340 protein-coding genes, 12 tRNA genes, 6 pseudogenes and 2 riboswitches are annotated in these 366,574 nt (G+C 65.4%); of the genes and pseudogenes, 234 read left to right on the forward strand and 124 right to left on the reverse strand.

Annotated elements, in window-relative coordinates:
- Positions 1 to 99: 99 nt before the first annotated feature.
- Together E3T43_RS19625 and E3T43_RS18620 are read left to right on the forward strand one after the other, a co-directional pair.
- A pseudogene (locus tag E3T43_RS19625) lies at positions 100 to 765 on the forward strand (response regulator); the annotation flags it as partial.
- Complete coding sequence (locus tag E3T43_RS18620) at positions 765 to 1,670, forward strand: response regulator (RefSeq protein ID WP_166791206.1); 906 nt, start codon at positions 765 to 767, stop codon at positions 1,668 to 1,670. The pseudogene E3T43_RS19625 and the gene E3T43_RS18620, both read left to right, overlap by 1 nt.
- Here E3T43_RS18620 and E3T43_RS01415 read toward each other — a convergent pair.
- From E3T43_RS01415 to E3T43_RS01430, 4 genes are all read right to left on the reverse strand, one after another.
- Positions 1,665 to 2,372, reverse strand: a complete 708-nt coding sequence (locus E3T43_RS01415) for a TetR/AcrR family transcriptional regulator (protein WP_134471066.1) — start codon at positions 2,370 to 2,372, stop codon at positions 1,665 to 1,667. The genes E3T43_RS18620 and E3T43_RS01415 overlap by 6 nt on opposite strands.
- Positions 2,373 to 2,415: 43 nt before the next feature.
- Entirely contained in the window at positions 2,416 to 3,708 is a 1,293-nt protein-coding gene (locus E3T43_RS01420; RefSeq protein ID WP_134471067.1) for an ABC transporter permease, read from the reverse strand.
- The gene (locus E3T43_RS01425; protein WP_134442535.1) at positions 3,705 to 4,451 is read right to left on the reverse strand and encodes an ABC transporter ATP-binding protein; all 747 of its coding nucleotides are present in this window, start codon (positions 4,449 to 4,451) and stop codon (positions 3,705 to 3,707) included. The genes E3T43_RS01420 and E3T43_RS01425 overlap by 4 nt, the downstream gene beginning before the upstream one ends.
- Before the next feature lie 100 nt (positions 4,452 to 4,551).
- Entirely contained in the window at positions 4,552 to 5,202 is a 651-nt protein-coding gene (locus E3T43_RS01430) for an MBL fold metallo-hydrolase (protein WP_134471068.1), read from the reverse strand.
- Between the two features lie 143 nt (positions 5,203 to 5,345).
- Here E3T43_RS01430 and E3T43_RS01435 point away from each other — a divergent pair.
- Positions 5,346 to 5,418 (forward strand) — tRNA-Glu (locus tag E3T43_RS01435).
- Positions 5,419 to 5,472: 54 nt separating this feature from the next.
- Here E3T43_RS01435 and E3T43_RS01440 read toward each other — a convergent pair.
- On the reverse strand, positions 5,473 to 6,606 hold the full coding sequence (locus E3T43_RS01440; RefSeq protein ID WP_134471069.1) for a class I SAM-dependent methyltransferase: 1,134 nt from the start codon (positions 6,604 to 6,606) through the stop codon (positions 5,473 to 5,475).
- A 276-nt stretch (positions 6,607 to 6,882) separates the two neighbouring features.
- Here E3T43_RS01440 and E3T43_RS01445 point away from each other — a divergent pair, with 276 nt between their 5' ends.
- The 8 genes from E3T43_RS01445 to E3T43_RS01480 all read left to right on the forward strand — a co-directional run bounded on the left by E3T43_RS01445 (position 6,883) and on the right by E3T43_RS01480 (position 15,394).
- Entirely contained in the window at positions 6,883 to 7,908 is a 1,026-nt protein-coding gene (locus E3T43_RS01445) for a TerC/Alx family metal homeostasis membrane protein (protein WP_092449257.1), read from the forward strand.
- A 35-nt stretch (positions 7,909 to 7,943) separates the two neighbouring features.
- The gene (locus tag E3T43_RS01450) at positions 7,944 to 8,735 is read left to right on the forward strand and encodes a PP2C family serine/threonine-protein phosphatase (RefSeq protein WP_134442498.1); all 792 of its coding nucleotides are present in this window, start codon (positions 7,944 to 7,946) and stop codon (positions 8,733 to 8,735) included.
- Positions 8,736 to 8,913: 178 nt separating this feature from the next.
- Entirely contained in the window at positions 8,914 to 10,344 is a 1,431-nt protein-coding gene (gene leuC / locus E3T43_RS01455) for a 3-isopropylmalate dehydratase large subunit (RefSeq protein ID WP_134442496.1), read from the forward strand.
- A gap of 5 nt (positions 10,345 to 10,349) precedes the next feature.
- A complete protein-coding gene (gene leuD / locus E3T43_RS01460; RefSeq protein ID WP_134442494.1) occupies positions 10,350 to 10,976 on the forward strand; it encodes a 3-isopropylmalate dehydratase small subunit in 627 nt (208 codons plus the stop codon).
- A 161-nt stretch (positions 10,977 to 11,137) separates the two neighbouring features.
- A complete protein-coding gene (gene murA, locus E3T43_RS01465; protein WP_241978777.1) occupies positions 11,138 to 12,460 on the forward strand; it encodes a UDP-N-acetylglucosamine 1-carboxyvinyltransferase in 1,323 nt (440 codons plus the stop codon).
- 25 nt (positions 12,461 to 12,485) lie between these two features.
- On the forward strand, positions 12,486 to 13,256 hold the full coding sequence (locus E3T43_RS01470; RefSeq protein WP_241978758.1) for a 1-acyl-sn-glycerol-3-phosphate acyltransferase: 771 nt from the start codon (positions 12,486 to 12,488) through the stop codon (positions 13,254 to 13,256).
- The gene (locus E3T43_RS01475) at positions 13,246 to 14,397 is read left to right on the forward strand and encodes an NAD(P)H-dependent glycerol-3-phosphate dehydrogenase (RefSeq protein ID WP_241978759.1); all 1,152 of its coding nucleotides are present in this window, start codon (positions 13,246 to 13,248) and stop codon (positions 14,395 to 14,397) included. The genes E3T43_RS01470 and E3T43_RS01475 overlap by 11 nt, the downstream gene beginning before the upstream one ends.
- Positions 14,297 to 15,394 (forward strand): D-alanine--D-alanine ligase family protein, encoded by a 1,098-nt coding sequence (locus E3T43_RS01480; RefSeq protein ID WP_134442490.1) that lies wholly within the window; start codon positions 14,297 to 14,299, stop codon positions 15,392 to 15,394. Before E3T43_RS01475 ends, E3T43_RS01480 begins: the two co-directional genes overlap by 101 nt.
- 38 nt (positions 15,395 to 15,432) lie before the next feature.
- Here the strand turns inward: E3T43_RS01480 and E3T43_RS01485 are convergent, their stop codons facing one another.
- Entirely contained in the window at positions 15,433 to 15,957 is a 525-nt protein-coding gene (locus E3T43_RS01485) for a DUF3515 family protein (protein ID WP_134442488.1), read from the reverse strand.
- Positions 15,958 to 16,134: 177 nt separating this feature from the next.
- Between E3T43_RS01485 and thiL the strand changes: the two genes are divergently transcribed.
- On the forward strand, positions 16,135 to 17,136 hold the full coding sequence (gene thiL, locus E3T43_RS01490) for a thiamine-phosphate kinase (RefSeq protein ID WP_134442640.1): 1,002 nt from the start codon (positions 16,135 to 16,137) through the stop codon (positions 17,134 to 17,136).
- Between the two features lie 50 nt (positions 17,137 to 17,186).
- On the opposite strand, the gene rsmD is transcribed toward thiL, so the two are convergent.
- Positions 17,187 to 17,768: a 16S rRNA (guanine(966)-N(2))-methyltransferase RsmD gene (gene rsmD, locus E3T43_RS01495; protein ID WP_134442486.1), complete on the reverse strand. Its 582-nt coding sequence runs from the start codon at positions 17,766 to 17,768 to the stop codon at positions 17,187 to 17,189.
- Between the two features lie 80 nt (positions 17,769 to 17,848).
- On the opposite strand from rsmD, the gene E3T43_RS01500 reads away from it, so the two are divergent.
- The 9 genes from E3T43_RS01500 (at position 17,849) to mutM (ending at position 28,039) form a co-directional block, all read left to right on the forward strand.
- Complete coding sequence (locus E3T43_RS01500; RefSeq protein ID WP_134442484.1) at positions 17,849 to 20,092, forward strand: ATP-dependent DNA helicase RecG; 2,244 nt, start codon at positions 17,849 to 17,851, stop codon at positions 20,090 to 20,092.
- 64 nt (positions 20,093 to 20,156) lie between these two features.
- On the forward strand, positions 20,157 to 20,645 hold the full coding sequence (coaD, locus tag E3T43_RS01505) for a pantetheine-phosphate adenylyltransferase (protein WP_092449249.1): 489 nt from the start codon (positions 20,157 to 20,159) through the stop codon (positions 20,643 to 20,645).
- A 134-nt stretch (positions 20,646 to 20,779) separates the two neighbouring features.
- The gene (locus tag E3T43_RS01510; protein ID WP_134471275.1) at positions 20,780 to 21,829 is read left to right on the forward strand and encodes a MoxR family ATPase; all 1,050 of its coding nucleotides are present in this window, start codon (positions 20,780 to 20,782) and stop codon (positions 21,827 to 21,829) included.
- A gap of 3 nt (positions 21,830 to 21,832) precedes the next feature.
- Positions 21,833 to 23,209, forward strand: coding sequence for a DUF58 domain-containing protein (locus tag E3T43_RS01515; protein ID WP_134471071.1), 1,377 nt, complete (start codon positions 21,833 to 21,835; stop codon positions 23,207 to 23,209).
- Entirely contained in the window at positions 23,202 to 25,583 is a 2,382-nt protein-coding gene (locus E3T43_RS01520) for a DUF3488 and transglutaminase-like domain-containing protein (protein WP_134471072.1), read from the forward strand. Before E3T43_RS01515 ends, E3T43_RS01520 begins: the two co-directional genes overlap by 8 nt.
- A gap of 37 nt (positions 25,584 to 25,620) precedes the next feature.
- On the forward strand, positions 25,621 to 26,190 hold the full coding sequence (locus E3T43_RS01525) for a DUF177 domain-containing protein (protein WP_241978760.1): 570 nt from the start codon (positions 25,621 to 25,623) through the stop codon (positions 26,188 to 26,190).
- 2 nt (positions 26,191 to 26,192) lie between these two features.
- The gene (gene rpmF / locus E3T43_RS01530) at positions 26,193 to 26,396 is read left to right on the forward strand and encodes a 50S ribosomal protein L32 (protein ID WP_092108959.1); all 204 of its coding nucleotides are present in this window, start codon (positions 26,193 to 26,195) and stop codon (positions 26,394 to 26,396) included.
- A gap of 33 nt (positions 26,397 to 26,429) precedes the next feature.
- Positions 26,430 to 27,122, forward strand: a complete 693-nt coding sequence (gene rnc / locus E3T43_RS01535) for a ribonuclease III (RefSeq protein ID WP_134471073.1) — start codon at positions 26,430 to 26,432, stop codon at positions 27,120 to 27,122.
- Positions 27,123 to 27,127: 5 nt separating this feature from the next.
- On the forward strand, positions 27,128 to 28,039 hold the full coding sequence (gene mutM / locus E3T43_RS01540; protein WP_134442477.1) for a bifunctional DNA-formamidopyrimidine glycosylase/DNA-(apurinic or apyrimidinic site) lyase: 912 nt from the start codon (positions 27,128 to 27,130) through the stop codon (positions 28,037 to 28,039).
- 315 nt (positions 28,040 to 28,354) lie between these two features.
- Here mutM and E3T43_RS01545 read toward each other — a convergent pair whose 3' ends face one another.
- From E3T43_RS01545 to E3T43_RS01580, 8 genes are read right to left on the reverse strand one after another with little or no spacing between them, the layout of a single operon-like run.
- The gene (locus E3T43_RS01545; RefSeq protein WP_134471074.1) at positions 28,355 to 29,134 is read right to left on the reverse strand and encodes an IclR family transcriptional regulator C-terminal domain-containing protein; all 780 of its coding nucleotides are present in this window, start codon (positions 29,132 to 29,134) and stop codon (positions 28,355 to 28,357) included.
- A 9-nt stretch (positions 29,135 to 29,143) separates the two neighbouring features.
- Complete coding sequence (locus tag E3T43_RS01550; protein WP_134471075.1) at positions 29,144 to 30,973, reverse strand: bifunctional sugar phosphate isomerase/epimerase/4-hydroxyphenylpyruvate dioxygenase family protein; 1,830 nt, start codon at positions 30,971 to 30,973, stop codon at positions 29,144 to 29,146.
- Between the two features lie 10 nt (positions 30,974 to 30,983).
- Positions 30,984 to 32,042 (reverse strand): Gfo/Idh/MocA family protein, encoded by a 1,059-nt coding sequence (locus E3T43_RS01555; RefSeq protein WP_134471076.1) that lies wholly within the window; start codon positions 32,040 to 32,042, stop codon positions 30,984 to 30,986.
- A complete protein-coding gene (aroQ, locus tag E3T43_RS01560; RefSeq protein ID WP_134471077.1) occupies positions 32,039 to 32,512 on the reverse strand; it encodes a type II 3-dehydroquinate dehydratase in 474 nt (157 codons plus the stop codon). Before aroQ ends, E3T43_RS01555 begins: the two co-directional genes overlap by 4 nt.
- A 35-nt stretch (positions 32,513 to 32,547) precedes the next feature.
- Positions 32,548 to 33,591, reverse strand: a complete 1,044-nt coding sequence (locus tag E3T43_RS01565) for a DctP family TRAP transporter solute-binding subunit (RefSeq protein WP_134471078.1) — start codon at positions 33,589 to 33,591, stop codon at positions 32,548 to 32,550.
- Between the two features lie 25 nt (positions 33,592 to 33,616).
- Positions 33,617 to 34,891 carry a TRAP transporter large permease gene (locus E3T43_RS01570; protein WP_134471079.1) on the reverse strand — a complete coding sequence of 425 codons (1,275 nt, stop codon included), beginning with the start codon at positions 34,889 to 34,891 and terminating at the stop codon, positions 33,617 to 33,619.
- Positions 34,888 to 35,421, reverse strand: coding sequence for a TRAP transporter small permease (locus E3T43_RS01575; RefSeq protein ID WP_134471080.1), 534 nt, complete (start codon positions 35,419 to 35,421; stop codon positions 34,888 to 34,890). Before E3T43_RS01575 ends, E3T43_RS01570 begins: the two co-directional genes overlap by 4 nt.
- Positions 35,422 to 35,437: 16 nt before the next feature.
- On the reverse strand, positions 35,438 to 36,310 hold the full coding sequence (locus tag E3T43_RS01580; protein WP_134471081.1) for a shikimate dehydrogenase: 873 nt from the start codon (positions 36,308 to 36,310) through the stop codon (positions 35,438 to 35,440).
- Between the two features lie 217 nt (positions 36,311 to 36,527).
- Here E3T43_RS01580 and E3T43_RS01585 point away from each other — a divergent pair, with 217 nt between their 5' ends.
- The gene (locus E3T43_RS01585) at positions 36,528 to 37,358 is read left to right on the forward strand and encodes an aldo/keto reductase (protein WP_198414284.1); all 831 of its coding nucleotides are present in this window, start codon (positions 36,528 to 36,530) and stop codon (positions 37,356 to 37,358) included.
- A 149-nt stretch (positions 37,359 to 37,507) separates the two neighbouring features.
- Here E3T43_RS01585 and E3T43_RS01590 read toward each other — a convergent pair whose 3' ends face one another.
- The gene (locus E3T43_RS01590; RefSeq protein WP_134471082.1) at positions 37,508 to 38,602 is read right to left on the reverse strand and encodes a GNAT family N-acetyltransferase; all 1,095 of its coding nucleotides are present in this window, start codon (positions 38,600 to 38,602) and stop codon (positions 37,508 to 37,510) included.
- Between the two features lie 232 nt (positions 38,603 to 38,834).
- Here E3T43_RS01590 and smc point away from each other — a divergent pair, with 232 nt between their 5' ends.
- Both smc and E3T43_RS01600 read left to right on the forward strand, forming a co-directional pair.
- Positions 38,835 to 42,500 carry a chromosome segregation protein SMC gene (gene smc / locus E3T43_RS01595; RefSeq protein ID WP_134471083.1) on the forward strand — a complete coding sequence of 1,222 codons (3,666 nt, stop codon included), beginning with the start codon at positions 38,835 to 38,837 and terminating at the stop codon, positions 42,498 to 42,500.
- 40 nt (positions 42,501 to 42,540) lie between these two features.
- Positions 42,541 to 43,098 (forward strand): HutD family protein, encoded by a 558-nt coding sequence (locus E3T43_RS01600; protein WP_134471084.1) that lies wholly within the window; start codon positions 42,541 to 42,543, stop codon positions 43,096 to 43,098.
- Here the strand turns inward: E3T43_RS01600 and E3T43_RS19465 are convergent.
- The 10 genes from E3T43_RS19465 to E3T43_RS01645 are packed head-to-tail and all read right to left on the reverse strand — an operon-like array spanning position 43,095 to position 52,618.
- Positions 43,095 to 43,220: a hypothetical protein gene (locus tag E3T43_RS19465; protein ID WP_255454162.1), complete on the reverse strand. Its 126-nt coding sequence runs from the start codon at positions 43,218 to 43,220 to the stop codon at positions 43,095 to 43,097. The genes E3T43_RS01600 and E3T43_RS19465 overlap by 4 nt on opposite strands.
- 42 nt (positions 43,221 to 43,262) lie before the next feature.
- Complete coding sequence (gene fdxA / locus E3T43_RS01605; protein ID WP_134471085.1) at positions 43,263 to 43,580, reverse strand: ferredoxin; 318 nt, start codon at positions 43,578 to 43,580, stop codon at positions 43,263 to 43,265.
- Positions 43,577 to 44,977: an FAD-dependent oxidoreductase gene (locus E3T43_RS01610; RefSeq protein ID WP_134471086.1), complete on the reverse strand. Its 1,401-nt coding sequence runs from the start codon at positions 44,975 to 44,977 to the stop codon at positions 43,577 to 43,579. Before E3T43_RS01610 ends, fdxA begins: the two co-directional genes overlap by 4 nt.
- A gap of 44 nt (positions 44,978 to 45,021) precedes the next feature.
- A complete protein-coding gene (locus tag E3T43_RS01615) occupies positions 45,022 to 45,942 on the reverse strand; it encodes an ABC transporter permease (RefSeq protein WP_104132585.1) in 921 nt (306 codons plus the stop codon).
- Positions 45,932 to 46,717: an ABC transporter ATP-binding protein gene (locus tag E3T43_RS01620; RefSeq protein WP_134471087.1), complete on the reverse strand. Its 786-nt coding sequence runs from the start codon at positions 46,715 to 46,717 to the stop codon at positions 45,932 to 45,934. Before E3T43_RS01620 ends, E3T43_RS01615 begins: the two co-directional genes overlap by 11 nt.
- Positions 46,714 to 48,141 (reverse strand): sulfate adenylyltransferase subunit 1, encoded by a 1,428-nt coding sequence (locus E3T43_RS01625; RefSeq protein ID WP_134471088.1) that lies wholly within the window; start codon positions 48,139 to 48,141, stop codon positions 46,714 to 46,716. The genes E3T43_RS01620 and E3T43_RS01625 overlap by 4 nt, the downstream gene beginning before the upstream one ends.
- Positions 48,142 to 48,145: 4 nt before the next feature.
- A complete protein-coding gene (locus tag E3T43_RS01630; protein WP_134471089.1) occupies positions 48,146 to 49,192 on the reverse strand; it encodes an ABC transporter substrate-binding protein in 1,047 nt (348 codons plus the stop codon).
- Positions 49,192 to 50,103, reverse strand: coding sequence for a sulfate adenylyltransferase subunit CysD (cysD, locus tag E3T43_RS01635; protein ID WP_241978761.1), 912 nt, complete (start codon positions 50,101 to 50,103; stop codon positions 49,192 to 49,194). The genes E3T43_RS01630 and cysD overlap by 1 nt, the downstream gene beginning before the upstream one ends.
- The gene (locus E3T43_RS01640; protein ID WP_134471091.1) at positions 50,100 to 50,885 is read right to left on the reverse strand and encodes a phosphoadenylyl-sulfate reductase; all 786 of its coding nucleotides are present in this window, start codon (positions 50,883 to 50,885) and stop codon (positions 50,100 to 50,102) included. Before E3T43_RS01640 ends, cysD begins: the two co-directional genes overlap by 4 nt.
- Positions 50,882 to 52,618: a nitrite/sulfite reductase gene (locus tag E3T43_RS01645; protein WP_092449417.1), complete on the reverse strand. Its 1,737-nt coding sequence runs from the start codon at positions 52,616 to 52,618 to the stop codon at positions 50,882 to 50,884. Before E3T43_RS01645 ends, E3T43_RS01640 begins: the two co-directional genes overlap by 4 nt.
- Before the next feature lie 321 nt (positions 52,619 to 52,939).
- Between E3T43_RS01645 and ftsY the strand changes: the two genes are divergently transcribed.
- Entirely contained in the window at positions 52,940 to 53,815 is an 876-nt protein-coding gene (gene ftsY, locus E3T43_RS01650; RefSeq protein WP_104132582.1) for a signal recognition particle-docking protein FtsY, read from the forward strand.
- Between the two features lie 22 nt (positions 53,816 to 53,837).
- Positions 53,838 to 54,341, forward strand: coding sequence for a DUF2004 domain-containing protein (locus E3T43_RS01655; RefSeq protein ID WP_134442455.1), 504 nt, complete (start codon positions 53,838 to 53,840; stop codon positions 54,339 to 54,341).
- A 217-nt stretch (positions 54,342 to 54,558) separates the two neighbouring features.
- Here E3T43_RS01655 and E3T43_RS01660 read toward each other — a convergent pair whose 3' ends face one another.
- Complete coding sequence (locus tag E3T43_RS01660) at positions 54,559 to 56,055, reverse strand: MFS transporter (protein ID WP_134471092.1); 1,497 nt, start codon at positions 56,053 to 56,055, stop codon at positions 54,559 to 54,561.
- Between the two features lie 62 nt (positions 56,056 to 56,117).
- On the opposite strand from E3T43_RS01660, the gene E3T43_RS01665 reads away from it, so the two are divergent.
- From E3T43_RS01665 to E3T43_RS01675, 3 genes are all read left to right on the forward strand, one after another.
- Positions 56,118 to 56,714 (forward strand): TetR family transcriptional regulator, encoded by a 597-nt coding sequence (locus E3T43_RS01665; RefSeq protein WP_134471093.1) that lies wholly within the window; start codon positions 56,118 to 56,120, stop codon positions 56,712 to 56,714.
- Positions 56,715 to 56,793: 79 nt separating this feature from the next.
- Positions 56,794 to 58,383: a signal recognition particle protein gene (ffh, locus tag E3T43_RS01670; RefSeq protein ID WP_134471094.1), complete on the forward strand. Its 1,590-nt coding sequence runs from the start codon at positions 56,794 to 56,796 to the stop codon at positions 58,381 to 58,383.
- 315 nt (positions 58,384 to 58,698) lie between these two features.
- A complete protein-coding gene (locus E3T43_RS01675) occupies positions 58,699 to 59,487 on the forward strand; it encodes an LLM class F420-dependent oxidoreductase (RefSeq protein WP_134442447.1) in 789 nt (262 codons plus the stop codon).
- A 182-nt stretch (positions 59,488 to 59,669) separates the two neighbouring features.
- Here the strand turns inward: E3T43_RS01675 and E3T43_RS01680 are convergent, their stop codons facing one another.
- A complete protein-coding gene (locus tag E3T43_RS01680) occupies positions 59,670 to 60,806 on the reverse strand; it encodes a glutamate--cysteine ligase (protein ID WP_134471095.1) in 1,137 nt (378 codons plus the stop codon).
- A gap of 203 nt (positions 60,807 to 61,009) precedes the next feature.
- Here E3T43_RS01680 and rpsP point away from each other — a divergent pair, with 203 nt between their 5' ends.
- From rpsP to rimM, 3 genes are read left to right on the forward strand one after another with little or no spacing between them, the layout of a single operon-like run.
- Complete coding sequence (gene rpsP / locus E3T43_RS01685) at positions 61,010 to 61,414, forward strand: 30S ribosomal protein S16 (protein WP_134442443.1); 405 nt, start codon at positions 61,010 to 61,012, stop codon at positions 61,412 to 61,414.
- A 3-nt stretch (positions 61,415 to 61,417) separates the two neighbouring features.
- Positions 61,418 to 61,654 (forward strand): RNA-binding protein, encoded by a 237-nt coding sequence (locus E3T43_RS01690; RefSeq protein ID WP_035879344.1) that lies wholly within the window; start codon positions 61,418 to 61,420, stop codon positions 61,652 to 61,654.
- Between the two features lie 4 nt (positions 61,655 to 61,658).
- Positions 61,659 to 62,315: a ribosome maturation factor RimM gene (rimM, locus tag E3T43_RS01695; RefSeq protein ID WP_241978762.1), complete on the forward strand. Its 657-nt coding sequence runs from the start codon at positions 61,659 to 61,661 to the stop codon at positions 62,313 to 62,315.
- A 160-nt stretch (positions 62,316 to 62,475) separates the two neighbouring features.
- Here the strand turns inward: rimM and E3T43_RS01700 are convergent, their stop codons facing one another.
- Genes E3T43_RS01700 through nirB form a run of 3 tightly spaced genes read right to left on the reverse strand, consistent with a single transcriptional unit; the run spans position 62,476 to position 67,242 of the window.
- Positions 62,476 to 63,714, reverse strand: a complete 1,239-nt coding sequence (locus E3T43_RS01700; RefSeq protein ID WP_134442439.1) for a uroporphyrinogen-III synthase — start codon at positions 63,712 to 63,714, stop codon at positions 62,476 to 62,478.
- Positions 63,714 to 64,523 carry a uroporphyrinogen-III C-methyltransferase gene (gene cobA, locus E3T43_RS01705; protein ID WP_134471096.1) on the reverse strand — a complete coding sequence of 270 codons (810 nt, stop codon included), beginning with the start codon at positions 64,521 to 64,523 and terminating at the stop codon, positions 63,714 to 63,716. The genes E3T43_RS01700 and cobA overlap by 1 nt, the downstream gene beginning before the upstream one ends.
- A gap of 4 nt (positions 64,524 to 64,527) precedes the next feature.
- Entirely contained in the window at positions 64,528 to 67,242 is a 2,715-nt protein-coding gene (gene nirB, locus E3T43_RS01710; RefSeq protein ID WP_134471097.1) for a nitrite reductase large subunit NirB, read from the reverse strand.
- 215 nt (positions 67,243 to 67,457) lie between these two features.
- On the opposite strand from nirB, the gene nirD reads away from it, so the two are divergent.
- From nirD to E3T43_RS01755, 9 genes are all read left to right on the forward strand, one after another.
- A complete protein-coding gene (nirD, locus tag E3T43_RS01715; protein WP_370449856.1) occupies positions 67,458 to 67,871 on the forward strand; it encodes a nitrite reductase small subunit NirD in 414 nt (137 codons plus the stop codon).
- The gene (locus E3T43_RS01720; protein WP_134471098.1) at positions 67,868 to 68,722 is read left to right on the forward strand and encodes a sirohydrochlorin chelatase; all 855 of its coding nucleotides are present in this window, start codon (positions 67,868 to 67,870) and stop codon (positions 68,720 to 68,722) included. Before nirD ends, E3T43_RS01720 begins: the two co-directional genes overlap by 4 nt.
- A gap of 9 nt (positions 68,723 to 68,731) precedes the next feature.
- Positions 68,732 to 69,610: a tRNA (guanosine(37)-N1)-methyltransferase TrmD gene (trmD, locus tag E3T43_RS01725; RefSeq protein WP_134471099.1), complete on the forward strand. Its 879-nt coding sequence runs from the start codon at positions 68,732 to 68,734 to the stop codon at positions 69,608 to 69,610.
- Between the two features lie 9 nt (positions 69,611 to 69,619).
- On the forward strand, positions 69,620 to 70,162 hold the full coding sequence (locus E3T43_RS01730) for an MFS transporter (RefSeq protein WP_134471100.1): 543 nt from the start codon (positions 69,620 to 69,622) through the stop codon (positions 70,160 to 70,162).
- A 175-nt stretch (positions 70,163 to 70,337) separates the two neighbouring features.
- Positions 70,338 to 70,679, forward strand: coding sequence for a 50S ribosomal protein L19 (gene rplS, locus E3T43_RS01735; RefSeq protein ID WP_092108884.1), 342 nt, complete (start codon positions 70,338 to 70,340; stop codon positions 70,677 to 70,679).
- A gap of 149 nt (positions 70,680 to 70,828) precedes the next feature.
- On the forward strand, positions 70,829 to 71,557 hold the full coding sequence (gene lepB, locus E3T43_RS01740) for a signal peptidase I (RefSeq protein WP_134471101.1): 729 nt from the start codon (positions 70,829 to 70,831) through the stop codon (positions 71,555 to 71,557).
- Positions 71,557 to 72,201, forward strand: a complete 645-nt coding sequence (locus E3T43_RS01745; protein WP_134471102.1) for a ribonuclease HII — start codon at positions 71,557 to 71,559, stop codon at positions 72,199 to 72,201. Before lepB ends, E3T43_RS01745 begins: the two co-directional genes overlap by 1 nt.
- Positions 72,202 to 72,213: 12 nt before the next feature.
- Positions 72,214 to 72,537 (forward strand): DUF2469 family protein, encoded by a 324-nt coding sequence (locus E3T43_RS01750; RefSeq protein WP_092449218.1) that lies wholly within the window; start codon positions 72,214 to 72,216, stop codon positions 72,535 to 72,537.
- Between the two features lie 75 nt (positions 72,538 to 72,612).
- Complete coding sequence (locus E3T43_RS01755) at positions 72,613 to 74,088, forward strand: glyceraldehyde-3-phosphate dehydrogenase (protein WP_134471103.1); 1,476 nt, start codon at positions 72,613 to 72,615, stop codon at positions 74,086 to 74,088.
- 147 nt (positions 74,089 to 74,235) lie between these two features.
- Here the strand turns inward: E3T43_RS01755 and E3T43_RS01760 are convergent, their stop codons facing one another.
- Positions 74,236 to 74,679: a nitroreductase family deazaflavin-dependent oxidoreductase gene (locus E3T43_RS01760; protein WP_134471104.1), complete on the reverse strand. Its 444-nt coding sequence runs from the start codon at positions 74,677 to 74,679 to the stop codon at positions 74,236 to 74,238.
- A 39-nt stretch (positions 74,680 to 74,718) separates the two neighbouring features.
- Between E3T43_RS01760 and E3T43_RS01765 the strand changes: the two genes are divergently transcribed.
- The 4 genes from E3T43_RS01765 (at position 74,719) to dprA (ending at position 79,444) form a co-directional block, all read left to right on the forward strand.
- Positions 74,719 to 75,858 (forward strand): alcohol dehydrogenase catalytic domain-containing protein, encoded by a 1,140-nt coding sequence (locus E3T43_RS01765; RefSeq protein WP_134471105.1) that lies wholly within the window; start codon positions 74,719 to 74,721, stop codon positions 75,856 to 75,858.
- Positions 75,859 to 76,008: 150 nt separating this feature from the next.
- Positions 76,009 to 76,365, forward strand: coding sequence for a YraN family protein (locus tag E3T43_RS01770; protein WP_134442784.1), 357 nt, complete (start codon positions 76,009 to 76,011; stop codon positions 76,363 to 76,365).
- Positions 76,365 to 77,900 carry a YifB family Mg chelatase-like AAA ATPase gene (locus E3T43_RS01775; RefSeq protein ID WP_134471106.1) on the forward strand — a complete coding sequence of 512 codons (1,536 nt, stop codon included), beginning with the start codon at positions 76,365 to 76,367 and terminating at the stop codon, positions 77,898 to 77,900. Before E3T43_RS01770 ends, E3T43_RS01775 begins: the two co-directional genes overlap by 1 nt.
- The gene (gene dprA / locus E3T43_RS01780) at positions 77,897 to 79,444 is read left to right on the forward strand and encodes a DNA-processing protein DprA (RefSeq protein WP_241978763.1); all 1,548 of its coding nucleotides are present in this window, start codon (positions 77,897 to 77,899) and stop codon (positions 79,442 to 79,444) included. The genes E3T43_RS01775 and dprA overlap by 4 nt, the downstream gene beginning before the upstream one ends.
- Before the next feature lie 102 nt (positions 79,445 to 79,546).
- Here dprA and E3T43_RS19630 read toward each other — a convergent pair whose 3' ends face one another.
- The 3 genes from E3T43_RS19630 to E3T43_RS19640 form a co-directional block, all read right to left on the reverse strand.
- Entirely contained in the window at positions 79,547 to 79,831 is a 285-nt protein-coding gene (locus tag E3T43_RS19630; protein WP_370449857.1) for a hypothetical protein, read from the reverse strand.
- Positions 79,832 to 79,858: 27 nt separating this feature from the next.
- The gene (locus E3T43_RS19635; protein ID WP_370449858.1) at positions 79,859 to 80,140 is read right to left on the reverse strand and encodes a hypothetical protein; all 282 of its coding nucleotides are present in this window, start codon (positions 80,138 to 80,140) and stop codon (positions 79,859 to 79,861) included.
- A 64-nt stretch (positions 80,141 to 80,204) separates the two neighbouring features.
- Entirely contained in the window at positions 80,205 to 80,486 is a 282-nt protein-coding gene (locus E3T43_RS19640; protein WP_370449859.1) for a hypothetical protein, read from the reverse strand.
- 172 nt (positions 80,487 to 80,658) lie between these two features.
- Here E3T43_RS19640 and E3T43_RS01790 point away from each other — a divergent pair, with 172 nt between their 5' ends.
- Both E3T43_RS01790 and E3T43_RS01795 read left to right on the forward strand, forming a co-directional pair.
- Positions 80,659 to 81,642, forward strand: coding sequence for a phosphodiesterase (locus E3T43_RS01790; RefSeq protein ID WP_134471107.1), 984 nt, complete (start codon positions 80,659 to 80,661; stop codon positions 81,640 to 81,642).
- Positions 81,643 to 81,768: 126 nt separating this feature from the next.
- Positions 81,769 to 82,812 (forward strand): tyrosine recombinase XerC, encoded by a 1,044-nt coding sequence (locus E3T43_RS01795; protein ID WP_241978764.1) that lies wholly within the window; start codon positions 81,769 to 81,771, stop codon positions 82,810 to 82,812.
- Positions 82,813 to 82,869: 57 nt separating this feature from the next.
- Here the strand turns inward: E3T43_RS01795 and E3T43_RS01800 are convergent, their stop codons facing one another.
- Positions 82,870 to 83,406 (reverse strand): murein hydrolase activator EnvC, encoded by a 537-nt coding sequence (locus E3T43_RS01800; RefSeq protein ID WP_134471108.1) that lies wholly within the window; start codon positions 83,404 to 83,406, stop codon positions 82,870 to 82,872.
- A 339-nt stretch (positions 83,407 to 83,745) separates the two neighbouring features.
- On the opposite strand from E3T43_RS01800, the gene rpsB reads away from it, so the two are divergent.
- The 9 genes from rpsB (at position 83,746) to E3T43_RS01845 (ending at position 90,645) form a co-directional block, all read left to right on the forward strand.
- Positions 83,746 to 84,690 carry a 30S ribosomal protein S2 gene (rpsB, locus tag E3T43_RS01805; RefSeq protein ID WP_134471109.1) on the forward strand — a complete coding sequence of 315 codons (945 nt, stop codon included), beginning with the start codon at positions 83,746 to 83,748 and terminating at the stop codon, positions 84,688 to 84,690.
- Between the two features lie 10 nt (positions 84,691 to 84,700).
- Positions 84,701 to 85,528, forward strand: coding sequence for a translation elongation factor Ts (tsf, locus tag E3T43_RS01810; RefSeq protein ID WP_134442789.1), 828 nt, complete (start codon positions 84,701 to 84,703; stop codon positions 85,526 to 85,528).
- Between the two features lie 122 nt (positions 85,529 to 85,650).
- A complete protein-coding gene (pyrH, locus tag E3T43_RS01815) occupies positions 85,651 to 86,433 on the forward strand; it encodes a UMP kinase (RefSeq protein WP_134471110.1) in 783 nt (260 codons plus the stop codon).
- 30 nt (positions 86,434 to 86,463) lie between these two features.
- A complete protein-coding gene (frr, locus tag E3T43_RS01820; protein ID WP_092449207.1) occupies positions 86,464 to 87,018 on the forward strand; it encodes a ribosome recycling factor in 555 nt (184 codons plus the stop codon).
- An 11-nt stretch (positions 87,019 to 87,029) separates the two neighbouring features.
- A complete protein-coding gene (locus E3T43_RS01825) occupies positions 87,030 to 88,043 on the forward strand; it encodes a phosphatidate cytidylyltransferase (protein WP_134471111.1) in 1,014 nt (337 codons plus the stop codon).
- A 46-nt stretch (positions 88,044 to 88,089) separates the two neighbouring features.
- Positions 88,090 to 88,821 (forward strand): DivIVA domain-containing protein, encoded by a 732-nt coding sequence (locus E3T43_RS01830; protein WP_134471112.1) that lies wholly within the window; start codon positions 88,090 to 88,092, stop codon positions 88,819 to 88,821.
- 54 nt (positions 88,822 to 88,875) lie between these two features.
- Positions 88,876 to 89,535, forward strand: coding sequence for a lytic transglycosylase domain-containing protein (locus E3T43_RS01835; protein ID WP_134471113.1), 660 nt, complete (start codon positions 88,876 to 88,878; stop codon positions 89,533 to 89,535).
- 52 nt (positions 89,536 to 89,587) lie between these two features.
- The gene (locus tag E3T43_RS01840) at positions 89,588 to 89,890 is read left to right on the forward strand and encodes a hypothetical protein (protein ID WP_174844302.1); all 303 of its coding nucleotides are present in this window, start codon (positions 89,588 to 89,590) and stop codon (positions 89,888 to 89,890) included.
- Positions 89,887 to 90,645 carry an alpha/beta hydrolase gene (locus tag E3T43_RS01845; protein ID WP_134471114.1) on the forward strand — a complete coding sequence of 253 codons (759 nt, stop codon included), beginning with the start codon at positions 89,887 to 89,889 and terminating at the stop codon, positions 90,643 to 90,645. The genes E3T43_RS01840 and E3T43_RS01845 overlap by 4 nt, the downstream gene beginning before the upstream one ends.
- 14 nt (positions 90,646 to 90,659) lie before the next feature.
- Here E3T43_RS01845 and E3T43_RS01850 read toward each other — a convergent pair whose 3' ends face one another.
- Positions 90,660 to 91,709, reverse strand: a complete 1,050-nt coding sequence (locus tag E3T43_RS01850) for an AI-2E family transporter (RefSeq protein WP_134442795.1) — start codon at positions 91,707 to 91,709, stop codon at positions 90,660 to 90,662.
- A gap of 23 nt (positions 91,710 to 91,732) precedes the next feature.
- Positions 91,733 to 93,340, reverse strand: coding sequence for a hypothetical protein (locus E3T43_RS01855; RefSeq protein ID WP_134471115.1), 1,608 nt, complete (start codon positions 93,338 to 93,340; stop codon positions 91,733 to 91,735).
- A 244-nt stretch (positions 93,341 to 93,584) separates the two neighbouring features.
- On the opposite strand from E3T43_RS01855, the gene E3T43_RS01860 reads away from it, so the two are divergent.
- From E3T43_RS01860 to E3T43_RS01870, 3 genes are all read left to right on the forward strand, one after another.
- Positions 93,585 to 95,411: a hypothetical protein gene (locus E3T43_RS01860; RefSeq protein ID WP_134471116.1), complete on the forward strand. Its 1,827-nt coding sequence runs from the start codon at positions 93,585 to 93,587 to the stop codon at positions 95,409 to 95,411.
- The gene (locus tag E3T43_RS01865) at positions 95,408 to 96,391 is read left to right on the forward strand and encodes a tetratricopeptide repeat protein (protein ID WP_134471117.1); all 984 of its coding nucleotides are present in this window, start codon (positions 95,408 to 95,410) and stop codon (positions 96,389 to 96,391) included. The genes E3T43_RS01860 and E3T43_RS01865 overlap by 4 nt, the downstream gene beginning before the upstream one ends.
- Positions 96,392 to 96,966: 575 nt before the next feature.
- The gene (locus E3T43_RS01870) at positions 96,967 to 98,994 is read left to right on the forward strand and encodes an HNH endonuclease signature motif containing protein (protein ID WP_134471118.1); all 2,028 of its coding nucleotides are present in this window, start codon (positions 96,967 to 96,969) and stop codon (positions 98,992 to 98,994) included.
- Positions 98,995 to 99,092: 98 nt separating this feature from the next.
- Here E3T43_RS01870 and glgB read toward each other — a convergent pair whose 3' ends face one another.
- Both glgB and E3T43_RS01880 read right to left on the reverse strand, forming a co-directional pair.
- Positions 99,093 to 101,432 (reverse strand): 1,4-alpha-glucan branching protein GlgB, encoded by a 2,340-nt coding sequence (glgB, locus tag E3T43_RS01875; protein WP_134471119.1) that lies wholly within the window; start codon positions 101,430 to 101,432, stop codon positions 99,093 to 99,095.
- A complete protein-coding gene (locus E3T43_RS01880) occupies positions 101,429 to 103,525 on the reverse strand; it encodes an alpha-1,4-glucan--maltose-1-phosphate maltosyltransferase (RefSeq protein ID WP_370449860.1) in 2,097 nt (698 codons plus the stop codon). The genes glgB and E3T43_RS01880 overlap by 4 nt, the downstream gene beginning before the upstream one ends.
- Positions 103,526 to 103,641: 116 nt before the next feature.
- Between E3T43_RS01880 and glgP the strand changes: the two genes are divergently transcribed.
- Positions 103,642 to 106,209 carry an alpha-glucan family phosphorylase gene (glgP, locus tag E3T43_RS01885; protein ID WP_134471121.1) on the forward strand — a complete coding sequence of 856 codons (2,568 nt, stop codon included), beginning with the start codon at positions 103,642 to 103,644 and terminating at the stop codon, positions 106,207 to 106,209.
- 63 nt (positions 106,210 to 106,272) lie between these two features.
- Here glgP and glgX (E3T43_RS01890) read toward each other — a convergent pair whose 3' ends face one another.
- The gene (gene glgX, locus E3T43_RS01890) at positions 106,273 to 108,351 is read right to left on the reverse strand and encodes a glycogen debranching protein GlgX (RefSeq protein WP_134471122.1); all 2,079 of its coding nucleotides are present in this window, start codon (positions 108,349 to 108,351) and stop codon (positions 106,273 to 106,275) included.
- A gap of 57 nt (positions 108,352 to 108,408) precedes the next feature.
- On the opposite strand from glgX (E3T43_RS01890), the gene E3T43_RS01895 reads away from it, so the two are divergent.
- From E3T43_RS01895 to ligA, 3 genes are read left to right on the forward strand one after another with little or no spacing between them, the layout of a single operon-like run.
- Entirely contained in the window at positions 108,409 to 109,587 is a 1,179-nt protein-coding gene (locus E3T43_RS01895; RefSeq protein WP_134471123.1) for a cysteine desulfurase family protein, read from the forward strand.
- Between the two features lie 43 nt (positions 109,588 to 109,630).
- A complete protein-coding gene (gene mnmA / locus E3T43_RS01900) occupies positions 109,631 to 110,821 on the forward strand; it encodes a tRNA 2-thiouridine(34) synthase MnmA (protein ID WP_174844303.1) in 1,191 nt (396 codons plus the stop codon).
- Positions 110,814 to 113,075 (forward strand): NAD-dependent DNA ligase LigA, encoded by a 2,262-nt coding sequence (ligA, locus tag E3T43_RS01905; RefSeq protein ID WP_134471124.1) that lies wholly within the window; start codon positions 110,814 to 110,816, stop codon positions 113,073 to 113,075. Before mnmA ends, ligA begins: the two co-directional genes overlap by 8 nt.
- A gap of 166 nt (positions 113,076 to 113,241) precedes the next feature.
- On the opposite strand, the gene E3T43_RS01910 is transcribed toward ligA, so the two are convergent.
- From E3T43_RS01910 to E3T43_RS01920, 3 genes are all read right to left on the reverse strand, one after another.
- Positions 113,242 to 114,384, reverse strand: a complete 1,143-nt coding sequence (locus E3T43_RS01910; protein ID WP_134471125.1) for a glutathione-independent formaldehyde dehydrogenase — start codon at positions 114,382 to 114,384, stop codon at positions 113,242 to 113,244.
- Positions 114,385 to 114,622: 238 nt separating this feature from the next.
- A complete protein-coding gene (locus E3T43_RS01915; protein WP_134471126.1) occupies positions 114,623 to 115,444 on the reverse strand; it encodes an aldo/keto reductase in 822 nt (273 codons plus the stop codon).
- A gap of 39 nt (positions 115,445 to 115,483) precedes the next feature.
- Positions 115,484 to 116,470 carry a zinc-binding dehydrogenase gene (locus E3T43_RS01920; RefSeq protein ID WP_134471127.1) on the reverse strand — a complete coding sequence of 329 codons (987 nt, stop codon included), beginning with the start codon at positions 116,468 to 116,470 and terminating at the stop codon, positions 115,484 to 115,486.
- A gap of 258 nt (positions 116,471 to 116,728) precedes the next feature.
- On the opposite strand from E3T43_RS01920, the gene gatC reads away from it, so the two are divergent.
- From gatC to E3T43_RS01945, 5 genes are read left to right on the forward strand one after another with little or no spacing between them, the layout of a single operon-like run.
- Entirely contained in the window at positions 116,729 to 117,025 is a 297-nt protein-coding gene (gatC, locus tag E3T43_RS01925; RefSeq protein WP_092451940.1) for an Asp-tRNA(Asn)/Glu-tRNA(Gln) amidotransferase subunit GatC, read from the forward strand.
- A 2-nt stretch (positions 117,026 to 117,027) separates the two neighbouring features.
- Positions 117,028 to 118,575, forward strand: coding sequence for an Asp-tRNA(Asn)/Glu-tRNA(Gln) amidotransferase subunit GatA (gene gatA / locus E3T43_RS01930; RefSeq protein WP_134471128.1), 1,548 nt, complete (start codon positions 117,028 to 117,030; stop codon positions 118,573 to 118,575).
- Positions 118,575 to 120,080: an Asp-tRNA(Asn)/Glu-tRNA(Gln) amidotransferase subunit GatB gene (gene gatB / locus E3T43_RS01935; RefSeq protein WP_134471129.1), complete on the forward strand. Its 1,506-nt coding sequence runs from the start codon at positions 118,575 to 118,577 to the stop codon at positions 120,078 to 120,080. Before gatA ends, gatB begins: the two co-directional genes overlap by 1 nt.
- Before the next feature lie 3 nt (positions 120,081 to 120,083).
- On the forward strand, positions 120,084 to 120,350 hold the full coding sequence (locus E3T43_RS01940; RefSeq protein ID WP_134441146.1) for a hypothetical protein: 267 nt from the start codon (positions 120,084 to 120,086) through the stop codon (positions 120,348 to 120,350).
- Positions 120,347 to 121,450 (forward strand): VIT1/CCC1 transporter family protein, encoded by a 1,104-nt coding sequence (locus E3T43_RS01945; RefSeq protein WP_134471130.1) that lies wholly within the window; start codon positions 120,347 to 120,349, stop codon positions 121,448 to 121,450. The genes E3T43_RS01940 and E3T43_RS01945 overlap by 4 nt, the downstream gene beginning before the upstream one ends.
- Here E3T43_RS01945 and E3T43_RS18625 read toward each other — a convergent pair.
- Both E3T43_RS18625 and E3T43_RS01950 read right to left on the reverse strand, forming a co-directional pair.
- Entirely contained in the window at positions 121,411 to 122,235 is an 825-nt protein-coding gene (locus E3T43_RS18625; protein ID WP_166791207.1) for a cache domain-containing protein, read from the reverse strand. The two genes, E3T43_RS01945 and E3T43_RS18625, sit on opposite strands and share 40 nt — an antisense overlap.
- Complete coding sequence (locus E3T43_RS01950; protein WP_134471131.1) at positions 122,232 to 123,038, reverse strand: FadR/GntR family transcriptional regulator; 807 nt, start codon at positions 123,036 to 123,038, stop codon at positions 122,232 to 122,234. The genes E3T43_RS18625 and E3T43_RS01950 overlap by 4 nt, the downstream gene beginning before the upstream one ends.
- A 226-nt stretch (positions 123,039 to 123,264) precedes the next feature.
- On the opposite strand from E3T43_RS01950, the gene dinB reads away from it, so the two are divergent.
- The 7 genes from dinB to E3T43_RS01985 all read left to right on the forward strand — a co-directional run bounded on the left by dinB (position 123,265) and on the right by E3T43_RS01985 (position 129,137).
- Complete coding sequence (dinB, locus tag E3T43_RS01955) at positions 123,265 to 124,479, forward strand: DNA polymerase IV (RefSeq protein WP_134471132.1); 1,215 nt, start codon at positions 123,265 to 123,267, stop codon at positions 124,477 to 124,479.
- 26 nt (positions 124,480 to 124,505) lie between these two features.
- Positions 124,506 to 124,832, forward strand: a complete 327-nt coding sequence (locus tag E3T43_RS01960) for a hypothetical protein (protein ID WP_134468519.1) — start codon at positions 124,506 to 124,508, stop codon at positions 124,830 to 124,832.
- A gap of 337 nt (positions 124,833 to 125,169) precedes the next feature.
- Positions 125,170 to 125,279, forward strand: a riboswitch (TPP riboswitch).
- A 33-nt stretch (positions 125,280 to 125,312) separates the two neighbouring features.
- A complete protein-coding gene (locus E3T43_RS01965) occupies positions 125,313 to 125,951 on the forward strand; it encodes an ECF transporter S component (protein ID WP_092451916.1) in 639 nt (212 codons plus the stop codon).
- Between the two features lie 8 nt (positions 125,952 to 125,959).
- Entirely contained in the window at positions 125,960 to 127,456 is a 1,497-nt protein-coding gene (locus E3T43_RS01970; protein WP_174844304.1) for an ABC transporter ATP-binding protein, read from the forward strand.
- Entirely contained in the window at positions 127,453 to 128,235 is a 783-nt protein-coding gene (locus tag E3T43_RS01975; RefSeq protein WP_092451914.1) for an energy-coupling factor transporter transmembrane protein EcfT, read from the forward strand. The genes E3T43_RS01970 and E3T43_RS01975 overlap by 4 nt, the downstream gene beginning before the upstream one ends.
- Positions 128,222 to 128,791 carry an AAA family ATPase gene (locus tag E3T43_RS01980; protein ID WP_241978765.1) on the forward strand — a complete coding sequence of 190 codons (570 nt, stop codon included), beginning with the start codon at positions 128,222 to 128,224 and terminating at the stop codon, positions 128,789 to 128,791. The genes E3T43_RS01975 and E3T43_RS01980 overlap by 14 nt, the downstream gene beginning before the upstream one ends.
- Positions 128,792 to 128,864: 73 nt before the next feature.
- Positions 128,865 to 129,137, forward strand: a complete 273-nt coding sequence (locus tag E3T43_RS01985; RefSeq protein ID WP_134471133.1) for a hypothetical protein — start codon at positions 128,865 to 128,867, stop codon at positions 129,135 to 129,137.
- On the opposite strand, the gene E3T43_RS01990 is transcribed toward E3T43_RS01985, so the two are convergent.
- The 4 genes from E3T43_RS01990 to orn all read right to left on the reverse strand — a co-directional run bounded on the left by E3T43_RS01990 (position 129,138) and on the right by orn (position 131,638).
- Positions 129,138 to 130,439: a hypothetical protein gene (locus tag E3T43_RS01990; protein ID WP_134471134.1), complete on the reverse strand. Its 1,302-nt coding sequence runs from the start codon at positions 130,437 to 130,439 to the stop codon at positions 129,138 to 129,140.
- Between the two features lie 24 nt (positions 130,440 to 130,463).
- Positions 130,464 to 130,814 carry a metallopeptidase family protein gene (locus E3T43_RS01995; protein WP_092451908.1) on the reverse strand — a complete coding sequence of 117 codons (351 nt, stop codon included), beginning with the start codon at positions 130,812 to 130,814 and terminating at the stop codon, positions 130,464 to 130,466.
- Between the two features lie 29 nt (positions 130,815 to 130,843).
- Positions 130,844 to 130,919: transfer RNA gene (locus E3T43_RS02000), tRNA-His, on the reverse strand.
- Positions 130,920 to 130,963: 44 nt separating this feature from the next.
- A complete protein-coding gene (gene orn / locus E3T43_RS02005) occupies positions 130,964 to 131,638 on the reverse strand; it encodes an oligoribonuclease (protein WP_134471135.1) in 675 nt (224 codons plus the stop codon).
- Positions 131,639 to 131,720: 82 nt separating this feature from the next.
- Between orn and E3T43_RS02010 the strand changes: the two genes are divergently transcribed.
- The 6 genes from E3T43_RS02010 to E3T43_RS02035 all read left to right on the forward strand — a co-directional run bounded on the left by E3T43_RS02010 (position 131,721) and on the right by E3T43_RS02035 (position 137,332).
- Entirely contained in the window at positions 131,721 to 131,981 is a 261-nt protein-coding gene (locus tag E3T43_RS02010) for a thioredoxin (protein WP_134441411.1), read from the forward strand.
- Positions 131,982 to 131,984: 3 nt separating this feature from the next.
- Positions 131,985 to 133,496: an ABC transporter substrate-binding protein gene (locus tag E3T43_RS02015; RefSeq protein WP_134471136.1), complete on the forward strand. Its 1,512-nt coding sequence runs from the start codon at positions 131,985 to 131,987 to the stop codon at positions 133,494 to 133,496.
- A gap of 78 nt (positions 133,497 to 133,574) precedes the next feature.
- Positions 133,575 to 134,522, forward strand: a complete 948-nt coding sequence (locus tag E3T43_RS02020) for an ABC transporter permease (protein ID WP_134471137.1) — start codon at positions 133,575 to 133,577, stop codon at positions 134,520 to 134,522.
- Complete coding sequence (locus E3T43_RS02025) at positions 134,519 to 135,376, forward strand: ABC transporter permease (RefSeq protein WP_134471138.1); 858 nt, start codon at positions 134,519 to 134,521, stop codon at positions 135,374 to 135,376. The genes E3T43_RS02020 and E3T43_RS02025 overlap by 4 nt, the downstream gene beginning before the upstream one ends.
- The gene (locus tag E3T43_RS02030) at positions 135,373 to 137,184 is read left to right on the forward strand and encodes an ABC transporter ATP-binding protein (protein WP_134471139.1); all 1,812 of its coding nucleotides are present in this window, start codon (positions 135,373 to 135,375) and stop codon (positions 137,182 to 137,184) included. The genes E3T43_RS02025 and E3T43_RS02030 overlap by 4 nt, the downstream gene beginning before the upstream one ends.
- A 72-nt stretch (positions 137,185 to 137,256) precedes the next feature.
- Positions 137,257 to 137,332 (forward strand) — tRNA-Arg (locus tag E3T43_RS02035).
- A gap of 110 nt (positions 137,333 to 137,442) precedes the next feature.
- Here the strand turns inward: E3T43_RS02035 and E3T43_RS02040 are convergent.
- Positions 137,443 to 138,990 (reverse strand): HNH endonuclease signature motif containing protein, encoded by a 1,548-nt coding sequence (locus tag E3T43_RS02040; RefSeq protein ID WP_134471140.1) that lies wholly within the window; start codon positions 138,988 to 138,990, stop codon positions 137,443 to 137,445.
- Between the two features lie 272 nt (positions 138,991 to 139,262).
- Complete coding sequence (locus E3T43_RS02045; protein WP_134471141.1) at positions 139,263 to 139,808, reverse strand: hypothetical protein; 546 nt, start codon at positions 139,806 to 139,808, stop codon at positions 139,263 to 139,265.
- Positions 139,809 to 140,090: 282 nt separating this feature from the next.
- On the opposite strand from E3T43_RS02045, the gene nadE reads away from it, so the two are divergent.
- A complete protein-coding gene (gene nadE, locus E3T43_RS02050; RefSeq protein ID WP_134471142.1) occupies positions 140,091 to 140,912 on the forward strand; it encodes an ammonia-dependent NAD(+) synthetase in 822 nt (273 codons plus the stop codon).
- Positions 140,913 to 140,991: 79 nt separating this feature from the next.
- On the opposite strand, the gene E3T43_RS02055 is transcribed toward nadE, so the two are convergent.
- Positions 140,992 to 141,756, reverse strand: a complete 765-nt coding sequence (locus E3T43_RS02055; RefSeq protein WP_174844305.1) for a hypothetical protein — start codon at positions 141,754 to 141,756, stop codon at positions 140,992 to 140,994.
- A gap of 101 nt (positions 141,757 to 141,857) precedes the next feature.
- Positions 141,858 to 142,088, reverse strand: coding sequence for a hypothetical protein (locus E3T43_RS02060; RefSeq protein WP_134471143.1), 231 nt, complete (start codon positions 142,086 to 142,088; stop codon positions 141,858 to 141,860).
- Positions 142,089 to 142,227: 139 nt separating this feature from the next.
- Between E3T43_RS02060 and msrA the strand changes: the two genes are divergently transcribed.
- From msrA to E3T43_RS02085, 5 genes are all read left to right on the forward strand, one after another.
- A complete protein-coding gene (msrA, locus tag E3T43_RS02065; protein ID WP_134471144.1) occupies positions 142,228 to 142,752 on the forward strand; it encodes a peptide-methionine (S)-S-oxide reductase MsrA in 525 nt (174 codons plus the stop codon).
- 204 nt (positions 142,753 to 142,956) lie between these two features.
- Complete coding sequence (locus tag E3T43_RS02070) at positions 142,957 to 143,487, forward strand: single-stranded DNA-binding protein (RefSeq protein ID WP_134471145.1); 531 nt, start codon at positions 142,957 to 142,959, stop codon at positions 143,485 to 143,487.
- Positions 143,488 to 143,522: 35 nt separating this feature from the next.
- The gene (locus tag E3T43_RS02075) at positions 143,523 to 144,083 is read left to right on the forward strand and encodes a hypothetical protein (protein ID WP_241978766.1); all 561 of its coding nucleotides are present in this window, start codon (positions 143,523 to 143,525) and stop codon (positions 144,081 to 144,083) included.
- A 5-nt stretch (positions 144,084 to 144,088) separates the two neighbouring features.
- Positions 144,089 to 145,771, forward strand: a complete 1,683-nt coding sequence (ettA, locus tag E3T43_RS02080; RefSeq protein ID WP_134441430.1) for an energy-dependent translational throttle protein EttA — start codon at positions 144,089 to 144,091, stop codon at positions 145,769 to 145,771.
- A gap of 11 nt (positions 145,772 to 145,782) precedes the next feature.
- The gene (locus tag E3T43_RS02085) at positions 145,783 to 146,253 is read left to right on the forward strand and encodes a thioesterase family protein (protein WP_134471146.1); all 471 of its coding nucleotides are present in this window, start codon (positions 145,783 to 145,785) and stop codon (positions 146,251 to 146,253) included.
- Positions 146,254 to 146,292: 39 nt separating this feature from the next.
- Here E3T43_RS02085 and E3T43_RS02090 read toward each other — a convergent pair whose 3' ends face one another.
- Complete coding sequence (locus E3T43_RS02090; RefSeq protein WP_134441433.1) at positions 146,293 to 146,781, reverse strand: ubiquinol-cytochrome c reductase iron-sulfur subunit; 489 nt, start codon at positions 146,779 to 146,781, stop codon at positions 146,293 to 146,295.
- 141 nt (positions 146,782 to 146,922) lie between these two features.
- Here E3T43_RS02090 and E3T43_RS02095 point away from each other — a divergent pair, with 141 nt between their 5' ends.
- Together E3T43_RS02095 and E3T43_RS02100 are read left to right on the forward strand one after the other, a co-directional pair.
- The gene (locus tag E3T43_RS02095; RefSeq protein WP_134441435.1) at positions 146,923 to 147,432 is read left to right on the forward strand and encodes a sigma-70 family RNA polymerase sigma factor; all 510 of its coding nucleotides are present in this window, start codon (positions 146,923 to 146,925) and stop codon (positions 147,430 to 147,432) included.
- Positions 147,429 to 148,139, forward strand: a complete 711-nt coding sequence (locus E3T43_RS02100) for a zf-HC2 domain-containing protein (protein ID WP_134471147.1) — start codon at positions 147,429 to 147,431, stop codon at positions 148,137 to 148,139. Before E3T43_RS02095 ends, E3T43_RS02100 begins: the two co-directional genes overlap by 4 nt.
- Positions 148,140 to 148,147: 8 nt before the next feature.
- On the opposite strand, the gene E3T43_RS02105 is transcribed toward E3T43_RS02100, so the two are convergent.
- Positions 148,148 to 149,023 (reverse strand): acyl-CoA thioesterase II, encoded by an 876-nt coding sequence (locus tag E3T43_RS02105; protein WP_233195428.1) that lies wholly within the window; start codon positions 149,021 to 149,023, stop codon positions 148,148 to 148,150.
- 68 nt (positions 149,024 to 149,091) lie between these two features.
- Between E3T43_RS02105 and E3T43_RS02110 the strand changes: the two genes are divergently transcribed.
- Together E3T43_RS02110 and E3T43_RS02120 are read left to right on the forward strand one after the other, a co-directional pair.
- On the forward strand, positions 149,092 to 149,769 hold the full coding sequence (locus E3T43_RS02110) for a hypothetical protein (protein WP_134471148.1): 678 nt from the start codon (positions 149,092 to 149,094) through the stop codon (positions 149,767 to 149,769).
- Between the two features lie 577 nt (positions 149,770 to 150,346).
- A complete protein-coding gene (locus E3T43_RS02120; RefSeq protein ID WP_166791208.1) occupies positions 150,347 to 150,928 on the forward strand; it encodes a helix-turn-helix domain-containing protein in 582 nt (193 codons plus the stop codon).
- A gap of 20 nt (positions 150,929 to 150,948) precedes the next feature.
- Here E3T43_RS02120 and E3T43_RS02125 read toward each other — a convergent pair whose 3' ends face one another.
- Entirely contained in the window at positions 150,949 to 151,335 is a 387-nt protein-coding gene (locus E3T43_RS02125) for a hypothetical protein (RefSeq protein WP_134471150.1), read from the reverse strand.
- Between the two features lie 254 nt (positions 151,336 to 151,589).
- Positions 151,590 to 153,158, reverse strand: a complete 1,569-nt coding sequence (locus E3T43_RS02130; RefSeq protein WP_134471151.1) for a PucR family transcriptional regulator — start codon at positions 153,156 to 153,158, stop codon at positions 151,590 to 151,592.
- A 171-nt stretch (positions 153,159 to 153,329) separates the two neighbouring features.
- On the opposite strand from E3T43_RS02130, the gene gabT reads away from it, so the two are divergent.
- The 6 genes from gabT (at position 153,330) to E3T43_RS02160 (ending at position 160,782) form a co-directional block, all read left to right on the forward strand.
- Positions 153,330 to 154,709 carry a 4-aminobutyrate--2-oxoglutarate transaminase gene (gene gabT, locus E3T43_RS02135; RefSeq protein WP_134471152.1) on the forward strand — a complete coding sequence of 460 codons (1,380 nt, stop codon included), beginning with the start codon at positions 153,330 to 153,332 and terminating at the stop codon, positions 154,707 to 154,709.
- Complete coding sequence (locus tag E3T43_RS02140; protein WP_134471153.1) at positions 154,706 to 156,196, forward strand: NAD-dependent succinate-semialdehyde dehydrogenase; 1,491 nt, start codon at positions 154,706 to 154,708, stop codon at positions 156,194 to 156,196. Before gabT ends, E3T43_RS02140 begins: the two co-directional genes overlap by 4 nt.
- 24 nt (positions 156,197 to 156,220) lie before the next feature.
- On the forward strand, positions 156,221 to 157,582 hold the full coding sequence (locus E3T43_RS02145; RefSeq protein WP_134471154.1) for an NAD(P)/FAD-dependent oxidoreductase: 1,362 nt from the start codon (positions 156,221 to 156,223) through the stop codon (positions 157,580 to 157,582).
- Positions 157,579 to 158,487, forward strand: a complete 909-nt coding sequence (locus E3T43_RS02150) for a universal stress protein (protein ID WP_134471285.1) — start codon at positions 157,579 to 157,581, stop codon at positions 158,485 to 158,487. Before E3T43_RS02145 ends, E3T43_RS02150 begins: the two co-directional genes overlap by 4 nt.
- 7 nt (positions 158,488 to 158,494) lie before the next feature.
- Positions 158,495 to 160,045, forward strand: coding sequence for an APC family permease (locus E3T43_RS02155; protein WP_134471155.1), 1,551 nt, complete (start codon positions 158,495 to 158,497; stop codon positions 160,043 to 160,045).
- Positions 160,046 to 160,134: 89 nt separating this feature from the next.
- The gene (locus E3T43_RS02160; RefSeq protein WP_134471156.1) at positions 160,135 to 160,782 is read left to right on the forward strand and encodes an FMN-dependent NADH-azoreductase; all 648 of its coding nucleotides are present in this window, start codon (positions 160,135 to 160,137) and stop codon (positions 160,780 to 160,782) included.
- Positions 160,783 to 161,527: 745 nt separating this feature from the next.
- Here E3T43_RS02160 and E3T43_RS02165 read toward each other — a convergent pair.
- Complete coding sequence (locus tag E3T43_RS02165; RefSeq protein ID WP_134471157.1) at positions 161,528 to 161,746, reverse strand: hypothetical protein; 219 nt, start codon at positions 161,744 to 161,746, stop codon at positions 161,528 to 161,530.
- Here E3T43_RS02165 and E3T43_RS02170 point away from each other — a divergent pair.
- The 4 genes from E3T43_RS02170 (at position 161,741) to E3T43_RS02185 (ending at position 164,084) form a co-directional block, all read left to right on the forward strand.
- Entirely contained in the window at positions 161,741 to 162,388 is a 648-nt protein-coding gene (locus tag E3T43_RS02170; protein WP_166791209.1) for an HNH endonuclease signature motif containing protein, read from the forward strand. The genes E3T43_RS02165 and E3T43_RS02170 overlap by 6 nt on opposite strands.
- A 398-nt stretch (positions 162,389 to 162,786) precedes the next feature.
- Entirely contained in the window at positions 162,787 to 163,017 is a 231-nt protein-coding gene (locus tag E3T43_RS02175) for a hypothetical protein (protein WP_134471159.1), read from the forward strand.
- Positions 163,017 to 163,421, forward strand: coding sequence for a type II toxin-antitoxin system VapC family toxin (locus E3T43_RS02180; protein WP_198414285.1), 405 nt, complete (start codon positions 163,017 to 163,019; stop codon positions 163,419 to 163,421). The genes E3T43_RS02175 and E3T43_RS02180 overlap by 1 nt, the downstream gene beginning before the upstream one ends.
- A gap of 21 nt (positions 163,422 to 163,442) precedes the next feature.
- Positions 163,443 to 164,084: a DNA-3-methyladenine glycosylase gene (locus E3T43_RS02185; RefSeq protein WP_134471161.1), complete on the forward strand. Its 642-nt coding sequence runs from the start codon at positions 163,443 to 163,445 to the stop codon at positions 164,082 to 164,084.
- Between the two features lie 101 nt (positions 164,085 to 164,185).
- Here E3T43_RS02185 and E3T43_RS02190 read toward each other — a convergent pair whose 3' ends face one another.
- Both E3T43_RS02190 and E3T43_RS02195 read right to left on the reverse strand, forming a co-directional pair.
- Positions 164,186 to 165,241 carry an LLM class flavin-dependent oxidoreductase gene (locus E3T43_RS02190; protein WP_134471162.1) on the reverse strand — a complete coding sequence of 352 codons (1,056 nt, stop codon included), beginning with the start codon at positions 165,239 to 165,241 and terminating at the stop codon, positions 164,186 to 164,188.
- Positions 165,242 to 165,253: 12 nt separating this feature from the next.
- Complete coding sequence (locus E3T43_RS02195; RefSeq protein WP_134471163.1) at positions 165,254 to 165,952, reverse strand: NADPH-dependent F420 reductase; 699 nt, start codon at positions 165,950 to 165,952, stop codon at positions 165,254 to 165,256.
- Positions 165,953 to 166,043: 91 nt separating this feature from the next.
- Between E3T43_RS02195 and E3T43_RS02200 the strand changes: the two genes are divergently transcribed.
- Complete coding sequence (locus E3T43_RS02200; protein WP_166789355.1) at positions 166,044 to 166,538, forward strand: MarR family winged helix-turn-helix transcriptional regulator; 495 nt, start codon at positions 166,044 to 166,046, stop codon at positions 166,536 to 166,538.
- Between the two features lie 156 nt (positions 166,539 to 166,694).
- Here E3T43_RS02200 and E3T43_RS02205 read toward each other — a convergent pair whose 3' ends face one another.
- The 5 genes from E3T43_RS02205 to E3T43_RS02225 form a co-directional block, all read right to left on the reverse strand.
- Positions 166,695 to 167,156: a globin gene (locus tag E3T43_RS02205; RefSeq protein WP_134441191.1), complete on the reverse strand. Its 462-nt coding sequence runs from the start codon at positions 167,154 to 167,156 to the stop codon at positions 166,695 to 166,697.
- Positions 167,157 to 167,183: 27 nt separating this feature from the next.
- Positions 167,184 to 168,314 carry a mechanosensitive ion channel family protein gene (locus E3T43_RS02210; protein WP_134441192.1) on the reverse strand — a complete coding sequence of 377 codons (1,131 nt, stop codon included), beginning with the start codon at positions 168,312 to 168,314 and terminating at the stop codon, positions 167,184 to 167,186.
- A 203-nt stretch (positions 168,315 to 168,517) separates the two neighbouring features.
- Positions 168,518 to 171,064 carry an aminopeptidase N gene (gene pepN, locus E3T43_RS02215; RefSeq protein ID WP_134471164.1) on the reverse strand — a complete coding sequence of 849 codons (2,547 nt, stop codon included), beginning with the start codon at positions 171,062 to 171,064 and terminating at the stop codon, positions 168,518 to 168,520.
- A 190-nt stretch (positions 171,065 to 171,254) separates the two neighbouring features.
- Entirely contained in the window at positions 171,255 to 172,823 is a 1,569-nt protein-coding gene (locus tag E3T43_RS02220; protein ID WP_134471165.1) for an AAA family ATPase, read from the reverse strand.
- 24 nt (positions 172,824 to 172,847) lie between these two features.
- Positions 172,848 to 173,228: a hypothetical protein gene (locus tag E3T43_RS02225; protein ID WP_134471166.1), complete on the reverse strand. Its 381-nt coding sequence runs from the start codon at positions 173,226 to 173,228 to the stop codon at positions 172,848 to 172,850.
- A 110-nt stretch (positions 173,229 to 173,338) separates the two neighbouring features.
- On the opposite strand from E3T43_RS02225, the gene E3T43_RS02230 reads away from it, so the two are divergent.
- The gene (locus E3T43_RS02230; protein ID WP_134471167.1) at positions 173,339 to 173,575 is read left to right on the forward strand and encodes a YlcI/YnfO family protein; all 237 of its coding nucleotides are present in this window, start codon (positions 173,339 to 173,341) and stop codon (positions 173,573 to 173,575) included.
- Between the two features lie 2 nt (positions 173,576 to 173,577).
- Positions 173,578 to 173,877 (forward strand): type II toxin-antitoxin system PemK/MazF family toxin, encoded by a 300-nt coding sequence (locus E3T43_RS02235; RefSeq protein ID WP_134471168.1) that lies wholly within the window; start codon positions 173,578 to 173,580, stop codon positions 173,875 to 173,877.
- Here the strand turns inward: E3T43_RS02235 and E3T43_RS02240 are convergent, their stop codons facing one another.
- Together E3T43_RS02240 and E3T43_RS02245 are read right to left on the reverse strand one after the other, a co-directional pair.
- Positions 173,878 to 175,404, reverse strand: a complete 1,527-nt coding sequence (locus E3T43_RS02240) for an SDR family oxidoreductase (protein WP_134471169.1) — start codon at positions 175,402 to 175,404, stop codon at positions 173,878 to 173,880.
- A gap of 98 nt (positions 175,405 to 175,502) precedes the next feature.
- Positions 175,503 to 177,080: an MFS transporter gene (locus E3T43_RS02245; RefSeq protein ID WP_134471170.1), complete on the reverse strand. Its 1,578-nt coding sequence runs from the start codon at positions 177,078 to 177,080 to the stop codon at positions 175,503 to 175,505.
- Positions 177,081 to 177,245: 165 nt separating this feature from the next.
- Here E3T43_RS02245 and E3T43_RS02250 point away from each other — a divergent pair, with 165 nt between their 5' ends.
- The 4 genes from E3T43_RS02250 to E3T43_RS02265 are packed head-to-tail and all read left to right on the forward strand — an operon-like array spanning position 177,246 to position 180,996.
- Entirely contained in the window at positions 177,246 to 177,878 is a 633-nt protein-coding gene (locus E3T43_RS02250) for a DsbA family protein (RefSeq protein ID WP_092450842.1), read from the forward strand.
- 9 nt (positions 177,879 to 177,887) lie between these two features.
- Positions 177,888 to 178,385, forward strand: a complete 498-nt coding sequence (locus E3T43_RS02255; protein ID WP_134471171.1) for a ribose-5-phosphate isomerase — start codon at positions 177,888 to 177,890, stop codon at positions 178,383 to 178,385.
- Position 178,386: 1 nt separating this feature from the next.
- The gene (locus tag E3T43_RS02260) at positions 178,387 to 179,370 is read left to right on the forward strand and encodes an Fpg/Nei family DNA glycosylase (RefSeq protein WP_134471172.1); all 984 of its coding nucleotides are present in this window, start codon (positions 178,387 to 178,389) and stop codon (positions 179,368 to 179,370) included.
- A gap of 45 nt (positions 179,371 to 179,415) precedes the next feature.
- On the forward strand, positions 179,416 to 180,996 hold the full coding sequence (locus tag E3T43_RS02265) for a multicopper oxidase family protein (RefSeq protein ID WP_134471173.1): 1,581 nt from the start codon (positions 179,416 to 179,418) through the stop codon (positions 180,994 to 180,996).
- Positions 180,997 to 181,069: 73 nt separating this feature from the next.
- Here E3T43_RS02265 and E3T43_RS02270 read toward each other — a convergent pair.
- Positions 181,070 to 181,140 (reverse strand) — tRNA-Gly (locus tag E3T43_RS02270).
- A 184-nt stretch (positions 181,141 to 181,324) separates the two neighbouring features.
- Here E3T43_RS02270 and E3T43_RS02275 point away from each other — a divergent pair.
- From E3T43_RS02275 to E3T43_RS02300, 6 genes are all read left to right on the forward strand, one after another.
- Positions 181,325 to 181,398, forward strand: a tRNA-Pro gene (locus E3T43_RS02275).
- Between the two features lie 43 nt (positions 181,399 to 181,441).
- Positions 181,442 to 182,851, forward strand: coding sequence for a trigger factor (tig, locus tag E3T43_RS02280; protein ID WP_166791210.1), 1,410 nt, complete (start codon positions 181,442 to 181,444; stop codon positions 182,849 to 182,851).
- A gap of 180 nt (positions 182,852 to 183,031) precedes the next feature.
- The gene (locus E3T43_RS02285; RefSeq protein WP_104133107.1) at positions 183,032 to 183,634 is read left to right on the forward strand and encodes an ATP-dependent Clp protease proteolytic subunit; all 603 of its coding nucleotides are present in this window, start codon (positions 183,032 to 183,034) and stop codon (positions 183,632 to 183,634) included.
- Positions 183,635 to 183,700: 66 nt separating this feature from the next.
- Positions 183,701 to 184,360, forward strand: a complete 660-nt coding sequence (locus tag E3T43_RS02290) for an ATP-dependent Clp protease proteolytic subunit (protein WP_241977922.1) — start codon at positions 183,701 to 183,703, stop codon at positions 184,358 to 184,360.
- Between the two features lie 131 nt (positions 184,361 to 184,491).
- Positions 184,492 to 185,769 carry an ATP-dependent Clp protease ATP-binding subunit ClpX gene (gene clpX, locus E3T43_RS02295; RefSeq protein ID WP_092450827.1) on the forward strand — a complete coding sequence of 426 codons (1,278 nt, stop codon included), beginning with the start codon at positions 184,492 to 184,494 and terminating at the stop codon, positions 185,767 to 185,769.
- A 30-nt stretch (positions 185,770 to 185,799) separates the two neighbouring features.
- Positions 185,800 to 186,990 carry a benzoate/H(+) symporter BenE family transporter gene (locus tag E3T43_RS02300; RefSeq protein ID WP_134471174.1) on the forward strand — a complete coding sequence of 397 codons (1,191 nt, stop codon included), beginning with the start codon at positions 185,800 to 185,802 and terminating at the stop codon, positions 186,988 to 186,990.
- Between the two features lie 68 nt (positions 186,991 to 187,058).
- On the opposite strand, the gene E3T43_RS02305 is transcribed toward E3T43_RS02300, so the two are convergent.
- A complete protein-coding gene (locus E3T43_RS02305; RefSeq protein ID WP_134471175.1) occupies positions 187,059 to 189,143 on the reverse strand; it encodes a M3 family metallopeptidase in 2,085 nt (694 codons plus the stop codon).
- A gap of 90 nt (positions 189,144 to 189,233) precedes the next feature.
- Here E3T43_RS02305 and E3T43_RS02310 point away from each other — a divergent pair, with 90 nt between their 5' ends.
- Positions 189,234 to 190,067, forward strand: a complete 834-nt coding sequence (locus tag E3T43_RS02310; RefSeq protein ID WP_134471176.1) for a class I SAM-dependent methyltransferase — start codon at positions 189,234 to 189,236, stop codon at positions 190,065 to 190,067.
- A gap of 15 nt (positions 190,068 to 190,082) precedes the next feature.
- Here the strand turns inward: E3T43_RS02310 and E3T43_RS02315 are convergent, their stop codons facing one another.
- The 7 genes from E3T43_RS02315 to E3T43_RS02345 form a co-directional block, all read right to left on the reverse strand.
- Positions 190,083 to 190,352, reverse strand: a complete 270-nt coding sequence (locus E3T43_RS02315; RefSeq protein WP_134441207.1) for a hypothetical protein — start codon at positions 190,350 to 190,352, stop codon at positions 190,083 to 190,085.
- 3 nt (positions 190,353 to 190,355) lie between these two features.
- Positions 190,356 to 190,802, reverse strand: coding sequence for a GNAT family N-acetyltransferase (locus E3T43_RS02320; protein ID WP_134471177.1), 447 nt, complete (start codon positions 190,800 to 190,802; stop codon positions 190,356 to 190,358).
- Between the two features lie 8 nt (positions 190,803 to 190,810).
- A complete protein-coding gene (gene valS / locus E3T43_RS02325) occupies positions 190,811 to 193,420 on the reverse strand; it encodes a valine--tRNA ligase (RefSeq protein WP_134471178.1) in 2,610 nt (869 codons plus the stop codon).
- A gap of 121 nt (positions 193,421 to 193,541) precedes the next feature.
- A complete protein-coding gene (locus E3T43_RS02330) occupies positions 193,542 to 195,194 on the reverse strand; it encodes an ABC transporter ATP-binding protein (RefSeq protein ID WP_134471179.1) in 1,653 nt (550 codons plus the stop codon).
- On the reverse strand, positions 195,191 to 196,051 hold the full coding sequence (locus tag E3T43_RS02335; RefSeq protein ID WP_134471180.1) for an ABC transporter permease: 861 nt from the start codon (positions 196,049 to 196,051) through the stop codon (positions 195,191 to 195,193). Before E3T43_RS02335 ends, E3T43_RS02330 begins: the two co-directional genes overlap by 4 nt.
- Positions 196,048 to 197,016 carry an ABC transporter permease gene (locus E3T43_RS02340; RefSeq protein WP_198414286.1) on the reverse strand — a complete coding sequence of 323 codons (969 nt, stop codon included), beginning with the start codon at positions 197,014 to 197,016 and terminating at the stop codon, positions 196,048 to 196,050. The genes E3T43_RS02335 and E3T43_RS02340 overlap by 4 nt, the downstream gene beginning before the upstream one ends.
- The gene (locus tag E3T43_RS02345) at positions 197,001 to 198,665 is read right to left on the reverse strand and encodes an ABC transporter substrate-binding protein (protein WP_134471181.1); all 1,665 of its coding nucleotides are present in this window, start codon (positions 198,663 to 198,665) and stop codon (positions 197,001 to 197,003) included. Before E3T43_RS02345 ends, E3T43_RS02340 begins: the two co-directional genes overlap by 16 nt.
- Before the next feature lie 333 nt (positions 198,666 to 198,998).
- Between E3T43_RS02345 and ileS the strand changes: the two genes are divergently transcribed.
- The 4 genes from ileS (at position 198,999) to ndk (ending at position 204,664) form a co-directional block, all read left to right on the forward strand.
- Positions 198,999 to 202,415, forward strand: coding sequence for an isoleucine--tRNA ligase (gene ileS / locus E3T43_RS02350; protein WP_241978783.1), 3,417 nt, complete (start codon positions 198,999 to 199,001; stop codon positions 202,413 to 202,415).
- 85 nt (positions 202,416 to 202,500) lie between these two features.
- The gene (locus E3T43_RS02355; protein ID WP_134471288.1) at positions 202,501 to 203,871 is read left to right on the forward strand and encodes a folylpolyglutamate synthase/dihydrofolate synthase family protein; all 1,371 of its coding nucleotides are present in this window, start codon (positions 202,501 to 202,503) and stop codon (positions 203,869 to 203,871) included.
- Positions 203,868 to 204,245 (forward strand): DUF4233 domain-containing protein, encoded by a 378-nt coding sequence (locus E3T43_RS02360; protein WP_158251688.1) that lies wholly within the window; start codon positions 203,868 to 203,870, stop codon positions 204,243 to 204,245. The genes E3T43_RS02355 and E3T43_RS02360 overlap by 4 nt, the downstream gene beginning before the upstream one ends.
- Complete coding sequence (gene ndk / locus E3T43_RS02365) at positions 204,242 to 204,664, forward strand: nucleoside-diphosphate kinase (protein ID WP_134471183.1); 423 nt, start codon at positions 204,242 to 204,244, stop codon at positions 204,662 to 204,664. Before E3T43_RS02360 ends, ndk begins: the two co-directional genes overlap by 4 nt.
- Positions 204,665 to 204,718: 54 nt before the next feature.
- On the opposite strand, the gene E3T43_RS02370 is transcribed toward ndk, so the two are convergent.
- Positions 204,719 to 205,318, reverse strand: coding sequence for a vitamin K epoxide reductase family protein (locus E3T43_RS02370; RefSeq protein WP_241978767.1), 600 nt, complete (start codon positions 205,316 to 205,318; stop codon positions 204,719 to 204,721).
- A 318-nt stretch (positions 205,319 to 205,636) separates the two neighbouring features.
- Between E3T43_RS02370 and E3T43_RS02375 the strand changes: the two genes are divergently transcribed.
- From E3T43_RS02375 to E3T43_RS02390, 4 genes are read left to right on the forward strand one after another with little or no spacing between them, the layout of a single operon-like run.
- Positions 205,637 to 208,534: an Rne/Rng family ribonuclease gene (locus E3T43_RS02375; protein ID WP_241978784.1), complete on the forward strand. Its 2,898-nt coding sequence runs from the start codon at positions 205,637 to 205,639 to the stop codon at positions 208,532 to 208,534.
- Between the two features lie 14 nt (positions 208,535 to 208,548).
- Entirely contained in the window at positions 208,549 to 209,616 is a 1,068-nt protein-coding gene (locus E3T43_RS02380; RefSeq protein ID WP_092450794.1) for a permease, read from the forward strand.
- Positions 209,606 to 210,373 (forward strand): TIGR03943 family protein, encoded by a 768-nt coding sequence (locus E3T43_RS02385; protein WP_134441216.1) that lies wholly within the window; start codon positions 209,606 to 209,608, stop codon positions 210,371 to 210,373. Before E3T43_RS02380 ends, E3T43_RS02385 begins: the two co-directional genes overlap by 11 nt.
- A complete protein-coding gene (locus E3T43_RS02390) occupies positions 210,363 to 211,835 on the forward strand; it encodes a hypothetical protein (RefSeq protein WP_134471185.1) in 1,473 nt (490 codons plus the stop codon). The genes E3T43_RS02385 and E3T43_RS02390 overlap by 11 nt, the downstream gene beginning before the upstream one ends.
- Positions 211,836 to 211,858: 23 nt before the next feature.
- Here the strand turns inward: E3T43_RS02390 and E3T43_RS02395 are convergent, their stop codons facing one another.
- Entirely contained in the window at positions 211,859 to 212,131 is a 273-nt protein-coding gene (locus E3T43_RS02395; protein WP_134471186.1) for a DUF4031 domain-containing protein, read from the reverse strand.
- Here E3T43_RS02395 and E3T43_RS18630 point away from each other — a divergent pair.
- From E3T43_RS18630 to E3T43_RS02465, 15 genes are all read left to right on the forward strand, one after another.
- Positions 212,130 to 212,273, forward strand: a complete 144-nt coding sequence (locus E3T43_RS18630; protein ID WP_158251689.1) for a hypothetical protein — start codon at positions 212,130 to 212,132, stop codon at positions 212,271 to 212,273. The two genes, E3T43_RS02395 and E3T43_RS18630, sit on opposite strands and share 2 nt — an antisense overlap.
- A gap of 108 nt (positions 212,274 to 212,381) precedes the next feature.
- Complete coding sequence (gene rplU / locus E3T43_RS02400; RefSeq protein WP_092450786.1) at positions 212,382 to 212,690, forward strand: 50S ribosomal protein L21; 309 nt, start codon at positions 212,382 to 212,384, stop codon at positions 212,688 to 212,690.
- A gap of 18 nt (positions 212,691 to 212,708) precedes the next feature.
- On the forward strand, positions 212,709 to 212,966 hold the full coding sequence (rpmA, locus tag E3T43_RS02405) for a 50S ribosomal protein L27 (RefSeq protein WP_092450784.1): 258 nt from the start codon (positions 212,709 to 212,711) through the stop codon (positions 212,964 to 212,966).
- 180 nt (positions 212,967 to 213,146) lie between these two features.
- Positions 213,147 to 214,829 (forward strand): GTPase ObgE, encoded by a 1,683-nt coding sequence (obgE, locus tag E3T43_RS02410; protein WP_134471187.1) that lies wholly within the window; start codon positions 213,147 to 213,149, stop codon positions 214,827 to 214,829.
- Positions 214,826 to 215,632 carry a glutamate 5-kinase gene (gene proB, locus E3T43_RS02415; protein ID WP_092450780.1) on the forward strand — a complete coding sequence of 269 codons (807 nt, stop codon included), beginning with the start codon at positions 214,826 to 214,828 and terminating at the stop codon, positions 215,630 to 215,632. The genes obgE and proB (E3T43_RS02415) overlap by 4 nt, the downstream gene beginning before the upstream one ends.
- A gap of 133 nt (positions 215,633 to 215,765) precedes the next feature.
- Positions 215,766 to 216,572 (forward strand): glutamate 5-kinase, encoded by an 807-nt coding sequence (gene proB / locus E3T43_RS02420; RefSeq protein ID WP_134441221.1) that lies wholly within the window; start codon positions 215,766 to 215,768, stop codon positions 216,570 to 216,572.
- A 47-nt stretch (positions 216,573 to 216,619) separates the two neighbouring features.
- Positions 216,620 to 217,888 carry a glutamate-5-semialdehyde dehydrogenase gene (locus tag E3T43_RS02425; protein ID WP_134471188.1) on the forward strand — a complete coding sequence of 423 codons (1,269 nt, stop codon included), beginning with the start codon at positions 216,620 to 216,622 and terminating at the stop codon, positions 217,886 to 217,888.
- A 121-nt stretch (positions 217,889 to 218,009) separates the two neighbouring features.
- A complete protein-coding gene (locus E3T43_RS02430) occupies positions 218,010 to 218,219 on the forward strand; it encodes a hypothetical protein (RefSeq protein ID WP_134471189.1) in 210 nt (69 codons plus the stop codon).
- A gap of 15 nt (positions 218,220 to 218,234) precedes the next feature.
- Positions 218,235 to 218,828 carry a nicotinate-nucleotide adenylyltransferase gene (gene nadD / locus E3T43_RS02435; protein ID WP_092450772.1) on the forward strand — a complete coding sequence of 198 codons (594 nt, stop codon included), beginning with the start codon at positions 218,235 to 218,237 and terminating at the stop codon, positions 218,826 to 218,828.
- Positions 218,825 to 219,853 (forward strand): hypothetical protein, encoded by a 1,029-nt coding sequence (locus tag E3T43_RS02440; protein ID WP_134471190.1) that lies wholly within the window; start codon positions 218,825 to 218,827, stop codon positions 219,851 to 219,853. The genes nadD and E3T43_RS02440 overlap by 4 nt, the downstream gene beginning before the upstream one ends.
- Positions 219,854 to 219,977: 124 nt before the next feature.
- A complete protein-coding gene (gene rsfS / locus E3T43_RS02445; protein WP_104133119.1) occupies positions 219,978 to 220,391 on the forward strand; it encodes a ribosome silencing factor in 414 nt (137 codons plus the stop codon).
- 73 nt (positions 220,392 to 220,464) lie between these two features.
- Positions 220,465 to 220,540: transfer RNA gene (locus tag E3T43_RS02450), tRNA-Ala, on the forward strand.
- A gap of 317 nt (positions 220,541 to 220,857) precedes the next feature.
- Positions 220,858 to 221,202 carry an Lsr2 family protein gene (locus E3T43_RS02455; protein ID WP_134471191.1) on the forward strand — a complete coding sequence of 115 codons (345 nt, stop codon included), beginning with the start codon at positions 220,858 to 220,860 and terminating at the stop codon, positions 221,200 to 221,202.
- Between the two features lie 15 nt (positions 221,203 to 221,217).
- Complete coding sequence (locus E3T43_RS02460) at positions 221,218 to 221,607, forward strand: YchJ family protein (RefSeq protein ID WP_134471192.1); 390 nt, start codon at positions 221,218 to 221,220, stop codon at positions 221,605 to 221,607.
- A gap of 47 nt (positions 221,608 to 221,654) precedes the next feature.
- Complete coding sequence (locus E3T43_RS02465; RefSeq protein WP_134471193.1) at positions 221,655 to 221,996, forward strand: TIGR02611 family protein; 342 nt, start codon at positions 221,655 to 221,657, stop codon at positions 221,994 to 221,996.
- 20 nt (positions 221,997 to 222,016) lie between these two features.
- Here the strand turns inward: E3T43_RS02465 and E3T43_RS02470 are convergent, their stop codons facing one another.
- Together E3T43_RS02470 and E3T43_RS19645 are read right to left on the reverse strand one after the other, a co-directional pair.
- Positions 222,017 to 222,415, reverse strand: a complete 399-nt coding sequence (locus E3T43_RS02470) for a hypothetical protein (protein ID WP_134471194.1) — start codon at positions 222,413 to 222,415, stop codon at positions 222,017 to 222,019.
- A complete protein-coding gene (locus E3T43_RS19645; RefSeq protein WP_370449861.1) occupies positions 222,412 to 222,609 on the reverse strand; it encodes a PT domain-containing protein in 198 nt (65 codons plus the stop codon). The genes E3T43_RS02470 and E3T43_RS19645 overlap by 4 nt, the downstream gene beginning before the upstream one ends.
- Positions 222,610 to 222,872: 263 nt before the next feature.
- On the opposite strand from E3T43_RS19645, the gene glgX (E3T43_RS02480) reads away from it, so the two are divergent.
- The 5 genes from glgX (E3T43_RS02480) (at position 222,873) to E3T43_RS02500 (ending at position 230,492) form a co-directional block, all read left to right on the forward strand.
- Positions 222,873 to 225,059, forward strand: coding sequence for a glycogen debranching protein GlgX (gene glgX / locus E3T43_RS02480; protein WP_134471196.1), 2,187 nt, complete (start codon positions 222,873 to 222,875; stop codon positions 225,057 to 225,059).
- Positions 225,059 to 227,404 (forward strand): malto-oligosyltrehalose synthase, encoded by a 2,346-nt coding sequence (treY, locus tag E3T43_RS02485; RefSeq protein WP_134471197.1) that lies wholly within the window; start codon positions 225,059 to 225,061, stop codon positions 227,402 to 227,404. The genes glgX (E3T43_RS02480) and treY overlap by 1 nt, the downstream gene beginning before the upstream one ends.
- Positions 227,401 to 229,155 (forward strand): malto-oligosyltrehalose trehalohydrolase, encoded by a 1,755-nt coding sequence (treZ, locus tag E3T43_RS02490; RefSeq protein WP_134471198.1) that lies wholly within the window; start codon positions 227,401 to 227,403, stop codon positions 229,153 to 229,155. Before treY ends, treZ begins: the two co-directional genes overlap by 4 nt.
- 78 nt (positions 229,156 to 229,233) lie before the next feature.
- Positions 229,234 to 229,749 carry a hypothetical protein gene (locus E3T43_RS02495; RefSeq protein ID WP_134471199.1) on the forward strand — a complete coding sequence of 172 codons (516 nt, stop codon included), beginning with the start codon at positions 229,234 to 229,236 and terminating at the stop codon, positions 229,747 to 229,749.
- The gene (locus tag E3T43_RS02500) at positions 229,746 to 230,492 is read left to right on the forward strand and encodes an enoyl-CoA hydratase/isomerase family protein (protein ID WP_134441233.1); all 747 of its coding nucleotides are present in this window, start codon (positions 229,746 to 229,748) and stop codon (positions 230,490 to 230,492) included. Before E3T43_RS02495 ends, E3T43_RS02500 begins: the two co-directional genes overlap by 4 nt.
- Positions 230,493 to 230,709: 217 nt before the next feature.
- Here E3T43_RS02500 and E3T43_RS02505 read toward each other — a convergent pair whose 3' ends face one another.
- Positions 230,710 to 232,305: an HNH endonuclease signature motif containing protein gene (locus E3T43_RS02505; protein ID WP_166791211.1), complete on the reverse strand. Its 1,596-nt coding sequence runs from the start codon at positions 232,303 to 232,305 to the stop codon at positions 230,710 to 230,712.
- Positions 232,306 to 232,651: 346 nt separating this feature from the next.
- Here E3T43_RS02505 and E3T43_RS02510 point away from each other — a divergent pair, with 346 nt between their 5' ends.
- On the forward strand, positions 232,652 to 233,119 hold the full coding sequence (locus E3T43_RS02510) for a hypothetical protein (RefSeq protein ID WP_134471201.1): 468 nt from the start codon (positions 232,652 to 232,654) through the stop codon (positions 233,117 to 233,119).
- 110 nt (positions 233,120 to 233,229) lie between these two features.
- On the opposite strand, the gene E3T43_RS02515 is transcribed toward E3T43_RS02510, so the two are convergent.
- On the reverse strand, positions 233,230 to 234,615 hold the full coding sequence (locus E3T43_RS02515; protein WP_134471202.1) for a DUF2079 domain-containing protein: 1,386 nt from the start codon (positions 234,613 to 234,615) through the stop codon (positions 233,230 to 233,232).
- A 310-nt stretch (positions 234,616 to 234,925) separates the two neighbouring features.
- Between E3T43_RS02515 and E3T43_RS02520 the strand changes: the two genes are divergently transcribed.
- Positions 234,926 to 235,105: a hypothetical protein gene (locus tag E3T43_RS02520; RefSeq protein ID WP_134471203.1), complete on the forward strand. Its 180-nt coding sequence runs from the start codon at positions 234,926 to 234,928 to the stop codon at positions 235,103 to 235,105.
- Positions 235,106 to 235,266: 161 nt separating this feature from the next.
- On the opposite strand, the gene moeB is transcribed toward E3T43_RS02520, so the two are convergent.
- Genes moeB through thiO form a run of 4 tightly spaced genes read right to left on the reverse strand, consistent with a single transcriptional unit; the run spans position 235,267 to position 238,749 of the window.
- Positions 235,267 to 236,439 carry a molybdopterin-synthase adenylyltransferase MoeB gene (moeB, locus tag E3T43_RS02525; RefSeq protein ID WP_134471204.1) on the reverse strand — a complete coding sequence of 391 codons (1,173 nt, stop codon included), beginning with the start codon at positions 236,437 to 236,439 and terminating at the stop codon, positions 235,267 to 235,269.
- Positions 236,436 to 237,227, reverse strand: a complete 792-nt coding sequence (locus E3T43_RS02530; RefSeq protein ID WP_304466175.1) for a thiazole synthase — start codon at positions 237,225 to 237,227, stop codon at positions 236,436 to 236,438. The genes moeB and E3T43_RS02530 overlap by 4 nt, the downstream gene beginning before the upstream one ends.
- Before the next feature lie 2 nt (positions 237,228 to 237,229).
- Entirely contained in the window at positions 237,230 to 237,499 is a 270-nt protein-coding gene (thiS, locus tag E3T43_RS02535; protein WP_241978768.1) for a sulfur carrier protein ThiS, read from the reverse strand.
- Entirely contained in the window at positions 237,496 to 238,749 is a 1,254-nt protein-coding gene (gene thiO, locus E3T43_RS02540) for a glycine oxidase ThiO (protein WP_134471205.1), read from the reverse strand. Before thiO ends, thiS begins: the two co-directional genes overlap by 4 nt.
- Before the next feature lie 61 nt (positions 238,750 to 238,810).
- Between thiO and thiE the strand changes: the two genes are divergently transcribed.
- On the forward strand, positions 238,811 to 239,455 hold the full coding sequence (gene thiE, locus E3T43_RS02545; RefSeq protein WP_134471206.1) for a thiamine phosphate synthase: 645 nt from the start codon (positions 238,811 to 238,813) through the stop codon (positions 239,453 to 239,455).
- Between the two features lie 34 nt (positions 239,456 to 239,489).
- On the opposite strand, the gene E3T43_RS02550 is transcribed toward thiE, so the two are convergent.
- The 6 genes from E3T43_RS02550 to E3T43_RS02575 form a co-directional block, all read right to left on the reverse strand.
- Positions 239,490 to 241,031: a bifunctional hydroxymethylpyrimidine kinase/phosphomethylpyrimidine kinase gene (locus E3T43_RS02550; RefSeq protein ID WP_166791212.1), complete on the reverse strand. Its 1,542-nt coding sequence runs from the start codon at positions 241,029 to 241,031 to the stop codon at positions 239,490 to 239,492.
- Positions 241,014 to 241,113, reverse strand: a riboswitch (TPP riboswitch). Its footprint overlaps the gene before it by 18 nt.
- A gap of 72 nt (positions 241,114 to 241,185) precedes the next feature.
- Positions 241,186 to 242,628, reverse strand: a complete 1,443-nt coding sequence (locus E3T43_RS02555) for a dihydrolipoamide acetyltransferase family protein (RefSeq protein ID WP_134471208.1) — start codon at positions 242,626 to 242,628, stop codon at positions 241,186 to 241,188.
- Positions 242,628 to 243,647, reverse strand: a complete 1,020-nt coding sequence (locus tag E3T43_RS02560; protein WP_134471209.1) for an alpha-ketoacid dehydrogenase subunit beta — start codon at positions 243,645 to 243,647, stop codon at positions 242,628 to 242,630. Before E3T43_RS02560 ends, E3T43_RS02555 begins: the two co-directional genes overlap by 1 nt.
- Positions 243,644 to 244,786 (reverse strand): pyruvate dehydrogenase (acetyl-transferring) E1 component subunit alpha, encoded by a 1,143-nt coding sequence (gene pdhA / locus E3T43_RS02565; RefSeq protein WP_134471210.1) that lies wholly within the window; start codon positions 244,784 to 244,786, stop codon positions 243,644 to 243,646. The genes E3T43_RS02560 and pdhA overlap by 4 nt, the downstream gene beginning before the upstream one ends.
- Positions 244,787 to 244,895: 109 nt before the next feature.
- Complete coding sequence (locus tag E3T43_RS02570) at positions 244,896 to 245,384, reverse strand: Lrp/AsnC family transcriptional regulator (protein ID WP_134441245.1); 489 nt, start codon at positions 245,382 to 245,384, stop codon at positions 244,896 to 244,898.
- A 7-nt stretch (positions 245,385 to 245,391) separates the two neighbouring features.
- A complete protein-coding gene (locus E3T43_RS02575; protein ID WP_241978769.1) occupies positions 245,392 to 246,210 on the reverse strand; it encodes an oxygenase MpaB family protein in 819 nt (272 codons plus the stop codon).
- A 194-nt stretch (positions 246,211 to 246,404) separates the two neighbouring features.
- Between E3T43_RS02575 and E3T43_RS02580 the strand changes: the two genes are divergently transcribed.
- The 5 genes from E3T43_RS02580 to E3T43_RS02605 all read left to right on the forward strand — a co-directional run bounded on the left by E3T43_RS02580 (position 246,405) and on the right by E3T43_RS02605 (position 251,405).
- Entirely contained in the window at positions 246,405 to 246,965 is a 561-nt protein-coding gene (locus E3T43_RS02580; RefSeq protein WP_134471211.1) for a YceI family protein, read from the forward strand.
- A gap of 106 nt (positions 246,966 to 247,071) precedes the next feature.
- On the forward strand, positions 247,072 to 247,326 hold the full coding sequence (locus tag E3T43_RS02585; RefSeq protein WP_166791213.1) for a ribbon-helix-helix domain-containing protein: 255 nt from the start codon (positions 247,072 to 247,074) through the stop codon (positions 247,324 to 247,326).
- Positions 247,327 to 247,938: 612 nt separating this feature from the next.
- Complete coding sequence (locus E3T43_RS02595; RefSeq protein WP_134471213.1) at positions 247,939 to 248,973, forward strand: nitronate monooxygenase family protein; 1,035 nt, start codon at positions 247,939 to 247,941, stop codon at positions 248,971 to 248,973.
- 228 nt (positions 248,974 to 249,201) lie between these two features.
- Positions 249,202 to 250,650, forward strand: a complete 1,449-nt coding sequence (locus E3T43_RS02600) for an amino acid ABC transporter substrate-binding protein/permease (RefSeq protein WP_134471292.1) — start codon at positions 249,202 to 249,204, stop codon at positions 250,648 to 250,650.
- The gene (locus E3T43_RS02605) at positions 250,647 to 251,405 is read left to right on the forward strand and encodes an amino acid ABC transporter ATP-binding protein (RefSeq protein WP_092449153.1); all 759 of its coding nucleotides are present in this window, start codon (positions 250,647 to 250,649) and stop codon (positions 251,403 to 251,405) included. Before E3T43_RS02600 ends, E3T43_RS02605 begins: the two co-directional genes overlap by 4 nt.
- A 159-nt stretch (positions 251,406 to 251,564) precedes the next feature.
- Here E3T43_RS02605 and E3T43_RS02610 read toward each other — a convergent pair whose 3' ends face one another.
- The 5 genes from E3T43_RS02610 to E3T43_RS02630 form a co-directional block, all read right to left on the reverse strand.
- Positions 251,565 to 252,608, reverse strand: a complete 1,044-nt coding sequence (locus E3T43_RS02610; RefSeq protein WP_134441251.1) for an aromatic acid exporter family protein — start codon at positions 252,606 to 252,608, stop codon at positions 251,565 to 251,567.
- A complete protein-coding gene (locus E3T43_RS02615; RefSeq protein WP_134471214.1) occupies positions 252,605 to 252,829 on the reverse strand; it encodes a DNA glycosylase AlkZ-like family protein in 225 nt (74 codons plus the stop codon). Before E3T43_RS02615 ends, E3T43_RS02610 begins: the two co-directional genes overlap by 4 nt.
- A gap of 136 nt (positions 252,830 to 252,965) precedes the next feature.
- Positions 252,966 to 254,570: a tripartite tricarboxylate transporter permease gene (locus E3T43_RS02620; protein WP_134471215.1), complete on the reverse strand. Its 1,605-nt coding sequence runs from the start codon at positions 254,568 to 254,570 to the stop codon at positions 252,966 to 252,968.
- Positions 254,570 to 255,097, reverse strand: a complete 528-nt coding sequence (locus E3T43_RS02625) for a tripartite tricarboxylate transporter TctB family protein (RefSeq protein WP_241978772.1) — start codon at positions 255,095 to 255,097, stop codon at positions 254,570 to 254,572. The genes E3T43_RS02620 and E3T43_RS02625 overlap by 1 nt, the downstream gene beginning before the upstream one ends.
- 1 nt (position 255,098) lies before the next feature.
- Positions 255,099 to 256,097 (reverse strand): tripartite tricarboxylate transporter substrate binding protein, encoded by a 999-nt coding sequence (locus E3T43_RS02630; protein WP_134471294.1) that lies wholly within the window; start codon positions 256,095 to 256,097, stop codon positions 255,099 to 255,101.
- A gap of 213 nt (positions 256,098 to 256,310) precedes the next feature.
- Here E3T43_RS02630 and E3T43_RS02635 point away from each other — a divergent pair, with 213 nt between their 5' ends.
- Positions 256,311 to 257,978 (forward strand): ATP-binding protein, encoded by a 1,668-nt coding sequence (locus E3T43_RS02635; protein ID WP_134471216.1) that lies wholly within the window; start codon positions 256,311 to 256,313, stop codon positions 257,976 to 257,978.
- Positions 257,971 to 258,666 (forward strand): response regulator, encoded by a 696-nt coding sequence (locus E3T43_RS02640; RefSeq protein ID WP_134471217.1) that lies wholly within the window; start codon positions 257,971 to 257,973, stop codon positions 258,664 to 258,666. The genes E3T43_RS02635 and E3T43_RS02640 overlap by 8 nt, the downstream gene beginning before the upstream one ends.
- Here E3T43_RS02640 and sepH read toward each other — a convergent pair.
- Positions 258,663 to 259,793, reverse strand: coding sequence for a septation protein SepH (gene sepH, locus E3T43_RS02645; RefSeq protein ID WP_134471218.1), 1,131 nt, complete (start codon positions 259,791 to 259,793; stop codon positions 258,663 to 258,665). The two genes, E3T43_RS02640 and sepH, sit on opposite strands and share 4 nt — an antisense overlap.
- A gap of 199 nt (positions 259,794 to 259,992) precedes the next feature.
- Between sepH and E3T43_RS02650 the strand changes: the two genes are divergently transcribed.
- Entirely contained in the window at positions 259,993 to 260,286 is a 294-nt protein-coding gene (locus tag E3T43_RS02650; RefSeq protein ID WP_092449195.1) for a DUF4193 domain-containing protein, read from the forward strand.
- Between the two features lie 5 nt (positions 260,287 to 260,291).
- On the opposite strand, the gene E3T43_RS02655 is transcribed toward E3T43_RS02650, so the two are convergent.
- Positions 260,292 to 260,744, reverse strand: a complete 453-nt coding sequence (locus E3T43_RS02655; RefSeq protein WP_134471219.1) for a DUF3093 domain-containing protein — start codon at positions 260,742 to 260,744, stop codon at positions 260,292 to 260,294.
- Positions 260,745 to 260,782: 38 nt separating this feature from the next.
- Here E3T43_RS02655 and dut point away from each other — a divergent pair, with 38 nt between their 5' ends.
- The 6 genes and pseudogenes from dut to E3T43_RS19130 form a co-directional block, all read left to right on the forward strand.
- The gene (dut, locus tag E3T43_RS02660; RefSeq protein WP_134441255.1) at positions 260,783 to 261,280 is read left to right on the forward strand and encodes a dUTP diphosphatase; all 498 of its coding nucleotides are present in this window, start codon (positions 260,783 to 260,785) and stop codon (positions 261,278 to 261,280) included.
- A complete protein-coding gene (locus E3T43_RS02665) occupies positions 261,277 to 261,906 on the forward strand; it encodes a DUF3710 domain-containing protein (RefSeq protein WP_134441256.1) in 630 nt (209 codons plus the stop codon). Before dut ends, E3T43_RS02665 begins: the two co-directional genes overlap by 4 nt.
- 6 nt (positions 261,907 to 261,912) lie before the next feature.
- Positions 261,913 to 262,755: a DUF3159 domain-containing protein gene (locus tag E3T43_RS02670; protein WP_134471220.1), complete on the forward strand. Its 843-nt coding sequence runs from the start codon at positions 261,913 to 261,915 to the stop codon at positions 262,753 to 262,755.
- Between the two features lie 211 nt (positions 262,756 to 262,966).
- On the forward strand, positions 262,967 to 265,813 hold the full coding sequence (locus E3T43_RS02675) for an aconitate hydratase (protein WP_134471221.1): 2,847 nt from the start codon (positions 262,967 to 262,969) through the stop codon (positions 265,811 to 265,813).
- Positions 265,814 to 265,949: 136 nt separating this feature from the next.
- Positions 265,950 to 267,899: a 1-deoxy-D-xylulose-5-phosphate synthase gene (gene dxs, locus E3T43_RS02680; RefSeq protein ID WP_134471222.1), complete on the forward strand. Its 1,950-nt coding sequence runs from the start codon at positions 265,950 to 265,952 to the stop codon at positions 267,897 to 267,899.
- A 67-nt stretch (positions 267,900 to 267,966) separates the two neighbouring features.
- Positions 267,967 to 268,110 (forward strand): annotated as a pseudogene (locus E3T43_RS19130) (ISAzo13 family transposase); the annotation flags it as partial.
- 66 nt (positions 268,111 to 268,176) lie between these two features.
- Here E3T43_RS19130 and E3T43_RS19650 read toward each other — a convergent pair.
- A pseudogene (locus tag E3T43_RS19650) lies at positions 268,177 to 268,564 on the reverse strand (hypothetical protein); the annotation flags it as partial.
- Between the two features lie 249 nt (positions 268,565 to 268,813).
- Positions 268,814 to 273,658, reverse strand: coding sequence for a multicopper oxidase domain-containing protein (locus tag E3T43_RS02695; RefSeq protein WP_166791214.1), 4,845 nt, complete (start codon positions 273,656 to 273,658; stop codon positions 268,814 to 268,816).
- 376 nt (positions 273,659 to 274,034) lie between these two features.
- On the opposite strand from E3T43_RS02695, the pseudogene E3T43_RS19135 reads away from it, so the two are divergent.
- Positions 274,035 to 274,681 (forward strand): annotated as a pseudogene (locus E3T43_RS19135) (ISAzo13 family transposase); the annotation flags it as partial.
- A 6-nt stretch (positions 274,682 to 274,687) separates the two neighbouring features.
- Positions 274,688 to 274,810, forward strand: a complete 123-nt coding sequence (locus tag E3T43_RS19140) for a hypothetical protein (protein ID WP_241978785.1) — start codon at positions 274,688 to 274,690, stop codon at positions 274,808 to 274,810.
- A 127-nt stretch (positions 274,811 to 274,937) separates the two neighbouring features.
- Here the strand turns inward: E3T43_RS19140 and E3T43_RS02710 are convergent, their stop codons facing one another.
- The 4 genes from E3T43_RS02710 to E3T43_RS02725 all read right to left on the reverse strand — a co-directional run bounded on the left by E3T43_RS02710 (position 274,938) and on the right by E3T43_RS02725 (position 280,159).
- Complete coding sequence (locus tag E3T43_RS02710; RefSeq protein ID WP_134471226.1) at positions 274,938 to 277,103, reverse strand: 3-hydroxyacyl-CoA dehydrogenase NAD-binding domain-containing protein; 2,166 nt, start codon at positions 277,101 to 277,103, stop codon at positions 274,938 to 274,940.
- Positions 277,100 to 278,305: a thiolase family protein gene (locus E3T43_RS02715; RefSeq protein WP_134441035.1), complete on the reverse strand. Its 1,206-nt coding sequence runs from the start codon at positions 278,303 to 278,305 to the stop codon at positions 277,100 to 277,102. The genes E3T43_RS02710 and E3T43_RS02715 overlap by 4 nt, the downstream gene beginning before the upstream one ends.
- A 98-nt stretch (positions 278,306 to 278,403) precedes the next feature.
- Positions 278,404 to 279,600: an HRDC domain-containing protein gene (locus tag E3T43_RS02720; RefSeq protein ID WP_134441042.1), complete on the reverse strand. Its 1,197-nt coding sequence runs from the start codon at positions 279,598 to 279,600 to the stop codon at positions 278,404 to 278,406.
- A gap of 19 nt (positions 279,601 to 279,619) precedes the next feature.
- Positions 279,620 to 280,159: a DUF3000 domain-containing protein gene (locus E3T43_RS02725; RefSeq protein WP_092449193.1), complete on the reverse strand. Its 540-nt coding sequence runs from the start codon at positions 280,157 to 280,159 to the stop codon at positions 279,620 to 279,622.
- A 76-nt stretch (positions 280,160 to 280,235) separates the two neighbouring features.
- Between E3T43_RS02725 and E3T43_RS02730 the strand changes: the two genes are divergently transcribed.
- Entirely contained in the window at positions 280,236 to 281,492 is a 1,257-nt protein-coding gene (locus E3T43_RS02730) for a S9 family peptidase (RefSeq protein ID WP_134471227.1), read from the forward strand.
- Between the two features lie 12 nt (positions 281,493 to 281,504).
- Here E3T43_RS02730 and E3T43_RS02735 read toward each other — a convergent pair whose 3' ends face one another.
- Positions 281,505 to 281,933, reverse strand: coding sequence for a SufE family protein (locus E3T43_RS02735; protein ID WP_092449135.1), 429 nt, complete (start codon positions 281,931 to 281,933; stop codon positions 281,505 to 281,507).
- Entirely contained in the window at positions 281,930 to 282,841 is a 912-nt protein-coding gene (locus E3T43_RS02740) for a sulfurtransferase (RefSeq protein WP_092449134.1), read from the reverse strand. Before E3T43_RS02740 ends, E3T43_RS02735 begins: the two co-directional genes overlap by 4 nt.
- Positions 282,842 to 283,000: 159 nt before the next feature.
- Here E3T43_RS02740 and zapE point away from each other — a divergent pair, with 159 nt between their 5' ends.
- Positions 283,001 to 284,053 carry a cell division protein ZapE gene (gene zapE, locus E3T43_RS02745; RefSeq protein ID WP_134471228.1) on the forward strand — a complete coding sequence of 351 codons (1,053 nt, stop codon included), beginning with the start codon at positions 283,001 to 283,003 and terminating at the stop codon, positions 284,051 to 284,053.
- A gap of 177 nt (positions 284,054 to 284,230) precedes the next feature.
- Positions 284,231 to 285,451, forward strand: a complete 1,221-nt coding sequence (locus tag E3T43_RS02750) for an ammonium transporter (protein WP_134471229.1) — start codon at positions 284,231 to 284,233, stop codon at positions 285,449 to 285,451.
- A 197-nt stretch (positions 285,452 to 285,648) separates the two neighbouring features.
- Here the strand turns inward: E3T43_RS02750 and E3T43_RS02755 are convergent, their stop codons facing one another.
- Positions 285,649 to 286,830 (reverse strand): MarP family serine protease, encoded by a 1,182-nt coding sequence (locus E3T43_RS02755; protein ID WP_134471230.1) that lies wholly within the window; start codon positions 286,828 to 286,830, stop codon positions 285,649 to 285,651.
- Positions 286,831 to 287,022: 192 nt separating this feature from the next.
- Here E3T43_RS02755 and E3T43_RS02760 point away from each other — a divergent pair, with 192 nt between their 5' ends.
- A complete protein-coding gene (locus E3T43_RS02760) occupies positions 287,023 to 287,754 on the forward strand; it encodes a YqjF family protein (protein WP_134441030.1) in 732 nt (243 codons plus the stop codon).
- Positions 287,755 to 287,822: 68 nt separating this feature from the next.
- Positions 287,823 to 288,392 carry a hypothetical protein gene (locus tag E3T43_RS02765; RefSeq protein WP_134471231.1) on the forward strand — a complete coding sequence of 190 codons (570 nt, stop codon included), beginning with the start codon at positions 287,823 to 287,825 and terminating at the stop codon, positions 288,390 to 288,392.
- A gap of 13 nt (positions 288,393 to 288,405) precedes the next feature.
- Here E3T43_RS02765 and E3T43_RS02770 read toward each other — a convergent pair whose 3' ends face one another.
- Both E3T43_RS02770 and E3T43_RS02775 read right to left on the reverse strand, forming a co-directional pair.
- A complete protein-coding gene (locus E3T43_RS02770; RefSeq protein ID WP_134471232.1) occupies positions 288,406 to 289,059 on the reverse strand; it encodes an SDR family oxidoreductase in 654 nt (217 codons plus the stop codon).
- Between the two features lie 36 nt (positions 289,060 to 289,095).
- Positions 289,096 to 289,809, reverse strand: a complete 714-nt coding sequence (locus tag E3T43_RS02775; protein WP_134471233.1) for a M50 family metallopeptidase — start codon at positions 289,807 to 289,809, stop codon at positions 289,096 to 289,098.
- Positions 289,810 to 289,945: 136 nt separating this feature from the next.
- On the opposite strand from E3T43_RS02775, the gene E3T43_RS02780 reads away from it, so the two are divergent.
- Positions 289,946 to 290,161: a three-helix bundle dimerization domain-containing protein gene (locus E3T43_RS02780; RefSeq protein ID WP_134471234.1), complete on the forward strand. Its 216-nt coding sequence runs from the start codon at positions 289,946 to 289,948 to the stop codon at positions 290,159 to 290,161.
- Positions 290,162 to 290,230: 69 nt separating this feature from the next.
- Here the strand turns inward: E3T43_RS02780 and E3T43_RS02785 are convergent.
- Positions 290,231 to 290,303 (reverse strand) — tRNA-Val (locus E3T43_RS02785).
- A gap of 358 nt (positions 290,304 to 290,661) precedes the next feature.
- On the opposite strand from E3T43_RS02785, the gene E3T43_RS02790 reads away from it, so the two are divergent.
- From E3T43_RS02790 to E3T43_RS02805, 4 genes are all read left to right on the forward strand, one after another.
- Positions 290,662 to 290,733, forward strand: a tRNA-Gly gene (locus tag E3T43_RS02790).
- Between the two features lie 60 nt (positions 290,734 to 290,793).
- Positions 290,794 to 290,864, forward strand: a tRNA-Cys gene (locus tag E3T43_RS02795).
- A 60-nt stretch (positions 290,865 to 290,924) separates the two neighbouring features.
- Positions 290,925 to 290,996, forward strand: a tRNA-Val gene (locus E3T43_RS02800).
- A 150-nt stretch (positions 290,997 to 291,146) separates the two neighbouring features.
- A complete protein-coding gene (locus tag E3T43_RS02805; protein WP_092449125.1) occupies positions 291,147 to 291,341 on the forward strand; it encodes a DUF1918 domain-containing protein in 195 nt (64 codons plus the stop codon).
- A 106-nt stretch (positions 291,342 to 291,447) separates the two neighbouring features.
- On the opposite strand, the gene E3T43_RS02810 is transcribed toward E3T43_RS02805, so the two are convergent.
- Positions 291,448 to 292,509: an Ig-like domain-containing protein gene (locus E3T43_RS02810; RefSeq protein ID WP_134471235.1), complete on the reverse strand. Its 1,062-nt coding sequence runs from the start codon at positions 292,507 to 292,509 to the stop codon at positions 291,448 to 291,450.
- A 225-nt stretch (positions 292,510 to 292,734) separates the two neighbouring features.
- On the opposite strand from E3T43_RS02810, the gene thrS reads away from it, so the two are divergent.
- The 13 genes from thrS to E3T43_RS02875 all read left to right on the forward strand — a co-directional run bounded on the left by thrS (position 292,735) and on the right by E3T43_RS02875 (position 306,630).
- Positions 292,735 to 294,708, forward strand: a complete 1,974-nt coding sequence (gene thrS, locus E3T43_RS02815; protein WP_241978786.1) for a threonine--tRNA ligase — start codon at positions 292,735 to 292,737, stop codon at positions 294,706 to 294,708.
- Positions 294,709 to 294,733: 25 nt separating this feature from the next.
- On the forward strand, positions 294,734 to 295,327 hold the full coding sequence (locus tag E3T43_RS02820; protein ID WP_134471295.1) for an HIT domain-containing protein: 594 nt from the start codon (positions 294,734 to 294,736) through the stop codon (positions 295,325 to 295,327).
- Between the two features lie 103 nt (positions 295,328 to 295,430).
- Positions 295,431 to 296,333: a pyridoxal 5'-phosphate synthase lyase subunit PdxS gene (pdxS, locus tag E3T43_RS02825; RefSeq protein ID WP_092449122.1), complete on the forward strand. Its 903-nt coding sequence runs from the start codon at positions 295,431 to 295,433 to the stop codon at positions 296,331 to 296,333.
- 26 nt (positions 296,334 to 296,359) lie between these two features.
- The gene (gene pdxT, locus E3T43_RS02830; protein ID WP_134471296.1) at positions 296,360 to 296,986 is read left to right on the forward strand and encodes a pyridoxal 5'-phosphate synthase glutaminase subunit PdxT; all 627 of its coding nucleotides are present in this window, start codon (positions 296,360 to 296,362) and stop codon (positions 296,984 to 296,986) included.
- A gap of 74 nt (positions 296,987 to 297,060) precedes the next feature.
- Positions 297,061 to 297,630, forward strand: a complete 570-nt coding sequence (locus tag E3T43_RS02835) for a DUF1697 domain-containing protein (RefSeq protein WP_134471237.1) — start codon at positions 297,061 to 297,063, stop codon at positions 297,628 to 297,630.
- Between the two features lie 105 nt (positions 297,631 to 297,735).
- A complete protein-coding gene (locus E3T43_RS02840; protein WP_134471238.1) occupies positions 297,736 to 298,500 on the forward strand; it encodes a YebC/PmpR family DNA-binding transcriptional regulator in 765 nt (254 codons plus the stop codon).
- Positions 298,501 to 298,504: 4 nt separating this feature from the next.
- On the forward strand, positions 298,505 to 299,131 hold the full coding sequence (gene ruvC / locus E3T43_RS02845; protein ID WP_092449119.1) for a crossover junction endodeoxyribonuclease RuvC: 627 nt from the start codon (positions 298,505 to 298,507) through the stop codon (positions 299,129 to 299,131).
- A complete protein-coding gene (gene ruvA, locus E3T43_RS02850; RefSeq protein WP_134471239.1) occupies positions 299,128 to 299,808 on the forward strand; it encodes a Holliday junction branch migration protein RuvA in 681 nt (226 codons plus the stop codon). The genes ruvC and ruvA overlap by 4 nt, the downstream gene beginning before the upstream one ends.
- Positions 299,805 to 300,860, forward strand: a complete 1,056-nt coding sequence (gene ruvB / locus E3T43_RS02855; RefSeq protein WP_134471240.1) for a Holliday junction branch migration DNA helicase RuvB — start codon at positions 299,805 to 299,807, stop codon at positions 300,858 to 300,860. Before ruvA ends, ruvB begins: the two co-directional genes overlap by 4 nt.
- Before the next feature lie 108 nt (positions 300,861 to 300,968).
- Positions 300,969 to 301,373, forward strand: coding sequence for a preprotein translocase subunit YajC (gene yajC / locus E3T43_RS02860; protein ID WP_092449116.1), 405 nt, complete (start codon positions 300,969 to 300,971; stop codon positions 301,371 to 301,373).
- A 90-nt stretch (positions 301,374 to 301,463) separates the two neighbouring features.
- The gene (gene secD / locus E3T43_RS02865; protein ID WP_134441019.1) at positions 301,464 to 303,191 is read left to right on the forward strand and encodes a protein translocase subunit SecD; all 1,728 of its coding nucleotides are present in this window, start codon (positions 301,464 to 301,466) and stop codon (positions 303,189 to 303,191) included.
- Entirely contained in the window at positions 303,191 to 304,204 is a 1,014-nt protein-coding gene (gene secF / locus E3T43_RS02870; protein WP_104133159.1) for a protein translocase subunit SecF, read from the forward strand. Before secD ends, secF begins: the two co-directional genes overlap by 1 nt.
- Before the next feature lie 170 nt (positions 304,205 to 304,374).
- The gene (locus E3T43_RS02875; protein ID WP_092449113.1) at positions 304,375 to 306,630 is read left to right on the forward strand and encodes a bifunctional (p)ppGpp synthetase/guanosine-3',5'-bis(diphosphate) 3'-pyrophosphohydrolase; all 2,256 of its coding nucleotides are present in this window, start codon (positions 304,375 to 304,377) and stop codon (positions 306,628 to 306,630) included.
- On the opposite strand, the gene E3T43_RS02880 is transcribed toward E3T43_RS02875, so the two are convergent.
- The 3 genes from E3T43_RS02880 to E3T43_RS02890 all read right to left on the reverse strand — a co-directional run bounded on the left by E3T43_RS02880 (position 306,627) and on the right by E3T43_RS02890 (position 309,479).
- Positions 306,627 to 307,229, reverse strand: coding sequence for a type IV toxin-antitoxin system AbiEi family antitoxin (locus E3T43_RS02880; protein ID WP_134471241.1), 603 nt, complete (start codon positions 307,227 to 307,229; stop codon positions 306,627 to 306,629). The genes E3T43_RS02875 and E3T43_RS02880 overlap by 4 nt on opposite strands.
- A gap of 113 nt (positions 307,230 to 307,342) precedes the next feature.
- A complete protein-coding gene (locus E3T43_RS02885; protein WP_134471242.1) occupies positions 307,343 to 308,575 on the reverse strand; it encodes a DUF349 domain-containing protein in 1,233 nt (410 codons plus the stop codon).
- A 109-nt stretch (positions 308,576 to 308,684) separates the two neighbouring features.
- Complete coding sequence (locus tag E3T43_RS02890) at positions 308,685 to 309,479, reverse strand: peptidylprolyl isomerase (protein ID WP_134471243.1); 795 nt, start codon at positions 309,477 to 309,479, stop codon at positions 308,685 to 308,687.
- 106 nt (positions 309,480 to 309,585) lie between these two features.
- On the opposite strand from E3T43_RS02890, the gene E3T43_RS02895 reads away from it, so the two are divergent.
- The 11 genes from E3T43_RS02895 to aroB all read left to right on the forward strand — a co-directional run bounded on the left by E3T43_RS02895 (position 309,586) and on the right by aroB (position 321,179).
- Entirely contained in the window at positions 309,586 to 310,926 is a 1,341-nt protein-coding gene (locus tag E3T43_RS02895; protein ID WP_104133162.1) for a replication-associated recombination protein A, read from the forward strand.
- Between the two features lie 295 nt (positions 310,927 to 311,221).
- A complete protein-coding gene (rpsD, locus tag E3T43_RS02900; protein WP_092107727.1) occupies positions 311,222 to 311,851 on the forward strand; it encodes a 30S ribosomal protein S4 in 630 nt (209 codons plus the stop codon).
- A 129-nt stretch (positions 311,852 to 311,980) separates the two neighbouring features.
- The gene (locus tag E3T43_RS02905; RefSeq protein WP_134471244.1) at positions 311,981 to 312,352 is read left to right on the forward strand and encodes a DUF948 domain-containing protein; all 372 of its coding nucleotides are present in this window, start codon (positions 311,981 to 311,983) and stop codon (positions 312,350 to 312,352) included.
- 133 nt (positions 312,353 to 312,485) lie between these two features.
- On the forward strand, positions 312,486 to 312,716 hold the full coding sequence (locus tag E3T43_RS02910) for a hypothetical protein (protein WP_092449107.1): 231 nt from the start codon (positions 312,486 to 312,488) through the stop codon (positions 312,714 to 312,716).
- Positions 312,717 to 312,779: 63 nt separating this feature from the next.
- Entirely contained in the window at positions 312,780 to 315,434 is a 2,655-nt protein-coding gene (gene alaS, locus E3T43_RS02915) for an alanine--tRNA ligase (RefSeq protein ID WP_134471245.1), read from the forward strand.
- 116 nt (positions 315,435 to 315,550) lie between these two features.
- On the forward strand, positions 315,551 to 316,021 hold the full coding sequence (ruvX, locus tag E3T43_RS02920; protein WP_134441038.1) for a Holliday junction resolvase RuvX: 471 nt from the start codon (positions 315,551 to 315,553) through the stop codon (positions 316,019 to 316,021).
- A gap of 2 nt (positions 316,022 to 316,023) precedes the next feature.
- The gene (gene mltG / locus E3T43_RS02925; RefSeq protein WP_134471246.1) at positions 316,024 to 317,427 is read left to right on the forward strand and encodes an endolytic transglycosylase MltG; all 1,404 of its coding nucleotides are present in this window, start codon (positions 316,024 to 316,026) and stop codon (positions 317,425 to 317,427) included.
- Positions 317,420 to 318,328 (forward strand): shikimate dehydrogenase, encoded by a 909-nt coding sequence (locus tag E3T43_RS02930; RefSeq protein ID WP_134471247.1) that lies wholly within the window; start codon positions 317,420 to 317,422, stop codon positions 318,326 to 318,328. Before mltG ends, E3T43_RS02930 begins: the two co-directional genes overlap by 8 nt.
- Before the next feature lie 5 nt (positions 318,329 to 318,333).
- Positions 318,334 to 319,542 (forward strand): chorismate synthase, encoded by a 1,209-nt coding sequence (gene aroC / locus E3T43_RS02935; RefSeq protein WP_134441012.1) that lies wholly within the window; start codon positions 318,334 to 318,336, stop codon positions 319,540 to 319,542.
- A 7-nt stretch (positions 319,543 to 319,549) separates the two neighbouring features.
- Entirely contained in the window at positions 319,550 to 320,071 is a 522-nt protein-coding gene (locus E3T43_RS02940; RefSeq protein ID WP_174844306.1) for a shikimate kinase, read from the forward strand.
- 19 nt (positions 320,072 to 320,090) lie between these two features.
- Complete coding sequence (gene aroB / locus E3T43_RS02945; protein ID WP_134471248.1) at positions 320,091 to 321,179, forward strand: 3-dehydroquinate synthase; 1,089 nt, start codon at positions 320,091 to 320,093, stop codon at positions 321,177 to 321,179.
- A gap of 3 nt (positions 321,180 to 321,182) precedes the next feature.
- On the opposite strand, the gene E3T43_RS02950 is transcribed toward aroB, so the two are convergent.
- The 3 genes from E3T43_RS02950 to E3T43_RS02960 all read right to left on the reverse strand — a co-directional run bounded on the left by E3T43_RS02950 (position 321,183) and on the right by E3T43_RS02960 (position 324,739).
- Positions 321,183 to 321,662, reverse strand: coding sequence for a DUF779 domain-containing protein (locus tag E3T43_RS02950; RefSeq protein WP_134471249.1), 480 nt, complete (start codon positions 321,660 to 321,662; stop codon positions 321,183 to 321,185).
- Between the two features lie 142 nt (positions 321,663 to 321,804).
- Positions 321,805 to 323,328, reverse strand: a complete 1,524-nt coding sequence (locus tag E3T43_RS02955) for an aldehyde dehydrogenase family protein (protein ID WP_092449099.1) — start codon at positions 323,326 to 323,328, stop codon at positions 321,805 to 321,807.
- A 58-nt stretch (positions 323,329 to 323,386) separates the two neighbouring features.
- A complete protein-coding gene (locus tag E3T43_RS02960) occupies positions 323,387 to 324,739 on the reverse strand; it encodes a GAF domain-containing protein (protein WP_241978773.1) in 1,353 nt (450 codons plus the stop codon).
- 295 nt (positions 324,740 to 325,034) lie between these two features.
- Here E3T43_RS02960 and E3T43_RS02965 point away from each other — a divergent pair, with 295 nt between their 5' ends.
- The 29 genes from E3T43_RS02965 to E3T43_RS03105 all read left to right on the forward strand — a co-directional run bounded on the left by E3T43_RS02965 (position 325,035) and on the right by E3T43_RS03105 (position 356,356).
- Complete coding sequence (locus tag E3T43_RS02965; protein ID WP_134441007.1) at positions 325,035 to 325,439, forward strand: hypothetical protein; 405 nt, start codon at positions 325,035 to 325,037, stop codon at positions 325,437 to 325,439.
- 9 nt (positions 325,440 to 325,448) lie between these two features.
- Entirely contained in the window at positions 325,449 to 325,883 is a 435-nt protein-coding gene (locus E3T43_RS02970) for a type II 3-dehydroquinate dehydratase (protein WP_134471251.1), read from the forward strand.
- A gap of 183 nt (positions 325,884 to 326,066) precedes the next feature.
- A complete protein-coding gene (gene efp, locus E3T43_RS02975) occupies positions 326,067 to 326,630 on the forward strand; it encodes an elongation factor P (RefSeq protein WP_092107753.1) in 564 nt (187 codons plus the stop codon).
- On the forward strand, positions 326,627 to 327,046 hold the full coding sequence (nusB, locus tag E3T43_RS02980) for a transcription antitermination factor NusB (protein ID WP_092107754.1): 420 nt from the start codon (positions 326,627 to 326,629) through the stop codon (positions 327,044 to 327,046). Before efp ends, nusB begins: the two co-directional genes overlap by 4 nt.
- Before the next feature lie 49 nt (positions 327,047 to 327,095).
- Entirely contained in the window at positions 327,096 to 328,034 is a 939-nt protein-coding gene (locus tag E3T43_RS02985) for a thioredoxin domain-containing protein (protein WP_194088238.1), read from the forward strand.
- 105 nt (positions 328,035 to 328,139) lie between these two features.
- Positions 328,140 to 328,682: a bifunctional pyr operon transcriptional regulator/uracil phosphoribosyltransferase PyrR gene (gene pyrR / locus E3T43_RS02990; RefSeq protein WP_134468674.1), complete on the forward strand. Its 543-nt coding sequence runs from the start codon at positions 328,140 to 328,142 to the stop codon at positions 328,680 to 328,682.
- Positions 328,679 to 329,641: an aspartate carbamoyltransferase catalytic subunit gene (locus E3T43_RS02995; RefSeq protein ID WP_134471253.1), complete on the forward strand. Its 963-nt coding sequence runs from the start codon at positions 328,679 to 328,681 to the stop codon at positions 329,639 to 329,641. Before pyrR ends, E3T43_RS02995 begins: the two co-directional genes overlap by 4 nt.
- 4 nt (positions 329,642 to 329,645) lie before the next feature.
- The gene (locus E3T43_RS03000; protein ID WP_134471298.1) at positions 329,646 to 330,998 is read left to right on the forward strand and encodes a dihydroorotase; all 1,353 of its coding nucleotides are present in this window, start codon (positions 329,646 to 329,648) and stop codon (positions 330,996 to 330,998) included.
- The gene (locus E3T43_RS03005) at positions 330,991 to 331,524 is read left to right on the forward strand and encodes a hypothetical protein (protein WP_134471254.1); all 534 of its coding nucleotides are present in this window, start codon (positions 330,991 to 330,993) and stop codon (positions 331,522 to 331,524) included. The genes E3T43_RS03000 and E3T43_RS03005 overlap by 8 nt, the downstream gene beginning before the upstream one ends.
- 88 nt (positions 331,525 to 331,612) lie before the next feature.
- The gene (gene carA, locus E3T43_RS03010; RefSeq protein ID WP_134471299.1) at positions 331,613 to 332,746 is read left to right on the forward strand and encodes a glutamine-hydrolyzing carbamoyl-phosphate synthase small subunit; all 1,134 of its coding nucleotides are present in this window, start codon (positions 331,613 to 331,615) and stop codon (positions 332,744 to 332,746) included.
- Entirely contained in the window at positions 332,746 to 336,033 is a 3,288-nt protein-coding gene (gene carB / locus E3T43_RS03015) for a carbamoyl-phosphate synthase large subunit (protein WP_134471255.1), read from the forward strand. The genes carA and carB overlap by 1 nt, the downstream gene beginning before the upstream one ends.
- A gap of 14 nt (positions 336,034 to 336,047) precedes the next feature.
- Positions 336,048 to 336,941, forward strand: coding sequence for an orotidine-5'-phosphate decarboxylase (pyrF, locus tag E3T43_RS03020; RefSeq protein ID WP_241978774.1), 894 nt, complete (start codon positions 336,048 to 336,050; stop codon positions 336,939 to 336,941).
- The gene (gene gmk, locus E3T43_RS03025) at positions 336,934 to 337,854 is read left to right on the forward strand and encodes a guanylate kinase (RefSeq protein WP_134471256.1); all 921 of its coding nucleotides are present in this window, start codon (positions 336,934 to 336,936) and stop codon (positions 337,852 to 337,854) included. The genes pyrF and gmk overlap by 8 nt, the downstream gene beginning before the upstream one ends.
- A gap of 92 nt (positions 337,855 to 337,946) precedes the next feature.
- Positions 337,947 to 338,207, forward strand: a complete 261-nt coding sequence (gene rpoZ, locus E3T43_RS03030; protein WP_134471257.1) for a DNA-directed RNA polymerase subunit omega — start codon at positions 337,947 to 337,949, stop codon at positions 338,205 to 338,207.
- 25 nt (positions 338,208 to 338,232) lie between these two features.
- A complete protein-coding gene (gene coaBC / locus E3T43_RS03035; RefSeq protein WP_134471258.1) occupies positions 338,233 to 339,459 on the forward strand; it encodes a bifunctional phosphopantothenoylcysteine decarboxylase/phosphopantothenate--cysteine ligase CoaBC in 1,227 nt (408 codons plus the stop codon).
- An 82-nt stretch (positions 339,460 to 339,541) separates the two neighbouring features.
- A complete protein-coding gene (gene metK, locus E3T43_RS03040; RefSeq protein ID WP_134443346.1) occupies positions 339,542 to 340,735 on the forward strand; it encodes a methionine adenosyltransferase in 1,194 nt (397 codons plus the stop codon).
- 14 nt (positions 340,736 to 340,749) lie between these two features.
- The gene (locus E3T43_RS03045; protein ID WP_166791217.1) at positions 340,750 to 342,921 is read left to right on the forward strand and encodes a primosomal protein N'; all 2,172 of its coding nucleotides are present in this window, start codon (positions 340,750 to 340,752) and stop codon (positions 342,919 to 342,921) included.
- Positions 342,922 to 343,839 carry a methionyl-tRNA formyltransferase gene (gene fmt / locus E3T43_RS03050; RefSeq protein WP_134471259.1) on the forward strand — a complete coding sequence of 306 codons (918 nt, stop codon included), beginning with the start codon at positions 342,922 to 342,924 and terminating at the stop codon, positions 343,837 to 343,839.
- Entirely contained in the window at positions 343,836 to 345,347 is a 1,512-nt protein-coding gene (locus E3T43_RS03055) for an RsmB/NOP family class I SAM-dependent RNA methyltransferase (RefSeq protein ID WP_134471260.1), read from the forward strand. Before fmt ends, E3T43_RS03055 begins: the two co-directional genes overlap by 4 nt.
- 51 nt (positions 345,348 to 345,398) lie before the next feature.
- Entirely contained in the window at positions 345,399 to 347,264 is a 1,866-nt protein-coding gene (gene dnaG, locus E3T43_RS03060; RefSeq protein ID WP_134443343.1) for a DNA primase, read from the forward strand.
- 182 nt (positions 347,265 to 347,446) lie between these two features.
- Positions 347,447 to 349,081: an ABC transporter substrate-binding protein gene (locus E3T43_RS03065; RefSeq protein WP_134471261.1), complete on the forward strand. Its 1,635-nt coding sequence runs from the start codon at positions 347,447 to 347,449 to the stop codon at positions 349,079 to 349,081.
- Positions 349,082 to 349,195: 114 nt separating this feature from the next.
- Positions 349,196 to 350,269, forward strand: a complete 1,074-nt coding sequence (locus E3T43_RS03070; RefSeq protein WP_370449863.1) for an ABC transporter permease — start codon at positions 349,196 to 349,198, stop codon at positions 350,267 to 350,269.
- Between the two features lie 2 nt (positions 350,270 to 350,271).
- The gene (locus E3T43_RS03075) at positions 350,272 to 351,354 is read left to right on the forward strand and encodes an ABC transporter permease (RefSeq protein WP_134471263.1); all 1,083 of its coding nucleotides are present in this window, start codon (positions 350,272 to 350,274) and stop codon (positions 351,352 to 351,354) included.
- Entirely contained in the window at positions 351,354 to 353,057 is a 1,704-nt protein-coding gene (locus E3T43_RS03080) for an ABC transporter ATP-binding protein (protein WP_134471264.1), read from the forward strand. Before E3T43_RS03075 ends, E3T43_RS03080 begins: the two co-directional genes overlap by 1 nt.
- Before the next feature lie 5 nt (positions 353,058 to 353,062).
- Entirely contained in the window at positions 353,063 to 353,977 is a 915-nt protein-coding gene (locus tag E3T43_RS03085) for an ATP-binding cassette domain-containing protein (protein WP_134471265.1), read from the forward strand.
- A 230-nt stretch (positions 353,978 to 354,207) separates the two neighbouring features.
- Positions 354,208 to 354,280 (forward strand) — tRNA-Asn (locus E3T43_RS03090).
- Positions 354,281 to 354,404: 124 nt separating this feature from the next.
- Entirely contained in the window at positions 354,405 to 355,280 is an 876-nt protein-coding gene (locus E3T43_RS03095; protein ID WP_134471266.1) for a sensor histidine kinase, read from the forward strand.
- 9 nt (positions 355,281 to 355,289) lie between these two features.
- Positions 355,290 to 356,054 carry an AzlC family ABC transporter permease gene (locus E3T43_RS03100; protein ID WP_134471267.1) on the forward strand — a complete coding sequence of 255 codons (765 nt, stop codon included), beginning with the start codon at positions 355,290 to 355,292 and terminating at the stop codon, positions 356,052 to 356,054.
- A complete protein-coding gene (locus tag E3T43_RS03105) occupies positions 356,051 to 356,356 on the forward strand; it encodes an AzlD domain-containing protein (RefSeq protein ID WP_104134558.1) in 306 nt (101 codons plus the stop codon). Before E3T43_RS03100 ends, E3T43_RS03105 begins: the two co-directional genes overlap by 4 nt.
- Here the strand turns inward: E3T43_RS03105 and def are convergent.
- Positions 356,353 to 356,925: a peptide deformylase gene (gene def / locus E3T43_RS03110; RefSeq protein WP_134471268.1), complete on the reverse strand. Its 573-nt coding sequence runs from the start codon at positions 356,923 to 356,925 to the stop codon at positions 356,353 to 356,355. The genes E3T43_RS03105 and def overlap by 4 nt on opposite strands.
- Positions 356,926 to 356,965: 40 nt before the next feature.
- On the opposite strand from def, the gene E3T43_RS03115 reads away from it, so the two are divergent.
- The 6 genes from E3T43_RS03115 (at position 356,966) to E3T43_RS03140 (ending at position 362,224) form a co-directional block, all read left to right on the forward strand.
- Positions 356,966 to 357,880, forward strand: coding sequence for a DMT family transporter (locus E3T43_RS03115; protein ID WP_134443334.1), 915 nt, complete (start codon positions 356,966 to 356,968; stop codon positions 357,878 to 357,880).
- 159 nt (positions 357,881 to 358,039) lie between these two features.
- The gene (locus E3T43_RS03120) at positions 358,040 to 359,311 is read left to right on the forward strand and encodes a glycosyltransferase (RefSeq protein ID WP_370449862.1); all 1,272 of its coding nucleotides are present in this window, start codon (positions 358,040 to 358,042) and stop codon (positions 359,309 to 359,311) included.
- A 38-nt stretch (positions 359,312 to 359,349) separates the two neighbouring features.
- A tRNA-Ile gene (locus tag E3T43_RS03125) sits at positions 359,350 to 359,423 on the forward strand.
- Between the two features lie 824 nt (positions 359,424 to 360,247).
- Positions 360,248 to 360,985, forward strand: coding sequence for a hypothetical protein (locus E3T43_RS03130; RefSeq protein WP_134471269.1), 738 nt, complete (start codon positions 360,248 to 360,250; stop codon positions 360,983 to 360,985).
- Between the two features lie 21 nt (positions 360,986 to 361,006).
- Complete coding sequence (locus E3T43_RS03135) at positions 361,007 to 361,510, forward strand: SRPBCC family protein (protein WP_134471270.1); 504 nt, start codon at positions 361,007 to 361,009, stop codon at positions 361,508 to 361,510.
- 240 nt (positions 361,511 to 361,750) lie between these two features.
- Positions 361,751 to 362,224: a hypothetical protein gene (locus E3T43_RS03140; RefSeq protein ID WP_134471271.1), complete on the forward strand. Its 474-nt coding sequence runs from the start codon at positions 361,751 to 361,753 to the stop codon at positions 362,222 to 362,224.
- Positions 362,225 to 362,300: 76 nt separating this feature from the next.
- Here E3T43_RS03140 and E3T43_RS03145 read toward each other — a convergent pair whose 3' ends face one another.
- From E3T43_RS03145 to E3T43_RS03155, 3 genes and pseudogenes are all read right to left on the reverse strand, one after another.
- Complete coding sequence (locus E3T43_RS03145; protein WP_134471272.1) at positions 362,301 to 362,810, reverse strand: hypothetical protein; 510 nt, start codon at positions 362,808 to 362,810, stop codon at positions 362,301 to 362,303.
- A gap of 127 nt (positions 362,811 to 362,937) precedes the next feature.
- Positions 362,938 to 363,339: pseudogene (locus tag E3T43_RS03150) on the reverse strand (recombinase family protein); the annotation flags it as partial.
- A 65-nt stretch (positions 363,340 to 363,404) separates the two neighbouring features.
- Positions 363,405 to 363,545: pseudogene (locus E3T43_RS03155) on the reverse strand (ATP-binding protein); the annotation flags it as partial.
- A gap of 182 nt (positions 363,546 to 363,727) precedes the next feature.
- Between E3T43_RS03155 and E3T43_RS03160 the strand changes: the two are divergent.
- Both E3T43_RS03160 and E3T43_RS03165 read left to right on the forward strand, forming a co-directional pair.
- Positions 363,728 to 364,765, forward strand: coding sequence for a tyrosine-type recombinase/integrase (locus E3T43_RS03160; protein WP_206751392.1), 1,038 nt, complete (start codon positions 363,728 to 363,730; stop codon positions 364,763 to 364,765).
- A 3-nt stretch (positions 364,766 to 364,768) separates the two neighbouring features.
- A complete protein-coding gene (locus tag E3T43_RS03165) occupies positions 364,769 to 365,107 on the forward strand; it encodes a helix-turn-helix transcriptional regulator (RefSeq protein ID WP_198414288.1) in 339 nt (112 codons plus the stop codon).
- Between the two features lie 251 nt (positions 365,108 to 365,358).
- On the opposite strand, the gene E3T43_RS18640 is transcribed toward E3T43_RS03165, so the two are convergent.
- The gene (locus tag E3T43_RS18640) at positions 365,359 to 365,529 is read right to left on the reverse strand and encodes a hypothetical protein (protein WP_166791218.1); all 171 of its coding nucleotides are present in this window, start codon (positions 365,527 to 365,529) and stop codon (positions 365,359 to 365,361) included.
- A 174-nt stretch (positions 365,530 to 365,703) separates the two neighbouring features.
- On the opposite strand from E3T43_RS18640, the gene E3T43_RS03170 reads away from it, so the two are divergent.
- A complete protein-coding gene (locus E3T43_RS03170; RefSeq protein WP_134471274.1) occupies positions 365,704 to 366,372 on the forward strand; it encodes a site-specific integrase in 669 nt (222 codons plus the stop codon).
- Positions 366,373 to 366,574: the final 202 nt, after the last annotated feature.

Raw genomic sequence — 366,574 nt, forward strand, 5'->3', positions numbered from 1 at the left:
AAGTCACGCCACCACGCCGAAGAACGCCAGACCAGCACTGGAATTGACTTCAGCGCAATCTGGCGTTCCGGAAATAGCTAGGAAACTCCCGCTAGCGGCGAGGAAGGCCTCGCCGCTGCTCCGCACCAACAACTCAGCCTGATCACCCTGGACATCCGCTTGCCGGGAATGGACGGATGGGGATTCTTGATTCGGCTGCACGAGTTCGCGGATCTGGCGGCGGTTCCCATCGTGATCATTGCCGGGGATACCGATGTGGCCCTGGCCCTGACTCACGGCGCGGCGGCCGTGTTGGAAAAACCGATCAGTCGGGCAGCTCTGCAGAAATCGTTGAACGTGCTGGGTCTCAGCCCGGACGCGCTCCGCACCCGGCGGGTTCTGGTGGCCGATGACGATCCCGAAACCGTTGACGTGATTGCCCGATTCCTGACTCGCCCGGAGTACGCCGTGGAACGCGCGTTCACCAAGAATGATGCGATCGAGATGGCGCAGCGCCTGCATCCTGACCTGGTGCTGCTCAACCTGATGATGGAAGGGTTTAGCGGTTATCAGGTGGTCCTGGCCCTGCAGAGTGACCCGACTACCGAACACATTCCCGTGCTCGTGGTCACCGGTAAGCAGCTCACCAAACAGGAGCTGGCCGCCGTCGACAGTGACCCGACCCAGCCCGTGCGCGTGCTGGGAACCGAGAATTTCAATCGAACGGCTTTCATAGCCGAGGTGAAGCGAGCGCTAAGTTCGGGCCTGGATCTGGGTGATGAATAGTGGCCAGGATTCTGATTATTGAAGACAACCCGATCAATATGAAACTGGCCAAGCTGTTGGTGCGACGGGCCGGGCATTCGACACTGGAAGCGGTCGATGCCGAGAGTGGATTGTTGCTGGCCCGGGTCGAAGTTCCCGACTTGGTTCTCATGGACATCCAGTTGCCGGGAATGGATGGCTTCGCCGCCACCACCGAGTTGAAGAACGACCCGGTGACCGCCGACATCCCGGTGATTGCGCTGACCGCCATGGCCATGAGCCGAGACCAGGAAAAGGCCCGCACCGCTGGCTGCGACGCCTACATCACCAAGCCCCTGCACTATCAGGAGCTTCAGGACGCGATCAACTGGCTCATGCCGCGGGTAGACGATGAGGTTGCGGCGCACGAAGCGGGATCGCTCACCCGGGATGTTCTCGAGCGCGGGAACGAATTCGAGCAGGCCAGCACAGAAGCGGATGCCTCGCCCTCCCCGGTAAGCCGGGCCGCGGTTCGCGCACCGGGCGCGACCCGCATCCTCGTGGCCGAGGACAACCTGAGCAATCAGAAGCTCATCCTGTGGCAGCTGAACCTGCTGGGCTACGAAGCGGATGTGACCGACAACGGTGCGCTCGCGTTCGCGCGGTGGACGAGCGGCGACTACGACCTGGTGATCACCGTTCTGCACCTGCCCGAGATGAACGGTTACGAGCTGGCCTCGGCCATCCGGGCGGCCGAGCCGCCCGGTACGCGGATGCCGATTCTGGCCATAACTACGAGCGCGGTGCGCGGCAGCGATGCTGACCATTCGCGCTTGGTCGGCATGAACAAGTACCTCATGCGGCCGCTGCACCTGGCCAAATTGCGCGCGGCTCTCGTTAAGTGGCTACCGGTCGAATCCGACACCGAGCAGGGTCAGCTCCTATAGACCCGGGATGCTCAGCGTCTGCCGGAGGAGAGTGACCGTGCGGTCCAGCGCCTCGGCCAGGGTTAGCCGGGTGGGGCGTTCCCGACCATCCTCCCGGCTCGTGTCGGCCGTCGCTCCGAACTGGGGGCAGGGAATCCACTGCAGCGCCATGAACCGCAGCACGCCCAGCAAGGCGTGCGTGATCAGCTCGGCCTGGCCGTGTCGAAAGACTCGGTCAGCGTCGGTTTCTGTGTCTGTGTCGACCCCTCGGGCTAGTCGCAGGTAGACGAGCTCAGCGACCTCATCGGTGACCCGGGTCATCCGTTCCATCTGCTCCTGCAGGAGCTGCGGATGCAGGCCGAAGATCTGAATTCGGTCGGTGAAGAGCTGCTCGTCGATGCCGTCCGGCGGCCCCATCGCGCTCATCAGCGCGAGCGCGTCCGGCAACAGGTCGTCTCCCGGCGCGGCGATGAACTCGCGAGCGCTTGCCTCGTCAATGGTCGGCGGTTCGGCACCGATAATGGCGGCCGTCTTCGTCTTGAAGTAGTTGAAGAAGGTGCGCTGCGAGATGCCGCTCGCGGTGCAGATCATATCCACCGTGACGTTGTCGAAACCGTGTTCCAGGACGAGGCTGACCGCGCTCCGTTCCACGCGCAAGCTCGTCGCGTGGTGCTTGTCCTCGCGGGAGCGCGGGCGAGTGGAGGTGGTGGGGGTGTCGATCATGACTCGTCCTGGTTCATCGGTGTCCTTTATCGGATTGCCGGCGCTACTCGTAGCGCAGCGACTCGATCGGGTTCTGCTTGGCGGCTCGCTGGGCCGGAAGGGTTCCCGAGAGGAACGCGATCAGCATGACCAGCAGAATGACGAAGGCCACCGACATCGGTTCGAATAATAGGATATTCAGCCCGGGCAACCCGGAGAGGAAGCCCTGCGACAGCACGGCGCTCAGCGCAGAGCCGAGGCCGATGGCCACACCGGCTCCGATGGCGCTGCCGAGGAACCCGATAAAAATGGCTTCGAGGCTGAACAGGGTGTAAACCTTGCCACCGCTCATGCCCATGGCCTTCATTAGACCGATCTCGCGGGTGCGTTCCTGCACGCTCATCAGCAGGGTATTGATGATGCCGAATGCCGCGGCGATCAGGGCGATCACGGCGAAGGCGTTGAGCACACCGACGATGCCATTGATCACGGTCTGCACAGCGCCGAGCTGGTCCTCGATGGTGCTGGCGGAATAGCCCTCGGTCGCGAGGTCGGCCTTGAGCGCGCTGATGCCCTCGGCGGAGAGCGCGGTATCGAAGTGGGCGACGGCCACGCCGTAGCTCGTGACGGCGGTGTCGATGCCGCCGGACTGCGCGTCGGCCAGTTCAGCGATCAGGGCATCGTTGGCCCCGGCACCGGCAGCGAGCAGGCTCTCGAGCGAGACGCCGACGACGGTGGCGTCGACCACGTGCTTCTCGCCGAGAATGTCGGTGATCCCAATAGAAACGGATGCCCCCACCGCGTCATCCGCGGAGGCGAAGCCGAGCGGAATCACAAAGGTGTCCTGCAGCACCAGCTGCGCCTCCTCGGCACTGCCGTCGAGCTGCGCGCCCGCCGTGAGGTCGGCCGTGGTCACCGCCGAGGTGGCGTTGATGCTGAACTCGTACCGTGTGCCCGAGTCGTATTCGACGTAGTCGGGCTGCACCGAACGGATCGGGTCGACCGATTCGATGCCGGACGTTTCGGCGATCGCCCGGAGGTCGGCATCCGTCAGAGCCTTGGTCGTGGTGCCGGGGGGACCTTGCCGACTGGAGACCGACGCGGAACTCTCGGCGTCATATTCGACCGGGCCGTCGCCGGCGGCGGTCGCATCGCTGGCCTGGGTGATGATGAACACGTCGGGCGAGCCGAGGGCACCGACCTGGGCGTCGACGTACTGGCTGACGCCGGCGCCGACCGCGTTGGTCAGGGTGAGGGTGAAGGCGCCGACGAAGATGGCCAGCACGGTCAGCGTGGTGCGGAGCTTGCTGCGAAAGGTATTGGAGATCGCGGTGGCGACGAGGTCTTTGGTTCTCATACTGCGCCTCCGGCGGTGTTCATTGCTGCAGTGCTGTGTGCTGCGGGGGCGTGGGTGGCGAGCTGGGAGACGATGAGTCCGTCGCGAATGTAGATCTGGCGGTCGCAGCGGGCGGCGAGATCCTCGTCGTGGGTGACGATGACGACGGTGATGCCCTGGCTGCGGTTCAGCTCGAACAGGATGTCTTCGACGACGGCGCCGGTGGCGGTGTCGAGGTTGCCGGTTGGTTCGTCGGCGAAGATCACGCGCGGCGAATTGACCAGGGCTCGTCCGATGACGACGCGCTGCTTCTGCCCGCCCGAGAGGGTCGTGGCCTTGTTGCCGGCCTTGTCGGCGAGCTCGAGCTGCGTAAGAACCTGCATGCCGATGCGGCGGCGTTCCTTGCCGCCCATACCGGCGATCTTGAGCGGGAGGATGACGTTGTCGAGCACGCTCACGTTGGGGGTGAGAAAGAACTGCTGAAAGACGAAGCCGAATTCCTTATTGCGCAGTTCGTTGACGGCGCGCTTGGACAGCAACTTGGCGTCCTGGCCGGCGACCTGCAGTGTTCCCTTGTCGGGTTCGTCGAGCAGCGCGAGCAGGTGCATGAGGGTGGACTTGCCCGACCCGCTTTTGCCGACGATCGCCACGGTCTCGCCCGGCGCGATCTGCACGGACACGCCCTTCAGCGCGTCGAACCGGCTCGTGCCAGAGCCGTAGGATTTCTCCAGGCCTTGCGCATCAATTACCCACTCGGAGTCCATCGGGCGTCCCTCAGTTCGGTGCTAGATACTACAAAATGCAGTAACTGCACTCTAATTTGCAGTTGCTGCAAATTTGCTGAGGGGGAGTGCGCTGTCGCAGCTATAGATCGAGGCTGTCTCCCGGTTCCAAGGCGAAGAATTCGCCGCCACCCTGCTCGGTGACACCTTGGATTCGTGCGTTGGACAGGTCTTTCCCGGCCCGGGATAGCAGCATCTCATGGGTCGTGAAGCTGCGCTTCGGCTGGACGGCCAAAACGTAGTCCATCGCCTCACTGATTTTCATCCAGGGCGCCGCGGCCGGAACGGCGAGTGTGCCGACCGTGACGCCCTCGGGAACCGTGAAGGCGTCACCGGCGTAGTAGAACTCGTCATTGACCAGCACTCCAACGTTGTCAATGGCCGGAATCGACTCGTGAATGATCGCGTGCGTCGCCCCGAAGAAGCGCAGGCTGAACGGGGCGGCCTCGATCTCGTCCCCAGCCTGCACCGTCGTCACCTCGAGATCGGCATTGAAAGCGGCGATCGCCCGAGCGACTCCGGCCGGCGCGAAGATGCGTAGGTCGGAGTTCATTTCGACGATCCGGCCCAGCTGTTCCGGGGTCCAATGGTCGGCGTGTTCGTGGGTGATAACGACGGCTACGGCGCCCGCCGTGCCGGTAAGCGCCGTGGTGAACGAACCGGGGTCGATGTAGAGCTTCTTGCCCGAGAGCTCGAGGATCAGGGCGGCATGCTCCAGCTTGGTCAGTTTCATGTCCCCGAGCTAACCGCGATTCGAGTCGTGGCGCAACAGCATTCGCTGTCGTGATTGCTGTTTTGCCGCTGTCGCGACGCGCCGTGTGCGCTCAGTTTGGAACTGCGCTGGTCCGTGTGGCATACTCGGTAAGTTGCAAAAACGGCCCCATCGTTTAGCGGCCTAGGACATCGCCCTCTCACGGCGGTAACGCGGGTTCGAATCCCGCTGGGGTCACAATTGCCCGGCTTCCTTCTCTTGAAGGGGCCGGGCGTTTCTGTTTAACCGGTGCTATTTGGTACGAAGACGCCACAGCGAGGTGACCTCGCTCTGGCGCACGGCGTGCAGCGGGTCGCTCGTGTCGGTCGCCCGGGAGTGCACTGCGGCCGCTTCGAGCGCACCGATCACCCGCAGGCCGGCGGTGTCGATCACGGTCATGAGGTCAGCGCGAGTGCGCAGCCCGACCAGTTCGGCAAAGTCGGAGAGCACCAGCCAGACCTCACCGTTCGGCTCCAGATGGTCGATCACGCCGGCCAGGAAGCCCTTGAGCATGCGCGAGCCGGGGTCGTAGACGGCAGCGTCGAGCAGGGAATGCGCGGTCGCCGGAATCCACGGCGGGTTGCAGACGATCAGATCGGCACGCCCCTCGGGAAACAGGTCGGTCAGCTGCACCTCGATGCGCCCGGAGAGCCCCAGTCGGGACACCGTTTCTCGAGCGGATGCCACGGCGCGCGGTTCGAGATCGGTCGCGATCACCCGTGGTACGCCCCGCGTCGCCAGCACCGCCGCGAGCACTCCGGTGCCGGTGCCGATGTCGAAGGCCACCCGCGGCGCGGCCAGCGGAGCCGTCGCCACGAGATCGACGTATTCGCTGCGCACCGGAAAGAAGGTGCCGTAGTGCGGGTAGATCGAGGCGTTCAGCGCGGCGACGCGAATGCCCTTGGTGCGCCACTGGTGTGCACCGATCGTGCCGAGCACCTCGTGCAGCGACACAACGGATGCCTCCGCGATGCTCCCATAGGCATCCACTGTGGCGGCGACCACGTCGGGTGCCCGGCGCAGTCCGATGATGTTGCCGATCTCCAGCGGAACCAGCAGCAGGCTGAGAATGCGCGCCCGGTGCGACCGGTTCTGCCGGTAGCGGTAGAACAGTTCGGCGGTGGTGCGCGGGGTTTTGTCGGGGCGGGGCCGGGTGCGGTGTTCCAGAGCGGTCAGAATCTGGCGGGCGTTCTGAAAATCGCCGGTCCAGAGCAGGGCGACACCCTGTGAGGCCAGCCGGTAGGCGGCATCCGCTGTGATGGTGTCGTCAACCGGCACGACACGTTTCGGGGCCGGGGCGCCGTTGGCTGATCGCCAGAGCGCGGAGGCCGACACTCCGTTTTCGGACCAGTCGAGATACTCGCGCGGGGGGCCAGCGGCCGTCATCGAACCCGGTCCATAGTCATAAGGTCCAACTATAGGTGGCGCCGCGGCGACCGGGGTCGAGTGCTGGGCGCGACCAACGCACTGTTAGAATTCTGCATGCGAAGGGGAGTATCCCTCTGGGCCCGATCGGGTCCTATGTCGCGATCGTCAATACGGGCCGCACTGGCGGGGCCCCGGTCGCGGTGGTATCGATGGGCTCCCAACGGATGCTTTCGGTGCGGGAGAGACTTTCGGGTTCTGTAACACCTGACTCCCGTCATTTCTTGAAAGGCCCCCGTGGAACTCGCTCTCCCTCTCTGGTTCGAAGCCGGATCCCTCGTCGTTCTGACCCTGATTTTGGTCGCCGACCTGCTCATCGTCTACAAGCGCCCGCACGTTCCGAGCATGCGAGAGGCCGGCCTGTGGGTCGGTTTCTATGTGGGACTCGCGCTGATCTTCGCGCTCCTGATGCTGGTGCTCGGCGACGCCGAACACGCCGGCCAATTCCTGGCCGGCTGGCTTACCGAGTACAGCCTGTCGATCGACAACCTGTTCGTCTTCGTGATCATCATGGCCCGGTTCTCGGTGCCGAGAAAGTACCAGCAGGAAGTGCTGATGGTGGGCATTATCATCGCCCTCGTGTTGCGTGGAATCTTCATTCTGCTCGGTGCCCAGCTGATCGAGAGTTACGCCTGGATCTTCTACATCTTCGGCGCGTTCCTGTTCTACACCGCGGTGAAGCAGGCGTTCTCGTCGGAGGAAGAAACCGAAGAGAAAGAAAACGGCGTCATCCGTTTGCTCCGTCGGCGCATTAGCATGTCCTCGGAATTCGACGGTTCCAAGGTGCGCACGCTGATCGACGGCAAGAAGGTCTTCACCCCGATGCTGATCGTGTTCATCGCGATCGGTACGACCGACCTCATCTTCGCGCTCGACTCCATTCCGGCGATCTTCGGCATCACCCAAAGCCCGTTCATCGTCTTCACGGCCAATCTCTTCGCCCTGATGGGCCTGCGGCAGCTGTACTTTTTGCTCGGCGGACTGCTCGAACGCCTCGAATACCTCAAGTACGGTATCGCCGTCATCCTCGGCTTCATCGGCGTCAAGCTCGTGCTGCACGCGATGCACACCAACGAGGTGTTCTTCATCAACGGCGGCGACCCCATGTTGTGGGCACCCGAGATCGACACCTGGACTTCGCTCGGCGTGATCATCGGTAGCATGGCCGTGGCAACGATAGCGAGCCTGATCAAGGCCCGTCACGATGCCCTCAAGCGTGGGCACACGCTCGCCGAAGAGATTTCGGTCAACGCTGGGGAATGATTGAACGAGGCCAGGTGGCGGCGAACGGAGGATTCATGACTCTGAATCAACAGAGCACCATCGAATTTTCCAGCAGCACCGCCCGTCTCGTGTTCAGCGTGCGCAGCGAGGTGGGCAACGTACGCAAGGTCAATGAAGACAGCGTTCTCGCGCAGTCTCCGGTCTTTCTGGTGGCCGACGGCATGGGCGGACACGCCCAGGGTGACGTCGCCAGTCAGACCGTGCTGGGCGTGTTTGACGAGCACATCGCCCGCGACCTGCCGTCCACCCCGGAGCGCATTCTGGATGCCATCCACTCGTCGAACGATGCCGTGCGTGATCTCAGCGCTGAAGGCGACTCGGGCACCGCTGTGTCGGGAACGACCCTGGCCGGGATCGCGCTGGTCGATGCCGGCGACGAGGTCGGTTATCACTGGATGGCCTTCAACGTCGGGGATTCCCGGGTTTACACCTGGTCCGATGGCGTTTTGACCCAGTTGTCGATCGACCACTCCGCAGTGCAGGAGATGGTCGATGCCGGCCTGATTTCTCGAGCGGATGCCGAGAAGCACCCGGAACGCAATGTCATCACTCGGGCCATCGGCGCCGACGAATTCGTCGACGCGGATGTCTGGCTGCTGCCCGCTTCGGGGGAGCAAGCGTTCCTGATCTGCTCCGACGGGCTGACCAAGGAACTCGACGACGTGACGATTGCGCGGTTGCTGGCCACGGACATCCACTCGGCTGTTGACGGGCGCAGCAGGGCCGAGATTCTCGTCGATGCTGCGATCGAACACGGTGGACGTGACAACGTGAGCGTCGTCTTTGTGGAGTCGACGGTCAGCTGAGCAGCGCGAACCGGGCCTGCGGGGGAGGTGTTACCCTGAATCCGTGGTGCTGAACCGACTTCTTATCTGCCGCGACGAGTCCCTGTACTGAGGCCTCCCTCGTCGCGGCGTTCGGCGTGGCTGCCATCGATTCGTGAGGAAGACGCTCAAAATGACCAACGTAATACCCACTTCGACCATGAGTTCCGACGTCGGCCTGCGCACGCTCGCTGAGAAGGTCTGGGACAAGCACCTCGTCACCAAGGGTGAAGACGGCACCCCCGACCTGATCTACATCGACCTGCACCTGCTGCACGAGGTGACCAGCCCGCAGGCCTTCGACGGACTGCGCCTGGCCAACCGGCCGCTGCGCCGGCCGGATCTGACCATCGCGACTGAAGACCACAACACGCCGACCCTCGCGATCGACAAGCCCATCGCCGACCCGACCAGCCGCACCCAGATCGAGACGCTGCGCCGAAACTGCGCCGAATACGGGGTACGGCTGCACTCGCTCGGTGACATCGAGCAGGGCATCGTGCACGTCGTCGGCCCGCAGCTCGGCCTGACCCAGCCCGGCATCACCGTGGTTTGCGGCGATTCGCACACCTCCACCCACGGAGCCTTTGGAGCGATGGCGCTCGGCATCGGCACGAGCGAGGTCGAGCACGTCATGGCGACCCAGACGCTGCCGCTGAACCCGTTCAAGACCATGGCGATCACCGTCAACGGCGCACTGCGCACCGGGGTCACCGCGAAGGACATCATCCTCGCCGTGATCGCCAGGATCGGCACCGGCGGCGGAGCCGGCTACGTGCTCGAATACCGTGGCGAGGCCATTCGCGCTCTCTCCATGGATGGCCGCATGACCATCTGTAACATGTCGATCGAGGCCGGCGCCCGCGCCGGCATGGTCGCGCCAGACCAGGTCACCTATGACTACCTCAAGGGTCGCGCCCACGCACCGCGCGGCGCCGACTGGGACGCGGCCGTCGCGTACTGGCAGACCCTGGCCACCGACGAGGGTGCCAGCTTCGACGCCGAGGTCATCATCGACGCCAACGAGCTCGAACCCTTCGTGACCTGGGGCACCAACCCCGGCCAGGGCGTCTCGCTGAGCGGATCGGTGCCGAACCCCGCCGAAATCGTCGACGCCAATGAGCGCTCGGCGGCCGAGCGGGCCCTGGAATACATGGACCTGACGGCCGGAACGCTGATGAAGCAGATTCGGGTCGATACCGTCTTCCTCGGCTCCTGCACCAACAGCCGGATCGAAGACCTGCGGGCCGCCGCCGAGGTCATCAAGGGCAAGACCAAGGCGGAGGGACTGCGCATGATGGTCGTTCCTGGCTCGGCCCGGGTACGCATCGAGGCCGAAGCCGAGGGGCTTGATCAGATCTTCCTCGATTTCGGCGCCGAATGGCGTTTCGCTGGCTGCTCGATGTGCCTCGGCATGAACCCCGATCAGCTCGAACCTGGCGAACGCTGCGCGTCGACCAGTAACCGCAACTTTGAAGGACGACAGGGCAAGGGCGGGCGTACCCACCTGGTGTCGCCGCTCGTCGCGGCCGCCACGGCCATTCGCGGCACGCTCTCAAGCCCGTGGGACCTCGTTCAGGATGGAGACTAAGTAACATGCAGAAATTCACCACCGTCACCGGCATCGCGGTTCCGCTGCGCCGATCCAACGTGGACACTGACCAGATCATCCCGGCCGTGCACCTCAAGCGTGTCACGCGCACCGGCTTCGAAGACGCCCTGTTTGCAGCCTGGCGCCTCGACCCCGAATTCGTGATCAATAAGAAGGAGTACCAGGGCGGTCGGATACTCATCGCCGGCGCCGACTTCGGCATCGGTTCCTCGCGGGAGCACGCCGTCTGGGCGCTGCGCGATTACGGCTTCGACGTAGTCCTCAGCCCCCGCTTCGGCGACATCTTTCGCGGCAACTCGGGCAAGCAGGGCTTGCTCGCCGGCCAGATCAGCGAAGCGGATGCTGAAACCCTGTGGAACCTGGTCGAGTGCGATCCGGGCGTGGAGTTGACCGTGGATCTGGTCAGTAAAACCGCGCGTGTCGGCGATCTGACGGTGAATTTTGAAATCGATGATTACACTAGATGGCGGCTGCTCGAAGGTCTGGATGACATCGGGCTGACCCTGCGTGACGAAGCGCGAATCAGTGAATTTGAAACCAAACGCGAATCCTGGTTGCCCCGCACCCTTCCCGCCCTTTCCCCCGAATCTTCCAGAATTAATTTGATGTAATTTGCATTTGCACTAATTTGCACCAGGACAGGTAACTTGTGAGCACTCTGCGCGAAACAGATCGTAGCGAAACCGACGAGGCGAAGAAGTTGAACGACGCTCGAAACCACGACGACGCGAATGAGCGGGGGAGCGCTGCGAACCACGGAGCATCTGTCGGCCTGACCGCTGACAAGATCACCATTCGAGGAGGAATTCCCCTGGTCGGCCGCATCGAGGTGAAGGGGGCGAAGAACCTCGTCACCAAGGCCATGGTCGCCGCCCTCCTCGGTGAGACCCCGAGCGTGCTCAAGGACGTTCCGAATATCAGCGATGTTCGGATCGTTCGCGGGCTGCTCGAGGTGCACGGCGTCAAGGTCACCGAGGGCGACGAACCCGGAACCCTGGTCCTCGACCCGGTTGACGTGGAGAGCGCGCACTTCGCCGCGATCGACGCCCATGCCGGTTCCTCGCGCATCCCGATCCTGTTCTGCGGCCCGCTGCTGCATCGCCTCGGTGAAGCGTTCATCCCCGATCTCGGCGGCTGCCGCATCGGCGACCGCCCGATCGACTTTCACCTCGAGGTGCTGCGTAAGTTCGGTGCCGTCGTCGAGAAGCAGCCCAACGGCATCCGCATGTCGGCGCCGAACGGACTCAAGGGCGCCAAGCTCGAACTGCCCTACCCGAGCGTCGGAGCCACCGAGCAGGTGCTGCTCACCGCGGTGCGGGCCGACGGCATCACCGAGCTCAAGGGCGCGGCGATCGAGCCCGAGATCATGGATCTCATCAACATTCTGCAAAAGATGGGCGCCATCATCACGGTCGACACCGACCGGGTGATTCGCATCGAGGGCGTCGAACGCCTGCTCGGCTACAACCACCGCGCGCTGTTCGACCGCAACGAGGCCGCCAGCTGGGCTGCAGCGGCCCTCGCCACCGACGGAGACATCTTCGTCGGCGGCGCGCGTCAGCCCGAAATGATCACTTTCCTCAACGTGTTCCGCAAGGTCGGCGGCGCTTTCGATATCTGTGACGACGGCATCCGTTTCTATCACCCCGGCGGCGATTTGAAGCCCGTCATTATTGAAACGGATGTCCACCCCGGCTTCATGACGGACTGGCAGCAGCCGCTTGTCATCGCGCTGACCAAGGCTCACGGCACGTCGATCGTGCATGAAACCGTGTACGAGCAGCGCTTCGGCTTCGTCGACGCCCTCGTCGAAATGGGCGCGACCATTCAGATTCACAACGAATGCCTCGGCGGCCATCCGTGCCGGTTCGGTCAGCGCAATTTCAACCATTCCGCCGTCATCACCGGCCCGACCAAGCTGCACGGCGCCGATATCGTCGTACCCGACCTGCGCGGCGGCTTCAGCCACCTGATCGCGGCGCTCTCGGCCGACGGCACGTCCACGGTCAGCAACGTGGGAATCATCAGCCGAGGTTACGAAAACTTCATCGGCAAGCTGCGGCTTTTGGGGGCGGACTTCGATCTCGAAGGATAATAGGCGCGTGCCTGAAAATAACGACGTGCCCGCAACTCCCGAGTCGACTACCAAAATTCGTTCGGAGAAGAGCCGCCCTTCGGCATTCTGGATTCTCGCCGGGTTGATTCTGCCGGTGATGAACCTCGCCGCCCGCTACGAGATTCTCGATGCCCACAAGTTTCCGCGGAGCGGCGCGTTCGTGTTTTCGCCGAACCACTACAGCGAGATCGACCCCGTGGTCATGGGGGTCGTGGCCTGGAAGCTGGGGCGGCTGCCTCGGTTTCTGGCGAAGGCATCCGTTTTCAAGATCCCGGTCATCGGCTGGGTGCTGACCAAGTCGGGGCAGATTCCGGTGCAGCGCGGCGGATCGGTGCGCGGGAGTGAGCCGGTCAAGGCTGCCCAGCGTCTGGTCGATAAGGGCCAGATTGTCGTGGTGTACCCGGAAGGGTCACTCACCCGTGACCCCGACCTGTGGCCGATGCGCGGCAAGACCGGCGCCGTGCGCATCGCGCTGGAACAGGGGATTCCGATCGTGCCGGCCGCGCACTGGGGCACGCAGCACCTGATGGAACGGTATTCCAAGAAGGTGCACCTGTTTCCGCGCAAGACCATCACAGTGAAGATCGGCGACCCGATCGACCTCGCGCAGTTTCGGGGACGCAGCCTCGACACGGCGACGCTCAACGAGGCGACCGCCGTCGTGATGCTCGCCATCACTGCGTTGCTGGAAGACTTGCGCGGCGAGAAAGCCCCGGTCAAACGATGGAATCCGGCGGAGCACAACCAGAAAGAGACCGGTCGTTTTGAAGCCTAGAACCCCCCAGCTGCCGAAGAGTCAACCAGGCACCCGGGTGGCCGTGCTCGGCGCGGGCAGTTGGGGAACGACCTTCGCCAAAATTCTGACGGATAGCGGTGCCGATGTCGTTCTGTGGGCTCGCCGCCCCGAGTTGGCCCGGGAAATCTCCGAAGCGCGCCGCAACAGCGACTACCTGCCCGGGGTAAACCTGCCCGTCGGGTTGCGCGCCACGAGCCGGCTCGAGCTGGCGCTGGCCGGAGCGGAAATGGTGTTCGTCTCGGTGCCCAGCCAGTCGCTGCGCGAAAACCTGAAGCAGGTTGAACCGTATTTGGCCGAGAACGCGATCATCATCTCGCTGATGAAGGGTGTCGAACGCGCAACCGGCATGCGCATGAGTTCGGTGATCGAAGAGGTGCTCCGCATCGACCCCGATCGCATCGCGGCGATCAGTGGTCCGAACCTCGCGCTGGAAATCGCCAAGGAACAGCCGACCGGCGCGGTCGTCTCCTCGGCGAGCCTGGAAACGGCGCAGGCCGTGGCCAAACTGGCGACCAACCGCTACTTCCGCTCCTACGTCAACACCGACGTCATCGGCACCGAGTTCGGCGGCGTGCTGAAAAACCTCATCGCGGTCGCCATCGGCATCGTCGACGGCGTCGGCTACGGCGAGAACACCAAGGCCTCGATCATCACGCGTGGTCTGGTCGAAATGACCGACTTTGCGGTCGCCTACGGCGCTCAGCCCGAGACTCTGGCCGGACTGGCCGGCCTCGGTGACCTCATAGCCACGTGTCAGTCGCCGCTGTCGCGCAACAACACAGCGGGCCGGCTGCTCGGCCAGGGGTACAGCATTAACGACGTCGTCAAGCAGATGCAGCAGACCACCGAAGGCCTCGCCTCGGTCAAGCCGATTCTGGCACTCGCACGCGCCAAGGGCGTCGAGATGCCCATCGTCGAACAGGTACGTCAGGTACTCGACGGCACGCTCAATCCCCGCGACATTGCGCCGCACCTCACAACTGACTCCGGCGAACCGCAGGGCGAAAGGACACTTGACGATGGACAAGCTCACGGTGGTGCTTCTCTTTGGGGGGCGTTCCAGCGAACACTCGATCAGCTGCGCCACGGCGGGCGGGGTGCTGGCAGCCCTCGACCCTGATGCGTACACCGTCATCCCTGTCGGAATCACCCGGGACGGTGCCTTTGTGCTCGAAGAAAACGACCCCGCCAAGTTTGCCCTCAACGCCTCAGCACTGCCGGTCGTTGCGGACAACGGCACCCGCGTGCGGTGGCCGGAGAGCGCGTCCAGCCGGGAATTGACCGTCGTCGACGCGTCCGGTGAGCGAACGCTTGGCCCGGTCGACCTTATATTCCCGATTTTGCATGGACCGTTCGGTGAGGACGGCACCATCCAGGGCATGCTCGATCTGCTCGGCCTGCCCTACGTCGGGTCGGGAGTTCTCGCATCCGCTTTGGGCATGGACAAACACTTCGCCAAGACCGTTTTTCAACAGGCTGCCCTGCCCGTTGCGCCGTGGCGCACCATCAAAGCGGATGAGTGGGTAACGGCTCCCGGTTTGGCCTATGCGGCCCTGGAACAGCTCGGCCTGCCCGCGTTTGTGAAGCCGGCGCGGGCCGGATCGAGCGTCGGCGTCAGCCGGGTGTCGACCCCGGACCAACTGGCCGAGGCCATGACGGTCGGGCTCGCCGAAGACAACAAGGTGCTGATTGAATCCGGGCTGGTCGGCCGGGAGCTCGAGATTGCGGTGCTGCAGGGGCGCCCGGGGGAGCCGACCCGCACCTCCATGGCCGGTGAAGTAGTGGTGACCGGCCGGGACTTCTACGATTTCGCCGCGAAGTATCTCGACGCGCCCGGCGTCGACCTGGTCTGCCCGGCGCCGCTGGCACCCGAGGAACTGGCCGAGGTGCAGCGGCTGGCCATTGCCGCGTTCGAGGCGATCGGCGGTGCCGGCCTGGCCCGCGTGGACTTCTTTCTCACCGCGACCGGCTGGGTGATCAACGAGATCAATACCATGCCCGGGTTCACGAGCATCTCGATGTTCCCGAGCTGCTGGCTGGCCAGCGGCTACACCTATCCCAAGCTGATCGACGAACTCATCGCTGTGGCCATAGCCCACGCCCGCCACGGCTCCTGACCTATTGCTGATCGAGGCGCGATGAAGGAGCGATCGACCTAGGGTGCGCTCGTGGCTCCATCAGTCGGGAGATCCAGATCTTCCGCGCCGACACACGCTCCAGTCGCCGGCACGTATCCGACCGCGTTGGACACGTCGATGAGCGTCGTCGACCCGCTCACCCGCTCAGAGTCGATCACGATTTCGATGGCCGGATCGCGACCATACGTCGTGTAGCGGTAGGTCGGGGCGTCGGAGTCGTCTTCGATCCAATCGATGCCGTTGATGTTCAGGCACGGCAGCGTCGTGGGTTCCGGCACCGTAACGCCACAGTGCAGCAGCACCGCGGCCGGGTCACCCCAGGCGCCGGTCGCCTGCGCATTCGTTTCGCGGGCCGCCTCATCGGCGACGCTGGATGGCAGGTGCACGATGACGTCGGCACAGGCCACGTTGGTGGCGTCGGGGGCCGGCGTCAACGGCACGACAGTGGCGCAACCGGCCAGCAGCAGCGAGCTCGCGAGCACGCTGAAGACGGCGACGGAACGTACGGGAACTGAGCGCAGGAGCAGGAATGGGTGAGACATCGCATTAAGGCTACCGTTTCTTACATGACGACTTCTGCGGATGCCCCGCGTCCCGCCCCTGCGACGCCATCCCGACTGGCCTCGGCAGCGCCAGTTTCAGCCTCGCAATGGCCCAAAATTTCCGTGCCGGAGTCGGCTGCGTCTGCAGCGGTCAACCCGTCGCGGGGGCCCGAGCCGATGGCATCCGCTTCGGAAACGCTCGCCGATCTCAGCGAAGGCGCCGTGCTCGCACGAATCTTTCCCCGGCTGCCGACCGCGGCAGCCGAACTGCTCGGCCCCGGCGACGACGCGGCGGTCATCTCGGCGCCCGACGGACGATTCGTCGTCACCACCGACATGATGATTCAGGGTCCCGACTTTCGCCTGGCCTGGTCGACACCGCACGACCTCGGTTGGAAAGCTGCAGCGACCAATCTTTCCGATGTTGCCGCCATGGGCGCTCGCCCGACCGCCCTGGTCGTTGCGATCGCGGCTCCGCCATCGACACCGGTGTCGGTGCTCGAGGGCATCGCTGACGGGCTGCGAGACTGCTGCGAGGCGCTCGCCCCCGGCTGTGGGGTGGTCGGCGGCGACCTGTCGGCGTCCGACGCGCTGACCCTCGCTGTGACGGCGTTCGGCGACCTCGAAGGGCGCGCGCCCGTCGTGCGCTCGGGCGCGCGCCCCGGCGACACCGTGGCGCTCTCCGGGCGGCTTGGCGACGCCGGCATTGGCCTCGAGCTGCTGTTCCGCCTCGGCGTCGACGACGACGGAGTGCCCAACCTCGCTCGCGCCAATGCGCTCAAGCTCACGCACCCGGCCGAGGTCGCCGCCCAGCTGACTCCCGTGCCGCCCATTACGAGCGGTCCGGTCGCTGCCGTGGCTGGCGCCACCGCCATGCTCGATGTCTCTGACGGCCTCGCCATCGACGCCGGACGCATCGCCCGGGCCAGTGGTGTGGCCATCGACTTCGATTCCGCCTGCCTCGGCGATCGCATCGAGGTCGCTCTCGGCGGCGGCGAAGACCACGGATTGCTGGCTACCTTCGGGCCAGACACGGCACTGCCGCGCGGTTTTCGCCGCCTCGGAATCGTCACCGCGGCCTCCGTTGCACTCCCGGCCGGCTCGATCACCGTCGACGGGGCGCCGCACGACCAGGGTGGCTGGGACCCTTATCGCGGCTGGGACGGTTCCGCCGGCTAGAGCGACTGTGACGGCGCCCGGTACGAGAATCGTGCTGGCCGTCGCTCGAACTACGGCGCAGGCTGCTCGACGGGCGACGCGTACCAGACGGTCGTATCGCCATAGTCCTTGCGGCGTTCAAGCTTGAGTCCCGTACCCCATTCCGGCTCGGGCGAGCGTGAGCTGCGCTCGAGTACCACGAGCGCGTCGTCGGCCAACAACGGGGCGAGCGCGCTCAAATTGTGGCCCAGCTCAATCTCACTGAGGTCATACGGAGGGTCGATGAATACGACGTCGAAGCCCTCTTTCGTAGCGGCTAAGAACGACTGGACCGCCTGCGAGGAGACCGCAATCTTCAGGTCGGTGCCCTTCGGGGCAGACCGCTGTACGGCCTCGCCGTTTTTGCGACACATGGCCGCCGCGCCGTAGCTGTTCTCGACCAGCGTCACTACGCGCGCTCCGCGACTGGCAGCCTCGAGGCCCAGGGCGCCCGACCCAGCGTACAAATCCAGCACACGCATGCCGTCGACGGCGTCCCGCGAGTCGAGGGCCGAGAAAATAGCTTCCCGTACGCGATCACTCGTGGGCCGGGTGCCCGACTTGGGAACGGCCAGGGTCAAAGAGCCGGCAAACCCGGAAATAATTCGCGTCATAACCCTCCCGAGCCTAGCCGCAGCCGCTCCCGGGTGGCCGCACACGACGCAATGTCGGAGGCCCGGTTTACCATGGAACCATGACCGGTTCGAGTGCTGCCCATGGCCCCGAATTCGATGGTGCTTCTCTGCCGGCGCCCGAGCTCGAACCGCTCACCCTCGACACCACCCTCAAGATCGCCCTCGGCCCGGCCAGGGCAACCGCGCTGCGCAAGGCCTTCGCCATGGAGACCGTCGGTGACCTGCTGAGCCATTACCCGCGCGACTACGCCGACCGCGAGGTGCTCCGGCCCCTGAATCAGGTCACGCCCGGAGCCAACATCACCGTCATCGCCGATATCGTTTCGGTTCGAGAACGTCGCATGTCGTCGAAGCCGGGCACGATCGTTGAGGTGGTAATTTCTGACGGCGGGGGCGAGTTCACCCTCACTTTTTTCGGTAAGAAGAGCCAACAGTGGCGGCTTGACCAATTGCGTCCCGGTCTGCGTGGCAGTTTCTCGGGCAAGGTGGGTAGGTATCAGGGCCAGAGCCAGCTGGCGAACCCGGCGTACAAGACCTTTGAGAGTGAAGAAGAAGAGGCCCGTGACGATCCGTCCGTTCGGCTGAGGCGCAAGCCGCTCATTCCGATCTACGCGGCAACGGCCTCGGAGACCAGCTGGAGTCTGCAGACCATGATCGATCTTGTCCTGCGGCGCATGGACACTTTGCCGGACCCTGTTCCCGACGATCTGCGGGCCGAACACGGCCTGCTGACCCACACCGAGGCCATCCGCTGGATCCACAGCCCCGACAATCCGGCCGAATGGATGGCCGCCCAAAACACCCTTCGGTTCACCGAGGCCTGGGTGCTGCAGTGCGCCCTGATGCAGCGGCACAGCCTGGCCAGGGAGCGTCGCACCCGCCCGCGGGTACCAACGCCGGGTGGGTACCTCGAACGTTTTGACGCCGCGCTGCCGTTCGTGCTCACGGTCGACCAAGAGATCTGCGCGGTCGAGATCGCAGGCGACATGTCCCAGTCCGGCCCGATGAACCGCCTGCTGCAGGGCGAGGTCGGTTCGGGCAAGACCGTGGTCGCGCTTCGGGCAATGCTCGCCGTGGCCGACAGCGGTGGCCAAACGGCTCTGTTGGCCCCGACCGAGGTGCTGGCCGGGCAACATCTGCGGTCGATTACGACCCTGCTCGGCCCCGATCTCGCGGCCGAACTCATGCCGACCCTGCTCACCGGCAAACTTCCAGTCGCGCAGAAGCGCAAGGCCCTGTTGCGCACAGTGTCCGGCCAGTCCCGCATCGTGATCGGCACCCACGCGCTACTCAGCGACACCGTGACGTTTTTCGACCTTGGGCTGATCGTGATTGACGAACAGCACCGATTCGGCGTCGAGCAGCGGGAAACCCTGCGGTTGAAGGGCGCCGAGCCACCGCACGTTCTCGTCATGACGGCCACTCCGATTCCCCGCACCATTGCCATGACGGTGTTCGGCGACCTCGACGTGAGTACCATCCGCATTTTGCCGGCCGGGCGCCAGGGCATCACGAGCATCGTCGTGCCGCTGGCCGATCACCCAGACTGGTTCCAGCGCATCTGGACCAAGCTCGCCGAAGAGCTCGCTCTAGGGCGACAGGGATTCGTGGTCTGCCCGGCAATTTCGCCCGCCGAGGTTGAAGAAGACGCCGAACTGGCACCCGCGTCTGAGGACGACAAGAAGACTCCGCTCGCCAACGTTGAGACCGTGCACGAGAGGCTGCGTGGATTCGCGCCCCTGGCCGGGTACCGCATCGAGGCCCTGCACGGGCGCATGACGAGCGAGGAAAAGGATCGCATCATGCAATCCTTTGCCGCCGGTGAGATCGACGTTCTCGTCGCGACGACCGTCATCGAGGTGGGCGTTGACGTGCCCAACGCTTCGGCCATGGTCGTGCTCGACGCTGAACGCTTCGGCGTCTCCCAACTGCACCAGCTGCGCGGTCGGGTCGGACGTGGCGGTGTGCCCGGGCTGTGCCTGTTGGTCACCAACTCCCGCACCGGCTCGCCCTCCCGCCAGCGCATCGGTGATGTCGCCGCGACCCTCGACGGTTTTCGACTCGCCGAACTCGATTTGGCGCTCCGCCGGGAAGGTAATGTGCTCGGCGATATGCAATCCGGCGAGGGAACGTCCCTGCGTTTTCTTCGGGTGGCCGAGGACGGCGACCTGATTGCCGAGGCGCGACAAGCCGCCTTCCATCTCGTTTCGGGGGATCCGGGCATCCGCACCTACCCGGCCCTGCGCGAGGCGATTGCCCGTCGACTGAACGAATCCGAGCGCACCTGGCTCGTGAAAGGCTGAATATGCCCACTAGAAGCGCACGACCAGGCAGCGCACCGTCAGTCTCTGGCAGTAGGGTGTGAGCATGCGCAGGATCGCCGTTGTCCCTGGATCATTTGACCCCGTCACACTGGGCCACTTGGACGTGATCAATCGCGCGGCCGGCCTGTTTGACGAGCTGCATGTGCTTGTGGTGCACAACCCCGACAAATCGGCCCTGTTGCCGATCAGTCAGCGCGTGTCGCTGCTGGAACAGGCCATCAAAGAAGCCGGACTCCCCACCAACATCGTGGTCGCCAGCTGGAGTATGGGCTTGCTCGTCGACTACTGCATGGATGTCGGTGCCAGCGTGCTGGTGAAAGGCATCCGCTCTCAGGTGGACGTGGCTTATGAGACGCCGATGGCGATTGTCAATCGCAACCTGGCCGCCGTGGAGACGGTCTTCCTCTTGCCGGATCCGGCCAACGCCCACGTCTCCAGCTCGCTGGTCCGTCAGGTGGCCGGCCTCGGCGGCGACGTCTCGCCGTATGTGCCGCGGGCCGTGGCACAGTATCTGGAGCGGTCGCGGGTATGAACCGCCAGCCGGCTCGCTCCTCTGAGGACTTAGCGTCGGTTCCACCAGCCGACACCGCGCAGCTCCGGACTGCGCCGTTCACCACCGAGTCGGGCGTTGACCTCAGCGAGCTTCAGGCCGCCGGGCGCGCGATCATGCGCAACGTCGAGACGGTCATCGACGGCAAGCACGATGCCGTGCAGATTGCCCTGACCGTGCTGCTGGCCGAGGGACACCTGCTGATCGAGGACGTTCCCGGTGTGGGCAAGACCATGCTCGCCAAGGCGCTGGCTCGTTCCGTGGACTGCACGGTCGGGCGAATCCAATTCACGCCCGACCTGCTGCCCTCCGACGTGACCGGCGTCTCGGTGTTCAACCAGGCCGAACGTCGCTTCGAGTTCAAGCCAGGGCCGGTGTTCGCCAACATCGTCATCGGTGATGAAATCAACCGGGCGAGCCCAAAGACTCAGTCGGCGCTGCTCGAATCGATGGAGGAACGCCAGGTCACCGTCGACGGCGTCACCTACCCGCTCGCGCTGCCGTTCACCGTGATCGCCACCCAGAATCCGATCGAGATGGAGGGCACCTATGCCCTCCCGGAGGCTCAGCGGGACCGATTCATGGCGCGCATCTCCATGGGGTACCCCGACATCGGGTCCGAGCTCGCCATGCTCGACTCGCGGGATACCAACAGCCCGCTCGCGCTGATCTCCGCCGTTGTTTCGGGGCAGATCCTGCGCGACATGATGCACACCGCCCGAGCAGTATTCGCCTCCGGCGCCGTGAAGGAATATGCCGTCAATCTGGTGCGCGCCACGCGCGATGATCGGGACCTGCGCCTCGGGGCCAGCCCTCGGGCGACCCTGCAGCTCATTCGCGCGGCCAAGGCACAGGCCGCCCTGAACGGACGAGACTACGTGCTGCCCGACGACATCGACTCCCTGGCCGTGGCGGTGCTCGGCCACCGGCTGGTTCCGACCAGCCGCGCCCTCGGCCACCACCACCAGGACAGCGGCCCCGTCATCGACGACATCGTGCGCCGAATCCTGGGCGACACTCCCGTTCCGGTGGGAGCAGCAGCGTTCGCTGTCCCGGCATCCGCTGTACCCAAAACGGCCGTGCCGGCATCGGGGCGGTCAGGGCCGGTGCGGCCGGCCGTACGCGGGATTCCGGCCAGACCGGTCGGCTCCACCGGACAGCCCTAGCTCATGGCCGCGCGCGGGGCAGGTGGTTCGGAGCGGTCGGCTTGGCTGCAGCGGCTCACCGCTGGGTTGACCTCCCGGCTCACCCTGCGCGGCGGTGTCTGTCTGATGGTCGGAGCCGTGATCTTCGCCAACGCGGTCGTCGTGAACAGCCGGGATCTGTTGTTCGTGGCCAGCATGCTCATCGTGGCGCCGCTCATCGCGGTCGGCTATGTGTCCGTGCGACCGGCGCGGGTGGAAGTGACCCGCACCTTCCGGCCGTCGATCCTGTCGGCCGGCGGCGAGAGCGTCGTGTCGCTGCATCTGCGCAACCTCTCGGCGCGGCCGTTGAGCGGCGCCCGCTGGGCCGATACCCCATCGCCCGGTATCAATACGCCGCCCGCCGCCATCCTGCCGCTGGTGAGTCGGCGAGGCGCGCCCGGTGACAGCGTGCGGCTGGAATACGCACTCTCACCGCGTCAGCGCGGTGTCTACGCGGTGGGACCACTCGGGGTGTCCCGCCACGACCCGTTCGGCTTTGCGCACGGCCTACGTCTGTTCGGTGAGCCGCATGACCTGATCGTCACACCGCGGGTCATGCTCCTTCCCGGCGGGGGACTGGCCCAGACCAGCAATGACGGTTCGATTCGGGAACTGCTGCGCCAGGCCATCCAAACCTCCGACGAACTCATCGCTCGTGAGTACCGGCCCGGGGATGCTCTGCGCCGCGTGAACTGGCCGGCCACAGCGCGGCACGGCGAAATCATGGTGCGGCAGGAGGAACAGCGCAGCAATCCGGAGGCCCGCATTGTGCTCGATACCACCCTGGCCGGTGCAGCTGGCCTGGGGCCCGGTCGGGTGCCGCCGCATCTTGTGGCCGCATTCGAACTCGAGGTCGAGCTGGCGGCATCCGTTGGGGTGCACCTGATAGACGCAGGCTACCGGCTCGAAGTCATCGAACTCGGCGCGAGCCAGCTGGTGCCGGGCGGTGAACAGACGCTCGGTGGGCTGCACGGCGACGTGCCGGCCAGTTATCGTGCCCCCGGCGGCGATCGGGCCCTGTTGGAGGGCCTAGCGAGCGTCGTTCCGGTGCCGTGGCCAAGTCGCAGCGCACGCCTGGCGGCGTCACGACGAGTGCCGGTGCGTGCGGCCCTGCGCGGCGCAGAGTTATCGCTGCCGACCTTTGCACTGTTGGTCAGCCTGTCTGAAGCGGATGTCGACGACCTCGTCGCCCTCGCCCGTCACTGCGATCCCGCCATTGCGTTCGTGCAACGTACCGTCGTCGCTGTCGCCCGCGAACGGCTGCAGGAAGCCGGCTGGCGCTGCCTGGAGGTCGCGAGCATCGATGACCTCGAAACCGTGTGGAACGACGTGAATCGGGAGCGAGGCCCCGTTCATGACTAGCCTGGCGACGAAGCCGGTCGCTCTGCGCGGAGTCACCCCGGCCCAACCCCGACCGCGTGCCCGGCGGGGCGGTCGGGGTGCCGCCCGCTGGCCGCTGGCCCTGACCCAGCTGTTGCTGGTGCTCGTGTGCTGTGCGGCACTGGGCCCCCTGCTGCGGGGTACCGCCTGGTGGTGGGTCTGTGCAGTGGTCGCCAGCGCCGTGCTGCTGGGTTCTTCCGTATTCCGCCGTCTCGGCCTGCCGCGGGCCGTCGTTCCGTTGGCGAACACGGCGGTGTTGCTGGGCGCTCTGACGCTGCTGTTCGGCGGCGGATCCGGCCTGTTCTGGCTCATTCCGACACCACAAACGGTGGGCACGTTCAGCGGGTTGATTGCCGCAGGGGGAGAGTCAGTTGCCCAGCAGAGCACGCCGGCGGCGGTGACCGTCGGCATCCTCTTTCTGCTCGCCGGTGGAACGGGACTGATCGCTATTCTGATGGACCTGCTCGCCGTGACCCTGCGCCTGCCGGCCGTCGGCGCGGCTGTGGCGCTCGTGCCGCTGCTGTTTCCGGGCTTCATCATTGAGGATGGTGCCGATCTCGCCGCACTCGTGGCGGCGGCCGCCGCCTTTCTGCTGCTGCTCCGGGTGGACGTCTACGTTGGCCGCGTGCACGAAGCCCGGCATTCACCGGCGGGACCGCACGCGCCCCGCGCCTTTCGGTCGGATCGGCCACGCGGGCCCGGACCGATGGGCGGCTCCATCGTGGTGGCATCGTTGACCATTGTGGGCGCCCTGATTCTGAGCACGGTCGCCCCGGCCTTCACTGTCGGGGGACTGGTCGCCTCCCGGTCCGGCGGTTTGCTGTTCGGCAGCGGGGTTAGCCCGATGATCAACCTGGGGCAGGACCTGCGTCGGCCCAAGGCCGGTCCGGCCTTCCATTACACCTCGACCGGCACCGAGCAGCCCTATTTCACCCTGCTGACCCTCGACGAAGTGATCGGCCTGAATTGGACGGCGCGCATCGACGCAGCCGACGTGCAAAACACCGTCGATCGCATTCCCCGACCCTTCGGTCTCGACGCCAACGTGGAGACCGCCCCGGCATCGACCACGGTCGTCATCGACGGCGTCACCAGCCAATGGCTGCCAGCGCCGGCTCGCGCCACGAGCATCGACGGGCTGAGCGGCCGATGGTACTGGGATAGCCGCACCCGGGCGATTACCAGTCGTTCCTCGAACACCCTCGGCCAGGAATACACGGTGTCGGCGTTGGAGCTCAAGCCAACGGCCGTGCAACTGCGCAGTTCGAGCACGAACTTTCCGGCGAGCGTGCAGGGCAACCTGCAACTGCCGGTGGAACCGCCGCCCATCATCGAGGAGACGGCCCGGCGAGTCACAGCTGACACCACGTCGAACTATGACGCGGCGGTCGCCATGCAAAAGTACCTGCGCAGCAGCGTCTTCGCCTACGACACCGATGCCCCGGTCGAGGACGGCTACGACGGCGGCGGCGTCGACGTGATCGGGCAGTTTCTAGAAGCCAAGCGCGGCTACTGCGTGCACTTCGCCGCCACCATGGCCGCGATGGCCCGCACCCTCGGCATTCCCTCGCGGGTGTCGCTCGGCTATCTGCCCGGCGTCAAGTCGCAGGATCTCGAACAGGGGCTGGGCCGCTACAACGTTGATTCGCACGACCTGCACGCCTGGCCGGAACTGTACTTCGTCGGCATCGGCTGGGTGAAATTCGAGCCGACGCCTGGCCGGGGCATCGTGCCCAACTACGAGCAGGCCGAGGATGCCGGCACGCCGTCGACCGCGCCCGGTGCGCCCGGCTCCACGAACGCCCCAGGCCTGAGCCCCGATCGGCTCGCCGACGATTCCGCCCTGGAACGCGGCGCGTCGGCGCAAACCGCCGACGCCGGTAACCGGCTCGGCATCGTCGGATTCAGCGCACTGGGTCTGCTCCTGCTTCTGGTTCCGAGTGCGGCGAGACGGATGCTGCGGCGCTGGCGGGTGCGCCGCATCCGCTCCAAAAATGCCGGCGCGAGCCTCGCCTGGCTCGAAGTGCAGCACACCAGTCTCGATCTCGGGGTGCCTGCGCGCGTCACCGAGACTCCGCGCGCGTTCGCCGTGCGCCTGGAGCGGCTCGGCCCCCTCGACCCGGCGTCGGCGGCAGCGCTCGAACGAGTGCTGCTGGCGGTGGAACGGTCCCGGTTTGACCGATCGTCGGGCCAAGCGGAGACCCTCGTCGACGATCTGGCCCTGGTGGTGCGCGGGCTGCACGTCGGCGCGAGTGTCGGCATCCGTTTGCGAGCCCTGTTTGCGCCGCGATCGCTGTTCACCGTGCTGGGAGCGGTGCTGCGCGGGGAACGTCGAGCCGCCCCGATCGCCCCCTGAACGGAGTACCCACGCAGAAAGCGTAGAATTTACGACCGTGACTAAGTTCAAGAAGACGCCGTACACGGTCGACGTGCGTGACCTCATTAACCGCCCGGGCACCATGCACGAACGCCACCTCGACATTGACGTACCCGACGACCTCGGCGCTGGCCTCGTGGCGGTGAAAGCCGGGTCGACCCTGTCGACCGAGCTGCGCCTCGAGGCGATGCACGAGGGAATTCTGGTGAGCGTCGAGGTCTATGCGCGGGCGCTCGGTGAGTGCGGTCGATGCCTGAAAGACATCGACCTGCCGGTCCGAGTTCATTTTGCCGAGCTTTTCGGTTATCCTCAGGAGGAAGCCTTCGAGTTTGAGATTTTGGACGACCATGTCGATTTGGAATCTTTGATCCGGGACGCGGTAGTGTTATCACTTCCGTTCCAGCCGGTATGTCGGCGTGATTGCCCTGGTCTTGACAGTGAGACCGGGCAGCCGCTTGCCGAACTGCCCGAACTCGTTTCCGACGATGCGCCCGATCCCCGGTGGTCAGCGCTTGCGGGGTTTACGGCTTCCACAGACAAAGACATGGATGCGGACATCCATGTTTCAGACAGAGAAGAGAAGTAGTCATGGCAGTACCGAAGCGCAAGATGTCGCGTTCCAACACCCACTCGCGTCGCGCGCAGTGGAAGGCCACGCCTCCCACCCTCGTCAAGACCATGGAAGGCGGCAAGGTTGTCTACAGCCTGCCGCACCGCGCCAAGGTTGTCACCGACTCCACCGGCACTCCGTTGTTCATGGAATACAAGGGCCGTAAAGTCGCCGACATTTAAGTCGCCTCTTCTCTCCAGACCGGAACTCGGTCGATGAAAAGAGTTAATACCGAGCGGTCGCCCCTGTTGGCGACCCTCGGCGTGCAGATTGAACCGGTGATTCTGGAGCTAGCTCTGACCCACCGGTCTTTTGCGTACGAAAACGGCGGCATTCCCACCAACGAGCGCCTGGAATTTCTCGGCGACTCGATTCTGGGGCAAGCCGTCACGGTCATGCTCTACCGCACCTACCCGAACCTCGACGAGGGTCATCTCGCGAAGCGTCGGGCCAGCCTGGTGTCCACGGCCGCTCTCGCGCAGATTGCCCGCGGCCTCGGCCTGGGCGACTACATTCTGCTCGGTCGCGGCGAAATCCTCACCGGCGGCCGCGACAAGGCGTCCATTTTGGCCGACACTGTTGAGGCGCTCATCGGCGCCACGTTTTTGGATGCCGGTGGCGAAGTTGCCACCGCGTTCGTGCTGCGTCTGATCGAGCCACTGCTCGCTGAACCTGGCCACTTCGGTGTGTCAATGGACCCGAAAACGAGCTTGCAGGAGCTCGCAGCGAGCGCCGGCGTCGGCGTCCCGGTTTACACGCTCGAAGGTAGTGGCCCCGATCACTCCAGGGTGTTCGTCGCGACGGTCGTCATCGGCTCGGCCGTGACGGCCGAGGGCGTTGGCCCCAGCAAGAAGTTCGCCGAAATGGCTGCGGCTCGTGACGCAATCGACCAGCTCAACGCTCTCTAACTTCTATGCCGGAGCTCCCCGAGGTTGAGGTCGTGCGTGCCGGTCTCGAGCCGGCCGTCACCGGCGCTCTCGTCACCGGGGTTGAAATCTTCGACGAGCGCTCCCTGCGTCGGCACGCTCCGGCGGCCGGATCCTTCGCCGAGCAGCTCACGGGGCGGCGAATTCTCGCCGCCGTGCGTCGCGGCAAATTCCTCTGGTTGCCCCTCGACAGCGATCGCGCCCTGGTCGTTCACCTTGGTATGAGCGGCCAGGTGCTGCTGCGCACACCGGGTGCCGCGGAGGATCGCATGTTGCGCATCCGCTTGACGCTGGAACACCCGGCCCACGGCGAGCTGTGGGTCAATTTCGTCGACCAGCGCATCTTCGGCAGCATGGCCGTCGACGCGATGGGCCCGACCCGTGACAGTCTGCCGGGCGGATATTCGGGTCAGCTCCAAGCGGATGCCGCCTGGCAGAACCGCATTCCCTCGCAGGTAGCGCACATTGCTCGCGACCCGATCGACCCCTCGTTTGCTTCGAGCGCCTTCTTCGCCGCTCTCGCGCGCAAGAACACCGGCATCAAGCGGGCGCTGCTCGACCAGAACCTGATCAGTGGCATCGGCAATATTTACGCGGACGAGGCGCTCTTTGCCGCTCGCATCCACTACGAGCAGCCCGCAGCGTCGCTGTCGGCGGCGAAGGCCAGAACGTTGCTCGCGGCCGTGCGCACCATTCTGCAGCGTGCCCTCGCCGAGGGCGGCACCAGCTTCGACGCCCAGTACGTCAACGTGAACGGGCAGTCCGGCTACTTCGCGCACAGCCTCGAGGCCTACGGTCGGCAGGGCACGCCGTGCTCCCGTTGCGGCACCCTGATCGTGCGCGAGCAGTTCATGAACCGGGGCTCGCATTTCTGCCCGCGCTGCCAGCGCCTGCGCTAGCCCGTTGCGTAGCGCTGCGCGGCTGGCGCTGCCCGAGGCGGCTCGCGCTGGCCGAGTTCCGGCACCGAGGTAGTCGAGGCCCTACACGCTGCGCGGGACCTGCGTCAGTACGCGGGAGTTCGGGTCTGGCCGTAACTCCCGCGTGACGCCTCGCGCGGGATCTGCGCCAGTGCGCGGGTGTCGCGCGCCTCCCGCGCAGTGGCGCAGCGCCCGCGCGAGGTGAAACGGATGCCCGTGGGAACCCGGCCACGGGCATCCGTCGCAAAACGCCCGTGTTGCCGTGTTGCCGCGAGCGCCAGATCCGACGTTAGAAAACTACCCGCGTCCCGGCACCGTGCCGCCGAAGTCGTCGCCGATCAGACGAGCGGCCTGCTGCAGCAGCGGAACGACCGTGGCCACCACCATGTCGGGCGAGGCCCGATACGCCTGCAACGACACGTTGACCGCGGCCACCACCCGGCCAGAGCGCCAGACGGGCACGGCCACTCCGCGCAGGCCGTCTTCGAGCTCCTCCGACACGATGGACCACCCGTTCTGCGCCACCCGGTCGATCTCAGCGCGCAGCTCGTCCATCGTCGCGATCGACCGCTCCGTGAAGTGCTGAAGTGTGATCGAGTCGAAGTAGGACTCCCGCTCCATTGGTGCCAGCCCGGCGATCAGCACGCGTCCCATCGACGTGATCCACGCCGGAAACCGCGTACCCACATTAATCGACACGGCCAGCAGCCGCGGCGACGCCACCCGCGCCACATATACAATGTCGGGCCCGTCGAGAATACACAGCGACGTCGTCTCGCTCAGCTGCGTCGACAGCGACTTCAGGTGTGGCTCGGCGATCTGCGGCAGGCTCAGCGCCGACAAAAAGGATGCCCCCAGATCGAGACACCGCGGGGTCAGCTCAAACTGCCCACCGTCCGCCCGCAGATAGCCCAGGTCAGTCAACGTCAGCAGAAATCGGCGAGCGGATGCCCGACTCACGTCAACTTTGCTCGCCACCTGCGTCATCGTCAGCCGGGGCTGCGCGGTCGAAAAGGCCAGCAGCACGGCGAACGCCTTTTCGACCGACTTTACAAAGTAGTCGGGATGATCGGTCATTGGGGCCTCTCAGTGCCGGGTGCCGCGCAGATGCTGCGCTGCCAGCCGTACCGGGGCGTTCGGCGCTCCGTAACCGTCGTAGTCGCCCAGTCGCTGCACGACTTCGAAGAACAGGCTGCCGACCGTTTCGGTGTAGAAGTGCAGAAAGTGTCCGCGGTCGTCGCGATCAAATAGCAGATCGAGTTCCTGCAGGGTGGCCAGAAACTCCGGGTCGAGTTCGAACCGGGCGTCGATGTCTTCGTAGTAGTTCGGTGGAACCGGCATGAAGTTCAGGCCGCGCTGCCGCGCCTGGCGCGCCACGGCTATCAGGTCGGTGCAGGCAAAGGCGATGTGCTGCGGGTAGGCCGCGGCCTGCTCTTCGGCCAGCGGCGCAATGTTGAGCGCGAGTCGCACCCGGCCATCTTCGGTGCGCACCACCTGGCTGCGCACCAGCCCGCTCGGCCCGGGAACGTCCATTGACGCCTGCGCGGCGAGCGACAGGGTGCTCTCATAGAACAAGACGGCTTCGTCGAAGTGCTGCCAGTCCTGGGCAAGGTTCACGTGGTCGATGTGGGTGATCGTCTGAACCGTCGGCGCGGTCGGCTTCTCCCTGGCCACGGTGAATTCCTGCGTCCACGCCGCCGAGCCGTCAACGAGAAAGACCTCGGTGCCGTCCGGCGCATAGAACCCCTGCAGCACTTCTTCGCCGGCCTGATTGGGGCGCGGCACCGCGGTCGCCTTGAGCGCGAGAGCGCGCGCGGCGGCAGCGGAGGCATCCGTCACGGTGAAACCGAGCGCAGCGATGCCCGGCTGCAGGTGCCGGGCCTGCTGTTCGTTGATGATGATGCGGGCCTCGCCCTGGCTCCAAAGTTGCACCGGTTTGGTGCGGTGATGGCCGTCGAAGCTGAACCCGAGCTGAAACGCGAGGTCTTCGACGGCGCGGGTGTTCTCGGCTTTCACCTCGGCGAAGTCGAACCCGGTCGGGTCGTCGACGCGCGGAATGGTGGTGAGCTGCATGGGATAGCTCTCGACGCCCTGCTCGGCGAGCAGCAGCGAGGTGCGTTCCTCCAGCCAGATCAGCGAGCGCATCGCGTCGACGGCCGTGCGACGCTCGTCGCCCTGCCGAAATACGTCGTTGAACACCTCGAGCGACACCGGCCCGCGATACCCGGAGCGCACGACGTGCGCGAGAAACGCCGGCAGGTCGAAGTCGCCCTCGCCCGGGAACACCCGGTGGTGTCTGCTCCAGCTGAGCACGTCCAGGCTCAATAGCGGGGCATCCGCCAGCTGCACGAAGAAGATCTTCTCGGCGGCGATCGTCTCGATTGCGGCGGGGCTCCAGGCGCGCGACAGAATGTGAAAGCTGTCGAGGCAGGTGCCGATGGCTGCGTGGTCGGCGAGGTCCACGATGCGTTGCGCGCGCTCGAAATCGTTGACGTATTTGCCCCAGGCCAGTGCCTCGTAGGCCACCTTCACGCCGTGGTCGGCGGCGACGGTGCCGAGGAGTTGCAGCTGCGAAGCCGAGACCTCGTCGTTGTCGATGGTGGCGGTGCCCACGTTGCTGCACAGCAGAATGGTATCGATGCCGAGCCGGTTCATGATCGTGAACTTCGACGCGGCCCGGCGCAGGTTGGCCGCGAGCAACGGCTCGGTCACCCCGTCAAAGTCGCGAAACGGCTGATACAGGTCGAGGGTGAGTCCCAAATCCGCTGCCAGCGAGCGGATGTCCTCCGGGCTCGACGGGGAGACCACCAGATCGGGCTCGAAGATTTCGACCCCGTCGAAACCGGCGAACGCGCAGGCGCGCAGCTTGTCTTCGAGGGTGCCGCTCAGGCATACCGTGGCAATGGATGTCTTCATGGTTGTTCTCCTAGGAGGCAGCGAGCTGAACGGTGTCGCCGGTGCGCGACGATTCGTAGATGGCGAGGATGATTTCGAGGGACTTGCGGGCTTCCCGCCCGGTGACTAGCGGGTCGCGGTCATCCAGCACCGCGCGCACGAAGTCTTCGATCTGCAGGCGGTGAAACGGCACCAGGTTGGTGTGAATCTCGGCCAGCTCGGGGTCGGAGTTGATCTCGGGCGAATACACCTGCCGGTACTGTTCCTCGCCGGGCAGCGTCCAGATATCGTTCTGACCGGGGGTTCCTTCGGGAAATTCGGCCACACTAGCGGCGTGACCGGCGTGGTCGCTCACCAGAATCTGGGCACCGAGACCCGGGGCAAACGTGGTGCTCACCTGCAGGCTGGCCAGCGCGCCCGACGCGAATTCGATCGTCGCCACCGCTGTGTCTTCCACCTCGATGAACTCGCCGAGCTTGAGCGTGGCGATGCGGCCGCGCACCGCCACCGCCGGTCCCATATAGGAGGAGAGCAGGTCGACGTGGTGGATGGCCTGCGTCATCAGAGCCCCGCCTGCCTCGGTGTCCCAACGGCCCCGCCACGGTTCGGCATAGTAGTCGGCGTCGCGGCCGAGCCGCACGATCACGCTTCCGACGATCGGCTGGCCGAGCCGGCCGTCGGCCAGCGCCTGCGTGATGCGCTGGGCGGCGGGCCAGAAGCGTCGCTGAAACAGCACGCCAAACTTCACGCCGGCGGCATCGGTCGCGGCGATCATGCGGTCGGCCTCGTCGAGCGTCACGGCGATTGGCTTTTCGCACAATACGTGCAGGCCGTGCCGAGCGGCAGCGAGCACGACGAGTTCGTGTGCTGGGTGCGGAGTGCAGACAGTGACGGCGTCGAGACCGCTGCCCAGGAGCTCGTCGAGATCGGTGTAGCTGTGCGGCACACCAAATGTGCGGGCGAACTCGGCGGCACGCTCCGCATCGGGATCGCACACCCCGACGACCTCTACCTCGGGCAGATCGTTCAGCGCGGTGACGTGGTTGATGGCGATCTTTCCGCAACCCACAATGCCGACGCGCAGCTTCATGGCATTGCCCTGTCAGCGGATGCCGCGGCATCCGTTCGCCGCTGCGCCAGAATTTCGATGCCGACCCCGTACCCGGCGATTCCGGCGCCGGCTATGACGGCCACCGCAACGCCGGATATATAGGAGTGATTGCGAAACTCTTCGCGGGCGTGCACGTTGCTCACGTGCACCTCGACCGTGGGCAGCTCCGATGCGGTGATGGCATCGCGCAGCGCGACCGAGGTGTGGGTGAGCCCGCCCGGGTTGATGACCAGGCCCACATTGTGGCCGCGGGCCGCGTGCAATCGGTCGATCAACACCCCTTCATGGTTGGACTGAAGGGTATCGACCGCATAGCCCAGGCGCGCGGCGGTGGCTTCCGCGAGCGCGTCGGCGTCGGCGAGGGTCGCATAGCCGTAGTGGGCCGGTTCGCGGGTGCCGAGCATGTTGAGGTTCGGCCCGTTCAGAACCAGAATGCGGGGGAGGGTCATGAGTCGCTTCCTTGTCGACGTTTAAGCGGATGCGGCTACTCGCCGGCAGCGTCGCGGATGCTCTTGTAAATTTCGAGCTGCTCGCCCTCGAGGTTGGCGGTGAAGTAGGCCTCGGCCTTTTCGATGAAGGCGTCGCGGTCGACGTCTTCGATGACCTCGGGGGTGCCGGCTTCCTTCCACTCGGCCACGATGGCTTCTTCCAAGTCGAGGGCGCACTTGAGGTCGGTCGCGCGGGCATCAGACACGGCGGTTTCTAGCGCGGTCTGCTGGTCGGCGCTCAGGCTGTCCCAGGCGTCGCCGCTCATCACGACAAGCTGGGATCCCACGGAGTGCTCGCTCAGGCTCACGTACTCCTGCACCTCGTTGAAGCTCATCTGGTCGATGCTCGCGATGGGGTTCTCCTGGCCGTCGACGATGCCCTGCTGCAGCGCGAGGTAGATCTCTTCGAAGGCCACGGCTACCGGGTCGGCGCCCATCGCGGCGGCATTGCCGAGGTGAATGGGGCTGTCGGGAAAGCGCATGCGCAGGCCCTCGAGGTCGTCGGGGGTGCGAATGGGCACGTTGGCCGAGAAGGTGCGGTTGCCGAAGTACCAGACGTCGAGCAGGTGGGCGCCGGTGGCTTCGGTGAAGCCGGTCTTCACCGCGTCGGCCGCCGGGCTGTCGAACCAGTTGAACAGGTGGTCGACGTCATTGAAGACGTAGGCCATGTCCATCACGCCGATGGCGGGGTAGGTGGCGGCGATGCCTGACGATCCCTGCAGGTCGATATCGATGTCGCCGCTGAGCACCGAGGTGAATCGGGCTGCGTCAGCACCGAGCTGGCTGGAGGGGAACAATTCAATGGTGATGCCGGCATCCGCTACCGTGTCGGCGACGATATCGGTGCCGCACAGGTTGTGCGGGTGGTCGAGACCGTAGCTGTTTGCGAACGAGAGGGTGACGTTGTCGCCCGAGGCGCTGGCGCCGGCGCCAGCGTCGGTGCCGCTGCAGGCCGCGAGCAGGCCGATGGCGAGGGGGCCGGCGACGATGCCGGTGAGCAGGCGACGGGTGGTCGTTGTGCGAGTGGATGTCTTACGCATGCGTTTCTCCGATGGTAGGTGCTGGTTAGAGGCCGAGCAGGGTGGGAACGATCGTGACGATCTGGGGAAAGAAGGTGAGTAGGCCGAGTACGGCGAGCAGTGGAATGAGAAAGGGGAGCACGCCGCGAAAGACCTCGTCGACGGGCCGGTTGGTGACAGAACTCATCACGTAGAGCACGCTGCCGACCGGAGGGGTCAGCAGGCCGATCATGAGGTTGACGATCATGACCACGCCGAAGTGAATCGGGTCGATGCCGTATTGCACAGCGACGGGTAACAGCACGGGAACGGTGATGAGGAGGATCGCCGTGGCGTCGATGACCATGCCGAGCAAAATCAGGATCACGTTGACGAGCAGCAAAAACACGATGGGGTTGTCGGTGAGGGAGGTGAGTCCGTCGGCGACCGCCTGCGGGGCACGTTCGCGGGCGAGGATCCAGCCAAGCAGGGCGGCCGCGGCGAGAATCAGGGCGATGGCGCCGGTGACCGCTGCGGTCTCCTTGAGTGCGTCGACGATGGCTTTGAGGTTGAGGGTGCGATAGATCAGGCCGAGCACGATCATGTACGCCACGCCGACCGCGGCGGCTTCGGTAGGGGTGAAGAATCCGCCGAGAATTCCGCCGAGAATGATGATGGGCGCGCCGAGCGGGCCGAGTACGCGGAGGCCGGCCCGGCCGAGAACGGCCCAGCTGAACCGGATGGTGGTCAGGTTGGGGTTCTTTCGCACCATGACAAACACGGTGATGACGAGGCCCAGGGCGATCAGCATGGCCGGCAATACCGAACCCGCGAAGAGTGCTCCGGTGGAGACCGTAGCAACGGAGGCGTAGATGACGGCGGGGATGCTCGGTGGCATCACCGGTGCGATCAGCGAGGAGGCGCTGGTGAGGCCGGCCGCGAACCGAAAGGAGTAGCCGCCGCGAACCATGGCTGGCACCTGCAGTTTGCCGAGGGCGGCCGCATCGGCGAGGGCCGATCCGCTCATCCAGGCAAAACCCACGCTCGTGCCGATGTTGACGTAGGCGAGGTTGCCCTTGATACGGCCGAGCGCGGAGAGGGCGAAGTCGAAGATGCGGTCGGCGATGCCGGCCCGGTTGGCGATGCTGCCGAGCAGAATGAACAGGGGCACGGCGAGCAGTGGAAAACTGGAGACGCCGTCGGCGGCGACGCGCAGAGCCAGTCCGGTGGAGTTGCCCTCGATGATCATGTAGGCCACAGAGGGGCCGAGAAAGGCGAACCCGACGGGTACCCGCAGCGCCAGCAGTATGGCGATGAGGGCAATCAAAATCCATAGGCTCATGCGAGTTCTCCTTCGAGGTCGGCTTCGGTGCTGTCGGCCTCTGATCCGGGCACGATGAGAGCCCAGACCGCACGGAGGGCGGCGAGCACAAACCCGATCAGCGGGAAGGCGTAGAGGTAGGTCATCGGCATTTGCAGGGCGGCCGACACTTGGCCGCTGGTCTCGGTCACGAGGGCCCAGCCTTCACGGATGAAGGCGAGGCAGATCAGAAGCACGACCGCGTTGGCGAAGCGCTTGATCCAGCGTTGGGCGCGGCCGGAGACATAGCGGTCAATCACTTGGATGGTGATGTGCTGGCCCTGACCCATGAGGTAGCCGCACATGATGAAAGTCACGCCGACCATGGAATAGCGGGCCAGTTCACCCGACCACACCCATCCGCTCACTGGCAGGTAGCGCTGAAGGGCCTGCGCAAAGACGAGCAGCGCAATGACGGTGATGAGTATGGCGCCGATGGTGTGTTCGACGGCGGAGATCGACCGCAGTACGCGGGGTTGCCGCACGGCTTCTTGAGGGGTGTCTTCAGACATGTCGTTCCTTCTGGAGTTAGAGGCCGGCTGCGATCATCGTGAGAAAATGTGCGCGCATGCGTGGGGCATCCGCTGTCTGGCCGGTGATGAGTTCAAAGGCGTCGACGGCCTGGCCGACCGCCATGTGGCCGCCGTCGAGAACGCGGCAGCCGGCCGCGCGGGCGGCGATGATGAGGGCGGTGTCGATCGGGCGGTAGATGACGTCGGCGACCCAGAGTCGGGCGTCGAGCAGGTTCGCGTCAATCGGCAGGCCGGGGTGCATGTGCATGCCGATCGGGGTCGCGTTCACGAGGCCGTCGGCGGTGTTCAGGGCTGCGGGCAGGTCGTTGGCGGTGATGGCCTCGATGGTGCGATCGGGGAACAGGGCGCGCAGGGCTTTCACGCGCTCGCCGGCTCGTTCGTGGTCGACGTCGCTGATGCGGAGGGTGCTGACGCCGCAGTGCAACAGTGCGTAGGCCACGGCGGAACCGGCACCACCGGCGCCGAGCTGCACGACCGAGTTGAGGTTGACGTCGGGCAGTCCTTCGGCCAGGCCGGAGCTGAACCCCGAGAAGTCGGTGTTGAAGCCGAAGAAGCGGCCGTCGCGAATGAGTACGGTGTTGACCGCTCCGAGTTGGCGGGCATCGTCACTGATCTCGTCGAGGTGTTCGAGCACGAGCTGCTTGCACGGGTGGGTGATGTTGAAGGCGTTGAAACCCAGCTCGCGGGCATTGCGCAGCAGTTCGCCCACAGCTTCGGCCGGGCGATCGATCACGTCGAGATCGATCGGGCGGTAGATGTAGCGCAGGCCCTGGTGGTCGGCTTCAGTCTCGTGCATTCCCGCAGAGAGCGTGGGCGTGACGCCGGAGCCGATCAGCCCGACCATAAATGATTCTGCGGTGGAGCTCACAGAAATTTCCTTCCATCGACGTTGACAGATGTGTGGGGCGTGCCCGGGGTAGTGGGCCTGCTCGGGGGCGGGGATGCCGCGCTGCTGTCGATACTAACCCCATGTGCTCATTACGCACAAGTGTGCGTAATGCGCACAGACTCATGGCGGGGTGGGTGCGCCAACCGGGCCTACGCTACGAACTGTGGGGCCGACGCGGCCGCGCAGATAGGAACCGATGATGTCTCCAGCTCCCACCCTGACCCTCAACAACGGCGTGCAGATTCCCGCCATCGGCCTCGGTACCTGGCCCATGAACAATTCTGAAACAGCGGATGCCGTCACCGCCGCCGCCGACGCCGGCTACCGGTTGTTCGACACCGCCGAGAACTACGAGAACGAAGTGGGAGTGGGGGAGGGCATCCGTCGTACCGGATTGCCGCGCGAGGACATATTCATCACCTCGAAGTTCAACAAGAAGTGGCACAGCTATGACGGCGCGCACCGGGCGTTCGAGGCGAGCACGGCGCGGCTCGGTCTGGAGGTCATCGACCTCTACCTGATTCACTGGCCGAACCCGGAGCAGAACGGCTATCCGGATGCCTTTCGCGGTCTGCGCGCGCTGCAGCAGTCGGGGCAGGTGCGGGCGATCGGTGTGTCGAACTTTCTGCCGGAGCATCTGCAGCGGCTCTTCGATGAGGGGCTCACGCCGCAGGTCAACCAGACCCAGCTCGACCCAACGCACAACCGTTCTGATCTGCGTTCGCTGCACCGCTCACGGGGCATCCTCACCGAGGCTTGGAGTCCGCTCGGTCGCGACGGCGGATTGCTCGCCGAGCCCGTGATCACGGCCATCGCTCGTGAGCACGGACGCACGGCATCGCAGGTCGTGCTGCGCTGGCACACCCAAAACGGGATCGTGCCCACGCCCAAATCGGGCAATCCCCAGCGCCAGCTCGAGAACATCAGCATCTTCGACTTCGAGCTGTCTTCAGCCGAGCTCGCGGCCCTTACCGCCCTCGATGTGGGAGCCCCGCTGCGCTTCGACGCCGTGGACTTCGGGCACTAGGTCGCGTGTGAGCGGTCGGCTGCGTTGGTCGTCGCGCGGGACCTGCGCCAGTGCGTGGGTGTTGCGCAACACCCGCGCAGTGGCGCAGCACCCGCGTACCGCACCATTCTCGGCAGCGCGTGCAGGATCCCGAAGCGTTCGGGGCGAGACTACGCGGCGGGGCCACCGGCCGGAAGGACCCGCTTCCAAGCGCCCTCATAGCCCATCGGCACGAAGCCGAGCGCCTCGTTAACCACGAGCATGTGCCGGTTCTCTTCGGCGTTGAAGGTCGTCACCGACGGATGCCCCGGGCTTTCCTGCGCAAGATACTCCAGATTCGCCGTCTTCAGTAGCATGCCGAGGCGGTGCCCGCGGTGCTCCCGCAAGACCAGGGTGTCCTCCTGGCTGACGGACCGCTCGCGTTCGGCCGGTACCGACAGCTGGGTGAAGGCGACCAGGTGACCGCTCGGCTCGTGCAGCGCGGCGGCGGTGAGCATTCTCCGGGGGCTTGAGCCACGGGAGGTCTCCTCGTCGACCAGCCGATCGGCGGTCCAGACGTCTTCGGGTTCCGTAAGGCCCGCAGTCGGGGCGTCGGTGCTCATCCGGGTATAGAGGACGGCGAGGTCGTCGCGCCAGCGCGGGGGAGTGCCCGCGCTCCAATAGTGAACGGTGTAGTCGCCGCCGGCGTGCGCCGCGGCATCCGCTTGAAAGCGGCGGATCACGCTCGCGTCGGCGGGCAGTGCGAGGCGGCTGCCGCGCTCGACCTGTTCTAGCCGGTAGCCGCGCGCGAGCAGAAAACGCACCTCGGGGTTGTCTTGTGGGACCGACCCGAAGCCGGTCGGTGCGGTCAGGCGTTCTCCGGGGGTATCCGCAGACACCGTGTACACGATCAGCTCGTGCCGATTCTCGGTCGCGGCAAGGTGTTCGACCCGGTCGGCGAGGGCGGTGCCGATGCCGCACCTGCGCCAGGCTGGCAGCACCTGCACGCCCAGCCAGGCATGGTCGTCGTTGGCGTCGAGCAGGGTTTCATAGGTGGCGCGGGCCACCACCGTGCCCTCAACCCGAGCAACGAACATGCGCTTAGGGTCGTATTTCGTGTTGAGCCACCCGGGCAGCAGTTCGGCAGCCGAATAGTTGAGTTCGTTCGTACCAAACCCCTCAGCCTCGACGAGGTTTCGCAGCTCGGCCACCGCCACGAAGTCGGGCCAGCTGGGCGCGTGCGGTGTAGCGGGAATGACGAGTTCGTCGATCGAGAAGTCGCTCATGCTGCGCCAGCGTAGTCCGAGCAGCACAAGTCCGGTACGCAGCCCGGTATAGAACCGCGGATAATTTCGCCCGCAGCCCCTAGCTGAGTGCCGAGGCCGCCGAAACGTCTCCGCGGTTCTGCACGCAACTCTTCCCAACAAGCGGATGTCCCGGCCGCTGTCGGTGGCGCAGGGTACCGTTGAACCAGCCCCGAGACCAAGACTCGCGGCCGACCGACCGAAAGGGTGCCCGTTGTATCTGAAGAGCCTCACCCTCAAGGGGTTCAAATCGTTCGCGCAGCCGACGACGTTCGCCTTCGAGCCCGGCGTCACGTGCGTGGTCGGCCCGAACGGGTCGGGCAAGTCCAACGTGGTCGACGCGCTCGCGTGGGTGATGGGGGAGCAGGGTGTGAAAACCCTGCGCGGCGGCAAGATGGAAGACGTCATCTTTGCCGGCACATCGACGCGCGGGCCGCTCGGTCGGGCCGAAGTCATCCTCACCATCGACAACTCCGACGGCGCCCTACCGATCGAGTACTCCGAGGTCACCATCTCCCGCACGCTGTTTCGCAATGGCGCGAGTGAATACGCCATCAACGGGCGCACCTGTCGGCTGCTCGATGTGCAAGAGCTGCTCAGCGATTCCGGTCTCGGCCGGGAGATGCACGTCATCGTCGGTCAGGGTCAGCTCGACGCCGTGCTGCGTGCGACCCCCGAAGAGCGTCGCGGCTTCATCGAAGAAGCCGCGGGCATTCTCAAACACCGACGTCGCAAAGAGAAAACGCTGCGCAAGCTCGACGCCATGCAGACCAACCTCACCCGGCTGAGCGACCTCGCCGGAGAGATTCGCCGCCAGCTCAAACCGCTCGGCCGTCAGGCCGACATCGCCCGCGAGGCGCAGACCATCGCCGCCGTGGTGCGCGATGCCCGCGCGCGCTTGCTCGCTGACGACGTTGTGCTGCTGCGCACCGCGCTCGACGCCCACAATCACACCGAGAGCGAACGGCACACCGAACGGGTCGTGCTGCAGGAGCAGCTCGCGCAGAAGCAGGGTCGGGTGCAGCGGCTCGAACTGGCCCAGGTCGGCGACGCCGTCGATCTGGCCCGCCGCACCAGTTTTGGCCTGGAGTCGGTGCAGGAACGCCTGCGCGGCCTGTTCACTCTCGCCAACCAGCGACTGGCCCTGCTCGGTTCGCAGGCTGAGCCGACCGGTCCGGCCTTCAGCGTCACGCCCGCCATTCTGACGGATGCTGCTGCCGAGGTTGAACAACTGCGCGCAAGCATCGGGACGGCCGAGACGGCCTGGGGCACCGCCCGGGAGCAGAGCTCGGCGGCACGGTCGCAGCTGGATGCCGTCGACGACGACATCGCCGCTCAGGCTGTGCTCGTCACCCGGCATGATCTCGAAATCTCGCAGCTGACCGGCCAGTCCGAGACGGCCCGGTCGCGGCTGGCCGCTGTACGCGGCGAACAACTACGGCAGCAGAACGCCCTCGACGCTGCGTTCGATCGCAGCGAGAAGGCACAAGCCCAGCTGGCCGAGCTCGAAACGGCCGTGACCGAGGCCGCCGAAGAACCAGACTCCGACGACCTGTCCGAGGCACTCGCACTGGCGCAGACCGCAGTGCAACACGTCGAGGCCGAGGTGGAGCGACTGCGCGATGAGCTGCACCAGCACGAACGCGAACGCGACGCCCAGGCGGCCCGGCAGGGTGCATTTTCCCTTGCACTCGACCAGAAAGACGGTTCCTCCGCACTCCTCGGCGCGCAGCTCCCCGGTATCCGTGGCCTGGTGGCCGACCGGGTGCGCGTGCAGCCCGGGTTCGAGGCGGCGATCGCCGCCGCGCTCGGGTCTCTCGCCGACGCGGTGCTGGCCGACAACCGCGAGGCAGCCCTGGAAGCCATCGGCCACGCCCACACCGACGATCTCGGCCGGGTCGAACTCCTCATCGCGGACGGTGCCGACACCCTAGCTCCGGGCGTTGATTCCAGCGTTGATCTGGGCGCGGGCATCCGTTGGGCGACGTCGGTCGTCGACGGGCCGGCCGGAGTGCGTGCTCTGCTCGCCCAGACCGTGATCGCCGACGATCTCGCCGTAGCCCGCGCCGCCCAGCTGACCGACACCGTGACGATCATCACACTCGTCGGTGAGGTGCTGGGCCCGTGGGTCGTGCGCGGCGGATCCGGCGCCCGGCCGAGCAAACTCGAACTCGTCGCCGAACGCGACACCGCCGCCGAAAAGCTGACGGCGGTCACAGAGCTGATCGAGCGGGTGCGCTTCGACCTCGCCGAGCAGCGTACCCTGCTGCACGCGCACAAGGAGCAGTCGGTCAGCGCGCGGGCGGCCGTGCGCGCCCTCGAAACCCAGCTCGCCACTCAGACGGAACGCCGCGGTCGCCTCACCGTGCAGGCCGAGGCCGCGACCGCCGACCTCGCCCGGGTCAGCGCCGCCCTGACACTCGCGACCCGCGCCGTCGAAGAGGTCGAAGCCGTCGTCGCCGAGGCGTCCGCCACGCTGGTCACCGCCCAGTCCCGGCCACGACCCATCCTCGATGCGACCGTGCGCGATGCGCTCTATCGTGAGCTGGAGGTCGCCCGGGATCGTGAGGTGGAAGCTCGCCTCCAGGTCGAAACGGCCCGCGAACGGGTGCGGGCCGGTGAGGCACACGTCGTCGTCCTGACCGAGCAGCTCGCGGCCGAGCATACGGCCGCCGAGGCCGCGGCCCGGCGCGCCGTCATTCGCCGCCGCCAAATGGATGCCGCTTCCCGCGTCGCCGAGGCGCTCCCGGCCGTGCTCGCCGCGGCCGACCGCTCGGTCGCCGAGGCCCGGCTGCGTCTGGCCAGCGCTGAAGCCGAACGCACCAGTCAGAACACCGAACTGCAGCAGCTTCGCCTCGACGAGAGCGCCTTGCGTGAGCGGCTGGCCGCGATCACCGAGAACGTGCACGGTCTCGAACTCGAGATCTACGAGAAGAAGCTGCACCTCTCGGCTCTGCTCGAACGGGCCGGCAGCGAACTGGGCCTGACCGAAGACGTGCTTGTGGCCGAGTACGGGCCCGACCAGCTGATCCCACCCGACGGCATGATCGTCTCTGACGACTCCGGCGCCGACAGCACCCCGCAGGCCAGTGGGGCCAGTGAACGCGCTGCCGGTGAGCGCGACAGCGACGACCGCACCGGGAGCGATCGCGACATCGCGGGCCGCGCGGCCGTCGGCATCCGTTTTAATCGGGCTGAACAGCAGAAGCGGTTCGCGGCCGCCGAACGCAAGCTCGGTCAGTTGGGCAGGGTCAACCCGCTCGCGCTCGAAGAATTCGCCGCGCTCGAGCAGCGGCACCGATTTCTCACCGAACAGCTCACTGACCTTACCGAAACTCGCAGCGACCTGCTCACCATCATCGCCGACATCGACGAGAAGATGCAGGCCATCTTCTCCGACGCCTTCGACGACACCCAGGCGGCCTTCGCCGAGGTGTTCCCGGTGCTGTTTCCCGGCGGCAGCGGCAGTATCTGGCTCACCGACCCCGATGATCTGCTGACGACCGGCATCGAGGTGTCGGTGAAACCGGCCGGCAAGAAGATCGAACGGCTCTCGCTGCTCTCGGGCGGTGAACGTTCCCTCGCAGCGGTCGCTCTGCTGATCGCGATTTTCAAGGCCCGCCCCAGCCCGTTCTACATTATGGACGAGGTGGAAGCGGCCCTCGACGACGCCAACCTCGGCCGGCTGCTGACCATCTTCGAAGATCTGCGCGAGACCAGCCAGCTCATCGTGATCACGCACCAGAAACGCACCATGGAAATAGCGGATGCCCTCTACGGCGTCAGTATGCGGCAAGACGGGGTCAGCGCCGTCGTCGGCCAGCGCGTGGGGACTCGTGCTGACCAACGGGAGCGCGACCGGGAACCGGCGGCGTCCTGACCGCTCGGCGTCTGCCGTCTGCTAACCTAAGCCTGAAATCATGCACATTATTCGATTTGACTCTCTTCGACCCGCCCCCTGGCGTAACGGCGGCGGGACCACCCGCGAGGTGGCGTCCTTCCCCGCCGGCGCGGTGGACTTCGACTGGCGCATCAGCATCGCCGACGTGACCGCGGCCGGTGATTTCTCGAGTTTTCCAGGGGTCGACCGCATCCTCACGGTGATCGAGGGCGAGCTTATGGTCGTGATCGTCGATGGTGAAGAGCACGCCATGGAGCAGTACCGGCCATTCCGGTTTTCCGGTGACAGCGCGACGAGCTGCGCCCTGCCGGTCGGCGATACCAGAGACCTGAATGTGATGACGAGGCGCGGAGCGTTCAAGGGCTTTCTGTCGATCGTCGAGCTGTCGAAGAAACGCGCCCACCCGGTGTTCGACGACCAATTCGCCCTACTGCTGAAGGGGAACGCCGTCGTGACCGCCGGCGGCGAGGAGGCCACACTGGGACCCCTCGATACCGTGCGCGGCGACGATCCAGCCCCGGAAGTGCTCGGACGAGGATTCCTCGCCGTCATCACCCTGGAAGCGGTTCCGACCTAAGCGGATGCTGTTGCGGCATTCGCCACCGTTTCGTTGCCGAGCAAGCCTGCGGCATACAGAATCACCAGCGCGATGAGAAGTGCTCCTGCAATGAGCAGTGCTACCCACAGTGCCGGCCTCAAGCCCGAGCCTTATCCATAGCGTGCAGAATAGCAGTCGCGCCGTTACCCCTGCGGCGGCAGCGCGCTGATCACCGCGTGGTCCTTGGCGAGCACGCCGATCTTGGCCGCGCCGCCCGGGGAGCCGAGGTCGTCGAAGAATTCGACGTTGGCCTTGTAGTAGTCGGCCCACTGTTCGGGCAGGTCGTCTTCGTAGTAGATGGCCTCGACCGGGCAGACCGGTTCGCAGGCGCCGCAGTCGACGCACTCATCGGGGTGAATATAGAGGGAGCGTTCGCCCTCATAAATGCAGTCCACCGGGCATTCATCGATGCAGGCACGATCTTTCACATCGACGCACGGCAGCGCAATCACATAGGTCACAGTGTCAGCAACGCTTCCGTGCGAGAGATCGCAACCTGTTCGGCCCGAGAGACGACTTTGACTCGCTCCCGACCGGGAGTGACCAGGTCCTGCGCGCCGAGCAGCTGCTCGTGCGCGTCCAGGGTGCGCCAGCCCGCCCAGGTCGTGAACTCGACGCCGCGCTCCGCCAGCAGGGCCAGAATCGCCTCCGCTGATTCGTCAGCCGTTTCGCCGGCGACGAGCGCGGGCAGGTCGGCCACGAGCCGGGTCACCGTCTCGAGGGCGTCGCCCTTAGTGTGGCCGATCAGGCCGACCGGGCCGCGCTTGATCCACCCGGTGGCGTACAGTCCCGCGATCGCGTCGCCGGCCGCGTCGAGCACCCGCCCGCCGTCGTTCGGAATGACACCGCGCACGGCGTCGAACGGCACCTCGGTGAGCGCGCTGCCCCGGTAGCCGATCGCGCGATAGACGGCCTGCACCGGATAGTCGACGATCTGGCCGGTCGACCGCACGCCACCGTCTCCGGTGTGTTCGGTACGTTCAAAGCGGATGCCTTCCACTCGTCCATCGCCGTAGACCTCGACCGGCGAGTGCAGAAAGTGGAGGTGCAGGCGACGTGAGGCGCCGAGCGGAGCCTTGGTGAGCCATCCGTTCAGCGTGCGGGTCATGATCTTGACCTGGTTGTTGCTGGCGACGAGCTGTTCGCTGTGCGAATCGGGAGTGAAGTCTTCGGCGTAGACGACGAGGTCGACGTCGGGAATGTCTGCGAGCTCGCGCAGTTCGATCGGGGTGAATTTCACCTGTGACGGCCCGCGGCGGCCGAACACGTGCACGTCGGTCACCGGGGATCCGGCGAGCCCGGCGTAGACCGAGGCGGGAATGTCGGTGCTGAGCAGATCGTCGGCGTGCTTGGCCAGGATGCGGGCCACGTCGAGGGCGACGTTGCCGTTTCCGATGACGGCCACGTCGGTCGCGTCGAGCGGCCATTCCAGCGGCACATCGGGGTGGCCGTCGTACCAGGAGACGAAGTCGGCGGCGCCGAACGAGCCGGGCAGGTCGATGCCGGGAATGACGAGCGGGGCGTCGAGAATGGCGCCGGTGGCGAAGATGACCGCGTGGTAGTGCTCGCGCAGATCAGCCAGGGTCAGGTCGGTGCCGTAGGTGACGTTGCCGATGAAACGAATGATGCCTGCGTCGAGCATCTCCTGCAACGACTTGACGATGCCCTTGATGCGCGGGTGGTCGGGGGCGACGCCGTAGCGAATCAGGCCGTAGGGGGCCGGCAGCGCATCGAATAGGTCGATGGCCACGGTGTGACCGGTTTCGAGCACGAGCCGGTTGAGAATATTGCCGGCGTAGATTCCGGCCGGGCCGGCGCCGATAATGGCAACGCGCAGTGCAGAGGGAGCGGGGGTCATAAGGAGCCTTTCAAACAACGGGAAGAAGAGTGGATGCGGGCGGGTCAGCGCAGGCCAGCGGCCATCAGTCCGCGGCGGCGCAGCAAGCGACGCTCGATCGGGGCGAAGATCACGAGTTCCACCAGGATTCCGACGAACAGAATCACCAGGATCGTGGCGAGCACCCCGGACAGGTCGGCAAGCTCGCGGCTTTGGTGCAGCATCGAACCGAGACCGAAGCCGATCGTGCCGCCCATGGTGATGATCTCGGCGGCCATGAGTGAGCGCCAGGCGAAGGCCCAGCCCTGCTTGAGGCCGGAGAAATAGCCGGGCAGGGCGGCGGGCAACACCACGAGGGTCGCCATCTGCAGGTGCGAGGCGCCGAGTACCGTGCCGACGCGGCGCAACTGCGGTGGAATCTGGTCGACGCCCGAGACGAGCCCATTGGCAATCGAGGGGACGGCGCCCATCAGAATGACGAAGTACACCGTGGCGTCGGTGAGGCCGAACCACATGATCGCGGCGGGAACCCAGGCGACCGAGGGGAGCACCTGCAAGCCGGAGAGCAGCGGTCCGAGCGCACGCCGCACCGGGCGGCACTCCGCGAGCAGCAGCCCGATCGGGGTGCCGATGGCGATGGCGATGAGAAAGCCGAGACCGCCGCGCTCGAGGCTCGTCGATACCGCGAGTTGCAGGCGGTCGCTCGACCAGGCACTCACGAGGGAATCGAATACGTCTAAGGGGCCGGGAGTGAGGTCGGGCCGGGGTTTGACGATGAGAATGTAAACCTGCCAGGCCGCGACCAGCGCGATGAGCAGCAGAATCGGGGGAAGGACACCGTCGAGGGTGCGGCGAAAGGCGCCGCGGGGCGTTTCGGGAACGGCCTGCAGCGAATCCAAACCGGCTTCGAGGCGGCGCAGTTCGTCGTGGCTCGGGTCGTTGGTCGCTCCGCCACGAATGGTGTCGGTGCGAGCATCAAGCGGCATTACGGCGGATCTCCTCGCGCAGCTGGTCAGTGATTTCGTCCCCGAGGCGGGCGACCTCGGGGGACTCGATCCGGCGGGAGCCGGTGTCGGTGATGGTCCATTCGTTGACGATGCGGCCTGGGCGTGAGGACATCAGCAGAATGCGCTGTCCCAGCCGTGCGGCCTCGCGCACGTTGTGGGTGACGAACACGATCGTGCGGCCGGTCTGGCGCCAGACCCGTTCGAGTTCTTCGTGCAGCAGGTCGCGGGTGATGGCGTCGAGCGCGGCGAAGGGTTCGTCCATCAGCAGCACCTTGCGGTCCTGCGCGAGCGACCGGGCCAGGGCGACCCGCTGCCGCATACCCCCGGAGAGTTCGTGCGGGCGTTTGTCGGCGGCATCGGCGAGGTTGACCAGGTCGAGCAGTTCGAGGGCATCCGCACGGCGGTCCTTGCGCGGAACCCCGCGCAGTTTCAGGGCCAGCTCCACGTTGCGGCCGGCCGTCAGCCACGGAAACAGCGCTGCGTCCTGGAACATGACGGCGGCCTTGCCGCTCGCCACGGTGACGGCGCCCTCGGTGGGTTTCTCCAGGCCGGCAATGATGTTGAGCAGCGTGGACTTTCCGCATCCGCTTGCCCCGAGCAGGCAGACGAACTGGCCGGCTTCGATCGACAGGTTGATGTCATCGAGCACGAGCGGACCGGTTCCGTAGCGCTTACCGAGGCCATCGATCGTGATCGCGACGGGTTCGAGCGCGGTCGGGGCCGGGGCGACAGACACGCTGGTCAGGGAGGTCACGGCGACACGTCCGACCCGGCACCCGAGCCGTCGCCGGCGCGGGTGGGCTCGCCCGGCGCGGTGACGATACCGGCGGCCAGGGTTGCGCCGTCCTGCGGGTGAATGACCAGGAACGCCCCGGAGCGACGATTCTGCGCATAGCGTTCCACCGGCAAATCGCGCGACAAACGGATGTTGGCCTGCCCGATATCGTTCACGGCCAGGCTGGTGGCGGGTTCGACGCCGAGGGTCGTGAGGTCGAGGCGGCCGGTGACCTCGCGAATCAGGGCCTGCACGACGGTCGTGCCGAACTTCAGGAGCACGCGGGCTCCCGGTGCGAGCGGACGCGGGTCGAGCCAGAACAAATCGGCTTCGAGGGCGCGGGTGATCGGGGGAAGGGTGCCTGCGGCCGCGATGACGGCGCCGCGGGCGATGTCGAGGTCGTCGGCCAGGCGCAGCGCGATCGACTGGGGCGCGAAAGCCTCGTCGAGCTGCACTCCGGCGAAGTCGATACCGGTGACGGTGCTGGTGCCGCCGCCGGGCTCGACGCTCACCATGTCGCCGACCTTGATGCTGCCGCTCGCGACCTGCCCGGCGTAGGCCCGGTAGTCGCGGTAGGAATCGGCCAGTTCCGGGGAGACGACGACCGCGCCCTGCGGCCGCAGCACGAGCTGAACCGGCAGGCGGAACGCCTCGGTGGCGCGCCCACTGTCGTCGAGGTCGTCGATCACGGTGAGGGTTTCGAGCAGTTCGAGCAGGCTTGGACCGGTATACCAGGGGGTGCGCTCGGAGCGGTCGACGACGTTGTCGCCGACCAGGGCCGACACCGGAATGACATGGACCTTCGCACGCGAGTCAGAACCGAGGCCGAGTTCGGCGGTGACCAGGCGAACGCTCGCCTCCACCTCACGGAAGGAGGCCTCGTTGTAATCGAGGAGGTCGATCTTGTTGACCGCGACGATTACGTGCGGCACGCGCAGCAGGGCGACAACGCTGAGGTGCCGGCGGGTCTGCTCGAGCACGCCCTTGCGGGCGTCGATGAGCATGATGACGGCATCCGCTGTGGTGGCGCCGGTGACCATGTTGCGGGTGTACTGCACGTGGCCGGGGCAGTCGGCGAGAATGAACGAGCGGGCGGGAGTCGCGAAGTAGCGGTAGGCCACGTCGATGGTGATGCCCTGTTCGCGTTCGGCGCGCAGGCCGTCGGTCAGCAGGGCGAAGTCGATGCCACCGCTCTCGCCGCCGAAGCCACGCTCGGTGGACGTACGGGTGACGGCTTCGAGCTGGTCGGCGAGGATCGCCTTGGAGTCGTGCAGCAGCCGGCCCACCAGGGTGGACTTGCCGTCGTCGACCGAACCGGCCGTCGCGAAGCGGAACAGGGTGCCTTCGGGGGCGGCGACGGCGGCTTCCGTGGTGAGGTCCTGGGTATCAATGATGAGGGTCATGCGATTACTCCGTTCCGAGTCCGGCGGCCGAAACAGGCGCGCCTTGCGCTGCGGCGAGAACGCCGTTGAGCTGGGTCAGGTCAAACAAGCCATTGAGTTCGCCGTCTTTTGCGAGGCCGGCAGAGACTGCTCGTCTCAGCGAGACCGGAAAAGTGCCGGCCAGGGGGTCATTGGTGAAGTGCAGGCCGACCAATGCGCGTTCGATGACCGCGTCGGCGAGCGGCTTGCCGGTGTCGGCGGTCAGCTTCGCGTTGATCACACCGGCCGCCTCGGCCGGATGCTCGTTCAGCCAGGCAATGGATGCCGTGTGTCCCTCGAGCAGCGCCCGCACCGTTTCCGGGTGGTCGCGATTGAAATCAGCACCGACAAGCAGCACGGTCGTGGCGAATTCGCCGTTCGGCCACCGGGATGATTCTTCGACGAGCACGTGAGCATCCGCTTCGAGCACCAGCCGAGAGACCCAGGGTTCGGGCAGCCAGGCGCCGTCGATCTGCCCACTCTGCAGCAGGGTGAGCGCGCGGGCGTTGTCGGTCGGGGTGACCGTCACGTCGCCGCCACCGGTCGTGCTGGTCTCGTAACCCTCGTCCTCGAGCCAGGAGCGGAGGGCAACGTCCTGCGTGTTGCCGAGCTGCGGGGAGGCGAGAGTCGTGCCGGCGAGGTCGGCGGGGGAGTCGATGCCGTCGCGCACGACGAGGGCGGCGCCGCCGATTGTGGCACCCGCCACGATCACCGCGCTCTGCCCCTTGCTCTGAACAAACGTGTTGACGGCCGGGCTCGGACCGACGTAGGCGGCATCGATAGCACCGGCGCTGAGCGCCTCGATCGCGGCCGGACCGGCGCCGAAAGCCTGGGCGGTCAGGGTCGTCTCGCCGAGGGCGTCGGCGAAGAATCCCTGCTCGATGCCGACCAGGGCCGGGGCATGGGTGAGGTTGTCGAAGTAGCCGAGTCGGATTTCCTGGACCGGCCCGGTGGCGGAGGCCGCGCCGGAGCATCCGCTCAGCAGCACCGTCACGGCCAGGGCGACGCCGACCGCGGAGATGGGGGCGCGCATCAGAAGTATCCTTCCTTTTTGCGGTCTTCCATGGCGGCCTCTGAAATGCGGTCGTCGGCGCGGGTTGCGCCTCGTTCGGTGATGGTGGAAACGCCCACTTCGCGCACGACATCGGCGACGGATGCCGCGGTCGAGTCGACCGCACCGGTGCAGCTCATATCACCCACCGTGCGGTAGCGCACCGTGCGTGTTTCGACGATTTCGTCGGCGCGGGGCAGGCTGACCGGGCTGACCGAGCGCCACATATTGTCGCGGCGGTAGACCTCACGCTCGTGGGCGTAGTAAAGCGGGGGCAGCTCGATGTTTTCGCGTTCGATGTAGCGCCAGACGTTGAGTTCGGTCCAGTTGCTGATCGGGAAGGCGCGCACGTGCTGGCCGACGGTGTGGCGGCCGTTGTAGAGGTTCCACAGTTCGGGGCGCTGGTTGCGCGGGTCCCACTGGCCGAATTCGTCGCGCAGGGAGAGGATGCGTTCCTTGGCGCGGGCTTTGTCTTCGTCGCGGCGGGCGCCACCGAAGACAGCGTCGTGCCGGCCGGCGGCGATCGCGTCGAGCAGCGGGAGGGTCTGCAGCGGGTTGCGGGTGCCGTCGGCGCGTTCGGCGAGACGTCCGTCGGCGACGTAATCCTCGACCTTGGCGACCGTGAGGCGTACCCCGTGCGCGGCGACGGTCTTGTCGCGAAACTCCAGCACCTCGGGGAAGTTGTGGCCGGTGTCCACGTGCAGCAGCGAGAAGGGAATCTTGCCCGGCCAAAAGGCCTTCGCGGCGAGGTGCAGTACCACGACGGAGTCCTTGCCGCCGCTGAACATGAGCACGGGCCGCTCGAACTCGGCGACGACCTCACGAATAATGTGGATGGCTTCGCTCTCGAGCACGTCGAGTTCGGAAAGGCGGTGTGCCGTCGTGGTAGTCATAGGTGGAGCCCGCATTCTGTCTTCTCGAGGGTGGCCCAACGGCCGGAACGGGGATCGGCTCCCGCCGCGACGGGCTGGGTGCACGGGGCACAGCCGATGGAGGGGTAGCCCTGCGACAGGAGTACGTTCACCGGCACGTGATTCTCGGTGGCGTAATCCATCAGTTCGTCGTAGCTCCAGGCGGCGACCGGGTTGACCTTGACCAGGCCATTGCGTTCGTCCCAGGTGACCAGGGGCGTGTTGGCGCGGGTAGGGGCTTCGTCGCGGCGCACACCGGTGAACCACAGTTCATAGCCGCCGAGCGAACGCTGTAGCGGTTCCACCTTGCGCATGGCGCAGCAGGAGTTGGGGTCGCGGGCGAACAGTTCGGCGCCGTGCGCGGCATCCTGCTCCGGAACTGTCGTGAGCGGAAGCACGTCGACCACCGTTACCGGCAGGGCGGCGGCGACAGCGTCGCGGGTCTCGTAGGTTTCGGCGAAGTGGTAGCCGGTATCGAGAAAGAGTACGTCGACGCCGGGCAGTTGCTTCGACACGATCTCGGGGAGCACCGCGTCGGCCATGGAGCAGGCGACGGCCACGGAATCTGCGCCGAAATTACGGGCGACCCAGGCCACGACGTCCGCAGCGGTGGCCTCGCGGCCGTTGGCTGCTGCGGCCGCTTCGAATTCGGCTGAGCCAGCTTCGGCGAGGGCCTGCAGTTCGGCGGCCGGTCGGCGCGGTGGCAGGTCACGGGCAACGGATGCCGCGGCCTGTTTGACCGCGTTCAGATTGATGGCGCTCATTTGAGGTCCTCCTCGTCGGCGCGGTGCGCCCACTGGGCAAAGGTTTCGTCGTCGGTGCGGGCGGCCAGAAAACGCAGCACGAGGCTCTCGACATAGTCGGCGAGGTTCTCGGCGGTTACCTTGAGGCCGCGCACGGTACGGCCGAGGCCGGCCTCGTCACGGTCAGCGGAGACCAGGCCGCCGCCGAGGTGCACCTGGAAGCCGGGGGTGGACCCGCCGTTGCCGTCGGGCAGCAGCTGGCCCTTGAGCCCGATGTCCGCAGTCTGAATGCGGGCGCAGGAGTTGGGGCATCCGTTCACGTGCAGGCTGATCGGGTGCGGGGCATCGATTCCGGCGAGCCGTTTCTCCAGCTCGAGGATGGCATCCGTTGCCGTCTGCTTGGTCTCGACGATGGCGAGCTTGCAGAATTCAATGCCGGTGCAGGCGATGGTCGAGCGGCGGAACAGGCTCGGGCGGGCCGACAGCCCGATCTCGTCGAGGGCCGCGATCAGGGGTTCGACGTGTTCTTCGGCGATGTCGAGCACGACGAGCTTCTGGTGCGGCGTGGTGCGCAGTCGGCTCGAACCGTGGGCTTCGAGCAGGTCGGCGACCCGGGTCAGGGTCTGACCGGAGATACGACCGACGAAGGGGGCCAGCCCGATGTAGAAGCGGCCGTCCTTCTGCTTGTGCACACCGATGTGGTCGCCCTGCGTCTTCGGGCGCGGTGCGGCGGGGCCGTCGGGCAGGGTGTAACCGAGATATTCGTCTTCGAGAATACGACGGAACTTGTCGGTGCCCCACTCGGCGAGCAGAAACTTGAGGCGGGCCTTGCCGCGCAGGCGGCGGTAGCCGTAGTCCCGAAAGATGGAGACGACGCCGCGCCAAACCTCGGACACCTGGTCGGGAGCGACGAAGGCTCCGAGCCGTTCGGCCAGACGCGGGGTGGTGCTGAGCGCGCCGCCGACCCAGAGGTCGTAGCCGATGCCGAGTTCGGGGTGCTCCACGGCCACGAGGCCGATGTCGTTGATCTCGTGCACGACGTCCTGGCTGGGGTGACCGGTGATGGCGGTCTTGAACTTGCGCGGCAGGTTGGCGAATTCGTCGGTGCCGAGATATTTGCGGGCAAGCTCGTTGATCGACTCGGTCGGGTCGATGAGTTCGTCGGCGGCGATGCCGGCCACGGGGGAGCCGAGGAACACGCGCGGCACGTCGCCGCAGGCCTGGGTGGTTTCGAGGCCGACGGCTTCGAGGCGGCGCCAGATTTCGGGCATGTCCTCGATCTGGATCCAGTGCAGCTGAATGTTCTGGCGGTCGGTCAGGTCGGCGGTGTCGCGGCCGAAGTCGCGGGACACCTCACCGATCACGCGGGCCTGTTCGGTCGTGAGCTGGCCGCCGTCGATGCGCACCCGCAGCATGAAGTAGCGGTCTTCGAGCTCTTCCGGCTCCAGGGTGGCGGTCTTGCCGCCGTCGATGCCGGGCTTGCGCTGGGTGTAGAGGCCCCACCAGCGAAAACGGCCGTGCAGGTCGGTGCCGTCGATCGAGTCGAAGCCCTGCTTGGAATAGATCTGCTCGATGCGGCCGCGCACGGCGAGGCCGTTGTCGACCTGCTTCCAGACCTCGTTGCCGTTGAGCGGTTCGGTACCGTCGATCTTCCACTGGCCGTTCGGACGGGTGGATGGCCGCGGCGAGCGGGCTGCTGCCAGCTTGGTGGCTGCCGCCGGAGCGTTCTCGGCCCCCGTCGTGACGGTGGGCACCGTCTCGGTTTCGTTCGGCACGTCGGCTCCCTCGGTTTGCGGCGCCGCTCCAATGATTTCGATCGGAGCGACCCCGCCAACGCTACTGCGACCACGGTGCAATGTCGCAGCCGCGGGTCACGTGCTGTCACACACTGTCACGCAGCGTCACACAGGCCGCCGGGTACTCGGCGCGCCTTCCGGGCAGTGGATGACGGCGGCGCCTGAGTGGTGTCGCGGACATCCGCTTGGATGGTGCCGCTCACCGGTCGTTGCGGCCACGGGGACAAGCTGTTGCCGCTCGCCGCGCGCAAGGCGGCGGCGCCCCCGTAGGCTAGGGACATGGCTGAACGCACCCCCTGGTCCCTCTCCGGCGCACTGCGCGGAATGTTCACGAAGAAGACCATCGACGCACAGACCTGGGACGACCTCGAGGACGCCCTGCTGCAGGCCGATTTCGGCCCGAATATCACCGAGTCGGTCATCGCCGACCTGCGTGCCAAGGTCGCCAAGTACAACACGACCGACCCGGCCGATTTACAGCGGATGCTGCGCGAAGGAATTGAAGAGCGGCTGTCCGTTCTCGACTCCACCCTGACCCTCTCCGAACGGCCCGCCATCGTGCTCGTCGTCGGCGTCAATGGCGTCGGCAAGACCACCACGATCGGCAAATTCGCCAAGTTTCTGCAGACCTACGGTCGCAGCGTCGTGATCGGCGCGGCCGACACTTTTCGGGCGGGGGCGGTCGAGCAGCTGGCGACCTGGGCCGAACGAGCCGGGGCGCAGATCGTGAAGCCGCAGATGACCGGCCAGGATCCGGCCTCCGTCGCCTTTCAGACCGTGGAGAAGGCGAAGAACGAGGGCATCGAGATCGTGCTCATCGACACCGCCGGGCGGTTGCAGACCAAGGGCGGACTGATGGACGAGCTGACCAAGATTCGCCGGGTCGTCGAAAAGCAGGGACCGATCGCCGAGGTGCTGCTCGTGCTCGACGCCACGACTGGTCAGAACGGGCTTGCCCAGGCCGAGGCGTTCATCGAGCACGCCGGGGTGACCGGTCTCGTGCTGACCAAACTTGACGGCTCAGCGCGTGGCGGCTTCGTGCTCGCCGTGCAGGAAAAGACCGGCATTCCGATCAAGCTGGTTGGGCAGGGTGAGGGCATCAACGACCTCACCGGTTTCACCCCGCACGTGTTCGCACAAAAACTCGTCGGCTGATGAAGAATTTAAGAGGAGCACTATGAGCATCGAACACGATTTCTTCGGAATTCTCGGCGACGAAGACGAGGGCGAGGTGTACTGGTCGGAGTCGGCTGAGCTCGGAGACCAGAGCGTCGAGATCGACCTCAGCTCGCCCGACGAAGATTCGGTCACCGCCGAAGCGCTCGATATCGCCGCGGCCATGATCGGGTCGATGGAGGACCTCGACTCCCAGGTGAGGGAATCCCTCGTCGCCGATCTGTCGGCCGAGGTCTCCGTGACTAGCCAATACATCGCCGAGCAGCTCGACGAAATGGACCAGGAAGCGATCGAAAACGCCATCATCTGGGATTCCGGTGACCAGCAGATTGACTTCCTGCGTTCGCTGCGCCTGCAGCGCATCGGCTTTCACCCGCACCGCGCCGGCAGCGAAGCGCACTTCGCGGTGCTCGAATACGCCATCAGCCCCGACGACACCGACGGCCTGCTCGTCGTGACAATCGACGTGCACGGCGACACTGTCCAGGTAGCCCTGGACAGCTAACTTCGACCGGGCCCGGGCCCGGAAACCGGGCCCATGATGTATCGTGGGCCCGCTTCCTTAAGGTGGGCCCAGGCAGCAGTCCGGAGCCCCTGGGTACCGCCCTGAGGCAGGCACCCTCTTTCTTTCCGGGCCCGGGCCCGGAAACCGGGCCCATGATCTATCGTGGGCCCCCTTCCTTAAGGTGGGCCCGGGTGAGCGCTGGCAGCCCCGAACCGGGCTACCCGAGGTGTTGTGCGGCCTGCCCCGCGCCGAGCAGGTCTTCCTTGCGCGGGCGCACCAGGAAGAAGGCGATGGGCCCCGCCGCGAAGATAATGATGGCCGCCCACAGGAAGGCGGACTGGTATCCGCTCACGAGAGCGCCCAACTGAACGGCTTCGGCGGGAACCTTACCGATCAGGTATGAGCTCACCGCAGCGGTGTACAGCGCGGTGAACAGGGCGGTTCCAAGCGATCCGCCGATCTGCTGCATCGCCGTCACCGCAGCGCTCGCCGCACCGGCATCATGCTCGGCGATTCCCGACAGCGCCACGTTCTGCAGCGGCACGAAGATCATCGCGAGGCCGAGCCCGAGCAGGATGAGCCCCGGCAGCACCTCGAGCGCATAGTTGCCGCTCACCGTGATCTGAGTCATCCAGAGCAGCCCGGCCGCGCCGACGATCGGTCCGACGGTCATCGGAATCTGCACGCCGGTACGCGCCAGAAACTTCGACAGGACGCCAGCACCGATCATGATCGTCGCGGTCATCGGCAGGGAAGCCAGACCGGACTGAATCGGGGTGTAGCCCAGCACGATTTGAAAGTACAGGGTGAGAAAGAGGAGCCCTCCGAGCAGTCCAGCGCCCGACAGCAGCGCCGTGAGGAAAGCTCCGCCGCGTACCTTGTTGGCCATAATGCGCAACGGCAGCAGCGGATGATTCGACCGCTTTTCCACCAGCACGAACAGCACGAGCAACACCAGTCCGAGTGGGAGGCAGACGAGCACGGGCCAGCTGGCCCAGCCATTCTCGGCCTGCGCGAAGCCGAATACCAGGGATCCGAGGCCGAGTGCCACGAGAATAGTCCCCGGCACGTCATATCGGGTGTTTCCTTGCGCCTTGCTCTCCCGAATCACCGGGATGGCGGCCGCAATCGCCACGATGGCGATCGGCACGTTCACGTAGAGGCACCACCGCCAGCTCGCATACTCGGTGAGCACGCCGCCGAGGATGAGGCCGACCGCCGCGCCGCCGCCGGCGATCGCGCCGTAGACGGCGAAGGCTTTGATGCGGTCCTTGCCGCCGGGAAAGTTGACCGTGAGCAGGGCGAGCGAGGCCGGCGCGAGGAGCGCGGCGAACAGGCCCTGCAGGCCGCGGGCGGCGAGTAGCTCCCAGGTGCTCTGGGCGGCGCCGCCGAGGGCCGAGGCAATGGCGAACCCGGCCATGCCCACGATGAAGGAGCGTTTGCGGCCCCAGAAGTCGGCAATACGCCCGCCGAGCAGTAGCAGCGCGCCGAAGACAAGCGAGTACAGCGTGACGACCCAGGTGCGCTCGCCGTCGCTCATGCCGAGCGCGGTCTGTGCCTGGGGGAGCGCGATGTTCACGATGGTTCCGTCGAGTACGACGGTGAGCTGGGCGAGCGCCACGATGGCCAGCAGCAACCACTTTCGTGGGTGGGGCGCGGTCGCCGCCGACGCGGGCGGGGCAGAACTGGACTGATTTGTGCTGATACCGGGCATAACAGTGACTCTATCGTGCAAACCGAACGAACTAGTTCGTTTTTGTGAACTAGAGTCAAAACATGGCACGCGACGGAGCAGACCCCCAGACCCGCATTCTCGAGGCGGCGCGCACCGAATTCGCCGCCTACGGACTAGCCGGGGCCCGCATCGACCGCATCGCCAAGAGCGCCGCGACGAGCAAGGAACGCCTCTACGCCTACTACTCCGACAAGCAGCAGCTATTTCTCGAGGTGTTGGAGCTCAACCTGCGCGAGTTCGCAAGCGACGCCGTGCTCACCGACAACGATGTGCCGGCCTTCGCCGGGGCGTTGTTCGACCACGCCGTCGAGCACGGCGACCACCTGCGCATGATCGACTGGGCCCGCCTCGAGACCGACGGTACCTGGCTGCCGGCCCTCGACGTCATGCTGGGCTATCGGGACGAACAGGTGCGGCGCATCCGTCTGGCACAGACAGCCGGTCGGGTCGATGCTTCCTGGCAACCGGCTCAGCTCATGACACTCATCTTCGGCATCGCCTCGGCCTGGGTACACGAGCCCGGGGCGGCGCTCGCGCACGGCGGCCCTCCGGACGTGACGGCAATCGCGGTTCGCCGAGCCAACGTCGTTCGTGCGGTCGAGCGGCTGATTGCACCGAGTGTGGCGGCGCAGAACTGACGCTCGCCCGAATTTGACGGAACCGCGCCTCAGCATCCGTTTCGAAGTAGCAGCGGCCACCGGTTAAACTAAACGCATCATGGCAACTTTTGGAAACCTCTCAGATCGTCTTGCCGAGACGTTCAAAAACCTCCGCACCAAGGGCAAGCTCAGCGCAGCGGATGTCGACGGCACCGTTCGTGAGATCCGTCGCGCCCTGCTCGACGCCGACGTCGCCCTCGAGGTCGTCAAGGATTTCACCGGCAAGGTGCGCGAACGCGCCCTGGGCGACGAGGTCAGCAAGGCGCTGAACCCGGCCCAGCAGGTTGTGCAGATCGTCAACGACGAGCTCATTACGATTCTCGGCGGCCAGCAGCGCCGGCTGGAATTCGCCAAGAAGCCGCCGACCATCATCATGCTCGCGGGCCTGCAGGGTGCCGGTAAGACCACCCTCGCCGGCAAGCTCGCGAAGTGGCTGGCCAAAGACGGCCACACCCCGCTGCTCGTCGCCGCCGACCTACAGCGCCCCAACGCGGTCACCCAGCTCGAGGTCGTCGCTAAACAGGCCGGTGTCGCCGTCTACGCGCCCGAGCCCGGAAACGGTGTCGGCGACCCGGTCAAGGTCGCCCGCGACGGCGTGAAGTACGCCCTGCAGAAGGTTCACGACGTCGTCATCGTGGACACCGCCGGACGTCTGGGCGTCGACGCTGAGCTCATGAAGCAGGCCGCCAACATTCGCAAGGCGATCGATCCAGACGAGGTGCTCTTCGTCATCGACGCCATGATCGGCCAGGATGCCGTCGCCACGGCGAAGGCCTTCCAGGACGGCGTCGACTTCACCGGCGTCGTGCTCACCAAGCTCGACGGTGACGCCCGCGGTGGCGCCGCCCTGTCGGTCGCTTCGCTCACCGGACGCCCGATCATGTTCGCCTCGACCGGTGAAGGACTCGACGACTTCGAACCGTTCCACCCGGACCGCATGGCCGGCCGCATCCTCGACCTTGGTGACATCCTCACCCTGATCGAGCAGGCGCAGGGTGCGTTCGACGAAGACGAGGCCCGCAAGGTCGCCGAGAAGTTCGCGACCGACTCCTTCACCCTCGACGACTTCCTCGGCCAGATGCAGCAGCTGCGCAACATGGGTTCGATCAAGAAGATGATGAGCATGCTGCCCGGCGCCGGCGCCATGAAGGCGCAGCTCGAGAACTTCGACGAGCGCGAGATCGTGCGCACCGAGGCCATCATCCAGTCGATGACCAAGCTTGAACGCACCACCCCGAAACTGCTCAACGGATCGCGCCGCATGCGCATCGCGAAGGGTTCGGGCATGACCGTCACCGAGGTGAACCAGCTTGTGCAGCGCTTCGAACAGGCCGCCAAGATGATGAAGACGGTCGCCAAGGGTGGCATGCCCAATATCCCCGGCATGGGCCCCATTCCCGGTGCCGGCTACGGCGGCAAGCCCAAGCAGGTGGCCAAGAAGAAGGGCTCCAAGTCGGGCAACCCAGCCAAGCGCGCTGCCGAGAACGCCGCGATTGCCTCGGGCGTCAAGCCTGCCGGGGAGTCTTCCAAAGCGGATGCCGCCGGCTCCGGTTTCGGCCTCGGCTCCGGCGCCCAGCCAGGCAAGGGCAAGGCCGGCGGTCCCACCGAAGAGGAAATGGCCGCGCTGCAGAAAATGCTCGGCCGGTAGCATCCGTTTGGGGAAAGCCTTTGGTGGGCCGGGCCCACCTTACGGAAGCGGGCCCTTGATGGATCATGGGCCCAGTTTCCGGGCCCGGGCCCGGTCGCAGAACGTGGGCCCAATCTTCTCGCTGAGCCCGTGGACCGCGCGCAACTCCTGCAAATCGTGAGTGCCAGAAGGCCGTTCCCGGCAAATTACTGGGATCCGCGGTGCTCGCCGAAAAAATTGCAGGAGTTGTGCGCGTGCAGTGGCCTTCGGTCGGCGCTGGGGGCCTGGGGGCCTGGGCGCCGGGGCACGAACCGTGGGCAGTCCTAGGCTGGACGCATGACTTCGACGACGAACCACAACGTGCGCATCGGTGTGCAGATTGCCCCGCAGCACGCCCAGTACTCCAAGATTCGCGACACCCTCACCGAAGTGGAGGCGCTCGGCGCCGACATCGCCTTCAACTGGGACCACTTCTTTCCGCTCACGGGCGAGCCCGATGGTCTGCACTTCGAGTCGTGGACCATCCTCGCCGCCTGGGCCGAGCAGACCACGACCATTCAGTTCGGCGCCCTGGTCAACTGCAACAGCTACCGGAACGCCGACCTGCAGGCTGACATGGCGCGCACGATCGACCACATCAGCGGCGGTCGCTTCATCTTCGGCACCGGCGCGGGCTGGTTCGAGCGCGACTATCAGGAATACGGCTACGAGTTCGGCACTCCCGGCACTCGGCTGAACGCCCTCGATACCAGCCTCGGCCGCATCGAGGCCCGCTGGGCCAGGCTCAACCCGCCGCCCACCCGCGACATCCCGGTGCTCATCGGCGGTGGCGGCGAAAAGAAAACCCTGCGCATCGTCGCCCAGCACGCCGATATCTGGCACTCGTTCTCCAACCCCGAGGTGCTCGAGCACAAGCTCGGCGTGCTCGGCGCCTGGTGCGACGAGGTCGGCCGCGACCTGAGTGAGATCGAGATCTCCACCGAGCTGCGCGGCCGCACGGTGGACGACGCCGATGCGCTCTACGACCTCGGCACGCGCCTGTTCACCGTAGGAATCTCCGGCCCCGACTACGACCTCGGCCAGGCCGCCGACTGGCTGGCCTGGCGCGACAGCAAGAACGCCTGACCCGAGCGGATGCTGCTGGCGCGGCCCCGCGCTGCTCGTGCGGCTCGCGTTGCTCGCGCTGCTGGTGCGGCTGGTGCGGCTCGCGCTGCTGGTGTGCGCTGCGCGCGAGCCACGAAGGGGCGCCCGTGCAGCGAACCGGGGCGTGGCGACCGCACGGCTTGGGCGCGCGTGCAGCCAACGCGCTAGCTCCCGAGCCCCTCCGCGAGCTCGTGGCTGAGCGCCGCCACCACCGCCGGCAGGCTGCCGTCATGCGCGGCCGCGACGGCGAGCTGCCGCTGGTAGCTGCCGCCCTCATCGATGATGCGGTGCAGTCCGAGCAGCTCCGGCAGACAGCCGAGCCGCTCGGCGACGGGGGAGAGGATCTCGATGAGGCGACGCACATCATCCGTTACCAGGCATTCGGCGCCCGCAGCATCGAGGATGATCTCGGCGTCGAGCCCGTAGCGGGCGGCCCGCCACTTGTTCTCGCGCACGAACCACGGCTGCATGCGCGGAACGTCTTCCCCCGCGTCGAGGCTGGTGGACATCCACTCGACCAGGCACTGGATGAACGCGGCGATCGCGCCGAGCTCCACGGCCGTCGAGACGCCGTCGCAGACTCGAATCTCGATCGTGCCCCAGCGCGGCGACGGGCGAATATCCCAGCGCACCTCGGTGACGTCCTCGATGATGCCGGTCACGGCCATGTCGTCGACGTAGCGCTCCCAGGCTTCCCAATCGGGCAGGTCCCAGGGCAGTCCGGCGGTCGGCAGCTGCTGGAACATGAGCGAACGGTTGCTGGCATAGCCGGTGTCGACGCCGGCCCAGAACGGGCTCGACGCGCTCAGCGCCTGCAGGTGTGGCACGTAGGTGAGCAGGCCGTTCATGATCGGAATGACCTTGGCCTTGTCCTCGATGCCGACGTGCACGTGGATTCCCCAGATCATCATATTGCGGCCCCACCACTGGGTGCGGTCGATGAGCTTGTGATAGCGGGCTTTGTCGGTGACGGTCTGGTCGAACCACTGCGCAAACGGATGCGATCCGCTGCAGATCAGGTCGACCTCGCGTCCCGAAAGCACGCGGCGCACCTCGCCGAGCTGGCCGGCGACATCCGCTACCGCACCGCCTACGGTGGTGTGCACGCCCGAAACCAGCTCGACCGTATTGAGCAGCAGCTCGCCGGTGATCGTTGGGTGGGCCGAGCCGTCGGGGCCGCGCAGGGCGTCGAGCACTTCGTCGGCGATATTGACCAAATCGCCGGTCGAGCGGTCGACGAGGGCGACCTCCCACTCGATGCCCACGGTGGATCGGGCAGATCGGGCGAATTCCAGTGGCACGGGGGGGCTCCTTGGGTGGGCCGGTAAAAGTCGTTGAGGTTCGATTATCACAATGCCCGCAATCTCTGACAGAATGATTAGTCGCGATCCGTTGTGCCCGACCCTCTATCTCGGTGCAACGTGATCCTATAGAGCTTATGCCGAGTGTGCCCCCACGCTCACGGCCCAAGGTTCGCCAAACAACGAATTAACACTGGAGAATTGTGGCTGTCAAAATCCGTCTGAAGCGCATGGGCAAGATCCGTGCACCGTACTACCGCATTGTCGTCGCCGACGCGCGCACCAAGCGCGACGGTCGTGTCATCGAAGAAATCGGCATCTACCACCCCACGGAGGAGCCCTCGGTCATCGAGGTCAAGTCCGAGCGTGCGCAGTACTGGCTGAGCGTCGGCGCTCAGCCGACCGAGCAGGTTGCTGCACTCCTCAAGCTCACGGGCGACTGGGGCATCTTCAAGGGCGACAAGAACGCTAAGAACACCGTCAAGGTGAAGGAACCGAAGGTCGCTTTCGTCGCTGACGAGAAGAAGAAGCCGGTTCTCAAGCCCAAGGCCGAGAAGCCGGTCGCCAAGGCCCCCGAGGTTGCTGCCGAAGCAACCGAAGAGGCGTAACTGTTGCTTGCTCCCGCGCTCGAACACCTCGTCAAGGGGATCGTTGATCACCCCGATGATGTGCACGTTGCAGAAAAGAACTCGCCCCGAGGCGAGGTGCTCGAGGTTCGTGTGAACCCCGAGGATCTCGGCCGGGTCATTGGTCGTGCCGGTCGCACAGCCAAGGCCCTGCGCACCCTCGTTGCGGCTCTGGCCGATGGTCGACGCGTACGCGTCGACGTCGTCGACACCGATTTCTAGTTCAGTGAACGACACGACGGTGAACGATAGCGAGAAGGACCGCACCCAGCAATTACGGGTGGGGCGCCTGACTAAGGCTCACGGCCTCAAGGGAGCAATCAAGCTCGAACTGTTCACGGATGACCCGGGACGACGTTTCGTCCCGGGCGCCGTGTTCACCCTGCAGGTTCCGACCGGGTCGGCCTGGCACGGCAAGACGATTGAACTCGTCGAGCTGCGCTGGTACAACCAGCACGCGGTCGGTTTTTTTAAGGATGTTCCCGACCGCTCCACGGCAGAAACGCTCGCCAAGGCGATCCTCTGGATCGACGCGGACGTCGCCGAGCAGTCGGATGAAGAAGACGCCTGGTACGACCACCAGCTCGTCGGGCTCGCCGTCATGCGTGACGGTGTGCGCATCGGCACCATCGGTCGCCTCGAGCACATGCCCGCGCAAGATCTGCTGATCGTGAAGACGCCCACCGGCGACGTCATGATCCCCTTCGTGAAGGCCATCGTGCCGAGCGTCGATGTGAAGGCCGGCATCGTCACCATCACCCCGCCGCCCGGACTGCTCGAAGAGCTGCCCGAGGACCCGGCCGATGCTGTAGCCGACGCCGTGGCCGAACCGCTCTCTGAAACGGATGCCGCGGCATCCGCTCTCGAGACCGACCGCCCGTAACGCACTCCATTCACGGCACGCGGGACTTGCGCCGCTGCGCGGGAGGCGCAACTCCCGCGCAGCGTAACCTCACCGAGTGGATGTCTGCGGCTGCAGCTCCCGCGTACTGGCGCAGTTGCCGCGCAGGGCGAGGCGCCGGTCACGAGTGGTACCGCCCGGCCTACACGTTCAGCCGGTAGCCTCGCTTGACCACGGTCGCAACCAGCCCGGGCACGGCGAGCGTCTGCCGCAGGCGGCTGAGCGATACCTCCATGGCGTGATCGTCGGAGTAGCCGGCCAGCGCGAGGTCTTCGCGGGAGACGACCGCTCCGCGCGCCCGCACGAGAGCGCGCAGAATGGCGAGTGCAGTCGGGGGAAGCTGCACGCGTTCCTCGCCGATCTGCACGATCGAACCACGCAACTGCACGAGTCCGTTCTGGGTTTCGATGCGCTCGACCATGTTCTGTTCCAGGTGTTCGCAAACCAGGCGAATCAGCGCGCCCATGCGAAACCGGGTCGGTTGAATCGGCGCGATCCCCGCGGCAATCAGCGGCGCACTGGTCACCGGTCCGACGGCGGCCGCGCAGACCTGAGTCTGTAACGCTGCAATCAGCTCGGGGTAGACATCCATTCCCTCTGCCGCGGTGAACAGGGCGTGCACGGCCGGGGCGCTCGTGAAGGTGACGCAGTCCAGCTGACGGGAGCAGATGGCCTCGACAAGCTTGTAGACGCGCGCGTCGCTGTCGTCCATGGCAATCCAGCGGTACGGCGCCACGACGAGCACACGCTGATGCACGGCGCGCAGCCGGTCGAGTTGCACCTCATCGGTGGCCCCGTGCACCTGAATGCCGATGGTCAGCCCCGGCGGATACTCGGCCAAAACCTTGTCAACGAGCGAGGCGGTCGTCTCTGAATCGCTCATTCCAGAGTCATTGAGCCCGGTTGCGCGAATGCCGCCGCGGGCCTTGGGCCCCCGCACCAGAATCGTGGTGTCGGCGAGCGCATCGGTCAGTTCGGAGCCGATTCCGTCGGCCTCGGCCACCTCGAACCAGCGCCGTACGCCGTAGCCGGTCGTCGCGAGCAGTAGATCGGGCCGCGCGGCGATCATGGTGCGGGTATCGTCGAGCAGCGGGCCATCCTGCTGCGAGTGGGCGATGCGCAGCGTCGGTGCGTGCACGACCCGCGCGCCGCGTCGTTCGAAGGCGTCGATCAGGTCGCTCGAGCGGCGATCACTGGTCACGCCGATGCGAAATCCCTCGAGCTGGTTTGGCTGCAGAAACGGGGCAGCGACCTCAATGGGCTCCGTCGCTCCCGGCAGGCGTACGTGGTGCGCCTGCCGGTCCGGTGCCGGCAGCTGTGAAGCGGATGCCGCCGGCTCGCCGCCCGAAGCAGCCTCGGCCCCGTCGTTCGTCGCCGCCATCAGTCGGTCACCGAAAATTCGGCGGCGCGGGCGACGAGGTCGTTCGCGGCCGCGTCACCGCTGAACGCGAGGCGTACGACCTCGCCGACGACCAGCACGGCGGGGCTGCGTACGCCGGCCGCGGCTGCATCGGCCAGCACCGTCGCGAGCGTGCTCACGGTCGTGCGCTGGGTGGCACTGAAGCCGCGCTCGATAATCGCCACCGGCATACCAGCTGGCATGCCGTGGCGGAGCAGGCCCTGGCTCAGGGTCGGCAACGTGCCGACTCCCATCAGCACGACGATGGTGCTGCCGAGCAGAGTGAGACCCTCGAGCTCGTTGTCGGTGAGCGGCGCGTGGCCGCTGATCACGGTGAACGCGTGGCTGATGCCGCGGTGGGTGAGCGGGATTCCCGCCGCCGCCGGCACCGCGATCGCACTGGTGACGCCGGAAATCACGGTCACTGGAATGCCGTTGCGGTGGCAAGCCAGAACTTCTTCGCTGCCGCGCCCGAAGACATAGGGGTCGCCTCCCTTGAGCCGCACCACGCGCTTGCCGGCCAGGGCATGTTCGACAATGAGTTCTTCGATGCCGGTCTGCGAGACCGGATGGCTGCCGGCGCGCTTGCCGACGTCGATGAGGACCGCGTGGGGCGCGAGCAGGGCGAGTTCGTCGTTCGGGGCGAGGCGGTCGAACAACACGACATCCGCTTGAGCGATGGCCGTCACTGCTCCGACGGTCAGCAGTCCGGCGGCGCCGGGGCCCCCGCCCACGAGTGTGACTGATCCGGTGCTGACTGACCCAGCCGTTCGGGAATTCTGGGCTGTCATTTGCTTACTCTTTTCGTACAGGAATGCGGCTTCCGCTTAGGAGAACAGTACCCGACGAGGCTCGCTCGGCCGGGGTCGCCGGTCGGATTTGGTCACGCTCCGTAACGAGCGCGATGCTCGGGTCGGGTTCGGTCGGCGCGTTCACGAAGGAACGGAACCGGCGCAATCGCTCCGGATCAGCGAGCGTCGCCGCCCACTCGTCCTCATAGTTGTCGACGTGGGCGAGCATGGCCTGTTCGAGGTCCTCGGCCAGTCCAAGCGAGTCGTTGATGACGACGTCGCGTACGTGCTCCAGGCCGCCCTCGAGGTCTTCCATCCAACGGGCGGTGCGCTGCATCCGATCGGCCGTGCGAATGTAATACATCATGTAGCGGTCGATGTACTTGATCAGGGTTTCTTCGTCGAGGTCGGTCGCGAGCAGCTGCCCGTGGGCCGGCTGAAAGCCGCCATTGCCGCCGACATACATGTTCCAGCCGTTGTCGCTCGCGATGATGCCGACATCCTTGGCGCGGGCCTCTGCACACTCGCGGGCGCAGCCCGAGACCCCGAACTTGAACTTGTGCGGCGCGCGCAGCCCGCGGTAACGCAGTTCAAGGCGGATCGCGAGGCCGACGGCATCCTGTACTCCGAATCGGCACCAGGTTGACCCGACGCACGATTTCACGTTGCGCAGCGCCTTGCCGTAGGCCTGCCCGGATTCGAATCCGGCGTCGACCAGGATTCGCCAGATGTCCGGCAGCTGCTCCAGCCGGGCACCGAACAGGTCGATTCGCTGGCCTCCGGTGATCTTGGTGTAGAGGTCGAAATCGAGAGCGACCTGCGCGATCACGGCGAGTTTGGTCGGAGTGATCTCGCCGCCCGGAATGCGCGGAACGACGGAGTAGGTGCCGTCCTTTTGCATATTGGCCATGGCGCGGTCGTTGGTGTCCTGCAGGGTGCCGCGGCCGGCATCCAAAATGTAGGCGGTGTTCTGACTGGCCAGAATCGAGCCGATGGCGGGCTTGCAGACATCGCAGCCGCGGCCGGTTCCAAAGCGGGAGAAGATCTCATCGCTTGACGTGAGGCCGAGCACCCGCACCGATTCGAACAGTTCCTGCCGGCTCAACTCGAAGTGTTCGCACAGCGCGTGCGACACGGTTTGACCGGATGCCGTCAGCTCGGCCTCGAGGATCTTCTTGACCAGCGGCACGCACGACCCGCACTGGGTGCCGGCCCGGGTGCACACCTTGAGCGCGCCGAGTTCGGTGCAGGCTTCGGTTTGGTGTTCATTGTTCACATCGTCGCCGCGCACGGCGCTCCGCACCGTTCCGGCCGAGACCATGTTGCAGGAACAGACCAGCGCGTCGTCGGGCAGTTCGTCGCCGGCCGGAGCCTCGGCGCCGGCGGCCGAGAGGTAGGCGGCGGGTTCGCTGCTGAGCTCGCGGCCGACCATGGGGCGCAGGGCCGAGTAGGGCGTGGCGTCGCCGACGAAGATGCCGCCGAGCAGGGTCTTGGCGTCGTCGGTCATGACGAGCTTTTGGTACAGGCCGCGGGCCGGGTCGGCGTAGACGATTTCGAGCGACCCCGCCGTGGTGGCAAGCGCGTCGCCGAAACTCGCGACGTCGACGCCGGAGAGCTTGAGCTTGGTGGCATCGTCGACGGTTGTGAACTCGGCGCTGCCACCGAGCAGCCGGTCGGCCACGACCTCGGCCATGGCGTTCGCCGGGGCGACGAGGCCGACGCAGCGGTCGTTCCAGCTGGCAACCTCGCCGATGGCCCAAATATTCGCATCGCTCGTGCGGCAGTCGTTGCCGATCGTGACGCCGCCGCGGGTGCCGACGGCGAGTCCGGCGTCCCGGGCGAGCTCGTCGCGCGGGGAGATGCCGATCGCGTAGACGACCATATCGGCGGCGATCGTATGGCCGTTGCCGAGTTGCAGGCCGGTCACTGCGGTGTTGTCATCGTTCGTGAGAATGGTGCGGGCCCGAGTGCCGAGGTGCAGTTCGATGCCCTGGGCCACGATGAGCCGGCCGAGGGCCTGTCCGCCGCTCTCGTCGAGCTGGGCCGACATCAGCCAGCCGCCGGAGTGTACGATGGCGGATTCGGCGCCGAGCTTGTGCAGTCCGCCCGCCGCTTCGAGGCCGAGCAATCCGCCGCCGGCCACGACGACCTTGGGGGTGCGGCCGAGTGAGGCCGTGAGTGCGGCGAGTTCGTCGACGAGGGCGTCGACGTCGTCGACGGTGCGGTACACCCGAATGTGCTCGCGACCGGGCATCTCCGGAACGGGCGCGCTTGACCCGGTGGCGAGCACGAGGTCGTCATACTCGAGCACGGCTCCGGTGGACGTCGTGACGGTCTGGTGGACCCGGTCGATGCGGGTGGCGCGTTCGTTGATGCGCAGGGCGATCCGTTCGCTGTCCCACGGTGCGGTGGGTTCCAGGGTGAGGTCGATCATTCCGGCGAGCCGCTGGCTCAGCGCGACCCGATCGTAGGGGCGGTGGTTCTCCTCGGCCAGCACGACGATCGACAGGGTGTGCTCGGTGTCGCGGGAGTGCAGGGCGTCGGTGAGGCGGTGGGCAGCGGGTCCGCCGCCGATCACGATGACCCGGCGCGGCGTCTCGGCAGCGGGAATGGCGGCATCCGCTTTGCTCGTCGATGTGACGGCGTGTGTCGCAGTCCCAGCGGTTGTTGCAGGGTCTGGGGCAGAATACGCGGAAGCGGTTTCATTCGAAGCTGGCATCAGCATCCTTTCGAAGCGGGGCAATTGTGAGCGTAGTTCGGGGCAGTTTCCCCCTCGTGTCGCTCGTGTGTCCCGTGCTGGTCGAAAGCCCCACAGCGGCGCACCCCCGCTGTGAGGCGAGTTTCACGGCGAGGAAACATAGGGGGCGTCTGGTCGAAATATGGCCCGCCTACCGTGGGACCAACGCACAAACGCGACAACCCAGGGAGCGCACCATGACGATGACAACCGCCGAGTCCCGCCCTACCGCTGCACTGACCCGCCCCACCCTGGTCTGGGAGCGCGCCTGCGCCGTGGCCGATCTGGAACCCAGCTGGGGCGAAGCGGCCCTCATCCGCGAAAACCAGATCGCCCTGTTTCTGCTCTCGCCCACCGAGATCTACGCCGTCGACCACCGCGACCCGCACACCGAGGCACACGTCATGGCCCGCGGCATCGTCGGCTCCAAGGGCGACCGCCCCACCATCGCCTCCCCGCTGCACAAAGAGGTCTATGACCTCGGCACCGGAGAATGCTTCACCAACCCGACGCTGGTGCTGAACACCTACGAAACCCGCGTGGTCGGCGGTTTCATCGAGGTCGCCGTCGAGACTGAACGGCACGCCCCTGAACTACTCAGTGCCGCATGACCCTGCTCGGCGAACGACTCAGAACCGACCAGGTGCGAACCATTCCGGCTCGTACCCCACAGACTCGCACCGATCAGGTGCGAGCCGGTCGACCCCGCAGCAATCAAGCGGATGCCGCGCCCCAGACGGCGCTACCCGCCGCGCTCGTCGCCATCTCGCACGGCACGAGTTCCGCTGACGGGCAGGCCGCCATCGCCGCCCTCGTCGATGCCGTCGCGCTCGCGCGCCCCGATCTGGGCGTGACCGGCGGTTTCGTTGACGTGCAACAGCCGGATGTCGCGGCCAGCCTCGGCGCGCTGCGCCCGAATCGCGCCGCAGTGGTGGTACCCCTGCTGCTTTCCGCCGGCTACCACGTGCACGTTGATCTGAAACGCGAGTCCCGCGTGCCCGGCCGCGTGACCACCGTCTCCCGGGCCCTCGGCCCCGATGATCGCCTCATCGATGTGCTCGAGCACCGGCTCGCCGCCGCCGGAATCACCGCCCAGCCCGGCCGCGAGGTGGTCCTCGCCGCTGCTGGTTCCAGCGACACGCGCGCGGTCGAGGACTGCCGCCGAATCGGCGAGATGCTGGCGCAGCGCCTCGGCGTGCGCGTCACGGTCGGGTTTTTGTCCGCAGCCTCGCCCCGACTGGCGTGCGCCGTCACCGAGGCCCGCCTCCGCAGCGACAGCGTCACCGTGAGTACCTACTTGATGGCACCGGGATTTTTCTTCGACCTGACCCGCGCGCAGAGCGCCGGTGCCGAGTCGGTCACCGCTCCACTGCTGGTGCCGGGCGAACCAGCCCCCGCTCCGCTGGTCGATTTGGTCGTCGACCGGTACCTTGAGGCGAAAGCGCACGCCGGACTCTTCTAGAATTTGACCATGCGCATCGACATTGTCACCATTTTTCCCGAATTCTTCGATGTGCTCGATCTGTCGCTGCTCGGCAAGGCTCGCCAGAGCGGACTGATCGAACTCGGCGTGCATAACCTGCGCGACCACACCCATGACCGGCACCACTCGGTCGACGACACGCCCTATGGCGGCGGTGCCGGCATGGTCATGAAGGCCGAACCGTGGGGCGCAGCCCTCGACGTCATCCTCGGCGCCGCTCCCGAGGCCGTAGCGACCGAAGCTGTAGCGACCGACGCCGCCGCAACCGACGCCGCGGCCGTAGCGACCGAGGCTGCCGCAACTGAAACGCCGACCGCCGACCAGGCCGAAACCGAAGCGCCGACCGCCGTCAACGCCGCCGACGACGGCCCGATCCTCATCTTTCCCTCCCCGGCCGGCGATCAGTTCACCCAGGCGATGGCCCGCGAACTCTCGCTCGAGCAGCACCTCGTTTTCGGCTGCGGCCGGTACGAGGGCATCGACCAGCGCGTCGTCGACCACTACTCACAGCGCGGCCGGGTGCGCCTGGTCAGCCTCGGCGACTACGTGCTCAACGGGGGAGAGGTTGCCGTGATGGCCATGATCGAAGCCATCGGACGCCTCATCCCCGGCGTCGTCGGCAACCCGGAAAGCCTCGTCGAGGAATCCCACGAAGACGGCCTGCTCGAATACCCGAGCTACACCAAACCGTCCAGCTGGCGCGGCCTCGACGTACCGCCCGTGCTGCTCAGCGGCAACCACGGCGCCATCAGCACCTGGCGCCGGCAGCAGCAGATCGAACGCACCGAACGGGTGCGCCCCGACCTGATGTCACCCGATCTTCTGCCCCCAGCGAACGCCAAGCAAAGCCCCAGCCGCCGTCGATAAACTGACGCGGTGATCATCCGCCGCGCCTTCTACCACTGGCAATTCATTGCCGCCGGAGCCCTGCCGCTCTGGCTCCTCGTCGGGTCCTCGATCTTTGGATCGGGCGCCTGGGCCGTTCTGGGCATCTTCTTCGGAGCCGTGCTCATCGGCCTCGGGCTTCTCCTCGTCGCCCTCCTCTTCTATGCGCGCAAAGAGGTGCGCGAAACCCGCGCCGTCTCCTACGCCGACGTCGGCGTCCTCAGCCTCTGGCACACCCTCATCATCGCCATCCCCTTTTCCACGGATGCCGCCGGCTGGCTCAGCGTGTTGGTCATCGTCGGCGGACTGGCCGTGTTCTGGTTCGCGCTCTGGGAGCTGTTCGACTCCGCCAAGCGTCGAATGCGCGCGATGGTCGACCTGGTGGAGCAGACGGCACGCGGGCAGTCTGCACCGGCCGCGCCGGGACATCCACTGCCCTATGCGTCGCCGAAGACGACCAGGCCAACGCCCGGCTTTGGCCGTACGGGCACCCCCGAGGTCATCGTCATCGAAGAAAAGCGCGACCGCATCTAACTCAAACGAGCCCGACTTTGCAGCCGGGCCTCGTTCATGGCAGAATAGGCGACTGTGCCGCTGCAGGACTCTGCCACAGGGGAACCTGCTTTGTGCGGCGCACAACTCATACTGATTGCTTCGAATGAAGCACCTAGCGTAGTCGACCTGTGGCGGGTACAGAGAGCGAAACAACATGCATATTCTCGACGCGGTAGACGCCCCATCACTGAAGAAGGATCTTCCTGACTTCCGTGCCGGCGACACCGTCAAGGTTCACGTCAACATCATTGAGGGAACCCGCTCTCGTATCCAGGTCTTCCAGGGAGTCGTCATCGGCCGCTCCGGCGAAGGCGTGCGCGAAACGTTCTGCGTTCGCAAGGTCAGCTTTCAGATCGGCGTCGAGCGTACCTTCCCGGTGCACTCCCCGGTCATCGACCACATCGAGATCGTGACCCGCGGCGACGTTCGTCGCGCGAAGCTGTACTACCTGCGCGACCTGCGTGGCAAGAAGGCCAAGATCAAGGAAAAGCGCTAACTTTCGCGCTGACCCACGGTTCAACCGGATTCTTACTGAGCTCCCCATCACCTAAACTGATGGGGAGCTCAGGCGGTTAAATGACAGATGAAGTGCTCGCCTCCAGGTCCGATCATCGGGTGTCAGAGTCGAAGAGGTCCCGAAGCAAAATGGCACGAAGTACGAAGGCGCCCAGCAAGAAGCGCAGCGTCTTGCTGTTCATTCGCGACCTGTTGATCATCTTCGTGGTGGCTCTGCTGATTTCGTTTTTGATCAAGACCTTTCTGATTCGGTCGTTCTACATCCCGTCCGGGTCGATGGAGAACACCCTGCAGGTGGACGATCGCATCATCGTGAACCAGCTCGAACCCGAGCTCATCCCGATTACGCGCGGCGATGTCGTCGTATTCAAAGATCCGGGCGGATGGCTGCTGCCGCAGGCCGAGATCGTGCAAAATCCTGTTGTTGCCGGCGCCGACTGGCTGCTCTCGGTCGTGGGCCTGTCTGCCCCCGACAGTAACGACCACCTGATCAAACGGGTCATCGGCCTGCCCGGCGATCACGTCGTCTGCTGCAACGCCCTCGGCCAGATGAGTGTGAACGACGTTCCGCTCGACGAATCCGCCTACGTGCTGCTGCCGGCCGGCGAGGCCAAGGTCTCCGACATCGACTTCGACGTGACCATCCCGGACGACTCGCTCTGGATGATGGGGGACAACCGCTACAACTCCAAGGATTCCCGGTTCAACGGCGAGACCGCCGGTCAGGGCTATGTGCCCGTCGAGAACGTCGTCGGGCGGGCTCTGGTCGTGAGCTGGCCGCTGGCCCACTGGGCCTGGCTCGACGACTACCCCGACGTGTTCCGCGAGGTTGAGCAGGCCGAGCAGGGCACCGAGTAGTGGCAGTATCTGATCCCACCCTCGAGGTGGAGTTCGACCTCCTGCGCACCGGCGCGAGCTTCGTCATCGGGTGCGACGAGGTCGGCCGCGGTGCCCTCGCCGGGCCGGTCGCCGTCGGATTCGCCGCGGTGAACGCATCCGTTCTGACCATGCCGGTTGGACTGCGCGATTCGAAGATGCTCAGCGAGTCGCGCCGCGAACGTCTTGCGCCGCTCGCCGCGGCCTGGGCGACGTTCTCGGCTGTCGGACTCGCCTCGGCCGCGGAGGTCGACGAACTCGGCATCATCGCCTGCCTCGGCCTGGCCGGCAAGCGTGCCCTGTCCGACCTGTATGCGCAGGGCGTCGACGTGGCCGGCAGCATCGTGCTGCTCGACGGCAGTGACGACTGGTTGAATAAGGCGCTGGCCACCCCGCTCAACGTCGTGACCCGCATCAAAGCCGACCGGGATTGCGGGTCGGTCGCGGCGGCATCCGTGATTGCGAAGGTACACCGCGACCGTCTGATGATCGCGGCGCACGATGACGAACCTGGCTACGGCTGGGCGTCGAATAAGGGCTATGGCAGCGCGGCGCACATGAGCGCGATCGACCTGCTCGGACCGAGCCCTTTACATCGAAAATCGTGGCTGAAAATCTCATTGTAAGATGAGGTCACCATGGAAGAAGACGAAATCGAGGACTACGACCGAGAGGTCGAGTTGGCCCTGTACCGGGAATATCGAGACGTCGTTGGCCAGTTCCAGTACGTTGTCGAAACTGAACGACGCTTCTACCTCGCAAACGAGGTCGAATTGGTGCGCCGTGACACTGAGCACGACTTTTATTTCGAACTGACCATGAAGGACGTCTGGGTCTGGGACGTTTACCGCTCCGACCGGTTCGTGAAGTCGGTGCGCGTGCTCACCTTCAAGGACGTCAACGTGGAAGAGCTCGCTTCGAAAGACTTCGAACTCCCCAAGGAACTTGCGCTCGACGAGTAAGGAATGACTCCGGGGCCGTGGGTGGCCGGACATGCTCCGTCTAACTGACTAAAGATGGTTTAGGAAGGCAACCCTGTGATTCAGGACGCTGATCGTGCCCGTGCAACGTGGAGCAACCGCGAGGCTCTCGCCGAGGCGATGATTCCCCTGATCGGGCGCCTCTACCGCGATAACAATGTGGTGACGAGCGTCTACGGGCGCGGCCTGGTCAACCGGTCGGTCATTGGCCTGCTCAAGGCGCACCGCTTCGCGCGTCATATAGCGGATGTCGAGTTGCCGCTCGACGAGACGCTGCCGATTCTGCAGGCCCTCGACGGGTTGGGTCTCGGTGCTGCCTCGGTCGACCTGGCCCGCCTGGCCCTCGGCTTTCGCGAGCAGAACGACCGGGTCACCCTCGAGGAATACCTGCGCGGCGAACTCGCCGATGTGGTCGGCCAGCACGGACGGGACGGACGCTCCAGCACCGACGTGGTGCTCTACGGGTTCGGCCGGATCGGCCGACTGCTCGCGCGCATCCTGATCGAGCACGCCGGTGGTGGCCAGGGGCTGCGTCTGCGGGCGATCGTCGTGCGGCGCGGATCCGCCAATGACCTGGTGAAGCGCGCGAGCCTGCTGCGCCGCGACTCCGTACACGGCCCCTTCGAGGGCACGATCACGATCGACGAAGAGAACAACACCATCCTCGCCAACGGCACGCTCATCCAGGTGATCTACTCCGGCGACCCGGCCAGCGTCGACTACACGCAATATGGCATCCACGACGCCATCGTCGTCGACAACACCGGCAAATGGCGCGACGAAGAAGGCCTCTCGCAGCACCTGAAATGCCCCGGAGTGTCCCGAGTGCTGTTGACCGCGCCGGGCAAGGGCGCGCTCAAGAACATCGTGCACGGCATCAACCACGGCGACATCCTGGCGAGCGACCGCATCATCACCGCGGCGTCCTGCACCACGAACGCGATCACCCCGGTGCTCAAGGCGGTCAATGACCGCTACGGCATCATCGACGGCCACGTCGAAACGGTGCACTCCTTCACCAACGACCAGAACCTGATCGACAACTTCCACTCCGGCGACCGCCGTGGTCGCTCGGCCGCGCTCAACATGGTGATCACCGAGACCGGTGCGGCGAAGGCCGTCGCCAAGGCTCTGCCCGAGCTCGCCGGCAAACTCACCGGCAACGCGATTCGCGTGCCCACGCCCGACGTGTCGATGGCCATCCTCAACCTCAACCTGGCCGGAGCCACCGATAAGGACGAACTCAACACCTACCTGCGCACCATGTCGCTGCACTCTTCGCTGCACCGGCAGATCGACTACATCGACTCGCCCGAGGTCGTCTCCAGCGACTTTCTCGGCTCGCGTCGCGCCGGTATCGTCGACGGGCTGGCCACCATCGTCACCGAGCAGAAGGCCGTGCTGTACGTCTGGTACGACAACGAATTCGGCTACAGCTGCCAGGTCATTCGGGTACTCGAGGAGATGGCCGGCGTGCACGCGCCCATCTTCCCGGCCATCCTCGCCGCTGAGGCCCTCGAGCCCGTCGCCTAGCAGTGTGATTTGCACCGGGCCCGGGCCCGGAAAGTGGGCCCATGATCTATCACGGGCCCAGCTTCCTAAGGTGGGCCCGGGGATGTGCTCGCGTTCCGCAGGCGGCCCGCCGCCGCCGCTTTTGCGTAGCGTAACCTCAACACCGGGTTAGCGCGGCTCGCAGATGACCACGGGGATGTCGCGTTCCGTGCGGCCTTGGTAGGCGCCATAGCCGGGGTAGGCGGCCACGATGCGCGGCCACAGCGCGGCTTTCTCAGCGGATGTCGCGGTGCGCGCCCGAAAAGGCCGCGTCACTCCGCGAATGGTCAGGTCTACGTCCGGCTGCGCCACGAGGTTGCTGTACCAGAACGGATGCCGGTCGTCGCCGCCCTTGGACGCCACCAGCACGTACCGCCCGTTCTCATGAATCGGCGCCGTGAGCATCGTCGACCGAGGAAGCCCGCTGCTGCGGCCGATCGTGTGCAGTTCAACGGTCTGCATGGTGCCGATGGTCCAGCCGAGGCGTCCGCCCGAGAGGGCCAGCAGCATCCGGTGCACACCATTCATGGCGCGCATTGTGAGATCGGTCACCCGGTTGCGCAGCGTGGTCATAAGCCCAGCGTACGTGGCCGCTGGCGATAGGTTGGAGGAATGACTCCAACAATGATGCTCAGCACGATTCTTCGCGAAGCGGGCTCGGCGCGCCCCTACGCCGACAGCCGCCCGCTGACGTTTGAGCAGATTCCGGTGCCGGTCCCGCGCGCTGGCGAGGTGCTCGTGCGCATCGAACGGGCCAGCCTCTGCCACTCGGACCTGTCGGTCATTGACGGTTCGCGCCAGCGCCCCCTCCCGATGGCGCTCGGTCACGAAGCCGCGGGAACCGTTGCCGGCCTCGGCGACGGCGTCGATGATCTCAAGCTCGGCGACCGGGTCGTTCTCGTGTTCGTGCCGAGCTGCGGCGACTGCCGTGCCTGCCGGGCCGGGCGGCCAGCACTCTGCCACCGCGGCGCCGAGGCCAATGGAACCGGCGACCTGCTGCACGGCTCGGCCGTGCTGGTGGGCGGATCGGGGGAGCGTATCAACCACCACCTGGGCGTCTCGGCGTTCTCCCAGTACGCCGTCGTCGCCCGCGAATCCGTCGTGGTGATCGACCAGGACGTTCCGTTCGAGGTTGCTGCAATGTTCGGCTGCGCGGCCCTGACCGGCATCGGCGCCGTGCTGGGCACCGGCGCCCTCGCGCCCGGCCAGTCGGTGATCGTGTTCGGTCTCGGCGCGGTCGGCCTGATGGCGGTCATGGCCGCCGCGCAGGTCGACGGCACGACCGTGATCGCCATCGATCCGTTGCCCGAAAAACAAGCCCTCGCCGTGCGGTGCGGCGCCGACCACGCCGGATCGCCCGAGCAAGCAGCGGAGCTCGTGAACACGCATGCCGGCGACGGCGTTGATCTCGCCATCGAGGCGGTCGGCAGCGCCCGGGTCATGGAGGCGAGCCTCGCCCTACTCACCCGCGGCGGCGCGCTCGTCTCGGTCGGCCTGCCGCACCCCGAGCAGACCATCACAACGCCCGCGCTGCAGTTCGCGGGGCTCGGTCGCCGACTGCTCGGCTCCTATATGGGCGACTCCGTGCCGAGCCGGGACATTCCGACCTACCTGCAGCTCTGGCGCGACGGCAAGCTGCCGGTCGAGCTGCTGCACACCGATACGCGTCCGCTCGCCGACCTCAACGAGAGCCTGGATGCGCTCGTCGCCGGCGAGGTCGTGCGCCGCTTGTTCGTGCTGCAGGACGAGTAGCCGCCCCGGTCTGTTCTGCACTCCGACGCAGCCTGCTCCTGCTGCGGGTAGCCTCCTCCACAGCGCCCGGATCGCCGCCTTCTGTACCAATGCGGTGGCGGCCCGGCCACGGCGATCCGTGAGCGGTCACTCTGGTTCTCGGAGGCACTCGTGGCGCGCAAAGACGAAGTCGGCAAACTCGGCGAGCAGCAGGCCGCGCTCTTTCTCGAGGGTGCCGGCTACACAATTCTGACCCGCAACTGGCGGTGCGCCGAGGGAGAGATCGACCTCGTCGTCCAACGCGGTTCTGCGGTGGTTTTTGTCGAGGTGAAGACGCGCAGCAGCCTGGGCTTTGGGCATCCGTTTGAAGCCATCACCGTGAAAAAACTTGCCCGCATGCGCCGCCTCGCCGCGGCCTGGTGTGTGCAGGCCGAGCGGTGGCCGCGCCAGATTAGGCTTGACGTCATCGCCGTGATCGCCCCGCGGGGCCGCGAACCGGTCATCGAACACCTCGAGGGCGTGTTCTGATGGGCATCGCCCGCACCCATGCCGTGGCGTTGCTCGGCCTGACCGGGGCGCTCGTCGAGGTCGAGGCCGATATCTCGGCGCAACTGCCCGGCATGATTCTGATCGGCCTGCCCGACGCTGCCCTGTCTCAGGCGACCCAGCGGGTGCGTGCTGCGGCTGCGAACAGTGGATGTCCCCTCACTGTTCACCGCCTCACCATCAATCTGTCGCCGGCCGCGCTGCCCAAACACGGTGCCGGGTTCGACCTCGCGATCGCCCTGGCTTGCCTCGCCGCCGACAGCACCATTTCGCAGGTGTCGGTGGGCAAGGTCGTGCACTTCGGCGAGCTTGCCCTCGACGGGCGGCTGCGACCGACCCCGGGAATCCTGCCGGGCGTGATGACCGCCGCCCGCCTCGGTCACACGACGGTGATGGTACCCATCGGCAATGAGGCAGAGGCTCGACTCGTTCCCGATATTCGAGTGATCGGCGTCGCATCGCTGCGCGAGGCGGCGATCTGGCATGGGGCAGACCTCCCGCCGATTCCGGTCGAGCCGATCCTGGCGGCGACTGTACCGAGCAGTCTGGCTGCCGAACCCGACCTGGCCGACGTGATCGGCAACGACGACGCCATCCTGGCGCTGCAGATCGCCGCCGCCGGTGGGCACCACGTTTTTCTGCTCGGCCCGCCCGGCGCCGGCAAGACCATGCTCGCGGCCCGACTGCCCGGGCTGTTGCCCGATCTCGACCCGGCCAGCTCGCTCGAAGTCAGCTCCCTGCGCTCGCTCAGCGGTCTCGGACTCGGCGATGCCCTGATCACCCGGCCGCCGTGGGAAGCGCCCCATCACACCGCAACGGCCGCAGCCATGGTCGGCGGCGGCAACGGGCAGATTCGTCCCGGTGCTGCCTCGCAAGCCTCGCACGGAGTGCTGTTTCTCGATGAAGCCCCCGAATTCGCTTCGCCGGTGCTTGACGCGCTGCGCCAACCGTTGGAATCCGGCTGGATCAGCATCCACCGGGCCAATGCCGTCGCGCACTTCCCGGCCAGTTTCCAACTGGTGATGGCGGCCAATCCGTGCCCCTGCGGGCAGTACGGGGCCGGCGACCTGAGCTGCACCTGCCCGCCGAACGCGCGCCGCCGCTATCTCGCGCGCATCTCCGGTCCGCTGCTCGACCGCATCGACATCCAACTCAACGTCAAGCGCATTACCGCCGCCCAGCTGCGCCTCGCCGCCGGCACCCAGCGCGTCACGAGCATTAGCGCCCGGGATCGGGTGGTGGCCGCTCGGGCTGCAGCAGCCGAACGGCTGGGCAGCACGCCGTGGACCGTGAACTCCCAGGTGCCCGGCCCGTGGCTGCGCGGTGCCCCGGTGCGGCTGGCCCCGGCATGCACGGCGGGCCTGGATCGCGCCCTCGAACGTGGCGGAATCACCATGCGCGGCTACGACCGGGTGCTGCGCATCGCCTGGACCCTCGCCGACTACGACGGTCTCACCAGTCCCGGCGCCGACCAGGTCGGTCAAGCCCTTTACCTACGCAAAGGAATGACATCATGAAGCTGTTTGGTCTCGACGAATCCCGGGTCAGGGCACTCGCCTCCGGGGTGCGCGGTGGGATGCCGACGGCCGGTGACGGGCCGCAGACCTGCGACGGCACCGCGGCTGCAGGTCCGAACCTGGTCCCGATTTCGAGCGCCAGGACCCCAGGTCTGGCCGGCAGCGCAGGCGTAGCCGACGGCACAGATCGGGCCGTCGGCACGGATCGGGCCGACGGTGCAGATCGGGCCGACGGTGCAGACGGGAGCGGCACGACCAACGGCGCCGCCATCGAAATCGAGACCGCAATGGTCGCCGAGGTGTTCGCCCGCGCCGCGTGGTCGGGCATCGCCGAGCCGGGCGACGGCATGGCGGGAGTGCTCGTGGCGAGCCTCGGTGCCAGCGTCGCCCTGACCGCTATTCTCGAGGCGTGGAGCCCGGTGCGCCTCGGTGCCCTGGTGCGCGACGCGCTCTCCGGCGACACGACCGTCGGCCCGAGTGTGCTGTTCGCCGTGAGTCCGTCCATCGATTTCAGCGAAGCGGATGCCGACACCAGCGCCGAACTCGAGACCGCGTTAGACCAGGGGCTGCAGCGCTGGCGCCCGCGGCTCAACTCGACCGAGGTCATCCGCTCGCTGCAACAAGCGGCCCGCGTCGAGGCTCGTTTGCTGCTGGCCACGGATTCCCTCTGGCCGGCGGCTCTCAATGACCTCGAGAAGCACGCCCCGCTTGCCCTGTGGTGGCGGGGCGTACCCGGTGCCCTCGCCGCGCTGCCCAACTCCATCGCACTGGTCGGGGCGCGGGCCGCCACCGGATACGGCGAGCACATCGCAATGGAAGCTTCGGCGGGGTTGGTCGACCGTGGCTTCGCCATCGTTTCCGGTGCCGCGTACGGCATCGACGGGATGGCCCACCGGGCCGCCCTGGCCAGTGACGGTCTGACCGTGGCCTTTCTCGCCGGGGGAGTCGACCGGTTCTACCCGAGTGGCCACGACTCCCTGCTCACCCGCATCGTGGCCTCCGGCGCGGTCGTCTCCGAGCTTCCCTGCGGCGCAGCACCCACGAAATGGAGGTTTCTGCAACGAAACCGGCTCATCGCCGCGTCCAGTGCGGCGACGGTCGTGCTTGAGGCCGGCTGGCGGTCCGGCTCGCTCAACACAGCCGGCCACGCCTCCGCGCTCGGTCGCCCGCTTGGCGCGGTGCCCGGCCCGATCACGAGCCCGACCTCGGCTGGCTGCCACCGCCTCATCCGGGAGTTCGCCGCGGTGTGCGTGACCAACCCGACCGAAATGGCCGAGCTGGTCGGCGATCGGTCGATTCCGGTGCCCTTGGCCAATTTCCACCTGGAAGCGGGGCCCAACACCGATGCGGGCCCCGGTCCGATTCCCCGCACGAGCGACCAGGTGCGCGTGTTTGATGCCCTCAGCGGTCGCTCCCCGCGCACGGTCGCCGACCTGTCACGCCGAGCCGGGCTGTCGAGTGCGGCCGTGCGCGGCGCCCTGGGCGGCCTCGACCTCGACGGCGCAGCCCAGGAACGCGAGGCTGGCTGGGTGCGCCGCGCGTAAGGCGCGTACGGGGCTACCAGGAGCCAGCTGGAGCGGCGCTCCCGTGGCAGGGCGTGCGGCGTCACTGGATGGTGGTCGGATGCGGCCGCCAGATCCGCACGGTCAATTTCGATCGTCCGTTGCGGGGCTATGGATCGCGTGCGCGTGCGGGTGCGGAGCTGAGCACGTGGCGTCCGGCCGGCGCTTCACTATGTCGTTGGCTGCGTCCATAACTGTGCCCATCGCTGCCGCCAAGTCCGGGACAACTGCTATGTCCTCGGCCCCGTCCATGGTCGCGCAGGCTCGCTTCACAGCGGCGAGGGAGAACGCGACGTCCGCGGCATCCGTCGACCAGTTCCTCACCGAGATGCGCAGAATGTCAAGGTCGTGCCAGAGCGACCCTGACATCCACGGTGAGCCGTCGGCAATGAGCTGTTACGTCACCCGCCGGGTGCGAGCGTCGCTGCCGAAACTCACGCACACCTGCGTGAACACCACCTCGTTGAACACCTCGACCCTCGGCATCGACCGCAGTCCATCGGCCAGGGCACGCGCATCGGCCGCGAGACGGTCGACCAGCGCGATCGTGCCATCACGACCGAGGGATCGGAGCGCCACCCAGACTGGAACGCCTCGCGCCCGACGGGACAGCTCCGGCACCTTCTCGAACGGGTTGCCCGGGCCAATGTTGCCGGCGTGCCATCGGCCGCTACCCACAGGCCGCAAGCCCCGTCCACGTGCACCCAGGCTCCCTGCCGCTTCGCCACGTCGCTCGCTGCACCTATAGGGTCGGATGCTCCAGAACCCACTGCCGACCGGCGGCAAGACCGACGAAATTGGCCATCGTCGCGCCCGTCGTGAATCCGACATCCGTTCCGGGAGGAAGCCGGAGCAGATCGAGGATCCAGCCCGCAGCGTTCTCCTCAAGTACGGCAGTTGCGGGAGTGGCGAAGCGCATTCCCGCGTTCTGGTCCCACGCGGTCACCAGCCAGTCGGCGGCGAGGTCTGCGGGCAGGGTCCCCCCAATCACCCAGCCGAAGAAGCGGCCGGACGGCAGTGCCATCAGTCCGGGTTCCGCGAAGGGAGTGACGTAAGCCAGGCTTGGGCGTGCAGCAATGCACGGTCCAAAGCCTGGGTGTAGGAGTCCGGCTGGGCAGACATGCCGCCACGATAGCCCCGGGTGAACGGCCTGTCGGTGGCAGCCCGTAGGGTGGATCCCAACGACGGGACGGGAAATGGCGAGCATGCAGTGGGGCCAGTATGCGCCCGCCGACAAGATTCTGGTTCACCTCAGCGACACCCATTTTCTAGCGGATGCCGCGGCGCTGTACGGCACCGTCGACACCGATACCACGGTGCATCGTGCCCTCGAACAGCTGCACCGGTCGGGCATCCGCCCCGATGCCGTCATAATCACCGGTGATGTCGCTGATCGTGGCGAAGCGGATGCCTACCGACGTATTCGCGGCATCGTCGAATCCGCCGCGGCCCAGTGGCAAGCGAAGGTCATCTGGGTGATGGGCAACCACGACCAGCGCGCCGCATTTCGGAGCGTCCTACTCGGGCAGGATCAGCCGGGCGAAGCGGCGCGCGCAGCTGATCAAGGCACTGTCGACCAAGGCCGCGTCGACCAGGACCGCGTCGACCAGGACCCTGTCGATCAGGACCCCGTCGACCAGGTGCACGACCTCGACGGCCTGCGAATCATTGCCCTCGACACCAGCGTGCCGGGCTATCACCACGGTGAGGTGACCGACGCGCAGCTGGAGTGGCTGCGCACGGTGCTCAGCACGCCCGCCCGTCACGGCTCCATTCTGGCGCTGCACCACCCGCCGATTCCCACCCCGCTGCCGTTGATGAGCGTGCTCGAACTGCAGGAACAGCCGCGCTTGGCGGCGGTGCTGGCCGGCAGCGACGTACGCGCGATTCTCGGTGGTCACCTGCACTATGCGACCCAGGGCCTGTTCGCCGGAATTCCAGTCTCCGTGGCCGGGGCCACCTGCTACACGATGGATCTCAGCGCCCCCGAGCGTGAGCTGACCGGCGTCAACGGCGGCCGGACCCTCAACCTGGTGCACGTCTACGCCGACCAGATCACGCACTCGCAGGTACCGATCGGCGCCTTCGATACGGCCACGCATTTTCCGGCCGACTATGTCGATCGACTGGCCGCCCTGTCACCCGAAGCCCGACTCGAAGCCTTTTCCCGCCAACAATGATCACGCGAAGTGTCCCAGCGCCAGCAGACCAACTCGACCACGAACGGATGTCGTTCGGCCCGCCAATACTGCCCCCGTGCCGCGGGTCGCGCGCGGCACGCTCGCTGCCGAGACGAAACTGAACCCGTGCCCCTGACCGACGATATCGACGCGTTTCTGCGCTACCTGAGCGCGGAGCGTGGCTACTCGGCGCACACTGTTCGGGCGTACCGCACCGATCTGGCGCAGCTGGCCGCGTTTGCTGCGGAACGTGGTGGCGCGGCATCCGCTGATCTGACCCTGGAGCTGCTCCGGGAATGGTTGTGGGTGGGTACCCAGGCCGGCCTCGCCCGCGCGACGCTCGCCCGTCGGTCGGCGTCGGCGCGCAGCTTCACCGCCTGGCTGGCGCGGGCCCGCGACGACAGCGTGGATCCGGCCGCTCGCCTGCGCTCGCCGAAGCCTGGCCACACCCTTCCCCGCGTGATCACCCACACCCAGATGAACGAGTTGCTCGAACTGCTCACGGCCCGCGCGCACGGGGGAGTGGAGGCCGGCGGCGGGTCAGGTGGCGCCGAATCTGGGGCCCGCATCGATCGTGAACCTGCCGCGCGTGATCTGGCCGTGCGCGACCTGGCTGTGCGTGATCTGGCGATCGTCGAACTTCTCTACGCCTCGGCCCTGCGTGTTTCCGAACTCGTCGGACTCGACGTCGCCGACGTCGACCTCGACCGGCTGACCGTGCGGGTCACGGGCAAGGGCTCCAAGGAGCGCGTGGTGCCGTTCGGCGTGCCGGCGCAGCGTGCGATCGTGCGCTACCTCGGCCAGGCCCGCCGCTCGCTCGTGGAACACGCGTCGAGCTCGGGCCCGACGTCAGCGGTCGGCACCACAGCACCCGGCACCACAGCATCCGGCACCACCGCGTTGTTTCTTGGCCGCCAGGGTCAGCGTCTGGGCACACGCGGGGTCTACCGACTGGTTGCCACCCTGCTCGCTGAGGTTCCCGGAACCGGTCCGGCGGGTCCCCACGCCTTGCGACACACCGCGGCCACCCACCTTCTCGACGGCGGCGCCGACCTGCGGGCCGTGCAGGAGCTGCTCGGACACGTCAGCCTCGGCACCACCCAGATCTACACGCACGTCTCCGCCGAACGTCTCAAGGCCAGCTACGGACTGGCCCACCCCCGCGCCTGACCGCCAGCGTTGGTTCCTCGTTTCGACGTCGCGCTGACCTGCCAGTACGGCGCACCGTCACGGGCCGGCCGGAAGTAACACGGCCCGCTGCAAGCCGCCGAGATAGAGCAGCGGCGACACGTAGTTCCCGTGCAGGCGTACCCCCAGGTGCAGGCAGCCCGGCGGGCAATGACCGCCCGTCGCCACAGTTCCGATCTGCTGCCCGGCCTGCACCCGGTCGCCCTCGGCCACGAGCGCCAGCACCGGCTCCACCGTTGTGATCAGATCACCGACCTGGGTGATGGAGAGCACCGGTCGATCAACGACCACGCCGGCGAATGATACGACGCCGTCGTGCGGAGCCAGCACGGTATCGCCGGTTTGCGCCGTCAGGTCGATGCCGCGATGACCGGCAGCATAGGGCGTGACCGGCGCAATGAACGGGGCGATTACCCGGTGCGGCTCCGGGAGCGGCCAGCGCCAGCCATCCGCTGCCGGCGTCACGACCGCCGGGGGAACCGCTCTCGCCGTGGCAAACGGACTCCCGAGAAGAATGAGCAGCATCACAGCGGATGCCGCCAGGCGGCGAATCCCGAGATTGCGTACCGTATGCATGGGGCCAGCCTGGCCGGGTGGCGCCTCGGGCGAACAGCTCGTGGGCGCATTCGTGCAGAGGACATAAGGACCGCTGCGGTGGAGGAGCTGTTCTCCTGCGGTCCGGTCTCGACCACCCGGCCGACGATGGTACGCTATCACCAGCAGCGCTTTGTGCGCTGACTACGCGTGCCCATTTGGCCGCCATGTCCAATCGGTCCCGTACAGCCAGATTCACGCACAGCGAATCTTGCAGGTACAGGGCGGACATGTGCCGGGTACCAGGAGTGATGATCGACCGATCATCGCACAAACCGATTGGTGTGCGTGCAAGCGCGCATCAGAACAGGAGTACGGCACATGGCCGTCGTAACCATTCGCCAGCTGCTTGACAGCGGCGTGCACTTCGGGCACCAGACCCGCCGTTGGAACCCGAAGATGAAGCGCTTCATCTTCACGGAGCGTTCCGGCATCTACATCATCGACCTGCAGCAGTCGCTCGGGTTCGTTGACAAGGCCTATGACTTCGTCAAGGAGACGGTCGCCCACGGCGGCACCATCCTCTTCGTTGGCACCAAGAAGCAGGCCCAGGAATCCATTTCAGAGCAGGCGCAGCGCGTAGGCCAGCCCTACGTCAACCAGCGCTGGCTCGGTGGACTCCTCACCAACTTCCAGACCGTTTCCAAGCGTCTGGCCCGCATGAAAGAACTCGAAGAGCTCGACTTCGAAGACACCGCCAAGAGCGGTTTCACGAAGAAGGAAATGCTCATCAAGAAGCGCGAACTGGTCAAGCTGCACAAGAGCCTCGGCGGTATCCGCAACCTCACGAAGACCCCGTCTGCGCTGTGGGTTGTTGACACCAACAAGGAGCACCTCGCTATTGACGAGGCGCGCAAGCTCGGCATCCCCGTCATCGCCATCCTCGACACCAACTGCGACCCCGACGACGTGCAGTACCCGATCCCGGGCAACGACGACGCCATCCGCTCCGTTGGCCTGCTGACCCGCATCATCGCGGACGCAGCAGCCGAGGGCCTGATCCAGCGCCACGCCAAGCCGGAGGCCGAAGTTGAGCCCCTCGCCGCGTGGGAAGCTGAACTGCTTCAGTCCTCCGACGCCGAAACCACCCCCGCGCAGTCCTCTGCCGAGACCGAGAAGGTTGCCGACGCTACCGTCGCCGCCGACGAGGCCGTCGTTTCAGAGCCCTCCGTCACCATCGCCGACGCTGTCGCCGACTCCGACGTTTCCGCCGTACTGGCTGCCGTCGCCGATGAGCCGACCGTTGCCGCCGAAGAGACCAAGTAAGGAACCCGGTATGGCAAACTTCACACTCGAAAACGTCAAGGCTCTCCGCGAGAACCTCGGCACCGGAATGGTCGACACCAAGAACGCCCTCGTTGAAGCCGACGGCGACATGGACAAGGCCATCGAGATCCTGCGTCTCAAGGGTGCAAAGGGCAACGCCAAGCGCGCTGACCGTTCCACCTCTGAGGGACTCGTCGCTGCCAAGGAAATCGGCACGACCGCTTACATGATCGAACTCGCCTGCGAGACCGACTTCGTCGCCAAGGGTGACAAGTTCGTCGTTCTGGCCGACAAGGTGCTCGACGCGATCGCCGCCGCTGGCGCGACGACGGTTGAGGCTGGACTGGCCGCAACGGCCGGCACCCAGACCGTTGCCGAGCTCATCGACGGCGAAGCGGCCATCATCGGCGAGAAGTTCGAACTTCGCCGTGTTGCCGCCGTCACCGGCGAATCGTTCTCGATCTACCTGCACAAGACCAGCAAGGACCTGCCCCCGCAGGTCGGCGTTGTTCTCGGCTTCTCTGGAGCCGACGTGGAGACCGCTCGCAGCGTCGCCCAGCACATCTCGTTCGCCAACCCCGAGTACCTCGCGGCCAGCGATGTTCCTGCTGACCTGGTGGAGACCGAGCGCAAGATCGTCACCGAGATCTCGAAGAACGAGGGCAAGCCGGAGGCGGCACTGCCCAAGATCGTTGAGGGACGCGTCAAGGCGTACCTCAAGCAGGTCGCCCTGCTCGAACAGGACTACGCCAAGGACAACAAGTTGTCCGTTGCGAAGGTCCTCGACGATGCAAAACTGACCGTGTCGGGCTTTGCCCGGTTCAAGGTCGGCGCCTAACAACAAATGACGGAGGTCGGATTGCGAAAGCGATCCGGCCTCCGTTTTTGTGTGTGCCCCCTGGGGTACGCGCACGCTCTTGGTAGTTTGGTAACACCCCACTTCGGAAGGCCCCGCACGACATGACTGACACGGCCAGCACGCACACCCATAACAGCCCAGCCAGTACTTTTTCTGGACCGGTCAGGCCCACCGCCATCGTCAAGAAACGACGAGTGCTTCTGAAATTGTCGGGTGAGGCTTTTGGCGGCGGCGCCGTCGGAGTGAACCCGGATGTTGTCAGCTCGCTGGCCCGTGAAATCGCCGAGGGCGCCAAGCAGGTCGAGGTCGCCATCGTCGTCGGCGGCGGCAACTTCTTCCGCGGCGCAGAGCTCTCCCAGCGCGGCATGGACCGTGGCCGCGCCGACTATATGGGCATGCTCGGCACCGTCATGAACGCGCTGGCCCTGCAGGACTTCCTGGAGCAGGCCGGCGCTGAAACCCGGGTGCAGTCCGCCATCTCGATGACCCAGGTCGCTGAGCAGTACATTCCGCGCCGCGCCGAGCGTCACCTCGAGAAGGGCCGCGTCGTCATCTTCGGCGCCGGCGCCGGACTGCCCTACTTTTCCACCGACACCGTCGCTGCCCAGCGCGCCCTCGAAATCGATGCTGACGTCGTGCTCGTAGCAAAAAACGGTGTCGACGGCGTCTATTCCGACGACCCACGCACCAACCCCGACGCGCAGAAGATCCACCACATCACCTACCTCGAGGCGCTGCAGCGCGGGCTCAAGGTGGTCGACTCCACCGCTTTCAGCCTGTGCATGGACAACCACATGCCGATGCAGGTCTTCGGCATGGCCCCGGAAGGCAACGTCACTGCCGCCATTCTGGGCACCGATCTGGGCACGCGCGTCTCCAACTAGAATTATTCCACCACCAATAAAGGAGTCACCGTGATCGCGGATGTTCTTTCCGACGCCACTGCGCGCATGAACCGGGCCCTCGAGGCCGCCAAAGATGATTTTGGAACCGTGCGCACTGGGCGCGCCAACCCGCAGATGTTCGCGAAAATCCTGGTGAGCTACTACGGCACCATGACCCCGCTGGAGCAGCTAGCTTCCCTGCAGAACCAGGAAGCCCGCACCATGCTGATCGGCCCGTACGACAAGGCGGCCCTGCGCGACATCGAGATCGCCATTCGCGACACTCCGAACCTGGGCGCCAACGTCGGCAACGACGGCACCACCATTCGCGCGACCCTCCCAGAGCTCACCACGGAACGCCGCAAGGAATTCGTGAAAATCGTCAAGGCCAAGGCAGAGGATGCCCGCATCTCGGTGCGAAACATCCGTCGCAAGGCCAAGGATGAGCTCGACGCGCTCAAGAGCGAGGTCGGCGATGACGAGGTCGGTCGGGCCGAGAAAGAGCTGGAGCTGATCACCAAGAGCCACGTGGACGGCATCGATGACGCGTTCAAGCGCAAGGAAGCCGAACTCCTCGAGATCTAGGGAGCCTTCAGATGACCGAGAAACCCGGGAACGACCAGCCGCCCAAGCGCGGTCACGGTGTCAGTCGTGCCGAGTTTCGGGCGCAAGTGAAGACGACGCGGGCCGATTTTGAACGTCAGGTGCAAACTACCAAGGCTGATTTCGAGCGGCAGGTGCAGGCGACGCGTGCCCAGCTCGATGCCACCAACGAGCGCATCGAAGCCCGTACCGGGCGAAACCTCATTCTCGCGATACTGATCGGGCTCGTGCTCGGCGGTTCGATGCTGGTCAGCCTCATCATCGTCAAGCAACTGTTCATGATCTTCGCGGTCGTGATCGTCGCCTTCTGTGCCTTCGAGCTGGCCCAGGCGCTGCGGCACGCGGGACGTAATGTTCCGCGCATCCCGGTCATCATCTCTGCTGTCGCGATCGTCCCGGCCGCGTTCTACGGCGAGGCGACCGGCCAGTGGCTCGTGATGCTCGGCGGGATCGTGCTGATCGCCCTGTGGCGGCTGGCGCTTCTCGTGATTCCGTCCCATCGCGCGCCGGCCCGGTCCATTGTCGGCGACGTGGGCGGCGGCATCCTGATTCAGGTCTATGTCGTGTTCCTGGCGAGCTTCGCCGTGCTGCTCGTCGCCCAGCCCGAGGGGCAGTGGTGGGCGCTCGCCTTCCTGATCCTGGTCATTTCCGCCGATACCGGGGCCTACGTCAGCGGGCTCAATTTTGGCAAGCATCCGATGGCGCCCTCGATCAGCCCCAAGAAAACCTGGGAGGGCTTTATCGGTGCCGGCCTGATCTGCATGATCGCCGGCGTTCTGCTGTCCATCTTCATGCTGGATCAGGAGTGGTGGTTCGGGCTGGTCTTCGGCGTCGTGATTCTGCTCACGGCGACGTTCGGCGATCTGGCCGAATCGCTGATCAAACGTGACCTCGGTATTAAGGACATGAGCTCCTGGCTGCCCGGGCACGGCGGTTTTCTGGACCGGCTGGACTCGATCCTCCCGTCGGCCGCCGCGGCCTACGCCCTCTACCTGGTCTTTGCGTGAGCCGAACCGATTCGCCCCCCGTCAGCACAACCGAGACAATGAGGCTATGAGCACCATATTTCCCCGAGTGGCGAAGAAAACTCTCGGCTACAACGTGAGCCAGGTCGATACTTTTCTGGCCGCGGCCCGACGCGCCTACGATCGGCACGACCTGACCGACAATGAAACGGATGTCGACACCGGCGTCGTCGAGTCCGGCTTCGAATCAGTGGACGAGATCGCCGTCCGCAATGGCGCTGACCGCCACGGGAGCCCGGCATCGGGCACCGGCCCGAAGGGGACCGAGGCCATCCACTCCATCGTCGCGGACAAGGGAGCCGCTGAAGCCGAGCGAACCGGCGCGACCTTGACAGCCGAAGCCATTCGACACACCGCCTTCGCCATGCACAAGGGCGGATATTCGCCGGAACATGTGGACGCGGCACTGGAGCGGCTCGAGGACGCCTTTGCCGCCCGGGAACGCGATCACGCCACGCGCACCGGGGGAGAGCAGGCCTGGATGGTCGACGCCGAGAATGCGGCCACGGTGCTTGTTGCCCGACTCAGCCGTGCGCCCGGGCACCGGTTCACCCGTACCAGTGTGCTCGCAGTCGGCTACAAACGGGTCGATGTCGATCGGTTCGCAAACAAACTGGTGAAGTATTTTCTGGACGGTAGTGAGCTTACCGTCGACGAAGTACGAACCGCCGTTTTTCGCCCTGAACGGGGCGGATACCGCGAAGGCCAGGTCGATCTGGTGCTCGACAGCGTCGTCGACGTGATGCTGGCGGTACGTTGATTTGGTGAACGTTATCTGGCCGTTACCAAAGATGTGGGCTAGGGTCATCTAGTAATGGGTAGGCATCTGCAACTAATCGAGTCCGTCCCGGCCAAGGCGCGGCCGCCGGTTCGTCGAACTCGGCGTCGGGCCAAGCCGACTCACTTTCTGTTCGGATTCACCGCCGCCTTCGCGTTCGTGCTCGTGACCGTCGTCGATCCCTACTCGGGTGCCACTGCATCCCCCTACTTTCAACTCGCCGGCAGCACCACCGACGAGGGGCCGGCCCAGGCCGTGCTCGTGGCCGGCAGCTACACCAATACCATCACTCGCGACGGCTTTACCGTCACCGAGAAGCCCAAACCGGTTCCGGTGGTCGTCGCCGTGGAAAAGAAGCGAAGCGTCACCGCCCCGTCCGCCGCTGTGCCGGATCGCGGCTCGGCTCAGGCTTACGCCTACGACGCTGTCGCGGGTCGCGGCTGGGGCGAAGACCAGTACAACTGCCTGGTCTCGCTGTGGCAGAAGGAATCAGGCTGGCGCGTGAACGCCGAGAACAGTTCGAGCGGCGCCTACGGCATCCCGCAGGCGCTTCCCGGCTCCAAAATGGCCACGGCCGGTGACGACTGGGCGACCAACGCCGGAACACAGATCGAATGGGGCCTCAGCTATATAACCGGCCGCTACGGCACCCCGTGCGGTGCGTGGGGCAAGTCTCAGGCTTCCGGCTGGTATTAGCCCCAACCCTTCTGATTTATGGCGTCGTCGGGCAGCAACCTAGACTGTTGTGATGGCGCGCAGCAATCGACCCCGAGGCCGCAAGAGCGCTCCGCGAGACGATGGCGAAGGCGCTGACCTGAACGACCTGCTGGCGGGCTGGCGCCGCAGCGAGGTGCGCCGCGACGGACTGTGGCACGTTCAACCGGTGCCGGCCAAGCACGCTGCGAAGACCTATCTGTGTCCCGGCTGCACCCTCGACATCGTGCCCGGTACGGCGCACATGGTCGCCTGGCGCGGAGACGGAGTGCTCGGCGATGCGGCCGACCTGGCCAACCGGCGGCACTGGCACACTCACTGTTGGAGAATCAAATGACCGAGGAGACGTCCGTGACCCTACCGGTCGACATTCGTGGCGGCATCGAACTGCCCGCCAGCATCGAGCACATTGAACTGAAAACCAGCGATGGCCTCACCCTGGTGGGGGAGTTGGCGACCCCGATCGGGCGCACGCCGGTGGCGACGCTCGTGACGCTGCATCCGCTGCCCACGGCCGGTGGATTCATGGACTCGCACATTCTGCGCAAGGCGGCCAACCGCCTGCCGGCGATGGCCGATCTGGCCGTACTGCGCTTCAACACCCGCGGGACCTCGTCGCCGCGCGGCACCAGTGGCGGTGACTTCGGGGAGGGCATCACCGAACGCGCCGACGTGGCCGCGGCGATGGCCTTCGTCGCCGAACGCCAGCTGCCCAATCCGTGGCTGGTCGGCTGGTCCTTCGGCACTGAGCTCGCCCTCAAGTATGGGCTGGAGCACCCGATCCGCGGCGCCATTCTGCTGTCACCGCCGCTGCACCGCACGACGAAGGCCGAACTGGCCGCGTGGGCCGGGAATGAGCGGCAGCTGGTCGCAGTCATTCCCGAATTCGACGATTACCTGCGACCGGATGCTGCTCGCTTGCGGTTCGCGAGTGTGCCCAGCCTTCGGTTCGTCGCCGTCGAGGGCGGCAAACACCTCTGGGTCGGTGAAAAACTGACCCGGCGGGTTCTCACCGAGATCGTCGCCACCGTCAACCCCGCCGCGCTGCCTCTACCCATCGAATGGACGGACGGCCTGCGCGACCCGTCCTAAGCCGGTTGTAGCAGCTAGAGCTCGTTCTGGCGGGGGATGACGACCTGCTTGACGATCATGATGACCGACGCGGCGACCGGGATGGCGATCAGCGCGCCGAGAATGCCGAGCAGGTTGCCGCCGGCCAGGGCCGCAATCACCACGACAGCGCCCGGAACCGACACAGCGCGGCTCATGATGTTTGGGCTGAGAACGTATGCTTCCACCTGCATATAGATGAGGTAGTAGATGGCGGCGGCCAGCGCGGTCTGGGGTGAGCTGCCGATCTCGGGAATCAAACAGGTCAGCACGATGATGACCGAACCCGAGATGGTACCGACGAGCGGAACGAGCGAGAGCAGAAAAGCGATGAAGGCGAGCAACGCCGGGAACGGTGCGCCGATGATCGAGAGAAAGATGAAGCTCAGCACGCCGTTCACCGAGGCGAGCGCGGCCTGTCCAACGATGTAGCGGCCGACGGCCGTGGTGATCTGCTCACTGATATCGGTGAACCGCTCCCGCTTTGACGCGGGAACCAGCTGGTAGGTGGCACGCTTCATGCTGTTGAGGGAGGCGGTGAAGTACAGCGTGAGAATGAGAATGATGAGGGCACCGAACAGGCCACCGACAAACGCGAGGCCCGACTGAACGATCGTGGTCGTGATGTTGGTGAGGTTGCCGCCCAGAGAATCGGTGACGGTCTTGGTGATCCCAGTGATGTCGAGGCCGGGAAACTGCTCTTGCAGATCACTCAGAAACGTTGAACTGTTCACCGCCTTGACCAGATCCGGAATGAGCTGGGACAGCTTGGAGACCTGGTCGACGATGATCGGAGCGATTGCGAACACGACACCGGTGAGCACACCGAGCACGGCGGCGACCACGGTCAGAATGGCCGCCCAGCGGGGAAACCGCTTCTTCTCCAACCAGGAGACGGCCGGGTCGAGGCCGAGCGCAATGAACAGCGCGGCTCCCACGTAGATGATGATCGTCTGCAGGGTGATCACCGAAGTGATGATCAACAAGCCGAGGCCTACGCCCAAGGTGCCGACGAGTCCGAACCGAAACGCATTCTGAATTTTCACGGGTCGTCTCCAGGAGTAGGGAATTACTCGGCTGCGACCCGTTCGGCCTGGGTCAAAACGCTGCGCAGGCTTTCAAAGTACCCCGCTACGGCATCGCGCTCAATTCTAATCTGCGCCATGCGATCTTCGGCGTCAGCGACCAGGGCACGCGACCGTGTCGTCGCGTCCTCGACGAGGGCCGAAGCGCTGGTCTGGGCGTCGTGCAGAATGCGCGCGGCAGTCTCGTTGGCGTGGTCCTTGTTGGCCTTGGCTTCCGCCCGGGCTCCCGTGTCCAGCTGCTCGTTGAGCGCACGCAGTTCAAGCGTACGCTCAGTGGTCTCGGCGAGCTGCCCGGCGGCATCCGTCTGGAATTTCTGCGCCAGTGCCACCGCCTCCTGGTGCGAGGTGAGGTGTTCCTGCTCTGCTTCGTCGCGGCGGGCTTTCAGCTCGACATCGAAGTCGGCTCGGGCCTGGTCGATTTCTCTGGCCAGCTGGGCGGCCTCGTGCTGGCCGGTCTTCCGGGTCGCGGCGAGCTCGGTTTGTACGTCGATGCGGGCCTGCTCGGCCTCGGCCTCGGCCTCGAGGCGGGCTTGCTGGTTGTCCCTGGTCAGGTCGGCGCCGGCCTGTTCCACGTCGGCGGTCAGGGCGGCACGTGCCTGCTCGATCTCGCGATCGGCCGTGACGCGCTTGCGCTCGAGGTCGCGGGCGAGGTCAGTCTGGGCCTGCGCGCTTTCGACCTCGGCGACTGCGCGGGCCTGCTCGATCTCGCGGGCCACGTCGATGCGGCCCTGTTCCACCTCGGCGGCGAGCAGGGTGCGTGCCTGCTCGGCTTCGTGTGCGCGGCGCAGGCGGGCTTCTTCGGTGTCGCGCGCGAGATCCACACGAGCTTGGTCGGTTTCGGCAGCCAGTGTTACGCGGGCCTGGTCGGTTTCCTGTTTGAGGGTCGCGCGCTGCTGGTCGAGTTCCAGCGCTACTTCGGCGCGAATAAGTTCTGTTTCGCGCGTCAGGCCGGCCGCTTCTTCGCGAGCCTCGGTGGCCTCACGCTGCGCGACGACGCGCACCTCGGCGGCTTCGCGATCCGCTTCAGAACGGATGGCTGACACCTCACGTTTCACTGTGGCTCGGGCCTCGGCCGCCTCGGTGGCGACAGAGCCGCGAATCAGAGAGGCGTCCCGGGCAGCGTCCTGCATGACCCTGGCCTGCTCGTCCTGGGTGCGTGCGCGTAAATCATCCGTTTCAATGCGAGCATCGTCGAGCAGTCGGCGAGCTTTGACGGCGGCGTCGGAAAGGGTGCGCTCGGCCTGTTCAGTGGAATTCCGTCGCAGCTGCTCGACCTCGTCGCTGGTCGTGGCGCGCAGTTTCTCCGCGTCGATATCGGCCTGGGCGATGACGCGGGTGGACTGTTCCTCCGCGACGCGAAGGGTGTTTTCCAACTTCGTGCCCAGACCGGAGAACGTGGGACTGCCGACCTCTTCGATCTCGGCGGTGAGGTCATCGATGCGGGCGGCCAATCGTTTGACCTCGCGGCCGGCCTCAGCATTTTGGGTATTGGCCTGGATGAGTTGTCGGCGCAGGGATTGAACAGCCTTGGCGACCTCATCCTTGTCGTAGCCACGAAAGACCTGGGTGAAATCGGCGTCGTCGTCAGACACTTGTACTCCTTACACGCGGGGCCCGGCCCCTCAATGGATCGTGCATTACGGGGCACCCTACTAATTTTAGTGTGTTGGTGCCCCGTACGGTACGCGCCGGCTGACAAATGGAGGCTGGACGGCTGTTAGGTTCCTTTCAGGCGAACGGAGTAACGTTGAAAATCGTGTCTGAGGACTTTCAGTCACGTGGTTCAGCCAAAGTGACTGAACAGTACCAACCAGCTGAATTGCTGAAGGGTGATACGTGCGTTTTGTTCTAGCCATCGTGGCATTCGTGCTTGCCGCCGTGATGATCGTGCTCGGCATCGCGCAGCGAACTATCCTGCTCGAACCGGCCTTCAGCTCACTAACCTCGACCGCCACCGGCGAGACTTTGTACACCGTGATCGACCCGAGCGCCCTCGCGGCCTCCCCGGGGAGCCAGACGATCAACGTACGCGGCGAGGGACCCATCTTTTTGGCCTACGGGCGATCCGAAGACGTGGCCGCCTGGATCGGTGATGATGCCTATGCCACCGTGGCACTGAGCGAAAAAACGGGCGAACTGACCTCAACTGTCACTGCTGCCGTAGAACCCGACACGGACGACGACAGCTCGGATGAGCCGGTTGCCGCCGATGCTGCCGAGCCCCTGATCGTCAATCCGGCCGGTTCCGACCTGTGGCTCGAGGAGATCAGCGACACGGATTCGTTGACGACCACGCAGACCCTCCCGGAGGGCATCTCGGTGCTCGTTGCTTCGGACGGGGTCGAACCGGCGCCCGCGAACATCCGTTTGTCGTGGGCATCGGATAATTCCACCCCGTGGGCCGGCCCGCTGCTTGCCGGCGGCGCTCTGTTGCTGCTGTTCGGACTCGTGTTGTACCTGCTGGCCCTGTTGCACCTGCGCCGGTCCCGGCGACCGCGCCGCAACGTTCCGCGCGGACCGCGCCTGCCGCGGCTGCCGCGCGCACCCCGGCCGAAGGCCATCAAGGCCAGTCAGATCACCTCGTCGCGCCGCGGTATCGCCCGTCGCACAGCGATCCTGCCGATGATTTTGGTGTCCGGTCTCGCTCTGAGCGGATGCTCGGCCGATCTTTGGCCGGATTTCAGCGCAACGACGACGGAAACGGCGACCCCGACCCCGACTCCGGTGTCTACCGACTCGGTTGAAGCGGCCGCCGAGCTGGCACCGCCGGCCGTCACAGTCCCGCAGCTTGAAATCATCATGGGCGAGATTTCGCTCCTGACAGCGGATGCCGATGCGACCCTCAACGCGGACACTCTCGCGACCCGGTTCACCGGACCCGCGCTGGAACAGCGCTTGGCCAACTACGCGATTCGGGCGGTCGACGCGACAGTGCCGCCACTGCTGGCCTTGCCGGGAGCCCCACTCACCTTCACGCTGCCGCAGCAGACGAATTCCTGGCCGCGAGTGGTGATGACGGTGATTCAGAACGAAACGGATGCCGAGATTCCACCGACCGCAATTATTCTGCAGCAGGAATCACCGCGGGCGAATTACCTCATCGAGTACGCCTTCCAGCTTGAGCCGGCTGCGCGAGTGCCCGAAGTTGCTCCGGCCCTGATCGGGGCGCCGGCGATCGCGCCCGACAACAAACTCCTGCTCTTGCCGCCGAACGAATTGGCCGCGGCCTACGCCGATGTGCTGCTGCAGGGCGCTGCGAGCCCGTCCGTCGACCTGTTCGAAGACGAAGTGGATGCCTTCCGCGCCCAGTTTGACGCCAGTCGCGCCGACCGGCAGGCGACCCTGCCCGCCACCGCATCGATCGAATTCGGCACGGCGGCGGGGGACGGCAGCACTGTCGCCCTGGCCACCAACGACTCGGGCAGCATCGTGGCGGTCAGCGTCAACGAGACCGAGATCGTCAAACCGATCAATGACGGTGCCACGGTCAGCCCGAGCGGGGCCGCCAGCAAAGCACTGTCGGGAATCTCGTCGTCGTCGAAGGGCATTCTCAACACCTACAGTGACCAGCTGTTGTTCTACGTGCCGACGGCCGGATCGAGCGAAAAAATCATCCTCCTGGGCTTTGCCCAGGGCCTCACCCAATCTGCGGAGCTTCCATGACCAACCTGCCCCCGTCCGGATCCAACCTGCGCGGAGCGGTTGACCTTTCCTCTCTCGTCAACCGTGGCCAGGCGGCAGCGCCCGCGACACCCGGTGCCGCGGCGGCACCAGCGGCTGCTGGCGCGCCCGCCGGTGTCGTGCCGGTGCCGAGCCTCGTGCTCGACGGCACCGACGCGAACTTCGGTGAGCTGCTCGAGCTGTCCTCGCGCGTTCCGGTTATCGTCGGTCTTTGGGCCTCGCGGAGCGAACCGTCCACGGCGCTGATGACCGTGCTGGAGAAGCTGATCACCGATCTGGCCGGCCGGTTCGTACTGGCCCGCGTCGACATCGACGCCAACCCCCAACTCGCCCAGGCGTTTCAGGCCCAGTCGGTGCCCACGGTCGCCGCCGTCATCACCGGCCAGCCGGTACAGCTGTTCAACGGCCCGCTGGCCGAGGAGCAGATCAGCGACGTGCTCGGCCGCGTGCTCGAACTCGCTGCCCAGCAGGGCGTGACCGGCACGGCCGAGGCGCCGGCCGCCGCCGCCGCCGCAGACGGAGAACCGGCCGAGGTCGTCGAAGAGCCCCTGCCGCCGCACCACCTCGAGGCCTATGCCGCGATCGAGGCCGGCGATTATGCGACCGCGCAGAGCGAATACCGCACGGCGATCGCCCAGAACCCGAATGACACCATGGCCGTCGCCGGCCTTGCCCAGGTCAGCCTGCTGGCCCGCCTGCAGGGCAAAACGATCGACCAGATTCGGAACGGTGCCGCTTCTTCTCCCGACGATCTCGACGCGCAGCTGCTGGTCGCCGACCTCGACCTGTCCGGTGGGCACATCGAGGACGCCTTTGACCGACTGCTGAGCCTGTTTCCGGCCCAGCCAGCCCCCGGCCGCAACGCTATTCGCGAGCGCATCCTCGAACTGTTCGAGGTCATCGGCCAGGACGACCCCCGGGTCCCGCCGACTCGCTCTCGGCTGACCGCCCTGCTCTACTAGCGTCCTGCGGCGGAAGCCTGTCGTTTCACGGATTCGGGGACCTGTTTCAGATTAAGGACCTGACGATCGCGGCGACTGCTGCACGAACGGATGCCGCAGCCTCGGCCGCCGCCGACGTCTGAGTCGAAGGCACCGGTCACCTGCTGCGCGAAGCAGGTGACCGGCTGCCGGTCGGACGCGTCGAAACCGCCTTTGACACCAACGCGGGTGGCTTGCGAAACCTGGCCATCCCCCGTTGGTCGAGCCTACCGAGACCCCCAGGGATCAACGATGGCATCTTGCGAAACCCGGCGACTTCCGTTGGTCGATCCCGACGAGACCGCTGTGGACTGACCGGAGTGGTCTGGAGATCCCGGCCATTTGTCGTTGGTCGAGCTTGCCGAGACCGCTGTGGACTGGCCGGAGTGGTCTGGAGAACCCGGCCATTTGTCGTTGGTCGAGCTTGCCGAGACCGCCATCGACCAGCGCGAGCCGTCTCGAGAACGCGCGGTCTGCCCGAATGCATATTCGCACAGACATCCAAATATATCTGAGAAACCCTCGACTCTGGCGCATGGTTTTGGTACACTTGTTCTATGAGCCAGAGCGGCGAGACTCCACAGCCGGGCCGTGTCGATCCGTTCTTCGCGGCTCACGGCTACCCGCCGTCCACACTCGAAGAGCGCGCCGAGTTCGAGGTGTTCTGGGCGCAGTGTCAGGATGATTGGCGGCTCCAACTGGCCGAGGGGCTCGGAGACTGCGCCCCATATGAAGACCTCGACCTGGAACTGGTCAACCCGGCATCGGTGAGCCCGACACCAGTGAGCCCGACACCAGTGAGCCCGGCACCGGTGAGTCTGGCGGCTGACCGCCCGGAGTTGATTGACGGCCCGCCCATTCCGGCCGACCTCGATCTGACCGAGGTATTCGCTGCGGTGCCGCCCGAGCACCTCTTCGATGAGGACCTCCGCGAGGAGTTCCTGTATACCAATTACCTCGCGGACAACTACCTCCCGGTCGATTTCATCCCGGACGGATGCACCGCTGACGAATGCACCACTGACGGATGCACCGCTGACGAGCGTCACACTGACCCTGCCGACGCTGACCGTGGCGAGGCTGACCCGGCTGAGGCTGACCCGGCTGACGCTGACCCGGCTGACGCTGACCCGGCTGACGCTGACCCGGACCAACCCGGTCTGGACCCTGGTAGTCCCGCGGACGTGCTGAGTCCGTTTCAGCGGCACCAGGCGCAGTTCGTCGACCGGGTGCTCTACCTCGAGAAGGTCATCGCTTGGGCGCAGGCGAGTAAGGCTGAGGTCTTGACGGAGGCGTGGGATTACACCACTAACAGTGCTGAGACCGGCCGTCCGCAGGCCGGTCCGCAGCATGAGTACGACTGGGATGCGACCTTCGCCGCTCAGCAGGGCCTGGTCGCTGAAATGGCCTGTGCGCTGCGCATCCCGGCCGGCACAGCGTCCGGCCTGCTGCGGGAGAGGCGGGTGCTGGTCGAATCCCGCCCGCAGACCCTCGACGCCCTCCGCACCGGGGAGATCTCCCTCCGGCACGCCCGCCAGGTGCTCGACCAGCTCGATTCCGTCTCCGAGCCCGCCCGGGCCGAGTTGGAGGCGGTGTTGCTGCCGCACGCGAAACGCCTCACTCCGGCGCAGTTCGATGGCAAGGCTCGCAAGCTCCGCGAGCGGTTCCACCCCGACAGCATCACCGTTCGCCGCACCCGGTGTCTGGCCGACCGCCGGGTGCAGTTCTTCCCGGATAAGGACGGCATGGCCACCCTCTGGCTGCGCGCGGCCGGCGACGACCTGCAAGGCGTCTATACCCGGGTCACCGATGCGGCGATCAGTCTGCAGGGCCCCGACGAGCCCCGCACCCTCAGCCAACTCCGCGCCGACGTCGCCATCGACCTGCTCCAGCAGGGCGTCACCGGCACCGGCCTCGGCGCCGGCCTCACCGCCAACGTCAACATCACCGTCCCCGTCCTCACCCTGATGGGTCAGAGCGAGGAACCCGCCGACCTCGAAGGCTACGGCCCGATCGATCCGGAGACGGCCCGCAAGCTCGCTGGGACGGCGACGAGTTTCCTGCGCGTCCTCACCCACCCGCACACCGGCATCGTCCTCGACGTCAGCTCCACCCCGTTCCGCGTGCCCGCCGCGCTGAAGAAATACCTCCGCCTACGCGATGGAACCTGCCGGTTCCCCGGCTGCAACCGCTCCGCCGGCCACTCCGACCTCGACCACACCATCGATAAACAATTCGGCGGCCCCACCACCGCCACCAACCTCCACTTCCTCTCGCCCGCCCACCACAACCTGAAGCACTTCTCCGATTGGAAAGCCGTCGCCGACCCCGACGGCACCGTCCACTGGACCAGCCCCGCCGGCAAGCACTACGCCACCGACCCCGCCACCCGCATCAACCCACCGCAACAACAACAGGCAGCACCACAGGCATCATCCCCACTCGAACCACCAGCCCCACCACCGCCCGACCCGCCCGCACCGCTGCCGCCAGCCGAACCGATCAGCGATCCGTGGAATAGCGACTGGAACGGCAGCTGGAACACCGCGCGGGACACCGACCCCACCGAGCCCCCACCGTTCTAGGGTCGACGGACAGGCTGAACACCACCGATTCTCAATGAATGCTGCGTCGCCAGATTGCTGTCGTTGGGCGCAGCCCCCAGCAATGGAGGGTCGGGGAGTTAGCGGCGGAGGCGCAGCCAAAGACCGGCCAGGGGAGGCAGGGTCAGGGTCGCGGAGGCGGGGCGACCGGCCCAGGGCTCGTTGTAGGCCTCGACGCTGCCCTGGTTACCCACCCCGGAACCACCGAAGTCGCCGGCATCCGTGTTGAGAATCTCCTCCCACGCTCCGGCGAATGGCAGCCCCACCCGGTAGTCCGTGTGCGGCTGCCCGGCGAAGTTGAAGAAGCACGCGACCGGAATGCCGTGGTTGTCCCAACGCAGGAACGACACGATGTTTTGGCTCGCGGCACCGCCGTCGAGCAGCTCAAAACCACCCGGGTCGTTGTCGCGGCTCCACAGACTCGCGTTGTCGCGGTAGACCCGGTTGAGCTGACCGACCAGGTTGAACAGGCCGCGGTGCGCCGGCTGGTCGAGCATCCACCAGTCCAGGCCGCGCTCCTCGCTCCACTCCGACCGCTGTCCGAACTCGCTGCCCATGAACAACAGCTGCTTGCCCGGGTGCGCCCACATGAACGAGAGGTAGGCGCGCACGTTGGCAAGCTGCTGCCAGGAGTCGCCGGGCATCTTCGACACCAGGGCGCCCTTGCCGTGCACGACCTCGTCGTGGCTGATCGGCAGCAGAAAATTCTCGCTGAACGCGTAGATGAACGAGAACGTGATGTCGTTGTGGTGGTACGAGCGGTACATCGGGTCGACCTGCATGTACTCGAGCGAGTCGTGCATCCAGCCCATGTTCCACTTGAACCCGAAGCCGAGCCCGCCGCCGCTGGTCGGCGCCGTGACCCCGCCCCAGTTGGTGGATTCCTCAGCGATCATGATGGTGCCGGGGTTGCGTTTGTAGGCGGTCGCGGTGATCTCCTGCAGCAGGCTGATCGCCTCGAGGTTCTCGTTGCCGCCATACTGGTTCGGCTCCCACTGGCCGTCTTCGCGCGAATAGTCGAGGTAGAGCATCGAGGCGACCGCGTCGACGCGCAGGGCATCAATATGGAATTCCTCGAGCCAGTACAGGGCATTGGCGACGAGGAAGTTGCGCACCTGCATCTGACCGAAGTCGAAGATGTACGTTCCCCAGTCCAGCTGTTCACCGCGGCGCGGGTCCGGGTGCTCATACAGGGCCTGACCGTCAAAGCGGGCGAGGGCGAAGTCGTCTTTGGGAAAGTGGCCGGGCACCCAGTCCATGATCACGCCGATGCCGGCCTGGTGCAGCCGGTCGATCAGGTAGCGCAGGTCGTCTGGCGAGCCGAACCGGCTGGTCGGCGCGTAATAGCCGCTGACCTGATAGCCCCACGATCCGCCAAACGGATGCTCAGCCAGGGGCATAAATTCCACGTGCGTGAAGCTGAGTTCGTTCAGGTACCCGACCAGCTCGTCGGCGAGTTCCCGGTAACCGAGCCCGGGTCGCCAGGAGCCCACGTGCATCTCGTAGATGCTCATGGCCTGGTTGTGCGGATCGGTGGCGCTACGGTTGGCGAGCCATTCGGTATCCGCCCATTCGTAGTTCGACGCGGTAACGACCGACGCCGTCTGCGGTGGAACTTCGGCGAGGCGGGCCATCGGGTCGGCCTTATCGATCCAGGCGCCGGACTGCGCGAGCAGCTGGAACTTGTAGTTGGTGCCGAGCGCCAGGCCCGGAATGAACAGTTCCCACACGCCGGTGCTGCCCATGTTGCGCATGGCGTGGGTAGAGCCGCTCCACCCGTTGAAGTCACCGATGACCCGCGCGGCCTGCGCGTGCGGCGCCCAGACGGCAAACGAGGTACCGGTCGAACTGGCCGTAACGCCCTGGTGCTGACGGTGGTGTGCTCCCAGCACGTCCCATAGGCGTTCGTGGCGGCCCTCGCCGATCAGGTGCAGGTCGAGTTCGCCGAGGGTCGGAATGAAGCGGTAGGGGTCGTCGCAGATCCACGGTGGCGCCGACTCATAGCGGGCTTCGATCGTATAGTCGCTGAGCCCGTCGGTGCTTTCGCCCTGCCAGATGCCGTGCGCGAGGTGGGCCAGCTCAACGTGCGACCCGTTGGCGAGAATCGCGAACACCTCGGTGGCGAGCGGACGTAGCGCCCGGATGGAGACGCGCGGGTCGGACACACCGGTCTGGTGGGCGAGGTGCTGGCCGAGGATTTCGTGCGGGTTGTAGTACCGGCCGGCGGCGACGGCCTCGAGCACGTGCTCGGGTATGGTCGCGGGTTCGATCGGGCCCGAGTTCTTCTGGACTGTGCTGGGCCCGGATTTCGGGGACTGTGCCTTCTTGCCGTCGATTTTCTTTGCCTGACCCTTCGTATCCGTGGACTCGTGCTTCTGGTGTTTCTTGTGTTTCTTGTCTTTTTCTTTGTGACCGCTCATGCTGGGGCCGAAGTGTGCGGTGTGACGTGCAGAATATGCACCGGCTCTGTGAAGGCGTCGAGTCGCACGAAGTTGTCGGCCGCCCAGGTCCAGGTGGCTCCGGAGACTAGATCGTGCACGTCGAAGTTGTCACCGCGGACAATGCCGAACCGGGTGACGTCGAGGTGCACGATCGTTTCGCGCACCGAGTGCGGGTCGACGTTGGCGACGATGATGAGAGCATCCGCTTGGCCGGTGCCGGTGAACGCGGCGTCGAGGTACTTGCTGTAGACCAGAATCGAGTCGTCGTCACTGGCGTGGATGTCGAGGTTGCGCAGTTGCGCGAGCGCCGGATGCTCGGCCCGAATGCGGTTGAGCAGGGTGAGGTAGGGCGCGAGGGACTTGCCGAGTTCCTCGGCCTTGCTCCAGTCGCGCGGCCGATACTCGTACTTCTCGTTGTCGATGCTCTCTTCGGCGCCGGGCCGGGCGACGTTCTCGAACAGGTCAAAACCCGCGTAGACGCCCCAGCTAGGCGCTGCCGTAGCGGCGAGGGCCGCGCGAATCTTGAACGCGGCCGGGCCGCCGAACTGCAGGTACTCGGTGAGAATATCCGGCGTGTTCACGAACAGGTTGGGGCGCAGAAAATCGGCCGTGTCATTGGCGAGGCCGTCGAAGAATTCCTCGAGCTCAGTCTTCGTGTTGCGCCAGGTGAAGTAGGTGTACGACTGCTGGAAGCCGACCTTGCCGAGCGCCTGCATGAGCGCCGGGCGGGTGAACGCCTCGGCCAGGAAAACCACGTCGGGGTCGGTCTGATTGACTTCGGCGATCAGCCACTCCCAGAAGTCCAGCGGCTTGGTGTGGGGGTTATCGACCCGAAAGATGCGCACGCCGAGGCTGATCCAGTAGCGGAGCAGGCGCAGCGCCTCGAGCCGGATGCCGGCCGGATCGTTGTCAAAATTGATCGGGTAGATGTCCTGGTATTTTTTCGGCGGGTTCTCGGCGTAGGCGATGGAGCCGTCGGGCAGGGTCGTGAACCACTCAGGGTGCTGCTGCACCCAGGGATGGTCGGGGGAGGCCTGCAGGGCAAAATCGAGGGCGATCTCAATGCCGAGGTCCGCCGCTTTTTTCAGAAAGGACTTGAAGTCGGCGACGGTGCCGAGATCGGGGTGGATGGCATCGTGGCCCCCGTCGGCCGAGCCGATCGCCCACGGCGAGCCAGGATCACCGGGGGCGACTGTGAGTGAGTTGTTTGGACCCTTGCGGAAGGCCTGCCCGATCGGGTGGATCGGCGGCAGATACAGCACGTTGAACCCCATCGCCGCGACGGCGGGCAGGCGTTTCGCGGCGGTGGGGAACGTTCCGCTCTTCCAGCTGCCATCTTTTTGCCGAACGGCGCCCTCCGAGCGCGGGAAGAACTCGTACCACGAGCCCACCCCAGCCCTGGCACGTTCGACGATGATGGTGCGTTCGGCCGAGAGCGAAGCCAGCCCGGCGAGGGGGTGAGCGGCGATGGCTTGCCGCAGCGCAGCATCCGCGACCGCGAGTAGTCGTGCTGCGGCCGGCTTGCTGGTGTCGGCGAGGGCGGTCGCTGCGGCCTGAAACAGGCGGCGGGCCGCCATCGGGCGATTCTGGTCGATGCCGGCCTGCTGCAGCAGCGCGCCGCCGATGCTGAACATGAGTTCCACGTCGATGCCGGCCGGAACCTTGATCTGCGCATTGTGTTCCCAGGTGGCGAACTCGTCGGCATAAGCACGCACCCGATACCTCCAGTGGCCGGCGACGCCGAGGAGCACCTGCACGCCGTAGCGGTCGGTCCCCTCGCCCTGCAGCAGCATGGGATGCCGGGTTTCGCTGCCGTCGGGCGCCGTGAGCTGCAGGTCGACGCCGATCAGGTCGTGGCCCTCACGAAAAGCGGTCGCGCCAAATGGGACGACCTCGCCGGCGAAGGCGCGGGCCGGCCATTGGTTGTCGTTCAGCTGAGGCGAGAGATCGAGAACGGGGATACGGCCAATGGCTGCGCCGGAGGCACCGCTAGCCTCTTGTGGAGACGCACCGGCCGGGGCGCTGCTCGATGCTGTCGGCAGGGTCGTCTTTTTTGCTGCTGTCTTGGCCACAGAATGACCGTAGCGTGAAAGCGTGGCAATCATGCTCGCCTCGCGCCACCCTCGCCCGCGAGACGCGAACATTCGGCGTTACGTGTTCGCCATCTGGCACCCCTAAGGTTGACCTCGTGAAGGCCATCCGCAAATTTACCGTCCGTGCCGTCCTGCCTCAGCCCCTCGCGGCGCTGGAGGAGCTTGCCGGCAATCTTCGCTGGTCGTGGCACGAGCCCACCCGCCAGCTGTTCGAGCGCATCGCCCCCGAGCTCTGGCGCGAGATCGGCACCGACCCGGTCGCCCTGCTCGGCGCCGTCGACCCGCACCGTCTCGACGATCTCGCCCAGGACCACGATTATGTGGCCGAGGTCAACTCCGCCCGAGACGCCCTGCGCGACTATCTGGAGCAGCCGCGCTGGTATCAGAGCCTCGACGGCGAGAAGCCCGCCGCGATAGCGTATTTCTCACCGGAATTCGGTATCGCCGCCGCGCTGCCGCAGTACTCCGGCGGCCTGGGCATTCTGGCCGGCGACCACCTCAAGAGCGCCTCCGACCTCGGCCTGCCACTCGTCGGCGTTGGCTTGTTCTACCGCGCCGGCTACTTCAGTCAGTCCATCTCGCCGGACGGCTGGCAGATGGAAAGCTACCCGCTGCTCGACCCCGACGGGCTGCCGCTCTCCGTGTTGCGCCGAGCCGACGGCTCTGCAGTGCAGGTCTCGCTCGCCCTGCCGGATGACCGAACCCTGCATGCCCGGGTCTGGCAGGCCAAGGTCGGTCGGGTGCGCCTGCTGCTGCTCGACGCCGACATTCCCGAAAACGCCGACGACCTGCGCCTGGTCACCGACCGGCTCTACGGCGGCGGCGGCGAACACCGCCTGTTGCAGGAGCTGCTGCTCGGTATCGGCGGCGCACGCGCCGTCAAACTGTGGAGCTCGCTGCACGGTCTGCCCGAACCCGAAGTGTTCCACACCAATGAGGGCCACGCCGGTTTTCTCGGTCTGGAGCGCATTTCGAGCCTGATCGGCGAGGGCTTGAGCTTTCAGGAAGCCCTGCAGGTGGCCCGCGCCGGAACCGTCTTCACCACCCATACCCCGGTCGCCGCTGGTATCGATCGGTTTGAACGCTCCCTGGTTCGCCGCTATTTCGGCACCGACCTGCTGCCCGGCGTCGACGTCGAGGACCTGCTCGCTCTCGGGGCCGAAAGCTACGCCGGCGGTTCCTCCGACGTGTTCAACATGGCCATTATGGGCCTGCGCCTGGGCCAGCACGCCAACGGCGTGTCGACCCTGCACGGGGAGGTCAGCCGCCGCATGTTCAACGGCCTCTGGCCCGGTTTTGATTCAGCGGATGTCCCGATCACGTCGATCACGAACGGCGTGCACGCTCCGAGCTGGACTGACCCGGCGCTCAAGAGCCTCGCGCTGAATAAACTCGGCACCAGTGACACGTCAACGGCCAACTGGGCCTCAAGCGAGGTCTCGGACCAGGATCTCTGGTCGGTGCGCGGTCAGATGCGCCTACAGTTCGTCGAGGATGCCCGCCGGCGCTTGCTGAACGCCTGGCGCGACCAGAACCCGGGGGGCATCGCTCCGGCCTGGATCGGCCGGGTCTTCGACCCGAACGTGCTGACCATCGGATTCGCCCGCCGCGTGCCCACCTACAAGCGCCTGACCCTGATGATGCATGATCCCGAGCGCTTGCGTGCCCTGCTACTGCACCCGGAGCATCCGATTCAGATCGTGATTGCCGGCAAATCGCACCCCGCCGATGAGGAAGGCAAACGGCTGATCCAGAAGATCGTGCAGTTCGCCGCCGACCCGGCGCTGCGCAGCCGCATCGCATTTCTGCCGGACTACAACATTGCGATGGCCCAGTTGATGTATCCGGGAACGGATGTCTGGCTCAACAATCCGCTCCGCCCGCTCGAAGCCTGCGGCACGAGCGGCATGAAGGCCGCGCTGAACGGCGCGCTCAACCTGTCGATCCTTGACGGTTGGTGGCCGGAATATTACGACGGCAAGAACGGCTGGGCGATTCCCTCGGCCGATTCCGCCGGGGATTCCGCTGAACGTGACCGGCTCGAGGCCGAAGCGCTCTACGAACTGATCGAGCACCAGGTCGCGCCGATGTTCTACGAGCGGAACGCCGACGACGTGCCCGAACGCTGGGTCTCCAACATTCGGCACACGCTGTCGACGCTGTCACCGCAGCTGTCAGCGGATCGGATGGTGAGCGAGTACGTGCAGCGCCTGTACCGTCCGGCCGGTCATTTTGAGACGCTGATGTCGGCCAACAACTACCGGGCCGCCCGCGAACTGGCTGCCTGGAAGGGCAAGATCGTCTCCGCCTGGCCCCAGGTTGCCGTGACCCACGTCGAATCCGGCGGGGTCTCCTCGGTGCCCGAAGTCGGCGACGACCTTCACCTGCGGGCGCACGTGCAGCTGAACGGGCTGTCCGCCGACGATGTGACCGTCGAAGTCGTCTACGGCAAGAGCCTCGGTACCGACGAACTGCGCGATGTCGCGATTCAGGCGCTCGCTCCGGCTTCGCTGAAGGAAGCACCGACCGGCGGAGCGACCCTGTTCACCGGAACGGTCGAACTCGACCGGGCCGGAACCTTCGGCTACACCGTTCGGGTCGTGCCCAAGAACGCGCTGTTGATTAGCCCGGCCGAGATGGGTCTGGTCGCCGTCGCGAACTAGCGGTTGCGGCCGGCCCACCGGTTCACGCTGGCCGGTTCACGCTGGCCGGCTCATGCTGGTCGTTCAGGGGCGCGCGGTGCTGCGCGGAACGAACGCGCCGTGCGCCCGCATCAGCTGCATCGAGGCCCCCGGCACGAACAGGCGAGCGCCCGGCGCATGCTCGATGACCGAATCGCGCAGGTCGTCGTGACTGGAATCCCAGAGCAGCGTGTAGGCATCCACTCCCTCGTGTTTGGGCAGGGTGACGGTCTCATCCTGCTCGCGCGCGTTCACCACGAGCAGGATGCGGTTGAAGGCTTCGTGCTCCGGTGTGGACGCCGCCATGTACTGCAGGGTGCGTTCGGTGGGGGAATTCCAGGCGTCACCCTGCAGCGCGTCACCGGCGATGTTGTACCAGTCCAGTTGGCTGGCACTCGGGGTGGTCTCGCCGAACCGGCCGAAGTGCACCGGCCGTAATGCCGGGTTCTCCCGGCGCAGCTGCAGCAGCCGCCGGGTGACTCGGTGCAGGTCCTGCTGCCAATCGTCGAAGTCCCAGTTGAGCCAGGTCAGCTCGCTGTCCTGGCAGTAGGCGTTATTGTTGCCGCGCTGGCTGCGACCGAATTCGTCACCGGCCGTGAGCATCGGAATTCCGGCCGACAACAGCAGCGTGCCGAGCAGATTACGCATGGCCTTGCGCCTAATGGCCAGAATCGCCACGTCGCGGGTCGGGCCCTCGACGCCGTGGTTATACGAGCTGTTGTTGTCGGTTCCGTCGCGGTTCGACTCGCCGTTGCCGAGGTTGTGCTTGCTGTTGTACGCGGTCAGGTCGGCGAGCGTGAACCCGTCGTGTGCCGTGATGAAATTGAGCGAAGCGAGTGGGCCGCGCTCTTTGGAGAAGGTGTTCGACGAACCGGCGACGCGGGTCGCGAAGCGTCCGATGCCGCTGCCGGCCGAGCCAGTCAGGCGCAGGCTCTGCATGTCGGACAGCCAGAAGTCGCGCATACGGTCGCGGTAGCGGTCGTTCCATTCGGTCCAGCCGGGCGGAAAATTGCCGGTCTGCCAGCCGCCCTGGCCGACATCCCAAGGTTCGGCGATGAGCTTCACCCCGGCCAGCTCCGGGTCGTCACGAATATCGCGCAGCAGCGGATGCTCCGGGTCGTAGACGACGCCGGCGTCACGCCCGAGGGTCGCGGCCAGGTCAAAGCGAAAACCGTCGATCTGCACCTCGTTCGCCCAGTAGCGCAGCGAATCGAGTACGAGCCGCTTGGGCACATCATGGCTGAAGTTGACCGTATTGCCGCAGCCGGTCACGTCGATGTAGGCACCGGAATCGTCCTGGCGGTAATAGGCGGCGTTGTCGATGCCGCGCAGGCTGGTCACCGGGCCGTTGCGTCCCTCTTCGGCGGTGTGGTTGTAGACCACATCGAGGATGACCTCGAGCCCGGCCTCGTGCAGCAGCTTGACCATGCCCTTGAACTCCCGCAGCACGGCTTCCGGACCAGCCGACTGAGCGGCCTGGGTGGCATAATCGGCGTGCGGCGAGAAGAAGTTGAGGGTGTTGTAGCCCCAATAGTTGATCAGGCCCTGCTTGATCAGGCGCTGCTCCGACACGAAGGCCTGCACCGGCAACAGCTCGATCGCGGTCACGCCGAGATCTTTCAGGTAGCGGATGGTCGATTCATGGGCCAGACCGGCGTAGGTTCCGCGCAGGGCAGCCGGAACGAGCGGGTTGAGCCGGCTGATCCCACGCACGTGCGCTTCGTAGACGACGGTGTGATCGAGCAGCGTGGCCGGTTTGGTGGCACCGTTCCAGTCGAACGCGTCATCGACGACCGAGGACTGCCACAGCCCGGCACCGACCCGCACCAAACCACGGGAATACGGCTCGATCAGGGTTTTCTCTGGGTGAAAGGAGTTATTGGGGTTCGCTGGACCGGAGACGCGAATGCCGTAGCGCCGTCCCGGTGACAGGGTGCGAGATTTACCGGACCAGACGCCGTGCACGTCCTTGGTCATCGGCACGCTCTTGATGATCCAGTTGGGGTCGGTGTCGTCGAACAGACACAGGTCCATGGCATCGGCGTGTTCGGCCCAAACGCGCAGTTCACCACCGGCGCTGGTGAGGCGCACGCCGAGATTGCGCAGGGGGTCGGCGGAACTCATGAGTTCAAGAGTAAGCCGTGATCAGCACCGGCATCCGCTCATCTGTAAAATAGGGGAATGGTTGTCTATTTGGATCATGCGGCGACCACGCCCATGCTTCCCGCCGCTATTGTCGCTTACGCCGAGGCGATGGGGGTCGTCGGTAACCCCGCGTCCGTGCACAGCCAGGGTCAAAATGCGAAACGGATGCTCGAAGAGTCGCGTGAAATCGTGGCCGCGAGCCTCGCCTGTGACCCGATCGAGGTCGTCTTCACCGGCAGCGGCACCGAGGCGATCAACCTCGGCATCAAGGGTTTGTACTGGGCGCGCGCACCACGCCGGCGCATTCTGGTGCCCGGCGGAGAGCACCACGCCACGCTCGACACGGTCGAGTGGCTGGCTCAGCACGAAGACGCCGTCGTCGAGTGGATTCCGCTCGACGACCGGGGCCGCATCGACCTCGGCGCGCTCGAGGCCGCCATTGCGCGTGACCCGCTCGATATCGCCCTGGTCAGCGTGATCATGGCCAACAACGAGGTCGGCACCATCGAACCTGTCGCGGAGGTGGCGGCGCTCGCCGCAGCCCACGGAATTCCGGTGCACGTCGATGCGGTCGCTGCCTACGGCTACATACCGGTCGATTTTCGCATTCTCGCGGCCGCGGGCGTGTCGGCGCTGAGCGTCTCGGCGCACAAGGTCGGTGGCCCGGTCGGTATCGGGGCGCTCGTGCTCGGTCGTGCCACGACCGTCGAACCTCTCATTCACGGTGGCGGCCAGCAGCGCAAGGTGCGCAGCGGCACCCAGGATGTCGCGGCGGCGGTCTCGTTCGCGGTGGCGGCATCCGCTCTCGTCGCGCACGGCGATGTAAACGCTCGTCTGATGGCGCTGCGCGACCGCGTCATCGCTGGTGTGGCCCTGGTCGCGCCGGGGGCGCAGCTCAACGGCGACCCGACCCACCGGCTGCCCGGTAACGCCCATTTCAGTTTTCCGGGCTGCGAGGGCGACTCGTTACTGTTCGCCCTCGACGTTGCCGGCGTGTCGGTGTCGACCGGATCGGCCTGCCAGGCCGGCGTGCCTGAGCCCTCGCACGTGCTGCGAGCGATGGGACGCAGCGAGGTCGAATCCCGTGGGGCGCTGCGCATCACGCTCGGGCACACGTCGACCGACGCCGACGTCGACGCGCTGCTGGCGGCGCTGCCCGCGGCGCACGCCCTGGCGCTCGCCGCGGGCATGGCCGATCGAGTGCCCGGGCACTGACCGTTACGTTTGCGGGGTCAGCACTGGCGCGTACACTCGTTGGGTGAAGGTTTTAGCAGCAATGAGTGGCGGTGTTGATTCCGCCGTCGCAGCCGCGCGCGCGGTCGAAGCGGGGCACGAGGTGGTCGGCGTGCATCTCGCACTGAGCCGCATGCCGGGCACGCTGCGCACCGGCAGCCGCGGCTGCTGCACCGTCGAAGATTCGATGGATGCCCAGCGCGCCGCCAATATCATGGGCATTCCTTACTACGTCTGGGATTTCTCCGAACGGTTCAAGCTCGACGTCGTTGACGATTTCATCGCCGAGTACGCGGCCGGCCGCACCCCGAACCCCTGCATGCGCTGCAACGAGAAGATCAAGTTTGCCGCCCTGCTCGAAAAGGCCATGGCCCTCGGCTTCGACGCCGTCTGCACCGGCCACTACGCGAGCATTCTGACGGATGCCGACGGCAACAAGGAGCTGCACCGCGCGGCCGCCTGGGCCAAGGATCAGTCCTATGTGCTCGGCGTGCTCACCGCCGACCAGATCAACCACTCCATGTTCCCGCTCGGAGCCACGCCGACCAAGGCCGAGGTGCGGAAAGAAGCGGCCGAACGCGGCTTTTCGGTGGCGAACAAGCCCGACTCCTACGACATCTGCTTCATTCCTGACGGTGACACCAAGGGCTGGCTCGGCGAACGCGTCGCCCCGGTCACCGGCGACATTCTCGACCGGGAGGGCAACACGCTCGGCCAACACGACGGCGCCGTTGCCTTCACCGTGGGCCAGCGTAAAGGGCTGTCGATCGGCACCCCGGCCGCCGACGGCAAGCCGCGCTTCGTGCTTGAGGTGCGCCCGATCACCAACACCGTCGTCGTCGGCCCGAAGGAGGCGCTCGCCATCAAGGAGATCGCCGGCAACAAGTACACCTGGGCCGGGCTCGCCCCCGAACATCCAGAGGTGGAATTCGCCTGCCACGTGCAGATCCGCGCTCACGCCGACCCGGTTCCGGCCGTCGCCCAGATTGTGTCGACCACGGCCGTGACCGGCGTTGACGGTTCTGTCGAACTGCGCATCATTCCGAACGAACCACTCAATGGCGTCGCCCCCGGCCAGACCGCCGTCGTCTACGTCGGTACTCGGGTGCTCGGCCAGTGCACCATCGACCGCACGGTCAGCGCCGTACCGATCTCTTCAGACAGTTCCGTCTCAGCACCTACCGCTTCGGCCAGCCCCGTCCCGGTCAATGCCTGAGTCCGTCGCGGATTCCACCCCTGACGCGCTGAGCGCAGCGGCAGCCGAGGCTGCTGATATCACCACCCGCGTGCTCGCTGCCCGCGACGCCTACTACGGGCAGGACGCGGCCGTCTTCTCCGACGCCGACTACGACCGGCTGGTGCAGCGCCTGGCCGAACTCGAACGGCTCTACCCCGAGCTGCAAAGCCAGGACAGCCCCACCCAGACGGTCGGCGGGCGCGCCGAAACGACCCTGTTCGACCCTGTCACCCACGCCGAACGCATGCTCAGCCTCGACAACGTCTTCTCGATCGAAGAATTCGAGACCTGGGCTCGCAAGGCCGCGGAGAATTCCGGCCGCGCCGTGCACTACCTGTGCGAACTCAAGATCGACGGCCTCGCCATCAACCTGCGCTACGCCAACGGCGTGCTCGTCTCGGCGGCCACCCGCGGCGACGGCGTCGTCGGCGAAGACGTCACCGAGAACATCGACCTGGTCCCCGGCATCCCGTCTCGGCTGGCCGGCAGCGGGCATCCGTCCTTGATGGAAGTACGTGGCGAAGTCTTCTTCCCAGTGGCTGCGTTCGACGAACTCAACGCCGCGCAGTCCGCCGCGGGAGAGCGGATGTTCGCGAACGCCCGCAACGCGGCGGCCGGGTCGCTGCGACAGAAGGCCGCCGGCAAGAACACCGACCAGTTGGTTCTGATGAAGGCCCGCCTGGGCCGGCTGCGCATGCTCGTGCACGGCATCGGCGCCTGGGAGGACCCGCCCGTGCAGGCCCAGTCCGAGGTCTACGGCCTGCTCGAAAGCTGGGGTCTGCCGACCAGCAACTACTTTCGCGTGGTCGAGTCTGTCGCCGAAGCGGCCGAGTTCATCGAGTACTACGGAGCCCACCGCGGCAGCGTCGTGCACGAACTCGACGGTATCGTCATCAAAATCGACGAGCTCGCCCTGCACGCCGAACTCGGCGCCACCAACCGCGCGCCGCGCTGGGCCATCGCCTACAAATACCCGCCGGAGCAGGTCAACACCAAGCTGCTCGACATCGTCGTCAGCGTCGGACGCACCGGCCGCGCCACACCGTTCGCCGTGATGGAAAAGGTGCTCGTGGCCGGCAGCGAAGTGCGCCAGGCCACCCTGCACAACCGGGACGTTGTGAAGGCCAAGGGCGTGCTGATCGGCGACACCATCGTGCTGCGCAAGGCCGGGGACGTTATTCCCGAGGTGCTCGGCCCGGTCGTGGAGCTGCGCGACGGCACCGAACGCGAATTCGTCATGCCGATCAACTGTCCCGAATGCGGCACCCCGCTGGCCGCGGCCAAGGAGGGCGATATCGACCTGCGCTGCCCGAACGCGCGCAGCTGCCCCGCCCAGGTGCGCGGCCGCGTCGAGCACATCGGCAGCCGTGGCGGCCTCGACATTGAGGTGCTCGGCGAGGTCGCTGCCTCCGCTCTCACCCAGCCGACCGTGCCCTCGCGGCCGCCGCTGCCGACCGAGGCCGGACTGTTCGACCTCGAATTGGCCGACCTGCTGCCGATCCAGGTGATCGTGCGCGACGCCGAAACCGGGCTGCCCAAGGAAGGCGCCGACGGCACAGCCCGGCAGCGCATGCCCTTCCAGCGCAATCCCACGGCCGCCGAGAAGAAGCAGGGGCTGCAGGGCCCGCAACCGTCCTCGAGCGCGCTCAAACTCCTCGTCGAGATCGATAAGGCCAAAACCAAGCCGCTGTGGCGCATCCTGGTCTCGCTCAATATTCGTCACGTCGGCCCGGTCGCCGCCCGCGCCCTGGCTAACCATTTCGGCTCCCTCGACGCCATTCGGGCGGCCTCCCGCGAGGAACTCGCCGAGGTCGACGGTGTCGGCGGCATTATCGCCGACGCGGTGCTCGCCTGGTTCCTGGTGGACTGGCACGTGGACATCGTCACCCAGTGGGCCGCGGCCGGCGTGCAATTCGCCACGCCGGGCCACCCCGGTCCGGGAGCGGCCGAGACGGCCGGGGGAGTGCTCGCCGGGCTGACCGTCGTGGCTACCGGCTCGCTCGAGGGCTTCACCCGGGAGGGCGCCCAGGAGGCGATCATCGCCGCGGGCGGCAAGAGTGCCTCCAGCGTGTCGAAGAACACCGACTTCGTCGCCGCCGGGCCGGGTGCCGGGTCGAAGCTCGGCAAAGCCGAAACCCTCGGCATTCGAGTCCTCGACGCCGACGAGTTTCGAACCTTACTCGCGGGCGGGCCAGACGGGTTGGCGCCCGCGTCCTCGCCTGTATCCACGTAGGCTGCCGCACAGGCCTCTTGGGTTCCCATAGATTTTTGACCGGTCGCCCACCGGGCTGCCGGTGTTTCTCCGAGTGGGCGACCATAGCCTGACGAACTTGAGTTCACGCCCTCAAAGGTCGAGTCCGAGCGGTGATCGCGCCGCGGCGAGGTCGTTCAACAGTGCCCTATTCGGGCTTGAGGATTACTTTGGTCCACCCGTTGTTGCGGTCGCCGAAATTCTTGTAGGCATCCGCAGCTTCGCTGAGGGGGATCTCGTGGGAAACGATCCATGAAGGTTTGGCCTTGCCCATCGCAATCAGGTCGCGTAATTGTCGATTGTATTTCTTCACCGGGCATTGCCCGCTGCCCATGCTCTGGCCTTTGAGCCATTGCAGGCCGTAGTCAATGGCAATCTTGCCCTGCTGGGCGTTCTCGTCGAAGCCGCCGGGATCTGCCGGCAGGAAGACGCCGACAACGCCGATGCCCCCGGTGATGCGCACGGACTGAATCAGCCGATTCAGAGTCATGGCGGGATCTTCGGTGCCCTGGGGGTCGTGGGCCTGATAGCCAACGCATTCACACCCCCGGTCCGCGCCGATTCCCTGGGTTTGGTCCAAAACGAATTGAACCGGGTCCGTCTTTGAGTCATCAACGGCTATTGCGCCGATCTGCTCGGCGAGGGCCAGCCGGTCCGGGCGTCGGTCCACGACCCAGACTTTACTGGCGCCCTTGATCGTCGCAGACAGTGCAGCCATCAGCCCGACCGGACCTGCACCGTAAATCACGACTGTGTCACCGGGCATGACGCCGGCCATCTCAGTAGCGTGGTAGCCGGTAGGGAAGATGTCCGAAAGCATCACGTAATCGTTCTGCTTTTCTATGGCGTCTTCACCCAGGCGCAGGCAGTTACTGTCACCGTAGGGCACACGCAGCATTTGGGCCTGTCCGCCGGGATACGGACCCATTCCCGCGAAGCCGTAGGCGGCGCCCGCGCCGACGGGGTCTGGTTGAGTGGTCATGCAATAGTTGGTAAAGCCGCGTTCGCAATTCTTGCAAAAACCGCAGGAAATATTGAACGGCAGCACGACGCGTTCGCCGACTCTTACCTTGTCGACGCCGTTACCAATCTCTATGACCTCGCCCATATTTTCGTGGCCAAACGTGCGTCCAACCTCGAAATCGGTGCGTCCCTCGTACATGTGCAAATCTGACCCGCAAATATTCGTGGCCGTAATGCGCACCAGAACGTCAGTGGGGCGTTCGATCGTGGCATCCGGAACTTCTTCAACGTTGACCTCATTGGGGCCCTTGTACACGACTGCCTTCATTTTTTCACTCCCTGAATTTTTGCCCGTGTAAGACGGAAGGTCCGTCTTCACTTTCGGAGGTATTAAATGGATGAATGTCGGACAGCCCTAGGCTGTGCCGAACATGAGCATGTATCAGTATTATCACGATCGGACATGACCTGCCACTGTGCATCTCGTCGGGCGGGCTGGTAGGGCGGGGACCAAAGTCAGAGAACTCCGCCTGGCCAGAGTGCGTTTCAAGAAAGAGCGGACGGCGTCACAGAATATCGAGTGGTTGCTTGCTGCGCGGCGCCGGAAATGCGTTATCCAGAGACAGGCAATCCTCGGCGTCGAGGACTACCGCGCCCGCGCCGACATTCTGCTGCACGTGCTCCCGCGACGATGCCTTGGGAATCGCGATGACGCCCGGTTGCCGAATGACCCAGGCGAGCGCGATCTGGGCACCCGTCACTCCGTGGCGCTCTCCGATTTCGGCCAGTAGCGGATGCTCAAGCAGGGTCGGTCCCTGACCGAGTGGCGAATAGGCCATGAGCGGCATGCCCCGGCGTTGTTGCCAGGGCAGGAGGTCAAATTCGATGCCCCGACTGCCGAGGTTGTACAGCACCTGATTGGTGGCGCATCCGTCTGGTGCTCGCCTCAGATCATCCCGGTCGAAATTCGATAACCCCCAGCTTCGAATCTTGCCAGCCGCACGCAGGTGTTCGAACCCGTCGACGGTCTCGGACAGGGGAAAACTGCCGGACCAATGCAGTAGATAGCCATCGAGCCGATCGGTTCCGAGCCGGCGCAGGCTGCGCTCGCACGCAGCCACGACGCCGCTGCGGCTCGCGTTGTGCGGGTAAACCTTACTGACCAGCACGACGTCATCGCGGTGACCGCGGATGGCCTCGCCGACCAGTTCTTCCGAGGCGCCATCGCCATACATTTCGGCGGTGTCGATCACGGTCAGGCCAGCGTCGATCCCCGCGCGCAGGGCCGACACCTCGGTCTTTCGCTTTGCGGCGTCCTCACCGAGATGCCAGGTTCCCTGGCCAATGACGGGCACCTGAACGCCGTTGAAGAAGTCAGTTTCGCGCATGCGGTCCCTTACCTAGTGTGCATTTCCAGACGGTCTGGCTTACGTATTCAGAAGACTGAGAACGATCTTGCCGAGGTGGGAGTTCGCGGCCATGAGATCCTGCGCTTGTTGGACTTCGGTCCAGGGCAGGATCCGATCAATCAATGGGCGCAGTGCTTCGGAAGCCAGGTCGACCTCGGACAGGAGCGCGGCGACGATGGCGGCTTTTTCGGCAGCGTCACGGGTGCGAAAGGTGACCCCGATGATGCGTAGTCGTTTAAAGGCCAGTGCTTCCAGATCAAGATCACCGTGGGCACCACCGAGGCGCCCCACACCGACCAGGCGTCCCAGGAGTGCGGCGCATCGAATATTGTCCGCAAGATATGGGCCACCAACGTGGTCGACGATGACGTCGACCCCGCGGCCATCCGTCAGTTCCAAAACCCGATCTGCAAAACCGGCCTCGCCCACCTCGACCACGTGATCGGCTCCCTGAGAACGGAGCACGTCAGTTGCCCGGTCCGTGCGAACGGAAGCAATGATGAGTCCGGCGCCCAGGTATTTTGCCAACTGTACACACTGAAGCCCCACCGTTGAGGCCGCCGCATGAACGAGCACCGTTTCGCCCGGCTTGAGGTCACCCGCAGTACGGAGCGCGTTGTGCTCGGTCATCAATCCGAGGATGGCAGCAGCACCCTCCGCGTAGGTCCACGCCGGCGGAATCGGTACAACCAGCGCAGCGTCGACAACGACTTCCTCACTCAAACCTCCACTGACGGTGGCCATGACGCGGTCCCCGACGTGAACGCCCCTCACCTCGCTTCCCACCGTGACGACGTCGCCCGCAGCATCCAGCCCCACGACGACCGGAGTGCTGCCTGGGCTGACCGGCTGGTGGGTTCCCGCGCGCTGGCCCAGGTCGGCACGGTTCACCGACGCAGTCCGCACACGGATCTTCACCTGACGCGGGCCCGGTTCAGGGCTCGGGAGATCCCGCATCGACAGCACGGATCCGCCCGGGTTCTGCTCAACAACAATTGCTCTCATATCTGCCAGTGTGCTACTTCACGGTTACTTCCTGCCGAAATTTCGGCTCAGTGGAGACTTTTTTCTCGTCGTCGGCGATGCCTGGTTTTGTACGATCAACGCGAATCGCCAACCGGTGCCGGTGTCGGCGCCGGTCCTGGGCAGCGGATACGGACTTCACCAGGGGCGCGGGTGCCCACCTAGCGCGGTCGGCGAATCGGGCGCGCGGCGGCTGGCGAATAGGATTGGATTATCCACCCCAATGCGTATCGGAGCACCATGTCTGAAATCACGGCCGAGCAGGTTGCCCATTTGGCATACCTTGCCCGGATCGACCTCAGCCCCCTCGAGATCACCAGTCTCACCCGTGACCTCGGCCAGATCGTCGACTCGATTGCCAAGGTCTCTGAAGTGGCCACCGCTGACACCCCGGCCACGAGCCACCCGATGCCGCTGACCAACGTCTACCGTGAGGACGTTGTCGTGCCGTCGCTGACGGTCGAGCAGGCCCTGTCCGGCGCCCCCGACCGCGCTGGCGACAAATTCCGCGTGCCCGCCATTCTGGACGAGGAGTAACCATGACCTATCTCACCAAGCTCTCCGCCGCCGCGCTCAGCGACCTCCTGGTGCGCAAGGAGGTCAGCGCGGTTGAAGCGACCCGCGCCCACCTCGACCACATCACGGCCGTCGACACCGACCTGCACGCTTTTCTGCACGTCGCCGCTGACGCCGCCCTGGCGACCGCCGCCGAGATCGACGCCCGCCGCGCAGCCGGTGAGGCGCTGAACCCGCTCGCCGGCGTGCCGATCGCGATCAAGGACGTGCTCGCCACCCAGGACATGCCCACCACCGCGGGGTCAAGAATTCTCGAGGGCTGGGTTCCGCCCTACGACGCGACCGTCGTTGCCCGACTGCGTGCGGCCGGCCTGGTGCCGCTCGGCAAGACCAACATGGACGAGTTCGCCATGGGTTCCTCCACCGAACACTCCGCCTACGGAATTACCCGCAACCCGTGGGACCGCGACCGTATCCCCGGCGGCTCCGGCGGTGGCTCGGCCGCGGCTGTCGCCTCGTTCCAGGCACCGCTCGCCCTCGGCAGCGACACCGGCGGATCCATCCGCCAGCCCGCCGCCGTCACCGGCTCGGTCGGCGTCAAGCCCACCTATGGCGGAGTCTCCCGCTACGGCGCCATCGCGCTCGCCTCGAGCCTCGACCAGGTCGGCCCCGTCTCTCGCACGGTCTACGACGCCGCCCTGCTGCACGACGTCATCGGTGGCCACGACCCGCTCGACTCCACCTCACTGACCGACAGCTGGCCGTCGATGGCCGCAGCCGCCCAGGCAGGTCTCAAGGACGGCGCCCTCAAGGGCGTGCGCATCGGAGTTATCAAGGAACTCTCCGGCGACGGCTTCCAAGCCGGCGTCACCCAGCGCTTCAACGAAACCCTCGCGCTGCTCGTCGCCGCCGGCGCCGAGATCATCGAGATTTCCGCCCCGAACTTCGAGTACGCCGTCGCGGCTTACTACCTGATTTTGCCGGCCGAAGCGTCGAGCAACCTGGCCCGCTTCGACTCGGTGCGGTTCGGCATCCGCGTCAACCCGGCCAGCGGTTCGCTCACGAGCGAGCACGTGATGAGCGCCACCCGCGAGGCCGGTTTCGGGCCAGAGGTCAAGCGCCGCATCATCCTCGGCACCTACGCCCTGAGCGCTGGCTACTACGACGCCTACTATGGCAGCGCGCAGAAGGTGCGCACGCTCATCCAGCGTGACTTCGCCGCCGCGTTCAGCCAGGTCGACGTGCTCATGTCGCCGAGCGCCCCGACGACCGCGTTCAAATTCGGGGAGAAGCTCGCCGACCCGATGGCCATGTATATCAACGACATCACCACCATCCCGGCGAACCTCGCCGGCGTGCCCGGAATGAGCATCCCGATCGGGCTCGCGCCGGAAGACGGCCTGCCGGTCGGCTTGCAGATCATGGCCCCCGCCAAAGCGGATGCCCGCCTCTACACCGTCGGCGCCGCCATCGAGCAGCTTCTCGAAGCGAGTTGGGGGCACACCATGCTCAGCCAGGCCCCAGCACTGACCCCGACCGAAATGTTTGCCAGCGAAGAGGGAGCCGTCTAATGGCCAAGCCAGAATTGATGGACTTCGACAAAGCGCTCGAATTGTTCGAGCCGGTGCTCGGCTTCGAGGTGCACGTCGAACTCAACACCAAAACCAAAATGTTCTGCGGCTGCGCCAACGAGTTCGGCTCCGGCGCCAACACGAACACCTGCCCCACCTGCCTCGGGCTGCCGGGCGGGCTGCCGCAGGTGAACAAGAAGGCGCTGGAATCCAGCATCCGTTTGGGGCTGGCATTGGGTTGTGAAATCGCGGAACACTCGCGGTTCGCCCGCAAGAACTACTTCTACCCCGACACGGCGAAGAACTTTCAGACCAGCCAATACGACGACCCGATCTGCCATGACGGATCGATCACGATCGAACTCGAAAGCGGCCGCTTGGTCACCGTCGAGATCGAACGTGCCCACATGGAAGACGATGCCGGCAAGCTCACCCACATGGGTGGCGCCACCGGACGCATCCAGGGTGCCGACTATTCGTTGGTCGACTACAACCGCGGCGGCGTGCCGCTGGTCGAAATCGTCACCCAGATGATCGAGGGCGCCGAACACGACGCCCCCGAGATCGGCAAGACCTACGTCGCGGCCATTCGCGAGATCGCCAAGGCGCTCGGCGTCTCCAACGCCCGGATGGAAGAGGGCAACGTGCGGTGCGACGCCAACGTCTCCCTGCGCCCGCGCGGGTCGAACGTGCTCGGCACCCGCACCGAAACCAAGAACGTCAACTCCCTGAGAAGCGTCGAACGCGCCGTGCGCTACGAGATCCAGCGTCAGGCAGCCGTGCTGTCTGGCGGCGGCACCATCACGCAGGAGACCCGGCACTGGCACGAAGACACCGGCATCACGAGCGCCGGTCGGCCCAAGAGCGACGCCGACGACTACCGCTACTTTCCGGAGCCCGACCTGCTGCCGATGGCGCCGTCGCGCGCCTGGGTCGAAGAATTGCGCCTCACCCTGCCGGAGCCGCCCGCGGTCCGCCGCAAGCGCCTGCAGGCCGCGTGGGGTTTTGTGAACCTCGAGTTCCAGGACGTCGTGAACTCCGACCTGCTCGACGCGGTCGAGGCGACCGTCGCCGCCGGGGCATCCGCTCAGGCTGCGCGCAAGTGGTGGACCGGCGAGATCGCCCGGCTCGCCAATGTGGCCGGGGTCGCGGCCGACTCGCTCGTCACGCCGGAGCAGCTTGCCGCGCTGATCCAGCTGGTCGAGGCCGGCACGCTCACCGACCGCCTGGCCCGCCAGGTGCTCGAAGGCGTCATCGCCGGCGAGGGTACCCCTGCCGAGGTCGTCGAGAACCGTGGCCTGGCCGTGGTGTCCGACGACGGCGCGCTCATCGCGGCCATTGACGCCGCGCTGCTCGGTCAGCCCGACGTGCTCGCCAAGATTCGCGATGGCAAGGTGCAGGCCGCCGGCGCGGTCATTGGCGCGGTCATGAAGGCCATGCGTGGCCAAGCGGATGCCGCGCGCGTGCGCGAGCTCGTGCTCGAACGCGCCCAGGCGGTCGAGTAGCACGTGACAACTCAGGCTTTCGGCGTGGGCGTGCAGGTGATCGTGCACCTCGACCGCACCCGCTTTCCCGACTCCCTGATCGACGACCCGATCGGTGTGATCGTGGCTGCGGGGGAGTCGGAGGGGTCTGGGCTGTACGCACCGACCGTGGTGCGGGAGAAGTTCTGGGTGGTCCAGTTCGAGCAACCGTTCTTCGGCCTCGATGGCTCCGGCCCGCACGATTCGGCGCGCATTCCGCAGGGCTTCCTCGAAGCGGCGCCGGAGGCGTGACCGCTGCGGGGCCGGTCGGGCGTGAGCCATCGCAGCGGGACATCCGTCGGTGGCGGCAATACCTGGCCGACGAGCGGGCTGAGGCCGCGGTCTATCGTGACCTCGCCAACCGTCGGGCCGGTGAGGAGCGCCAGATTCTGCTCGCCCTCGCCGAAGCCGAGGGACGACACGAAGATCACTGGCGCCAACTGCTCGGCAGCGACGTGGGCTCGCCACGTCGTGGTGCCCTGCGCACCCGGTTTCTGGGGCTGCTGGCCCGCCGGTTCGGTTCGGTGTTCGTGCTCGCTCTCGCCCAACGGGCCGAGAGCCGCTCGCCCTACGATGCGGATGCCGACGCGACTAACGCGATGGCGGCCGACGAAACCGTGCACGAAGAGGTCGTGCGCGGCCTCGCCGCGCGCGGTCGCAAACGCCTGTCCGGTACCTTTCGCGCCGCCGTGTTCGGCGTCAATGACGGCCTGGTCAGCAACCTGGCCCTCGTGCTCGGCATCGGCGCCACCGGCGTACCGGCTGCAACGATTCTGTTCACCGGGATTGCCGGGTTGTTGGCCGGGGCGCTCTCGATGGGTGCTGGCGAATATGTCTCGGTGCGGTCCCAGCGGGAGTTGCTCGAAGCATCCACTCCGGCGGCACCGGCCAAGAGTGTGCTCTCGCACCTCGACCTCGCCGCCAACGAGCTGACCCTGGTCTACCGGGCCCGCGGTATGTCCGAGGATGAGGCCGAGACCTATGCCCGTGGCGTGCTGGCCACCGCGTATGCGGCGACCGGTCCGATTTCCGCGGTCACCAACGGGGCCGTCGAGCCCGACGAGCACGAAGCCATCGGCACGGGCACCGGCGCGGCCCTGTCGAGCTTCTGCTTCTTCGCATCCGGAGCGCTGCTGCCCGTGCTGCCCTACCTGTTCGGCCTGAGCGGCTACCCGGCCATGATTCTGGCGACCGTGCTGGTCGGCGTGGCCTTGCTCGCGACCGGCGCTGTCGTCGGTTTGCTCTCCGGCGGGCCGCCGCTGAAGCGTGCCCTGCGGCAGCTCGTCATCGGCCTCGGCGCAGCCGCGGTGACCTATCTGCTCGGGTGGGTGTTCGGCGCCTCGATCGGCTGACCCGCGGCCGGGCCGACAACGACGGCGAGTCCGGTCTGACCGCACCACCGGAACGCGTGTGCCCCATCGGCCAGTAGAGCCGGTGTCGGCGCCGGGTCGCGCAGGCGCTCGGTCAGCCCTGGCAGGCGCAGCAGAGCGCCGGTGGCGAGGTGGGCGTCGGTCGAGACGACGACCCGCGCGCTGGCGTTGATGAGCGTCACCGGCACACCGCCGACGCCGAGGCGCGGCACGAGTTTGCGCTCGAGCTGATCCACCGACAGGTCGATTCCGACCACACCGATCAGCTCGGTCCCGCCGCGGTAGACCGGCAGGGTCAACGTGAGGGTGTATTCATCGGTGCACAGATAGTCCACGTAGGGCCCGGTCACGTGGCGGCGCCGGGTCTGGGCGGGAACGCGCCACCATTCCAACGCCGTGTAGTCGCGAAAACTCTCGTCGCGGGGGTCTTCAACCGTTTCCAGATGACGGATGCCGCTGGCCGGCAGCGCAGACCCCGCCGGGTTCTGCCCGCCCAGCCACCAGGCCAGGTGCCAGCCCAGGAAGCTCGGCGCGGAGACGAAACCGGCCCCGATCACCATCCCATCGGCGTCGGCGAATTCCCTTCGCACCAGGGTCTCGATCAGGGGATCGAGTGTGGTTCGGCCGCACTCGGGCTGGCTGGCGCAGTCTTCGACCTGCGCGGCCCAGCCCTCGAGGCGTGCGAACACCGGGTCGAAGACGGCCGCTATCCAGGACACGCTGGCGAAGCCATGCGCCTCGTTGTGAACGAGCGGCTCGAACGTCATGAGCGGGTGTCCTCGCGCTCAGGTGTCGTTGTTCTGGCTTGCATCGGTGACACGCTTTCCTGTTCCAGAATGGACTTGGCCTCGATCAGCCACTCGATGGAGTCGGTGATCTGGTTCACGGTGAGCTGCCTGGCTCGAGCGCCGTTCTCGGCGACGAGGGCGGCGACCGTCTCCCGTTGCACCGCACGACAGCGTTCCCGCCGAAGTGGTTCGCTCAGGCTGAGCCAGAGCAGGGAGCCGAATTCGGCCTGCAAACGCAGTTCTTCGCGCACAAGCCGGGCGGACTGGCTCAGCGCGGCCACCTCGAGACGGAACGTACCGTGGCCGCGGCGCGCGGCATCCGCTGTGAGGGCATCGGAGCGATCGAGAATGCGCTCGAGGTTGTCGATATCGGCTGCACTGGCGCGGTCGGCGGCGAGTTCAGCGGCCAGACCGGCGATCGCGGAATAGTGCACGCCGAGGTCGCGCACCTGAACCCGCGACCAGGCCAGCAGCCGTTCGTCCTGAAGGTCGTTCGCGCCGCGCCCGGCGAACGTGACGAAACTGCCGCCGTCGCGGCCGCGCTTGGTGTGCACGAGCTTATTCCGACGCAGAATCTCGAGTGCTTCCCTGGCGGTGACCGTGGCGACGCCGAGCTGCCTGGCCAGCTCGGCCTCGCTCGGCAGACGCTCGCCATCGTGCAGCACCCCGAGCACGATGGCGTCGGTGAGACGCTGCAAGACCAGTTCGGCCCGGCCGGCACCGTCGAGCGGCGCGAAAATAGCCGCACGGGTTCCCGATCCGGCACGGATGGACTGCGGCATGGGCTGCTCGTTTCAGGTTGTGACACGACCGTAACATCAACCCAGCGCGGGCCGCGGACCCCGGGTTCGCGAGAACATCTCCGGCAGATCGAGAAGCGGATGCCGCCCGCCCGCGAGATCACGCGGCAGCCGCGTCAGCTGAAGAGAAACGGCCGGAGTTGTGCACGGGGGATGACTCTGTGTCGGCCGGTAGTGGAGAGGCGGGGGATCGGGTTAGGGTTTTTCGGTGGGTAGACAGGACGGCAGTGGGCGGCAGGTGTCGGCGGGCGACGTCGACGACCGTTCGGCGACCGTGCTGCACGTCGACCTCGACGCGTTCTTCGTGTCGGTCGAGTTGCTGTCGCACCCCGAATTCGTCAACCTGCCCGTGATCGTCGGCCACCGCGGCGGCCGGTCGGTCGTCACTGCGGCCAACTACATCGCCCGCAAATACGGCGTGAACTCGGCTATGCCGATGGCGCTCGCGCTGCGGCAATGCCCGAATGCAATCGTGCTCGAGCCGCACATAGGGCTCTATCGGGACTTTTCCAGCCGGGTCATGAGCATTTTCGATGACGTGACCCCGCTGGTGGAACGGCTCGGCATCGACGAGGCCTTCCTCGACGTGGCCGGCGCAACCAACCTGTTTGGCTCACCGGCCGTGATCGGCGAACTCATTCGCGCCCGGGTGTTCGCCGAGACCGGGCTGGTCTGCTCGGTGGGCGCGGCCTCTACCAAGTTCGTCGCCAAACTTGCCTCCGGCCTGGCCAAACCGAACGGACTGCTCGTCGTTCCCGCCGAGGATACGGTCGAGTTTCTGCATCCGCTGCCCGTCGCGGCGCTGTGGGGCGTCGGGGCCGCCACCGAGCAGGCGCTGAGCAGACTCGGCCTGAAATTGATCGGCGACATCGCACACACGCCGCTGGACGTACTGCGCACAGCGCTGGGGGAGGCATCCGGTCAGAAACTGTTCGAGCTGTCCTGGGGTCGTGATCCGCGCGCGGTGACGCTCGAGCGGGAGGAGAAGAGCATCGGCCACGAGGTGACCTTTGAACACGATGTGACGGATATCGACCGGTTACGCAGCGAATTGCTGCGGCAGTGTGACCTCGTTGCCGTGCGGCTGCGGCGGGGCGATCTCGTGGCCAGGCGGGTCGCCCTCAAGCTGCGCTACACCGACTTCAGTACGGTGACCCGGTCGCGCACCCTCGCCGAACCCAGCAATGTGGGCCGGCGCATCTACGAGGAAGCGGTGGCGGCGTTCGACCTGCTGGCGGCCTCCGGCATTCGGGTGCGTCTGATCGGGGTGCGTGCGGAGCAGCTCGGCACGGCATCGGGATCGGTCGGACTCTGGGACCCGGACGAAGACTGGCGGGGCGCGGAGCTGGCCGTGGACACCGTGACCGAACGATTCGGAGCGGGAACCGTGCGCCCGGCCTCGCACTTCACACCTCGCCCCTGAAGTCTCAGTCACGCTAACCTGATGGCATGACCAGCCTCCCGGAAAAACTCGCAGAAACGTTCCGTTCCGCCGGTGTGAAGTCGGCGTACGGTGACCCTGTACAGATCGATGGCGTCACCCTGGTACCCGTCGCGCTCGCCTATTACGGCTTTGGCGGCGGTGATGCCGGTGAGGGCGGGGCCGGGTCCGGCGGGGGAGGAGGCGGCGTTTCGCTGCCGATCGGCGCGTACGTCAAGTCGGGCGGTACAGCCCGGTTCGAGCCGAACGTCATCGCCCTGCTCGCCGTCGGTGTGCCGTTCCTCATCGTCGCCGGCCGCGCCTTGGCCCGGGTGATCCGAGCCCTAAAGAAGTAGTCGCTTTCTGCACGGGGCCCGGGCCCGGAAACCGGGCCCATGATAGATCATGGGCCCACGGAGCTAAGGTGGGCCCGGGCGAGTGTGGCGCAACCGCCGCGCGGCGCGCGGACGGCGCGGGCGACGCGCGAAGCGTCGCCGCGCCCAGCGCGGCACTCTTGGGCGCAGCCAGGCCGGAAAGTGCCAGGGGCCGCTCACCGGCAGACCCTGCGCAATTCGCCGCCGCCGTAGAACGAACCGGCGCATGAGCAGCAGGTACAGGGCCGCCAAAACGAGCAGAATGCCGATGCTCATGTCGTGATCCCCATGTCGTCAGTCTAAGCGGGGCACTATACTTGACCACGATCACGGGAGTCCGGTAAACCGGGCTGAGAGGAAGCTGACCAAGCTTCGACCGTCGAACCTGATCTGGATCATGCCAGCGCAGGGAGGCTTCTCAATCCCGTGCCCTGTATTCACCTACGGAAAGGGCACGAAACAGTGCACGCTACAACGAGTTCACTCAAGCAATCCGCTCCGGCGGGAGCCACGAAGCGCAACTTTCGCTGGCGCGTCGTCGACATCGTCGTTGCCAGCGTCATCGGCGTCGCGAGCGGTGTCATCTTCCTCGTCTGGAATCAGGCGAGCAACCCCCTGAGCGGTCTACTTTCGCCGCTGCTGCCGGGCCTATCGGCTCTCCTGGGCGGAGGCTGGCTGTTCGCTGGCGTGCTCGGCGGTCTCATCATTCGCAAACCCGGGGCCGCGCTGTACACGGAGCTCCTTGCCGCCGTCGTTTCCACGCTGATCGGCAACCAATGGGGACCACTGACTCTGGTGTCTGGCCTGGTGCAGGGTCTTGGCGCCGAGCTTGTCTTCGCTCTGTTCCTCTACACGAACTATCGTCTCTACGTCGTGTTGTTGGCGGGCGCTGGGGCCGGACTTGCCATGGCCATCAACGACCTGGTGCTGTGGTATCCCGGTTCAGCGAGCGCATTCGCGACGATTTATATCGTGAGCGCGATTATTTCGGGCGTCGTTATCGCCGGGCTCCTGTCCTGGTTCGCTGCGCGCGGCCTGGCTCGCACGGGCGCGCTCAACCGCTTCGCGGCGGGTCGCATCGCCGGTCGAACCGCGATCTAGGCGAGCGGATGCTGGTGGGCGCGACGCGGGGAGGCGCATCCGTCGACGCCCGCGACTGGGGTTGGCGCCATTCCGGTCGGCGGCGCTGGGCGGTGAGCGAGCTGTCCCTCCGCATCGAGCCTGGCGAGCGGATTCTCCTGCTCGGTGCATCCGGTTCGGGAAAATCGACGCTGCTGCACGCGCTGGCTGGCGTGCTCGGCGGCGACGAAGAGGGCGAGCAACGCGGTACTCTGCGCGTGAACGGCACCGAGCCTGGCAACGCCAGGGGTCAGGTCGGCCTGGTCCTCCAGGACCCCGACTCGCAGGTAATTCTCGCTCGCGTCGGCGATGATGTCGCCTTCGGTTGCGAAAATATCGGCGTGCCGCGCGAGGAAATTTGGCGGCGCGTACAGGATGCCCTCGAGATGGTCGGCCTCGACGTCCCCGTTGACCACCCGACGTCCGCCTTGTCGGGCGGCCAAAAACAGCGTCTTGCTCTCGCCGGAGTGTTGGCCATGCAGCCGGGTCTGCTGCTCCTCGACGAGCCGACGGCAAATCTCGATCCGGTCGGCGTGCGGGAGGTGCGCGAGTCCGTCGCCCGCGTTCTGGCACACACTGACTCGACGTTCATCGTTATTGAACATCGGGTTGAGATCTGGAAGGACCTCGTCGACCGGGTGATCGTTCTGGGTGCCGACGGGGGAGTCCTGGCCGACGGATCCCCGAGCGACGTTCTCCTCGCGCAGGGAGTTGCACTGACCGCCTCCGGCGTCTGGGTACCCGGTGTGCCACACACGCTTCCCGTAAGGCCTCCGCGAGAGACCGGTCAGCCAACGCTCTTGTCGACCAGTTCTCTCGCGATTGCGCGCACTCGGGATTGTGTGGTTGCCGAAAATATCGACCTTGAGGTGCCGGAGGCCTGTGCTCTGCTCATCACCGGACCCAACGGAGCCGGCAAGTCCACCCTCGCGCTCACCCTGGCGGGGCTCCTGCGCCCCGCCGCCGGGCGGGTCGTCGCCAGCAGCGCTCTCGCCGCTGGCGCAGGCAGCGACCCGATCCGCTGGAAATCGCGCCAGCTTCTGAGTCGAGTGGGCACCGTCTTTCAAGACCCGGAACACCAGTTCGTCGCTGGCACCGTGCGCGCCGAACTGGCCGTCGGACCGCGAGCCCTCGGTCTGTCGGACGCACTGCTGCACCGGCGCGTCGACGATCTGCTGGATCGCCTTCGCCTGGACCACCTGGCCGAGGCCAACCCATTCACCCTGTCCGGTGGCGAGAAACGACGTCTGTCGGTCGCCACAGTGCTGGCCACCCAACCCCGACTTCTGGTGCTGGACGAACCCACGTTCGGTCAGGATTTTCGCACCTGGCAGGAGATCGTTGCGCTGCTGCGTGACCTCCTGGACGCGGGCACCGCCATCGTCGCGGTCTCCCACGACACAGACTTCGTTGCCGCCGTCGCTGATCGGGAATTTCGAGTCGAGGGCCGCGGCTCCAAGTACGATCTCAGCGCGGTTCTGCCATGAGTGTCTTGACACCCACGCGGGGAGTGCGAGCGATCGACCGGATCAATCCGGTCGCGAAACTCGCTGCCGCGCTCCTGCTCGCCGCAGTCCTGGTGCTGACCATCGATTGGGTATCCGCCGCCGTCGCCCTGGCCTGCGAAATGCTGCTCTTTCTGTGGGCTGGGCTTACTCTTCGAGTCTTCTTGTGGCGAACCGCGCTGGTCTGGCTGGCTGCACCGTCCACTGGAATCACGACGCTGCTGTATGGTCAGGCCTCCGGTCAGGAATATTGGTCATTCGGACTCATCCAGGTAACCGATGGCTCAATTGATCTGGCCCTCGCCACGACCCTGCGGGTGCTCGCGATCGGGCTGCCTGCCGTCGTCCTGTTCATCACCGTCGATCCCACCGATCTCGCCGACGGGCTGGGACAGGTCGTGCACTTGCCCGCCCGGTTCGTGCTCGGCGGACTTGCGGCGCTGCGGATGGTCGGGCTGTTCATCGAGGACTGGCGTGCCCTGGGACTTGCCCGCCGGGCACGCGGGGTAGCGGATGGCGCGGTGCTGCGCCGCCTGGGCAACCAGACCTTCGCGCTCCTGGTGTTGTCCATTCGGCGGGGCAGTAAACTCGCCACCGCCATGGAAGCGCGTGGCTTCGGCGCTCCCATCCAACGCACCTGGGCTCGGAGTTCAACGTTCGGCCTGCGGGAATGGTCACTCATCGGGATCGGGCTGATGATCGCCGTTTTGGCCGTCATGATCTCGGTATCCACGGGAAACTGGAACTTTGTCTTCGCTTGATTCTCTGCGCGCCACGACCCTTCTGGCGCCGGTGTTCCAGGCCGTCACCGCCGCCGGGCCGAACCCGGTGGTGCTCATCGATGGGCCGAGTGGCGCGGGCAAGAGCACCCTCGCCGACGCCCTCGTGGCAGAGTGGCCGGGCAGTCAAACCCCGCAGCTTGTGCGGATGGACGATATCTACCCCGGCTGGGACGGCCTCGACGCGGCCATCGACCACCTGCGCCGGCACCTTCTCGAACCCCGACGCACCGGGCGGCCGGCGGCCTGGCAGCGCTACGACTGGAGCGCGAATCAGCGAGCCGAGTGGCATCCGCTGACTAAAGAACGACCACTGATCGTTGAGGGCTGCGGAACGCTCGCGGCCGCGCATGAGCCGCTCAGCGACGTGCGCGTGTGGCTGGCCGCCGACGACGACCTGCGCAAACAACGAGCGCTCGACCGCGATGGAGAGGCGTTTCGAATGCACTGGGACCAGTGGCAGGACGAATGGACGGCCTACCTCACGCAGGAGGCACCCGAACGTCGTGCCACCGTGCGCCTGCGGGCGGGCGGGTAGGCGACGAGAGCGGGCGACACGCGCCAGCGAGCCCACCGGGTAACCCGGGGCGCACAGGACTAGATTAACTGCCATGAATACCTTCGACCGTGACGATGCCGGTGCCCCCACCCTGTATATCGCCGAGTTCATCGACGGCCCGCTCGAGGGTCAGATCGATTCCCGGGCCCTTGTGCGCGGCAAACACGCGCCCCGCATCAGCATGGTGGCCGCCGTCGCCGGACTGGAGTCGGTGTTCTGGTACGACGAGGTCGACGAACGAGACGTCAACGGGCAACGCCGCGTGCGCTACTCCTTCGACAAGAACGAGAGTGATCCGATCGACACCGAGGTGGAGCCGATCTAACTACTGATCGAGCAGCGCCGTGATCATCACGATCGGGTGCAGCAATCGCCACCCCAGCCCCGGATTGTTGATCGCCTGGTCGAGTTTCAGCGCGGCCGAGAGTTCCTCCCCGGCCACGGTGAGCCGCACCTCTCCGACGTTCGCGCCGGTGCGCGCGGTGGCGAAATCCTTGAGTGTGACCGTGGCAGCCTCCGGCGTGGCGGCCTGCCAGGCATAACGGGTGCGAGAGACGCCGACCACGGCGGAAGCCTCGTCACCCCAGGCCGATTCGAACGTCGCGTACTCGTCGCCGGCGGCCAGTACCGGCAGCGGACCGACTCCAGCGCGGGCGCTCTCCATTAGGGCGGTGAGGTCCGCGGTGAGCGCATCGTAGGTCGGTTCGCCGATGAAAGCGCCCGAGAACGTGAAGCTCGACGCGCCGTCGCTGACCTCGGCGGTGAACAGAAAACAGACGCCGGCGGCATCCGTGTAGCTGCGCGAAATACCGGTGATGCCCTCCTCGGGCAGAAATGAAGTGGTGTTCTCGACACCGCGACGGTCCGCCAAAGCGGATGCCGGGCGTTCCAGGATCGAAGAGACGATCGGGTCGGTTGCGGCGAGACCCGCGAGGCGAGCCAGATCGGTAGCGGTCCCAGCGCTGCCATCGCCCAGGCCGGTAGCGTCGACAACGGCGGAGCCGGTCAGCCCGTTGTCGGCGAGCCAGGCGTTGGCGGCTTCAACGTAGGCGTCGAGCGAGCCGAAAGCCCAGCGCGCCACACTGTCGGCGTGGTTGTTGCTCGAGCCCAGCAGCAGTGCCTGCAATAATTCCAGCTCCGTCCACTGCTCGTCGGCGAAGACCGTGACCGAGCGGGCACCGACCTGGTCGTAGTCCAGATAACTCTGAAAATCGGCGGCAGTCAAAGTCACCACGGGGCCGGATTCCCCGTCCGCGATCGGCTTGGCATCGAGAACGACGAGGGCGGTGACAACCTTGGCGATGGATGCCATCGGCAGTGCTTCCGCCGTTCCGGCGACGGCGATCGGCTCCGCAGCTTGCGAAACGGTACCGGTCGACGTGGTACCGGTCGACGTGGTGCCGGAGGCGTCACTCGTCGTCGCGGCGAGCACGGCGATGGCGCTCGCGCCATTGGCGGAGAGTACCGGGGGAGTGGGGGCGAAGGCGCCGGCGGCGGGCGTGACGGTGGTGGCGGTCACGGCGGGTAGCGGACCGAGAAGCATCGCGGGGCCGTAGACACCAAGGCTGAGAATCACGACGGTTCCGACCAGAATTCCGATCAGACGGCCAGGACGGAAGGAGCTCATTCTGCAAGGCTAGACCGCTTGCGGTCAGCTCCAGCCGAGCTCATGCAGCCTGTCGTCATCAATGCCATAAAAATGCGCGATTTCGTGCACGAGTGTGATGTGAACTTCGTCGTGCAGGTCGTCTAGTGTCGTACAGATAGCGAGTAGCGGCTCCCGGTACAGCACGATGCGATCGGGCATCTCCCCGAAGCCGTACTGGCCGCGTTCGGTCAGCGCCACGCCGTCGTAGAGGCCGAGGGTGTCCAGGGTGCCGTTCTCGGGCCGGTCCTCGACCACGAAAATAATATTGTCGAGACCATCGACCATGTCATCGGGCAGCAGATCGAGCTCGCCGACAACGAGGGCTTCGAATTCGGACGCGTCCAGCTCTAGCATCACTGACCAAATCGTGAACGGTGAATCATTGGGGTGAGTAACGGGGATTGAACCCGCGACCTCCTGGACCACAACCAGGCGCTCTGCCAACTGAGCTATACCCACCATGCGTCCCCACGTCTACAACGCGGGGCAACTCAGCAATCCTATTACACCTCGGAGGCGAATAAGTGCACAACCTCCGCGGCCTGCGACTTGGCTTCGTCACTCGAGGGCCCTGGGTCGGCCACAAACACCGTCTGGCGATAGTACGCGAGTTCGCGAATCGACTCGAGAATGTCGGCCAGGGCACGGTGGCCGCCGTCCTTGGCTGGGGCGTTGAAGTAAACGCGTGGGTACCAGCGTCGGGCCAGCTCTTTGATCGACGACACGTCGACATTGCGATAGTGCAGCTGGTTGTCGAGGCGCGGCATGTAGCGGGTGAGGAAGGCACGGTCGGTGCCGATGGAGTTGCCGGCCAGAGGTGCCTTTTGTTCGGCCGGAATGAACTTCAAGACATACTCGAGTACCTGGTACTCGGCCTCGGCCGCGCTGATCCCGTTCGGAATCTCGGTGATCAGCCCCGAGGATGTGTGCATGTTGCGCACGAAATCGCCCATGTTTTCGAGGGCAGAGTCGTTGGGCTTGATGATGAGGTCAAGCCCGGGGTCGAGCACATTGAGGTCGTAGTCGGTGATGACGACGGCGATCTCGACGAGCTCGTCGCGGTCCAGGTCCAGCCCGGTCATCTCGCAGTCGATCCAGACCAGGCGGTCGGGGCTCTTCGAGGTCGGGGAGGCGGTCGGGGCGGGCGTCGGTGCTGTATCCGTCGTGCTGTTCGTCATGCCTTGAGTCTACCGGTGGCCCCCGACAGGGCCTGTAAACTTGAAAACACTGTTCGTTTGCGCGTGATCTGCGAGGCCCCTGATGGAATTCACCCTGTATTCGTCGTCATTCTGCGAGCCGTGCATGCAGACGCGTGCCGTGCTGGCCGAGGCGAAGCGGCTCGTTCCCGGTTCGACCGTGCGCGAGATTGATGTTGCCGGTGCACCAGAGCAAGCCGAAGCCCTGCTCATTCGCAATACCCCGACCGTCGTCATTACCAACAGCGAAGGTGCCGAGGTCTTTCGTGCGGCCGGCGTACCGACTCTGGCCCAGGTTCTCGTTGCCGCGGCCAAAGCCCTCTGAGTGATGAGAGCCCCCACCCGGCGCACGATTCTCGCCAGCATCACGGGTACGCTGATCGCGTCGCTGGCCCTGGTCGGGTGTTCCGCCGGAACCGCGTCCACGGACGGTGGGCCGGACACGACGTTGACCGTTGGTCTGCTCGCTACGCCGGGCAACCTCGACTACACCACGACCGCCGGTGCGGCCATTCCGCAGGCGCTTCTCTATAACGTTTACGAGGGCCTCGTGAAACTCGACAACGAGGGCACGATCATTCCCCTGCTCGCCGAGTCCTGGACGGTCAGTGATGACGGCCTGGTTTACGATTTTGTCCTGAACGAGGGCGTGACCTTCTCGGACGGCTCCCCGTTCACCGCCGACAGCGTCAAGTTCAGCCTCGAACGCGTGAAAGACAACTGGACCGCGAACGGGCCGGCCTACCTCGATCCGATTGCCGGCATCGAGGCCGTCACTGACACCGAGGCTCGAATCACTCTGTCGACACCGAGCAACGGCTGGCTTTTCAATATGACCGGCCCGGTCGGCACCATGTTCACCGAAGCCGGCATTTCCGACCTGGCTACAGCCCCTGTCGGAACCGGGCCCTACACGGTCAGCTCCTTCAAAACCGGCGACAGCCTGGTCCTGGCCGCCAACGCTGACTACTGGGGAGCGGCGCCGTACCTGACCGATGTCACACTGCGCTACTTCACCGATGCGACCGCGCAGACCAACGCCCTGCTTAGCGGTGACATCAACCTCATTTCGGGCATCTCGCAGTTTCAACTGGTTGATCAGTTCAAATCAAACTCTGACTACCAGGTGCTCGAGGGCGCCAGCACCGGTGAAGTCACCCTGTCGATGAACAATTCCAGCGATGCGTTTAGCGATGTTCGGGTGCGGCAGGCCGTTATGTACGCCATCGACCGGCAGGCGGTCATGGACACGGTGAGTAGCGGCTACGGTCTGCTGATCGGCTCGATGGTACCGCCGACCGACCCCTGGTACGACGCCAGCCTCGCTGACCTCTACCCCTACGATCCCGCCCGGGCCATCGAGCTTCTCACCGAGGCAGGCATGAGCGACCTGACCGTCGCGTTCAAGATTCCGAACCTGCCCTACGCCGTGGCTGGCGCGCAGGTAGTCAAGGCCCAGCTCGCCGAAGTCGGCATCACCGCCGAGGTGACCCCACTCGAATTTCCGGCGGTGTGGCTCGACGAGGTGTTCGCCGACCACGATTACGACCTGTCGCTCATCATGCACAGCGAGCCACGGGACGTCAGCGTCTTCGCCGCCCCCAGCTATTACGCCGGCTATGATTCGCCCGCGGTGATGGCAAAATTCGCTGAAGCGGATGCCGCCGACCCGGCCGTTTATGTGGAACTCATGAAGGAGGCGACGCGCACGATGGCGGAGGACGCATCCGCTAATTGGCTGTATCTGCAGCCGGCGATTTCGCTGGCCGACGCCGATCTGAGAGGTGTGCCGAAGAATACGCCGAGCCTCGCGCTGGACCTGTCGACCATCGCCCGGTAACGGACGAAGCCGTTCACCCCTACGGTTGATGTCGAGCGGATGGCGCATCCGTTTCACGCGCTTTCGAGAAAGTCTGCAATGTTTCTGGTGATTCTGCGTCGCATCGGTGTCTTCGCGACGACGGGCATCGTGGCGTCGATCGTGACCTTTCTGCTGCTGGCTATTCTGCCCGGAAACGCCGCGCGCATCGCCCTGGGCGTGCAAGCCACCGAAGCGGATGTTGCGGCGCAGGCCACAGCGATGGGGCTCGACCGCCCAGCGGTTGTGCGTTACCTGGACTGGATCGGGCACGTGCTCGTCGGCGATTTCGGTACCTCCACCGTGTCGCGTCAGCCGATCGGCCCCGACATAGCGGATGCCCTCGGCATCACGGTGATCCTTGTGCTGACCAGTGTCGTTCTGGCGCTGTTGTTCGCGATTCCGTTTGGAATTTTGACCGCGGTCCGGCAGCGGAGGCCGGACGGCGCGATTTTTTCGGGCATCAGCCAGATCGGTGTTGCCGTGCCCGGGTTTCTGGCCGGGCTTCTGCTGGTCACCGTCTTCGCCGTGACGCTGCGCTGGCTTCCGGCGGGCGGCTGGGTTGATCCGGCGGACGATTTCAGTGGCTTCATCGAGCACCTGATTTTGCCGGCGATTGCCCTCGGCAGCGTGCAGGGCGCCGTGCTCAGCCGTTATGTGCGATCGGCGGTTCTCGACGTCATGCGCGACGACTTTATGCGCACGGCCAGGGCCAAGGGCCTCGGAACAGCGCGCGCCCTCTTTCGGCACGGGCTGCGCAACGCGGCCGTTCCGGTGATGACCGTGCTCGGTCTGCAGATCGCCACCCTGCTGATTGGTGCCGTGGTGATCGAGCGGGTGTTCAGCATTCCCGGCCTGGGCAGCCTGCTGCTCGACAAGGTCGCCCTGCGCGACCTGCCCGCAGTGCAGGGCATCGTGCTGGTGCTCGTCGTGTTCGTGCTGGTGCTGAACTTTCTCGTCGACCTGGCCTTCACTGTGATCGATCCGCGACTGCGGAGCGCGTCATGACCGCCAGCAGGCCCGCGAAATCCTCTCGTCGTGCGGTTCGTGGTGGTGACGCAACGCTCCGGGTCGGCCTCGTGCTGATCGGTCTCGTCGTGCTGGCCGCCGTCGTGTCTCTGTGGTGGACGCCGTTCGACCCGGAAGGGGTCTTCTCGGACTCGATCCTGCTGCCGCCCGGCGCGGAACACCTTCTCGGCACCGACAGCTTCGGGCGTGATGTCTTCAGTTCCCTCCTGCGCGGCGCTCAGATCTCCCTGCTCGTGGGCACCGTCGCCGTTTCAATCGCGGCCGTGCTCGGCGTGCCGTTCGGCATCGTGGCCGGCATGAATCCGGGCCGGCTGGACCAATTCCTGATGCGCGGCAACGACATTTCCCTGGCTTTCCCGGCCCTGTTGCTTGCGATCATTTTCGGTGCCATTTACGGCGCCGGAACGGTCACCGCGATGGTCGCGCTCGGCATCGGCACGGCACCCGCGTTCGCCCTCATCTCCCGCAGCGGAACCCGGCAGATCATGAGCCGCGAATACGTGCTGGCCGCGCGCGCCGCGGGCAAGAACGGCCTGTTCATCGGGGTGCGGCACGTTCTGCCCAATATCAGCGGCATGCTCATCGTGCAGGCCTCGGTCTCGTTCGGCATCGCGGTGCTCGCCGAGGCCGCGCTGTCCTACCTCGGGCTCGGCACGCCCCCACCCACGCCCTCGTGGGGCCGCATGCTGCAGGATGCCCAGGGCTACCTGTTCATCGAACCGTTGCTCATCGTCTGGCCGGGGATCGCTATCGCCATCGCGGTGCTGGGCTTCAACCTGCTCGGTGACGGTCTGCGCGATCGCTTCGACCCGCGCATGCAGGTGAAACGGTGACCGCGCCCGCCCTCAGCGTGACCGACCTGCGGGTCAGTTCGCCCTTCACCGAGCTGTTGCATGGCATCAGCTTTGATATCGCCGCCGGCGAACGGGTCGGCCTGATCGGGGAATCCGGGTCGGGAAAGTCGCTCGCCGCGACATCTGTTATGGGGCTGCTGCCCGATACCCTCACGGCCACCGGTTCGGTGCGCCTGGGCGGCGTCGATGCCAACCTGCTCACGGCTGGCGAGCGCCGCCTGAACCAGGTGCGCGGCAACACCATGGCGATGGTCTTTCAGGAGCCGATGACCGCCCTGAATCCGCTCATGCGGGTCGGAGCTCAAATCGCCGAAATCATGACGGTGCACCGCACCCAACCCAGTCGGCGACAGGCCCAGGACCGTGCCGCCCTGCTGCTGGCCCAGGTCAAGCTGCCCGACCCGGCCCAGGCGGCCCTCGCCTTTCCGCACCAGCTCTCCGGTGGTCAACGCCAGCGGGTTTTGCTCGCCATGGCCATGGCGAACGACCCGCAGCTACTGCTCTGCGATGAACCAACCACGGCCCTCGACGTCACCGTGCAGGCCGAGGTGCTGGGGCTCATCGGGGGACTGGTGGCCGACCGGGGCTCCTCCCTGCTCCTGATCACCCACGACATAGCCGTGGTCGCGCAGGTCTGCCAGCGGGTGCTCGTGATGCACCGGGGGACGATCGTCGAGGAGGGGCCGGTGGGGCAGGTGTTGGCCGCGCCGCGGCATCCGTATACGAAGAATCTCATTGCGGCCGCCGATCTCTCCGTGGTCGACGACCGAGGCCGACTGCGCACGCCCACGCGCACGCCCACGTCCACGCCCACGCCCACGCGCACGCCCACGTCCGCGCCCCGGACACGAATCGCACCCAGCCGAACCGCACCCAGCCGAACCGAAGCGGATGCCGCGCCGCCGGCGATCCCGCCGCCGCACCGCGCCGCCCACCAGCGCCTCGAACCCGGAGGCCCTCCAATAATCTTCAACGAGGTGGCTGGCGAACCCGCCATTTCGGTGCGCAACCTGAGCCGGCAGTATCGGCGGAACGGCGGCCGTCTGCTCGCCCCGAAACAGATCGTGCACGGCCTGCGCGACCTGTCCTTTGACGTGGCCGAGGGGCAACGGCTGGGCATCGTCGGCGAATCAGGGTCCGGCAAGTCCACCCTCATGCGCATCCTGTGCGCCCTCGACCAGCCCAGTTCCGGCACGGTCGACGTGCTCGGTCAACCGCTCGGGGGAACCTCTGAACGGCAACTACGCGAGTTTCGCAGGCAGGTGCAGATGGTGTTCCAGGACCCGATGGGGTCGCTGGATCCGCGCATGAAGGTGCGCGACATCGTCGCCGAACCCCTGCAGCACGTCGGTCGGGCCGAGGCTCGAGCCCGGGTTCAAGCCCAGCTGGCCGCGGTCGGACTCGACGCCGACGTGATGGACCGGCATCCGCACCAATTCTCCGGAGGCCAGCGACAACGAATTTCCATCGCACGAGCGCTCATCACGAGGCCGCGGGTTCTGGTCGCCGACGAAGCGGTCAGCGCCCTGGACGTGTCGGTCCGGGCCCAGGTGTTGAACCTGCTCGCCGAACTCGTCGACCAGTACCGGCTCACGCTCGTGTTCGTCTCGCACGATCTCGGCGTCGTCCGCCACCTGTGCGATGCCGTGGCCGTCATCTCCGACGGACGTATCGTCGAGTGCGGCCCCACCGGCGATGTCTACGACCGGCCCCTGCACCCCTACACCCGAAAGCTGATCAGCGCGACACCGTCGATGCCCGACCTGGTCCGGCGCCGCGCCACCTGACCTGGCAGGCTTCGTCGACCTGAGCGCTTCGGCGACCGACCGCGCTCGCGACCTGTAACCTTGTACAGTACCGCCCCCGTAGCTCAGTGGATAGAGCACCGGCCTTCTAATCCGATTGTCGTAGGTTCGATTCCTACCGGGGGCACCACGCCTGGGTGACTGCAGTGAGTAATGCAGAAGGCCGCGACTCGCCGTTTCGCTCGAGGCGAGCCCGGTCGAAGTCAAAGATGAACACAATTCCGGCCGCGCTTGATGGTCTTAGGTGCGCCAGGGTGGTTCGGGGCTGGGGATGTTGGCGCGGTGGCTGTGGGCGGGGCGCCAGGTTTGGGTGGGGTCCCAGAGTAGGGGTCCGCGTACTTGGGGTCGGCTGTTGATCATGCGGATTTTCCATCCGCTGGTGTCGATGGTGTGGTGGTGGAACCAGCAGAGAAGGACACCGTTGTCGATGTCGGTGCGGCCGTTTTGTTGCCAGGGGAGTACGTGGTGGATTTCGGTCCAGCGGGCGGGGATGGTGCAGCCGGGGATGATGCAGCCTCCGTCGCGGGCGGCGATGGCGGCGCGTTGTTTGGGGGTGAAGCAGCGGGCTTTGTCGCCGAGGTAGAGGACGTCGCCGTTGTCGCCGAAGGTGATTTTTTGGGCGCCGCCGGAGCAGATTGTCTCTTTCACCCGGCGCATGCTGACGGGGGCTTCGACGCCGTCGATCCAGCCGACGCCGCGGCCTGCGTTGAGGTCGGTGGCGTTGACGTGGATCATGACGAGGGGGGCGGCGCCGCCCATGGTCGGGGTCTTGGGGTCGCGCGCGGCCGCCTGGAAGACGTCGCGGAGGATGTCGGCACGTTTCTCGCCCGCGGTGCGGCGGTCCCCATCGAAGCGGGTGTCGCCGTTGTACTGGTCAGAACTGAACGGGTCGGCGCTGAACCGCTCAGTCTCCGTGTTGCTGCCATCGAGGCCGTCCAGCTCGGCGCTGCCGTCAAGGGATTCAGTGGGCACGAACATCGGGGTGCGCGACCGGGCGGACAGATAGGTGTCGAAGAGGGTGTCCATGATGCCGCGCAGCTCCGGGGTGACCTCGGCGCGCAGCGGGTACAACCCATTACGGAGCAGCCCGAACGTCAGCGTGCTCTTGGCCTCAGTCACGTCGTCGCTGGGGGCGGTGCCGTCGGGGTCGAGGCGGGCCTGCCATTCCATCGCTTGCGCCCGGAGTACGTCGGGCGTGAAGCGGATGCCCACGCCGGGGAGCCCCACTGTTTCCGGGGTGATGGCCCCGGTGGCGGTGGCGACGAGGGCGCGCTCAACCTGGTCGAGGTCGCCCGGCAGGACCTTCCCCTGCAGAGCGGTGAGCGTGCTGGCGATGATCTCCGCCGATTCCATGCCGAGTTCCCCGCTGGTCAGGCCGCCGGCGATGATCGGGTACCGGGCCGGGACGGGCAGGCCCAGCGGGGTTCGTTCCACCGCGGTCTCGCCGAGCTTCAGGCGCCGTTTGGCTTCGCGGCCCGAGATGCAGGCGAGTTGGGTGATGAACTCGACCCGGTTGCGGCATCCGTTTCGGTACGCCAGCGAGCCACTGCCAAGGTCGATCTCGGCGCGCACGCCGATGTCGTTGGTGGCGCGTAGCCTGACCCCATCGACCTTGCGGCCGAGCCCCTCCAACGCCGCGAGAACCGCAACAGCTTCAGCATCGTCGAGGTGACCGAACCGCACATCGTCAAACGCTGCCGCCAGAATGGCACCGGCCTGAGCCACCGCTTCAACGCGAGAACCCTGCGGCATCGAGCCGGCTGCGGCGGGCGGGGCGGTGAGGGTCATGGCGTCGGTGCCTCCTTCACTCACAATTATAGCTCGAATCGTCCATAAACACGAGCAAATCTCAAGATTATTCTGACTCAAGTTCAGAAGTTTCTTCCCACCGGCGCGAGCGAGTGAACGGTTGCTTCACGAGCGCCGAAGTAACCGTTCACCCGCTCTCGCGAGGACGGAGCAGATGGTTCTGCCGCGCGCTCTCCGCAAGGCCTCCATCGAGGCGCTCAGAGATACCCGGCCCGTCATCGGCGGGGCCTTGGTGCTCTGCATCGAACGGGCTAGGCGATGACGTCGAGGCCCTGGTCCGTGTACAGCTGGATATTTGAGTTCATACCGATGACCTGATCGTTGCTGTCCAGGCCGAAACCCAGAACGGTGTTCCCGGTCATGATGAGGAACGAGTTGTCCGCCCCGTCAAAGAGTTCGGGGTTGGAAGCTCGCAGAGCATCTGCGCTCTGGACGGGGTCGGCCGCGAGCACCAGCGCGACAATCTGGGCATCCGTCGCAACGAACGTGCTCGTTGAGCTGAATCTGAAGATCAGATTCGGCTCGCCTCCGTCTGGCTCTTCGGCGTACACCCGATCCAGACGTACGACGGTGCTCGACGCGCGGGCGCCTCCGTCGCGCGCAAGCGGGGCCGGCAGAATGTCAGTGACGACGAAGGCTGCCGTGCCGAGCACGGCACCGTCGTTATCGATCGCATTCTGAAACTTGGGTTGCCAATCGGTGGTGATGTAATCGGAATTCGCCGCAAACCACTCGGCCGGGGCGATGCTGTAGTTGTCCAGTCGGCTGCGCGGTCTGCTCAGCAGGCGTGGTATCAACTTCGTCGTTCGTGACGGCGGCGCACCCGCCGAGTCCGGCCAAGAGAATACCGGACACAGCGATTGCCAGTGCAGACCGGCTGATTCCGCGAACCGTTCTGCCGGATCGTGCTTCGCTGAAATCCTCGTGCATGCTGTACTTATTCTTAACAACCATTAGTGCGTCCCCCGAGCGGTCTTTGTCCTACCGTACGGGAAAATTTCGCCACTATTCGCCGGTACCCCGGTGCCGATCTCGAGGGAGGCGGCAGCACGAATTCTCGAGGATTGCTAGATTCAAGTATGCGAGAACTCCAGGCGCGAATCATCGCGGAACTCAACGTCTCACCCACCATCGACCCGGCCGCCGAGATTGGCCGCCGGGTGAAATTTCTCAAGGACTACCTCAAGCGCACCGGCGCTGCGGGCCTGGCGCTCGGCATCAGCGGCGGCCAGGACTCCACCCTGGCCGGCCGGTTGTGCGCGCTCGCCATCGATGAACTCGTCGCCGAGGGGCATCCGGCCACCTTTGTCGCCGTACGCCTGCCATACGCGGTGCAGCGCGATGAAGCGGATGCGCAACTCGCGTTGGAATTCATCCGCCCAAAATCGCAGGCCGTCTTCAATATCGAACTCGCCGTCGAGGGTTTCGAAACCGAGTTTCTTGCAAGCCTCGACGTGGCGATGACCGACTTCACCAAGGGGAATGTCAAAGCGCGCTCCCGCATGATCGCGCAGTATGCGCTCGCCGGCCAGCTCGGCCTGCTCGTGGTCGGGACCGACCATGCTGCCGAGGCGGTCACCGGATTCTTCACCAAGTACGGCGACGGCGGCACCGACATTCTTCCGCTGACGGGCCTGACCAAGCGCCAGGGCCGCGCCCTGTTAGTGGAGCTCGATGCCCCCGAACAGCTCTATTTGAAGGACCCGACCGCTGATCTGCTCGACCACACGCCCGGCCAGACCGACGAAGCCAATCTGGGGCTGCAGTACGAGCACATCGACGATTTTCTCGAGGGGCTTCCGGTCGAGGACGAAGTGGCCGAGGCAATCGAAGCACGCTTCCTGAGCACGGAGCATAAGCGGCGAGTGCCAGCTTCGCTGTTTGACGACTGGTGGAAGTAAGCGCCCCAGCGCGACGAAAAAACGAGCCGGTCAGTGCTGTGAGAGCGCCGACCGGCTCGTTCAGGTGGTGCTGATTGACCTAGGTGGTCGGTGCGGAGGACGAACGAGTGAGCGGGTCTGTCCTGCGCACCTCGAGCTTGTTCACGTCGTCGAGCAGACGCTGGGTCTCCGTTGATGCGTCGGCCGCAGCTGCCGTCGAAGTAGCTGCCGGCGCACGGTTGACCGCCGCAGGAGTGAGCGGTGCCGCTCGCACCGGTGCTGGGGCGGACTCTGCCGCACTGTGCTGGTCGTGGTGCTGCTGGGCAACCCAGGCTTCCTGCTCGGCCAGCAGGTTCTTCTCGGCGCCGGAATTCTGGGCCTTCCAACGATCGAGATCGCCCTGGAAGATTTTGCGGGCACGCCCGGGCTTGTTCTGCCACTCCACCAGGCGGTCGCGAAACTCGACCAGGGCCGGTTCCAGCTGGTACCCGAATGTGGCCGAGGTGCGCTTGAGCTCATACAACTCGTGGGCGGCCCAGTTCGCGGCGATGCCCGAACCGCGGATCGGCAGCAGTCGAACCTGAATGTCGGCCTGTCCGACGGCCCGGTCGCTCATGACCTGTTCCTGCGGGGTCAGTGAATTCCAAACGGATGCCTCGGTGGCGGCATCGACGAGAGCGGCGATCGCGGCCACCTTAATCTCCCGATCCCGCTGAGTGAGGAGCCGCTTGACGGCCCCCCGGGAGATCAACGCCGCCAGCACGCTGGCGATGACAATCGCACCAATGAAGACGATTGCACTGAAAACCACCGGTTCTGTGCTGACGTCTGTGAGCCAGGTTACGAAGCTATTCCACCATTCCATGTCGAGGATTTTATCCGCGCAGTTTCTGTTCTGAGGGACCAGCCTCGGCGTGCCCCCACACAATTGGAACCAATGGGTGCAGCGCGGCACCTATTAGAGCACTAGCGGAAACAATCGATGGCGTCCTCGATACGGCAGAACACACCGAGATCGCGCGTGCGCGTGGCGAAAACTATTCTGCGGGCGCTGTACCGGTCGCCGTCGATGCCGGCGTGGCATTCGAGATAGCCGATGACAGCGCCAAGGGGGTCGACGACGCGCCACAGTCCCTCGCGCACGGGGATGAAGTCACGGCCACGAATGCGGGCGATCGGTGCGATGAGAGTGGTCATGATTGCTCCTTCTGCTTCGGCCGGCCGCGGTTGTTTCCTCCACCGTATGGGCGACCACCGACATCCGCTTTCGGCGAACAATCGGCGATGCTGACGCAGCATTCGGCAGCGGCGACGCCGGACGAGTTAGGATGGAGGAGTGCAAACTTTTGTGATCGCAGGTGGATGTTTCTGGTGTCTCGATGCTGTCTATCGGGTCTTACGCGGTGTGAGCGAGGTCGTGTCGGGGTATACCGGCGGCACCACCACCGACCCGAACTATGAAGCGGTCTGTACCGGGCGTACCGGCCACGCCGAGGCCGTCGCGGTCACCTTCGACCCGGAGGTCATCCCGGCCAGCGTCATCCTTGACGTGTTCTTCACACTCCACGACCCGACCCAGCTCAACCGGCAGGGCAACGATATCGGGACCCAATACCGGTCGGCCATGTTCTACACCGACGATGAGCAGAAGCGGCTGTTTGAGACGGCCCGCGATCGGGCGAGCGAATGGTGGGGCTCCGGAATCACCACCACAATCGAACCGCTCGGCGACTACCACGATGCCGAGGATTACCACCAGGACTTCTTCAACAAGAACCCCGGGCAGGGCTACTGCATGGCCGTTGCCGTCCCGAAGGTCAACAAGATTCGCAAGTCGTACTCCGAGTACCTCGTCGGCTAGTTTCTTCTCCACAACGGCTCGTCGGCGGGATTCTCCACTGATTCGCTTGAATCGATCCGTCGCAGCCCATGGGGGCGGCACACTCGCAGTGTGCGACCCGGGAGCGACGAAGACTGGCACGAGTTGTCGTTCCCGGGCCGTGTGCGCTCACTCTCTGTCGAGCGCCCAACGAGCGTCTTCGCGACAACCGTGCCGGGAGAAACCATGAGCGACCACATCACGATATCCGGAGTCATCGGCACCGATCCCAGTGTGACTTTCGGCAAAAACGGGACCCCGATCACCTCCTTTCGGCTGGCCTCCCGCCAGAGCCACCACGACCAGGCCAAAGACGAATGGATCGTCGACGAAAGCTGCTGGTATTCCGTCAAGACCTTTCGCCAGCTGGCCACGAATGCGGGCAAGTCGCTCAACAAAGGCGAGCACATTGTCGTCACCGGACGGCTGGTCGTTCGCAAATGGACCAACGCCGAGAAATCCGGAACTTCCGTGGAGATCATTGCTGACTCTGTCGGCCACGACCTCACCTGGTACACCACGACGCCGGTGCGCTCTGCGGCACCCTCGCGTACCAGCACCGATCAGGCTGAGCCGGACCCGGTGGAATCCCCTGAATCGGAGGAATCGGCCAGTGCGTTCGAGGCGGAGCGCGGGCAGATCGACCCTGCCGGAGACGGCTTTGTACCGATCGACACCGACGCGGATGTGGATGCCTACGCGCGTTTAGACTCGTAACATCGTCCACGCGCGTGGACCGGGGGAGGCAATACGTGAGCGTGGCAGAACCAAAACCGCAGGATCAGTTCGTCGTGACTACGGCCGGTCGGCGCGCCGGCCGCTCGCGGTTCTCCCTGTCCGCCGTGGTCGCGGTGGGCGCTGTGCTGCTCCTCGGCGTCAGCCTCGCCGCGTGTACCGGTGTCCCCGCAGAGCCCGCCGCGACCACCGCTGTGCCCACTACGTCGGCGACACCGGACTCCTCGGCCACTCCAGCGCCCGACCCGGCGCTGGTACCGACTGGAACCGCCGGGGAGAATCTGGTCTACTTCAACTTTCTGGCCGCGGCGGTATCCAAGGCCAACCCCGCTGCTGACGGCCGTGCCTACATCGACGCCCTCGTCGCCGGCGGGTTCGACCGCAGCGCGATGGAAGTGAGCTTCGACCGCACCCAGGCCGATCTCGTCGCCGACTCCGTACAATTCTCCGTGCGCTTCGCCGGCGAATGCCTGATCGGTCAAATCGGCCCGGCCAGCGACGGCTTCCACAGCGTGGTCGCGCCGATCCTCTCGACCGGTTTGTGTCTGGTTGGGTCCAGTCGACAAATAGACTGGTAGGTACTATGGCCGAATTTATCTACTCAATGGTCCGCGCTCGCAAGGCGATCGGTGAAAAGCTGATTCTTGACGACGTCACCATGTCCTTTTTCCCCGGTGCCAAGATTGGTGTGGTCGGCCCGAACGGCGCCGGAAAGTCCACCATTCTCAAGATCATGGCGGGTCTGGATACCCCCAGCAACGGCGAGGCGCGACTCTCCCCGGGCTACACCGTCGGCATCCTGATGCAGGAACCGCAGCTCGATGAGAGCAAGACCGTGCTCGAAAACGTGCAGGAGGGCGTCGGGCCGATCAAGGCCAAGGTCGACCGGTTCAATGAGATCAGCCTCGCTCTTGGCGAACCTGACGCCGACTTCGACACCCTGCTCGCCGAAATGGGCATTCTGCAGGAAGCGATCGATGCAGCAGATGCCTGGGACCTCGATTCCCAGCTTGAGCAGGCCATGGATGCCCTGCGCACCCCGCCGGGTGACTCCGAGGTCGCCAACCTCTCCGGTGGTGAGAAGCGCCGCGTAGCGCTGACCAAGCTGCTGCTGCAGAAGCCCGACCTGTTGCTGCTCGATGAGCCCACTAACCACCTCGACGCCGAGAGTGTCCTCTGGCTTGAGCAGCACCTCGCCAAGTATCCCGGCGCCGTGATCGCCGTCACCCACGACCGGTACTTCCTCGACCATGTTGCCGAGTGGATCGCCGAAATCGACCGCGGACACCTTTACCCCTACGAGGGCAATTACTCCACCTACCTCGAAAAGAAGCAGGAACGACTGCTCGTGCAGGGCAAGAAGGATGCGAAGTTGTCGCGCCGTCTCGCCGACGAGCTCGAGTGGGTGCGCTCCAACGCCAAGGGCCGTCAGGTGAAGTCGAAGGCCCGTCTGGCCCGCTACGAAGAGATGGTCACCGCCGCTGAGAGCACCCGCAAGCTGGACTTCGAAGAAATTGTGATTCCGGTCGGCCCGCGCCTCGGTGCCCAGGTCATCGACGCGACCAAGCTCGAAAAGGGCTTCGACGGGCGCATGCTCATCGACAATCTCAGCTTCACCCTGCCGCGCAACGGCATCGTCGGCATCATCGGCCCGAACGGTGTGGGAAAGACCACCCTGTTCAAGACCATCGTCGGCAAGGAACCGCTCGACGGCGGCGAGCTGAAAATCGGCGACACGGTCAACATCTCCTATGTCGACCAGGACCGTGGCGGCATCGATCCGAACAAGACCCTGTGGGAGGTCGTCTCCGACGGCCAGGACTACATTCAGGTCGGCAAGACCGAAATTCCCTCGCGCGCCTACGTCTCGACCTTTGGTTTCAAGGGCCCAGACCAGCAGAAGAAGGCCGGCGTGCTCTCCGGTGGCGAGCGCAACCGCCTGAACCTGGCTCTCACCCTGAAGCAGGGCGGAAACCTGCTGCTCCTCGACGAGCCCACTAACGACCTCGACGTCGAAACGCTTGGTTCGCTCGAGAACGCGCTGCTCGAGTTCCCCGGCTGCGCCGTGGTGATCACCCACGACCGGTGGTTCCTTGACCGGGTGGCCACGCACATCCTCTCGTATGAGGGAACCGACGACAACCCGGCCAACTGGTACTGGTTCGAGGGTAACTTCGAGTCTTACGAAGAGAATAAGATCGAGCGTCTCGGTCCCGACGCGGCCAAGCCGCACCGTTCCGCCTACCGCAAGCTCACTCGCGACTAGAAAGTAAACAAGTGAAGCTGCACGTTCCGATCCGCCTGCGCTGGTCCGACCTCGACGCCTACGGTCATGTCAACAACGCCGAGATGCTGCGCCTGCTGGAAGAGGCGCGCATCCTGGCCTTCTGGGTGACCGAAGACGACGGGGCGATCGGCGCGAGCACGGCCGTGCTCGACGGGCGTCCGGGAGCGGCGACCCTGACGCTGATCGCCCGGCAGGAGATCGAGTATCTGGCGCCGGTGCCGTACCTGCGTCAGCCGCTCGACGTGCGGCTCTGGCTCGGCAAGCTCGGTGGTGCGAGCCTTGACGTGTGCTACGAGGTGTTCAGCCCCGAGGGGGTCACGCCGGAGGTGCTGTACGCGCGGGCGAACACGACCATCGTGCTCGTGGATGCGGCGAGCGAACGCCCGCGCCGCATCGACGACACCGAACGCGCCGCCTGGACTCCCTACCTCGACGACCCGATCGAGTTTGCCCGCCGCTGAGCCAGCGCGGGCCATCGATCGCCGCGCCTGCCGGGATCGTTAGCCGGCCAGAACCGTGTCGCCAGCGACAGTGACGGTGACCCGGTCCAGTGCGCGTGGTGCCGGGCCGCCGAGCACTTCACCCGTGGCGAGGTCGTAGCGCGACTGGTGGCACGGGCAGTCGAATTCGGTGGCGGCGGGCTCCACCTTGCAGCCTTGATGCGTGCAGATCGCGCTGAAGGCGACGACCGTGCCTTCCGTCGGCTGGGCGAGCAGGATTGGTTGACCATCGAGGGTGGCCGCGATGCCACCGCCAACCGGGATATCGGCCAGTTTGGCGACCTCGGTCCCGGCCGGTGCCGTTTCCGCGCCGGGATCCGTGGCTGAACCGGTCGGATCGGTCGCGCTCTCGGTCTTGGTCGGGGACGCGTCCGTGGAGGCGGTACCGGTATCCGGGGTGCTGCTACAGGCAGCCAGGGCGACCGCTGCGGCGGCGCTTCCCCCCACCAGGATCATGCTTCGACGTGACAGGTTGATTGCCGGGGCCATGATTCTCCTTGAGGAACGTATTAACGGGTAGGTTGGCGCTGCTTCAGCTATCAACGAAGCTGCCGGTGGTTCGGTTCAGTGTTTCAGGACGTCAATTGAACCGCAATGGCCCCGGTTCCGTGTTAGCAGGGGAGGTAGGCCATGGCCGATGAGCGTGCCGAACTATTGCGTGCCCTCCACGACGAGCACGGGCCTATCCTGTGGCGCTATGTTGTGCGGCTGACCCACGACACCGCCCTCGCCGACGACGTGGTGCAGGAGACGCTGCTGCGCGCCTGGCGCCGGCCACGCCTGCTCGATCAGACCGAGGTGTCGGCCAGGGCGTGGCTGTTCACGGTGGCCCGAAACCTGGTGATCGACGACCGACGCTCGGCCCGCGCCCGACATGAGATGCCGACCGACCAGCTGCCCGAACAGCCCACCGACGATCAGACCGACGCCCTGCTCGATGCCTGGCTGGTAGCGGATGCCCTCACCGACCTCTCGCTCGACCATCGGGCCGTCATTGTCTGCGCCTACTATCAAGGCCAGTCCGTCGCGGAGACTGCACGACACCTGGATATTCCCGAAGGAACCGTGAAATCCAGGCTGCACTATGGCCTGCGAGCCCTGCGTCTCGCACTGCAAGAGCGAGGAGTTACGGAGCGATGAACACTCCTACTGACCGGTACGCAGACTGGGACGGCGCCTACGTAGTGGGCGCGCTTACGCCGGGCGACCGGCGTGACTACGAACGACACCTGAACGACTGCGCCGCCTGCAGTCAGGCCGTCGCCCACCTCGCCGGGCTGCCCGGGCTGCTCGCTCTGGTGCCACTGGATCAAGCTGCGCAGCTCGGTCACGCGACCGGTACGGCAGTGGATTCCGGCACATCGCCGTCCGCCGAACTGCTGCCCCGGCTGTTGGCCGAGGCACGGGTCCGCTCCCGGCGGGCCCGCCGGCGCACGGTGGGGGCCGTGCTTGCGGCCGCCGCGATCGCTGCATCCGCTGCCCTGATGGTGCCCGGCTGGCTGGACCAGCGAGTCACCAGTGCCAGGGAACCGGCCGTGGCCATGACCGCCGTCGTTCCGAGTCCGCTCACCGCGAGCTTTCGCCTCACCGGCGAAAACTGGGGCACCCGCATCGACGCGAGCTGCAGTTACGCGAAGAGCGGCAACGACTTCGGGCCGCAGCCCTACGCCCTGTTCGTGACCGACACCGCCGGCGACGAGAGGTTGGTGGCGAGCTGGATTGCCGGCCCCGGCACCACGATCACCGCCGCGGGCACCACGAGTGTCGCCGAAGACGATATCGCGAGCGTGGACATCCGGTGGATGCCCGACGAACGCGTGCTGCTGGAGTCCAAACCGAGCTGGTAGCTGCGGAACTATTCGAGGATTATGGGCACGCGCAACATGCCCTCCTGCGCCACGGTGGCCAGAAGCACGCCATCGCGGCTGAAAATGCTGCCGGTGGCGAGGCCGCGACCGCCCTGCGCGCTCGGCGAATCCTGCACGTAGAGCAGCCATTCGTCGACCCGGCCGAAGCGGTGCCACCACATGGCGTGGTCGAGGCTCGCGACCTTGAGGCCCGGCGAGGCCCAGGCGACGCCGTGCCGACGCAAGATCGGTTCCATGATCGAGTAGTCGCTCGCGTAGGCGAGCGCGGCGCGATGCACGTCGGGGTCGTCCGGCAGCGGCGAAAAAGTCTTCATCCATACGGCCTGACGCGAGGTGTGCTCGCCATTGACCTTGAGGTAGATCGGAGAGGGAACGTGGCGCATATCGAAGGGGCGCTCGCTGGCCCAGTAGCGCGCCACCGAATGGTCGATGTGCGCGAGCGAATCGGATGCCGTCGGAAGGCTTTCCGGGTCGGGAATGTCTGCCGGCATCTCGATGTGGTGCTCCAGGCCTTCATCGGCGTCCTGGAACGAGGCAATCATCGACAGGATCGGCACACCGTCCTGATAGCACTGGGTGCGGCGGGTCGAAAACGAGCGTCCGTCGTGAATGCGTTCGACCGAAAAGGTGATCGGCTGGTTGACATCACCGGGGCGCAGAAAATAGCCGTGCATCGAGTGCACATGGCGTTCATCGGGCACGGTCCGCATCGCGGCGACGAGGGACTGGGCCAGCACTTGCCCGCCGAAGACGCGACCGAGCGGCATCCACTGGGAAGGGCCCGTGAAGATGTCTTCGTTGGTGCGGGCTCCGGTGTCGGTCAGATCGAGAACAGCCAGAAGGCCTTCCATCGGCTTGTGCATGCTGTCTCCTCTGGCAAGTTTGCGTGCGCGGCCAACGGTCGTGGCGCATCTTGGTAGTTTAGAAGGTGATGAGCCAGTCATTCACTCTTACCGATTCCCAGTCCCTCAGCGATCTGATCGTGTTTCTGTCACGGTCCGGTCGCGTTCTCGATGGTTCCGTGCGCTTGATCGCATCGGAGGGGGTGATCGCGGTGTACACCGCGATCTTCTACCCGCGCGGCCTGCTCGATGTCAGCCCGACCGTGCTCGGCCTGCGCACCTTCGCGTTGACCACGCCGGTCGATCTCGACAAGGTCGTGCCGGTGCGTTCCCTGATCGAGCGCCTCAAACGGCTCGAATCGACGACCAGTGACCTGACCCTGCCGGTGACGGTGACCGTTCCCCTCGAGGTGAACACTGTGACCTGGGCCGGAATCTCGCCGCCCAGGGGGGGCTGGGACCGGCACGGGCAGACGACGGCCGCGCATCTCGAAGCCGCCGCCCGCGCCGGCATCGACGAGGTCGCTGCGGCGATTCCGGAAGGAACCGGAGAAATGATCGTCGAGCGGGTGCGCGCCGAAGTGTGGGGCCGTCAGGTCGATGGACTCGAATTCGTGCCGACCGGCGCCGGGTTTGCCGCGTTCAGCCTCGGCTTTCTCGCCGCCGACGAACCGGTGCAGCTCTACGAGTCGGGCCTGTGGACCCGCCTCAGCACGAGTCGTGGTCACGTTTTGGTGCGGCGCAAGCCCTGGACCCTCCAGCCGTAGCAACGACCACCCCGGAGGCTTGTGCTGCTGGCCGTCTCGGTCGGGCGTCATGCTTCTCGGGGTCTTAAGCGCGCCCTATCTCGTGGCCGGGCCAGCGGAGCGCTGCGATCTCATCTGCGTTGATGAACGGTAAGTGCGTGACAGGCTGCAATACTGCTTGGACGAACGTGGACTTGCCTGCACCATTGGGCCCAGCAAGGACATGGAGGGCGGGTGAATTCCTGCGGTCTTGTCGTTGGGGCTGCGAACACCGGCGTTGCCTCGGCATCGTCTTCATGACGCACCTGAAGCACTCCGCTACAGGTTGCGAAAAGGATAGCTGCCAATAGGAACGCCCGTAAGGGGATGGCGGATTCAACCGGTCGTCGCAACACTCGATTTTTGTGAGGTGTTGTACGTGTGGTCGAAGTATGAGCTGGTTGGGAAACAGGCGCGGTTTTGGGTGTTGATCACTCAAGGCTCGACGCTGACTGCAGCGTGCGATGCTGTCGGGGTGAATCGACGAACTGGACGGCGTTGGCGTCAAGCAACGGGTGGGCGGATCCCTCTTCCTGAGGCAGAGACGTCGGGGCGGTACTTGTCTTTGGAGGAACGACTGCGGATCGCGGACTTGCATTTGGGTGGCACCGGCGTGCGGGCGATCGCTGCTCTGGTGGGCCGGTCTGCGGTGACGATCAGTCGAGAGTTGGCTCGAGGCGGGTCCAAGACTGGCCCGCAGGCACGGACGAAGTATGCCCCGTATGCGGCGCAGAAGCAGGCCGAGCTTCGGGGACGTCGTCCCAAGGCCAGCAAATTCGACCATCCGGAGCTGGTCTTTGTGGTGCAGAAAAAGTTGTGCCTGAAATGGAGTCCGGACCAGATCAGTGATCATCTGGCTGCGGTGTTTCCGGATCGGCAGGAAATGCGAGTCAGCCCGGAAGTGATCTGCCAGGCGCTTTATGGGGGCGGTAGGGGTGGCTTGCGCGTTGATCTGCATCAGCATTTGCGCACCGGCCGCGCCATCCGGCGTCCGAGACGGCCTGCTGCGAAGAACTCGGGCAAGATCCCGGACATGACCATGATCAGCGAGCGGCCGACGGAAGTTGAGGGCCGCGCCGCACCGGTACATGAATTCCCCCGACCCGTGGGACTAGCCACTCGCCGCGTCACTCCGATGTGACAGTCCTGCGGTTTGGCGCGCTACTCGCTGTCTTCTGCTCGGCGCTGCAGCCGATCGAGCCTCAAACCTGGCATAGTTTGAAAAGCACCGGCAAGCACGCGAAAGATGGCCCCACTGTGCGTGATGGTGTGGGCAACCTCAGTTTTTTGGTCGGCAACCGGAACGAGTTTCCAAGCGCCTGTTTCATGCGCCTGGAAGCCGTCCACGCGCCAGACGACGTTGTCGTCGGTTATCTGGTCGTAGGTGATCGTGGGAGAACCAGGCAGTTTGGCTCGAATCCGGTACGGCTTCCCGACCAACGCAAGGGAATCAACCGTTGTGACCGAAAAGATCGCGGGATTCCACTCCGGCAGTCGCCGAATATCGGCGAGAATGTTCACAATCCTCGTGCTCGTTGCGTTGATCATGCGACTGCCGCTGTATTCCATACTCGTTCCGTTCTATCGCCCACAAGAAAGTCTTCAAGAACGGATGCCCGCGCTCCCCAGCCACAGACTATGGCACGGCACACGCAGCCAACCCTGCAGTGCCGGTCAAGTTGATCTACGTGAGCGATATCGTGGAGCAATGCTCCACCTGACGCCCACGACTGCCCAGGATCTCGACGAAGTGACCGAGTTCCTTCGACTCGCTGACCTGACGCTCAGCGGGCTCAATTCCCTCAGCCCCCTTCTCTCGTCGTCCGGCCGGTCTCGGTGGCAGAATCGGTGGCCAGCAGTGCCGCCCAGACGTCGGCGCGCGCCGGAAACGATCCCAGGTCGCGGGCGAGCAACAGTTCGGCGTGCAGAATACGGGCGCGCACCGTGTGCCGGTGCACCCCGAGCTCGTCGGCAGCGGCCCCGAACTGCCCATTGCAGAGCAACCAGGCGTGCAGTGTGGCGAGTAGTTCCGTACCGTGGGTCTGGTCGTGGGCGAGGACCGGGGCGAGCGTAGTCAGGCCGACCTCGCGGGCATCCGTTCTGGCCAGCAGCGCGAGCACGCCCTGCCGCGCGACGACGTCAAAGCCGGTCACGCCTATGGCGCCCTCCCGCGCCCGGGCGAGTGCCTGCTGGGCTTGGTCGAGGCCCCGCGGCAGCTGGCGATACTCGGTTGGCTCCGAGAGGCCGGCGTGCAACTCAAACAGCGTGCACAGGTCCGAGAGGATGCCGTCGGCCACCCGGTCCAGACAGAGCACGATGGTGTCCTCCTGTCGGGCGAAGAATAGTTGCCCTGGAGAGTCCTCGACGCGCAGCTCCAGGTACTCCGTGATGGCGTCGCGGCGCGCGGCCGGCGCGTCAACGACCGCGACCAGCACCGGCCCGACCGGAAGTGCACCCCACATCTGCCGGGAAATCTGATCTACCAGTTTCTGGTCACCGCCGAGCAGGGTGTGCATCAGCCCGGAGCGCAGCAGCCCCTGCGCGCGATCGAGGGCGTTGTTCTGCTCGAGGGCGAGACCGGCGAGGGCGATCACGCTCGTAACGACCTCGGTGCTTGCCTGGTCGAGGGCACGCGGCCCGCCCAACGCGAGCACGCCGCGCAGGTGGTCGTGCCCGCCGAGGGTCTGCAGGGACAGCGTCTCGCCGCCGGCCTCGACGCTGCTGCTCGATCGCTGGCCGCGCCCGAGCAGGCGGCGGGCCTCGTGCTGCACGGTCGCGCGGGTGTCGGGGGCTGCGCTGAACGTCTCGCGAGGAAACACCCGATCGAGGGTGCCGCTCGCGTCGAACAGCGCGACCCAGTGGCCGAGCTGGTTCGACAGCTCGGCGAGGGTCGCGCTCAAACCGTCGGGGCGGAGTGCGGCGAGCGCGATCGCACGCTGTGCCCGCAACGCCCAGGTCGCCCCGGCGTAGCGATCCTCGGCGACGAGGTCGCCGGCCGCTCGCGCCACGGCAATGAACGGTGTGCGATACGGCACCTCGAACAGGGGAAGGCCGAGCGATTGGCAGGCGGCGAGCAGCCCCTCCGGGGTGCCGTTGCGAATGACCTCGGTACCGAAACCGAGCGCGGTGAGGCCCCGGTCGCGCAAGCGCTGCACATAGCGGCGGTAGTCGGCATCCGCTTTCGGATCGGTGCCGAACTGGGTGCCGGTGGTGAGCAGCACCTGGTCGGCGGACAGAAAGGGGGTGGGGTCGACGAGATCGGAGCTGTGTACCCACTCCACCGGTGCATCGAGCGCGACCGGTTCGGCGATGCCGAGCAGAGTCAGACCGAGCTGGGGATCAGCGAGCAGGCGGCGCAGTGTGGGGAGCATGGGAGGCCTTATACAGGTTGGAGAGCTTGGTGGCCCCAACTATACAACCTGGCTATGTTGCGGCGGCCCGGTGTTGCCTAGCATTGCTCCGTGCCGCAAGTGGCACAGTGCTCCCATGGCATAGCGGTATCGTGCCGCGATGCCGCCCGTCGATTTGGATCGGAAACTCTGATGACCCTCCTGGATACCCCTCGCCCCACCAGTACCCCGCTTGGTGGCCCCCAGCTGGCGCAGGAACGCAAGCTCGTCACGAGCATCCCCGGCCCGAAATCACGCGCGCTGAGCCAACGCAAGGCCCAGGCCGTGTCGGCCGGCGTCGGGATCACGCTGCCGGTGTACGTGGTGGCCGCCGGCGGGGGCGTTGTCGTCGACGTCGATGGCAACTCGCTCATCGACCTGGGATCCGGCATCGCCGTGACCGGCGTTGGTAACAGCGCGCCGCGCGTGGTGGCGGCCGTCGCCGCGCAGCTGGCCCAGTTCACCCACACCTGTTTCACCGTGGCGCCCTACGACTCCTACGTTGAGGTTGCCGAAGCCCTGAACCGCCTCACCCCCGGTGACCATGAGAAGCGCAGCGTGTTGTTCAACTCCGGCGCCGAAGCGGTGGAGAACGCCGTCAAGATCGCTCGCCATTTCACCGGAAGGCAGGCCGTCGTCGCCTTCGACCATGCCTATCACGGCCGCACCAACCTCACGATGGGGCTGACCGCCAAGAACCAGCCGTACAAGAACGGTTTTGGCCCTTTTGCTCCCGAGGTGTACCGAGCGCCCATGTCGTACCCGTTGCGCGACGGCGGCCTGGACGGCGTCGTAGCGGCGAACCGGGCCATCTCGCAGATTGAGAAGCAGATCGGCGCGAGCAACCTCGCCGCCATCATCATCGAACCCATTCAGGGCGAGGGTGGCTTCATCGTTCCAGCTCAGGGATTCCTGGCCACTCTGCTGGCCTGGTGCCGCGCCAACGAAGTCATCTTCATTGCTGACGAAATTCAGACCGGCTTCGCCCGCACCGGCCACATGTTCGCCTGTGAACACGAGGGCATCGTGCCCGACCTGATCTGCACCGCGAAGGGGATCGCCGGCGGCCTGCCACTGTCGGCGGTTACCGGGCGCGCCGACATCATGGATTCGCCCCAGGCCGGCGGCCTCGGCGGCACCTACGGCGGCAACCCGCTCGCCTGCGCCGCAGCGCTCGCCACCATCGACACCTACGAGAGCGACCACCTGGTTGAACGGGCCGTCGCCATCGGAGCCATCCTGAACGAGCAGCTCGGCGCGCTCGCCGCCGCCGACTCGCGCATTATCGAGGTGCGGGGCCGCGGCGCCATGATCGCCATCGAACTCGTCGACCCCGCCACGGGGGAGCCTGATGCCGCCCTGACCGGTCGGGTCATCGCCGCCGCCCACGCCCAGGGCGTCATCCTGCTGGGCTGCGGAACGTACGGCAACGTCATCCGCTTTCTGCCGCCGCTCAGCATTCCGGACCATTTGCTGCTCGAGGGCCTGCAGGTTATCGCCGACGCACTGGCTGAGACACTGGCCGTCGCATGAGCACCGTGACCCTCACCGACCAGCCGGCAGCGCAGGGCAGCGCAGAGCTGCTGGCCCGCGTGCCCGACCAGCTGTACATCAACGGCCAGTGGGTGAACGGGACCGGGGAGCCGTTTGCGGTGACCGACCCGGCGACCGGGCAGGTTCTCAAACAGATTCAAAACGCATCCGTCGCCGATGGTGCCCGAGCCCTCGACGCAGCGGTTGCCGCAGCGGATGCCTGGGCAGCGACCCCGGCACGGGTGCGCGCGGAGATTCTGCGCCGCGCCTTCGACCTGCTGCAGGAGCGTCGGGAGGATTTCGCCACGCTCATGATGCTCGAAATGGGCAAGCCGATCGCCGAGGCCAACGGTGAAGTGACCTACGGCGGCGAGTTTCTGCGCTGGTTCAGCGAGGAAGCCGTGCGTATCAGCGGCCGGTACGGTGCCAACCCGGAGGGCACCGGCACGATGGTCGTCACCCAGCGGCCGGTGGGCCCGTGCTACCTGATTACGCCGTGGAACTTTCCGCTCGCCATGGCCACGCGCAAGATTGCCCCGGCGCTCGCCGCGGGCTGCACCGTGGTCGTGAAACCGGCCGAGCTGACCCCGCTGACCACGCTGCTGTTCGTGCAGTTGTTAGCGGATGCCGGCGTGCCGGCCGGCGTGGTGAACGTCATTACGACGACCCGGTCGCAGGCGGTGTCGGCCCCGATCATCGCCGACCCCCGGTTGCGCAAGCTCAGCTTCACCGGGTCGACCGGCGTCGGGCGTGCCCTGATCGCTCAGGCCGCCCAGAACGTGCTGCGCACCTCGATGGAACTCGGCGGCAACGCCCCCTTCGTGGTGTTCGCCGACGCCGACCTCGAGCAGGCCGTCACCGGCGCCATGCTCGCGAAGTTCCGCAACACCGGCCAGGCCTGCACGGCCGCCAACCGGTTCATCGTGCACGCGTCTGTGGCCGATGAGTTCGCCCGTCGACTGACCGAGCGGGTCAATGCCCTCGTGTCGGGACCCGGCATCGATCCCACGGTGAACTTCGGGCCGCTCGTGACCGAGGCGGCCGTCGACAACGTGGCTGCCCTCGTGCAGGACGCCATCGCGCGCGGCGCCACGCTGCTCACCGGCGGCATCCGCTCAGAGGGGCCCGGCTCGTTCTACGCCCCCACTGTGCTGACCGGAGTGAGCGCCGACAGCCGCCTCGTGCTGGAGGAAATCTTTGGACCGGTCGTCGGCATTCAAACTTTTGAAACAGATGAAGAGGCCATCGAAATGGCAAATGACACCGAATATGGTCTGATCGGTTACGTTTTTACCACCGATATCAACCGTGGTCATCGTATGATTGAGAGTATCGATACCGGAATGATGGGCCTGAACACCGGCCTGGTTTCCAATGCCGCAGCACCTTTCGGCGGCGTCAAACAGTCCGGGCTCGGCCGTGAGGGCGGCCTTGAAGGCATCAACGAATACCTCTCGACCAAGTACACCCTCATTCCCGCGTCCTAATCCCACCTCATCACAGGAGCAACCATGACCACGATTGATCGTGACGTCGTTATTATCGGCGCCGGGGCATCCGGTCTCACCGCCGCCACGGCATTGCAGAGGGCCGGCCTCAGTGTGGCGGTGCTCGAAGCCCGCGATCGGGTCGGCGGGCGGTTGTGGACCCATGAGATCGAGGGTGCCATGCTCGAGATCGGTGGTCAGTGGGTCTCGCCCGACCAGCACGCACTCAAGACCACCCTGGCCGAGTTGGGCCTCAAGACCTACCCGCGCTATCGGGCTGGCCGCAACGTGTACATCAACGGTTCCGGCGTGGTCAGCCGGTTCGACGGTGAGATATTTCCGGTTCCAGCCGGCACCGAGGCACAGATTCTTGGCCTGATCGAGAAACTCGACGCCCTCGTGGCCGAGATCAACCCGGATTCCCCGTGGGAGCATCCGCTCGCCAAAGAATTGGACGAGGTCTCCTTCAGCCGCTGGCTGGAGACCCAGACCGACGATCAGGAGGCCCGCGACAACATCGGCATGTTCATTGCCGGGGCCATGCTCACCAAGCCCGCGCACGCCTTCTCGGCGTTGCAGGCGCTGCTCATGGCGGCCAGCGCCGGGTCGTTCAGCAACCTCGTCGATGCCGATTTCATTCTCGACGAGCGTGTGGTCGGCGGGTTGCAGCAGGTTCCGCTGCTGCTGGCCGAGAAGCTCGGCGGCGATGTCTATCTCGGGCAGCCGGTGCGCAGCCTGACCTGGGAGGAGGACGGAGTCATCGTCGTTGCCGACGGTATGACGGTCACCGCCCGGCACGCGATCGTGGCGGTTCCGCCGCCCCTGATCAGTCGGATCAGCTTCGACCCGCCCCTGCCGCGCCGCCAGCAGCAGCTGCACCAGCACCTCTCCATGGGCTTCGTGATCAAAGTGCACGCCGTTTACGAGACGCCGTTCTGGCGCGCCGACGATCTCTCGGGCACCGCGTTCAGCCCGTACGAGCTCGTGCATGAGGCCTACGACAACACCAATTTTGAGGACCCACGCGGCACCCTGGTCGGTTTCGTCTCCGATGAAGAAGCGGATGCCGTCTTCGCGCTGACCGCGCTCGAGCGCAAGGCCCGCATTCTCGAGTCGCTCTCGCACTACTACGGCGAGCAGGCGCTGCACCCGGTCGTCTATTACGAAAGCGACTGGGGCTCCGAGGAATGGACCCGCGGCGCCTACGCGGCGAGCTTCGATATGGGCGGACTGGCCCGGTACGGCGCCGAACTGCGCAGTCCCGTCGGCCCGATCTCGTTCTCCTGCAGCGACATGGCCGGCAAGGGTTACCAACACGTGGACGGGGCGATCCGGGTCGGGCAGGAGACCGCCGCGGCGATCCTTGCCAAGTGCGAGGTCGCGTGAGGTTTCTGGTCGGATACACGGCGACCCCGGGGGGAGCGGATGCCCTCGCCCTCGGCGTGCGTCTTGCCCGCGCGCCCGGCGCCGAACTCGACGTGGTCCTCGTTCTCAATGCGGGGGACCGGGCGACGCTCACCCCCACCGATCCCGGCTACGACCGGCTGCTACTCGAGACGGCCGAGGGCTGGCTGGCCGAAGCGCTCACCCTGGTACCCGCCGGAATTTCGGTGCGCACCCACCTCGAACACGCCGATTCCTTCACCCAGGGGCTGCTCGCCGCCGCCGCTCGGCTCCAGGCGAACCTGATCGTCGTCGGCGCGGCAACCCACGGCCTGCTCGGCCGCTTCGCGATCGGCAGCGTCGCCGGCGGCCTGCTGCACTCCTCCCACGTCCCCGTTGCCCTTGCCCCCGAAGGCACCCGGGTGATGGGCACCGACGAACCGATCCGCCGGGTCACCTGCGCGGTCGGCACCAAGGCGGGAGCCGACGGACTACTGACGGCCGGCATCCTTTTGGCGCGCACAGTGGATGCCCCGCTGCGGTTGGTTTCCCTCGTCGCGATCGATCGTCCCGGCGCCGACGAACAGACGATCGTATTGGCCGCCGACCATGCCCAGGCAGTGCTCGACTACGCCACCGACCACCTGATGGACGGGCTGGAGGTGACCGCCAGCGTCGCCTCCGGCAGCAGCATCGAGCACGCCGTGCGCGGACTGCCCTGGGAACCGACCGAGGTCTGCCTGGTCGGCTCCAGCCGGCTGGCCCAGCCCCATCGCCTCTTTCTGGGCTCCATCGCGGCCAAGATGCTGCGCGAACTGCCGGTGCCCCTGATCGTGGTGCCCCGAGATTTCACCGTGCTGCCCGATGCCACAGTGCTGCCCGAATTCACCGAGACGGTGGGGAAATAAATACAACATGACACTAGAAATCAACGCCAGTGAAGCCGTTGAAAAACAGACGGGGGGCATCTCCAAGAAGGGGCTGAGCGCCGGCTCGGTCGGACTGGTCGGCGCCGTCATCATCGGCATCTCCTGCATCGCTCCGGCCTACACCCTGACCGGTGCACTCGGACCTACCGTGGCTGAAGTCGGTTTGCAGCTGCCGGCGATCTTCGTCGCCGGATTCATTCCGATGCTGCTGGTCGCCCTCGGCTACCGCGAGCTGAACAAGGCCATGCCGGACAGCGGCACCTCGTTCACCTGGGCGACGCGGGCATTCGGGCCATGGATCGGCTGGATGGCCGGGTGGGGCCTGATCGCCGCAACCGTCGTCGTGCTGAGCAACCTCGCCGGAATCGCCGTCGATTTCTTCTATCTGATGCTCTCGCAGATCTTCGGGAACAGCGCCGAGATCGCGGGGCTCGCCGGAAACCCGCTCATCAACGTCGGAACCTGCCTGGTGTTCATTCTGATCGCAACCTGGATCAGTTACCGGGACATGCAGACCACCCAGAAGGTGCAGTACTGGTTGGTCGGCTTTCAGCTGATCGTGCTGGTCGGATTCGGCATCATGGCCTTCGTGCACATCGCCAATGGCACCGCGTTCGACCCGACGCCGGTCTCGCTGTCGTGGTTCAACCCCTTCGCTGTCACCACGTTCTCCGCCTTTGCGGCCGGCCTGAGCCTGTCGATCTTCATCTTCTGGGGCTGGGACGTCACGCTGACCATGTCGGAGGAGACCAAGGGCTCGCGCTCGACTCCCGGCCGGGCTGCCACGCTCACCGTGATCATCGTCATGGTGCTTTACCTGTTCGTCGCCATTGCCGCCGTCTCGTTTGCCGGTGTCGGCGGTGTGGGCGTTGGCCTCGGCAACCCGGAGATCCAGGGCAATGTGTTCTTCGCGCTGGCCGGCCCGGCACTCGGCCCGTTCGCCGTGCTCATGTCGATTGCCGTACTCTCCAGCTCGGCCGCCTCGCTGCAATCCACCTTCGTCTCCCCTGCGCGCACCCTGCTCGCCATGGGCCACTACGGCGCATTGCCGCCGGCCTACGCGAAGGTCAGCCCGCGATTCTTCACTCCCGGATACGCCACCATCGCCTCCGCTGTCGTTGCCGCCGGGTTCTACACGATCATGCGTTTCGTCAGCGAAGATGTGCTCTGGGACACCATTACGACCCTCGGCATGATGATCTGCTTCTACTACGGTCTGACCGCGTTCGCCTGCGTCTGGTATTTTCGCCGGCAGTGGTTCGCCACCGTGCGCAACGCCTTCTTCACCTTCTTGTTTCCCCTGGTCGGCGGCATCATCCTGGCGGTGCTGTTCTGCACCACCCTGGTCGACAGCATGGACCCGAACTACGGCAGCGGCTCCGAGATCTTCGGGCTGGGTCTGGTCTTCGTGCTCGGCATGGCTATTTTGCTGATCGGTGTTGTCATCATGATCGTGCAGTCGCGGGTACGCCCGGCGTTCTTCCGCGGCGAGACGCTCAGCCTGGCTGCGCCGCGCTTCGGCGAGCGGGAGGAATAGCCGCGCTGCGGCATCCGCTGAGTGAAAGCGGATGCCGCCACGACGACGGCGACACGAGTGGGCACGCTCGCTGCCTCTAGGCTGTGGGAATGCCCATACTGTTGCAGCTTGACTCGTCCGCAGACCTCGTGACTTCGCGGTCGCGGGCGATCACGGCGACCTTCGCCGATACCTGGCGCAGTCTCGGCGGCGACCACACCGTCGTTCACCGTGACCTGCACCGCGAACCGCTGCCCCACCTGACGGATGCCGCGCTGCACTTTCCGCCCCGGCTACGCCCCGCGGATGCGAACCCGAGCGCGGAGCAGGAGGCCCTGCAGCAGGTTTTGATCTCGGAACTGGTCGCCGCTGACGTGCTGCTGATCGGCGTTCCGCTGTACAACTACTCGATGCCGTCGACCTTGAAAGCGTGGATCGATTACATCCACCTGCCGGCGGTGACCGCTCCGTTCGACGACCCAGCCAGCCAGCAGCCACTGGCCGGTCGCCCGGCCGTGCTCGTTTCGACTCGCGGCGGGGTTTACGACGCGGGAACATCCACGGAATTCGACGATCACGCACTGCCCGCGCTCAACCTGATTCTGGCGGACGCACTGGGAATGACAGTGGAAACGATCGTGGCCACCCGCACGCTGAGCGAACGTTTCGGCGCCCCCGCCGACGAGGTTGCCAAGCAGTACCAGGAACTGGCCGCGGCGCACGAGTCCGCTGCCCAGACCGCTCGCCGCCTGGGCTGACCCGCGCTTGATCGTCCGACCGCCGCGTCGGTTGGAACGCCTACTTCAGTCCAGAGCGGATGCGACGTGCCCGGCCAGCTCCAGCACCTGGTCCCGGTCGGCTGCTTCAACCGGCCGTTGGCCGTTGATGAACGTTCCCAGTGGCACCCAGCCATCGCCGACGATGAAGTCGACCGCGCAGGCCGAGACCGTGCCGACCGGGCACAGGAGGTAGGCCGGTTCGGCGGCTCCCGCGACGCTTACCGCCTCATGGTTCGTTCATGCCCCGCTCTGCACCTGGTCCGGATCAAAGGCCCACGCACCGTGCGGCAGCTTTGCCGGCGGTTGCGGTTGCGTTGCTGCTGCGGTGCGGAAACCGTTGCGGCTGCGTTGCGCCGGTGCCCCTACAGTCCTCTGCGCCGGCCGTCGGGCTGCGCCGGCGCGCACTGTTCTTGGTCCTGGCCCGTCAAGCAGCTGGGACCGAGTTCGCAACATCGGCACGGCATAGCTGCACACGCTGCTTGTGGATCGGGACGCCATTCCAATCGGCCGAATCTGCCCTGCATAAAATAATGACAGAGTTTCGATAGTTATTTTCATTGGTCGCTCGCGTCACCGCAACGCTTCTGATGGCACGAACCTTTCAATCGAACGTGAGTCAGGGCCTTCCAGCGCGGGGGAAGCTCCGCCAATTCGCTGTGGCACCGAAATTCGTGTAGAAATATACCTGAGTTTCTCTCGCTTTTACGTTCGATTTGGGGTAGAATCATGGGGAGGAGGCAATGGCGCCCATGTTCATGGACAACCCGAGCGAGGTCAGTTCGAACCCCGTGATTGTGGCGGTGGAGCAGGCGCGGGATGCGTTGTTGGCGGCGTTGGGTGGGCTGTCGTTCGGGCTGCTCGGTGATGAAGAATCCTTGAGCATGTTGCTCGCGCCGGCGGGTATCAGCCCGTGTTGTTCGGCCACCAGGGTCAGGTTGTGCACCTCGGCCCCACCAACCGATTCTTCACCACCACCCAGCGCCGAGCGTTAGCGGCCCGTGATGGTGGCTGTGTCATCCCCGGCTGCACCGTGCCGCCGCACCTGACGCAGGCTCACCACGTTATTGCCTGGAGTAAGGGCGGTCTGACAAATATCGACAACGTTGTTCTCATCTGCAACGCCGGGCATGCCAGTATCGAAACGTCCGGATGGGACATCGACATGCGACACGGACGCCCCTGGGTCCGCGGACCCCTCATCTTCGACCCCACCACCGCGAGCTTTTCGAACGATCCTGCGCCGAGTGCGCTGTTGGTGTTCGGCTATGTTGACTCCTTTGTACGGTTCGCCCTGGCTCTCGTCGCCGCCATGCAGATTGCTGGCGCTGGCGCCGTGCCGACGCCGTGGATTTGGGTGCCGGCGTGGGTCGCGGGGGCAGCATCCACTTCATGGTTGTTTTTGGCTATCGTGTCCGTTGGTGCCACAGAGCGCTGCAACATATTTACAGCGTTCCTGCTGAGCGTGGACGGTCTCGCGCGCGTCGGCGGCACCGTGTTGCTCGGTGTTCTGGCGATAGTGCTCGCGGATCGTGCGCGTCGCCCGACGGCTGCCCTTATCCGCGCTGGACCGTGGCCTGAACACTGAATTCGGGCAGTATGGGCTGGCCTCGTCGGTGGACGTTCGCTCGCTCCGGTAGCGGTTCCCCACGATGTCGAACCCACCCCACGATGTCGAACCCACCCCACGATGTCGAACCCACCCCACGATGTCCCATCCATCTCGGGGTAATGATTCGAGCCATCCTGATGATGAGTGGCTTCTGGCTCGCCGAGAAGGTCGATGGCGGCCCTGACGGCTTCGTCACCGTTCTCGGAATAATGGAGTGAGAGCAGCACGGTTCCGTTCTCATTCACGACGTCGGTCGTCTCGGCGCCAAGAAGAACCGTTCCAGCGGTGTGCTCCTCGGGTACGAATGTCGATATCGGATCGGAACCCGTGAAATTCTGCATGCAGAATGCATGCGGCGGGACTACGCTGTGGGCATGAGTACCGAGATCATTCAGGTTCGGGACGTGCCGGCCCAAGATGCCGAGGTTCTGCGTGCGCGCGCGGCGTCGCGGGGCATGTCATTGTCGAGCTACCTCCGCGAGCTGATTCACGACGACACGTCGCGCCCAGCGATGGTCGATGTTCTTACGCGAATCGGTACCCGAAGCAGCGTAGAGGGCAGTCGTGACGACATCCGTTCGTATATTGAGGATGACCGCCGATAGTGCCGGTCGTCGATGCCTCGATCGTCGTGCGGCTGCTGCAGAACCGTCGGGGCGACAAAGGACTTCAGGAACGGTTCAATCAGCAGCGGTACGTGCATGCCCCGACGCTGATCGATGCTGAGGTGAGCTCCGCCATTCGCGGGCTTCTACTGACCTCGAAGCCCATGATCAAAATTGATCTGAACCGGGCGGAGGAGATGCTGGCCGATTTCGCGGACTTGCCCTTGGTGCGCTACCCGATGCAGCCGTTCCAGCGGCGGGTCCTGAGCCTGCGGCACAATTTCACCGCCTACGACGGGTTCTATGTCGCGTTGGCCGAGTCGTTGGCTATGTCACTGCTCACCGACGACCGCAAGTTCGTCACGGCCCCCGGTCACACTGCCATCATCGAAACTTGGCCTTAGGGGAGTGGATACACTGTTCGAGTGAAGGTGCTGGAGGGATTTCATCGAGCGGACCGGGCATTTTTTGCCCGCGAGGTGCTCGAACTCGCACCCGAAGTTCTCGGCTGCATCCTGCAACGCACGGATGACGATGGCACTGTGGCCATTCGAATAACCGAGGTCGAGGCGTATGCCGGTGAACGCGACCCCGGCGCGCACTCCTATCGGGGTATGACCAATCGGAATAAGACCATGTTCGGTCCCGCCGGGCACCTTTACTGCTACTTCACCTACGGAATGCACCACGCGGTGAACCTCGTCGCCGGACAACCAGGCCAGCCCTACGGTTGTCTCATTAGAGCCGGAGACGTACTCGAAGGAGCCGATATTGCTCGCAGTCGCCGAGAAATCAAGCCACGAAAGGTTCCCCTGCTCGATCGAAGTTTGGCGCGAGGTCCTGGTTGCGTCGCGCAAAGCTTTGGGGCATCTCTGGCCGACGATGGCGATGATCTTTTCGGCGGACAGTGGACATTTTTCGTACCCGATGACGGGGCGGTCGTCCCGCATCTGACCGGACCACGCGTGGGCGTCAGCGGGCCCGGCGGCAGTGCGACGGACTTCCCCTGGCGATTTTGGCTAGCGGATGCCCCGTCGGTCTCGGCCTACAAACCGGGCCGCTCGTAATCTGGCTCAGGATCATCCTTCGGGCGGGTACCAGACGTGATCAATGTCGAGCGTGGCTCTGAAATTCAGGGGCCGACATCACTCGCGCGAGTCGTCTGCTGCTATTTGGCGGCGAGCAGCCGTTCCACGCGTGGCTTGACCTCTGTGGCGAGCAGGGTGATGGACTCGAGCAGGTGTTCCTGGGGGAGTCCGCCGTGGTCGCCCTGCAAAAAGTGCCGCATGTGGCCGAGGTGCCGGTGCAGGTCGACGATGCGTTCGGCGACGTCGTCCGGGTCGCCGATGAAGTAGGCATTGGGGGCGTCGACCTGGGCCAGGTAGGAACCTCGTTGCGGCGCTGGCCAGCCGCGCAGCCGACCCATCTCCACGTTGAGGTTGACCCAGCCCGGATACATCCGCTCCACCGCTTCCTTCTTGGTCGGAGCTACCAGGCCGAAGGTGGCGACCGAGACTTTAATGTTGTCGCCGGTGTGGCCGGCTTGCGCCGCCGACTGCCGGTAGAGATTGGCGAGCGGCGCGAACCGGTGCGGCTGCCCGCCGATGATGGCGTAGGCGAGCGGGAGGCCGAGGCGCCCAGCCCGGGCCGACGACGGTGCGCTGCCGCCGGTGGCGATCCAGATGGGCAGGGAGCCCTGCACTGGACGCGGCACGACGTCGAGCTGGGGGATCGAGGGACGCGCGGTTCCCGACCAGGTCACGTTCTCCGTGGCGCTGTTGTTGAGCGTGAGCAGCAGGTCGAGCTTCTGGGCGTAGAGCTCGTCATAGTCGTTCAATTCGTAGCCGAACAGCGGAAAGGTCTCGACCGAGGAGCCGCGGCCGGCCGTGATCTCGATGCGGCCGCCGCCGGAGATGGCGTCTGCTGTGGCGAACTGCTGGAACACCCGCACCGGGTCATCCGTTCCAATAATGCTGGCGGCGCTGCCGAGTTTGATCCGAGTCGTCGCCGCAGCAGCCGCGGCGATGATCGCGCCGGGTGATGAGGCGGGCATGGAAACGGTGTGGTGTTCACCGATGCCGAAATAGTCCAACCCCGCCTGGTCGGCGTGCACGATGGCGTCGAACAGGTTCTTGATCGCCTCCGCGGTGGAACGCGAGCTGCCGTCGGGGCCCCGTTGAGTGTCACCGAAGCTGTAGGCGCCGATTTCCAAGGTGTTCTCCATTGTGTGAGTGGCTTAGGCAGCGACCGCGAGCGGACGGGCCTTCTGAATGAGGGCGCGAAGCTGGTTCGCGGTGTGACTGCCGGTGAAGATCTCGGTGGCCGGCTCAAACGAGCGGCCGGCGGCGAGGGGGCCGGCATCGATCGCGTCGTACCCGAGTCGGTCGATGAAACTTGCGACGACTGCCTTGGCTTCGAGGTCGTCACCGGCCAGGGCGAGCCCTCGTCGCATCGGCGCGCCCCCGGCCCTATCGTCTTCTTCGAGCTCGTGGTAGCCGATGTGGTTGAGCGACTTCACCACCCGGGCATCGCGCAGAAACTCTTCGACGACCTCGCTCGTTGTGCGCGAGTCGCGCTCGAAATCATCGAACACGCCGTCGACCGGTGCCCAATAGTTCATCGCGTCGATAACGATTCGGCCGGCGAGCTCGCCCGGGTTGAGCGTGCGGTACTTGTGCAGTGGAATCGCGAGTACCACCAGATCGGATGCCGCGGCCTGGCTTGATTCCACCGCCACCGCCCCGGGGGTCACAATGTCCACCAGCAGCGCGTTGTCCGCCGCGGGCTGCGCGGTCGCGATGCGCACCTGGTAACCGGCTTTCAGCGCCTGCCGAGCCAGGGCTGTTCCGACCCGTCCGGCGCCCAGAATGCCGATGGTGGTGGTGTGCTGACTGCTTCTGGCACTTTGACTGCTTCTGGCACGTTGACTGCTCATAGCGCTGCTCCCGTCGAAATATGATGCTTTACAGATCATATGACGCTAAGAATATCTATGCAACCGCATGGTTTGGGATAGGATCGCTTTCATGACTTCCGAATCGATTCTGCCGGCCACCGTGCCGGGAGATCTGGGGTGGAACCTCGCGATGGTTTTGCGCGGCTATCAGCGGCAGCTGGAGACCGCTGTCGAGGGGCTGCCCGGGGGAGTGCGCTGCTATCAGGTGCTGTCGACCGTCATTCACCGAGACCTACCGTCGCAGCAGGCCATCGGGGCGCACCTCGCCATCGATCGCACGGTCTTGACCTACCTGCTCGACGGCATGGTGGACGCCAAGCTGGTGGAACGCATTCCCGACCCCACCGATCGTCGAGCCCGAAAGATTCGGGCCACAACAGAGGGCTTGAGCGTGCTCACCCGGTACGAGACGCGCGTTGCCGCTGTGGAAGCCAGCATCCTCTCCGGAATGGACGACGATGACGCCCACCGGCTGGCCGGGCTGCTCGGCGCGCTGGCCACGAGCGTGCACCGCGCCGATCCAACGGCGAGCCCCTGCGCGGCCGCCGAGTCGCTCGCACAGTAACAGGCCCAGCCCGGTTAGTTTGACGGCTGGATCAGCCATTTGGAGCGCACCTGCAGGCTGGCGTCCTCGTAGCCGAGGTGCTCGTAAAACCCCAAAACCACGTCGTTGCCCGAACGCACCGAGCACCGTGGAGGTGTCGCCGTCGGCTCGGTACACCTAGTCCTCGAAGCTGTTCACCATCGCGAAAGCTGCACGTTCCAGATAATCCCAGAGGATGCCCTGCTGCAGCGGTGGCAGGTTGGCCGCGTCCACGGCGACTTTCATGTGGCCCAGCCACCGGTCGCGGGCATCCGGATTGACCTTGAACGGTTGGTGCCGCTGGCGCAGACGCGGGTGACCGCGCTGCTCGCTGTAAGTGCCTGGACCGCCCCAGAACTGCTCGAGGAACATGACCAGCCGGTGTTCGGCCGGGCCGAGATCCTCTTCGGGATACATCGGCTTCAGCACCGGGTCGGTCGCAACGCCCACATAGAAATCGTGCACGAGCCTTTCGAAGAATGGCGTTCCACCGACCTCGTCGAAGAACGTCGACACCGCGGCAGGGCCGTTCTCGCCATCGCGCAGGTGCACGCCGGCGGGGGTGGCGGGCTGATCGGTCGGGTGTCGTTCAGAGGTCATTCGGTGCAGCTTTCTCTTCGGTACGGGTCAGTCAATGCCGTCGCCGCGAACTTCGGGGTCTGGTGCCTTCATCGGAGCCGGCACGTCTTTGGGCTTGGCCTTGCGCGGCCCGCGGGGCTTCCGCACCGCGACCGGGCCGGTGCGCACGCCGGCTACGACGTCGGGCACGGCTGCCGCGGCCTCTTCGGCCGCGTCCAGGGCACCCTCGACCGGTTCAACGGTCGAGCCGTCGATGGTGCCGTCGCCGGTGGTCATGACGACGCTGTTGAGCGGGGTCAGCGGAACGCCCATGCCGTCCAGGGCCTTCTTCATGTGCAGGCGCAGGTCGCGGGCGAAGTCCCACTTGGCTGAGACCCGGGTCTTGACCACAAGCCGGGTGACGAGGGCTTCGGCGCTGATCGACTCGAGGCCCCAGATCTCCGGCTTTTCGAGGATATAGGCGCGCCACTTGCGGCTCGAGGCCAGGGCACTGGCGACGCGCAGCAGCTCGTCCTGCACGGCCTCCACGTCGGAACTGTAAGGGATGGCGAGGTCGATGATGACGCGGGCCCAGCCCTGCGACATGTTGCCGACCCGCAGAATCTCACCGTTGCGCACGAACCAGAGCGTGCCGTCGACATCGCGCACCTGAGTAATGCGAATTCCGACCGTTTCGACGACACCGGATGCGAATCCCACGTCGACGATGTCGCCAACGCCGATCTGATCCTCCACCACCATGAACAAGCCGTTGAGGATGTCTTTGACGATGTTTTGAGCACCGAAACCGAGGCCTGCGCCGATCGCCGCGGTGAGCAGCGCGAAGGAGCCGAGGATGTCTTTGTTCAGGGTGGTGACGATGAGCAGCAGTGCGGTGATCAGAATGAACACGTTGACGATGTTCGCCAGCACGGCGCCGAGTGTGCGCGAGCGCTGCACGACGCGCACGGCAGCCAGGGGGGAGACGTTCAGCGCCTGGGTGTCGTCGACCTTCTGGTTCTTCTTGACGCCAGAGACGATCTGTTGCACGACCCGGCGAATCACGAATTGCAGGGCCCAGCGCAGTGCGAAGGCGACGACGATAATTGCCGCAATGGCGAAAATCTTTCCGACGTAATCGGTCCACGGAATATCAGCGATGGAGGTGGCGAGGTTGGCCCAGAAAGTTTCCCAGTTCATATCCAAGCCAGTCTACCGAGGGGCCTCGGCGGTACCCGGGAGGTAGCCCCGGTCGCTGGTGACCGATCACCCACGCGGCCAGCGCAACCCGGTGCAGAGAACGCAGGCAGCGGCATCCTCTCGATTAGCTGTGAACGCGTCGGCGCACGCGAAAACCCCGCGACCTGGCTGGTCGCGGGGTTCGCAGTGCTCGGTGGTGCTAACTATTCGGCGTCGCGAGCCTGTACCCGGAGCGAACGCTCGACTCCGGCCAGGTTTTCGACCACGAGGCGGCGCAGAGCGGCCGGCTCGGGGTTCGCGTCGAGCCAGGTCTTCGTCGCGTCGGCGAGGGCCTGGTTGTTCAGCGGTGCCGGGTAGAGACCGATCACGAGCTTTTCGCCGATCGAGAAGCTGCGCGCCTCCCACACTCGCTGCAGCATCTCGAAGTAGGTCGGGACGAACGGCTCGAGCAGGCCTGAGTCGTTCACCCGCAGGAACCCGGCGGCCGTCGTGCGCACGATGGTCGTCGCAGCCGTGTCAACATCGATCAGCGACGACCAGGCGGCGAGCTTATCCTCCGCAGTGGGCAGGGCGGCCCGGGCCAGGGCAGCCGACTGTGCGCCGGTCGCCGTGTTGTCGGCCGCGAGGGCCGCGTCGATCTCAGCGGCGTCAGCGCGGCCACCGGCCACGAGGGCGGTGAGCAGCTCCCAGGCCAGGTCGGTGTCGACGGTCAGGCCATCGAGCACGGTGCTGCCCGAACGCAGCGCCGCCACGTTATCAAGCTGCGCCGGGGTGGCTGCGACGGAGGCGAAGAACTTCACGAACTGGAACTGGGCATCGCTTCCCACCGCCGCGCCCTGTGCGAGCGCCCAGAGTGCATCGGCGACCTCGGTCGTTACGGCTTCGCGGTACGGCTGCGCCACGTAGTAGCTCGCGGTGAGCACGACCTGGCCAAGCACGGTGCGCAGCGTGGTCGACTCGGTTTCGGTGGCGACATTGTTCAGCACCAGGCGCACGAAGTCGCGGGCCGTGGTTTCGGCGTCGCGGGTGGCGTCCCAGACCGAACCCCAGACCAGGGCGCGGGCGAGCGGGCTCTCAATGGCCGAGAGGTGCTCGAGCGCGACGGCCTCCGAAACCGGGTCGAGGCGCACCTTGGCGTAGCTGAGGTCGTCGTCGTTGAGCAGAATCAGGTCTGGGCGTTTCTGGCCGACGAGAGCGGGGACATCCGTTATCGAACCGTCAACGTCAAGCTCGACGCGATGCGTGCGCACGAGCTTCTGCGCGTCGTTGAAGGTGTAGAAACCGATCGCGAGGCGGTGCGGGCGAATCGTGGGGTAGTCGGCGGTCGCAGTCTGCAGCACAGTGAAGCCGGTGATCGTGCCCGTCTCGTCCGCGGCGATCTCTGGGCGCAGAGTGTTGACGCCGGCGGTCTCGAGCCAGAGCTGGGCCCAGCCGCTGAGGTCGCGGCCGCTGGCAGCCTCGAGCTCGACCAGCAGGTCGGAAAGCTCGGTGTTGCCCCACTGGTGCTTCTGAAAGTAGGAGCCGACGCCGGTGAAGAACGCGTCGATGCCGACCCAGGCGGCGAGCTGCTTGAGTACAGAGCCACCCTTGGCGTAGGTGATGCCGTCAAAGTTGACGAGCACATCATCGAGGTCGCGAATTGTGGCAACGACCGGGTGGGTCGAGGGAAGCTGGTCCTGCTTGTAGGCCCAGCTCTTCTCCATCACGGCGAAGGTTGTCCAGGCTTCATGCCACTCGGTGGCCTCGGCAGTGGCGATCGTCGACGCCCACTCGGCGAAGCTCTCGTTGAGCCAGAGGTCGTTCCACCAGGTCATGGTGACGAGGTCGCCGAACCACATGTGGGCGAGCTCGTGCAAAATGGTGACGACGCGGCGTTCCTTGATGGCGTCGGTCACCTTGGAACGAAAGATGTACGTTTCGGTGAAGGTGACCGCGCCGGCGTTCTCCATGGCGCCGGCGTTGAACTCCGGCACGAACAGCTGGTCGTACTTGTCGAAGGGGTAGGCGTAGCCGAACTTCTCCTCGTAGTAGGCGAAGCCCTGGCGGGTTTTCTCGAGGATGTAGTCGGCGTCGAGATATTCGCTGAGGCTCTTGCGGCTGAACACGCCGAGCGGGATGGTACGTCCGTCGCTCGAAACGAGTTCGCCGCGCACGACGGCGTAAGGACCAGCGATGAGGGCGGTGATGTAGCTCGAGATCACGTGGGTCGGTGCGAACGCCCACGTGCTGGCACCGTTGCCGGCGTCGGTCGGTTCGGGGGTGGTGGAGTTGGAAACAACCTGCCACTTGCTCGGCGCGGTGACGGTGAAAGCGAATTTCGCTTTGAGGTCGGGCTGCTCGAACACGGCGAATACGCGGCGAGAGTCGGGTACCTCGAACTGGCTGTAGAGATAGACCTCGTTGTCGACCGGGTCAACGAAGCGGTGCAGTCCCTCTCCGGTGTTGGTGTACAGCGCGTCGGCGACGACGATGAGCTCGTTTTCGGCCTGCAGATCATCCAACTGAATACGGATGCCGTCACTCACGACGGCCGGGTCGAGCGCCCCGCCGTTGAGGGTCACCGAGTGCACCGTGGAAGTAATGGCATCGATGAAGGTCGAGGCGCCGGGGGTCGCAATAAAGCGCACCGTGGTGGTGCTGCCAAAGGTGGTTGGACCGGTAGTGAGATCGAGCACGACGTCGTAGCTCGCGACGGTCACGAGCGCGGCGCGCTCCTGGGCTTCGATGCGGGTGAGATTTTCTCCAGGCAACTTGGTTCTCCAATTCGGTTCACGATTGTGAGGCTTTGGCGCTCGTGGCGCCATCGCACCCCTTAAGCCTAACCATGACTGGTTGCCGCGCTGGCTAAGGCGTGGCTCTGCTCATCCTGGTGAGAGTGAGCAAAAGATCTGCAGGTTCGGCGGCAACTTGTCGGTGCCGGTCGGTGCCGGTCAGTGCCGGTCAGTGGGTTTCGTCGGTATGGTCAGGTGCGCCCGGGGCGTCGGCGGGTAGCTTGACCGTGACTGGCGGGGTGCTACCGCTCGCCCTGAAGGAGACGAATTGGCGCGTCATTACGGCCGCCACACCGTGCAGTGGAACGTAGCCGCCACCGTTCGGCCCGTCGCCTGGCTCCTGATCGGGCTGCCAGCGCTCATTTTCGCCGCTGCTCGTGCCCAGGAGTCGCCGGGTCAGGGCCGCACCCGCCGACAACAAATCGTCGAGGGCGACCTGCAAATCGTCGTCGTCAACGGGTTCGGACCGGAGCGCGGCGCGCAACACGGCACGGCGGATGAGTTCCTTCGCGAAGGACCCCGTCACGCCCTCGGAACGTACGGCCGCCGCGTCGAGGGCGGCCGCGGTGAAGGGCAAGGTGCCTGCGTAGCGGCGGAACAGCCGCTCGCGTTCTGCCAGCGCGGGCAATGGCACCTCGACGGCGAGGTCGACCCGGCCGGGCCGTTCGGCGAGGGCTCGCTCCAGGACTTCGACCCGGTTGGTGGTCATGACGAAGGCCACATCGGCGTCACCGTCGAGTCCGTCGAGAGCGTCGAGCACCTCGAACAGCAGCGGCTGCGGCGTGGCGTGGCGCTGCATCGCGACCAGGTCGATGTCCTCAAGGACGACGATTGACGGCGCAAACGTGCGTGCGATCTCAGCTGCGGCTGCGATGTGCACGATGCTGGACCCGGTGAGCAGTACGGCCGTGATGCCCGGTGTTTCGCTCAGCAGGTGGCGCACGGTGAGCGTCTTACCGGTGCCGGGAGGACCGTAGAGCAGTACTCCGCGCTTTAGGTGCTGGCCGGCGGCGAGCAGGGCCTGGCGTTGCTCACCGATTCCGATGACGTGGTCGGAAATGGTGCCGAGGATTCCCTCCGGCAGCACGATCGCCGCAGCGGGCACGACGGGGCGTTCCAGAAAGGTGATTCCGGCGCCGGACCCGTATTCGGTTTGCACGAATGAGAGCACCTGCCCGCGCAGCACGCTGTGCTCGATCATGAGCTCGCGCAGGTGAGCCAGAAACGCGGTCACGATCTCCGGCGCGACCGCCATGATTTCGAGTTCGGCGGTGTTTCGCCCGAATTGCGGGTTCGCGGCGCGCTGCAGCACAGCGATCGGCTGGCCCGTAAAGCGGATGAGCCGCACGCCGAAGGAGACCACCTGACGGGTCGACGTCGGACCGGTCGCCCTGGCCGAGTAGTCCACCGGACCGGGGGCAAACCCCTGGAACGGGCTGGCCACGAGCTCGGAAAGGGTGGAGTGAAACCGCTGCTGGCCGCCGGATACGCCGAGCAATACATCAGGGTCGGGGCCGCTGAGGCTGGTCAGGGCGATATCGGCATCCACCAGTCGATGATCGGCGAGGGTCTCAGACACGACCGGCAAGGTCGACGCGTTCGCGCCGAGGTGCTCGGTGACCTTTTCGCCGAGCGGTGACAGCGCGGACCGGCCGCGGTCATCCGCGTTGGCGACGACGCGGTCCATGAACTGTTTGAAGGAACGTACGACGTCTCGGTCGAAAGTGTCCTCGGTCATGAATAAGTCCTTTCGATCGGGTAGCTAGCTGGACTGAGCGATGACTGCCTCGGCGACGGCCACCGCGTCGGTGCGGGACTCGACCTGGTACGCCGACTGGCCGAGCGAGAAGATCACGGTGCAAAACGACGACGTATCGGCGCTGATCTGCATGGCGTGCTCACCCTCGACCGCGCCCTCCGGGGCGACGGGCGGCAGGGCGGCCTGGCCGTCTGCGGTGACGAACACCGCGGCCACGTTATCGAGGGTGGCAATGTCGTCACAGGTGTAGGTGCTCGCCGTCGCTGTCGTCGGTGCGATCGTCGCTGGCGATTCTGACAGTTCTGCCGGGGGCTGAGCGGTGCATCCGCTGAGCGCCACGATGGCGAGAAGAACGGTCGGCGCGATGCGACCACGGCGTAACATTCGGTCAGCCTAGCAGCGGGCATTTTGCCGCATGAACCGTGCTTTCCTTGGTATTCCGTAACCAAACGGAGAGCATACCTGAATGGATCCCATAATGGTATGCTCAGGAAATGAGCCGACAAATAGCGGTGCGCCTGCCCGACGAATTAGTGGAATACCTTGACCAGGCGGTGGGTGAAGGGCGGGAAAGTAGCCGTGCTTCCGTGATCACTCAAGCTCTCGAACGAGAACGGCGACGCGAACTCGCCCTGCGCGACGTGCGCATTCTGACCGACCGTTTCGCTCAAGCCGACGATCTGGACGAACTTGCCAGCTTTGGCGCGAGTATTCCGTCTGACCTCGCCTAACGATGCGGGCACTTCACATAGCGCACCTCGACAGGGCCCGGCCGGTCCTCGTTCTAACGCGCGAACTCGTGCGCCCCCACCTCACCCGAGTTACCGTCGCACCGATCACCAGTACCGTGCGGGGTCTGTCGACCGAAGTCCCGGTAGGCCCCGCGAACGGCCTCGACCAGGACTGCGCGGTGAGCTGTGACAATGTCGTGACCATTCCGGTCGCCAGCCTCGGTCGCCAGATTGGCTTTCTGCTGCCCCAACAAGAGGTGCGGCTGAGTGCCGCCATCGCCGCGGCATTCGACCTCGACTGACTACCAGGCGCCCGGTTGGTAGTCCTTGAGAAAGACGCCGTAGAGGTCTTCGCCGGCCTCGCCGCGCACGATCGGGTCGTAGACCCGGGCCGCGCCATCAACCAGATCAAGCGGGGCATGAAAGCCCTCCTCGGCCAGGCGCACCTTGGTCGGGTGCGGACGCTCATCGGTGATCCAGCCGGTGTCGACGCTCGTCATGAGGATGCCGTCTTCGAGCATCTCCTTGGCGCTGGTGCGGGTGAGCATGTTCAGTGCGGCCTTGGCCATGTTGGTGTGCGGGTGGCCCGGTCCTTTATACCCGCGACCGAACACGCCCTCCATCGCCGACACGTTCACGATGTACGTTCGGCGGGCGGCGGATGCCGTGAGCGAGGCCCGCAGACGGCTCACCAATAAGAATGGTGCGGTCGTATTGCACAGCTGTACTTCGAGCATCTCGAGCGGGTCCACGTCTTCGACGTTCGCGGTCCAGCTGTTCCGCGAGTGCAGGTCGGGTACGAGACCGCCGGCGTCGATCGCGGTGCCAGCGGCGAGTCGCTCAAGCGACGAGGACCCCGCCGCGAGGGCCAGCCGGGTGAGGTCATCCGCTGTGAGGGCGCCGGCACCGGACGCGGCCGCGAGCAGCGGGTGACCGGAGACCGACGCGGCCAGGGCGAGCGGATGCGCATCGTTGGTGTGCCCGAATGACACGATCTCGGGCAGCGGGCCGTCGGGCAGGGGAGATTCCTCGGCCTCGACGAGCGGGGAGTACGAGCCGCGCGAGCGGCGCACGGTCTGCGCTGCGTTGTTGATGAGAATGTCGAGCGGACCCTGGGCCGCAACCGAATCGGCGAGCGCGATCACCTGGGCCGGGTCACGCAAATCGATACCGACGATGCGCAGGCGGTGCAGCCAATCCTTCGAATCGTCCATCGCGGCGAAGCGGCGAACGGCATCGCGCGGAAACCGGGTGGTGACGGTGGTGTGAGCGCCGTCACGCAGCAGGCGCAGCGCGATGTACATGCCGATTTTGGCGCGGCCGCCGGTGAGCAGCGCCCGCTTGCCACTGAGATCGGTGCGAGCGTCGCGCTTGGCGTGACCGGAGAGGGCGCAGCTCGGGCAGAGCTGGTGGTAGAACGCGTCGACCACGGTGTACTTCTGCTTGCAGATATAGCAGGCGCGGGGAACGAGCAGCTCGCCGGCCGTCGCCGCGCTGGTGCCGAGGGAGAGCTGGGCGCCTCGGGTTTCGTCGTCGATGCGGGTCGGGGCGCCGGTCGCTGTGGCGGCGATGACGCTGCGATCGGCGTCGGCGATGACCGCGCGTTTCTCCAAACGCCTGGACATCTTGACCGACTTGAACATCTTGGCGGTCGCCTGGCGCACGGTGACGAAGTCGGCGCTGTCCGGGTCCACGTCGCGCAGCGAGGCGAGCACCCGCAGGGTCACTTCGAGGTCGTGCGGGTCGATTCCGGCGAATTCGGGGGCCGCCGCGCTCGATTCGGCTGCGCTCGCGTCGGTGGGCGCAGTGGTGGGGGGCGCGGTGGTCATCCGCGAATTCTACGCGGGCCGACTGTGAGCATCCGTTCAACCGACGACAAACGGGCGTGCGCGACCGAAACCGCCCACGCCCGCCGGCAACTACTGAACTAGACCTGGGCCGGTTCCTGAATGGGAATGGCGATGGTCGGCGGCTCGTAGGTGTGGTCGAACGGCATCTGGTCAGTGTCGAGCAGGGGGTTGTCGTCCTGCGTCTTCACCAGTTCGTGCGCTTCCTCGTCGGTGTTCACGCTTGGCATGGAGCCCGGCAGCGGGCGGTTGGCTGATTCGCGCAGGAAGAAGATGGCGATCGCCCCGATGAACGAGGTGGCCATCAGGTAGAGCGCCGGCATCATGTCGTTGCCGGTGCCCACGATGAGCGCGGCGATGATGAACGGCGTGGTGCCGCCGAAAATGGCTACGGCGAAGTTGTACGAGATACCCATGGCGCCGTACCGGCTCGCCGTCGGGAACAGGGCCGGCAGGGCCGAGGCGAGGTTCGAGACGTAGAACGTGACCGGGAACGCAATAAGTGCCAAGCCGAACAGCGTCGACCAGATGTCGCCGATGCCGATCAGCAGGAACGCCGGGTAGGCCAGCACCACCGTGCTGATGGCTCCGATCCACAGCACCGGGCGCCGTCCGATTCGGTCAGACAGGCGGCCGGCCAGCGGGATGCACAGCGCCATGATCACGAGAATCGGAATGGTCAGCGCCGTTCCGTGCAGCTCGTCATAGCCCTTGTTCTCGGTGAGATAGGTGGGCATATAGGAGGTGAGCGCGTAGCCGACCGTGTTCGCCGCGGCGACCAGGATCATGGCGATGATGATGTTGCGCCAGTAGGCCTTGAAGATCTGGATCGGGCCCTTAGGGGTTTCGGCAGTGGCACCCACTGGGTTCTTCTGGGCGGCTTCCTGGGCGTCGAGGGTGGCCTGAAACGCGGGCGACTCGTCGATCTTCATACGGAAGTAGATGGCGACCAGGCCGAGCGGCCCGGCAATGAGGAACGGGATGCGCCAGCCCCAATCCTCCATGACCGACTGACCGAGTGTGAGCTGCAGCACCGAGACGAGCGAGGCTCCGATGGCGAAGCCGAGGTAGCTGCCCATGTCGAGAAAGCTGGCAAAATAGCCGCGCTGCTTGTCGGGTGCGTGCTCGCTGACGAAGGTCGTCGCACCGGCGTACTCGCCGCCGGTGGAGAACCCCTGCACGAGCTTGACGAACACGAGCAGCACCGCCGCCCAGACGCCGATCTGCGCGTAGCCGGGCAGCAGGCCGACCGCGAAGGTCGAGGCGGCCATCAGAATCAGTGTGGTGGCGAGCACCTTCTGGCGACCGATCCGGTCGCCGAGCCAGCCGAAGAACACGCCGCCGAGCGGTCGGGCGAAGAACGTCGCGGCGAAGGTGCCGAGCAGAAACAGGGTTTGAACGGATGCGTCGGCCTCTGGCAGGAAGACGGGCCCCATGGTGGTGATGAGGTATCCGAAGATACCGACGTCGTACCATTCCATGGTGTTTCCCACGATGGTGCCGCCGAGGGCGCGCTTCATAATGGGCTTGTCGACGACGTTGACGTCGGATACTGAGATGCGGCGGCGCAGGAGAGCCTTTTTGGGCTTCACCGCGGCGGCGGCGGCGGCGCTCGTGGCGCCGGAATTCGCGTTGGGCGTGCTTCGGTCAATGGGCATGTTAATTTCTCCCGGGGAGATATTGTGCTTGCGACGTAGAGCTGTACTGCATAGTGCAGATTTTTTTCGACCCATCGACAATACCTGAATGGGGGGCATTGCTCTAATTGGAATTCTCGGGTTCGGGGATGAACGGGCCCGCACGCCCCCGCTTAGGCTGGTTGCATGACTGATTCTGTGGATTTCTGGTTTGACCCCTCGTGCCCCTGGGCCTGGATGACTTCGCGCTGGGTGGACGAGGTCGCTCGGCTGCGTCATTTCGAGGTGACCTGGCATGTCATGAGCCTCGCCGTGCTCAACGAAGATCAGCAGGTGAGCGAGGAGTACGCGGCGTTCTTTCCGCGGGCACTCAAGTACACCCGCCTCGTCGCCGCCGCCAATGAACTGCACGGCCAGGCGATGGTCAAGGCCCTCTACGACGCACTGGGCCAGCAGATTCACCCAGGCAGCAATACGAACCCGGACGAGGTCATTCCGGCCGCGCTCGCCGAGGTCGGCCTGCCTGCCAGCTTCGCCGCCTACGCCGACAGTGACGAGTACGACCGCCAGATGCGGGCGAGCCACTTTGACGGCATCAACAGGGTCGGCCAGGACGTGGGAACGCCCGTGATCGCGGTGAACGGTGTCGCTTTCTTCGGCCCGGTCATTTCCCCGGCCCCGATGGGTGAGCAGGCCCTGGCCCTCTGGGACGGCGTCGTTGCGCTGGCGAGCTACGACGGATTCTTCGAACTCAAGCGCAGTCGAACCCGCGAGCCTATTTTCGCCCAGGCCGTCAGCACGTCGGCCAGCACAAAATAGACTGCTCATATGCGCATCCACATCGCCACGGACCATGCCGGTCTCGACCTCAGCCACCACCTGATCACGCACCTGCGTGCGGCCGGGCACGAGGTCGTCGACCACGGGCCCCAGACCTACGACGCCCTCGATGACTACCCTGCTTTTTGTATTAATGCAGCGCAGGCCACCGTCGACGACCGAGAAAGCGGCATCGAAGCGCTCGGCGTCGTGTTCGGCGGTTCCGGCAACGGCGAGCAGATGGCCGCCAACAAGGTGTCCGGTGCCCGCGCCGCCCTGGTCTGGAACCTCAGCACGGCCCGTCTGGCCCGTGAGCACAATGACGCCAACGTTATTTCCATCGGTGCCCGCGAGCACACCATCGAGGAAGCCACCAGCTTCATCGACGCGTTCATCGCCGAGCCGTTCAGCGACGAGGAGCGTCACGTGCGTCGTATCCACCAGCTCGGAGAGTATGAAACGACCGGAACCATCGCCGGAAAAGACGTCGACGGCGTCGTGAACTGAGGTGCCAGAGGGCCACTCCGTTCACCGCATCACCCGCCAGTTTCAACGCAACTTCGTCGGCCACCGGGTCACCGTCTCTTCACCGCAGGGACGGTTCGTGATCGGTGCCGCCCAGCTCAGCGGGCACACGGTAACGGATGCCCGCGCCGTCGGCAAACAGATGTTTCTGGAGTTCGACCACGGACTGTGGCTGCGCATCCACCTGGGCATGTATGGGGCGTGGGATTTCAGCGGCGAGATTCAGATGGATGCCACGATGGCTTCGGCCAACGGCCGGATGGGGCAAACCAACCAGCACGGCACGGATCTACCAACGTTTGACTCCGCGGGGGAGAACTCGATCTTCAGCATCGGAGCGCCCCGCCGCACCCGGGTGCGCATGTCAGAGCAGGAGAAAGAGATCGACCTCGCCGACACCTTTCCGCCGGAGCCTGTCGGCCAGGTGCGCGTGCGCCTGCTCAGCGACACGGTGTGCGCCGACCTGCGCGGACCGACCGCCTGCGAGGTACTCGACCCAGCCCAGGTCGAGGCCGTCATCGCCAAGCTCGGGCCCGACCCCGAGCTGGAGAATACGCCGCAAGCGGAGCAGCGCTTCGTCAGCGTCGTGCGCAAGAAGCCCACCCCGATCGGCCGCCTGCTGATGGACCAGACCGTGGTCAGCGGAATCGGCAACGTGTATCGCGCCGAAATGCTCTTTCGCGCGGGACTCAACCCGCACGCGCCCGGAAAATCGCTCAGCGACGAAACCGTACGCGACCTGTGGAGCGACTGGGCACACCTCCTTCACATCGGGGTGGCGACCGGCCAGATGATGACCATGGACGGCCTCGATGGCGAGCCGTACCGACTCGCCATGAAGAATCGGGCCGACCGGCACTGGGTGTACAAGCGGGAGGGGCTGCCCTGCCGTGTCTGCGGCACCCACATCGTGCTTGAAGAGATGGCCGCCCGCAAGCTGTACTGGTGCCCGCGCTGCCAGGCCTGAGTCCCTGTGGTGTCAGCGCACTGGGTGGACTGCGAAAATAGAAGCATGATCCGAATTGCCAGGCCCCGTCGTCGCGTCGCCACCTTTGTGAGCGTCGTCGGCGCGGTCGTGTTGGCTCTCGGCCTCACCGCGTGTTCCGGCGAAGACGGGGCCGGCGTGATCGACACGGTCGGCAGCGTTGACTTCGTCAACCCGCTCGCGATCCCGCCGCTGGCCGAATCAACCGTCAATGCCGCCGGTGAGCGGGTGTTCGACCTCACGGCGGAGGCTGGCACGACCGAGTTCACTCCGGGCGTCGTGACCGAGACCTGGGGCTACAACGGCAGCTACCTCGGCCCGACGATCGTCGCCCGGCGCGGCGAAAACGTGCGCATAAACGTCAACAATGACCTCGACGTAGCCACCACCGTGCACTGGCACGGCGCCAATCTGCCCGCCGAAATGGACGGTGGACCGCACCAGATGGTCGAGCCCGGCGCCGAATGGAGCCCCAACTTCGAGATTGACCAGCCAGCCTCAACCCTTTGGTATCACCCACACCCGGAAGGCGATACCGAGCACCAGGTGGAGATGGGTCTGGCTGGGGTCTTCATCGTGCAGGACGACGAGGAGGCAGCCCTAAACCTGCCGCGCAGCTACGGCGTCGACGATATTCCGGTGGTGGTGCAGGACCGCCGTTTCGACGAGAACGGGCAGTTCGTCACCGACGGGCGCGGCTACATCGGTCCGATCGGTGACCAGCTGCTCGTCAACGGCACCCTCGCGCCCTACCTCGACGTCACCTCCGAGGTGGTGCGCCTTCGACTGCTCAACGGGTCAACCTCCCGGGTTTACGACTTCGGATTGAGTGACGGCCGGTCCTTCGACCTGATCGGAACCGATGGCGGACTGCTGGAGGAGGCGGCGCCGATGGACGGCATCCGTTTGTCGCCGGGGGAACGCGCTGAAGTGCTCGTTGAGCTGGTGCCGGGGGAGACCGTGAACCTGCAGTCGAACCCGCCAGACCTCGGCATCTCAGCCAGTGCCGCGACGCGCAACGCCGGTGACGACACCCTCGATGTGCTGGAGCTGCGCGCCGCCGACACGCTCAGCAGCATCGGGGAGACCGCCAGCACCCTCGCGAGCATCGAACCGCTCGACAAAGCGGATGCCACAGTCGACCGGTCGTTCACCCTCAACGGCTACACGATCAACAATCGGCTGATGGACATGACCCGCATCGACGAGACGATCGAGGCCGGCGCGACCGAGGTCTGGACCGTCGACAACGCCATGCCGCTGCCCCACAACTTTCACGTGCACGGCGTGCAGTTTCAGGTGCTGCGGGTGGGCACCGAGCCGCCGCCCGTCGAGCTGTCGGGCTGGAAGGACACGATCTACCTCGAGCCCGGAGTGCGCTACGAACTCATTATGCAGTTTGCGGAATATACCGACCCCGACTTTCCGTATATGTTCCACTGCCACATGCTCTCGCACGAGGACGCCGGAATGATGGGCCAGTTCGTCGTGGTCGAGCCCGGAGAGGAAGCAGGCACCCCGCCGACCGCTCACGACGCCATCGTTCCCCAGTCGAACCTGGCCGTCGGGAGCGGGCCGCGGGCACTCGCGCCAGCCCACGGTCACTAGCTGTCCGCATCCGCTTAACGAGAGAAAGCCGCCAGCTTGAGCCGGCGGCTTTCAGTGTCTCTGCATTAAACAGAGGGGTCGACGGGAATCGAACCCGCGTCATAAGTTTGGAAAACTCAGGCTCTACCATTGAGCTACGACCCCAGGCCCAAAATCTGGGCACTCGAATATCGTAGTACAGGAAACCGGGGGTCGTTTGCCAGTGCGGGCGCATCCGCTCGAAAGGCGTGCATTAGACTGACTGAGGTCATTCCGCGTGTCGCGAGCTACTGCGTGCACCACCGGATTGGTTCCCCAACAAAGTAGTACCGATGGGTCGAAGTAGATCCGGGGCGTAGCTCAGCTTGGTAGAGCGCTCGTTTTGGGGGCGAGAAGTCGCAGGTTCAATTCCTGTCGCCCCGACATTATCCGCAGCACACCGTTTCAATACACAGGAGAGTCTCGAGTGAAGTCCACGGTCGAAAAACTGAGCCCCACGCGCGCCAAGCTCACCATTACGGTGAGCCCCGACGAGCTGAAGCCAGCCATCACCCATGCTTACGGCCACATTGCCGAAGACATCAACATCCCCGGTTTCCGTAAGGGCAAGGTCCCGCCGGCAATCATCGACCAGCGCGTCGGCAAGGCCGCCGTTCTGGAGCACGCCGTCAACGAGGGTCTCGACGGTTTCTACCGCGCGGCTGTCGAAGAGAACAAGCTGCGCCCGCTCGGCCGTCCAGAGGCCGACATCGTCGAATGGCCGAGCAACACCGACTTCTCCGGTGACCTGCTCCTCGCCATCGAGGTTGACGTGCGCCCGGAGATCGAGCTTCCCAGCTACGACGGCCTCAAACTCACCGTTGACGCCGTCGCGGTGTCCGACGAGGAAGTCGCCGAAGAGCTCGACAAGCTGCGCAGCCGCTTCGGCACGCTCATCACGGTGGACCGCCCCGCCAAGACCGGCGACTTCGCCCAGATCGACCTGAACGCCGCGATCGACGGCGAAGAGGTTGACACCGCGAGCGGAATCTCCTACGAGGTTGGCTCCGGAGACCTCATCGACGGCATCGACGAGGCGCTTGACTCGCTCAGCGCCGGCGAGACCACGACCTTCAACTCCGACCTCATGGGCGGAGACCACGAGGGTGAGACGGCCGAGATCACCATCACGGTTATCGCCGTCAAGGAGCGCGAGCTTCCCGAGGCGAACGACGACTTCGCTCAGATCTCCAGCGAGTTCGACACGATCGCCGAGCTGACCGAGAGCCTCAAGGTTCAGGTTGAGAAGTCCAAGGCCTTCGGCCAGGGCAGCCAGGCCCGTGAGCGTCTCATCGAGACGCTTCTCGGCTCGGTCGAGGTTCCGATCCCCGCCGCGATCATCCTCGACGAAGTCAACCGTCACCTCGAGGGCGAAAGTCGCCTGGAAGACGACACTCACCGCGCCGAGGTCACCGAAGCCAGCGAGAAGACGTTCCGTCAGCAGATTCTGCTCGACACGATCGCCGAAGCCGAGCAGGTCAAGGTCAGCCAGGACGAACTCACCCAGTACCTCATTCAGGGTGCCAGCCAGTACGGCATGGACCCGAGCGAGTTCGTGCAGACGCTCAACACCAACGGACAGATCCCGTCGATGGTGGCCGAGGTCGCCCGCAACAAGGCCCTCGCCATTGCCCTGGGCAAGGCCGAGGTCGTTGACTCCAACGGCAAGCCGGTCGACCTGAGTGAATTCACCGGCCCGGTCGGCGACGACACGGCTGTTGAAGCGGATGCTGCTGACAGCGCAGTCGAGGCAGCCCCGGCCGCCGAGGCTGACGCTGAGGTCGCAGCTGAGGTCGACGAGAAGCCCAAGAAGAAGAAGGCTGCTGCCAAGAAGTAGTACCTGTGTGCGTGAGAGGCCGGCTGGTCAGTACTTTTTAGAGGTGCTGGCCAGCCGGCCTCTTGCATGCCGCCGGGCACCTGTGCGATGGCCGGTAATCTGCCGAGGGCGAACAGAGCCATTTTGACGCTCGCGCTCCGATAGATTCATTGAGAAGCGACAACTGAAACGGAGCACGACATGGCCGACCCGACACCCACCAATGGTGTATTTGACCGACTGCTGAAGGACCGCATCATCTGGCTCGGCTCAGAGGTCCGTGACGAAAACGCGAACGAGATCTGCGCCAAGATCCTCTTGCTGGCAGCGGAAGATTCCAAACGCGACATCTACCTCTACATCAACTCTCCCGGCGGCTCGATCACCGCCGGCATGGCGATCTACGACACGATGCAGTTCGTACCCAACGACATCGTCACGGTCGGTATCGGCATGGCAGCCTCGATGGGTCAGTTCCTGCTTACCTCGGGGACCAAGGGTAAGCGATACATCACCCCGAACGCTCGCGTGCTTCTGCACCAGCCGTCCGGCGGGTTCGGCGGCACGGCCGCCGACATCCAGACCCAGGCTCGCCTCATCCTCGACATGAAGCAGCGCCTCTCCGAGATCACGGCCGCGCAGACCGGCAAGACCCCCGAGCAGATCAACGCCGACGGTGACCGCGACAACTGGTTCAGTGCGCAGGAAGCCCTCGAGTACGGTTTCGTCGACCATCTCCGCGCATCCGCTTCGGATGTCATCGGCGGCGGCGGCACCGACCCCGACGCCGACGCCACCAAGTAGTCCGCCGAAACTGAACAGGAAGAAATCATGACTATCCCCACATTCGGTGGAACGGCCTACAGCTCGATGGGCGGCTCGACCAAGCACTTGACTAATAACGGCGCACCTGAATCGCGCTACATCCTCCCCACCTTCGAAGAACGCACCGCCTACGGCTACAAGCGCCAGGACCCGTACGCCAAGCTGTTCGAGGACCGCATTATCTTCCTCGGCGTGCAGGTTGACGACGCCTCCGCCGACGACGTGATGGCCCAGCTCCTCGTGCTCGAAAGCCAGGACCCGGACCGCGACATCACGATGTACATCAACTCGCCCGGTGGATCGTTCACCGCCATGACGGCGATCTACGACACCATGCAGTACATTCGCCCGCACGTGATGACGGTGTGCCTCGGCCAGGCGGCATCCGCTGCGGCCGTATTGCTCGCCGGTGGAACCGCCGGCAAGCGCCTCGCGCTGCCGAACGCGCGTATCCTGATTCACCAGCCCTCGGTTGGTGGGCAGGGTGGCGGCCAGGCTTCTGATATCGAGATTCAGGCCGCCGAGATTCTGCGCATGCGGGTCTGGCTCGAAGAGACCCTCGCGCACCACTCCAACCGGAGCGTTGAGCAGGTCAATAAGGACATCGATCGCGACAAGATCATGAGCGCGGCCGAGGCCCTCGAGTACGGCCTGATCGACCAGGTTCTGACCAGCCGCAAGAACCTTCCGATGTTGGTTAAGTAGCCGCACACCGAAATACCGCTGCGGCGCGTCGCCTTCGGGCGCCGCGCCGTTTCGGTTTGTGGCGCGCTGCACGAAAGTGTCGGACGCACAGGCTAGGCTCAATTGCAGCGAGACCAATGGAGGAGGCGGACATGGCCCGAATAGGCGAAAGTGCCGACCTGCTCAAGTGTTCCTTCTGCGGAAAGAGCCAGAAGCAGGTACAACAGCTCATCGCCGGCCCCGGCGTGTACATCTGTGACGAGTGCGTCGAGCTGTGCAACGAGATCATTGAAGAGCGACTGGCCGAGGCCGGCTCTGAAGCGACCGCCGGTGAATTCGACCTCCCCAAGCCCAAAGAAATCTTCGGTTTCCTCGAGGAATACGTCATCGGCCAGGAACCCGCCAAGCGTGCCCTCGCCGTCGCCGTGTACAACCACTACAAGCGTGTGCGGTCTCGTGCCACGCTCACCGCGGCCGAGGCGATCCACGACGATGTCGAGATTGCCAAGTCCAATATTCTGCTGATCGGCCCGACCGGCTGTGGCAAGACCTACCTGGCCCAGACCCTGGCCAAGCGTCTCAATGTACCCTTCGCCGTAGCGGATGCGACGGCCCTCACCGAGGCCGGCTACGTCGGTGAAGACGTCGAAAACATTCTGCTCAAGCTGATTCAGGCCGCCGACTACGACGTCAAGCGCGCCGAGACCGGCATTATTTACATCGACGAGATCGACAAGATCGCCCGCAAGGCCGAGAATCCGTCGATCACCCGCGACGTCTCCGGCGAGGGCGTGCAGCAGGCGCTCCTGAAGATCCTCGAGGGCACCATTGCCTCCGTGCCCCCACAGGGTGGGCGCAAGCATCCGCATCAAGAGTTCATTCAGATCGACACCACGAACGTACTATTCATCGTGGCCGGCGCCTTCGCCGGGCTCGAAGACATCATCTCGTCTCGGGCCGGCAAGAAGGGCATCGGTTTCGGCGCTCCGCTGCACATCAAGGGCGACGACATCAACCTGTTCAGCGAGGTTCTGCCCGAAGACCTGCACAAGTTCGGGCTGATTCCCGAGTTCATCGGCCGGCTTCCCGTCGTCACGACGGTCACCCAGCTCGACCAGGTGGCGCTCATGCAGATTCTCACCGTGCCCAAGAACGCGCTCGTGCGGCAATATCAGCGCATGTTCGAGCTCGACGGCGTTGAGCTGGAATTTGAGCAGCCCGCCCTGGAAGCCATTGCCGACCTGGCTGTGCTTCGCAAGACCGGTGCCCGCGGTTTGCGCGCCATCCTCGAAGAAGTGCTTGGACCGGTCATGTTCGAGGTGCCCTCCAGCACCGACGTCGAGCGGGTCATCATCACCCGCGACACCGTGTTGAACAATGCCCCCGCTGAAATGGTGCTGCACAAAACCCGCCAGGTGAAGTCGGCGTAAGCCGCTGAATAGTCGCACGGGGAAGCGACGATGAGCGAGCAGTCATCCGGCGCAAGCCCCGGCGTGTTTCAGCCGATCTCGACCGGCATTGTTGCCGCGATCACCGGGTTCGCCAGTTCGTTCGTGTTGGTGATTGCGGGGCTGCGCGCCGTCGGCGCCTCCGAAGCTCAGGCGTCTTCAGGGCTGCTGGCGCTGTGCCTACTCGTCGGTGTGGCCTGCATCGCGTTGCCCTGCTACTTTCGCATGCCGATCTCATTTGCCTGGTCAACACCCGGCGCGGCACTCCTCGTCGCGGCGGGCGCCACGACCGACAACTTCGGCGCGGCCGTCGGCGCCTTTCTCGTCTGCGGTGCGCTCATCGTGCTCTGTGGCCTCTGGCCGCCGCTCGGACGGGTCATCACGAGCATCCCGAGGCCCCTCGCCGGCGCGATGCTGGCCGGTATCCTCTTTCCCATCTGTCTCGCGCCGATTCAGGCGTCGATTGAACAGCCGCTGCTGGCGATTCCCGTCGTGCTGGTGTGGCTGGTGCTCTACCGGCTGGCCCCGCGCTGGGCGGTCCCGACGGCCATGATCGTGGCCGCGATCGGTATCGGCATAACCGCGGGAACGGGCTGGCTGTCAGCACCGACATCCGCTCCCGGTCTGGTCTTCGTCGCGCCGGTTTTTGATCCGCTCGTCATTGTGAGCCTCGGCTTGCCGTTGTTCGTCGTGACCATGGCGGGCCAAAACGTTCCCGGATTCGCCGTGCTCTCAACCTTCGGCTACCGGCCGCCGCCGCGTTCGGTGCTGGTCTGGTCGGGGATCGGCACCATGCTCGGATCGGTCTTCGGCGCGCACAATATGAACCTGGCGGCCATTACGGCGGCCCTCATGGCTAGCCCGGATGCTCACCGCGATCCGTCGAAACGCTGGATTGCCACGGTCGCATCGGGTTTTGGCTATCTCGTGCTTGGACTCGGGGCAGGGCTAGCCACAGCCCTCGTTGCGGCGTCGCCGCCCATTTTGATCATTGCCGTCGCCGGTCTGGCCCTGCTCGGTGCGCTTGTGACGAGTGTGACCAGCGCGCTCGAAGAACCGGATCACCGCATCAGCGCGATGGCGACCTTTCTCGTGACCGCATCGGGCATCACAATCGTGGGCATCGGGTCGGCGTTTTGGGGCCTCGTGGTCGGTGGCATCTTCATGCTCTGGCTTGGCTGGCGGCGGCCCCTCGGTGCGTAGACGACCATGGACCCGGCTCAGTGGACAACTTTGGTGGGTGCCGGCGGGTCCGCACCCACCAAAGTTGTCTATTGAGCGGATGCCGCAGCCTCGTTCAGGCCGCGGCGGTCGAGGAGCGGCTGCAACGCTGCGTCTCGGCCGCGCCAGTGGCGGTAGGCCTCAAGCGGGTCCTTCGTACCGCCGACGCCGAGCAAGCGGTCCCGAAAGCGGTTGCCATTGGTGCGGGTGAGCCCGCCATTCTCCTTGAACCATTCGACCGTGTCGGCGTCCAGCACCTCGCTCCAGATGTAGGAGTAGTACCCAGCGTCATAGCCGCCGGAGAACGTGTGCGCGAAGTACGTGCTCGCGTAACGGGTGGGCACGGCAGGATTGTCGAGTCCAACGGAGGCGAGGGCATCCGCTTCGAACTGGGCAACGTCGGTAACGACCGTGTCAGCGTCGATGCGGTGCCAGGCCTGGTCGAGAAGCGCGGCGGCGAGGTATTCGCTGGTCAGAAATCCCTCGTTGAAGGCCGAGGACGCCTGGATGCGATTTACCAGGTGTTGCGGCATCGCCTCGCCCGTCTCGTAGTGGTGGGCATAGTTCGCCAGCACTTCGGGCCAGAGCATCCACATTTCGTTGACCTGGCTGGGAAACTCCACGAAGTCGCGGTACACGTTGGTGCCGGAGAACTTGGGATAGGTCGCGCGGGCGAGCAGCCCGTGCAGGGCATGGCCAAACTCGTGAAACAGCGTGGTGACCTGGTCATAGGTGAGCAGCGTGGGTTGGCCAGCTGCCGGCCTGGACACGTTGAGGTTATTGCAGACCACGGTTGTGTCCGTGCCGAGCAGCGCGGACTGCGAGACGAGGGAATTCATCCACGCTCCGCCACGCTTGGAATCGCGGGTGTAGAAATCGCCGATGTACAATCCGATACCGGTGCCGTCGTCGGTGCTGACCTCGAACACGCGTGCTTCGGGATGCCAGCCGACCAGGTCGGGCCGCGCAGTGAAGCTGAGGCCGTAGAGCCGCTGGGCCGCGAAGAACACTCCGTTGGCGAGCACGCTTTCGAGTTCGAAATAGGGGCGCATCGCCGCGGTATCGACGTCGTACTTCGCCCGGCGCACCTTCTCCGTGTAGAACGCCCAGTCCCAGGCCGCCAGCTCGAAGCCACCGCCCTCGGCATCGATCACGGCCTGCAGGTCGGCCTGTTCCACGAGGGCGTTCCGGGCGGCGGCCGGAGCAAGACCGCCGAGCAGATCCCAGACGGCGCCGGGAGTCTTGGCAGTCTCGTCGGCGGTAACGTAGGCGGCATGGCTGTCGAACCCAAGCAGGCTGGCGCGCTGGGCACGCAGGTGCGTGATCTCGATCACGAGCGGCCGGTTGTCGTTGCCGGCTCCGGCCTCATCAGAACGGATGCCGCGGGCCCGGCTCGCCGTTAACAACCGTTCCCGCACGCTCCGGTTGGTTAGGCTCGCGAGGTACGGGTGCGACGTGGGCAGAACGAGACTGATCAGGTATTTACCGTCGAGGCGGCGTTCGGCGGCCGCTTCAGCCGCAGCGGAGATCTCGCCGTCGGTGAGCCCGGCGAGCTCGGCCACGTCGTCGATCACCAGCGCGAGTTCGTTGGTGTCGGCCAGCAGATTCTTCTCGAAGCGGGTGGTCAGGATCGACAGGCGTGAGTTGAAATCACGCAGTGCCCGCTTGTCTTCATCGTCGAGCCCGGCTCCGGCGAGCGTGAACTCGGTGTAGTAGCGGTCGATCAGATAGAGCGACTCGGCATCGAGACTCAGACTCGCTCGCTGCGAGTGCACGGCGGCGATGCGCGCGTACAGTGCGGGATCGAGTCGGATCGAATCGGCGTGGGCGGCCAGCAACGGCGCGAGCTCTTCTTCGAGGTCGTTGGTGAAGTCGCTGGAGTCTGACGAACTCTGGTTGAAGAAGACCTCGGCGACCCGACCCAGGGTCTGCCCGCTGCGCTCGAGGGCGACGAAGGTGTTTTCAAAGGTGGGCGCATCCGCTGTGCCGGTGATGAGAGCGACCTCGACGAGCTGGTCGGTCATGCCCTGCACAAAAGCCGGCCGGTAATGGGCGTCGGCAATCTGCGCGAAGGGCGGCAACTGGTAGGGCAGCGTACTGCGGGCGAAGAAGGGATTGTTCGCGGTGGAAGCCATACTCCCAGACTAGCGACCGGCCCGAGCACGCTCGCCAGCGCGCGGCGCGCAAATCAGGCGCAGGCTGCCGCGGGGTCGTAGGATCTGACCATGACAGACCTGACCGCGAGCTCCGAGTCCGCTCCACGTGACCAGTACACCCACGGTCATCACGAAAGCGTGCTGCGCTCACACACCTGGCGCACGGTGGCCAACTCGGCCGCCTATCTGATTCCCGATCTCGTAGCCGGCGGCGTGCTGCTGGATGTCGGCTGCGGACCCGGCACGATCACGGTTGATCTGGCCCGTCGGATCGCCCCCGGCCGAGTCGTCGGCCTGGACGCGTCGTCCGAGATCGTCGAGCGTGCAGCCGGGCTGGCCGCCGATGAGGGAGTGCACAACGCGCAGTTCCAGGTCGGAAATGTCTACGCATTGGACTTTCCGGATGCGTCGTTTGACATTGTGCACGCCCACCAGGTGATGCAGCACCTGGCCCGTCCCGTCGCCGCCATGGCCGAGATTCGGCGAGTGCTGCGGCCCGGCGGCGTCTTCGCCGCCCGTGACGTCGACTACGGGGGAGTGATGATCGCTCCCGTGATCGATGCTCTCACCGAGTGGATGCGGGTCTACCGCGAGGTGCACTACTGGAACGGCGGTGACCCGGATGCCGGACGCTCGCTGAAAGCGTGGGCTTTGGCGGCGGGCTTCACCAGCGTGACGAGCAGTGCCTCCATGTGGTGTTTCGCGTCCGACGCCGAACGGGAATGGTGGGGAGAATCCTGGGCCGTGCGGGTGACCGAGTCGAGCTTCGCAGCGCACGCCATCGAAGCCGGCGTGGCCGAGCTGGCCGATCTGAAACGGATGGCGGCCGCCTGGCGGGTGTGGGTGCGCGATCCGAACGGGTGGTTCGGCATGCCGCACGGCGAAATTCTCGCGCGGGCCTGACCCAGGAGTTACGGGTTAGATCCACTCCTCGTCATCGTCATCCGTGTTGGTGGACGGCTGCGTGATGGTGGCGCTGTCATCGACCGGGTTGAACCGAATGATGGTGCCATCGTCCAGCTCGATCACCGGCTTGGACTCCAGCCAGGTCAGTGTCCAGCGCCAGGTGCTGGTGTCCACGGCGAGGGCAGCGAGGTCCTCCTCGACGGCGTGCACGGCGATTTCCACGACGTGGGGGAGGCCGGCGGGCAGGGTACCGCCGAGTGACCAGCGAGTGCCGAGTTGCATGACTTAGACGTCGATCTCGTAGGTGACCCAGTCGGTGCGGGTGCCGACCTGGTCATAGAGCACCTGGGCGGTGGCGTTGTCGGCGGCGGTCAGCAGCTGCACCTGGGCCAGCTTTCGAACACGCGCGTAGGACTTGGTGAAATCCATCAGCTGCGTTGCGACGCCCTGGCCGCGGGAATCCTCGGTCACGAACAGGTCATCGAGAAAGAGTGCAAGATCGCCGCTGAGCGTGCGCGGCACGGTGCGGTAGTGCGCGAAACCGACGAAGTCGCCGGCGTCATTGACCGCGACGGCACCGTCGAGAGAGTTGTTCGCGTCGATGATCCAGCTCCAGACCTGCAGCGCGATCTGGTCGGTCAACTCGCTCTCGTAGAACGCGCTGTAACCCTCAAACAGGCCCAGCCAGGGGAAGAAATCTTTGTCGCCCAGCGGGCGTACGGTAACTGACATCTGGTTTCCTAACTTTCCAACACGGTGGCGAAAACGATGTCGGTCACGGCGAGTTCGCTGCCGTCGACAAAGGTTAATTCTTGAATTCGGCCGACCGCTTTGAGATCGGCGGCGGCCAGGGTAAGCAGCGCGATTTCGGCCGGTGCACCGCAGATCACTGCGGAATCCAGCTCGGACTTCTGGGAGGCCTTGGCATCCGTTTTAGCCCGACGGATGCCGGTGAGCGCGCGACTGGCCAAATCCAGCAGGGCGATGTTGCCGGTGGCAACCTCATCGCTGCCGAGCAGGTCGGCCGCGACGGGCCACGGTGCGGTGTGCACCGAACCCTCATTCGACCAGGACCAAGCTTCTTCGGTCGCGAACGGCACGAACGGTGCGAACAAGCGCAGCAGGGTGGCCAGCGCGGTGCGCAGCGCAGCAACAGCGGAAGCCTGGCCGGTTCCGGGCTCGCCGTAAGCGCGCTCCTTGACCAGTTCAAGGTAGTCGTCGCAGAAAGTCCAGAAGAAGCTCTCGGTGGTTTCCAGCGCCCGAGCGTGGTCATAGTTCTCGAACGCGGTCGTGGCCTGGGCGACGACGGCGGTCAGGCCGGCGAGCATGCTCTGGTCGACCGGCTCGGTCACCGGGGCGTCGATGCTGCCCTGCGACATGGAGACGAATTTGCTCGCGTTGAGAATCTTGATGGCGAGGCGACGGCCGATCTTGATCTGCGTCGGGTTCTGCGGATCGAAGGCCGCATCGGTGCCCAGGCGAGAGGATGCCGCCCAGTAGCGCACCGCATCGGATCCATGCTTTTCGAGCATGTCGGCCGGGGTGACCACGTTGCCCTTCGACTTCGACATTTTCTTACGGTCGGGGTCGACGATGAAGCCGCTGAGCGCGGCGTGCTGCCAGGGTGACTTGCCGTGCTGCTGCTCTGAGCGCAGCAGGGTGGAGAACAGCCAGGTGCGAATGATGTCCTGGCCCTGCGGTCGCAGCGAGTACGGGAAGACGAGGTTGAACAGCTCCGGGTCCCGCTCCCAGCCGCCGGCGAGCTGCGGGGTGAGCGAGGAGGTGGCCCAGGTGTCCATCACGTCGACCTCGCCGACGAAACCGTTGGCCTGGCCGCGCTGGCTCTCGGTGTAGCCGGGGGCGGCATCCGACGAGGGGTCAACCGGCAGCAGGTCGCGGGTGGCGACGATTGGCTGGTCGAAGACCGGGTTGGCGTCGGCGTCGAGCGGATACCAGACCGGCAGTGGCACGCCGAAGAAGCGCTGACGCGAGACGAGCCAGTCGCCGGTGAGGCCGTTGACCCAGTTCTCGTAACGCACCTTCATGAATTCGGGGTGCCAGGCCAGCTCGGTGCCGTGCTCGAGCAGGCGGGCGCGCAGCTTTTCGTCGCGAGCACCGTTGCGGATATACCACTGGCGGGTCGAGACGATTTCGAGCGGCTTGTCGCCTTTTTCGAAGAATTTCACGGCGTGCACGATGGGTTTGGGGTCGCCGATCAGGTCGCCGCTGGCTTTCAGCAGCTCGACCACGGCCGCTTTCGCACCGAACACCGTTTTGCCGGCGAGCTGCGCATACGCTGCACGGCCGGCTTCGGAGGTGATCGCCTCTGGGACTTCGGCCATAATGCGACCGTCGAAGCCCATGATTGCACGGTTGGGCAGGTCGAGCTCCCGCCACCAGACGACGTCGGTCACGTCGCCGAAGGTGCAGATCATGGCGATTCCCGAGCCCTTGTCCTTTTGGGCGAGGTGGTGGGCGAGCACCGGAACCTCAACGCCGAACACGGGGGTGGTCACCGTGGTGCCGAACAGGTGCTTGTACCGTTCGTCATCCGGATGCGCCACCAGTGCCACGCAGGCCGGCATCAGCTCGGGACGGGTTGTTTCGATCTCTATCGTGGTGCCGTCGGGCTTTGCGAACGACACCCGGTGGTACGCGGCCGGCATGTCCTTGTCTTCGAGTTCGGCCTGGGCGACCGCGGTGCGGAACGTGACGTCCCACAGGGTCGGTGCCATCGCCTGGTATGCCTCGCCGCGTTCGATGTTGCCGAGAAAAGCCAGCTGCGAGGTGAACAAGGCTTCCTGGCCGATGGTGCGGTAGGTCTGGGTCCAGTCGACGGAGAGGCCGAGGGTGCGCCACAGCGCTTCGAACTGCTTCTCATCTTCCTTGGTGAGGGTTTCGCACAGTTCGATGAAGTTGCGGCGGCTGATCGGCAGCTGGTCGGCGGCCTTGACGCTTTTGCCGTCGCCGCCCTCGAACGGCGGAACGAAGTCGTCGGTGTAGCCGAGCGACGGGTCGCAGCGCACACCGTAGTAGTTCTGCACACGACGCTCGGTGGGCAGGCCGTTGTCGTCCCAGCCCATCGGGTAGAACACGTTCTTGCCGCGCATGCGCTGAAAGCGGGCGACGACATCCGTGTGGGTGTACGAGAACACGTGGCCGATGTGCAGCGAGCCGGAGGCGGTCGGCGGGGGAGTGTCGATCGAGTAGATCGTCTCGCGGGTCGCGTTCCCCCGGGCGAAGCGATAGGTGCCGTCGGTCTCCCAGCGGGACTCCCATTTAGCTTCGAGCCCTTCGAGGGCTGGTTTCTCTGGCACTCGATTGTCTGCGGCGCGATCGGCGGTGGTCATAGCTCTCCGGTTCGTATGCGGCACCGTGTCGGTGGTGAGGTGCCTAAGTCTGCCCGTCTAATCTACCCGATCGGCTCTTTTTCCCCGAACGGGCAGAGCGGTAGGGCGCGTCGGCAGGTGTTTAACCGAGTAGTCGGGGCACAGCTGAGAGCAATTGCACCGAATACGGATGCTGCGGCGCGGCGAATACGCGCGCCGCCGGACCACTCTCCACGATGCGCCCGCTGCGCATCACCGCGACCTCGTCGCTGATGTGCTGCACGACCCCGAGGTCGTGCGATATGAAGATCAGGCTGAGTCCGCGTTCCCGCTGCACGTCGTCGAGGAGATCGAGCACTTGCGCCTGAACGCTCACGTCGAGGGAGGACACGGGCTCGTCGCAAATGAGGATTTCGGGACGCCCGGCCAGTGCCCTGGCGATGCCGACACGCTGGCGCTGTCCGCCGGAAAGTTCGAGCGGGCGCCGCGGCAGTACTGTTCGGGCCAGTTCGACCTCATCCAGCAGAGTCGTGAGCCGGGCAAGGTTCTGCGGAGACCGCCGCGAACCCCGTGAGTCGGTGAGCGTGGGACCGAGGGCATCCGCGAGAATCTCGGCGACGCTGCGGCGCGGATCGAACGAGCCGAGGGCATCCTGATAGATCGCCCCAATGCCGGGTCGTTGTCCCCGCCGGTCCTTCTCGGCGATCGAACTCCACGGCCGGCCAAACAGCGCTACTTCGCCCTGTTCCGGTTTCAGCAGTGCGAGCATCAGGCGAGCCGTCGTGGTTTTTCCGGAGCCGGATTCACCGACGATGCCGAGGGTGCTGCCCCGATGCAGTGCGAACGAGACGTCGTCGACGGCGAGCTGCCGGCTGCCGTCGGGACGCCGAAAACTCCTGGTCAGGCCGATGGCCTCGAGCACGATTTCGCCCTGCTCCGTGGCGTTCGGGGCCGGGGAGCGGGGAACAGTGTGGGCGGCGGGGGAATCCAGCGGGCTCAGCCGGCTTCCGCGCGGCTTGTCCGCCGGAACCGCGGCGACCATGCGGCGGGTCTGCTCGTGCTGTGGGGAACCCAAAACCTGTTCGGTCGGGCCGGATTCAATGAGCCGGCCGTCGTGCATCACCGCAACCCGATCGGCGATGCGGCTCACCACCGCGAGGTCGTGGCTGATCAGGAGCAGGGCGGTGCCGCTCAGTTTGATCTGCTCGAGCAGCGCCAGAATCTGCGCCTGCACGGTCACGTCGAGCGCCGTCGTCGGTTCGTCGGCGATGAGCAGCGGCGGGCCCAGCGCGATCGCCGCCGCGATCAGGGCGCGTTGGCGTTCACCGCCGGAAAGCTGCCCGGACAGTTTGTGTCCCTGTTGAGCCGGGTCGGGCAGTCCGACGGCATCGAGCAGTTCGACCACCCGGCGGGCACGAGCCGCGGCGCCGAGGGTCGTGTGCAGGCGCAGCGAGTCGGCGATCTCCCGGCCGATCGGCCGGAGTGGGTCGAGCGAGACCAGGGCATCCTGCAGCACCAGGCCGACGTCCTTGCCGCGCCGAGACTGCCAGGCCCGGTCGGTCAGCCCCAGCACGCTGCGCCCGCCGAGGTCGAGCCGGTCGGCCTGCACCCGGGCGTTGCCGCCGGCGAGTCCGAGCAGGCTGCGCGCGGTCACGCTCTTGCCCGAGCCGGATTCGCCGACGATGGCGAGGCACTCGCCCGGTGCTATCTCGAACGACACTCCGTTCACGACCGGCTCGTTCGCGCCGAAGCCCACACGCAGGTTGTGCACGGTCAGCGCCGCGGTGGCGCTCATGCGTGCCGCATTCGGCGGTCGATGCTGCGGCCGAGCACGGTGGCGGTCACGGCGGTGAGCACGATGAACAGACCGGGAAAGAAACTCATCCACCAGGCCGAGGTGATGTACGTACGTCCGGCCGAGAGCATCGCGCCCCACTCTGCGGTCGGCGGTTCGGCACCGAGGCCGAGATAGCTCAGTGTTGCGGCCCAGACGATCGCCTGGCCGACTCCGAGGGTGGCGAGCACGAACAGCGGCGCGAGCGTATTCGGCAGAATATGACGCACCAATATCTGCCAGCGGGTGCGGCCGAGCACGGTCGCGGCCTCGACGAAGGCGGCCCCGCGCACGGCGATGAGCTGCGCGCGAATAATGCGGGCGTAGCCCGGGGCGGTGGACAGCCCGACCGCTATGGTCGCCGTCGCCACGCCGGGGCCGAACACCAGGATGAACAGCAGGGCCAGCAGCAGACCTGGAAACGCGAACAATACCTCGAGTAACCGGTTCACGGTGAAATCGACGATGGGTCCGAGCATTCCGGCCAGGGTGCCGAGCACCACGCCGAGCCCCAGACCGATCGCGGTCGCGGCGATACCGATCACGAGCGAGTACTGGGTGCCGTGCACGACCCGGGTGTAGATGTCGCGGCCGGATTCGTCGGTGCCGAAACCGTGCGCGAAGCTCGGTGGCGAAAACGCCGCCAGCGGGTCGATGGCGAGTGGATCGCCAGGGGCTAGAAACTGCGGCGCCACTGCCGCGATCAACAACAGGAGGGCGAGCAAGCCGGCCACGCCCTCGGCCACTCCCAGACGTGCTGGCCGAACGGACTGGTTGGAACGCACGGCGAGCTCGGCCTGCACCTCGAGATCGCTCACGAGAGTCGCAGCCGGGGATCGACCAGGCGACTGACGGCATCCGTCAGCAAAGTCATCAGGATATAGGCGACGGCGACGATCATGACGACGCCGATCACCACCGGAACGTCGCGCAGGGTGACCGCGTTCAGCAGGGTGCGGCCCAGTCCTGGCCGGGCGAAAATAGTCTCGACGACGACCGCGCCACTGATCAGTGAGCCGAAGGCCCAGCCGGAGAGGCTGATCGCCGGCAGGGAGGCATGACGCAGTGCGTGGATCCAGCGGACCCCGCGCTCACCCTCGCCACGCGCCCGCGCCGAGAGCACGAACGGGCTCTCCAGAGCGATCATGAGGGACTCACGCATGATCTGCCCGAGAAAACCGGCCAGCGGAATGGCCAGGGTGAGCACCGGTAAGACCAGTCCGGCCACCCCGCCAGTACTGATCGGGGGCAGTGCGCCGAGCCAGATACTGAACACGACGATCAGTGAGGTCGCGAGCCAGAAATGCGGCAGCGCCGCCGCGACGATTTCGAGGCTCGACCCCACCCGGGCAGCGACCCGACCACCGCGCGTCGACCAGGTGGCCAGGGCCAGAGCAATCACCCATGCCAGGCCGAGGGCGAGCACGGCGAGCAGCAGGGTGCCGCCGAGCTGGGCCAGAACGAGCGGGCCGACCTCCATATTAAGGGCGTAGGAACGCCCGAGGTCACCGGTTGCTAGGCGTCCCAGCTGAACCAGGTACTGCGTGAAAACGGGCTGGTCGAAGCCGTACTCCGCGGTGACCGCAGCGAGTGCCTCGGGGGAGGCCTGCGACCCCGGGCCACCGAGCACAGCCTGAGCCGGGTCGCCGGGAATCAACCGCACCGAAAAAAAAGTGACGGATGCCACGGCCCACAGCACGAAGATCGCTCCGGCCAGACGCACGCCGAGTCGGCCGAGCGCCCGCAGCCCGGAGCGATCGGTCGGCGCTACCGGTTCAGCCACGCGTCGTACAGCGTGGGAACGGCCACGGTCGGCAGCGTGCGCAGGCCAACGACGTCGCTGCGCAGCAGGTAGTGGTTCTGCTGGTCGTAGAGCGGCAGAATGTAGAAGCCCGCCAGAATGCGGTCCTGCGCTTCGGCGTAGAGCGACGTGCGCTCTGTTTCATCCGCGGTTCGGGCCGCCGTCGTGAGCAGTTCGTCGATCTCGGGATCGTTGACCTGGGCGAGGTTGGCGAAGTACCCGCTCGGGGCCGGCACGATGCTATCGGAGTGATACAGGATGCGCAGCACGTCGGGGCCGACCTTGGTATACGGTGCGCTCACGGCGTCGTAGTCGTTGGTGGCGAGCGCGGCATACCAGCTGGAGAGATCCATCGGGGCGAGCTTCACTTCGAAACCGGTCTCCTTGGCCGTGGCCTGGATCTGTTCGAACACGCTCTGCTCGGCCGGAATGGACTGGTTGGTGCTCACCGGAAATTCCACCGAGAGTCGCACGCCGTCTTTGACCCGGTAGCCGTCGGCATCCGTCTCGCGCCAGCCTGCCGCATCGAGCAGCTCCGCGGCGGCCGACGGGTCGTAGTTGAACAGGGCTTCGTTCGACACGCCCATGGCCTCGACGCTCGACAGCGCCGAGTACGACCGAGTGGCGGTGCCCTGGAACAGGCTCGACACCGCGTCGTCGACGTTGGCCGAGCGGATGAACGCCTCACGAACGCGCACATCGTTGAACGGTGCCTGACCCGAGTTCAGTTCGATGCGGTTGGAGGCGCCGGGGCGCGGCGAGTCGAGTTGCTCGATCGAGTCGCTCTGCTCGGCCTGCACGATGGTGTCGGGCTGAGCGTTGTCGATCACGTCGACTTCGCCGGACTGCAGCGCGGCGTAGCGGGAGGCCGAGTCGGGAATGAAGCGCCAGATCACCTTGTCGAGGTAGGCGGGACCGCTGTGGTCGGCATCCGCCGGCGGGGAAACATAGTCATCATTGCGCACGAGGGTGATCGCGTTCTGCTTGACCCAGCTGTCGACCCGGAACGGGCCGGTGCCCACCGGGGTGGCACAGTTCTCGTCCTGGCTGCGCTCGAGCGCGGTGGGGGATTCCATCGCGAGCCAGACCTGCGACAGCGACTCGAGCAGAGCGCTGTCGGGTTCCGTCAGAATAAAACGCACCACGGTGGGGGAGACAACCTCAGTACTGGCGACCTTGCCGAGGGCGAGGTAACCAGTCGAGGAGAGCGTTTCGGGATCCTGCAGGTGGGCGACATTCGCCTGCACTGCTGCGGCGTCGAAGACCGTGCCGTCGGTGAAGGTGACGTCATCGCGCAGAGTGAAGTCCCAGGTCAGGCCATCGGCGCTCGGCGTCCAGGTCTCGGCCAGCCACGGAATGATCTGGCCGGCGGAATCACGCGAAACCAGCGACTCCAGGTACTGCGCGCTGATCATTCCCTGCGGAAAATTGCCCCCGACGTGCGGGTCGAGGCAGCTCGGTTCGGCATCACCCGAGGCGTAGGTGAGGGTGCCGCCGCTTTGCGGCTCGCCGACGGGTTCGTTCGAGGTGGTCGGCGTGCAGCCGGCGGCCAGCAGGCCGACGGTGACCAGGCCGACGAGCCCTCCGAATGACCGAGCGGTGCGCGTGGAAACGCGGTGGGGAGCAGACATTCACAAACTCTTTCATCCATTGCCGAGTTGGTCTCAACTGAACCGACCCATCGTGCGAATGGGCCGACCTATAACACTAACGCCGTCCCACTCCAGTACAATCGAAAGTGGATGACAGTGACCCGGCCATCACCGGGAAGTCTTCGGAAGAACGGATGCCCACCTTCGGGTGGACAGCTCAGTAGAACCGAACGAGTCGGGCCCGTTACAGCCTGTGAACAAGCGGTCGCCCGGCAGTTTTGGGCGGCAAGCGAGGTGGTACCGCGGCGATTTCTACAGAATCGTTCGTCCTCGTGGAGCAGGGCCCCAGTGACCCGTCCCGGTAGGAGAAGCATTTTGTACCCCAAGAGCCGCAACACGACCCCCCACGGCACACCCGCCGAGGCCATCGTTCCGTCACCGAACTTTCCCGTGCTCGAGAGCGAGGTGCTGGAATTCTGGAAGAACGACGACACCTTCCAGGCCTCGATCGACGCACGCGCCGGCGCCGAAGAGTGGACCTTTTACGACGGCCCGCCGTTCGCCAACGGCCTGCCGCACTACGGGCACCTGCTCACCGGATACGCCAAAGACCTGTTCCCCCGGTTTCAGACCATGCGCGGCAAGCAGGTGCACCGCCGCTTCGGCTGGGACACCCACGGCCTGCCGGCTGAGCTCGAGGCTGAACGCAAGCTCGGCATTACCGACAAGAGCCAGATCGAAGAGATGGGCCTCGCTGCCTTCAACGCCGTCGCCCGCGAGTCGGTGCTCGAATACACCAAGGACTGGGAAGAGTACGTCACCCGGCAGGCCCGCTGGGTCGACTTCGAGAACGACTACAAGACCCTCGACATCACCTTCATGGAGTCGGTGATCTGGGCCTTCAAGCAGCTGCACACCAAGGGCCTCGCCTACGAGGGTTACCGGGTGCTGCCCTATTGCTGGCGAGACCAGACCCCGCTCTCCAACCACGAGCTGCGTATGGACGACGACGTCTACAAGATGCGCCAGGACCAGACCGTCACGGTCACCTTCCCGCTGATCGGCACGAAGGCCGAAGCCCTCGGCCTGACCGCGGTGCGTGCCCTGGCCTGGACTACCACCCCGTGGACCCTGCCGTCCAACATGGCCCTCGCCGTCGGCCCCGACATCACCTATGCCGTCGTTCCGGCCGGCCCGAACGGCACGCCGGACGCCGAGGTGCTGCGGGAGGCCGCCGATGCCACGGCAGAGGTGCTCGGAGCCGAATACCTGATCGCCATCGACCTGGTCGGCAACTACGCCAAGGACCTGGGCTATGAGTCGGCGGCGGACGCCGTCGCATCCGTTTCGCGCACTGTTACCGGGACCGAGCTCGCCGGTGTCGGCTACGACCGCCTGTTCGACTACTACGCCGACACCGCAGTCTGGGGCACCGAGCAGGCCTGGCGTTTCGTCGTCGCCGACTACGTCACCACGAGCGACGGTACCGGCATCGTGCATCAGGCTCCCGCCTACGGCGAGGAGGACCAGAAGGTCTGCGAGGCCGCCGGAATCCCCGTCATCCTCTCCCTCGACGACGGGGGAAAGTTTCTCAGCGACATTTCCGAGGTGGCCGGCCAGCTCTGGAGCGACGCCAACAAGCCGCTCACCGCGCTGCTCAAGGCCAACGGCCGGCTGTTGCGCCAGGCCAGCTACGAGCACTCTTACCCGCACTGCTGGCGCTGCCGCAACCCGCTCATCTATAAGGCCGTGTCAAGCTGGTTCGTGCGCGTCACCGACTTTCGCCCGCGCATGGTCGAGCTCAACCAGGAGGTGAACTGGGTTCCGGAGAACGTCAAAGACGGCCAGTTCGGCAAGTGGATCGGCAACGCCCGCGACTGGTCGATCAGCCGCAACCGCTACTGGGGCTCCCCGATTCCGGTCTGGAAAAGCGACAACCCCGATTACCCCCGAACGGATGTCTACGGCTCGCTCGACGAGTTGGAAGCCGATTTCGGGGTGCGCCCGACCGACCTGCACCGCCCGTACATCGACGAACTCACCCGACCGAACCCCGACGACCCCACCGGCCAGTCCACCATGCGCCGCATCACGGACGTGCTCGACGTCTGGTTCGACTCGGGCTCCATGCCGTTCGCCCAAGTGCACTACCCGTTCGAGAACCGGGAATGGTTTGAAGCGCACAACCCGGCCGACTTCATCGTGGAGTACATCGGGCAGACCCGCGGCTGGTTCTACCTGCTGCACGTGCTCTCCACCGCCCTGTTCGACCGGCCGGCGTTCAAGAACGTGGTCAGTCACGGCATCGTGCTCGGCAACGATGGCCAGAAGATGAGCAAGTCGCTGCGTAACTACCCCGACGTCAACGAGGTCTTCGACCGCGATGGCGCCGACGCCATGCGCTGGTTCCTGATGAGCTCGCCGGTGCTGCGCGGCGGCAACCTCGTCGTCACCGAGGAGGGAATTCGTGAGGGTGCCCGCCAGGTCATGCTGCCGCTGTGGAGCACCTGGTACTTCTTCTCCCTCTACGCCAACGCGTCTGCGTCCACTGACACCGCCGGTGCCGCCGGCTACGACGCCACCTGGCGTACCGACTCGACCGACGTGCTCGACCGCTACCTGCTCGCCAAGACCCGCGACCTCATCGTCGGCGTCACGAGCGACCTCGAAGCCCTCGACAGCACGGTCGCCGCCGCCCGCCTGCGGGACTTCGCCGACGTGCTCACCAACTGGTACGTACGCCGGTCCCGCGACCGGTTCTGGGGCGGCGCGGCTGCCGGTGCCACCTCGCACGAAGCCTTCGACACGCTCTACACCGTGCTGGAAACCGTCTGCCGGGTCACGGCTCCGCTGCTGCCGCTCGTCACCGAACGCATCTGGCAGGGCCTGACCGGCGGCCGCAGCGTGCACCTCGAAGACTGGCCCGATGCCGCCCTGTTCCCGGCCGACGAAGAACTCGTCACCGCGATGGACCAGGTGCGCCTGATCAGCAGCACCGTGCTGTCGCTGCGCAAACAGGCCGGCCTGCGCGTGCGCCTGCCGCTGACCAACCTCACCGTCGTCACCGGCAACACGTCCGCTCTCGCTGCGTTCGTCGGCATCCTCCGCGACGAACTCAACGTGAAAACGGTCACCCTGATCGAGCTCGAAGATGACAGTGCCGCCGCGTACGGCGTCACCAGCAAACTCGTCGTCAACGCCCGCGCTGCCGGTCCCCGCCTCGGCAAGCAGGTGCAGCAGGTGATCAAGGCTGCTCGCGCCGGCGACTGGAGTGAGACCGACGGCATCGTGACGGCCGGCGGCATCGCCCTCGAGCCGAGCGAATTCGAACTGACCCTCGAAGCGAACAACGAGGCGGGTGACGGCAGCACCGCGCTGGCGTTATTGCCCGGCGGCGGGTTCGCCCTGCTCGCCACCAGCACCACGCCCGAACTCGAGGCCGAGGGCTTTGCCCGCGACCTCATTCGTGCCGTGCAGGACACCCGCAAATCGGCCGGTTTTCAGGTGAGCGACCGCATCCGTCTCGATCTGCTGTTTCAGAATGAAGCGGATGCCGACTCCTTCGACCTTGCCCTCGGGGTGAACGTCGCGGACGAAACCCTCGCCACGACGTTCAGCACCCATCGCCCGTCGCAGGGCGAATTCTCCGCCGATCTGCCGTCCGAATGGCTCGAAGCGCGCGTCGGCGCGCCGGTCGAACACTACGTGCGCTTTGAAGCCGACCACTATGTCAATTTGGGCGCCGTCATTGTTGCCGTCGCACGCGTGAATGGAGCCATCCTTGTCTGACACCAACGCCCCTGCTGAGGGCACGCCCGACGACGACACTGCCGGCTGGAAGAACATCACCGGTCGCGGTGACGATGAGGAGCCGATGAACCAGCCGGCTCCGCTCGATTCTTTTCGTGAAGCCGGCGACGCCGTCTTCGCCGACCTGCTGCAGCGGGTGGGCGAGGCCCAGCCGCAGCCGCGTCTCGCACCGACACGTCGGGCGCTGGAATTCCTCGGCGACCCGCAGACGTCGTATCCGATCATTCACATCGCCGGCACTAACGGCAAGACCAGCACGAGTCGTATGGTCGAGAGCATCGTGCGTGCCTACGGTCTGCGCACCGGCCTGCTGACCAGTCCGCACCTGGTCCGGCTGAACGAGCGCATCGTTATCGATGGCGAACCGATCAGCGACCAGATCCTCGCCGCGAACTGGACCGACATCCAGCCCTACCTAAAGCTGGTCGACGGCGAGCTTGAAGCCGCCGGCGAAGCGCCGCTGACCTTCTTCGAGGCGCTCACCGTGCTGGCGTTCGCCTGCTTCGCTGACGCGCCGGTGGATGTCGCCGTGATCGAGGTCGGCATGGGCGGCGAGTGGGATTCCACCAACGTCGCCGACGGCCAGGTCGCCGTCTTCACCCCGATCGCCCTCGATCACACGCTGCGCCTGGGCAATACCGTCGCCGAGATTGCCCGCACCAAGAGCGGAATCATCAAGCCGGCGGCATCCGTGGTCTCCGCGGCGCAGAGCGCCGACGTGCGGGCCGAACTTAATCGCGCAGCGCAACTGACTGAGTCGACGCTGGCCCTCGAGAATGAGGGCTTCGAACTGCTCTCGAGCACCGTCGCCGTCGGCGGGCAGGTCATCTCGGTGCGCGGCCTGGCCGGCACCTACAGCGAACTGTTCCTGCCGCTCTACGGCACCCACCAGGCGCAGAATGCCACCGTGGCCATTGCCGCCGTCGAATCGTTTCTCGGCGCCGGCAGTCAGGCCCTCGCCAGCGATCTCCTCGCCGAGGGCCTGGCGACGACGACGTCTCCCGGCCGCTTGCAGCTTGTCGGTATCGAACCGACCGTGCTCGTGGACGCCGCGCACAACCCGCACGGTGCCACAGCCCTCGCCGCAGCCCTCGAAGCGTACTTCGACTTCGACGAAATCGCCGTGGTCGTGGGAATTCTGGCCGAGAAAGACGCGCAGGGAATCATCGCTGCGCTCGCGCCGCGGGTCGACCGCTTCTACGTGACCGAGCCGCACTCGGAGCGGGCCGTGCGCATGGACGACCTCGCCGACAACATTGCCGAGTGGACCAGCGACCAGATCACCTTCCGCTTCGATGACCTGGCCGGTGCCCTGGAGAGCGCCCGTGAATGGGCCGCCGAGGCACCCAAGCGTGCTGTGCTCGTCACCGGGTCGATCGTGCTCGTCGGCGACGCGATCACCCTCGCCGCCGCCGGTGAGTGGATGGAGAAGTGAGCGGTCCGCGCTCGGTCAAGCGGTCGCTCGCGACGATTCTGCTCGGTTTCGAGACCATCGTCGTCTTTCTGGGCGGCGTCGTCACCCTGGGGCTGGTGTCCGTGGCGACCGAGCCTGGCCCGGTCGCGCCGCTCGGCGTGATCATCGGCGGCGTGCTGCTCTGTGCGGCCATGGTCGCCCTGATCCCACTGCTCCGCTACCGCTGGTCGTACCCGATCGGCTGGGCGCTGCAGGCGATCATTATCGCCACCGGGTTCGTCACCCCGGCCATGTTTTTTGTCGGCGCCCTGTTTGCCGCCATGTGGACCTACTGCATGGTCACCGGCTCCCGAATAGATCACACGCATCCAGATCAACACAAGGAGATTGAATGAACACCCGGATTGAAGAAACCCTCGTTTTGGTCAAGCCGGACGGCGTTGCCCGCAACCTGACCGGCGAAATTTTGCGCCGCATCGAGGCCAAGGGGTATTCCCTGGTCGACGTGAAGCTCGTCGAACCCGACCGCTCACTGCTCGCCGCGCACTACGCCGAGCACGCGGGCAAGCCCTTCTACGAGCCCCTCGTCGAATTCATGGAGAGCGGCCCCATCGTCGCGTTCCGCGTTGCCGGCAATCGGGTCATCGAAGGCTTTCGCGCCCTGGCCGGAACCACAGACCCCACGACCGCCGCTCCGGGCACGATCCGTGGTGACCTTGGCCGCGACTGGGGTTCCAAGGTGCAGCAGAACCTCGTGCACGGCTCCGATTCGCCCGAATCCGCCGCGCGTGAACTCGCGCTCTGGTTCGACTAGGCGCCATCTAAAAGGCCCCCGTCTCGAGGAGACGGGGGCCTTTTCTGGTTATCGTTACAGGCGGTTCAGCACGTCCATATTGACCTGGGCCACGATGAAGAACACGATGTAGCAGACGATCGTGATGACGAACATCCACGAATAAGCCCCTGCAGCCGCGCGGCGAACGGATGCCCCACCCGGCAGATTGCCGACCTTGAAGTTGTACAGCGTCACGGCTAAAAAGACCGGAATGGTCACCGCCCAGGTGGCCATGCACCACGGGCAGAGCACGTCGAGCACGAAGATGCTCTGCCCGATCAGCCAGATCACAAAGATCATCGCACCGAGCACACCGACGTTGAAGCCGACCCAGAACCAGCGCGCAAACCGGGCGCCGGCCAGAATAGCCATGCCGATCGTGATCACGACGCTCCAGGCGGCGAGCCCGATCAGCGGGTTCGGAAAACCGAAAACGGCGCCCTGTGGCGAGGACAGATTCGTCGCGCAGCCGATCAACACACTGAAGCTGCAGCTGAGCTGCGCAGTGGGATCCTCCAGCAGGTGGATCTTGTCCAGCGTGAGGGCGAATGCGGCGGCAAACGCGATGATTCCCGCGATGATCAGGAAAAAGGCCAGCCCGGTTGGACGGTGATAACGCTCTGTCTGCGGCACTCTTGTGATTATGCCACCCGCACGGCGTGGCTTAGTGCGATTGCATGCGATAATCGTTGGTAGTCGTTGAGCCGCGCTCAAGCAGACGCCACAGTGCTTAACGAGTACAGAGCTTAATGGGCAATAGTCGCCCAGTAGAAGGGTCCCACGACCCGCAGTTTTAGCAGCCAGAGCACAGGTCCCCGAATTTACACCGGGGGTCAAAGCCGGGTGCAGCAGTAAAAGATTCGCGGGGATTTCACGCAGGTGGAGACCTCGCACGAGAGAGTAACCGGTGGATGGCGCGGTCATTCACAGCGGTCAAGGAGCGCACCAGTGATGGTGGAAGACAACGAAAACAAAAAACGCAAGAGCCTGTTCGGCACTCGCAAGTCAACCCGGAAGACGCCGGTCACTCTACCGACCGTTGCGCCAGCAGTCGAAGCGCCCGCCATCGAAGCGCCCGCAATGCCGCCGGAGCCTCCGATTAACAAGGTGACCATCGCCGAGTACAACAACGTCACCGGAGCGCAGCAGATGACCGACTCCACGCCAGAGCGCGCCAAGACGACGGACGACCAGAAGGACGGCCAGGCCCCGGCCCCGGTTCGCCCGTCGTATTCCCTGTTGTTTCAGGCGCCGGAGATTCTGCCGTTGCCGGCGCGCACCGGCATCCGCTCGTCGCAGCAGCAATCGCAGCAGGGACTGCACGAGCTGGATGACGACGAGGAAGAAGAGTCCACGACGGTTCGTCGTCGGGCCCGTCGTCGCACCGGCGACGAGAACCGTTCGGGTACCGACGACCCCGCCAACACCGTGGTCAAGGTGCGCGCCCCGCGCGAACCCGAACTCATCACCGAACCCCAGCGCATCAAGGGCTCGACCCGGCTCGAAGCGAAGAAGCAGCGTCGTCGCGACGGCCGCGATGCTGGACGTCGTCGCCCGGTGATCACGGAGGCCGAGTTCCTCGCCCGTCGTGAGTCCGTCGACCGCCTCATGGTCGTGCGCGCCAAGCACAACAAGATCCAGATTGGCGTGCTCGAGGACGGCGTGCTGGTCGAGCACTACGTCGCCAAGAACCAGGACGCCTCGCTCATCGGCAACGTTTACCTCGGCCGGGTGCAGAACGTGCTCCCGAGCATGGAAGCCGCCTTCGTCGACATCGGACGCGGTCGCAACGCCGTGCTCTACTCCGGTGAAGTCGACTGGGACGCCGCCGCCGAGAACTCCGGCACCAGCAACCAGGCCCGCCGCATCGAGCTCGCGCTCAAGCCCGGCGACAAGGTGCTCGTGCAGGTCACCAAAGACCCGATCGGCCACAAGGGTGCCCGCCTCACCAGCCAGGTTTCGCTACCCGGCCGCTACCTGGTCTACGTGCCCAACGGGTCGATGAACGGCATCAGCCGTAAGCTTCCCGACACCGAGCGGGCCCGCCTGAAGAAGATCCTCAAGGAGGTTCTGCCCGACAACGTCGGCGTCATCGTGCGCACCGCCGCCGAGGGCGCCACCGACGAGCAGCTCACCGTTGACGTCAACCGGCTGCGCCTGCAGTGGGCGAACATCGCCGAGCAGGTCGAGTCGGCGCAGGCGCCCGCCGAGCTGCACAGCGAGCCCGACCTGCTGGTCAAGATCGTGCGTGACGTCTTCAACGAAGATTTCCAGCGGATGGTCGTGGCCGGCCCCGACGTGCGCTCGACGATTGAGAATTACCTCAGTCAGGTCGCCCCCGACCTGCTCGAGCGCGTGGAAACCCACGAGGGCGAGGTCGACGCCTTCGACGAGTACCGCATCTCGGAGCAGATCGAAAAGGCCCTCGACCGCAAGGTCTGGCTGCCGTCCGGTGGATCCCTCGTGATCGACCGCACCGAAGCCATGACCGTCGTTGACGTCAACACCGGCAAGTTCGTCGGCAGCGGCGGCAACCTCGAAGAGACCGTCACCAAGAACAACCTTGAAGCGGCCGAAGAGATTGTGCGCCAGCTGCGCCTGCGCGACATTGGCGGCATCATCGTCGTCGACTTCATCGACATGGTGCTCGAAAGCAACCGCGACCTCGTGTCGCGTCGCCTGATCGAATGCCTCAGCCGGGATCGCACCAAGCACCAGGTGGCCGAGGTCACCTCGCTTGGACTCGTGCAGATGACCCGCAAGAAGCTGGGCCTCGGGCTGCTCGAATCGTTCAGCGAGAATTGTGAGGCCTGCGCTGGCCGCGGCATCATCGTGCACCACGACCCGGTCATCAAGCACCGCCAGACGGCGCAGCCGCCGCAGGAACGACGCCCGCGCACCAAGAGTGGAAGCAACGGGGGCACGAGCAACGGTGACAGCGCGCACAACTCGGGCCAGCGTGACGGCTCCAACCGCGACCAGCACGCGGGTTCCAACTCGTCGTCCGATGCTCCCAAGAGCGGGGTGGGCACGCACGGCATAACCGAAGACGCCAAGCATGCCCTCGCATTGATCGCCGCCCGCACCATCACCCGCACCGGTTCCATCGCCATCGTGACCGCACCGGATGCTGCGGCACCTGCGGTCTCGCAGGCTGGTACCGAGCAGGCCGGTACCGAGCAGGCCGGTGTCCAACCGGAAGCAGCGGATCAGTCGACAGCCGTGCCAGTCAGCACAGAATCGGCCGACCCGACGACGGGCACCGAGCGTTCGCGTGGTCGCCAGTCGCGCTCGCGCGGCCAGGGTGGGCGCGGCCAGCAGTCGCGATCCGAACAGGCCCGCGCCCGCCAGGCGGAGCAGGCCAGCACCGCTCAGGCCAGCACTGCTCAGGCCAGCACTGCACCGGCGAACACCGTGCCGACCGAGCCAGCGGCATCCGCTGCCCCGGCCGCTGAGACAGCACCCGCGGCAACAGTCGAGCCGGCAGTCGAGTCGGTCGCCACGGAAGCAGCACCCCGCACCCGCGGCGGTCGCAGCACCCTGGCAGCCGGTGCGCCGGCCGTGCAGACACCCGCGCCCGAGCAGTCGGAATCCGTCGAAATTCTTGACATTCCCGTTAAGAAGTCCACCCGCAATACGCGGCGCCCCAGCAAGCAGGTCACCGACCAGCTGTTGGACTCCGTGCTCGATTCCCTGCCAGAACCGAAACTGCCCGGTCAGGGACGCGCGCGCAGCCGTCGCGTCACAACCGCTGGTGGTGCCGCCGGCCAGGCCATTCTGACCGCGACCGGAACGGTTCCGGCCGCGTCCGCCGCCTCTGCCACCAGCCAGCCGCCGCACGGCGAGTAGGCGCGAGCAGCGAGTTGGGCGACGACGTAATCGGTGGGCGGCTTCCGCTCCTGCGGCGATGGCCTCTCGGCCTCACCGCGGGGGTGTTGGTGGTGCTCGCCGTTTTCGTCGTGCGGGCCCTGTCGCCGGCCTTCGTCGACGAGCAGCTCACCGACTGGCAGCTGCCCGACCGGGTACAGGACACCCTCACCCTCGCCATCAGCGTCATCATCGAGTCGGTGCCCTTCGTTTTTCTGGGCATTCTGCTGTCCGCGGTCGTGCAGGTCTGGCTGCCGCACGGCGTGCTGGCCCGGCACCTGCCGCGCAATCCGATTTTGCGGCGGGCATCCATTTCTCTCCTCGGCATGTTCTTTCCGGTCTGCGAGTGCGGCAACGTTCCGCTCGCGCGCGGATTCATGGTGGGAGGCTTCACTGTCTCCGAATCGATCACGTTTCTGCTCGCCGCGCCCATTTTGAATCCGATCACCATCATCACCACGCACCAGGCCTTCGGCTGGGACGGCCACATCCTGGTCGCCCGGCTGCTCGGCGGGTTTCTGATCGCTAACGTCGTCGGCTGGCTGTTCAGCAAGCACCCAGACCCCCAAAGCCTGCTGACGACGAGGTTCGCTGCCGCCTGCGCGGTCGGTTCGACCAGCGGCCACGGCGGTGCAGGCCACGATCATGAGCACGGCCGTGAGAGCCGGTTCAGCCGCACCACCGAGATCTTCATTCGCGAGACTTCGGTCATCATGCCGGCCCTGTTCATCGGATCGGCCGTGGCCGCCCTCACCCAGGTGTTCGTGCCGCGCTCGGTGCTGCTGGCCCTCGGCAGCAACCCGGTCTGGTCCGTGCTGGCCATGATGGCCCTGGCCTTCATCGTGGCGGTCTGTTCCAACGTCGATGCCTTCTTCGTACTGTCCTTTGGTAGCACTTTTCTTCCCGGCGGTATCGTGGCGTTCCTCGTGTTCGGTGCCCTGATCGACGTCAAGATGCTCGCCCTTATGCGCACGACTTTCACGAGTCGCACGCTCCTGCACATCACAGTGGTGGTGGGGCTGATGAGCGCGGCGCTCGGATTGCTGGTGAACTATGTTGCGTAGGAACGGTTCGGCGCTTCGCTATTGGGCTGAGCGCTGGCAGGGTGTTTTGCTCAGCCTCGTCGTCGTCGTGGCGACCCTGTGGCTCGGCCTGAGCGGTCAGCTCGGGCTGTATATCCACCCGCGCTACTTCGTCTTCACGATCGCCATGGCGGTCGTCGGGCTCGTGCTGGTGAGCGCCGGTTTCGCGCGCCGCCGCCACTTCGCGGTGGAACGTACCGGCCGGGTGGAAACGACCCTGACCGGTGTGGGGGTCGTGCTGCTGCTCGTCATGGGTGTCGCCATTGTCGTGGTGCCGCCGACCACACTGACGAGCGCGACCGCTACCCAGCGCGAGGTAAATTCCGGCGGACTCGGCACCGACGAGGATGCCGAGCAGGCGGCTGCACTGATCGGCACGGGTGATTTCGAGAAGCTGAGCGTACGGGAATGGGTCTCCCTGCTCGCGCAATCCTCCGACCCAGCCTTTTACTCCGATAAGACCGCGCAGGTCACCGGGTTTGTGACCCCCGATGCCGGCGACCCGGAGAACGTGTTCTACGTCGCCCGGTTCGTCGTGACCTGCTGCGCCGTCGACGCCCAGCCAATCGGCGTCCCGGTCTATCTGCCCGGCTGGCAGGCCGAGTACGAGGTCGATGACTGGGTGCAGGTCACCGGTCGGTTCGAGGTGAGCGCGAGCGCAGCGGCGAGCGACCCGCTCGCGATTACCCCGGTCGAAATTCTTCCCGTCGATCAGCCGAATGATCCCTATGTCTATTGAGCAGACTACCCAGCAGCAGCAGCCAGCACTGCGTCCGTTTCGTCGCGCACTCTGGCTGCTCGTTGGCGGTCTGGTCGTGGCCTGTTTCGCCCTAGTCGCCGTGAACCTGATGAGTGGTCCCCGGCTCACGTCCGTCGACGTCGACACGACCGCTGTGGTTTCCGCCGCGAACCAGCGCCTGGTCCTAGCGACCAATCGTCAGCTCGTCGAAGTCACGCCGGACCAGGTGGATATCGCGCCCGCCACGGACTTCCAGGTGACGACGAGCGGTAACTCCGTCGTGATCTCCTTTCCCCAGCCGCTCGCCTACAACACCGACTACGCCGTCTCCGTGCGGGGTGTCACCGGGGCAGCCGTTGACCGCCAGTCGTCCTTCAGTACGGAGTTCAGCACCTCCGAACCGTCGTTGTATTACCTCAGCCGGGCCGCCCCTTCGGTCGGTGCCGACGCGCGGGCCCTCGACCGGATCCTTCGCACCACGGTCGGTTCGACTGAAACAAGCGTTGCCTTTGCCGCCGCGAACATTCAGGAGTTCGTACCGATGGGCACGGAGCTGGCCGTCGTTACGGTCAACGACGACCTGGCCAACGCGCTCTACCGGGTCGGCGCCGACGGCACCGCCGAGGTGCTCAACCTGCCCGGAGTTGGCCTCGTGCACGACTTGCAGGCCGCTCCCGGCCAGTCCCTGGTCGGCTTTCGATTCACCAGCGCAGCGGATGCCGCGGGCCCCCGCTACGACAATGTGCTGTTCATCCTCGACCTGCGCACCAACGCGTCCACTCCGGTAGCCGATCTGAACGGCGACCCACTCAGCGTCACTACCTGGGGATTCATGGCGAATCGCGCCGATATCGTCGCACAGCAATACGACTCGACCATGCTGCTGATCAACCCGATCGACCAGTCCGGCGGTAACCCGCTCGAGAACGAACCAGAGCTCGACCCGCCGGTACCGCTCGGCCAATTTGCCAACCTCACCGCCTTTGCCCCCGACGGGGTGCGCATCGCCGTCTCCGACCGCGATGGCCAATACGTGCTCGATCTCTCGCAGGGCACTGAGTCGGCGATTGTGCCGCAGAGCGTGGCAGGCACCACGCGGTACACGGCCGAGCTCAGGTTTCTGGCCGGGGGAGACGGGGATACGGAGACCGACCGGTACGTGCAGCGGGTGGCCGAGTTTGATCCGGCGACCGGCGCGGTGCGGCAGTACCTGTCCCTCGTTGCGGGGGGCGAGACGCGCACGGTCTACGCGCCGGCATCCGCTTTGGAAACCATCGTCGGCTTCGAGATCTCACCCAACGACCAGTACCTGGCGGTGCAGGTGGTGCCCAATCGAGACAGCGAACTCTCCGACGGCTACCCGGAGAATGCCCAGGCGACGGATGCGACGACCCTGTTTGTGAACGTGGCGACCGGTGAGCTGCGCCGCAGCGTGCTGGGTTTCGACGCCACCTGGCAGTAGTTGCCGGGTGGCCAACGCCGCGGCTACAGCCCGCGGCGCTCCCGAGCGGTCACCCGCAGGCCACTGGCGCGCAACCGCACGATCATCTCGCGAAAGGTGACCGGGAGAGCGCCGGCGGCCACCAGCTCGTGGTAGCTGGCTTCCGGCACGTCGTAGTGATCCAGGTCGAATCCGCGCCGCGGAAGGCCGGCGACAGCGGCGAAGGCGTGTAATTCGTCAAGATTCAAGTCGCTCACGAGGTGTGCCCACACCGTTCCGTGCGCCGGCCAGCTAGGCTGGTCGATAAGTATTGCCATGATCGAAGTCTACGAGCCGCACCGTGTTTCAGATGTGGTTCAGACACGCCGCGCCGTTGGTTTGACCGCGGGTAGCGAATCAGGTAAAGTCAACCCTTGGTGTGCGTTAGGCAAAATCAACGCAAATGCCAAGGTTTTCTGAGTGTGCGCAGCCAACCGGTTCGTACGCTGCAGTCAATTACAGCAGTCAATTCACACTAGTGAGTTTTCAGATTCGGAGCCTTGGGCTCCCCAGAGATTGGTACGTAAAGTGGTTTACGCAGTTGTGCGCGCCGGAGGGCGGCAGGAGAAGGTAGAGGTCGGTACCATCGTGACGATGGACCGAATCAAGGCTGACAAGGACGGCAACGTCGAGCTGGCCGCCGTGCTTCTCGTCGACGGCGACAAGATCACCTCTGACGGGGCGTCGCTGGCCAAGATCAAGGTCACCGCTGAGGTTTTGAACAACCTTCGCGGTCCGAAGATCGTCATCCAGAAGTTCAAGAACAAGACCGGGTACAAGAAGCGTCAGGGGCACCGTCAGGAGCTCACTCGCGTTCAGGTTACCGGCATCGCCTAGGCCTGAGGAGATAGACAGATGGCACATAAAAAAGGTGCGAGTTCCACTCGCAACGGTCGTGACTCGAACGCTCAGCGCCTCGGCGTGAAGCGCTTCGGTGGTCAGGTTGTCGGAGCGGGCGAGATCATCGTTCGTCAGCGCGGCACGCACTTCCACCCCGGCGTCAACGTCGGCCGTGGCGGCGACGACACGCTCTTCGCCCTGGCAGCCGGCTCCGTGCAGTTCGGTGCCAAGGGTGGCCGCAAGGTCATCAACATCGTGGTGGCAGCCGAGTAGGTTTTCACAGTACGGTGCTTTTCAGCACATCGTCAGGGCGGGCTTCGGTCCGCCCTGACGTGTTTCACCGCGGTGTTGTTCAAACACAGCATCGATTTACCGCAGTACCGATTTACCGCACAACGTTTCATAGCACCTTCGTTTTGAAGCATTTCTTGCGCCACCTGAAAGGGGCACTCCATGGCCACATTCGTTGACCACGTGACGCTGCATTTACGAGCGGGCAATGGAGGAAACGGATGCGTTTCGGTCAAGCGTGAGAAGTTCAAACCCCTCGCCGGCCCCGACGGCGGCAACGGCGGCGGCGGCGGAGACCTCGTGCTCGTGGCCGATCCGAGCACGACCACCCTGCTCGGCTACCACCGCTCACCGCACCGCAGCTCCGACAATGGCGGCCCCGGAATGGGTGACCACCGCAACGGGCACAACGGCGACCTGCGTGAGCTCATGGTGCCCATCGGTACCGTCGTCAAAGACATCGAGGGCAACGAGCTGCTCGATATGAATGAACCCGGGCTGCGCCTCGTCGTCGCACCCGGCGGCCAGGGCGGGCTCGGTAACGCTGCCCTCGCTTCGACCAAGCGCAAGGCCCCCGGCTTCGCCCTGCTCGGCACGCTCGGCTGGGAAGGCGACGTTTACCTCGAGCTCAAGACGGTAGCGGATGTCGCGCTCGTTGGGTATCCCTCCGCCGGCAAATCCAGCCTCATCGCCGCCATGAGCGCGGCTCGGCCCAAGATTGCCGACTACCCGTTCACCACGCTGCACCCCAACCTTGGCGTCGTCGAATCCGGCGAGTCCCGTTATACCATCGCCGACGTACCTGGACTGATCGAGGGCGCGAGCGAGGGCAAGGGCCTCGGCCTGGAGTTCCTGCGCCACGTCGAGCGCTGTACCGCCCTGCTGCACGTGCTCGACTGTGCCACCCTCGAGCCCGGCCGCGACCCGATCAGCGACCTCGACGTCATCCTCGGTGAACTGGACGCCTACCCGGTGCCCGAGGGCCAGAAGCCGCTGCTGCAGCGCTCCCAGCTCATCGCCCTGAACAAGATCGACGTACCGGAAGGCCGCGAACTTGCCGCCTTCGTCAAGGCCGACCTCGAAGCCCGCGGCTACCGCGTCTTCGAGATCTCCACCGTCACCCACGAGGGCCTCAAGCAGCTCAACTATGCCCTCGCCGAGGTCGTCGAACAGGGCCGCGTCGAGGCAGCTGCAGCCGAAGCGAAGAAGCCGCGCATCATCATCCGTCCCAAGGCCGTCGACGAGGGTGGCTTCGTCATCAAGGTCGAGGGTGGCACCTTCGGCAATATCTACCGCATCCTCGGCACCAAGCCGGAACGCTGGATCCAGCAGACCGACTTCACCAACGACGAGGCCGTCGGCTTCCTCGCCGACCGACTCGCCAAACTCGGTATCGAGAACGAACTGTACAAGTCGGGTGCCATCGCCGGGTCGACCGTCATCATTGGCCCCGGCCATGGTGTCGTCTTCGACTGGGAGCCCACGCTCACCTCGACCGCCGAACTCATCACGGCTCCCCGCGGAACCGACGCCCGCCTTGACGAGCCCAAACGTCGTACCAGCAACGAACGCCGCGAGGAGTACTTCGGCAGGATGGATGCCAAGTCCTCGGCCCGCGCCGAACTCATTCGTGAGCGCGAAGCCGGCATGTGGCAGACCGGTGAAGAGGAATACAACGAGGACGTGCGCCTCGCCGACGTCACGGTGGCTGCGGACGGCAGCGTCGCCCCGGTCGACCCTGAGGTCGAGGTCGAGGTCGAGGTCGAGGTCGAGGTCGACGCTGACGACGAAACAAACGTCGACGCCGACAGCGAGAACGACACAACGGAAGAAGTACAGAAGTGAGTGGCTTAGCCAGAGAAAATGTAGCGAGCGCGAAACGGGTCGTCGTGAAGGTCGGCTCGTCGTCGATCAGCGGCGACAACTCCGACCAGATCACCCTACTGGTCGACGCTCTGGCCGAGTCTTACGGTCGCGGCACCGAGGTCGTGCTCATCTCCTCCGGCGCGGTTGCCACCGGCATGCCATTCCTGAACCTGGAAGAACGTCCGAGTGACGTCGCCACCCAGCAGGCGGCTGCGGCCGTCGGTCAGAACGTGCTCATCTTTCGATACCAGGAAAGCCTGGACCGGTACGGCATCGCCGCCGGCACGGTGCTGCTGACCGAGGGCGACGCCCTCAAGGAGCCGCACCGCAGCAATACCCGGCGCGCGCTTGAGCGTCTGCTCGACCTGCGCATCCTGCCCGTCGTCAACGAGAACGACACCGTCGCCGTGTACGGCCTGCGCTTTGGAAGCAACGACCGTCTCGCCGCACTCGTTGCCACGCTCATCCACGCGGACCTGCTCATTATGCTCAGCGACGTTGACGCGCTCTACACCAAGCCGCCGCACCTGCCCGGCGCCGAGAAGCTCGATTTCATCGCAGCGGATGACCCGCTCGACGGTTTCGAGTTCAGCTCAAGTGGAGCGACCGGGGTCGGTACCGGGGGAGCGAGCACGAAGGTCGTCGCCGCCCGCCTCGCGACCAAGGCCGGAACCGCCGTTCTGGTCACCTCGACCGAACTGGCCGCTGCAGCCCTGCGCGGCGAGCACGTCGGCACCTGGTTCGAGCCGACGGCCAGCGAAGAGCGTCGCGCCCTGCTCTGAGCCGGATCGGGAGCCCGACCCGGCTGCGCTAAACTGCCTCTGGTCGCTTCCGTTGCGTCCGTAATTCTCGCCGGAGGACCAGTTACATGTGCGGTTGCAGTCTGTTGATACGTGCACTATTCATGGTTTCCGAGTGAGGGCCCGCTCGCAGGAACTTGTTCGTTCGGCGGCGCGCATCGTCGTCAAAGTGGGTTCCTCGTCGATCAGCGGCGAGAATTCCGGGCAGATCGCACCGCTCGTTGATGCCCTCGCCGAAGCCCATGGCCGCGGCACCGAGGTCATCCTGGTGTCGTCGGGTGCGATCGCCATCGGCATGCCGTACCTGAAGCTGCAGGAGCGCCCCACCGACCTGGCGACCCAGCAGGCCGCGGCATCCGTTGGTCAGAATTTGTTGATCTTTCGTTACCAGGACAGCCTCGACCGCTACGACATCGTCGCCGGGCAGGTGCTGCTCACCGCGAGCGATCTCGATAACGCCACCCACCGCGGCAATGCCCAGCGGGCGATGGAGCGCCTGATGGCGTTGCGGATCCTGCCGATCGTGAACGAAAACGACACGGTGGCGACCCACGAAATTCGATTCGGGGACAACGATCGGCTTGCCGCCCTCGTAGCCATCCTGATCGACGCCGACCTGCTGGTGCTGCTCAGCGACGTCGACGCGCTCTACACCTGCCCGCCGCACCTGCCCGGCGCCGAGCGCATCAGCCACGTCGCTTCCGGCGATCCGCTGATCGGCATGGAATTCGGCGCGACCAAGGTCAACGGGGTGGGCACCGGGGGAGCGAGCACCAAGATCACGGCTGCCCGGATCGCCGCGCAGGCCGGAACCGCCGTGCTCGTCACCGCGACCGGACTCGTGGCCGAAGCGTTGCGCGGCGAACCGGTCGGAACCTGGTTTGAACCCTCGCCGGCACCGTCGGCCCAGCGCATCCGCTGAGAAAGTCTAAATAGTCTCTCGGCAGGCCCTCCGGTAAACTTGAGGGCATGTTGCAGTCACTGAACGATGTCGCCCAGCTCACGCCCACCCTTGAGGCCGCTCGCACCGCTTCTCTGTCGCTCGCTTCGGCACCGACAGAGGTGAAGAACAAGGCGCTCAAGCTGATCGCCCAGTCTTTGCGGGAGAACGTCGCGGCCATCGTGACGGCGAACCAGATCGACCTCGATGCTGGGGCGACCAATGGCCTGACCGCCGGGCTGCTCGACCGGCTCAAGCTCGACGAGGCGCGTATCACGGCTCTCGCTGATTCCGTCGACCAGATCGCCCTATTGACCGACCCGGTCGGCCAGGTCGTGCGCGGCAGCAGCCTGCCCAACGGCATCAAGATCAGCCAGGTGCGCGTGCCGTTCGGCGTCATCGGCGTCATCTATGAGGCCCGCCCCAACGTGACCGTCGACCTCGCCGCCCTCGCTATTAAGAGCGGCAACGCTGTCGTGCTGCGCGGTGGGTCCGCCGCCGAGAACAGCAACCGAGTTCTCATCGATCTCGTCCAGGCCGCCATCGCCGCCGCCGGGCTCAACCCCGACTCGGTGCAGACCATCGATCCCTTCGGCCGGGCCGGCGCGACCGAACTCATGAAGGCACGCGGCTTCGTCGATGTGCTCATTCCGCGCGGCAGCGCCAACCTCATTCGCACCGTCGTGACCGAGTCCCAGGTTCCCGTCATTGAAACCGGCGCCGGCGTCGTGCACATCTTCCTCGACGAAACGGCCACCAAGCAGTGGGCGATCGACATCGTGCACAACTCCAAGACGCACCGGCCCAGCGTCTGCAACGCCCTCGAAACCCTGCTCGTGCACCGCAGCGCCGCCGAACGACTTCTGCCCGACGTGCTGGCCAAGCTGGAAGCCTCCGGGGTGACGATTCACGCGGATGCCCGCACCCGCGCCCTCCACCCGTCCGCCGTCCCGGCGACCGACGATGACTGGGCCACCGAATACATGAGCCTCGACCTCTCGGTCGCGATCGTGGATTCTCTCGACGAGGCGATTGCGCACATCCGTCGCTATTCGACCGGGCACACCGAGTCGATCATCACCAACGACCTGCAGAACGCGGAGCGGTTCCTGAACGAGGTGGATTCGGCCTCGGTCATGGTCAACACCTCGACTCGGTTCACCGACGGCGGCGAGTTCGGTTTCGGCGCCGAGGTGGGCATTTCCACCCAGAAGCTGCATGCCCGTGGCCCGATGGGGTTGCCCGAGCTGACCAGCACCAAGTGGATCGTGCGCGGCACCGGACAGGTGCGCTCGTAGCTTTAGCCAGGTCGCTGCTGGCTGCCGCTAGAATGGGGACGGCGGCGTGAAACGTCGCACCCATAATTTGATTTGAACAGCTCGAGCAGCGTGCTGGTCGTTGTGCCTGAATGGAGAACCGATGTCCTTTGTGACTGCTGTGCTGACCGAGGTCGAGCACATCGCCCTGCCGCTGCCCCTGATTGCCTACCCGATGGTCGCGGCCGTGTTGTTCCTCGCCCTAGGCATCGTGCTGTGGAGCTTTCGCGATGTCTCCAACCGTCACAGTGCCAAGGCCGACGCCTACGCGGCAGCGCACGGCGGACCCGGCTCCAGTACCGGTGGCCACTAGAAGCCTGATCGTAACGTGACAGTTCGTCGTCCGCGCATCGGCGTGATGGGCGGTACCTTCGACCCCATCCACCATGGACACCTCGTCGCCGCGAGCGAAGTGGCGCAGAGCTTCGACCTGGACGAGGTCGTCTTCGTACCCACCGGGCAACCTTGGCAAAAAAGCGGCGTGACCGGCGGGGAGCATCGCTACCTGATGACGGTCATTGCCACCGCGTCGAATCCCCGATTCACGACCAGCCGCGTCGATATCGACCGGGTCGGGCCGACCTATACGATCGACACGCTCCGGGACCTGCACGAGGAACGACCAGACGCCGAACTGTTCTTCATCACCGGAGCGGATGCCATCACGCAGATTCTCGGGTGGAAAGACGTGCGCGAGCTGTGGCAGCTGGCCCATTTCGTCGCTGTGAGTCGCCCGGGGCATGAGCTGAGCGTTTCGGGTTTACCCAACCAGGACGTAAGCTTGTTGGAAGTTCCGGCACTGTCCATTTCGTCTACTGACTGCCGGGCACGGGTCAATCGGGGTTTCCCGGTCTGGTATCTGGTCCCCGATGGGGTCGTCCAGTACATCTCAAAGCATCATCTGTATCGGAGTGTGGCATGACGTTGGGAGAGCCTCAGCCGCTCAGCCGACGTCAGGCGCGTGAACTTGCGCGTCATCAGGAGCCCGTTCCCGTTCTTGACGTGCCCGCGCTGACCCCCGCAGCCTTACGCCCAGCTGCGCTGGCAGCCCCGGGGAGTGCCCCAGTCGCGCGGCGGTCCAGTCGCCACCACACGCCCGACCGGGCCAGCGAACCGGCCGAGTCGGCGGCATCCACTGCACCAGCGGAAACCCCGACACCCCCGTCTGCGGTTCCCGCCGTCGAGCCCGCCCTCAGCCGCCGCGAACTGCGAGCCCTGCAGGCGCGTCAGAATCAATCAGCGCAAGAGGATGCCGTGCCGACGGTGTCAGCGCCGGTCGCGCGCGCGGCCGCGGTTCCCGAGGCCGCGGTTCCCGAGGCTGAGCTGATCGAGGCCGAGCTGATCGAGGCCGAGCTGATCGAGGCCGAGCTGATCGAACCGGAGCAGATCGAACCGGAGCAGATCGAACCGGAGCAGATCGAATCGGAGCGGAGTGAGCCCGCCGGTTGGACTCCGCCCGTCGGTCACTGGTCCGTTGATTCGGGCGAGCAAACGCCGGTGCACGCACCTGAACAGTCGCTGGATGAACTGATCAATCGCGGAATCGGCGCCGGCGGCATCCCAACGACGACGAATGCGCTCATTCTGCCGTCGATTCCGCATCAGGGCCCCAGCGTGAGTCCGATCTCCAACACCGGTGAGATCATAATCACGGGATCTTTCGATCTGCCACGCAGTCTTGGCTCCACCGGGGCGCATCCCAATCTGTTTGATTCGTCCGAGATGGACCACATGATGGACCAGCTCGATGCTGACCAGCTTGGCGGCGACTCGGCACCGGTCAGTGCCAGTCGCGCAGTGAGTACGCATGCCTCGACTCGCGGCATGCTGACGCCGCCAAAGAAGCAGCGAGCGTCGCTTCCCATGGTTCTGGTCATCACGACGGCGATCCTCGCGGTCAGTGTTCTCGCTCTCTTCGTGACTGGCTACCTGTTGGGCATTTTCTAGTGCCGCTACGCGGATCGATCCCACAATTTTCTCCGACGCGTCGATGTGACTCGTTTCCCTCCGTTCCCCCCATTATCGCCGCGTGCGCATTCACGCCCCGCGGCACAATCTCAAGGATTCAGTTATGACCACGTCGCCGCACGCCCTCGAGCTGCTCAAAATTGCCGTTGCCGCCGCCGATTCGAAGGGTGGGGAAGATCTGGTTGCGCTTGACGTGTCCAATCCGCTTCCCCTGGCTGATATTTTCTTCATCGTCACCGGACGCTCCGAACGTAACGTCGTTGCCATCGCCGGTGAAATCGAAGACAAGCTAATCGAGGCCGGCCACAAGCCGCTCCGCCGTGAGGGACGCGCTGCCGGACGCTGGGTCCTCGTTGACTTCGGCGACCTGGTCGTGCACGTCTTCCACGAGGAAGAGCGCCAGTACTACGCTCTAGAGCGCCTGTGGAAGGACTGCCCGGTGATTCCGACCGGGATTCCGGCCAAAGTGGCAGCCGAAGTTGACGCAGAAGGCGACACGGAAGAGGTCGCGGAGTAGCTTCGGTTTCGCAGATCACATTCTGTGTTGTAAGCTAATAAAGTTGTTTCGGAGAGATTCGAAACGACAATCTGGGTCCGTGGCGCAGCTGGTAGCGCACCTGCATGGCATGCAGGGGGTCAGGGGTTCGAATCCCCTCGGATCCACCAGATTAGAAAAGCCCCGACAGTGTCGGGGCTTTTCTGTGCCCTCTCCCGGTATTTTTGGAGCCGGCTAAAAAGTGTTGCAATCTTCGTGACGAGTTTTTTTCGTGAGTTTCTGCAGGCGAGTGCCAGAGTTAGTCGAGTCCCCGACCTGGCTGGGCAAGAGTGGCATCCTTGCCAGGTTCAAAGCTGCCGAAGAAATACCGCGTGGCGGGTACCGGAAAAAGTTTTGGGCAGCGATAATCTCTTAGTGGTTAATCCCACAAGCACGAATTCAATATATGCGTCCCGAATGCATCCCTCATAAATTGGAGATCTACAGCATGAAGAAGACCACCGTTCAATTGTTAGACGACCTCGACGGTTCCGTTATCGAGAATGGCTCGGGGGCATCCGTTTCTTTCGCGTTTGAGGGCGACTCCTATGAGGTCGATCTGTCAGAAAAGAATCTCGCTGAGTTTCGTGCAGCCTTGAAGCCCTACGCCGACGTTGCCCGCAGAGTTGGCTATGTTCCCGCGAAAGCGCGAGCCGCCAGCGGATCAAAGTCGGATCGTGCCGAGCTTCAGGCCGTGCGGGCATGGGCTTCAGCCAATGGCATTCAGGTTTCCGACCGCGGGCGCATTGCGGCGACCGTTCGCGAGGCCTATTCACGAGCACAGGCCAACTAAGACAGGTTCTGCTTTATGCACGAGGATGTGCGGTGTCCCTGCCTGAGCGGAGACACCTATTCCGCCTGCTGCGGTCGGTTTCACGCCGGCGCGGCCGTTCCTTCCACCGCCCAGTGGTTGATGCGGTCGCGTTACAGCGCCTTTGCACTCGGTCACGCGCAGTATCTGCTGGACACCTGGCATGCGCTCACTAAGCCCAGCTCGCTCGAATTAGACCCGTCCCTCACCTGGCGTCGCCTTGACATTCTGCGGATCGAGAGCGGGGGAATGCTCGATAGCGACGGCGTCGTCGAATTCACTGCTCACTATCGCCAGGATGGTATTCCCGGGCAGCAACATGAAGTTAGCCGCTTTCAGAAGGTGACGGGGCGTTGGTATTACCTCGACGGCGAATCGGCGGGCTGACCACTCCCGGCGGCGTCTTCCCAGCCATGCGTCATACATTGAATGCCATGTCTAACACCCTTTCCCGCGATATCGCCACCGGCACCGATCCCCGGCATCCGGTGCGTCGCGCGTTGGGTCGGGCACGGGCCTGGGTTGATGGGCATGCTTATCTGCTCTTCGCCTATCGCCTGGCGGTTGCCCTGCTGGGCACCCTCGTCATTCTGGTGGGAGTCATTCTGCTCCCCCTGCCTGGGCCGGGCTGGCTCATCGTTTTTCTGGGCCTCGCCGTGCTTGGAACGGAGTTCGCCTCGGCTCGACGGGTGGGTGCGTTCCTTAAACGGATCGTCACTCGGGCCTGGGCCTGGTGGCGCGCACGCCGTGATCGCCGCGTTGCGAGCTCGGCGTAACCCTCGCCAGGGCAGCTGCCTCAGCGGCCGAAGGGCATGGCGGGAGCGCTGAAGAACAGTGACGCCAGAATGGCGACGTAAACGATGACGAAAATTGCCGGGGTGACGTAGCGCACGACATTCACCCACGGCGCCATGGCAATGATGCACCGGGTGAGCGCGCTGGGCGCTTCCAGGGCCCGCAGGTCGGCGATGACGGCGAGACCCTCGTTGGCGGCACTTATCTGTGCAAGGGCACCAAAAATACCCGAGGCGAGCAGGATGCCTGCCGCAGCGATGCGCACGGCCGGGTCAGCGGTTGCCAGCCCGAGTGCGAGAAAGCCGACGACAGCGGTCAGCAGAAACGTCGGGGCGGCCTGGGACACGATAATGTGTGCGCGTGCCTTGCCCCAGAAAGTTATGAGCTGGGATTCCGTCATGGTGGCTCCATTCGTTGTGGCACCGCCGACGGCGCCTGACTCCATTCTTGCGTGTTCAGCGTGTTCAGCGTGTTCAGCGTGTTCAGCGAGATCATCCGATGGATCGGACGATGAATTGGCCGAGCCGTTGGCCGAGCCGTTGGCCGAGCCGTTGGCCGAGCCGTTGGCCGAGCCGTTGGTTCGGCGCACCGCATCCACGATGGGATTCGGGCTGTCGCCGACGATCCCATAAATTCGGCGGACGCCCGCCTGCACAAGTTGGCCGATGGGTTGATCTGCGACTGACCTTCCAACGCCGCGAGGAACTTCTCAGGGTCCCAACCAACTCCCGCTCTAGCGGAAGGCAGATATGTCGGCGGATGCCTGTAGCGTATTCTCCAAGCGCGGCCACCGTCGGGTGCTGCCGTGTCCCTCAACTCGCACCTGACCGTGTCCCACCTTCCCTTCGAGGAGTCTCATGGAAACCTGGCCCGGCACCGCCTACCCCCTCGGCGCAACCTTTGACGGGAGCGGCACCAACTTCGCCCTGTTCAGTGAGGCGGCCCAACGAGTCGAACTGTGCCTCTTTGATGAAGACGGCGGTGAGACGCGCATCGAGGTACGCGAGTCATCCGCTTATATCTGGCACTGCTATCTTCCGCTCGTGCAGCCGGGCCAGCGCTACGGCTACCGGGTGCATGGCGATTACAACCCCGCAGCGGGCAACCGGCTCAACCCGAGCAAGCTGCTGCTTGACCCGTACGCCAAGGCTACGACCGGTGCCATCGACTGGGATCCGTCACTGTTCTCCTATGACTTCGACGACCCGGATTCCCCGAACGACGAAGACTCAGCCGCACACATGATGCTCGGCGTGGTCGTCAACCCATTCTTTGACTGGACCGGCGACCGGTCGTTGCGCACGCCATACAGTGAGTCCCTCATCTATGAGGCACACGTCAAGGGACTCACCAAGCTTCAGGAGTCCGTACCGGAGACCCAGCGGGGCACCTACGCGGGATTGGCGCATCCTTCGGTCATCGACCATCTGCAGAAATTGGGGGTGACGGCTATCGAACTCATGCCGGTGCACCAGTTCGTGAACGACGGCACCCTCATGGAGCAGGGCCTGAACAATTACTGGGGCTACAACTCGATCGGATTCTTCGCGCCGCACAACGCGTATTCCTCCACCGGTGATCTCGGTCAGCAGGTGCAGGAGTTCAAGGGCATGGTGCGCAGCCTGCACGCCGCCGGAATTGAAGTCATCCTCGACGTGGTCTACAACCACACCGCCGAGGGCAACCACATGGGACCGACCCTATCGTTCAAGGGCATCGACAATGAGGCCTACTACCGCCTCATGGACGACGACAAGCGCTACTACATGGACTACACGGGCACCGGCAACACCCTCAATGTTCGGCACCCGCACGTGCTGCAGCTCATCATGGATTCGCTGCGCTACTGGGTGCTCGAGATGCACGTTGACGGCTTTCGGTTCGATCTGGCCTCCGCTCTGGCCCGAGACCTGTACGAAGTCGACAAACTGTCCACCTTCTTCGAGCTTGTGCAGCAGGACCCGATCGTGTCGCAGGTCAAGCTCATCGCCGAGCCGTGGGACGTCGGGCCGGGCGGCTACCAGGTCGGTAATTTTCCCTCCCAGTGGTCGGAATGGAACGGCAAGTACCGCGACACCGTTCGAGACTTCTGGCGGGGAGAGCCGTCCACGCTCGGCGAGTTCGCCTCGCGCGTGGCCGGGTCGGCCGACCTGTACGAGCACTCAGGGCGGCGCCCGATGGCCTCGATCAACTTCGTCACGGCGCACGACGGCTTCACCATCGCTGACCTCGTGTCCTACAACGAGAAACACAACGATGCCAACGGCGAAGACAACAACGACGGCGAATCGCACAACCGATCCTGGAACTCCGGCGTCGAGGGCCCTACTGACGACCCCGAGATTCGCGGGCTGCGCGCCCGCCAGACGCGCAATTTCCTGGCCACCCTGTTGCTGTCGCAGGGGGTCCCGATGCTCTTGCACGGCGACGAACTGGGCCGCACCCAGCTTGGCAATAACAACACCTATGCGCAGGACTCCGAGCTGACCTGGGTGCACTGGGACGAAGCCGACCTGCCACTGATCGAGTTCACGGCGGCGGTCTCCCGCCTGCGCCGCGAGCACCCGACGTTCCGGCGCAGCCGGTTCTTCGACGGACGCCCGGGCAAACGGGTGGCAGGGGAGTCCCTGCCCGACATCGTCTGGCTCAACACCGACGGCGAGCCGATGGCGTCAGAAGACTGGGACGAGAATCTGGCCCGCACGGTGGCCAAGTTTCTCAACGGCAACGGAATCCGCGAACGCGACGTGCGCGGGCAAGAGGTCGTCGACGTCAATTTTCTGCTCCTGTTCAACGCGGATGCCGAGGACGTCGAATTCAAGCTGCCGCCCGATGAGTACGCCCCGGCCTGGGAGATCGTCGTCGACACCGCCGGCGAGGGGGCCGATTCCATTGCCCGTCCGGCCGGAGCCATTCAAACGGTAGTTGGTCGGTCCCTCGTGGTTCTGCGCGCGTATCACGAACCCGAAGCTGCCCCGGATCATTCGGTGGCCGCGTCACTCGCGGGCAACACCGGGTTGATCTCCCTCCCGGGCCTGACCTGATGCCGCTGAGCACTTATCGGCTGCAGATCACGGCCGGATTCGACCTCGATGCAGCGGCCGAAATCGTGGACTACGTGCGCTCTCTCGGTGCTGACTGGGTCTACCTGTCGCCGCTGCTGAAGGCCGAACCCGGATCGGATCACGGCTACGACGTGGTCGACCACTCGCTGGTCGACCCGGCCCGTGGCGGTGCGGCGGGGCTCGTCCGGCTTGCAACGGCAGCGCACCAGGCCGGGCGCGGCGTGCTCGTAGACATTGTGCCCAACCATATGGGGGTCGCCAGCCCGGTGCAGAACGCCTGGTGGTGGGACCTGCTGCAGAACGGTCAGCAGTCGCGTTATGCCGAGGCCTTCGACGTCGACTGGGCGTTCGGCAATGGCAAGATTCGCATTCCGGTTCTCGGCGACGATGGTTCGGATGAAAGCACGGAACTGGACCGGCTCGAGATCGTGGGCGGCGAGCTGCATTATTTTGACAACCGATTTCCCCTGGCGGCCGAAAGCAACAATGACGGTGCCAGCCCGGCCGAGGTGCACTCCAGACAACACTACGAGTTGGTGAACTGGCGTCGCGCCGACGCCGAGTTGAACTACCGCCGATTTTTCGCGGTGAACAGCCTCGCTGGCATCCGGGTCGAGGTGCCGTGGGTGTTTGAGGAATCGCACCGCGAGATCGTGCGTTGGGTGCGCGACGGCCTCGTGCAGGGATTGCGGGTCGACCACCCCGACGGGCTCGCCGATCCGGCCGGCTACCTGGAAGCCCTGCGGCGGGCCACCGACGGCTGCTACGTTCTGGTCGAGAAGATCCTGGAAGGGCGCGAAGTGCTGCCGACCAGCTGGGCGACTGCCGGCACCACCGGTTATGACGCCCTCGCCGACGTCGACCGGGTGCTCGTCGATCCGGCGGGCCAGGAGCCCCTCGATGCGCTCGAGGCCAGCCTGCAGGGCGTCGCTACCGACTGGGCCGACCTGGTCTATCGCAACAAGCGCGACGTGACCGACGGCATTCTGCGCTCCGAGGTGCTGCGTATCGCTCGACTCGTGCCGAGCGATACGGGGAACCTGGCACAGACCGCCGAGGCCCTGGCCGACCTGCTGGCCTGGTTTCCGGTCTATCGCTCGTACCTGCCCGTTGGCTCGGAGAATCTGCGCGAGGCGGCCCGCCGCTCGGCTACCCGCCGCCCGGAACTTCAATCCGAGATCGACCGGATGCTGCCGCTGCTCGGCGACCCGGGGCATCCGGCCGCCGTGCGGTTTCAACAGACCTCGGGCATGGTCATGGCCAAGGGCGTGGAAGATCGGGCTTACTACCGGTTCAGTCGGTTGACCTCGCTCAACGAGGTCGGGGCCGATCCCGACGAGTTCGCCGTGCCGGTGGCTGAGTTTCACAAGCGGCAGCGCACGCGTCAGGCGGGTTTTCCGCACTCGATGACGACGCTGTCGACCCACGACACCAAACGCGGCGAAGACGTGCGGGCGCGCATTGCGGTGCTTGCCGAGATCCCCGCCGAGTGGGCGGAGGCGCTGCACCAGCTGCGGGCAGCGCATCCGCTCGACGATGCGCCCTTCGAGAACCTGCTCTGGCAGGCGATCGTGGGCGCCTGGCCGGCCAGCCGGGAGCGGCTCGCCGCTTACGCCCTCAAGGCCGCGCGCGAAGCCGGCACGTCGACCACCTGGACCCAGCCGAACACCGGTTTCGAAGCGGCTCTCGACGACCTCGTCACAGCCGCCGTCGAGTCGGGGCCTACCCGCGATCTCCTCACCGCACTGGTTGACCGGCTGCAGCAGCCCGGGTGGAGCAATTCGCTTTCCCAGAAGCTGCTGCAGCTGACCATGCCGGGCGTCCCAGACGTCTACCAGGGCAGCGAGCTGTGGGAGACCTCGCTCGTCGACCCCGACAATCGTCGCCCGGTCGACTATGCGCTGCGCCGCGAGCTGCTGACCCGTCTGGAAAGCGGATGGCTCCCCCCGGTCGACGAGACCGGCGCCGCCAAGCTGCTGGTCACCTCCAGCGCCCTGCACCTGCGCGGCGACCGGCCAGAGCTGTTCACCCGCTACCTGCCCGTACCCGCCTTCGGCCCGGCTGCTGGCCATGTCGTCGCGTTCGACCGCGGGGGAGCGATCACCGTGGCCACGCGGCTGCCGATCGGGTTGCACGAGGCCGGCGGCTGGCGCGACACGACCATTGCCGTGGCCGGTCGCACCGTCGTCGATGTGTTCACGCGCCAGCGCCTTGACGGCCCGAGCCTGCGAGTCGCCGATGTGCTGGCCCGGTATCCGGTGGCGTTACTGGTGGCTGCCGACGACCGAGACCGCCCTTCCCACCGCATCGGACGTCACACATGAACGAGCAAAGATTCGAGGTCTGGGCACCCGACGCGCAGACCGTGCAGCTGGTGTTGGGCACGCGAAGGCTGGAACTTACCGCCCGCGATGACGGCTGGTGGGAACTGCCGGCATCCGCTCGACCGGCGGTGCACGCCGAGATCGACTACGGCTTCATCGTGGACGGGCGCGGGCCGTACGCCGACCCGCGATCACGGCGGCAGCCTGCCGGGGTGCACGCCCCGTCGCGTAGTTTCGATGCGTCCGCGCATGTTTGGCAGGATGCCGACTGGACCGGGAGGCAGCTGGCCGGCGCCGTCATCTACGAGTTACACGTGGGAACCTTCACACCAGAGGGTACGTTCGGGGCGGCCGCGAGCCGGCTTGATCACCTGCAATCGATCGGCGTCGACTTCGTCGAGCTGTTGCCGGTGAATGCCTTCAACGGCACCCATAATTGGGGCTACGACGGTGTGCTCTGGTACGCCGTGCACGAGGGTTATGGCGGTCCGGCCGCGTACCAGGCCTTCGTCGATGCTTGCCACCAGCGTGGCATTGGCGTCATTCAGGATGTCGTCTACAACCACCTCGGCCCGAGTGGCAACTATCTGCCACAGTTCGGTCCCTACCTGAGCGAGGCCGCCGGTAACACCTGGGGGTCCTCGCTCAACCTCGACGGGCCGCACTCCGACCCGGTGCGCCGATACATTCTCGACAACGCACTCATGTGGCTCGGCGAGTACCACGTCGACGGCTTGCGCCTCGACGCCGTGCACGCGCTGCGCGACAGCAGCGCCACCCACCTGCTCGAGCAACTCTCCGTCGAGGTCGCCGCGCTCAGCGCCGAGACCGGGCGGCCCCTCACCTTGATCGCCGAATCCGACCTCAACGATCCGCGCCTCATCACCCCCCGAGAGGCGAACGGCTACGGCCTCGACGCCCAGTGGAGCGATGACTTTCATCACGCCGTGCACGTCGCCCTCACCGGGGAAACCTCGGGGTACTACGCCGACTTCGAGCCGCTCGACGCCCTGGCCAAGGTGCTCACCCACGGGTTTTTTCACGACGGCACTTATTCCAGTTTTCGGGAGCGCACCCACGGTCGCCGGATCGACCGGGAACGGATGCCCACCTGGCGGTTGGTCGTCGCATCCCAGAATCACGACCAGATCGGTAATCGGGCCGTCGGCGACCGGCTCAGCGCCCAACTGGATGTCGGCCAGCTCGCAATTGCTGCGGCGCTGACCCTGCTCGGGCCGTATACGCCAATGCTGTTCATGGGGGAAGAATGGGGGGCGACGACACCCTGGCAGTTCTTCACCTCGCATCCCGAACCCGAACTCGGCACGGCAACGGCCACCGGACGCATCAGCGAGTTTGCCCGCATGGGCTGGAATCCGGCGATCGTCCCCGACCCGCAGGACCCGGCGACGTTCGAGCGCTCCAAGCTCAACTGGAACGAACTGGCCGAGCCCGAGCACGCTCGACTGCTCGAGTTCTACCGTGCTTTGGCTGCGCTGCGCCGCACCCACCCCGATATCACCGATCCCCGGTTCGACCAGATCGCCGTCGAGTTGGATGCGGCCGAGGGGTGGCTGCGGCTGCACCGTGGCCGCACCAAGATTCTGATCAACCTCGGCGAGCGTTCGGCGCACATCCCGGCCGGCGGGGGAGAGGTCGTGCTGTCCTTCGCCGCCGCTGGCGATGCTGTGCAGGACCGACTGCCTAACGCCCTGCAGCTGGCTCCGCACTCGGTCGTCGTGCTGGCGTGATCTGTTCAAACGACGCGTTGGATCTGGCAAGATGGGGCTGCTGCCTCCAGTCGCAGCACACTCGATGGGGGACCACGCATGGGATCGTTTCTGGCGCCGACCACGGCGGCCGCGCTCGAGCGGGTGCTGACGCTGCAAACGGATACCGCTGGTTCGCCCCTGGATCGGCTGCGCGCCATCCGCTTGCTGCAGACCGCCCTCGAACAGGACCCGGCGACCCTGGCCGCTGTTCGCGGCGCCCTCGCTGTTGACGTGTCGTGGGACCAGATCGCTGATGCGACCGGACTCAAGCCTCCGGCGGCCAAATGGCGTTGGGGCGGCACCGACGACGAGATCAGCGCCCGCTTCGAAGCCGGCCGCAAACGATCCGTGCGGCCAAGCAGTGTGCCGACCGACCTCCCCGGTCTGTCCGTCGCCGAGGCGGCGGCCGAACGCGGTGTGAGCGCTCAGGCGATTTACCTGCAGGTGAGGCGCGGCACCCTGGTCAGCCGCACGGTGACCCTGCCCGACGGCCGCAACTACAAGCGGGTGTTCCCGGCCGGTACGACAGACCCCGATTCCAGCCCCGACCTCAACGGAGACGTCCCACAATGAACAGCATTCCCACTACTCTCACGATTGAGCATCGCGCCGACCGGGTGCACGTGCAGCTCGACCGGCCCGACGTGCGCAACGCCATCGACCAGACCATGATCGATGAGCTGCACGCAATTTGCGCTGAACTGGAGCAGCAGCCGCGTATCCTGATTATCAGCGGAGCGAACGGTGTCTTCGCCTCGGGTGCCGACATCGCCCAGCTGCGCGAACGGCGCCGCGACGACGCGTTGCTCGGCATCAACTCCGGGCTGTTCTCCCGCATTGCGAAGCTGCCGATGCCGGTGATCGCCGCGATCGACGGCTGGGCGCTCGGCGGCGGCGCCGAACTGGCCTATGCGGCTGACTTTCGCATCGCCTCCACGAGCGCCCGGATCGGCAATCCGGAGACAGCCCTCGGCATTCTGCCCGCTGCCGGTGCGCTTTGGCGACTGGCCGAGCTCGTCGGCGAGCCGGTGGCCAAGGAGATCATCCTGGCCGGACGCATTCTGAGCGCCCCCGAATGCCTTGCCGTGCATCTGGTCACCGAGGTGCACGACCCCGACGACCTGCTCGCTGCCGCCCACGCGCTGGCCGACCGCATCGCCGCGCAGGACCCGCTGGCGACCCGTCTGGCCAAGGAAGTTTTCCACGCTCCGCGGGCGGCGCATCCGCTCGTCGACAACGTTGCTCAGTCGATTCTGTTCGAATCCGAGGCCAAGTTCGCCCGAATGGATGCCTTCCTCGCCCGTCGCAAGCGCTAGCTGAAGACCACGGCTAAAGCGGTGACGGTGCCAATAGCGATCGCAGCCCATTCCCTGAATACTCCCTCGTTGCGCCCAGTATCGAATCGGGAGGCCACTCGCGTGCGGTTTCGACCCACTTGGATGTAGCCACGGCGAATTCAGGAAAGGGCCGGACTCGTTCAGCGCTGGACGCTACGCCAACAGCACTGCTCCGCCACCTGGAACACACTTCAGCTCACGTGCTGGGACTGTCTTGGGACTGTCTCTTAAACGGTGGTTCCGGACTGGGCGTGTTGGCTCGGTGGGTTTGGGCGGGTCGCCACGTTTGGGACGGGTCCCACAGCAGTGGGCCGAGCACCTGGGGTCGGCCTTTGATCATGCGGATTTTCCACCCGTTTGTGTTGATGGTGTGGTGGTGGAACCAGCACAAGAGTGTTCCGTTTTCAATGTTGGTGGGGCCGCCCTGTTCCCAAGGGAGGACGTGGTGGACTTCGGTCCAGCGGGCGGGGATGGTGCAGCCGGGGATGATGCAGCCGCCGTCGCGGGCGGCAATTGCCGCGCGCTGCTTGGCGGTGAAGCAGCGGATTTTGCTGCCGAGGTAGAGCACGTCGCGGTTCTCGCCGAAGAGGACCTGCTGGTAGCCGCCGGCGCAGATGAGTTCTTGCACCCGGCGAAACGACACGGGTGCTTCGATGCCGTCGATCCAGCCGACGCCGCGGCCCTGGTCGAGGTCGACGGCGTTGATGTGCACCATGACGGTGGGGGCGGCTCCGCCCATGGTTGGGGTTTTCGGGTCTCGTGCGGCCGCCTCGAGCACGGCGCGGAGGATGTCGGCGCGTTTCTCACCGGCGGTGCGACGGTCGCCGTCGAATCGGGGGTCGCCGGTGAACTGGTCGGCGCTGAAAGCCGCGGCGCTGAATGGCTCCGTGCCGAAGGTCTCCGCGCCGGGGATGCTTTCAATGCCGTTGAGTTCGGCGACGCTGGTCCTCGTGAGGGATTCGGTGGGCACGAAGATGGGGGTGCGAGACCGGGCCGACAGGAACGTATCGAAGAGGGTGTCCATGATGCCGCGGAGTTCGGGGGTGACGTCGGCGCGCAGCGGGTAGAGCCCGTTGCGGAGCAGACCGAACGTCAACGTGCTCTTCGCCTCGACGGCGTCGTCGCCCGGGGCGGTGCCGTCGGGGTCGAGCCGGCCCTGCCATTCCATCGCTTGCGCCCGCAGGTAGTCGGGTGCGAAGCGGATGCCCGCTCCCGGCAGCCCCGCGGTCTCCGGAGTGATCGCTCCCGTCGCCGACGCGACCAAAGCGCGTTCGACGCGGTCAAGGTCGTCCGGACCGACCCGGCCCTGCAATGCGGTCAGGGTCGTGGCGATGATCTCCGCCGATTCCACCCCGAGGTCGCCACTGACGAGCCCGTCGGCGATGACCGGGTACCGGGCGGGGACGGGCAGGCCAAGAGGCGTGCGCTCCACCGTGGTCTCGCCGAGCTTCAGGCGACGTTTGGCTTCACGGCCGGAGATGCCGGCGAGCTGGGTGATGAACTCGACCCGGTTGCGGCATCCGTTCTTGTAGGCCAATGAGCCGTTGCCGAGGTCAGTTTCGGCACGCGCACCAATGTCGGTGGTCGCCCGCAGCCTTGCCCCATCAACCTTGCGACCCAGCCTCTCCAGGGCTGCCAATACCGCGACCGCCTCGGAGTCGTCGAGCTGACCAAACCGCACCCCGTCCAACGCTCCCGCCAGAATCGCACCGGCCTGGGCAATCACCGCCACCCGAGAACCTTCAGGCTCCGGGATCGAACCGGCTGCTGCTGGCGGGGCGGTGAGGGTCATGGCGTCGGCGCCTCCTTCATCCATAATTATAACCCGAAAAGCACATTAACGCGAGGGAACCTCACGTAATTCTGACAAAAGATCGGAAATATTTCTGACTTGTCCAGTGCACCTGCCGATCATGTTGCGCTACGCCCGCTGGGCGATTCCCCGAGGCTATAACCGGCCGCATAAGCGGGTGAATTGCTACGTCACTCGGCGGAGCAACCATTCACGCGCTTTCGCGAGCTGGAGCTGGCAATCAGGCAGGTCGGAGCAACCGGCCCGTCCGTGATTGGACCGGATGAGTGCGACGGCGGACGTCTCGGCCCGCACGTGATCGGGGAGCTCGAACGTTCCCAGGACCATGATGGTGACGAGTCCGGTCGTGGTCGTTATCGGCGGATTGGTCGTGCTGGGCGGGGTGGTCGCCGTGATCGCTCTGCTCGGTGATGACGCGCAAGACTCGTCAACAGCCGTCCTGATTGCGGTGATCCTCGGTGTGATTCTGATGTTCACACTGGGCTTTGTGCAGGTTCGAGTGAGCGTCGACAAACGCGGGCTGCGCGTGGTGTCGCGGCTCCTGGGCATCCGTTTGAAGCAGGTGTCGCTCGATCAGGTGGAATCAGCGTTCGCCGAGACCCTAAGCCCGCTGCGGTCGGGCGGCTGGGGCTACCGCCTGACGAGCGGGTGCACGGCCGCGGTGATGAGGGGCAGCCCGGCCCTCGTGGTCAACCTACGTCGCGGCAACCAGTTCGCCGTGACGGTCGACGACCCGGAAGCCGCAGCCACGCTACTGACGGCACTCAGTGACGGGAACGCGCCCACAATCTGAAGGCTGGGCCCACCTTCGGGAAGTGGGCCCATGATCCATCATGGGCCCACTTTCCGGGCCCAGGCCCCGAACAGACCGGGCCCCGAACAGGGTCGGCCACGCCAGCACGCTCAGTGGGCGCGGGCGACCTCGTAGCCGCCGGCGGAGTAGATCGTGGTGAACACCACACCGCGGTGCAGGGCCTCGGCCACGACCTGCGCCGAACTCCATTCGCCGGGCAGGCCGCCCGCCGCAAGGTCTATCACCAGATAGTCGGGGAGCGGATTCTGGTTGCCGAGCCAGTAGACATCCGTTCGTTCCACCAGGTAATTCATCAGCCCGATATCAGATTCGACCCGGGCGCCGTCGGGCACAACGGAGAGGGCGGCCTGCGCGGAAGCGGCGCGATCCGTCGAAAAATTGGCCGACACATTCGTCAGCTTGAACAGCGGCAGCGTCGTCGCGAGCACCAGACCGGCGACGATCGAAACGGATGCCGCCCGCCGCCCGAAACCGCGCAGCCAGCCCCGCCGACTGATGCGCACGAGCACAATGCCATCGAGCGCGGCGGCAAACACGATGGGCATGAGCACGGCGCTGTACTGCCAGGTTGGACCCCAGTAGCCCGAGTTATCGGACAGAAACCGCCAGGCCAGCGTCGGCAGCAGCACGAGGGCGAGCGGCGAGCGCACCGCAATCACGCCGCCGACCACGAGAAGCAGCAGCAGCGTCACCCCCTTCTGCGGCTGCAGCAACGCGGCCGGATCGCTGACAATAGCGGGCAGGTCGATGCTGCTCGAGTAGGCCCAGGCACCGTTCGGATTGAGCAGCGGCAGAATCACGAGGCTCGCGAGCGCAAACCAGCCGATACCCCAGACGGCGAGCCACACTCCAAACGGATGTCGGCTGCGCACGGCCAGCACGATGCCGAGGGCGGCAACGGTGAGGCCGAGGTCCTCCTTGACGAACACGAGCGGCATTGCCCAGAGCAGGCAGGCCACCCACTTGCGCAGCAGAAACGCGGTCAGCGACAGCGCGAGGAGCGGCACGGCGAACGCGATCTCGTGAAATTGCGCCTCCACCGCGCCCTGCAGGCCCCAGCTGAAGGCGAAAGCCAGCCCGAACAGCGTGCCGGTCACCGGCCCGAGCAATCGCATCGCGCCGTAGGTCAGGGCCGCAGCGGCGAGACCGAAGAGCGCATTCTGCACGACCAGCAGCGTGAAGGCGTGCGGAAAGATCGCGAAAATCGGGGCGAGCAGCACCAGGAGCGGATGAAAGTGGTCACCCAGCAGATTGAATCCGTCGCCCTTGATCGTCACGATTGGAGCCTCGAGCGCGGCATACTGCCGGGCCAGCTGGGTGAAGATTCCGAGGTCCCAGGACGGCGCGGCGAAACTGCGCCACTGCAGCGCCGACAACACGGTGTAAGCGCCGGTCGCCAGGAGTCCGACGGCCGCCGGCAGCAGCATGGGCCGCCGCGCGCCTGGCCGAACCGGTCCCACGCGCGATCCCCTCATCCGTCAACGCTAACGCACCGGCACCCAGCACCGCCTTCTGCACCGCCTTCAGCACCGCACCAGCTCGGCGCCCGCTCGGCGCCCGCGCAGCGCCGTCAGCACCGTCGCCCCGACCGGTGCCCGCGCGCCGATGGCAGCGACGCGGCGTCCAGACCGGGCCGGTGCGCGCCGCGGCATCCGGGTAACTGAGGTTTTGTCGCAGCACGGGACCTTTGGCACTGTTTCGGGGCCGGGGCGCGGAGCAGACTAAGGGCGTGCAGCCGACAACAACACCTGGCGTGCAGCCGACAACAATACCTCTGGAGATCGCATGACCATGACTTGCCCCTTCTGTCGGTCCCCAGCCCGGCTCAGCCCGAATCCGGCCCACGCCGAGCGCACCTCGCTCCCGGTCTACCTGCTCAAATGCTCGGGATGCGACCACACCAGTGTGCGCGTCTCTCCGGATCTTGGCGCGTTCGCGTTCCGCGCCGCCTCGGTCAGCGCCTGAGGTTCTGACTCTCGCTGGGAACCCGATCCTCAGCGAAAGCAGCCGCACGCTGCCCCAAATCGTGCCTTCCCGGCCCCTACACCGGCGAGTGGCAAAGAAAACACCTTCGCATCCCCCTGCGAAGGTGTTTTCTTTGTGTTCGACCGCCCCGGTGGCTTCGTTCAGGTCGGCAGTACCGTCGCGATCTCCCGCACCCACGCGTCGATACCACCCTCGACCTGCCACACCCGGTCGTAGCCATGGCTATGCAGCTTGGCCAGAACGGCAGCCGAGCGGGCACCCGCCTTGCAGTGCACCACGATATCGCGGTCCCGCGAGAGAGATGAAAGTGCCTCCCCCGAGAGGATTCCGCCCTGCGGAATGAGCAGCGCCCCGGCAATATGCACGATGTCGAATTCCCCGGGTTCCCGCACGTCAATGAGGTCGAAGTCACGCGCGCCGCGCTTCCGGCTGTCGAGCATAGCCGCGAGTTCGTGCACGGAGATCGCGTCGTCAACTTGGTTCGATGCGGGCAATGTTTCGCAGAATACGTCGTAATCGATCAACTCGGTGACTGGTTTATTGGCGGGGTCGCGTGCAATGGCGAGTTCGCGCCACGACGCGTCAAACGCGTTGAAGAGCACGACCCGGCCCAGAAGCGTGCGGCCGACTCCGGTGATCAATTTCACGGCTTCGGCGACCATCGTTGAGCCGATCGTTCCGCAGAGCATCCCGAACACTCCGCCTTCTGCGCAGTTGGGCACGGAGCCCGCCGGTGGGGCTTCTGGATACAGGTCGCGGTAGGTGGGGCCGTGCTCATTCCAGAACACGCTGACCTGCCCGTCGAAACGCAGGATGGATCCCCAGACACAGGGCTTGCCGAGCATCGAGGCGGCATCACTGACCAGATAGCGAGTGGCGAAATTATCGGCACCGTCAACGATCAGGTCGTACTGGGCGAATAAGTCCAGAGCGTTCGCCGAGTCAAGCCAAACATCGTGCCGGTGAATCGACACGAGTGGGTTGAGCTGGGCTACCGCTGCGGCAGCGGACTCAAGTTTCGAGTGACCGAGGTCTGCAACGCCGTGGATAATCTGACGCTGCAGGTTGCTCAGGTCCACGGTGTCATTGTCGATAACACCCAGGGTGCCCACCCCCGCAGCCGCCAGGTAGAGCAGTACTGGCGAACCGAGACCGCCGGCGCCAATCACCAGCACCCGCGCATTCTTCAGCCGTCGTTGGCCGACAATACCCATCTCGGGAATGAGAATGTGGCGCGAGTACCGCTGGAGTTCCGCGGCAGTTAGCTCGTCGCCCGGTTCGACGAGCGGTGCTAAGAGTGTCACGTCACTCATAGGTCGGGCCTCCCGTTCATCGTCGATGAAGCCAAGGCGAGTTCACGCTTCGGAATCCGGCCAGCCTGGGACGCCAGCCGACCCGCAATTACCGCATGTTTGAAGGCTTCGCCCATGAGTGCCGGGTTCTGCGCGCGCGTCACCGCCGTGGCCAGGAGCACGGCATCGCAGCCCAGCTCCATCGCGAGCGCAGCGTCGGATGCGGTGCCGATTCCAGCATCCAGCACCACGGGAACGCCGGCACGAGAAACGATCAGCTCGATATTATGCGGATTGAGGATGCCGAGCCCGGTGCCGATCGGAGCCCCCAGTGGCATCACGGCGACGGCACCGAGATGCTCAAGGCGAAGGGCCAGCACGGGATCGTCATTGGTGTAGGCGAAAACCTTGAAGCCGCGCGCGACAAGCTGTTCGGTCGCGTCCAGCAGTTCGACCGCATCGGGAAGGAGGGTGTGCTCATCGGCGATGACCTCGAGTTTGATCCAGTCCGTCTCGAGGGCTTCCCGCGCCAGCTGCGCGGTCAAGACGGCTTCGCGCGCGGTAAAGCAGCCAGCGGTATTGGGCAGTACCCGAATAGAGCGATCGACCAGAAGATCGAACAGCGATCCGGCCGTCGTCACGCTGTGACGCCGCATTGCGACGGTGGTGAGCTCGGTTCCGGAGGCGTGAAGGGCCGCGCCGAGCCCCTCGAGGCTCGGTGCGCCGCCGGTACCCATAATTAGACGTGAATTCAACTGCACGCCGTCGATCACCAGGCTGTCAGTGATTGTGAGTTGTTCGGTTTCCACGGTCAACCTCCCTGAACTGCGGTGACAAGTTCAATGTCATCGCCGGCCGTGAGCACGGTGCCCGACCATTGGCTGCGTGGAACGACTTCACGGTTGCGTGCAACTGCCACGCCGAGACGTTGGTTGTCGGTCGCACGGCCATCCGCTGCGATGTGGCGACCGGTGATCTCGGCGACCAGGTCGGTCACGGTGCTGCCGCGCCGAACAAGTCGTTCTGTGCCGTTGACGGTGATCGCGCTGGCGGGTATATCGATGGGCCTGGATTCGGTCACGAGCTGACAACTCCTTGTAGGGAAACGGATGCTGACGGTCGGGTTGGAGAGAAACGGTGCGGCCGAAAGCGCTCCCACCGCTGGTCGGCACTTCCCTCGATGAGCTGAAGACAGTATTGGGCAGCTACCGGGGTGAGCAGTACGCCGTGGCGGAAAAATCCGGTGGCGATGATAAGCCCGGGGATGTCGTTGCCTGGTGTTGCCCCACCGGTTCGCGAGACCCGGCCAAGCAGTGGCGCGTTATCGGGCGTTCCTGGACGAACGCGAGCGGTTACTTCGATCAGCTCGAGCTCACTGACCGCCGGCAGCAACACCTGGGCGTCACGCAATAGTTGATAGACGCCACCAGCCGACACCGCAGTGGAGCCGTCTTCGCGTTGGGTGGCTCCGATCACGACCGTTCCGTCCGATCGTGGAACCAGATAGACCGGCACGCCGTGCACCAGCCCGCGGAGCGTGCAGGTGAGCAACGGCCGAAGGTGCGCCGGCACCCGAAGTCGCAGAATATCGCCGTAAACCGGTCGAAGTGGCAGGGTCAGTCGCTCTGGTAGCCCGTTCAACCCGGCCGCAGCGAGGCCATTGGCCACAACTACTTCGGCGGCACTGACCGTTCCGCCATCAGCCAGGGCGACACCGGTGACGCGAGATGAGGCATCCGCGGAATCGTCGTGCAGTAGCCCCATGGCATTCACCCGGATCAGGGCGTCGTGGCCCCACCGGCCGCTTTTCGCCAGCGTGGCAAGTGCGAGTTGGATGCGCTCGGCGAGCCGGCGCGGGTCGACCTGATGATCCTGCTCCACCATGAAGGCACCGGAAACGTGAGGGCTCAGCAGCGGTTCAAGCACGCGCGCCGCGCGAATGGTCAGCGGGTCGACGGCTAGCCCGTTGGCGAGCTGCACCCCGCGCAGGTCGGCCAGCGCTTGCCGGTCGGCCGAATCAGCGCCAACAGTCATGGTGTGAGTTCTCTGATACCCGGTGAGGTGATGATCGGGCCCCAGTGATTCGATGAACGCCGGATACAGCGCCGAGGAGGCGAGCATGAGCTCGAGCAACACCTCTTCTTGGTAGTGCAATTCGCTCACCGCCGCGAGCATTCCGGCCGCAGCGTACGTTGCGCCGCCGGCGGGGTCCGGATCGATGACGACCACCGTGCGGCCGGAGTGCGCAACAGCCCAGGCAATGCCGAGCCCGATAATGCCACCGCCGATCACGGCGACGTCGACCGTGCGGTTCACGACTCGTTCATTCATGGTGCGCACCGTTCCTCTGCGCTGGCAGGGACGCTCGAACTTGGCCCATAGGGTTGGTCGCATGGACCAGACAAAAGCCCGGCTGTATCTCTGCACCGATGCCCGGAAGGATCGTGGCGATTTCGCTGACTTCGTGGCGGCGGCGTTCGCTGGTGGGGTCGACATTATTCAGCTTCGCGACAAAAATATCGACGCCGCCGAGGAGCTCGAATATCTCCAAATTCTGCGCTCGGTTGCCGACCAGCACGCACGACTCTGGGCCGTCAACGATCGGGCGGATATTGCCAGCCTGGCGGGCGCTCCGGTATTTCATGTAGGCCAGACAGACCTGCCGGTGGCCTCCGCTCGCACCCTGCTCGGCCCGGCCGCCGTGATCGGCCTGTCCACACACAGCACCGAACACGTGGATGCAGCCCTGGCCGCGAACGATCTCAACTATTTTTGCGTCGGCCCAGTCTGGGCCACACCGACAAAACCCGGTCGAGCGGCGGTCGGAACGCAGCTTCTGCGTTACGCGGCCGCCCGCAGCGCAGCCACCGACAGCGAGCTGCCATGGTTTGCCATCGGCGGCATCGACCTCGGCAACATCAACCAGGTCGTCGATGCTGGCGCGACTCGAGTGGTTGTGGTGCGCGCGATCACCGACGCCAACGACCCGACGGATGCCGCGCAGCGACTTCTGGCCAGCCTGCCCGCGCTGGGCTGATACCGCACACAGTACCGAGTTTGGCGTGGTCATCTCAGGCCAACACAGAGTGCCGAGGGGCGTCGAAGAAGTCGAGCTCGAACCGTGACGAGGTGGCAAACGCCTGGCGCATCGCCGAGCGTTGCGCGTCAGAGGCCGTGGCCGCAGCGGCGTCGGTGAGCGCGATGACTTCCCTCGTGGCCGCGGCGAATTCTTCATCGGCATAGGTCTGGAGCCACGCGGCATATGGATGTACTGCTGTCTCGGTGCGCGCCAGAAAGTCGGTGTGCAGCCGCTCACCAACATCCGCATAGAGCCAAAAACAGGGCAACAGCGCCGCCAGAAGCACCGCATAGTTTCCGCCCTCAGCGAGCCCGAGCAAGTGATCCAGGTAGCCAGCCGTTACCGGGCCGGCCTCGGACGACACGTCCCGTTGCCCCAGCCAGTTTCTGTGCAATTCCAACTCAACGTCGCGGCACCGTCGTGCCGAATCGGCCAGAAATCGCTGTGCGTGCATGCTCGGCGCGATCTCACTGGCGCGCGCAAGAACGCGCGAGTAAGTGGCGAGGTAGAGCGCGTCCTGAGCGAGGTAATACGCAAAATCTCGCTCGGCCAGAACCCCAGTACCGAGATCCATAATGAACGGCAGATCGAAGATCTGCGTGCGAATCAGCTCGACATCGCGCCACAGTGTCGCACTGAACTTCACCGAATCAGCTGGTGTGGCCGACTCGGCCGACGCGCCTGCGAACAGCCGATGAAAGTGATGGATCGGGCCATGGCCCTGACCGACCTCGAGGTCGTCGGCATGGATCAGAGCATCCTGAAGCCAGTCTTTGACCTCGGCCAGAGACGCAGCCCAGTCCCCGGTTCGCGCCTGTACCGTGGCCATTGCCGAGGAGAGCGAGCATCCAGTGCCGTGGGTATTCTTGGTGGCGATGCGCGGCGAAGCAAACTCGACAACGCTCTGTGCCAGCAGCCCGTGGGTGTTGACCAGGGCGTCAGGGCAGAGGGCTTCGTCGAAATGACCCCCCTTCACCAACACGGTGACCCCGGTGCGGGCTGATAGTCGTTTGCCCTGCTCGATGGCCGCAGCCCAGTTTGCCGCTGTGGGTTCTGCGAGCAGAACGGCCAGCTCGGGAACGTTGGGTGTTACGAGATCGGCGAGGGGGATCAGATCACGCAGAGCCTGCTCCGCTTGGGGTTCGAGCAGCCGGTGACCACTCGTTGCCACCATCACCGGGTCGAGCACGACGAGCGGAGGACGGTGGGCATGGAGCCAGGAACGCACCTCGTGAATCACGTCGATTTCGGCGAGCATACCGATCTTCACGGCATCGATGGTCACGTCATCGCTCACGGCGTTCAATTGCTGGCGCAGAAACGCGACCGGCGGGGTGTGCACCGAGCGCACCCCGCGTGTGTTCTGCGCGACCAGAGCTGTTACTACTGCCATGCCGTACCCGCCGTTGGCCGCGATGCTTTTCAAATCGGCGTGGATGCCGGCACCGCCGGTCGGGTCGGTGCCGGCGATACTGAGAATCCGAGGCGTGGTGCGCGGCGTGATATTAGAGGTCTGATCAGTCATCCGTGACATTCCTTCGCTAGTGCTAACTAGACAGGTTCAACGGGTATTCATCTCAGCTCGCGCATTGTGCGGAGCACCCCGTGTCACTCAGCAGCCTATACGCCAACAAACATCACTCAGTTACCGATGCCAGAATCGTGGGCGTTCAGGACACGCCCCGAGCTCACAGGTCGGCGAGCAGGCTCACCGGGTTTTCAATGCAGCCGGCCACATAGGTGAGAAACCCGGCGGCGGTTCCGCCGTCGCAGACCCGATGGTCGAACACCATGGAGAGTTCTACGACGGTACGAACCGCGAGTGCGTGTTCGACCACCCACGGCCGCTCGATCATGCGCCCAATGCCGAGAATGGCCGCTTCGGGATGGTTGATAATCGCGGCCGAACCGTCGACGCCGAGCGATCCGAAGTTGTTGAGGGTGAAGGTTCCCCCGGTCAGCGCGCTCGGCGAGAAGGTGCCGTCGGGCGATTGCGCCACCAGCGCGGCGAGGGCATCGCGCAGCTGTCGCGTACTCATCGCGTGGGCACGGTGGATGACGGGAACCATCAGCCCGCGTGACGTCTGCGCCGCAATGCCGAGGTTGATGGCTCCGTACTGGAGAATCTCCTGGCTCGCGGTGTCGACCGAGGAATTGAGCACCGGATACCGGCGCAGCCCGGCCACCACGAAGCGCGCGATGAGCGCCGTCACGCTGAACCGCTCACCCGTCGCCGCGAGCAGCTGGTCCCGCGCGGCGAACAGGGCGGTCGCGTCGACGTCGAGCCAGATCGTCGCCTCGGGAATCTCCCGACGCGACGTGGTCAGCCGCTGCGACACGACTTTGCGCAGGCCGGTGATGGGAATGCGAATATCCGCACTCGCCGCGTCGACAGCGCTGGGCGGCGTCGCAACGTCGACATCGGCAGCCACATCGGCTGCCACATCGACAGCCACGGCCGGAGCGGTGAGCGCGCGAATGTGTTCCTCGACGTCGCTGCGCAGCACCAGACCGTCGTGCCCGCTCCCGGCCAGCGTGCTCGCGTCGAACCCGTTCTCGCGCGCCAGCCGGCGCACGATCGGAGACACGACGGGGGAGCGGCGGATCGGGTCGACCGTGCTGGACGAATCGATGGCCGCAGAAACGGATGCCGCCACCTCGGCGGGGCGCTCGGCCAGCGCAACAGCGACGGGCGGCGTCGATGCAGCCGGTGCAGCCGGTGCCGGGGCATCCGCTGCCCGCGGGCTGCCGAACCGCCCGGCGGCCACCTTGCGCGCCGGCCGGGTGCTTTCGGTCGTGCCGTAGCCGACCAGAACGGCTCCGGAGCCTTCGACCGCCACGACGGTCGCCGCGGCGACCGGAACGCCGACAACACCAGCTGAAGCGTCATCAGTCCCGTCGGTCACGGTCAGCAGCACCTGCCCGGCATGAATGACCTGGCCGGGCTCGCCGAACAGGCTTGCCACGACGCCGCCGTAGGGCGACGGCAGCTCCACGATCGACTTGGCCGATTCAACCTCGACCACGGCCTGGTCGATGGCGATCGTATCGCCGGGAGCGACCAGCCAGGCCACGATCTCGGCCTCGGTCAGTCCTTCACCGAGGTCGGGCAGCAGAAATTCGAGGCTCATCAGGACCACTCCCAGGTCGACAGCGCGGCGAGGATTCGGTCGGGGGTCGGCAAGAAATACTCCTCGAGCTTGGGTGACGGGTACGGAATGTCGAAGCCGGTGATGCGCAGAATGGGCGCGGCCAGGTAGAAGAAGTTGCGCTCCGTCAGGCGAGCGGCCACCTCAGCGCCGTAACCGCCGAACTGGGCGGCCTCGTGCACGATCGCGGCCCGGCCGGTCTTTCGAACGGATGCCCCCACCGTCTCGTCATCAAACGGCGACAGCGTGCGCAGGTCGATGACCTCGATCGAGAGCCCCTCAGCCGCGCCCTGTTCGGCCGTCGCGAGGGCGGTCTTCACGGTCGGACCGTAGGCGATGAGCGTGACATCGCTGCCCTCCCGTAGCACGACGGCCCGGTTCAGCGGCTCGGTCTGCACCGGCAGGGAAAGCTCCGCCTTGCTCCAGTAGCGACTCTTCGGCTCCATGAAAATCACCGGGTCGTCGCTCGCGATGGCGCCCCGCAGCATGGAATAGGCGTCGGCCGGGTTCGACGGGCTCACCACGGTCAGCCCGGGCGTCGCCGTCCAATACGCCTCGGAGGAGTCGGAGTGATGCTCGACGCCGCCGATATCGCCGGCGTAGGGAATGCGAATGACGATCGGCAGCGAAATCTTGCCGCGCGTACGGTTGCGCATCTTCGCCACGTGCGACACTATCTGCTGGAACGCTGGGTAGCTGAACGCGTCGAACTGCATCTCGACCACCGGGCGCAGGCCGTACATCGCCATGCCGATCGCCGTTCCGACGATGCCAGCCTCGGCCAGCGGCGAGTCACTCACCCGGGTCTCGCCGAATTCGGCGTATAAGCCGTCGGTGACCCGGAACACGCCGCCGAGCGGCCCGACGTCTTCGCCGAACAGCACGACCGTCGGATCGTCGACCATGGCGTCGCGAATGGCCGCGTTGAGGGCGGCGGCCATGGTCAGGTTTTCCGGAGCCCGCACAGCTGTTCCGGTCTCGAGGGTCTGCTGCGGGCTCATCGGGTGCTCTCTTCGTATTCACCAGCGGATGCTTCGGCGTCGCCGTCGAGTTCGGCCGCCAGAAAGGCGCGTTGCTCGGCCAGGGCGGAGCGGGGGGTGGCGTAGACGTGCTCGAACAGCTCGAGCGGATCGACCACCGCCTGCTCGGTCATACACTCGCGGGTCGTCGCTGCGAGCGCCTCCGCAGCCGCAGCGACGGAAGCGCGCTCTTCCTCGGACAACGCACCCTGGGCAATGAGGTACTTCTCCAGGCGTTCGATCGGGTCGCGGCTGCGCCACAGGTCGACGTCGGCGGTTTTGCGGTAGCGGGTGGGGTCATCCGAGTTAGTGTGCGCCTCGATGCGGTAGGTGAGGCCCTCGATCAGGGTCGGGCCGCCGCCGCTGCGGGCTCGGTCGACCGCCGCCGAGATGACCGCGAACATGGCCGCGACGTCGTTGCCGTCAACGTAGAAGCCGGGCATGCCGTAGCCGATCGCCTTGTCGGCGATGGTGCGGCAGGCCATCTGCTTGTCGAGGGGCACACTGATCGCGAACTGATTGTTCTGCACCACGAAGACGACGGGGGCCTGCCAGACTGCGGCAAAGTTGAACGCCTCGTGAGCGTCACCCTCGCTCGTGGCCCCGTCGCCGAGCAGGGTGAGCGCCACGGTGTCGTCACGCTTGAGCTTGGCCGCGGTCGCGAGGCCCACGGCGTGCAGTGCCTGGGTGGCGAGCGGGGTGGCCTGCGGGGCGATGCGATGCTGTTGATAGTCGTAACCGCTGTGCCAGTCGCCGCGGAACGAGGCGAGAATATCCTTCGGCTCGACGCCGCGGGTGAGCAGCGCGATGCTGTCCCGGTAGGTCGGAAACAGCCAGTCCTGCGGCGAGAGCGCGGCGACGGCGGCGATCTCGCAGGCTTCCTGGCCGAGCGCGGATGGGTAGGTGGCGAGGCGACCCTGCCGGGTGAGGGCGGTGACCTGCACGTCGAACCGGCGGGCCACGACCATCTGCCGGTAGAGGCCGACCAGTGTCTCCACCGGGGGAAGGACGAATCCGCCGCTCTCGGTGCCCGGAACGGCGTTCCCCGAATCATCGATCAACCGCAGGGGTGGGGGTGCCAGCACGGCCGTCAGCGGCGTGCTCTCGACATTGAGGCTCATGAGCCAATGGTGCGCCCTTTTCGCAGGCCTGGCCGCGCTTTTTCGCAGTTGTGAACGATTGGCCGATCATCCGCCAGACGGCGACCAATCGGCACGGTTGAGTCCTGAATCAGTGCCAGGCGTCCGGAGTCGTGCCGGGTGCATGCCCGATGATCTCGTCGAGAATGAGGTGGGACCGGGTCGAGATCACCCCCGGCATGGTGTGGATATCGCGCAGAATGGCCTGGCTGAGCTGCTCATGGTCGGGAGCGCTCACCGTGAGAATGATGTCGATGTCGCCGCTCACGGCCTGCGCCTTCTCCACGAACGGCAGTTCGGCGAGCTGCGCGGCAATTGCGCCCCAGGCGACGTCGCCGATTTTCACGACTACGAGCGCGGACACGTTGAGCCCGAGTGCCTTACGGTCGGTTTGGGCACCGAAGCCGGTGATCACGCCGTGGCTGATCAGCTTCTGCACCCGGGTGTGGGCGGCGGTGCGGGAGATGTGCACCTGCAGGGCCAGCTGGCGCATCGAGAGTCGACCGTCCCGGCTGAGCTCGGCGATAATCTGGCGATCGGTGCTGTCGAGTCCGGGGTGGGGAGTCTGGGGCTGCGTCATTGGACTCTCACACTACCGGCGCGGGCGCGGCCGCCGTGGATTCGCGCTGACCGGATTTGCGCAGCACGCGCAGATAGTGATTCTTGGGCCAGTGGCGCAGTGCCAGCGGCAGGCGGGGATAAATCAAGCGGATGCCGCCCAGCACGCGATCAAAGCGCCGCTCGTGCCGCTCGGTCCAGGGAAGTTCGAACAGCACGCGAACGTGGGGCGGCAGCAGTCCGGCGGTCATCAGCCGGGCCAGCGGCAGAGCGGCCCGATACCAGAACGGAGCCGACCGCGAGTGCAACAGCTCGTGCGCGACCGCGCGGGTGGCGGCATCCGTTGTCAGCAGCTGCAGCTGCTCGTTCCAATACCGGCGAAAGGCGGCGCGATCTGTCGGCCACAGTTCTAGCGGCACCTGCAGTGACGTGCCGAGCCGGGCGTATTCGCTATAGACGGTATCGGCCGTGTCGTCGCCCAGCGGGCCGTAGATCAAAGCGTGCAGGTGGGTGGCCGATTCATAGAGCGTTGCGGCAACCCAGAGCTGCAATTCGGGGGTGAACGCGTTGTACTCGGGGGTCGTGCCGACCGAATGCACGGGAACGTGCGCGTGATTGACCCGCGCGGCCATAGCAGCGGCCACGTCGGCCTCGCCGAAGACGGTGGCGTAGACGTAGCTGAGCGTACCGCTCAGCCGGGCGAGCGGCTTGGCGGCGAAATGGCTGTGGTCGGCCACGCCGTGCCCGATGGCCGGATTCGCCAGCTGCAGCAGGATGGCCCGGCCTCCGGCGGCGATCAGCAGGCCCTCACCCGCTACCCCCCGCATGCTTGGTGCGCGTGCGCTCACAGCAACCTCCCAATAAACACGCAGAACCTCGTGACAGGGTGAGCCTATTCGGTCGGCCTGAGTTTAGGTCCCGTCTGAACGCCCGAACAGGGGAAGATGAATACTTGTCTTCTGGGGAATATGTGCGTCTTCCATGCGCTTGCATGTATCCGAGGGCGACAATTCCTGGGCCCACACACTTGAGGAGAACTTCTATGAGCGAGACCACGATCACCAATATCCCGGGCTACAAGGCCGGAACCTGGACCATCGACAAGACCCACAGCTCCGTCAGCTTCAGCATTCGTCACATCGTCATCAGCAAGGTCAAGGGCACCTTCGATGACTTCGACGCCACCTTCGTGACCGGCGAGAACCCGCTCCAGACGAGCGTCACCGCCTCGGCCAAGGTCGTCTCGATCAACACCAACGAGCCGGGCCGCGACGGTCACCTGCGCACCGGAGACTTCTTCGACGCCGAGACGTACCCGACCATCGACTTCGCGTCGACCGGTGTGCGCGTCGTCAAGGGCGAGTATCTCGTCGACGGCAACATCACCATCAAGGGCGTCACCAAGCCGGCCACGTTCGAGCTCGAGTTCGGCGGCTTCGGCGGAGACCCCTACGGCAACTACAAGTTCGGTGCCACGGCCAAGACCGAGGTCAACCGTGAAGACTTCGGCCTCACCTACAACGCTGCCCTCGAAACCGGCGGAATGCTGCTCGGCGACAAGGTCACCATCACCCTGGAACTGCAGGCCGCGCTCAACGCGTAACCCGTAGCTTTTCGCGTTTCCACGAAGCGCCGTGCAGGGCCCCACTTCGGTGGGGCCCTGCCTCGTTAATCGTTTGGCCTTCCCGACAAGTGATGTATCTTTCATCGTGCTGAGAACGCAGATTTCCCTAACGGAAGGCGAGCGTCATGCCGTCGATGCGGAAGCCGCTCGCACGGGTAGGTCTGTGTCTGCACTCATTCGAGATGCTGTCGAGGCGCTCTACCGGTCGGAGCGTTCAAGCGAGGCAGATTTGCAGGCCATGCGCGCCTCCTTCGGGACGTGGAACGGTCGCGACGGCGACGGCGCGACCTGGGTTGACCGGGTACGCTCCGGCGACCGTCTGGGGCAGACCGCGTCGTGACCGTCCCCATGGACGCGTCGGTTTTTGATCGATTAACTCCGAGGCCACCAGGGTGCGGCCGATGTCCTCGAAACCGAGCGTGTTCTGGCACCCTGCACGCGAGTGAGATGACTCGCCTCGAAGTTTTGGCATCCGGTCAATGCCGAGGTCGCTGAAGCAGCGGGTGCATTGGGCCGACAGCGGCTACCCAGCCATCACACGATTGATGGTGCGGACCTAGCGATTGCTGCCACAGCGATTCGCTTTCAGGCCCGATTGCTCACACTCAACCTGCGACACTTTCCGATGGTTCAGAACCTGCAGCCTCCGTATTAGCCAGCGTCGAGTCAGAGCATCCATTCGGTCAGGCATCGGCGCAGCCCGGCGCAGTCCAGGTCGTGTCGGCCGAGATCCGTGTAGTCGGGCCGAGCTGACCAGGATTCAGGGGTCGGAAGTTGTCGTCTCGCGGGGCCGGGTCCGCGGCGCATGAGGTCTCGCCCAGCCGGTCGTCGGAAGGTGGCCGGCCGGGGCTAAGGTGCAAGGGTGCCCGAGAACGCGTCGAGCACACGAAAACAGTCGAGAGAATGCAACTCCAGTCGATAGAGGTGCACTCTAGCTAGTCGAGGAGATCCCGTGTTCACCCTAAATGACCTAGCGATTCCGATCATCGCGGCGCCGATGGCCGGCGGCGCCTCGACGCCGAACCTGGTCGTCGCCGTGAGCGACGCGGGGGGCCTCGGCTTTCTGGCTGGCGGGTACAAAACTCCTGAGGCGCTGGCCGAGCAGATTCGCACCGTGCAGCAGCGAACCGAGCACGCCTTCGGTGTCAACCTGTTTGTTCCGCAGTTGCCCCTGAGCGACCGCGCCGCCGTCGAGGCCTACCGCGACGCGCTGGCCCGCGAGAACCCCAGCGCTGTGTTCGCCGAAATTGACGAGACCGACGACGACTGGTTTTCCGAGAAGGTGGACGTCGTCATCGCGCACAAGGTTCCGGTGGTCTCGTTCACCTTCGGCCTGCCTCCGATAGACGCCGTCGAGCGGATGCACACGGCCGGGTCGTTCCTGATCGCCACGGTCACCTCGGTGCCCGAAGCCCGTCAGGCGGTTGACCGCGGCGTCGATGCACTCTGCGTGCAGGGGCCGGAGGCCGGCGGGCACCGGGGGACCTTCGCCACGCGGGACGAACCGGGCACCCTGGCTCTGGGGGAGCTGTTGATCGCGATTCGCGAGGTGGTGACGCTGCCGCTGATCGTGGCGGGCGGCATCCACTCTGGCGGGCAGATCGCCTCGTTGCTGGCTGCCGGAGCCGAAGCTGTGCAGCTCGGAACCGCCCTGCTGCGCACCGACGAGTCCGGTGCGAACCCGGCCCACCAGGACGCCCTCGTCGACCCGCGGTTCACCGAGACCGTCATAACCTGGGCATTCTCCGGCCGCCCGGCCCGCGGCTTGCGCAACGCCTTCATCACCGCCCACGACGCGAACGTGCCGCACGAGTATCCGCAGGTGCATCACCTCACCAAGACTGTGCGAGCGGATGCCGCCCGCCGCGGCGACCCGCACGGCCTCGCCCTCTGGGCCGGTACCGGCTTTCGGGAAGCGGGCACCGGCTCGGCCGCGACCGTGCTCGCTGCGTTGTGGGCCGACACGCACGCTGCCGTCGTCTCGTAGCAGGTCGTCGCGTAGCTTTTACGTGTCCTGACGGTGCCGAGGAGCTGGAGCCGGTCGGCTCCGGCACGGTCGAGAACCGTGCGGCGGCCCCCAAGGTAGGCTTTATCGACAGGGTGAGCGGCAGCCGCTCCCCGATGGATCAGCGTCGATCGGCGCCTCTGACCCTGGGGCCGCCAGGCCAATGTAGATCGCACAACAAGAAATGGTTCTCCTTTGCGCAAAATAACTATGTCCCGGGCGGGCAAGCTCACGGTCGCCGTCACGGCACTGCTGGCCCTCGCCGGCGGATTCCTCGGCGTCAGCGCCGCGGCCGCGAGTCAGCCACAGGCCGCTACCGCCGGCGAAAACTACGTCATCGGCACCGACACCACCTTCGCGCCGTTCGAGTACCGCGAGAACGGTGAACTCACCGGCATCGACATGGACCTGATTCGCGACATCGCGAAGAACCAGGGGTTCACGGTCGAGATTAAGTCGCTCGGCTTCGACGCTGCGCTGCAGGCGCTGCAGTCCAATCAGGTCGACGGCGTCATCGCCGGCATGTCGATCACCGACGAGCGCGAGCTCATCTTCGACTTCTCCGACCCGTACTTCGACTCCGGCGTGCAGATGGCCGTCGCCGAGGACAACACCGAGATCACCGGATACGCCGACCTGGCCGGCGAAACGGTCGTCGCCAAGCGTGGCAGCGAGGGCGAAACCTTCGCCAACTCGATCAAGGACGAGTACGACTTCACGGTCAAGGCACTCGCCGACTCGGCCACCATGTATGACGACGTCAAGGCCGGCAACTCCGTCGCGGTGTTCGACGACTATCCCGTGCTGGCCTACGGCATCAACCAGAACAACGGGCTCAAGTCCGTCACCGAGAAGGAACAGGGCAGCTCCTACGGTTTCGCCGTCAATAAGGGGCAGAACCCCGAGCTGCTCGCCGCGTTCAACACCGGCCTCGCCGAGTTGCAGGACAACGGCGACTACCAGGCCATTCTTGACACCTACCTGGAGCAGCCGGCACCCGCCGCGGCATCCGGTTTCTTCGGTCTGCTCAGCGACAGCATGCCGGCGCTGATGAAGGGCCTCGGGCTGACCCTGCTCGCAACCGGCCTGTCCATTTTGATCGCCCTCGTGCTCGGCGTGGTATTCGGCTTCTTCAAGGTCTCCGAGAGTCGCATTCTGCGCGGCATTGCGAGCGTCTACGTCAGCATCTTCCGCGGCACCCCGCTGCTCGTGCAGGCCTTCTTCTTCTACTTCGGCCTGCCCCAGCTCACCGGGCAGTCGATCGACGTGCTCACCGCCGGTGTGCTCACCCTGAGCCTGAACGCCGGCGCCTACATGACTGAGATCGTGCGCGGCGGCATCCAATCGGTCGACCCGGGTCAGACCGAAGCCGGTCGGAGCCTCGGCCTCGGCTACGTCACGACCATGCGCCGCGTCGTGCTGCCGCAGGCCGTGAAGATCATGACGCCGTCGTTCATCAACCAGTTCGTGATGACCCTGAAAGACACCTCGTTGCTCGCCGTGATCGGCTTCGCCGAGCTCACCTATCAGGGCCAGCAGATCTACGCCGCCAACTTTCGCACCGGTGAGACCCTGCTGATCGTCGCCGCGCTGTACTTCATCGTCATCAACCTGCTCACCATGCTCTCCAACAAGCTCGACAAGAGGTTCAACAAATGAGCACCAGCGCGAACAACACCGCAAGTGCCAGCAAAATTTCGGTACGTGGCCTGCGCAAGTCGTTCGGCTCCAACGAGGTGCTCAAGGGCCTCGACGTCGAGATCACCGAGGGCGAGGTCGTCTGCGTCATCGGCCCTTCGGGTTCGGGCAAGTCCACCTTTCTGCGTTGCCTGAACAAGCTCGACGAGCTCAGCGCCGGCACGGTCATCGTCGACGGCTTCAACCTCAGCGACAAAACCGTCGACCTGAACGAGGTTCGAGCGCACATCGGTATGGTCTTCCAGCACTTCAACCTGTTTCCGCACATGACGGTGCTGCAGAACATCATGCTCGCGCCGACCGAGTTGAAGAAGGAATCCAAAGCGGATGCCCGCGCCACCGCCCTGAAACTGCTCGAGCGGGTGGGCCTGTCCGACAAAGCGGATGCCCGCCCCGCGCAGCTCTCCGGCGGCCAGAAGCAGCGCGTCGCGATCGCCCGGTCCCTCGCGGTGAACCCCGACATTATGTTGTTCGACGAGGCCACGAGCGCCCTCGACCCCGAAATGGTGGGGGAGGTGCTGCAGGTCATCCGCGACCTCGCCGCCGAGGGCATGACCATGGTCGTCGTCACCCACGAGATGGGTTTCGCCCGCGAGGTCGCGGACCGGGTTATCTTCATGGCCGATGGCCTCATCGTCGAAGAGGGCACCCCGGCCGAGCTGTTCGGCAACCCGCAGCAGGAGCGCACCCAGGACTTCCTCTCCAAGGTGCTCTAACCGCGTGACCCAAAACGGATGTTCCGCGCGAGACCCGCGCGCGGCATCCGTTTTGTCGTCCGTCAGGCATGACCGCGCCCGGTTTGGGTAGCCGCTAGGGTAATCGGCGTAGCGGCTACCGAAATGAAGCGCGGCTCTCGAACGGATGCTTCGGGCGGCTCAGGCCCGGTCGCCGACGATCTCCTCGCGTACCCGGCGCAGGTCCTCCATGAGCGAGCCGATCAGGATCCAGTGGTCGGGGTGCGGCGTCACGATGCGCAGCGGCGCGGTCAGGGCCAGCACCTCGGGGGCCGGCATCTCGGGCGCCACCGTGAGGTCGCCCTCCGCGCGAGCGAGCAGCCGCAGGTCGTGCGCAGCCCGGGCCAGCTCCTCGGAAAAGGCCTGAACGCTCGGCTCCAACTGCAGGGAGGCATCGTAGTGATCGTGCAGGGCCCGGGTCATGCCGATAGCTCGGGTCACGAGGGTCGGCAGCCGCCCGATCATCTCATGGTCGGTGTCGAGCGCCAGGCGTAGTTTGGCCTTGCGCGGGTTGAGCATGAGGCTCTCCTCCGCCTGCGCGATGGCCTTCTCCGCCTTGACCAGCATGGGGCGCAGCAGCCGGGCCTTGATCATCAGCTCCATCAGGTCGACCGGGGTCTGCGGGGTGCGCAGCGCCTGGGCAATGCGCTCGAAGGTATCAGCCACCTCGCGAGCGAGCAGGGCCACAGCATCGCGTGCCGGCGCAATCAGCACCGGCGGAACGATCAGGGCGTTGATGATCAGCGCGATCCCCGCACCGATGAACGTTTCAAAGATGCGATCGAGGGCATACCCCGGCGTCGTCGCGCCGAGCGCGAGCACGAGCATGGCGCTGATCGGAATCTGGCTCGCCGACACCGGCGACAGCCGCAGCGCCCAGGCGACGAGGATGCTGACCACGATCGTGCCGAGTACAACCCAGCTGGACTGGCCGAGGAAGAAGCCGATCGTGGAGGCGATAATGACTCCGCCGATGACGCCAGCGGTACGTTCGATCGCGCGGCCGAGGGTCTGATTGACACTCGGCTGCACCACGAGCAGGGCCGCAATCGCGGCAAAGATCGGCAGGTCGTTGGGCAGCAGCAGCTGCGAGACGATCCAGGCCAGGGCGACGGCGACAGCCATCTTCACGACCTGCAGCACCGGGAGTCGGGTGGGGATGCGCAGGGCCGATGTTAGTTTCACTGCACAAGGCTAACCCGACCTCTCCTCAAGCGGATGCCGACAAACCCGTCTGCCCGCTGCGCGCCGGCCCGAACCAGGTGCAGCGGGCCGCGCATCGGCCACGAACGCACGATGTCACCCGCATTGACGCTGGCCTGCACCTCGTCCAGCGTTGTGCCGGGGGAGCGCACCCCGAGGGTCCACTGGGCTGCCGGGTAGTCCTGGAACTGTACCGCGAGCATCCGCTCAACGACCGCAACGGCCCCAGTAGCGGTGGCCCGGCCAGGCCCTAGGCGTGCAGGCGCAGGCGCAGAACGTCGGCGCGGGAGGCGGCAGCTGGCAGCACACCAGTATGCCGACTCCCGCAGCAAAGACGGGCTACTTGCCGCGGCTACCGGGCCGCACGGCCCGAATCACGCGGGCGCTGCCATCGGAGGTTTGGGTTCCGAAGACGTCGAACTGCTCTTCGTCCGGTCCGCTGGTGGGCCCGCTGCCGCGGTCGAATCGACGCAGCAGCGCCTTGACGATCGGCGGGCCGGCCAGGAACAACACGATCACGGTGTACACGACGACGGCGAGCGGTTCGCTCAGCAGCGCCGCCGGGTCGCCGGCGCTGATCTGCAGCGAGCGGCGCAGCTGTCGTTCCATTTCCGGGCCGAGAATGGCTCCGACAATGATCGGGAGAACCGGAAACCCAAAGCGCCTGGCCATGTAGCCGAGCGCGCCGAGCAGCAGCAGAATCATGATGTTGAAGGTCTGCATGCCCGCTGCGTATGCGCCGAGGGTCGCGAAGAAGAGAATGCCGGCGTAGAGATACGGCCGGGGGATACGCAACAGTTTCGCCCAGAGTGGCGCGAGCGGCAGGTTGAGCGCGAGCAGTAGCGTGTTGCCGATGAACAGGCTCGCGATCAGAGTCCAGACCAGCACCGGTTCGGTCTGAAACAGCAGCGGTCCAGGGTGGATGCCGTACTGGTTGAACGCGGCGATCATCACGGCGGCGGTCGCCGTGGTCGGCAGGCCCAGGGTCAGCAGGGGCACGAGCGTGCCGGCCGCTGAAGCGTTGTTGGCCGCTTCTGGCCCCGCGACGCCCTCAATGGCGCCGTGACCGAACTGCTCAGGATGCTTCGACAGCTTCTTCTCCGCCACGTAGGAGAGAAAGGTCGGAATCTCCGCGCCGCCGGCCGGAATAGCACCGAAGGGAAAGCCGATGACCGTGCCGCGAAGCCAGGGCTTCCAGGACCGCTTCCAATCCTGCTTGCCCATCCAGGGCACGCCGACCGGAATCGTCGCCGGCGTTCCGTGGCGCAGGTGGGCGGCGATCCACAGGGCTTCACCGACCGCGAACAGCGCCACGGCGATGACGACGACGTCGATGCCGCCGGAGAGCAGCGGTTGGCCGAACGTCAGCCGCGCCTGGCCGGTCGTGCCGTCGAGCCCGACGAGCCCGATGGTCAGCCCGATGAACAGCGAAGCGAGGCCGCGAATGCGACTCGAGCCGAGCACCGCGCTTACGGCGACGAAGGCGAAGACCATCATGGCGAAGTAGGAGGGAGCACCGAGGCCGATCGCGATCGCCACGACGAAGGGGGCGACGAAGACGAGGGCTCCGGTGGCGAGCGTACCGGCTACGAACGAGCCGATGGCTGCGGTCGCGAGGGCCTGGGCTCCGCGTCCGGCCTTGGCCATCTTGTTGCCTTCGAGTGCTGTGACGACCGATGAGGATTCGCCCGGGGTGTTGAGCAGAATGGAGGTTGTCGACCCGCCGTACATGCCGCCGTAGTAGATGCCGGCAAACATGATGAGCGACCCGGTCACGTCGAGGGCGTAGGTGAGCGGCAGCAGCAGGGCAACGGTCATGGCCGGGCCAATGCCCGGCAGCACGCCGACGGCGGTGCCGAGCAGTACTCCGATGAGGGCGAACAGCAGATTCTGCAGGGTCAGCGCGTTGCTGAACCCCTCCATCAGCAGGGTGAGATTTTCCATTAGAGGATTCCCGTCAACAGGCCGGCCGGCAGGTTGATGCCGAGGCCCAGTACGAAGCCGTAGAACGTACCGACGGCCAGAAGAATGCCGATCACGAGAGCCCAGAAGAAGCGCCTCGAGCCGAGCAGCAGGGCGGATCCATAGAACAGCAGTGCACTGCCGATGACGAATCCGAGAAAGTCCATTGTGAGGGCGAAGACGAGAATCAGGCCGGCGAGGCCGAAGACGGTGGGCCAGTGGGCCTTCTGGGTGAGGTCGATGTCCTCACCGTCTTCGGCCTCGGCGTGGCCGCCCCGCAGCACGGTGATCGCCAGGGCGATCGCACACAGGCCGAGGCCGATCGCGATGATCGTCGGAACGACCTGCGGTCCCATCACGCCGGCGTTGATGGCCGTGTGACGGATGTTTGCGGTGTCGATTCCGATAATAATCGCGATGACCGCGAGCAGGGCTGCGACGCTGAGCTCCGACCGGCCCTGCAGCCGAGCGCGGAGCCCGGTCGCTGGGGCCGTGCTGGGGGCGGACACGTTAGACCAGGCCCAGGGTCTTCAGCACGTCGGCGACGCGGGTGTCCTGCTCGGTGAGGAAGGTGCTGAAATCGTCTCCGGTGATGAACGCGTCGGTCCAGCTGTTGTCTTTGAGCACCTGCTGCCACTCGTCGCTGTCGTGCATCGTGGTGACGGCATCGACCAGACGGGCGATTTCGGCATCCGTCAGACCGGGGGCGGCCAGCAGTCCGCGCCAGTTGGTGAAGACGAGGTCGATTCCTTCTTCGGTGAGGGTGGGCGCGTCGATGACGGGAACCCGTTCCTCGCTCGTGACGGCCAGCACGCGGAGGTCGCCTGACTTCACCTGTTCGAGGAACTCACCGTAGCCGGAGGCACCGAACTGCAGTTTGCCGCCGAGGATGGCCGGGAGCAATTCGCCGCCGCCGTCGTAGGGGACGTAGTTGACCGTGGTGGGGTCGATGCCGACGGCGTCAGCGAGCTGCATTGGCAGCAGGTGGTCGGGGCCTCCCGGGGAGGAACCGCCGCCAACAGCGAAGGCGGCCGGGTCGGCCTTCCACGCGGTCACCAGATCGTCGATGGTTTCGTAGGGGGAGTCGGCCGCCACGAAGATTGCGCCGGCTTCCTCGATGAGTCCGGCGATCGGGGTCGCGGCGGCGACCGTGGCGTCGCCCTCGTTGGTGTACGCAGCACCGACCACGCCGAGCCCCATCATGAGCAGAAAGTTGGCGTTTCCGGTTTCGGTCAGGGTGCGGGCCAGGCCAACGGTTCCGCCGGCGCCGGCCAGGTTGGTGACCTCGGTGCCGGTGGCCAGGCCCAGGTCATCCATCACCTTGACCGCGGCGCGGCCGGTGACGTCGTAGCCGCTGCCGGCGGCGTTGGGAATCATGACCTGAAGATTTTCGATCGGTCCGCTATTGGTCGCTTCGGTGTTCTTGGCGCTGGTGACTCCACAAGCGCTGAGGGCGAGTACGACCGCGCCGGCCAGAACGACGGTGCCAGCCGTTCGGCGGGCGCGCATGGTGCGTGCTGTGATTGTCATGCTAAATCCTCTTCGATTTTGGGCAAGCCTCTTTGCTGGCCGACTTCATCGTGCGTGGCGTGCCCCGGCCGGCACAACTTGTGACGTTAGTGAACGTTGTGTAGTTTGCGGTTGCGCGCGCCGGGTGCGAATTTCGGTTTACCCTGCCAATGAGGGATTATCTTGTATGGCCAGGGACGACCGAGGGGCGCAATGATGTGGACGCGAGCGGTGCGCCTGCGCGCGTCGGGCATCCGTTCGAGCCGGCTGAGTCTCACTCGCCAGCTGCTGCTGTTCCAGTTGAGCCTGATCGCTCTCGTCCTCGTCGCGGTGACCGCGATCTCGGTCGAGCAGACCCGCAGCAGCTTCGAGAGCGGGGCGCAACGACGCATGCTGACGGTCGCCGAATACACCGCGGCGAACCCGCTCTTGCGCAGCCTGCTCGACAGCACCGCCGTGCCTCAGCAGTTCTCCATTCCGGTCGAGTCGCTCCGCACCACTACCGGGGTCGATCAGCTCATAGTGACGGATGTCGACGGCCGCGTCATCGCAGCGCCGGCCGATCCGCGGCTGCTCGCGACTAACCTGGCCATCGACCCAACGCCCGACGAGTCCGATGCCGCCTGGGCGGGAATCGCCCCGATTGGCACGAGGGATTATGTGGTCGCGCAGGTGCCGGTGTTGTCGAACGCCGGGGTGGTCGTTGGCACGGTCGTCGCCGCCCGTCAGTTTCCGGCCGTGGCCGAGCTGCTCGCGAGCGCAGCGCCGAACCTGCTCACCTATGTTGGCGTGGCCGGCGTGCTCGGGGTCGCCGGATCGCTGTTGCTCGCCGCTCGGGTCAAACGGCAGACCCTCGGCCTCGAGCCGGAACAGATCGGACGACTGGTCGAACACCGGGACGCCATGATCCACGGCATCCGGGAGGGTGTGATCGCCGTCGACACCGACGGTCTCATCACGCTCGCCAACGACAGCGCGCGCACCCTGCTCGGTTTGCCCGCCGGTGTTGAGGGTCGGGCGATCGACGCGGTCGGGCTCGACGACGAGGCGGTGCGGGCATTGAGCCGGCACGACGTCGACGAGATCGACACGGTGCTGGTCAACCGGGGAGTGTTGCTCGTGCTCAACCAGACGCTCATTCACCCGCCCCGGTCCCGGCCAGAGGTGGTGACCACTCTGCGCGACCGTACCGAGTTGGTGACGCTTCAGCACGACCTGGGTAGCAGTCGCCAGGCGACCGACACCCTGCGTGCCCAGACGCACGAATTCGCGAATCGGCTGCACACCATTTCGATGCTCATGCAGCTCGGTGATACTGAGGCGGCGGTGGAGTACGTGGATACCGTCACCCGGGACCGTACCGATCTTGACAATACGGTGCTGACCCGGCTGCAGGAGCCTGCGGTCGCGGCGCTCGTGGTCGCGAAGACCTCTCTGGCCCGGGAACGCGGGGCTACCCTGGAGCTCAGCGCCGAGGCGGTGCTGCAACGCGTCGACGCCGACCTGTCGATCGATCTCGTAACGGTCATCGGCAATCTCGTCGACAACGCGCTCGACGCCGTCACCGGGGCGCCGGAACGCCGGGTGCACCTTGATGTTCAGACCAAAGCCGGCGGTGCCGTGCACGTGACGGTTCGCGACTCTGGTCCCGGGATCGACCCCGCACTCCTGGACCGCGTCTTCGAGGTCGGGGTGACGAGTAAATCCGCCCTGGCCGGCGCCGATGCGCACGGTTACGGCCTCGCAATTGTGCGCCTCGTCGCCACGCGCCGCGGCGGCGGTGTCAGCTACCGGGCCGAGAACGGCGCCGTGTTTGAGGCCGTGCTGCCGGTCGATGCGTCCAAGCAGGTCGTGCCGGATGAGGAGCAAACCCATGTGTGACGTCCTCGTCGTCGACGACGATTTTATGGTGGCGCGCGCCCACGAGCGCATCGTCGACCAGCAGCCCGGCTTCACCGTCGTGGGCGTAGCCCCGACCGGTACCGATGCCCTGGCCCAGATTGCCCAGAAGGCGCCGCGGCTGGTTCTGCTCGACATGTACCTGCCTGACATGACGGGCCTTGACGTGATCCGTCGGGCCCGCGAAGCCGGTCACAATGTCGACTTTCTCGTGCTCAGCGCCGCCCGGGAGTCGGAGATGGTGACGGCGGCATTGCAGGGCGGCATCGTGAGCTACCTGCTCAAACCGTTCAAAATCACCGAGCTGCAGTCCCGACTGGTCGGGTACGCCGAGCGTCGTCGTCTGCTCGGCCGCACCGGCGACCTCAGCCAGAGCGACCTAGACCAGGCACTAGCCACCGTATCGGGTACGCCCAGCGCCCCCGCCGTCCTCACGTTTCCCAAAGGCCTCAGTCGAGAGACGGCCGCGCTGGCCGCTGCAGCCCTGCGCGGCAGCGACGTCGACCTGGCCGCGTCGGAGTGCGCCGAACGGCTCGGCCTGTCGCGGGTCGTGGCCCGCAAATACCTGGAGTTCTTCGTCGACTCCGGGCAGGCAACGGTCAGCCTGCGCTACGGCCAGACCGGCCGCCCGCAGCGTCGTTACGCCTGGGTCGCCGCTCGCCCGAGCTAGCCCAGGTCGTCGTCGGTGCGAGCTCCGAACACGATTTCGTCCCAGCTCGGCATCGATGCCCGACCGCGCTTGGGTGTGGTGCGGCCGTGGTTGGTGCGTTCCTGCGCGCGGGCGGCCTGGTTGGCCCAGGCGTTGCCGGTCGGTTCCGGCGTGGTCGCCGGCGCCGCACTGGACTCGTCGGTAACCGGGCTGTCCATGGCCGTGGACCGACGGGGCCGCATCGGCCCAGGCTGCACCGAAGAGGATGCCGTCGGCTGGGCCGCTGCAGCATCCCGGCTGCCAGCCGCCTCGCGTTCTCCGCGGCGTCGACGCAACGATTCCAGAAGATCGGCGGTTTCGCTCATGTTCGATGCCGGCTCGGCAGCGCGTTTGATCGCGGCTTTGGACACAGCATCGTCCCGGCTGAGCGAACGGGAAAACGGCACAGCCTCAAGGTTCGGGCTGGTGTCGTTCAAAATCTCGTCGGGTAGGGATTCCTTGAAGTTGAAGGCGTTGCTGTCGAAGCGGGACACATCGGCGGCGCTCGTCTCCGAGCCGACCGCGCGCAGTCGGGGAATGAGCGAGCCCTTGAGCTCGCCCTGCTGCGACAGCGCGATGGCCTCGCTGCCGACCGGCGATAGTGAGTTCTTCTTGGGTTCGAAACCCCAGCGGGCGTCGTGGTCGATCTCGTCTGCGGTGAAGGACAGCTTGACGATCCAACCGCCGCCGGGCTCTTTCCAGCTGGCCCAGCGTTCGCCGGTGGCACCGAGCGAGGCGAGACGCTCCCGAATGACGCTGCCGAAGTTCACGTTCTCGTCGACCGGATCCGGATCGATCGCGGTGTGTACCGGCACGCTGAGCGCTGACGAGACGATGTACTCCCGTTCGGCTACGACCGGGCCCTCGAAGCGGCGCACGTAGTCGAGGGACGCGCCGGTGACGGCCGCGACATCCTCGGCGGACATGCCGGAGCGAATGTGCGCCTGAACCTCCCGGGGGGAGAGTTTTGGCGCGAGACTCCGCTCCGTCTGGGTTTGGCGAAGCCGGGACTGAAGAACCTCGTCGATGGCGATGCGATATCGGTCACCATCTTCGGACGCTGCGAGCAGCGCACCGTTCTCAACCCCAATAACCTTCAATTCCTGCATGAAGACAAGCCCTCTCGCGATTACCGTTGGCTGCAAGACTGCCACGACTTGGGGCAATTTCGCGGGAATACGCTGGGCGTGCCGCAAGTTGTTTTCCGTGTCCGAATAAAAAGGTTGGCGGACGGTTTGCTATTCCGTCCGGATTGTTGGAAACTGTGCCCGCCGATTTCGATTATCGGCGTAACTGAAATGGATGGGCATGGCAACCGATTACGACGCACCCCGAAAGACTGAAGACGACTCCGAGTCGATCGAGGCCCTCAAGGAACGTGTGCCAGATAAAATGTCCGGCAGCGTTGATGTTGACGACTCCGACAACCCGGGTGGGTTCGATCTACCCGGCGCCGACCTGTCCGACCTGGACCTCGATGTCGTCGTTCTGCCCGCGCAGGCCGACGAATTCACCTGCGTGAATTGCTTCCTCGTGAAGCACCGTTCGCAGATGGGCCACGAGACCAAGCTCGGAATGGTCTGCCTGGAGTGCGACTCCTAGACCTGCTAACCGACGTTGGTCGTTCGTGATCCATTGATCGCGGCGGCCAACTCCGTCGGGTGCCGGCTGGAGATGATCCAGTACGGCGCCGGATCGGTTGGGTCGACGATCGGAACGCGCACGACCGGGTCGATCCAGCCGCGAATGAGCAGCCAGGCCCGGGCATCCAGCCGGGGTCCGCGCTCCTGGGTGGCTTCGGCCTTGGTAAAGGAGACGGCTTCCCCCACAAGGTGGGTAGAAATCGTGGCCGGGCCGGCTTTCAGCTCGCCGTTCTGCACCCGCACCACCGGTGAGGCCAGCACGAGCAGCACTACGCAGCCGCCGTAGAGAACGGCGGCCGTGATAATGCCGGCCGGCAGGGAAATCGGGACGAGCACCAGGATGCTCGCCGGTATCACCAGTGCGGTGACGATGAAGGCCCACGGAGTAGGCCAGAGTTTTTCGCGGTAATCAGGCATGGCTCTATTCGATCAGATATCTGCACTACCCTCGACACGTGGCAGAAAGCGTCGAAGTACTGATCCAAGCATCCATCCTCCCGAACTATGCACATCCCGGTGATGCCGGGGCTGACCTGCATTCGGCCGAGGCCCTCATGCTCGCTCCCGGTTGTCGTGCACTTGTCGGCACCGGCGTGTCGATCGCCTTGCCCGACGGGTTTGCCGCCTTTGTGGTTCCGCGCAGCGGCCTGGCGTCCAAGCGCGGCATCACCATCGTGAATTCCCCGGGGACAGTGGATGCCGGCTACCGCGGCGAAATCAAGGTGGCTCTGCTCAATACCGACCAGAACGAGTCGTTCACGATCAATATCGGCGACCGCATCGCCCAACTCATTGTGATGCCCGTTGCCCGGGCCACCTTCATTGCCGTGGACCGGCTGCCCGGCAGCCACCGCGGCGAGGGCGGCTTCGGTTCGACGGGCGTGGAAGCTGCTCCACGAGAAAGTGCACCATTGTCGGGCGATACCGCCCAGCGCGAAGGAGAAAATCGGTGACTGACACCACGACCCCCGGGGACTTCGTCGAGCCCTATGCCAAATCGGCACCAGACAACCGCGAGAGCGATGGCCCGTTCGACGAGTCCGAAGCCAACCCGGTGCGGCCATACGTCGACCTCGGCGGCATCAAGATTCTGCCGCGGGAAGGCCTGCACCTGCGCCTCGAAATTGAAGAGGGCAGCAAGCGCGTCGTCGCCATCGGCCTCGACTTCGCTGGGTCGACCCTGCAGGTGCAGCCGTTCGCCGCTCCGCGGTCGAGCGGCCTGTGGCATGAGATTCGCGACCAGATCGCCGACCAGATCGGCAAGCAGGGCGGTACCACGACACCGCGCGAGGGCCCGTTCGGCCCGGAACTGGTCGCCGAGATTCCGGTTGCGGCCGGTCAGGAAGCCGGCGGCGTCACCCGCCTGGCCCGTTTCATCGGCGTCGACGGGCCGCGCTGGTTTCTGCGCGGTGTGATCGCGGGCGAGGGCGCCATCGATCCGAATGCCGCAGCGCAGATCGAAGACCTGTTCCGCAGTATCGTCGTCGTGCGCGGGGGAACCCCGATGCCGCCGCGTGATCTGATTCCGCTGCGCATGCCCGCCTCGCCCACCGGCGCGACCGAGACCGCCGCGGTCTAGCGAGCCATGAGCGACACCCCCGGTCAGAACGGACAGCAGGGCCAGCGCGATGAAGCGCACGAGCCAGTGCCGACGCCAGCCGCGGCGCCGGAACCCGCTCCGACGCCGGAGCAGGCGCAGACCGCGTCAACCCTGTTCGCCGAGTCGATGGCCGGGGCGGCCCGCCGGGCCGGATTCGGAGCGGCGACCGAGGGGGAGCCGATCAGTGGACAGGCCCTATTAAAGGCGATGGGCGGCATCCGCGGTCTGATCGAAGCTGTACTGCCCGGCCTTGTCTTTCTCGTCACCTACACACTCACTATCGACCCGTCGACCGATGTGACGAGTGACCCGATCGGCACCCTACTTCCCTCACTCGTCGCTCCGCTGGTCATCGGCGTGATCTTCGTCGCACTGCGCGCGATCACCAGGCAGACGACGACGCCGGCCCTCGGCGGCCTGGTCGGCACCGCTATCAGCGTCGCGCTGGCTCTCTTCTCCGGCAAGCCCTCCGATTTCTTCCTGGTCGGCCTGTGGACCAACGCCGGCTACGGTGCCGCCCTGCTCATCTCCGTGCTCGTGCGCTGGCCGCTGATCGGCGTCGCCGTCGGGTTCCTCATGGGCGACGGCATCGCCTGGCGCCTCGACGCCAGCAAGCGGCGCGTGCTGACCATTCTCACCCTGTGCTGGACCGGCCTGTTCCTCGGACGCCTCGCCGTGCAGCTGCCGCTCTACCTCGCCAATAACGTCGAACTGCTCGCCTCCATGAAGCTCCTCATGGGCATCCCGCTCTACGCGCCGTTGCTCGTCGTGTCCTGGCTCATGGTGCGCTCGGTCTATCGCAAAGCGGATGCCGCCGACGCGCTCTGAGAATCGACCTCTGCGCGCTCGGGCGCACTGCTAGAGTTATCTTGACGTCAAGATAGTTGACCGGCGATCACTCGTCGGCGCAACTCGATGGAAAAAGGCAGCTCCCGGCATCCGCCGGTAAGGCTTGCCTTGCTGGCACGCGCTTGTGCCTGCCACAAGAATTGAGGATTGCCGCCGGTTTCCCGTCGGCTCCTACAACGGAGAGGGCACTGTGTCGGATTCAAAAAGTACCGCGGTAAATAGCTTCGGAGCCAAAGACACCCTGCGCGTTGGTTCGACAGACTATGAAGTCTTTCGTCTCGACGCGGTCGACGGTTACGACAAACTGCCATACAGCCTGAAGGTGCTGCTGGAGAACCTCCTCCGCACCGAAGATGGAGCCAACATCACCGCCGAGCACATTCGTGCCCTCGGCTCCTGGGTTCCCACCGCGGAACCCGACACCGAGATCCAGTACACGCCGGCTCGCGTCGTCATGCAGGACTTCACCGGCGTTCCCTGCATCGTCGACCTCGCCACCATGCGCGAAGCCCTCGTCGACCTCGGCGGCGACGCCAAGAAGATCAACCCGCTCGCCCCGACCGAAATGGTCATCGACCACTCCGTTGTCGCCGACCTGTTCGGCACGACCGACTCGTTCGAGCGCAACGTCGAGATCGAGTACGAGCGCAACGGTGAGCGCTACCAGTTCCTCCGCTGGGGCCAGACCGCGTTCGACGACTTCAAGGTCGTTCCCCCGGGAACCGGCATCGTGCACCAGGTCAACATCGAGTATCTCGCCCGCGTCACCATGACCCGTGAGGTCAACGGCGTTCTCCAGGCTTATCCAGACACCTGCGTCGGCACCGACTCGCACACGACCATGGTCAACGGCCTGGGCGTGCTCGGCTGGGGCGTCGGCGGAATCGAAGCCGAAGCGGCGATGCTCGGCCAGTCGGTTTCCATGCTCATCCCCAAGGTTGTCGGCTTCAAGCTCTCCGGCGTCATCCCGGCCGGCGTCACCGCAACGGATGTCGTACTCACCATCACGCAGATGCTCCGCAAGCACGGCGTGGTCGGCAAGTTCGTCGAATTCTACGGATCGGGTGTCGCCTCAGTGCCGCTCGCCAACCGTGCCACCATCGGTAACATGAGCCCCGAGTTCGGCTCGACGGCCGCGATGTTCCCGATCGACGATGTCACCCTCGGCTACCTGCGCCTCACCGGGCGCAGCGAAGAGCAGGTCGCGCTGGTCGAGGCCTACTCGAAGCTGCAGGGCCTCTGGCACAACCCCGATGTGGAGCCGGTGTTCAGCGAATACCTCGAGCTCGACCTCTCCACGGTCGTTCCCTCGATCGCCGGACCGAAGCGCCCGCAGGACCGCATCATCCTCTCCGAGTCGAAGTCGCAGTTCGAGCGCGACCTGGACAACTACGCCAACGGCCCCGTCTCCCTAGTGGACGCGGCAATAGAGGGTACGTTCCCCGCCTCTGACCCGCTCGGCCTCACCTCGCAAGACGAAGTGACCGCGCACGAGCACGCCTACCAGGCTGGCCTGGTGCGTCACACCAGCCACCCGACGAAGTCGCACCCTCAGCCCACCGACGTGAAGCTCGCCGACGGTCGCGAGTTCACGATCGATAACGGCGCCGTAGCGATCGCGGCCATCACCTCGTGCACCAACACGTCAAACCCTTCCGTTATGCTCGCGGCCGGCCTGCTGGCCCGCAATGCGAGCCTCAAGGGACTCAAGAGCAAGCCGTGGGTCAAGACCACCCTCGCGCCCGGCTCCAAGGTCGTCACCGAGTACTACGCGAAGGCCGGCCTCAACGGCTACCTCGAAGACCTTGGCTTCTACCTCGTCGGCTACGGCTGCACCACCTGCATCGGTAACTCCGGTCCGCTCGAGGACGAAATCTCCTCGGCCGTGCAGGAGAACGACCTCGCCGTCACCGCCGTGCTCTCCGGTAACCGCAACTTCGAGGGACGCATCAACCCCGACGTGAAGATGAACTACCTCGCGAGCCCGCCGCTGGTTATCGCCTACGCCCTCGCCGGCACGATGAACTTCGACTTCGACACCGATTCGCTCGGTCAGGACACCGAAGGTAACGACGTGTTCCTCAAGGACATCTGGCCCGACGCCGACGAGGTGCAGAAGACCATCGACGAGTCAATCGACTCCAACATGTTCGAGACCCAGTACGCCGGTGTCTTCGAGGGTGACGACCGCTGGAAGTCCCTGCACACCCCCATCGGCGACACCTTCGCCTGGGACGCCGAGAGCACCTACGTACGGAAGCCCCCGTACTTCGACGGCATGACGCTGGAGACCAGCCCGGTCGTGGACATCAGTGGTGCCCGCGTGCTCGCCAAGCTCGGCGACTCGGTCACCACCGACCACATCAGCCCCGCCGGTTCGATCAAAGCGGATGGCCCCGCCGGCCGTTACCTGGCCGAGCACGGCATCGCCCGCGGGGACTACAACTCCTACGGCTCGCGTCGTGGCAACCACGAGGTCATGATTCGCGGAACCTTCGCGAACATCCGTCTGCGCAACCAGCTCCTCGACAACGTCGAGGGTGGCTTCACCCGCGACTTCACCGTCGCGAGCGGCCCGCAGGCCGACATCTACGATGCCAGCCAGAACTACCAGGCCGCCGGTACCCCGCTCGTCATCTTCGGTGGCAAGGAATACGGTTCGGGTTCCAGCCGGGACTGGGCAGCCAAGGGCACGAGTCTTCTCGGTGTCAAGGCCGTCATCGTTGAGAGCTTCGAGCGCATCCACCGCTCGAACCTCATCGGCATGGGCGTTGTGCCCCTGCAGTTCCCGGTCGGCGAAACCGCCGACTCGCTCGGTCTCGATGGCACCGAGATCGTCTCGGTCTCCGGCATCACCGAACTGAACAACGGCACGACGCCGAAGACCGTGCGGGTGACCTGCGTTCCGAGTGAATTCTCGGCCGCCGGCAAGGCACCGGTCGAGTTCGACGCCATCGTGCGCATCGACACCCCGGGTGAAGCCGAGTACTACCGCAACGGCGGCATCCTGCAGTACGTGCTGCGTTCGCTCGTCTGAGTGAACCGGGGCGCTGCCAGCGCCTCGCTCTACCAGCACGACACCGGCGCGTAGACTCGATTCACTCGGGTCTGCGCGCCGGTTTGGCTTGATCTGTTTAGCACTGTTTTGTAGAGCAGCATGAAAGGTATGACGGATGATCCTTCTGGAGACGATTCATGGTCCGCGGGACCTCGATGGTCTTTCGAAAGAGCAGCTGCCACAGCTGGCCGCCGATATTCGGCGGTTTCTGGTGCGCGAGATTTCGAAGACCGGCGGACACCTCGGGCCAAACCTCGGTGTCGTCGAACTGACCATCGCCATCCACCGGGTTTTTCATTCACCGACCGACGCCATCGTCTTCGATACCGGCCACCAGTCCTACGTACACAAGCTCCTCACCGGCCGTCAGGACTTCAGCAAGCTGCGCTCGTTCGACGGTCTCGCGGGCTATCCCCAACGTTCGGAGTCCGAGCACGACATCGTCGAAAGCTCGCACGCCTCCAGTTCGCTGTCCTGGGCCGACGGTATCTCCCGAGCCTTCGAGATGACCGGCCAGACCGATCGGCACGTGGTCGCCGTCGTCGGCGACGGCGCGCTGACCGGCGGCATGACCTGGGAAGCCCTCAATAACATCAGCGACGACAACACGCGTCGACTCATCATCGTGGTCAACGACAACGGCCGATCCTACGCGCCGACGATTGGCGGTATGGCGCGCTTTTTGAATACCGTGCGTACCCGCGCGGCCTACCGCGACGCTTACCTGACCAGTCAGAAAGTGTTTGACAAACTCGGCGCGCCCGGCCGGGCCATGTACCGCGGGGTGCGCGGCGGTCTGCACGGGTTCCTCAGCCGGGTCACCAACAACGAAGCGCTCTATTCCAACCTCGACATCAAGTACATCGGTCCCATTGACGGGCACGACGTGCACGCCATGGAGGAGGCCCTCGCCCAGGCCAAGGGCTACGGCGCGCCGGTCATCGTGCACGCCATCACCCAGAAGGGCAAGGGCTACGACCCGGCCGTGCAAGATACGGCCGACCAGTTCCACGCGGTCGGGCAGATCGACCCGGAGACCGGCGAATCCGTCGAAGAGGCGGGCGCGGCATCCTGGACGTCGGTTTTTGCCGACGAATTGTTGCGACTGGCCACCGAGAACGATCGTATCGTCGGCATCACCGCCGCCATGCTGCGCCCGACCGGGCTGCACAAGATGGCCGAACGTTTTCCGGCCCGCGTGCACGACGTGGGCATCGCCGAACAGCACGCCGTGACGAGCGCCGCCGGGCTGGCCTTCGGCGGCCTGCACCCGGTTGTCGCCCTCTACGCCACGTTCATCAACCGCGCTTTCGACCAGGTGCTGATGGATGTAGCCCTGCACAAAGCCGGCGTCACCTTCGTACTCGACCGGGCCGGCATCACCGGTCCCGATGGTCCCAGTCACCACGGCATGTGGGACCTCGCCATTCTGCAGGTCGTCCCCAATATTCGGCTGGCCGCGCCGCGGGACTCCGTGCGCCTGCGCGAAGAACTGGCCGAGGCCGTCGCCGTCGAAGACGGACCCACGGTCTTGCGCTACCCCAAGGGCACCGTCGGCCTGGAGTTCGAGGCCATCCGCCGCCTCGACGATGGTGTCGACGTGCTGCAGGAGGCGACCCAACAGGATGTGCTGATCGTCACGGTCGGTCCGATGGCCGCGCTGGGGCTCGACGTGGCCGACCGGCTCGCCGCCCAGGGCATCGGAGCGACGGTCGTCGACCCGCGCTGGGTCGTGCCGGTGCCGCGCAGTATTATCACCCTCGCCGCCGCGCACCGCATCGTGGTCACCATCGAAGACGGCATCCGGGTCGGCGGAATCGGTACGCGCATCCGGCAGGACCTGCGGGAGGCCGGCGTTGACACCGCGGTGACCGAACTCGGCCTGCCGGACCAGTTCCTCGACCACGGCACCCGCGCCCAGATCCTGGAGCGCGTCGGCCTCACCCCGCAGGCGATCGCCCGCGACGTGGTCGCCATGGTGCTCGGCAGCAAAATCCCCAACGCCCGACCCTTGCCCGCCGACCACACCGACACCGGCGCTATCCAGGTAACCCGCCGCGACTAAGGGCTCGTAAGTAAATAACCTAGACGCATGCCGTTTGGGGTGCCATGGCTGTGCTGTGTCGGTTCCCGTGGAGGTCGAAGAGCCGCTGGCAGTCAAGTTCGCCGCGTTGTTCCCTCCTCTTGATGAGCGTCAGCGACGGTTGCTGATGGGGGTTGAGGGTCGCGTGCTGGGGCATGGCGGGGTCGCGGCGGTAGCCCGGGCGGCTGGGGTGAAACCGTCACCGCCGAGCTCGACGAGAGCATCTACCCCAAAGGCATCAAGATCACCGACCGCGAAATGGCAGATCTGGAAACCCAGCACCTGCGATGTCACCCAGGCCCAGGGAGGTCATCTGTAGCATGACCGACGCCAGGTTGGTGCGCAGGATCTCGGGGTCGGTGAACTCCGATCGACCCTTGAAGTCCTCCTGGGAGTACAGCCGGATGCCATCGGTCATCACCTTGACCAGGGTGTTGCCACTGGAGTGGTCGGTGAAGCGCACCTGGATCACCCACCGCAGTCTCCAGCTCGGTGTCCAGCTCCTGCGCGGTGCGCTCGGCCACCGACCTGGCGGCGATGACGACCTGATGGTCTCGGATGGCCGCGGCGATATCGTCCCTGCGGGCAGCGACCGGCAGGTCGTCGGGATAGCTGATTCTGGGCACCGCGGTGAGACGGCGCCCGATACGGGCTGACCGCGCCGGCGGTACCTCGTCGGCCTGCTCCGGGACGAACGCCGACGGGACTTTCGTGGGCTCACAGGTTCTGGTCGCGCGGGATGCCGCGCGCGCTGAGGACACGAGGTTCAGGATATCCGGCCCGCGAGCCCCACTCGGTGGCACGCCTGGGTCCAGCGCGCCCAGCAACGCGCGCGAGCCGGCGGCACCCGAGGTGCCGCCGGCTCACGTTCTCAAGCTGTTCTCACAATGGATGGACTATTGGAGAGGTTTGAGGTCCGCCTTGGGCGAGCCCTCCACCCTGAAGATGCCCCACAGGCCCTGGTTGACCTGGTTCTCCAGACCGCCGTCCCGGTAGAGGTAGTCCCCGGGAAGCTTCTGGAGTCCACCGGCCCCGCCGAGCAGGTTGTAGTTGAAGGCGTTGCCTGTGAGCAAACCGCCCTCAGCTGTCTTGATCATCGCGTTCGGGTCGCTTGGCTGGTAGCGCCACCCGTGCCCGTTCAGGCTGAAGGTGTGTGCCCGGTCGCGGTCACCACCCGATACGAGCCGCAGGTGCGTCTCGTCGCCGACATAGGCCCGCACGAGCGGTGTGGCCGGATCGCCGTGCACCACCGACGACATGACGTTGGCCACCTCTGGGTCCTTCGCCAGGCGAGGGGCGAAACGCTCGGTCGTGTAGTTGATGCCCCGGTGCCCCTGGTCGCTGGGTTCGCCCTCCGCTGGGTAGGGGAGGATGGCCCCGGCCTTGTCTCGCAGGATCAGACCGTCGACCCAGTTGAACACAGCCTCGCGGAAGCTGCGTTTGACGCCGGCGGCGTCGGTGTAGGTGACGTTGGCCTGTGCGCCCGAGGTGATCGCAAGCCCGGAGTTGGGGTTGACGTAGGTCGAGCCCTTTGGCTCGATCAACAGCGACCCGTAGGACCCGTGGTGGCGACTCCCACGCCGGTCAGCGAAGTCGAGCAGGTTCGCTGCGCCGTCCTCGACCGCGGCATGGACATACCACGTGTACTTTGTCGTAACTCCTGGCGCCACGGTCTGGTCGTAGTTGTACCCGACCGTCGCCCCGTCGGAGTCAATGACATTGTAGGTCAACAGGTTTGGGTGCATGGACACCCGGTTGGAACGTGGGAAGTTCGTCACGTCCGCAGGCAACGGTAGGTCACCGGTGTGTGCTGCGGGCGTCTTCGGCAGCTCGTTCTTGAGCGTCACCGTGACGCAGTCACCCACATTTGCTCGGATCACCAGGGGCTCGGTCTTCATGGCACCCGTGCGAACCTTAGTCACATCCTCGCTCCGCACGAACATCGTGCCGTACGGGTCGTGGTCACCTGACTTCGCGTTGTACACGATGTCCTTGGCGATGGCCGACACGTTGACCGCGACCGCCCTGGACCCTGTCGGGCACGGGGTGACTGAACCCAGGGTTCCGGTTGGGGCAACCTTGAGCGCGTCACCGGGTTTGAGGGCTGGCCACGCGGTGCCACTTCCAGGAGCTGCCCGGTCGGGCAGCGGTTGGAGGTCGGAGACAGCGTTCTTGGGGACCCGGAACAGACCCCACATCCCCATCCACTGGTCCTCAAGCAATGGGGAGCCATACAGGTAGTCACCGGGGGAACCGGCGCCGTCCTGCAGGATCGACGGCGTGCCGTTGGCGACGCTGTTCGAGGCTTTGGCGACTGTTGCTGAAGTACCGGGGTTGGTCTTGATCACCTGCGAACCCTGCAGCTCGTAGTTGAAGTACTCCGCGAGCATGAGGGTCTGGGTGTCGACCGTCCGGGACAAGGGGTTGTCCGGCTCATTCAGCCAACGGTGACCGTGCAGGTTGAACTCGTGTATCTCCTCGTGGGCGCCAGCCACGTTGCGGATGACCACGGGGTCCTTCGAGTACGCCCTCAGGAGCGGCGTATCGGGATCGCCGTTGACCGCGGATGAGTAGGTGTACGCGGGGTCGCCCTTAGCGCCGCTAACCCCAGGTTTCGTCCGGATCTGGAACGGGGCGTTCTTGTAGTTGATCGAGTAGCCGCCCTGGTCCTGGCCATAGTTGTCCGGTGCCGAAGGTGGGTTGATCGGTGGACCAGTGCCGTTGTCCTTCCACATGGGCGTTCGGTCGGAGTAGAAGATGGTCATCTCCCGGAAGTCCGGGCCGCTGGCTGAGCGGATATCGGCCATGGGCCCGACCCCGTTCGTCTCAGCACCAGTCTTCGGGTCGTGCCACGTGGCGTCAGCGGGCTCGACGTTCATCGCGGCATAGAGGCCTTTCTGCTGGTGCAGGTTGGCGTACTGGTGGTCGTGGAAGAAGGTCGTCCGCAAAGCTGTGTCCACGAACCACCGATAGCCGTAGGTCTGGCCAGGCATCGCCGAGGAGCTGTAGTTCCAGCCCACGCTGGTGCCGTCGGAGGCAAGTTCGTCGAACTTGACCAGGTGCACGTGTGTCGAGACCTCGGACGTCTCCGCGGCGTCCATGTAATCACCGTCGAGGCGGTTCACGTGGTCGAGGGGGACGTTGGGATTCTCGTCGAGGTGCAGGTCGTTGGTGGTGAACAGCTGAACGCACTCACCAACCCTGGACCGGATGGTGTACGGCTCGGGTGCCTTCTGTCCTGTCCGCACAGCGACCGCATCGGATTCCTCCACGTAGACCCTTCCCTGCCTGTCCTTCCAGCCCGCGGAGTTGTAGGTGATCGGGGTGTCGATGACGTGTGGCCGGTAGACCCGTGTCGGTGCAGTTGTCGGGCACGGGTCGATGTAGCCGTTGCCGGGCTTGGTCGGGTCAAGAGCAGGCATCCCTGCGGCCTCAAGCGCGGTCGGGCCCCGGGGGGCGTCGCCGGGGCGACGGATAGCAGCGAAGGTGTCCTTGACCACCGCGTTCGGCGGCCGGTAGGCACGCTGGCCGACGTCACCCTTGACGAACAGTGGGAAACCGGGCTGTGCTGCGGTCGGGGCCGCCGTGGCGCCTGCCCGGTTCGGTAGCTCCTGCAGTGCCTCCAGGGGCGTGCCGTCGGCATACTGTGCCGTGCCGTCGCGCAACTTGTCGAAGATCCGCAGGTGGCCCCAGAAACCCTGGGCGAAATGTGGGTAGAGGTGGCAGTGGAAGATCGTGTCACCGACCGTGCCCTGGGTGCCGCCGGCACCTCCCTCAATCTTCAGCTCCCGAGCCTCATGTGGGCCAAACGACTGGACGTCGTTAAGCGGTGACTTCGGGTTCTTCGGGTCGGCGTTCCAGCGCTGGGTGTGCTGGTGCCATGGGTGGGTCTCCTTGGCACCCGGGTGGACGACGTGGAACTTCAGCGGGTCACCGACGTATCCCTTGGGGATCAGATTGTCCGAATCGGTCACCTTCACGCCGTCGACGGTTCGGGTTAGCTTGCCCTCGTCGCCGAAGACCCACGACTGCAGGTGGGATTCCTCGCCCATGCACTTGGCGCCGGGGTCGTCGACGACCTTGCCGAGCTCGGGCACGTAGCCGTTGCAGAAGTTGTCAGTTGGGGCATAGGTCTTGCCGTTGGGGAGCGTGATGGTCCTGGCCACGCCACCCGGGTTCTCCGGAGTGACGGTCCCACGGTGCTCGAGGATGGCCCGCAGCCGGTTGCGCAGCGGCTCCGAGCGGTAGTTGATGCCGAAGGTCGAGTCCTTCAGCCCGGTCGTCGGGAAGGTCGGTTGCTTCCCGTCCCGGTCCAGGACGCCCTCGTTCTCGTCGAGGAAGATCATGACGGCCGAACGGGTCGAGGCCCCGCCTGCCCGGATGTCGGCAAACAGCTGGGACTCGACGGCGCGCCCGCCCGTGAGCAGGTCGGCCCCGGTGATCTGATTGTGCCAGGTCGAGTCCTTCGGGTGCACGACGACCGCGCCGTACAGGCCGTTCTGGACGGTGGTGTGCTTCGGGTCGTTCGGGTCGAGGTTGGCGTTGTCGTACAGCGGCGCCTCGCCCTCCCGGTCGGCGTACCAGGTGTAGGTGCGCTCGGTGCCCGTGGCGATGGTCGTGTCCGGGTTTAGGCCCACCCGCGCGCCGTCGGAGGTCTTCACGTCCGCTTGAACGAGGCCCTGGGTGGACAGGCCGATTCGCCGGCCCGCGATGTCGTTGCGCACCTTGACGGACACGCAGTCACCGACGTTGGCGCGCACGACGAGCGGCTGGGTGAGGTTGGGGTTGGCAAGGATTTTTTCCTTGTTCACCCTTGCGTCGGCGTTCTTGAGGGCATACATCAGGCCGTTGGGCAGCTTGTCGCCCCAGCCGTTGAGAGGGATGGTCACCTGGAAGGCGGCCAGGTCGTACTCAATAGCGCGGGCACCGGCCGGGCAGACTCCGTTGGCCGGGGTGATCGGATCGCCAATGACAGCTGTTGCCGCAGAGGAACCCATCAGAGCGGAAGTCGTCATCACGACCACACCGCCCGCCGCCACGGCGATGACCAGGCGAGAGCGGCGTGGCGTCGGGGCCACGACAGACCGGGCACGCCGTGCTGGCGTCGGGGCCACGACAGACCGGGCACGCCGTGCCGGCGTCGGGGCATACCCACCGGTCACATCATCGCTTCGGCGCATGCCCAGGACGAGGCCTGCCAGGGCGAGGAGCAGAAGCACCGGGAACACGCGAGCGGCCTCGATGGCTCCGTGCTCGAAGAGTGCAGCACCCGAGGTCGTCTCCATGTGGCCGACCGTGGCCGGTTCGGCTACCGCTGCGCCAGTAGTGCCAGAGGAAGAGGCTGCACCGTTGTGCGCAGCGTGCGGGTCGGCAGCGGCTTCGGCGGAGCCATTGGCTTGGCCCGTCTTGGCCAACCACGCCGCCGAGGGCTGGTGTGGGTGGAACCCGGGCTTGGTCGCGGCAGCGACTGGGGCACCTGGCGCGCCAGGGGGCGGGACAGCACCAAGTGCGACACTGGCGTCAGGAGCTGCCTGGGCAGCCGGTGCGACAGCTGAGGCAACCGCGTGGGCGGCGGAGGCATGCTCGGAGGGGAAGAGCAGCGTGTGGCCGATCGCACCGGACATGAACACAGCCGTGGTGACAGCGACGACCGCGACCGTGGCGCGAGCCAAGGAGATCATCCGAGATGCCGGCCGCAGGCGAGCGATCATCGCGAACACGATCAGGACGGCCGGGACCACTAGTAAAAGCGACAATGTCCCGTCCCGAAGGAAGTGCAACACTGAGGTGCCCGAACTCCAGGCTTGCTGGACAGAGCCTGCGTGGAGCCCGTGGAGCCAGGCCGTGCCGCCATAGGCGAGGACCACCCCCATGCCGACGCGAGCTCTCATAGAAATGCTCATTGGTATCCCCGTAATCGCATTGAAGGTGTTCTGAGGTCAAGCCGGACCTATCCGCTGGAACGAATCAGGGCGGAGTGGCTTGGTCACGGGTGTGGAGGTCCACGGGTCAACCTTGCTCGGCCGACCTTGGGAAAACCTTGGGCGAGAAATGATCATGAGGGAGTCAAGACCCCACTTCCGGGCGGTGGGGCAATAGCGTCAGCGACGGTTCCTGATGGGCGCTGAGGCTCGGGTACTGGGTCATGGCGGGGTCGCGGTAGTGGCCCGGGCAGCTGGAGTGAGCCGGGTTACGGTGACCGGTGGCGTGCGGGAGTTGGACGCCGGTGATGAGCCGTTGGGGCGGACCCGGCGGGTCGGTGGTCGTCGCAAGAGTGTGACCAAGACCGATCCGGGGAGGGCGGCGCTGCTGGCGCTGGTGGAGCCCGAGTCGCGTGGCGATCCGGAGTCGCCGCTGCGGGGGACGACGAAGAGTCTGCGCCACCTGGCCGACGAGTTCACGCAGGCGGGCTGCCCGGTGTCGGCCCCGACCGTGGCGGGCCTGCTGCGCGAGGAGAACTTCAGCCTTCAGGGCGACGCCAGACGATCGAGGGCGGCCACTATCCGTACCGGGATGCCCAGTTCGCTCACATCAACGCCGCGGCCGTAGAGCACCTAGCGGCCGGGCAGCCGGTGATCAGTGTGGACGGCAAGAAGAAGGAGCTGGTCGGCAACTTCCGCAACGTTGGTCGGGAGTGCCGGCCGGCTGGTGAGGCGGTGGCGACCAGCGTCTACGACTTCACGGGGGAACTCGGCAAGGTCACGCCCTACGGCGTGTATGACATGGCTGCCCGCACCGGCCTAACCGTCACCGCCGGACTCGACGACACGATGTACCCCAAAGGCATCAAGATCACCGGCCGTGAGATGGCAGACCTGGAAACCCAACACCTCACCGGGCACGACTTCCACGGCTACTGGAACTACACCGTAAGCCCAGCAGATCAACCCTGAACTACGCGTGTCGTTGATTTACAGGCCCTAAGAACATGGACGGGCCGGGCCCCGTCCGCGGGCCCAGCTTATAAACTGGGCCCGCGACCATAAGGTGGGCCCGGTCTATGACCCGGCCCCGTTCTCGCTATATTTGAGCGGATGTCGCCCCGACGGCAGCACCGATGCCGCGGATCGCCGGGGTGTGGAAGGTGCCGCCGAAGACCCGCTCGCTCGCGCCGACCCGGTCGAGGTACGGGGTGATCCCGCCCATCTGGAACGGCCAGCCGGCGCCGAGGATCATGCACAGGTCGATGTCCTCGGCTGCGTGCACCACGTCGTCGTCCAGCATCCGCTTGATCTCGTCGACCAGACCGTCTTCGACCCGCTGCAGAATCTGCTCGGCGGTCATCGGGGTGCTGCCGCCGGCGACGATCTTCAGTGCACCCTTGTCGAAGCCGGTACGGCGGCCCTTACCGTCCCGCTCAAGGATCTTGCCGTGTTCGGCAAGCTTGTGCAGGTTGTCGCTCTCGAAGAACCGGTCGGGGAACGCCGCATGGTGCGTGTCGAGCACGTGAGCGCCCACGGTGAGGCCGACCAGCTCGAGCAGCTCGAACGGGCTCATGGGCAGCCCGAACGGCGCCACGGCGGCCTCCACGACCTCGAACGGGGTTCCGGTGTCGACGGCGTGCATCGCTTCACCGAGCAGCTTGGCGAGTACGCGGTTGACCACGAAGCCGGGCGTGTCCCGGGTGATCACCGCATTCTTGCGTAACTTGCCGGCGATGACCATGGCCGTGGCGAGGGTGACCTCGTCGGTCTGCGGGGTGTTGACCACCTCGATCAGTGGCATGACCGCGACCGGGTTGAAGAAGTGGAAGCCGACCAGGCGCTCCGGGTGGGCAAGCTTCGACCCGATCTGCTCGACCGACAGCGACGATGTGTTCGTCGCCAGAATCGCCTCGGGCGACACGAACTTCTCGATCTCGGCGAACACGTTCTGCTTGACACCGAGTTCTTCGAAGACGGCCTCGATCACCCAATCGGCATCGGAGAACAACGACTTGTCGGTTGTACCGGTGACGAGCGCGCGCAGCCGGTTGGCCTCGTCGGAGGAGATGCGATTCTTAGCCTCAAGGGCCGCGATCTCACCGTGAATGTACGCAATGCCCTTGTCGACGCGGGCCTGGTCGAGGTCGGTGATGACGACGGGGACCTTGAGCCGCCGCACGAACAGCAGCGCGAACTGGCTGGCCATCAGGCCGGCGCCGATAACGCCGACCTTAGTGATGGGGCGGGCGAGCTTCTTGTCCGGCGCGCCGGCCGGCCGCTTGGCCCGCTTCTGCACGAGGTTGAAGGCGTAGATGCTCGCCTGCAGCTGGTCACCGGCGATGAGACCGGCCAGGGCCTCATCTTCGCGCTCGAAGCCCTCGGCGCGGCTGCCGCTCTTGGCGGCCTGCAGCAGATTGAGCGCCACATAGGGGGACGTCGCGACCTCACCGATGCGGTTCACCAGCATCTTGCGGGCGATGCCGATGGCAACGTCCCACTTGACCAGGCGTTCGATCTTGCCGGGCGCGGTTGGACGCGACACCTTCGTGGTACCGGCGATCACCCCGTCGGCCCAGGCGATGGAATCTTCGAGGAACCGCGCCGACGTGAACATGACGTCCGCGATTCCGAGCGCGAGGGCATCCGCTCCGGTGAGGGTGCGGTTGTTCTTGAGCGGGTTCTCGATGATGACCTTCAGGGCATTCTCAATGCCGATCAGGTTGGGCAGCAGGTAGGAGCCACCCCAGCCGGGGATCAGGCCGAGAAAGACCTCGGGTAATGCGATCGCCGGCACGGCCGCGTCGACCGTGCGGTAGCCGGCGTTGAGGCCGATTTCGAGCCCGCCACCGAGTGCGAGTCCGTTGATGAAGACGAACGACGGCACACCCAGCGTGTCGAGCTTGCCGAGGGCGTGGTGGCCGAGCTGGCTGAGCAGCTTGCCGGTGTCGAGCGAGGGGATTTCGGCTACCTTGCTGAGGTCCGCTCCGGCGGCGAGAATGAACGGCTTGCCGGTGACGGCGACGCCGTGTATCTCGCCGCGCCCGGCGCGAGCTTTCAGCTCGTCCATGGTGGCGGCGAACTCGAGCAGGGTAACCGGGCCGAGCGTGTTCGGCCGGGTGTGGTCACGCCCGTTGTCCAGGGTCACCAGGGCGAGGGTACGGCCGGCACTCAGTGGCACGTCGCGCACAAAAGAGTGCGTGACGATCTCGTCAGCGGAGATCGCAACGAGCGAGCTGAAATCGAGAGAATCGTAGTTGGTCATCGCTTCGCTGCCTTCTTGTTGAAGTGCGGGTTTTCCCAAATCACGGTGCCACCCTGGCCGAGACCGATGCACATGGCGGTGAGGCCGTAGCGCACCTCCGGGTGGCGCTCGAACTGGTGGGCCAGCTGGTTCATCAGGCGAACGCCCGAGCTGGCAAGTGGATGTCCCAGCGCAATCGCTCCGCCGTATTCGTTCACGCGCGGATCCTCGTCATCGATGCCGAAGTGGTCGAGGAACGAGATCACCTGCACGGCGAAGGCTTCGTTGAGCTCGAACAGGCCGATGTCGGTGATCGACAGGCCGGCCTTGCGCAGCGCCTTCTCGGTGGAGGGCACGGGGCCAAGGCCCATGACCTCCGGTTCGACGCCGGCGAAGGCGAAACTCGTCATGGTCATTTTCACGCCGAGGCCAAGCTCCTTGGCGGTGGCGCCGCTGGCCAGCAGGCAGGCGGATGCGCCGTCATTGAGCCCGGAAGCGTTGCCGGCGGTGACCCGTCCGTGGGAGCGGAAGGGAGTGCGCAGGCCTGCGAGTCCCTCCATGGTCGTCTCCGGGCGCGGCGCTTCGTCGCGCGTCGCCAGGCCCCACCCTGATTCGCTGCGGGTCGCCACCGAAATCAGGTCGGGCTGAATCGTGCCAGCTTCGTAGGCCGCGGCGACCTTCTGCTGGCTGCGCAGCGCGAACCGGTCTGAACGTTCCTTGGTGTATTCGGGGAACCGGTCGTGAATGCGTTCGGCGGTCGCTCCCATGTTGAGGGCGTCTTCGCTGACCAGACGCTCGGACAGGAATCGCGGGTTCGGGTCGGCCCCGAACCCCATCGGGTGACGGCCCATGTGCTCGACGCCCCCGGCGATGGCGAGGTCGTAGGCACCGAAACCGATCGAGGACCCCATCATTGTCACCGCGGTCATCGCCCCGGCGCACATGCGGTCAATCGCGAATCCGGGCACCGATTTCGGCAGCCCGGCCAGCAGTGCAGCCGTGCGACCGAGGGTCAGGCCCTGGTCGCCGGTCTGCGTTGTGGCAGCGATCGCAACGTCGTCGATACGCTCCGGGGGTACCCCCGGGTTGCGTTCCATCAACCCGATGATCGCCTTGACCACGAGGTCATCGGCTCTGGTATTCCAGTACATGCCCTTTTCGCCGGCGCGTCCGAACGGGGTGCGAACCCCGTCCACAAAGACGACTTCTGCTCTCTCGGCCACAATGCCTCCAGTACGTGTTGGATCAGATTCGAATCGACCTGTCAGGTCGTTTCGATCCTAGGGTGGTGAAATTTCCCACCCGAATCGTTTGCCGGATCCTACGACTCCAGATCCGACACGGGATCGGCAACTTGTGGAACTGCTACAAAAGCATCCGCTATAAATTGTGCAGTCACGTCAACTTGCCAGCGTCGCGCCCCCAACTGGGTCAGCACTTCTCCGACGGATGCCGCATCCAGCGGCTCCGGCGGCGTCCACGCCACCCGGCGCAGAAAGTCCGGGGTCAGCAGGTTCTCCAGGGGAATCGCCAACTCGTCGCTGACGGTCTGCAGCGCAGCCCGCGCCGCCTTGTAGCGCACGTCCGCCTCGGGGTTGCGGTCGGCCCAGGCGCGTGGTGGCGGGAGGGTGTCGTTGCTCGCCTTGAGCGGTGGCAACTCGGTGGTGACGCGGCCACGTTGAATGGCGGCCCACCAGCGGTCGAGTTCGTTGCGACTCGCCCGCCCGTTGAACTCGCGCAGGTCGGACAGCGCCTGGCGGGTCGCGGGAAGCACCCGTGCCGCGGCGAGCAGGGAGGCGTCGGGAACCAGACGGCCGGGGGAGACATCCACGTCGCGGGCGAACTCGTCGCGGGCCAGCCAGAGTTCCCGGGCGACGGCGAGGTTGCGCTGGCCACGCAGCGAGTGCAGGCCGGACAGTCGGCGCCACGGGTCGACGCGGGCGGCCTTGGCCTCCTTGGCCAGGGTGGCGGCGAATTCCTGGTCGGCGATGTCGGTCTTGTCGGATTCCACCAACAGATCGACCATGCGGTCGCGCAGGTCGGGCAGTAGCTCCACGTCGAGGGCGGCGTAGACCAGCCACGATTCCGGCAGCGGCCGGGTTGACCAGTTCGCGGCGGAGTGTTCTTTGGCCAGGTGGATGCCGAGCAACTCTTCTACCACGGTGCCCAGGCCCACGCGGGGGAGGCCGAGCAGCCGGGCAGCGAGCTCGGTGTCAAAGATGCGTGCCGGGTCAAGCCCGACCTCACGCAGGCAGGCGAGGTCCTGGCTGGCGGCGTGCAGAATCCACTCCGTGTCGGCGAGGGCCTCGTTCAGCTCGCTGAAATCGCCGATCGGCGGCGGGTCGAAGAGAAACGTTCCGGCGCCGCGACGGTAAATCTGAATCAGATAGGCGCGTTGCGAGTAGGTGAAACCGGATGCCCGCTCCGCGTCGACCCCGACCGGCCCGGTTCCGGCCGCCAGGGCGGCCGTGGCGGCGAGGTAGGCCTCGCGGGTATCCACGACCCGGTGCAGAGCGATGGTCTGGTTGGATTGCGATTCAGCCACGGGCTGCTCGGCGTGCTGACAACATGCTGACTCCTTCCCCAGCGGGAGGGAGTCCGGCGAGCATGCAGAGCAGCTCGCCCCACCCCTCGACGTGGGCGGTGAGATTGTGATCCAGGGGTGTCCACGACGCGCGCAGCTCAATCTGCGCGCCATCTCCCTGTTTGGCGAGTTCGCCAAAGCCTGACGAGATTATTTTAGTCGCCGTTCCCGACGCCGCGGTGTACTTGGCCTTGCGGGAGTTCAGGGCATCGACCAGCCAGGCCCAGGTGACTTCGGCCAGAAAGGGATCGAGTCCGATTTCTACCTCGAGCGGTGCCTGCGCAAAGCATACGACGCGAAAAGCACCGTTCCATCCCTCGGGCTCATCCGGGTCGTACAGCAGAATGAATCGGCCGGTTCCGAGCTCGGAGTCTTTGCCGGGTCGCATCGGCGTGATATTGGCCGCCAGGGCGAAGGAGTACGGTGCAAGCTGGGCCGGCGCGGAAATCTCAGTGACGACTAATTCGGCCCGACTCGTCGCGCGACGAATCATTGACAAAGCCGCGGCAAACTCCACGGGCAGCGATTGATCTGTTTCGGGCACGTCTGCAGACTAGAGTTTTTTCTGGGTGTTGTCCGTGAGGCACGCCGACCAGTTGGAGGTGCGGGTGAACGAGGCACAGCCCCCAAACGGGCGCGCAGACGCTGCGCAGCGGTCGATTCTGGGGCCGATCCTGGCCGTCACGGGCCTGGCCATCGCCGGTGCGGCCGTCGTCGGTCTCGCCACCAGCGCCATTCTCGCCGCGGTCATGGCCAAAACCATCGTCACACCCCCGGCCAAACGCGCGGATGACACGCGGGTGTTCGCGGTCGACCTCGGGCGCGGCCTGATCACCCTGCAACGGCACCGTGATTCGGTGCTCCCGGGCGACTATAGCTTTTTCTTTGGCAACGACACCGGCCACGCCCGCGTCGGCGCGATCACCGATCGAACGGCCGCCACCGTCACCCGGCGTATCCTCGCTGTGGACTACGGCGACCTCCAGGCCGCCCGGCGCGGCCGGTTCAGCGGCTGGCTCTACACCGGCCCCGACGATCTCGGCTTCCCCTGGCACAGTGTCGCCGTCCCGACCGCACTTGGCCCGGCCCCTGCCTGGCTCATTCCAGCGGATGCCGCAGCTGCGGGTGGTCGCTGGGTGATCCAGGTGCACGGCCGGGCGGTACGCCGGGAGGAGGCGCTGCGGGCGGTGCCCGTGTTTCGAGCGGCCGGCTACACGTCGCTGCTCGTCTCGTACCGCAACGATGGGGACGCCCCGGCCAGCCCCGATGGGCGCTACGGGCTGGGCGACACGGAGTGGGCCGACATCGATGCGGCCATGAGCTTTGCCGCTGACCAGGGAGCGACCAGCGTCGTGCTGATGGGCTGGTCGATGGGGGGAGCGATCTGCCTGCAGGCCCTCACCCGCAGCGCACAGGCGCCGCTGATCGTCGGGGTGGTGCTGGAATCTCCCGTGATCGACTGGGCCGACGTCGTGGCCGCACAGGCCATCGATCGCCGGCTACCGAGGCAGATCGCCCGCGGAGCAGTCGCGCTGATGGGGTCACGGCAGGGACAACGGCTGACCGGACTCGGAGCGCCGATCGACTTTGGGCGGCTCGACTTCGTGGCGCGCGCCCGTGACCTGCACCGGCCCATTCTGCTGCTGCACAGCGACGATGACGGTTTCGTTCCGGTCACCGGGTCGCGCCGCCTCGCCGACCGGCGGCCCGACTCGGTGACCTTCGTGGCCTTCACCGAGGCGCGCCACACCAAATTGTGGAACTACGACCCCGGCCGTTGGGACGCCGAAATCGCCGGCTGGCTGGCGCGGTTGACGCAGCGTTAACCGCGCCGAGCGTCACGCAGCCACACGCTCCCGCAATTGACGTTTGGCCCGGCCGAGCATCGCGCTCATGCCGCGCAGGCGCAGCGGTGAGACGGCCTCACTGAGTCCGATCGACTGCGGGTAGTCATCGGGAACGGCCAGCACCTGCTCCACGCTCAGGCCGTCGAGACCCTGCGCGAGGATCGACGCGAAGCCGCGGGTGGTGGGTGACTCGCGGGGAGCCGTCGCGTGCAGGTGGAACAAACCATCGGCATCCACTTCAACGAAGATGAAGACCGGCGACTGGCATTCGACGACGCGTTCGAGCAGGTCGGGGTGATCCTGAAACTTCTGCGGAAGTTCCGGCAGTTCGTTGGCGAACTCGAGCAGCAACAGCAGCCGGTCCTTCTGCTCAAGGGCGAGGAAGTCCTCCCGAATCTCGGCCAGCAGGTCCGCGGTCATCGGCGAGGTGCCGGAGCCGGGGCGTCGCCCGGCTCGGTGCCGACGGCGATCGGCACGGCGACGGCGTTGCCCCACTCGGTCCAGGATCCGTCGTAATTGCGCACATTCTCGAAACCGAGCAGGTGGGTCAGCACAAACCAGGTGTGGCTGGAGCGTTCGCCGATGCGGCAATAGGCGATCACGTCGTCGCCGTCGGTCAGTCCGGCCTCATCCCGATAGATCGCGTCGAGTTCACTGCGCGAGCGAAAGGTCGAGTCGGTGTCTGCGGCGCGAGCCCACGGCACCGAGGCGGCCGAGGGAATGTGGCCGCCGCGCAGGGCGCCCTCTTCCGGGTAGGCGGGCATAGTCGTGCGGGCTCCGCTGTATTCCTCGGGGGAGCGTACGTCGATGAGCGGCTGTCCGAAGTGGCCGAGTACGTCGTCTTTGAACGCCCGAATGGGAGCGTCGTCGCGTTCGACGACGGGGTAATCGGTGGGGGTGACGTTCGAAGCGTCCGTGGTCATCTCGCGTTCCTCGGCGAGCCATTTCTCGCGGCCACCGTCAAGCAGGCGTACGTCGTCGTGTCCGAACAGGGTGAAGACCCAGAGGGCGTAGGCGGCCCACCAGTTGCTCTTGTCCCCGTAGATGACGACGGTGCTGTCGCGGGCGATGCCCTTGCTCGACAGCAGGGCGGCAAAGGCGGCGCCGTCGATGTAGTCGCGGTTGACCTTGTCGTTGAGGTCGGTATGCCAGTCGATCTTGACCGAGCCGCGAATGTGGCCGACTTCGTAGAGCAGCACGTCTTCGTCGGACTCGACCACCACGAGACCGGCATCGCCCCGGTGTTGGGCCAGCCACTGCGTGGAAACCAGTTTCGAGGGGTGCGCGTAGGCGGCGAATTTCTCGGTCGTGTCGAACGGGGCAGACATGTAACCTCCAGGTGGGCAGCGGATGCATTCGCAAGTCGGGTTGACCGCGGATTAGGCTTATCGATGCCCACCAGTTAAACCTACGCGGTGCCGGCACACTGCGCATTTTGGTTACACCGCGCATTTCGCAGAACGAAGAACGAGAACGGGCGTTTCAGCATGGCACCAGAGGCCCACGAAAAGGCACAGCACACGGTTCCGCAACTCGCCGACCGCACGCCGACGATCACCGGTCGCGAAATCGTGGCCGAGCTGGTGCCGCCTCCCCAGTTTGAACACGCCTCGTTTGAGAACTACCGCCCCGACCATGACTATCCGTCGCAGATGACCGCGGTCGAGAAACTCATCGAATTCGTAAACCCCCGCCCGGCCGGGTTCTTCTCGCGCCGCCGTCAGGCCAAGGACGACCTGCCCGGCATCTACCTCGACGGCGGTTTCGGCGTCGGCAAGACCCACCTGCTCGCAGCGCTCTGGCATGCGGCGACCGGCCCCAAGTATTTCGGTACCTTCATCGAATACACCGCGCTGGTCGGTGCGCTCGGCTACCAGGAAACCATCAAGGAGCTGCGCAGCGCGAAGCTCATCTGCATCGACGAGTTCGAACTCGACGATCCGGGCGACACCATGGTGATGACCCGGTTGCTCGGCGAACTCGTCGCCACCGGCACCCGGGTAGCCGCCACGTCGAACACCCCGCCGAACTCGCTCGGCGAGGGCCGGTTCGCCGCGCAGGACTTTCTGCGGGAGATTTCCGCAATGAGCGCCAACTTCGAGACCCTGCGCATCGACGGGCTCGACTACCGTCGTCGCAACGTGTCCGGCCAGGCCGTCTCCGTCGAACCCGAAGCCCGCGAACACCTGGTGAATACCCTCCTTCAGCGCGGTTCGAAGGTAACCGAAGACGACTTCGGTGCCCTCATGCGCCACCTCGGCACCGTGCATCCCTCCAAGTACGTCAAGGTCATTCGCGACGTCGAGGTCATCGCCATCCGCGGGGTGTACCTGCTGACCGATCAAACGGATGCCCTTCGCCTGGTGGCCTTCATCGACCGCGTCTACGACGCTGAAATTCCCATCGTCGCGAGCGGGCGCCCACTCAACGAGGTGTTCGACGACGAAATGATGGCGGGCGGCTACCGCAAGAAATACCAGCGCGCCCAGTCGCGTATGGTCGCCCTCACCACCGGTGAGCTACCGCCGCACACCGATTAGCGCACATTCACCGCGTACGACGCACGAAACGTGGCGTTAACAATTCACTCGGGCTCGTAACCGGCACGAAACACGTCGGAACGTTTGTTGTAACAGCCACCTCAGATACTTGACTCGTATCCGAGGTGGCTCACTTCGCGTTACACCCTGCACATTCGAGACGCGTGAGGACAATCTATGGATACCGGAAGCATTGCATGGGGGCTGACAGCCACCGCACTGGTGTTGTTTATGACACCGGGTGTCGCCTTCTTCTACGGCGGACTGGTCAAGGCCAAGAGCGTCATCAGCATGATGATGATGAGCTTCGGCGCATTGGGTCTCATCAGCGTCCTCTGGATTCTCTATGGCTTCAACATGAGCGCTGTCGGCAGCCCCACTCAATTCGCCGGAAACCCGTTCTCGGACTTCGGCCTGGGCCAGCTCGCCATGGGCGAGACCGGCAGCATCGATCTGCTCGGTGCCACCTACGGTGCCACCTTCGCCATCATCACCGTTGCCCTGATCAGTGGCGCGGTCGCCGACCGGGCCAAGTTCGGGTCCTGGATGATCTTCGCCGGCGTCTGGGCGACCCTCGTCTACTTCCCGGTCGCGGCCTGGGTCTGGGGCGGTGGCTGGATCATGAAACTGGGTGAGACGCTGAGCCTCCCGGGCGTCATCGACTACGCCGGCGGCACCGCGGTGCACATCAACGCCGGTGCAGCTGCTCTCGCCCTCGCGCTGGTTCTCGGCAAGCGGGTCGGCTTTCAGAAGGGCATCACAAAGCCGCACAACGTGCCGCTCGTGCTCATCGGTGCCTCCATTCTCTGGTTCGGCTGGTTCGGCTTCAACGCCGGCGCCGAATGGCTCAACGGCCTCGCCAACGTTGGCATCATCGTCGTCAACACCCTCGGTGCCACCGCAGCGGCCATCCTCGCCTGGATGCTGGTCGAGAAGTTCAAGGACGGCAAGGCCACCTCGGTCGGTGCAGCATCCGGTGCCGTTGCCGGACTTGTCGCCATCACCCCGGCCTGCGCCAACCTCGAGCCCGGCTGGGCACTGCTGCTGGGTGCCGTCGCCGGTGCCGTCTGCGCCCTCGCCGTCGAACTCAAGTTCAAGCTCGGCTTCGACGACTCGCTCGACGTGGTCGGCATCCACCTCGTCGGCGGCATCATCGGCACCCTGTACCTCGGCTTCTTCGCCATCGGTACTGGCCTGTTCACCGGTGGCGACCTCGGTCAGCTCGCCGTGCAGGCTATCGCGGCCTTCTCGGTCCTCGTCTACTCCTTCGTCGTCGCGTACCTGCTTGGTCTCGCGATCGAGAAGACCATCGGTTTCCGCATCAAGAACGAAGACGAACTGGCCGGAATCGACACCAGCGTGCACGGCGAAGAGGGCTACGCCCTCGAGCGTGTCTAGGCTCTGAACAGTCCCGACTGGTCGGGTAACGGGCGGTACGGAAGCGGGATCATCCGCTTCGGTACCGCCTTTCTGCGTACCCGCCCACGGTGCCGCCGGTGAACGGATGCGGCGGGTGAACGGATGCCGCTGGCTCTTCCGTGACTGCCGATAAGCAATAGCTTTGCCGCGACTGCGGGTGAGCGGATGCCGCTGACTCAGCCGCGAACGCAGGTGCCGGACGAGACCGGGGCGTTCCGGCCCGGTGCCTCGTTGATGACCGGCTGAACCTCATCGAGCGCGAGGGCGTAGCCGACATTGTCGGTGTTGGACGCCTTGGCAAAGATGACGCCGACGACGAGGCCGGACTCGTTCAGCAGCGGACCGCCCGACTCGCCCTGCTGCACGTCGGACGCCACGGTGTACACCTGGCGCGGCGTCGGGTCCTGGCCGTAGATGTCGGCGACGCTGATGGTGCCGAGCGAGATAACCTGGGCCGGGTCGGAGACGTACGGACCGCCGAAGGGGTACCCGTCGGCGACCGCGCCACTGCCCGCGGAAAGATCGGCGCCGACAGTGAGTGGGGCTGCGCCGAGTCCAGGCACCGAAATGACGGCGAGGTCATCGACCGGGTCGAAGTAGACGATTTCCCCGGCCAAAGCCTCACCGGACGGCGTCTCAATCACGGGCTGGTTCACCCCGGCCACGACGTGGGCGTTGGTGATGACGCGGCCGTCGGACACCACGAATCCGCTGCCCGACTGGCTCTGGCCACAGGCGTAGGCCGTTCCGGTGATGCGTACGACGGACTGCGCGGCCACGGCCAGTGCCGGGCTGCTGGTGTCGGCCTGGGCAGCATCCGGTGTCGGGCCGGTGAAGGCGTCGACGATGCGCGGCAGACCCTGGGACACCGCAACGGAGCGAAGTTGCGCGAGGATGGCCTTGACCCGGTCAGGGGTCGCCGAGTCGATGCGGGACACCACGGTAGATTCAGCGATGGCGGGGGAGAGGAATGGTATGCCCAGGGCGCCGATGCTAAACGCGACCATCGACGCCACGAGCGCCGAGGCGACCGCAGCGAAGGCTGCACCGAGTACGCGGTTGATCGTGCCGAGCGGGGAACGCTTCGATTTGCGGCCGACCATGCTGCCGGCGGAAGCACCGACCGAGTGTCCAATGAGTACGAGCAGAACGGCCACGGCGATCGTGCCGGGGGTGCGCCATTCCGGCGCGGGAATCCAGCCGCCGACCAGCGGTACCACGAAGAAGGCGGCGAATCCACCGGCGACCGCGCCGATTATGCCGGTCAGGCTGCGCAACAGACCGCTGCGGTAGCCGTTGACGAGGGCGACGACCAACAACAGAATGAGCAGGAGGTCGAGCACGGTTGAGCCTGGCATTCGTCTCCCATAGTTGATGCTGCACGTGTTGTTCGGTCACGATCTCGTATTGTTCATGGTTACACAGGCCTCCTTCGCGATTGCTGAGCGCAGCCGGCGCCCCGCGTGCTTTCCCGGCCGATCAACAGGCGCGGGGCACGCCAAACTGAAGTATCGTGAACCGACTACCGACGTCGGCCCGAAAGGACAGCGGTGACTCCAGCAGAGTCCTTGCCCATCTCCACGATCGCACCGCCCCTGGCCGGGCGGGCCGTGGCCAGCCAGCGCTGGTCGCACCTGGTGTTTCTGCATTGGCGAGTGGATGCTGCGCTGATCGCGCCGCTCCTGCCCAGCGGCCTGGTTCCCGATGAGCATGACGGATCGAGCTGGGTGGGCCTGATCCCGTTCGTCCTCGATCGCGCGACCGTTCTCGGGAGCCCGCCGATTCCGTACTTCGGTACCTTCGTCGAGGTAAACGTGCGCCTCTACGCCGTTGACGCCCGGGGGCGTCGCGGCGTTGTGTTCGTATCGCTGGAGGCCAGCCGCCTCGCTGCCGTGCTCGCTGCGCGTGCGCTGTTCTCGCTGCCCTACATCTGGTCGCGCACGCGGCTCTCGGTTGATTCCGGACAGTACCGGTACACCGCGACGCGCCACCGCGACCGGACCGCGCACACCGAGGTGGTGGCTCGGCCGGGTTCAGTCGCCGTGCTGGATGACCCGTTGGCCGATTTTTTGACCGCGCGCTGGGCCCTGTTCACAAGCATCCGTGGTCGCATCGTGCACCTGCGCAACCATCATGAGCCGTGGCCGTTATACCGTGCCGAGCTCCTCAGTATTGACGACAGCCTGCTGGCCGCAGCAGGTTTCCCGGGTCTGGCCGATCGCGCTCCCGACTCTGTGCTCTACTCGCCCGGCGTGACGACCTGGTTCGGACGGGGCAACTGACCGGGTGGGCGTACTCAGAAAGTTCTGAAAAAATGTTCTGATCGACCACGATACTGAAGGAGTACAGCATGGGATTTCTTGATTTTCTGCTCGGCCGCAAGGAGCAGGCACCGACCGACGATCGGCCAGTGCGGTCGAATAGCGCTCCGGTCCGCAGCGAGGATGAGATCGCCGTCGAGCGCTACCAGTACCTGCTGCGCACCGCACCACCCGAGACCATCGAGAAGGTGCACACCGAGGCGTTCTCCAAATTGACCGAGGAACAGCGCGATATTCTCTTTCGCCAGCTCACCGAGAACCTCGAACCGAGTGAGCGTCCAGCGGATGCCGCACCGGCCCACCTGGCCCAGGCGGCGACCCGGGCCGAGCTCCGCGAGCCGGGCACGCTCACCCGGACCTTCGGAAACCAGAACGGCATGGGCTTTGGCAGCATGGTCGGCGGATCACTGCTCGGTACGGTCGCCGGTTTCGTCATCGGATCGGCGCTGGTCAGCTCCTTCATGCCGATGGACGGTGGCGGCACGGATGCCGGTGCCGACGCGAACAGCGAGACCAACGCCGATTCGGGCAGCGACTCCGGTGGAGACGCTGGAGGAGATTTCGGCGGCGGCGACTTCGGTGGAGACTTCGGGTTCTGATCTCCCAGGGCCGTTAGTGGACGGCGGCGATGGCCTCACCAACGGGAACGTCGCCGTCGGTGAACTCAATGAACTTGCCGATGCTGTTGTCGCTCGCGAGCACGGCTGCGGCGACGAGCGCGACGTTCTCGCGTGAGGTGTCGCCGCCCGTGCCGTCGGACCCCACCATGATGGAACCGCTCGCGGCGTCGAGGGTCAGCGCGCTCGGTCCGAGGATGGTCCAGTTCAGTGAGGTTGCTCGCAGGTAGTCGTCGGCTGCCGCCTTGGCCTCGTAGTAGGCGAACATGCCGTCGTCGGGGGAGGCGCCGTGGTCGGCGCGCGATCCCTTATAGGAGACCATCACGTAACGGGAGATGCCGGCCTGCGCTGCGGCGACCATTGAGCGGATGGCCGCATCGCGGTCGACCGCATAGGTGCGCTCAGCGCTTCCCCCGCCGGCCCCGGCGGACCAGACGATGGCGTCGTGGCCGGCCAGGAGGATCGTGAGCTGATCGGTGGACAGATTCTCGACATCCGCTTGCAAGGGGGTTGCGCCGGTCGCCGAAACGTCGGCGGCATGCTCGGGGTTGCGGATGAGGGAGCTGACCTCGTGGCCGGCAGTCGTGAGCAGACGCGCCAGGTGGAGGGCAACTTTTCCGTGCCCGCCGATGATTGCAATATTTGTCATGTGATTAAGCCTGTCACGATTGGCTGCCGGCAGCGCTCAGGGTTGAAGAAAACCCAGCAGTATCGCGGCGAGCGTAACGCAGCCCAGTTGGACGCCGAGAAAGACGGCCACCCAGAACAGCCCCGGAATGTGGGTGAGCCGAGCCAGCTGGTCGGCGTCAGACGATGACCCGGCCCTGCGCGACCGGGACTGTTGCAGCTCGAGGGACGTGCGCAGCGCACCGAGCAGGAGAAATGCCGTGACCAGTAGGGCGAACACGCCCTGTACCTGCGGCGTGCCGAACCAGGAGACACCGAAGACGATGGCACCCGTGACGGCGACCGACCAGAGCCCGAACCAGTTGCGAATCTGCACGAGCAGCAGCGCGAGCGCCGCGAGCAGCGCCCAAAGCAATCCCAGGGCGTACCCCAGGCTGAGCAGCCAGGCAGCGCCAAGGCCGAGCAGCGCGGGGGCGGGGTAACCGGCCAACAGGGTGAAGATCATGCCCGGCCCGCTCGGGCGACCGCGGCTCACGGTGAGTCCTGAGGTGTCCGAATGCAAGCGGATGCCGCCCAGCCGCCGCCCACAGACCACCGCGACGACTCCGTGGCCGCCCTCGTGCACGATGGTGATGGCGTGCCGGGCCAGGCGCCATACCGGCGGAAAAAACACGATCGCCGCGGCCGCCGCCACGGTCAGCCACGCGGTGAGGGGGGCGAGCGCGGCGTGCGGAGTCGTCATGCGCTGCCAGATTTCGAGGAGCAGGTCCATGCGTCTCAGACTAGGTGTCTGCCGAGCAGCCCTGGATAGCTGGGGCGGCGAGCAAATGCCACCGTGCGACGGCGTGCTTCGGGAGGAACACGCACAGGGGGTGCGTAAGCGAGATGGGCCGCTGGACACTGGTTCCATGGAGAAACGCACGGAACGGCAGAATATCCACGAAATTATCGAGCGGCTGACGGCGCAGTTTCCGCTGGTTGCGCGATCGCGAGTTGACCACGTCATTGAACTCGAATACGTGAAATTGAACGGCAGGCCGGTTCGTCAGTACGTTTCCAATCTGGTCGAGCACGCTGCGAAGGCCCGCCTCGCCCAGGTTGCCGTGGTCAACGTCGCTGCCTGAGGACGGCGGGAATCAGGCGACTTAACCACGAAAAGCCCCGATTTCTCGGGGCTTTTCGTGTATTCGCGGTGGGCGATGCGGGACTTGAACCCACGACCTCTTCCGTGTGAAGGAAGCGCGCTACCAGCTGCGCCAATCGCCCAATTGCACTCACACCACCAACCAAAGTTGCTGGTGCGACTTTTGATACTAGCCCAGACTGGCGGGTCGCCGCACATCGACGCCGCTCGCGGTGTGGCGCGGGTCACCCCCGCGCCAGCTCGAGGGCACAGCCTCGTTGCGCGGGAGCTTCGCCGCTGCGCGGGAGGCGGCGGGACTGGCGCAGGTCCAGCGCAGCGTGTTGCGCGGGTGTTGTGGCGAGGGCGCTTACTCCTGGCGCAACTCCCGCGTTGCCCGCACCCCACCCACGCCACCCGGCGCAACACGCCGTAAAAGCCTCGGTTTGGTTTCCGTCTGGCTATTCAGCTAGAGTCTCTGAGTACGCAGAAATGCGAACAGTTGCGGATGTGGCGCAGTGGTAGCGCATCACCTTGCCAAGGTGAGGGTCGCGAGTTCGAATCTCGTCATCCGCTCGAATGAACTGGAATCGCACCTTCGGGTGCGGTTCCAATTCGTTTGGTATGAACCCAACTGGTGGATTGGCCGAGAGGCGAGGCAGCGGCCTGCAAAGCCGTTAACACGGGTTCGAATCCCGTATCCACCTCAATTCCTGGTGCACTCGCCGAGAACTGTATTGCAGAGACACCGTACTTCCCAGAATCTTGGGCGATTGGCGCAGCGGTAGCGCGCTTCCCTGACACGGAAGAGGTCACTGGTTCGATCCCAGTATCGCCCACACAGTGTTCGAAGAAACATGAAAACCCCGGTCAGCCGGGGTTTTTTTGTACCCAAAACCGGCCGTGCACTATCTGGGCAACACGCCGGCTGGTGTGCCCTTGTGCAGCATCCACTGCCCGCGTAGTTTTGCGCGCAGGAGGTGAGTGCAATGCGCGCCACAGAGGGAGATCGGATTGTCATTCGCGGCAAAACGGTGGAACGGCCGGACCGTCGCGGCGAGATACTCGAGGTTCGCGGGATCGACGGCGGGCCGCCGTACCTCGTGTTGTTCGACGACCGGCACGAGAGCATCGTGTATCCCGGTGCCGACTTCGTGATCGAACGTTCGTCGGAGTCGGTTTAGGTCAACGCCTGATTTGCGCGTCGGCCAACCCGCGAAAGCGGATGCCGCGCCCAGGTCGCCGGGAGAGGGTGAGAGTTCAGCGACGCTGAACTCTCACCCTCTCCCGTTACCGAATAACCCGCACCAATCGCGGCAGGGTCAACGCCGGAGCGTACTTCGTCGTACCCAGATAGCGGGCCACGAGCGCGTGCGTGCCCACCTTCAATGACGTGTACTTGAACGTGGCTGAACCTGTCGAAAGCGCTACCGGCTGGCCGACCTTGGTCGTCACGTCATAGAACTGCACGAACCCGGTCACCGTTCCGGCCGCTGACGTGAATGTCGCTGTGGCCGAGACGGGCGTTCCCACGTGCACATCACCCCGGGGCATGACGGTCAGCGTTCGACTTACCCTGGCCGGCTTCGCCACGACCGTGACAACCACTGTTGGTGAGGTCGATGGGTTGTAGAAGACGGCGAAACTCTCCGCCGTGATTCGGTGCACCCCCACGGACAACCTCGTCGTCGTGATCGTCGAATGCCACTCGCCGAATACCTGGTCGCCGACCAGCGGTCGGCCATTGTCGAAGAAGGTGATCTCTTCGCTGGAACGATCACCGTCCAGGGCGCGGCCCTGACTGTCCGTGACGTCTGCGGTGAAGGTGATGCGCTGACCGGCCGTGATGGTGCCGGACGGCGTCGCGGTCAGGGTCGTTTTGGTGTCGGGTCCGGTCGGCACGAAGTAGTCAAAGGTTTTCGATGCCGGGGCAAAGTTTCTATCTCCGAGATAGTCCACTCGAAACTGGCGCGTGCCCGCCTTGCTGGGGTAGGCATCGGAGAAGAAGATGCCTACCGTCTCGCTCGGCAGGAGCGCGGGTGTCTCGGTGCGGTTACCGGGCTCAAGCGACACGACGCGCACACTTCCCGTCGGAACGGCAGTGGCGGGGGCAACGGCCGAGATCTCGCCGTAAACGGATGCCGCCTGGCCGGCAAAGTAGAAGTCAAAGGTGCCAGCCTCAATGCTGACCGTGCCCCGCCCCGTGGAAAGGGCCGGGGCATCCGTTGCTGCCGATGCGGCGGGTGCGACGATCAGGGCACCGAGCACGGACGCAATCACCAGTGCGGGCAGGCGCCAGGAACGCTTCGCGCCGCTGCGGGCGGCTGGGGTTGGGTGCGGTAAAAGTGTCATGGCTCGCTTCTTTGCGGTCGGTGGTGCTCGGACCCCCAAATCACGGACAAAGTACTCCCATATCGGCTCGGTTTGTAGGGCGTGCGGGCGCTATCGCGGTCTCTCGGTCGCTCAACCGACGATCAGCCCGGCGCACGCCGCTAAAGTTGACGGGTAGGCAAACAACAGGGAGTAATACACGTGGCTGACGGCTTTGCGCTTTTCACCGACCGATCCGTTGTCGCAATGCGCGTCAACGGTGAGTTGAAAGATCTGGCGGCCACCGTGTTGCCGACGGATGCTGTCGAACCGGTCACCATAGATTCTCCCGATGGCCTGAATATTCTGCGCCACTCGGCCACTCACGTGCTGGCCCAGGCCGTACAGACCGTCAACCCGGCCGCCCGCCTCGGCATCGGCCCATTCGTCACCGACGGCTTCTACTACGACTTCGATGTGGCCGACCCGTTCACCCCCGAGGACATCAAATCGCTCGAAAAGGCGATGGACCGCATCATCCGCCAGGGCCAGCGGTTCGTGCGTCGCGTCGTCACCCACGACGAAGCCCGCGCCGAACTGGCCGCCGAACCCTACAAGCTCGAGCTCATCGGCATCAAGGGCGGTCCCGGTGAGGGCGACGCTGCCGCCAACAACAGCCCGACCGCCGACGACGAGTCGGTCGAGGTCGGCGGCGCCGAGCTGACCATCTATGACAACGTCGACCCGAAGACCGGGGAAACGGTCTGGAAGGACCTCTGCCGCGGCCCACACCTGCCCAACACCCGGATGATCGGCAACGGCTACTCACTCACCCGCCTGGCCGCCGCCTACTGGCGCGGCTCAGAGAAGAACCCGCAGCTGCAACGCATCTACGGCACTGCCTGGCCCACCAAGGACGAACTGCGCGCCTACCAGGCCCGTCAGGAAGAGGCGGCCAAGCGCGATCACCGCAAGCTCGGTGCCGAACTCGACCTGTTCAGCTTCCCGGAGGAGATCGGCTCCGGCCTGGCCGTGTTCCATCCCAAGGGCGGGATCATTCGGCAGGAGATGGAGAGCTACTCCCGCAAACGCCACGCCGAGGCTGGCTACGATTTCGTCTATTCACCGCACATCACCAAGTCGACGCTGTTCGAAACCTCGGGCCACCTCGACTGGTACCGCGAAGGCATGTTTCCCCCGATGCACCTCGACGAGGAACGTGACGACACCGGTCACGTCACCCGCCAGGGCGTCGACTATTACCTCAAGCCGATGAACTGCCCGTTCCACAACCTCATCTTCAAGTCCAGTGGCCGCAGCTACCGTGACCTGCCGATGCGCTTGTTCGAATTCGGATCGGTCTACCGGTACGAGAAGTCCGGCGTGCTCAACGGCCTTACCCGCGTTCGCGGCATGACCCAGGACGACGCCCACATCTACACCACCAAGGAAGGCATGAAGGAGGAGCTCACCAGCACCCTCAACTTCGTGCTGCAGCTGCTCGCCGACTACGGCCTCGAGGACTACTACCTCGAACTCTCCACCAAAGACCCAAAAAAGTTCGTCGGCAGCGACGAAGCCTGGGACGAAGCCACCGAGACGCTCCGCGAGGTCGCCGAAGCCTCTGGTCTCGATCTGGTCGCCGACCCGGGTGGAGCGGCCTTCTACGGCCCCAAGATCTCGGTGCAGGCCAAGGACGCCATCGGGCGCACCTGGCAGATGTCGACCATTCAGCTCGACTTCAACCTGCCCGAACGGTTCGACCTCGAATACACCGCGAATGACGGCAGTCGCCAGCGCCCGGTCATGATTCACCGCGCCCTGTTTGGTTCGATCGAGCGCTTCTTTGCCGTGCTCACCGAGCACTACGCCGGGGCGTTCCCGGTCTGGCTGGCCCCGGTGCAGGTTGTCGGTATTCCCGTCTCCGAGCAGTACGGCCCCTTCCTCGACGACGTGATCGCCACCTTGAAGAAGGCCGGCGTGCGCGCCGAAGTCGACCATTCTGACGATCGCATGCAGAAGAAGATCCGCACTCACACCAAGGCCAAGGTGCCGTACCAGCTCATCGTGGGCGAAGATGACCAGGCCAACGGCGCGGTGAGCTTTCGCTTTCGCGATGGGACGCAGCAGAACGGGGTGCCGGTAGACGAGGCCGTGCGCATCATCGTGGAGTCGATCGAGAACCGCGCGCAGGTGACCACGACTCCGGTCGCCCCCGCTGTGGCCGAAGTGCAGGCCTAGCGTGCCGGCCATTCCGGCCGATCGGCTGCGCGGTTCCGACGCGCTCGGCGCGGGTGCCAACGAAACCGATGCAGAATTCGCGGGTGTTCCGGATGCCTTCCAACGGCTCTGGACGCCGCACCGGATGGTCTACATCCAGGACGGGCAGCAGCCGCACCCCGACGACTGCCCGTTCTGCATCGCGCCGACCCTGGACGACGAGAAGGCGCTGATCGTGGCGCGCGGCACCCATGCCTACGTGCTGCTCAACCTTTTTCCGTACAACAGCGGCCACCTGCTGGTCTGTCCGTATCGGCACGTCGCCACCTACGACCAGGCCACTCCGGAGGAGATCGCCGAAATCGGCGAGTTCACCCAGATCGCCATGCGGGTGCTCACCCAGGTGTCGAACTGTGACGGCTTCAACATCGGTATGAATCAGGGACGTATCGCCGGGGCCGGCATCGCCGAGCACCTGCACCAGCACATCGTGCCGCGATGGGCCCTGGACTCGAATTTTTTTCCGATCATCGCCGGCACCAAGGCCATCCCGCGCCTGCTCGGCGACGTTCGCCGCGAAATTGCCGACGGCTGGCCGGGCGCGTTGACTCCCTCGGCCGCCACGGCAGCTGCCCTCTAGTTTTGCTTTAGGCCGGGCAGCGTGCTGGCACGCCCCGGTCATCCGTTCGACCGACACCAGCCGCCGACCAGATCACCACCGCGCAAGGAATAGAATCGTAGCTATGACTCAATCAAACTCTGCCGAACAAGTTGGCTCGAGCCGCGTCAAGCGGGGACTCGCCGAAATGCTCAAGGGCGGCGTCATCATGGACGTCGTCACCGCTGCCCAGGCTCGCATTGCTGAAGACGCCGGCGCTGTAGCCGTCATGGCGCTCGAACGCGTTCCCGCCGATATCCGCTCGCAGGGTGGAGTTGCCCGTATGAGCGACCCCGACCTGATCGACAGCATCATTGCCGAGGTCAACATCCCGGTCATGGCGAAGACCCGCATCGGCCACTTCGTTGAGGCGCAGATTCTTGAGGTGCTCGGCGTCGACTACATCGACGAGTCCGAAGTGCTCAGCCCGGCCGACTACGTCAACCACATCGACAAGTGGAACTTCACCATTCCCTTCGTCTGTGGTGCCACCAATCTCGGTGAGGCACTCCGCCGCATCAACGAGGGCGCGGCCATGATTCGCTCCAAGGGCGAAGCCGGCACCGGCGACGTCTCCGAGGCCACCAAGCACATCCGCACCATTAACGGAGAAATTCGTCGTCTCGGTTCGCTGAGCAAGGAAGAGCTGTACGTTGCCGCCAAGGAGCTGGCGGCGCCGTATGAACTGGTGGCTGAGATCGCCGCAACCGGAAAGCTGCCGGTGGTTCTGTTCACCGCCGGAGGTGTGGCCACCCCGGCCGACGCCGCCATGATGATGCAGCTCGGTGCTGACGGTGTGTTCGTTGGCTCCGGCGTCTTCAAGTCGGGCAATCCCGAACAGCGTGCCGCCGCCATCGTGAAGGCTGTCACCTTCTACGACGACGCCAAGGTCATCGCTGAGGTCTCCCGCGGCCTCGGTGAGGCCATGGTCGGCATCAACGTGTCGGACATCCCCGCACCGCACCGCCTCGCTACGCGCGGCTGGTAGCCCGACCGTTCGTGACGATTCTCTCGATGGGCACCCGACCGGCAGAGGCCGCTTTACCGGCAGGACTGCGGGTCGGGGTGCTCGCCCTGCAGGGCGACTTTCGTGAGCACGCGCAGGTATTGCGCGCGCTCGGCGCGAACGTCGCCCTGGTGCGCCGTCCGGAAGAATTGCTCCAGGTCGACGGTCTGGTCATTCCGGGCGGCGAATCGAGCGTCATGGACAAGCTCGCCCGTACCTTCGGCCTCGCCGAACCGCTCCGCGCAGCCATCCGCGGCGGGCTGCCGGTCTATGGAACCTGCGCGGGGCTGATCATGCTCGCCGACACGATTCTCGGTGGCATGAACGGCCAGCAGAGCCTCGGCGGACTCGACATCGCCGTGCGCCGCAACGCCTTCGGTTCGCAGACCGCTTCCTTCGAGACCGACCTGGACATTCCGGCGCTCGGCGAGAAGCCCGTGCACGCGGTTTTCATTCGGGCGCCGATCGTGGAGACCGTCGGGCCTCGGGCGACCGCACTGGCCACCCTCGCCGACGGCCGCTGCGTCGCCGTTGAACAAGGCAACCTGCTCGGCACCTCTTTTCACCCGGAAATCACCCGAGAATACCGTTTTCACCAGTATTTCCTGCAGAAAATGGTCGCCGCCGCCCGCTGATGCCAGGCCCAATTGTGCCGCGCGCGCGAGTGTGGCTAGGGTTCAGACATGACTCAGACAACCGGTGGTCAACGATGACCCGATATGTAGCACTGCTCCGTGGCATCAACGTCAACGGCATCACCATCGCAATGAGCGATCTCGCCGACACATTTCGCGAACTCGGCTACACCGACGTCAAAACGGTGTTGGCGAGCGGCAATGTGATCTTCAGCATCGACAGTCCGCTCGTCGACACTCCGCTGATTAGCAAAGTGGATGCCGCAGCCATCAAGGCGCGCATCGAAGCGGCCCTGACGGCTCGCTTCGAGTACGAAGCATGGATCGTGCTCGTCGACGCCGAATCGCTCGACCGCATCGTGCGCTCGTACCCGTTCGACGCCGACCGCGACGGCTGGCACCCCTATGTCATGTTCTCCTCCGACCCCGGCCACCTCAGTGAGCTGGCCGGACACGCCAAGGAACTCGATGCCACTGACGAGCGCATTGAACTCGGCCACGGCGTGCTGTACTGGGAGGTGCGCAAGGCCGTCGGCATCAAGAGTGCCTTCAGTAAGAAGAGCGCCAAGCTCAAGTACCGCGACACCACCACCACCCGCAACCTGCACACGCTGCACAAGCTGCTGGAAGTCACACCGGGATAGACTGAGTCGGCACCGAGCGTGCACCAACTTCGCAGCGATCATCAGAGCTTGATCGAGCACTACTCATTCGAACAGAGCTTGTTCGAGCACAACAACGGGAGATGTATGTCCGGGCATTCCAAATGGGCCACCACCAAGCACCAGAAGGCGGTCACCGACTCCAGACGGGCCAAGGCGTTCGCCAAGCTCATCAAGAACATCGAGGTTGCGGCCCGCCTGGGCGGCGCTGATCTCTCGGGTAACCCGACGCTGGTCGATGCCATTCAGAAGGCCAAGAAGACCTCCGTGCCCAACGACAACATCGACCGCGCCGTCAAGCGTGGTGCCGGGCTGTCTGGCGAACAGGTCGACTACACGACCATCATGTACGAGGGCTATGCCACGCACGGTGTCGCGATCATGATCGAGTGCCTCACCGACAATAAGAACCGTGCTGCCGCCGAGGTACGCACCGCAATGGCCCGCAATGGGGGAGCTATGGCCGACCCGGGCAGTGTCGCCTACAACTTCCACCGCAAGGGTGTCGTCGTGGTCAAGCACCTGCCCACGATCACCGAAGACGACATCATGCTCGCCGTGCTCGACGCCGGCGCCGAAGAGGTCATCGACGAGGGCGAAACTTTCGAGATTCACTCTTCCGTTGGCGACCTCGTCGCCACCCGCACCGCGCTGCAGGCCGCCGGCATCGACTATGAGTCCGCCGATATCGCCTTCATCCCGTCGCTCAAAATCGAGGTCGACGCCGAAACCGCCCGCAAGGTGTTCCACCTGATCGACGCGATGGAAGACCTCGACGACGTGCAGAACGTCTATTCCAACTACGACCTGTCGGCCGAGGTACAGGCCGCACTCGCGAGCGAGTCCGAGTAGTTCGATGGCGGTCCGGGTTCTCGGCATCGACCCGGGCCTCACCCGCTGCGGTGTCGGCGTGGTCGATGTCGAAGGCAACCGTTCAGCCCGTCTGGTGGACGTGACGGTGCTGCGCAGCGCGCCCGACCTGCCCCTGGAGCAGCGGCTGCTGCTGCTGTCGCAGGGCCTCGAAGAGATGCTCGACCGGCACCGGCCGCAATTCATCGCCATCGAACGGGTTTTCGCCCAGCACAACGTTCGCACGGTCATGGGAACGGCCCAGATCAGTGGGGTGGCCCTGTTGCTCGCCGCGCAGCGCGGACTGCCGGTGACCCTGCACACCCCGAGCGAGGTGAAGGCGGCCATCACCGGGTACGGGTCCGCCGACAAGCAGCAGGTCGGCACCATGGTCGCGCGCATTCTCGGGCTCACCGAAATTCCTAAGCCCGCCGATGCAGCGGATGCCCTGGCCCTCGCGATCTGCCATGCCTGGCGCACCGGCGCCTCCGGCGGCACGCTGCCGACCGTCGTCTCGGTCAAAGCGGCCACGGGAACGCCTGCCGCGCTGACCCCGGCGCAAAAGGCCTGGCGTGCCGCCGAACGCGGGTCGGTGCCAGCGGTGTCGGCGGTGCCCCGTAGTCTTAAGCGGTGATCTCTTCCGTACGTGGCCTTGTCCTGTCTGCCGTGGGCTCAACCGCCAGCTCATCAACGGTGGTAATCGAGGTCGGGGGAGTCGGCCTCGGGGTGCAGGTGACGCCGGCTACCGCCCTCGGCGTGCGCATCGGTGACGAGGCGCGCCTTGCGACCACGCTCATCGTGCGCGAAGATTCCCTTACCCTCTACGGTTTTCCCACGGCTGATGAACTCGCCGTGTTCGAACTGCTGGTCGGCGTCACGGGGGTTGGCCCCAAATCCGCCCTCGGCGTACTCGCCGTGCTCAGCCCCAACCAGATCGGGCAGGCCGTCAATGCAGACGACGACGCAGCCTTCCGCAAGGTCAGCGGCATCGGTCCCAAGACCGCGAAACTCATCGTGCTCTCCCTCGCCGGAAAAATCGCCGTCACCGCCGAAAGCGCCCCGACTCGCCGACCCGGCGCTACCTCGGTCGCCGCGAGCGTGCAGGCTGCCCTGATCGGTCTGGGCTGGTCCGAACGGGTCGCCGCTGAGGCCGTCGATGAAACCCTCACCGAGCTAGCGGATGCTGCCGGCGCCGATTCCGCGCCGCCGACCGTCGCCGCTGTGCTCCGGCTGGCCCTCGGCCGCCTCGGCCCGGCGGCGCACCACGCAACCGGGTCTGCAGCTGCGTCGACCGGATCGGGCCGTTCGTGACCACGGACCCGGGCGTCGAGCTCACCAACCCCTCGCTCGAAAGCGAATCCGAGCTCGCCTTCGAGGGCGCGCTGCGCCCGGCGAGCCTGGCCGAATTCGTCGGCCAGAAGAAGGTGCGCGGGCAGTTGCAGCTGCTGCTGACCGCCGCGACGATGCAAAACCGCACGCCGGACCACATCCTCCTGGCAGGCCCGCCCGGCCTCGGAAAGACCACCCTCGCCATGATCGTCGCCTACGAGGGCAACCGGCCGCTGCGCATGTCGAGCGGACCGGCCATTCAACACGCCGGTGATCTCGCTGCGGTGCTGTCCTCACTGGTTCCCGGTGAGGTGCTGTTCATCGATGAAATTCACCGCATGGCGCGATCGGCCGAAGAGATGCTCTATCTCGCGATGGAAGACTTTCGCATCGACATCATGGTGGGCAAGGGCGCCGGGGCCACCTCGGTGCCGCTCGACCTTGCCCCGTTCACCCTGGTGGGGGCCACGACGCGCTCCGGCCTGCTGCCGAACCCGCTGCGTGACCGATTCGGCTTCACCGCGCACCTGGAGTTTTACGCCGAGAGCGAGTTGGAACAGGTGCTCTATCGCGCCGCCCAGCTGATCGACCTGCCGATCGAGCGCGACGCGCTGGCCGAGATCGCCGGCCGGTGCCGGGGCACACCCCGCATCGCGAACCGCCTGCTGCGCCGGGTGCGCGATTACGCGCTCGTGCACGGGGGCGGGGGCGGCGCCAACATCGCCGCGGTGCACGCGGCGCTCGAACTCTACGACGTCGATGCGATCGGCCTGGACCGTCTGGACCGGGAAGTCATGAAGATCATTCTGACGCGATTCGGTGGTGGACCGGTCGGCCTGAACACCCTGGCCGTCTCGGTCGGCGAGGAGTCCGAAACCGTCGAAGCGGTCGTCGAGCCGTTCCTGGTACGGATAGGATTCCTCACGCGTACCCCGCGCGGCCGTGTTGCGACCAGCGCGGCCTGGCAACATTTTGGTCTCACACCGCCCCTGGGCATTACCCCACAGGGAAGTGCGACCCTTCTTGACCTATAATTCAATTTGGCCCGCCTGTCTAGAGGCATATTCTCTCTAGGCCTACTGGCGGGTCTTCACCCACAAGCTTCGGCCACCCGCGCCGCAATCGGAAGGTTTTACCGCTCCATGGATTCTTTGACTCTCGTCATGCTGGCCGTTTTGGCCGTACTCGTCTTCTTCATGTTCCGCAACGGCCGCAAGCGCAAGAAGGACCAGGAAGCCCTGCAGGCGACCATGGTTCCCGGCGCCGACGTCATGACCAACTTCGGTATGTACGGCACGATCATTGCCATCGACGAAGAGGCCAACAAGGTCGAACTTCAGATCGCTCCCGGCGTCATCGTTGAGATCCACCGTCAGACCATCGCTCGCGTGGTGGAGCCGATTGTCGCCGACGACGTCGAAGATGACTCTGCCGTTGAAAGCATCGACTCACTGCGTGAATCGGAACTGTCTGAGCCGGAATTCGGCCAGCGCGTGGTCGAGAGCGACACCGACACCACCGAACAGCCCAAAAAGGGCGACGCATAATCTAGCTCCCGCACCAACAACGCACGTACTGCAACACGCGGCGCGCCCACACATTCTGGTGTGGGCGCCAACAGAAAGCTGAGTTCATAGGTGGCTAAGTCGTCGTCTCCGGCCAAAAAGGCCTGGCGTTCCCTGACCTGGCTGGGCGTGCTCATCGTCGGCCTGATCGCTCTGAACGCGTTCGGCGTGTTCACTCAGAACGGGTCGTGGACGCCGAAGCTGGCGCTCGACCTCGAGGGTGGAACGCAGATCATTCTCGCCCCGCAGGTCGAGAGCGGCGCGACCGTCACGTCTGAGCAGCTCACCGAGGCCGTGGGCATTATTCGCCAGAGGATCAACTCCTCGGGAGTCTCCGAAACCGAGGTCAACACTCAGGGCGGCCAGAACATCGTCGTATCGATCCCCGGTACCCCCGATGACGCCACCCTGGAGCGCATCAAGTCTTCGGCCAAACTGGAATTCCGCGCCGTGCTCGTGGCCGGTCAGCCCTCGGGCCAGACCGTCGGTGCCGACGGTACCGCGACCCCCGCACCGGAGGCAACCGTCGACCCGAGCCTGTCCACGACTCCGACGGTCGAGCCCACCGACGCGAGCGACCTGAACTACGTCACCCCGGCCCTGCAGGCCGAGTATGACGCCTTCGACTGTGCCGCGATCAACACCACGAACGTCGCGCCGGCCGATGAACCCCTCATCACCTGCGAAACGGATGGCTCGATTAAGTACATCCTCGGCCCGGTCGAGGTTGACGGTTCCACCATCACCGACGCGACCAATGGTCAGCGCACCACCTCGTCGGGCGCAACCACCGGCGAGTGGGTCGTCAACATTGTGTTCAACAGCGAGGGCACCACGAAGTTCGCCGACGTCACGACGCGGCTGAACAGCCTGACCGGGGCGCAGAATCAATTCGCCATCGTGCTCGACGGCGCTGTCATCTCGGCGCCGTCCAACACGCAGGGAGCCATCCTCAACGGCAAGCCGGAAATTTCGGGCTCCTTTGACCAGGACAGCTCGAAGGCCCTCGCTGACCAGCTCAAGTTCGGCGCTCTGCCGATCAGCTTCACCGTACAGAGCCAGGACACCATCTCGGCCACCCTGGGATCGACGCAGCTGCTCAACGGACTCATCGCCGGCTTAATCGGTCTGATCCTCGTCGTCATGTACTCGCTCGCCCAATACCGTCTGCTGGGCCTCGTGACCGTTGCTTCGCTCGCAGTCGCGGCCGTGATCACCTACCTGCTCATCACGATCCTGTCCTGGCGTGAGGGCTACCGTCTGTCGCTGGCCGGTGTTGCCGGCCTGATCGTGGCGATCGGTATCACCGCCGACTCCTTCATCGTGTACTTCGAACGCGTACGCGATGAACTGCGTGACGGTCGCGGGCTGGAGTCGTCGGTCGAGGCCGGCTGGAAGCGTGCCTTCCGCACCATCGTCGCCTCTGACGTCGTGAACTTTCTCGCCGCCGCCGTATTGTTCGTGCTCGCCGTCGGAAACGTGCGCGGCTTCGCTCTGACCCTCGGCCTCACCACCATCGTCGACCTGCTCGTGGTGAGCATGTTCACCCACCCGATGTTGCAGCTGGTTGCGAAGACCCGGTTCTTCAACGAGGGCCACAAACTCAGCGGCCTCGATCCTCGTGCCCTCGGCGCGGTTTACCGTGGCCGTGCCCGCTTTGAACCCTCGTCGACCATGTCGGCGACGAAGGTGGCGTCCTCGAGCAAAGAGGCGGCCAAGCGACAAACGATCGCCGAACGTAAGGCGTCTGAGCTGGTAAGTACCAGTACTGATCGATCGACAGACGGGAAGGATTCCTGATGGCCAGCTTCTCGCAGTTCGGAAATGACCTCTACACCGGGGCACGGTCGCTCAATATCGTCGGGCGCCGCAAACTCTGGTACCTGATCGCCGGTGGCATGATCCTCATTGCCCTGGTCGGCCCGTTCCTGCTGCGCGGTGGTTTCGTGTTCGGCATTGAATTCACCGGCGGCAGCGAATTCGTCGTCTCCCAGACGACGAGTCAGTCGCAGACCACGGCAACGGATGCCGTCGCGAGCGTCGCTCCCGACGTCGTTCCGAAGGTCTCCACCGTCGGCTCAGACGGTGTTCGGATCCAGACCGACCAGATGTCTGAGGGGGAGACGACGGAAGTACGCGACGCCCTCGCCGCCGCCTATGACGTTCCGGTCACCGAAGTGGCCACCTCCTTCATCGGAGCGACCTGGGGGCAGGACATCACCGGCCAGGCGCTGCGCGCCCTGATCGTGTTCCTCGTGCTCGCCGGTATCATCATGGCGATCTACTTCCGCACCTGGAAGATGTCGGTCGCGGCCATGGTCGCGCTGCTCCATGACCTCGTGATCACGGCCGGGTTCTACGGCATCACCGGATTCGAGATCACGCCGGCCGCGGTGATCGGGTTCCTGACCATTCTGGGCTACTCGCTCTACGACACCGTCGTGGTCTTCGACAAGATTCGGGAGAACACCAACTTCGATGGATCGGGCTCGAGCCGCACCTTCGCGGAGTCGGTCAACCTCGCCGTGAACCAGACGCTGGTGCGCTCGATCAACACCTCCGTCGTCGCCGCCCTGCCCGTGGCATCCATTCTGTTCATCGGTGCCTTCGTGCTCGGTGCTGGCACCCTGCGCGACATTTCGTTGGCTTTGCTCATCGGCATCCTGGTCGGTACCTACTCAACGATCTTCATCGCTTCGCCGCTGTATGTTCAGCTGCGCGCCGGCGAGGCCGCCATTCGCAAGCACGACAAGCAGGCTTTGGCGGCACGCGCCAAGGCTTCGACGCCGGCTGCGGAGTCCGTTACCGCGTAGCATTCGCTCCGTGATCGAAACGGTCAGCCCCGATGGGCTGGCCGTTTCGCTGCATGTGGGCAGGGCAGATCGCTTGCAGCGTACGGGAGAGGCGTCGCGAACCGGCATAATTGAGGGAACGCAAACACAGCCCGCGCGGTTTCAACCGCTGTGAGTTAAGAGGTGAGACTATGACGGACACGACGACGCCATCTCCAGCCTCGCTGCGCCGTTTGGTTCCGCGCATCTTCTCTCGGGCCCAGCCCGCTGGTGCCGTCGACCGCCTGATCAAGACGGTGCGGCTGAACCACCCCAAGGTCGACCTGTCGATCATTGAGCGTGCCTACACGGCCGCCGAGCGTGCCCACGACGGGCAGATGCGGCGCAGCGGAGAGCCGTACATCACCCATCCCGTTGCCGTGGCCCAAATTCTGGCCGACCTCGGCATCGGCACCAAGACCATAGCCGCTGCGCTGCTGCACGACACCGTCGAAGACACCGACTACACGCTCGACGCCCTGCGGGCCGACTTTGGCGACGAAATTGCGATGCTGGTCGACGGCGTCACCAAGCTCGACAAGGTGAAGTACGGCGACTCGACTCAGGCCGAGACCGTGCGCAAGATGATCGTCGCCATGTCCAAGGACATCCGCGTACTCATCATCAAACTGGCCGACCGGCTGCACAACGCGCGCACCTGGGGCTTCGTACCCAACGAATCCGCCGTGCGCAAGGCTACTGAAACCCTTGAGATCTATGCACCGCTGGCTCACCGCCTGGGTATTCAGACCATCAAGTGGGAACTCGAAGACCTCTCTTTCGCCGTGCTGTACCCCAAGCTTTACGCCGAGATCGAAAGCCTGGTCAAACAGCGCACCCCGCAGCGCGAAGAGTTCGTGCAGCAGATCATCGACACCATCAGTGACGACCTCAAGTCCGCTCGAATTCGGGGAAAGGTTGCCGGGCGCCCCAAGCAGTACTACTCGATCTACCAGAAGATGGTCGTGCGCGGCCGCGAATTCGACGAAATCTACGACCTCGTCGGCATCCGCGTTCTCGTGAATTCGGTAAGGGACTGCTACGCCGTGCTGGGTTCCATTCATGCCCGCTGGACTCCACTGCCCGGGCGGTTCAAGGACTACATCGCCACCCCCAAGTTCAACCTCTACCAGTCGCTGCACACGACGGTGCTCGGCCCGAGCGGTCGCGCGGTCGAGATCCAGATTCGTACCACCGAAATGCACCAGCGCGCCGAATTCGGCGTCGCCGCGCACTGGAAGTACAAGGAGCAGGTCAACGGCAAGAGCGCCGGCGGCCCGGGCCCGCAGAGCGACACCGATATGGCTTGGCTGGCTCATATCTCCGACTGGCAGGCCGAAACCGCCGATCCCGGCGAGTTCCTCGACTCACTGCGCTACGAGATCGGTGCCAAAGAGGTTTATGTCTTCACGCCGAAGGGCCGCGTCATCGGGCTGCCCTCGGGCGCGACCCCGGTTGACTTCGCCTACGCGGTGCACACCGAGGTCGGCCACCGCACCATGGGCGCCAAGGTCAATGGCCGTCTGGTTCCGCTGGAGAGCGAACTTATCACCGGAGACGTTGTCGAGGTATTCACCTCGAAGAACCCCGACTCCGGGCCCAGTAAGGACTGGCTCAATTTCGTCAAGAGCCCCCGCGCGCGCAACAAGATTCGGCAGTGGTTCACCAAGGAGCGCCGCGACGAAGCCATCGAGCAGGGCCGCGACGCCATCGCCAGGGCCATGCGCAAGCAGAACCTTCCGCTGCAGAAGCTGATGAACCAGGACTCCTTCGCGGAGGTCGCGGCTCAACTCAAATATGACGACGTGTCGGCCTTGTATGCGGCGGTCGGTGAAGGCCACGTCTCGACCCAGTCCGTGCTCGAAAAGGTTGTGTCCTCGGTGCAGAGCATCGACGACAACGACAGCAACGATTTTCCGGTTGCTGCCCGCGGCCGGCCGCAGACCACCCGGAACACTGATTCTGGTGTGCTCGTGCGCGGTGCCCCGGACATTCTGGTCAAGCTTGCCCGCTGTTGCACGCCGGTTCCCGGCGACAAGATCGTCGGGTTCGTCACCCGTGGTGCTGGTGTCTCGGTGCACCAGGCGGCGTGCCACAACGTGCAGTCCCTGCTCAAGGAACCCGAGCGCATGATCGAGGTCGACTGGGCGCCAACGTCGAAGAGCCTGTTCCTGGTGCACATCCAGATCGAGGCACTCGACCGATCCGGATTGCTTTCCGATGTCACCCGGGTGCTGTCTGAGCATCACGTGAACATTCTCTCGGCCACGGTCAACACGTCGAGTGACCGCCTGGCGCTCAGCCGGTTTGTGTTCGAGATGGGTGACACCACCCACCTGGATCGCGTCCTCAATGCCGTGCGCCGCATCGATGCTGTCTACGACGTCTACCGGGTCAACGACGGCTAGACGCCCACTGCTTTCTCGGGTGCTGCGCTCGACTGGTACAGGGAGCGCAACGCGTCGCTGACCGCCGCGAACCTGGCCACGGCGACGACGCTATAGGCCGGGCTGCCGCGCTGGCAGAGGCGCACGGCCGCGGAGATATCAGGATACCCGCCGTAGTGCAGCAGCCGGGCTAAAAGCGCGATGATCTCGGCCCCCGAGGTCGCTGACGGATAGCGCGCCAGGTCGACGGCGGTACGCAGGGGAGTGGTCACCCGGACATTAGCGATGGTGCGCACGTCATCGGGAGAGCGCACGATTTCGCGCAGCTGAACACGTGGTGACCAGACGGCCGTCGTGCGCGCACCAATGAGCACACAGAATTGGTGGCGACGGGGCTCAGGTGCGACGCCGTAGATCCACGCGGCGGTGAGGCGCTCGGCGATGGCGCGGGGTGGGACCAGCCGGCTGGCGGAGACGGCCCGTGTGGAGCATCCGTCTATTTCATCGATCACACACCAGGAGTCGGCGAGTTGAAAAACCTGCCCGTCGAGCCGGGCGCTGCACAGCTCGGCCAGTGGCAGGTCGTTGATCGTGCGCGTTGGTTCCCGGGGATTCATCATGCCGCCATGCTGTCCCTTAACCAGATCCAGGCCCCCGAAGGAGCCTGGATCTGTGGAGAAAATGACCACCGGTGCGGGGTGGGGATAGTTCCTGCCGGGTGTTGCAGTCGTGCCTACTGGCCCATCGCCTTGAGCCAGGCCTTGCGGGCCTCGAGCGCTTCGTTGGCGTCTTTGATGGCGCGGGCGTTCTGGCTCTTCTGAGCGGTGGCCAGTTCATCTTCAAGCTTGACGATCGCGTCATTCAACTGGCCGGCGAAACCCTCGGTGCGAGCCTTGGTCTCTGGATTATTGCGCTTCCAGTGGTCGTCATCGAGCTTGCGCACGACGGCTTCGACCTTGCGCAGGCGATCCTCGATCGGCTTGACCTGGTCGCGCGGAACCTTGCCGATGACGTCCCATTTGCGCTGGATGACCGTGAGCGTGTCGCGAGCGGCATTGCGGTCGGTGGTTGTCAGCAGAGTCTCGGCCTCGGTCAGGAGTTCCAGCTTGAGTACCAGGTTCGCGGAGAACTCCTCGTTGTCCTGAGCTTCCACCTCGCTCTTGACGGAGTAGAGCACGTCGCCGGCGGCCTTGAACTTCGCCCACATGGCGTCGTCCTGCTTTTTGCCGCTGCGGCCGGCCTGCTTCCACTCGTCGAGCAGCTTGCGGTAGGCGGACACCCCGTCGGCACCCTGCGGCGCGAGCGCCTCAGCCTGCTCGATTAGGTGCTGCTTCTTGGTGCGAACGTCCTTGTGCGCGCTGTCGAGCTCGGCGAAGAACGCCTTGCGGTTCTGCTCAATCGTCGTGCGGGCCGCCCGAAAGCGCTTCCACAGGTCGTTGGCCTCGCCCTTGGGAATGCGCGGGGCATCGTGCTGGTGCGCCTGCCACTTCGCAAAGAGGGCGTCGAGGGCAGCGCTGGTCTGCTTCCACTGCGTCTTGGCCGGATCTTCGGCGGCGAGGCGCTCGGCCTCGGTCACGATCTCGGCCCGTTCGGCGACGGCGGCAGCGGATGCTGCTTTGGTCTCGATGCTCTGCTGCTCGGTGAGTTCGGTGACGGCTCCGCCGAGCGCGCCGAGGCGTTCTGCCAAGGCGGCCAGGTTGCCGACGGCGTTGGCGTTGGCAACGGCGACGGTGAGATTGGCCACCGATTTGGCCACGTCTGCGGCCGGAGCGCCACCCTTCGCACGCTGCTCAAGCAGGGTGACCTGCCCATTGAGTTCAACGTACTTGCGTTCGAAGTAGGCCAGGGCCTCTTCCGGAGTGGCATCCGGGTATTGGCCGACGGCGCGTTCGCCATCCGCCTCGCGCACGTAAACCGTGCCGGTTTCGTCTACGCGACCCCATGGTTGCTGATCTGTCGTAGTCAAGAGCCTCACCTTTGCTGAGTTGTTGTGTGGGCGCCGCGGGAAGAAAAAATGCGGAGCCAGGAAATACCCTGATAAGCCTATTGCAATAGCGCAGGGGGATCGATCGATCCTACTGAACTGTTATGCCGGTAATCGTGGTCGGTACGACGGGCGAGGCGCCGCCTGCCGTGATTCCGGCATCCGTGATCTCGGTTTTGATCTGGTCGAGGCCACTCGTGACGCGCCCGAGCACCGTGTAGCCGCCCGCACTGTCGGCGGGGATGGTGCTGTCTTCGTAGACGATGAAGAACTGGCTGCCGTTGGAGAAGCCGTCGTTGCCGGAACGTGCCATGGCGAGGGTTCCAGCTGGGTACACGTCGTCGGTCGGTGCATTCTCCACCGGTCCGTAGCTGTAATCGGGGCCGCCGGTGCCATCGCCCACCGGGTCGCCGCACTGCAGCACGAAAATGCCCTCCACCGTCAGACGGTGGCAGGTGAGGCCGTCGTAAAACCCGGTCTGAACGAGGCTGATGGTCGACGAAACCGCCTGCGGCGCCAGGGCGCCGTCGAGCTCGATTCCCACCGGAATGTCATTGAGGGTCATGGTGCCGGTCCAGGTTCGACCTTCGGCCAGCGTGCTGGCGGGCACCACACCCGAATTGGAACCGGCGGCAGCCGTCGGCGTCGTGGTCGGGGTGTCGGTGGCCGCAGTGGTCGCTTCCGGAGTACCTGGTCCGCCGTTGAAGTAGAAGACCTGCGCCACCACGATCAATGTGAGTACGACGAGCAGCCCCCCGCCGGCGATCAGGTTGTCCCGCACACGCCGCTTCGACTGGTGCTCGTGCACCGCCCGTCGGGCCTGGTAGGAACGAACACGTCCGCGCTCTTCACGTGCTGCACGCTCGAGCTTGTAATTCGAAGCCACTTGGAACCCCTCCAGGGCCGTCGGGGTTGGCGACGACCGGACAAAAGCAGTCGGGCGCCAACGCTCCCGACCTCGTAGAACTCTACGCACAAACTACGCTGGAGGAATGTCGGATGCTCAACCGGGTCTGCGGAGTGGCCAGGCCCCCCTCGCCGTACGAATGCGCCCGAAAACCCTGGACGAGGTGGCCGGCCAGCGTCATCTGCTCACCCCGGGGTCGCCCCTGGTCAGTCTGGCCAGCGACAAGACGGGGGAGCGCGGCAGCGTGTCGGTCATTCTTTGGGGACCGCCCGGCACCGGCAAGACCACGCTCGCGCAGGCGATCGCGCACAGTTCCGGACGTCGTTTCGTTGAACTCTCTGCTGTGACGGCCGGCGTGCGCGACGTGCGGCAGGTGATGGAAGACGCCCGAACCAACCGCGACCTCTACGGTCTCGCGACGGTGCTCTTTCTCGATGAGATCCACCGCTTCTCCAAGGCCCAGCAAGACACCCTCCTGCCAGGGGTCGAGAACGGCGTCGTCATCCTGGTCGCCGCGACGACCGAAAATCCGTCGTTCTCGATCATTTCCCCTTTGCTGTCTCGTTCACTATTACTCACCCTCGAAGTTCTGAGCGACGACGACCTCGGGATCGTCGTTGATCGTGCGGTCACCGATTCGCGCGGCCTCGCTGACCGGTTTGAACTCGAGGCCGAGGCTCGCGGCGCGATCATTCGCCTGGCCTCGGGGGATGCGCGGCGGGCGCTGACGGCGCTGGAGGCGGCATCCGTTTCGGCGGAATCGACGCTCGAACCCGGCGCGACCGGCAAGCCTGTCATCACGACCGACATCGTCTCGCTCGCCGTTGACCGTGCACTGCTGCGCTACGACCGCAACGGTGACGAGCACTACGACGTAATCAGCGCGTTCATCAAATCGGTGCGCGGCAGTGACGTCGACGCGGCGCTGCACTACCTGGCCCGCATGATCGAGGCCGGCGAAGACCCGCGCTACATCTGCCGCCGCATCATCGTCCTCGCCTCCGAAGACATCGGCATGGCCGACCCGCAATCGCTCCTGATCGCCGTCGCCGCCGCCGATGCCGTCGCGCTGATCGGCATGCCTGAGGGGCGAATCCCGCTCGCCCAGGCCGTTGTGCACCTCGCGACAGCCCCTAAATCGAACGCCGCCTACATGGCGCTCGATGCTGCCATAGCGGATGTCCGCGCCGGCAAGATGGGCCGCGTGCCCAAGGGCATGCGCGACGCGCACTACCCCGGCGCCAAACGCCTCGGCCACGGCAAGGGATACGTCTACCCGCACAATGACCCGCTCGGAGTGGTCACCCAGCAATACCCTCCAACGGAGTTGAAATCCACCCGCTACTACGAGCCGACCGAGCACGGCCACGAGCGCGATATCTCCGCCCGCCTCCTAAAAATCCGCCGTATAGTCCGCAACGAATAAATGCGCATCCAGTTTTCACGAGAGGGCTCGCGACCGACGCTGCCCGCATCGGGAACTCGCGCTGGTCTGCAGAGCCTGAGCAGGGCATCCGCTGTGCTAACCTTGACTCTGCCTACAACTGGTTTCGGCATGCGGCTGCGTCCGTTTCCAGTTTGGAGGGGTTTCGTTCTGTAGCCGAACGTCCCATGGCACCCAATCCTCTGATCTCCCATGACGACTGTGTCGATTAGACACTGTGCTGAAAAGACGCACTCGCCCTGGTATCCCTGTTATTGAGTCCGATTGAAAGGAAACCGTGTCTACCAAGTCACGTACCCGCAGTAAAACTCGCCTCTCGCGCGCCCTGGGCATTGCCCTCACGCCGAAGGCAGCCCGCTTCCTTGAGAAGCGCCCCTATGCACCCGGTGAGCACGGCCGCACCAAGCGCAAGACCGATTCGGACTACGCCGTTCGTCTGCGCGAAAAGCAGCGCTTACGCGCCCAGTACGGCATTCGCGAAGCCCAGCTCAAGATCGCCTTCGAGCAGGCTCGTCGTCGTCAGGGACTGACCGGTGAGAACCTCGTCGAGATCCTCGAGACCCGTCTCGACGCCCTCCTCGTGCGTTCGGCCATCGCCCGCACCACCGCCCAGGCTCGCCAGATGATCGTGCACCGTCACATCCTCGTTGACGGAGAGCTCGTTGACCGGCCCTCCTTCCGCGTGAAGCCGGGCCAGCTCATGCACGTCAAGGCTCGCAGCGAGGGCATGGAGCCCTTCCAGGTTGCAGCAGCCGGCGGACACGTCGACCTGCTCCCCAAGCTCCCGCCGTACCTCGAGGTTGAGCTCGACAAGCTTCAGGCCCGCCTCGTGCGCGCACCGAAGCGCATCGAGATCCCCGTGACCTGTGAAGTTCAGCTCGTCGTGGAGTACTACGCAGCTCGCTAACCTGTGCGGTTGGATAGTTAGTTCACCGGTCTTTGACCGGTACGCTGAAGGGCGGATCATCTCTGGGTGATCCGCCCTTTTTTGTATTCCCGGGCGTCCCAGGGGCCCATTGATCTGAGTGGAGTCACCGTGTCGGGTGGAGATATTACAGGGCTGGTCGCCGCCGGCGTATTCGCGATTCTGGTGGCGGTCATCGCCGTTCCACTGGTCAAGCTGGGCCGGGTGTTCGATGAAACCACCGCGGCCATCCACGATCTCAGCGAGGGAATCACCCCGATGCTTGCCGAGACGACCGAAACCATCCGATCCACGAATCAGCAGCTCGCGAGGGTCGACACGATCACCAGCAACGTAGCGGATGTCACCGGTAACGTCTCAGCGCTCGTCGCGCTGTTCGCGGCCACCGTCGGCGGTCCGCTGATCAAGCTCGCCGGATTCTCGGCCGGCGTGCGAGCCGCCTTTCGTGGCGGGCGGGCGGGGTCCGGGCGAAATCGGGGTTGACCGGCTACTCTGGAGACGGCGTTGATATTCTCGCGCCCGACTTATCGATAGCTGCGGCTAGCGGTGCCAGGCTCCAGTCAATTCGGTTCTATTGACTGAAAGCACAGGCCGCGCAGATTCAGGGAGAAGTGCCATGAAGAACGTCATCTGGTTGGTCATCGGTGTGGCCGCTGGCTTCGTCGTTGCCCACGAGGTCAACAAGACTCAGCAGGGTAAGCAGTTCTTCACCGAACTCGACACCAAGGCGCGCGAGTTCGGCGAGGCCATCTCCGAGGGGTATCGGCAGCGCGAGGCCGAGTTGCACGCAGCGCTCGGTGACGTTGCGGATGCCGTTGGCGACGCGCCGGCACCAAGCGCGTCCTGAGCATCCGCTTGAAAAGGGCACCACGCTCCACCTCACTCATGCACTTCAATAGCTACGGACACCATGCAGACTGCTGACATTCGCGGGCGCTGGCTCGACTTCTTCGCCGATCGTGGACACACCGTTGTGCCGTCCGCGTCCCTGGTGAGCGACGACCCCACCCTTCTCTTCACCGTGGCCGGCATGGTGCCGTTCGTGCCATACCTGACCGGGTTGGTTCCGGCACCGTATCCGCGCGCCACGAGCGTGCAGAAATGCATTCGCACCAACGACATCGAAGAAGTGGGCAAGACCCCGCGCCACGGCACGTTCTTTCAAATGAACGGAAATTTCAGCTTCGGCGACTACTTCAAGGAAGAGGCCATCGGCTTCGCCTGGGAACTGCTGACTACCCCGGAAGACCAGGGCGGGTACGGCTTTCGCGAGAGCGACCTCTGGGTCACCATCTACCTCGACGACGATGAGGCGCACCGCTACTGGCGCGCGCTCGGCGTGCCGGACAACCGCATCCAGCGCCTCGGCATGGACTCCAACTACTGGTCCACGGGCCAGCCCGGCCCGGCCGGCCCCTGCTCGGAGATCTTCTTCGACCGCGGCCCCGCCTACGGCGCCGATGGTGGCCCGGCCACCGACGACGACCGTTATGTCGAAATCTGGAACCTCGTCTTCATGCAGTACCTGCGCGGCGAGGGCAACGGTAAGGGCGACTTTCAGATTCTGGGCGACCTGCCGAAGAAGAACATCGACACCGGCATGGGCCTCGAGCGCGTCGCCTTTTTGAAGCAGGGCGTCGAGAACATGTACGAGATCGACCAGGTGCGCCCGGTATTGGACCGGGCCGCCGCACTCTCCGGACGACGTTACGGCGCCGACCACGCCGACGACGTGCGCATGCGCATCGTCGCCGACCACGTGCGTTCCTCGCTCATGCTGATGAGCGACGGCGTCATGCCGTCGAACGAGGGTCGCGGCTATATCCTCCGCCGCCTGCTGCGGCGCAGCGTACGCGCCATGCGCCTGCTCGGCGTCGACACCGTGAGCATGCGCGAACTGCTGCCGGCCTCCCGCGACGCCATGAGCGCCGCCTACCCGGAGGTGAAGAGCGACTTCGGGCGCATCAGCCAGGCCGCGTTCGCCGAGGAAGAGACGTTTCTGCGCACCCTCGCGAGCGGAAGCGCGGTGCTCGACCTCGCCGTGGCCAAGACCAAGAAGGCCGATAAGACCGAACTGGCCGGACCGACCGCTTTTCTGCTGCACGACACCTACGGTTTTCCGATCGAGATCACCCTCGAAATCGCCGAGGAAGCCGGCCTCAGCGTCAACCGTGACGCCTTCGACGTGCTCATGACCAAGCAGCGCACCATGGCCAAGGCTGACGCGAAGTCCAAGAAGACCACCCTGGCCGACCTCGGGGTCTACAGCGCGTTCCGCGCCCTTGGCGAGACCGTGTTCACCGGTTACGAGGACCTGCAGAACGAGTCCAGCGTGCTCGGTCTCATCGTCGATGGTGAGTCGGTGACGAGCGCCGTTGCCGGAGAAACAGCCGAGGTCATCCTCGCCGAGACGGCGCTCTGGGCCGAAGCGGGCGGGCAGGTAGCGGATGCCGGCCTTATCGTTGGCCCCGGCTACGAGCTCAAGGTGCTCGACGTACAAAAGCCGGTTAAGGGTCTGATCAGCCACAAAGTGCTCGTGCAGTCCGGCGAGGTCGGCGTGGGCGAGCGCGCCACGAGCGTGGTCGACGAAAACTGGCGCCGCGGCGCCCGCCAGGCGCACTCCGGCACGCACGTGCTGCACGCTGCCCTGCGCCAGGTGCTCGGCCCGAACGCGCACCAGTCCGGTTCGTACAACAAGGCCGGCTTCTTTCGCCTCGACTTCTCCTGGAACCAGGCGCTCTCGCCGGCGACTCGCACCGAGATTGAAGAAATCTCCAACAACGCCATTCGCGACAACCTGCCGGTGACCACCCGGGAACTGCCCATTGCCGAGGCGAAAGCGCTCGGTGCCATGGCGCTGTTCGGCGAGAAGTACGGTGACGTCGTGCGCGTCGTCGACATCGGCGGCCCGTGGTCGCGCGAACTGTGCGCCGGTACCCACGTGGGCAGCAGCGCTGAAATCGGCATGATCAACCTGATCAGCGAGGCGTCGGTCGGTTCGACCAACCGTCGCGTCGAATCCCTCGTCGGCCTCGAAGCCTTCCGCGACCTCGCCGCCGAGCGCATGCTGGTGTCGCAGCTGACCTCGAGCCTGAAAACTCCTCGCGAGCAGCTTCCCGAACGCATCAGCGACCTGGTAGCGAGCCTCAAGAGCGCCGAGAAGAAGATCGCGGCCTTCGAAGCCCGGGCCCTGACCGACCGGGTCCCCGCGCTGCTGGCCACGGCCCGCCGGGTCGGGGCAGTAACGATCGTGGCCGAAGACCTCGGCGTGCTCGGATCCCCGGACGACGCACGGATGCTGGCCCTCGCGACCCGCGAACGCCTCGGCACCGACGCCGTCGTCGTGGCGCTCTCGGCCATTGCCGCGGACAAGCCCGTCGTGATCGTCGCCACCAACCAGGCAGCTCGAGATGCCGGCCATAAGGCGGGTGCCCTTGCCAAGACCGTCGCCGGAATCCTCGGTGGTGGTGGCGGCGGCAAGGACGATCTGGCTCAGGGCGGCGGCCCCAACGGCGCCGCCATCCCGGCCGCTCTCCAGGCGGTTGTCGCGGCGGTCAGTCGCTAACGATGAGGTCCGACCGCGCTCGCTCACGCTCTGGCTCCGCCGACCCTGGTAGTTCGGCGGCGCTGTCCGGCTGGGTCGCGCCGGGTGCGGTCGCGCCGGGTGCGGTCGCCGGCACGATGCGCTCAGGCGTGCGCCTCGGCGTGGATGTGGGCAAGGTGCGCATCGGCCTGGCCCGCAGCGACAACCACGGCATGCTCGCGACCCCGGTGGAAACCGTCGCCCGCGACGAGGCCGGAGTGACCGATCTGGCCCGCATTCTCGCGGTGGCCCTCGAGCTTGACGCCGTCGAGGTCATCGTCGGCCTGCCGTTGGCGTTGTCAGGCAATGAGACCGCCTCCACGGACGACGCGGTCGGTTTCGCCGCGCGCCTGGCCGCAACTCTCGCCGTGCCGGTGCGGCTCGTCGACGAACGTCTCTCGACGGTGTCGGCGCAATCCGCGCTGCGGGCATCCGGTCGTGCCGCGAAAACGCAGCGGCCAGTAATCGACCAGGTGGCCGCGACTATTATTTTGCAACATGCGCTCGACAGTGAGCGTTCCTCCGGGCGACCGCCAGGGTCGCCCGTCGAACCGACCGAGAGGCCGTAATCGTGCCGAGTACCCCGGAAGAGCCCCTGCTGAGCCGACGCCAGTTACGCGCGCAACAGGCCGCTGCGGAGCAGGGCGCCGCGGAACAGGGCGCGACGGAGCGAACTGGCGCCGAGCAATCCGGCGCCGAGCAATCCGGAGCCGAGCCGGCGGCAGCGTCCGGGGGGACGGCATCCGTTCAACCGCCGTTGCTGCCGCGACAAGCGGCCGAGTCGGCAGAACCGGGCGATGATGCCGCCGCGTTCCTGACGACGAGCGACGTCGGTGGCTCCGGTCGGGGACGCACGAACCGTCGCTCACTGCTCGCGGACGAACCGCCGCGGGAGAAGAGGAGCCACAAGGGAGCCTGGGGCTGTCTGATCGTCTTTGTCGTTCTCGCCGCTCTCGTGGCCGGAGTCGCGTTGTTTCTGCAGGGACCCATCTCCCAAATCATTGCTGCCACGCAGGGGCCGGCCGACTTCACCGCGGAGGAAGCGGCAACCGGCGAAGACGTGATCGTCATGATTCACGACGGCAACGGTGGCTCGGAGATCGCCGCGACACTCGTCGAAGAGGGCGTGGTCAAAAGCTTTGATGCGTTCTACTCCATCCTGTTGCAGACGGCCCCGGAGCCGGTATTTCAGCCCGGTGCATACCAGCTCAAGACGAAGATGGTCGCGAGCACTGCGCTGGACGCCCTGCTCGATGAGGACACTCGACTGAACCAGACCGTTATCGTGCCTGAGGGGACCGCGGCCGTCGACGTGCTGGCGGCGATCTCCGAGGGAACCGACATTCCCCTGGCGGACCTGCAGGCGGCGGCCGCCAATGTGGCCCAGTTCGGCCTGCCCGCCGAAGCGACCACCCTGGAGGGTTTTCTCTTTCCCGCGACGTACACCTTCTCGCCGGAGGCCACCGCCGAGGTTGCGCTGCAGACCATGGTCAACCGGCAGTATGAGGCCCTCGATGCGGCCGGCGTGGCCGTCGCAGAGCGCTGGTCGACGATCGTGTTCGCCTCGTTGATCCAGCGAGAAGCCGGCCTGCGTGATGACTATTACAAGGTGTCGCGAGTATTTCTGAACCGGCTCGACCCAGGACAATGGGACAGCGGCCTGCTGCAGTCGGACGCGACCGTCGCCTATGGCACGGGCAAAACTCACCTGGTCACCACGACCGACGCCGAACGTGCCGATGCCGGCAACCCCTACAACACCTACGCGCACCCCGGCATGGTCGTCGGCCCGATCTCGAATCCCGGTGACCTCGCGATCGATGCGGCGCTGCACCCGGTCGACGGATCCTGGCTGTTCTTTGTCACGATCAACCTCGACTCCGGTGAGACGGCCTTCTCCACCACGGTCGAGGAACACGATGCTGCCGTTATCGTTTGGCAGAACTGGATGAGGGAGCACCCCGAATATGGTTGATCTGACGCTAAATCGGGCCCCATCGAACAGGCTCGCGGTGCTCGGGTCGCCGATCAAACATTCCCGTTCGCCGTTGCTGCACCGGGCCGCCTACCGGCAGCTGGGACTCGACTGGTCCTACGATGCTGTTGAGGTGAAGGCCGGTTCGCTCGCCATGTTTCTGAGCTCCATCGGGCCGGACTGGCGTGGTCTTTCGCTCACCATGCCGCTCAAACACGAGGTGCTTCCGTTCATCGACGACTGCGACCGGGTGGCACAGCTGACCGGATCGGTCAATACCGTGCTGCTGCGCCAGGTGGCCGGGCGCGGCACCCTCACCGGCTATAACACGGATGTCGCTGGTCTGGTGCGTGCGTTGGCCGAGGGCGGCGTCACCCGCGCGAAGCACGTGACCCTGCTCGGAGCAGGCGCGACGGCGGCATCCGCTTTGATGGCCGCCGCGGAACTCGGTGCTGAGTTCGTCAGCGTGCTCGTGCGCGACCTGCCGAAGGCGCAGCCGCTCGTTGAACTCGGTCGGTCGCTCGGAGTCGTCGTCGACCTCAGTGATTTCAGCGGGTCCGGCGGCAACGGAAGCGACCTCGTGATCAGCACTCTGCCCGGCGGGACGGTGCTGCCTGCCCCGCTGCCGCTCGAACTGCGCGAGCGTGCGACGCTGTTCGACGTTGCCTACTCACCGTGGCCAAGCGGGGTGGCACGCGAGTGGGAATCGGCCGGCGGAACTGTGCTGAACGGCCTCGGCATGTTGCTGCACCAGGCGCTCATCCAGGTGCGGGTGTTCGTGACCGCTGACCCCTTCGAACCACTCCCCGGCGAGCCGGACGTGCTCGCCGCCATGCGTAGTGCCCTGACCCGCGACGCAGCCCCCGGTGACACTGGCTCGCACGATGCTGTGGAAAGATAGGAACCATGCTTCGTTGGCTCACCGCCGGAGAATCCCACGGCCCCGAACTCATCGCTATTGTCGAGGGTTTGCCCGCAGGGATCCCGGTCTCCCTTGATTCGATCCGCCTCGATCTCGCGCGCCGCAAACTCGGCTACGGCCGGGGCGCGCGCATGAAATTCGAAGAGGATGAGCTCACCCTCTCCGGCGGCGTTCGGCATGGCCTCACCCTCGGCGGCCCGGTCGCACTGCGCATAGGCAACTCCGAATGGCCCAAATGGGTCGATGTGATGAGTGCCGCCCCGGTCGACCCGGCCACCCTGACTCGTGGCCGCGGGGCACCATTGACCAGGCCCCGCCCGGGTCACGCCGACCTCGCCGGCATGCAGAAGTACGGTTTTGACGAGGCGCGCCCCGTGCTGGAGCGCGCGAGTGCCCGCGAGACCGCCGCCCGCGTCGCGCTCGGCGCCGTCGCCCGCTCATTCCTGAACGAACTCGGAATCCACCTGGTCAGCCACACCATCGCCATCGGGCCGGTCCGCGTGCCCGACGGCGCGCCGCTTCCTGAGCCTGAGGACGTCGACACGCTCGATGCTGATCTGCTGCGCTGTTTCGACGCCGCGACATCCGCTCTGATGGTGGCTGAAGTGGATGCTGCCCATCACGACGGCGACACCCTCGGCGGCGTCGTCGAGGTGCTCGCCTACAATCTTCCCCCCGGGCTTGGCTCCTTCGTGCACTGGGATCGTCGGTTGGATTCCCAGCTGGCCGCCGCGCTCATGGGGATCCAGGCGATCAAGGGGGTCGAGGTCGGCGACGGCTTCGAGACCACGCGCCGCCGCGGCTCCGAGGCACACGACGAACTCGTACAAGCGGATGGCGCCATTCAGCGAGTCAGCGACAAGGCCGGCGGAACCGAGGGCGGCATGAGTACCGGAACCGTGCTGCGCGTGCGGGCCGGCATGAAGCCGATCGCGACCATTCCGCGGGCGCTGCGCACCGTCGATGTCGCCACGAGCGAGCCGGCCCCGGCGCACCACCAACGCTCCGACGTCTGTGCGGTTCCGGCGGCCGGCGTTGTGGCCGAGGCCATGGTGGCGCTCGTGCTCGCGAACTCGGTGCTGGAGAAGTTCGGCGGAGACTCGATCGGGGAGACCCGGCGCAACCTGGAGTCGTACCTCGCCAACATTCCGGCGAACCTGCGCACGGGCGCGTCGAGCGACGCGTCGCTCTAGACCTGCGATGCTGACTCTGCGGAACGCCTTGTTGCCGATCGTGTTCATCGGTCCGATGGCCGCCGGCAAGACCAGGATCGGTCGACGAGTGGCGCGCGACCTGAATGTGCCGTTCATCGACACCGACAAGCGCATCGTCGAAAGTTACGGTCCGATTCCGGAGATCTTCGCGCGTGAGGGCGAAGAGTACTTTCGCATCGTCGAACGTGAAGCGGTGGACTGGGCCCTCGGCGAGCCGGCCGTTATCTCCCTCGGCGGGGGAGCAGTGCTGCACGCCGAGACGCAGGCCGACCTCGAATCCGCGACCGTGGTGTACCTCAGCGTGACCACCGCGGCCGTCGAGGCCCGCCTCGGCGGCAACAAACGGCCTCTCCTGACCGGCGGTATCGGCGACTGGGAACGCATCTACAACCAGCGCCGCCCCCTCTATGAGGCCCTCGCGACGATTCGCCTGGACACCTCCAACCGACCGATCACCGGCATCGCCGATGAGATCGTAAATTGGGTACAAGAAAGAAATGATGATTGAGAAGTCAGGGACAACACAGATGACCGAACAGACCAGTACCACCGTGATCACCGTGACCGGGGTCGACAGCTATCCGGTCAGCGTGGGGCGTGGCCTGGTCAACACCGTCGCCGAGCAGCTCGGCACCGGTGTCAACAAGGTGCTCATCGTGCACACCTCGACCGTCGGCGCCCGCGCGGTCGCCCTGCGCGACAGCCTGCTCGAAACCTACGCCGAGGTTTTGCTGGCCGAAATTCCCGACGCCGAAGCGGCCAAGCGGGTTGAGGTTGCCGCGTTCTGCTGGGGCGTCATGGGCCAGTCCGACTTCAGCCGCACCGACGCCGTGATCGGCCTCGGCGGTGGCGCAGTGACCGACCTCGCCGGATTCGTGGCCGCCACCTGGCTGCGTGGCGTGAAGCTCGTGCAGATTCCCACGAGCGTACTCGGCATGGTCGACGCGGCCATCGGCGGCAAGAACGGCATCAATACCGCCGAGGGAAAGAACCTCGTCGGCACCTTCTACGCGCCTGCCGCCGTATTGTGCGACCTCGACCTGCTCGACGCCCTGCCGAAAAACGAGATCCTCGCGGGCTTCGCCGAAATCGTCAAGGCCGGCTTCATCCAGGTTCCCGAAATTCTCGACATCATCGAAGCGGATGTCGAGCGCGCCACCGACCCGACCACCCCCGAATTCCGTCGGCTGATCGAACTGTCGATTGCCATGAAGGCGCGCATCGTGGGGGAGGACTTCAAGGAAGCCGGCCTTCGCGAGATCCTCAACTACGGTCACACCCTCGGCCACGCAGTCGAGCACGCCGAACGCTATGGCTGGCGCCACGGTGCGGCCATCGCCGTCGGCATGATGTTCGCTGCGGAACTGGCCGCGCTCAGCGGACGGCTGTCGGTGGAGGTCGTCGACCGGCACCGCAGCATCCTGGAATCGCTGACCCTGCCGACCGGTTACCCGGTCGGACGCTGGCCCACCCTGCTGGCCACCATGCAGCGCGACAAGAAAACCCGCAGCGGGATGTTGCGCTTCGTGGTCCTCGACGATGTGGGCAAGCCCACCATCCTCGAAGGCCCGGACGCCTCGTTGCTGTTCAGCGCCTACCAGGCGATCGGGCAGTAGCCGCTACGCCGGGATTGTCGCCTGCGCGGGCGGGGCTACGGGATCCGCTTCGATCTGGTCAGTGCCGGCAAACGGGGTCATCGTGGTCATGAGCTCGGAACGGATCAGAAAGCGCACGCCGCGCGGGGCCTCTGCACTGAAGCCGCTGCCGCGGCCGGGCACCACGTCGACCGTGAGAAAGGTGTGGCTCCAGTAGTTGAACTGTTCGGCTGACATCCAGAAGTCGAGCGGCTGGGCGGGGTCGCCGGCCGGAGCGAGATCAAATTGGCCGAGCCGCACGTCCTGGGCGGAGGTGATGAACTCGTCGGCCATGAACAGCATCGGCGAACTGCCGTCGCAGCAGCCACCGGACTGGTGGAACATGAGCGGGCCGTGTTCCTCCCAAAGGCTGCGGAGCAGGTCAACGGCGACGGGTGTGAGCTCGACGCGGGGAACGGTCTCGCCGACGATCGTGACCGACGCGGTTATTGTGGAAGTCGACATTGACGGACCTTTCTGCTCATGGCGGACCCTTCTATTGCTGAAGCGGGGCTGCCTACGACGTTACGTCGTCGACAGCCCCCGGGCCAGACCTTCAGCGAACTCCCACCGAACGGGCGGGCATCCTCTGGTCTAACGGTTCGGTTTAGAAGAACCCGAGCTTGTTCTCGGAGTACGACACGAGCAGGTTTTTGGTCTGCTGGTAATGACCGAGGGCGAGTTTGTTGTTTTCGCGGCCGATTCCTGAGCTCTTGTAGCCTCCGAAAGCGGCACCGGCCGGATAGGCGTGATAGTTGTTGACCCAGACGCGACCCGCCTGGATATCACGGCCAGCCCGGTAGGCGACGTTGCCGTTGCGCGACCAGACCCCGGCACCGAGACCATAGATGGTGTCGTTGGCGATCGAGATGGCATCCTCGTAGTCGGTGAAGCTCGTCACGGCGAGCACCGGTCCGAAGATCTCCTCCTGGAACAAGCGCATCTTGTTGTGGCCCTCGAAGATGGTCGGCTGCACGTAGTAGCCGTCGGTGAGGTCGCCGCCGAGGTCGGCACGTTCGCCACCGAGGGCCAGCTTGGCACCCTCCTTGGTTCCGATGTCGATGTAGGAGAGGATCTTCTCAAGCTGGTCGTTGCTGGCCTGCGCGCCCATCTGGGTGTCGGTGTCGAGCGGGTTGCCCTGAATGATCTTCTTAGCGCGGGTGACAGCGTCGCCGAGGAAGCTGTCGTAGATCGGCTTCTGCAGCAGGGCGCGGCTTGGGGCCGTGCAGACCTCGCCCTGGTTGAAGGCGAACAGCACGAAGCCTTCCTGGGCCTTGTCATAGAAGGCATCCTTCTCCTGCGCGACGTCGCTGAAGAAGATGTTCGGGCTCTTGCCGCCGAGCTCAACGGTCGACGGAATGATATTGGCCGAAGCATATTGCAAAATGAGGCGACCGGTCGTGGTCTCACCGGTGAAGGCGATCTTGCGGATGCGGTTGCTCGAGGCGAGCGGCTTGCCGGCCTCCAGGCCGAAACCGTTGACGACGTTGACAACGCCCGGGGGGAGGATATCGCCGATGAGTTCCAGCAGCACGAGGATCGAGACCGGGGTCTGCTCGGCGGGCTTGAGGACGACGGCGTTGCCGGCGGCGAGGGCCGGGGCGAGCTTCCAGACGGCCATCAGGATGGGGAAGTTCCAGGGGATGATCTGGCCGACGACGCCGAGCGGTTCGTGGAACTGGTACGAGACGGTGTCGCCGTCGAGCTGGGCGTGGTCGCCGTCCTGGGCGCGGATCGCCGAGGCGAAGTAACGGAAGTGGTCGGCGGCGAGGGGGATGTCGGCGTTGATGGTCTCGCGCACGGCCTTGCCGTTGTCCCAGGTCTCGGCGACGGCGAGCATTTCGGTGTTGGCGTCGATAATGTCAGCGATCTTGTTCAGCACGGCTGCGCGCTCGGCGGGGCTGGTCTTGCCCCAGGCCGGTGCGGCCTTGTGCGCGGCGTCAAGGGCCAGCTCGATGTCTTCGGCCGTGCCGCGAGCGACCTCGGCGAACGGCTTGCCGGTGACCGGGGTGATGTCTTCGAAGTACTGGCCCTTGACCGGGGCGACCCATTCGCCGCCGATCCAGTTCTCGTACCGCGACTTAAAGGTAACTTTGGAGCCGGGTGTTCCGGGGACTGCATAGACGGTCATGTCACTCCTATATATCGACGACGGTGTCGGGCTCGCAATGCTGCGGCCTACTTCGACTCTAGGAGCGGGAACGTTGCAGAATGTTGCGATGCCCGCCGATTTCGTCTTCAATGCGCGCCAGGTGCGCCACGACCATTGCGCGTTTGGGTGAACGGGCCGGGAGCAGCTCCAGGCAGGCACGCCACACCTCGGTGTCCCAGGTGGCCTCTTCGGTGCGCGCGTAGCGCAGCAGCAGGTCGACCGACGCATCGGCGAGCATGGCCTCGCGCAGCCGGCTGCTCACTTCCTGGCGAATTTTGACGATACCGGGCGCTGACGATGCCGGCAGCACAGCTCCGCGGTAAGCGCCCAGGGCGACGCGGTGGGCGCCGCGCTCGAGGAAGGCCAGCACGCGTTGGGCATCGAGCTCGAGTTTGGATTCCAACCGATACGGGCGGGACGTGATCGTGATGGGGGAGTCGAGGAGCGCGAGTACCTTCCGTACCCGCACCATTTCGGCGCGCAGCGTCTCCACCGCAGTGTCCTGGTCCGAGAGAAAGCTGGCCAGGCGATCGGCAGAAAGTCCTTCGCGGTGCCAGGCCAGGAGCGTGAGAATCTCGGTGTGGCGGGGCGAGACATCCACTATTCTGCTGCCGCAGTGCAGCTGGCCGTGATCGGTACCGAGAACGCTCAGGCCGGCTGGCGCCAGTCGCGGCACGCTCAGCGACACTGATGCCCGCGACCGCGGGGCGGGCGGTGAATCGGCCGGTCGGTCGAGGCGTTGGATGCGCAGCTCCGCCTCCATCGCGGCGACGGCAGCCTCGACCAGCGGCAGGGTCTGTGGTGCGACAGCCTGGTCGCCGCCGGTGATGTCGATGACCCCCAGGATCTTGCCGGTGTCCGGGTCGTGAATGGGCACCGCCGTGCAGCTCCACGGGTGCGCCAGAGCGTTGAAGTGTTCAGCGCGCCGAATCTGGATTCCGCGGTCGAGGGCCAGCGCCGTTCCCGGTGCGCTCGTGCCGACCCGGCTCTCCGACCAGTCGGCGCCCTCGACGAAGAGCATCTCCTCAACCCGGCGACGCAGCACTCGATCGCCGTCGATCCAGAGCAGCCGACCGGATTCGTCACCGATGGCAACGATCAGCTCGGCGTCGATGGCGTGGCGGATGAGCAGGTTGTGCACGACGGGTAGCACTGCGGCGAGCGGATGCTGATTGCGCAGGTCGCGCAATTCGCTGTCGGTCAGCGTCCGCTCAGGAGCCACACTCGACGGGTCGAGGCGGAGCGACAGCGAACGCTGCCAGGAGTCCTGCACGAGCTGGCGCACCCCGGTTTTAAAGACCCGATCGGTGATGGCGGATTCGTGGGCCCGCTCCAGGGCGACAATGCTCTCCCGCGCGTCGCCGGTCGGGACCGACGAAGAACTCTTCAAGCCGTATCCCATGAGCGTCTGCCTCCGTTAGCAGTGGACGGGTTCGTGCTGCCGAGATCGGCGTCGGTGTCAGTCTAGGGTAGCTGCTAGAGATTTCCCGGAGTGCTGGGCAGTCTCTGCCCTTTGGGACTCTGAACCACGGTTGTTCGATCCGCCGACCGGCGCGAGGACTCCGAACCTGCCACGGGAGCGACGGCCCCGATTTCGTCGCCGGAAGATATCCACAGGCGAGGAGTGGCACATATTTTCTGTGCATTACCTCGGTGCAGGCGGATGTCCCGCCCATTCTGGGCGCATGACGATGACAACGAAACTCGAAGACGCCCCGCCCGTGACCACACTGCAGGAGGCCCGCACGCGCGTCTTCGACTTGGTCGGTCACGCCATCCGTCCACAGCTCTGGCTCATGTTGCTCGATCCGTATGGCCAGCAGTTGTCCGTGCTAATCCCGATTGACGGCATTCCGGTGCGGCCCGAGCCCGGGTCAACCCAACCCTTCGCCGTGCGCATCAATGACATGCTCGCCCAGGAGGCCCCTGGCGGCAGCATCATTCTGACTCTGGAGCGGCCGGGTTCCGCCGCCCTGACCGCACCGGACCAGGCCTGGGCCGCCGAATTGACCCAGTCCTTCGGGAAGCTCATGCGCATCACGGGCCTGTTCGTCGCGCACGACGACGGAGTCGCGGTTCTCACACCCTAGGCTGAGGCGATGAATACAGTGCTGGTTCTGAACGGTCCGAACCTCGGGCGCCTGGGCAGTCGTGAACCCGATGTCTATGGGGCGGCCAACCTGGACGATCTGCGTGCGCTGCTCATCGCATCCGCTCGTGATGGAGTAGTGATTGACCTGCGGCAGACCGACGACGAGGCCGAACTCATCCACTGGCTGTATGAGGCCGTCGATGAGCGGATGCCGGTGATCCTGAATCCCGCCGCGTTTACCCACTACAGCTACGCCCTGCGGGATGCCGCGGCCCTCGTGACCAAGGCCGGCCTGCCGCTGATCGAGGTGCACATCTCGAATCCGCACGCGCGCGAGACGTTTCGCCACACCAGCGTCGTGAGCGCCATCGCGACCGGCGTGATCGCGGGCCTCGGCTTCGACTCCTATCGCCTGGCGCTCGACTTCGTCACCCAGCCGTAATCGACAATTGCTCGGCAGTGCCTTTGGAGCCTGTGCCTCTGAAACCTGTGCCTCTGAAACCTGTGCCTCTGAAACCCGTGCCTTTGGAGCCTGCGCCTTTGAAACCTGTGGCTTGGACACGTAGACTCGACAAGGTGCCATTTGCACCCGCGCACCTTATCAATTGAACGGAACACCCCTCCCATGGCTTCTACCGCTGATATCAGAAACGGCGTCGTACTCAACATGGATGGCCAGCTTTGGGCCGTCGTCGAGTTTCAGCACGTCAAGCCGGGCAAGGGTGGCGCCTTCGTTCGCACCAAGATGAAGAACGTCGTCTCGGGCAAGACCGTTGACCGCACGTTCAACGCCGGCGCGAAGATCGAGACCGAAAACGTCGATCGCCGCGACTTTCAGTACCTCTACAACGACGGCGACGCCTACGTTTTCATGGATGTTGCCGACTACGACCAGATCACCGTCTCCGCCGCCGTCGTCGGCGATGCGAGCAACTTCATGCTCGAAAACCAGGCCGTGACCGTGGCGCTGCACAACGGCAACCCGCTCTATGTCGAGCTGCCGGCATCCGTTACCCTCGAAATCACCTACACCGAGCCGGGTCTGCAGGGCGACCGTTCCACCGGCGGCACCAAGCCGGCCACCGTGGAGACCGGCTACCAGATTCAGGTTCCGCTGTTCCTCGAGCAGGGCACCAAGGTCAAGGTCGACACCCGCACCGGCGACTACCTCGGTCGCGTCAACGAATGAGCGCTCGTACCAAGGCCCGCAAGCGCGCCATCGACATTCTGTATGCCGCCGATGTGCGTCAGATCAGCATTCCGGAGTCGCTCGCAACCGAGGCCGAGCGTGCCGCGAGCGAGCCGGCACGTCTGGCTTCCTGGCTCTACGCTCGTGAGCTCGTCGATGGGGTCGTCGACCACCGCGAAGAGATCGATGAACTGATCGAAACGTACTCGCAGGGCTGGTCCCTCGCGCGCATGCCCAACATTGATCGCGCCATTCTGCGCATCGGAATCTGGGAGATTCTGTACAACGACGCCGTTCCGCACGCCGTCGCGATCGATGAGGCCGTTGAAGCGGCCAAAATTCTCTCAACGGATGACTCGGCCGGGTTTGTCAACGGATTGCTCGGCAAGATCGCTCAGACCGCTCCGTCGGCCTAACTCGGCGAATCGCCGCTTCCAGCGCGCACCGTCAACGAAGGGCACGAAGATGACCAGCACCGGACAAGGCGCCCAGCCGAACCGGCCGAACCCGTACGCACCGCCAGCCGAGCCGATAACCCCCTTTGCGATGGCGCCGAAGACCAACACCATGGCGATCGTGTCGTTCGTCTCGTCATTGGTGATCGGGCTCGTCGGCATCATCACGGGTCACATCGCCCTCGGGCAGATTCGAGCTCGCGGTGAGGTCGGCCGCGGTTTCGCCCTGGCCGGCCTCATCATCGGGTACGTCAGCACCGCGGTGTTCGTGATCCTGGTGGCACTCGCGGTCATCTTTGCATCCGCTCTCGCAGCATTTCTGGTGAACGTCGGATCCAACGCGGGCTCGTCCAGCTCGTCGTCAGCTCCGCTGCCGACCGGTGAGCTGGGCGCCGCCAACTTCGATGGCGGCTATCTTGAATTCGGTGCCGGTCCGGTCATTATCGACGAATACATCGATCCGATGTGCCCGTTCTGCGCCCAGTTCGAGCAGACCAATGGGGAACTGCTTCTCGCCGGCGTCGAGAGCGGCGTCATCACCCTGCGCGTGCACTCATTGACCTTTCTGGACAGCAAATCGCAGGGCACGAACTACTCGAGTCGGGCTTCGGCGGCGTTGACCTGCCAGGCCACGCTCAACCCCGGCGAGACCCTCGATTTTTTGTCGGAGCTGTTCGCGAACCAGCCGCTCGAGAACACCCCGGGGCTGAGCGACGCCGAGCTCGCCGACCTGGCTGGGGGTGATGCCAGCATCACCGACTGTGTTCAAAGCGGGGACTATCAGGCCTGGTCGCAGCAGAACACCGAGTCCGCGCTGACCGGTCCGATCGCGGGAGCCGAGATCGAGGCCGTATCCGGCACCCCGACCGTGCTTGTTGACGGCGCGCAATATCGGGGCAGCCTCACCAATCAGGCCGAATTCTCCGCCTTCGTCGCCGCCGCCTTCTAGCTGCCTCGCACTCCAGACAGACTCCCGGCTCGGGAACGGCTAAGCTAGACCCATTCAGACATCCTTTAATGATCCGTCCTGTGAGACGGGGAAGGAGGTCGGCATTTGGCGCACATTGTGCTCACTCAGGCTGACATCACCCGCGCGTTGACTCGAATCTCCCACGAGATCCTGGAGTCCAATCGGGGCCCGGACAACCTCGTCATCCTCGGCATTCCGACCCGCGGCGTCATTCTGGCCCACCGGATTGCCGAGATCATCCAGCGGATCGAACCGGCCGCGACCCCGGTGCGGGTCGGTTCCCTGGACGTGACGCTGTACCGCGATGACCTCGCGCACGGCCGCACGCGCACCCCCTCGCGCACCCAGATCCCCGGCAGCATCAACGGCGCCACGGTGGTCCTCGTCGACGACGTGCTCTACTCGGGGCGCACCATCCGCAGTGCTCTGGATGCGCTCGGCGACCACGGCCGCCCGAACATCGTGCGGCTGGCCGTACTCGTCGACCGCGGCCATCGCGAACTGCCGATCCGCGCTGATTTCGTCGGTCGCAACCTGCCAACGGCTGCCGACGAGCGCATCAACGTGCACATCGACGAGGTCGACGGCGACGAATTCGTCTCGATCGACGGGCGGAGTGAGCAATGAGGCATCTGCTCTCGACCAAGGACATCGCCCGCGATGAGGTCATCAACCTGCTCGACATCGCCGAGGACATGGCGGATGTCGGCCAGCGTGAGGTCAAAAAACTCCCGACCCTGCGCGGCAAGACCGTCGTCAACCTGTTCTTCGAAGACTCCACCCGCACCCGCATCTCGTTCGAGGCCGCCGCGAAACGGCTCAGCGCCGATGTGATCAACTTCAGCGCCAAGGGATCCAGCGTCTCCAAGGGCGAAAGCCTCAAGGACACCGCGCAGACCCTCGCCGCGATCGGCGCCGACGGCGTCGTCATTCGCCACCCGGCCTCCGGCGCCCCCGCGGTGCTCGCCGCCAGCGGATGGATCGATGCCGGCATCATCAACGCCGGCGACGGTACCCACGAACATCCCACCCAGGCGCTGCTCGATGCCTTCACCATCCGGCGCCGCATCCACGGAGCGGCATCCCGCGGCAAGGGACTCGATGACGTCACCGTCACGATCGTCGGCGACGTGCTGCACTCCCGCGTCGCCCGCTCCAACCTATGGCTGCTCACCACCCTCGGCGCCGAAGTCACGTTCGTCGCCCCGCCGACGCTGCTGCCGAGTGATACCTCGCTCTGGCCCGCCCGGTTCAGCTTCGACCTGGACGACGCCATCGATGCCGGCCCGGATGTGGTCATGATGCTGCGCATTCAGACTGAACGGATGAGCGCGGCCTTCTTCCCCAGCACCCGCGAGTACTCCCGGGTCTGGGGGCTGGATGACGCGCGATTCGGTCGGCTCGGTCCGGCTAGCATTGTTATGCACCCCGGCCCGATGAATCGCGGTCTGGAGATCTCATCCGCGGCGGCCGACTCCGCCAACTCGACCGTGCTCGAACAGGTCACCAACGGCGTCTCCGTGCGAATGGCCGCGCTCTACTTGCTCTTATCCGGTGACCGGAAGGAATCGAAGAATGCCGATTGACGGAATGGCCCAACGCTGGCTCATACGCGGGGCGACCCTGCCGGACGGCACGAGCACGGACATCCGTTTGGATGGTGCGCGCATCGCTGAGCTGGGAACCGGACTGTCCCAGAGCGGCGCGAGCGTGATCGACGCCGCCGGCCTCGTAGCGTTGCCCGGCCTCGTCGACCTGCACGCCCACCTGCGTGAACCCGGGTACGAGCACAGCGAAACCGTGCTGAGCGGCAGCCGTGCCGCTGCCCGCGGCGGGTTCACGAGTGTGTTCGCCATGGCCAACACTCTGCCGGCCCAGGACACCGCCGGGGTGGTCGAACAGGTGCTCGCGCTCGGCGAAAGCGCTGGCTACGTCGACGTGCAGCCGATCGGCGCGGTCACCGTAGGGCTGGCCGGCAAACAACTCGCCGAACTGGGCGCCATGGCGTCGAGTCGGGCCAGGGTGCGGGTATTTTCCGATGACGGATTTTGCGTCTCGGACCCGCTCCTCATGCGTCGCGCCCTCGAATACGTCAAGTCCTTCGACGGCGTCATCGCTCAGCACTCCCAGGAACCACGCCTGACCGAAAAAGCCCAGATGAACGAGGGCGCCCTCTCCGGCGAACTAGGCCTCGTGGGCTGGCCGGCCGTCGCCGAGGAATCGATCATCGCCCGCGACGTACTCTTGGCCGAACACGTCGGCTCCCGCCTGCACGTCTGCCACGTTTCCACCGCCGGCTCCGTCGACGTCATCCGCTGGGCCAAGGCCCGCGGCATCCAGGTGACCGCCGAGGTCACCCCACACCACCTGCTGCTCACCGAAGATCTCGTGCGCGGCTACGACGCCCGATTCAAGGTCAATCCTCCGTTGCGCAGCCGTGAAGACGTCGAAGCGCTGCGGGCCGGACTCGCCGACGGCACGATCGACATCGTCGCGACCGACCACGCTCCGCACCCGGCCGAAAGCAAGGACTGCGAGTGGGATGCCGCTGCCAACGGCATGGTCGGGCTGGAATCAGCCCTGTCGGTCGTGCACGCCGCGGTCGTCGCGAACGGAATGCTCAACTGGTCCGACATCGAACGCGTGCTCTCCCGCACGCCCGCTCAAATCGGCCGGATCACCGGTCAGGGCAAACCGATCGCGGTCGGGTCGCCAGCCGAACTGACCCTGTACGACCCCGCTGCCACCCGCGTCTTCGGTCGCGCCGACCTGTCGGGCACGAGCGTGAACTCGCCGTACCTGTCGATGACGCTGCCCGGCGAGGTGCGGGCGACCTTCCACCGCGGTTACGCCACGGTGCTCGACGGAACTGTGCAGGGCGAAATCGCGCGCAGCAGCCTCGAAATAGCCGGCCACGCGCGCGGAGTCCCCACCCATGGATAGGTCCATTCCCGCCATCATTACGGCGCTCTTTCTGCTGGGCGTACTCGTACTGATGTGGCGCAGCTGGCACAAGCGCAGCCAACGTGACCGTACGCTCACCGCCGGTTACCCCCGGCCGGAGGGCGGCGCTGCCGCCGACGTGTTGGCGACCGCCGAGGCCTATTACGTGGCCACGACCCCGCGGGACGCCCCGCTGGAGCGACTGGCCATTCCCGGCCTGGGTTTTCGGGCCCGCGCCGCCCTGACCGTGACCGCGCAGGGCATCACCCTCGACCTAGACGGCAACGCGCCCCTGTACGTGCCCGGCGCCGCCATCGACCAGGTCGGTGCAGCGCAGCTCGCCATCGATCGCGTCGTCGAAACCGACGGACTGGTTCGCCTGAGCTGGCGCCTGAACACGCCCGGCACCGACCGCCGCGACGTTGACAGCTTCTTCCGCATTATCGACCCGAACGATCGAGCCCGTCTCATCGATTCCATCCGAACCATTACGGCCCCGGCCCATCAAGACGAAAGTGAGGCCTGACGTGCCCGACTCGACCGCACCAGACCAGGCAGAAGCATCCGTTGCACTGACGCCCACCTTCTTGGTGACCGACAAGCCCGGCCCGGCCGTGCTCGTGCTCGAAGACGGCCGCCGATTCGTCGGCCGCAGCTACGGGAGCGAGGGGCAGACGCTCGGCGAGATCGTCTTCGCCACCGGTATGACCGGCTATCAGGAAACCCTGACCGACCCGTCCTATGCCGGCCAGATCGTGCTGATGACCGCCCCGCACGTGGGCAATACCGGGATGAACGACGAAGATATGGAATCCAGGCAGATCTGGGTGGCCGGCTTCATCGTGCGCGAACCCGCTCGGATCGCCTCAAATTTTCGTGCCACCCGCACCCTCGACGATGACCTCGAAGCAAACGGCGTCGTCGGCATCAGCGGCGTCGACACCCGTGCGATCACCCGCCACATCCGCTCGGCGGGCGCCATGAAGAGTGGAATCTTCTCGGGCGACCTGTTCGGCCTGTCCGACAGCGAACAGCTCGAACGCGTGCTCGGTGGCGCTGCTATGCGCGGCCGCAACCTGTCGCTCGAGGTCTCGACCGTTGAACCCTTCTCCATTCCCGCACAGGGCGAACGCATCGGCTCCGTCGCGGTGCTCGACCTCGGTGTGAAGACCAGCACCCTCACCTATCTCGCCGAACGGGGCTTCGAGGTGCTCGTCCTTCCGCAGTCGGTCACCGCCGAACACGTTCTGTCGCTGAAACCCTCCGCCCTGTTCTTCTCGAACGGACCCGGCGATCCGGCCGCTTCCGACGCCCACGTGGACCTGCTGCAGGAAGTACTCCGTGCGGGCATTCCCTACTTCGGTATCTGCTTCGGCAACCAGCTGCTCGGCCGTGCCCTCGGTTTTCGCACCTACAAGCTGCCGTTCGGGCATCGTGGTATCAACCAGCCGGTTCTCGACAAGACCACCGGGCGGGTCGAGATCACCTCGCAAAACCACGGCTTCGCCGTTGATATGCCGATTGAGGGCGTGCATGACTCTCGCACCGGATTCGGTCGGGTCGAGGTGAGCCACTACAGCCTCAACGACCAAGTGGTCGAGGGCATCCGCTGCCTCGATATCAACGCTTTCTCGGTGCAGTACCACCCGGAGGCCGCCTCCGGCCCACACGACGCCAACCACCTTTTCGATCGATTCAGAGACGTTGTTCTGGCTGCGCAGTCAGCCGTTGCAGGAGAAACCAAATAATGCCCAAGCGCGACGATATCAACAGTGTTCTTGTCATCGGCAGCGGCCCGATCGTTATCGGCCAGGCCTGCGAATTCGACTACTCCGGCACCCAAGCCTGCCGTGTGCTGCGCGAAGAGGGCGTGCGCGTCATCCTCGTCAATTCCAACCCGGCCACCATCATGACCGACCCCGACTTTGCCGACGCGACCTACATCGAACCGATCACGGCCGAAATTCTTGAGACGATCATCGCCAAGGAACGACCGGATGCGATTCTGCCCACCCTGGGCGGGCAGACTGCGCTCAATGCGGCGATCCAGCTGCACGAACGCGGAATCCTCGAAAAATACGACGTTGAGCTGATCGGCGCGAGCTTCGACGCCATCAACAAGGGCGAAGATCGCATGATCTTCAAGCAGCTCGTGCTCGACGCCGGCGCCGACGTAGCCCGCTCCTTCATCGCCAAGACGGTCGAGGAGGCCGTCGGTTACGCCGAAGACCTCGGCTACCCGCTCGTCGTACGCCCCTCCTTCACCATGGGGGGCCTCGGCTCGGGCTTCGCCTACACCGAGGTGGAACTGCGCCGCATCGTCACCGACGGCCTGCACCACAGCCCGACCAGCGAGGTCCTGCTCGAAGAATCCATCCTCGGCTGGAAGGAATACGAGCTCGAAATGATGCGCGACACGGCCGACAACACGGTCGTCGTCTGCTCCATCGAAAACGTCGACCCGGTCGGTGTGCACACCGGCGACTCGATCACCGTCGCCCCTGCGCTGACCCTGACCGACCGCGAGTTCCAGCACCTGCGCGACATCTCAATCGACATCATCCGCGCCGTCGGCGTCGACACCGGCGGCTGCAACATTCAGTTCGCCATCAACCCGGCCGACGGCCGGGTCATCGTCATCGAGATGAACCCGCGCGTCTCGCGCTCGTCCGCCCTGGCCAGCAAGGCGACCGGCTTTCCGATCGCCAAGATCGCCGCGAAGCTGAGCCTCGGCTACCGTCTCGACGAGATTCCCAACGACATCACCGGCGTCACCCCGGCGAGCTTTGAACCGACCCTCGACTACGTCGTGGTCAAGGTGCCGCGCTTCGCGTTTGAGAAGTTCCCGGCTGCCGACCAGCGACTGACCACGACCATGAAGTCGGTCGGTGAGGCGATGGCCATCGGCCGCAGCTTCGCATCCGCTTTGCAGAAGGCCCTTCGCTCGTTGGAGAAGCGCGGATCGAGCTTTCACTGGGGCGAAGAAACCCGTTCTGTTGACGAACTGCTCGCTGCCGCCGAGATTCCCACCGACGGCCGCATCGTCACCGTGCAGCAGGCACTGCGCCGCGGCGCGACGATCGACCAGGTCTTCACCGCGACCAAGATCGACCCGTGGTTCATCGACCAGATCGTGCTGATCAACGAGATCGCCGAGCAGGTCAGGGCTGCCGACCGCCTCGACCGTGACGTGATGATCCTCGCCAAAGACCACGGCTTCTCCGACGCTCAGATCGGTCAGTTGCGTGGTTTCGGCGAAGCGGATGTCCGCACCGTACGTCACATTCTCGGCGTGCGTCCGGTCTTCAAGACCGTTGACACCTGCGCGGGGGAGTTCCCGGCCCTCACGCCGTACCACTACTCCAGCTACGACGACGAGACCGAGGTTGTCGCCAGCGACCGCCGCAAGGTCGTCATTCTCGGCTCCGGGCCGAACCGCATCGGCCAGGGCGTCGAATTCGACTACTCCTGCGTACACGCCTCCTTCGCACTGTCCGAGGCCGGCTACGAGACCATCATGATCAACTGCAACCCGGAGACGGTCTCCACCGATTACGACACGAGCGACCGGCTCTACTTCGAACCGCTCACGCTCGAAGACGTGCTCGAGGTCATCCACGCCGAAAGCCAGAGCGGCGAACTCGTCGGTGTGGTCGTGCAGCTCGGCGGACAGACCGCCCTGAGCCTGGCCCGCGGCCTTGAAGCGGCCGGTATCCCCATTCTCGGCACCACCCCCGACGCGATCGACCTCGCCGAGGAACGCGGACTGTTCTCGAAGATTCTCGACGACGCCGGCCTGCTCGCGCCGCGCAACGGCACCGCGATCGACTTCGGCGGCGCCGTCGTGGTCGCCGAAGAAATCGGCTACCCGGTACTGGTCCGTCCGAGCTACGTCCTCGGGGGCCGCGGCATGGAGATCGTCTACGATTCCCCCTCACTCGCGGACTACTTCACGCGCATGGCCGGGCAGGGAATCATCGGCGCCGGGCATCCGCTTCTGGTCGACCGCTTTCTGGACGACGCCATCGAAATCGACGTCGACGCCATCTATGACGGCCACGAGCTGTACATTGGCGGCGTCATGGAGCACATCGAAGAGGCCGGCATCCACTCCGGGGACTCGAGCTGCACCCTGCCGCCGGTCACCCTCGGTCGCGCCGAAATCGACCGGGTACGCGAAGCCACCCTCGGCATCGCCCGCGGTATCGGCGTGAAGGGCCTGCTCAACGTGCAGTTCGCCATCGGCGCTGGCGTGCTCTACGTCCTCGAAGCCAACCCGCGCGCCTCCCGCACAGTGCCGTTCGTGGCCAAGGCCCTCGGCATCACGCTGGCCAAGGCCGCAGCGCTCATTATGGTCGGTTCGACCATCGCCGAACTCAAGGCCGCGGGCAAGCTACCGCTCATCGACGGCTCCCGGGTTCCGATCGAATCGCCGGTTGCTGTGAAGGAAGCCGTGCTGCCATTCAACCGGTTCCGCACCCCGGAGGGCCTCGTCGTCGACTCGATCCTCGGCCCGGAGATGCGTTCCACCGGTGAGGTCATGGGCATCGACCGCGACTTCCCGCGGGCCTTCGCTAAGAGCCAGCTCGCGGCGTACGGGGGAATCCCGCTCTCCGGCACCGTCTTCGTGTCGGTCTCCGACCGGGACAAGCGCTCGATCATTCTGCCGATGCTGCGCCTGCAGCAGCTCGGCTACGACATCGCCGCAACCATCGGCACCGCCGAGGTGCTGCAGCGAAACGGGATCCGCGCGCGCGTGGTGACCAAGTTCAGCGAGAAGGCGGGGGAGGACGACGTCTCAATCGTCGAACTCATTCGCCGCGAAGAGATCCAGATCGTCATCAACACCCCCGGTGGCAGCACCGCCCGGGCCGACGGGTACGAGATTCGCGCCGCCGCCGTGGCCGGAGACCTTCCCCTGTTCACCACAATCGCCGAGCTCAGCGCTGCGGTCGCTTCGATCGATTCGATTCGCGACGGGTTCGAGGTGACCTCGCTTCAGGAATACGCCACGGCCCGCACGGCCTTGCTGTGAACGGCGGCACTGCTGTGAACGGCGGCCCTGCGACCGTGCTGTCCTTCGGCGAACGCCTCGAGCGGGTGTTCGCCGAGAGCGGCCAGCTGTGCGTCGGCATCGACCCGCACTCCTGGCTGCTTGACGATTGGAACCTGCCCGACACGGCTGCTGGAGCGGAGTCCTTCGGTCGCACGGTTGTCGCCGCTGCCGCCGGCCGAGTCGGCATTGTCAAACCGCAAGTCGCCTTTTACGAACGATTCGGCTCGGCCGGCTTCGTCGCCCTCGAGCGCGTGCTGGCCGATGCCCGGCAGGCCGGCCTGCTCGTGATCGGCGACGCCAAGCGCGGCGACCTCGGCACGAGCGCCCTGGCCTACGCGCAAGCCTGGCTCTCGTCCGGATCTCCGCTCGAAGTGGATGCCCTCACCCTCGCCGCGTACATGGGCGTCGGTTCGCTCGACTCGCCACTCACCCTCGCGGCTGAGAACGGCAAGGGAGTCTTCCTGCTCGCCGCGACCTCCAACCCGGAAGCTGCCGACATTCAGCGGGCCATCGTCGCCGACGGGCCTTATGCCGGTTCGAGCGTCGCCCGCGCCATTCTGGACGACGTTGCGGATCGCAACGCGCGGGCAGCATCCGCTCGCCTGACGACCGGTCTGGGATCGGTCGGCGTAGTGCTGGGCGCCACCCTCGACCTGTCATCATTCGGCATTGATCTGCAGGCCGCACCGACCGAATTTCGCACACCGGTGCTCGCGCCCGGCTTCGGACACCAGGGTGGGCATATTATGGATCTGACCTCGATATATGGTGGATACGCCGGAGGGGTTATCGTGAGTGAATCGCGCAGTGTGCTCTCGGCCGGACCCCACCGGATCGAAGAAGCCATTGAGCGCCGAGTAGCCGAAGTAGGTGCCGTCCGTGGCTGAAAACCGTCCCACCCCGCCCGAGGTTGATCGGGTCGCCGCGTCGCGCGCCGCCGTCGCGGCCCGTCGCGCCCGCGCCAAGGTCAAGGCCGAAGTCGCCTCCGGTCAACGCACCGCGCTCGAAGTTCTCGCCACGGCCATCGCCGACCCGATCGGGGTCGAGGGCCGCTTGAGAGTGACCGAGCTGCTCGTGAGCATCCCGGCGATCGGCGTCACCAAGATGCAGCGCATCATCCACCGCCTCGAAATCTCACCGTCCAAGCGCCTCGGTGGCCTCGGCCGGCACCAGCGTGATCGCCTCCGGGATTTTTTGTCCGAACGACCGGCCCTGCGCAAGAACATCGCCGACTCCAAACTCATCGTTCTCGCTGGACCCACCGCGGTCGGCAAGGGAACCGTCGCCGGGTACATTCGGGAGAACTATCCCGACGTGCTGCTCTCCGTCTCGGCGACGACCCGCGCGCCGCGCCCGGGGGAGACCGAGGGCCTCAGCTACTACTTTGTCTCCGACGAGGAATTCGACCGCATGGTGGAGGCCGGCGAACTGCTCGAGTGGGCCAAGGTACACAATGCCTACCGCTACGGAACCCCGCGCGGCCCGGTCGATGCGGCTATCGCCGCTGGCAACAGCGTGCTGCTCGAAATCGACCTGCAGGGTGCTCGCGCTGTGCGCCGAGCCATGCCCGAAGCCCGCCTGGTGTTTTTGCTGCCGCCGAGCTGGGATGAACTCGTGCGTCGGCTGATCGGCCGCGGCACCGAAGATTCGGCCGAGCAGGCCCGTCGGCTGGAGACCGCAAAGCTCGAATTGGCCGCTCAGGGAGAGTTCGATTATCGTGTGATCAACCACGATGTCGCCGAGGCCGCTCGCGAGGTCGTAGACTTGATGGAGATCCGCGCTGCAACGAGCATGTCGTAGCGCCCGTTTCTGCTGAATTCATGCGTGTATTACGACACGTATCCGCAAGCTCGCACAGGCCCCAGGCCGTGCTCTATTAGGAGTTGACACCAATGGCGAACAAGCCCACTGGCATCATTGACCCGCCCATCGACGACCTGCTCTCCAAGGTCGACTCGAAGTATGCCCTCGTGATTTTTGCGTCCAAGCGTGCGCGTCAGATCAACGACTACTACGCTGACCTGCACGAAGGCAGCCTGTTCGACAATGTCGGACCGCTCGTCGACTCGACCGTCGAAGACAAGCCGCTTTCCGTGGCCCTGCGCGAGATCAACGACGACAAGCTCGTTTCCCGCCCGATCATCGAGGCGTAGCACACAGTTTTTTAAAGCGCGCAGGATGAAGACACCTCGCACGATCGTCGTCGGTATCACCGGCGGCATCGCAGCGTACAAGGCCGTTAACATTGTGCGCGCTTTTGTGTTGCACGGCGACTCCGTGCACGTCGTCGCCACCGCGGCCGCCCTGCGGTTTGTCGGTAAGCCGACGCTCGAGGCGATCTCCCGCAATCCCGTGCACACCGACCTCTATGAGGGGGTCGCCGAGGTACGCCACGTGGCCATCGGCCAGGGCGCCGACCTTATCGTGGTCGCCCCAGCCACCGCCAACAGCATCGCCAAGCTCGCCGCCGGCCTCGCCGACGACCTGCTCGGCAACACCATCCTGGCCAGCACCGCGCCGCTCATGATCGCACCGGCCATGCACACCGAAATGTGGAACAATCCGGCGACCATGGCGAACGTGGCCGTGTTGCGCTCGCGCGGCATCACCATCGTAGGCCCCGGTGTCGGCCGTCTGACCGGCACCGACTCCGGCGCCGGCCGGATGGAGGAACCGGAGACCATCGTTGCGGTGGCCCTGGCCATTCTTGATCGGGAGCCGCCTGCGGGGGAGGCCGCGGCATCCGCTCGGCAGGATCTCGCTGGACGACACGTGCTGATCAGCGCCGGCGGCACCCGGGAACCGCTCGACCCGGTGCGTTACCTCGGCAACCGGTCCAGTGGCAAGCAGGGTGTTGCGCTCGCCCAGGCTGCGCTCGCCCGTGGGGCTCGGGTTACCCTGGTCGCGGCCAACCTCGAGGTGCCGGTTCCGACTGGCGTGTCGTGCGTGCTGGTGGGTAGCGCCCAGGAGATGCTGGAGGCCATGACGACGGCCGCTGCATCGGCCGACGTGATCATCATGGCCGCCGCCGTCGCCGACTACCGGCCGAAGAGCGTACAGCTCGGCAAGATCAAGAAAGACGAGGTCGGCGACACCCTCACGCTCGAACTGGTCAAAAACCCGGACATTCTGGCCGGACTGTCCGCTTCCCGCAGACCGGGTCAGCAGATCATCGGCTTCGCTGCCGAAACCGAAGCGGATGCCGACCGGCTGATCGCACTCGGCCGCGAGAAAATCGCCCGCAAGGGCTGCGACTTTCTAGTGGTGAACCGGGTCGGCGTGGACGCCGGTTTCGGCACGGAACGTAACACCGTCACGGTGCTCGATCACGGCGGAGTTATAGTGAACGAGGCCTCCGGAAGCAAAATGTCGGTGGCCAATTGCATACTTGACCTGATCGGTTAGCCGCGGCTTCGACAGACCGGCAGCACATTCAACTTCTACGTTTTTTATACGTAGTTCATCAACATCTACAGAGACGGGCCAGATGAGCGATCTTCGCCTCTTCACCTCGGAATCAGTCACCGAGGGTCACCCCGACAAGATCTGCGACCAGATCTCCGACAGCATTCTCGATGCCCTGCTCACCGACGACCCGCACAGCCGGGTCGCCGTCGAGACCCTCGTCACCACGGGCCTCGTGCACGTGGCCGGCGAGGTCACCACCGAGGCGTACGTCGAGATCCCGTTGATCGTGCGCAAGTGCATCACCGACATTGGCTACGACTCGTCGGATGTCTGGTTCGATGGCCGCTCCTGCGGTGTCGAAATCTCCATCGGCGGCCAGTCGCCCGATATCGCCCAGGGCGTTGACAATGCCTTTGAGACGCGCGAGCAGTCCAGCCTCGACGACTTCGATCGGCAAGGCGCGGGCGACCAGGGCATCATGTTCGGTTACGCCACGCGCGAGACGCCCGAACTCATGCCGATCCCGATCTGGATCGCCCACCGGCTGGCCGAACGCCTGGCTCTCGTGCGCAAGAACGGCGAGCTTGACTACCTGCGCCCCGACGGCAAGACCCAGGTCACCATCGGCTACGACGGCATCATTCCGCGTACGGTCGAGACCGTCGTGGTCTCGACCCAGCACGCGCCGTCCGTGACCACGGAGCGGTTGCGCGCGGAGGTTGAAGAGCTCGTGATTCGCCCGGTGCTCGCGGGCATTGACCTTGACTCGTCATCGCTGTCGACCCTGATCAACCCCACCGGCCGCTTCGAAATCGGCGGCCCGCAGGGCGACGCCGGCCTCACCGGTCGCAAGATCATTATCGACACCTACGGCGGATCGAGCCGACACGGTGGCGGAGCGTTCAGCGGCAAGGACCCGTCCAAGGTCGACCGCTCGGCCGCCTATGCCATGCGCTGGGTCGCCAAGAACGCCGTTGCGGCCGGCCTGGCCGAGCGCCTCGAGGTGCAGGTCGCGTACGCGATCGGCAAGGCCTCCCCGGTCGGACTCTACGTCGAAACCTTCGGCACCGGCGTGCTGCCCGACAAGGAGATCACCGCGGCGATTCGTGCGGTGTTCGACCTGCGCCCGGCCGCCATCATCCACTCCCTTGACCTGCTGCGTCCCATTTACGCGCAGACGGCCACCTACGGCCACTTCGGCAGGGAGCTTCCCGACTTCACCTGGGAGCGCCTCGATAAGGTCGACGACCTGCGCAGCGCCGCCGGCCTCTGAACTCTGGCCTCATCATGACGCACACCGGCCTGGTCGCACGGGTGCTGATCGATTCCCCGCTGCCGCAGCTTGACCACCTGTTCGACTACGGCGTACCCGCCGAACTGGTCGGGCAGGTGGCTGTCGGGGTGCGGGTCAAGGTGCCTTTTCGCTCCGGTGGGCGGGTCATCGACGCCTATGTGATCGAGCTGTTTGATCCCCGCGCTGAGTCCGCTTCGACAACGGATGCCGCCTACCGCGGCGCGCTCAGCCCGCTTGACTCGGTCGTTTCCACGGCGGTCGTACTCACGCCGGCCGTCTGGAAGCTGGCGCGCCGACTAGCGGATCGGGCGGCGGGGAACGCGAGTGACATCATCCGTCTCGCCGTGCCGCCGCGCCAGGTGCGCGTTGAAAAGGCCTGGCTGGCGGCGCGGGCTGCTGCTGCTGTTGTTGTACCCGTTGCACGGGAGCCTGGTTTCTCGGCCGCTCCGGAGCCTGCCGTCCCGGACGCACCGGTTATGCCAGCCGCGCCTTCCGAGACCGCCGTCCCGATACCGCCACCCGCTTCGGCACCGAACCATCCGCTGGTCGAGCCTGTCGAGACCGCCATTCCGACACCGTCGCCCGTCTCGATTGCCCTGGCGACTCCCGCGTTCGTCGGCTACCCGACCGGCCGCCTCGACAGCGTCATTATGGAGCACCACCGGGTTGCCGTCGCCGCGATCCCCGAACTCACGCAGCTCGACGACGGCACGACCATCGGCCGCTGGGCGCAGACCCTCGCCGAACTCGCCGTCGCCACCCTCGGTGCCGGGCAGAGCGCCATCCTCTGCGTTCCCGACTTTCGCGACCAGGACCAGGTGCAGGCCGCCGTGGCCCAGCTCGCCCCGACCCTGCCGCTGAGCCGGGTCGACGCCCGCCAGCCGAACCCCGACCGCTACCGCGCCTTCCTCGCCTGCCTGCAACCGGAACCGCGCATCATCCTCGGCAACCGCTCGGCCGTCTACGCCCCGGCGCAGGACCTGGGCCTCATTGCCGTCTGGGACGACGGCGACCCGCTCTACACCGAGCCGCTCAGCCCCTACGTGAACACCCGCGACGCGGCCTTGGTGCGTCAGCAGAACACCGAGTGCGCTCTGGTCTTTCTCGGCCATTCGCGCAGCGTCGAAACCCAGCGGCTGGTCGAGCTGGGCTACCTCGCCGACGTGAATCCGGCCGCCGGCCGGCACCCGCGCATTATCCCCACCGACTTTCAATCCGAGCCCGACCAGCAGGCCCGCGCAGCCCGCATCCCCTCGGCGGCGTGGCAAGCCGCCCGCGAGGCGCTGGGCCACGGCCCCGTGCTCGTGCAGGTCGCGAGCCCCGGCTATGCGCCCATGCTCGCCTGCCAAAGCTGCAAGAAGGCCTCCCGCTGCACGCATTGCCAGGGCCCGCTCGGGCTTAAATCCGCCTCGGCCGTGCCGTCCTGCCGCTGGTGCGGCGCACTCGCGGCCGGTTGGACCTGCGCGCACTGCGAGGGCACCAAACTGCGTGTGGTGACGCTCGGCACCGGACGCACCGCCGAAGAGCTCGGCCGAGCTTTCCCGGGGGCCCGGGTGATCGTCGCCGACGGCGACCACACCATTCAGACACTCGGGGCCGAGCCGGCCCTGGTCATCGCGACTCGCGGCGCCGAACCGGTTCCGACCGGAGGCTATCGCGCCATTCTCATTCTCGATGGCGAACGCATGCTCGCCCGGGAATCCCTGCGCGTCGGCGAGGACTGCCTGCGCTGGTGGGCCAACGCCGCCGCCCTCGCCGCCCCTGGCGCTCCCGTAATCCTCGCCGGAGTCGGCGGGGCGCTCGCCCGCGCGCTCAACGCCTGGCACCCGGATATCTTCGCTGCGAGTGAGCTCGCCGACCGCCGCCAGCTGCGGTTTCCGCCGGCAGTGCGCGTCGCCTCCGTCACCGGAACCGCCGCCGATGTCGACGCCGCCCTCGCCGATCTCGGTGCGGTTGCCGGCCTCGATGTGCTCGGCCCAGTCGACACCGAGGCGCCACTGGTTCGTGCGGTAGTTCGATTCGGCTATGCCCGCGGCGATGAGGTGGCCCATGCGCTCAAGGCCGCGGTCGTGCGGAACGCCGCCAAGCGCCGCAAGCCGAAGTCCGGTTCGTTCCAACCGGCACCTACACTTAAAGTTCGATTCGATGACCCGGAGCTGCTCTAAATGAAAATCGTCTTTGCCGGCACGCCGGAGGTCGCCGTACCCAGCCTCACTGCCCTGGCCGGTACCGATCACGAGATTGTGACCGTCATCACCCGAGCGGATGCCCCGCTCGGCCGCAAGCGCACCCTCACCACGTCGCCGGTCGCGCTGGCTGCCGCGGAGCGGGGGTACCCGGTGCTCAAGACCAACCGGCTCGACGCCGAGGCGACCGAGACTATCCGTGCCCTGCAGCCCGACCTCGGCGTCATCGTCGCCTACGGCGGAATCGTGCGCGAACCACTGCTCTCGGTGCCGCGCCTCGGCTGGATCAACCTGCACTTCTCCCTCCTGCCGCGGTGGCGGGGGGCTTCTCCGGTTCAGCGCGCCGTGATCGCCGGTGATGAGCTGACCGGTGCTGCCGTGTTCCAGCTGGTGCCCGAGCTCGATGCCGGCGATGTGTTCGGAAGCTTTTCCCGGCCCCTCGGCGTACATTCCACATCGGGAATACTTCTCGACGAGCTCAGCCACAGTGGCGCCGAACTGCTGCTGCGGGTCGTGGGCGAGCTCGCGGCCGGTACTGCCGTGGCCGTGCCGCAGACCGGCGAAGTCACCCTCGCCCCGAAACTGACCAGGGACGACGCACGCATCGATTTCGACCAGCCGGCAGCATCCGTTTATAGCCGTATTCGCGGCGTGACCCCCGAACCCGGCGCGTTCACCACGGTGAACGGTGCCGTTCTCAAACTTCTCGAGGTAGCTCCGAGCGTCGACGAGCCGAACCTGCCTGCCGGAACTATTCTGCAGCGTGAAAAAACAGTGCTCGTGGGCACGCAGACCGAACCGCTGGTTCTGCTGCGCGTGCAACCGGCCGGAAAGACAGCAATGACAGCGAACGACTGGTGGCGCGGAGTGGCAGCAGAATCGGTGATCGCATTATGAGCGACGATCGCACGGGGGGAAGAGGCAATGCCGGCGCGGCGCGTTCTGGCACGGCCCGTTCTGGGGGGTCGGCTGGCGACAGCGCCGCCGACTCTGCGTACTCTGGCGGTGTGCCGCGCGCGCGCCAGGCCCCGGCCGATTTCGTGCAGCCGGCCCGCCGCATCGCCTACGAGGTGATCGCCGCCGTCCGCGAGTCCGACGCCTACGCGAACCTGTTGCTGCCGACCCGTATTCAGCGTGCCGCTCTCAATACAGCGGATGCCGCCCTCGCGACCGAGCTCACCTACGGCACCCTGCGCATGCAGGGCTTCTACGACCGCGTGATCGCCCTCGCCGCGAACCGTCCCGTCAGCGCGATCGATCCCGCAATTCTCGACGTGCTGCGCCTCGGCGCCCACCAGCTTCTCGCCACGCGGGTCGCCACCCATGCCGCGGTCAACGAGTCGGTCTCGCTCGCCAAGCAGGTCGGCTCACGCTCCGCGACGGGATTCACCAATGGGGTGCTGCGCACCATCTCCCGCTCTAGCGCTGAGGAATGGCGCGATCTGGTGCTGGAGGGCTCGGTCAACGCCGATGACCGGCTCGCCGCCGAATTCTCCCACCCGGCCTGGATTGTGCGCGCTTTTCGCAAGGCTCTGCAGGCTGAGGGCCATGAAAGCGAGCTCTCGGACCTGCTTGCCGCCGACAATATGGCGGCCAAGGTCAATATGGTGGCGCTGCCCGGTCTCGCGACCGACGCAGATCGCGAACGCCTCGGCCTCGCCGACGAGTTCTCGCCGGTCGGTTTCGTGCTGGATTCCGGCGACCCGTACCATCTGGTGACCGCGACGGAAGGCCGCGTTCGGGTGCAGGACGAGGGCTCGCAGATCGCCGCCCTGGCGCTCAGCCGGGCGCGGCCCATCATTCCGGGGGAGCGCTGGCTCGACCTCTGCGCCGGCCCCGGCGGCAAGGCCGCCCTGCTCGCCTCCGAAGCACGCGCCGGGGGAGCTGTGCTCGTAGCGAACGAGCTCGTACCGGCCCGGGCAACCCTCGTGCGCACCGCCCTGACGGCTCTGCCCGAAACGGTTCCGGTGTGGGAAGTGGATGGCACCACCATCGGCCGGACGCACCCGGACACCTTCGACCGCATTCTGCTCGACGCGCCGTGCACGGGCCTCGGCGCTCTGCGCCGCCGGCCAGAGGCGCGCTGGCGCAAGCAGCCCAAGGACGTTGCCGACCTCGCCGGTTTGCAGTCCGGACTCATCGACGCGGCCCTGCTCGCGCTCAAGCCCGGCGGCATCCTGGCCTATGTGACGTGCTCGCCGCACACCGCCGAGACCCGCGCGATCGTCGCCCTGGCGGTGCGCAAGGCCGGCGGAACCGTGACGGCGCTCGACACGGCTGCCGTCGTGCAGTCGTTTAGCGCCGCCAACCTCGATCTGCCCGCCGATACCGGCAGCGTTCAGCTGTGGCCGCACCGCCACGGCACCGACGCCATGTTCATCACGCTGCTGCAGCGCGCCCTCTAGCCTCGCGTCGGTGCTGTCGGTGCTGTCGGTGCGCACCGATACAATTTACTTATGGCTGGACTGATTCGACAAAGCGACATCGAAGAGGTCAAGGCCCGTACCAATATCGCGGACATCATCGGTGACTATGTCACCCTGAAGTCCGCCGGTGTCGGCTCGATGAAGGGCCTCTGCCCCTTCCATGACGAACGCAGCCCCAGCTTTCACGTGCGTCCGCAGGTTGGCTTCTACCACTGCTTCGGCTGCGGCGAGAGCGGCGATGTCTATTCCTTTCTGCAGAAGATGGACCACGTCAGCTTCAGTGAGGCCGTTGAGCGGCTTGCCGGTCGGGTCGGCCTCGACCTGCACTACGAAGACGGTTCCGGAGCGGCCCCGGACCACGGCAATCGCGCCCGCCTGCTCGCGGCCAACCAGGCGGCATCCGATTTCTTCATCGACCAGCTCGGCAGCGCGGGCGCTGAGGTCGGCCGGGCGTTTCTGGGGCAGCGCGGTTTTGACGCTGCCGCGGCGACCCGGTTCGGCGTCGGGTTTGCGCCCAAGAGCTGGGACGAACTGACCAACCACCTCCGCGCCAAAGGCTTCACCACCGAGGAACTCACCTTGTCCGGTCTGGTCTCGAGCGGCGATCGTGGCATCTACGACCGTTTTCGTGGGCGCCTGGTCTGGCCGATTCGCGACATCACCGGGCAGACCATTGGCTTCGGAGCGCGCAAGCTGCTCGACGACGACAAGGGCCCGAAATACCTCAACACCCCCGAGTCCCCGGTCTACCACAAGGCTCAGGTACTCTACGGCCTCGACCTCGCCAAGCGCGACATCTCGCGCAGTCACCAGGTCGTCGTGGTCGAAGGCTACACCGACGTGATGGCCTGCCATCTGGCCGGCATCACCACTGCCGTCGCTACCTGCGGCACCTCGTTCGGCGTCGACCACATTAAGGTGTTACGCCGCGTGCTCGGCGACGACTCCGGAGTCGGCGAGGTCGTGTTCACCTTCGACCCCGACGCTGCCGGCCAGAAGGCTGCCATGCGCGCCTTCAGCGAGGAGCAGCGCTTCTCCGCCCAAACCTATGTTGCGGTCGGCCCGGAAGGACTCGACCCCTGCGACCTGCGCCTGCAGCGCGGCGATGATGCCGTCAGGAGAATGGTCGACGCGAAGAAGCCGATGTTCGAGTTCATGATTCGGCAGATCCTCTCCCAGTACAACCTCGACACGGTCGAGGGTCGCACGGCCGCCCTGCGCGCCGCAGCCCCCGTCGTCGGCGATATTCGCGACCCGGTGCTGCGCCCCGGCTACACCCGGGAACTCTCGCGCATGCTCGGCGTCGATATGGGCGAGGTGGCCAGGGCCGTCACCAACGCCCAGTCCGGAGCGCGCTCTTCGGCGAGCGGCGGGCCGAACGCTCCCCGACATGCCGGCGCGGTCGAAGTGCTGCCAGAGCGCCCATTCTCGCTGGTCGAATTGCCCGGCGACCCGGTCACCCGACTCGAGCGCGACGGCCTCATGGCCATGCTGCAGCGCCCAACGCTGATCGGCCGGGACATCCTCGACAGCGCGGTGCAGACATCCTTTGCAAATAGCTCTCTCGCGGTGGTGCGCGACGCGATCGCCTCGAGCTTGCCGCACTTCGAGGCGCCCGACTGGCTCGATCGCGTCGTCGCGGAGGTTCCGGACACCCTGAAGAACCTTGTTCAGGAGCTCGCCATGGCCAATCTGCCCGAGCGCACCGAGAAAGACGTCACCCGCTACGTGCGCGAGATCACCATCGTGCTCATTGACAAGGACCTGCTGCGCCTCAAGGCCGAATTGCTCGGCCGACTGCAACGAGCGGATGCCAGCGAGACCGAGATGTACCGCACGCTCCAGCGCGAACTCGTGCGCGTCGAGGCCGAGCGACGCGCCCTCCGCGACGAGTGACCCACGCGCAACTTCTGAGTCAGCGCATGTGCAACGACTTTGTTGCAGATACGTAAAGAAGCTGCGGCTGATCGTGGCTATTCGCGCATTCTGTGCTAATTCTTGGCTAACAGCAATGAACAGCTGCGCCCATTCTCGGGTTCTCCTGGTCATGAGACTTCTACAGGAAGAGGACGACGGATATGACATCCGCATTCACTAACGGCAAGCGCGCTCTCGCTGCCACAGCAGGCTTCGCGGTCGCGGCGCTGGTACTGGCCGGCTGCTCAGCGGGCGGCAGCACGACTACCGACAACGCGGGCGGTCCGATCACAATCGGCACCACAGACAAGGTCACCACGCTCGACCCGGCCGGCTCGTATGACTCCGGTTCCTTCTCGGTGCAGACCCAGGTCTTCCCGTTCCTGATGAACAGTGCCTACGGCACAGCGGATGTCGAGCCCGACATCGCCGTCAGCGCCGAGTTCACCTCACCGACGGAATACACCGTCATCCTCAAGCCCGACCTCGAATGGGCCAACGGCAACGCGCTCACCGCGTCCGACGTCAAGTTCAGCTTCGATCGTCAGCTGGCCATCGCCGACGAAAAGGGCCCGTCCACCCTCCTGGGCAACCTTGAGAGCACTGAGGCCGTCGACGACACCACGGTCGTCTTCACCCTGAAGGCCGGAAACGACCAAATCTTCCCGCAGATCCTGTCCAGCCCCGCCGGCGTCATCGTGGATGAGGACTCCTTCTCCGCGACGGAGGTGACTTCCGACGACGACATTGTCGCAGCCGAGGCCTTTGCTGGCCAGTATGTGCTGACGAGCTATGACTTCAACAACCTGCTCTCGTATACGGCCTACGAGGGCTACCAGGGCCTGCTCGGCGCCGCCAAGACCGACGTCATCAACGTCAAGTACTACACCGACGCGTCCAACCTCAAGCTCGACATTCAGGAAGGCAACATTGACGTCGCATGGCGCAGCCTGTCGGCGACCGACATTGACGACCTCCGCGGCAACGACGCTGTCAGCGTCGTTGACGGCCCCGGCGGCGAGATCCGCTACATCACCTTCAACTTCAACACGCAGCCCTTCGGCACGACGACCGCTGACGCCGACCCGGCCAAGGCACTCGCAGTGCGCGCGGCCGTTGCCGATATCGTTGACCGCGAAGAACTCGCCGACCAGGTCTACAAGGGCTCCTACACCCCGCTGTATTCCTACGTTCCCGCTGGCATGACCGGTGCCACCGAGTCGCTCAAGGGTCTCTACGGCGACGGTGAGGGCGGACCGGACATTGAGAAGGCCGCGGCAGACCTCGCCGCAGCCGGCGTGACCACCCCGGTCGCACTCAACCTGCAGTACAACGCGGACCACTACGGCCCCGGCTCGAGCGACGAGTATGCGCTGATCAAGGACCAGCTGGATGCTTCCGGCCTGTTCACGGTCAGCCTGCAGTCCACCGAGTGGGTTCAGTACTCCAAAGACCGAGTCGCTGACGTCTACCCCGCTTACCAGCTTGGCTGGTTCCCGGACTACTCCGACGCTGACAATTACCTGACGCCGTTCTTCGCCCAGAACAACTTTCTCCAGAACCACTACGACGACGCCGAGGTCGATGCCATGATCAAGGAACAGGCCGTCACGAATGACCCCGAGGCGCGCACCGCGCTCATCGAGGAAATCCAGGACAAGGTCGCGGCTGCACTCTCCACCGTTCCGCTGCTCCAGGGAGCACAGGTCGCTATCACTGGGCCGAGCATCACAGGGACCGAAGACACGCTCGACGCGTCGTTCAAGTTCCGTTATGGCGCGCTTGCCAAAGGTTAGAACGTAGTAAGGCTAGAGTTTTCTCTAGTTTGATCACCGGGGGTATCCAGTGCTGATAGCGCTGGATACCCCCGATTCTTGTGCAATTGTGAGGTAGTAATGACCACTGTGGCGATGAAGCCGCCCATGCCGGCGGCCGGGCGTTCCAAGAAGAACACCAGCCCGGGCGGTGGCATAGGCCGTTACCTCCTCGTACGATTCCTCCTCATCTTCCCCACCATTTTTATTCTGGTGTCGATGGTGTTCTGGCTGATGCGCACGACGGGAGACCCGATCACCGCCGCGCTCGGCGGAAAGCTCGGTCCCGACCAGCTCGCCGTCCTCATTAAAGAGGCCGGCTATGACCGACCCATCTTCATCCAATATTTCGAGTACCTCGGTCAGGTCTTCACCGGCAACTTCGGCACGACGATCAGCACCAACCGTCCGGTGTCCGAGGTACTGCTCACCTACGGATCCGCTACGGCCGAGCTCGTGTTCTACGCGCTCATCGTGGCGTTCATCGTCGGTATTCCCCTCGGCATGGTTGCAGCGTACTGGCGGGACAAGGCGCCCGATGCCTTCCTGCGCGTGGCCGCCATTCTCTTCTATGCCACCCCGGTGTTTTTCGCCGGACTCCTGTTGAAACTTGTCTTCGCTGTCTGGCTCAAGGTCCTGCCGGTCGCCGGTCGTGCCACCGTCAGCTCGGAACTGGAGATGGGGTTCCTGCCCGACAAGACCGGGATCTACTTCATCGACGCGTTGAAAACGGGCAATCCCGCCGTCTTCGGCGATGTGTTGCTGCACGCTGTGCTTCCCGCGGTGGCACTCGGGCTGCTCACCGCGGGCGTCTTTCTCCGCCTGGTGCGCACCAACGTCATCGGTACCCTGGGCACCGACTATGTGGATGCTGCCCGCTCGCGTGGTGTCAATGAGTTTCGGCTGGTCAGCAAGCACGCTTACCGCCCCGCGCTCATCCCGATCATCACCGTCATCGGCTTGCAGGTGGCCCTGCTGCTCGGCGGCGCTGTACTGACCGAGACCACCTTTGAGTGGAAGGGGCTGGGCTTCATGCTCATTGAATTCATCAAGGCACGTGACTTCGTGGCCGTGCAGGGCATTGTGGCGCTCCTCGCAGTGATCGTGGCCCTGTCCAACTTCATCGTGGACATCATTGCCGCGCTCATTGACCCGAGAGTGCGGTACTAGCCATGACTATTGACACCACTCACGCCCCCAAGGCTCCGCTGTGGACTCGGCTGCCCGTCGTGCATCAACTCCGCCAGAGCGTCGGCCTGCAGCGGGGAATGCTCGTGGTCGGCCTCGTCCTCACCGGCATCTTCATTCTCACCGCGATCTTCGCACCGCTGCTCGCGCCGTATGGCTACAGCCAGCTGCGCGATGACAGTGGCCCCTTCGGCGCCCAGCAGGAGCCCGGCGGCGACCACCTGCTTGGCACCACCGTCGGCGGCTACGACGTGCTGTCGCGGGTCATTTGGGGCTCGCAGACCGCGATCACCGTCATGGTCATTGCCGTCGTGCTGTCGATCTTCGCCGGTGTGGCCCTGGGCCTCGTCTCCGGTTACTTCGGCGGCTGGCTCGACCGCGTACTCGTCGTCGTCTGCGACGCCGTCTACGCCTTCCCGGCGCTGCTGCTCGCCATTGTCATGGGGATCGTCATCTCCGGCGGTCGCTCCGGCCTGTGGGGTGGAATCTTCGCTGCCGCGATCTCCATCACCGTGGTCTTCATCCCGCAGTACTTCCGGGTGATTCGTGCGGAGACTGTGCGCATCAAGGCCGAGGCCTACGTGGAATCGGCGCGAGTGCTCGGCGCGAGCAACAGCCGCATCATGTTCCGTCACGTTCTGCGCAACGCCACCCGCACCCTGCCGCTGATCTTCACGCTCAACGCTTCGGAAGCCCTGCTGACCCTGGCCGGCCTCGGGTTCATCGGCTTCGGCATCGAACCCTCCTCCGCCGCCGAGTGGGGCTACGACCTGAACAAGTCACTCTCCGACGTCACCAGTGGCATCTGGTGGACCAGCCTGTTCCCCGGACTGGCCATCGTTCTCGTCGTGCTCGGCATCACCCTGGTTGGCGAGAGCCTCAACGACCTCGCCGACCCGCGCCTGCGCAGTCGCCGTGCCCCCGGAAAGACGGCCGGCATCGTCGCAGCGACCAGCGTCATTCCCGGTGGAGCCCTGGCTGCTGGTCCTGGCGGTATCGACGGGCTCGAAGCCGGCCTGCCGGCGCACGACCAACACGTGAACGACGACCCATTCGAGGCCAAATAATGAGCGCGCAGTCCCTTCCCGACGTCGTACGCATCGACAACCTCAATGTGACCTTCGCCACCGACGGTGGCGCGGTCAAGGCCGTCGACGGCGTGAGCCTGCGCGTCGCTCCCGGAGAAGTGCTCGCCATCGTGGGGGAGAGCGGCAGCGGCAAGACCGTCACCGCGAAGACCATCCTCGGCCTGCTGCCCGAGACGGCTACCGCCCACGGTGCCGTCATCCTGAGCAGCAAGGACGGTTCCAACTCCAACGACGTGCTCTCCGTCAGCAAGCAGAAACTGCGTCAACTGCGGGGAACGGATGTTTCCATGGTCTTCCAGGAGCCGTCAACGGCCCTGAACCCCGTGTTCACCGTCGGTTGGCAGATTGCCGAGGGCATCCGCGCCCACGGTGAATTCAGCCGCAAGGAAGCCCGCGCCAAGGCGATTGAGATTCTCGGCCGGGTCGGCATCCCCGACCCGGAGAGCCGCGTCGACTACTACCCGCACCAGTTCTCCGGCGGCCAGAAGCAGCGGGTCGTCATCGCCATGGCCCTCGTGCTCGACCCCGGGCTCATCGTCGCCGACGAGCCGACCACGGCGTTGGATGTGACCGTGCAGGCCGAAATCCTCGACCTTCTTCGCCGCTGCCGCGACGAATTCGGCACCGCCATCGTGTTGATCACCCACAATATGGGTGTCGTCGCCGATCTCGCCGACCGCGTCGTCGTCATGTACGAGGGCAAAGTCGTCGAAGAAGCTCCAGCCCAGGAGCTGTTCTCCAACCCCAAACACGAGTACACCAAGCGACTGCTCGGCTCTGTGCCCCGCGTTGGCCACGGCACGGTACGGGCAACCGCACGGTTGCAGGCTCGGGAGTCCGATTGGGTGAATCAGACCCCGGTCGTCGTGGCGAACAATCTGAAGATCCAGTACCCGCGCCGGCTCGGCAAACCCGGTTTCACCGCCGTCGACGGGGTGAGCTTCAGCATCCGCCCAGGCGAGGTGCTCGGCCTGGTCGGCGAGAGCGGATCCGGCAAGACCACCATCGGCCGGGCCATGGGCGGTCTCACCAAGGTGACCGGCGGCTCGCTGACGGTACTCGGCCATGAGATGAATGGTTTCAGGGAACGCGCCTTCAAGAAGGTGCGCAGCGACATCGGATTTGTCTTTCAGGACCCGGCTTCGAGCTTCAACCCGTTACTCACCATTGCCGAATGCGTCGCCGAGCCGCTCGTCGTGCACGGGCGGGCAGCGAACACCCGGGCCGCCCGCAAGCGGGTAGACGAACTGCTCGAAGCCGTGCAGCTGCCCAAAGCTTTCGGTGACCGGTACCCGCACGAGCTCAGCGGTGGCCAGCGGCAACGGGCCAGCCTGGCTCGTGGGCTCGCACTCGAGCCGAGCCTGCTTATCGCCGATGAACCGACCAGCGCGCTCGACGTGTCCGTGCAGGCGAAGGTGCTCGAACTCTTCGCCGAGATCCAGGCGGAATTCGGGTTCGCGGCCTTGTTCATCAGTCACGACCTTGCCGTCGTCGACATTCTCGCTGACCGCATTGCCGTGCTGTACAAGGGAAAATTGGTCGAGGAAGGCACCGGCGCCGAGGTGCTCGGAGCTCCGAAAGATCCGTACACGCAGCGGCTGCTCGCCTCGCTTCCGGTGCCCGACCCTGCTACGCAGGCCTTGCGCCGGGACGAGCTTCGCCTTCTGCGTGCGGCAAGATAGACCGTATGAAGCAAGGCGCGGCATCCGTTCCCCCGATCAATTCCAGTGATCTGACCATCGAATACCCGCCGCACGGGGCGAGCCCGGCGTTTGTCGCGGTGCACGGCTTCACCCTGCGCATCGCGCCCGGCGAAGTCGTCGGGCTGCTCGGCGAGAGTGGTTCCGGCAAGAGCACTCTGGCCCGGGTGCTGTCCGGTGACGCGTTTGTCAGCGAGAGCACCGGCATCCGTCCCCAGATCACCGGGGGCGAGGCGACCGTGCTCGGCTTCGGCCTCCGCCGTATCAGCAAACGCAAGCTGGCGCGGCTCACCTTCGGCGTCGGCCTGCTCGCCCAGGACGCGGCCGATACCCTGCCGTCGACCATGACGGTCGCCGAGATTGTCGCCGAACCGGTGCTCGAACGCGATCGACGCTACAATCGTCGTGCCCTCGGGGTGCGGGTCGCCACCATGATCGATGCGGTGCGGTTGCCACTGGTCGTTCTCGGCCAGTACCCCTATGAGCTCTCCAGCGGCCAGCGTCAGCGCGTGGCGCTGGCTCGCGCCCTTGTATTCGGACCGTCGCTCTTGATCGCTGACGAGCCTACAGCGGGCGTTGACGTTACGGTGCGGGGCGCCATTATCGACCTGATCAGCGAGTTGCAGCTGGAGCGATCTTTCTCGGCGCTCTTGATCAGCCACGACCTGGCCGTGCTGCGGCAGGTCGCCAACCGTATCGGTGTCATGCATCAGGGTGTGTTGGTCGGCCTCGGCACCATCGAGGAAGTTTTTCGGGACCCGTGGCACCCGTATGTCAAGGGACTTGCCGCCGCCCTGCAGCCAGCCGAAGTCGAACCGAACGTTCACACCGACGTCTACGGGGCCAGCGCGCCCGATGCCGCCGATAGCGGCGATGAAACGGATACCGCAGTCGGCTTTTGAGACCAATCCCGGCCCGTCCCTCCCGATTTCGGGTCGGAGCAGTCGTGACCCGCGCCGACACGCCCGACCGTACTTTGGTGCGTGAGACTGCGCAACTGTTGCGTCGGCCCGACTTTCCGGGGCTGAACGGGTTCTGAACCCTTCGAATGGCGCCAGCGGAGGCGAACAGAACCCGTTGTGGTTTGGGCCCCGCAAGAAAACTTGGTAAAGTAGCAGCGCTGCTCAAGCATTCCTCGATAGCTCAATTGGCAGAGCAGCGCACTGTTAATGCGCAGGTTCTTGGTTCGAGTCCAAGTCGGGGAGCGAAAGGCCACTCAGGGCTCCACCCCGGGTGGCCTTTTTTGTCGGTCTATTCCGGCCGACAAAAAAGGTCTTCCTCAATTTTCAACGTGCGCCAGGGCTTCGGCACAAGAGACGGCGGTCAGCAGTGGAGTTCGCGCAACTTCTGGTACCGGCGCTCGGAGTACTGTGTGGTGCGTTGTTGGTGCTCTGGGTGATCGGCCTGCTGCGCTCTCGCCGGATCATCTTTGACCGCAACGCCGCCGAGCGCGTGCGCATCGAGCTGGAACTGTCTCTCGCCGAGCAACAGGGGCGCCTGGCTATCATCCGTGAGCTGCAGGACGGCGCCGTGCTCACCATTGCCCGCCTGATCACCCGGGCTGAAGGCGCACGGTACACCGCCGAAAGAGATCCCTCCACGGCCGTACGTGCCGCCACCGCGCTCGTCGACGACGGCCGAGTGGCCCTCGCGGACATGCGTCGGGTGCTGACGATCGTGCGCGAAGGCGAAACCGTCGGCGCCCTGCAGCCCGGCCCGCAGTCCACCCGCGACCTGTTTCGGGTCATGCGCGACGCCGGACTGGTAGTCAGTTTCAGCGAATCCGGCGAGCGCTTCGCCCTCAAGGCGGGCGCCGAATTGGCCATTTTCCGCATTCTGCAGAGCGCCCTGTCGAACGCGCTCAAGCATGGTGGCCTCGGCACCGAGGCCCGTGTGTCGTTCACCTGGACGCAGGACGGCCTGCAGCTGCTCGTCGATGATGACGGCATTCGGGCCGCCGCCCGTCGTGACGGCAAGGAGGCCGGTGAACAGGCGGCGCGCACCCCGTATTCGATCGAAGACGACCTCAAAGCTCTCAGCGAGAGCATTGCCGGCCCCGGCATCACGCAGATGCGCGAGCGTGCCCAGCTGTTCGGCGGCGTGTTCAATGCCGGAACCGTGCCCGGCCTGGGGTTCTCCGTCTCGGCCGTGTTCCCATCGCTGCGCTTTCACAACGGCGTGCATGGCGTCGACCTGTCCCGGTAGACCAGCGGCATGAGCGAAATTCTCGCCGAAAAGGTGGACGAACAGCGGCAGCAACGACTGGCGACCCGCGAAGGCATCGCCGTGGGGCTCGCGACCGCCGCCTACGGAGTGTCCTTCGGCGCGCTGTCGGTCGCCGCCGGACTCGACATCTGGCAGACCTGCTTCATCAGTATCGTGATGTTCTCCGGCGGTTCGCAGTTCGCCCTGGTCGGTGTGCTGGCCGCCGGCGGTGTCGCGGCCGGCCCGGCGGCGATCGCGAGCGCGGCCCTCCTCGGCGTGCGAAACGGCATCTACGGCATGCGGACCGCACCCATTGTCGGCACCGGGCTCTGGAAACGGTTCGCCGCCGCCTGGATCACCATCGACGAATCGACGGCGGTCGCCCTGGCGCAGCCCACCCCGCGTAGTCGGCGGGTCGGCTTCTGGGTCACCGGTCTCGCCGTCTTCATCGGCTGGAACATCATGACCCTGCTCGGCGCCCTGCTCGGTGACGCCCTCGGAGACACTCGGGCTTACGGCCTCGATGCGGCTGCCGCAGCGGCCTTCGTCGGCCTGCTCTGGCCACGATTGAAGCGGATGCAGGCGGTCGCGGTGGCCGTCGCCGCTGCGGTCGTCGCCGCGACGCTCACCCCCGTGCTCATGCCGGGCCTGCCCGTGCTGGTCGCAGCGCTCGTCGCGGTCGTGGTCGGCCTGTTCAACTGGCTGGGCACACCCGGCGTGCCGGGCGGGGCATTCACTCGCCGACCGAGCGATGGATCGGGGCTGGACTCATGACACTCTGGCAGATCATCATTGCCGCCTCGATCGCCGTGCTGGCGCTCAAACTCGCCGGATACCTGGTGCCTCCGGCTTTGTTGCACAAGCCAACGCCGGCCCGCATCGCCGATCTGCTGACCGTGGCCTTGCTGGCCGCGTTGATCGCGGTGCAGACGCTCGGCAACGGTCAGGCGCTGGTGCTGGATGCTCGCATTCCAGCGGTCATCGTGGCGGCTGGCCTGTTTGCGATCAAGACGCCGTTCATCGTGGTGGTGCTCGTGGCAGCCTTGGTCGCGGCCGGGCTGCGCGCGTTGACCTAGCCTTCGAGGTTGTCGACGCCGGGGATCCAGGTCAGGCCCGGAACGCCCCAGCTCTTCTTGCGTACGACCTTGGCGGCCATCTTGGCGTAGACGTGCTCTAGACGGTCAACGTAGAGCGTGCCGTCGAGGTGATCGAACTCGTGCTGGAAGATGCGGGCGAGCCAGCCATCCGCTCGAATTTCAAAGGGCTGTTGCTCAGCGTCGACAGCTCGCAGAATGGCCGATTCGGCTCGTTTGAGCGGAAAACGTTCACCGGGAAAGGACAGGCAGCCCTCGTCCTCGTCGGCATCCTCATCGTCGACCGGTTCGGCGGAGACCGGGGTGATCCAGAGCTCCGGGTTGATCGCGACGCCTCGCCAGGTCACTTCGTCGTCGTCCTGATAGCTGTAGGTGAAGATTCGCAGCCCGACACCCACCTGCGTGGCGGCCAATCCCACCCCCGGCGCAGCATCCATCGTCTCGAACATGTCTCGCACCAGGTCGCGCAGATTATCGTCGAAATCGACGACGGGAGCTGCGGGGGAGTGGAGAACGGGGTCACCTGAAATTACTATCGCGCGTACGGGCATTTCTCCAGAATATCGGCAAGCTTGTGGGTAGGGTCATGAAGTGACCTCTGACCTAACCGATCTGGCGAGTGAAATCGCCATTGATCCCAGGCAGGCCATCGGAATTCCGCTGGCCCTGGTCGGCGCGGTCTTCCTATCGCTGGGTGCTCAGTTTCAGCATCGCGGCGTTACCAAGGTCGAAGCGCGCACTGAAGCGGTCACCGGTGGACTCAACGTTCGGCAGCTGACCTTACTGCTCGCGCGACCTTCCTGGGTGTTCGGATCGCTCATGCTCGGCCTGGCGATCGTGTTTCAGCTCACGAGTCTGGCCTTTGCGCCCATTATTGTCGTGCAGCCGCTCGGCGCGGTTGCCCTTGTGATCACGGCAATTCTGAATGCCCGGGTCAGCCGGGTCAGCCTCAACCGAGCAAGTATCATCGCGATATCGATGTGCGTGGGGGGTGTCGGGCTGTTTGTGACCGTAGCTGCGTTCACCGCCATCGACAAACCGGTCACCGACCGCAATTTGACCACGATTCTTATCGTGCTCACGGTCGTCCTCTTGCTCTTCGCGCTGGCGTTCGGCTTTCTCCGTCACCGTTCGCAGGCAGTCTTCTATATTCTCGGCGCCGGGGTGCTGTACGGATTTGTCGCGACTCTCGCCAAAGTCGTCATCAACCGCACCCAGAACGGAAATTTCGAGTGGCTGACCCTGACCTGCGTGCTTGGGTTGCTGCTCGCCGCTGCGCTCGGAGCCTATTTCGTGCAGAACGCGTATGCCTCCGGGCCACCGGATCTCGTCATTGCGGGGCTGACCGTCGTCGATCCTCTGGTTGCGGTGGGAATCGGCATTATTGTGCTCGGCGAGGCCAGCCAGGCACCGCCGGCAGCGGCCGTCGCCTTCGTTGTGGCGGGCGCCATCGCCATTTGGGGTGTCTTCTTGCTCGCACGGTATCATCCCCAGTTGGATCGCTGAAACGTGAAGAATTTTGGTGTTCCACGGTGCGGGCGCGTCTCGCGATGCTCGGTTTAGAATAGGGTCGTGTACGCCGCGTCAACGACCGAGCGCGCCCGAGACTTTCTGCCGGACGATGTTCCCGGCCCACCAACGTAGGGACCACTCCACTTGTCAGATGTGACCGACTTGCAGAGCAGCCCGACTCCGGGCGTTACGCCACAGCGTGGCCCGAATGCCTCGGCGAAAAAACCGCCGATTCGGGTGCTCATCGCTGCGGACACGTTTGCTCCCGACGTGAACGGGGCTGCGCGTTTCGCCGAGCGGCTCGCCGCCGGCCTGGTGGAACGGGGCCACGAGGTGCAGATCATGGCGCCCGCTGCATCACGCAAGCACGGCAGCCGGACCGAGATGCACGAGGGCCAGCCCATGGTGGTGCACCGCCTGCACAGCTGGCGCTGGTATCCGCACGACTGGCTGCGGTTTGCGCTGCCGTGGCTGGTTCGCGGCCAGAGCCGTCGCATTCTCGATTCCTACCGCCCAGACGTCGTGCATTTTCAGTCGCACATCAACGTCGGGCGTGGCGTGTCGATCGAGGCGGCGAAGCGGGACATCCGTTTGGTTGGTACGAACCATTTCATGCCCGAGAACATGGTGAAATTTTCCCTGGTTCCGTTGGGTTTTCAGGATCGCGTGATCAAGGCAGCCTGGCGAGCGGCCCGGCGCACGTTCGGACGTGCCGCAGCGGTGACTACGCCCACCCGGCGGGCCGCCCAGTTCCTGGAAAAATACACCGGGCTGACCGGTATCCACGCCATTTCCTGCGGCATTGACGCTGATAACTACTCGCCGAATTTTGAACCACGCACGGAGAACCGCATTCTGTTTGTGGGGCGGGTCACCGGCGAGAAGCAGATCGACGTGCTACTCGAAGCGGTGGCGAAGCTGAATCCCGACCTCGATGTGCAGGTCGAAATCGTGGGCGGGGGAGACCAGAGACGCAACCTGGAGCACCTGGCTGACACCCTCGGCATCCGCTCACGGGTCACGTTTACCGGGTACGTGACGGATGCGGAGTTGCGCGCGGCGTACTCGCGGGCGACGGTTTTCGCGATGCCGTCGATCGCCGAGCTGCAGAGCATCGCCACCATGGAGGCCATGGCCTCCGGATTGCCGATCGTCGCCGCTGACGCCATGGCGCTCCCGCACCTCGTGCATGACCATGCGAACGGGTACCTGTTCAAGCCGAGCGATGCGCGAGATCTCGCCGACAAACTCACTCTCGTGCTCACGGCGACGCCGGAGCTCCTGGAGGCGCTCAAGCGCGAGTCGCTCAAGCTCATTGCCGCGCACGACATCAAGCGCACGTTGAGCACATTCGAATGCCTGTATCGTGGGGAGCCGGTGGGCGATTTGGTCACCAACGGGGCCTCGGCGCATCTGCCGGAGTAGTCACGTAGTTCTGGCGGGACGTTTTGGTCGCGCTTTTTGGGGCGGTAGCTCAGCTGGTTAGAGCAGCGGACTCATAATCCGTCGGTCCCGGGTTCAAGTCCCGGCCGCCCTACTGTAATTTAGACCTGATCAGGGTTTCTTGTCTTTACCGAAAGGGCAAGACTTGACGCACTATCCGTTTATTCACCGTTTAATGAGCAATTCTCCTGGAAACGCGACCTTCGACGTCCGGAATTCTGCGGTACTTAGGTCCGCGGGGGAGCGATTGCAGGCGGTAGGTTTCGGGTTCAATTCCCATTTCCGCGCTCTTAAATTGTTTTGATCAAGACTTTAATTCACGCGGAAAAGCCAGGACTTGATGCACTCAACATTTATCCAACATTTATCCAACGTTTATTCCGCGGCGGTTGATTGCTCCCGTCGGCCGTTACTGTGGTGCTCGATCCATTTCGATTCACTTGGGCTGACCTCGAACATCTGAGAATCATGGACTTTGGATGACTCTTCGGGCTCGGTCTCGCGCCCCTGCTACGACCGGCGTTTGCTCAAGTACGGCACCCGAATACGTGAGTTCGCCGAGGCCTCCATGGCGGCCAGTGCACGCGTAGGGCTCCCGCCTGCGTCGGTGGAGATACGCCGTCCTCGACCTCGTGCGTATGACGCCCGGTCATCGCGCTTAATGTCGGGACAGTCAAACGGGCACCGTTGCAATTCCGCCCGGTCGGAACCGCCAGCTTCCCGGGGGGATGCCTGGAGGTCGTCCCCCTTGCGGGCACGGCGATCCAAGGTCCGCGCCAGCAATCCGCGCCAAGCAGGCTCGAATCAGGGCTACGGTGTCAGGAAGCGTGTGACGACTCTCAGAGCCCGTATTACCGGCACGGCGATGACCAAACTTCGATCTCGGTCGTGTTTTCAGCACTGACCTAGGGTGGACGTATGGATGCCGACATCAACTTCTACTTCGACCCCGTCTGCCCTTTCGCCTGGATGACCAGCAAGTGGGTGCGACAGGTGCAGGCGCAGCGCGACTACACCGTGGACTGGCGGTTCATCTCGTTACGCCTGATCAACGCCCACGTCGACTATGACGCGCACTTCCCTCCCGAGTACGAAGCAGGACATACCGCCGGGCTCCGGCTTTTGCGGGTAGCCGCCCGCGCGCGCGCCGAGCACGGCCGCGAGGCGATGGCGCCGCTGTACGCAGCCTTCGGGGCCCACATCTTCGACACCGCCCCCGGTCCAGACGATCATCGGAGCGAGGGCGAGGTGCGTGAGCTCCGCGGGACGCGTGCGTTTGCGGAGCCGATCCTCGCCGAGGCGGGCCTACCGCTCGAGCTGGTGGAAGCTCTCGACGACGAATCATGGGACATCGAGATCCAGCAGGAGACGGACGAGGCACTCTCGCTGACGGGAAAAGACGTGGGCACGCCCATCATCCACTTCGAGCCACCCACCGGTGCGGCCTTCTTCGGACCGGTGATCAGCCGCCTGCCGCACGAGGACTCAGCAGTCGAGTTGTGGGACAACGTCGTCGCTCTGGCACGCTTCCCAGGATTTGCCGAACTCAAACGCAGCCTGCGCGAGCAGCCACAGCTGGCCGCGTTCGGAGTCGACGCGAGCACGGTCGGACAGCAAGAAGACTGGCACGGCGGCAGCCGGCGGCAGAAGAAATGACCGCTCCGTTAGGGTATATGCATGAGTGAGACAAGCATCCGCAGCCACCAGGAGTCCATAATCGTCGAGGCGTCGGCCGCGTTTCTCTACGACCTGCTCTCTGACATCACCCGCACCGGCGAGTGGAGCCCGGTCTGTACGTCGTGCTGGTGGGACGACGAGGCCGAGGCTGGTCGGGTCGGTGCCTGGTTCACCGGGCACAACGAGCTCCCGCATCGGACCTGGGAGACCCGGTCTGAGGTGGTGACGGCAGAGCGCGGTCGCGAGTTTGCCTGGGTGGTGGGCGGCAGCTTCGTGCGCTGGGGCTTCAGCTTCGCCGCCGCGGAGACCGGCACGATGCTCACCGAGTCGTGGGAGTTCTTGCCGGACGGGATCGCCATGTTCGAGGACAAGTTCGGCGAAGACGCCCACGCTCAAATCCTCGACCGCACCCAGCAAGCCCTCGATGGCATCCCGAAAACCCTCGCCGCGATCAAACGGATCGCCGAGGTCTCCAGCGACGCGGGGGCACAGACCCAGTCATGACCGGACCGCCCGGGGAGGGCTGTCTCTGCAACGGTGTTTCCAACACTTCTACGACCCGCCTAAACTCCCACTGGCCTCATCGACCTTGACAAGTTCCGTCCCGGCACCGCCAGTAACCGAGTAGACGACGACCATTCTAAGGTGTCCCGGTCACCGTCCGGCTAATGGGACCGAGGAGCTGGACGTTTGCGAAGGGTGAGCGATGTCTTCAGCGAAGCCTGCGGTCAGTAGGATTTACCCATGCAACTGGGTGTGGGCACGAGAGCCTCCGTGACGTTGGAGCCTGTTCGATATGAGTTCGCGAACTCTGCCGGCGATGAGTGGGATGACAACTGGCTGGTCATCAGCGGGGACGTATCGGCACCGGACACGGAGTGGCAATTTTCTGTTCCGTGTTTGACGACCTTCGAAGCGAAACAGATTTCGGCCTGGCTGCGGAGCGTGGCCGATGGAAGCATCCCCGTCAGCATCATTGGAGACGCGGGAGTTGTGCCGTCGCTCGAATTCACGGAACCGAATCTTGCGTTCAGCGTTGAAAGTTATAAGTACGAGTCGACGTCGGTTAGGGTGCACTTTGCACTTGAAACCAGGCCTGTTGGCCAGAGCAGTGACGACCGGGCCCAATTCTGGGTCGTGGTCGCAGTGACGGCCGTCGACCTTGACTCGGCGGCCGACGAATGGGACAAGGCACTGTCAGTCTTTCCGGACCGCTAGGCGTTCCGCCTCTGGTAAGCGCGCTAACGGCAATGATGACGAGGGAGGATCCTACTTTGACGGTTGTCTCGGCTGATCACCCCGTGTGGACGATTTCCCACAAATCTCCGAGAGTCACGTTGAGCTGCTCTTCACTCGGGCAGTCGTCGCACAACGATTGAAACTTGCTGCGCTCAGCTTCACTCGCGCCGTGCTGATCGAGGTAGCGCTGCCGTAGCGGGCCATCAGCGACGCCGACGGGACGACGGTCCATCAATCTGCGCGGTGCGTGATCGTGGAGGATCAACTGTTCTTCGAGCTCCGGCCGCAGCGCCAGCGCGAGCTCAAGCTGACTCGTTGTCGCCGCCCAATGCCTGACTGTGGACTCCCGTACTGCCTCTTCGGGGTCATCGATCAAGGCCAGGAATACGTCAGCCGGCAACACAAATGGGTAGGCGCCAAGCTGCCACCTCACAAAGACGTCGTCGGACCCCGCGGCCGCGCGAAGCACGTCATCAGGAAGCGGAACCGGAGGCACGAACGTCCTGCGGTACTCAGCATCTTGCGCCTCAATCAGCGCCAGCTCAATGTCATCATCGTCTGCCATTCGTCAATGATGCTTCCTGACGTTCATTAGCACCAGCCCCGGACGCGCACCACGGGCGGACGTAGCGCAGAGGGTTCCCGTTGCCGGATTAGATAGTCCGGCAACGGGAATTCAATCGGTGCCCTTCTCAAAGGCTAGATTCGAACTGACGTTGGATAGTGCGGTAAACGGTCGATCGCGCGACGTTGAAGAGTTCCGCAAGTTCCGCGCTGGAGTGAAGGCCAGCGTTGTGGACTTCGATCAAGTGTTTCTGCTGTGGTACCGACAGTTTGGGCTGTTTACCGCGAAGATGCCCTTTCGCTTTGGCTACCTGCATTCCTTCGCGCGTTCTGGCGCGGATCAGGTCCGACTCGAATTCGGCGACCATCGCCAGGACGTTGAAGAGGAGGCGCCCGACCGGGTCGTTCGGGTCATGCACCGATCCACCGATACTCAGCTTCACATCTTTGGCCGTCAGCTCGTCAATGATGTCTTTCGCATCCCTAAGTGAGCGTGCGAGTCTGTCGAGTTTGGCGACGACGAGGGTATCTGTTAACGCCAACTGAAAATGGGGCCATTTCTGCCAACTGAAAACAGGGCCACTTTCGTGTGGTTCTAGTGTGCCGTAGTTGCGGCGGGCTCGTGTTTCTTGAGCCGGTAGCTGTTGCCTTTGAGGCTGATGACGTCGGCGTGGTGAACGATGCGGTCGATCATGGCGGAGGCGATGGTGAGGTCTCCGAAGACGTCACCCCACCGAACTGAGGTTCCCATACGTTCGTTCCGACTCTGAGTGCCGCATTCCCTGTGGGGAGTAGATCGAGCATGGTCGGCGTGGCTAGGTGCGATTTGCTCGATCGAGGAGTGAAATATGAGGCAACGCCTCACGAATCGAGGCGGACGGGAGGTATGCAGTGACGCCGCGACCCCGGCTGCGCGTGGTGAGCGACAATTCCCCAGGCGCGCAACTGGCCGATGCCATGGAGCCGATGGAATTCCAGCGGCAATGCGTCGACGGATTCGTCGCGAGCCAAGTGGCCCGCGGATTCAGTGCCCTCACCATCGATAACGGCACGGGCGTGCTTGAGCGTTTCCTCGCTTTGGCGGAGAAGCCAGCATGGGAGCTGACCGCCTTCGACGTCGACGCAGTCGTCGCCGCGCTTATCGAACGCGGCGTGGGCCCCGTCACGCGCAGGGACTACGTCAGCACGTTCAGACACTACTTTCAATTTCTGCAAGCCCGGCACTTCGTCGACGTTGAGGCTCGCTTCGGTATCCGTCTGGTCGACCCGATCGACGTGTTCCATGCCGGGCATCACGTGACCAGCGAGTCGCCCGCGACCCGCCCACCCCCAACGCCAGAACGCATGGATGACTTCTTCGCGTTCTTGAAAACTCGAATGGATCAGTCACGAAAATGGGCTCCGATCGCTCGGGACTACGCGCTTTTCCGAACGCTTTATCACGCAGGTCTTCGCTCCGCAGAGTCCTCGACGTTGGAAATCCGAGATCTTCATTTTGACCGCGGTCCGTTCGGAAAGATTCACGTGCGATTGGGTAAGGCGGCGAAGGGCTCCGGTCCCAGGCCACGCTGGGTGCCTATGCTCGACGATTTGGGCCTGATCCTGCATTGGTATCTTGACGAGGTCCGCCCCAAATTTCGAGGAAGCAGCCCGGCCTTGTTCTGCGACGAGGGCGGCCGATTCATGAATTCCGGATCGATCCGTAACCGGCTGGCGACATTGTGCAGGGCGGAGGGCCGGCCGGTCCACGAGCAGTTCAGCCCTCATAGTCTGCGGCACGCCTGCGCGACCCGGAATTACGAGCGCGGTGTTGATCTCGTCGCCATTCAGCAGATGCTGGGCCACTGGAACGTCGGCACGACGATGCGATATGTGACGCCCTCATCCACGTTCGTCGAGGACGCCTATCGTCGTGCCATAACCACCACTCTCGCTGAAGCGACCAAGGAGGAATAGGACATGGCAGAGTTTCGTTGGCGGCTCCGGATGGCCGCCGCTCAACGAGAAGTATGGACCGGCGCTCAGCTGCGGCGCCTGCTGGCCGACAAGGCCGGTCTGGAACTCTCATCCGCGTCGATCTCCGCCTTGATGACCCAACAGCCTTCGCAAATTAAGCTCGCGACTCTGGCCGCATTGTGCCAAGCGCTGGACTGCACCGCGAACGACCTCCTCGAACTTGATACGACCACCGACATCGGCAACGGGACTCCCTCAACTCCGGTCACGCAGGAGCCCCTCCGAGCGGCGGCCGGTCAGGAACGATCTCGGGCCGCGCGCAATACCCCGCCACCATTCTGATGACGCTCGTCGGCAACTGCATCGACTGTGGGAGCCCCAATCTCCATGCTCGGGGTCGCTGCACCCCGTGCTACTGGAAAGCCAAACGCGAGGCCACGATGGATCCGTGCCCACGGTGTGGCCAACGGCGTGTGCTCCGTGCGGAACAGAACCTCTGCGGGATGTGCGTGCGCCGAGCTCGTCCCCGGAAAGAACCGACACCGCGAAACTGCGACCAGTGTGGCCGTCTGGCCAAACACGCAGCTCACGGACTATGCACGGCCTGCTATCAAAGGACCCACAACTCCCTGATCGATCGAACAGCCGCCGCCCTTGTCCGGCTCGGCGCGAGCATTCCCGACTGGTTCGAACCCCTGGTCGAAGACATCGGCGACCGATTCGTCAGCGCCGTAGCGGTGCGACATCTGCGGCAGATCGAACACCACCTAATTCAAGGCGCCTGCACTCCCGAAGCTTTAGTCCGCGCGCTGCGTTCACCCGGACGATCACCGGGCGACACCACCCGAATCGTCAATGAGTATTTCGACACGAATGGGCTCGGATCCTTCCTCCAAGACGAGGAAGATCGGCGAAGCGCCGGGCGCCGAGAACGCCGCGTGGCCCGGGCCCCCATCCCCTTCCGCCCGGCCGTGGCGGCCTTCTCCGACTATCTCCTGCGTTCGCGCGCTCGAGCAAACTTGGTCGGCGGCCGCGGACTCAAAGACGCCACGATCGAAGCCCGCCTAGCTGATGTCGCGGCCCTGGCCAACTTCCTCGAGAGACGCGGCATCAACGATTGGGCGGCCGTTGCCGCCGGCGATATCGAGGAGTTCCTCGGCAGCCGCTCCCGGCATCGGCTAGCCAGCTTCCGGATGTTCTTCACCTTCGCTCGCAAGCGAAAGCTCATCCTGATCAACCCGGCCCTCGGTCTGACTCGACCACGACCAACAGGCTTCGCCGGACGAACGCTCAACAGCAACGAACAACGCCGACTCATCCACCGGTGGAGACTCACCACCATCGACCCGAGAGAGCGCGTGGTCGGACTGTTCGCCCTTCTCCACGGTATGAGCAGCAGTCAGATCCGTGCTGTTCTCGTCTCGGACATCAACACACAGGCAGGGACGATGGTCATCGCGGGACGGCCGTATCACGTGCCGCTGGACCCCATCACGCTCGCTGCTATCGATGCGGTGCTGACGCCGCGGCTGGCGCTGCGAACGAACAACCCGCACCTCGTCCTCACAAAAGACTCACGCGCTCACGAAACGGCAGCGTCGCCGTAGTTCATGACTCATATTCTCGATCCGGCCGGCGTCACGCCAGCCGTCCTGCGTCAAACCCGTCTCGCCGACCTCGCCCACTCCCACGACCCAAGACTTGTCGCCGCTGAGCTGCCGCGGGGATTTCGGACAGCGGAATTAGTGGTTTCTTCTACGCTGCCAGGGCTGGCTTTTCATAACCGTAGTGCACTTCGTTAGGCCGTCG

The sequence above is a fragment of the Cryobacterium sp. Hh7 genome (genome assembly GCF_004403155.1).
Classification (GTDB): Bacteria; Actinomycetota; Actinomycetes; order Actinomycetales; family Microbacteriaceae; genus Cryobacterium; species Cryobacterium levicorallinum.

What these genes read in the sequence shown, in the direction of transcription:
- E3T43_RS01415 (WP_134471066.1), bottom strand. Translation starts at nt 2,372, where the DNA reads ATGATCGACACCCCCACCACCTCCACTCGCCCGCGCTCCCGCGAGGAC.
- E3T43_RS01420 (WP_134471067.1), bottom strand. Translation starts at nt 3,708, where the DNA reads ATGAGAACCAAAGACCTCGTCGCCACCGCGATCTCCAATACCTTTCGC.
- E3T43_RS01425 (WP_134442535.1), bottom strand. Translation starts at nt 4,451, where the DNA reads ATGGACTCCGAGTGGGTAATTGATGCGCAAGGCCTGGAGAAATCCTAC.
- E3T43_RS01430 (WP_134471068.1), bottom strand. Translation starts at nt 5,202, where the DNA reads ATGAAACTGACCAAGCTGGAGCATGCCGCCCTGATCCTCGAGCTCTCG.
- E3T43_RS01440 (WP_134471069.1), bottom strand. Translation starts at nt 6,606, where the DNA reads ATGACGGCCGCTGGCCCCCCGCGCGAGTATCTCGACTGGTCCGAAAAC.
- E3T43_RS01450 (WP_134442498.1), top strand. Translation starts at nt 7,944, where the DNA reads ATGACTCTGAATCAACAGAGCACCATCGAATTTTCCAGCAGCACCGCC.
- leuC (WP_134442496.1), top strand. Translation starts at nt 8,914, where the DNA reads ATGAGTTCCGACGTCGGCCTGCGCACGCTCGCTGAGAAGGTCTGGGAC.
- leuD (WP_134442494.1), top strand. Translation starts at nt 10,350, where the DNA reads ATGCAGAAATTCACCACCGTCACCGGCATCGCGGTTCCGCTGCGCCGA.
- E3T43_RS01480 (WP_134442490.1), top strand. Translation starts at nt 14,297, where the DNA reads ATGGACAAGCTCACGGTGGTGCTTCTCTTTGGGGGGCGTTCCAGCGAA.
- E3T43_RS01485 (WP_134442488.1), bottom strand. Translation starts at nt 15,957, where the DNA reads ATGTCTCACCCATTCCTGCTCCTGCGCTCAGTTCCCGTACGTTCCGTC.
- thiL (WP_134442640.1), top strand. Translation starts at nt 16,135, where the DNA reads ATGGCATCCGCTTCGGAAACGCTCGCCGATCTCAGCGAAGGCGCCGTG.
- rsmD (WP_134442486.1), bottom strand. Translation starts at nt 17,768, where the DNA reads ATGACGCGAATTATTTCCGGGTTTGCCGGCTCTTTGACCCTGGCCGTT.
- E3T43_RS01500 (WP_134442484.1), top strand. Translation starts at nt 17,849, where the DNA reads ATGACCGGTTCGAGTGCTGCCCATGGCCCCGAATTCGATGGTGCTTCT.
- coaD (WP_092449249.1), top strand. Translation starts at nt 20,157, where the DNA reads ATGCGCAGGATCGCCGTTGTCCCTGGATCATTTGACCCCGTCACACTG.
- E3T43_RS01510 (WP_134471275.1), top strand. Translation starts at nt 20,780, where the DNA reads ATGCGCAACGTCGAGACGGTCATCGACGGCAAGCACGATGCCGTGCAG.
- E3T43_RS01515 (WP_134471071.1), top strand. Translation starts at nt 21,833, where the DNA reads ATGGCCGCGCGCGGGGCAGGTGGTTCGGAGCGGTCGGCTTGGCTGCAG.
- E3T43_RS01520 (WP_134471072.1), top strand. Translation starts at nt 23,202, where the DNA reads ATGACTAGCCTGGCGACGAAGCCGGTCGCTCTGCGCGGAGTCACCCCG.
- rpmF (WP_092108959.1), top strand. Translation starts at nt 26,193, where the DNA reads ATGGCAGTACCGAAGCGCAAGATGTCGCGTTCCAACACCCACTCGCGT.
- rnc (WP_134471073.1), top strand. Translation starts at nt 26,430, where the DNA reads ATGAAAAGAGTTAATACCGAGCGGTCGCCCCTGTTGGCGACCCTCGGC.
- mutM (WP_134442477.1), top strand. Translation starts at nt 27,128, where the DNA reads ATGCCGGAGCTCCCCGAGGTTGAGGTCGTGCGTGCCGGTCTCGAGCCG.
- E3T43_RS01545 (WP_134471074.1), bottom strand. Translation starts at nt 29,134, where the DNA reads ATGACCGATCATCCCGACTACTTTGTAAAGTCGGTCGAAAAGGCGTTC.
- E3T43_RS01550 (WP_134471075.1), bottom strand. Translation starts at nt 30,973, where the DNA reads ATGAAGACATCCATTGCCACGGTATGCCTGAGCGGCACCCTCGAAGAC.
- E3T43_RS01555 (WP_134471076.1), bottom strand. Translation starts at nt 32,042, where the DNA reads ATGAAGCTGCGCGTCGGCATTGTGGGTTGCGGAAAGATCGCCATCAAC.
- aroQ (WP_134471077.1), bottom strand. Translation starts at nt 32,512, where the DNA reads ATGACCCTCCCCCGCATTCTGGTTCTGAACGGGCCGAACCTCAACATG.
- E3T43_RS01565 (WP_134471078.1), bottom strand. Translation starts at nt 33,591, where the DNA reads ATGCGTAAGACATCCACTCGCACAACGACCACCCGTCGCCTGCTCACC.
- E3T43_RS01570 (WP_134471079.1), bottom strand. Translation starts at nt 34,891, where the DNA reads ATGAGCCTATGGATTTTGATTGCCCTCATCGCCATACTGCTGGCGCTG.
- E3T43_RS01575 (WP_134471080.1), bottom strand. Translation starts at nt 35,421, where the DNA reads ATGTCTGAAGACACCCCTCAAGAAGCCGTGCGGCAACCCCGCGTACTG.
- E3T43_RS01585 (WP_198414284.1), top strand. Translation starts at nt 36,528, where the DNA reads ATGATGTCTCCAGCTCCCACCCTGACCCTCAACAACGGCGTGCAGATT.
- E3T43_RS01590 (WP_134471082.1), bottom strand. Translation starts at nt 38,602, where the DNA reads ATGAGCGACTTCTCGATCGACGAACTCGTCATTCCCGCTACACCGCAC.
- E3T43_RS01600 (WP_134471084.1), top strand. Translation starts at nt 42,541, where the DNA reads ATGCACATTATTCGATTTGACTCTCTTCGACCCGCCCCCTGGCGTAAC.
- E3T43_RS01610 (WP_134471086.1), bottom strand. Translation starts at nt 44,977, where the DNA reads ATGACCCCCGCTCCCTCTGCACTGCGCGTTGCCATTATCGGCGCCGGC.
- E3T43_RS01615 (WP_104132585.1), bottom strand. Translation starts at nt 45,942, where the DNA reads ATGCCGCTTGATGCTCGCACCGACACCATTCGTGGCGGAGCGACCAAC.
- E3T43_RS01625 (WP_134471088.1), bottom strand. Translation starts at nt 48,141, where the DNA reads ATGACCCTCATCATTGATACCCAGGACCTCACCACGGAAGCCGCCGTC.
- E3T43_RS01630 (WP_134471089.1), bottom strand. Translation starts at nt 49,192, where the DNA reads ATGCGCGCCCCCATCTCCGCGGTCGGCGTCGCCCTGGCCGTGACGGTG.
- cysD (WP_241978761.1), bottom strand. Translation starts at nt 50,103, where the DNA reads ATGACTACCACGACGGCACACCGCCTTTCCGAACTCGACGTGCTCGAG.
- E3T43_RS01640 (WP_134471091.1), bottom strand. Translation starts at nt 50,885, where the DNA reads ATGAGCGCCATCAATCTGAACGCGGTCAAACAGGCCGCGGCATCCGTT.
- ftsY (WP_104132582.1), top strand. Translation starts at nt 52,940, where the DNA reads ATGGCTGAACGCACCCCCTGGTCCCTCTCCGGCGCACTGCGCGGAATG.
- E3T43_RS01655 (WP_134442455.1), top strand. Translation starts at nt 53,838, where the DNA reads ATGAGCATCGAACACGATTTCTTCGGAATTCTCGGCGACGAAGACGAG.
- E3T43_RS01660 (WP_134471092.1), bottom strand. Translation starts at nt 56,055, where the DNA reads ATGCCCGGTATCAGCACAAATCAGTCCAGTTCTGCCCCGCCCGCGTCG.
- E3T43_RS01665 (WP_134471093.1), top strand. Translation starts at nt 56,118, where the DNA reads ATGGCACGCGACGGAGCAGACCCCCAGACCCGCATTCTCGAGGCGGCG.
- ffh (WP_134471094.1), top strand. Translation starts at nt 56,794, where the DNA reads ATGGCAACTTTTGGAAACCTCTCAGATCGTCTTGCCGAGACGTTCAAA.
- E3T43_RS01675 (WP_134442447.1), top strand. Translation starts at nt 58,699, where the DNA reads ATGACTTCGACGACGAACCACAACGTGCGCATCGGTGTGCAGATTGCC.
- E3T43_RS01700 (WP_134442439.1), bottom strand. Translation starts at nt 63,714, where the DNA reads ATGGCGGCGACGAACGACGGGGCCGAGGCTGCTTCGGGCGGCGAGCCG.
- cobA (WP_134471096.1), bottom strand. Translation starts at nt 64,523, where the DNA reads ATGACAGCCCAGAATTCCCGAACGGCTGGGTCAGTCAGCACCGGATCA.
- nirB (WP_134471097.1), bottom strand. Translation starts at nt 67,242, where the DNA reads ATGCCAGCTTCGAATGAAACCGCTTCCGCGTATTCTGCCCCAGACCCT.
- nirD (WP_370449856.1), top strand. Translation starts at nt 67,458, where the DNA reads ATGACGATGACAACCGCCGAGTCCCGCCCTACCGCTGCACTGACCCGC.
- E3T43_RS01720 (WP_134471098.1), top strand. Translation starts at nt 67,868, where the DNA reads ATGACCCTGCTCGGCGAACGACTCAGAACCGACCAGGTGCGAACCATT.
- trmD (WP_134471099.1), top strand. Translation starts at nt 68,732, where the DNA reads ATGCGCATCGACATTGTCACCATTTTTCCCGAATTCTTCGATGTGCTC.
- rplS (WP_092108884.1), top strand. Translation starts at nt 70,338, where the DNA reads ATGCATATTCTCGACGCGGTAGACGCCCCATCACTGAAGAAGGATCTT.
- lepB (WP_134471101.1), top strand. Translation starts at nt 70,829, where the DNA reads ATGGCACGAAGTACGAAGGCGCCCAGCAAGAAGCGCAGCGTCTTGCTG.
- E3T43_RS01750 (WP_092449218.1), top strand. Translation starts at nt 72,214, where the DNA reads ATGGAAGAAGACGAAATCGAGGACTACGACCGAGAGGTCGAGTTGGCC.
- E3T43_RS01760 (WP_134471104.1), bottom strand. Translation starts at nt 74,679, where the DNA reads ATGACCACGCTGCGCAACCGGGTGACCGATCTCACAATGCGCGCCATG.
- E3T43_RS01765 (WP_134471105.1), top strand. Translation starts at nt 74,719, where the DNA reads ATGACTCCAACAATGATGCTCAGCACGATTCTTCGCGAAGCGGGCTCG.
- E3T43_RS01775 (WP_134471106.1), top strand. Translation starts at nt 76,365, where the DNA reads ATGGGCATCGCCCGCACCCATGCCGTGGCGTTGCTCGGCCTGACCGGG.
- dprA (WP_241978763.1), top strand. Translation starts at nt 77,897, where the DNA reads ATGAAGCTGTTTGGTCTCGACGAATCCCGGGTCAGGGCACTCGCCTCC.
- E3T43_RS19630 (WP_370449857.1), bottom strand. Translation starts at nt 79,831, where the DNA reads ATGTCAGGGTCGCTCTGGCACGACCTTGACATTCTGCGCATCTCGGTG.
- E3T43_RS19640 (WP_370449859.1), bottom strand. Translation starts at nt 80,486, where the DNA reads ATGGCACTGCCGTCCGGCCGCTTCTTCGGCTGGGTGATTGGGGGGACC.
- E3T43_RS01790 (WP_134471107.1), top strand. Translation starts at nt 80,659, where the DNA reads ATGGCGAGCATGCAGTGGGGCCAGTATGCGCCCGCCGACAAGATTCTG.
- E3T43_RS01800 (WP_134471108.1), bottom strand. Translation starts at nt 83,406, where the DNA reads ATGCATACGGTACGCAATCTCGGGATTCGCCGCCTGGCGGCATCCGCT.
- rpsB (WP_134471109.1), top strand. Translation starts at nt 83,746, where the DNA reads ATGGCCGTCGTAACCATTCGCCAGCTGCTTGACAGCGGCGTGCACTTC.
- tsf (WP_134442789.1), top strand. Translation starts at nt 84,701, where the DNA reads ATGGCAAACTTCACACTCGAAAACGTCAAGGCTCTCCGCGAGAACCTC.
- pyrH (WP_134471110.1), top strand. Translation starts at nt 85,651, where the DNA reads ATGACTGACACGGCCAGCACGCACACCCATAACAGCCCAGCCAGTACT.
- E3T43_RS01825 (WP_134471111.1), top strand. Translation starts at nt 87,030, where the DNA reads ATGACCGAGAAACCCGGGAACGACCAGCCGCCCAAGCGCGGTCACGGT.
- E3T43_RS01830 (WP_134471112.1), top strand. Translation starts at nt 88,090, where the DNA reads ATGAGCACCATATTTCCCCGAGTGGCGAAGAAAACTCTCGGCTACAAC.
- E3T43_RS01835 (WP_134471113.1), top strand. Translation starts at nt 88,876, where the DNA reads ATGGGTAGGCATCTGCAACTAATCGAGTCCGTCCCGGCCAAGGCGCGG.
- E3T43_RS01840 (WP_174844302.1), top strand. Translation starts at nt 89,588, where the DNA reads ATGGCGCGCAGCAATCGACCCCGAGGCCGCAAGAGCGCTCCGCGAGAC.
- E3T43_RS01845 (WP_134471114.1), top strand. Translation starts at nt 89,887, where the DNA reads ATGACCGAGGAGACGTCCGTGACCCTACCGGTCGACATTCGTGGCGGC.
- E3T43_RS01865 (WP_134471117.1), top strand. Translation starts at nt 95,408, where the DNA reads ATGACCAACCTGCCCCCGTCCGGATCCAACCTGCGCGGAGCGGTTGAC.
- E3T43_RS01870 (WP_134471118.1), top strand. Translation starts at nt 96,967, where the DNA reads ATGAGCCAGAGCGGCGAGACTCCACAGCCGGGCCGTGTCGATCCGTTC.
- glgB (WP_134471119.1), bottom strand. Translation starts at nt 101,432, where the DNA reads ATGAGCGGTCACAAAGAAAAAGACAAGAAACACAAGAAACACCAGAAG.
- glgX (WP_134471122.1), bottom strand. Translation starts at nt 108,351, where the DNA reads ATGAGTTCCGCCGACCCCCTGCGCAATCTCGGCGTGCGCCTCACCAGC.
- E3T43_RS01895 (WP_134471123.1), top strand. Translation starts at nt 108,409, where the DNA reads ATGGTTGTCTATTTGGATCATGCGGCGACCACGCCCATGCTTCCCGCC.
- ligA (WP_134471124.1), top strand. Translation starts at nt 110,814, where the DNA reads ATGCCTGAGTCCGTCGCGGATTCCACCCCTGACGCGCTGAGCGCAGCG.
- E3T43_RS01910 (WP_134471125.1), bottom strand. Translation starts at nt 114,384, where the DNA reads ATGAAGGCAGTCGTGTACAAGGGCCCCAATGAGGTCAACGTTGAAGAA.
- E3T43_RS01915 (WP_134471126.1), bottom strand. Translation starts at nt 115,444, where the DNA reads ATGCGCGAAACTGACTTCTTCAACGGCGTTCAGGTGCCCGTCATTGGC.
- E3T43_RS01920 (WP_134471127.1), bottom strand. Translation starts at nt 116,470, where the DNA reads ATGAGAGCAATTGTTGTTGAGCAGAACCCGGGCGGATCCGTGCTGTCG.
- gatC (WP_092451940.1), top strand. Translation starts at nt 116,729, where the DNA reads ATGTCTGAAATCACGGCCGAGCAGGTTGCCCATTTGGCATACCTTGCC.
- gatA (WP_134471128.1), top strand. Translation starts at nt 117,028, where the DNA reads ATGACCTATCTCACCAAGCTCTCCGCCGCCGCGCTCAGCGACCTCCTG.
- gatB (WP_134471129.1), top strand. Translation starts at nt 118,575, where the DNA reads ATGGCCAAGCCAGAATTGATGGACTTCGACAAAGCGCTCGAATTGTTC.
- E3T43_RS18625 (WP_166791207.1), bottom strand. Translation starts at nt 122,235, where the DNA reads ATGACGTTCGAGCCGCTCGTTCACAACGAGGCGCATGGCTTCGCCAGC.
- E3T43_RS01950 (WP_134471131.1), bottom strand. Translation starts at nt 123,038, where the DNA reads ATGCCGCAGTCCATCCGTGCCGGATCGGGAACCCGTGCGGCTATTTTC.
- E3T43_RS01960 (WP_134468519.1), top strand. Translation starts at nt 124,506, where the DNA reads ATGACCAGCCTCCCGGAAAAACTCGCAGAAACGTTCCGTTCCGCCGGT.
- E3T43_RS01970 (WP_174844304.1), top strand. Translation starts at nt 125,960, where the DNA reads ATGCTGGTGGGCGCGACGCGGGGAGGCGCATCCGTCGACGCCCGCGAC.
- E3T43_RS01975 (WP_092451914.1), top strand. Translation starts at nt 127,453, where the DNA reads ATGAGTGTCTTGACACCCACGCGGGGAGTGCGAGCGATCGACCGGATC.
- E3T43_RS01985 (WP_134471133.1), top strand. Translation starts at nt 128,865, where the DNA reads ATGAATACCTTCGACCGTGACGATGCCGGTGCCCCCACCCTGTATATC.
- E3T43_RS01990 (WP_134471134.1), bottom strand. Translation starts at nt 130,439, where the DNA reads ATGAGCTCCTTCCGTCCTGGCCGTCTGATCGGAATTCTGGTCGGAACC.
- E3T43_RS01995 (WP_092451908.1), bottom strand. Translation starts at nt 130,814, where the DNA reads ATGCTAGAGCTGGACGCGTCCGAATTCGAAGCCCTCGTTGTCGGCGAG.
- orn (WP_134471135.1), bottom strand. Translation starts at nt 131,638, where the DNA reads ATGACGAACAGCACGACGGATACAGCACCGACGCCCGCCCCGACCGCC.
- E3T43_RS02010 (WP_134441411.1), top strand. Translation starts at nt 131,721, where the DNA reads ATGGAATTCACCCTGTATTCGTCGTCATTCTGCGAGCCGTGCATGCAG.
- E3T43_RS02015 (WP_134471136.1), top strand. Translation starts at nt 131,985, where the DNA reads ATGAGAGCCCCCACCCGGCGCACGATTCTCGCCAGCATCACGGGTACG.
- E3T43_RS02020 (WP_134471137.1), top strand. Translation starts at nt 133,575, where the DNA reads ATGTTTCTGGTGATTCTGCGTCGCATCGGTGTCTTCGCGACGACGGGC.
- E3T43_RS02025 (WP_134471138.1), top strand. Translation starts at nt 134,519, where the DNA reads ATGACCGCCAGCAGGCCCGCGAAATCCTCTCGTCGTGCGGTTCGTGGT.
- E3T43_RS02040 (WP_134471140.1), bottom strand. Translation starts at nt 138,990, where the DNA reads ATGACCCTCACCGCCCCGCCCGCCGCAGCCGGCTCGATGCCGCAGGGT.
- nadE (WP_134471142.1), top strand. Translation starts at nt 140,091, where the DNA reads ATGCGAGAACTCCAGGCGCGAATCATCGCGGAACTCAACGTCTCACCC.
- E3T43_RS02055 (WP_174844305.1), bottom strand. Translation starts at nt 141,756, where the DNA reads ATGGAATGGTGGAATAGCTTCGTAACCTGGCTCACAGACGTCAGCACA.
- E3T43_RS02060 (WP_134471143.1), bottom strand. Translation starts at nt 142,088, where the DNA reads ATGACCACTCTCATCGCACCGATCGCCCGCATTCGTGGCCGTGACTTC.
- E3T43_RS02070 (WP_134471145.1), top strand. Translation starts at nt 142,957, where the DNA reads ATGAGCGACCACATCACGATATCCGGAGTCATCGGCACCGATCCCAGT.
- ettA (WP_134441430.1), top strand. Translation starts at nt 144,089, where the DNA reads ATGGCCGAATTTATCTACTCAATGGTCCGCGCTCGCAAGGCGATCGGT.
- E3T43_RS02090 (WP_134441433.1), bottom strand. Translation starts at nt 146,781, where the DNA reads ATGGCCCCGGCAATCAACCTGTCACGTCGAAGCATGATCCTGGTGGGG.
- E3T43_RS02095 (WP_134441435.1), top strand. Translation starts at nt 146,923, where the DNA reads ATGGCCGATGAGCGTGCCGAACTATTGCGTGCCCTCCACGACGAGCAC.
- E3T43_RS02100 (WP_134471147.1), top strand. Translation starts at nt 147,429, where the DNA reads ATGAACACTCCTACTGACCGGTACGCAGACTGGGACGGCGCCTACGTA.
- E3T43_RS02105 (WP_233195428.1), bottom strand. Translation starts at nt 149,023, where the DNA reads ATGCACAAGCCGATGGAAGGCCTTCTGGCTGTTCTCGATCTGACCGAC.
- E3T43_RS02110 (WP_134471148.1), top strand. Translation starts at nt 149,092, where the DNA reads ATGAGCCAGTCATTCACTCTTACCGATTCCCAGTCCCTCAGCGATCTG.
- E3T43_RS02125 (WP_134471150.1), bottom strand. Translation starts at nt 151,335, where the DNA reads ATGATCAACGCAACGAGCACGAGGATTGTGAACATTCTCGCCGATATT.
- E3T43_RS02130 (WP_134471151.1), bottom strand. Translation starts at nt 153,158, where the DNA reads ATGCTCCCCACACTGCGCCGCCTGCTCGCTGATCCCCAGCTCGGTCTG.
- gabT (WP_134471152.1), top strand. Translation starts at nt 153,330, where the DNA reads ATGACCCTCCTGGATACCCCTCGCCCCACCAGTACCCCGCTTGGTGGC.
- E3T43_RS02140 (WP_134471153.1), top strand. Translation starts at nt 154,706, where the DNA reads ATGAGCACCGTGACCCTCACCGACCAGCCGGCAGCGCAGGGCAGCGCA.
- E3T43_RS02145 (WP_134471154.1), top strand. Translation starts at nt 156,221, where the DNA reads ATGACCACGATTGATCGTGACGTCGTTATTATCGGCGCCGGGGCATCC.
- E3T43_RS02155 (WP_134471155.1), top strand. Translation starts at nt 158,495, where the DNA reads ATGACACTAGAAATCAACGCCAGTGAAGCCGTTGAAAAACAGACGGGG.
- E3T43_RS02160 (WP_134471156.1), top strand. Translation starts at nt 160,135, where the DNA reads ATGCCCATACTGTTGCAGCTTGACTCGTCCGCAGACCTCGTGACTTCG.
- E3T43_RS02175 (WP_134471159.1), top strand. Translation starts at nt 162,787, where the DNA reads ATGAGTACCGAGATCATTCAGGTTCGGGACGTGCCGGCCCAAGATGCC.
- E3T43_RS02190 (WP_134471162.1), bottom strand. Translation starts at nt 165,241, where the DNA reads ATGGAGAACACCTTGGAAATCGGCGCCTACAGCTTCGGTGACACTCAA.
- E3T43_RS02195 (WP_134471163.1), bottom strand. Translation starts at nt 165,952, where the DNA reads ATGAGCAGTCAACGTGCCAGAAGCAGTCAAAGTGCCAGAAGCAGTCAG.
- E3T43_RS02200 (WP_166789355.1), top strand. Translation starts at nt 166,044, where the DNA reads ATGACTTCCGAATCGATTCTGCCGGCCACCGTGCCGGGAGATCTGGGG.
- E3T43_RS02205 (WP_134441191.1), bottom strand. Translation starts at nt 167,156, where the DNA reads ATGACCTCTGAACGACACCCGACCGATCAGCCCGCCACCCCCGCCGGC.
- E3T43_RS02210 (WP_134441192.1), bottom strand. Translation starts at nt 168,314, where the DNA reads ATGAACTGGGAAACTTTCTGGGCCAACCTCGCCACCTCCATCGCTGAT.
- E3T43_RS02220 (WP_134471165.1), bottom strand. Translation starts at nt 172,823, where the DNA reads ATGACCGAGGACACTTTCGACCGAGACGTCGTACGTTCCTTCAAACAG.
- E3T43_RS02225 (WP_134471166.1), bottom strand. Translation starts at nt 173,228, where the DNA reads ATGTTACGCCGTGGTCGCATCGCGCCGACCGTTCTTCTCGCCATCGTG.
- E3T43_RS02230 (WP_134471167.1), top strand. Translation starts at nt 173,339, where the DNA reads ATGAGCCGACAAATAGCGGTGCGCCTGCCCGACGAATTAGTGGAATAC.
- E3T43_RS02235 (WP_134471168.1), top strand. Translation starts at nt 173,578, where the DNA reads ATGCGGGCACTTCACATAGCGCACCTCGACAGGGCCCGGCCGGTCCTC.
- E3T43_RS02240 (WP_134471169.1), bottom strand. Translation starts at nt 175,404, where the DNA reads ATGACCACCGCGCCCCCCACCACTGCGCCCACCGACGCGAGCGCAGCC.
- E3T43_RS02245 (WP_134471170.1), bottom strand. Translation starts at nt 177,080, where the DNA reads ATGCCCATTGACCGAAGCACGCCCAACGCGAATTCCGGCGCCACGAGC.
- E3T43_RS02250 (WP_092450842.1), top strand. Translation starts at nt 177,246, where the DNA reads ATGACTGATTCTGTGGATTTCTGGTTTGACCCCTCGTGCCCCTGGGCC.
- E3T43_RS02255 (WP_134471171.1), top strand. Translation starts at nt 177,888, where the DNA reads ATGCGCATCCACATCGCCACGGACCATGCCGGTCTCGACCTCAGCCAC.
- E3T43_RS02265 (WP_134471173.1), top strand. Translation starts at nt 179,416, where the DNA reads ATGATCCGAATTGCCAGGCCCCGTCGTCGCGTCGCCACCTTTGTGAGC.
- E3T43_RS02285 (WP_104133107.1), top strand. Translation starts at nt 183,032, where the DNA reads ATGGCCGACCCGACACCCACCAATGGTGTATTTGACCGACTGCTGAAG.
- E3T43_RS02290 (WP_241977922.1), top strand. Translation starts at nt 183,701, where the DNA reads ATGGGCGGCTCGACCAAGCACTTGACTAATAACGGCGCACCTGAATCG.
- clpX (WP_092450827.1), top strand. Translation starts at nt 184,492, where the DNA reads ATGGCCCGAATAGGCGAAAGTGCCGACCTGCTCAAGTGTTCCTTCTGC.
- E3T43_RS02300 (WP_134471174.1), top strand. Translation starts at nt 185,800, where the DNA reads ATGAGCGAGCAGTCATCCGGCGCAAGCCCCGGCGTGTTTCAGCCGATC.
- E3T43_RS02305 (WP_134471175.1), bottom strand. Translation starts at nt 189,143, where the DNA reads ATGGCTTCCACCGCGAACAATCCCTTCTTCGCCCGCAGTACGCTGCCC.
- E3T43_RS02310 (WP_134471176.1), top strand. Translation starts at nt 189,234, where the DNA reads ATGACAGACCTGACCGCGAGCTCCGAGTCCGCTCCACGTGACCAGTAC.
- E3T43_RS02315 (WP_134441207.1), bottom strand. Translation starts at nt 190,352, where the DNA reads ATGCAACTCGGCACTCGCTGGTCACTCGGCGGTACCCTGCCCGCCGGC.
- E3T43_RS02320 (WP_134471177.1), bottom strand. Translation starts at nt 190,802, where the DNA reads ATGTCAGTTACCGTACGCCCGCTGGGCGACAAAGATTTCTTCCCCTGG.
- valS (WP_134471178.1), bottom strand. Translation starts at nt 193,420, where the DNA reads ATGACCACCGCCGATCGCGCCGCAGACAATCGAGTGCCAGAGAAACCA.
- E3T43_RS02330 (WP_134471179.1), bottom strand. Translation starts at nt 195,194, where the DNA reads ATGAGCGCCACCGCGGCGCTGACCGTGCACAACCTGCGTGTGGGCTTC.
- E3T43_RS02345 (WP_134471181.1), bottom strand. Translation starts at nt 198,665, where the DNA reads ATGTCTGCTCCCCACCGCGTTTCCACGCGCACCGCTCGGTCATTCGGA.
- E3T43_RS02355 (WP_134471288.1), top strand. Translation starts at nt 202,501, where the DNA reads ATGAACCAGCCGGCTCCGCTCGATTCTTTTCGTGAAGCCGGCGACGCC.
- ndk (WP_134471183.1), top strand. Translation starts at nt 204,242, where the DNA reads ATGAACACCCGGATTGAAGAAACCCTCGTTTTGGTCAAGCCGGACGGC.
- E3T43_RS02375 (WP_241978784.1), top strand. Translation starts at nt 205,637, where the DNA reads ATGGTGGAAGACAACGAAAACAAAAAACGCAAGAGCCTGTTCGGCACT.
- E3T43_RS02385 (WP_134441216.1), top strand. Translation starts at nt 209,606, where the DNA reads ATGTTGCGTAGGAACGGTTCGGCGCTTCGCTATTGGGCTGAGCGCTGG.
- E3T43_RS02390 (WP_134471185.1), top strand. Translation starts at nt 210,363, where the DNA reads ATGTCTATTGAGCAGACTACCCAGCAGCAGCAGCCAGCACTGCGTCCG.
- E3T43_RS18630 (WP_158251689.1), top strand. Translation starts at nt 212,130, where the DNA reads ATGATCGAAGTCTACGAGCCGCACCGTGTTTCAGATGTGGTTCAGACA.
- E3T43_RS02395 (WP_134471186.1), bottom strand. Translation starts at nt 212,131, where the DNA reads ATGGCAATACTTATCGACCAGCCTAGCTGGCCGGCGCACGGAACGGTG.
- rpmA (WP_092450784.1), top strand. Translation starts at nt 212,709, where the DNA reads ATGGCACATAAAAAAGGTGCGAGTTCCACTCGCAACGGTCGTGACTCG.
- obgE (WP_134471187.1), top strand. Translation starts at nt 213,147, where the DNA reads ATGGCCACATTCGTTGACCACGTGACGCTGCATTTACGAGCGGGCAAT.
- E3T43_RS02425 (WP_134471188.1), top strand. Translation starts at nt 216,620, where the DNA reads ATGTTGCAGTCACTGAACGATGTCGCCCAGCTCACGCCCACCCTTGAG.
- E3T43_RS02430 (WP_134471189.1), top strand. Translation starts at nt 218,010, where the DNA reads ATGTCCTTTGTGACTGCTGTGCTGACCGAGGTCGAGCACATCGCCCTG.
- E3T43_RS02440 (WP_134471190.1), top strand. Translation starts at nt 218,825, where the DNA reads ATGACGTTGGGAGAGCCTCAGCCGCTCAGCCGACGTCAGGCGCGTGAA.
- rsfS (WP_104133119.1), top strand. Translation starts at nt 219,978, where the DNA reads ATGACCACGTCGCCGCACGCCCTCGAGCTGCTCAAAATTGCCGTTGCC.
- E3T43_RS02455 (WP_134471191.1), top strand. Translation starts at nt 220,858, where the DNA reads ATGAAGAAGACCACCGTTCAATTGTTAGACGACCTCGACGGTTCCGTT.
- E3T43_RS02460 (WP_134471192.1), top strand. Translation starts at nt 221,218, where the DNA reads ATGCACGAGGATGTGCGGTGTCCCTGCCTGAGCGGAGACACCTATTCC.
- E3T43_RS02465 (WP_134471193.1), top strand. Translation starts at nt 221,655, where the DNA reads ATGTCTAACACCCTTTCCCGCGATATCGCCACCGGCACCGATCCCCGG.
- E3T43_RS02470 (WP_134471194.1), bottom strand. Translation starts at nt 222,415, where the DNA reads ATGACGGAATCCCAGCTCATAACTTTCTGGGGCAAGGCACGCGCACAC.
- E3T43_RS19645 (WP_370449861.1), bottom strand. Translation starts at nt 222,609, where the DNA reads ATGCGGTGCGCCGAACCAACGGCTCGGCCAACGGCTCGGCCAACGGCT.
- glgX (WP_134471196.1), top strand. Translation starts at nt 222,873, where the DNA reads ATGGAAACCTGGCCCGGCACCGCCTACCCCCTCGGCGCAACCTTTGAC.
- treY (WP_134471197.1), top strand. Translation starts at nt 225,059, where the DNA reads ATGCCGCTGAGCACTTATCGGCTGCAGATCACGGCCGGATTCGACCTC.
- treZ (WP_134471198.1), top strand. Translation starts at nt 227,401, where the DNA reads ATGAACGAGCAAAGATTCGAGGTCTGGGCACCCGACGCGCAGACCGTG.
- E3T43_RS02495 (WP_134471199.1), top strand. Translation starts at nt 229,234, where the DNA reads ATGGGATCGTTTCTGGCGCCGACCACGGCGGCCGCGCTCGAGCGGGTG.
- E3T43_RS02500 (WP_134441233.1), top strand. Translation starts at nt 229,746, where the DNA reads ATGAACAGCATTCCCACTACTCTCACGATTGAGCATCGCGCCGACCGG.
- E3T43_RS02505 (WP_166791211.1), bottom strand. Translation starts at nt 232,305, where the DNA reads ATGACCCTCACCGCCCCGCCAGCAGCAGCCGGTTCGATCCCGGAGCCT.
- E3T43_RS02510 (WP_134471201.1), top strand. Translation starts at nt 232,652, where the DNA reads ATGATGGTGACGAGTCCGGTCGTGGTCGTTATCGGCGGATTGGTCGTG.
- E3T43_RS02515 (WP_134471202.1), bottom strand. Translation starts at nt 234,615, where the DNA reads ATGAGGGGATCGCGCGTGGGACCGGTTCGGCCAGGCGCGCGGCGGCCC.
- E3T43_RS02520 (WP_134471203.1), top strand. Translation starts at nt 234,926, where the DNA reads ATGACCATGACTTGCCCCTTCTGTCGGTCCCCAGCCCGGCTCAGCCCG.
- moeB (WP_134471204.1), bottom strand. Translation starts at nt 236,439, where the DNA reads ATGAGTGACGTGACACTCTTAGCACCGCTCGTCGAACCGGGCGACGAG.
- thiO (WP_134471205.1), bottom strand. Translation starts at nt 238,749, where the DNA reads ATGAATGAACGAGTCGTGAACCGCACGGTCGACGTCGCCGTGATCGGC.
- thiE (WP_134471206.1), top strand. Translation starts at nt 238,811, where the DNA reads ATGGACCAGACAAAAGCCCGGCTGTATCTCTGCACCGATGCCCGGAAG.
- E3T43_RS02550 (WP_166791212.1), bottom strand. Translation starts at nt 241,031, where the DNA reads ATGTCACGGATGACTGATCAGACCTCTAATATCACGCCGCGCACCACG.
- E3T43_RS02555 (WP_134471208.1), bottom strand. Translation starts at nt 242,628, where the DNA reads ATGAGCCTCGAATTTCTGCTGCCCGACCTCGGTGAAGGACTGACCGAG.
- E3T43_RS02560 (WP_134471209.1), bottom strand. Translation starts at nt 243,647, where the DNA reads ATGAGCCCGCAGCAGACCCTCGAGACCGGAACAGCTGTGCGGGCTCCG.
- pdhA (WP_134471210.1), bottom strand. Translation starts at nt 244,786, where the DNA reads ATGAGCCTCAATGTCGAGAGCACGCCGCTGACGGCCGTGCTGGCACCC.
- E3T43_RS02570 (WP_134441245.1), bottom strand. Translation starts at nt 245,384, where the DNA reads ATGACGCAGCCCCAGACTCCCCACCCCGGACTCGACAGCACCGATCGC.
- E3T43_RS02580 (WP_134471211.1), top strand. Translation starts at nt 246,405, where the DNA reads ATGAGCGAGACCACGATCACCAATATCCCGGGCTACAAGGCCGGAACC.
- E3T43_RS02600 (WP_134471292.1), top strand. Translation starts at nt 249,202, where the DNA reads ATGTCCCGGGCGGGCAAGCTCACGGTCGCCGTCACGGCACTGCTGGCC.
- E3T43_RS02605 (WP_092449153.1), top strand. Translation starts at nt 250,647, where the DNA reads ATGAGCACCAGCGCGAACAACACCGCAAGTGCCAGCAAAATTTCGGTA.
- E3T43_RS02615 (WP_134471214.1), bottom strand. Translation starts at nt 252,829, where the DNA reads ATGCTCGCGGTACAGTTCCAGGACTACCCGGCAGCCCAGTGGACCCTC.
- E3T43_RS02620 (WP_134471215.1), bottom strand. Translation starts at nt 254,570, where the DNA reads ATGGAAAATCTCACCCTGCTGATGGAGGGGTTCAGCAACGCGCTGACC.
- E3T43_RS02630 (WP_134471294.1), bottom strand. Translation starts at nt 256,097, where the DNA reads ATGCGCGCCCGCCGAACGGCTGGCACCGTCGTTCTGGCCGGCGCGGTC.
- E3T43_RS02635 (WP_134471216.1), top strand. Translation starts at nt 256,311, where the DNA reads ATGATGTGGACGCGAGCGGTGCGCCTGCGCGCGTCGGGCATCCGTTCG.
- E3T43_RS02640 (WP_134471217.1), top strand. Translation starts at nt 257,971, where the DNA reads ATGTGTGACGTCCTCGTCGTCGACGACGATTTTATGGTGGCGCGCGCC.
- sepH (WP_134471218.1), bottom strand. Translation starts at nt 259,793, where the DNA reads ATGCAGGAATTGAAGGTTATTGGGGTTGAGAACGGTGCGCTGCTCGCA.
- E3T43_RS02650 (WP_092449195.1), top strand. Translation starts at nt 259,993, where the DNA reads ATGGCAACCGATTACGACGCACCCCGAAAGACTGAAGACGACTCCGAG.
- E3T43_RS02655 (WP_134471219.1), bottom strand. Translation starts at nt 260,744, where the DNA reads ATGCCTGATTACCGCGAAAAACTCTGGCCTACTCCGTGGGCCTTCATC.
- E3T43_RS02670 (WP_134471220.1), top strand. Translation starts at nt 261,913, where the DNA reads ATGAGCGACACCCCCGGTCAGAACGGACAGCAGGGCCAGCGCGATGAA.
- dxs (WP_134471222.1), top strand. Translation starts at nt 265,950, where the DNA reads ATGATCCTTCTGGAGACGATTCATGGTCCGCGGGACCTCGATGGTCTT.
- E3T43_RS19140 (WP_241978785.1), top strand. Translation starts at nt 274,688, where the DNA reads ATGTACCCCAAAGGCATCAAGATCACCGGCCGTGAGATGGCAGACCTG.
- E3T43_RS02710 (WP_134471226.1), bottom strand. Translation starts at nt 277,103, where the DNA reads ATGACCAACTACGATTCTCTCGATTTCAGCTCGCTCGTTGCGATCTCC.
- E3T43_RS02725 (WP_092449193.1), bottom strand. Translation starts at nt 280,159, where the DNA reads ATGATTCGTCGCGCGACGAGTCGGGCCGAATTAGTCGTCACTGAGATT.
- E3T43_RS02735 (WP_092449135.1), bottom strand. Translation starts at nt 281,933, where the DNA reads ATGACCGCGGACCTGCTGGCCGAGATTCGGGAGGACTTCCTCGCCCTT.
- E3T43_RS02740 (WP_092449134.1), bottom strand. Translation starts at nt 282,841, where the DNA reads ATGTCTGCCCCGTTCGACACGACCGAGAAATTCGCCGCCTACGCGCAC.
- zapE (WP_134471228.1), top strand. Translation starts at nt 283,001, where the DNA reads ATGGCACCAGAGGCCCACGAAAAGGCACAGCACACGGTTCCGCAACTC.
- E3T43_RS02750 (WP_134471229.1), top strand. Translation starts at nt 284,231, where the DNA reads ATGGATACCGGAAGCATTGCATGGGGGCTGACAGCCACCGCACTGGTG.
- E3T43_RS02755 (WP_134471230.1), bottom strand. Translation starts at nt 286,830, where the DNA reads ATGCCAGGCTCAACCGTGCTCGACCTCCTGCTCATTCTGTTGTTGGTC.
- E3T43_RS02765 (WP_134471231.1), top strand. Translation starts at nt 287,823, where the DNA reads ATGGGATTTCTTGATTTTCTGCTCGGCCGCAAGGAGCAGGCACCGACC.
- E3T43_RS02770 (WP_134471232.1), bottom strand. Translation starts at nt 289,059, where the DNA reads ATGACAAATATTGCAATCATCGGCGGGCACGGAAAAGTTGCCCTCCAC.
- E3T43_RS02775 (WP_134471233.1), bottom strand. Translation starts at nt 289,809, where the DNA reads ATGGACCTGCTCCTCGAAATCTGGCAGCGCATGACGACTCCGCACGCC.
- E3T43_RS02780 (WP_134471234.1), top strand. Translation starts at nt 289,946, where the DNA reads ATGGAGAAACGCACGGAACGGCAGAATATCCACGAAATTATCGAGCGG.
- E3T43_RS02805 (WP_092449125.1), top strand. Translation starts at nt 291,147, where the DNA reads ATGCGCGCCACAGAGGGAGATCGGATTGTCATTCGCGGCAAAACGGTG.
- E3T43_RS02810 (WP_134471235.1), bottom strand. Translation starts at nt 292,509, where the DNA reads ATGACACTTTTACCGCACCCAACCCCAGCCGCCCGCAGCGGCGCGAAG.
- thrS (WP_241978786.1), top strand. Translation starts at nt 292,735, where the DNA reads ATGCGCGTCAACGGTGAGTTGAAAGATCTGGCGGCCACCGTGTTGCCG.
- pdxS (WP_092449122.1), top strand. Translation starts at nt 295,431, where the DNA reads ATGACTCAATCAAACTCTGCCGAACAAGTTGGCTCGAGCCGCGTCAAG.
- pdxT (WP_134471296.1), top strand. Translation starts at nt 296,360, where the DNA reads ATGGGCACCCGACCGGCAGAGGCCGCTTTACCGGCAGGACTGCGGGTC.
- E3T43_RS02835 (WP_134471237.1), top strand. Translation starts at nt 297,061, where the DNA reads ATGACCCGATATGTAGCACTGCTCCGTGGCATCAACGTCAACGGCATC.
- E3T43_RS02840 (WP_134471238.1), top strand. Translation starts at nt 297,736, where the DNA reads ATGTCCGGGCATTCCAAATGGGCCACCACCAAGCACCAGAAGGCGGTC.
- ruvC (WP_092449119.1), top strand. Translation starts at nt 298,505, where the DNA reads ATGGCGGTCCGGGTTCTCGGCATCGACCCGGGCCTCACCCGCTGCGGT.
- yajC (WP_092449116.1), top strand. Translation starts at nt 300,969, where the DNA reads ATGGATTCTTTGACTCTCGTCATGCTGGCCGTTTTGGCCGTACTCGTC.
- secF (WP_104133159.1), top strand. Translation starts at nt 303,191, where the DNA reads ATGGCCAGCTTCTCGCAGTTCGGAAATGACCTCTACACCGGGGCACGG.
- E3T43_RS02875 (WP_092449113.1), top strand. Translation starts at nt 304,375, where the DNA reads ATGACGGACACGACGACGCCATCTCCAGCCTCGCTGCGCCGTTTGGTT.
- E3T43_RS02880 (WP_134471241.1), bottom strand. Translation starts at nt 307,229, where the DNA reads ATGATGAATCCCCGGGAACCAACGCGCACGATCAACGACCTGCCACTG.
- E3T43_RS02895 (WP_104133162.1), top strand. Translation starts at nt 309,586, where the DNA reads ATGTCGGATGCTCAACCGGGTCTGCGGAGTGGCCAGGCCCCCCTCGCC.
- E3T43_RS02910 (WP_092449107.1), top strand. Translation starts at nt 312,486, where the DNA reads ATGAAGAACGTCATCTGGTTGGTCATCGGTGTGGCCGCTGGCTTCGTC.
- alaS (WP_134471245.1), top strand. Translation starts at nt 312,780, where the DNA reads ATGCAGACTGCTGACATTCGCGGGCGCTGGCTCGACTTCTTCGCCGAT.
- ruvX (WP_134441038.1), top strand. Translation starts at nt 315,551, where the DNA reads ATGCGCTCAGGCGTGCGCCTCGGCGTGGATGTGGGCAAGGTGCGCATC.
- E3T43_RS02930 (WP_134471247.1), top strand. Translation starts at nt 317,420, where the DNA reads ATGGTTGATCTGACGCTAAATCGGGCCCCATCGAACAGGCTCGCGGTG.
- aroC (WP_134441012.1), top strand. Translation starts at nt 318,334, where the DNA reads ATGCTTCGTTGGCTCACCGCCGGAGAATCCCACGGCCCCGAACTCATC.
- E3T43_RS02940 (WP_174844306.1), top strand. Translation starts at nt 319,550, where the DNA reads ATGCTGACTCTGCGGAACGCCTTGTTGCCGATCGTGTTCATCGGTCCG.
- aroB (WP_134471248.1), top strand. Translation starts at nt 320,091, where the DNA reads ATGACCGAACAGACCAGTACCACCGTGATCACCGTGACCGGGGTCGAC.
- E3T43_RS02950 (WP_134471249.1), bottom strand. Translation starts at nt 321,662, where the DNA reads ATGTCGACTTCCACAATAACCGCGTCGGTCACGATCGTCGGCGAGACC.
- E3T43_RS02955 (WP_092449099.1), bottom strand. Translation starts at nt 323,328, where the DNA reads ATGACCGTCTATGCAGTCCCCGGAACACCCGGCTCCAAAGTTACCTTT.
- E3T43_RS02965 (WP_134441007.1), top strand. Translation starts at nt 325,035, where the DNA reads ATGACGATGACAACGAAACTCGAAGACGCCCCGCCCGTGACCACACTG.
- E3T43_RS02970 (WP_134471251.1), top strand. Translation starts at nt 325,449, where the DNA reads ATGAATACAGTGCTGGTTCTGAACGGTCCGAACCTCGGGCGCCTGGGC.
- efp (WP_092107753.1), top strand. Translation starts at nt 326,067, where the DNA reads ATGGCTTCTACCGCTGATATCAGAAACGGCGTCGTACTCAACATGGAT.
- nusB (WP_092107754.1), top strand. Translation starts at nt 326,627, where the DNA reads ATGAGCGCTCGTACCAAGGCCCGCAAGCGCGCCATCGACATTCTGTAT.
- E3T43_RS02985 (WP_194088238.1), top strand. Translation starts at nt 327,096, where the DNA reads ATGACCAGCACCGGACAAGGCGCCCAGCCGAACCGGCCGAACCCGTAC.
- E3T43_RS02995 (WP_134471253.1), top strand. Translation starts at nt 328,679, where the DNA reads ATGAGGCATCTGCTCTCGACCAAGGACATCGCCCGCGATGAGGTCATC.
- E3T43_RS03000 (WP_134471298.1), top strand. Translation starts at nt 329,646, where the DNA reads ATGGCCCAACGCTGGCTCATACGCGGGGCGACCCTGCCGGACGGCACG.
- E3T43_RS03005 (WP_134471254.1), top strand. Translation starts at nt 330,991, where the DNA reads ATGGATAGGTCCATTCCCGCCATCATTACGGCGCTCTTTCTGCTGGGC.
- carB (WP_134471255.1), top strand. Translation starts at nt 332,746, where the DNA reads ATGCCCAAGCGCGACGATATCAACAGTGTTCTTGTCATCGGCAGCGGC.
- rpoZ (WP_134471257.1), top strand. Translation starts at nt 337,947, where the DNA reads ATGGCGAACAAGCCCACTGGCATCATTGACCCGCCCATCGACGACCTG.
- coaBC (WP_134471258.1), top strand. Translation starts at nt 338,233, where the DNA reads ATGAAGACACCTCGCACGATCGTCGTCGGTATCACCGGCGGCATCGCA.
- metK (WP_134443346.1), top strand. Translation starts at nt 339,542, where the DNA reads ATGAGCGATCTTCGCCTCTTCACCTCGGAATCAGTCACCGAGGGTCAC.
- E3T43_RS03045 (WP_166791217.1), top strand. Translation starts at nt 340,750, where the DNA reads ATGACGCACACCGGCCTGGTCGCACGGGTGCTGATCGATTCCCCGCTG.
- fmt (WP_134471259.1), top strand. Translation starts at nt 342,922, where the DNA reads ATGAAAATCGTCTTTGCCGGCACGCCGGAGGTCGCCGTACCCAGCCTC.
- E3T43_RS03055 (WP_134471260.1), top strand. Translation starts at nt 343,836, where the DNA reads ATGAGCGACGATCGCACGGGGGGAAGAGGCAATGCCGGCGCGGCGCGT.
- dnaG (WP_134443343.1), top strand. Translation starts at nt 345,399, where the DNA reads ATGGCTGGACTGATTCGACAAAGCGACATCGAAGAGGTCAAGGCCCGT.
- E3T43_RS03065 (WP_134471261.1), top strand. Translation starts at nt 347,447, where the DNA reads ATGACATCCGCATTCACTAACGGCAAGCGCGCTCTCGCTGCCACAGCA.
- E3T43_RS03070 (WP_370449863.1), top strand. Translation starts at nt 349,196, where the DNA reads ATGAAGCCGCCCATGCCGGCGGCCGGGCGTTCCAAGAAGAACACCAGC.
- E3T43_RS03075 (WP_134471263.1), top strand. Translation starts at nt 350,272, where the DNA reads ATGACTATTGACACCACTCACGCCCCCAAGGCTCCGCTGTGGACTCGG.
- E3T43_RS03080 (WP_134471264.1), top strand. Translation starts at nt 351,354, where the DNA reads ATGAGCGCGCAGTCCCTTCCCGACGTCGTACGCATCGACAACCTCAAT.
- E3T43_RS03085 (WP_134471265.1), top strand. Translation starts at nt 353,063, where the DNA reads ATGAAGCAAGGCGCGGCATCCGTTCCCCCGATCAATTCCAGTGATCTG.
- E3T43_RS03100 (WP_134471267.1), top strand. Translation starts at nt 355,290, where the DNA reads ATGAGCGAAATTCTCGCCGAAAAGGTGGACGAACAGCGGCAGCAACGA.
- E3T43_RS03105 (WP_104134558.1), top strand. Translation starts at nt 356,051, where the DNA reads ATGACACTCTGGCAGATCATCATTGCCGCCTCGATCGCCGTGCTGGCG.
- def (WP_134471268.1), bottom strand. Translation starts at nt 356,925, where the DNA reads ATGCCCGTACGCGCGATAGTAATTTCAGGTGACCCCGTTCTCCACTCC.
- E3T43_RS03130 (WP_134471269.1), top strand. Translation starts at nt 360,248, where the DNA reads ATGGATGCCGACATCAACTTCTACTTCGACCCCGTCTGCCCTTTCGCC.
- E3T43_RS03135 (WP_134471270.1), top strand. Translation starts at nt 361,007, where the DNA reads ATGAGTGAGACAAGCATCCGCAGCCACCAGGAGTCCATAATCGTCGAG.
- E3T43_RS03140 (WP_134471271.1), top strand. Translation starts at nt 361,751, where the DNA reads ATGCAACTGGGTGTGGGCACGAGAGCCTCCGTGACGTTGGAGCCTGTT.
- E3T43_RS03145 (WP_134471272.1), bottom strand. Translation starts at nt 362,810, where the DNA reads ATGGCAGACGATGATGACATTGAGCTGGCGCTGATTGAGGCGCAAGAT.
- E3T43_RS03165 (WP_198414288.1), top strand. Translation starts at nt 364,769, where the DNA reads ATGGCAGAGTTTCGTTGGCGGCTCCGGATGGCCGCCGCTCAACGAGAA.